Consider the following 456042-nt stretch of genomic DNA (forward strand, 5'->3'; position numbering starts at 1 on the left):
GCGGTCGCCCAAGTCTGGAACTGCTCCTTAGAGACCACGCGAACAGCAATCGGCATGAAGGCGTGATTGATACCGCACAACTCGGAACACTGTCCGTAGAAAACGCCTTCTTCACGGGCATGGAACCATGTCTCGTTCAGGCGGCCGGGGATCGCATCGATCTTGAGACCCATGGACGGCATTGCAAATGCGTGAATCACATCTTCGGCAGTCACTTGCAGCCGGATCGTTGTATCTACAGGAACGATCAAATCTTGGTCGACTGCTAGAAGGCGTGGAACTTCGTTGAGGGTAACGCCCCGCGCTTCGGCAAACTCGCGCCTTGCCTCTTCATCTTTAACCGGGTCCTGTACATCCCCTATCATGTAGGAGTCGAAATACAGTTCGCCCATGTTCTCATCGGTGTATTCGTACCCCCAGTACCACTGATAACCGATCGCCTTGATGGTCATGTCGTACTCGGGAATATCCAGCTGCTTGTAAAGCAGACGGAAGGACGGAATGGCGATCACAACAAGGATCAGGATCGGGACAACCGTCCACGCGACCTCGATCATCGTGTTGTGCGACGTGCGTGAGGGAACCGGGTTCGCCTTTGCACTGAAGCGCGACATGCAGACAAGCAGCAGCGCCAACACGAAAAGTGTGATGACGGTGATGATTATCAACGTGAAGCTGTTGAACCATGTGATGTCGTCCATCACTTCAGTGACAGACCGCTGAAATCCGAGCTGCCAGTTCGTCATGCCGGATTCGGCAGCCAGGGCCGCAGTGGACACCCCAGCAAATGTCGCCGCCATACCGGCTATAGTCATGAGACGCTTGAAGACTGCCTTCACGTCTGCGCTCCCTTCCCTCAGCCGCTTCACGCGGCACATGCATCAATACCGGATACACACTCCGGCCCAATCCAGTGCGGCAGTAGCGGGCTTGGCGCAGCTTCGCAAGCCCCTATCTGCAGCATCCGGACACCCGACAGGATTATCTGATGGCCGGACTATAACCACAAACTGGTATTGAGGGCGATGGTTTCTAGCGTGCAGAGCGGCGATGTGCCGCATCACCCCACCAACACCCTGCTGTCGCACAAAAACCACAAGAAACGCCGTGCTGCAACGGAATTTCCAACTTTTCACAGCCCCTGAAAGGCTTTGGCCATTTGACAAGGGTCAAGGACAGGCTGATTTTCGACAAAAAATGCAACTATCGCTGCCGATTGAAACCCCGCCGGACTGGAATCACACGCTCTCATGCGGCAAGGTCGGCTCGGGATCACATTCATGATCTCGCAGGCCAGCCGGTTTCCGGATGCGGAGAGCGGCTCACGGATCATATAACGCTTGACTGGAGGATTTCTTGTCAACCCTTTTGACGCAGTCCCTGGCTGCCCGCAAGACCGGACGCTCCAAATTGTCGATTGCCAAGTTTGCCGCCATTGCCGGACTTCTTTTCAGCGCCATTTCGCACTCTACGTTGCCCGCGTCCGCTCAAGGCGAGGTTCGCTCTGCGCATGGCGACTGGCAAATGCGCTGCGATACGCCTCCCGGGTCGACCGGCGAACAGTGTGCCTTGATACAGAATGTGACGGCCGCCGACCGCGAGAATGTCGGTCTGTCAGTGATTATTCTGAAAACCGCGGACAAGCAGGCACGTATCCTGCGTGTTCTTGCACCGCTCGGCGTGCTTCTGCCTTCCGGCCTTGGGCTGCGGGTCGACAATGCCGATATCGGACGCGCCGGATTTGTCCGCTGCCTGCCGAACGGCTGCATAGCCGAAGTCATCCTGGAAGAAGACCTGCTGTCCAAACTGCAAGGGGGCGGACAGGCCACTTTCATCATTTTCCAGACACCGGAAGAAGGGATCGGCATCCCGATTTCGCTGAACGGCTTTTCAGCAGGGTTTGACGCTCTGCCTTAAGGCTGCCGCAAGCGAACCTCCGCCGAATTCAAAGATCACATAAAAGCGCCGCTCGGCGCTTTTTTATTCTGCCGGTTTAATCTGCCGGTTCGTCATGTTCATCCGAGACCGTCTTGCGCGGAGTGACCTTATGCAGACGGTCCATTCCGGCATACATGCCTTCTGTCAGCTGCATGGCCAGCCGTTCTTCATCCCGGTGGCGCACGTCCTCCTCGATCTGATCAATCCGGTCGAGAGGTGTGCCGAGCGCTTCCAGAGCCGCTCTGCCGAACACGACACTTGATTCGAACGTTTCCCGTATCTGAAAGTCGACGCCACGTTTTGTAAGGTCAAGGGCATGGGCGCGGTCAGTCGCGCGACAGAAAATCAGAACTTCCGGAAAGTCTTTCCGAATAAGATCGATAGCCTTGCCCATTACCTTGTCATTTTCAATGCACATGGCAATCAACGCAGCCTTGCTGGCACCGGCAGCACTCAAGACGTCTGCGCGCGTCGCATCGCCGTAATAGACCTTGTAACCCTGTTTGCGGGCGTAATCGATACGGTCGGGCCGATTGTCGATAGCCGTTATTTCAAGACCTTCAGACGTCAGGATCTGAGCGGCGACCATCCCAAATCGGCCAAAACCAACAACAAGAACCGTCGGCGTCGCCTCCTCGAAGGTTTCAATCGACGGGTTCTCAACACCTTTCGCCTTGGCCCGGGCCGCAAGTTTGTCCAGGGCCAGACAGGCCACCGGCGTGAGCAGCATTGTCAGGATCACGATGGCATTCAGAAGGTTTGCCGTTTGATAGTCCAAAAGAGCATTGCTGACGGCAGCCGTGAAGAGAACGAAAGCAAATTCACCGCCCTGAGGCAACGTCACAGCTATACGCATTGCATCGGAGTTCGGTGATCCCGTCCCCCGGGACAGGCCCCAGAGGAACAAACCCTTGATGCCCATGACAAGAAGGACCCCAACGGCCAGGATGACCCAGTTCTCCATGACAAGATAAACGTCCAGCGACATACCAACGGCGACGAAGAACAATCCCATCAACAAGGACCGAAACGGTTCAATGTCAGCTTCCAGCGTGTGCCTGAAACTCGATTCGGCGAGAAGCACACCTGCCAGAAATGCACCGAGCGCCATCGACAGGCCGACGGTATGCATGATCCCCGCACTGCCCAGGGCAACCAGAAGCGCTGCCGTCAGCATGACTTCGCGCGCGCGGCTGGCGGCGAGAAACAGGAATATCGGCGAGATCAGATACCGGCCCGTGAGAATAACTGCGGCCACGGCTGCCAGAACGAGAATGATCTCCCTGAATATCTGAGCAGCTGTCGATGGCCCTTCGCCCGGCGCCAATATGGCCACCATTGCCAAAAGAGGAACGATCGCAATGTCCTGCATGAGCAGGATGCCAAATGCTCGTTGGCCGTAGTTGGAGGACAACTGTCCGCGCTCCTGCAGGATCTGCAGGGCAAAGGCTGTCGAAGAAAGCGCCAGCCCAAAGCCAGCAACAAGGGAAGTGGAGAACGATACTCCCGAAATCAACCCTACGCCCAGCAACGTCAGACCGGTGAGCATCACCTGGGCGGATCCGAGACCGAAAATATCGCGCTTCATTCGCCAGAGTTTTTGGGGGTCAAGCTCCAGGCCAATGACAAAGAGCAGCAAGACGACGCCGAGCTCGGCCACATGAAGGACGTCTTCTCCAGAGCCCAGAAGCTGCAACCCATGCGGCCCGATCGCCGCGCCGGCGGCCAGATAGCCAACAACCGATCCCAGTCCCAACCGTTTTGCAATCGGAACGGCCACAACGGTCGCAGCCAGAAACACGATAGATTCAGCAAAAAACGGAGGTGCTGCCTCGCTGGCCATTCTTTCTCCTAAACCGGATTGCGGCGACCGGAATCAGTTAAACTGTGATGACATTTTTAACTGTAGCAAATTTGCAGGCTTTAACCTGTCTCAAAATGGCTGCAATACAGGTTATTGCTTCGCATTTTCTGCCGCTGAAGCAAGCTCCGACCTCTGCTTTCATTCAAGAGCTAAGTCAAAATGCCCTGCGCAAAGCAATCGGCTTGGCGGTATGCGCAGAATTTCGCGGCCCGGGAAACCATTTCTGCCACTCAGAAACGTCTTATCACCTGCGAAAAGCCAGGTCTGTCTGCGTTGCCATCGTCAGATCAACTCATGGCTTGAAAGAAAAGCTTCCAGCGCATCACACGATGAATAGTGGTGTCCGACAAGGCCAGCCTCTTCAGCGCCGGAGACGTTTTCCAACTTGTCATCAACGAAGACGCATCGGTCTGGCTGATGCTCATATTTCTCGCAAATGGCCCGATAGATCCGCGGATCGGGCTTTCGCAGTCCAAACTCTGCTGAAACATGGGCTTTACCGCCGAAGATTTCGAACGCTTCCGGTGCACAAACAGGAAGCGCGGCCTTCAGCATCATGCCGTTGTTCGTCAAAAGCGCGATATCGGCCTTGGCCGTGATCCGTTGCACCAAGGAAAGCACTTCTAACCTCGGCCGCATCATTCGGCGTCGGACATCGCACCAGGTGTTAAAATCGATCGGGTAGCCGAGCAATCTGCCATATTGAGCCAGATAGGCTTCAGCAGTTCCCGGTTCGCCAACTTCTGCGGCTTCTTCGTGAGGTCCGCCCCAGACCGCTGTATCAATTTCAGCAGCCGGTCTTCCGGTCAACTCCTCAAGCAGTTCAAGTCGCGTTTCATGACGGTAGTCATAGAGAACCTCATCCATGTCGAAGATAACGAATTCAATGCCCGGCATCTTCACACTCCGGATCAGACCGCAGTCCCTCCTACCGTCAACTCGTTGATGCGCATGGATGGCTGACCGACACCGACCGGCACGCCTTGCCCCTGCTTGCCGCAAGTGCCCATGCCCGGATCAAGTTTCATGTCATTGCCGATCATGGAAACACGTGTCAGTGCGTCCGGGCCGTTGCCGATCAGCATTGCCCCTTTCACCGGTGCGCCGACCTTGCCGTTTTCGACCCGATAGGCCTCCGTACAGGAAAAGACGAATTTGCCCGACGTTATATCCACCTGGCCGCCACCGAACGAGACGGCGTAGATACCATCCTTCACAGAACCGAGGATCTCTTCCGGGTCCTTGTCGCCAGCCATCATCACTGTGTTGGTCATGCGCGGCATTGGAATATGAGCATAGGATTGACGCCGGCCATTGCCGGTTGGTGCCATTCCCATCAATCGGGCGTTCTGGCGATCTTGCATGTATCCCTTCAAAATGCCGTCTTCGATCAGAACGGTGCGGCTGGCAGGCGTTCCTTCGTCATCTACGGTCAAAGAGCCACGGCGATCCGGTATTGTGCCGTCGTCGACGATGGTGACGCCTGGAGATGCAACCCTTTCGCCCATGAGCCCAGCAAATGCGGATGTTTTCTTTCGGTTGAAATCACCTTCCAAACCATGACCGACGGCTTCATGGAGCAGAATACCCGGCCACCCAGGCCCAAGAACAACGTCAAACGTGCCTGCCGGCGCCGGTACGGCTTCCAGATTGACCAAGGCCTGGCGCAAGGCTTCGTCCACACCGCCCTGCCAGTTTTCCGTCGTGATAAACCGGTCGAAACCTTCGCGGCCGCCGCATCCAAACGAACCGCTTTCCTGTCGGTCCTCATTTCCCGCGACAACGGATATGCTCAAGCGCACCATCGGCCGAACATCGCGGACAAGATGACCATCTGCACGCAGGATCTCAACAACCTGCCAGGACCCGGCCAGTGACGCCGTCACCTGCCGCACGCGCGGATCGACCGACCTTGCGTAGGCGTCTATTTCCTGCAGAAGCTTGACCTTGTCTTCAAAACTCGGGCCGCCGAGCGGGTTGGCATCAGAATAAAGCGACACGTTTGTTCTTGCAGGAGCCGCAGCATAGCTGCCCGAATAGCCCTTCTTGACTGCGCTCACTGCATCGACCGCGCGTTTCAGGGCACCTTCTGAAATGTCTCCGGCATGGGCATATCCCGCCGCATCTCCGGCGACGGCTCTCAAGCCGAACCCCTGAGCCGTATCGTAGTTGGCTCCCTTGAGGCGTCCATTGTCGAATACCAACCCTTCCGTCTGCCGGTATTCCACAAACAGTTCACCGTCATCGGCACCGTCCAGGGCGTCTTTTGTGAGGCGTTTTGCTGTTTCCAGCCCAAGGCCTGACGATTCAATGAGATCTGCCGTGGAAATGGTCATCGTTGTTTCCTGCGTAATCGTTTGAGGCCATTGCCTTTCCGGAAGAGCTTCCACCGTCAAGCAAGGCGTTACACACAACATAGGGTTTTTGGCGCGCAATTCACCCCGAATTCCTCGAAATCCACTTGCGAGATTTTAAACTTGACTCTAAAACTCATCTTTATGGATTCTTCACATCCTCTGTCAGCCTGACCGCTTCTAAAGCGGCCTCGCCAGCCCTCTCAAAAATTCCCTCATTCAAATTCGCACTTGTCGCGAACAGAAAGACCTATGCGCATGCCCAAGCGACCCAAGGATCTCATCGGCGGGACTTACAGTTCTTTTCATGATCTGGCTGCCCAGCGAGGCGACGGACTGCATCCGCTTATTCTTCAAGCACTGAGCAAGTCAGGAAGTGTTTCCGGCCCTCCGCGGCCCTCTGAACAAAACGACGATATGATTGTGCCTGTCGATTTCAGTCGGGCCAAACCATCGGCTTCGAAAAGCGGCAAGGCAGCCTCATGAAAACCGTGCTCATCGCGATGCATCTGGTTGCCTGTGAGCCCGACCTGCTCATCTGTCAGGATGTTTCGATGGACGCCAAACGCTGGCAGGACATGGGAACCTGTCAAAACGACCGTGACCAGGAAATGCAAAAAGCACGGGAAACACTGCCGGAATGGGCTGTGGTCATGTCCCGCTGCAGATATCTCGTTGGAAGAGATCGTCGAACCGCGCCGATGTTCTGATGCCATGCAAGCGAACAAAGCCGCGACTTGCCCTTGGCGGTCAATTTACCGTACAAGTCTTCAGCCACACATGACCTTGCAACACAGCAGCAGACGCAATGATGAACCGTTACGAAAATCCGCGAATTCCAAGCGAAGCCCGCGTCCGTTACCTGGATGGTGACTACCAGGTGGAAACACCTGGAACATTCGTGCGATGTGCTGTGACCGGAACGACGATTCCGCTTGATGAGTTGAAATACTGGTCCGTGGATCGGCAGGAAGCCTATGTCGATGCCAAAGCGTCTATGAAGCGGTATCTGGAGACGCGCTAGACGCGCCGCCCCTAGCTCTTGAAACTCCGCTGTCGCAGTTTTTCCCGGATCAGGTTCATCAACCGGTCTTCGTCGTCGATGTCCATGCGCACATCCACGACAATGGCCGTCGATGCGATCCAGTGAAAGAGCTCGCCTTCAGTCGTCTCCAGTCTTGCCATGTCCTTAGACGTGGTCACGAGCTGTAGCCCCTCCTCTTCGGCTTCAGTCAGCAGCGCTCTGACATCGGCCTGGCTATAGAGGTGGTGGTCGGCGAAGGCACGTACCTTCTTTACCAGATAACCAAGGTCTTTCAGCGCTTCGAAGAATTTTTGCGGCCGTCCTATCCCGGCAAAAGCGAAGAGCTTCTGACCTTCCAGCGCTGTGTCCTTTTGAGGGCGAATATGTGCATGCAGGATGGGCAGTCCCCTGCGCCCCGAAAGATGAATAGCGGTTTCAGCTGCATTCCCATCCCCAACAAGAACAAGGCAATCGGCTTTGATGATCTGCCTCTCCGCCGGGGCCCGCAAAGGACCTGCGGGCAGGCAGCGGCCGTTGCCGAAGCCAACGGTACAGTCCACCAGTATTAAACTTAGGTCCTTTTTGAGCGCAGGGTTCTGAAACCCGTCGTCCATCAGCAGAATGTCAATGGGCTGCTCTTCGGCAAGCCTTGCCCCTTGCGGGCGGAGCGCCGAAACAACCGTTGGACCGTGGCGGGCGAGGAGCAGAGCTTCATCGCCAACATCGGCAGCATCATGCCGGTCAGGATCTACCAGAACCGGACCCTTGGTCCGGCCCCCATAGCCGCGCAGCAGAAAGCCGGGTGTATAGCCTTCTTCGCGCAGCCGAAAGGCCAACTCGATCGCGAACGGTGTCTTCCCGGTACCACCGACAACAAAATTGCCGATACAAATGACTGGCAGCCGGCTTTCCGCTTTCGGCTTTGCCAGCATGCGCCGTCCCGCAACAAGGCCGTAGATCCAACCAACCGGTGCAAGGAGAGCCCCTGCAACAGAAAACCCTTGTTGCCACCAGAAGTCGGGCGCTTTGCTCACGCCGCGCCTCCAGCTGTATCCGTCGTCTTCAAATAGGGTTCCAGCGCTTCAAGCGTCTTGTCCAGAGCGCCCCGCCCTGCCTCGACCAGTTCACGTGCTCTTGCTGCCTGACCTTCGGCAGCTTCCGGATCTTTAAACAGATCCTCGACACTTGCGCCCAGGTTTTCCGGTGAAGACACTCTCAATGCTGCCCCTTGTTTCCAGAAGTCTTTATAGACGGCCCTGGCGTTGGAGACCCTTGGACCGGTAACGAGAGCCGATCCGCATAAAGCGGCCTCAACAGGATTGTGCCCGCCTGCTTCAGTATAAGACCCTCCGAGAAATGTAACTCGTGCCAGTCGGTAGAAAAGCCCCATCTCGCCAAGTGTATCGCCGAGATAAACCTTTGTTTCCGGCGATATTTTTCCACCGGAACTGCGGCGGGAATAGGTCAAGCCCCTGCTCTGCAATATATCGCAGATCTGTTCGGCTCGAGCTGGGTGCCTAGGAACAAGGATGAGAAGAAGATCGGGGTAGACGCTGCGAAGTTTATCGAACGCATCAAGTGCGTAATCATCTTCGCCCGGATGGGTCAGTGCTGCCAGCCAGACCGGCCGTTGACCCAATTGAACCTTCATTGTCTCGAAGGCGGCCTCATCCAGGATCGGTTCTTCCGCATCGAATTTGAGGTTGCCCGGCATTCCGACATTGCTGCATCCCAAGTGCCGGAACCTGTCGGCGTCTGCCTCGCTCTGCGCCAATACAAAGTCCAGACACTGAAACAGATACCGGGCAACGCCGCGTAGTATCGACCAGTTCCGGTGCGATTTGTCTGACAGACGTCCATTCACAAGCAAAAAGGGAATGGTCCGGTGGCGCATTTCGTCGAACAGGCAAGGCCAGATCTCCGATTCTACAACCATGGCCAAGTCCGGTCGCCAGCTGTCCAGAAACCTTGCAATCGGTGCCGGTGCGTCGAAAGGCATGAACTGATGGATCGCATCGGCCGGCAATCGCTTTTCCGCCAATTCCGCGGCTGTAACTGTCACCGTGGTCAACAACACTTTGCTGCCGTTGCCGATCAACGCATAAACCAATGGAAGCACCGAGACAGTCTCACCCACGCTCGCGGCATGGATCCAGACCAATTGACCTTCAGGACGGACCACATCGGCCTTGCCGAACCGTTCGCACTTTCTATGGGGGACTTCCTTTCCCGACCGGCTGCGCAACCAGAAGAGAAAGTGAAACAAGGGTGTCAGGACCACCGCGAGGACCCGATAGGCTGTCACAAGAGCGGGACGGCGATCAGCCATCGGCCCTTCCGACAAGCTGATATGCGCGCGTCGTTGCCTTGTTCAAGCCGTCTTCGACCTGTTGCCGGTAGACTTCGAGCACATCTTCCTCGATTTCCGAAGGCACCCAGATCAACTCGCTCGTTGCAATTGCACCGCGCCCAAACGGCAAGTTCACGCTGGCTTTGTCCCAGCTGTTGAGTTCAATACTGCGGCTCGTGGCAACCGCCACAGGCAGGATCGGTCTGCCCGAGTGTTTTGCCAGCTGAACAATGCCGACGCCGGAATGGCGCGCAGGTCCCTTTGGAACGTCAGCAGTCATGGCAATGCTGAAGCCGTCTTTCAAAGCGCGCAGAGCTTCGATGAACCCGCGCATGCCTCCCCGCTTCTTGATCTGGCGCGCGTTTCGCCCGCCCGATGCCCTGATAAGACCAAGCCCGAGCTTGCGCGCAGCAATCGCATTGACTTCACCGTCTGCAGATCGCGAGATCATGACTTTCGCTGGCCAGCTGGAAGGCTTGGCAAACGGCACCATGAAATGCTGGCCATGCCACATTGCGACGATCACCGGAAGATCACTTTCCGTTTCTTCATGAACGTCTTGTGGCTCAATCGTGAAGCGATTGGTGTGATAGACGAGCTTGAGATAGCCGGCGAGCACGGAGCCGACTGCAGAAAGAACCCAAGGTTGGCGGCCGAGGCGTTTGATCATTTTTCTTGTCGCCTAAAAACGACCGTTCAGGCCGTTGTATCCGGGTCCAGCAAGCGATGCAGGTGGACTACAAAATAGCGCATATGCGCGTTGTCGACCGTCGCCTGTGCCTTGGCCTTCCAGGCCTTGGAGGCTTCAGCATAGTTCGGGTAGATGCCGACAATATCCAACTGATCCAGATCCCGGAAGGTCAGTCCTTCAGGCGACTCCAGCTCACCGCCGAACACCAGATGCAGCAGCTGTTTGGGGTTGTCGGTTTCGCTCATGGATATCCTCATTGTTTGTCGGTGCAATCCGTTCAGGATCTGATCATTTCGCCAAGAACTGCGCGAACCGGTTCGATCAACGCGTCCGGTGCTGCTATCAGTCCGGGATGTCCGGTCTTGGTCCGGTTGTAAACAAGGTTCCGGCCGGAAAGGTCGGTCAGCCTGCCGCCCGCTTCCTGCACCAAAAGATCAGCTGCTGCAAGGTCCCAGTCGCTTGGCCCACCACGCGCTGCGCCGACATCGACGCGCCCAGCAGCCACAATGGCGAGGCGATAAGCCAGTGACCTCAAGATTTCCGTACCGCTAAATCCAGCTGCTATCACATCTTTATTGGCGACAATGGAATGGGGACCGGACAAGGTCGCGCCTTCGACACCCTGCCGTGGCGAAACATAAATTTTTTCACCATTCAAAGTGGTTCCGCCTCCGGCGCGCGCAGCGAACAATTCGTTCCGGCGCGGACAAAAGACGACACCAGCGGTCGGACGACCCTGTTCGACAACAGCCAGGGAGACCGTCCACTCGTCGCCCCCTGCCAGAAATGCCCGAGTTCCATCTATCGGATCGACGATGAATGTCCGGACGCAGCCCAGACGACTTTTGTCGTCTGCCGTTTCCTCTGAAAGCCAGCCATATTCAGGCCGCGCTCCGCGCAACTCGTCGGCAAGCAACTTGTCAACGGCAAGGTCCGCTTCAGAGACCGGAGAGCGGTTGTTCCCCTTGAACCAGGTTTCGGGGTCGCGTCCGAAATAACTGAGCGCCAATTCTCCAGCCTTGCGCGCTGCGTCTTCCAACAGACGCAGATCAAGGTCGAGCCAGGAGTGATTGTTGCCCGTATCAGCTTCCAGCAAGTGCCATCCCTTCGATCATGACAGACGGGGCGGCACTCGAATAGCGATTGTCCAGGTCATTGCCTGGCACAAGGCGCTTGAACATGTCGTTCAGGTTTCCTGCGATGGTGATTTCACTGACCGGTTCGACAACCTTACCGTTCTCGAACCAGAAACCGGCGGCCCCGCGGGAATAGTCACCGGTCACGCCATTGACACCATGGCCAATCAGATCGGTGACCAGCAGACCTTCGCCCGCGTCCGCCATCAGCTCTTCCAACGATTTTTCGCCCGGCATCAAGGTGATGTTGGTTGGACCGGGAGATGTACCACTCCCACCTCGATGAGCACGGCCGTTGGGTTTCATTTCAAGTTCGCGTGCCGAAGCGCCATCAAGGAACCAGTGTTGCAGCACGCCGTCACTGACCATTTCGAGCTGATCAGCGCGTGTTCCCTCTCCATCGAAAGGCCGGGTGGCAGCACCACGTCGCTTGAAGGGGTCATCGACAACACGAATGCCCGGTGCGAACACCGCTTCACCCATTCTGTCTTTCAGGAAACTTGTTTTGCGAGCAACTGCAGCACCGTTGATTGCGCCAACCAGATGACCGAGGATGCTGCGCGCTGCACGGGACTCGTAAATGACATTTGCTGTTCGGGTCGAAAGCTTTTGCGGGTTCAGCCTGCGTACCGCGCGCTCACCAGCGCGCAGTCCAATTTCCTTTGGCCGGTCCAGATCCGCAAAGAAAGTCCTGCTGTCGAAGTCGTAGTCCCGTTCCATGCCGGTGCCTTCGCCTGCGACCGCTGTCATAGACATGCCGTATCGCGAAGATATGTAGGACCCTTCGAAGCCGTGGCTCGTAGCAAGCACTATTCCGGCAAGTCGCCAAGACGCTGAAGCGCCTCCCGACTTGCTGACGCCGTCCACCTCGAGACCGGCCGTTTCCGCCTCAAGTGCAATGTCCGTCAATTCGTCGGCTGTCAGTTCCTTGTCGTCCAGCAGCTCCAGAACCGGGAATTCCTTCACCAGCAGCTCCGGATCAGCAAGCCCGGCAAAAGGATCCTCCGGTGCGACCTTGGCCATCGAGACTGCTCGTTCGGCAAGACTGTCCGGATCGTCGAGACGGTTTGCAGAAACGGCGGCTGTGCGTCTGCCGACAAAGACGCGCAACGTGACATCGTCACCCTCGGCACGTTCCGTTTCTTCAACCTTGCCCTCGCGCACGTCGACGGAGAGCGATACTCCGGTTACTGCGACAGCGTCGCAGGCATCGGCTCCCGCTTGCCGCGCAGCTTCGACGAGCCGTGCTGCGCGTGACTGCAATTCACTTTGATCGATCAGTTCCGACATTTGGTCCGCTCTTGTGCCATCAGCTCTGGCTGTTGTTTACGCTTCGCACCGTTCAGCTGCAACAGCCAGCTTGAGATGCCAACAATCTGTTTCATTCCGAACCAGAAAAGCCGCGAGGCCTTCACATCGGCGCAATACCCCGTTGCTGCACCAGCGCGACCGGTTCGACACCTCCTATGTGTGCCGCTTCCGGGGCAGATCAATGGAAGTCCGCAGAAACACTAGGCGTTTTAGGCACCACCCGCTCTCTCGCTAAAGTAGAATCAACACGTTCCCGACACATGTCTGAATCAGGTCTTACCGAGTCACTTACAAACCAGTAACCCTCTTTAAAAACAGACTTTTTTAACTCTGTCTCTTAAGCGCTTTACGACCTTTCCGACTTAGATTGAAAGACATCGAGAGACCAAAAGGTCCGGTGGAGAGTTACTTGAGACGTCAAACAGAAAAACAGGAAATGGCAGCAACCGGGACAGCGGCAGAAACAATGCCGCATCCCGGTTGTCTTCCGGTACGCTTTCAGCAACGACTGGAAGCGCGTCCGGGAACACCTTCTCTTCCCGCTGACATTCTTCTTGATCGCGACAGGGCAATGATCAAGCGTCGTGTCGCGGGTGTTCCGGTCAACCTTGTTGTGCCGACGGAAGCGTTCGATGGCGTGATGGTCCGAATTATTCCGGGCGAAGTACCGGGTGAAATCCAGGCTGCGCTGATCCTCAAGCATCACGACAGCGCATTGTCGATTACGCTTGCGGAGACCGAGAACTCCGATGATCTTGCCGTCCTCTGGAGCCGATGGGCGCAGGTCTTCAACTTGCCCATGCTTGTCTGCGACCTTGGCGGCAAGGTTAAACCGATTGATGCCTTCCGCGCCGTTCCCGCCGCGCAACCGGCCCCTCGCCGCCAATTGCGGATGTTGACAGGCCGTAGACCAAGGTTCCTAAACAAAAGAGCGGTTGGCAAACCGGCTGCAACATCTGTCTGCCACAGCCGTGAACGCGAGATTATTGCTCGCACTTAAAGCTCTGGTCCGCAGAGGCTGGAATAGAGAGCAAAGGGCTCCGCACAGCGGAGCCTCTGTTCAATTATAGCCAGGCTACAAAGGCATCGATGACAAACCCGGCAAACAGGATCCAGCCATAGGTTCCATTGGAACGGAACAGGCGAAGGCACTGGTCACCGTCATCAATGTCCAGCGTGACGATCTGCCAACCGAGGTGAATGACGCCGGCAAGAATGCCGATAAAGGCAGCCGGCCCGGCGTCCGCCATGACAGCAGCGGTCGCAAAAAGCAGGGTAGCCAGCGCATATAGAACAATTAGCGCAGGTTTGGTGCGCTCTCCGAAAAGACGTGCGGTGGACTTCACACCAACCAGGGCATCGTCTTCCTTGTCCTGATGCGCATAGATCGTGTCGTAACCGATTGTCCAACAAATGCCGCCTGCGTACAGGAACACCGGAGCCCATCCAAGCGAACCGAATTCGGCGGCCCACCCCATGAATGCCCCCCAGGAAAAGGCGAGGCCCAGAAAAAGCTGCGGCCAATTGGTAAACCTCTTCATGAAGGGATAGATCGCGACCGGTAGCAATGACACGATCCCGAGCACAATTGAATACGTGTTGAACTGGAGCAAGACGATCAGGCCAACCAGTGCCTGAAGGAACAGGAATGCCTTCGCCTGCAGTCTTGTGACCTGTCCGGCAGGAATCGGCCTTGATCGGGTCCGCTCCACCTTTGCGTCGATATCAACATCAACCAGGTCATTGTAAGTGCAGCCTGCACCACGCATTGCGACCGCTCCGATGAAGAAGAGGGCAAGATGCCACGGGTTCGGCCAGCCCTGGCCAGCCGCGATCGCCGCAAGCGCTGCAGACCACCAACAGGGCCACAGCAGCAACCACCAGCCGATCGGCCGCTCCCATCGCGCGAGCCGCGCGAACGGTCGCAAGGAGGATGGCAGACTTGTATCGACCCAGTGCTTTTTCACTGCATCCGCGACAGGTCCTGTATCCTTGGTGGAAAAAATCATGACACTTCACACTCGATTTGCTTAGACCCGTTGCCCAACACGAACTTTCAATAGGACCGGGTCATCCCCGGCATTTCTACCGATTATTTGGATGAAATTCATCCTGCAAGGGGTCATAGTGACACTGTCTTGGTGTGGGTTTGTTGAAAATCGGCGGAATTGCTCTGTTCATGGAAGATTTGTGGAGATCGATTCGCCATAGCCAAGGAGTGCAGTGTGTATTTTTCTCCAAAACTTGCAGTTAGTGTTTTCCTGTCCCTAGTTGTCGGCCTCAGCGCCATCCCGAACAGCTCTTTCGCTCAAAAGCCTCCCCCCGAAACGCGGGGATGGCAACCCACCACCGCGTCCAGGTGACGACCGGCCACCCAAACGTGGCGGCAAGGAAGTCAACGAAAGCAAGATCAATTCCGTTGGATCCCGACAAGTGCTCGGTGAAGTCTGGGTCGACAACTGGTTCAAGCTTTACATCAATGGCGAGCCGCTGCTGGAAGACAGCGTTTCGATCAGAACCGAGCGTTCGTTCAATGCCGAGCGTTTTGAATTCCGTTCAGACTTCCCGATGACGATTGCCTTCGAGTTTCGCGACTTCATGGAGAACGACACCGGACTTGAGTATATCGGTTCGCGGCGCCAGCAACTAGGCGATGGAGGTGCCATCGCGCAATTCAAGGACGCTGCCAGCGGGAAACTGATTGCCGCAACCGGAAGCGACTGGCGATGCCTGACGGTTCAAGCTGCTCCGGCGGACGCGTCCTGCGCACGTGAACGCAATCCCGATGTGACTCAAGCCGTGTGTGCACAGACACGCGTTGAGGTTCCGGAAAACTGGACAGCTCCAGGGTTCGACGACAGCAACTGGCCAAAGGCCAGTGTCTATAGCGCCAGCGACGTTGGCCCCAAGGACGGCTACAACCAGATCCAATGGGACAGTTCTGCGGAGCTTATCTGGGGCAAGGACCTGAAGAAGGACAACATCGTCTATTGCCGTGCAATAGTCGGCGGCTGACGCTCATTCGGTCATCCCAGGCGTAATATGTGCCTGGGCTGCCTTCCAACGCTTGAAAACCGGACACTGTCCGGTCCGTGGTAGCGTGGTTCGATTGCAGGCGTTCACCGTGCATGCTAGACCCCGCCCCATGATGGCGACGGGCCCTTCAGGCAAGTCGCCGCTCAAGCGTCACCTACTCTCAGAGACCTGCAATTCATGAAACTTCTCCTGATCGGATCCGGCGGCCGCGAACATGCTCTTGCGTGGGCACTGGCAAAGTCTCCCAGATTGACAAAACTCTATGCAGCTCCCGGCAATGCCGGTATCGCCGATGCCGCAGAGCTCACCGATCTGAATGTTTCCGACCACCAGGCGGTTATCACGTTTTGCCAGGAACACGACATCGACCTGGTTGTCGTTGGACCAGAGGCTCCCCTCGTCGCCGGGCTTGTTGATGACCTCGAAGCCGCCGGCATAAAAGCGTTTGGGCCGAGAAAGGCCGCAGCGCAACTTGAAGGCTCCAAAGCCTTTACCAAGGGCGTTTGCGATGACGCCAACATCCCGACAGCGGGGTATGGCCGATTTGACGATGCACAAGCTGCACTGGACTATGTTCGACAGCAGGGTGCTCCGATTGTTGTGAAGGCTGACGGACTGGCAGCCGGCAAGGGCGTGGTCGTGGCCATGTCGCTGGAAGACGCAGAAGAAGCCGTGAAGGCCTGTTTTGATGGATCATTCGGCGATGCGGGTGCGGAAGTCGTTGTCGAAGAATTCCTGGACGGCGAAGAAGCAAGTTTTTTTGTTCTTTCCGACGGGACCAATGCCTTGCCTCTGGCAACGGCGCAGGATCACAAGCGCGCCTTTGACGGCGACGAAGGCCCAAACACCGGTGGCATGGGCGCTTACTCACCCGCGCCGGTTTTGACCGATGACATTGTTGCGGACGTGATGGAGCGGATCATCAAACCGACCATCTCGACGCTTGCGGGGCGCGGCACTCCCTTCAAGGGCGTTCTTTATGCGGGATTGATGATTACAAATGACGGCCCAAAGCTGATTGAGTACAACACGCGCTTTGGCGATCCGGAGTGCCAGGTATTATTGATGCGCCTGAAAAGCGATCTTTTGGATCTGTTGGAGGCCAGTGCCGACGGGACACTTGGCGAAGCGAGTGCGGATTGGCACGACAGCGTTGCCCTGACCGTTGTGATGGCGGCAAAAGGCTATCCAGGCTCTTATGAAAAAGGCACCGAAATTCGCGGCCTGGACAAACTCGGAAGTGAGAAGCTTCAAGTCTTTCATGCCGGAACGCAGTTGAAGAACGGAACACTTTGCGCCAATGGCGGCCGGGTGTTGAACGTAACTGCACTTGGTGGTGATGTCCGCGAAGCACAACAAAATGCCTATGAAGCCGTCAACCAGATCGATTGGCCGGACGGATTTTGCCGGACCGATATCGGCTGGCGAGCGGTCGACCGCGAAACCAAGTCGTAAGTTGCCAAACCGGCACTTTATTGGACTTGGCAGGCACTCCCCACCTCCGCTAGCTTAACCCGGCAGGCGGAGGACTCATTTTGGCCAGCGAATTTCCTGACCTGTTTCCAGGTTTCAAGAGTGAAACTGTGGAAACGGAAGAAGCACAGCTGTTCTGCCGTATTGGCGGATCCGGCCCTCCATTGCTGCTTTTGCACGGTTATCCGCAATCACATACCTGTTGGCACAAGGTTGCACCTCTTCTTACTGACCGATTTACGCTCGTGCTTCCCGATCTGCCGGGGTACGGGAAATCGTCCATTCCGCCCCTCAGCCAGGATCATCAGGCCTACTCCAAGCGGGCCATGGCAGATGGCATCGTTGAATTGATGGGTCTTCTCGGTTTCGACAAATTTCATTTGGCCGGCCACGACCGCGGTGGACGGGTTGCATACCGTATGGCCCTGGACCATCCGCACCTAGTCAACCGCGTAGCAGTACTCGATATTTTGCCAACCTTCGACTACTGGGAAAAACTCGACCGGCAGTTTGGGCTCAAGGTTTACCATTGGATGTTCCTGGCTCAGCCAGCCCCTTTCCCTGAAAAGCTCATTGCTGCGTCTCCTGTCCGCTTTCTGGAGCACACACTTGCCAGTTGGACCGGAAGCAAGAACCTTGATTGCTTTTCCGAAGAAGCATTGGACGACAACCGTGCCTGGTTCCGGGATCCGGATCGCATTTCGGCAACCTGCGAGGATTACCGGGCCGGTGCCACAATCGATTTCGAGCACGACAATCTTGACCACCAGGCCGGCAACCGGATCCTGATCCCCTTGCTTGCACTTTGGGGTGAGAAGGGCATTGCCACCAGCGTTGAGAGCCCGCTCGACGTCTGGAGATCCTGGTGCCCATATGCGGAGGGCCGCTCCGTTCCAGGCGGCCACTTCCTCCCAGAAGAAGCCTGGCAAGAAACCGCAGAAGAGTTACAGAAATTCTTCGCACACTGAGCAAAACGCAGGATCGGCAGCATTACTACTTTAGATTGCCGCTAGATTTTTTCATTTCAAGATAGTTTTCGGGTGAAATTTTTCGGTTAAGGGCCATTTGCTCTTAACACTATTTAACAAATGCATTCAAAACTATTTAACCAATAGTGTTTATTGAAGAAATAGGCGGTGAGTGTTCACAAAAACAGACTGCGAATTTGCAGTTACTTCAAATTCGAACATCGCAGCCGGGGGATTGTGCGGTTTCAAAACCGGCGGTGCGGGTGGCTAGTGTGGGCGAGCAAGTAAATAGGGACAAGGAACAGCTGCGTGCGGGCAAACCCTGCCGACGCGGTCTGAGTGCTTGCCTGGATCAGCTCCTTGCGAAATGGAGCGTGGACGATTCCCAGTTTGAAAAACCGTTGCGCGTTGTGTTCCTGTCGTTCCTCGTCCTGATCGTCGCCGTCCTTTGCATTCAAAACATCGCCACGGGCTATCGCAACCTGCTTGAGCCTCAAGATGTCGTCATTCGGACCACCGAGCGACTGCTGACGCAGCAACGCGCCTTTGGCGCGCAGGTGCTTGATAGCGCGGTTCGCGAGATCAGTGCCGATAAAAACCTTCAAAATGCTATCAAGCTGCGCGACACCGGCACAATCCGCACCATCGCGGACAACATTATGCTGACTGCACCGGAAGGCAGCAGTGTTGCGGAATTCACAATCTATGGTGCGGATCAGAAGCCGATTTACAGCTCGAGAAGCCCTGTCATTGCAGAGCCGGCCCACCTGGCATTTCAAAATGACCTGATTGCAAACCTGACACGCAACACGAACAACATTGAGTTGAGTGTCGACGGCAAATTCGTGGTCAGCGTCTTCCAGGCCTGGACCGTCGAAGGCAACCTTGTCGGATACCTGAAACTCGCCGTCGACATTGAGCGCTCACTTGTTGTTGCCGGGGCTGCAGTCGACGCTGAACTCGTTAACTTGAGCAGTATAGACATTCCTCAAAGTCTGAATGGTCAACAGATCAGTTATCGCGTTCTTGGCGAACCGATGAAGACCGAATTCAATTTCAATGAATTGACCAATTCAGCAACCGATCTGCACAGACTGGACCGGTTCTATTTCCAAAATTCGCAAGTTTTCATTGTCCACGAGCTGCCCATACGCGCTGCCATGCCCGGACACGACGTCAAACTTATCCTGGTGAAGAACATCACCGGTCATTTCTGGACCTTTCTTCAAGGGGCCCTGCTCACGCTTTCAGCCGGTGGCGGCATCGCTCTTCTTGCCTGGATCGCGATCCGCCGATTGCTCTCCAGGCTGCAAACCTCTGTGCAAACCACGCATTCGCGCCTGACAGCCATGGTCGCGGAAAATACACGGCAACTGGAAGAAAGTGCTTCGCAATTGCTCGAGGCCCAGCGCATTGCCGGAGTTGGCAGCTGGGAACGGGACTTGACGACCGACCAATTCATTGGGTCTGAAGAGTTCTTCCGAATTACCCGTCTTTCGCCCGATTTGCCGGGAGGCGAAACCCGCAGGCAACTGCTCGATTTGGTGCCTGAAAAGGAACGCTTAAGGAACCTCGAGGTAGTCCGTGAGGCAATCGAAAACCGCAGCGAGTTCGAATTTGAACATTCCCTGGTATTTGCGCCGGACGACTGCCGCAGCATTTATGTTCGCGGCTACGTTTTGGCCGGACCGGATGGCGAAGCCGCGAAAATCGTCGGGATTATTCATGACATAACCGACCGCCAGAAGGCTGAACGCCAGAGCCAGCTCTTGGCCAACATTCTGGAATCGTCCCTGAACGAGATCTATATTCTGAACGCCGATACGTTCCGCATCGAATATGCAAACAAATGTGCCATCGACAATCTTGGCTTTGATCTCGACGAGCTGAAATCACGCCGGATCTGGGATATCAACCCGCTTTATGATCAGGATACTGTGCGCAGGCATGTAACACCCCTGCTCAAGGGTGTGCGCGGCAGCCTGTCGGTTGAAAGTGAGCACAGACGCAAAGACGGCAGCGAATACCCGGTTGACCTACGGGTTCAGATCCTGAAGGACCACGACCGCAACCTGTTTGTTGCGATTGCCAACGACGTTTCGGACCGAGTCCAAAGGGAAAGGGAAACACGAGAGGCCAAGAACCGTGCGGAGCGCCTGGCTTATTTCGATCCGCTCACGAAACTGTCCAATCGTGCTGGATGCCAGCGGGACGCCAAGTCGCTCTTTGCCAAGGACGACAAGCCGTCCTTTCTCATTCATGTGGACATGGATGGCTTCAAGCGCGTCAATGACACGCTCGGTCACCTTGCCGGGGATCATTGCCTTGAGGAAACCGGCAGACGGCTTCGGGAAGTCTGCCGCGGCCTTGGCACCCCTTACCGGTGGGGCGGAGACGAGTTCGTTATTCTGGCCAACAGCAGCACATCTGATCCAAATCAGCTCTGCGAGCGCGCTCGGCGACTCATGCGCCAGCCGATGGAATTCAATGGCAATCGCTTCTGGCCAACCGTCAGTATGGGGATTGCGCTCTGTCCGGAAGATGCGGACAATTTCGACACCCTCCTCGTGAACGCGGATCTGGCGCTCTATCAGTCAAAGGAAAACGGCAAAGACCGCTACACGTTCTTCAAAACCAACATGAAAGCGGAAAGCGAGACCGAGGCGCAAATCGAGCTTGAGCTTCACGATGCCGTCAAACACGATCAGTTTTACCTTGTCTTCCAGCCTCAGGTGAATTTGAGAAGCCAGGCGGTTACCGGCGTTGAGGCGCTGATACGGTGGACACATCCCGAAAGAGGCGAGCTCTCGCCCGGCGAATTTCTGCCGGTTGTCGAGAAAAGCAGCCTTGCCCCTGTCCTTGGCGAGATCGTCATCGACAAGGCGCTGGCGGCGGCAAAGAGCTGGCTCGATGGCGGCATCAATTTTGGCCGTATTTCCATCAATGTGTCCCCGGCCCATCTCGCCTCGGGCAAACTGGTCGAGCATTTCAGCGCCGCGATGGAACGCCATGGCGTCAGCCCGGACAAGGTCACCGCAGAAGTTCTGGAATCAGTGTTTCTGAATGACAATGGTTCAGGACACCTTGAAGCGCTGAAAGAACTATATGATCTCGGCGTCCACATCGAACTTGACGATTTCGGCACTGGCTACGCATCGCTGACGCATGTTGCTGATCTGCCGATCAACGGCCTCAAGATCGACCGGTCCTTTACGCGCCAGATGCTTCAGGACGCGAAGAAGGAAGCCGTGGTCAATCAGCTGATCCACCTGGCCCGCTCTTTGAATATCGGCGTGGTTTGCGAGGGCGTCGAAACAGAGGCGCAATATGACCGGTTGCGCATGATGGGCGATTTCTCCATTCAGGGTTTCCTGATCGCCAAACCTATGGTCTTCGACCAGGTGACAAACTGGATTTCCGAATCGAGCGACGACTTATACTTCGTTCTTTGAGAACGTTCCTGCTCGCGCGCCAAGGCCGATGGCTTGGCAAAGCATGAGCCACTCCCCATCTGCTTGAGTGTAGTCAAAACAGGACGATGCTCATGCAATCCGACACTCCCCTTCCCAGGATTGGCCTTGCGCTTGGAGGCGGCGGTGCACGTGGTCTCGCACACATTCCGGTCCTGGAAGCCCTGGACGATCTCGGTTTGAGACCGGCACAAATCGCTGGAACATCAATCGGCGCGATCATGGGTGCCGCCTATGCCAGCGGCCTTAGCGGAGAGCAAATTCGAGAAATCACCCTCAAAACTTTTTCGGATCGAAACACGGTTCTTTCGCGCCTTTGGCAACTCAGGCCAAAGAAGTTTGCAGACATGTTCCGCTCAGGACCGGTTCAATTCGACCCAGAACGCGTCCTGGAGGTATTCATTTCCGAGTTTCTCCCTGACAGTTTCGAAGACCTGGATATCCCCCTCAGACTGATCGCAACCGACTTTTTTGGCTGCCGCGAGATCGACTTCGATTCGGGCCCTCTTCTTCCTGCGATTGCAGCCTCGATTGCAATACCCGCCGTTTTCAAGCCTGTGCGTCATAAAGGCCGTCACTTGATCGATGGCGGCGTTGTGAACCCGTTACCATTTGATGGCCTGCGAGACCGGTGTGACATTGTCATCGCCGTCGATGTCGTCGGAGCACCGGTTCCCCGCCCAAACAGCGACGACATCAACATGCTGGACAGCCTTTTCGGCTCCTCGCAGATACTTATGCAAACGATCACAAACCAAAAACTCAAGTTGGATCAGCCAGATATGCTGGTTCGTCCGCCACACGACACAATCCGTGTGCTTGATTTCATGAAAGCTGACCGCATTCTGGACAAGGCAGAGCCATTGCGAGATCAAACAAAGGAACAACTGTCAGCATTGATAAAAGAAACGTCACTCGTTACTTGAAAGCAACATGAGCACAATTAACAAGAACGATCACTCTTGTTATCACAATTACTTTATTTAATAGTTCATTAATAAAACCCGTAAATACTTTTCCTATCTTATTAGGAGAAGGTCTATGCGGCCAGTTGGTTCTACAGATTTGGAAGACTGCCCTGTTTCCGAAGATTTGCTGAAGCGTTTGCTCGAAGCGACGCTGAGCGCAGTCTCAGATGTGGGCGATCAACTGCCGGAACGCCAACGCGCGGCGCTGGCTGTTTATTGTTATCGCCGATCACATTTTCGCAAGCTTGGACTCTCGCTCGCAAGCCATTGCAGCAAGCAAGCCATGATTCTGGAAGCCGGCCATGCCGGCGAGATGATCCACATGCAGGCAACTGATGACAAAAAGGCGCTGGAAATCGAGCGGCACTCCACGCCTAAAGGGGCAAAGGCCCCTGTCAGCCTGTACGTGGTTTGAACATTTCATACCGGGGCAGGTCCTTCCTCCCACCCGCCCCCACCTCAGGCAACCGCCTTCGCAAATACGCTGCGAACGGTTGCCTTTTCTTTTGGCAGCTTTGGGTAAAAACGATCAAGTTCTGGCCAAAGCAACAGAGAAACGTCCGTAGTCGCTTGCCCTGACAGTCCGACCCGCTAACTTAGGGTCATGGCAGTCTTCAGGGAGAGCGCATCATGACCCGGGACGTTCCGGCCCCATTTCAGTTGTTGGCACACGGCCTTTGCCGAATCCGCACAGCTTCGACGCTGCTCGGGTGCCTTTTCGCGGTCGCATTTGTTCAGCCTGCTTTGGCCATTTGCCAATTGGTTGCAGACGCCCCCTACCGGCAATTGCTCCCTGGTGAAGCGAGGGTATGGAATGCATCGCTGCAAGCGGGGAAGTTCAGATCCGTTATATCGGGCATTCCACTTTCGAGTTGGAGACACCCAAAGGCGTGCGAATAGCGACGGACTACAACGACAGCGTTCGTCCTTTTCTTCCGCCAACTGTCGCCACGATGAACGGTGCTCACAGCACACACTATTCACTCAACCCGGACCCGAGCATCGAGCACCTTCTTTATGGCTGGAACCCAGAAGGCGGCGTAATGGATCACGACATGACGGTTGAAGATGTCCGGATCCGCAATATCCAGACCAATATACGCGGATGGGACGGCGAAACCCGGCGGCTCGGAAATTCCATCTTCGTTTTTGAGGTCGCCGACCTGTGTATTGCCCATCTCGGTCACCTGCACCACAGACTGACCAAGGAAGACCTGACCAGACTGGGGCAGATCGATATCGTGTTCGCCGCGGTGGACAACACGTCGACATTGCGTCTGGACAGTCTCATGGATGTGCTGGAAAGCATCGGACCAGCCTTGGTGATACCGATGCATTTTCACTTTTCAGGCGCGCTTCAAGCGTTTACAGGGCGCGCCACGGAAGCTGGATATGAGATTGTTCGTGCAGAAACCGCCAAACTGATTGTCAGCCGCGCCAGCCTACCTGCCAAACCAACCGCATACATTATGATGCCCGGCGGCGCGTGAGCTGATACCAACCTCAACAAATAGGAACCCATTCGGCCGTGACATGAGTGTGTTCAGAGAGGAGCGTGTCGCAGGGCGATGTAAGGCATCGTCCAACACGCGCGACGCTGGCGAACACTCCCATGTCGCGGCCTCGGGTGGGTTTTATTTGGTGAGGTTGGTATGAGGCGCAAAGCGCAAAAAGAGAACCTGACTGTCCCCGGCCTGCCGCCGGTCGACTTCGGAAAACCCTTCAGGTGTTTCAATGTCGGCACTTGCACGCTCTTCCAGGACGCAGATTGCGTCCGGCTTAAGCCAGCCTCCGACACCAGCAGAATGTAATGCCTTTTCACCAAGCCCCTTGTCATAAGGCGGATCGGCAAAGAGAAGGTCGAAGGGTTCGATCGTGCCTGGAACGCCCAGGCGGGTTGCGTCCCGGCGGAAGATTTTTGCCACCCCGTTGAGCCCCAGACCTTCCATGTTTCGCCGGATCACGCCGCGCGCTTCAGCCCCTTCTTCTATAAAGGTGCAATGGCGCGCTCCTCTGCTGATGGCTTCAAAGCCGAGCGCTCCGGTTCCGGCAAACAAGTCCAGAACACGCGCATCTTCGAGATTCATTCCCACGCCATGCGCGAGAATGTTGAAGATCGTCTCGCGCAATCTGTCGCTTGTCGGACGGGTTTCCTGGGATTTGGGTGCCGCAATTGCGGCCCCCTTGAAGCGCCCTGCGACTATTCTCACGAGCGGTCTCCGCGACGCGGTCCCCGGCCGCCCTTGGGTGGGCCACGCCGCTCATCCTTGTCGCGATTGTTTCGATTTTCCTGCTGCTTGTCGTCAACAAGGCCATCGTCGCTCCAGATCCGGCGCTGCGGTGAGCTGCGTCGACCTTCTTCGATGTCCTTGCGGGGCCTGGGTGCTGAGGTCATGCGGAAACGGGAACGGGGAGACACTTTTTCCTGTCGTTGACCGCTGTCCTTGCGCGGAGCCTTGCCTTGCTTGCGATCCGAGCGGTCACTCTTGGCTGCCTTTTTCCGGTCGGTTTCTGTCTTGCCTTCGCGCGCCGTCAACCACTTGCCCTGGCTCTCTTCGCGGCGGCCGCCGGATTTACGATCACCCGATTTGCGATCACCGGATTTGCGGTCATCTTTCCCGCCACCGGCACGATTTGTAGCGGACGTCTTTTCAATTTCCTGTTTGGGGGTATGAAAAATCGGGGCATCGAAATCCGCTCCCGCTTCTTCGGCCAAGGCCTCTCCAAGCTGGTCACGCAATACACGACCCCGAATTTCACGGACGTCATTTTCCGGCAGATCCATGAGCTGAAACGGCCCATAGGACACGCGGATCAGTCGGTTCACCGCAAGACCGAGATGTTCAAGCACCCGCTTGACCTCCCGGTTCTTCCCTTCCCGCAAGCTGACGGTCATCCAGACGTTTCCACCCTGCTCCTTGTCGAGCACAGCTTCGATCGCGCCATATAGAACACCATCGATTGCGACACCGTCCTGCAGCCCGTCCAGATCAGCCTGCGTGATTTTGCCAAAGGCGCGAACACGGTAACGCCTCAGCCACCCGGTGGCAGGGAGTTCGAGAACCCTTGCAAGCCCGCCATCATTCGTTAAGAGCAACAGGCCTTCCGTGTTGATGTCGAGCCGCCCAACCGTCAGCACCCGCGGCAGATCGTCCGGCAACCTGTCAAAGACAGTGGGACGCCCCTCCGGATCCTTGTTCGTCGTCACAAGCCCACGCGGCTTGTGATAGAGCCAAAGCCTTGTTCTTTCACGGGTAGGCAGAGCCGTGCCGTCCACAAGGACCTTGTCGTCCGGCGTCACCGTGACTGCCGGTGTGGTGAGAACCTGACCATTCAGCTCAACACGGCCATTGGCAATCCATGTCTCCGCCTCACGACGCGAACACAAGCCTGCACGCGCCATGACCTTGGCAATCCGTTCGCCTCGTGTGCCTGTCTCGTCGGTCATGCTGCGCGGTGCCGGCACGACCGCGCTTTTCTTTGGACCGTCTTTCTTCGCACCTTGTGGCCCACGCCGTTTTGCAGGTGCACGATTGTCGCGCGCCCGTGGGTTCACCGAACCAGGGCGCTTAGGGGAGTTTTTCTTGTCGTCATGGCCGCGTCATAGCAGAGCTTTGCCCATTCTGAAATCGCTTGTTGCATTCATTGGTCGCAACAGCGCTCATACCCAAACGCATAGCTTGGTCGGAAGAGAAGAGATTACGGGGCTGACTGTATCGGCTTTTGCGATTAAACACGAACTTTCTTCGCCTCTCCAAAAGGGCCCTGAGACATTCAATGACCACCGGCCAGCAATCCCGAAACGACAAGACTTTCATGGATCTTGCACTTGAAGAGGCGGAAAACGCTGCGGCTCGCGGAGAAGTGCCGGTCGGTGCCGTTTTGGTCACAGGAAACAGCATTCTCGCGCGGGACGGCAATCGAACCCTTGAGCTCAACGACCCCACGGCGCATGCAGAAGTTCTGGTTATCCGCAAAGCCTGTGCGCTGCTGAATTCGCAGCGACTTCCGGATTGCGACCTGTACGTGACACTGGAACCTTGCACCATGTGTGCAGGCGCCATCTCGTTTGCCCGCATTCGCAGGCTTTACTACGCTGCCCGCGACGAGAAGGGTGGCGCGGTTGATCACGGCGCTCGCTTCTTTGACCAGCCGACCTGCCATCATGCTCCCGATACCTATTCCGGCATAGGCGAGGTTCAAGCCGCCAAACTCCTGAAAGCTTTCTTCAACTCAAGGCGTTGACAGAAATGCGTGTCGGACTTGCCGATGCAACGGTGCTACCCCTCGGCATTGACCTTCCGCCAGGCATCAAGAACGGCCGGCCACAAACCCTGTGACCAGAGATTGTTGTGGGCCGCGCCTTCGACAATCAGGATCTCTTTGGGATTTTCTGCACGTTCAAACAGCTTTTTTCCATGTTCAACGGGAATGACGACATCCTGTGTGCCATGAACGATCAGGATCGGTGCCTGAACGTTTCCAATGCGCTCCCGCGTCGGCATCTGGTCAATCATGAGCAATCCGACAGGCAACCACGGATATTGTTCAGATGCCCTGTCAACCAATGCGGTATAGGGCGCTTCGAGAACAAGCAATCCCGTCTCAGGCCGTTCCGCGGCTATCGCAGTTGCGACACCTGTTCCCATGCTTTCGCCGTGGATGATGATCTGATCTGTGCGGCCCGCGACGCTCTCGAAATGTTCCCGGCCATCTGAAATCAAATCGATTTCCGTCGGGCTGCCATCGCTGCCTGCATAGCCCCGATAACTGGGAGCATAGAGCCCGAACCCACTGTCGAGAATTTTTTGAAGCGAGACGCTCGCGTGGACACATTTCCGGAATTTCCGTGAAAATAAAGTACCGTGGGAGCACCTTCGACCGCTGGGGCAGCTGACCAAACGCTGATCTGTGTGCCGTCTGCCATGGTCACGGTTTCAACCGTTACCTGGTCGAGCCCGGCCTCCGCAGGATCCGTCAATTCACCTGTGGGCACAAACAGGAAATTGCGCTGGTTAAGATACATGAACCCAGCTGCCATTATGTAGGCGATCCCAAAGACGACGATCAGATTGATCAACAACTTTCGGACACGCTTTCCCGTACCGGAAGGCGTTGCGCCGGCTTTCAAGGCCTGATGGTCTTCAGTTTCGGACATGGGCGTATCTCAAATCGAATCCCGGATTTATCAATCAGGTGTTTGTACTGATTCCAGCCTATAACTCACTTGCGGCCGAAGAGTTTCTCAATATCTGTCAATTTCAGCTCAACCCAAGTTGGCCGGCCATGGTTGCATTGCCCGGAAAGCGGTGTTGCTTCCATATCGCGCAACAAGGCGTCCATTTCTTCTGCGCGCATACGCCGTCCGGCCCGAACGGAGCCATGGCAGGCCATCGTGGCGGCAACGTGGTCGAGTTTGTCCTTCAGACCATCTGCCGTATCCCACTCGGCAAGTTCGTCAGCAAGATTGCGAACCATGCCTTGAATGTCCATGTCACCAAGGATCGCCGGCGTTTCCCTGACAGCGATAGCGCCAGGGCCGAATGCCTCGAGCGACAAGCCGACGGCTTCCAGATCGTCTGCACGCTCGGCAAGCCGGGCAGCATCTTCTTCCGGCAACTCGACGATTTCGGGAATCAGAAGCATTTGCCGTGCAACACTTTTCTTTGCCAGCGCTTCTTTCAAACGTTCATAAACCAGGCGCTCGTGGGCGGCATGTTGATCCACAATGACAACCCCATCGCCCGTCTGGGCAATGATATAGGTTTCGTGGACTTGTGCCCGGGCTGCTCCGAGCGGCAGCAAAGTCTTTTCCGTCTCCACCGGAGTGTCGTGCGCCCTGGCATCCGCAGAAGGCGTTGCAAAACCTGCAAACCCATCTTGTTCCGAGCCTTGAAACGCTCTTTGGGCGCTCTCGGCAAATCCGGGCACCGGTCCCTCATTTTCCTCCAGCGGCCTAAAAGCCTCTGGGTTCCAGTGGGGGCGGCAGCCGCCCGCGCAAGGCCGTTACCGCGCCCGGCATATCCGGTGCTTCCTGCTGCACCAGCTGCTGGGGGGGCACTTCCATATCCAGCGTGAGGGTTGGCATGAACTCTGATTGCGTCCAGGGCAACTGCTGCATTTGAGGTCGAGGCACGGTGACCCGCATCAACCAGCGCGCGCTTTATGGCGCCAACCAGCAGACCTCTCACCAATTGCGCATCCCTAAACCTGACATCCGCCTTTGCGGGGTGAACATTGACGTCCACCTGAGCGGGATCGAGATCAACGAAAAGAACGACAACCGGATGCCGGTCGCGCGCCAGGACATCTGCATAAGCACCACGCAGACCGGACAACAACAACTTGTCCTTTACAGGCCTGCCGTTCACAAAAAAGAACTGGTGCTGGGCATTACCCCGGTGGTGTGTCGGCAGTCCGGCAAACCCTGATAATCTGACGCCTTCCCGCTCAGCATCGATTTCCATCGCATTGTCGACGAACTCCGGGCCGAGGATCTGTGCAATTCGAGCAAGGTGCGGGTCATCTCCGCGAGCTGCCGGCCAGCTTTGCGCCTGGCGGTCTGCTCCTGAAAGAGAAAATCCGACTGTCGGATAAGCCAGGGCGATGCGTTTCACGATTTCGGTGATCGCTGCCGCCTCGGCGCGATCGGATTTCAAAAACTTCAGACGCGCAGGTGTCGCAAAGAACAAATCACGCACTTCAACCTGGGTGCCTTTGGCTCTGGCGGCCGGAACAATCGGCTGATGCCTGCCGCCTTCAACGGCAATAGCCCAGGCGTGGTCCTCCGTTTCGTGTCGCGTTTGAATGGCAAGGCGGGCGACAGATCCGATCGAAGGCAATGCTTCACCGCGAAACCCAAGTGTCCGGATATCGAAGAAGTCATCATCGGAAATCTTGGAAGTGCAATGCCGCCGAACAGCCAGTTCCAGATCTTCGCGGCTCATCCCAAGTCCATCGTCAGCCACGCGCATCAGGGTTTTGCCACCGGCAGCCGTGACAATTTCAATGTTCCCGGCTCCGGCATCGACCGCGTTTTCAACCAGCTCCTTGATGACGCTGGCCGGACGCTCAATCACTTCCCCGGCGGCGATCTGGTTGATCACCTGTTCGCCAAGTTGCCTGACCTTCATGAAACTCCCTCTACTCGGTTTCTTACCGCGCTGCGATCCTATATGGTCCGCGCCGAGTTTGCCTCGATTCTTTCATCAGCTTATCAGACACACCGTGATCCGAGTGACCCGCCATGACCGTTTCTGCACCGCTTCTTGTTGACGGGCTCCGCGCCCTTGCCCCTTCTTACCGGGGCATCTTGTGTGACGTCTGGGGTGTTTTGCACAACGGTGTCGCCGCCTTTGAAGATGCCCATAAGGCACTCCAGAGATACAGGGACGAAACCGGCGGCAAAGTCGTACTGATCACCAACGCTCCCCGTCCGGCCAAACAGGTTGGTGAAATGCTTGCCAGCCTGGGTGTGCCGGAAGAGGCCTATGACGGCATCGTCACTTCAGGCGACGTCACGCGCAGTGTTCTGGAAGCACAAGGCAGCAAGACGCTGTTGCACATCGGACCTAATCGAGACCAACCGCTCTACTGGAACCTCGAGGCGACCTTCACGCAAAATGACGACGAGGCTGAAGCAATCAGCTGCACCGGACTGACCGATGATGAAACGGAGACACCGGACGATTATCGCGACCGCCTGCAGAAATTGGTGGACCGCGAGCTGCCCATGATCTGCGCCAATCCGGACATTGTTGTTGAGCGCGGCGACCGTCTGGTGTGGTGCGCAGGTGCTCTGGCAAGACTTTATGAAGATCTTGGCGGTGAGGTTGCCATACTCGGCAAGCCCCATGGCCCGATCTACAAGGCTGCGCTGGACCGGCTGTCAGAACTCGCCGGCGCGACGATCGCAAAGGAAGACGTTCTTGCTATCGGTGATGGATTGCCAACCGACATTCGCGGTGCGGTTTCGCAAGACATAGACGTGCTGTTCATTACAGCCGGCATTCACGCTTCCGACTTCGGCCCGAGCGACGATCCCGAGGAACACCTGATCCGCCGCCGCCTGACCGAAGAAGGATTGCGCGCCCGGGCCGCCCTTCCACGCTTGTGGTGGTAGGAGGCAGACCGGCATCGAATTGCCAGTCTTCATTCCAGGTTGTCGGGAGATATTTTCAAAGTCACGACCGCGTTTCGACGACCTCAGCGAAAGCGAGCAACAGACAATGAACGGCTGTGGTGTCTTATTTCCACGGGCGTGAAACAAAAAAAGGCTCTCGCATGGAGGGCCTTTTTGAATACTCGTTTTATGCTTCGATCAGTCGAAGAGCTTGTCGATATCTGCCTGCGCATCACCTAGCATCGCGTCGATGTCATCCTGAGAGACACCTTGGCCACTGTGTTGCGGTCCGTGCAGGATCAGTTCCCGTTGACGGCGTTCTTCGTCAGTCTCGGCTACATCGGCATCCAGATCTTCCGGGAGACGCAAATGCTCTATGAAAGAGCTTACTCTTTCGTCAATGTAACGGAGCGTTGAAACGACCTTTGAAATTCGCTGGCCTGTAATATCCTGGAAGGTACATGCCTCGAAGATCCCGATCATCTTGTTGGAGACCAGCTCCTGGTAGGCTTCGGGATCGCTGGTGTCCGCAGACATGATATCTTCTGCAGCTTCCATGATGGAGTTGGTGGCCTCTTCCGTGGCCTCAACAATCGCATCAAGTTCACGGCCGGCATCCGGGATTTTGTTGCCGGTCATGTCATTGGCACGCAATTGGGAGATTTCCTCCTTCATGCGTTTGATTTCCCTCGCGATCATCGTCAGCTCGTCAGTGACCGCCGGCTGAACTGTCTCAAGGTAATCATGCATCGAACCGGACATCATCTCAGCCAGATGCATAACGTCTGTCAGGGAAACTTCACTTTCGCGGTTTTTGTTTTCCTGCAGAAAATCGATAACGCGGGCGATGTTTTCTTGTTTCATTTTTTTCGCGCCTTTCTTTCACGGCATCAGTAGATGCGCGGAGCCCCCCAAAGGCCCGCTCGTCCGACAAGGTGCGGCATGCCACGCCCGATCCACCTGCCCAGCAGATCGAGATGTGCCACAACCATCGGCTGGCACTGGCGGAGACGCACCATGAAGGCGCTTCCCCCGCCATATGCGAGAGATTAGTCCGAGAAAACGGCTTCGATCTTGCCTTTCAACGTCTGCGCGTTGAACGGCTTCACGATGTAGTTGTTCACACCGGCTTTCTTAGCGGCAATGACGTTCTCGGTTTTGGATTCCGCTGTCACCATAATAAACGGTGTTTTGCTGAGGCCGCTGTCGGCACGAACCTGCTTGAGCAGTTCGTAGCCAGTCATGGGCTCCATATTCCAGTCGGAAATCACCAGGCCGTAACGGCGCTGTTTCATTTTTTCCAATGCTTCGGTACCGTCCGCGGCATCGTCGATGTCTTCGAAGCCAAGCTGCTTGAGCAAGTTCCGAATGATGCGAATCATGGTCTTATAATCATCGACCACGAGGACCGGCATCTGAAGATCAAGGGCCATTGTCTACTCCATACTGTCAATTTGCGCGGCCCCTGGCCGTGGGCCGGTGGATACGCGTTATGACTTTGAAGGAGAGCGACACATTTGTCTGTGTCCTCACCTCCCCACACTCCACGCAATCTAGACGCTGCCCCTGAAAAGACCGTTAATAACGCAGGTTTTTTTCTCAGCCCAAAGCACAATTGCCAGAAAACCTTGGTCAGCCTAGCGTCTTGCCAACATAAAAAACTTGAATTCGAGGCGGAAACCCTATGTTGGAACTGCAAAAACTCTGTTTTGAAGATCTCAAGACCGGGATGAGCGAAGAACTTGTTAAACATGTCAGTTCTTCCGATGTTGTCGGTTTTGCCGAAGTATCCGGTGACAGAAACCCAATTCATCTTTCCGAACACTTTGCAGCCAGAACACCCTTTAAGACCCGAATCGCGCACGGGCTCTATACTGCTAGTCTAATTTCTGCGGTCCTTGGGACCCGTTTGCCTGGTCCGGGCGCGATCTATCTGTCGCAGACACTGAACTTCAAGGCCCCTGTCAAGATCGGTGACGACGTCAAGGTGACCGTGACCGTCGAGGAGCTCAAGGAAAAGGGCAACCGTGCCCGTTTGTCATGCATCTGCAGCGTGGACGACACAGTCGTGCTGGAAGGTGAGGCATTGGTGAAAGTTCCGAGCCGCGACGAAGATCGCTCGGGCCTTTGAGGACAGTGCGAACCGGTCGCACTCTGCTCCATCTTGACCTTTCAATTTCTTGGCGGCAGGTTCCTCGCCGAACAGGTGGTCGGCCTGGCTAATTCGCTGCTCTCCCGACCGCCGATTTTGCAGAAAGCCGGCCTTTCCGGCTGTTCTTGCCGAAAAGTTTTGGGAAAGTTAGCTTGATGAGCCTGAAAGATCCGTCAAAGTTCCTCATTGCCGACAGCCTTGATACCTTCCCGGAAGAACTCAAGGGCGGCATTGTTGCAATCGGAAATTTCGATGGTGTTCATCGAGGTCATCGTGCTGTGCTCGGTGCAGCTCTCGGTCTCGGACACGGCACGCACCATCCGGTTTTTGCCATGAGTTTCGAACCACATCCCCGCACGGTTTTCAATCCGGCCAAACCTGTCAGCCGGTTGACGCCACCGCAGCAGAAACTTGACCTGTTGAAGGTCTGCGGCCTGGATGGTGCGCTTATTCTGCCTTTCACCAAGGAATTTGCCGGTATTGAAGCCAATGCCTTTGTTCAGGAAATCCTGATCGACACGCTTGGCATTTCTCACGCCGTAACCGGTTACGATTTTCACTTCGGCCGCGCAAGGCAGGGAACACCCGACTACCTGCGCAACGCCGGGGCCAATCACGGCTTCGGTGTCACGATTGTGCAAAGGGAAGAAGATGAAGGTGCAGAGGTAATTTCCTCCACGCGGGTTCGTGACAGCCTGCGACGCGGCGACATCGTTCAGGCCAACGCACTTCTGGGCTATCGCTGGTTCTTCGAAAAATCGGTTCAGCACGGCGACAAACGCGGGCGGGACCTTGGCTATCCGACCGCAAATCTCAATCTGGGAGAAGATACGCCCCTCCAGCGCGGGATCTATGCGGTCAAGGTCAATACGGGCGGCAAGTGGTATGAAGGCGTCGCCAGCTATGGACGCCGACCAACATTCGACAATGGTGCAACTCTTTTTGAAGTGCATTTGTTTGACTTCACCGGTGACCTGTATGGCGAGACCCTGCGCGTGCACCTGATCGCTTACCTTCGGGGTGAAGAAAAGTTCGACAGCGTGGAGGCGCTCGTCTCCCAGATGGACAGGGACAGCGAAGAGGCCCGCGCCGCACTGGCATCCATGCAACCGTTATCGGACATTGACATGAAACTGCTGGACCTTGCGCACTGATAAATTGGGTGCGCGCGCTTCACACAAGCAGAGCAGCACTGCCGTGTTTTGTTGATGCCCGCAATGCCATCGTTTCCGGTCGGACGTAAAGATCAGGCAGCTGTTGCAGGTATCTTAGAGGTGTCGGCCGACACACCGCTAGAATTGAGATCATGGCCGAGGCGTCGCATTCCGAGCCAAAGCACAATCAACGGCAATAGCGGTGCGACCGGCAATCCAACATAGAGCGCCAAGGGGCTTGTGGACGCTGAAAGAGCAATGACACTTGCCAGCAAGACTTTTTCGTACGGCAGAAATCCGGTTTTCATTCCATCCCGGATCAAGAAAGCGCAAGGAACAACCAGCAGCGTAAAATCATAAGAAAGAGCGAAGGGCGTTACCAAAAGCGCTCCACCGACAAGAACCGAGGCACGAACGGTCATGTTTTCGGACTTTCGCCAGGCGTGCCAAACACAGGCCAAGACACCAAGTCCCACAATTGCCTGCACACTCATGGCGCCAGTGTGCCCCAAACCGAGTTGCCGGACGCTGCCGTAGGTCGAGACCATCTTGCCCCACTCGACACCGCCCAGTTCCATCATTGCCGCCGCGACCGGGGCCTGCTGCCAGAACACGATCCAAACGCCAATACCGACAATTGCAGCACTCAGACCGGCAAAGCCAAGTGTCGTTACGGAGGCACTGACAAAAGATCGCCAGTTCAAGCTGGCGATCAGCGCAACGGGAGCCAGGATGCCGAGCTGTGGTTTGATGGTCAAAAGACCAAGAGCCACACCGGCCCAAACGAATTTGCCCCTCTCGATGCCAATCAGAAAGAAGGCATAGAGCGCGGCTGTCAAAGCTGCATTTTGCCCATGAAACGCATTGTTGGCACAGGCAGGAACCAGAATAAGGCAGGCAGCAAGCAGCCATTTCCCCGTAATTACCCGGCACGCGAGAAACAGCAATCCGGTGGTCAATCCGACGAAAGCGGCAAAGGCAACCTTGTAAGGCAACAGTGCGAAAGGGCTCTGTAGCATTTGGAATGTCGGCGGATAAAAGAAACCGAACACCGTGTCGGACCCGGTGTAAGCCTCCTGCAAGGCCGCGAATTCTTTCGGCAGATAAACAAGTTCCGGTGCACCTGCCAGCACCTGTTTGCCGGCGAGCCAGAAACTCAGGTAATCCATCAGCAAGGTGCCGTTGGCTGAACCGAAACTGTTGGGGATCAGGAGCATCCAGGCCAGGGCCAGGGAATAGCCGATGGCAGAACACAGGCAGGCAAAGCCAATCCGGTCCCAGGTCAGCCAATCGCCACGGTTGGCACCGCGGTGCCAAAGTCCCGGGTTACGCGTGCCGGCGGCAGCCAGTTCACTGTTGATCTCAGTCTGAGCCGTCATGACCTTCCGGTATCCAAAACCTGTTGCATGTTGGTGTTGGTCCGGACAATGGCCGAAAGACGTCTATATTCGGTTACTTGGCAGCGGATGAATTGCCTAGAGGCGCAAATTGCGCGGACATTTCCCAATCTGTCTTTATTCGCGGCCAAAGTGCTGCTATGTCCCACTCCATGCACACTCAGGCTTACAAAATTCACTGCGCACCGATGAACGCGATTGCGCGAATTACCTGCCCGGCCCTCGGCTGACGCGACCGCGCGGCGCCAGGGACCGGGATCTTCCTGTTTCAAGTTGCAGCCCCTTATTGGACCTGCAATCTTCCTGACACATGACTGCGGGCTGGTGCCCGAACGACCGGATCGACCTTACGATGACCGAGACAGATAAACGCGACTATTCAGAAACGCTCAACCTTCCAAAGACCGAATTTCCGATGCGTGCAGGGCTTCCCAAGAAAGAGCCGGAAATCCTGGCCCGTTGGGAGAAGCTCGACGTCTACAAGAAACTGCGCGAGCAGGGAAAGACCCGGGACAAGTTCATCCTGCATGACGGCCCCCCTACGCCAACGGTCACATCCATATCGGCCACGCGCTGAACAAGACGCTCAAGGACATCGTTACACGCTCGATGCAGATGCTGGGCTATGAAAGCAATTATGTGCCCGGTTGGGACTGCCACGGCCTGCCCATAGAATGGAAAATCGAAGAGCAATACCGCGCCAAGGGCAAGAACAAGGACGAAGTGCCGATCAACGAATTTCGCAAGGAATGCCGTGAATTCGCAGAGCACTGGATTGATGTTCAGAAAAAGGAATTCAAGCGCCTCGGTATCGAAGGCGACTGGGACAATCCTTATCTGACCATGCGTTTTGAAAGTGAAGCGGTGATCGCGCAAGAGCTGATGAAGTTCGCGACATCCGGTCAGCTATATCGCGGTTCCAAACCTGTCATGTGGTCGGTTGTCGAAAAAACAGCCCTGGCGGAAGCCGAAATCGAATACCACGATCACAAGTCCGACATGATCTGGGTGAAATTTCCGATAGAGACTGCCGGTGGAAACGATCAGACGGCTGTCGAACAGCTGCTCGATGCGTCTGTTGTGATCTGGACCACCACTCCCTGGACGATCCCCGGAAACCGGGCTATCTGCTATTCATCACGCATCGCCTATAGCCTTTACAAGGTCACTCAGGACGGATTGCCGGATGACAACTGGGTCCAGGAAGGCGATCTGTTGATCCTGGCGGATGCTCTTGCCGGTGACGTTTTCAAGAACGCGCGGATCACCGATTTTGAACGCTTGCGTGATGTAACCGCCGACGAACTGGCGACGCTGACATGCGCCCATCCCCTGGCGGAGTTGGGCCTTGGCGGCTACGATTTCGACGTGCCACTGCTTGATGGCGATCACGTGACTGACGATGCCGGTACGGGTTTCGTTCATACCGCGCCGGGTCACGGTGCCGACGACTTTGAAATCTGGATGGAAAAGCGTGCCGAACTGGAAGCACGCGGCATCAGCACCGCGATCCCCTTCACAGTCGCCGATGACGGTTTTTATACCAAAGATGCCCCGGGTTTCGATGGCTGCGAAGTGATCACCCACAAGGGTGAAAAGGGCAAAGCCAACAAGGCGGTGATCGAAAAACTCAAAGAGGCCGGAAATCTGATCGGTCTGGGACGGCTCAACCATTCCTACCCGCATTCCTGGCGCTCCAAAAAACCGGTGATCTTCCGCAACACGCCGCAATGGTTTGTCTATATGGACAAGGCGTTGAATGGCGAAAGCGACACTTTGCGTTCGCGTGCGCTCACCGCGATCGATGAAACCCGCTTTGTTCCAGGTGCAGGTCAAAACCGTCTGCGGTCGATGATCGAGAACCGCCCGGACTGGGTCCTGTCACGCCAGCGTGCCTGGGGTGTGCCCATCACGGTCTTCATTCACAAGGAGACTGCCGAGATCCTCAAGGACGAGGCCGTTAACAAGCGCATCTTCGAGGCTTTCAAATCTGAGGGCGCCGACGCATGGTTTGAAGAAGGGGCCAAGGAACGCTTCCTTGGCAACGACTTCAAGGCCGACGATTGGGACATGGTCACCGACATTCTGGATGTGTGGTTCGATTCCGGATCAACACACGCTTTCGTTTTGGAAGACCGGTCAGATCTTGCACCGAAACGGAAAGTCGATGGCGGCAAAGACTACGTGCTTTATCTTGAAGGGTCCGACCAGCATCGCGGCTGGTTCCATTCCTCTCTTCTGGAAAGCTGCGGAACGCGGGGGCATGCGCCCTATGACGCGGTTCTGACACATGGCTTCACCATGGCCGAGGATGGGCGCAAAATGTCCAAATCTCTTGGCAACCAGGTGTTCCCGCAAGACATCATCAAGCAGTACGGTGCGGATATCCTGCGCCTGTGGGTCGCTTCCACCGACTATTGGGAAGATCAGCGCCTCGGCAATGAAATCATCAAGACCAATGTCGACAGCTATCGCAAACTCCGCAACACGTTGCGCTGGATGCTGGGTTCATTGGCCCACGCGAAAGGTGAAGACGTTTCGCTTGCGGACATGCCCGAGCTTGAAAGGCTGATGCTGCACAGGCTTGTTGAACTGGATGAAATGGTTCGCGAGGCTTATTGGGAATACGACTACAAGAAGATCTTCCACCAGTTGTTCACTTTCATGACCGTGGAACTTTCCGCATTCTATTTCGATATTCGCAAGGATGCGCTCTATTGCGATCCGGCTTCTTCCACCCGCCGCAAGGCATCGCTCTTCGTGATCGACAAACTGTTCAACTGTCTCGTAACCTGGCTAGCCCCCATGTTGCCTTTCACCATGGATGAGACCTGGGTGTCCCGCTATGGTGAGGACGCTAGCGTCCACCTGGAACAGTTCCCCGAAGTGCCTTCTGAGTGGAAAGACGACGCGCTGGCGGCAAAGTGGGCAAAGATCAAAACGGTCCGCCGTGTCGTGACGGGCGCACTGGAAATCGAGCGCCGTGAAAAACGCATCGGCTCGTCTCTGGAAGCGCATCCGGTGGTTCATGTTACAGACGCGGATCTGATGGCGGCGCTTGCTGGCAAGGACATGGCCGATATTGCCATCACCAGTCAGCTGACATTGACCGACACGGCCGCGCCTGCAGGCGCGTTCTCGCTGGACGATACAAAAGGTGTGGCGGTTGTTCCGGCGCTTGCGGAAGGCACGAAATGCGCAAGGTCGTGGAAAATCCTCCCGGAAGTTGGATCCGATGCTGATTATCCGGACGTCACATTACGTGATGCGGCCGCCTTGCGTGAGTGGGATGCCGCCCACGCAGCTGCCTGAGACGTCAACGCACCGGACTTGAAATGAGCGAACTGGACAACACGTCACTGAACACCAGCAAGCGGCCCCTCTTCTGGGGCCGCTTCAGTGCCTTTGTCCTGATTGTTGTGCTCATCTGTGTTCTTGTCGATCAAGGCACCAAGATATGGCTGGTGCATGGTTTCGACCTTGCGGCGAATGGTCCGGTGCAAGTACTGCCGTATCTGGACATCGTTCTTGTGTGGAACAGAGGCATCTCTTATGGCCTTTTTCAGCAAAACAGCGATTTCGGCCGCTGGCTTCTCGCAGGGCTGACGGTCGTCGTTTCAATCGGATTGTGGATCTGGTCAACAAGATGTGACACCAAACTGGTGGCCCTTGCTCTGGCTCTGGTCATCGGTGGCGCCGTTGGAAACGGTATCGACAGGCTCAGTTACGGTGCGGTTGTCGACTTCGTGCATTTCCATGTCGGCACCTTTTCCTGGTACGTCTTCAACATGGCAGACGTGTGGATCGTTGCGGGTGTTGTCGGTCTGCTGTATGACAGTTTTCGAAATGGTCCTAATTCAGCCGCAAAATAGCGGTTTAAGGCAGGACGGACGCAATCTCGGCGGGACGCTGCCGATTCAATGAGACGAGAAATTCGGGGAGTCTGCTGTGGTGCGGACGATTTTTGGTTTGGCGAAGAAGTCTTCTGTTCTGGTGCTGCTTGCCGGACTGGCGGCATGTCAGGCAGCTGACGGTACCACCCAGGCTCCGGATGTGGCTCTGGTCAATTCGGTCATGAAAGGGCTTGGAGCCGTTGATCCGAATGAAAAACCGATCGACTACAAGCCGAGAGCCCCATTGGCGATGCCATCCGAGCCCGCCAATCTTCCTGAACCGGAAACCAACGTGGCCGGCGTGAACGATGCAAACTGGCCCAAGCAGCAAGACAACGAACAGCTCACAGAGTTGAAGGACCTTTACGCCGGGTCAAGCCGTATGCAGCGTGAGCCGCTGACCCCGGAACAGATGCGCGGCTTTACCGTGACCGGCGTCACAGGCCAGAATCGTGATCTTGCTGCTGAACGGCGCGAAAACGAGATAACGGAAGGCGAGAAGCTTACCCGTCAGGAACAACGCGACGAATGGGAACGCCTGCAGAAGCTTAAGGCGCAGCAGGCTGGCCTCGACAAGAACGGGCTTGCGACCCGTCGTTACCTGACCGAGCCGCCGACAGACTACTCAACGCCGTCTCCTGACGCCCCAATGCCGGACGTCGTGCAGAAGAACAAGCGGAAGCCGACCAACTTCGACAAATACGATTCCGCACCGATCGATCCTCGGTGCCTGGAAGGGGACTCAAGTTACTGTAACTAGAACACGTTACGGTTAAGTACCCACAGTTCATGCAGCCGTAAGGCCTTGATGACGAAAAAGTAACGGGACCTTCGGGACCTCCTTCCTATATGGATGGAGACGTCCGAAGGTCTTTTTGCGTCTGAAGGCCCTAAAAAACACGGAGTTGCACGTGAACCCCATCGAGATTCAGCGTCCGGATTTTTTACTTTTCGCCTTAAACGATCACTCAAATTGCTGCTTTTGCCAGCAGTGCTCCTCAGTACGGCTGCCGTTTTGCCGGTTACCGGCGCGCGCGCAAATCCAAGCGCGGCTGAAAGCATGGTGATTGCGCCCAATCTGGAAAGCTTCACTCTGGAGAACGGTCTCCAGGTCGTCGTCATACCGGATCGGCGCGCACCGGTTGTCACACACATGATCTGGTACAAGGTCGGGTCGGCGGATGAGCCGGAAGGACAATCCGGTGTTGCCCATTTCCTTGAGCATCTCATGTTCAAGGGTACGAAAAACAACCCCGACGGCGCTTTTTCAAAAATGATCGCGGAACGCGGCGGACAGGAAAACGCCTTTACCAGCACAGATTATACGGCCTATTTCCAGAGGGTTGCCAAGGAGCATCTCCCACTGATGATGGCTCTTGAAGCGGACAGAATGGAAAATCTGGTGCTGTCGGACGAGGTGGTGACTCCTGAACGCAAAGTGGTGCTGGAAGAACGACGACAGCGCGTCGACAGCGAACCTGGATCGCGCCTTCGCGAAGCCCTGAATGCAATAACTTTCGTCAACCACCCATACGGTTCACCGGTCATCGGTTGGCAGAGTGAGATTGAAGCCCTCAACAAAGAGGCGGCAATCGCTTTCTACGACCGGTTCTATACGCCAAACAACGCAGTTGTCGTGATCGCCGGTGACATTACCGTTGAAGATGTGCGCAAGCTTGCTGACGAGACCTATGGCAAGATTGCCAGGCGCGCGGAACCTGGAGAACGTGTGCGTCCCAAGGAGCCGCCGCTGTCAGGAGAACGCCGGATTGCGGTTTCGGATCCACGTGTGCGTCAGGAATCGATTTCGCAGACCTGGGTCGTGCCAAGCCAGTCGACAGGCGAAGGCCGTATACCGGAAGCTTTGGACATTCTAGCCTATGTTCTCGGTCAGGGACCTTCCAGCCGATTGTACAAATCGCTGGTTCTGGATCAGGAAGTCGCGATTAGCGCAGGTGCGTATTATCAAAGCAGTGCTCTCGATGACGGACGCTTCGGCTTCTTCGCGTCCCCCCGCCCCGGCCACACGCTGGAGGAAATGGAGCAGCTGATTGCGTTGGAACTGCAAAAGCTTCTGGCTGCCGGAGTTACCGAAGAAGAAATTGATCGTGCCAAAAACAGCATGATTGCGAGCGCTATCTATGCCCAGGACAGCCAATCCGGGCTGGCTCGCCTCTTCGGCAGCGCGCTGACCACCGGCCTGACCATCAAAGATGTTCAGACATGGCCGTCACAAGTCAGGGCCGTCACCATTGATGATGTGCTGGAAGTTGCTCGCACCTACCTCAAGAGCACACCGGTTGTTGGAGAACTGCGCATCGAGACGCCAACAGAACCCGCAGCAGCCCTCAGCGACGACGAACTACTCAAGGACAAGTCCTGAACCATGATGCAGAACACAATCTCAAAGGGCGTGTTGCCCACCATCGCCTTTGCATTCGTGACACTTCTTGCCCTTGTCCGGTTTGCAGAAGCTGTCGAAATTCAACGGGTGACCAGCCCGCAAGGCATTGAAGCCTGGCTGGTCGAGGATCACACGGTCCCGATCGTTGCCGTCAACTTTTCCTTTGACGGTGGATCGTCGCAAGATCCGGACGGCAAGGAAGGCCTGACCCGGCTCTTGGCTGCGACCCTGGATGAAGGCGCTGGCGACCTCTCATCGGAAGACTTTCAGGCAAAACTTGAGGAGCTGGCCATCAGCATCGGCTTCAGCACCGGCAAGGACCGGTTTTACGGGAGCCTCAGAACTCTGACCTCGACACTTCCAGAAGCAGGCGATCTCCTTGCACTGGCCGTCAATGCGCCCCGTTTTGATGAAGCGCCGATCGAACGGATGAAGACCCGGCTGCAAACACGGGCAAGGCGCAGCGAAACCGATCCAGACGCGATTGCAGGCAGATCTCTCGTAGCAGCCATGTTTGGTGACCATACCTATGCGCGGCCAACGCTCGGCACTACGGCAACCATCGGTGCGCTGAACGCGAACGATCTGTCCGGCCAGCACCGGAAACTTCTTGCAAAACAAGGCCTGACAATCGGTGTAGTCGGCGCGATTAGTGCGGAAACGCTGGAGCCGTTGCTGGACAAGGTGTTTGCCGGATTACCGGAGAGCGGAGATTTGAAAACCGTTGCCGAACTGACACCGACAGCAGGCGACGAGATCTCCGAAGAACTGGCCGTGCCTCAGACGACCATTCTGGTCGCCCTGCCCGGTCTGAAACGGGATGATCCGGACTATCAGGCCGCCTATGTCATGAACCACATTCTGGGCGGTGGCACATTCACCTCCTGGATGTATCAGGAAGTGCGCGAGAAGCGTGGCCTTTCCTATGGTGCCAACACTTCCCTCTCGCCCTACCGTCATTCCGGCCTGCTGATCGGTTCCGCTGCGACCAAGGCAGAACGGGCCGGTGAAACGGTGAGTGTCATGCTCGACCAATTCCGCCGCATGGCCGACGAGGGTCCGACGGATGATGAACTTCGTCGCGCAAAACAGTTCATTACCGGTTCCTATGCGTTGCGCTTCGACAGTTCCGGCAAGATTGCACGGCAGTTAGTCGCTTTGCAGAACGCTGAATTGGGCATTGATTACTTCGATCGCCGGAACAGCGAAATCGATGCAGTCACGCTTGAAGACGTTCGCAGAGTTGCAAAACGGTTGCTTGCAGAAAAAGCACCGACCGTTGTCACCGTGGGTCCTAAACAGGGCTGAAAATATAAACGGCAGTGGGGTCAGCCCGCTGCCGATTTTCTCGGACCTGGAGCGGGTGCTCCTTGCAGAACCTCAGCGCGTACGGGACGAGGCGGCGAGAACAGATTGCCCTGGGCCAGTTTGACGTCGAAATCGAGCAACTCGAGAACCTGGCTCTCCGTTTCAACGTGGTCGGTAATCAACTGCATACCGTAGCGATGCAGCAAATCTCCGAAATCGGATGGGTGTATGTGACCGTGAATTGCTTCACGCCGCCCGATCAAATAATCAGCATTCAGCTTACCGTATTTGAACCCGCGCCCTGCCAGTGAATTGAAATCCATCTTCATGTCGGAGATCCGGTCGATGGAAAAACGGAAACCTGCTTCGAAGAGCGCACTCAGGCTTTCCAGTTCACTTGGGCCCATGACGGCAACGTCCGGCTGTGCGAATTCAAACACCAGGACATCTGCAAGGTCCTGATTGGCCTTCACAAACTCAAGGAACCCTGGAAAGAACGTTTCGTCGACAAGCGACAGCGAGGAGATGTTGCAGAAGAGGATAGCGTTCCTGTTGCGTGAGATCAGGCGTCGAATGACCTGCACGGAGCGGAAGAGTAGAAGATTGTCTATGCGCGCGATCTGGCCGGACTGAACGGCCTCCGGCAGGAACACTGCCGCCTCGATGGTGTTGCCGTCCACATCGCGAAGTCGGGTAAATGCTTCATAGAACTTTACCTGGCGCTGCGGCAGCGACACGATTGGCTGCAGATGCAACTCCACGCGGTTTGCATTCAAAGCCGAGGCGATCAACTCACGCATTACCATATTTGGCTGGTAGGCTGGTTGTTCCGGCGGCAGGCCGCTTGGTTCACCTGGAAGACCAGCTTCGGCCGGATAACCTCCATCGGGACCCATTTGCGGTTGCCCAAGGTGTGAGGGCACATCACCGGAATTCGGCGCTTGAACACCATAGTTCCGGTCATGCTCAGACGCATCGCCATGCATCGGTGCATAGGCATGCGCTGGAGCTGTTGCATATGGTGCCGTAGGCTCAGGTCTGGGCGCATGCGCACCAGGCTGCTGCAATCGAGGCTGGCTCGGTGACATTTGATAAGGCGGCGGCACCTCTCCGCCAGGGCTACGCTGTGGCGGCTGTGATTGCGGATAGCGCGGCAGCTGCTGCATGGATGGCGGCGGTGCCAAGGATTGCTGATCCTCTACTCTGGTCTCCAGATCAGCCATCGCTTCGGCCATCTGCTTCACCAGAGTTCCAAGAACTTCAACCTCAGCGAAAAGCGGATCGATCTCTGCTCGCGTCCGGCGCGGCACCGTCTGCTCCATGCCCGTCAGACGGCCTTCCAGATTGCCCACATCCTCATCGATATCGGACATGCGCTCTTCAAGGCGATCAACAGCTTCGCTGACAGCACCGCGATCGCGGGCGCGCCCGATCAGCAGGTGGATCAGGATCATTGTGCACATCAGCGCAAGGGAAAGAGACACAGCCTCCCCGAAAGGCCTGCCAAACTGGAAGATCAGCACGGTCGCAGAGGACAATGCGATCACGGCCATGCATACTGCAACAAATATGGTCCCTGTCCGACCCATGGCGTACGAATGTTCCGATCCGAATCAAGAGTTACTTGTTAATCATGCCTTAAGAAACAGCCGACACCGAATCCGCAACCCGCTTTCTGACGTAGAATCCGTAACTTGTCCCCGACTATGCGCTGCGTGATTTGAAAACTGGCGGGCAATTTGTCGCCAGGCGCTCCAAACCGATGAAAACCATTTAACCGGGCAAGGGTTTGCCGCCCAGCATGCAAAGCGCCTTTGGTCTTTCCATTTCTCCAGGCTTCCGTTAGAGTTAACTTGGGTAAAATTTGGTGTCGCGGCGTTTGATATAGTGCATTTGAAGAGAGGGCTGGCATGCGTGCTTCCGGGCAAACATCCAGGCGTCCTTTGCCGCATGCCGTTCGAGCTCCAGACAGAGGCCCCGGCGCTATTGCGGCCAAAGAAGCAGATCGCCCACCACAGCGCAGCCAGCAATCGGCTTTGCGCAACGAAGCAAGCGGACCGGGTTGTCATTCTGACGATCAAATTGAAAAAGCACTCGTCAAAGCACTCAAGAGCCCGGAATTTCAATCCGCACCACAGTTGAGGTCCTTTCTTGGCTTTGTGGTCCGCGCCACGCTCAATGACCAGCGGGAAAAAATCAAAGGCTATACTATTGCTGTCGAGGCACTCGGCCGGCCCGAAGACTTCAATCCGGTTACCGATCCGATTGTGCGCGTTGAGGCTGCCAGACTGCGGCGACGCCTCGAAAAATACTATGAAGGTTCCGGCTCAACCGACCCGGTCCGGATTACCATCCCAAAGGGCAGTTATACGCCGCAGTTTTCCGAACCGGCTGACAAAAACAAGGCGGGATCAGGGGGTGTTCGCACGCTCACTATCCAGTTCGACAATTTGGGAACCGATGCTTCGAACTCCCTTGAAACAGAGATAAGACGTCAGGACCTGGTCGAGCCTGCCTCAGGCGCAAATACGGGCCCGTCTGCGGGCCAATCAGGGGTATTGAGTGAATTGGAGGACTCCTACCGGCAACTCCTTCATAGCCATGTTCCCTTTCACATGGTGATGGTGATCGGCATTGCCTGTTTTTTGGTTGGTGTCCTGGCCGCAACCCTTTGACGTAGCGTTTTCCTTCGCAATCGTTGCCATTCAGTCCGCGCGTTAGCGCATTAAATGACCCATTTCGCCGTGAAACTGCAAAATGCGTCATCTGACAACGCTTTGTTTACCCTGTTCGGAGAATTATCAGGTTGACGAATCTTTCGATATTCGAAAGTGCCGGATCGAGCGATGGGAGTTGCCCAGTAATGGGGAGTAACGAGGGCACTGAGTTGCCTGTAATTGTACGTGTCCTGGACGCATCAGCTTCGGAAGCTGGCCGAACGGCAGCTGTCTGTGCCAAACTGGCTCATGCCTGCTCCGATCCTATCCTTTATACGGATTCTGCCTCCTGCCTTCAGGATCTCGCAGACAAATCAACCGACATCCTTATTATTGACCTTGAGACTATTGGCGGTGACGAAGCTCTTGAGGCTTATGCTGTTCGCTGTCCGAAGTCGGTGATCATGGCTGTCTCGGCAAAGGGGTCGGTGTCGCGCGCTGTCAGCGCAATGCGCGCGGGTGCTCATGACTTTCTGACGAAACCCTTTTCGCTCGACGCATTGGCATCGAAAGTTTCCTTCCAACTGGAACAGCGCCGCCCGGTCACTAGGACCGCACCGGCTCCGATCGAGCCGATGCCAGCCCCCGCAGTAGTTGAAAGACCTGTTCCGGTTCAACGGGTTAATGTACAAGATCTTGAAGTTACCGGCCTTTCGCGGTTGATTGGTGCTTCGGCCAAAATGCGGGATGTGCACGAACAGATAAGCCGCATGGCTCCATCCCAAGCGCCAGTGTTCATTACAGGCGAGTCCGGTACCGGCAAGGAACTTTGCGCCAACGCGGTCCACGATCTTTCAGAGCGCCAGTCGAACCGGTTCGTGACCCTGAATTGCGCAGCCATCCCACGCGATCTCATCGAAAGCGAAATCTTCGGCTACATGCGTGGAGCCTTCACCGGCGCTACCGACAATCGGGCCGGTGCAGCGGAACAAGCAGATGGCGGCACCCTGTTTCTTGATGAAATCGGCGAGATGGATCTGCTCTTGCAAAGCAAGCTGCTCCGGTTCCTGCAAACAGGCACATTCCAAAGACTGGGCGATACCCAAACCCGAAAGGTCGATGCGCGGATAATCTGCGCGACCAATCGCGATCCGGTTGCAGAGATATCAGCTGGCCGGTTCCGCGAAGACCTTTACTACAGACTTCACGTGTTGCCGATCCACTTGCCTCCCTTGCGCGAGAGACGAGACGACATCCTGCCATTGGCGGCTGCCTTTCTTGACCGGTATTCGGGTGAAGAACGGCGTTCTTTCAAAGGGTTCGACGCGGATGCGGAAGCGCGCATCGTTACCTATCCCTGGCCAGGCAATGTGCGTCAGCTGGAAAACACCATTCGGCAGATCGTCGTCATGAACGACGGTGCAGCGGTTACTTTCGATATGCTTCCGATTGTTATCCGAGACCAAAGCAGCCGTCCGAACGCCATAATTGATCTGTCCAGAGAAAGAGCACGGGTGCCGGTGCAAAGTCGGCCTTTCGGCGCAATCGAGCCGCTTTGGGCTCAGGAGCGACGGATTATCGAAGATGCTCTGGACGCCTTTGACGGTAACATCGCAATGGCCGCTGCAGCCCTTGAGATCAGCCCTTCAACTATCTACCGCAAACGTCAATCCTGGACGGCGCGTAGTCTTTAACCGTCTACATTTACCGCATTGCACACATTTTCTTGTCTATCGGGTAAAGTCAGTTTATATCGGCCACAACCCTGATAACAGACAAGACTAAAGGGCGTGTGGGAACTTATGAAAATACTGGCAGGTAGACGTGCAACCGGGCGGATCGCAGCAGCAATCCTGATTGCGACCGGGACGCTGACCGGCACATTGGCTGCGCAGGCTCAACCGGAGCAAGTCGCCAAACCTTCGCAGTCTTTTCTCCAGGCTCTCAACACATTGGATTCAGCCTGGAACGCTTCGGAGCTTGCCTTCACCGCCGTGAGCTTTTCCGAAGATGCAAGCACCGGCTACGGCAAATATACGCCGCTTGACGCGGCCAAGTTTGCAGATGGGGACACGATCAACGTTTATGCAGAGCCCGTTGGCTATGGATTTCAGGAAAGCGCCGACGGGTACGCCTACGAGCTCACCGCAAGTTACCGTCTCCTGAACCTGTCCGGACAGGTCCTTGCCGAACAAAGCAATTTCGCCTCTTTTTCCGGGAACAGCAGATCCAAGAAACGCGAGCTCTCTGCTGCGTTGAGTTTCCAGTTCAGTGGGTTGCCGGCGGGCGATTATCAACTCGAAACGAGCTTCAGCGACGAATTCGGTGGGAAGAAGGCTGCCTTTAACCTGCCTTTCACGGTCGTCGAGGCCAATTGACCGCTGAAAACTGCGGGCCCAGGTCAGTCTGCGGCCCGCTTTTTGAGGCTTGAGATGCCATTGCCTGGGCATGCCTTCAACCGCAAGGGCGGTCTGCCACTCAAGAGCGCACGATTTATCATCACAAAGCATTGACAAGACGGCCTTCGGTACATAAATCGTGGGCGCGTTAGCACTCGCCTTCGAGGAGTGCTAATAGCCTCATGAAGGGAAGGCCCTTCATGCGAAATCAACCTAGAAATCATGTCTCGCGCGCTGCCAATTGCGTGGGGCGCGCTCATGAGAGGAAACTAGTCTTATGGCATTTCGTCCACTTCACGACCGTGTCGTTGTTCGCCGCGTAGACTCTGAAGAGAAAACCGCTGGCGGCATCATCATTCCGGATACCGCAAAAGAAAAGCCGCAGGAAGGCGAGATCATCGCCGTCGGCACAGGCGCTCGCAAAGACAATGGCGAGATCGTTGCTCTTGACGTCAAAGCTGGCGACCGTGTTCTTTTCGGCAAGTGGTCCGGCACCGAAGTCAAAATCGACGGTGAAGACCTCCTGATCATGAAGGAATCCGACATCATGGGCGTGATCGCTTAAATCAGCGAACCGCTTTTTGATCTCATCATCATTCCAATTTAAGTGAGACGACCACATGTCTGCTAAAGAAGTAAAATTCTCCTCCGACGCCCGTGAGCGCATGCTCAAAGGCGTGGACACCCTGGCAAACGCCGTAAAGGTGACCCTTGGCCCGAAAGGCCGTAACGTTGTTCTCGACAAAGCCTTCGGCGCACCGCGTATCACCAAGGATGGTGTTTCCGTTGCCAAGGAAATCGAACTGGAAGACAAGTTCGAAAACATGGGCGCACAGATGGTGCGTGAAGTCGCTTCCAAAACCAACGACATCGCTGGTGACGGCACCACGACTGCGACGGTTCTGGCACAGTCCATCGTCAAGGAAGGCGCCAAGGCTGTTGCTGCCGGCATGAACCCGATGGATCTTAAGCGCGGTGTTGATCTTGCTGCTGCTGAAGCTGTCAAGTCGCTGGAAGCTGCTTCCAAGACCATCACCACGTCTGAAGAAGTTGCCCAGGTTGGCACCATCTCCGCAAACGGCGACGAGCAAGTCGGTCAGGACATTGCAGAAGCAATGCAGAAAGTTGGCAACGAGGGTGTCATTACCGTCGAAGAAGCCAAGTCTCTGGAAACCGAGCTGGAAGTCGTTGAAGGCATGCAGTTCGACCGCGGATACCTGTCTCCGTACTTCGTCACCAATGCTGACAAAATGCTGGCCGACCTCGAAAAGCCGTATATCCTGCTGCACGAGAAGAAACTCTCCAACCTGCAGGCAATGCTGCCGATCCTGGAATCTGTTGTTCAGTCTTCCCGTCCGCTCATCATCATTGCTGAAGATGTAGAAGGCGAAGCTCTGGCAACGCTCGTTGTCAACAAGCTGCGTGGCGGCCTCAAAATCGCTGCTGTAAAGGCTCCGGGCTTCGGCGACCGCCGCAAGGCCATGCTGGAAGACATCGCGATCCTGACAGGTGGTACCGTGATCTCTGAAGATCTCGGCATCAAGCTGGAAAACGTGACCCTCGACATGCTTGGCACTGCCGAGAAAGTGTCCATCACCAAGGAGACCACCACCATCGTTGACGGTGCAGGTTCCAAGGAAGACATTGATGGCCGCGTTGGTCAGATCAAGGCACAGATCGAAGAAACCACTTCCGATTACGACCGTGAGAAGCTTCAGGAACGCCTTGCCAAGCTTGCCGGCGGTGTTGCAGTCATCCGCGTCGGTGGTGCAACCGAAATCGAAGTGAAAGAGAAAAAAGACCGCGTCGACGATGCTCTGAACGCAACCCGCGCTGCCGTTGAAGAAGGCATCGTTCCGGGCGGCGGCGCAGCACTGCTGCGTGCCAAGAAAGCTGTCGCTGCTCTGTCTTCCGACAACTCCGACATCGAAGCCGGTATCAAGATCGTTCTGCGCGCTCTGGAATCTCCGATCCGTCAGATCGTCGAAAACGCTGGTGTCGAAGGCTCCATCGTTGTTGGCAAGATCCAGGAAAACGACGACGACACATTCGGCTTCAACGCTCAGACCGAAGAGTTCGTCAACATGATCGAAGCCGGCATCATCGACCCGACCAAGGTTGTTCGTACTGCTCTGCAGGACGCAGCTTCCGTTGCTGGCCTGCTCATCACAACCGAAGCCATGGTTGCTGAGCTGCCGAAGAAAGATGCAGCACCGGCAATGCCGGGCGGTGACATGGGCGGCATGGGCGGCATGGGCTTCTAAGCCAGTCGTTCCAGACGATCCAAGACTTAAGGGCGAGCCATTGGCTCGCCCTTTGCTTTGACCACCGCGATCTTCTAGTCTCGGTGCCAAAGTGATTGAGCCGTGGAGAGCTTGTTGAAACCCCAGCATGTGGAGTTGATCGTCACGATCGCCGAGCTTGGCAGCCTAGGGGCAGCTGCTGCCCGCATGAACAAGACCCAGCCAGCGATTACCAAGGCATTGAAAGCCGCAGAGACGGAGCTGGGAACACCCATTTTCTTTCGAGCGTCCTATGGGGTCGTGCCAACCCGTGAAGGACAGCTCATCGTCGATCGTTGCCGGAAGATCTTCGGCGATATCAAGAAACTTCGCGAAGAGGTTGCCCAGATCCAGGGGGACTATGTCGGAACGATCGATATCATCGTATCGCCGCTTGTTGCGCTAAAGGTTGTCCCGGCAGTCCTGCGCCGCTTTCAACACCGGTTTCCAAACGTGAAAATCGGCATCACTGGCGGTCACGCCCCTGCGGCCTTTTCTCCCCTGCGGCGCGGGGAGGCCGACTTTGTCCTGGGTCCCTCGCCATCTCCCAGCGACCTTCCAGGGCTTCAGGCAACGCAATTGTTCTCAACGCCAGTTTCGATCCTTACCGGCAGTCATTCGCGGTATCTGAGCGTGACAGATCCGCTTGATCTCAGAGACGGTCGCTGGATCATGATCGGACCGAAAGAACGCCGCCCGGTCTACTATGAGATCTTTGAAAGAAAGGGCGTGCGCCCGCCTGAACCCTTTGCCCGATCCGATTCCGTTCTAAGCATCCTTTCCATGCTCGAAGGAACCGATCTGCTATGCTCGTTTCCAAGCCTGCCGATACCAGAACTCCGTGCGAAATGGGACTTAGGGCTTGTGCCGATTGAGGAGACGTTGCCAACAGTCTCCATAGCCATCACCAGCGCAAAAGACAGAATACTCACCCCGGCCGCCTTCGCTTTCTCGGACCTCGTTCATGAGCATTGCAAAGGGTGGAGCTAGCTCATAACTAAAATTACCGAAAGAGAAAAATGGTGATTTGAAAGCTATGAGTACTTAGCCCTATCCTCTCCTATCAGGCGATCTTGGGAGGGACAGCGCTGAACATTCTCTTTGTCATGTATGACCAGTTGCGCTTTGACTACATGAGCTGCGCCGGTCATCCCGATCTTCATACTCCGAATTTCGATCGTGTTGCGGCAATGGGTGTCCGGTTCACCAACGCCTATGTGCAGTCACCGATTTGCGGTGCCAGCCGGATGAGCACCTATACCGGCCGCTATGCATCGTCACACGGCGCGCAATGGAACGGGTTTCCTCTGCGCATTGGCGAAATGACGATGGGTGACCACCTGCGCAGTCTTGGGATGGAGTGCTGGCTGATCGGCAAGACCCATATGAAAGCCGACAAGGAAGGCATGACCCGTCTCGGCCTCAGCCCGGACAGCGTCATTGGCGCACGCCAGGAAGAATGCGGCTTCGATGTCTGGGTCCGTGACGACGGCCTGTGGGGCCAAGGGCCGGATGGCTTTTATGACGAAAAACGTTCGCCCTACAACGAGTATCTGAAGTCAAAAGGTTACGACAGCGCCAACCCATGGGCAGATTTCGCCAATGCCGGGATCAGTGACGATCAGATCGCCAGCGGCTGGATGTTCGACAATGCCGACAAGGCCGCCAATATTCGCGAAGAAGACAGCGAAACGCCCTGGCTGACTTCTCAGGCAATCGAGTTCATGGAACAGGCCAAGGGAACCTGGTGTGCGCATGTCAGCTACATCAAGCCTCACTGGCCGTATATTGTACCGGCTCCCTACCACGAAATGTTTGGCAAAAATCACGTGCCTCAGGCTCGGCGCCACGCGCTTGAGCGCGAGAACGCTCATCCGGTTTATGCGGCATATATGGAAAGCAAGATATCGGAAGCGTTTCAGCAGGACGCCGTTCGCGAAAAAGTCATCCCTGCCTATATGGGGCTGATAAAACAGTGCGATGATCAGCTGGGCCGGCTGCTCGACTATCTGGAAGAGAGCGGACAGCTGAAAGACACCATGATCGTGCTCACGTCCGACCATGGCGATTATCTTGGCGATCACTGGCTGGGCGAGAAAGATCTCTTTCATGAGCAGTCGGTCAAAGTGCCGCTGATCATCCATGACCCTCGCGAAGAAGCTCAAGCAACCCGTGGGACGACATGCGATGCCCTGGTGGAAGCCATAGACCTCTTGCCAACTTTTGTCCAAGCGGCGGGCGGTAAAGTGCCGGACCACATTCTTGAAGGTCGCAGCCTGGAACCATTCCTGCACGGGAAAGCGACCCAGACACGTGACTTCGTCATTAGCGAATTCGATTATTCACCAACGCCTCAATGTGTGAAGCTAGAGCTCGAGCCCAGAGACGCGCGCCTCTTTATGGTGTTCGATGGCCGCTACAAACTCATGCACGCAGAAGGCGGTTTTCGCCCGATGCTGTTTGATCTTGCGTCCGACCCTGAGGAATTTGTCGATCTCGCGAAAGACAATGAACACGCCGTGGAAATCGATCGTCTCTATGGCTACCTTGCCCAGTGGGGCCGGAGGCTAGCTCAGCGAGTTACCAAATCCGAAGACGACATCAAGGCCATGCGTGGCCGCTCGCGGCGAAAGGGAATTCTTCCATTTCTAAAGGATGGCACCGAAGTTCCGGCCGAGTTGACGCAGGCCTATCGCGGTCCTGTCCTTCAAAATCATCTCAATGAGCGCAAGGAAGCGGGAGAGTGAGATGAGTGCAGTCCAGGCCGACAGCATAGACGCCAAGGCCCTTCCTTCCGGCCGTCTCGCGACTGGCCTGTCGGAAACACTCGCATTCTGTTTTGCGATGGTGATTTTGATCTACGCGGCTTCGGGTCCGATCTCCGAGTTTGTCCGGTGGATCATAGAAGTGACTACGCCCGGGTTCGATGAACTCTCCAGACGCGACAAGCGATTGCTTTATCGCGAGCATTGGCTTGGCGGCGGTTATCGAAGTTTTGAACGCACCTTCCTCTTGCCCACCGGCCTGATACTGGGCCTCCCGATCCTGTTTGCCTTTGCGATTTCACTTCTCACGCTTCACGGCAACCGCACTTTGCAGTGGCTGAACTGGGCGCTGACACTGTTGGCCGTTGCCGCCTTTTCAGCTTGGATCGTCAAGATCTTTGCGACTGATGGCGGCGCGCTTCCTTCCGCGCAACCAATCGACTACGTGATGTTCCCGCTCGCGACGATGATCACGCTCTATCTGACATGGCGCATGTTCGGCGGGTTCATCGTGGCGTTTTGCGCCTTCTGGATCGTGTATTTCTTTATGCGGGGCGATTTGCCCGGCTGGACCGGGATCCTTGCCGGATCTGATGCAACCTTTGGTCAAAATCTGCGCTCAATGGTGCAAAACTTCTGGGCTCAGACAGGCGGCATGTTCGGCCAGCCACTTCAGGTCGTCTCAGGAAACGTTCTTGTTTACATCGTGTTCGGCGCCGTGATGATGGCCTCGGGCGCCGGCGATTTGCTTTTGAAGATAGCCAATCGCCTGACCGGCGGTTTTGTTGGTGGTGCCGCACATGCTGCGGTGGCCAGTTCCGCGCTGTTCGGAACGCTTTCCGGCGCTGCAATTTCAAATGTCGTCTCCACTGGCGTGATGACAATCCCCGTTATCAAGAAATCGGGTTTCCGGCCTGCCTTTGCCGGCGCCGTGGAAGCAGCCGCGTCCACAGGTGGGCAGGTGATGCCACCGGTCATGGGCGTTGTCGCGTTTTTCGTCGCCGGCCAAATCGGTCTCGAATATCGCTACATAGTGGTCGCGGCGATCCTGCCGGCGATCTTCTATTACCTCGGCACCTTCTTGACCATCTACTTCGAGGCCCGAAAACAGGGGATCGGAACACTCAGAGCCGAAGACCGGCCTTCGCTAAATCGCATGGAACTATTCCAGTGTCTGGTGTTTATCATTCCGCTTAGTGTTCTGACTTACTTCCTTTTCGTCCAGCCATCCGTACCCAAAGCAGGTTTCTACGGTCTGGCTGCAGCCCTTGGGACGGCACTGGTTCTCTTTCCCGCGTTCCGGTCCGTAAGAAGCCTCTGGTCTGCATTCGTCAGCGCGGGACGCATGTCTGCCGCCATCGTTGTCATCGTAACCGCCATCGGCCTCATCGTTGGGCTGATCCAGGTGTCAGGCTTTTCAGGCAGACTTGCTCTGTTGCTGACCCAAATGGCAAGCGGGCCGCTACCGGTTGTCTTGCTGGTCGTTGCGCTCGGCTCCATCGTTCTTGGAATGGGCCTGCCGCCGGGCGCGACTTACTTCATCATAGTGATTGCGCTCAGCTCCGGCATTGAAGCAATCGGCATTCCACCGCTCACACTGCATCTGTTCGTGGTTTTCTTTGCCGTCATGTCGACAGTGACACCACCGGTTGCGCTGGCTGCATTTGCCGCGGCCCCCATTGCGGGCGCAGATCCCGTGCGGACAGGGTTTGAGGCGGCGCGCATCGGGATCGCCGGATTTCTGATCCCGTTTGTCTTCGTCTATCACCCTGCTGTTCTCTACAAGCTGCAGTTCCTCTTTGTCTGGTTCGGAGAAGACCTTCCGACCAGCCGCGCCATGCTTGATGTTGCAACGGTCGGATGGTCCGAATTCGCTTGGATCATTGTCGCCTTCATGCTCGCCATGTGGATGCTCGCATCCGCATTGACGGGATTTGACCGCGCGCGCCTCAGCCCGCTCGAAAGATTGGTGAGGACCGCACTCGGTCTGCTTACGCTCGTTCCGAGCCTGTTGGTGGCCGGTTTGGCAACTGTCGCCGGCATCGCACTGCTCGCCCGGCATTTTCATCTGTCACGGCATTCAACACCAAACGCACCAAAGGAATTTGCATGACCAAGGGAGGAAACCTCATGCGCCGACTAAGTCTTGCGACTGTTCTTGCCACAACCCTTATTGCTTCATCCAGCTGGGCGGAGGACGTCACGTTAAAAATGGCCACGATCGCACCGAGCCTCGGCCAAGCGATCACGATGGCTACCTTTGCCAACATCGTGACCGAGAATTTGGATGACGTCACGATTGAGGTTGCTGGTGGCGGTGCTGCGACCGTCCATATGCTGGAAGTAGCCAAAGGCAACCTCGATATGTCGATGGGCTCTCCAACGATCCACTCGCTGCTCAGCAACAAGAGGGCGATGTACAAGGACGTGGAAAACCACGAGGAGCTGGCCGGTAACATCAGCCAGCTCATGGCCTTTCCATGGGGAGCTTATCACTTTGCCGTACGCCCCGACAGCGGGATCGAATATCTCGATGACATTGAGGGGACAACCGTGTTTCTGGGCCCGCAAGGAGGTGGAGCCTACAACGCCGCCAAAGGCTGGATCCAGTCCACAACAGGCCTCGTTGCGGGTGAAGACTATGATGCAATCAAGGCAAACTGGAAAACAGGCTTTCAGGCCTTTCTAGATGGCAAGATCGACATGTATGTCAATGGCTGCATTGACCCCTGTCAGCAATTCATACAATTCACTGAGACCGAAAAAGTGCGATTCATCGGGCCGGAAGACGATAGCGGTGAAGCGGTTGACAAGTTTCTCGGCAAGTTCCGCCATCGCACAGAGGTTCCAGCAGGCCTTTACGCAAATCAGGTCAACGAAGGTCCCGTCAAATCCAACGACACCGGTGTCAGCATTGCCGTTCGCACGGATCTAGACGAAGAGCTGGTCTACAACATGACCAAGGCATTCTGGGAGAATGTCGACAGTATCGCATCCGATGCGCCTTGGGCAAAAGCGCTGACGCCCGAATATGCCGCAAAGGCAGAGGGCACAATCAAGCTGCACCCAGGCGCAGAGCGCTATTACAAGGAAATCGGCGCGCTGTAATCTGTACTTTCCGAAGACTTTCGCCGGCGTCAATCTTGCAAAGCTTGACGCCGGCGAACTTAGTCAGGTTGTGAAACAGGCTTTCCGGGTCTCTTCGGCAGGGTCAGTTCGGAAGCACGGCGATCCGCCTCTGCTTCAGGAATTCAATGGTGGGCAGGTCCGTTGCCAGGGAAATCGCCTTTTCATAGCAGGCAACAGCCTCGTTGTTTCGCCCCGATCTGGCGTACAAATCGGCTCTAACGGCCCAGAATGGCTGGAATGCCGGTCCGACGGTTTCCTCAATCGCCTCGATGGCCGCAAGCCCTGCTTCGGCACCATGCAGTCGGCCGGTAATCGCAGCTTGTGCAACAAGTCCGCCAGCCGTTGGCACTTTGGTCAGATAGGCATGATAGAGCTTGTTGAGCGCTTCCCAGTCCGTTTCACCGCTTTGTTTTCTTTCAATGTGAACGGCTTCGATTGCAGCCTCAATCTGAAACCGGCCAACCTCATCCAGACGATAAGCGCGCGACAACTGCCGCTTGCCATAGTTGATCAACCCGTCATTCCAAAGGTAGGTGTTCTGTTCATCCGTCGGCACCAAAATGCCTTCGACAATGCGCGCATTTACCCGGGCATGACTGAAGGCGATCAGCGCGGAAAGGCCAAGAACTTCTGCGCTGTCCGGCAGCAACTTGCACAACAGATCCGAAAGGTAGAGTGCTTCCTCACCGAGGGTGTCTGCCGGATCGAGCCAATCATGAGCATGCAGACCGTAAATCGCTTCAAGAACAGAAGTGCTCCGCTCAGGCAAAACCTCCCGATCCGGGATTTTGAACGGAATGCCTGCGTCCCGGATTTTTGTCTTGGCACGAACAAGCCGCTTTGAAAGTGCGGCTGGGGACATCAGATAGAGGCGCGCAATATGCTTGGCATCAAGTCCAAGGACGGTTTGAAGCATCAAGGGTGTATGCAGGTCTGCAGCGATGGCGGGATGCGCACAGACCATCATGAGAGCCAGGCGCTGATCCGGAAATTCACGACCTGAACTTTCTTCTTCGGGCATGTCGGGCAGCTCGTGTTCGGTTGGAAATCGTGTCTGGCGCCTTTGCACGTCCGTCAAGCGGTTGCGCGCGACCGTCAAAAGCCACGCGTCCGGATTGCGGGGCACTCCGTTTTCAGGCCAATGATCAAGCGCTTTGGCAAATGCATCCGCCAAAGCGTCTTCTGCCTGCGCAATATCACTCGTGCGCACTGACAGAAAGGCGAGCAGACGGCCATAAGAAGCCCGCGCCGCCATTTCGGCTGCGCAGGCCGCATTGCTCAATTGCCGCCCATCGCGGATGCCCGGATTTCCACCTTGCCGGTTTTGGCAGCCGGACATTTTTCGGCCCAAACCATTGCCGCATCCAGATCCGGAACATCTACGACGAAATATCCACCAAGTGTTTCCTTGGTGTCAGCAAAGGGACCATCCTGAATTTCCTTCGCTCCCGCCTTCAGCGATAGGGTCGTCGCAGTCTGCACCGGCTGCAGCCAATCGGTATCAACAAAGACACCAGCTTCCTGCAATGCGCCGATATAGGCCCCATAAACTTCCTTTTCAGCTTCCCAGTCTTCAGCAGTCATATGTGCAAGGTCGACCGGGTCCGTATAAAGCAAGAATGTGTAACGCATTTTTGTTTCCTCAAATTTTCAAGCTGATGATCACGCAGCGGATGCCAGGTTGTCGAGACCCTGTTCAAAGGTCTTGCCGACCATGCCGTCCATAAAGAGCCCAAAGACCCGGAAGACCGGATTGTAGCCAAGGTCCATATCCATGCGCCACGTGACGAGCGTTCCGCCGGGTGCTCCCACAGCCGAGATCTCCTGGACCGGTTTGCCCATCGCGCCAAGATCTATGTCGTACCGCACGGCATCTTGGGTCACGGCAGCTACGGTCTGAGTGCCCTTTCCGTCCTTGCCATTGAACCGGAAACCCGAGCCGACACCACTTTCTGGTCCGAAGGCGGTGATTTTCAGGTTGGCATCGGCGGTCAGATACGGATTGAATTTCTGATATCCGGTATTGGAAGCCGCCAGGGACAAGACTGTTGCCGGGCTAGTTGCCATCACGGCCTGGCGTTCAACATGTATCTGTCTTGGCAGCAGCAGAGTTCCAGCAGCAATCAATGTCAGTGCACCGACACCGCCGGCCACAAAAGTCCAAATCGTCATGATGTCCTCTCAGTCTTTTCTTGAAAGCACCTTTGCTTTCACTGACATGACGAACCGCCTGGCTTGCGATGGACATTCCTCAATTTTTTTGCCGGACACGAATACCTCGGGCCTCGCGTGACCAATTACCGATCAACACTCTTGCAACTATCTCTTTGATTCAAAATAGTATTTTCATCCCGTCAGGTGTTTCAATCTCTGCACGGTATTTTACGTGTTTCCCAATCTGTACCGTGGGCGATGAGACGATGTTCAGCATTTCATAGAGCATCTCAAGATTTCCAGGGTCGGGGTGCCGCACGGAAAATGATAGAAGCCGGGCTCCCATATCGGGTATCTCTGCCATTGAAGTCGGATCATCGCGGTGATCGATCAAGGATGGCAGTGCGCCTTCATGCGGCAAGGCTCCATCTTGGGGAATTGAAAATGCAAATTCGGGTTCAATGAAGGGAAGAGCAACTTCGTCTCCAAATAGTCTTCCATATTGTGAAAGAACAGCGCCTATATCTTTGGTGCTGGCGACCCAACCTCTGAGGCGGCGGCCTTCGTCCCAGTTCTTCCTGACGTTTTCATTATCATCCAGTCCGAACCATCGGGACCTGTGCGGTTGGCGTCCATCGGGATCAACCGCGATGATTTCCAGATAGACGCGATCTCCGAGCTGCAGCCTATGATTATGAGTGCCCATATACTCATGCCGTGTGCCGAATGGCACGTCCAGGTCAAGACAGTCCCGGACATGCGCGACGCCTTCCGCCAGCGTCGGAGCGATGACGGTTAGATGGTCGAGCTTCAGCATGCAGCGGATCCTTCTGCGGATAGGGATAGGGACAGCCCAAATTCAAGATTGTTAACCATACCCTGCCATCATCTGTTCCGGTTTTACTATAGGTGACGACGACTTTCGGCAGCGGTGACCCCTTTGAAAATCGAACTCGCGCCAATTCGTACGATCTTCGGCATTGATCTGCGCACACTTGCCCTTTTCCGCATTCTTCTCGGCGTTTACATCCTGATTGATCTCGCAATGCGGAGCCGCGATCTGATCGCACACTATACGGATGCGGGTGTTATGCCGCGATCCGTTCAGATCGATCATCTTTATGTCACCACCTGGTCGCTCCATCTGGCAAATGGGGCGGCTTGGTTTCAAGGACTTTTGTTTGGGATCGCAGGCCTTGCGGCTCTCTGCCTGATCGCCGGCTGGCGCACGCGCTTCATGACGGCCGTTTCCTGGGGTCTGATGTTGTCGGTGCAGAACAGAAACACCTTTGTGCTCTCCGGCGAAGACAATCTTGCCCTTCTTCTACTCTTCTGGGCGTTGTTCTTGCCTTTGGGGGCCCGGTACTCCGTTGATGCCGCGTTGGACAAAACGCAATACTTTGTCAAAAACGAATATGCCTCAATCGCCACAGGTGCCCTGCTCCTGCAAGGCATGTCGATGTATTTCTTCAGCGCGCTTTTAAAGACACATCCGATCTGGTTCAAAGACGGCACGGCAGTTCATTATGCGCTTCAGCTTGACTATCTCGTGACCGCTTTCTCGCTCTGGTTCAGGCAATTTCAAGGTCTGATGACAGGCCTGACCTACTACGTCTATCTGCTTGAGCTCGTTGGTCCGTTCCTTATTTTTTCACCTTTGTTTCACCGAACGCTGCGAATGGTTTTCATGGTGGCGTTCATGACCATGCATTTGGCGTTTCTTCTATTTCTTGAAATTGGTTTTTTCCCGCTCATTTCGATCATCATGAACCTGACTTTCCTGCCGGGCTGGATGTGGGATGCCTTCGCCAGGAAGCTTCCTCGACGCACCAAAGCCGACCTTCACATGTGGTTCGATCATGGATGCGATTTCTGCGAGAAGACCTGCTGTTTCTTGCGGGTGTTTCTTTTTCTGCCTGCAACACAAATCCGTCCTGCGCAGGACGGCCCAGACATCGGTGCAGAGCTGGAGGCACGGAACTCATGGGTTGTCACAAACGGTAATGAACGCCACTACAAGTTCCAAGCCCTTGCTCTGGTTGTCAGAGCGTCGCCGGTCTTCTTTCCCGTCGGCTGGTTGCTCAATCGCGCCATTTTTCGAAATACCGGCAATCGGATCTATGACTGGGTGGGCCGCAACCGGAAAACACTTTCAAAAGTCTCCCGCAACTGGTTTGCGTGGCGGACCTCACCTCCCCGGTTCGGCGTCGTGACCCAGTCGCTGGCTGCAATTTTCCTGTGTTTCATCACGGTGCAGAACGTAGCCACCTTGCCATGGAGCGGCGTTTCTCCGCTGCCTGCTTCTTTCAAAATGGTTCGCCAGGCACTTGGCCTTTTTCAGCACTGGACAATGTTTGCGCCCTTTCCGGAGATGACCAGTCCCTGGCCAGTCATTGAGGGCGAACTTGCCGATGGCACGATCGTTGATGTCTATTACGGCAACGTGGGACTGGCCGACTTTGAAAAACCCGCCGTGGTTTCAACCGTCTTTGAGAATTACAGGTGGCGCAAATTCCTTTCGAACCTTGAAGACCAGACCTACGACGACAGCCCTCAATTTCTCGCACTGACTTACGGCCAATATCTTTGCAGGACCTGGGCCAGTTTTGACCCGGCCATGCCTGCGCTGAAATCCTTTGTCATCTACTTCCAGATTGAAAGATCTCAACCACCCGGTCTGCCGAAAGAGGTGGAGACCCGGCAGGTCTGGAACCACGAATGCTCCGGGTGATTGATTGCCTTCTATCTTAAAGTGGACAGCGAGCTAGTTCCTCGGCGGAATATTGATCGCCTTTTCGCTTGCAGGACGTTTCAGGCAGGTTTCGACCCATCGGACAACGTTCTTGTGATCCATATATCCGGTTACTTCAGCCGCTTCATAGAACCCGTTGATATTCCGTGCCCAGGGCCAGCTGGTGACATCCGCGATTGTATAGTCGTCACCCATGATGAACTGCCGCCCTTCGAGTTGGCGGTCCAGAACGCCGAGAAGCCGTTTGACTTCGTCGCGATACCGCTCAAACGGGCGACGGTCCTCATACTCCTTGCCGGCAAACTTGTGAAAGAAGCCAAGCTGGCCGGTCATCGGGCCCAACCCGCCCATCTGCCACATCAGCCATTGGATCGTCTCATATTTTGCAGCCGGATCGGCCGGAAGCAGCTTGCCCGACTTTTCTGCAAGGTAAATCAGGATGGCACCCGACTCCCACAAAGCCAGAGGCTTTCCGCCCGGCCCATTGGGATCGATGATCGCAGGGATCTTGTTGTTCGGATTGAGCGACAGGAATTCCGGGGTCATCTGATCATTGGTCGCGAAATCGACTTTGTGAGCTTCATATGCCAATCCCGTTTCTTCCAGCATAGCCGACACCTTGATGCCGTTCGGGGTCGGCAGCGAATAAAGCTGGATCCGCTCAGGATGTTGAGCAGGCCATTTTCTGGTGATTGGGTAGTCGGTCAATGCAGACATTAGATGCTCTCTTTTATTTCTGTTCCGAAGGTCTTTGCCGGATTACGCTGCGCATATAGGACATCGTCATCGCATTTAAACCCATCGTTTGTCGCCGATGAATAATTGGGGAAGACACAAGCGCGCAAACACCTTATAGCTCGCGCGCTCAAGCGGAGAGCCGAACCAGGGTCAGACCTTTTCAAGGAGATATTGATGGCGGACGATACCGAAACGCGGATTGAAAAGCTTGAAATAGATCTCGCCCATGCGACAAACACCATCGATGAACTCAACACCGTTGTAATTGAGCAAGGCAAGCAGATAGAGCGGATGAAACGTGTGCTTGCAAACATGACCGATCAGGTCGAGGAGCTGATGGACAACGTGCTGCCTGGTCACCAGATCGACAAGCCGCCTCACTACTGAAGGCATCCTGGGCGTTTGATCCATTCCAAAGCCGGTTTTGTCAAAAACACTATGCTGACGGAAGTTTCAAAGAAGGTGCTTCATGCGTGTCTTGAAATATCTGGGCTTCCTGCTCGTGCTGATTGCCGGCATTGCCGGCATCTCCTGGTGGAATACGCGCCCTCCCACTGTTGAAGTCGTTACACCCTATAGAGGCAGTGCGGCTGAAGTCGTCTATGCAACGGCTGTTGTAGAACCCGTGCGTTGGGCCAAAGTCACCAGCATCATCCGTGAGCGCATAACTTCGCTATGCGGCTGCGAAGGCATGGAAGTCGCCAAGGGGGACCAGCTGGCCGAACTGGACAGTGGCGATGCCCGTGCAACACTGGCCGAGCTGGAAGCACGTCAGGTTCTAGCCAAGTCCGACAGAGAACGCGCAATGCAACTCCTGGAAAGGCGGGTGGTCAGCCAGCAGGTCTACGACAAGGCCCAAAGCGAACTCATTCGCGTCAATGCCATGATCGCGGCACAAAAGGAACGTTTGCGCGATTACAGCATCGTTGCTCCCATGAACGGCGTGGTCTTGCGTCAGGATGGAGCAGTTGGTGAAGTCGCGGAGCCAGGTGATGTTCTGTTCTGGATCGGCCAACCCCAGCCGCTGCAGCTGATTGCCGAGGTGAATGAAGAAGACATTCCGAAAGTCGCCAAAGACCAGAAAGCGCTCATCAAGGCAGACGCATTTCCAAAACGGGACCTTATGGCAACCGTTTCAAGGATCACACCCAAGGGCGATCCGGTGCTGAAGAACTACCGCGTCTATCTGGACCTTCCGGACGACACACCCTTGCGCATCGGCATGACCGCTGAAATCAATATTGTCACAGATGAAGAAGCAGACACCTTGCTGTTGCCGCTTGCCGCCTTCGATGGTGCACACGTGCAGGCGATTGCTGAAGACAACACCGTCTCGCTTCTTCAGGTCGATACCGGAATCAGGGGCACACGCGCCGTTGAAGTGCTGGCCGGTGTGGAGCCGGGTGCAAGAGTTGTCTTTCCCTACAATTCAGATCTGGAAGCGGGACAGACTGTCAGGCCGGAGGCCGCGAGCGAGCCATGATTCTTTTGTTCAGGATCGCGGCAACCCATGTCCGCAACCGCATGCGACAGACTGTTGTGTCAACGCTTGGCGTGGCGCTCGGGGTCGGATTTTCCGTTGCCATGGCAGGTTTGATGGAGGGTTCACAACGGGACTTCATGTCGACCTTGATCGAGGCAATTCCGCATGTCGAGATCCAGGACGAACAACGTGCTCCGGCCTTGCAGCCCGCCAGCGAACGATTTGACGCAGTCGCTTTTCACGGGCTGAGACCGAAGGAGGATCTGCGCGGTATTCGCAATCCGACAGAGGCCCTGGCGTCCTTACGCGATTGGGTGAACGGTTCCATGACACAGCGACTGAGCGGCCAGGCCGTGCTGCGTTATAGCGGACAGGACATCGGGCTGACTCTGACCGGTGTGGTGCCCCGTGACGAACTTGACGTTTCCAAGATCGAAGACGACATGCGCCAGGGCTCGCTCAAGGATCTTGAGGTAACGTCGAATGGTCTCGTGCTCGGCAGGAAAGCTGCCGAAAGACTTGGCGCGGATGTCGGGGACACCGTCACACTGACATCGGCGAACGGTGTGGCAAAAAGGTTCAAGATCGTTGGCCTTTTTCATACAGGCATCACCGCCAGCGACGAAGGCTTTGCTTATGCGCCCTTGAAAGCTGTCCAGATCCTTCTGGAAAAACCCGACATCATCAACAGCATCTCCATTCGTCTTTCAGATATTGGCGAGGCAAATGATGTGGCTTCCCGCGCCGAACGGCAGCTCGGATACAAGGCGGTTTCCTGGGAGGAAGCGAATGAAGGACTGATGGAGGCTTTCTTCGTGCGCAATGTCATCATGTACACGGTCGTCGGCGCCATACTGGTTGTGGCAGGCTTCGGCATTTTCAATATCGTGTCCACCATCGTTCATGAAAAGGCAAAGGACATTGCGATTCTGAAATCGCTCGGATTTCCAGAAACGGACATCCAGCAGATTTTTGTCCTTGAAGGCCTCGTGATCGGCGTGCTTGGCGCGATCGCCGGGTCAGTGCTGGGTTTTGGCCTTTCCAGCTATCTCGCAACGGTCAAGTTCGAACTCACGACGGATGTCGAGGTGACCCGCTTGCCGATCTATTTTTCGGTTTTGCACTACGTGATCGCCTGCCTTCTGGCGCTGTTTTCTTCTGCAATCGCCGGCCTGATACCTGCCCGCAAGGCCGCTCGTCTCAATCCCGTTGACATTATCCGGGGGCCACGTGACTGCTCCCGCTGCCGCACCGATAGAACATCCGCTGCTGGAAACACGTGACCTGACCCGCATATTGCCCGCTGTTGTTCCTGTCACGCTGGTCAAGGATGTCAGTTTGCGGATCGGTCATTCGGAGTTTGTCGCAATCACCGGACCTTCCGGTTCCGGGAAATCCTCATTGCTTTATCTGCTCGGCCTGCTCGACAGACCGACAGGGGGCGAGGTGTGGATTTCCGGTACAGAAACCGACCGTCTGTCTTCCGGCGAGCTTGCGCACATACGGTTGGAAAAGATTGGCTTCGTATTCCAGTTTCATTTTCTTTTGCCGGAATTCACAGCGCTGGAGAATGTCATGATCCCGATGCAGCGGCTTGGAAAGCTGCCGCCGAAGGAGCAGCATGAACACGCGGAGGGTCTGCTGGCCGGGCTTGGGCTTGAGGACTTCCTGAACCGCCGGCCAGAGCAACTTTCCGGAGGTCAACGCCAGCGTGTGGCTGTCGCCAGAGCGCTCGCAAATTCGCCGGACCTGATCCTCGCCGACGAGCCCACGGGGAGCCTCGATTCCGTTGCCACCGAACAGGTTTTCGAAAGCCTGCAAAAAATCGTAGAGACCCAGCAGACAACCATTATTGCGGTCACGCACGATATGGACCTGGCAAATCGCATGGAACGGCGTGTTCACCTGGTCGACGGGCAAATTGACTACGACCGCAAACAATAGCGAAACCTCAACAACCTTTTCGGTGTCGGTAACATTGAAATCACAAGTGAATTTGTCATAGGTCCACCGCTTGCCATTGGTTTGAAGACATGTCATAAGCCCATCATCATCAAGAGAAGGGCTGGCGCCCTCGCCAACCTGCCGAACCGGGCAAGGTGGTTTCCGCAACAGGGATGCGGCTGGAAAGATCCTCCAAAGAGGCTATCCGGCAATCAAGCGGTTTCACAGCATGCGCCAGTCCTCCTCGGGCAACCGATGGAGGATTTTTTGTCTCAACAGCCTTTTGCCGGTCGTGCGGCAGACCTGATCGAGCATCATCTTGGCGCCCATGCCGAACTCGCCGAAACGTCAATCTGGCAGCGAGCTGCCGAAGATTGTGTTCTGGCGCGTATCAAATCACTGCGTATTGTTGGTGGACTGCCCAGGCACAAGGCTGCCCTGCATCCGGACGAACGCCTGGACAGGTTGAAGAGCCAGCTTCAGCTTTGGGCAAATGGCTGCACATGTGCTGTCGACGAAGATCTGTTCGCCGACATTGTCAACCGTCACCTGTCTGATCGCTAGATTTGGTCAGTCATTGTTGGGCACAGGGCGCGGCTTGCCGCCATCATCGACCGCCACCATTGTGAAGATAGCTTCGGTGACCATTTCGCGATGCCCGTACCGGTGCCGCAAGGCCCAGGCTTCCAATCTGATTTCCATGGATGAGCGTCCAACCCGGATCACTTCTGTATAGACACACAAAACGTCACCCACGTGCACGGGACGAATGAATTTCATCTTGTCGACCGCAATCGTGACAACGCGGCCCTCTGCCCTTTGACCGGCAGCGATGCCGCCGGCCAAATCCATTTGCGACAAAACCCAGCCACCGAAGATATCACCTGAAGCGTTGGTGTCTGCCGGCATCGCCATTGTTCGCAATGTCAGATCGCCATTCGGTTTAATTTCGGTCACGGCCGAGCCCCTCCTTTTTCAGACAGGTCGAGACTACCCACCGCGGCACAGATCACAAGTCCTACTTGATCAAAGTCACTCAAATCACCAGCATCATGATTGCCATGATCCAGAGGGGTAGTGGCGCAGCGATCCAGATCAGAACAATCGGGAGGCCGCGCTGCAGCAAGTTCTTGCGCATATGAAGAAAACTCCTTTTTCAGGCAAAGCCGGGGATCTCAATCACCGTCAGGATTGCGAGTGCCAGCATTCCGGTGATGAATGCTGCCTTGGCACTGCCAATCAGGGACCGGCCTGCCGTGTCGAGCCGTGGCATCGGTAAGTCGCGCGAATCCAGATACATCGACAGCAACATCAACGAAAAAACGGCGAACCAGACAACGACAAGCACTTCGGCGACGAGCACAATTGCAATCAACATGTCCCTATCCAGTCCTGCTTCGAGTTGAGTTCTGGAGGTGGCACTGCGCCGGCAACCCCAAAAGTCGCCAGCCACAGACTTTGCGCGATACGCTCTGCAACAGCGATGATTTCGTCGGCAATGTCGGGCACGAACAGCTCCCGTACAACGGGACGGAATACGCCAAGCCACAAGGCATAATCCGCACTCACCAGCTCCTTCTGTTTAAGATGAGCCGGCACCGGCTTGCCCTTGTAAGCTCCGTTTTTCATGAGTACCGACTGCCAGAACGTTTCCATTTTCGGCAGATGCTCATCCCACTTGCCATCCAGCCGGCGGTTGAAAATCTCACCAAGTCGCGGATGCGCGCGCACACAGCCATAGAATGTCTGGACCATCACATGGATCGACTGCTCGTCAACATGCTCATAACGTTGCAGTCGGTCGCCCTTGTCGATCATCGGCCGTCGGCCAAGTTTGTAACCGCGGCCTGAGAATTTACCGGTTTGCATCGCTTTCTCTAAACATTCATCTAAAATGCATCTTTTAAATGACACAAGCTCGTACTAAAATCAACATCTGAGATGAATGTTTTACGGGAAGCTGCTATGCGCCTCAGTCAGGCCAGTGATTTTGCCTTACGAATTCTCATGGCCACCGGACAGTCCGACCATCCACAGACGGTCGAGAAGCTTGCCAACCAGCTCGGGCTGGCAAAATCTCACGTGATGAAAATCGTCGCGCATCTTGCAAAGGGCGGCTATCTGGAAACCACTCGCGGTCGTGGCGGCGGCATCAGACTGGCAAAATCGCCAGACGCAATCAGGCTTGGCGATGTTGTCCGATTGATTGAGCCGGATCTTGGCGTGGTCGCCTGCCTGAAACCCGGATCAACTGTGTCCTGCGCTTTCCTGCCACGCTGTGCGTTGAAGGGTGCAATGGCACAGGCTGCCGAAGCGTTTCTTGACAGCCTTAATGGCCAGACACTGGCTTCGATTCTGGTTGGAACGCAGAAAGCCAGGCTCTTGGACGCAACTGGCTAAAGCGTTGAGGCCTGCTCGAGAAACTCGATCTGTTCAAGACAGTAATAGCCTGAAATCCGGCTGATCGTTCCGGCCCGTTTCCAATCGTTGAGCACACGGCTGACATTCTCGCGCGCAGCACCGGCCATATTGGCGATATCCGCCTGACTGAGCTTGTAGTGCACCAACATCCGGCCATCGTCGAGAGGTTTGCCGAACGTTTCTGCCAACTGGAGCAGCGTTTGCGCAACCCTGCCTGGAAGAGGCAGGAACGAGCGCGCGGCCAAAACATCATTCGCGTGACGCAGTCTCTTTCCGACGATGGATAGCATATGACGATAGACGGCCGGGTGCTCGTCTGAGAACCTTTGGAACGCCGCCTTGTCAATGAAAGCGAGTTGCGCCTCTTTCAACGCGCTCACTGTCGCCGATCGGGGCCTGCCATCCAAGAGTGCCAATTCGCCAACAAGATCGCCTGGCCCGAGAACGGCCAGCAACTGTTCGTCGCCTTCAACGGACAAAAGAGACACTTTCAACGACCCTTCCAGCACGGCATAACAACCGTTGCCTGGGTCTCCGTTTTCAAAAAGAATTGTTCCAGCAGCAATCTTCATGGGCCGCGCAAGCCGTGACAGCCCAACAGCCAATTCCGGATCCAGCCCCTCAAGTGAAAAGCTGTTCTTCAAAAAGTCTTTAATTTCCGCCACACCTACCCCCTGCCAACAGCGTTGCCGCGACGAACTTTTTTGGATCAGACGCAATCCTGTGATGTTCATCACGTGCAATCAAGCAAAATAACCCTATATCTAAAGTCATGGAAGCGGGGTCGCCCCTCCCTCCTTCCAGGCCTCCACGAAAAACGGCTCTGTTCCCCGCAGGGCCGTTTTTTCGTTGAAATAGAGTTCTAGTTTAAAAATACGTCTTTTTTGTCCAGAGTATGGAAAAATCTCGTACTGGCCAAAACCTCGTACTGACACTCCCTGATCGCTATTTTTTTACGCGGCTCTTCGCGTCTGAGACGATCATCGGCCCGTCCGGGAATTGCAGCGACAAAGCTGAGATCGCTCATACCGTCAAAGTGATTGTGCAAAAGGCGCTGCAGCTCTTCGCGATCGTCCGTTTGCGGCAAAGGCTCGGCTCTCGGCAAAACCTTCATATTGTGGGCCTTGGCGAGATGGGACAATCTCAACGCTTTCAAACCGGGCTGAACAGGCGAAATCAAAAGGGGCGGTTTTTCGAAGTCCGCATGATCAACGGCCTTCAGAACAAGGCGCGCAATCGACATTCTTGAAAGCAGGCCCTCACGAACGGCGATGAAGTCAGGCTGGCGCTTCATCAACACGCTGTACCTCGCCAGCTGCGCCTTGGCTTCTTCCAGCATAAGTTCATCCGGCATCAAGCGGGTCAAGGCACGGAAATTGAGCTTTTCCCGACTAAACGTCCTCTCGCCGTAGACTTCCTGCATACGCGAGCTGACCGGTGACACTCGATCTCCACTGAAAGCAATCGTTACGCCGAAAAGAACCCGATTGCCGACTTTCTCAGCCGTTTCCTGCAGCGGGCGAAACTCACGGGGCCATAGTTCTGTAGCTACAAGAGCGCCGACAGCACTCAAGCGCCCTTTTTCGGCGAGCTCGCGCAGGGCGCGGTCAACCCCGAAAGCGAGACCGTAATCCAAGGCACCAAGTGTTATTCGCTTCATCTAAATCCGGCGGGCAAATAGCAATTATTCAGGCACATCCCTGCGTCATTCGCCCGCGCAATGCAAGTCCGTTGTGAACTCAAGCACTATGCCGCAGTTGTCCTATCTAAAACGGACCGGCTCAAAAACCGGCTCGATCGGACCATCAACCTTGTAGACGATCAACCTTTCAAGGCTGACACCTTTAACCTTGCGCTCAAGCTCGGCAACCTCTTCGACCCTTTCAAAAACTTTCTGAAGGTCGTCCGCCTTGTTACGGCGATCTTCGGTGACATAGAGTCCGGACTTTGCCAGCAGGCTGTTGTCGGGTGGTGGTGTCATCAGATACCGCACGCGTTCCGTCACCTGGAAAACCGGCAGCTTGTCTTTGAAAAGAAAGTCGAGTTGCCCGTTCAGGCCATAGCTTGTTGTCGCAATGAAGGCGGCATCTTCGGCGTCCGCAATCGCCTGAACCGAAGCACCAATTTCAGTCCAGCCGCGCAATTGAAATGTCGGATCCTTGCGCGCGAACCGTCCGGTGATGGGAGCAACTGCATGCAATTGAACAGTCAGAGCAACAATGACACCCAACAGGACCCCGATGGCCCCAACCCGTTGCCACAATAATGCGCGCATTCTAACGTTGGCCACGAATACGGCTGCCATGATTGCAAAGGCGGGAAACAGGGGAGCAGGCCAGTTAGCCTGCACTCTCGCGTGCAAGGAATGATAAAGCAGATAGAGCAAAAACGGGGCAACGCTCAAGAGCATCAGTGATGGTGCGTTTTCTCTCGCTTTTAAGCCCTTCGTCATTTGGTAAGCACCGAAACCGGCGAGAACAGCAATCAACGGATTGAGCAGACCGACCAGCGCACCAAACAATTCAAAGACATATTTCGAAGTGAAACCGCCTCCGCCCGCTCTGCCGAATTGCTTATAGAAGCTTGCCCACTCGTGCGCGTGGTTCCAGTAGAGCACAGGAGCAAAGCACAACAGAGCGGTCAGTCCTCCTGCCCAAAGCTGCCAACACCCCCACCATCGACGTGCGCCCGGCACCCAGATGAGCCAAAACACAATGCCGGCACCCAGAAAGAGTACCGAGTATTTGGAAAGAAGACCGCAACCGGCCATCAGGCCAACCACCAGCCACCAATTTGCATTTTGAGAGCGATTAAGTTCGGCCAGCGCCCACAGGCTCAGGCCCCAGAACAAGACCGAGGGAGCATCCGGCGTTGCCAGAATACCGCCGATGCCCACAAGCAGGCTGGTGTTTAGGAACAAGACGGCCCAACCGGCGGCATTGCGGCTGAACAAAATCGAGGTTGTTCGCCAAAGAGCAAGAGAACCGATGAGGCCGGACAGGACCACCAGGGCGCGGACTGCAAAAACCGTGTCTCCGAACAGAGCTTGCCCAATCGCAATCCACCAGCCGATCATTGGAGGATGATCGAAATAGCTGAGCGCCGGATTTAGACCCCAGATCCGGTAATAGGCTTCGTCTTCTACGAAATGAGCCTGTGATGCAGCGAACAGCTTCATGGCTGTCAGCAAAGCAATGATAATCACCAGACCGGCCGGCCTCAGAAAGATCGGCTCGCTCTTTGGGTCTATATGTGAAGTCATCTTTACCGGGTCAGTTTCTGCGCCAGGTCAGAGCCGCGCTGGCCGCATAGTTCCAGACAGCTCCCATGACTGCGCCTGCCGTGCCTGCAAACCACCAATAGGCCGGGTCCGCATACATCAGGTTTGCGACCCCCACATTGGCCAACACGCCGACCGAACAGACGGCATAGAAAGTAAACAGGCCAATCACGGCCTGCACACCGCTCAAGCGCCGATCGCGATAGGTCAGCTGGTTGTTCAGGAAGAAGTTGGACGTCATCGCAACAAAGGATGCCGCTGTCTGAGCAAGATTGAACTCCAGTTCGCTCAGCAGAAACAGCCGCAGTGCCACAAGGTGAACCACAAGGCCACTGGCACCGACAAGTCCGAACATCAGAAAACGCACAGAGACGACGTCACCGAAATACTTGGCCAGCAGCAGGCCAAAATAATCAAGCGTCACGAGCGTATCAAGCTTGCTTTCGCCGTGCTGCCGCTCACGGAAAGTGAACGGAAGCTCTTTGATTTTCAACGCTCCGTTTGCGCTGGAAACGAGGTCGAGCAGGATCTTGAAACCTTGTGGCGAAAGCTGTGGTGCCAGGCTTTCCGCCTTTTCGCGCCGGACCATGAAGAAGCCACTCATCGGATCCTTCAGCGTTACGTTTAGAAGCTTTTGCGCCAGACCATTGGCAATATTGGAACCCCAGGCTCGTATCGAAGACAAACCTTCGCCAACCGTTCCGCCATCGACCTTCCGGCTGGCAACCACAAGATCGGTGTCATCCTTTTTCAGGGCATCCAGCATCTTGGGCAGCATGGTTTCGTCATGCTGGAGATCGGCGTCCATCACGGCAACGAATGGAGCTGAAGATGCAAGTATGCCTTCAATGCAGGCTCCAGACAGGCCCCGTCTTCCGATCCTGCGGATCACCCGAACTCGGGCATCTCTTGCAGCAATATTGCGCGCAACCTCGGTTGTTCCGTCAGGCGAATTGTCATCGACGACTATCGCTTCCCAGCGAATGCCGCTCAGCGCAGTTTCCAGAAGACCGACAAGGATCGGAATATTGGCAGCCTCGTTGAAACTCGGCAGGATCACACTGAGTTCGGCGGACCGCGCAGTTGCCGGCGTATCAACGTCCTGGGCCTTGCTCTCTTCCATTTGCACTGCGCTGTCCATTTCAAACCTTATCCGCTGCCATCTTATCCGCCTTGGCAGTTCAAGCAGCCGCAATTCTCACAATTTGCCCGGGACCATAGCCCGCCAGAGATTAAATACTCGAAAACACGAACTGGAACTCTCGGCCCTTGGCGGCGTTGCCCCGGTCCCGGCAGAGACCTTTTAACGGCAACTGTGAAGCAAACAAGGCAATCCGGCAGCTTTGCATCATTCCGATACCTAAGATGAGCAAATCCTTGTGACTTCTGGCGCTTTCGCCCGTCTTGCCCTTGTGACCTGTTTCTTATAGGACAACCGCAACATCACAAATACCGGGCGGTTTGCCGTTTGACGCCGGCCCGCAGGGAACTCGCCAGGATCAGAAGACTTCATGGCCAAAAAACCGAACAAACTGAAAGCCCGCTTGCCGCGCGGCTTCGTTGACCGCACTGCTGACGACATTCGTGCGACGGATGAGATGCTGGCCAATATCCGTGCGGTCTATGAGCAATATGGCTTCGACCCAGTCGAAACGCCTGCCTTTGAATTCACTGATTGTCTCGGAAAATTTCTTCCCGACACCGACAGGCCAAACGCCGGTGTCTTCTCCGTACAGGATGAAGACGAGCAATGGATGAGCCTTCGATACGACCTGACGGCGCCGCTCGCCCGGCATGTTTCCGAAAACATCAATGAAATTCAACTCCCATATCGTACCTACCGGTCCGGCTGGGTCTTCCGGAACGAAAAGCCCGGTCCAGGCCGGTTCCGTCAATTCATGCAATTCGACGCCGACACAGTTGGTGCTCCCGGCGTACAGGCCGACGCGGAAATGTGCATGATGATGGCTGATACGATGGAAGCCCTTGGCATTCCGCGCGGCGACTATGTCATCCGTGTCAACAACCGCAAAGTACTGGACGGCGTTCTGGAAAGTGTGGGCCTTGGCGGCGAACTACACGAGGAACGCCGCCTTACGGTCTTGCGGGCCATCGATAAACTCGACAAGTTCGGTGTTGCAGGCGTCCGTCTTTTACTTGGCGACGGCCGCAAGGACGAAAGCGGCGACTTCACCAAAGGTGCTGGACTGGAGCCGGCTGCGATAGACACGCTCGTTGCCTTTCTGTCTGGAACAGATGGCATCGAAAACGACGGTATCACCGAACTCAACACGATGGCTGCGATCTTTGCCAGCTGTGGCTACGACGAAGACAGGATCAAGATCGACCCATCCGTTGTCCGCGGCCTGGAGTATTATACCGGCCCTGTCTATGAAGCCGAGCTGTTGTTTGACGTGACCAACGAAAAGGGCGAAGTCGTTCAGTTCGGATCCGTTGGCGGTGGCGGGCGCTATGACGGACTGGTCAAACGCTTCACCGGGCGCGATGTTCCGGCGACAGGGTTCTCCATCGGCGTCTCCAGACTGATGACGGCATTGAAAAACCTAGGCAAGCTCGGCACCGCTGATGTGGTGGCTCCGGTGCTGGTGACTGTCATGGATGGCGACACGGCAACCCTCGGGAAATACCAGAAAATGGTTCAGGATCTGCGCACCGCCGGTGTCCGCGCGGAGATGTATCAGGGCAATTGGAAGAAATTTGGCAATCAGCTGAAATACGCCGACCGGCGCGGCTGCCCAATCGCGATTATCCAGGGCTCAGACGAGCGCGACGCGGGGGAAATCCAGATCAAGGACCTGATTGAAGGCAAACGATTGTCGGAAGAAATCACCGACAACATCACCTGGCGCGAAAGCCGTCCGGCCCAGGTCACGGTCAAGGAACCCGACCTTGTCGTGACTGTTCAGGGTCTATTGGACGGGCAGGCTGATGATCGCAGACGGGCGCGCGAGGAGTAAGCCATGGATGGCTCGGCACAGATGAACAGACCGGTTCCTTCGAAAATCGAAGCAGTGCTTGAACTTTTCAAGGTGGCCGGTCATGCGGAAGTCAACCCGCCGATCCTCCAGCCCGCTGATGTCTTTTTGGATCTGACAGGCGAGGATATTCGCCGTCGGCTTTATCTCACAAGCGGTTCGGACGGTCATGATCTTTGCCTCCGGCCCGACTTCACCATACCGGTTTGCCGTCATCACCTGGCTCAAGACACAGTGAGCCTTCCAGCCGCCTATTGTTACCACGGCCCCGTGTTTCGGCAGAGACCTGCCGGTCTCGGTGAAATTCCTCAACTCGGCGCAGAAAGCCTCGGGCGGACCGATACCAGCGAAGCCGATGCTGACCTGCTGGCGCTCTCTGTCAATGCACTGGAAACGTTCGGAGTTCGTGAAAACTCCATCCGGGTTGGTGACGAGACCCTTTTTGCTGCCGTTCTTGAAAGTCTGGACCTCCCAAACGTCTGGCGTCGCCGTCTGCGTGACCTCTTTGGCGAAACCGACAAGCTTTCGGCTGCAATCGAGCGGATGGCGGGTGGTGCTGTTTCCGACGACGAAGGCCGGGATGTCCGCCTTGGTTTTCTTTCCGCTCTGGAAGGCGCAGACCCTGAAGCGGCGCACGCGGTGGTCGAAGATCTTCTTTCCATAGCCGGGATATCTGCTGTCGGTGGGCGCACACCCAGTGAAATCGCAGACCGTTTTCTTGAGCAGGCTGCGCTTGCAAGCGGCGCACGCGGTCATGATAAAGCAGCCGAAATCCTTTCCGCATATCTTTCGCTGACATCAGACGGTGCGAGAGCCGCATCGGTCCTGCGGCAGTTCGGCAACGAATTTGGACTTTGCCTCGACAAACCGCTTGCTGCGTTCGAGCAGCGGATGATGGCTGTTGACCAGAAGGGCATAGACCTCTCTCGCCTGAACTTTGCAGCCGAATTTGGCCGGCGTCTGGACTATTATTCCGGCTTCGTCTTCGAGATCCACGCTTCGAAGGAAACCGTGGAAGGTCCGCTGGTGGGTGGAGGCCGCTATGACAAGCTGGTCAATCTGCTTGGTGCTGAGGAAGATGTTCCAGCCATTGGGTTTTCCATGTGGCTGGACCGGATTGCAGCGAGCGTTGAGGGCTGACATATGAGCAAACTGATCATCGCCGTCCCCTCCAAGGGCCGTTTGCAGGAAAAAACGCATGACTTTTTCGGCCGCGCAGGTCTGAAGGTCGTGCAACCAGGTGGCGCACGCAACTACCGCGGCGCGATCAAAGGCCTCGACAGTGTCGAGATTGCGTTTCTTTCTGCCTCGGAGATCGCACGAGCGCTTTCAGACGGCGCAGTACATTTCGGCGTCACCGGCCTGGATCTTGTGCACGAGAATATTGCAGACCCGGGCGTGACCGTGCACATCGTAACGCCACTTGGTTTCGGGCCAGCTGATGTCGTGGTCGCCGTTCCGAAGGCGTGGATTGATGTTGAGACGATGGCGGATCTCTCCGATGTTGCCTCTGATTTCAGAAACCGTCATGGCAGCAGGCTTCGGGTCGCCACAAAATACGTCAACCTGACCAGATCATTCTTTGCAAATCACGGAATAGCCGACTACCGGATCGTGGAAAGCGCTGGGGCGACCGAAGGCGCGCCAGCGGCCGGATCCGCGGAACTTATCGTCGACATCACAACCACCGGCTCCACGCTTCAGGCCAATAATCTGAAGATTCTCTCAGACGGGGTCATGCTGAAAAGCCAGGCCAATCTGGTGGCATCCCTGAGCGCAGACTGGTCAGACGAGGCATTGACAGGTGCCCGGGCCATTCTCGACCGGATTGCCGCGGAAGAGGCTGCCCGCGACGTCAAGTTGGTCAAAGCCGTTGTCGACGATCGGACGCAGGCCCTTAGAGCCGTGAGCCATGTCGGTGCTTTGCAACGCTTTTCTGAAAGCGATGACATGAACCACGTCAGTGTGTTGTGCCCGAAAGATGCAGTTGCGGATTGCGCACAACTGCTGATCGCGGAAGGTGCTGACACTGTCACTGTCGAAACGCTGGACTATGTTTTCTCAAAGGAAAACCGGCTGTTCGCGCCATTGCAGGAAAAAGTCGGCAACTAAGTTCAGCCAGCTTTACACTGGTCGCTTGAAGCCTGCCCGTGCCTTCTCGATCTTATCCCTGCAGCAGCACCCTTCCAGATGGTCGTTGACCATACCCATGGATTGCATGAAAGCGTAGACCGTTGTCGGGCCGACAAAGCTCCAGCCGCGCTTTTTGAGATCCTTGGACAACGCCGTGCTTTCCGCTGTCCTGCCGAGCGTCTTTGCAGTTGGAAAATCAATTTTTTCCGGTCGATCTTCCGTCTTTGGCTCAAATGCCCAGAAATAGGCTGCCAGAGAACCGAATTCTTTTCTGAGTTCAAGCGCCCTATTGGCATTGTTGATGGTGGATTCGATTTTCTTGCGATGGCGAACAATTCCACTGTCATTCAGACAGCGCTCGACATCCTTGTCCGTGAATTTTGCCACACGCTCGAACTCAAAATTCGCAAATGCCGCCCGAAACCCCTCACGCTTACGCAAGATGGTTAGCCAGGAAAGGCCTGACTGAAACCCCTCCAGGCAGACCTTTTCAAAAAGCCGACGATCTTCGTCAACCGGCCAGCCCCACTCTTCATCGTGGTAGCGCTGGTAATCCTCCAAACCGCCGTACCACCAGCAACGACTTTGCCCGTCCGTACCAACAAGCAATCCAGTGTCAGGATCCGGTTCGGCTTTTGCTGCAGGCGCGCTTTTCTGTTCGGTCATGACCCACTCAATATTCACTGTTTGTTCTCTATCTGTTAGGCCAAATTGACGGTGTTGGCAAGGCAGCAAAAAAGCTGGTGAAGGCAAACAAGAAAAAGCCCGGCAAACAGCCAGGCTTTTTGGGTCTCCTGCAGAACGATTGCTGATCAGGCGAACAGTGCGTCGATGTCGTCCTGCGTTGCAACATCGGCATCCGTTTCCAGTGCCGGCCCGTTGAGAAGCGCAGCATCGCCTTCCTTGAGGTTTCGCTCTTCGATTTCGAGTTCCTTGAAGGTTTCAATGCCACCCCAGATATCCATCATCTGGATGATCCGGTCTTCCACAAACCGAAGTGTGGCGACCACCTTGGTGATACGCTGTCCTGTCAGATCCTGGAAGTTACAGGCTTCAAAGATGCTGATGACCTTTTCCTGGATGTCGTTCGCAAGTTCGGCATCCTCCGCACCAACGCGTGCAGACAATGTGTTGGCGGTCTCGTCAATAAATTCTGCCGAGGCAAGAATCGTTTCGGTTGCGCCTTCCGTTCCAACCACGACAGCATCAAGTTCATTGGTCACCCGGGTCATTTCTTCACCCTTGGAACCCGTTGTGTGATGCAGTGTCGCGATTTCCTTTTTGGTCTGAGCAATCGCTTCATACATGGCGTCCAGCTCGACCTTCAGCTTGGCAGCCTCCGAAAGCTCCTTGCGGAACTCGGACATGAATTTTGCGCCCATTTCCTCCGGGTCAAGGGCCTGCTGTTCTCCAGCACCCTTGCCCATCATGGCCTTGAGGCTGGCAATCTCCGCCAAGACTTCCTGGTGACGGCGTTCTTCTGCATATCCGGGGTCATCGTTTGCCCCTGAATTCATACGTATCAAGCTTTCCGCTCGAAAGGATCTTTTCACCGCGGCCATGCTTACTCCCGTCCCTAGCCCCTTTGGCGATTGAAATCGCTGCGAGAACCATCTTTAACAGCGGAAGTTTAAAGAATTGTTTTTTCAGTTCTCGGAGCAAATGGACCGACGCTTTGCACTCTGGAAACAGTTTAATCGCTTCCCTCATTGAAGTGCTTTGGCTATCCTCCCGCGACAAGATCAAGGGAATGGCCTGGCGCATGACAACACACGAAACCGCAGAGCCTGCCCGGCTACTGCCCGCTCCAATGTGATGGTGAAGCGGTAGATTCCCTTATGAAAATCCTGCGCTCCAATTTGCTGATTCTTTTGATGACCGGATTTTTTTGTTCGTCCCCGGTGCAGGCGGCGAGTGAATCCTTTTCCATGGAAGAAATCATGGATGGGTTTGAAAAGACGGTTTTCGGCCTTGAATATCGCAGTTGGAGCTGGCGGCCATACCTGGTGAAGAAATTCACCCGGCCTGTGCTTTTCTATGTTCATAATCTTTCCGCCCGTGACCGTCGAAATACCGTGAACCGGTTCGTAAAGGAAATCGGCAAACGAGTGGGCGGCCTGACGACTGCGATCACCAATGACCGGGCAAGCGCCAATTTTGAGGTTTACGTTGTCGACAGGGTTCAGTACGAACCGGTCGTGCGCAAGGACATTTATAAAAATGATCGCGCCCGTGTCCCCGGCAGATGTCTCGTCCGGGTTGTCTCAGGTCGCAACGGTATAAAGAGGTCGGCAGCCGTCATTGTTTCAGACGAGGGCGAGTTCTTGTTCCGACGCTGTCTGGTCGAAGAAATCCTTCAAGGGCTTGGTCCCATGAATGACGACGCTGCCCTGACCCACTCTGTCTTTAACGATTCTTCCCGGCACAGCAGGTTTACGGTTTTCGACCAGCTGATTCTCAACATGCTTTACGACCCGCGCATAAGACCCGGCATGTCAAAACAACAGACCAGGGACATCTTGCCGATTGTTGCGCGGGATGCACGACGCCGCGTTCGTTAACCAAAGTTTCTTCAAAAGAGCAAAAAATTCAATATCGATTGAATTCATGCGCATAGTCGCAGCACGATAGATAGTGTTTTATTAAGCCTGTTCTTCAACTAAGAAATAACCATAAGAAACGATTACTTCGTTTCTCTGACTCAGATTCACTTTTGACTGAGCGGCAGCGCTTATCATCCTTGCCAATCCGTTAACCGGCGCTTGTAAATGCCGGTGAACGTGGTCGATCACAAGTTTATGAGTACTGCCATGTTCTTTTTGAAAAAAGTTACGAGTCTGGCTTTGGTTGCCGCAAGCGCCCTGGTCGTTGCTACCGGTATTCCGGGCGCACAAGCGTTGGCCGGTCAGGTGTCACCACCTCCGCTGGTATTGAGCCCGAACCTGACTGAACCCTGGGTGCTGCAACTTCAGCCACGCGCACAGCGCCGTGCGGCCGCGCCTGTACAACGTCGTCAGGTGGTCCAGCCGCAGGTTCGCCGCGCAAACTGGTGGTCACCACGCCAGCAGCCGGTTCGTCAGCAACCGCAGCGCCAGGTGCGTCAGCCACAAAGCCGACAGGTTAGCCCGCAATTCCTGCCAACCGTTGTTGACTATCACGGCAAGCACAAGCCAGGCACGATCGTGATCGACACCAACGCACGCTACCTTTACCTGGTGCAAAATGACGGGACTGCCCGCCGTTACGGGGTTGGGGTCGGCAAACCGGGATTTGAGTGGGCCGGTTCCCACAAGGTAACCCGAAAGGCCGAATGGCCGGATTGGCGCCCACCTGCAGCGATGCGCAAACGTCGCCCGGAATTGCCTGCTTTCATGGCTGGTGGGCCTGAAAACCCGCTCGGCGCCCGCGCGCTTTATCTGGGATCGACACTTTACCGTATTCATGGCTCAAACCAGCCATGGACCATTGGACATGCCGTGTCATCGGGATGTATCCGCATGCGAAACGAGGACGTGATGGACCTTTACGAGCGGGTGAAAGTCGGCACAAGGGTGCACGTAATCTGAGCACGGATGGCTCCGATAAGAGTTAGTGGATCAAGAAACGCGCGGGTCTTTTCCTGCGCGTTTTCTTTTCGCAAATCTGCTCAAGCCTTGCACGTACACGGGTTTGTCTGCAGTTTATCTTTCCAGAAAGCTCATTCCCATTGAGCAACAACCGAAGTTATCCCGGCCCGTGGCATGACAGACTTTTCCAAATCCTTCTCGGCCCGTTCCGACGCAGCCTATTTCGTAAAGGCGGCGCTCGTCGGTCTGCTTGTCGGCGGATTGGCCACGGGTTTTCATTCCGGACTGGAATTTATTTTTGCCCAATATGGTAACCTCAGAGCTTTGCTCGGGTCAGGCTATCTGCCGTATCTGGTCTCGATTTGCATTTCGGCTCTTTGTGTAACAGGTGCGTTCCTGCTGGTTCAGCGTGTCGCACCTGAAGCAGCGGGCAGTGGCATTCAGGAAATAGAAGGCGCCATGGAAGACAAACGGCCCCTGAACTGGGCCAGAGTTCTCGTGGCCAAGTTTTTTGGCGGCCTGCTGGCGCTTGGTTCCGGCCTGGTTCTGGGGCGCGAAGGCCCCACCATCCACATGGGGGCAATGACAGCCGAGGCGATTTCAAGATCGGGCAACGTGACCGCTCCCGAACACAAAGGCCTGCTGGCAGCCGGTGCGGCCGCCGGACTGGCAGCCGCCTTCAACGCGCCCCTGGCGGCGATCCTATTCATTGTGGAAGAGACAAGACGGCAATTTCCCTTCTCTTACCGGACCTACATGGCGGTTATCATCGCGTCGATCCTCAGCGCAGCCGTGATGGAGGAGCTGACCCATATAGGCCCCATTCTTCTGGTCGAAGTCAGCTACATACCCGTCTGGAGTTATCTGCTGCTTGGCCTTCTCGGGATTTTTCTCGGTGCGCTCGGTGTCTTTTTCAATTATGCGCTGATCGCGGTAATGGATCTTTTCTTGCGCATTCCCAGAGGGTTGCGCTGGCTTCCCGCCCTGGCCATCGGCGCGCTGACGGGTATTCTCCTGAATGCCTTTCCAGATGCAACAGGCGGCGGCGAGGATCTTGTTCATCATCTGATTGCCAGCAATTACGGCGTCTACGCACTGTTGCTGCTGACCTTGCTGCGCTTCGGCGGGGTCTTGTTTTCCTATGCATCCGGCGTCCCCGGCGGAATTTTTGCACCCATGCTATCGATCGCCACATGTGCTGGTCTCGCATTTGGTGTCGCATCGGTTGAATGGTTGCCGATCGAATCGGACTTCCGCGCTGCCTGCGCAGTTGCCGCCATGGGCGGGTTTTTTGCCGCGTCGGTCCGGGCTCCGCTCGTCGGCGTTGTGCTGGTGATGGAATTGACGGGCGCCTATGCGCTGATCATGCCGGTTCTGGTGACTTGCACAACGGCCTCGTTGACGGCGCACCATCTCGGTGGCCGGCCCATTTACGAACAGCTTCTTGAACGGACACTCAGACTGGCGGGTGAAACCGTCGATGACGAGAAAGACAAAACCCCGGTACAGCTCGGCACCCGCGAGAGCTAAAAAGGCTCACCTATTCCGCGGCCTCAGGTGCATGCAGAACCGTTGCGATATCTTCGGGCTCCGGCCCCCCGTAAACCCAGTCCAGCAGTTCCGCCGTATGTAAGATGGGTATCTGCGTGCCCAGACCGATCTGGGTCATGCAACCAATATTGCCCGTTGCGATGACATCAGGTCGGGTGCTTTCAATATTGGCCACCTTCCTGTCGCGCAGCTTTTGGGCGATCTCCGGCTGAAGAATGTTGTAGGTTCCAGCCGACCCACAACACAGATGCCCTTCCGGCACGTCTTTCACTTGAAAGCCCGCAGCGCTCAGAAGGTCCTTTGGCTGGCGCGTGATTTTCTGGCCATGTTGCATGGAACAGGCCGAATGGTAGGCAACCGTCAGATCTGGTCGTAACCGAGGCTCGCCAAGATCAACTCCGGTCAGAAATTCGGTCACATCCTTTGCAAGAGCTGAAACCCGCGCAGCCTTTTCTGCGTAGGCGGGGTCGTCTTTCAGCATGTAGCCGTAGTCCTTGATCGTCGTGCCGCAGCCTGATGCGGTGATAAGGATCGCATCAAGCCCCTCGCCCGAGGCTTCCGCCGACCAGACGTCCACGTTGCGACGGGCATTTTCGAGCGAGGCTTCTTCCTTGCCCATATGGTGCACTAAAGCACCGCAGCAGACTTCGCCCTTCGGCAAAACGATTTCATAACCGGAGCGTCGAAGCAGCCTGATCGTTGCGTCGTTGATGCCAGGGTTCAGCACTGGCTGAGCGCATCCGCTCAACAATGCCACACGTCCCTTGCGGCTTTTCTGTTCAGAAGCAAAGACACCCGGGCCTTCCATCTGGCCACGCATTGGTGCTCTTGACGGTGCAAGTTCCAGCATTGCGCCCATTTTGGCGAAGGGGCCACCGAAGGACTTCAAAAGTCCGGCCAACGGCCGTCCGAAATAGGCACCTATCAGAGCGAACCGAAACCTTCTCGGATAAGGGAGCACAAACGAAAGAACCGAACGCATCAGACGGTCGGTCAAGGGTCGCTTGTAGGTCTTTTCAATATGCGCCCGGGCATGGTCGACCAGATGCATGTAATGCACCCCGGAAGGGCAAGTGGTCATACAGGCCAGGCAACTCAGGCACCGATCGATATGCTTGACGACCTTCTCGTCTGCCGGACGGTCGTTCTCCAGCATGTCCTTGATCAGGTAGATCCGCCCGCGGGGACTGTCGAGCTCATCACCCAGCAATGTGAAGGTTGGACAGGTCGCAGTACAGAAACCGCAATGCACACATTTGCGCAGAATTTTTTCAGATTCCGCAACGTGCCGGTCCTTCAGCTGTTCTGCAGTGAAATTTGTCTGCATCGCGTTCCTGTGTCCCTCGCCTTCGACAATCGCTGGCAGATCGTACGGGCTCACAAATGGGGGCACAAGGTGCCTTTCCGGCACAAACGTTTTGCCTGATTGGACAATGAAGCGATCTGGCGAATGCTTTTCACACCAGGCAAATCGAATGTGAATACGAGATAAATGACATCCTCAGAAACAGTTCAAATTCGGCGAACTAGAGTGCTCGTCAGTGGGCCGATTAACCCCGATTGAGGACTTTTTATGTTTAAGAAAATTGCCAAGACACTTTTTGTAACTGCCGCCCTTTCCAGTCTCGCAACAGGCGCACTGGCCAAGGATTGGATCGAAAAGGTTGAAGTCAAACGCGACGGCATCGACGTCATTCCTGTCGAAGTTTCCGCCAGTTCCTACAATTACACCAAGATCAAATCCAAATCGCATCGCTTCCTGTTGCGCCTTTACGGCAAGGCGACCAGCGGCGAACGCATTGTTGCGATGAAAGTTGGCTCCTTCAAAAACGTGCTCTATTTCGAAGGAGACTGGTCGCTTTGGAGCAAAAGTTTTCAGAACCGCGATGTCGGGTCAGGATCGAAACGCACTGTCTCAATTTCCTACAAGCCAACGATCCCGCTGAAGAAAATCAGATGGCAAGGTTGGGACCCGGTACAGGCCTGCTCGCTCAATCTGGACAAGAAAATCAAGAGCGGCATGAAGAAATCAGTAGCGCTCGGCAAAACCTGGACAGTGTCGGCAAAAGCCTATTTTGAGCTGGACGCGGTCGCGGCCCGAAAAAACAAGGCAAAGAACAACAAGTGGTCTTTGAAAAACACGACCCATCAGCGTGACGGCTACGGCTACAACGTCACCGTCAAGTGCCTACCGGCCAGCTGACGTCACCTTAGACACGCGCCGGCACCCCTTTGCCAAAGGTTTGGGGTGTCGGCGTCGTTGGCAGATAGCCGGATCAGAACATCCAGGTTTCAGGGTTCGGCACAGGCTCGTTGCGCCCCGCCAGCTGAAGCCCTTTGATGCAACGCACGATCATCCAGATAAGCACCGCGATAATCATCAGAAAGCCGATCAGGACAATGGTCAGCAACGCGCTGACGATACCGAACAACAGCCCGATCCAGAAAGTGCGTATCTGATACGTGTAGTGGCTCTCGACCCAGCCTGTGCTTTTGCCGCGATTCAAGTAGGCGAAAATTACGCCGACAATCGCGGTGAACGGCACAATGATATTTACCAGATAAAGGATATAGACAAGTGTGGCGTTCTTGCCGCCCGGCTCCATGTAGCCGGCAACATCGGATTTATCTTCCATTTCACGCTCCGCAATTAAAAATACGATTGGAAATGTAAAACAAACTACACGCCCATGACCAGACGTCCAGGATTTAGAACACCTTTTGGATCGAATTGTTCCTTCAAACGTTTGGAAAGTGCCGCAAGAGGCGCCGGCTGGGGCTGAAAAACGGCGACGCTTGATCTGATGGACGGAACTGCCCGCACAAGTGTGGCATGCCCACCTCCAACAGCGTCAACAGCGGCCCGTATATGCTGATCATTGACAAGTCCATCCAGACACATCAACCAGATGAGCCCGCCGCTCCAATCGAAAAACGCGTTGATTTTCAGTTCCTTTTCAAGGAGCTCAACCAGTTTTGGGCCAACCGTCGGTGCAACGGAAATCCGCCAGACAGGATTGTCCACGCCTGCGAACGGGCGAACGTCCCTGACTGTCTGCCAGAGTTTCCTGCTGTCTTGTTCTTCTATCCGGGTGACAGGCCCATAACTTTTCAGAAGGTCTTCAAGGGTTTTGAACCGATAGTCGACGGAGGTTTCAAATCCCTCCAGACGCAACAGCGTCCTGCTTATGTCTCCATCGATTCCGGCCGGCAGATGCGCAGCACCGGAAACTTCCGCGGAAGACCCCATCGCCTTGCAGAGCGCACTGATGCCACGTGCGGCATCCAACCCGGAAAGCACGAACGTCGCCGAGGTTTCCGGTTTCGGGTTGACCTTCAAAGTCACCGTCGTGGCCACAGCCAGGGTACCGAATGCACCGCAGAGTGCTCGCGGCAGATCGTAGCCCGTGACATTCTTCACCACCTTGCCGCCGGAATTAAAAATTTCTCCACGACCCGAAACAGCTTCCATGCCAAGGATGTGATCCCGAGCCGCGCCTGCCTTCAACCTGCGCGGTCCCGACAGGTTTGCGGCAAGAACACCACCCACAGTTCCCTGTCCTGCATCGACATTCAGAAGCGGACCGTAATCCATTGGCTCGAAGGACAATTCCTGTCCATTCTCATCGACCAGCTTTTCGATCTCGGCGATCGGCGTTCCTGCCTTGACGGTCAACACCAATTCCGCCGGTTCATAGCTGTCGATCCCGGATAGTTTTGACAAGTTCAGCACATGAGCGGTCTGAACCGGTCGCCCAAGGCTCCTTTTTGAGGCCTGTCCCACGATTTCCAGCGGCTGGTCTTCGGCAGCCGCCCATTTGACGGCGACTTCCACGTCTTTCGCCGTTTGCGGCTTGAATGTTGCGTCCATGTGATCCCTCAAAACCGCGGAATGTCCGGAAAGGGCAGTTGCCCCTTGTGAACATGCATCTTGCCAAGTTCGGCACAGCGGTGCAGCACCGGAAAAACCTTACCCGGATTGAGCAGATGCTTCTCGTCGAAGGCGCATTTGACCCGTTGCTGCTGTTTCAGATCCTCTTCGGAGAACATGTCCGTCATCAGATCTCGTTTCTCGATACCGACACCGTGTTCGCCCGTCAGAACGCCGCCGACTTCCACACAAAGCCTAAGGATATCGGCACCGAATGCTTCCGCGGCATCCAGCTCGCCGGGTTTGTTTGCATCATAAAGAATTAGGGGATGCAAGTTGCCGTCACCGGCGTGAAACACATTCGCCACGCCAAGGCCGTGCTTGTCCGACAACTCCCGCATCCGGGAGAGAACCTTGGGCAACTCGCGGCGGGGAATCGTTCCGTCCATGCAAAGATAGTCCGGCGAAATCCGGCCGACTGCAGGGAATGCCGCCTTGCGACCGGCCCAGAAAGTCATTCGTTCTTCTTCGTTCTGGGAAATGCGGATGTGGCTGGCCTTGTTGGCCTTGGCAATTTCTTCCACCCGGCCGATCAGGAAGTCGACTTCCTTTTCGGGACCATCGAGTTCAACGATCAAAAGCGCTTCGACGTCACGAGGATAACCGGCATGGACAAAGTCTTCTGCGGCATGAATGGCTGGCTTGTCCATCATCTCCATACCGCCAGGAATGATGCCCGCTGCGATGATATCTGCAACGCAACGACCACCATCTTCACTGCTCGGAAACCCGATCAGCAACGCACGCGCGGTTTCCGGTTTCTGCAGGATCCTGACCGTCACTTCGGTGACAACACCCAAAAGTCCTTCTGATCCTGTCATCAAAGCCAGCAGATCGTAGCCTTCGCTGTCCAGATGTTTGCCGCCGAGCCTGATCACCTCGCCGGTGATCAACACCATCTCCAGTCCGAGCACGTTGTTGGTGGTCAGGCCATATTTCAGGCAATGCACCCCGCCCGAATTCTCGGCAATGTTTCCGCCGATGGAGCACGCAATTTGTGAGGACGGATCGGGTGCATAGTAGAAACCTTCGTGTTCAACGGCGCGCGTGATGCCGAGATTGGTAACGCCCGGCTGAACGACGACCGCACGATTATCATAGTCGATATCGAGCACACGGTTGAACTTCATCATCGACAAAAGCACGCCATCTTCGAGAGGTAATGCTCCCCGGACAAGGATGTCCCGGCGCCGCGTGGCACCACTTTCACATCATTTTGATGGCAGTACTTCAGGATCTTCGAGACCTGCTCGACGGTTTCGGGCAAGACCACGATCAACGGCAACTGGCGATACGCTGTCAGGGCATCGGTCTCATATGCCCGCATTTCGCGCTCGTCGTGGATCACGCCCTCCCCCGGCACTATGGCCTGGAGGGCCTTCAAAATATCCTGGCGCCTGGCAAGCACTTCCGGATCCGGTGCGGGCATTGCGATCGCTGTCACGGGCTAATCTCCTCGATTTTTAGCCCTGCGCTGATCCGGAAAGATACTTACTGCGTATCCAGAGCTGGCAAAGCAACACGTCCCTAGTCTGACAAGTATCGCGGCGGAGGGAAATGTTCGGAAAATAATAAATATTTTTCGGTGGGATTGAAAATGAGCAATCTGACGGACATGGAAATTTTCGCCCGAGTGGTGAGTGCTGGCAGCATGTCGGCAGCCGGACGAGAAATGAACCTGTCACCGGCCGTGGTCTCGAAGCGCATTCGGCGTCTCGAGGAGAAACTCGGCACGCGGCTTCTCCAGCGGACAACGCGCCAAATCGCGATGACCGAGGCGGGCCAAGGTTTCTACGAGCGGGTCGTTGCCATCATTGCTTCGGTTGAAGAGGCCGAAAGCTTTGTTTCCCGCGGTTCGGCCAGAGCGAGGGGAAGCCTGAAGGTTGCCGTACCAACCTCATTCGGGCGCCTTCACATTGCCCCGCATCTCGGCAACTTTCTGACCGCCAACCCGGATCTGACGGTCAATCTGGACCTTTCGGACGACTTCGTCGACATTGTCGGAGACGGATATGATCTGGCAATCCGTATTGCAGAACTGTCTGATTCAAGTCTGGTCGCACGCAAACTTTCTCCAGTGCATCGGGTTTTGTGCGCCAGTCCATCCTATATCGCCAGATATGGCATGCCTGAGACAATCGAAGACCTGAGCGAACACGTGACACTGGCGTCCACCAATCAGGACCCGTGGCGATTGGCGGGACCGGACGGGATCGAAACGGTACGTACACGCGCACCGGTCAAAACGAATTCCAACGAAGTGATCCGTGAATGCCTTCTGGCAGGGGTCGGTATCGCGTTGCGGTCGACATGGGATGTGGGACCTGAGTTGCGTGAGGGTAAGCTGCAAATGCTGCTGCCACACTATCGCGCGTCCAGGGACGTTGGCCTTTATGCGGTCTATCCGAGCAGGCAGTTCCTTCCGGCCAAGGTACGGGTCTTTATCGATTTCCTCGCCGGACTTTATGGTTCAGAGCCTTATTGGGACGCTGGTTTGGAGGACTGGTTGCGGCTGCCGAGCAGGGCAAAAGCCGGTTGATGACGGCCGCGCAAACACGGTCAAGCCGCCAGCCTACAAACGACCGAAACAACCTATAGGTATTCTCCCTGAGCGACAAAATGCTCACGTAAATTGGACCTTCGGTCGCTTGCATCGCGGCCGGACTTCCTGTTGTGTTGTGGGCGGGTTTCAATTTACCCAACTTGAGGGAGTAAACCATGCAGCGATTGCTGATGATCGCCGGAACAGTGTTTCTGGCCCTTACTTTTCAGGCAAGCGCCGAGGGCGATGCTGAAAAAGGCGCTAGAGTATTTAAGAAATGTGCTGCCTGTCACGCCGTTGGCGAAGGCGCTAAAAACAAGGTCGGCCCGCAGTTGAACGGTGTCGTAGGACGCCCTTGGGGTGCCATTGAGGGCTACAAATACTCCAAGGCGCTGGTCGAAATGGCCGACGGCAAGGTGTGGGATGAAGAAACACTCACAGCCTATCTGACAAAACCGAAGGAAGTCATTCCAAAAGGCAAGATGGCCTTTGCCGGACTGCGCAAGGAAGCAGATCTTGCCGACGTAATTGCCTATATGGCGCAGTACCAAGAAGACGGTACGACCCAGTAAGGTCCCCGCTTCTTGAGATGAACGACAAGGCCGGGCCAACAGTCCGGCCTTTTTCATTGCTAATGCTCACCGTGATGCTTGCGTATCCGTTTCACGGTCCACCAGATGGCGATGATCACCACCGGTACGGCGAGACCAGTCATGATGCTCGCGTTTGGCACCGGAAGCCCGGCTTCCTTGGCTGCCTTTGCAAGATAGGAAATCAGGCCGACCACATAGTAGCTGACGGCTGCGACTGAAAGACCCTCAACAGTTTGCTGCAACCGAAGTTGAAGCCGGGCACGGCGATTCATGGATTGCAGCAAGCTACGGTTCTGCTGTTCCAGATCAACATCGACCCGTGTGCGCAAAAGTGTTGTCGCTCTGGCCAGTTTGCGTGACAGCATGGCTTGACGATCTTCAATCGCCTGGCAGGTCCTCATGGCCGGTGCAAGCCTCCGCGCTAGAAAAGCCGCCATGGACAGATCTCCCGGAGCAGCCTCCTCGCGGAGTGTCATGAACCTGGCTTTGACGATTTCAGCATAAGCCCGGCTGGCACCGAACCGGAACGTGCTCGCCGTTGCCCCGGCTTCAAGCGCTGCAGCCAGGGCCGTAAACTTGTCCAAAAGGTCCTGATTGGCGCCAAGCGCAGACGCATCTTTCATCTCTTCCGTGAGTTCGGCCAACTCTATTTCAAACCGTCTGATTTCCGGCTGCAGGCCAGTCGCTTCAAAAAAACCGAGCATTGCCAGCGTACGGTATGTTTCGACTTCAAGGAGGCGCTGGACAACGGCGCCCGACTGCACGTCGCTCAGTGTGTCGACGAACAACGCAAACCGGGTCAGGCCATCCCCGTCCTGGCGAAAATCCGTGGCGACAATTGCCGCTCCGTCTTCAAGCTGAGATACGGTGAGACTTCCTTCATCGAAGTATTCACGCCAACTCTCGTTTTCCGGCCTTCCCCTGACTTCCAGCCGAACTGCAACGAGAAGATCGCCCGGCGCTTTGAAAGCAACGCCGAAAGGATGCGATGCAGGCACGCTTGCGAACATCGCACCAGGATTGGCCAGTCCGTCCCAGGTGTAAGTGGTGAATTCCGCATGCTGTTCCCAGCTGAGCGTTCCGCCCCCGAAGTCGAGCGTATAGTGGCGCGCACCTGGTGCGGGACCGTGGCCGCCGCGCGAAATACAAAACTCCTTTAGCCATTCATGATCTGCCGCTGCCTCATCCGCATTGGTCAGGAAAGCATAATGCAAGACAGTCCGTTGTTTGCTGATCGGTCTGAATGGGCGTGCGTGGACTTCTCCCAACACACGTTCGCGCAATGGCGACGTCTGGAAGTTGGGAAGCGACGATCCGTTGTCCGACACCTGTTTCAAAGTACCCTCTCACTTTGACAGAAAACCCGTGCATCTACCTTGCCCCTAGGGAAACGAGTAATCCAACCGCGTTTTTTGCCGCATGCAGCTATTGGCAGTCTGCCGCGTCAATTCAGCAACATTAAATTGGACAAAAAAATTGACCAATTTGAAATCCATCGCTATGTTGCCCTCCGTTCAAAGGATAAAATCTGAATGTTTCAGCCTGTCGACCATCAGAAAACAGCCGATGCTGTCGTTGCCCAAATTGAGGACCTGATCCTCAAAGGCGTGCTGTCTTCCGGTGATCGCTTGCCAGCGGAACGCGATCTTGCGGAACAGCTTGGCGTCTCGCGGCCTATTCTTCGCGACGCCCTCAAGAAGCTGGAGGAACGGCAACTGATCGAAGCCAGACGCGGGGGCGGAACCTTCGTCTGTGATCTCATCGGACCTATCTTTTCCGACGCCATCGTTCAGCTGATCGCCCGTCACCCTTCAGCAATCAGCGATTATTTTGAGTTCCGCAGAAGCATCGAAGGTCAGGCGTCCGCTCAGGCCGCAATGCGTGCAGCGCCTTCGGACATTGCCCGTCTGGACGACATTGTCGCAAAGATGGAGACCGCACACGAGGCGGAGGATCTGAAATCTGAAGCCCTGCTGGACGTGGCTTTTCATCACGCGGTTGGAGAAGCAGCCCATAACGTGGTCATGCTGCACACCTTGCGATCTTGCTACCGGCTGCTTGAAAACGGTGTCTTTTACAATCGTGGTCGCCTTTACCACTTGCCGAATGCCCGTGTTGAATTGCTCAACCAGCATTGTGCAATTGCAAAGGCCATTCGCGAAAGTGACCCAATCAGCGCCTGTCGCGCTGCCGAAGAACACATCGACTATGTACGCGGAACGCTGGCTGACGCACAGGGACTCGACGAACGTGAACTCCTGGCCGGCCTCAGACGAACCGCCCCCTTAAGCGCTCCACTCGCGCGTGACTTTCCCGGAGGATTTTCTATGACCGTTGTGACCGATGTTGCAGACATGCAGGCTCTGGCAAGACGCCGGGTCCCGAAGATGTTTTATGACTATGCCGACACCGGCTCCTGGACACAAAGCACATACCGGCAAAACGAAACAGCATTGCAAAAACAGAAGCTGCGTCAGCGTGTTGCCCGCAATATCGACAATCGTTCGGTCAAGACAACGATGATCGGTCAGGATGTAACCATGCCTGTGGCCTTGGCGCCCGTGGGCATCACCGGGATGCAACATGCTGATGGTGAAATTCTGGCAGCACAGGCTGCTGAAGAGTTCGGTGTGCCCTTCACCCTTTCGACCATGAGCGTGTGCTCCATTGAAGATGTTGCCGAAAACACGAAAAATCCATTTTGGTTTCAGCTCTACGTGATGCGGGACCGGGGCTTTTCGGAAAGTCTGATGCAAAGAGCACTCGCAGCTGACTGCTCTGCGCTGGTTCTGACCCTCGACCTGCAGGTTCTCGGTCAACGCCATCAGGACATCAAGAATGGTCTCAGTACACCGCCGAAACCGAAACCGCATGTGCTTTTGGACCTCTGCCTGAAACCGCGTTGGTGCTGGAACATGCTGCAGACCAAGCGACATGGCTTCGGCAATATTCATGGTCACGTCACGGGCGTAAAGGACATGTCATCACTGTCAGAATGGACTGCAAGCCAGTTCGATCCGACACTCGACTGGTCTTCCGTCGAATGGGTCAAAAAGCACTGGGACCGCAAATTGATCCTGAAAGGCATCAATGACGTCGATGATGCCAAAATTGCAGCCGAACTCGGTGCCGATGCAATCGTCGTCTCCAACCATGGGGGCCGTCAGCTCGACGGAGCGCTGGCTTCTTATGAAGTGCTCGGCGACATTGTTGATGCGGTTGGAGACAAAATCGAAGTGCACTTCGACAGCGGCATCCGATCCGGGCAGGACATCTTCAAGGCTATAGCGATGGGTGCACACAGCACGTATATCGGCAGGGCATTCATCTATGGCCTCGGAGCGATGGGCAAGCATGGTGTGACCAGAGTTCTGGAAATCATGCACAAGGAACTGGACGTCACCATGGGTCTGTGCGGCGAGACGGACATCAGCAAAGTGGGCCGCCAGAACCTGGTCATGTCGCCTTGAACCGGCGGCATAGCGGCACCGGCCTCAGGGCCGCCGGATCATCGTAGGGTTCACTCCCAACCTTGTTCTCATGACCGACGTCATGTGGCTTTGCGAGGAGAACCCTGCCTTCAGCGCAATTTTCACGAGAGGATGCTGTGTAGCCTCAAGAAGCCGGCGAGCCCGCTGCAGACGTCTGCTCAAGATGAAGTCATAGGGTGATTGTCCGCAATAGGCATTGAAGGCGCGGCTCAGAAAACTTGCCGAAACGCCGATCTCTTCAGACAGCGCTGCCACCGTTATCGGCCCTTCCAGCTTGGCTTCAACCATCTCGGTCAATTGCCGGAAGCGCCTCGGTGTCATCCATCTAGCGGCTTTCGGATCCCGTTTTGGGTTTGCAACGACCGCGCTCATCTGCCGAAATGTGTTTTCCGCACTCAATACGTCTGGCGTTTGACCGGCCAGCATCCAGCGCCTGAGTTGTTCGGCAAGTGCACGTGTCCGATGAGCACGGATATTGGACCGATAGTGTTTTGCGCATACCGCTATCTGAGGCCCGCTCACCAGCAGATACTCACCTCCAGTGAGCGAACAAGAGCGAACATCACATCCCTTTGGCACCCCCGCATATGTGTTCGGATCCCTGAAAAAAGTTGCCGTTCTGTCCGTTCCGATTGCGTGACTGCCCGTCTGGGCATCAAAGGCAAAACCGATGCTGTCACCGGCAGCAACATAACTTGCGTCATAAGGACCCGGAGCAAGCAGCTTGGCCAGGTGACCGGCGACGAATATCGATTTTGGATTACGAGCAATCATCAGGGGCAATCTGACCCAACTGCGAAATCGGCTCAAGCACGTTGTGGTTCAGGATCCTGAAAGACTTCGACGATGACATCTGCCATCTCGCAACCCGGTCCTCTGACAGAGTCAGCTTCGCCGCCAATCCGGTTTCAATTCTTCGCATTCTAGGAAGACAACAACAATGACAACGCTTTTTACACATGAAGACTTGGAGGCGGTTTTGCCTCTCGTTCGCCAGATCATGCCTGAGACGCCGGCCTATTCCTGGCCTCTGCTGCGAAAACGGTTCGGGTTCGAAGTCGTGGTCAAGCATGAGAACCACACGCCTATAGGCGCATTCAAGGCGCGCAGTTCAATCGTCTACATTCAAAAACACATTGAGGCCCATGGCCGTCCCAAAGGCATCATTTCGGCCACACGCGGCAATCACGGCCAGTCGATGGCACTGGCGGCGCGAATACTCGGCCTGACAGCAACTCTCGTCGTTCCCGAAGGCAATGCAGAGGGAAAGAACAGGGCCATGCGGGCCCTTGGCGCGGAGCTTGTCGTTGAAGGACGTGATTTCGATATCAGCCGGAAAATCGCCGAAACAGTGGCCCAAGAGCGGACCTATCTTATGGTTCCCTCTTTCCATCGGAACATTGTCCTTGGCGTTGCGACTTATGCCCTTGAGCTATTCCGAAGCTGTTCGGATCTGGATGTCGTCTACGTGCCCGTCGGCATGGGGTCAGGTGCCTGCGGACTGATCACCGTCCGGGATTTGCTCAACTTGAAAACCGAAATCGTTCCGGTGGTCAGTGAATGTGCGCCGGCTTACAAGTTTTCGCATGACGCGGGAAAAATCGTCACGACTCGGACCGCGAAGACCTTTGCGGACGGTATGGCCTGCCGCGAGCCGCTGAAGGCAGCACTCGACATTCTAAAGAAAGGTGCTGACCGCATCGTCTCGGTTTCAGAAGACGAGATTGCGGACGCGGTGAGAACACTCTTTTCAGACACCCACAATCTTGCTGAAGGGGCAGGTGCCGCAGCACTTGCAGCTTTGAAAAAGATGCTGCGCACCTGAAGGGCAAGAAAGCCGGCGTCATTCTGTCAGGCGGCAACATCGATGAAGACGTCATGCGCACGATCTTGCGCGGAGAAACACCCGAAGCTTGACGTCGCAGCCGCACTTTCAGCATCAAGGTCACAGCTTCAACACGAGAAGTCATCGGATCTCGTGATGGATAGATCAAAAACAATCATTTGTGCTGATCCGGCCATGCACTCACATTGGTTTCACTTCCCATTTCCGATTGGCCAGTCTTATGAGCGTCGCATCCCCTGCTGCCGGATCCAAGTCACATGGTTTCAATGCAACCGATTACGGTCTTTATGCGACGACCGTGCTTGCATGGGGCTTCAGCTGGATCGCAATGAAAGGCCAGGTCGCAACGGTCGCGCCAGAAGTGTCCGTTTTCTGGCGGTTCGTTCTGGCCGCAACGATCATGATGGCATGGGCGAAATACAGAGGGCATGATCTTTCGTTTCCGCTCAAAGACCACCTTCGCTTCGCCGGTCTCGGGGCTTTTCTGTTTTCGACGAATTTCACGCTCTTCTACTATGGCGCTTCGCATCTGCCTTCTGGTCTGCTCGCGGTGATCTTTTCAACCGCTTCGATCTTCAACCTGTTTCTCGGACTTTTGCTGTTTGGTCAACGGCCGAACCTGCTGGCGCTTGCCGCAGGTGTCCTTGGATTTGCAGGGATCGGCTTGATGTTCTGGCCAACGCTTGCCAGTGCGCAATACAGCTCCGAGACGCTTTTCGGACTGTCCATGTGTATTGGCGGCACACTCAGCTTCTGTTTCGGCAACATGCTGTCTGCAGATACGCAGCGCCAAGGGATCGGCGTAACGCCTGCGACCGCCTGGGGTATGGTCTACGGTATGGTATTTCTGGGGATTGCTTCGGCGCTGCGCGGTCAAAGCTTCGCCATTGAATGGTCCTTCACCTACCTCGGCACGCTCGTGTATCTTGCGCTTGTCGCTTCGGTGATCGCCTTTGCTTCCTATCTGACACTGCTCGGACGCATCGGCTCGGCGCGCGCAGGCTACGCCACCGTCATGTTCCCGGTGGTGGCGCTGACGCTTTCGACGATCTTTGAAGACTATCAGTGGACAGTGCTTGCCGCTTCAGGCCTGATCTTTGTGCTTGCAGGCAATCTCATGATGCTGCGAGCACGGTAAAGTGTACCGCGCAACCATTGGAAAAACGCATATTTGCCGGACTTATTCCGCAGCCACCTGGCTGGTTCCGTTTCCGACATTGCCGATTGCCGCGATCAGATGATTGCAGAGCGTATCGTGCATGGCTTCGCGTGCGCTGTCTGAGCGCAACAGGGCAATGTCGCAATATGGCAGGGACGGAAACCCATCCCTTTCCTCCAGGATGCGCATGCCGTCTCGAATTGCACTTTCGGGAAACACTGTCACCGCCAGCCCGGCCTGAACTGCACCGACCAGAGCAGCAGCGCTCGAACTTGTGTAAGAAACGCGGTAACTGCGTCCGGCCCGATCGAGCGCATCCATGGAAAGACGCCGCCATCCACATGTTGCCGGACCAAGCGCGAGACGGATCACCTCCTGGGTGTGCGCAGAATGCTGTGTGGACGTTACCCAGTAAAGAGGTTCGCGCCGGATGATTTCGCCGCGCAGATCCATCGTGTCACTTGATGTGGTGATGGCAACGTCGAGCGCTCCTTCACGGATCGCCTCGGTCAGTTTTGAGCTGCCGGAACACTCAACCTTGACCTCGATCGACGGATTAAGCCGGTTGAAAGCTGCCAGAACTTGCGGCAGCAACCTGTCGGCGTAGTCGTCCGGCACCCCAAGTTTCACATGGCCCACTTCCTTATGGCCATTGAACGCGGACAGGGTCTCATCGTTTAGAAGGATCATCCGACGGGCGAATTCAACCAGCCGTTGGCCATCCTCGGTCAAGCGCGACTGGCGGCCGTCCTTGATAAAAATCGGCTGTCCGACACGCTCTTCCAGACGGCGCATTTGCATGGAAACAGCTGATTGGGTCTTGTGAACAGCTTCCCCGGCCTTGGTGAAACTTCCCAGCTCAGCGATAGCCAGAAAGGTTCGCAGCTGATCTATATCTAGCGCGTGATTCATGCAAATTCCCGCGAATGTGCCGAGCGATATGAGTTACGAATTGATTTGATGAAGATACATCACACATTCTTACGTTTCAATCGGAAACTTGAGCGCAAAAATCCAGAATTTTTAAGGTAAACATCTGAAACTTTAGAACGAATCTAATTCGCCTGCTGCTATTCCGCAGCTTGCGGTACGGACAGGTTGTCCAGCGACGAAACGATGTGCTCGACCAAGGCATCGGTCACCCGGGAACTGTTGTGCCAAGACCGCATGATTCCAATCTCGCAATCAGGGAGACGCGGGAACCCCTCGGTTTCGGTGAGGACCCGCATTCCGGACCTGAGCGCGGATTCCGGCAGGACGGATATCGCCAGACCGGCCAGGACAGCAGCACCAACCGCCGTTGAGTTCCAACTTGAATAGAGCAGCCGATGCTCGCGCATCTGATCGCCGAGCGCATTGATCGCCGCCTTGCGCCAGTCACAGGTCGCACGACCAAGAGCGAGCGGCAACGGAGACTCGTTTTCAACGGCATGGCGCGCCGAAACAACCCAAAGAAGCGGTTCCCGTCGCACCAGGTCGACGTGTTTGCGCCCTTTCTTCTGAACGTGCGTGATAATGGCGACGTCCAGTTCTCCTCCAGCAATCATATCGGCAAGATTAGGTGTCGGCGCGCACACGACGCTGACTTCGGCCTTGGGGTTGGATCTTGAGAACCGCGCCAGAATTTCTGGTAAAAAACGATCAGCATAATCGTCAGGTGTCCCAAGTCTTACCAGCCCGGCAAGCTCGGTATCGTCAAAGGCAGCAAGGGTTTCGTCGTTCAGCTGCACAAGGCGTCGTGCATAGTGAAGCAGGCGTTCGCCATGCTCCGTCAGGCGGGATTGTCGGCCGACCCGGACGAAGAGCGGCTTGCCGATGCGTTCTTCAAGCCGGCGCATTTGCATCGAGACGGCGGACTGGGTCTTGTGCACGTTTTCCGCTGCCCGTGTGAAGCTTCCGCTTTCGGCAATGGCCACAAAAGTTCGAAGCTGGTCCAGATCGAGCATACATGCCTCATTTATAAACAATGCTCATGTTTTATATGACATTCATTCAAATGAAAAATGCTTTTGGAACACTTCAAATTCGAACCACGATTTCCGCGGCGTTTTTGTATCATCACAACAAATGATGGTTTTGATCACAAACATTCGTTGGATTAATGCAAGCAAATCACCCATCTTCAGATTGTTCCTAAAATACGGATAGCCAACGACGGCGCGGAACAAGTTGCCGGAAATTCCTCCGGCCGCTCACAGGAGAATTTTGCCATGACTCACACAGCTAACCACCCGCTTTTCGCTCTCTTCGGGCAGATGGTTGCCCGTGCATGGCGTGTATCCAAGCACCGGCGCCAGTTTGCGGAACTGAAAGATTGGTCCGACGAACAACTGAAGGACATTGGCCTGACCCGGAGCGATGTTCGACGGGGAATGGCCCGACCGTTCTATTCTGACCCGACATCTCTTTTGAGCGGGCCCACCGAACTCGGCCAGACACTGAAGGCGGCGAACGTGCAGCACACTGTACCGTCCCTCAAGATCGTGGACGGATCGGCAACAGCACGTGACCCGCTTGCCGCTTAGCTTTGGCTCACTGGACTTGATTTAGCAGCCCCTGTCGGCAAGCCTTGCTGACGCAACTGGCCCGCCTTCCCATGGCGGGCCTTTTTTTGCTTTCCAGCCGATGCGGCCAGAGCGATATGTATGCCCGAAATTCTTATACGGCTAACGATCGCCGAAATCCTTGGATGCCTTTTCAAAAAAACTGTCAAAGGCCTTGAACTGGTTGGATTGAAAGTCCCGGCCGGCCGACATCCAGCCTGATACCATTTCGTCAAATTCAGAAGTGTCTGTCTCCGGGTCTTCTTCTTCCGGCGGCAGTTCCTCTTCCTGAATGTCTTCAGGCTCTTCCATTTCGCTGTCCTGAACAATGTGTGCCGGCTGCAGAAAGGCACCCCAGAAGGACTGCATGGCGTCTGCATAGCCCTGGAGGTAGTCAACAGGAGACGGAGCTGGCTTCGGTCGGCCTCGTGCAAAGCCGCGCAGGTACGCATCAAGAAGATTTCGCGCTTCGCCATGAACAAAGGGGCGGGCAATCTGACCCATGGCCAGAGTAGCTGCCACCGGCATCATTTCCTTGATGGCATCCTGCTGCAGACCCGTGATTGAGGACACCTGAACTGCAAGAGCTTTTTGTACGGCCTCAGGACCAAAAAATGGTGTCAGGGTCGCATCGGAAGGTGCCTGAAACATGCTGGCGTAGTTTGAAAACGGATTATCAAGGCCTGTAGCGCCGGGTGCTGCCTGACTGAGAAAATCGGAAAAGCCGGGAACAGCACTGCCAAAATACCGAAATCCATTCAGCGCGGCCGGCATCAGTTGTTCCATGACGCTGCTCAGGTCTTCGTTGGACCAGCCGAAGCGGTTTCTCACGTCCTCACTTAAGGAAAAAACGTCAAACGGTGGGGCCGCCCTGTCGCTACCAGTCATCGCTCTGCTCCGGTCATCGCGCCTCAAGGCCTTGAGAAACAAGACCTACCGGAAACAGAGTGACCTTTTGCGTGCATAAGGTCAATCAAAGGCCATCTCGAGCCAGTTCTATCCCCACGTGTTCAAAATCAAGTTCAGATAAGGAGCCTAGTAGGCGTAGTCCCGGAAAACCTGTGTGACATCGCCGTCCCAGGACCCGTTATAGCGTTGCAACAGCACGTCGGCCGGGCACATGCCGGATGCCAATCCTTCTTCGATCGGCGCAAGGTGGACGCGCTCGTCAAGATCCCCATCGCTCAACCTGTTCCGGCGCTTCAGACCCTCTTGAGACAACGCCAAAACATCACGTGCAACATCCAATACCGTCCCGTTTCTGAATGGGGTCTGCAAGGCCGTTTTGGGAACGGAACTGCGCAGGTTTGCACGCTCTTCTGCCGTCCAGTCCTTTATCAGTTCGTATGCCTGATCAAGCACGCCGTCATCATAGAGAAGACCGACCCACAAGGCAGGGAGCGCACAAATGCGCCGCCACGGACCGCCGTCGGCACCGCGCATTTCAATATATTTTTTCAACCTGACATCGGGGAACAGTGTCGAAAGATGGTTGTTCCAGTCCCCAAGGCTTGGCGTTGCATCCGGCACCTTGCCTTCGAGCGCACCGTTCATGAACTCGCGGAAGGTTGTGCCAGTCACGTCGTAGTAGGTTGCGCCTCTTTTGACAAAGTACATCGGCACGTCAATCGCCCATTCAACGTAGCGTTCGAACCCGAAACCATCTTCGAAGGCAAACGGCATATCACCCGTCCGGTCACCGTCTGTGTCGGTCCAGATCTGGGCCCGGAACGATTTGAAGCCGTTCGGCTTGCCTTCGGTGAAGGGAGAGTTTGCAAATATCGACGTGGCAATTGGTTGAAGGGCCAGACCGACCCTCATCTTCTTGACCATGTCGGCTTCAGACGCAAAGTCGAGGTTCACCTGAATGGTTGCCGTGCGGTACATCATGTCGAGACCAAGCGAGCCCACCTTCGGCATGTAGTTGGTCATGATGTCATATCGGGATTTGGGCATGCGCGGGACATCGGAACGAGCCCATGTCGGCGTCATGCCAATGCCGAGAAATCCAACCCCCAGCGGTTCCGCAACCTTGCGGACATTGGCAAGATGCTGGTTGGCCTCACGGCAAGTCTGGTGCAGGCTGTCCAGCGGAGCCCCCGACAATTCGAACTGTCCGCCAGGTTCAATCGAAATAGCGCCGCCGCCGTGATCATCCGCCAGACCGATGATCTTGCCATCATCCTCGATCCGGTCCCAGCCGAGCAACTTTTCCATACCGGTCAGAACCGCTTCGATCCCGTTGTCACCCTCATACGGGATCGGTGACAGCTCCTTTTCACAAAAAAGGAACTTTTCGTGCTCGGTACCGATGCGGAACTGGTCTTCAGGCTTACAGCCCTCTTCCAGGGTTGCGGCCAACTCGGCCACAGATTCAATCGGAGTGGTGTCGACCGTGTCGCGGGCCATGAACTTGTCCTAATTTCCTGTGCGGCCCGTGTGTTTGCCCCCAAACCGCAATGATCCGCTGTGCCCGGGACCGGGCGTAATTGAGTTTCGGTGATTTAGGAGTCCTGAAAGAAGAATGCAAGCAAGGAAACGACACCGGCTGGATCTCACGCGATCCTGAAGACCGATAACGGCTCTGTGCGGCCTCTCAATTGAACCGTTCCAAGGCTCGTCGCGGTCGTTCCTTGAGGAAGGTTTGCCATTGTATCACCACTTGCCAACGCAATTACCTTCGCGTCCGGGTCAACCTTCTTTCCGTACTCCTGAAGCCGGGCCGCTACATTCACCGCATCACCGATTACGGTGTAGTTCATTCGGGCGGAGGAGCCGATATCACCGACAACGACTTTGCCGGTGTGAACGCCGATGCGCACCCGCATAGTGCGCCCGGTTGCCTGCTCAATTCTATCAGCGAGCGTTTTGACCGCCGCAATTGCCATGGCTGCGTGATCCGGCTGTTCAGAAGGGGCCCCCAGAAAGCCATCACACCATCTCCCAGGAACTTGTCAATCGTACCCTGCCGTTCCGAAATAGCCTGAGACACGGTTTCGAAGTATCCATTCAGATACCCGGCCGTTTCTTCAGCGCTCATGTGTGAAGCCAAATCGGTGAAGCCTGCGAGATCGGTAAAGACAATGGTCATTTGCTTGATCTCGATGTTGCGGGTGCTTGTCATGCCCTCTTCAATCAGGCGGAATACAAGCTGCTTGGGTACATATTTGGCAAACGCGTTCAAGGCTCCGATGGAGCCGTTAAATGCCTGATTGACGTCATCCAACTCAGCCAGCCGAGACCGTGGCAATCTGTCTGCTGCGTCGAATTTGAGTTGCCGCAGCTCAGCGGCAGACAGGGCAAGCCTGCTGAGCGGCCTGCCAAGCATTCGCCCCACAATGAAAGACAAGATTGCCCCGACAACAAGAGCAACCAATGCCGCATAGAGGACTATCTGGGTTTGATCGAGCGCCGCACCAAATTCGTCAGCCTGGTAAAGTGTGCCAAGGATCCAGCCCTTTGCAGGCCCGATCGTGATGTCGTCATAGATGGCCGTAAACATCCCGTGGTCGCCCGGAAAGACCCTGCCCTCAATGGAACCACCCATGTCATGGGCTCTTTCATTGTCCTCCCAGACACGATGCAAGGGCGAGCTTTTCAGGTCCGCAAGCCTTGGCAGCGGCTGTTCGGCACTTGCCTCAAATTCGCTCTCCGGGACACCGTCTACAACGATCGCCAGGTCCTTGCCAGACAAGACAAAGACTTGCTGCCGGCCCTCCCATTCCATGGTGTCGGCGACTTCAGCGAAAACTGGCTGGGGATAGAGGCCGACCAGCGTCTGACCGTTGCCAAGATCGAGCTCCGCCAGTTTGACCGCGGTGGCAAAACCATTCCGGTAGCGAAAGTCCGACCAGCTGACTTGTGGCAATTGATCGGAGGGCTCTTCCGTCAACACAGAACGGCCGAGTTCAAGCGCGGCCCCGTTGGGCAAAAGCTTGTGATAGGCAAGCAGATCCGCCTGTCGAAGCTGTTTGCCGGTGTCCTCAGCCTGGACCGCAATGGTATGGAACAGGAGCTCCTGTTCCTTGAAAAAATTGTTGAGGACCGCTTCGTTGCCCTTGAGCACGGCCTGTCCCTGCTCATCAAGCAAACGCCCGGCAATCCGGCGATCGGCCGAAGACATGTAGGCAATGATAATTCCGCAGATCACCACCAGCAGCATTGAAAACACAAGACCGAGGGCAACACCGACCGGCAAACGAAAGCGGGCTCTCTTAGCCTCGGCACCCGATGCCGTTCCGAAACCCTCCATATCCGCGATCTTCAGGTTTGGGGCTTCATCGGAAGATTGCTTTTTCGGGAGGGTTTCCTGAGACATCAGGTTATCTCCAATCACCCAATGTTGCCTGAATCACCGTCAACGCGGCGACAGCTGCCGTGTCTGCCCGCAGAATACGTGGTCCAAGAGGAATTGGAACGACAAATTCCATGGCGCGCAATTCCTGTCTTTCCTCATCGGAAAACCCGCCTTCGGGACCAACCAGTACCGCGAGTGGATTGAGGCCCGCGTCTTTGAGCTGTGCAAGCGTCATCAGGGGATTGTCCGTGCCCTCACCTTCATCGCAAAACAGAAGCTTTCGTCCCGGCTGGGCCTGGCTCCAGACTTCAAGCACGTCCTTGAGAGGTTGCGGCGCCAGAACTTCCGGGATGGAGAGCACACCGCATTGCTCCGCAGCCTCAATGACATTTGCCTCCATGCGCTCCAGATTGACGCGACTTGCCTGCGTGTGCTGGGTCATGACGGGCTTCAGACTGCCAGCACCCATCTCCACCGCCTTTTGCACCAGATAGTCCAGCCGGGCATGCTTGAGCGGTGCAAACATGTACATCAGATCATTGCGCTCGGTCTGCTCCCGGGTTCGCTCCATCAGCTGGAGCGCACAGTCCCGTCTGCTGTTGCTTGAGATTTTGGCCAGCCACTCACCGTCGCTGCCATTGAACACAAGAACGTAGTCGCCATCTTTCAGGCGCAACACGTTCATCAGGTAATTTGCCTGGCCTCGATCGACTTCGATCCGCGCACCATCTGCAAGAATATGCCGCAGAAAAAGCCGCTGCATTTTGAAATCATATTTTCCCATAGTTCTTACGTAGGCGCTCGATTGTGAGGGTTTCAAGGCGCAGTCAAACGCAGATTTCACTCTATTTGATTCGTCACCAGATTACTGTGACCAGTGCTCTTTGGCTTCACCTGTTGAGAAAACGCATTTGGTCGCGCCCACCGTTTTCGGTTCCGATGACGAAAGGATAGTCCCATTCTTGGGACATCCACCTGCCCCTCCCCTTGACCCCCTGCCCGCAAACAGACAATTTCCCTTTATCGAGAGGGAATCAATCGTGAGCGAACAGTCCTCAAACGTTGCCGAATTTTCCGTTTCCGAAATCTCGTTTTCCATCAAACGGACAATGGAAGATGCGTTCGGTTACGTGCGCGTGCGGGGAGAGCTTGGACGAATCTCGCGGCCAGGGTCCGGGCACATCTACCTTGATCTCAAGGACGACCGGGCTGTTTTGTCAGGCGTGATCTGGCGAGGCGTGGCCTCCAAATTGAAGATCCAGCCCGAGCAGGGCCTGGAAGTGATCGCGACGGGCAAGATCACCACCTTTCCCGGCCAGTCCAAATACCAGATGGTTATCGATGCGCTCGAACCGGCGGGCGCCGGCGCTTTGATGGCTCTGCTTGAAGAGCGGAAGAAGAAACTTGCCGCGGAAGGACTTTTTGCCGAAGAGCGCAAGAAGGCGCTGCCTCCGCTGCCCAAGGTCATCGGAGTGGTCACGTCACCGACCGGCGCCGTCATTCGGGATATTCTGCATCGCATCAGTGACAGGTTTCCACTGCATGTTGTTGTCTGGCCAGTTCGCGTTCAGGGGGAAACGTCTGGCGCCGAGGTCGCCAATGGCATTCGCGGCTTCAATGCACTGCAAGCGGATGGACCGATCCCCAGGCCGGACCTTTTGATCGTCGCGCGCGGCGGCGGCAGTATTGAAGATCTATGGGGCTTCAATGAAGAAGCCGTGGTGCGGGCAGCTGCGGACAGTCAGATACCGCTGATATCCGCTGTCGGCCATGAAACCGACTGGACCCTCATCGACCTGGCGGCGGACCTGCGCGCACCAACTCCGACCGGCGCTGCGGAGATCGCCGTTCCGGTGAAGGCCGAGCTCATGGCAATGGTGGATGACAGGGCCCGCCGGCTGAATTCCGGGCTGATCCGCTTTGTCACGTCGCGCCGGACAGAACTGCGGGCTGCAAGTGCCGCATTACCCGCACCGCAAGATCTTCTCGCCCTGCCGCGCCAGAAATTCGACACTCTGGCAAACAGTCTGGAACGGGCGCTGATCGTCAGCACCAAAAGCCACCGAACACATCTTGAAAATCTGTCGGGCCGTTTGTCGCCTTTCCTGTTGTCCCGCCAAACCTCAAAGGCAAGACAGGACCTTGTCCAGATCAGCGGCAGGCAGCAGCGCGCGTTGCAGGTTGCCGTTAGTCAAAAACGGCAGGCCTACATCAGTGCTTCCGGACGATTGTCACCTGCTCGGCTCGCGCAGCAAATCACGCTCGGCAAGGAACGAATGGACGGCTTCTCGGAACGTCTTGACCGGGCCTATCTTGCCCGGGTTCGAGAAGAAAAAACGCGTCTCGACGGTTTGCAGAAGCTGCTGAAGTCGCTCTCTTACAAAGATGTTCTGGCGCGAGGATACGCAGTCGTGCGTGATGACAGCGGGCAACCAGTCCGGTCTGTAACCGCGGTTACCCAGGGAGACGCGCTCTCAATTGAACTGGCTGATGGTGCGGTCGATGCTCTGGTCATGAGCGACAGTGGTACGAGCAAACCCAAGGCCAAAGCAAAGAAACCGGCCACAGCCAAAAGCAAGGCTGCGGGCCAGGGAAGTTTATTTTAGGTTTCAGCCCTCTAAATCTCGACAAATAGATTGACCTAGACCAGCTGACTTTGGACTATTATTTAATACATAAAAACTTAACTACATCTTTTACGTCAATATTAAGCCGACTGTCGTAACGTCAACCCTGTTCGATTTGAAAGAGTAACGACAGGGGCTACCTTTTCAATGCAACGCAAGCAATTTGGAAAACGAGGCCTTGTGCCGAATACGGGGCAATCTTGGGCATCTCCGCAGTCCGCAGCCGTGGCGGCATCCGCTTATCAGACCGCATCGGCAGGCCCTGAAGCCTTTGAAGACAACGACAGTTTCTCCTTTGGCAAGGCGCTGACGCATGGCCTTTCAATCTTCTTCAGTTTTCGGGGCCGTCTGGGCCGCATGGAATACTGGACCATCGGCTTCATTCGTTTCTTCATCGACATGGTACTCGTTTCAACGCTGATCTGGAGTGCCTATCCCGCGTTCATGGATCTGATGTCACGCGCCGATCACATGAGCGAAAGCGCGCGAGACTGGGCTGTCATCGTTGCGATCTACGGTACCAACACCGGCATGATCTGTGGCTCGCTACTTTTGGTATCAGCGGTGAGCTATTGGTCGATACTGGTCAGACGTAACCATGACAGAGACGTATCCGGCTTCTGGCTGTTGCTTCTGTTCGTGCCCGTCGTAAACATCTTTTATGGGCTTTATATTTTCGTGGTGAATGGGTTTATTCCGGGCACACCTGGCAACAATCGCTTCGACACTCACAGTCCGCAGCCGCGCGTTTTTGACTAAAAGCAGTTGTGGCGAGCGACCAAATCTCGCTGTCTCAAAAAAACGCCGCCGGAAACTCCGGCGGCGTTTTTCGTTTTGTTTCCGTTTTCTGCTACCCCATCAAGGTGGGCAGGATCGTGATGATCGACGGGAATGCCAGAAGACCTGCGATGGTCAGAACGTCCGCAACGAAGAACGGAATACAGCCGCGGAAGACTTCCTGAACCGGAATGTCCGGCCGGACGCCTGAGACGACAAAGCAGTTCAATCCTATTGGCGGCGTGATCAAACAGAGCTCCGCCATCTTCACCACCAGAATTCCGAACCAGATCGCACAAGCTTCGCCCGACATGCCAAAGGCGCTGTCGGCCGCAGAGACACTCTCGCCGCCGTTCAAGGCCATGACGGCCGGGTAGACGACTGGAAGAGTGAGGATCAGCATGCCAATCGCGTCCATGAACATGCCGAGCACGGCATAGGCGAGAAGAATGCAGATCATCACGATCCAGGGCGAAAACTCCAACGCCACGATGAAGTCCTTGAAAGCTTCCGGCAGACCGGCAAAACCGAGAAACCGCACATAGACCAGCACACCCCAGATCAGCGTGAAGATCATGACAGTGAGTTTTGCCGTTTCGTGAAGGGCTTGACCAAGCTGTTTGGTCTTCATGCCTTTGGCAAACGCAACCATCAGCACAACAAATGCGCCGAGAGCGCCTGCTTCCGTCGGCGTTGCCCAGCCGAAGAAGAAGGAGCAAAAGATGATACCCACAACGGCGATGATTGGAAGCGTGCCAGGAACGCTCTCAATGCGCTCCATCCAAGTATAACCCTTCACCGGAGGCGCATCACCACGCCAAGCGGATACGGCTACAATGATGCCGACATAGATCAGTGCGGAGAAAACGCCAGGCAGGAACCCTGCGATCAGCAGTTTGCCAACAGACTGCTCCACAAGGATTGCGTAGATCACCAGGATCGCCGACGGCGGGATCAGGGATGCCAGCGTGCCGCCTGCAGCCACCACAGCAGCCGAGAGGCGTTTGGAGTAACCGGCATTGAGCATCTCGGGAATGGCGACACGTGCAAAGACAGCAGCTGTTGCAACGGATGCCCCCGAGACGGCTGCAAATCCGGCGGTTGAAAACACCGTACCAACCGCCATGCCCCCAGGAAGCCAACCGAGCCAGCGTTTGGCCGCTTCAAAGAGCTGCTTGGTGAAACCTGCGTAAAAGGCCAGAAACCCGATGAGAATGAAGGTGGGCAAAACAGACAGGGCGTAGGTTACTGACTTGGAATGCGGAATGGTCCCGGCCATTTGCAGAGCGACAAAAAAACCGCGTTCAAAACCCATCTTCATGGAAAAGTGGATGATCAAACCGACCAGCCCGGTGAAGGCTGCCGCGAATGCGACCCGCACCCCGAGGATGACGAGAACCAGAAGCACTCCGGTCATGAGGAGGCCAACGTCAAACGGCGTCATTTGGAGCCTCCCTCTTTTGTATCTTCACCAAAAGCTTCTTCGATTTCGTGTTTGGCGTGCTCTTCAACCCCTTCGATGACCGGAACGCCAATTGGCGTCCGGCGAGGATCGGCGATCAGACGGGCATAGCCGTAGATCTGCATCAAAAGGCGCAGAAACAGGAGACTGAGAGCAACCGGAATTACCAGTTTGGAGGGCCAGGTCGGTAGACGGATATCCATCGTACTGTCGCCGATGTTCCAGGCACGTTCGAAGTGATACGAGCTCCCCCAGATCAGAAGCGCAACGGTGAATGCGATCAGAATGACACCAATCAATTCACAGATGTAAAGCGTGCGGCCACTCAGATTGCCAAGTACGATTTCCATTCGGATATGACCGCCAACACGCTGGCAGTAGGCAACACCGGCAAATGCAAAAATGGCCATCGCCTGTTCTGTGATGTCGATAAAGCCTGGCACCGGTGTGTTGAACACTCTTCCGACGACTTGAGCGACAGCCAGCAACATCAAGGCCAGGATCGAAAAGGCGGCAAACATGTTGAAGGCGTTTTCCACGCGAGCAAGCCAGCCATCGAAACGGATATAGGTAACCGGCCGTTCCTGGTCGGAACGTCCACCGGGATCAATTGTCATCATGAGTTTCAGCCCCGAGCAGGGCTTTCTGGCGCCAGGAAATGTGCCCGGCGCCAGAAAGCAGAAGGGTCAAACCGAACGTGCCGGCTTATTCAGCAATGGTCTTCTTGACCATGTCGAGCAGTTCCTGCGCCGGAAGACCGTTCGCAGATTGCTCTTCAACCCATGCTTCATGGATCGGGCCGGCCTTGGAAGAAAAGGCAGCCAGTTCTTCGTCGGTGAACTCGACCTGAGTGACGCCGCGGTTTTCCAGTTCAGGCCACCACTTGTCGTAAACCTTGGCATAGGTGTCGAGATAGTGGGCAAGCGCCGGGTCGACTGAAGCGTCGAGAGCAGCCTTGAAGTCGTCGGGAAGCGCGTTGTAAGCGTCCACGTTGACAACGATCGGGCAATGAACTGTGCCCGGGTTCAGGTTCTTGGTCCACCAGTCGGCAACTTCAACCACTTTGAACGACAGATGCGCGTGCGGAGCAAAACCGGCTGCCTGCACTGTGCCTGAATCGATTGCCTGATAGGTTTCAGAGGCGGTCACGGATGTCGGAACTGCGCCAACGGCTTCCATCAGCTTGCCAAGACCACCGAGTGCACGAACACGCATGCCGTCAAAGTCGGAAATCGAAGCCGGGACGTCGCCCTTGCCAGCAAAGTTATATTGCGGCATCGGAGATGGCATCAGCAGTTTCGCGTTCCAACGGCCGAGGTCCTTTTGAACGGCCGGATGATCGTAGAGAGCCTTGGACACCTTCACTTCCGTTTCCAGATCGGAAACACCGAGGAAAGGCAGCTCAAGAACCGTCAAGCTTGGGTTCTTGTCGGCATGATAGGACGCACAGAACTGCGCCATTTCGAACGCACCGAATGAAATACCGTCAAGATTTTCGCGAGACTTGGACAGCGCGCCACCATAATGCAGCACGATTTCAAACTTTCCATCGGTCTTGGCAGCAACTTCCTGCGCCAGCTTCTCGACGTGCTCAGTAAACGCGCGGCGCTTGCCCCACAGCGAGACATTCCAGGTGACGTCGGCGGCGAAGGTTTCTGTCGCGAACATTACAGAGAGCGCAACTGCAGACACAGCAGTTGCGGACTTGAGTGAAAAGAGCATGCAATCCTCCCAGATCAATGAGCCGCTTGTTCGTTCGCGGCCCCGCTCACTCCTTGGCTGCTCAGCCTGAACCCAAATCGCGGTACAGACCCGTGCCAAGTCGCTTAACTTAAAGCATGACCCGTGCCAGCTTGGATTGACAACAGCCCATTCAAGGTTTTTTGCGATTTTTTAGGGCGCCCGCACCGTGTGCTGCAATGCACCTAGGCAAGATCTTGCCGAGACCATGTGCTCATCGGCGAAATTCCGCCGATCGTCAATTGGCGACGGGTTCGACAGGCCCCGCCTGATCCCGGGTGAGCCCGTGGCGCGTCATCTTTTCGTTCAACGTTCGCCGCGGCAGGTTGAGTTCTTGCATGACATCGGCAATTCGTCCGCCATGCCGATGCAACGCACTTTCGATCAGGCTGCGCTCATAGGCATCCATCAGCTCCTTCAGGCCACTTTCCTCTGATGGAGCGGTGCCCTCGCGGCCACCTGTGACCAGCGCTTCCAGGGGCTGCGGACCAACCCCTGCATTTAGAACGAAGCGTTCTGCAGCATTGCGCAATTCACGTACGTTGCCAGGCCAGGAATAGGTCTGCAAAAAGGCCTCGTCACGAGCAGAAGTAACCGGAACGTCCAGGCCGTATTGAAGTGCGAAGCGGTTCAAAAAGGTGTCAAACAGAAGTAGGCTGTCGCGCCCGCGTTCGCGCAGTGGCGGCACCTTCAGTTCAATGGTGTTCAGACGGAACAGCAGGTCCTCTCGGAGACGGCCTGCGGCCATTGCCTCCTTCGGGTCCAGATTGGCGGCACTGATCAGTCTGATGTCGACTTCCACCGGACGCGTACCCCCGATCCGGTCCACCTGTTTTTCCTGCAGAACGCGAAGCAGCTTGGGCTGCAATGCCAGCGGCATGGAAACGATCTCGTCGAGAAACAGAACGCCACCACCTGCGGATTCTATTCGGCCTATCCGCCGTTTGTCGGCCCCGGTAAAGGCGCCAGCCTCGTGGCCGAAGAGCTCAGCCTCGACCATGGCCTCCGGCAGCGCTGCGGCATTGATTGCCACAAAGGGTCCATCCTTGCGCGGGCTGAAGTCATGAAGAGCCTGGGCAATGACTTCTTTGCCCGTCCCTGTCTCTCCCGTGATCATCACGGCCGCATCGGTGCGCGCAAAATGAAGGACCTGCTGACGCAGCATCTGCATCGCCGGACTGTTGCCGATCAGACGGCTTTCCAGGCCGGCGCTGTCGGCGAGCTGTGCTTTCAGCTGCCTGTTTTCCAGTACCAGAGTTCGTTTGTCGCAGGCCCTGCGAACAACTTCGGCAATGTGATCGGGATCGAACGGTTTCTCGACGAAGTCATAGGCGCCAGCACGCATCGCTTCCACGGCCATGGGAACGTCGCCATGTCCAGTGATCAGGACTACAGGCAACTCTGCGTCCTGTTCGCCTATGCGCCTGAGAAGAGAAACACCGTCTTCACCTTCAAGCATGACGTCGGAAACAACGCAGCCACCGAACTCTGGAGACAGTTTCGCCATCGCCTGGTCCGCCGTTGCCACTTCCTTGGTTTCAAATCCTGCAAGGCGTATCCATTGGCGAAGAGCGGCCCGCATTGAAGGATCGTCATCAACGACCAGGACGGGTGTTTTGTCGGCTTTGTCTGTCATTCAGCGGCTTCAGGTTCCGGCTCGGCTTTCGCTCTGCTGCTATCGGAGACTGCCGAGATCGCAGGCAGCTCAAGTTCGAAGACAGCCCCTTTAGGGGTGTTTGCCCGAACTGACAAGCTGCCGCCCAGGTCCTCAGCCAAGCGCATGGAGATCGCGAGCCCAAGTCCCATGCCGCCGGAACTCGTTTTCGTGGAGAAGAACGGATCGAAAATACGCTCTCGAAGATCTTCGGGAACGCCGGGTCCATTGTCGGAGATCTGAAGACGAACGTCACCGTCGGTAAGCGCGGCTTTCAGTTCCACCCGGCCTTTCTGTTCGGAAGCGGTTGCGTCAGCCCCGTTTCTGAGAAGATTGACAAGGATCTGTTCTATGCGCAGCGGCGCCGTTTCCACTTCCAGTGGTGTGTCGGGCAGATCCAGAACAAGCGAAACCCCTGTTTCCTCAAATCGCGGGCGTGCGATTTTCTCAGCAGTTCTTATGCTTTCTCGCAGATCGATCCGTTCGATCCGGCTTTCTCCCGGACGCGAAAACCGTTTCAACTCCTGTGTCAGATTGGCCATCCGCAATTGCAGGGAATCTATCTCCACAAGGTTTTCGGCAGCTGTCTGTGTATCGCCCTTTTCCAGGAATTTTCTCGTTCCGGCGACGAACATACGCAGCGCTGCAAGCGGCTGACTAAGTTCGTGCACGACCGCTGCAGACATTTCGCCAACCGCGGCGAGCCTGTTTGAACGGGCAAGTCCTCGCTGTGCCTCCAGAAGCTCCCGCTCTATTCGTCTGCGTTCCTGAATTTCGCCGACAAGACGCGTGTTAAGTTCTTTCAGGTCCGCAGATTCCTGGCGCAGCAATACCGACGTCTTGCGCAGTCTTCGCCCTCTGAGCACAAGGACAATGACCGCGTAGACGAGGCACAGCGTGATGGCCGATGCCCAGATCGGCAGGATACTTTTGCGGGTTTCTTCGACCGGCACCAGGAAATGAAGTGTCCAGCCAAGCAGGCCCACATCGGCTGCATTGTGCCGGAAGGCCTTGCCGTCAATCGTGACAAGCTCACGTGCCCTCACCGCCTGATCACTGACAGGTTCGAGGCTTCTGCTTGCATATTGACGTGTCAGGTCAATTGTTTCACGCACGTCCTTGGTCAGGGGTTCGATCGTTCTGTAACGCCAGTCCGCGTGGCTGGACAGGAAGATCACGCCGTTGGCGTCCGACGCGAAAACAGTTTCGCCCCCTTCCGCCCACGCATCTTCCAGCGGTCCCATATCCACCTTGACCACAGCCACGCCAATTGGAGCGCCGGCCACCGGCGTTGGCCGTGCCAGAAAGAGACCGGGTTCGTCCGATGTCGCACCGATCGCAAAAAAGCGTCCTTCTTCACCCTGGATCGCCGATTTGAAATACGGCCGGAATCCATAGTTCCGACCGACCAGGGACAAGGGCTCCTGCCAGTTGCTGGCCGCAAGCGTGGTTCCCTCGCCGTTCATTACATAGAGCAGTTCCGCGCCGGAATTTTCAGCCATTTCCTGCAAAAAGCGATTGGCGCTGTCCACGGGCTGCCCGAGACCCAGCGCTGACGTCGCCCGCGGGTCCCGCGCAATCATGTATGGAAGATACCGGTATTTCTGGTACTCGCCCAAGATGGTCTGTCGATAGAGCGTCAAACGCTCGGCGGCCTTTCGGTCAACGCTCGCCTCATCCAGCTCCTGAACCAATTGAACAAGAACGAATGCGATTGCAACGAGCAGAAGCGGCGGCAGGGCCAGATAGAACCAGCGTTTTGACATGCACCTATTTTTACGGATTTTTTCGGTCTGCGCCAACAGGGCGTTTCAGCTGACGTAAAAGTTTGATACGCGTCAAGGACGCACGTTCAGGCTGTCCTTTACAACATCAGTCAGACAGGTTCGACACGCTGAACCGTGCCCTCAGGAGGGATAAGATGCCTATCAAAGACATATTGACGATACTGGATCTGGCTGGTGATCAACCTGCCGCCAAATACGCCCTCGAATTTGGCCGGAATCACGATGCCCATGTCACCGGACTTGCGGTTTCCTTCGAACCGGTTGTGCCGGCGTTTGCTGCAGCACCCATGCCGGTCGACTACCTTCAGGCCGCCCACGATCAAGCCATTGCCGCTGCCAACGAGGCCAGGAAACAGTTCGACGAACTTGCGCGTCTTGCCGGTGTGAACAACGAAAGCCGGGTTTCGGAAATTCTGACCGGCGGCCCTTTGGAAAACGTCCTGGTGCATTGCCGTCCAACCGACATGGTCGTCATCGGACAGGCCAATCCAGACAGACCTGAGCCGATGCGCGAGCTGCTCATCGAGACGGTCCTGTTTGAAAGCGGCGTACCGGTTCTGCTTGTGCCCTATATCGGCAGCACAAGCTTTCAGCCCAAAAACGTACTGGTCGGGTGGGATGGCAGTTCCACAGCAACCAGAGCCATTCATTCAGCCCTTCCTGTTCTGGAAAAAGCTGACGAAATCACGCTTCTGGTCATCGAGAAAACATCCAACGCGGCGAACGGACAACCGGGCGCTGATGTCGCCATGTATCTGGCGCGCCACAACATGAATGTCACCATCAAGGTGATTACAAATCCTCAAACCGGTATTGCGGACACTGTGCTCAATCATGTTTCGGAAAGCGGCAACGATCTTGTCGTCATGGGCGGCTATGGCCACAGCCGAATGCGCGAATTCCTGTTTGGCGGCGCCACCAGGGAAATTCTGGAATCAATGACGGTGCCTGTCCTGATGGCACACTAGGAGCCACAAGTGATGCTGGATACCCGCGGAGCCGTGCAGAACTGGCCCGCGGGTATTTTTGTCTTAAGTATCTAATCGAAGTCTGATGATTGTTGCGCAATGCATCGTCTTACGGCCGATTAAGGGACCGCCCAGGTGACCATTCGAAATCTTGAAGGTTTTTTCGCTCCGGCATCAATCGCGGTTCTCGGGTCCTGCCGGCACCCCGGCGTTCTCACCGAGAAGCTGATCGCGTGTCTGCATGAGATCGAAGCCGCCCACAGGGTCACGTTGGTCGGCATCGACCAGACGATCGCTTTCAGCGGGCAGCGCGCCGCCCAGCTTGATGATCTGGAACGCATGCCTGATCTGGTGATCTATCTCGCCAAGGCCGAAACCCTGCCTGAGACGATTGCGAAACTTGCTAACGGCGGCACCCGTGCGGTCCTGATACCTTCACCTGGCTACGAAAGCTGGCCCGAAGCGCTCATTCAGGACTGCAGGGAAGCCGCCAGAAAAACCAACTTGCGCATTATTGGCCCCGGCAGCCTGGGCATTGCGGTTCCGGCAAGCAAATTGAATGCGCTTTTGAGCGCTGAGACGCCCAACAAGGGTGATGTCGCATTTTTCTCCCGCTCTGGCGCCGTGCTGAATGCAACGCTCTCCTGGGCCAAAAATCACAACACCGGATTTTCGTCCATTGTCTCACTTGGCCAGCGTGTCGACGTCGATGTCGGCGACTTGATCGACTATTTTGCGCAGGATTTTCGAACACGGTCGATCGTTCTGCACCTGGAAGGCATAGCGATACCACGCAAGTTCATATCTGCTGCACGCGCAGCGGCACGCAGCAAACCGGTGATCGTGCTCAGATCAGGCAAGAGCCATGACACCGGCGGGACGGGTCGCACCCATGCCGGACGCCTTGCCAGAACTGATCTTGTCTATGAAACCGCGTTTCGCAGAACCGGCCTGTTGCGCGTTCATGATCTCGATGAAATGTTCGAGGCTCTGGAGACCCTTTCACAAATTCGAGTACCTCGCTGTGACCGATTGGCTGTTCTTGCAAATGGCCGCAGCCTTGCCAGTCTGGCCGTCGACAGGTTGATGGATCTTGGAGCTAGATTTGCTGAACTTGGTACGGAGACCCGGGAAAGTCTCGAAGTCCTCAGCCGCACTTATGACGACCTTGATAAAACGCCGGCAGCAAACGGAACTCTGGTTCTGCGCGAGAACATGACGCCAGACGACATCACGCGCGCCATAACCACCGTGCTGAAGGACACCCAGGTCGACGGGGCGCTTGTGCTGCAATCCGCAAGTGCGTTCCAATCCCTGCCGGAAATTGCAAAGGCCATCACCGATGCAGCAACCCTGGACCGAAAACGGACGGGTCGACGCAAGGCTTTGGTAGCGGGCTTGATCGGCGGTGACGGTGCACTGCGAGCGCATCTTTCCGACGCAAAAATCCCAAATTATGCCAGCCCGGCCGAAGCGGCCCGTAGCCTCATGCATCTGGCGCGTGACGCGCAGGCCCGGGAATTCCTGATGGCCGCTCCCCCGAGCCTGCCCAGCAACTTCACCCCGGACACCAACAAAGCCCGTGGCATTGTTGAAGCCGCCCTGAAAACAGACCGCACCTGGCTTACACCAAAGGAAGTCTGTCAGGTGCTCGAATGCTATGACCTTCCGATTATGGCCACGGAAATGGCATCCACCGCGGAAGAAGCCGGGGAACTCGCCAGGCCATTTTTCGAAACAGCAAAGCACTGCGTGGCAAAACTGATTTCGCCTGACCTGCCCTTCAAATCCAACATTGATGGTGTCAGGCTCGGACTGGAAAGCCCGAACGCAGTGAGAAAAGCCGCCGAAGAACTGATCAACAACACAAAGAATTCTTTCCCCGGCGCACGAATTGCCGGTATTTCCGTTCATCCGATGCTGGAAGACAGGCACGGGCTCGAACTTTATATGGGTCTTGCCGAAACACAGGAATTCGGTCCTGTCTTGGTGTTTGGGCACGGGGGAACCTCGATTGAGGAAAGCGTCGACATTGCACTCGAGCTGCCGCCGCTCGATCTCCACCTTGCTCAGGCACAAATCAAACGTACACGGATTGCAAGATTGCTCGAAGGCGGTCCTGCCCGCCCTCCTCTCGACACTCCCGCCCTGGCTGAAGCGCTGGTGAAACTGTCGCAAATTACAATCGACATTCCAGAAATTCAGGAACTGGACATCAATCCGATTGTCGCGCTGCCGTCCGGCCTGATCGCCCTGGACGCACGCATGACCCTTTGTCACCCGGAAAACCGTCCTGGCCGGACGGGCAAATCTCGTCTGGCGATCACCCCTTATCCTAAGGAATGGGAACAGACGATCGCCTTGAAGGACGGCCTGGAAGTCTTCATACGCCCTGTCAGGCCAGAGGACGAGGAACTGTTCAAGTCGTTTTTCGAGGCTATTACGCCAGAGGATCTCAGGCTTCGGTTTTTTGCGCCGGTGCGCGATTTCTCTCACAGGTTTCTAGCGAGACTGACACAGCTCGACTATGCCCGCGCGATCGCATTTGCCGCGATAGATCCAGACGATGGACGCCTGCTCGGCGTCGTGCGCCTTCATGCGGACCCGGACCATCAAACCGGTGAATATGCTGTCATGGTTCGTTCTGACCTCAAGGGGGTCGGTCTCGGTTGGGCCCTGATGCAGCTGATCATCCGCTATGCCAAGGTCGACGGTATCACCACTATCAAAGGTGAGGTTCTGAAGGAAAACACTTCAATGATCTCCATGTGCCATGCCCTCGGCTTCACCGTTGGAACGTCGCCGGACGATCCAGGTATAGCTCTGGTGACGCTGCCGGTGGCCGACATTCCAGACTAGGCCGTGGACTCATAAACGCGTAGCCAAAGGCGGATCGCCGCGAGCTTCACGAAGGTAAGGAAGTTGGCGGCCCGCTTCTCGTAACGTGTGGCAATGCGGCGGCAGTGCTTGATCCGATTGAAGAACCGTTCGACCAGGTTTCGATCCCGATAGAGGTATGGGCTGAAGCAGATTGGCTCTCTCCTTTACGGCGCGGCGGAATGTTTGCCCACCCTCCACGTGCCGCGACAATCGACCTGATGGCGTCTGAATCATACGCCTTGTCGGCCAGTAGCACTCCACCTTCCGGCATATCGCTTAACATGTCCTTCGCGCCCAGGCTGTCGTGTTGATGACCGGGTGCAATAGCCAATCTGAGCGGCAAGCCCTTCGCGTCAACAACGGCATGGATCTTGGTCGTCAGCCCTCCGCGAGAGCGACCGAGACCTTCGGTTTCCCCATGCTTGATGCATGTTGCGTGCTGATGAGCCCGGACGATTGTGCCGTCGATCATCCGCACCTGTGCATCGTCTCGATGCGAGATCGCAGTCAAGATGCGATCCCATACACCGGCGCGGCGCCATCGCACGAACCGATTGTAGCAGGTGGTGTAAGGCCCATAGCAGTCGGGAAGATCCCGCCAAGGGGCGCCCGACTTCAATACCCAAAAGATACCGTTCAGGACGCGCCTGTCGTCCGCGCGCGGAACACCCCTTGATTTACAGGGCAGAATAGGTTCGATGACGCGCCACTCGGCGTCAGTTAGGGCATATCGCATAATCGGGGCTCCTTCATGGAGCTTGAATCACACTAACTGTCCTTGGTTCAATGTCTGCTTCGTTGCTAGAAGCGGACCCTGCTCTCTCCGACCGGATCGTCTCAAGATGACCCGAAGCCGTCATTCGATACCGTTGGTGCGAAATGGCGCTCAGCGGACGAAGCGAACCTTCGCTGCGGCTGCACCAAAGGCTGCTTTGACAAACTATCAGTCATTTAGAAAAACCTGCTTTTAACAAACGCGCCCGCAGGTCGTTCAGTTTGTCGGTGTCTTTCAGAGGAACACGATCAAGGTCGTTGACGCAGATATCAGGCAGCACTTTCTGACAAGATTTGACGGTTTTGACCGCGTCTTCTTGGTGACCGAGTGCCACATGGCTTGCGGCTAAAACAAAATGCGCGAAGTACCACCTTGGCATTCGGTGTATCGCCCGCTCTGCCCACTCGACCGCCGATTCAAACCGTCCGGCCATATAGTGCGCCAACGCAAGTCCCGAAAAGCGGAAGAAGATACTAGGATCGAGGGGATTAGAGCGGATGGCGATTTCCTGATTGGCGATGGCCTCTTCCGAGCGTCCAAGAATGCCAAGCAATGTACCAAGGCTGCCGTAGGCCAGTGAACAGTTTGGATTCAGAGCCACGGCGCGTTCCAAGGCTGAAAGGGATTCGTCGTATTTGAGCAGCCCCCAGCAAGAAATCCCCAGCGCCCAATGAGCATATTCATTGCGGTCGTCCAACTGCGTGGCACGCCGCGCCAAAGCGTAGGCCGTTTCCATTGGAGGCTGGACGTCCGGTACAAATCCCATGATGGCGATGTGGTGATTGATCAACGATAAGATCATGTTCGCCTCGGCGCTCTCAGGGTCAATCGCCAAAGCACGTTCCAGCAAGGTCTTAGCGTACGCGTAGCTTTCTGGTGTAAAATCATAGAGCAGATGCCAGGACCGCATAGTCAGCTCCCAAACGGTCAGATCGGGTCGTGATGCACGCTCGACTGGGTCTTGAATAGTACTGAGATGCACTGTCGTCTGGATAGACGCCACTACGTTACGAGTGATCTCATCTTGCAGATCAAAGACGTCCTCAAGCTGACCATCGTAGCGTTCAGACCAAACATGCCCACCGGTCGTCCCGTCGATAAGCTGCGCTGTCACCCGAACCCGGTCGCCTGATCGTCTGACACTACCTTCAAGGACAAACCGGACCCCAAGTTCTTCGGCGATGCGCCGGACATCAACGGATCGGCCTTTGTACGTAAAAGTCGTGTTGCGTGCGATGATAAACAACCAAGGAGAACGTGATAGAGCCGTGATGATGTCATCGCTGATCCCGTCGGAAAAGTATTCCTGCTCAGGATCGCCAGACATGTTTTCGAAGGCCAGCACAGCGATGGAGGGTCTTTCTGGCCGGGCGGGTCGTTCGATGGGCAGTTCAGTGAGCGTGGTCGCAACTGGGGTCAGCCTGTCACGCAGCGCCAACTTCGAGGATACACCAAGTTTGCGATAGATCGTGGCCAGATGCGTGCGCACCGTTGATGGCGCAAGACACAAGCGATCTGCGATCTGCTGATAGCTTTCGCCCTGTGCATAGTCCGCCGCAATTTGGTTTTCGCGGTCGCTCAGGACACTTGTATTGCCACGTTTCCCGGTCACGAATGCGCCGCCTGTATCGCACGGATCATGCGTGCGTTCTCTAATGCAATCACGCTTTGGGCCGCAAACATCTGTGCAAGCCGAGTGGTATCTTCAGAAAAAGGTCGGACTGTCTGGCGATAGATCGTGAATGCGCCAACCAAACCGTCACCGGCAAGCATAGGGATTGCCACAAAGGACCGCGCCCCGCCAAGATCGGCAGTGGCATAGCGCAAAGGATCATCGGTCTGATAAATCTCCTCTGATTTGACGTCGATGATATTAATGGTCTCACGCTGACTATTCATACGGCCGAGACCCGTTTCGGGGCTGACCGTGAAGACACCATTCGCTTCCAGCCAGGCCCGAAACGGTTTCGGAATGCCGACTGTGTGATTGGCCAGAAACCTGCCGTCTTGCTGATATTCGAACAGGATGCCAAATTCCGCGTCGCAAAGTTCTAGTGCGTAGGTCAGGATCAGCGGCATCACTGCGTCCAGATCTCCTTTGGCCGCACTTATGATCCGCAAGACTTCGCTGAGGGCCTTTTCGCGACTGATGGCTTCTTCCAGGCTCAAGGCCAATTCGGACACCACGGCGGCCATTTCGGATTGGCTGCGGGGCTCAGGGGCGTCGCCACTCAGATAGGTTGCCAGTTCTAGCTTCGAGGAGACCTCAAGTTTGCGGTAGATCGTCGCAAGATGCGTCCGCACCGTGGATGGCGCAATACAAAGCGCGTCGGCGATTGTCTGATAGGTCTCTCCACCCGCATAAGATTGCGCGATCTGCAATTCCCTTTGGCTGAGACCTGATTGTCCAGACACCTAAAACGCTCCTAAAAGAACAACTTGTGACGAGTTTGGTAAGAACGCGTTCAACAAGCAATCCTGCAAATGCTGTAGTTTGAATACTGCACGTCCGGTGCTGAATTTACAGCATCTGCACGATAGCTGAATTGATCAGCGCCGACCTAAGTTGCTGCCATCGGATCAACATGGAGAACAGCACAATGACACAATACGAAACCGCCAAAGCCTTCTTCGAAGCCTGCGAAACCGGCAAAGGGTGGGAAGGCTGCAAGCTTTTCTGCCACGAAGGGGCGGGCTTTTCCTGTCAGGCTGACGCGCTGGCGGAGACGGCAACACTTGCTGAATACGCTGAGTGGATGAAAGGGCTTCTGACCCCCGTACCGGATGGCCGCTACAAGCTGACGGCTTTTGCCGCGGATGAAACGCGCGGCACCGTTGTCGCCGCTGCCGAATTCCACGGCACCCAAACTGGGGAAGGCGGACCGGTTGCGCCTACGGGCAAAACTGTTGTCTCGGATTACGCCTATGTGATGCAGTTTGACGGCGACAAGATCAGCCACATGACTAAGATCTGGAACGACGTGCCCGCGCTCCGCGGACTTGGCTGGGCATGATGCGCTGGCGCATCCTTGGATTGCTGTTTCTGGCTCGTATCGGGCTTGGACTTCAGTTCCAAACCGTAGCGTCCGTTGGCGACGATCTCGTCGTTGCATTCGGGTTCAGCTATGCAGATATCGGTTTTCTGATCGGGCTGTTCATGGCCCCCGGTTTGTTCCTCGCTATACCTGCCGGGTATTGGGGGCGTTACGTCTCTGATCGCTTGATGGTGGTGCTGGGTCTATGCGCATTGGCATTGGGTGGGGCCGCATCGTCGCTTGCAACGGAAAGCTGGGCCATAGGGGTCGGCCGCGTTCTTGCCGGGGCCGGGTTTCTTTTCACAACGCTCTATTTCACCAAGATGGTCGCGGATTGGTTCGAAGGACGCGAGATTGCCACGGCCATGAGCATCCTTGTGATGAGCTGGCCCTTCGGGATCGCCATGGGCCAAATTGGCCACGCCTCGTTGGCCCAGACATACAGCTGGCAAGTCCCATTTCAGGCTGCTTCCATCTATTGCGTGATCGCAGCGCTAGGGGTCTATTTGTTTTACCGTCCGCCGCATGATTTGCCGGACGCGACAGACGGCGCGCCGGTTGCGCTGACCGGGCAAGAGTGGCGCTTGATGCTGTGTGCAGCGGCGGCCTGGGGCGTCTTTAACGCCGCCTATGTTACCTATCTTGCCTTCGCGCCAAAGGTTCTTGAGGCCCACGGCCAATCCACCATCGTTGCAGCCCGCATCATCAGTATTGCTAGTTGGATCATGATTTTTTCCGGTGCGGCCTGCGGGCAGTTCGTGGATCGTTTTGGGGGGCGGAACATTGTCTTGGTGGTCTGCATGGGGGGCGCCAGCGCGGGACTCTTGCTGCTGGGTCGCCCAGGCGCTGGCGTTGGAGCAAGCATTCTGTTTGGACTGATCGGCATGGCGCCTGCTGGCGTTATCATGGCAATGGCGGGTCAAGCCATGCGGCCTCAGGTCAGGGCCTTTGGCATGGGTGTATTCTTTACGGTTTACTATGCCATCATGTGGATCACGCCGCCATTCGCGGGTGCGATCCTTGATGCGACTGGCAATCCGCAAGGCCCACTGTTTCTTGCAATGACCCTCTTTGTTGCGGTGGTGCCGCTTGGCATTGCGTTCCAGCTTTTCAAAGGTGCGCCCATGATGGGTCAGGAAAGGAAAGTGTGACGATGGACATTCGGAAAACGGTTTTCACCAAGGAAATCATCACAGCAGATGAAATGGGGCAGGCGTGCGACCAGATCACACGCGTTGCTGCAATGGCGGTTGTCAGAAATCCATACGCTGGAGTTCATCAAGAAGATCTATCGCCCCTTTTCGACGTTGGCGCGCGGCTCGGAGAGCCGCTGACAGAGGAGCTTGTGAATATGCTGGGAGCACCCGCTGTCTGCTATGGCAAAGCCGTTCTCATCGGATCGTCTGGCGCAATGGAACATGGGGCTGCCCTGCTGCACCCCGCACTTGGCAAACCGGTGCGAGCAGCCGTTGGCGGCGGCAAATCCCTGATGCCTTCTAACCACAAAGTCGGGCCATTGGGCGGGTCTGTTGATTTGCCGCTGGGTCACAAGGATGAAGCATGGTCATTTGATCACATCGACACGATGACGCTCTGGGTGCCTGACGCGCCCCGCGCAGACGAAATCGTACTGTGCATCGGACTGTCGGACGGAACACGCGTGCATCCGCGCGTTGGAAAAGGCCCAAGACCCACTTGATCAAGCTTTCTTCTCAAAGCGGCCATTAAACCCAGATGCAGCATCGGTGAGAATGGGCTCGAAGTAGACCTTTGCTGCACAACCAACCGATGACGGCTATGTCGGTCTGGCGACAATGTCGGATCGACAGCTAAAGTCCGGGCTACCGTCAAAACCGGACATTGCCGTTTATGAGTACACGGCCTAGATCCATCTGTCACGGCGCTTACGCCCATGGCGTTTTTCAGCGTTTCGCTCCTTCAGCTTATGACCTAACGTGATGTTAATGACGTTGGGGGAAGTCAAATGGATGGAAAAGCGAAACGAATTCTTGCAGCTGTTTCTATCCCCTCGTTCTTGATAGGGACCGACTTTACCGGTGCCATGCTGCTTGTGACGCCTATCGAGCAGGAATACTCAGTCGACATCACCACCACCCAATGGGTGCTCAATGCCTACGCACTCACGCTTTCAATGGGTTTGGTGGCAGGTGGCAGGCTCGGTGACATGCTCGGTCATCGCAGATTTGTGCTTATCGGACTTGCCATTTTCCTGTTTGCTTCCCTTGCCTGCATCCTGGCACCCAACGTAACCGCCCTAATCGTCGCCAGAGCGTTACAAGGGATAGGTTCTGCGCTCATCTGGCCCTGCATTCTTGCGCTGGCGGCAACGTCTGTCGAAGAAGACGAACGGGCTCAGGCGATGGGCATCCTGATGGGCACGGTTGCCGGCGGCAACGTACTTGCACCCTTCATCGCCGGCACGTTGGCCGAGTTTGGCGATTGGCGCGGTTTCTTCGTTTTCAATTTGGTTTTTGCCTTGATCGCCATGATCTTGATTGCGCGTTTTATTGAAAAGGAAAGGGAACACAACACTGACGAGGTGGTGGATCTTGCGGGAATGGCCGTCCTCGCGGGCGGAGTTTTCTGCCTGCTTTTCGGATTGGACGTCGGTGCAGATCACGGCTGGACCGACTGGGTCACGCTTTCGCTGTTTGCAATCGCCTGTGTCCTTTTCGTTTTGTTTCCCTTTATCGAGAAGGCCGTGCAGGATCCGATGATCCCGGTGTCGATGATGCGTAATCACCAATTTGTCCGTACGCTTGCCTTGAACGGCCTGCCTGCCATCGTCCTTTTTCTTTGCCTGCTTTATCTGCCTCAATACATGCAAAAGGTTCTTGGCTGGTCGATCTTCTGGAGCGCGATGGGCATGTTGCCTCTGGCTGTCGTCGTCGCGTCGATGAACCTTGCCGTTGGAAACTACTACAATTCCGTTGGGCCCCGAAAACTGATGTCGCTCGGTCACGCCTTCCTGATGGCAGGCTGCATCGGAATGCTCTTCCTGCAAACGTCCTGGGGTTACCTCGCACTTGTGCCGGTCATGGTCTTGGTCGGATTGGGGGGAGGACTCGTCTTTGGTCCGGCCGGGACAGCAGCCGTCAATGCGGTCGGGGCAAAGGGAGCCGGCCTTGCCGGGGGACTGTCCTTCATGTTCCATTTAGGGCTGGGTGCCATCGGCATCGCATTTGCAACGTCGATGATGTTTCTCTCGGCAACCAGAGTGGTCGAGAATGCCCTGGCTGCCGCTGCGATAAAGCTTGGACCTGAGGACGTACACACGCTTGCGGCAGGAACGCTCAAGGATCCAGCCGTAGCTGCGATCATCGACAAATTGAACAGCAAAAATGCAGAGACAGTCACAGCCGCCGTTCGCGACAGCTTTGCTGAAGGATTGCACACCGCCTTCTGGTTCGGCCTCGCAGTCGCCGTGGCCGGTGTCATCGTCTCACTCAGCGTCAATGAGCAAAAACTGAAAACCGAACCGGAGCAGAACTGAGCCAATAGCAGCCTTGACAGGGCTTGCGCCGTTTAGTGCTTGTCCAAGGCAGCTGTTCGAATTTGGCTAAGGCTTGCAGCCGGAGTGATCGCTTCCGGATCCAGCTTGAGATGCAAGAATGCCGGTTGGCCGGAAGCCCGTGCACGTTCAAAAGCCGGACCGAACTCTGCGGTGGTTTCGACGGTCTCACCAAAGGCACGATAGCTTTTGGCCAAGTCGGCAAAATCCGGATTGACCAGTTTTGTCGCTGACGGACGGCCAGGATAGGTGCGTTCCTGGTGCATGCGAATGGTGCCATACATGCCGTTGTCGACAACGAGCACGATGATATTGGCACCTTCCTGGCAGGCCGTGCCGAACTCTTGCATGGTCATTTGAAGACATCCGTCGCCTGCAAAACAGACCACTTCCCGATCTGGAAACGCAAGCTTCGAGGCAACAGCGGCGGGAAGACCATATCCCATGGAACCGGAAGTTGGAGCTGCCTGTGTTCCAAACCGGCGAAAGCGGTGGAAGCGGTGAAGCCAGGTTGCATAGTTCCCCGCACCGTTGGTGCAAATGGTGTCATCGGCAAGATTTGCTTCCAGCCAGTCCATGACACCGGCCATCTGAAGGTCTCCCGGCGTTTGCGGCCGTGCTCCTGACCAGTCGAGATAATCCTGATGCGCGGTTTCGCTTTGACCGGCATTTTTCAACTCGTTCGGGGGCTGCACCCCTTCCAGCGCCTTGGCAAACGCAGTCGGGCTCGCGTGGATTGCAAGCGCGGAAACATAAACTCGGCCGAGCTCTTCAGCATCCGGATGAATATGGACAAGCTGTTGCACCGGAGACGGGATCTCAAGCAACGAATAGGACTGGCTTGGCATTTCGGAAAGCCGACCACCGACAAGCAAAATGAGATCGGAAGCCTTGATACGTGCCAACAGTTTCGGATTGATGCCGATCCCGACATCCCCCGCGTAGTTTCCGTGAAGATTGTCGAACAGCATCTGCCTGCGGAAGGAACAGGCGACCGGAAGATCGAAGCGTTCCGCAAAGCGCGTAAAGGCCGCGACCGCGTCTTCTGACCAGCGACTGCCGCCAAGTATGGCAATCGGTCTTTCGGCGGCCCAAAGCCGTTTTTGAAGATCTGCCATTTGCGTGAGGCCCGGGTAGGTCTCGGTCTGGATCCAGGCTGCTGGCTGCGCAACGTCGGCGGTTTCCACGAGCATGTCTTCCGGAAGCGCAAGAACCACCGGACCGGGGCGACCCGATGTCGCCACGTGATAGGCGCGTGAGATGAATTCTGGAACCCGGTCAGCCTGATCAATCTCGGCAACCCACTTGGCAATTCCGCCAAACATCTGCCGGTAGTCGACTTCCTGGAACGCTTCGCGCTCGCGCATACCGCGTTCGATCTGGCCGATGAATAGGATCATCGGCGTGGAATCCTGCGCAGCAATGTGAACCCCCGCCGAGGCGTTTGTCGCGCCCGGCCCCCGGGTCACCATGCAGATGCCAGGCTTGCCGGTCAATTTCGCATGAGCGTCTGCCATCATTGCCGCACCGCCTTCCTGGCGGCAGACGGTGACCGGGATCGATGCGTCGAAAAGAGCATCGAGAACTGCCAGATAACTCTCACCAGGGACGCAGAACACGCGGTCGGCCCCATGCCGTTCCAACGCGCCGACCAACAATTCTCCACCGGTCATCTGGCTCATGTTTTTCAGCTCCCAGTTCGCAACATTCGCTGTTCATTCTATAGCGTAACAAAGATCATGCCGTTAGACGCTGAAATCAGATTAATTGGCAATGAGATCATTCCCAATTGGATTGATATGCATGATGCTTTCCATTTGCTGCGGAGTGTCCTCTTGTCCACGCACAAAAAAAGCGCCGGTAAAACGGCGCTTCTGTCACACAAATATGCGGTAAAGCTCAGATCGACAGAACCGTCACCACTTGAAACGTGTGAAGCTCGCCATCTTCGTCCTTGATGGAAACATATTCACCCGGATTAAACGCGTGGGCCCCGAAACGGTAGCCCGCTTCATCGTCGTCATCTCCATCGATGTCATAGTGAAAAGCCCATGATCCGCCCGGACGGTGAATCAGATGGCCGATATCCTCTTGTTCATCACCCCAGAATCGACGTACCCGGCAATGATCACGCTCTTTCTTCCACAAGGCAGCGTCGATATGTCCGGTACCGTCCAAAGGTGCCGTGAACTCGTAGCCATGGCGTGCGGAACCTTGCGGAAACTCTTTGGTCCTGGCCAGGTTGAGCCTGATCTTTTTCAAAGCAGGATATTCGCTCATGAGAGCCTCCTTTTGCTGACAATCCAGATTATTTGTGACACATCGCTGTCACCTCACATTGAGAAGGATCAAACGCAGCTGTACTGAACCTGGGGCAAGGTCTACCGGCAGGCGAGATAAAGGAAACGACATGGTCCATACACAAACCCAGAACAAAGTCTTTGAGTTTCTCATGGGTTTGAAGTCTGACGACCCGGAACGTCCGGATAACAAGCGGATCGACACGCATGCCAACGTCGTTTTTCTTGTCGGCAGCAAAGCCTACAAGGTGAAACGGGACGTCAAATATCCTTTCCTGGACTATTCCACACTCGCGCTCAGAGAAGAAGCCTGCAAGGCCGAAATCACTTTCAACAAACCAAACGCACCGCAGGTCTATCTGAAGGCGCGGGCCATCACTGAAAACGCTGATGGCACACTTTCCTTCGACGGCAATGGTCCCTCTATTGACTGGGCGGTCGAAATGAACCGTTTCGAACGTCGGGACGAGCTGGACGTGCAGGCAGGCAAGGCACCGTTCAGCGATGCGTTGTGCGAAGACCTTGCCGACATGATGCTAGCAGCGCATGACGAGGCTCCGGTGCGTGACGGCGTCGCTTTTTATGAGGAACTCGCCACCTATGTCGAACAGAATGATGCTGCTTTTCATGAGCATCCTGACCTGTTTCCGACAGAAGATGTCCGGCACCTGACGGAGACCTCACGAACCACTCTATCATCCCTGCGGGACCTGATCCTCCGGCGCGGAGACCAGAAGCTCATCCGCCGGTGCCACGGCGATGCGCACTTGCGCAATATCGTCCTGATCGACACTAAGCCGGTGCTGTTCGATGCGGTGGAGTTCTCCGATTCCATCGCAACCGGCGACATTCTCTACGACCTTGCATTTCTTCTCATGGACCTTTGGGAGCGCGGACAGCCAAGTGCTGCCAATCGCGTCTTCAACAGATATCTCGACAAGAGCCAATTGGACGAGCATCCCGAAGGCCTTGCCGCCTTGCCTTTCTTCATGATGATGCGCGCGGCCATACGTTCGAAAATTGCGGCAAGTGCCGCACTCGCGCAATCGGATCCGAACCTCCGGCAAGGCCAGCAGGAGCAAGCCCGGAAGTATTTCCGATATTCGCAGGAGTTTCTGGCGCCGGCCTTGACCCGCCTTGTGGCCGTGGGCGGCCTCTCGGGCACCGGGAAGACCACATTGGCCTATGCACTTGCGCCAACCATCGGCCGTGCACCCGGTGCACGCGTCCTTCGAACCGACGTAATGCGAAAGAAAATCCTGAACATTCCCGAAACCGAGAAAGCCCCGCCTGAGGCATATACGCTGGAGGCCTCCAACGAGGTCTATCATGTAGTCGACGACACCATTCAGTGCATCTTGGCTGCAGGACATTCAGCTATGTTTGACGCGGTTTTTGCGTCCGAAAGCGAACGCCGGCGCATAGAAGAAATTGCCAATCGCGTGGAGGCGGACTTCCAGGGCCTCTGGTTGACTGCTCCGGAAGCCACGCTGAAAAAGCGCGTTGCCCAGCGCCTGGATGATGCATCTGATGCAACCACGGATGTGATCGAAAGACAGCTCGGATACGAACTGGGCCAATTGGATTGGCAGGAAGTGTATGCCGGAGGCAGCCGTGAGGAGACTGCGGCACGCGCCCAAGCAATTCTCAGGACAGTCTAGATCCCGACGGCTCTCAGGCCAGCTGCGACCAGAGCCGCGCAGAATACAGCTGCATATTCTTTCTTGAGTTTCACTTGGGCGGCGATGGCCACAACGAGACAAAGCCCGACGGCAATCCCGCCCTTGAGGACGATCGGAAGAATGGTCGACACGATGATTGCGCCCGGCAGTGCTTCCAGGCCGCGCCGAACACGCGGCGTGATCGACAAACGGCCCATGAGCCAATATCCACCGGCGCGCAAGGAATAGGTGACCGCCACCATCCCGATCACGGCAACAACGAACATCCAGTCCGATGGCAGAGCGCCACTTGCTGCGATCGCTTCACTCATCCAGGTAAGCTCCCGCAACGGCGCCTGCGACCGCTCCTGTGAAAATGCTCCAATAGCCACCGACCGCAATCCACGTCACCCAGGCGACACCGCCGGCAACAAGCCAGCTGACCGTCTGGCGTTTTCCCTTCCAGAGCGGCACGAGCAGCGCGGCAAAAAATGCGGGCAGGATGACATCAAGACCAAATGCCTTCGGGTCCGTGATAAGACTGCCTGCGAAGTAGCCTGGTATTACCGAAAGCGACCAAACGGCCCAGATGGTCAGGCCGCTTCCGAGGAAAACACCCCAGTCACGCGTTCCCTTTTCATATTGGGAAATGGCCAGCAGCCAGTTCAGGTCGGTCAGGAAGAAGAGAGCTGGGTAGGTTTGATATCCAGGCACTTGCCCGAGCCAGGGCCTGAGGCTTGCCCCGATCAACAGCATGCGCATGTTGACGGCCCCGGTAACGCCGACCATTGCGATCAGCAATCCCCAGGTCAGCGGCTGGTTGTAGACTTCCATTGCAACAAACTGACTGGCACCCGCAAACACGAGCGAATTGATCATCAGTGTTTCCAGGAAGGTCAGTCCCTTTTGTGCTGCAACTGTACCGAACACGGCGCTTAGCGCGATAATGCCGGGGAACACCGGAATGCAGAGCAAAGCGCCCTGAATGCAGCCTTTGAGACTGAGGGTGACATTTTTGTCCAGCATTTCCGTCCAAGAATTGAGGGGCGGACCATGCCGCACGAAGAAGGGAGACTATCGCCGATTATCGATCTGAGGACCAATGAATCCTTTTGATCCAACCATCACGAAATCTGCTCGCCGTTCTAAACCAGAACACCATAGATCATGCGAAGTCCGGTAAACCCGAGAAAAAGCGCAAAAACAAGCTTCAGCTTGGACGGATCGATCGCATGGGCGATTTTCACCCCGAGCGGGGCCGCGAGTGTGGACGCCGGAATGATCAACAGGAAGCCGATGAGGTTCACATAGCCAAGGGAAAACGGAGGACGCCCCTCCACACCCCACCCGAACCAGATTGAGAGCAAGGTTCCGGGCACAGCGATAATCAGGCCAATTGCGGCTGCGGTTCCAACGGCCTTTCTGATCGGGTAATTGAACAGCGTCAGGGTCGGCACGCCAAGTGTCCCGCCGCCAATACCCATCATGACCGATATTCCACCGATCAGGAACCCGAGCAACTCCTTAAGCGGCGCACCGGGCAGTTTATCTGCCAGGTGGGAACCTTCCTTTCGGAACATCATGTTGGCTGACACCGCCAGGGCGACAACCCCAAAGACAAGTGTCAACGCTCCACCGGAAATGTTCCCTGCAAGCGAGGCGCCTGCGATCACACCTATTGCGATCGCCCACCACCAGCGTTTCAGGAGATCTGTGTCGACACTGCCACGCTTGAAATGAGCGCGCGCCGAAGACGTACCGGTCGCCAGGATCGTCGCCAATGACGTTCCAACCGCAACATGCATCAGCACGGAAGGATCGATTTTAAGAGCCGTGAACATGTAGTAGAGAACAGGAACGATCACGATTCCGCCGCCAACTCCAAGGAGCCCGGCAATGATGCCGGCAACGACGCCAGTGGCCAGAAGTGCAAGAGCCAACAGGCCGAGTGACAATAGGCTGAGATCTTCCAAACCAGCGTCCTTGTTGTTCATGTCCCAAGAGCCCGACTTTATTCACCAGGCGTGACACTTGCGATTAGACCAGGCTGCAAAATTTTTCCAGCCAAATTACCTGTTATTCCGGCCTATGGGCAACGCTCGGACTTGAAGTCGAACGCGAATGCGGACAGTGTTCGATGGGAAATGACCGAACGAGGAGGAGACATGTTCGGCCACTGGCTCGCTCTTTATACATTCGCCCAATTTCGCAAGCGGGCGGACGATCCTTCCAATGATGCCTTTTTTTCCAATGAACCAGCTGTCTGGGCCGCGATGGAACGCGCAGAAGGTTTCATTGCCCGTTCCGGATACGAAGACGAGCCCGGAACGCGGAGCTGGGGCGAACAGGTGTTTCCCAAATACTGGATCGACAACGGTGACGGCTGGGCCCCTTCCACCATTTCTCTCTGGCAAGATCTGGATGGTGCGCTTGCCGCCGTCTATCGCGGCACACATGCGGAAATCCTGCGCCTTGGCCATTTGTTCGTGAAGGACGCTGAAGATTATCCGGCCTATGCATTATGGTGGGTGCCGGAAAACCATCAGCCGGATTGGGCCGAAGCAGTCGAACGTCATGAGCTTCTAGGCGACAACGGGCCGTCCCCGGAAGCATTTACTTTCAAGGTGGCCTTCGATCCCAGAGGCCGCGAACTTATTGTGGATGGTGCCCGCTCAAAAGAAATTGCCGAACGCAATCGATTGCGTGCCGATCTGCCCAAAGCAGTTCAATAAGCACTGTTCAAAAATCAATGACTAATTGTCAATATTTGACGCAATTGTAAAATAAAACATAGCAACGATCTTTAGCCCAACGGCGCATCGGCAAACTCTCCGATGCCAGGAATTGGGAAAGGATCGAGAGATGAACCAACTACTTCGACCATCCGCCGAACGTGGAAACGCGGATTTCGGCTGGCTGAAAAGCAAGCATACATTCTCCTTTGGCTCCTACTACGACCCGAAACACAGCGGTTTTGGCGCTTTGCGAGTGATTAATGAAGACAAGGTAGCTCCGAGCGCGGGGTTTCCGACGCACCCGCACAAAAATATGGAAATTATCTCTTACGTCGTTTCAGGTGCTTTGGAACACAAGGACTCGCTTGGAACCGGTTCGGTCATACGGGAAGGTGACCTTCAAAGAATGAGCGCAGGAACCGGAGTGCATCATAGTGAATACAATCACTCCGACACGGATCCGGTTCACTTCCTCCAGATCTGGATCGTTCCTGAGAAAGATGGCTTGACGCCCGGCTATGAGCAGAAAACATTTCCCACTGCAGAAAGACGGGACAACCTGAGGCTGATTGGATCCCGGGATGGCCGCCGAGGCTCGGTGGTAATCCACCAGGATGTAGACCTTTATGCCTCGCTGCTATCAGCCGGCAAGAGCGTTGCAATCGAAATTCGGCCTGGACGAAAGGGCTGGCTGCAAATCGTAAAAGGCGCACTTGGTGTGGACGGGCAGACCCTTGCGGCTGGAGACGGGCTCGGCCTGCTCCAGGCTGGCGAGGTGTCACTCGTCGCATCGCTTGACGCCGAGTTCTTGTTGTTCGATCTGTCAGCCTGATTGTGGAAGACGCGGCCACTGCGCCGCGTCTTCCTTTCCCTTTCACCTTGAAAGAATGGGCACCGGTTGACCACTGAGCCAACCGGGCCGCCACTTTCCGTTCATCGTTGCACGAAAGAGGCTTTCCAAAACCCAGAATAGCCTTGAACTTGCGCGTTCAGGCACAATGTTTGCGCTTGTTTCCAACATCCGGCAAATAGACCAAGCTCTTAAAAGACTCATTTCCGAGATTTCAAATAAGCGATCAACGCTGATCGGTCTTCGGCCAACTCGTAGCCGTTAAAACCCATTATTGTGCCAGGAACCAAGTTTTTTGGAGACCGAAGAAATTCATCCAGTTTTTCCTCGCTCCAAATGCGCTCGGCCCTGGCGTATTCAAGCAGTGCTGGCGAATAGCGATCAAATGCAGGATCACTCGCGATCGGCTTACCAACAACATCATCAAGAAAAGGGCCAACTGACTGTTGATTGTCGGAATTGTGGCAAAGTGCACATTGCGCAAATAGCTGTCTTCCCCTCTCGATCGGGGCCTCAATAGTCACGGCATCGGGTTGGGCGGTGAACCTGGCCCTCATTGCCAGCAACTCTTCCGACTGCACTTCCGACAACCCGTTTCTGACATCCAACATCGCCATGGCCTGGGACCAGGTCATGTCCGCCTCGATCTCTCCAATTTCCGCCCCCAGGTGTGCAACACGGGAGGTGTCGATGCGTTGACCGGACAACGAGATTTCGAGAACACGCATAAGCTGAGCTCTTACAGCCAAGAACTTTGGAAATTCCGTGGCATTGTGCAAGGCAGCTTCTCTTAGCCGGTCGACCTGGGAAGGAGTGAGGATCTCCATCACCTGTTCAGCAACGACCCCTCGCTTCACGCCATGATTGGAATCTATCCGCAGGGCCACAAAGCCAAAATGCTGACTTGGTTTGCCGACCACTTCGAAATCATTGAAGTCTTGGGATCCGGTTGTCCAACTCAAGAACCTGGCTGAAATATTCACCAGCTCTTTTTTGTCCGCCTTTGAAAGTTTCTTAAATCTCAGGCCGCCAGCACCGTTGCCTTGCTGAGCTTCTCCTGACATGTGCGCAACGCGAATGGCTGTCAGCGTCTGCTTCTGGTCGGCTGAAAGTGTTTGGGCAATGTCTCCAAAAGTTTGTGCAAGCACACGCCCAAGCTCTGCCTCGCGCGCACCATAGTCGCGCCCAAGATCTATGAAGTGCTCCTTGCTTAAGGGTTCAAACGCAAGCAACCCTTCCAAGGCACGGTTCATCTCCTGGCGCGCCTCTTGAGCATCTTTCAACGCGTCCATTTGATCGCGTACCAGCGACACCATTGCTGCACGTTGCCGCTCGTTCAATACGGACAGTGTTTCTTGGGCTATCCGGCTCCGCTTGAGACTGTGTCCACTCGCAACCCTTAGTCCCACGAACCCGAAAAAATTGGCCAAGCGGCCTACAGAAATGTAGTCGTTGTTCGCTGAGTTTCCTGTCAGCCAAGTCAACGTTCTGGAAGCGACAGCCTCAGTCAGTCGTCGGTCATCAACTTGAATTTTGCTTATGTCTCGAAGCGCTGTGCTTTCACCTGGGGCTGCTGCAGTACCGGAGGACGTAAACGATAGTGATAGAGCCAGAAGGCTAAGGGTCACAAATATTGCGGTGCTTTTCGACATGGAACTACTCGCGATTAGAGGAGCAATCCCATCAGATTGTAATCGCACCGCGTCGCACACTTATGCCAACGACGGGGCTATCTGTAACAAGTTGTAATTATCGCAGCCACGCAATCGGCGCTCGGCGCGTCGATGCGGCGGGCAGTAAGACATTCAGTTGAAAATGGTACAGACGAGTGGATTCGAACCACCGACCTTCGGAGCCACAATCCGACGCTCTAACCAACTGAGCTACGTCTGCATAAGGTCGTCAAAGTGGGGCGGACAATACTCGTCCGAACCGCCATTTGCAAGGCGTCTTCTAACGCCGTTTCGCTTTACCGGCAAGCGAGAAATTTGATGAAAAAACCTGCCTGTTGAAAAGCAAATGCCCGAGGCAAAGCCCCGGGCACATGTTGGTTCTCCGCGGCATCGCCGCAGTATCAACTTGGATTAGTTGACCTTCAATTCCTTGAAGGATTTTTCGAAAGCTTCCTTGACCGGAGCAGAAACGTCTGTGCCGAGTTTAGTGGCAAGATCCTGCATTTCCTTGGTCTGTGCGCTCATCGCATCGAACTGCTGGCGTGCGAAAGAAGACTGAAGCTCAATAGCCTCAGCAACGGTTTTCACGGACATGATGTCTTTCACAAAGGTGAAAGCGGCATCAGTGTTGGCTTTAGCAGCGTCGACGGCTTTGTGATTGAATTCAACAACACCCTGGCGAGACGTTTCGAATGTGTCTTCCATCAGGTCAGTCGCATCTTCAGCTGCGGTTTTCACCTTTGCATATGCTTCACGTGCGTTTTCGATGCCCTTTTCAGTGGCTTCGCGGAACGCAACCGGAACTTCCATGTTAGGCATTGCGAAGGCTTCGAAATCCGGGAAAGCAACGCCGGCAACCGGTGCAGCTTTAGCCTTGGCGGCACGTGATTTCGGAGCAGCTTTTGCTGTAGTAGTCTCAGTCATGATCTCATCTCCTTGAGTCCGGATGCGATCATTGGTGCAAATTCTTTCCGCCGATCCATTCGTCGGCGGACCTTGTCGTCATCCGCAAACACTACATAGTGCAGGTCGTGTTGCATTGCAACATTTTTTTGCACTGCACAACAAAACTCCGCAAGGCTTTTCGGCGATGTTGCCGCATTCGTCTTTTCCGGCAAGGAGATACCGGAGCCGATACGGCGCGTATGTCCTAAATTGGAAACCGGCCATTGAACGTAACCGCTCTGGTCGCGCGAAATATAGAAGGCATCAAGGTGGGCTCATGTGAGCTCAATCAAGTGGTCTGGCGCGCACGGTGTTGCCCAGCGCGCCAGCCAATCTTTTAAAGGCAGATGCTATTTTTTCTGTGCGGCCTTGGTGGCGTCCTGAACGGCCTTGGTGGCGCTGTTGGAAAACTCCCGGGTCTGCTCGCCAAGGGTTTCCATCTGATTGCGCAGATAGTCCTGCTGCAACTTCATCATGTCTTCGACATTGTCTGCCTTGACCAGATCCTGTGCAAACTTGAAGGCTGCGGTGACATGTTCTTCTGCGTAGGTCAGCGCCTTCTTGTTAACGTCCGCTGCGCCCGCCTGCATCGCGTTTGCACTGTCTTCCACGTTGGTGACAGCCTTTTGGGTGGCACCCATGAAGTCATCAAATGCCTTGCGAGCCTGATCGACGCTCTTTTCGGCAAAATCGCGCATCTGCTCGGGGACTTCGAAACCGTTCTTGTCTGTGCTCATGACTGCACTCCTAAGGTCGACGGAAGAAAATTCGGGTCGGGCTCGTTGAAGACGTAGCTTACAAAAAGTTCGTAACATGGCGATGGCATTCGGGCAAACGGGCAGCGTTTCGGGTTAACCACGCCTTCATGTAAGCCCTTTAACAACATTGCTTTACATGGACGGCGTAGGCGATTGCTTGTATTAACGGAGTGTTTACCACTTGCGGCAAATTCAGCAGCCGCGTGCCCTGTCACCCGGTGTTGCAGACCAGTTTGGAGCTGAGCCATGGACGGTACGACCCAATCATTCCTGGAACTGACAGCCAAGGATGATCTGGTCCAGCTCGTCGCCGACAAAAAAGCTGCCTGGCTTTGGTCGTCGGACGGCGCGCGTATCCTTTGGGCCAACGCAGCAGGTGCGTCCTTTTTTTCCGCGCATTCCGTCGCCGACTTGAGAGGACTTGTGTCCCTTGAACGGTCGCCGGCACGCCCGCATATCGCGCGTATTGCCGAAAGCGGTGCGACTGACAAGTTCAGCATCGACCGGCTTCGATTCTACCGAGGGCTGAGGGTCATGCTGTTGACCTGCCAATGCAAGAAACTGGAACTCGGAAACGGCGAGACCGCGGCCCTGATCGTTTGCGGCGACAAGGGCCTTATCACCACGAAAGATCCCGTTGACACGTTTGCGCAAATGGTCGCGTCAAGCTCGACAACCGCATTCGTTATGTCCGGTGATCAGATCGAACATCGCATTGGTGTGCTGGAAGGTACCCCGGAAAACCCGGACTTGCCGGACGCTCAAAATGCGGTTTTCGGGCCTTTGACAATTAATGGCGGACTGCATGAAGGTGCCGCCCTTGATCTTGGGACCGGTCAGAAGCTGATCGTTCTAAGCGATACGCCGCTATTAGATGACGATCCAGAGGACGCTGAACCCGGTCTTGAGGCCTTGTCCGGTGGAGCCATTTTGGCAGCTGGAGCAGGCACAGCCGCGCTCGCTGCGGATCCAGCCTCACCGGTACAAGCCGGGGATGATTTGGCCACCGATCCTGAAGACCCCACCCAGTCTGATCCCGTGAGCGAAACTCCGCCTCGGAATTCAGAAACCGACGGTTCCCGCAGTGCGGAGAACGAGAGCGATACCTCCGCATGGGTGCGTGCCGACGCGGAAGAGGTCGACACGGACACGGAAAGCAGTGTTTCTGAACTGGACTCGCCCGCAGACGATGCCGATGCAATCGCAAAGGCCGAACCTGGTGAACCAGAGGCCAAGACAGCCGAAGTTGCGAGCGAAACCGATAGCTACGAAAGCGACGGATCCGATGGCGGCACGGACACCGAGGCCGAAGAACCTGAGCCGGAAGACATTGCGGACAGCGCTGAAACTGCCGGGCAATTTGTGTTTCAGCCGCTCCGGCGGCCGGTACGCTTTGCCTGGAAGATGGACATCGAGCAGCGCTTCACATTCCTCTCCGATGAGTTTGCCGACGTTTTGGGCCCGGCTGCGACAGACATTGTCGGCAAAACGTGGGCCGAAGTCGCCAGTGTGTTCGATCTTGACCCACGCGGCCAAATTGCAAGAGCTTTGGACCGGCGCGACACCTGGAGCGGAAAGACCGTCGACTGGCCAGTAACCGGCGCGGCATTGCGCGTTCCCGTAGACATGGCCGCCCTGCCCGCTTTTGACCGCCATCGGAAATTCGAGGGGTATCGTGGCTTCGGCGTTTGCCGTTCGGCCGATGCCGTTCAAGACCAAAACGGCTTGGTTGTCGCGACGGCGGGAGCCATTGTGGCAAACAATGCAAACGACGTTGGAGATGAGACTACTGCAAGCGTCGCCGACGTGGATGATACCGTCGAAGACGAATTGGAGAGTAATCCGGATACGATAACTTCCTCAAATGATGAAGCCCTTGCAGACGCAGATGCAGATGTAGATGCAGACGTTTCTGAAGAAAACACTGAGGTTGTCAATTCCGGCACTTCAGAAGAATCCGGCGAGGCATTGCCCTCCGACGACGACTTAGAAATCGAAGCCCACACCGATACCCAAGGTGCCGAGGACCTGGATACTCTCGAACAAGACAGTGAAAACCAGGAAACCGCAAACGGGATTGCGACCGATGATGCTGGGTCCAAACCAGAACCAGAGAACCTCCACGAATTGAAGCCGGCACAACCGGATTCTTTTGCTGGAAAAACTTTTCTTGGTGCAAGTGCGGCCGCGCTTGTCGGCTCGCTGGCAAAATTCACCGGAAAGTCTTCCAAAGAAACGCCTGAAGAGCCGACACCTCTCCCGGAGCCCGATAATTCTGATGAATTGACCGGTGAGCCGCTCTCCCTGACCGAAGAGTTGCAGCAGGTGGCCGCGGCATTGGACAAAGGTGACCAGCAAGGCTCTGACGCGCAAGAGATCGACGCCGATACAGACGAAGACGCTAAATTGGAAGTTGCGGCGTCCCTCGACACCGTAGACGGCACCAATGACATAACCGAAGTTGCCGAGATCCTCGGGGACGATGAGGCTGAGCAAGAAACACCTGACGATCAATCGGCCGACGAAAATCTCACAGCTGCAGCCGATAGCGCCGGTACAGATGACCATGGCGACGCCGAACCGGCACCCCAGACCGACGACGAGATATCTTCGGATCAGCACCTGGAAGACGCGGAAAGCAAGAGCGAAGCTGACGCTGAAGTTCAAGACGACGAACCGCTCGGCATTTCAGGTCCGGCGGCTCTCAAGCCAGCTGAAATCGAAAGCGCCGTAAAATCGTTGGCAAAGACCTACAAGGCCAACGAAAAATCAACGGCCGACCTCTTCGACAATGGCGACGCTACTGCTGACACATCCACTGAGCAGCAAGAGACGAGCCGGGAACCAGACAATGCCGATGAAGACACTCTGAGCCATGACACCGATGCGTCAGAAATCGCTTCGGAAAAGGACACTGAGCAAAGCGATACCGACGAGCAAGATTTCTTCGAAGAAACAGCGGCCTTCGAGCAGGAAGACAAGGCCATAGAAGCTGATGACGTTGATGAGCCGGAGCCGCAAAAAACCGGCGAAGTCATTCCGCTCGCAACGGTGAGGCCTCGCGTGGTACCGGTCGACACATCTGGCCTTTCGCGGCCTGAACGACAGGCCTTCCGCAAGATTGCGGAAGCACTCGGCGCGCGCCTGGAAGGCGATCTCGGAGACTTTGAAGAACCGGATCCCGTTCAAGAACCCGAAGAAGAGCTTCCGCCTGAAATGCCTGAAGCGGGACCGATTGATCCCAGCCTTCTGGACCGACTGCCGATTGGCATTTCAATCGTACATGAGCGCGAAGTGCTTTATGCAAACAAGGCACTTCTGACGATGATCGGTTACAAGACGACAGCCACTTTGTCGGAGGCCGGCGGTCTGGAAGCTCTTTTCATTGACGACACCGAAGATCTGCCGGATGCAGAAGGCATGGACGGCGAAGTCGATGAGGCAATGAAGCTTCGCCTTGCCGATGGCGGCGTCCTGAATGTCGACGCTCACATGCATTCCGTTCCCTGGAACGGAGGCTACGGCCTGATGATCTCGATCACAGAACGTCCGATGAAGGCAACCGTGCCAACCACGGCACCGACCTCACCCAACTTTTTGCCGAAGTGCGCGGCGAACTCGACACGGCCCGCAACCAGATTGCCGAGATGGACACCATCCTGGAAACGGCAACCGACGGTGTGCTTGTGCTCGATCAACGCGGAACCATTCTCAAGGTTAATGGATCAGCTGAGGCCCTTTTCAGCGCGAACCGTGCAGATATGATTGGCGCGCCCTTCACCGAATTCCTTGCACCGGAAAGCCATCGGGCGGCCGCGGACTATCTGGACGGGCTGTCGCGAAACGGTGTTGCCAGTATTCTCAATGACGGCCGTGAAGTGCTTGGCAAAGTGCCAAGCGGAGGACTGATCCCGCTCTTCATGACCATGGGCCGCATCACGAACGGTCAGGATGAGGCAAAGTATTGCGCCGTGCTCCGCGACATAACCCAATGGAAGACGGCTGAAGAAGAGCTGACGCAGGCCAAGCGTCAGGCCGAAGACGCAAGCTCGGCCAAATCCGACTTTCTGGCCAAGATCAGCCATGAAATTCGCACGCCTCTAAATGCGATTATCGGGTTTTCCGAGGTAATGATGGAAGAGCGTTTCGGCGCCATCGGAAACGACCGTTACAAGGACTATCTGAAGGACATCCGTACATCCGGTTCCCACATCATGAGCCTGATCAACGATCTTCTGGACCTTTCCAAGATCGAGGCGGGCAAGCTGGACTTGAAGTTCACGGCCGTTTCGACAAACGATGTCATCAACGAGTGCGTGGCGCTGATGCAGCCACAGGCCAATAGGGACAGGGTCATCATAAGAGCCAGCCTTCCGGACTCCGTTCCGGAAGTCGTGGCCGATCCACGTTCCCTGCGCCAGATCGTTCTCAACTTGCTTTCGAATGCCATCAAGTACAACAAATCCGGCGGACAGGTGATTTTGTCGACGGCTCTTGAAAGCAATGGTGAGGTCGCCTTGCGTGTGCGCGATACGGGTACGGGCATGACCGCAAAGCAGCTTGCTGCGGCGCTTGAACCTTTCCGGCAACTGCACACAGCCAGCCGCGGCGGTGGCACCGGCCTGGGGCTTCCGCTGACCAAGGCGCTGGTTGAAGCCAATCGAGCGAGCTTCCATATCGATTCCACTCCCGATCAGGGCACATTGGTGGAAATCATTTTCCCCACGCAGCGGGTCCTGTCGGAGTAGCGGCTGCTGCAAGGCAGGAGCCGGGAATTGCGCCTGATGGCCGTACCGGTCAATCGTCCACCGACGCTTGTGAGCAGCTCTATGACAGCGCACTTGCCGATTGCCCCTGCAAGCAGCCGGATATCTTGGCGCCGGTCGGACCAACACGCTTTCTGCCTCAGCGGGTAACAGTGCCGGACGAGGTTTCCGTTGCGCTCTCTCAGGGCTGAAACGAATTGCCGCAGGCCTAGCTCACGTTTTCGTGAACACTTCCATATGCTTTGGTCACCACTCGCATATAACAAAAGTCGAGTTTTAAACTCCTGTTTTTATTCCCGTTTTCGGCCGAATAGTGGAGACAAAAACTCCAGTTAGTTTTGAATCATTCTAAACTATTGATTTTACTGAACTTATTGACTTGAGTGCGGTATCGCGACATATTCCGGGCACTCGATGAGCACAACTTGTCGAAACGAAACAACCAACCAGAAACTGGGAGAGTTTCATGCGCTCCACTCTTCGCGCCCTTACAGGTGCGTTTGCGATGACCACAGCAACCTTCGCCGCAGCTCCGGCTTTTGCCGATGGTGAAGTGAATATCTATTCCTACCGCCAGCCGTTCCTGATCCAACCGCTGCTGGATGCATTTACAGCTGAGACCGGCGTCAAAACCAATGTGGTCTTTGCCTCCAAGGGTCTTGGTGAGCGCATGGCTGCCGAAGGTGCGAACTCACCGGCAGATGTTCTCCTGACGGTCGATATCGGTCGCCTGGACGGCGCCAAACAGCTCGGCGTCACTCAGCCAGTAGCTTCAGATGTGGTGAATGAAAATATTCCGGCCCAATACCGTGATCCGGAAGGTCACTGGATCGGCCTGACCAATCGTGCACGGATCATCTATGCGTCCAAGGATCGTGTCAGCCAGGACAGCATCACTTACGAAGAGCTCTCAGACCCGAAATGGAATGGCAAGCTCTGCACCCGTTCCGGTCAGCATGTCTACACCATCGGACTGATTGCATCGATGGTCGCACACCACGGCGAGGAAAAGACCGAAGAGTGGCTGGCAGGTGTACGCGATAACCTTGCGCGCAAGCCGGCCGGCAATGACCGCGCACAGGTGAAAGCAATCTTTGCTGGCGAGTGCGACATCTCCATCGGCAACACCTATTACATGGGCAAGATGGAAACCAACGACAAAGAGCCGGAGCAAAAGGAATGGGCGGAAAGCGTTCGCATTCTCTTCCCGAACTCCGCCGATCGCGGCAGCCATGTCAACCTCGCCGGTGTCGTTCTGGCAAAGCATGCCCCGAACAAGGACAACGCTGTCAAGCTGATTGAATTCCTGACGTCGGAAAATGCGCAGAAGATCTATGCTGAAACCAATTTCGAGTATCCGGTGACCCCGGGTGTCGAGGTTTCGGAGCGGGTCAAGAGCTGGGGTGAGCTGAAGCCGGATGCGCTCTCGCTCGACGATGTGGCCAAAAACCGCAAAACCGCCAGTGAACTCGTCGATAAAGTCGGTTTCGACGACGGTCCGGCGTCCTGAGCCTGTCGCATTGGCACCAACATCAAGCGCCGCCTTCCAGCGGCGCTTTTTGCTTTTTTGTCTTTTTGCCGCTAGAGCTTTTGCGAAGCATTATCAACTAGAAGATCCGCTTTGCTGCGCACGCCCACCCTCACCTTTGCAGACCGTTTCTGGCAAGTCGCTGCGCTGCTGATTGCATCTTTGGTGCTGTTGCCTCTCGGCGCCATTGTTGTCATCGCCTTCACGCCGGCAACAGAGGTCTGGGTTCACCTTTTGCGCACCGTTCTGCCGGGCGCGACGCAAACCACATTGCTTTTGATGCTCGGCGTCGGTCTGACCACCGGCGTTACCGGCGTCCTGACAGCATGGCTCGTCACGATGTGCAATTTTCCGGGACGCAGGATCCTGGATTGGGCACTTCTCGTACCGCTTGCCGTTCCTACCTATATTGTCGCCTTCGCTTATGTGGAAATTCTCGACTACACGGGGCCGGTACAAAGCCTGATCCGCGATATATTCGGGTTCAAAACCTCTAGAGACTACTGGTTTCCTGAAATCCGATCCCTTGGCGGTGCGATCTTCGTGATGGGTGCGGTCCTCTATCCTTATGTCTATCTCACCACCCGCGCGAGCTTTCTGATCCAGTCCGCATCCACATTGGATGTTTCGCGTACGCTTGGCGCCTCACCTTATGGTCTGTTCTTTCGCATAGCGCTGCCGCTGGCGCGCCCGGCCATAGCCATTGGCGTCTCACTGGCGCTTATGGAATGCTTGAACGACATAGGCGCGGTGACATTCTTTGGCGTCAAGACGCTGACTTTTTCAGTTTACGACACCTGGCTCAACAGATCGAGCCTGGGCGGCGCGGCCCAGCTCGCTTTGGCAATGCTGCTGATGGTGTTCCTGCTGTTGTGGCTGGAGCGCTTCGGCCGTCGCAAGCAGCGCTTTGACAGTGGCGGTGGTTCCAAACAGCGGCCTCCAACCCGCTTCGATCTGAATGGCTGGCAGGCGGCGCTTGCGCTTGTACTATGCCTGACACCGATCCTTGTCGGCTTCGTTGTACCGGGTCTTCTGCTTGCTGATCGCGCAAGCCGTCGTCTCGACGATCTCTTTTCCGATGGTTTTCTTCAAACCGTCTGGAACAGTTTCAGCCTTGCAGCCGTTGCTGCGCTGCTGACGGTGGTTATCTCTGTGTCTCTTGCCTATGCCCTGCGTCTCAACTCAAAAGGTCCGTTGAAGATGGCCGTTCGCCTGGCCTCAATCGGATATGCGATCCCCGGCACGGTGCTGGCGATCGGCATTCTCATTCCACTCGCAAATTTCGACAATTTTCTCGATGCGAGAATGGAAAGCTGGTTCAACATCAATACTGGTCTGTTGCTGCTCGGTAGCGGCACGGGCCTCGTCTATGCCTATGTGGTCCGGTTTCTGGCCGTCTCCTATGGGCAGGTGGAGGGTGGCTTCGGCAGGATCACCCCTCACCTAGACATGGCATCACGAACGCTTGGAAGAAATAGCGGCCAAACGCTGACCCAGGTGCACCTTCCGATCCTGAAGCCGGTGTTGCTGTCGGCAGCGCTCCTCAGTTTCGTTGATTGCATGAAGGAGCTTCCGGCAACAATTCTTCTGCGACCTTTCAATTTCGAAACACTGGCGACGACCGTGTTCGAAGCAGCTTCCCGAGAAGCATTTGAAGAAGCGGCTTTGCCTTCGCTTGCGATCGTGCTCGTCGGGTTGATCCCTGTAATTTACCTTGCACGTTCCAGCGCGTCATCATTCCGGACCAAACTGTCCACCCGCCAGATCGGTCCCGCAACCTGACAAATGCCTTCAGGCCCGGCGACGATGCGAGCTTGACAGCACGTGGTCGAGTCGTCCCAATGGCACCATTCTTTCTGCACATTCTCAGGACGTTCTTCCATGGAAAAGAAACACCAGATCAATCTTTGGTACGCCTTTGCGGCGATGATGCTGGTGCTCCTGTTTCAGAGCTGGTGGACCACATACAAGAATGTCGAACCCATTCCCTACAGCCAGTTCGAGCAGTATCTCAAAGACAAGAAGATCGAAGAGATCTCCGTCAAGGAAAACACGATCCAGGGCAAGTTCAAGGAGCCCCTGAAGGACGGAAGGCAGTATTTTGTCACCACCCGCGTCGACATCCCCCTCGCTGAAGAGCTGACAAAGTACGACGTCAAGTTCGAGGGGGTCGTCCAGAGCACATTCTTGAAGGACATCCTTTCGTGGGTTCTGCCTGTGTTGCTGCTTTTCGGGCTCTGGATGTTCTTCATCCGGCGGTTCGCGGAAAAACAGGGTATCGGCGGCATGATGACCGTCGGCAAATCCAAGGCCAAGGTTTATGTCGAAACAGATGTCAATGTGCGCTTCACCAATGTGGCCGGTGTCGACGAAGCCAAGCGGGAGCTGAAGGAAGTCGTCGACTTCCTGAAAGACCCGAAGGACTATGGCCGCCTGGGCGCACATGTTCCCAAGGGCATTCTGCTGGTTGGCCCTCCCGGAACCGGCAAGACCCTGCTTGCAAGAGCAGTTGCAGGCGAAGCCGGTGTGCCTTTCTTTTCTATTTCCGGCTCGGAATTTGTCGAAATGTTCGTCGGCGTCGGGGCAGCCCGCGTGCGCGATCTGTTTGAGCAAGCCCGCAAGGCTGCCCCTGCCATTATCTTCATTGACGAACTGGACGCCCTGGGGCGCGCGCGCTCCAGCGGCGCAATGGGTACAAACGATGAGAAGGAACAGACGCTCAACCAGCTCCTGACGGAGCTTGACGGCTTTGATCCTACCAGCGGCATCATTCTGCTGGCGGCGACCAACAGGCCCGAAATTCTGGATCCCGCGCTTTTGCGCGCAGGGCGTTTTGACAGGCAGGTTCTGGTTGACCGGCCGGACAAGCCCGGCCGCCGCGCAATTCTGGACGTTCATGTCAAGAAAATCGTTCTGGCCGAAGACACCGATCTCGATCAGATTGCCCAGCTCACCGCAGGTTTTTCAGGTGCGGATCTCGCCACCCTCGTCAACGAGGCCGCCTTGCTTGCAACGCGGCGCAAGGCTGATGCCGTTACACTCCAGGATTTCAATGAAGCCGTGGAACGTGTGGTCGCGGGCCTTGAGAAACGCAGCCGCATCCTTTCTGACAAGGAACGCAATACGGTCGCCTTTCACGAAATGGGTCATGCTCTGGTGGCTGCCAATCTTGAAGGATGCGATCCGGTTCACAAGATCTCAATCATTCCACGTGGCGTCGGTGCGTTGGGATACACGATGCAGCGACCGACCGAAGACCGGTTTCTTCTGTCGAGCCAGGATCTGGAACACCGGATGGCTGTGTTGATGGGCGGCAGAGCTGCAGAAGAGATCGTCTTTGGCGAGATATCTACCGGTGCTTCGGACGACCTCCAGAAGGTGACGGAAATCGCCCGCGACATGGTCATGCGCTACGGCATGGAGACCGACCTCGGCAACCGCGTCTATTCCGCGCAAAGGCAGAATTTCCTTGGACAACCAGCCGGAGATGTCGTTGAGGTTTCCAACGAAACACAGCGCGAGATCGACCTGGCAATCAAGACCCGCGTCGAAACGGCCTTTGGTCGCGCCAAGGAATTGCTCACCTCACACCGGACGGAACTTGATGAGGGTGCGAACCTGCTCCTCACCAAGGAAACTCTGACCGATCAGGATTTTCCGGCAATCCGCCCGATTGCCGAACGGCAGGACAGCACCGCAACTCAATGACAGTGTTGCAGTTGAAAAGGTGAAACGCGACCGCAAGTTCAGCCGGTCAGGCACGGCTGCCTTGAAAGCTGTGCCGGTGTTCAGGTGACCTGGTTTGATGCAGCCGCAAGGCGCACTCAAAAAAGCACCCGCAAATTGCGGGTGCCTTGTCATTTCATCGAGCATTTGAAAAGGGCTGGAATTGCAGCGGCTAAACCAGCGTTGCCAAGGTTTTCTTCTTGACCTCGTCGAGTGTCACGTCAGGTGCAAGCTCGACCACTTTCAGACCACCTTCCACGACATCGAAAACGCCGAGATTGGTGATGATCCTGTCGACGCAGTGCACCCCTGTAAGGGGCAGCGAGCACTCTTTCAAAAGCTTAGGATCGCCCGCTTTTGACGTATGGTCCATGATCACGACAACCCGTTTGACACCGGCAACCAGATCCATGGCACCGCCCATGCCCTTGACCATTTTGCCTGGGATCATCCAGTTGGCGAGGTCACCGGTTTCAGCCACTTCCATCGCTCCGAGGATCGACAGGTCAATGTGGCCACCGCGGATCATGCCAAAGCTGTCCGCAGAGGAAAAATAGCTGGTCTGCGGCAGTTCGGTAATGGTCTGCTTGCCGGCGTTGATCAGGTCGGCGTCAACTTCGTCTTCCGTAGGGAAAGGTCCCATGCCGAGCATGCCGTTTTCCGACTGCAGGGTCACATGAACACCTTCGGGAATGTAGTTCGAAACCAGCGTCGGAATGCCGATGCCAAGGTTTACGTAGAAACCGTCTTCAAGCTCTTGCGCAGCGCGCTGTGCCATATCATCACGTGTCCAGGCCATGATGTGTCTCCTTTAGGCTGCGCGCGTCGTGCGCTTTTCGATACGTTTTTCGTGGTTGCCCACAATGATGCGGTCAACAAAAATGCCCGCGGTGTGGATGTTGTCTGGGTCCAGTTCGCCTACTTCAACCAGTTCTTCCACTTCGACCACACACATCTTACCGGCTGTTGCCATCATCGGATTGAAGTTTCGGGCGGTCTTGCGGTAGGTGAGGTTGCCTTCCTTGTCGGCTTTCCATGCCTTCACAAGCGATACATCGGCGACAAGCCCTGTCTCCAGCACATAGGTTTCGCCGTTGAAATCCTTGAGTTCCTTGCCTTCGGCAATCAGCGTACCTACACCGGTTTTGGTATAGAAGCCCGGAATACCGGCACCACCAGCGCGAATGCGTTCAGCCAGCGTGCCCTGTGGGTTGAATTCCAGTTCCAGCTCACCGTTCAGATACTGTTTTTCGAAAGTTGCGTTTTCACCGACATAAGATGAAACCATCTTCTTGATCTGACGGGTTTGCAGCAGCAGACCCAGGCCAAAATCGTCGACACCGGCATTGTTGGAGATCGCGGTGATGTCTTTTGCACCGGAGTCCCGTAGTGCCACAATCAAGTTTTCCGGAATGCCGCACAGACCGAACCCACCGGCCATCACAGTCATGCCGTCAAAGGTCTGGCCTTCAAGCGCTGCCTTTGCGTCCGGATAAATTTTGTTCATCTTTCACTCCCAATAAAGACCGCAGGTGCGTGAGCGGCACATTCGCTGCTTGGTTCTCCGTGGTCAAGATGTCTTTGCCGCATTGCAGCGAAAAACATGAATGCACTGTCACTTAATCGATTTGGCCGTTTACCAAGCCTGCAATCGAGCGGTTTGCGGCATGTCTTCCCGATTTTCTGCCAAGTTGTTTATGGTATGTAAATTGTTAAAGCAAAGAATTCCGAAGTGCCGATGCATGGGGCTGGGGTGGTTTCCTGCACAGCGCCAACAAAACCTGCTCTGAAAGAAAACGATAGCTGTGTATCAGTTCCTGTCGACAGTCTTCAAAATCGCTGTCATTTCCCTGCTCGTCGGGGCGGGACTGTCGTTTGTCAATATTACGGCCGTGGACATTCTGGGTTCTGTCGGCCTCAGCCCGATGCAGCTCTGGATCTATCTGTTGGAATTCTGGGACTGGGCCGTCCCGAATATGATCCTCGGAGCTTTCATCGTGGTGCCGGTCTGGCTGGTAATCTATCTGTTCAAGCCCCCCAGGGCCTGAACAGCAAAGATCAGCCATCCGCTCCGAAAGCTGCACGCTCGTCACGTTCGCGCTGCACCTGCTGGCGTTTTGTGACAATTGACGCGGCGATCACGCCGATGGTGACCACACCGACAAGCAATGTGCAGACGGCGTTGATCTCAGGCGTCACACCCAGGCGAACCTGAGAATAGATTTTCATCGGCAATGTGGTCGCGCCTGGCCCTGTGGTGAAACTGGCGATGACAAGATCATCCAACGACAGCGTGAAGGCCAGCATCCAACCGGCGATAACGCCCGGCAGGATGATCGGCAGTGTAATCAGGAAAAAGGTTTTGACGGGCGGGCACCCAAGGTCTTCGGCTGCTTCTTCCATGGACTTGTCAAAACCAACCAGGCGCGACTGGACGACCACTGCGACATAACACATGGCAAAGGTCGTATGCGCCAGCATCACGGTCCAGAAGCCGCGGGCCTGATCCATCGATACAAACAGCAGCAACAGGGAAAGCCCCAGAATGACTTCCGGCATCACCAGAGGTGCGAAAATCATCCCGGAGAACAGCGACCGTCCGACAAAACGACCCGAGCGCACAAGCACCAGCGCAGCCAAGGTTCCCAGAACCGTTGCAATGCAAGCCGACGTGAATGCAACACGCAGTGTCACCCAAGCCGCATCAAGCAGTTGGTCGTTTTCCAGAAGTGAAGCATACCATCGCGTTGAAAAACCGCCCCAGACAGTAACCAGTCGGCTGTCATTAAAAGAGTAGATCACCAGGAGCACAATCGGCAGGTAGAGGAAGGAAAACCCGACGACCAAAGACGTGACGTTGAACCAGGTCGGACCGCGCGTCATCCTTCTTTCTCCGACATTTTTTGCTGCTGGTTCTGGAATAGAACGATCGGGATCACCAGGATCAACAACAAGATTACGGCCACCGCTGAGGAAACCGGCCAATCCCGATTGTTGAAAAACTCAACCCAGAGCGTCTTGCCGATCATTAGCGTGTTGGAGCCCCCGAGAAGATCCGGGATAACAAACTCGCCGACTGCTGGAATGAACACCAGAAAGCATCCTGCGATGATACCCGGCAGCGAAAGCGGCACCGTTATCTTCCAAAATGCCTTCCAGGGCGGACAGCCGAGGTCCTCAGCCGCTTCGAGTAGGCTGCCGTCCAAACGTTCAAGGCTGGCATAAAGCGGCAGCACCAGGAACGGCAGGTAGGAATACACAATGCCAATATAGACGGCGATGTTGGTGTTGAGGATCACCAGAGGCTCATCGATCAGCCCGAGCGACAGCAGCAGCTGATTGAGCAAACCTTCATTCTTCAAAATGCCGATCCAGGCGTAGACACGGATGAGGAAACTCGTCCAGAACGGCAGAATGACCAGCATGAGCAGCGTCGGGCGCAAAGCCTGAGGCGCACGCGCCATGGCATAGGCTATCGGGTAGCCAATCAGAAGTGTCAGAAAGGTCGAAACGGCGGCGATGGTTACGGAGGAAAGATAGGACCTCCAGTACAGCGCATCCTCAGTGAGCCAGACATAGTTTTCCAGAGACAGTTCGCTCAATCCGTCCGCGAATGCCTGCCAGCCTTCAGAAAGGTCAAAGGTCGGAACGTAAGGAGGGATGGCAATCGCCACTTGCGACAGGGAGATCTTGAAGACGATCAGGAACGGCGCAAGGAAAAAGATCAGCAACCATATGTAAGGCATGGCTATCAGTAGCCAGCCTCCCAAACCCCGCCTGACCGGGGGCGCGACGTGTTCTTCCGCCATCCCCCTACCCTCTCAATATGACACCGGCGTCCCTGTCGAACGTCAGCACCACGTTGTCGTCCCAGGTGATCGGTTTTTCCACGATGCGTGAGACATTTGCGAAAGTTGATCGAAGCGTGTCGTGATCGTCTTCACCAACCTTGGCATGAATGATGGATACATCTCCCAGATAGGCGATGTCCCAAACCACACCACCGATATGATTGACGACGCCGGGTTCGACGTTCCCTTCAGCAATGCGGACCTTTTCCGGACGGATGGCATACCAGACGGTTTCACCGACACTCGCGTCCGTCGCCTGATCGCATTCCAAGGCAAAGCCGTCGACAACCGATGTCATCCGGGTGAGCGCGTCGGTCTTCTCCGTCACCTTGGCCTCGATCAGGTTCACATCACCGATGAAGTCGGCCACGAATTTGCTATTCGGCGCTTCATAGATTTCGGCAGGCGTTGCGACCTGGACCAATTCGCCCTTGTCCATCACCGCGATCCGGTCAGCAACGGTCATGGCTTCTTCCTGATCGTGGGTAACGATCAGAAAGGTCATTTTCAGTTCTTCCTGCAGGTTCATCAGTTCGAACTGCGTTTCTTCACGCAGCTTGCGGTCAAGCGCACCGAGAGGCTCGTCGAGCAGCAGGACTTTCGGTCGTTTCGCCAAGGATCTGGCCAACGCCACCCTTTGGCGCTGGCCGCCGGAAAGTTGATGCGGCTTGCGCTTGGCAAATTGCTCCAGCTTGGTCAGCTGCAGCATCTCTGCGACCCGAGCCTCGACTTCCGAGGTGGGCATCTTGTCCTGCTTCAAACCGAAGGCGATATTCTTTTCCACGCTCATGTGCGGGAAAAGCGCGTAGGACTGGAACATCATGTTAGAGGGACGACGATAGGGTGGAATGCCAGCAAGATCCTGTCCATCGAGAAAAATCTGACCGGACGTCGGAGTTTCAAATCCTGCAAGCATGCGCATCAGGGTTGTCTTGCCACATCCAGAACCGCCCAGCAGTGCGAAAAACTCTTTCTCGTAGATCTTCAGGGAGAGGTTCTTCACCGCAGTGAAGTCACCGAATTTCTTGGTAACATTGCGAAATTCGATGAAGGGAGGATGATCAGGGTTTTCCCAGGGCATGAACTCCCTGCGTACCGGCCCTACTGATTTTTTTGCCACAATATCCCCCACCGGGTGATCGATCAGCCTTCCAACGAGTCCCGATAAACGCTCAGGGCCGATCTATGCAAAATGTCCAGAGCGGTGCATCCGGTTCTTCCGGAAAACGAAAAACCCCTCAGGACACCAAACCAAAAACCGCCAGGTCTTTCCAGAACCCGGCGGCTTTTTCAGTTACTGACCGCTTTTCACGCCGGTCCAGGTCCGCGTGACGATCCTTTGTATCTTCGGCGGATAGGGCGTCGTGGTGAAGAGGTTTTTAACCGTTTCTTCGTCCGGGTAGATCGCCGCGTCGCCGATAACGTCTTCGTTCAGAAACTCCTGGGAGGCCTTGTTGCCATTGGCGTAATAGACAACGTTGGACGCCTTGGCCATGACGTCCGGGCGCATGATGAAGTCCAGGAATTCATGCGCTTCTGCCTTGTTGGGTGCATCCGCAGGGATTGCCATCTGATCGAACCACATCTGTGCGCCCTCCTTCGGAATGGCGTATTCAACCGTGACGCCATTTCCGGCTTCGGTTGCGCGGTCCCGGGCCTGCAGCACATCGCCGGACCAGCCGATCGCCACGCAGATATCGCCATTGGCAAGCGCATTGATGTATTCGGACGAATGAAACTTCTGAATAGACGGGCGGATCGTTTTCAGAAGCTCGCCTGCCTTTTCGATATCGCCCTGGTCCTTGCTGTCCGGATCGAGGCCCAGATAGTTGAGTGCGGCCGGAATCATTTCCGCCGGCGCATCCAGCATGTAAACGCCGCAGCTCTTGAGTTTCTCGATGTTTTCCGGCTTGAAGATGAGGTCCCAGCTGTCCACCGGCGCATCCTCACCGAGGGCCGCCTTTACCTTGTCGACATTATAGCCGATGCCAGTTGAGCCCCACATGTAGTTGATCGAGTAGGCATTGCCCGGGTCGTATTTTTGGACTCGCTCCTCAATATCCTTCCACATGTTGGAAAGGTTGGACAGCTTGTCCTTTTCAAGTTCGGAAAAGACACCGGCCTGAATCTGACGCGCCAGGAAAGTCCCCGTCGGGACCACAACATCATATCCCGTACCGCCTGCCAGCAGTTTGGTCTCCAGAACCTCATTGCTGTCAAAGACATCATAAACGACCTTGATGCCGGTTTCCTTGGTGAAATCCTCAAGGACCGACTCATCGATATAGTCTGACCAGTTGTAGACATTCACAGTCCGGTCCTGAGCCAGTGCAGCGCCGCTCATCAGGCTGAGAACAGCAACACCGGTTAACATGGTTCTTAACGTCATCTGAAAACTCCCCTCAGAGTTTGTGTTGACCCTGTCCGGGCCTAGTCTCTGATTAAAAACGGACATTCGCGCTTGGTGCGTCTTGTCTGTCCCGCAGATTGGCGATGGCACCGGATTTTGTCCAGCGCCGATTTTGTGCAGCGTCAGCTCACAAATAAGTCTGACGCTCCAACGACGAGATCTCCCGCCCGAATTCGTTCAGTTCCTCTCTTTTGATCTCCGTCAGCACCTTGTGCATTTCCTTGCCGACAGCTTTTTTCATGAGCTTGGACGCTTCAAAGGCATCGATGGCTTCATCCATCCACGGCGTCAGCCGTTTCTTCCGTTTTTCATAGGCATTGCCGGTGACTGGCGCCGGCGGGTCCTTTTGCAGGGTCAGCCCTTCCATCATCCCGGCGAGAATGCCTGTCAGAACAAGATACGGATTGGCGTCTGCGCCGGCGATCCGGTGTTCCACGCGCGCGGCTTCAGGACTGGAAGCTGGAACACGCAAGGCAACCGAGCGGTTGTCATACCCCCAGCAGATCGACGCCGGTGCGTAAGATCCCGGCTGCATGCGCCGGAAGCCGTTAAAGGTCGAGATGAACAGAAGCAGTGACTCAGGCATGGTTTTCAGCAACCCGTTGATGGCATGTCCAAGTCGCTCGCCTCCCATTTCCGGATCGGCAAACAGGTTGCCCTTCTCGTTCTCCATGGAGACGTGCACATGCATCCCGTTGCCCGGCCATTCCACAAAGGGCTTGGCCATGAACGAGGCCTTGAGTTCATGTTTTCTGGCGACACCGGCCACCAGACGGCGCAGCAGAACAACGTCATCAGCTGCAAGCAAGGGATCGCGGCGATGGTGCAAGTTCAACTCAAACTGCCCAGGCGCAGCTTCAGAAACCGCTGCATCTGCCGGTATGCCTTGCGCCTCACAGGCCCTGCGCAGATCATCGACGACCGGCAGCAGTGCCTCAAGATCAGACAGAGCGTACATGTTCTGGCGCGCCGGGCCGAGATGCGTTGAAAACAACGGTTTGGGCTGCTCTGTCCAATCACCGTCGCTTTCCTGGAAAAGATAGAATTCCAGCTCGAAGGCACAGGTTGCCGAAACGCCGTATTCTGTTTTCAGGCGCGCGACCATGTTCTCCAGAACATGGCGAGGGTCTGCGAGAAATGGTTCGCCGTCGCGGTCATACATCGACAGCAGAACCTGCGCCGTTTTACGGTCCGCCCAGGGAACAAGCTTTAACGTTTCGGGGATGGGCCAACAGACGCCATCCTTGTCACCGGTTTCCAGATGCATGCCGGTGGCTTCAACTTCGCGGCCCCAGACGTCAAGACCAAACAGCGAATAGGGGAAGGCAACGCCGCCTTCGAACACTTTCGGCAGGGCTTTGCCTGGCAGCCACTTGCCACGCAAGACACCGTTGGTATCGGGGAGGATGACTTCAAGCGTATCCAGGTCCGGGTGGGCAGCAAGGAAGGCTTCAAATCCGGCCTTCCATCCATGCTCTGCAGGATGTTCCAGGATCTGATGGGGAAGCTCGTTCATTGAGTGCTCCGTTACGCCCCTTGCGTTGTCACCGCGGTGTCACTCCGAGACATGACCATGCCGACAGCTTTTGTTTGCGTCCTTTTCAAAAATGTGATCACTTTCGGAAAACCCTGTCAAGGCAGATCGCACATTGAGCACATTTTGGCGATTGGAGACCATCCTTGTCCGTCCGGCAAACCGCATTGTCTTCCGGCATTGAGAAGAGGGACGGAAATCCCGTTCCAAGCAAACGGGGCGCCACGCGTGAACAGGTCGATCACTCGGTGCGCAACGGTCTTTTGACCGGGCGTTTCATTCCTGGAAAGGCTGTAACAATTCGTGGGCTCGCCGCCGAGCTTGGTGTCAGTCCGATGCCTGTGCGCGAAGTCCTGCAAAGACTTGCTGCGGAAAATGCTCTGGAAGTCAAACCCAATGGCCGGGTGCAGGTTCCCGACATGACGCCGGAGCGTTTCGAAGAGCTTTTGAAAGCACGCTTGTTGCTCGAACCGGAACTGGCAGAGCTTGCATTGCCTCATCTCAGAACGCTGGACGTCAACGCTTTGATCTCAATCGATGATGAGATTGACCGCCATCTGACCGGCGGCGACGCCGAGGCTTACATGAGGCTCAACCATGCCTTTCATTTCCGGATCTACAGGGCATCGCTGTCAAAGGTACTCTTGCCTCTGATCGACAGTCTCTGGTTGCAATTCGCACCGTTCATGCGCACGGTCTACGGACGCGTGGGCACGGCGAACCTGGAAGATCGGCACAAGGAGGCCATTCGCGCGATTGAACAGAAGAGCGGCCCTGCCTTGCGGGCGGCAGTAACGGCTGACATCAGTGACGGCATGGGTTTGCTGGGCAAGGCAATCCTCACTGACACATGAGCCTGTTGATCCTTCAGTCAGGCCATGTCATTTTGTGATCACAAATTAGACGTTCGCACAGACGGCAGCATTTTCGAAACGTGATTTCGGCGACCGGCTCCAGGCCGGTCAACCAGGTCACCCCACTCAGTCTGCCGCGAAACCGCACGAGACCAATGGAGCTTCACGTGAGCGCAGACAACCCCGGCAACCAATCCGCCAATCCCGTGGACAGCCTTCGGGGTGTCCCGGATGTCGATGCAGCGCGCGACTGGCTGCATGCCCGCAACATTCAGGATATCGAGTGTGTGGTTCCCGACATTGCCGGTGTGGCACGTGGCAAGATGATGCCGACCGAGAAGTTTTTCTCAGGGTCGGTCATGACCATGCCTGCCTCGATCTTTGCGCAAACCATTTCTGGCGACTACCCGGAAGACGACGACAGGTTTCAACATAACCCGACCGACGGTGATCTCTACTTCCGTCCTGACTACAGCACATTGACCACGGTCCCCTGGGAATCCGACCCGACCGCGCAGCTCATCCACGACGCCTATACGCGTGACGGGGCGCCGGTTGAAACCGCGCCACGCAACGTCTTGAAACGCATCCTCAAGCTTTATAACGACAAAGGCTGGGACCCTGTTATCGCACCAGAAATCGAATTCTACCTGGTGCGCCCGAACACCGACCCGGACTACCCCTTGAGCCGCCGCGTGGGCGGTCAGGCCGACCAGAGGTGGGACGCCAATCCTATTCCATTTCCGCCCTGAATGAGTTCGACGATCTGATCGACGACATTTACGACCTTTCGGAAAAGCAGGGCCTTGAGATCGACACGCTGATCCACGAGGAAGGCGCAGCGCAGATGGAAATCAACCTGCGCCACGGCCATCCGCTCGTGCTGGCCGATCAGGTATTTCTATTCAAACGCACCATCCGAGAAGCTGCGCTGCGGCATGACATGTATGCCACATTCATGTCCAAACCGATGTCAAACCAGCCCGGATCGGCGATGCATATTCACCAGTCTGTGCTCGACAGTCAGACCGGCCAGAACATCTTTGCCGGAGAAAACGGCGAAGAGACGCCTGCTTTCCTGTCTTTCATTGCAGGTCATCAGAAATACCTGCCCAAGGTGGCCTGCATCATGGCACCATTCGTGAACTCCTATCGACGGTTTTCCAAAACTTCGACTTCTCCGGTCAATGTCTATTGGGGATACGACAACCGCACCGTCGGACTGCGGGTGCCCTATTCGAGCGCTGATGCAAGGCGGCTCGAAAACCGGATCCCCGGCTCTGATGCGAACCCTTATCTTTCCATCGCTGCAAGCCTTGCCTGCGGCTATCTCGGCATCATCAACGAATTGAAGCCTGACGCCCCCAAATCGGACGATTGCTCCGAGCGGGCAAAATCCCTGCCGCGCGGCTTGCCGGAAGCCGTGGCCAGTTTTGAAAAGTCCGAGGAGATGGTCGAAGTCTTTGGCGAACAATTCGTCGCCACCTACCGGGCGATCAAATACGAGGAATTCGAAACCTTCATGTCAGTGATCAGTGCCTGGGAGCGGGAATACCTCCTGCTCAATGTCTGACCCCTCGACCCCGCTATTTTCCTTCCATCGGAGTTCACGCCATGACGGCCCATTCCAACATCTATCCGACCAAGGCCCTGCAGGAACTCGATGCCGCCCATCACTGGCATCCCTTTTCGGATATGAAGAGCCTCAACGAAGAAGGCAGCCGTATCATCACGCATGCCGACGGCGTGTGGCTGACGGATTCAGACGGCAAGAAAATCCTCGACGGAATGGCCGGTCTCTGGTGCGTGCAAGTTGGCCACGGACGGCGTGAAATCGCCGATGCTGTCTTTAAGCAGATGAACGAACTTGCCTATTACAACACATTCTTCAAGACCACCCATCCTCCCGCTATCGCCCTCTCGGAAAAGCTGGCGAAGCTCGCACCCGATCATATCAACACGGTGTTTTACTGTTCCTCCGGTTCAGAGGCGAACGACACGGTCTTTCGTATGGTGCGAACCTATTGGGACATGAAGGGAAAGCCGGACAAGAAGGTGATCATAGGCCGCTGGAACGGCTATCACGGTTCAACGCTCGCCGGGACCAGCCTTGGCGGGATGAAGGCCATGCACAAGCAGGGTGACCTGCCGGTTCAAGGTGTTCATCATATCGACCAGCCCTATTGGTTTGGTGAAGGCTACGACATGAGCCCGGACGAATTCGGCATTGCCGCGGCCCGCAAACTGGAGCAGGCGATTGACGAAATCGGCGAAGACAAGGTGGCCGCATTCATCGCTGAGCCGATCCAGGGGGCCGGTGGCGTCATCATTCCACCGGAGACCTATTGGCCCGAAGTCCGCAGGATTCTTGCAGATCGAGACATTCTTTTTGTATCCGACGAGGTCATCTGCGGCTTCGGTCGCCTCGGTGATTGGTTCGGATCATCCTACTACGGCATGGAACCCGACTTGATGCCGATCGCCAAAGGCCTGACTTCAGGCTATTTGCCAATGGGCGGTGTCCTGGTGTCTGATCGCGTGGCGGAAGGCCTGATGAACGCAGGCGAAGACTTCAACCACGGCTATACCTATTCCGGTCATCCGGTTTGCGCAGCGGCTGCGCTCGCCAACCTTGAGATCATCGAACGCGAAGGCCTCGTTGACAGGGTCAAAAACGATATTGGCCCCTATCTGCAGGAACGCTGGCGAAATCTGGGTGACCACCCTCTGGTCGGTGAAGCCCGCATGACCGGGCTCATGGGAGCTCTGGAGCTTGTTCCCAACAAGAGCGACCCTCACAGACCGTTCAAGGATGTCGGAACCGTTGGCACGATTTGCCGCGACGCCTCGTTCCAGAACGGTATGGTCATGCGGGCTGTCCGGGACAGCATGATCATCTCGCCACCTCTGGTGCTTAGCCACGAAGAAGCCGATTTTCTGGTTGAAACCGCCTGGAAGACACTTGATGACACCCATCAGGTCCTGAAGCGTGACGGTTGGCTGGGATAAGGGATAGTGCTTCTTAGAGATTTGCGAGAACCACAGCTCATGCGGTGTCGATCGAGAGATTGAGACAACAACCGCAACAAACCACAATTCCGGAGATTTTCTTGTCTCGGCCTGTCGGGTAAGCTGGGGAGAAAACGTCCCTTGATCGAACCTAGGGAACCGGAGGAACTCAGCAATGCTCTTTTCCGTTTTGATTTACGGCAGTGAAGATTTCTACGACGCTCTTTCACCGGAGGAGCATCAGGAAATCCTGAAGAAGCATGGAGCGTTTCACGAACGCACAAAGTCCGACCGGAGTTTTGCCGCTGCGACCAAACTGATGTCGACAGGAACGGCCGTCACCGTCAACAGGGAAAGCAACGACTTTATCGTCACTGATGGGCCTTTTGCGGAAACCAAAGAACAGTTCATGGGTTTTTACCTGATCGACACGGCCACCCTGGAAGACGCAATCGAGGCCGTGAAAGAACTGCCTTTTGAAAACGGCCGCGTCGAGATCCGGCCCGTAGCTTATTTCGAGGGGGCAGACTTCCAGAATGCCGAGCGCCTGGTTATCGACGCATCTTAGAGCAGCTCGTCCGCGCGTTCTGGCTGCGCTTAACCGGGCATTTGGCGATATCGATCTTGCAGAGGATGCTTTCCAGGAAGCGTCTCTCAAGGCGGTTCGTACCTGGCAACCAGAAGACCTGCCAAAAGATCCTGTTGCCTGGCTTATCGTCACCGGCCGCAATTCAGCTATAGACGCACTGCGCAAGCGGAGAAGGGAAACACTGTCCGCCCCGGAAGACCTGGAGCAGGCACATGAAGAAACCAATCCGGAAGAAGACCTGACGGATGCGCTCGATCGTTCTGTCTACCGCGATGATATCCTGCGGCTCCTCTTTACCTGTTGTCACCCGGTTCTGCGCCGCGACCAGCAGATTGCCCTTGCGCTCAAGGTTGTCGCCGGCCTGACGGTAGAAGAAATTGCCCGTGCCTTTCTGGTTCAACCAAAGACCATGGAACAAAGGATCACACGTGCAAAAAAGCGGCTTCATGCTGCCAAACTTTCCTATGAAGAACCTGATGCGGCTGAGCGGGCCGAGCGACTAAGCACAGTCGCCAATGCGATCTATCTTGTGTTCAACGAAGGGTATTCCGCCTCTCAGGGGATTGCCCTTATCAAGGAACCGCTGTGTGAAGAGGCCATCCGTCTTGCCCGGCTGCTGGTACGCCTCTTTCCCGAAATACCGGAATTGCGCGGTCTTTTGGCACTCTGCCTCATCCAGCATTCCAGACGATTTGCAAGGCTGACTGCAGACGGTCAGGCCGTGACGCTGGAGATGCAGGACCGGTCCTTGTGGGACAGGAAACTGGTCGCCGAAGGAACTGTGCTTCTCGAGGCAGCTTTGCGCAACGCGAGACCCGGTCACCTTCAGATCGAAGCAGCCATTGCGGCCACGCACGCGCGCGCAGCTTGTTATGACCAGACCGACTGGCAAGAAATCGAACGACTCTATCGTGCGCTTCAGCACATTCGTCCCTCACCTGTAGTCGCGCTCAACCACACCGTTGTACTTGCCAAACTTCACGGGCCGAAATTCGCGCTTGAGCGACTGGACCGTTTGCAGACGTCTCTTGAAAGATATGCCGGCTTTTTCGCAGTCAAAGGCTCGCTGCTGATGGACCTTGACCGCACACAAGACGCTTATGACGCCTTGAAGCGCGCCTTTGATCTGGCCGGTACGGATGCTGAACGACTGCACATAGAACAGAAGCTGCACAAGCTTTCCAAAGACACCTGACTCCGATCATTTTTTTCAAAAATAACGTCACCCTGTCGGAAATGCCGATCCTCACTCGTTCTTAGAACACCTGGCCTTTTCAGGTGGACTTCAAACGACGAGGACAAGAGACATGAGCAATCCGATGCAAACACATGGTGCCTTCAGCTGGATGGAACTGCACAGCGGCGATGGTTCAAAAGCCAAGGCATTTTACACAAGCCTTTTGGGCTGGGGCACGGAAGAGATGGAAATGCCCGGCATGACCTACACAGTGATCGCCAATGGCGAAGAGAAGATTGGCGGATTTCCACCCGAACAGTCCGACACCTCCCGCTGGCTGCCTTATGTCACGGTCGATGACGTCGATGCACGCATTGAAAAGGCCAAGTCACTCGGTGCAACGATTGCCAGCGAACCAATGAGCGTGCCAGGGGTCGGACGGATGGCAACACTTGTTGATCCGGTCGGCTGTGTGATCGCCCTGATCACCTACGAAGCGCCTTCGGCGGAATAAGCGTACCGGTGGGCCGACTTCACAGGTCGTCCACCCTACTCCCGAAGGAGTTTTGACATGAATATTGTTTCCACATTTCCAGTAACGCTTGTGTTCATAGCCTTGCTGGCTCTGGTACAGATTCCCATGACGGTTGCCGTTGGTCTTCGACGCCTGAAAACGGAAACGCATTTTCTGGATGGCGGCGATGAAATGCTGCTCAAGCGCATGCGCGCACACGGGAATTTCACCGAAACCGTTCCAATCGTGCTGCTTGCAATGGCTGCCGCCGAATATTCCGGAGCTCCGGTCGCACTTTTATGGGCCGGCGGATGTTCCCTTCTGCTAGGCAGGCTCGTTCACTATGGCACCTTGGTGAATTCCGGTATTGGCAACGGCAGAGCCATTGGCATGTTGCTGACGCTTACACCGATGCTCGTTTTCCCGGGTTTCGTTCTGTGGACACTTACAAGCACCAGCCATTGAACCGACCCGGTACAGATTGCAGATTGCCCCACACCTTGCGCTCCATTTCAGGGTTCAAAACCCCTGATCATGACAAGCGCCGCGAGAGAGAGATCTCTTGCGGCGCTTGAAGGTTATCTGCGGACCCTGTGGTTCATGCCTCTATGCGGGTCAACAAACTGACTTGAGGTTTCAGGAAAATCAATCTCGACACGCTTATTGTGCCGCCCCGGTATAAACCGGCTTCAGGCTTTTCACGAGCTCCGCCTGGATGGGAGCGACGGCATCATTGAGAGCCGCAACGCCCATGTCGTGACCAACCTGCGTGCGGATAGGGCGTGCGCCGTCCATGTCCGCCAGCTCAACAATCTTCATTGCGACATTGTTGGCATCCGTGCTCGCATCTCGTTGATCAAACATGCCTTGAAACATGCCGAGCAACCGGTCCCGACCATTTGAGAGATCACCATATTCTCCCACCGTGCCTGTATCTCCCGGCGCAGGTGCTGTTGTTACCAGGTCAGTGCCGTGACCACTTGGTTCTACAAGAACCGATTCAATGCCGAACGGCTCGAGCTCGTAGTGTAAAGCCTCACAATAAGCTTCCATCGCCCACTTGCTGGAACAGTAGAGACCGAAATATGGCATCCCGAACCGTCCGGCTACCGAACTGAGGCTGACGACGAGCCCGGTTTTGCGCTTCCGCATATGCGGAAGTACAGCTTTCGTTGTCCGCATGACGCCATAGACGTTCACGTCGAACAGATCCTCTGCCTGTTTCATGGTGAAGCCCTCGGTCAAACCGACGGGCATCACGCCGGCATTATTCACCAGGACATCAATCGCGCGATCCTTTTCAATGCTGTCGATCGCTCTCTCGACACTTGTCGCATCGGTTACATCAAGGTCTATGGGGACAATCGTTCCGGAAACGCCTTGGGCATATGCCGTGAGATCGGCGGCTGCTCCCTTGTTTCGCGTTGTCAGTCCCCGCATGCCTGCATAGACCACGTGCCCACGGTCCGCAAAACGCTCGGCGGTCAAAAGGCCAATCCCTCGGCTGGCGCCGGTAATCAAAACGGTTTTCGGAGCTGCCATATCAAATTCCTTCATCCTTGAAGATTGTGCGCATGAAAAGCGCCAGGGGTTCGTCGTCGCGGCACGCCTTCATTCTGGTCAGCGCGCCACTCCACGAATTCATGAGCCAGTCTGCGGCCTCATGGGCCGAGAGATGGCCAAGTCCGACGTCGGATGTGTCCATTTCTTTCAGGCAAGCCGTCAACTCGCGAACCATTGCCTGCCAATGCGTGTCCAGCTCAGCCTGAAATTCTGGTTTTTCGTCCGCAAGCTCCGTCGACAGGTTGCACATCAGACAACCCTGCGCGAAGGAACGATCCTTCATGCCTTGACGGGCTCCTTCAAAAAAGGATTTCAGGCGCTTGAGAGGTGGTATCGAAACGTCAGAGAGAATGCTCTGTGCGGTTGCCACTTCCTGGGCGTTGTAGTGACGGGCAACCGCGATGCCGAAGGCTTCCTTGGTGTCGAAGTAATGGTAAAAAGACCCCTTGGGAACGCCACATGCCCTCAAGACATCGTTGATACCAACGCTGGCGAAACTGTTTTCCCGGATCAGATTCAGACCGGTGTCCAGCAACCTGTTTCTGGCTGTTTCGTACGCGGCTTCGTTTCGTGTTCGTGCCATTTGTCAGACTTTTCTGAAAATACGGATGCGCCAATGGGGCGCTTCTGCAAGAGGACAGTGTCGATAACTCAATTAATAATAGACTGGTCTATTTATTGTCAATCAATGACGATTTCACACTCGCGTTATCACATGAATGAATGAAGCCGTTTCTTGAAAATCTCTTTTTTGACAAGACCTTGCGCCTTGCCCGCGAAAAATTCTCACGAGGCGCTGTATTGCGCTTGCCGTAATGAAGCGGAACAAAGAAGACCCGGTTACAGCCTCCTGTAACCGGGTCGAACAATTTCTCAGTCTGAAGGCGTGCGAGAACGCGATGCACGCCTATTGCAGATATCTTGCCCCGATCTTTTGGCAAATACCGGGAAAGTGCGCCTGACTACTCGGCGGCGACGGCAACATCGCGGAAGGACCGGCGTGCCCAGGGCCGGGTACCGACCGGAATTTCTTCCACTGTGCCGACCGGCTGCAGGTATTTTGTGACTTCCGGCCATTCACCGGCTTTCAAAGCTTTCAAGACTTCAGGCTTTGAGATCTCGAACGAAGACACGCCGCACCGTCGGGCCAGCGGAACCTGGTCGAGAATGTATTTGCCAACAGCTCGAATGTCGCCGTGATAGCCCAGTTGCTCCCGCAAAACGCGTGCGGCTGAGAAGCCCCGGCCATCGGCGAAACTTGGAAAATCGACCGCGACAAATGCCAACCGGTCGAGATACGGCTGCAGGGGTTCGACGTCATCGCCAGCTTCCACCAGGACGGCTGTCTTTGCCGAGCGGTTCAAAAACCTGTCTGCGTCATCGATGAACAGCGAAAGCGGAACAACCGCATCGCCTTCAAACGTTTCACCTGTCTCCGCGTCAACGCGATTCCAGGTTTCTTCGACAAACTCGCCGTCCTTGTAGATCGTAGCCATGTTTTGCGTCCTCAAATTCGTATTCCCGGCAACTTTCAGATGCCGCTACCGTCAATTTCCTTGCCATGTGTTGGCCAATGAATGCCGCATTCCGTCTTGTCCTGGCCGCGCCATCGCCCCGCACGCGGGTCTTCGCCCGGTGCGACCTTGCTGGTGCAAGGGAGACAACCGATCGAGGGATAGCCCTGCGCGACCAGTGGATGTGGCGGCAGATCGTGAGACCGTGCGTAGTCCAGAACCTCGGCTGCAGTCCAGTCGGCAAGCGGATTGACCTTCACCCGGCCATCATCGATTTCAAACGTGTCGAGACTGGAGCGTGTGGAGCTCTGATGACGCTTGCGACCTGAGATCCAGGATCCAAATCCGTTCAATGCCCGTTCCAGCGGTACGACTTTGCGCATGTGGCAGCAGGCGTCGGTATCAGTCATCCAGAGCATTCCGGCCGGGTCGCTTTTGGCAAGGTCCTCCGGCAAGGGTTTATGCGTCCGCACTTCGGTCAGGCCCAGTTTCTCGACCAACTCCTCGCGATAGAGGAGCGTTGCCGGGAACAGCTTGACCGTGTCGACAAAAAGAACCGGTGTTGATGGATCGATCTGCGCGACCATGTGCAAAAGCACCGCTGAATCCGCACCGAAGCTGGAGACCATTGCGATATCACCGGCAAACTGATGCCGGATGGAAGACATCAGGATCTCCTGTGCCGTCGCGTCCTCAAACTGGGCATTCAGTGTGGCAACTTCCGCCTGAAGGCCCAGCTCCGGATCAACACCGAGGTTGAAGGTCTCATGCAGCCCCATAAAGAGCCTCCTTGAAAGGTGCCTCCCCGACCCGGCGATAGGCCTCCAGGAAGGTTTCCTCTTTGCCTGAACGCAGGCCGACATAGGTGTCGACGAGCTTTTCAATCGCGTCGACCACTTCATCGGACGAAAAACCGCGTCCGACGATTTCTCCGATGGACGCATTCTCGTTCGCGGACCCGCCAAGCGTGACCTGGTAGAATTCCTCGCCTTTCTTCTCAAGACCGAGAATGCCGATATGGCCAACGTGGTGATGGCCACAGGCGTTGATGCAACCGGAGATCTTGATCTTCAGCTCACCGATTTCCGCCTGACGTTCAGCGGCGCCAAAACGCTCTGAAATACGCTGCGCCACCGGAATGGAGCGGGCAGTAGCCAAAGCACAGTAGTCCATACCTGGGCACGCGATGATATCGGTGACGAGGCCAGCATTTCCCTCTGCGATCTCGGCAGCCACGAGCTGATCGAACAGCGCTGGAAGATCATCCAGTTTCACATGCGGAAGAATGACATTCTGCTCATGGGAAATGCGAATTTCGTCCTGTCCGTATTTCTCGGCAAGGTCTGCAATCACGTCCATCTGCGCATCAGATGCATCGCCCGGTATGCCGCCGATTGGTTTCATGGACAGCGTCACCGATGTGTAGCCAGGTACCCGGTGCGGGTTCAGGTTATGTGCCGCGAATTGCGCAAAAGCTGCGTCGGACGCTTTGCGAGCTTCCACCGTATGAGATGTCGACGCGCCGACTTCAAGCGGCGGTGGTGCGAAATAGGCTTCGATCCGCCGAACTTCCTCATCTGGCAGACGCAGCACTCCGAATCGGATCTTTTCGAATTCCGCTTCGATGTCGGCCTTCAGCTCATCCAGTCCGGTTTCATGAACCAGGATCTTGATACGCGCCTTGTACTTGTTGTCCCGGCGACCGTAGCGGTTATAGACACGCAGGATCGCTTCGGAATAGGCCAGCAGGTCCTCTTCAGGCAGGAAGTCGCGCACTTTGCGGCCAATCATGGGCGTGCGGCCGAGGCCACCGCCAACGAAGACAACAAAGCCGATCTCACCCTCAGCGTTCCGCGCCAGTTGCAAGCCGATGTCATGTACCTGGACGGCGGCACGATCATTGGGGGCACCTGTGATCGCGATCTTGAACTTGCGCGGCAGGAACGAGAATTCCGGATGCAACGAGGACCACTGACGCAAGATTTCCGCGTAAGGGCGCGGATCTGCAATCTCGTCAGCAGCAGCGCCTGCGAAGTGATCTGCGGTCACATTGCGAATGCAGTTGCCCGACGTCTGGATTGCGTGCATCTCCACTTCGGCCAACTCTTCCAGGATTTTTGGCGTGTCTTCCAGCTTTGGCCAGTTGAACTGAATGTTCTGACGTGTGGTGAAATGGCCATAGCCCTTGTCGTAGGTCCGGGCGATGTGGGCAAGCTTGCGCATTTGCCGGCCGTTAAGGGTGCCGTAAGGGATCGCGACCCGCAGCATGTAGGCATGTAGCTGAAGATAAAGGCCATTCATCAAACGAAGCGGCTTGAACTCGTCTTCACTGAGTTCTCCGGCCAGGCGGCGGCGCACCTGGTCCTTGAATTGCTCAGTGCGCTGGTTGACGAAGCTGGCATCGAATTCATCGTAACGGTACATCTTCTTGCTCCTGGTTGGGCGCAGCCGTTTCAGGCGCTGCCCTTCTAAGTTCTTGTCAAACGGATACGGCTTGCGCCTGTTTGCCAAAGTCCGGATGGGTTGTTGGGCCGGCTGCGCGGATTTTTTCGCGCAAGCGGACCGGGACGATCACACCTTCTTCAACCGTCACGTCCATTTCGTAGACACCGACGACTTCCTGGTTTTTTTCACTTTCTGCTCCTTGAGAGAGCCCCTCGGCAACGGCGTCCTTGCCTTCAAAGACCTTGGCCAGAGTGATCCGCTCGACCCAGCCCCGGTTGTCTCCAAGCCAGACGACATCGCCATTCAAAAGACGGTTGGCAGTTATGACTTTCATTGCGTCCACTCTCTTCAACAATCAGGCTGCGGCGAACCGGGCTGTATCTTGCAGCGCCAGCGGTTCGGCGTTTTCCAAAGCGGCGTGCCCAACGGCTTCACCGATGACAATCAGGACCGGTCCGTCGATCTCGGTGCGGTTCGAAAGAACAGCGAGTTCGGACAAGTTTCCGGCAAACTGGCGCTCGTCCGGATGGGCGGCGTTTTCGATGACCGCAACCGGGGTTTGAGCATTCATGCCAGCCGAAATCAGTTTGGCTGCAACGGCAGCTGACACGGTTCGCCCCATGTAAACGGCAACGGTTGCACCCTTCAGCGCCAATCCGGCCCAGTCCGGAAGCGTTTCGGATTTCGCGTTATGGCCCGTTGCAAACACCAGATTGGAAGCCACACCACGCAAGGTCAGCGGAATCTGCGCAGAGGCAGCCGCCGCAAAGGCAGCAGTCACGCCGGGGACAACCTCAAAACCGATCTCATTTTCGCGTAGCGCGTCCATTTCCTCAGCTGCGCGTCCGAATATCATCGGATCACCGGCTTTCAGACGAACGACCTTTTGGCCGCTGCGGCCAAGCTCAACCAGCAAATCGCATATCTCGCTCTGGCGTACTGAATGGGCCCCCTTGCGCTTGCCAACTGAAATCCGCTCCGCATCCCGGCGGCCCATGGCAATGACACCTGCCGGCACGAGCGCATCATGAACAATAACGTCTGCTTCCTGCAGCAAGCGCTGCGCTCGCAAAGTCAGAAGGTCTTCAGCGCCGGGGCCTGCGCCCACCAGCCAGACGAACCCGGGCTCGTCGGCCATGCTGTTCAAAAGGCGCTGTGCCTCAGATCTGGCAACACCTGCCTTGCCGGCATAAAGGTTTGCAGCAACAGACCCGGAAAAGAAACGCGCCCAGAAACTGCGGCGCAGTGCACCATCGCGAATAACCTTCGTCGCAGCATCCCGAAAGCTTTCGGCAAGCCGCGCCAAGTCGCCGGTCGCACGTGGCAGCATGGCTTCGATACGCGCACGAATATGACGGGAGAGTACCGGTCCGACGCCAGTCGAAGTAATCGCAACTGCGATCGGCGCGCGATTGACAAGTGCGCCGGTGTAAAAATCGCAAAGCTCCGGTTTGTCGACGGCGTTAACCGGAACGCCCATGATGCGCGCCGCATCAACCACCGCCTTGTCCAGCGCCCAGTCCTCCCGCGCCGAAAACACAAGCGCAGCGCCGTTCAAATGCACGGGGCGGAATTCTTCACTGACGTGCTCCGCACCAAAACGCTCAATAGCTTCTTCAAGATCGGCTTCGACCAAGGCGGAGATGACGACAATACGTGCATTGGTTTCGCCCAGCAGACGAACTTTCGCCGCAGCCTCCGCTCCGTGCCCAACCACAAGCACACGCTGCCCGGCGACCTTCATGAAGGTCGGGAACACGTCGAGCCGATCTTCCGGCTTTTTGCGTGATTTCGATGTGCTGGTCAGGCTCGTGGCCATCTTCAGGGTCTCCAATCCCAGTTTGATGGCCTTAATGTAATGGGTGCTTGCCAGGTACACCGGGCACCGGTTTTCAAAGCTATCCCGTCAAGCGGAATAGTTTTTTGCCAAATCCCTGTTTCACCGACTTCAATTCCTGAATGAAGTGAATAGCATGCGGATTTCGTATCGTTTCAGTATCTTTGAGACCGTTTAAAGCCAAGCATTCAACCAATAATGGGTGACGCGAAACGCGTGAGCGGTTATGGAATGTGCCGGGCGCGTTCAATCCGACAAAGCAGACTCAAATGCCTCATTTCAAAATGAAACTCTTTCTTGCCGCAACGCTTTTTGGAGCAACTCTCGCAGGTCATGGCTCCGCTCAGCAACAGGGCCAGGACGGCCTCTGGCAAACGCGTTGCGCAGGTTCCGCACGCGTCCTCGAAGCATTGGTGTGCGAAGCCACACAAAGCATTCGGGTGAAGGAAAGCGGACAGCTTCTTTTCAAAGTGGACATTGTTTATCCCGCCCAAAAGGCATCGCCCGTGCTGCAAATGCAAGCCCCGCTCGGCTTCTACCTACCCGGCAAGGTTAAGCTGGCTGTGGATGGAACCGCACTTGGCGAGCTTGATGTCGGGACATGCGATCAACGGGGATGCTTTTTGAATATTGAAGCAACACCTGAGATGATTGAAACCATGAAAGCCGGCGCCAACCTGGAAATCGATTTTGCTCCGAGCGCCGAGCGGCGGCAGAAAATCAATGTTCCGCTGACCGGGTTCACACGGGCAATGGAGGCGATCCAATAGGGTCTCCCGAAAATTCCCTAACCGGAACGCAGGATCCTTGCTTTCTTGAAGCCGCAGCGGAATTCGCTTAGCCTTTCCAAGACACTGACTGCTCCGCTTTTCGCGAAGCAGTGTTTTGGTGGGGGGATTGATGCGACTGTTTCATCTGCTGGCCATTGCCGGCGCTATCATATTGTCTGGCACTGGTATTGCGGCAGCCGCCATCGTTGAAAACTTTCGGCTTGGCGGGTGGAACGGCAGCGCTTTTACCGAAGACGACAGCGGAAGGTTTTCCACCTGCGTTGCATCGGCAACCTACAAAAGCGGCATCACGCTCTATGTGCAGGTTGATACGAGCTACAGTTGGGCAATAGGTTTTTCCGCTCCCCATTGGGACATGGAAGTCGGTTCGGACATTCCCCTCCAATACCGCATTGACAGAGGCGGCTGGCAAAGCGGTGTCGCAAAGGCGACTTCCAAAGACCTGGCGCGTATGCAAATGCCCCAGGGCGGCTACATCATCACCCGCTTTCGCCGCGGCAGAACACTCTATGTCTATGACGGTACCTATAATTACGAATTCCGGCTGACGGGAACATCCAGGCTGATGGCCCGTCTTGCAAAATGTGTCGAGCAGAATATTGCCCGGTATGGCGCAGCTCCGGGTACAGGCAATACTGCAGCAGCGGCCCCCTCTAGTGGCCTGGGTCAAAAACCCGTAGCCCAGGGTTCAGCACCAACAAACACAGTTTCTGACCCACAGCTCGCGGTGGAGGCGACCCAGGCGCTCTTCAACTTCATGGGAAGCGCGGGACTCTCTGGACTGAAGCTCATTCCCGATGGGCAGCGTGAAGAGGACCTGAATGGTTTGCATGCTGTTGCCGCCAATGATGCACGCACTGTGGTTGCGCATATTTTTTCGCCCGGCAGCTATCAGTCGGAAGAGGAATTGATGTCTCTGGTGGTCGCAGACAGCCAGAAGTCTTGCACAGACGGCAGTTTCTCCTCCGGCACCGAACGGCTGACTGAAAGTGGCAAGGATCTCTACACAAGTTATGCCAATTGCGAGGCAGGCGACTTTCAGCTGATTGAACGGGTGGCAATCGTCAAGAGAAATTCCGGCGGCATCTTTGTCTATGGTGTCGCCGATACCTATGTCGGCGAAGGCGGTGGCGCACCGGTATCTCCTCCGGAACTGACCGATCCGGATTTTTACGCGGCTGCAGCCGAAGCTGCCAACTAGGCCGCCGAACGGCCACCTTGTCCCGCATCACACTTCCAATCCGGTCGTCGGCAGACATCAGTGACTTATCGAAGGCAATCCGAAGATTGCCCTCGACATACAATCGAAATCAGTTTTGCAAATCTTCAGGCAGTATGTCCGCCGGGATGTTTTGATAACAAACCGGACGCAGAAAACGCCGGATAGCCAATGTTCCGACCGAGGTCGCACCGAAGTTGGTTGAAGCCGGATAGGGCCCGCCATGAACCATGGCGTCACAGACCTCAACCCCGGTCGGGAACCCGTTGGCGAGCACGCGGCCCGCTTTTCGCTCTAGAATTGGCAGAAGCTTTTTCGCAATGTGCGTGTCCTGCGCATCCATGTGAAGCGTACAGGTGAGTTGACCTGTCAGGCTTTTTGCGACCGCGAGCATTTCATCCAGATCACGCGCAACAACAACGATGCCGAGCGGTCCAAACACTTCTTCCCTCAGGTCTTTAGTATTTAGCCACACGTCTGCAGGTGCAGACAAAAGGCACGGCGATGCCTGTCGCTGATCGTTCCCGGAAGAAACCAGCACCTCTACGTTCGCATGCGCAGACATACGTTCGCACCCTGCAGAAAAGGCCTTTGCTATGCCGTCTGTCAGCATGGTTTGTGGTGCAACTGCCCCAAGTGCCTCGATTGCGGATTTTGCGAAAGTGTCCGCTTCAGCTCCGTCAAGAACGACAGCGACACCAGGGTTCGTGCAGAACTGCCCGGCACCCTGCGTGAGGGAGACGGCCCAGTTTCGAGCAATCTCCACGCCTCGGTTCGTCAGGGCATTCGGCAAAACAAACATCGGATTGGTTGAGCCCAGTTCGCCGAAGAACGGGATCGGATCCGGTCGCTGAGCGCACAGATCGAAGAGTGCACGGCCACCCCTTAGGGATCCAGTGAAACCGACTGCCGCTATCAGTGGGTGTTTGACCAGTGTTTCACCAACGATGCGTCCGCCATCGTGCACCATACTGAAAACACCGGGATGCACACCGGTTTCGCGAACGGCTGCATCAAAAGCCTGCGCAATCAGTGCTGAAAGGCCGGGATGAGCCGGGTGACCCTTGACGACAACCGGACATCCTGCAGCCAATGCCGAAGCCGTGTCGCCGCCTGCGACAGAGAAAGCCAACGGGAAATTTGATGCTCCAAAGACAGCGACGGGTCCAATGGGTCTCTGCATGAGCCTAAGATCAGGTCGCGGCAATGGGCTGCGGTCAGGCAGCGCCGTCTCATGACGTCGGTCGAGGCAATCACCGGCTTCGATGTGATCGGCAAAGAGCCTGATTTGGGCGACAGTCCTGCCACGCTCGCCTTCAAGACGCGCTTCGGGCAAACCCGTTTCCTTCATCCCCATCGCCGTTATGTCCGCACCCAGCGCCTCAATCTGCAATGCAACCGCGCGTAAAAAGGCTGCGCGTTTTGCAGGCGCTGAGTATCCGTAGCTCCAAAATGCTTCTTCGGCAGCCTCACAGGCTTTGGAAACCATCTCCGGTGTGCCGACCGCAAACTGGTCGGCTTGGCCAGTTACCGGTTCATTCTGGAACACTTCATCCGATGCGAGCCACTCTCCAGCGACCAGCGACTGAGTTCTATACATATTCAAACCTCACTTGAATTCCGTCACCTGAACACCGGCTTCGCGAAGCATCTGCTGCGACACCTGGAAACTGTAATCGAGTGCGCCATCCGCAATTGGTATTGGCGGCGCGACGATATGGGAAATACCTGCCTGAATGATCGCACGTCCACAATCGGCGCAAGGAAACCTGTTCACGTACAAGATACACCCCGACAGGCAGATGCCGGCTCGAGCAGCGTTGTAGATTGCGTTCCGCTCCGCGTGCTCGAACCAGAAGAATTTCTCTCCGTTTTCCCGAACAAATCGTGCCGGCTCAGAGGCCAGAACTCCGCGCGGGAACCCGTTGTAGCCGGTAGAACGAATTTCATGTCCATCGGGCGATGCAACAACGCATCCAACCTGGAAATCCGGGTCTTCCGACCAGGTCGCAACATGGTCACACAGACCCATGAACCGCTGTGTCCATATCATTTCATCCGCCATGGTCATGCATCCCGGCCAAGGCCTTCTTGCAGAGCCTTTCCCGCATCCTCAGCAAGAGGCAAGAACGGAGGCAGTACCCGCTTCCAGTCTTCATTTCCGGATCGGGCCGCAACGAGATACTTGATGCTGGAGATCAGCCTGGGACCGGCAAGCAGGGCACGTTGCCTGTCCATGGCTTCACAAACTGTTTCTGGCGGATCGGTTCGTTTTTCCAGACCTGCGCGGCAAGAACCGCGGTTACATTTACGCTGGCTGAAATACAACCAGCATAGCCATTGGACGAAGCAACACGCAGCGCAGTTTCCGAACTTGGGAAGACCTGCATTGACGGAACCGCCGCGACAATCTGATTGCAGTAATCGAGATCTCCTGAGGAATCCTTTATTCCGGTAAAACGTTCAGGCACCTGGGCCGCCAGGCCGGCAATAAGATCGACCGGAATGGTGAGGCCGGTCATTTGAGGAAAGTTATAGAAATAGACCTGGATTTTCCGGTCACCCAGGGCCGCGTGCAGCGCCATATACCATGCTCCAAGACCTGCCGGGTCGACAGGTTTGTAGTAGTAAGGGGGAAGCACTAGTGCGATCGGATATCCCAGATCGTCCGCATGACTGGTAAGCGTAATTGTTTCCTGCAGCGATGGTGTTCCTGTTCCGACCATCAGCCTTTCCTTAGGGCAGACCTCTGCTGCCCACGCCATAACTTCTTTCCTGCAAACAGTGTTCAGAGAATTGGCTTCGCCTGTTGAGCCAAGAATATTCAAACCATTACAGCCGTTCTGGAGCAACCAGGTACAATGCTCGAGAAACGGTTCGCGAAGCGGCGATAGGGTCTCGTCCACTGGCGTTGGCACCGCTGCAATCACGCCTTCCATCACACCACCTCTTCTTTGGAATATCGCTTGGCAAGAACAGTCAACTCATCCGGATCCTTGAGCGGTTTATCGCCCTTCTTCCAGCCTCCGGGTTCTTCTACGGTGCCCGATCCGCCGAGAAATGCGGCCTCGTTCAACGCAAGGAACGGGCGTTGCTCATCCTCGACTTCATCTGCATAGCGGATCGCGTCCACCGGGCAGATGCTCTCGCACATTCCACACTCGATGCATTCGGTGGGGTGAATGTAAAACATCCGCTCGCCCTCATAGATGCAATCGACGGGGCATACCGTTGTGCAGACACCGTCTTTGACATCAATACAGGTGCTGGTGATCACGAGCGTCATCCGCTCAGCATCCTTTCCAGACAGCAGCCCGCTTGTCGCGGAAAGCGGCAACACCTTCGTTCGCGTCTTCGGACAGGAGCGCGCTCTCAAGCTCTTCCACGGGATATTGAAAAGCGTCTTGCAACTGCATGTGCGCGGTTCTCCGCGACACAGCTTTGATCGCCCTCAGGCTCAACGGCGCACAGCTCAAAAGTTCGGCAGTCCATCGGTCGACTTCATCATCAAGATGTTCCGGCGCCACGACGGCATTCAAAAGCCCATACCGTTCCAGGTCCGGTGCAGGCACCAACCGGCCGGTCATCATCATGCCCATGGCAATGTTTCTGGGCAAAAGGCGCGGCAGCAGGACCATGCCGCCGTCAAGAGGGACACGGCCTACCTTGGCCTCGGGCAAACCAAACCGAGCGGTGCTGGAAGCAATCACAATGTCGCATCCCAGAACCATTTCCAGCCCACCGCCAAGAGCCAATCCATTGACCCGAGCGATCACCGGTGTCGACATTTGCCGAAGAGCAATTCCGGAAAAACCGGATGAACTGATGCTCTTCCAATATTCGACACCAGTCAGTCCTGTGTCCTCTTTCAAGTCGGCGCCTGCACAAAACGCCTTGTTCCCGGCACCAGTCAGAACAGCACAACGAATGTCGGGCCTGCTTTCAACTTCAGCCCAGATTTCGCCTAGTCTTCTATGGCTTGCCGTATCGACCGCATTCATGCGTTCCGGCCGATTCAGGGTCACATGGGCAACATGGCCGGAAACCTCAAACTCGACTGTCATTCCGCTGCCTCGTGCGACAAAAGAGCGGCCAGTTCCTGGAGCACTTCTTGCGTATGCTCGCCTAGGCGCGGCGGATGGCGGCGAATGGAAACCGGGGCTTCGCTCAGATGGACCGGGGACCCGGCCAGCGTGATGTCTCCAATCACAGGGTGTTCGATTGAATGAAGCATCCCGTTGATTTTGGTTTGTGGGTCGGCAAGGGCCTCACCCAATGAGCGCACAGGCGCGCACAGGAGATCCTGTGCCTCAAGCCGCTGCAGCCAGTGTTCGCAGGTGTTGCCGGCTATGGCTTCCCGAAATCGCTTCTGCAGATATGGTTTGTTCCGGCGTTGAATATCGAGGGTCGGATAGTCAGGCGAGAGATCTTCGATCTCCAGTGCAGTGCAAATGTCCTGCAGAGGATTTGCCTTGAACGCCCCGACAATCACGATCGCACCGTCACTCGTGTCGAAAACACCGGTCAGCGGCATGGCAGCCCAATTGAGCACTTCCCCGTGTTTCGACCATTGGGCCGCTTCCTGCATTTGCATGGCGATCATACTGTCGTAGAGCGAGACTTCGACCTTTTGGCCACGCCCCGTCTTTTCCCGCATCAACAGCGCTGCCAGAACTCCCTGAACAAGGTGCATGCCCGCTGAATAGTCACACAGCGTTGTCGGATATATGGATTTGGGGATCGACGGATCCTGAGTCTTCTCCATGACGCCGGTCATGGCCTGCGCCAACACATCCTGCCCACCCTTATGCGCGTATGGCCCGGTTGAACCAAATCCGGTTCCAGACGCACAGATGATCCTCGGATTTACCTTGGACAGAGCTTCGTAGCCAAAGCCCAGCCGATCCATCACGCCGGCGCGGAAATTGTCGACGACCACGTCAGCGGTCTTGACCAGATCCAGGACGTGTTGATGACCCTCTGTCGACTTGGTGTCGATTTCGACCGACCGCTTGTTTCGGTTCAGCGAGGCGAAAACGGCGTTGTTCATCGCCTTTTCAGTTCGCTGACCGTAAAATCCGCGACTGAGATCACCAGCGCCAGGACGTTCGATCTTGATGACGTCTGCACCAAAATCACCCAGCGTCTGGGTTGCACAGGGACCGAGCATGACTTGTGTGAAGTCGATGACGCGAATGCCATCGAGTGGCATGATATTCTCTGACATGTAAGCCTCTGTTATTCCGCCGCGATATGATCTTCGATCAAGGCATTGGGCGACGGTCTGTCTCCAGGATCCGCGCCTTGCGCACGCATTTGTTTTTGGATCGCCTTGTGATCAACCATACGGAGCGGCGTGTCGCCGCTGAGTGCCAGCGAAACGGCAACCCCGGCCGCTTCGCCTTGTGCCATGCAAGGGGGAATTTCACGCGAAAGCTTTTGAGCATCACTTTCAACGGAATAATGCCGACCTGCCACGATCAGATTGTCGATGCCCTTGGGCAGCAGAGCACGGTAAGGAGTGTAATAGTCTCTGCCGCGGCACACCGTATCCTCAAAGTAACGGCGCGATTTCACATCGTCTTTGTTGACAACATATTCACCCTGCAAGAGCCTCGTCTGTCGGATTCCCATTTGCTCTGCAGCCCCCAGCATGCTTGCCTTTTCAAAACCAGGGATATTTTCTTTGGCAAAGTGGTAGAGCTTCATCATCCGCTCGCGGCCTTCAACCTCGGAGGCAACCATATGTTCCACCGACAGACCGTCATATCCGGGCATGTGCGGACAGTTGCACCAGACGACGCCGGGAATGGGGGTCTTGAGCCACCACATACCCCAGGCACCACCAATCCGGCGGCGAGCCTCGCGGTCTAGCTTCTTGTATTCTTCCGGATCTGAGAATTCGAAGGCGACTGCCTTGTCGGTGTCGACATTCGCCATGCGGAACACAGTCGTGACAATGTACTGCCCGTCAACGTATTCGGCACCGGCAGCCACACCGACATCCAGATCACCTGTTGCATCGACCACATATTTCGCCCTGATCGCCTGACGTCCCATCTTGGTCTGGGCGACAACACCTGTGATGCGCCCATTTTCCATCAGTACATCGGAGAACCAACTGTGCGTGCGCAAGTTGACCTTTGCTTCGATCACCATGTCCAGGCTGACCCGTTTCCAGGCATCCGGATCAAAGGCAACGGCATGGATAATGGGTTGTGGCATCATGGCCTTGTGGAAATCGATGCATCCCCAGCGAGACCACTTCTGCCACATTTCCCAATTCGTCTGGCATTCTTCAGATGGCGGATAGACGGCGGCGTCCTGACGCTCCATCCGGTCAACGAATTCGCTAACGATGCCCGTTGTTACGATTTCATTGCCTTCGTTGACCATGTCGTCCAGCACGAGCACCATACCTCCCGACGCCATGCCACCGAGGTGATGGTAGCGTTCGAGCAATGTTACCGAAGCGCCATTGCGGGCAGCAGATACGGCAGCAGCATGACCGGCTGGGCCTGCGCCGATGACAACGACATCACAATCAGCAACAACAGGGATTTGAGCCCCTTCCACCTGCACGGTGGTTGTATGACGTTCTGCCATAATTCTTGTTCCTTGTTTTATTGTCTCAACCCCTGGCGGCCTGTCGGGCACTACCAGCGAATGACAAGTTTCTCCGCGACCGAAACGGCGGTGAAAAGCAACACCGACAGACCGGAGGAAACGAAGACGGTTGCGTAGAGAAGCGGTGAGCGAAAATTGAACGTGCTGTCGATGATCAAGGCTCCAAGGCCAACATCGGCACCGATCCACTCACCAACGATTGCTCCGATGACACAGGTGGTCGCCGCGATCTTCAGGGCCGAGAACAAAAACGGCAGCGATGACGGCAATCTGATCTTCCAGAACACTTCTGATTTGGAAGCTGAAAGAATCCGCGCAAGTTCCAGGGTCTGCGGCGACACCGACTGCAGACCCCGGACCATGTTGACCAAGGTCGGGAAGAAGCATATCAGGGCTGCAATCACCACTTTTGCAGTCATGCCAGCACCGAAAATCAAGACGAGGATCGGCGCGATGGCAAGAATTGGAATGGTGTTGATGAACACGGCGATCGGGAAAAACGCCTTTTCGATTGTTCTGCTGTGAACAAATGCAACCGCAATCAGTATCGCCGCCAAATTGCCGACGACAAATCCGGAAAGGCTTTCGATCAACGTGGGCCAAAAATTCCTCAGCAGGAGCGCGGATTCGTCCTTGAACACCGCCAGAACATCGGTCGGCGCTGGAGCAATATAGGTTGGCACATCAAAAAACCTGACCCCCAGTTGCCATATGAGGAGCAAGGATATCGCCGTCCCGAGCGGGATCGCCACATTGCCGGCTCGTTGACGCACTTCCACGAGACGATCCGCCTTGTCTTCGTCAATTTCCGAAGAGATGTGTGCAAGAGACATCAGCACTCCTCCAGAAGTTGGCGAAGCCGACCGCAGTACCGGTTGAATTCCGGTGTCTCGCGTAAGGCAATTTCGCGTTTTGCGGGCAAATCGACGTTGATCACGTCCTTGACGCGCCCCGGGTTGGCCCGCAGCATCAGCACTTTTTGGCCGAGGAAGACCGCTTCCGGAATGGAATGCGTGACGAAAAGTATCGTAACGCCGGTTTCCTGCCAGATGTCCCGCAGCTGAAGGTTGAGGTGGTCACGGGTCATTTCATCAAGAGCACCGAATGGCTCGTCCATCAGCAGGAGCCTGGGCTTGCAAACCAGTGCACGGGCGATGGCTACCCGCTGACGCATACCGCCGGAAAGTTCATGCGGCAGGGCATCCTCACGCCCCTTCAAGCCGACCAAATCCAAAAGTTCACGTGGGTCCTTGTCGGATCGTGGTATCTTCGCGCCTCTCTTTCGACCGATCTCCAGAGGCAGTTCGACATTCTGAAGGGCGCTGCGCCAGGGCAGCAGCGTTGCGTCCTGAAAGACGAACGCGAACTCGCGCGCAAGTCGCGCCGCTTCCGTGGTCTTGCCGAGGATTTCGACATTGCCTTTGGCAGCCGGTACAAGATCCGAAACAAGACGCAACATCGTGGACTTGCCGCAACCCGAAGGTCCCAGAATGGTCCAGAATTCGCCTTCACCGATTTCAAGGCTGATGTTTTCAAGGGCGGTGAAACGACCAAACTTCACCGAGGCTCCGGACAGGCAGGCCGCAACACTGCGGCTTGCCAAATCCTGATGCGGGCGCATGTCCGCGACGTCAGCCAAATGTTGGACGGACATCTTTGGTGGCTTCTAGAATGTCCAAAGTCATAATGTCTGAGAGTTTCGGCGCACCGCTGGTAAACTGACCAAGGCTTTCGTAGGTATTGATCTGTTCTTGCCAGTTGTCCGTGGTCATGACACCCCATCCGCCAGCCTTGGTTTTGTCATTGAAGGAAAATCCAAGGACCAGATCGACAGCTTTCATTTCGCTGTCCTTGTCGAGGTTCGGATAACGTTCGACCAGCGCGTTCACACCCGCAGTCGGATCCTCGTAAACAGCACCCCAGCCTTTTGATATCGCACGGATGGCTGCTGCGACTTTGTCGCCATGCTCCTGGAGCACATCGTCTGTGGTGTAGTATGGATTGGCGTAAAGCTGGATACCTGCGTCCCAAAGCTTCATGTCGACACGCTCGTCACCAAGGACGGACAGTGCGCCGACATTGGTCTGCCACCCGGTTGCAACGTCAACCTGTCCGACCTTAAGAGGTGCCATGTCACCGCCCATGACCGACACTTCCACCTGATCTTCCTCAATTCCATTCTTGGCAAGCAGCGCCCGCAGCAAAATGCGCGCAGTTCCCTGGGTGGCAACCTTTTTGCCGACCAGGTCTTCCGGCTTGCGAACCGGATTGGCTTCCATCGAGAAGTAAGTGAACGGGTGTTGCTGATAACCCGCAGCGACACACTTTATCGGGAGACCCGCGGCCCGCGCCAACATCAGTGAAGGTGAGGACGAAATGGAACCGAAATTGTTGGCCCCCGAAGCGACCGAGGCAACGCCATCGATGTTTGGTCCGCCTGGAACAATCTCCAGTTCAAGTCCTTCGTCGGCGAAGTATCCCAACTTGTCGGCCATGACCTCGCCAAGAATTCCGTTTGATGCAAGCCAGCCAAGCTGCATCCTGATCTTAAAATCTGCCGCCTTTGCAGGTTCGATTGAAATGAATGTTCCTGTTGTCGCCAGTCCGGCGGCCGCGCCAATTCCCTGAAGAATGTGCCGGCGGTTTAGTCCCCTGTTCTTCATATTACCCGTCTCCTGGTAGGTGATATTTTGGTATCTCCCATTTTTCTTTTCAGCCTAGACGCGGGTGCTGCGTTGCAGATAGAACTAAGTTTTGCTCATAGCGATGCCTTTTTTGCATCGCCTGGAAAAAGACAACATGCACAGCAAGTTTTTGAACTACTTTGACGAAGTCGCAAGGCAAGGGTCCATACGCCGCGCCGCGGCAGTGCTGCACGTGTCTTCGTCATCGGTAAATCGCAAAATCCTCGACATAGAAGAACGATTGGGTGTCAAACTCTTTGACAGGCACGCAGAGGGAGTGGAGTTAACCGCTGCCGGGGTCGTGGTTTTGGAACACTGCCGAAAAACGATTTTTGACTATGAAAAAATCATGCATGTTGTGGCCGATATCCGCGAGATGCGCGCAGGCCACATAGATATCGCTTCACTCGATTCAGTTGCTTTGAGCTTGCTCCCGGCTGCCATAGACCAGTTCGCCAGGCAGTATCCGGACATTACCTATACAATCCAGACCGCACAGCCTGATGAAATCGTGCGAGCCGTGGCCGATGGTGTGGCAGGCATTGGAATATCCTTTTGCAACGACTTGCATCCGGGAATTCGGCTGCGAACTGAGAAGTCCGCACCGATCGGTGCAATCCTCAACAAGAACCATCCGCTAGCAGAGCGTGACGCACTGGAAATTGAGGATTTGTCTCCATTTCCATTGATCCGGTCATATGACGCGCTTGCAGAACGTTCACTGGTCAATCTCGCTCTTGCAGACAACAACATTCCGCTCAAGACTGCCTGCTTCACCAACTCGCTTCCGCTTGCGCGCTCCATGATCCTCAACGGCCATGGTATCGGTCTCTATTCCAAGATCGGATTCCTACATGAAATTGAAACCGGCAGTTTGAGATATCTGCCTCTGAAATCAAGTTTCCTGAAGGATCTGAAAATCGGACTGCTTATTCCCTCCCGCAGCAATCAAACGCCAATCGAAAATGCTCTATGCCGCATTTTGTCGAAGTCTCTCAGAATTCTTCGACTGGATTCCTAGTTTTCAATGGGGTGTTTCTGTCACGCCGGCATCCATCTTCAAAGTCTCAATCGGCCAGAAGAATGACGGCGCACGCCAACCCGAGTGCAATTATCAGCGGGTTGAAGAAACGACGATTGTAAGTGCGAAACGGTTCGACCTGGGGCATGGCGGACAGGCTCATGTAGCCAAGGCATCCGCGCAACAGGAAAACGGCTGTCTGAACAGCCAACAGCCAGAAAACCAGCTGATAGGGAAGCGGGCTTGGCAGAACCCTGGCATAGAAAAGCGGGAGAATAGCCGAAATCAGGATGGCGCTCGCCGCAACAATAGTGACACCGCATTTGGCGGTGGGACCAATTTTTGGATCGAGCCCGGGTCCTCCAACTGCCTGCGCCAGCAATTTTTCTGAATTGAAAGGCCACGGCGTCCCCAATGCCCATAAAAAATGCAACCCTGCGATTGGTGCAAGTATAGCTGTTACGATCAGGGCGAGACCACTCGTCATCTTTAACTCCCGCTGGACGACGTTTCGAGAATGTGAAGTCTGCGCGGGTGCCGTTGCCGGTACATGTATCGCGCCCACGCTGCAAACAGCGGTGTCAAAATCCCACCATCGATTTCGATTCGTTCGGTCAGTCGGCTTCCTGTCGGCGTTGTTGCAACAGACAGACTGTGCCGCCAGGTTTTCACACCTGCACCTTTCTCCTCTGACGTAAATTCCATCTTGGCATCGTCGAATTTTGCGACTTTCATTTCATATGGCTGGTAGGGAAGCCTGCCAAAAAGCGAAACTTCAACGCGCAAAACCTGTCCCAGGTGGATTTCACCGCCTGGCAGGTCACGAAAGGCCAAAAGGCCCTCCGTGACTGTCTTCAGGTGACCCAGGTCTGTTGCGACCTTCCACACGTCCCGCGCGGAAAAAGGATAGTCATGGACAAGTTCTACGCGTGTGGTCATTGGCCTCGGAGCTCTGGTTTTTGCAAGTTAGGTGTTCCGTCTTCCGTGCCGAGCCGATGCCAGAATGCCGTTGAAGCTCGCACAGATACCCATTCCTGCCAGATAGAAATGACACCGGTTTCGTCCATGTACCCAACCGCACGCATGCAGCCATGCATCTTTCGTAACCGGCCGAGCAGATCTGCGGCCTTGGCAAACGAACCGATGCGATCTCGTCGATAAACCGAGCAGCCCTGCGACACGCTCCTCTCCGAACACTCTGATGTCACGGTCGAATGGATTCTATTTGTTGAGGTTGGTATTGCTTCGGTTCCGTGGATCATCACATCACCAGCTTCTGATAGTAGGTTACCGAAGGCGGCCCCTCCATGAAGCCGAGCAGTGCTGCCATGAAACCCTTCTCCTCTATAAAGGCCAGATATGCCTGGTGATGTTCCCGGCTCATCCATTCTTCGTGAATGAGAAATGCGCGCGCGGCAGTGTCATAAAACAGCGTGACACTCAGTGCGCCATCGAAACCGCGCACATTTGAAAGATTGGCCTTCAAGAACTCCGAAAGCGCCTCGAATGCTCCGTCCCTTACGGTCATCTCGAGAGTTACCCATGTGGTCATCCGTGGTCTCCTTCACTGTGATGCTCACAGTATTTCCGTCCACATTGGTGCCGGATAGAAAACTCGCCGCGAAAATAGGGATTTTGAGGCGCTTTTTTCCCTGCTCCCCGACAAGTTCAGGCAAGACTCTGGCGCAGTTGCTTGGGTGTCTGCTGAAAACAGCTCTTGTAGGCCTTGATGAAATGAGACGTATCGGCGTAGCCCGCTGCGTGAGCTATATCGGAAATTGATAGGCGGCTGTTGACCACCATCTCATGGGCATGCTCCAGCTTCGCTCTTCGTAGCCAGACGCTTGGAGCTTCACCGAACTCCCGTTTGAAATCGCGTTGAAAGGCAGAAACTGACCGCCCTGAAAGGGTTGCGTAATCAGCAATAGAAAGGTCTGCCAAGGCATAAACGCGCATCAACTGCTTGATGTTCCGCCGGGAGCGTCCGGCATTCTCATTGGCGAGAAAACTTTGAAGCTGCCCCTTTCGATCATGCATATGCAAAAGAAACAGAACTTCCAGAAGCTTCGTTTTGACCAATGCAGGCGGTGACCGGACCGCGCCATAGACCTTGGGCAGTGCATCGATATAGGCCCGCAGGCTTGCGGACCCTTCAAACAGTGCTGTCCGGCTTTTGGAAGGGCGCCCACTTACCAGCGACGTCGCCTTCAAGAACTCGCCAATGACGGCGTCGTTGAAGAAGAACAACCATGCCTCCAGTGGCCCTTTTGCTGCTCGGAAATCCGAGACCATGTGATGGTGCCTGGGAAGCAGCAAAGTGTCACCGGGAGCAACGACCGTCTTCGCGCCGTCAGCATCAAAAAAGGTTTCCTGCCCTCGCAGGACATAAGCAAGACACGGTGCATTGGTGAAAAACTCCGTTCCAAAGGCATCCTTATCCAGCCACTTATGAAAAATTCCGGCCTGCCCTGCAGTCATGAAAGCCTTTGCGCCTGCAAACATGCGAAGACCTTCCGGAATGAGAAGGATGTTGTTTTCGCTCTCGTCAACGAGGCACTGTTGTTGTTCGCCTGTCATGGGGCCTGTCTCAGCTTCAGTGGATCGGTCCGCATCACGAACACTTGCGAGCAAAACATAACCATTGGTATGTTTTGCTCGCAAGTGCCGCCCAGGCGTCAAATCCGCACACCTGCTCCAAGTCTTTCTATCGCTGAGATCCGGTGAACTTACCGGCCAGAGGACGGTTTGACTGAGTTAATGAATGAAAATCAATCAGTGCAAGCGCGCTGAATGCCAACCATAAGCAGACACTCAGCGGCTTTTATGGCAGCTCGGATCAGAGCCCCAGAATTTTTCAGTTCCGGTTCGCCAGTTTCCTGATCAGGTTCGCATGTGCTTCAACGGGTGAAGCCTGATCAAAGACGGTCATTTCAACATCGGGCTCGATACCACGGCCTTCCCAGAAACGCCCGTCATTGTCCACGTGGACTTCATTGGCCAATGACAGATACCAGCCGTTCGGCAATGTCCGCCCGAGAACGTCAGATGCCGCCCCACGAGTGGCTTTGCCAATGTGCCTGACATTTGGAAGGGCACGCAGCGACAGCACAAGCACCTCGGCAGCACTGACCGTTATGTCACTTGTCAGAACATGGACCGGGCCTTCGAACCGGGTTCCGCTACTGGGCGTCAGCGTGACCACCGTGCGGGGTGACTTTTCAGCATCGGCAGCATATTTCGTGAAGGCTTGAACAGGTTCAGATGCAAAGCGTTCTGCTATTGCACGGGCAACAAATTCGTACCCTCCAAAGTGATTGTAGCCGCCGAAATTCGCGCTGAGATCAACGATGACGGACTGCACACCGGACGTCTGAAAGAACTGCATTATTTCTTCCATGATGGCATTGGTCGCCGCCATTTCCTCATCCGGTGACGCACCGCGCCGGTCATAGTATCCGACGGTCGCGAGCGCCAGGTAGCCCGTGTCGCCGTTCAACACGCCATATTGTATCCGTTGATTTCCAACGACCCGGCCTTGCCCGCCCAAAATGGTGTTTGGAATGCTGTCGTACCAAAGCGGTCCGAAAAACGCTTCGACTGCCTGTTTTTCAGAAACGCCTTTGTCCTTTGCGTCCTGAGACAACCGGCTAAGCGTATCACCAGGATAAGGTTCGAAACGGATGACCTCATTGTCGATCCTGGCAGTGAGATCGAGATGCCCGTCCTGCAGCGGAGACATCATTTGCCTGAACACCTCAAACAGCTGTTCATCCGTCATTTCAGGTTGGATTTTTTCCCGGGCGGACGCGATGGTCGACTGCCAGTCAACGCCATGAATGTCGTGGAAGGGATAGTTGTGTTGAAAAAACGCGGCAAACGCCTCGAAATTTGCTACAGGAGTGTTTTCTATCGACGTCTGACAGGTATCAGGTAGCGCCTCGAGCCGATCAGCGCGGATCTGATGTTGTGCAAATGGCAACGTCACAGTGGCGGTGTTTCTGTCCTTGGTCAGGACAAGCTTGCTGTTGCCGATCAAATCTACTAGCGCTTCGGCATCTCCGCTCTCTTCGATGCAGATGTCACCGGCAAATTGATAGAACTTGATATTGCCGTCTTGCACCTTTGCGATCGTGCCATAGCCGTCAGTCTGCCAGAGGCCGTTGAATTCAGGCGAAAGATCCGCGAATGCGGGCGCTGCATAGATTGCGGTTGCAAGAAATATGGGTAGTCGTTTCATAAAGCTTTCTCCGGTTGAGATTTCGCCGGATAGGCCTTTTTGGCGATACATGTCGTCCGGTTCAGCTCAGACGGACAGATTTGTCGAAAACTTGTCGACCGTCCCTTGTGCTTTTCGATAAGCCGTTGGCGTCTGCCCCGTCACTTTCTTGAAGGCTGAATAAAAGGAAGATCGGGAGTTGAAACCGGCATCAAGCGCAATGGCCAGGATCGTATCGTCGCTATCCCTCAGGTTGCTCTTTGCTGCCTCAATGCGGTGGCTGTTTACAAAGTCGAAAAAATTCTGACCGATCACCTCGTTCAGAACCTGGGAAATGTAATTCTCGCTCACACCGGTGTGTCGGGCCAGAATCCAGAGTGACAGGTTTGGATTGAGATAGAGCTTGTCGGCCGTCATCGCCTTGCGCAATTTGGCAGCAATGCGATCCGTTGCATCTTCAGTCAGTGCCGAGTTCGCATAGCGTTGTTCGGGTACGCGAGCGACATTTTCTTGAGGTCTCAGTCCTGGCCGTTGTCTCAAGCCCCAAACAGCCATAATCGTCTGAAGTGTCAGATTAAGCAGAAAATACGCAAGTCTTGGGAGTCCGCTGTAATCCGGGATCATGTAACTCAGGAGCGACGAGATCAGACTGAGGATCCAATAAAATCCGCTGATGCCGACCACAAAGGCTATCCAGCGCAACTCCTTGCTTTCGGTGCTTGCAAAAAGGTCCTTCAAGCGAATTCGATAAGACACAAGCCGGCGATAGACCAGCAGAATGTAAACGCCCCACTGGAGCTTGATCACGACGGTCACCAGCGCCCAGAACACCCAGTTGATCGCATCTGCCGCTTGCAGCAACGTCTCTTCCGAAACGCTGAAAAGGCGCAGGTCCGCCAACACCAGATAAAGGACAATGGAACCGCTTGTCAGCAGCGTGAAGCCAGGCAAAACCAAATGCCGATAAAGTTTTTCCGGAAGGCCTTCGTCTTCTGAAGTCAGTATCCAGACATAGAGCCAGATCAGTGGCGTGACACACGCCATGGCCAACAGCCAGAGCGCTTCCAGCAGCGTGACAAAACTCGCTCCGGTCACGACCATCTGCAAGGCCGTAGGCAGTTCCGTGACAGCGGCTGCCAGAAAAAACGCAGCAAGGACCCGAAACAGGGTTTTGTGCCGGTCTTGTAACAAACAGCACAGAGCGCCAAACAACGGCACTGTCATCGCCATCGTTGATATCAGCACCAGCATGTGCTGCGAGAGATCCATTCGAACAACCTGAGCCCGGTCAACACATTGCAGGACGCATGACGTCCGCGCCGCCTGATGACAAAGCGAAATGGCAAGATCATGTCCCACCGTACTATTGCGCTTTCGAAGTCCCTTGAAGCAGTTCAATCGCCCTAGTTGCAAGAAAAAACTGGGATGGCCTGCGCACTTCGGTCAACCAGCTATTCTGGAGACTGTCGAAGGTTGACGCTGCGGGTCCCAAAACCGCCGTTTCACAACCCATTGGATCGGTAATCGGGTGCCGCAATATTTTGGCGGGGATGATCGACGTCACCCCCGCGCAATGGAGACGACTGTTCTATTTCATCGCCTGCAACACGGAAACAAAATTGGCGACGGCCGCACCGCCCATGTTGAAGATGCCACCGATTTCAGCGTTCTTGACCTGAATATCGCCCGCCGTATCGGTCAACTGCATCGCAGTCAAAACATGCATGGAGACGCCTGTTGCACCGATCGGATGCCCTTTTGCCTTGAGCCCGCCAGACGGATTGACCGGCAGCTTACCGCCCATTTCGGTCCAGCCTTCAAGAACCGCCTTGGCGCCTTCACCTTCTGCGGTCAGACCCATCGCTTCATATTCGAGCAACTCTGCAATTGTGAAACAGTCATGGGTTTCAACAAAGGAAAGATCCTCCAGCGCCAGATTGGCGTCGCCGAGTGCTTCGCCCCAAGCCTTGGAGCAACCTTCAAATTTCAGGATGTCGCGCTTGGACATCGGCAGAAAGTCCTGCACGTGCGACATACCGCGGAACGCAACGGCCTTCTTCATGCCAAGCGCGGTTGCAGGGTCCGTCAGAACGAGTGCCGCAGCGCCGTCAGACACCAATGAACAGTCGGTCCGCTTCAAGGGACCGGCAACAAACGGGTTTTTCTCGCTTTCGGCGCGGCAGAACTCGAAGCCAAGATCCTTGCGCATCTGCGCATAGGGATTGTTGACGCCGTTCTTGTGGTTCTTGGCGGCAATTTTGGCCAGTGCGTCGGACTGGTCTCCGAATTTCTGGAAATAGGCATCTGCTATTTTTCCGAAAACCCCGGCAAAGCCGGCCGGAATATCACCTTCTTCCTTCAAGTAGGAGGCTTTCAACAGGTTCTTCCCGATTTCCGGACCCGGGGTCGTTGTCATCTGCTCGACACCAACAACAAGCACGAAGCGGGCATCTCCGGAGGCGATCGCCCTCACACCCTGATGAACCGCGGCTGAACCCGTCGCGCAAGCGTTTTCAACCCGTGTCGCCGGTTTGAAACGAAGCGCCGGATCGGCCTGCAGCACAAGAGAGGCCGTAAAGTCCTGAACGGAAAAGCCTGCGTTGAAGTGCCCGAGTAGAATTTCGTCGACGTCTTCCGGTGCAATGCCAGCATCGTGGATGGCGTCCACGGCAACCCTGACGATCATGCTCTCGACTGTTTCTTCCGCATGCTTGCCGAAGGGCATGTGTGCCCATCCCACCATTGCTGCCGTCATGACACTTCCTCCAGGTTTCGTCACGCGAAGCGGCTTGTCGCATCACAACGGCACAGGTTCGTGCCCGGCTCATTCACCACTTTGCTGAATTTGATATTGCCGGACAGTTCCAGCTTCCATGCTGCTTTGCAAGAAGAAAGTGACCTAAACGTCATAACTTTTTATTTAAGATATATTTTCCAATAACTTATGAAATTTCATATTGTGTCGTGAAACGTGTTTGTTGCGAACAGACATCAGCGGCGCAAAGGTTCTGCACAAATGAGTGCCCTTTACGAAGGGTATTCATCGAAGCGTCATGTACACGCGGTATTGCGCAATTGTTGCTGACCAAATCCTGTTTCAAGACTTTTCAGTTCTTTAGCCGGCCCTGCCTCGCAGGGCCGGTTTTTGCTTTTCCGCACATTCGTTCGAGAGCGGCTTTCTCCTCTGACTTGCAAGAATCACACGACTTTTTACCAACGACACCTTGACCTTGCGATCCGCGGCATATAGCCATTCAAAGCGCTTTGAATTCTAGTGAACCGTCCAGATTTACCAAGACTGTTTCAAGCCAACCGGGCAGAAACGGATGATCAGTCGGCGAAAGGGAGACCGGCAATGTTCGAAGAAGCCGAAACGGGCCAGGAGGCCGAGATGTCTGAAAATGCGATCAAGGACCAGGACTGGTGGCGCGGAGCTGTGATCTATCAGATCTACCCTCGCTCGTTCAACGACACGAATGGGGATGGTATCGGCGACCTGAACGGCGTGACTGAACGCATGGACTATGTCGCCTCTCTCGGTGTGGATGCCATTTGGCTGTCTCCGTTCTTCACATCCCCCATGGCGGATTTCGGCTACGACGTTTCCAACTATGTGGACGTCGATCCGATGTTCGGCTCACTCGCGGATTTTGACCGGATGCTTGCCGCTGCTCATGAACGCGGTCTGAAAGTTATTATCGACCTTGTGATTTCGCACACGTCCGACCAACACCCCTGGTTCGTTGAAAGCCGGTCTTCTAAGAACAATCCGAAGGCGGACTGGTTTGTCTGGGCTGATGCAAAGCCGGACGGAAACGTCCCCAACAACTGGCTATCGATATTCGGCGGGCCCGCCTGGGAGTGGGACAGCCACCGGCGCCAGTACTACATGCACAATTTCCTCGCCAGCCAGCCGGATCTCAACTTTCACAATATGGACGTTCAGGATGCCGTCCTGGATGTTGCCAGGTTCTGGCTCGACAGAGGTGTCGACGGTTTCCGTCTCGACACAGTGAATTTCTATGTGCATGACAAAGAACTGAGAGACAATCCGCCGCTCAGCGCTCACGAGCTTCCATCCACCGTGGATCCGTCCAACCCTTATGGCTACCAGGACCACATTTACGACAAGACCAGACCTGAAAACCTAATATTCCTGGAAAGACTGCGAGCATTGCTCGACCAGTATCCGGGCGCGACATCAGTTGGAGAAATAGGTGCGGACGGCCAAGCAGTAGAACTGACTGCGTCTTATACGGAAGTCGGCAAGCGCATTCACATGGCCTATAGCTTCGACCTGCTGACGCCGCAGCATTCAGCAGCCTATATCCGCCGTATTGTTGAAGAAATGAACGACGGCATAGGATCTGGCTGGGCCAGCTGGGCGCTGTCCAACCATGATGTGCAACGAGTGGGTACCCGTTGGGGTGCCGGTCAGGAAGTTGCCAGATTTGCTCCTTTCGAAACCGCCCTATGCGCATCACTTCGAGGAACGCCGTGCCTGTATCAAGGTGAGGAACTGGGCCTGCCGCAGGCCGATGTACCTTTCGAGAAACTACAGGACCCGTACGGCATACGTTTCTGGCCCGACTATAAGGGCCGCGACGGTTGCCGAACTCCGATGCCGTGGGTAAGGGACAATGGTTACGCCGGTTTCTCCCAAGCCGAGCCCTGGTTACCAGTCGCGCCCGAACATCTTGAGTTCGCAGCTTTTGAGCAGGACAAGGATGAAGCTTCCATTTTGAACCGCAATCGTGCGTTTTATGCTTGGCGGCAGAACCACGCCCCTCTCAAGAAAGGCGATATGCACTTTCTCGACACCGCGGGCGAAACCCTGGTGTTCACGCGTTCGCATAACGGCGAAACCATCCTGTGCGCCTTCAACTTGGGATCGGCTCCGGCGACCGTCGAGGTTGAAAGCCTCGATCTTGAAAACCTGAATGCCCCCGGTTTTTCCGGCGCTTTTGAAGGCACCAAGGTCACTCTGGCTGGGCACGATGCTTTGTTTGCACGTGTAAATTCCTGATTTCTTTTCTTCAAATCAGCGTCCGGCGCGGCTAAATAGTCGCGCCGGGGTCTTCCGGCGATCAACAAGCCGGAACAGCGATGACCAGCCGACTTCCCCTTTCCGTGTTCATCATTGCCAGAAATGAAGCCGACCGCATTGTCCGGCCGATTGAGAGCGTGATCGACTGGGTGCACGAGGTCATCGTGGTCGACAGCGGCTCAAACGACGACACGGTTGCAGTTGCCAAGAGCCTTGGTGCTCGCGTGGTTTTCCACGAATGGCTCGGATATGGCCCGCAGAAGCGCTATGGCGAAGACCAGTGCAAACATGACTGGATTTTGAACCTCGATGCCGATGAAGAGGTGACGCCGGAACTGGCGGCGGAGATCAAGGCGAAATTCGCCGACCATACTTTCAATGACGCCGATGGCTGGCGGATCATGATCCGGGACATGTACGCGCATGAAAGCGCACCTGCGCCCTGGGCCTATGGCTACCACCAGATACGGCTCTATGACCGGCGCAAAGGACGGTTCTCAGACTCAACGGTTCACGACACCGTCCGACCCGATCCCGGTGCCAAGCTCGACAATCTGTCAGGCATCATGGCGCACCGGTCGATCCGCTCGCTCGATTTTCAGGTTGAAAAATACAATCGCTATTCCGCCATGCAGGTGGAGGACATGCGAAGCCGCGGCAGACGACTGTCCAGAAGCCGCCTGATAACCGAATTTCCTGTCAGCTTTTTCAAGGCCTATTTCGTTCGCAGATACCGCAAATACGGTTGGTGGGGACTGATCCTGTCCATGAATTATGCCCATGCCCGTTTCTTGCGTGTCGCCAAGGCATATGAAGCTGAACTACTGGACAACAAGAACACGCCCTAAGCCGGATCAGACACCGCCTTATGAGCAACTTCATGCCGCTCGACGCGAATTGGCTGGCGGACACCAGTGGTCTGATGGAAATGCTCAAGGCGACGGATCGTCGTCGGGGTCAAAGTATGTCCGCGAGACAGAACCAGTTCATGATTGCTTTCGGTCAGAGCGTCATCAACGAGAATATCGCCGGGCCGCAGCGAACGGATATGACATTCAGCCACATGCTTTTTGCGCTCCTCCGGAACATCGTCCATCAAGACGTCCCTGGCCAGCTCCAATAGCTTGGGGTCGTATTTCCGGCGATTTATCGTCATGGCCTCAAACGCCGCAGCATCCGGTCCGGCTTCAGGACTGGCGTACCAGAGATCTGTCAGCAGTTTCAGTATTCTGGAGATTTGCGGAATGTCTGTTCCCGTCGGCCCATCCTTTGGAAAACCGGATCCATCAAACCCGCGTGCCGACAAATAGAGATAGTCGGACACCCGCTCCAATTGCGGAACGTTTTTCAGAAGTTCCTGCGTTTGGGCAGGAGACTTGTCGAGCACATCGCGCTCCTGCTCGGTCAGGCTGCGCGCTGCGCGATAGCGGGCAAGGACTTGTTTCGGCAGCAGCGCTTCACCGAGAGGCGAGAGCATGACCGCCATTTCAAGCTCCCAGGTCTTTTTCATGCCCGATGCCTTGGCGAGCTTGAGAGCTTGTTTGCGCACGACACCCGTGCGCCGGAAAGCTTCGGGGTGAAAAAGGGCCATCATGTCAATGAGAAGCTTGACTGAACCAGCCAGGGTTCGTTCAAGCAATGCCCGATCTTTGAACAGCTGTCGATGATGTGCCAGAGCCGTTTCCATAGCTGCAACCAGGTCTGCCGGCTGGCTCGGCTTGTCCAGAAACATGAAAGCATGACCTTCATTCAGCGCCTGTTTGACAGCTTCTGCTGACCGTTCCCGCGTCAACATCACCCTTGCCGCCATTGGCGCAATGATTTCCGAAGCCCTCAAAAACGCCGATCCACCGCGACCAGGCAAATTGAAACAGGAGCAGACGATGGCAACACCGGGTTGTTGCTTCAAGAAAATCAAAGCTGAATCGGAGTCAGAAAAGCAGGCGACTTCCATCTGGCTGCCAAACAGTTTCTGGAAGCCTGACTGAACATTGGGATCCGGGTCGGCGACGACAATAAGGTCCCTGTTTTTTTCCATGCCAAATGCCTTTGCGACTTCAGCTCAGGCCGGAACATCCAACCGTTGGACCGGATAGTCTCATGAGACGGATAACAAAAACTTGAGAAGATCATCTTGCGATACGAGCATGCCTGCGAGCTACTCGAAAGCAGACTGGCCCATCCCCAGGACGCCAGACTTTGCAGAACATGAAAATGTCGGTGGTCAAGCAAGGTCAGTCCAACTAATAAGGCGCAATGACCGATGTTCTGATCATAGGTGCCGGCCCGGCCGGGCTGTTCGCTGCTGAGCAACTGTCGGCCGAGGGGCTTGAGGTGACCATTGCCGACAAGATGCCTTCCCCGGCCCGCAAGTTTCTGATGGCCGGGCGCGGCGGTCTGAACCTGACCCACAGCGAAGACATTGATATTTTTCTGGATCGGTATCGCGAGGCACGCGGCTTCCTGGAACCCATGATCCGTGCTTTTTCGCCCAACGACCTCAGGAACTGGTGTCATGGACTGGGTGAAGAGACCTTTGTCGGCAGCAGCGGCAGGGTGTTTCCGAAATCCATGAAAGCCTCTCCGCTGCTGCGTGCGTGGCTCCGCCGGCTTGACCAGCGCGGCGTCAAACTGCTGACACGTCATGCCTTCACCGGACTGACCGACGAAGGCGACGCGCTTTTGAAACCCGATGGCCAAGAGCCGAAAGCCATTCCCATACGCGCCCTCTTGCTTGCGCTCGGCGGGGCAAGCTGGCCGAAGCTCGGCTCAGATGCTGCCTGGGTTCCGGCGCTTGAAAAACGCCAGATCAACATAAATCGATTTCAGCCCTCCAATTGCGGTTTTCTCGTTTCCTGGAGCGCTGTTCTGCAAGGACGGTTCGCGGGTTCGCCATTGAAGCGCATTTCCCTCAGTCTCGATGACAGCCAATCCAGTGGAGAAGCTCTGCTCTCGGCAAAGGGCCTAGAAGGCGGCGCAGTCTATGCTCTTTCCGCGGAACTGCGTGAGAAGATCAAAACAAATGGCTCTGCGGAGCTCACGATTGATCTACGCCCTGGCATGTCGATAGGCGCGGTCAGTCAAAAGCTCGCCCGGCCGCGGCACAAACAATCCGTATCGACCTTCTTGAAAAAGGCACTGAAACTGAGCCCTGTCGAGCAGGCGCTCCTGCGCGAGGCAGGCCCCTTCCGGAAGATCCGGCTGGCCTTGCAGCACGGATCAAGGCTTTGTCGGTTCTGTGCACTGCCCCTTACGATATTGACCGGGCGATATCATCAGCGGGTGGCATTGCACTCGCAGACCTCGATGATGGAATGATGTTGCGCAATTTGCCGGGTGTCTTTGTGGCCGGCGAAATGCTCGATTGGGAAGCACCAACCGGCGGCTATCTGCTGCAAGCCTGCTTTGCCACAGGCCGGCAAGCCGCACTCGGCATTCAAAACCATCTAAGCAATCATGAAGAGGGCGAACGTGCATGACCGTACTTTATGTGGACGCAGATGCCTGTCCGGTAAAGAACGAAGCCGTCCGGGTTGGCGAGCGGCACAATGTTGCAATCAAGTTTGTGTCCAACAGCTGGATGCGTTTGCCGGAAGGCGACCTGATCGAGCGTGTTGTCGTACCGGAAGGACCGGACGAAGCCGATAACTGGATTGCGGAACGCGCAAAAACCGGCGACGTCGTCGTGACCGCAGACGTGCCGTTGGCGTCCAGGTGCGTCAAAGCGGGCGCAATGGTTATCGGGCCGACCGGAAAACCGTTCAGCGAGGATGCAATGGGTATGCGTCTTGCGATGCGGGATTTGAAAACGCATTTGCGCGAGATCGGCGAAATCCGAGAAGGTGGCCCTTCCTTTACCAAGGCGGACAAATCGCGGTTTCTAAATCAGCTGGAAACTATCATGCGGGCAGCAAAGCGTGCTGCGACTTGACGCGAGCGCTTTCGTCAAGTCCGGCAGTATCGCTTGCAAAATGAAAACTCCCTGCAAGGTTGGGAGGAATACCTTGCAGGGAGTGTAGCCGGATACCCATTGTTGGGGTTTGCGCCCCGGCTTTATGTTGCTTTGTCCAAGCCCGTTCAAATGACGGGTATTTTGATTATCGGCAGAACGTGTACTGACCTGAATAAGCCAGGAAGTAGCCGGTATTCGGATTAAACGAGCGATACTTGCGGCTGCAATAGTTGTACCAGGCCGGGGACCAAGGCGCCGGGCGGTAGGACACCACCGGGGCTGGTGCCGGATAGTAGGCCGGCGGCGGGGCAACATAGCGCGGCTGCGAGAGAGCGGACCCCAGGATCGCACCGGCTGCAAGGCCGCCCGCGATGCCGACGCCGACCTGCCAGCCTTCAGCGGCATTTGCAGATTGCGTCTGAGTGGTGAGGGCTGCACCGGCAACAAGAGCCAGCGCGATGGTGGTGTTAGCTACTTTCTTGAACATGACGGTGTCCCTTCGTTTTTCCGAGGCCCCTGCGTGCCTCAGTTCATGAAAGGACAATAGCCACGGCAGCAATTTGTCTCTGTGACCGGGGTCACAAGCTGTCACTTTCCAAAAAAAGGGCTAAAAAACGCTTGTTTTACCATCTTACGCATCTTTCACTTGTCGGAAGACGCTCTGCGCCTTACATTATGCTCCGTCGGCGCAAGCTGCGTCGTACGGGACATGACGAAAGACCCGGTGAGACTGACGACTTCGGCAACGGCTTCATCAAGCTACGCTCTGAATTACAAAGCTTTCCGTTTCTTATTTGACTTCTCGTTTATCCGCGCTTTGCCGGAAACGGACGGGCGCATTTAACCAACGGAAAGGTTTCTCCATGCGTGAGAACGGCACAATCAAATTCTTCAACCACGACCGCGGCTTTGGCTTCATCACGCCTGAAAATGGCGGCAAGGACGTATTCGTTCACGTAACTGCATTTGAGCAGGCCGGTATCGGTACGCCAGTTGAAGGCGCAAAAATCTCCTTCGTTGCCGAAGACGACCGTCGCGGCCGCGGCAAGCAGGCTGCTCAGCTCGAGCTTCTCTAAGTTTAGAGGCTTTGTCGCTCTTATCCAGCGGCTTTGGCTCAACAACGCGAAAACGGGGCCGACGGGCCCCGTTTTTTGTTTTAGGATTGTCATTTCTGCAGATCCATCACCGCGATGGAATGCCGTTACACTAAAGCATGCAGTCCAGCAGCTCGTTTTCACCGATCACGCCGACAATCGCACCGTCCTTTTGAACCACAACGGGTTCGGTGCTCGACTTTTTCAGTTTCGCGACTTCGCGGATGGGCGTGCCATCTTCACAGGACAGGGCACTGGCAAGCGACCCGGCAAGGCTGCCCGGCGGCACCATGATGTCGCGGGCTCTCAGAACATTGAGCGGGTTCATGTGACTGACAAAATCGGCAACGTACTCAGTTGCCGGTGACTTTACGATCTCCTGGGGAGTTCCCAGCTGGATGACCCTCCCGCCTTCCATGATGGCAATACGCGAACCAATCTTGGCAGCTTCGTCGAGGTCATGGCTCACGAAAATGATGGTTCGATTGAGTTCCTTCTGAAGATCAAGAAGGTCGTCCTGCAGCTTGTCACGGATGAGCGGGTCCAGGGCCGAGAACGGCTCATCCATCAGAAGGATCGGCGCGTCGGTTGCAAATGCCCGTGCCAGGCCGACACGCTGCTGCATGCCTCCGGAAAGTTCATGAACGAATTTCTCACCCCAACCGGACAGGCCCACCAGTTTCAACTGATCCTCAACTTTGGCCAGTCGTTCGTTTTCAGGCATCCCGGCAAGTTCCAGACCAAAGCCGACATTTTCAGCAACCGAGCGCCATGGCAGCAAGCCGAACTGCTGGAACACCATGGCGATCCGGTGCCGTCGCAATTCACGCAGATCGTTTTCCGAACAAGTTTCCGGGTTCACGAATTGCTTGCCGTCATGAACCTGAACTTCACCTCGAATGACCGGGTTCAATCCATTGACCGCACGCAGAAGCGTTGACTTGCCGGAACCCGACAGGCCCATGAGAACGATGACCTCACCTTCATGAATGTCAAAACTGGCGCCGGCGACGCCAAGGATCTGACCCGTTTCCGCCTGGATTTCCTGCCGCGTTTTTCCAGCATCAATCAGAGGAAGTGCGCTTGAGGGCTTGTCTCCGAATACGATGTCGACTTCCTTAAAGGAAACGACTGGAGCCGTTTGTTCTAAACTCATCGTTTGCCCCCTCCTGAGCCCGGAAAAACCGGTCAAGCACGATGGCAATCAGAACGATGCAGACACCGACTTCAAAGCCCTGTGCAATGTTGACGGTGTTCAGTGCTCTGAGTGTCGGAACACCAAGACCGTCAGCGCCGACAAGCGCGGCGATCACCACCATCGACAAAGACAGCATGATGGTCTGCGTCAGGCCGGCCATGATTTGTGGCAGCGCGTAAGGTAATTCAATTTTCCAAAGAAGCTGGCGTTTCGTTGCCCCGAATGCCTGGCCTGCTTCCAAAAGCGCCGTAGGGGTGGACGACACACCAAGCTGGGTCAAGCGAATGGGGGCCGGGATGGCAAAGATCACAGTCGCAATCAGTCCAGGCACCATGCCAAGCCCAAACAGGATCAGCGCGGGGATCAGATAAACAAAGGTCGGGATGGTCTGCATGAGATCCAGCACCGGGCGCATCGCAGCATAAAACCGCGGATTGTGAGCGCCAAGAACCCCGATCGGCACGCCGACCGCCATACAAACGACAGAGGCCGCAATGACCAGCGCGAGTGTTTCGGTTGTTTCTTCCCAATAGCCCTGGTTGATGATGAGCAGCAGCGAAACAGCCACGAACACCGCGAAGGTGAGCGTGCGATGAACCGCGTAGCCGATGGCAACAGCCACAACAACGATGATCAGCGGATGCGGCGTCTGCAGCAACCACAAGATCCCATCGATCAGTGTTTCCAGGAATAACGAGATGCCGTCGAATACCCAATAGGCATTGTCAGTCAACCAGTCGACCACGGACCGTGCCCAAGGGCCGATCGGCAGTTTATTGTCTGTCAGCCAGTCCAACCCGCCTCTCCGTTCTTTTTTCTTAAAAGGAAAACGCCGGCGGGGTGGACCACGCCGGCGCTGATTTCACTTCAGGTTAGAGGCCAAGGGCCCCTTTCACGGCAGCGAAGCTGTCTCCGCCGTCAAACGTCTTTACGCCGACAAGCCAGTTCTCGAAGGTTGCCGGATGCTCCTTCAGCCATGCAGCGGCTGCCTTGTTGGGATCTTCACCGTCAATCAGGATCGCGCCCATGATCTCGTTTTCCATGGCCAGCGAGAATTCCAGGTTTTCAAGAAGTTTGCCTACATTCGGGCACTCGCCGGTATAGCCCGCGCGCACGTTGGTGTAGACCGTCGCGCCACCGTAGTTAGCGCCAAAGACGTCATCGCCACCTTCAAGATACGCCATTTCGAAACTGGCGTTCATCGGATGCGGCTCCCAACCGAGGAAGACAATGTCGTTCTCGCGGCGGCTGGCACGAGCGACCTGGGCCAGCATGCCTTGCTCCGAAGACTCGACAACTTCAAAGCCTTTCAGATCGAAGAGATTTTCGTCGATCATTCCGATGATGAGACGGTTGCCGTCATTGCCTGGCTCGATGCCATAGATTTTTCCGTCGAGATCATCACGAAACTTGGCAATATCGGCAAAGCTCTTCAGGCCCTTGTCGTAGGTGTATTTCGGAACGGCGAGCGTGTATTTCGCACCTTCAAGGTTTGCACGGACCGTCTCAACGGAACCGTCGTCGCGATATGCCTTGATGTCGCCTTCCATGGTCGGCATCCAATTGCCGAGGAAAATATCGATGTCCTTGTTCTTCAAGGAAGCGTAGGTAACCGGCACGGAAAGAATTTTCACTTCCGGCTCATATCCGAGCGCCTCGAGCACGACTGATGTGGCAGCGGTCGTTGCTGTGATGTCGGTCCAGCCTACATCAGAGAAACGAACGGTCTTGCAAGTTTCCGGATCGTTCGCCAGTGCGGTTCCGGACATCATCAGTCCAAGTGCAAGTGCCCCAGCGAGCTTCGCAGCAATTTTCATTTGAGTACCTCCTTCGGAAAGTCGCTTTTGTATGTGCAGTGGAAGTTGAGTACTGCCCAGCGTTCAGCTGTCTCGTTCCCCTCACTACAGCTTGAATGAACGCGATCCAAACATCCACCGGGAAAATTTGCAAGTTTTCATTGATTGATTAGTCAATTAAAAATAGATTTCGCTGAGATGTGGAGATCATGATGCCCAAAGTCGGAATGGAAGCGGAGCGGCGGCGCAGCCTTATTGACGCAACTGTCGATGCTATTCATGAACGCGGATACAGTGACATAACCATGGCTCAGATCGCCAAACGTGCCGGAGTTTCTGGCGGGCTGGTACACCATTACTTTGGGTCGAAAGATCAATTACTTGCGGCAACGATGCGCCATCTTCTTGCGGAGCTCGGCCGCGAGATCAGCGAAGGCCTCGCGAAGGCAGAAACACCGCGGCAGCGTATCTCTGCAATCATTGCCGGCAATTTCGCCGTTGATCAGTTCCAACCGACGGTCATTGCGGCTTGGCTGGCCTTTTATGTCCAGTCCCGGACGACAGACAGTAACCGGCGTCTGCTGCGTATTTACGCAGCCAGGCTCGCATCGAACCTGACCCATGCCCTGCTCGCCTTCATGCCCCGGCACGAGGCGCGGCGCATTGCTGAAGGTACTGCCTCCATGATCGATGGTGTCTGGATCCGCCAGGCCCTTAGCGACACCAAGACCGACCGCCAGGCGGCAATCGCCATGGTCGAAGACTATGTCGAAACGCAAATCGCGGCACATGCCGCACGAACTTCAAACACATAAAAAGCCGCGCGGAGCGCACATGACGAACACGTTCGATTTTATCATTGTTGGGGCAGGCTCAGCCGGTTGCGCTATGGCGTCCAGACTGTCGGAAGACGGTACGAGCCGCGTTCTGGTACTGGAATTTGGCGGAACCGATGCCGGTCCGCTTATTCAGATGCCGGCGGCTCTATCCTACCCGATGAATATGTCGCTTTACGACTGGGGTTATTCCAGCGAGCCTGAACCGCATTTGGGCGGTCGGCGCCTCGCTACCCCCGGGGCAAGGTCATAGGTGGCTCGTCCTCCGTCAATGGAATGGTCTATGTCCGCGGTCATGCCTGCGATTTCGACACCTGGGAGGAAATGGGGGCGGCCGGCTGGGGCTATCGGCATGTTCTGCCCTACTACAAGCGACTGGAAACAAGCCATGGCGGCCAGTCTGGTTGGCGCGGGACCAACGGCCCCCTTCATGTTCAGCGGGGATCAAAATGGAATCCGCTTTTCCAGGCCTTCAAAGATGCCGGCGAACAAGCCGGCTACGGTGTGACCGGCGATTATAATGGCGAGCGCCAGGAGGGCTTTGCCGATATGGAGATGACGGTCCATCGGGGACGCCGGTGGTCCGCTGCGAATGCCTATCTGAAGCCAGCTCTGAAACGCGGAAATCTGGATCTGATCAAGGGTGCGCTTGTGCGCAAGGTCCTGATCGAAAACAACCGAGCCGTCGGTGTGGAATTCGAGACAGGCGGCGAAATTCGCACAGCACGTGCGGAACGAGAAGTCGTTCTGGCGGCGTCTTCCATAAATTCGCCCAAGATCCTCATGCAGTCCGGCATTGGCGCGGCTGCTGATCTGAGTGCGCTTGGGATCGATGTCGTCGCCGACCGGCCGGGTGTTGGCGCCAACCTTCAGGACCATCTGGAACTCTACATTCAGCAGGCCTGCGTTCAGCCGATCACGCTCTACAAGCACTGGAACCTCATCTCAAAGGCCGTGATCGGAGCACAGTGGCTGTTTTTCAAGAAGGGCCTGGGCGCGTCCAACCAATTCGAAGCCGCAGCCTTTATTCGCTCAAAAGCCGGGGTGAAATATCCCGACATCCAGTATCACTTCCTGCCATTTGCGGTCCGCTATGACGGAAAAGCCGCCGCCGAAGGCCATGGGTTTCAGGCTCATGTCGGGCCGATGCGGTCAAAGTCACGCGGGGCAGTGACACTGACATCCAGTGACCCGCGCTCGAAGCCCTCGATCTTCTTCAACTACATGTCTCACGAGGAAGACTGGGAAGATTTCCGCAACTGCATCAGGCTGACCCGTGAACTCTTCGGTCAGGAAGCCTTCGCGGACTACCGCGGCAAGGAAATCCAACCGGGCGATCATGTTCAGAGCGACGAAGCCTTAGACGATTTCATTCGGGAACACGCTGAAAGTGCTTATCATCCATGCGGAACCTGCCGGATGGGGTCAAAGGACGATCCGATGGCGGTTGTCGACCCGGAATGCCGTGTGATCGGCGTGGATGGATTGCGAGTTGCAGACAGCTCCATCTTTCCGCTAATCACCAATGGCAACTTGAATGCGCCCTCGATAATGGTCGGAGAGAAAGCCTCCGACCATATCCTGGGCATCGACCCGCTTCCTGCATCCAATCAGGAACCCTGGATCCATCCCGACTGGGAAACGTCCCAACGCTGAAACGACCAACCGGTGCGCCGGTACCCAAAACGATCAGGAGCCATTTCATGCGCGCCCAACCCCAAGCCTCGCACTATGTCGGCGGCTCATATCTTGAAAGCCAATCCGGCACCCCTTTCGACTCGCTTTACCCGGCGACTGGAGAAGTCATTGCACGCATCGTATCGGCCGATGACACGGTCATCGCCGCAGCGATTCAATCTGCAAAAGAAGGTCAGAAGGTCTGGGCGGCGACACCGCCAGCCGAACGTGGCCGCGTCTTGCGCCGCACTGCAGAAATCCTTCGCGAGAGAAACCGCGACCTGTCGATCCTGGAAACCCTGGACACAGGCAAACCCCTTCAGGAGACGCTGGTTGCCGATGCCGCATCCGGTGCCGACTGTCTTGAATATTATGGCGGTCTTGCCGCGACGCTGACAGGCGAGCATATCGAGCTCGGCGGTTCCTTTGCCTATACCAAGCGTGAGCCGCTGGGTATCTGCTTCGGCATTGGTGCCTGGAACTACCCCATCCAGATCGCTTGCTGGAAGGCCGCTCCCGCACTTGTCTGCGGCAACGCCATGATTTTTAAACCTTCCGAGGTGACGCCGCTGAGCGCCTTGAAACTTGCGGAAGCTTTCACGGAAGCGGGTCTGCCCGACGGTATCTTCAACGTCTTGCAGGGCTTCGGGGATGTGGGTGCAAAGATGGTGGCCCATCCGGATATCGCCAAAGTATCGTTGACGGGGTCTGTGCCGACAGGCGCTAAAGTCGCGGCTCTTGCCGGTGAACACCTCAAGAAAACGACCTTGGAACTTGGCGGCAAGTCGCCGCTGATCATTTTTGACGATGCGGATATCGAGAACGCCATTTCCGCAGCGATCAACGCGAATTTCTATTCAACCGGTCAGATCTGCTCGAACGGCACCCGGGTTTTCGTCCACAAGAACATCAAAGAAGAATTCCTGGCCCGACTTGCGGAGCGAACCAAGGCGGCCGTTCTTGGCGATCCTATGGACGAGGCGACATCCATCGGGCCACTGGTTTCCCGGCAGCAACTGGACAAGGTGATGCACTACCTCAAGGTTGGGCAGGAAGAAGGTGCCCGGCTTGTCTGCGGCGGGAATGCCGCGCAGGTAGACAGCTTCCCTGATGGCTATTTCGTCGAACCAACGGTCTTTGCGGATGTCAGCGACAACATGACCATCGCGCGAGAAGAAATTTTCGGTCCGGTGCTGAGCGTTCTTGATTTTGATGACGAGACGGATGTTGTTAATCGGGCAAACGACACGGAGTTCGGCCTGGCCGCCGGTGTCTTCACGAGCGACATTCAGCGCGCCCACCGGGTCATCGACCTCTTGCAGGCAGGCACTTGCTGGATCAACACCTACAATCTGACCCCGATCGAAATGCCGTTTGGCGGCTACAAGAAATCGGGTATCGGACGCGAAAACGGTCACGCGGCAATCGACTATTATAGCCAGATCAAAAGCGTTTATGTGGAAATGGGCGGCGTGGAAGCTGCGTTCTGAACACCGCAACCGATTGGCAATGCTGACCATCCCTGGCGCCCGGCGCCGGGGATTATTTGTTTGCGAAGCTATTTCGCGATCGTGAGTTTGAACTATATGTCCTGTTGACCCAACTGATCCCAGCGACACCATCGGAGCCCGCATGAACCTGGCAGTGCTTGACCCCACCCCGCGCAGCTATGCCCCGCATGTGCATCTTCTGAACCGCTCCAAACGTGGCCCTTCCAGCGCTCCGGCGAAACAGACACTTGACGATGTTCACGACTGGCTTTTGCACGATGCCACCAAGATCGACAATGTCATGCTGATGTTCGAGGAGTTCATGTGGCGCTGCAAGGCGGCCGATCTCGGCATTGATCGCTGTACCCTTCACATCGGGACCCTTCATCCACGTGTCATTGGCTTTTCGTGGTTCTGGAGCAGCAAAGACGAGATTTGCGACGAAATCGCAGCCGACTCCAAGGCCATCACGCAAGAGGCCTTCACCCGCAATCCGCTCTACAAAGTCATCATGCAGGGAGAGACGATCAAGGTTGATCTTGAATCGGAAGAAGGTCGGAATTCGGCTCCTCTCATGGGTGAGCTTGCAGAGCAAGGCTTCACAACCTACGCAGCGCTGCCCTTGAGTGCCACCGGACAGACTTTCAACGCAATGACATTCGCTACAACCAGATCTGGAGGTTTTCCTGCCGATGAAAAGGAAAAAATCCGTGGCCTGATCGATCTCCTGGCGCTTCATGTCGAACGTCACATCGTTCAGCGGATCGCGCGCAATGTCGCTGACACGTATCTCGGTCCGATCGCAGGTCGCCGTGTTCTGGACGGGGAAATCCGCCGTGGCGACGGTGAGGCAATCGAGGCCGTTGTTTTCATGTCGGATATGCGTGGTTTCACACAGCTTGCCGACCGGCTCAGCGGGCCGGAAGTCACAGCGATCCTCAACGCTTATTTCGACCGCGTTTCCGAGGCCGTTCTGTCCCATGGCGGTGATATCTTGAAATTCATGGGGGACGGTATCCTTGCCGTTTTCGATCAGAAGGCAATGGGGGAAACGGGTGCCGCCAATGCAGCAGTCAAAGCCTCAAGGGCAGCGCTGAACGCAATAGATGCTCTGAATGAAACACCGCTGGAGGAATTGCCGGATCCGGCACTCTGGCACCCGTTGAAGATCGGCATCGGTCTTCATCGCGGCGAGGTTTTCTTTGGCAATGTCGGCGGCGAAGAAAGGCTGGACTTTACGGTGATCGGACGGGCGGTGAATGAAACCAGCCGTGTGGAATCACTTTGCAAACCCCTTGGCCAAGAGCTTCTTCTTACCGAACCCGTTCGCGCATCCCTGTCGGGTGATTTGCGCACGGATTTGAATGAGATGGGAGAACATGCGCTGCGCGGTGTTGGCAAGCCGGTGGCCATTTTTGCAGCCTGATCGGCATTCGGCCGCCTAACCCTGACCTAGGCGACCCGATTTTCTGTCGGCTCAGATCCTGCTATTTCGTCAGAATCAGCTTGCCCTGTTTGGTGATGGACAGTCGGTAGGTTTCGTCGTTGTGCTGGATCTCGATCTGACGCAGGTTCCCGAATAACTCCCGGGTATCCAACTCAGTCTTGTGATCTCTTTTTGAGCTTGCAGGCATTGGCGGCCTGTTCCGGCTGGAGGAAGCGAGAGACAGACGTTGCTTCTGGCTGTTAGCGATCAGTGTCATGGCGCGCAAACGGTCCTTGGCCCTTAATGTGCTGCCCGCTTCAGTCTCCTTGAAGAGCAATTGCGGGCGATTTCGACGGCAAAAACAAAAGGTGAGTTTTTAACTCCACTTTATACTTGACACTCATACTCAAGTTTTCCTATCAAAGCAATGCCTGATCGAAACGGAATTGGAAATCGCGTCCTCTGATTTCGTTTGGGACAGGACCTCCGAGCAATCGGGGGTAAAAATGCCAGGCCAGCCAACCGCCCTCTCCTCTCCCTCAGCGGCAAGCCAGCCCGGCCTTTTCTCCAAAAGAACATCAAAAAAGGCGCCTACCGACTGGTGGCGCCTCTGCGTTTTTCCGGCCTGCAAGTATCAGGCGTTGGCGGTGATCGGTGTTGTTGCGCTGTCGATCTTCAGCAGGTCGCGCATGCCAAACCGGTCTTCTGACAAGTCCGCTATCGACTTTCCGTCAAGCACTTCCATGAAGGCTTCGAGCGCTTCATGCAAAAGACCATTGAAACCGCAGGACACGATCAACGGGCAATCCTTGCGGCCACTGTCAAAGCACTCCGCCAGCAGGAAGCTTTCTTCCGCGGCGCGCACCACCTCGCCAACCGTGATCTGTTCGGCCGCACGGGCAAGCATGACGCCGCCATTTCGTCCGCGAATGGTTCTGATCAGATTGGCATCGACCAGCACCTTCATGATTTTGAACAGGTGGGTTTCGGACATGTCGAAGCTGGCAGCAATATCTGCGACCTTGCTTGGTTTATCCGGGTTTACGGCGCAATACATGAGCGCACGAACCGCATAGTTGGTTTGTTGTGTCAAGCGCATGTCATAGATATGCGGTGCACTGTCCCAAAGGTCAATTCAAAATTTGAGTATTAGAGGCGACTTTTCGTCATAGCCACCTCATTATCATTGCTTACCTGTTACTTCAGACAAGGTTTCGATAGCTGAAATAGTCAAAGTCTGCCGCTTTGGCCTGACCGGACGTATCCATCGCGTGCATTCCGACAAAGGCTCCGGTGAAGTTACCGTGCGCACCGCGGCCAGCCGCTTCGTCAGACAGTAACGTTGCATCTAAAGCCGGACCGATCCGTGCCCAGTCACTCCCGGATATTCGATACCAGAAACACAGAGCCATACTTTCGACTGTTACCTTCAATGCAACGGGATCGCTCTCCGGCAACGAAACCACCTCTTTCAAAGGCGCCTTGATACGCCCCTCCGGATCGTCGCCGGGTGAGCTCAGAATAGTCAGCACTCGTCCCTTTGTCTCGTCATGCGTTACCGCAAGATAGAAAAACTGCAATTGACCATAATAGGCGATCAGTCCGGCCGTTTGCTGAAACGTTTGCGGCTGGAAATCAACGAGCGTTTCGGCCTCGTAGTCGTAGTAAGTCTGCCGCCTGGCAACAAGCGCCTGTTCGAAGCAGCTGCCAACAGATTCACGGCCAAAGAGCCTCAGGTGGCCCGGCCGATCCGTGAGTGAAAACAAACGGTCAGGATAAGGTGTGCGCAGCCATTGAAAAACATCCGGAAGTTCAGGCCCGTCGAATTCGTGCCGCGGCCCTTCCTCCGGGAAAACATGCTCCGGCAGGTTTGGGCCCGGAACGCACGATTGTGGAGCAACACCACCGGCTTCCAGCCGCAACCATCCATCATCGCCCCAGACGCATTTCTGGAGCGCGGTCTCTCGCCCCATCTGACAACGATCCTGACCAAGACGCGGCCGGCCCATCAAATGCACTAGATAGGTTTCGCCAGTCTGGGTTTCGACAAAATCACCATGCCCGGCCCTCTGGATCGGGTTGTCCGGATCGAACCGTGCAGTGACGACATGTTGTTCGGGGTGCACGTCATAAGGTCCCTCGATCTGCCGGGATCTGGCCAAAGTGACCGCATGGTCGTACGCAGTTCCCCCTTCCGCAGTCAACAAGTAGTACCAACCGTCACGCTTATAGAGGTGGGGTCCTTCTGTCAGGGCAAGCGGAGTGCCTTTGAAAATGTTTTGGATGGGTCCGATCAATTCCTGTTTGACGGGATCATACTCCTGCAGGGCGATCCCGGCGAAGGAGTTATGACCCACGCGATGATCCCAGATCATGTTCAAAAACCATTTGCGTCCGTCTTCGTCATGAAAGAGCGACGGATCAAAGCCTGAGGAATTGGTGTAGGCAGGATCAGACCAGGGACCTTCGATGCCGGGAGCGGTGACAATATAATTGTGCGCATCTTTGAAGGATCCGTCTTTACGTTTCACATCCGTATAGACCAGCCAGAAAAGACCATCGGCATAGGTCAGGCAAGGCGCCCAGATACCACAGGAATCCGGATTGCCGCGCATGTCCAGTTGCTCTGGCCGGGTCAGCGGACGCGTGACAAGCCGCCAGTTCTTCAAGTCCCTGGAATGATGGATCTGAACGCCCGGAAACCATTCAAAGGTCGACGTCGCAATGTAATAGTCGTCTCCCACCCGGCAAATCGACGGATCCGGATTGAACCCCGGCAGGATCGGGTTCCGAATTTCTTGAGGTGCGTTACTCATTCATAGTCTCCAAAATGCTCGCGCTCATTTTTTTCCGGGTATCACCGAATGTAAGGTGTTGTTTTTTGAACTGGTCAGGTGGATTTGGTGACGTCAGGGCTTTCCGGCAAATTGTCCTTCAAAAACACATCGATACCGATGCGCTCCTGCCCCTCGATGATCGGCGCACCGTCACTGAGTGCCTTCAGAACCCGAATAGCGCTGCGTATTTCGTGCCCGGGATCCTGCGCTATCACCGCGTCGAGAATGTTCTTTCGCAGCGCCTGACTGGTATAGGGTGTCAGTTCATGGCCCACAAAGACGATATCATCCGCTCGTCCTGATGCTTTCAAAGCAGCGATCGCGCCACGATTGCCTGCGCCAATATTGTAGAGACCGGCCACATCCGGGTGATCGTTCAGAAGCCTTTGAACCAGATCCTGGTTGCGCGCGTTGTCGTCGCGCCCTTCGCGGGCCTTCAAGAGTTCCAGATGAGGGAAATCCGCCTCAATCACCGCCCGGCAACCGGCATAGCGATCTGCATGATCCCGCAGGCCAAGAGAGCCGGCAATAAGCGCAATCTTTGCCGGCTGCCTGGGCAGGAAACGTCCAAGCAACCGTCCTGCCGTCCTGCCGGCGGCCACATTGTCGATGCCTACAAAATGCTGCCGTGTCGAAGATGGGTGATCCGATACGAGCGTGACTACCGGCACGCCACGGTCCTGAAGTCTGTCGATCGCAGCACGCACTTCCGGAAAGGCCGGGGCCACCACCGCGACCCCATCGCAAACTGAGCTGTCGAGAATGGCAAGCGTCCCGGCAACACGGTGGCCATCGAAAGCGTCGATCGGCTCGACATGGACATGCATCCGGTCGCTGCTCAAGGTTTGCGCATGGGTGGCTGCTTCACGGGTCAGGTCTTCCATGAACGCATTCGGACCATTCGGGATCAGGAAATGAAAGCGGTAAAGGCGCTTTTTCGCGAGCCCGGCGGCAAAGATATCTGGCTTGTAATTTAACGTATCGACAGCCTTCTGGACCTTTTCAATGGTTGTCTTGCGCACACCCGGACGGCCGTTCAGCACCCTGTCGACGGTTGCAAGGCTAACGCCGGCTGTTTCGGCCACATCGTGTATCGTTACGCGTTTCATCCCGACCTCTTTTCCAGCGCAAGTATACCGGCGAATGAGGTGCGGTCATCAAAAAATACACATTTGCGTAAATTGCTGTAGCTATTCACTATTTCAGGATCAGACGACCTGCCCGGCTGCATGGCCCGAAGACCAGGCCCATTGGAAGTTAAAACCGCCAAGATGACCGGTGACATCAACCACTTCGCCAATGAAATATAGGCCCGGAACTTTGCCAGCTTCCATGGTTTTTGACGACAGTTCCTTCGTGTCGACACCGCCGAGCGTCACCTCCGCGGTTCGATACCCTTCTGTCCCAACCGGTGTCAGCTGCCAACGGTTTAGTTGCTCACCGGCGCGCTGCAGTACCTTGTCGGATTGATCCGCTAGGCGTCCCTTGAGCTTGAACACTTCGGCGAGTTCATCTGCCAGCCTGTTCGGCAGCAGAGATCCAAGAACGGTCTTTAGATCCTGCCTTGGCACCTCCTGGCGCGCGGTCTTCAAGACGTCGAGCACATCCGTCCCGGGCACAAGATTGACCGAAATCGGTTTGCCTTCCTGCCAATAAGATGAAATTTGCAGGATCGAGGGACCTGAGAGCCCGCGGTGTGTAAACAGAAGCCCTTCGCGGAAGGTCGTTTTCTGGAAGGACACATTCGCGTCCAGAGAGACACCGGCAAGCCGGCCACACATGTCTTTGTTTGCATCGGAAAAGGTCAACGGTACGAGCGCCGCCCTCGGCGGGATGACATTCAGGCCAAATTGCGTCGCCAACTCGTATCCAAAACCGGTCGCGCCCATTTTCGGGATGGAGGGTCCACCCGTTGCAACAACCAGCGACTTCGTCCGGAGTGACCCTTTGGAAGTTGAAACGGAAAACCGGTCATCCGGTTTGTCGACGGCCCTGACATCCGTTTCCAACTGAAGTGAACCGCCGGCGCGCTCCAGTTCAGTGAGCAGCATCTGGATGATGTCCTTTGCGCTCTCATCGCAAAAGAGCTGACCAAGCGTTTTCTCATGCCAGGCAATGCGGTGCTCTTCAACGAGAGCCAGGAAATCATGCTGTGTGTAGCGCTTCAGAGCAGAGACACAAAAGCGGGGATTCTGGGACAGGAAATTCGCGGGCGTGCAGTGAAGGTTTGTGAAATTGCAGCGCCCGCCACCGGAAATACGGATCTTGTCTGCGGGTCGTCTGGCATGGTCGATCACCATCACCTTGCGTCCGCGCTTGGCCGCCTCAATCCCGCACATCAAACCAGCGGCTCCGCCACCGAGCACCAAAACATCCAGATCACGCATGGGCGGGTGTATAGCGGTTTTCAGGGTCAGCGGTAAGAGATTATACCAACCTCACCAAATAAGAACCTATTCGAAGGTTTTTCAGGTTCGCCGGCAAGGAGAAGCGCGCAGATCGGCCTGGTTGGCCGGTCAAGCGCCGTGACGCAGTCCGGTGGACCTGAAAAACCACCTGAGGCCGCAACATGAGAGTGGGTTCCTATTTGGTGAGGTTGGTATTACTTCATTTCTTTTCGGCGCAAGCATTGATCGTCAATTGTCGTTATAAGTCAGGCGCGGCCGCTTCCAGTCTCCGGATCATTATGATGTCATCGACCAGGCGGCCCTCCTGGATGAAACCGCCGGGGATCCGGCCAGCTTCAACAAAGCCTGCACGCCGGTAAAATCGCAGAGCCGGCAGATTATCCGCACTGGCGGACAGTTCCAGCTGATGAACACCAAGTGCACGCGCCTCCCCAACGACAGCCTCAAGGAGGTCTTTGGCAATCCCTTTGCCGCGCAGACTTTCACGCACATAGACCATCACAATCGTTGCGCGGTGCGCCATCTTGCTTGCGCTTTGTCGAAGCAGACCCGTGATTCCAACAGGTTGGTCATCCAGGAACGCAACAAAAACAGGATTGCTCATGCGGCGGCGCCATTCGTCGTCTGAAAGTTCAATCCAGTCTTCGTAGCTGCTGGCGAAAGAGTTCGGTTCTAGTTGAAGAGCCTCCAGGCGGATACGCTTGAACACCTCCACTTCATCGCTTCCGATACGTCTGACTTCTGCAACTTTCTGGTTCACTTGCACCTCCGGAACATGCCTGTCATCTGAAATTCTGATACGCAGGTCAAGACACTCCGCAATGCTCCGGACAGTAAAAAACCGGCGGCTCTTTCGAGCCACCGGTTTCGCTGCTTCGCCTTTTCAGGTGAATGGGCTTACTGCATTTCGGTCAGCATCTCGAAACCGTTGGAGCCGACTTCCCAGAGCGCATATGTGCCCGGGACATCGCCGTTGGCGTCGAAGTTATGGTCGCCTGCAGCGCCCTTGTAGTCGATAGCGGTACCAGCTGCGATCAGCTCTTTCGCCTTTTTCCACTCGCCCGGCAGAATGGCTTCACCTTCGCCGTTGGAAACCTCGACCATGGCCGCAGCCGCACCCGCCTTGTCGCCACCGGCCTTTTCCAACGCAAGCGCCATCAGGAAAGTTGCGTCATAGGACGTGCTGACAAAGATCGCATCCGGATCGCCGCCAACGGCCTTGAAAGCTTCGTTGAAGACATCGAGAGACTGTGACTTTTCGCCGACCGGAGAAGAGGCCACGAACGCGTTGAGGTTCTCAGCACCAAGTTCGTTGATGATGGCGTCGGATTTCATGCCGTCACCGCCGACGAACTTGTCGAAGAAGCCGTTTTCCAGTGCCTGACGCAGGATCGTGAGACCGGTGCCATCGCCATAATCGAAGATGACAAGTGTGTCGGCGCCACCCTTGACCAATTCAGCCAGGTTGGAGCGATAAGACGCCTTGCCCTCTTCGTGTGCCGCAAACTGGGTGATTTCACCACCGAGTTCATCGACATATTCTGCCTTGAAAGCATTGGCGAGACCGGTGCCGTAGTCATTGTTGAGGTAAGCGACAGCGACCTTGCCGTAGCCTTGCTCTTTCATGGTGCGGGCCAAGGCACGGCCCTGATAGTCATCAGACGGCACGGTGCGGAACACAGTGCCTTTGTCCTCAAGGCTGGTGATTTCCGGAGATGTGCCAGAGGGTGTGATCAGAGTGATGCCGGCGGGAATGGTCACGGACCCGGCAGCAGCCAGGACAGCCCCGGAGCAATGCGGGCCGACAATGCCGGCGACGCCTTCAATGTTGACGGCCTTGGTGGCCGCGTCCGTGCCGTTTTGTGGATTGCAGGCACTGTCGCCGACAACACCGACCAGCTTTTCACCGTCGCCGATGCCACCTTGTTCGTTCACCTGCTGGATCGCGAGCTGCGCTGCGTCGACCATTGCAGGAGCCATCGCGGCGATCGGGCCGGAAATACCGCCGATCAGTCCAATCTTGACGTCGGCCTTTGCAGGAACAGACGCAAGCGCAGTCGCGGTCATCAGGCCCGCAGCAAGCGCAATAAGCTTGGTTTTCATAGTGAGTACCTCCTCATAAATCCGGTCTTTGCCGGGTCTTTGGGTTCTTTTGCTCCCGCGCCTCAGTGTTGCTGGCACGGGACCTGGGAACGGACTAGTGTGGCTCCGTACCCGATTGCGATGTCCGCCTGTCACCTCGCAAGGGCTCTGGTAACAGGCCCTCGGGCCGAAACCGCAGCACCAGCTGCAGCATCAGTCCGATCAGGAACAGGCGGATGTATTTCGCCTGGACCGCATATTCATGCGGAAGACGGTCCGTTGCAATCTCTGAAACGGACCAAATGATCCACACAACCGCCGCGCCCACAATCGCGCCCCGGTTGTTGCCGGATCCACCGAGGATCAACATGATCCAAACCAGGAATGTGGCAACCATGGGATCGATCGCTTCAGGCGTGATCGAGCGGTTGAAATGGGCGAACATCGCCCCGGCGAGGCCCATCAGGGCTGCACCGAAAATGAAAGCTTCGAGACGGCGGAATTCAACGTCCTTGCCCATTGCCTTGGCCGCACTCTCGTTGTCTCGGATAGCCCGCATCATGCGGCCCCAGGGCGCGTTGAACTGACGCTCAACCAGAAAATACGCTGCAGCCAGAACGGCAAGCACGATGGCGAGATAGGCAATCTGGGATTCCATATAGCCAATGTCGCCAGCCGGGCGCGGGATACCGGATATACCGCGTGCGCCGTTGGTAAGCACCGGTTCGGACTTGATCACCAGGCGAATAATTTCGGCAACGCCAATGGTGGCGATCGCCAGATAGTCCGAGCGAAAACGAAGACAGATTTTCCCGATTGGCCACGCAATAAGCCCAGCTGCAAGCATCGCGCCGAACCAGCCGAGAAGGAAATGCAGATCGAAGCCGCCAATGCGCCCATCATCGGCAGCTGTCGACAGGATTGCGGAGGTATAGGCACCAACAGCAAAAAAACCGGCTATGCCTGCGTTGAAGAGGCCCGCGAATCCCCATTGGATATTGAGACCGAGCGCAAGGAGCGCGTAGATTGCGATAAAGATCGCCATAAAGAGGGCATAGTTGACAAGACCCAGAATTTCCATGTCCGTCCCTCCGCTTACAAGACCTTGCCCTTGAGCAACCCCGTGGGGCGCACAAGCAGCATGAACAACAAGATGGCAAAGGCCATGGCGGCTTTGTATTCGCTTGGAATGAAGAGAACCGACATTTCTTCCGCAATGCCGACGATCAGTCCGCCAAGCACGGCACCTTCAACCCGCCCAACACCGCCAAGGATGGCAGCTGCAAACATCGGCAGCAGCATGTGCCAGCCCATCATGGATTTCAGTTCCGTGTTCAGGCCGAGGAAAAACCCGGAGGCCGCGCACAGCCCACCGGCGATCCCCCAGGTCAGCATGACGACCTTTTTGTTGTCTATGCCGGACAGAAGCGCAAGGTTCGGATTGTCCGACATGGCGCGCATCGCCTTGCCCCATTTCGACCGGGTCAGGAACAATTGCAGCACACCCACAAGGGCAACCATGGCCAGGACCGTATAGATTTCACGGTCGCGAATGCGCAGGCCAAAATAGTCTTCCGGCCGCACGATTCCGCGCGAATAGGTTTGGGTGTCGACACCCCAGACCACCTGAACAACCGACCTGACCATAAGCGCGATGCCGAGCGAGGCCATCACCGTGACGATTTTAGGGCGTTCGCGCAGGTGTTCGTAAAAGACCTTGTCGATGCCAATCGCAACGGCTCCCGTTGCAATGATGGCGAAGGGCAGCGCCACAAGCGGCGAGATACCCAAACTTGTCACAACGGCCAGAGCAATGAACGCACCGAGCGTCGCCAGATCTCCGTGTGCAAGATGGGCGTAGCGCAGAATGGCGAAAATCAGAGTAATTCCGACAGCACCGAGCGCATAAATGGAACCCAGCACGATGCCCGGAATGAGATAGAAATTTATCAGCTCCAAGAGATCCATTCCGGTCAGCCCCCCAAAACATTTCGGCGACTTCACGGTCGGCCAGGAGTTCACCCCCGGAACCTTCGTGTCTGTTTTTGCCTGCCGCAAGGACATAACCGCGATCAGCAAACGCGAGTGCCTGCTTGGCATGCTGTTCCACCAGCAATATGGCAACGCCGGTGTCGCGCACGTCCCGGCAGATCTGGAAGATCTGCTCCATATATTTCGGCGACAGCCCTGCGGTCGGTTCGTCCAGCAGCAGAAGTTTCGGATCCAGCATCAGAGAGCGGCCCATGGCCACCATCTGACGCTGGCCACCCGATAAACTTCCAGCCAGTGTCTTGCGTCGTTCTTTCAGGTCCGGAAACAACGCATAGACCCGGTCATAAGCCGCCGAAAGATCCCCCTGTTTCAGGAATCCCCCCATTTCGAGGTTTTCGTGGATCGTCATTTCGCGAAAGATATTGTCGACCTGGGGCACATAGCAGATCCCACGCTGAACAATTTTGTTGGGTGCCCATCCGGTAATGTCATCACCGTCAAAAACCATTGTGCCGCCACGAATGTTCAAAAGGCCGAAGACGGATTTCATCGCAGTGGATTTTCCGGCACCGTTTGGACCTACGATGACAACGATCTCGTCCTGGTCAACGTGGATGGTTACATCCTGCAGGATGTCGGCTTCGCCGTAGCCACCCGTGATCTTGTCCATCGAAAGAAGCGCATTCATGCAGCATCTCCCGTGGTTTCACCAAGATAGGCTTCCAGCACCTGCGGGTTCGAGCGAACGGTTTGAAAATCCCCCTCGATCAGGACCTGACCTTCCGCCATGCACACAACCGGTGCACAGAGTTTTTCAATCATTTCCATGTCGTGCTCGATCAGGATGAATGTGTATCCGCGTTCCTTATTCAGGATTTCTATCTTTGCTTCCAGTTTGCGCAACAAGGTTCTGTTGACCCCGGCAGCCGGCTCATCAAGCAGAACCAGTTTGGCGTCGGTCATCATGGTCCGGCCCAGTTCCAACAGCTTCTTCTGTCCACCGGACAGGTTGCCGGCAGGCTCGTGAGCGACATGGCTCAGCTCCAGAAACTCAAGTGTTTCGTACGCTCTTTTCTCAATACCCGCTTCTGATGTTTTGACCTGCGCCCAGGCGAACCAATTGGAAAAGAGACGCTCCCCCGGCTGCTCCGGCGGAACCACCATCAGATTTTCAAGTGCGGTAAGTTTGTGGAATTCGTGCGGTATCTGAAAAGTGCGCACCAGGCCTTTGTGAAACAGTTGGTGACTTGCCAGCGGGGTAACGTCTTCGCCGAGGAACCGGATCCGACCGCTCGTCGGCTGCAGAGCGCCAGCGATCAAGTTGAACAAAGTGGTCTTACCCGCCCCGTTCGGACCGATCAGCCCAGTAATACTGCCTTTCTCAACACGGAACGAGCAGCCATTGACCGCCTTAAATCCGCTGAAATCCATAACGAGCTCATCAAGCTCAAGCATTCATGCTCCCCGCCGATCCCACGGCCTGTTTTTTCTTTCATTGGCCGCAGCGTATTGGCGAACAGTTCTTCAAAGAGGGCGCAAAACGGCCTGCACCTGCGCGGCATTCAGCCCTTCTAACTTCATTGTCAGAGCAATCAACTCAAAATCTCCAGGTTCCACTACAGAAAGGGCAAGATTTTTCAGATTTCAAAGATCTCTGGAACGTGCAATCCAGTCGCTGCACAAGTCATTGAAAGCTTCCTGATCCAAGGAAGCGACAACTTTGCCCGCCGGTAACTCTCCTGCAACCACTTCGCGCGCCGTTGTTTCAGGAGGATGCTCGGATATGAACTTTTATCAGAGCCCCAGGACATGCCGCTCGAGTGGTCGACGGTTCCGATCACCTTGGCTATATGCATGCGAACGTGAGATGGCAGTTTTCAACGAAACTCTCCTTGGAGCATCAGAGACTTCTGTCGTTTTTATACTGTTAAAAATAACAATACCGAACTTCTCTGCTTACAAAACCAGATCTTGTATACAGATAAGGTCCGGTTTCTCTGCAGTTATTCTTATTTGGAATTGCGTGGCTGTTTACGCCAGCTAAACTGAATTGGTGATTCACTCGGACTTGTGGGCCCAGTCCATTTAGCATTTGGCACCCAATCGCGAGGCACCAAACTGGCCGATACAGTAAACCTGCGTTACCTCGACACTAGAGCCGGGCAACTGCCGACAGACAGCTCCACCGGTCATTTGATCGACACTGATTTGATCGGGTCAATCTACGACAGGCTGGACACCGCCGTCTGGATCTTTGATTTCGACCTGAAACGGGTCTTGTGGGCCAATCGCAAAGCGCTTGAAGTCTATGACGCGTCGACACTGGAAGAACTCAAGGCCCGCGACCTGGGAGCCGACATGTCTCATTCAGTGGACCAGAGGCTCAGGCAGTACCAGCAGGATTTCACAAGCCGAGACGTCAGCTTTTCAGAAATCTGGACGCTCTATCCCCGCGGGAAGGCTCAAGTTCTCCAGGTCGTTTTCAGCGGCATTCACCTTCTTGATGGGCGCGTGGCCATGCTATGCGAAGGCCGTCCCCATCACGAGCAACAGCCCGAAACACTGCGCAGTGCAGAAGCGCTCCTGCATACGCCCGTCATGATTTCGCTGTTTTCGATGGACGGCCATCCGATCTACCGCAATACAGCTTCACGGGCAGTTTGCTGCACGTTTGAGACCACTTTCGCGGACCAATTTGCCGATCCGGATGAAGAAGCTCACCTCATTCAACTCCTCGAGGAAGAACGGTCGTCCAGACGGGTCTCGCGCGTGAAAACCCGTGGCGGCAATCGCTGGCATGAATTGACAGTGCGTACCTGCCACGATGCCGTTTCCGGACAGCAGGCCTATCTTGTCAGCGAAATTGACGTTACCGAACTGCATGAAACCAAGGAAAGAGCTCAGTATCTTGCAAGCCATGATACGCTGACAGGTCTTTCAAACAGAACATACCTGAAAGAGCGTCTTGCTCAGGTGCTCAAGACGGCTGCTCAGTGGGGACAGAGCGCGACACTCTATCTGGTCGATCTCGACGACTTCAAGATGGTCAACGATTCCCTCGGCCACGCTGCCGGGGACGCGTTGCTGCAGCTGATCGCCAACAAATTGACGGAACTCGCCGGTCCTGATGATATCGCAGCGCGTCTTGGCGGCGACGAGTTTCTGATCTGCCACATCGAAAAGCCCGGCGGCCGCAGTGCAGACTGGTTCGGCCAGGACCTTCTGCAGGCCTTTGCGGCACCGCAGATGATTGACGGCAAGCCCCGGCATGTCGGCCTGAGCATCGGTTACGCACACTTTCCCGGCGACGGCCAGACCATCGATGAATTGATGCGGCACGCCGACCTGGCCCTCTATCAGGCGAAAACGGACCCGAAAGAGAAATGCGTCCAGTTTCAGCAGCACATGCGTCTGCTGAGAGACCAGCATCTGGCTATCAAAAAGGACCTTGAACGAGCAATCCGCGAGCACGAATTCACGCTTCATTTCCAGCCCATAGCTTGCACGCAAACAGACCGGGTGGTCAGTGCCGAAGCCCTGATCCGCTGGCAACATCCGGAAAGAGGCCTCGTGGCGCCCGATGACTTCATTCCCGTCGCAGAGGAAACCGGGCTGATCAGGGAGATCGGTGAATGGGTCAACCACCAGGTATGTTCCATGCAGGCACGTCTGGCGGAGATGTCGCTGCCGCTCCCACTGGCGCTCAATGTTTCACCGCGTCAGCTTTCAGATCCTGATTTTGTCAGCAAGATGCTGGCTCTGCCAATGGAAACAGGGTGCGATCCCTCGATGCTTTCCATTGAAATTACCGAGGGTGTGCTGCTGGGGGACATACCAAATGCGCTGGAAACCCTTTCCAGTCTGAAAGAAGCTGGCTACCGGATTGTCATCGATGATTTCGGAACCGGCTACTCGAACCTTGCCTATCTGCACAACTACCCGATTGACGGTATCAAGATCGACCGGGTTTTCATGGAAGATGTTGAAGCCGGAGGTGCGATCGTAAAGCTGGTTCTGTCCTTGGCATCAGCGCTCGGTGCAGATGTTGTTGCTGAAGGCGTCGAAACCATCGAGCAGCGCCGTTGGCTATCTGAAAACGGTTGCCACCAGTTTCAGGGTTACCTTTATTCAAAACCCGTTCCGGAAGACCGATTTCTTTCCATGCTCCAAACGCAATCGCGTATCGCAACGATGTAGGTTTGCCAGAGAAGTGCGCTGATCATTGCCTTCATGAGGCAAAGTCGGCAGCTTTCCCGGTTCGTTCGAGCATTTGAAGAAATTTCCCGAAAAGCCCTACACAAGTGCGCGACCTTTTCGCCCGATGTCGCAAATGGCACAAATTTTCGCGTTTGAACGCTCCAGCCTCATACTCTATCTGGTAGTGTCAATACGTAGCTCAAAACCCTGTACTCCTTCCTCCTTGATGGCCCTGGTGACATGTTCATAAGCGTCTTCGATATTTTCAAGATCGGCATTGGGCCGTCCAGCTCACACACTGTTGGTCCGATGGTGGCTGTAGCTCGTTACCTTGACCGTGTCCGGGGTCTTGCCGGTGCTGAGGCCAAGGCCTCGCGTATTACAGTGACGCTTCACGGATCGCTCGCATTCACCGGCAAAGGCCATGCCACGGACAAGGCAGTCTGCCTTGGATTGCTCGGAGCCAAACCGGACACGCTTGATCCCGATGATGTCGAGCCTCAACTTGATGTGCTGGCACAACAGAGGACGCTGCGCATACCGGGACTTCCCGAATTGCAGTTCGATCCGGATCGGGACGTGATCTTCGACTATGGCCCGTCGCTGCCTCTCCATGCCAACGGAATGACCTTCCATCTCCTGGATGCGGCCGGTGCTCTCATCGATACATTTGTCTACTATTCGATCGGTGGCGGTTTCGTCGTCAGCGAAGCTGAACTGCGCAAAACCACGAACGAACCGGTGAATGAGCTTGCCACGCAGGATGTGCCTCATCCCTTCACCAGCGCCAAAGAGATGCTGGAAATGGGAAAAGAGGCAGAACTGTCGATCGCGGAAATGAAACTGCAGAATGAGTGCAGCGACTTGCCTCGGCATGAGGTCGAAGAAGGTATCGACAGGCTCTGGTCGGCGATGGACGCCTGTATCAACCGCGGCATCACGCAGACGGGCATCCTGCCGGGCGGCCTGAAAGTCAAACGCCGTGCAGCGGACATTTATCAAAAACTCATCCGTGAAGGCCGAACAAATCCGCCTTTCGAGCACAATGTCGTCGACTGGCTCGGGGTCTATGCCATGGCTGTCAACGAGGAAAATGCCGCCGGAGGACGTGTTGTTACAGCGCCGACAAATGGTGCTGCAGGCGTCATCCCGGCCGTGACACGATACTACCTTGATCATTGCGCCGACGCCGACCAGGCGGGCATTCGTACATTTCTCCTCACCGCCGCGGCTGTCGGCGGTATCATCAAGGCGAATGCTTCTATTTCCGGCGCGGAAGTCGGATGCCAGGGAGAAGTGGGCTCGGCCTCCGCAATGGCTGCTGCAGGGTTGTGTGCCGCACTCGGCGGCACCAACGAGCAGATTGAAAATGCTGCTGAAATTGCCCTGGAACATCACCTCGGCATGACGTGCGATCCCATTGGTGGTCTTGTTCAAGTCCCATGTATCGAGCGAAACGCACTTGGCGCGGTGAAGGCTGTGACGGCGGCCTCCCTGGCCTTGCGCGGCGACGGCTCGCACTTTGTTCCTCTTGATGGCTGCATAGAAACGATGCGGCAGACCGGCATGGACATGATGGAACAATACAAGGAAACGTCGAAGGGCGGACTGGCAGTCAATATCGTTGAATGCTGAGTTAGCGCCCGGGATGTCCGCAACCAACAGACTTCGCCGGAATTTGGAAAAAGTCCTTCTGATCACCGCCTTGTCGGGAATGGCAGGTCTCATCATTGGTGTGCTTCGCACCGGCGAAAACAGCCTAATAGTCGAAGCTGCATATGGTGCGCTTACAGGCACGATGATCGGCTTTGGTTGTACATGCTTTGAATTTATCGGTTTCTCGAATTCCAGGCTGCGCGCCGCAAGGCGCCTGCCGCCTGTCGCGCTTCTTTTTGGAAGAACCTTTGTCTACGGTCTGGTTATCCTTTTTGGTCTGGGCATCTCGAGTGTCTTGGTAGGGGACGTCCTGCCCTGGCAGGAGCCCGGGTTTTCAGAAGTCTTCCTAATATCTGCGACTGTCGCATTCTTCATGTCAGGTGCTGTGGAAGTCACCCGGCTGCTGGGTTGGGAAGCAACCGTTTCGCTGGTGTCGGGGCGCTATAATACGCCCAGACTTGAACCCCGTGTCGTCCTCTTTGCAGATCTTGTCGGTTCAACCGCCCTGGCCGAGAAGATCGGCGAACTTGAGTTCCATGTCTTTCTGCAAGATGTCGCCCTTGACCTTGCCGGCCCCATCGAGGACACGCATGGCGCTGTCCACCGATATGTCGGCGACGCGGTTATTGTGACCTGGCCGCTGGAGACCGGAGTGAAACAGGCCGACTGCCTAACTTGTGCTCTGGAAATGCATAGGTCACTGGCCACACATGCCGACCGCTATCGCAAACGGTTCGGCGCTGAACCCAGCCTGCGTGTCGCCCTGCATTGTGGCCAGGTGGCCGCCGGTGAAATTGGAGACTGGAAGAAAGAGATTGCCCTGCTCGGCGACACGATGAACACCACGGCCAGAATTGAACGCGCTGCGAAAAGTCTTGGCAGTGACACAGTCCTATCGGATACGCTCGTCAGTAAATTACCTGAACCGGCCCGAACGAGCCTTCGCCGACTGCCAGACTATGCAGCTCAAGGAAAACAGGAACCACTTCGTCTCTGGACAACAAAGACATAAGCAGCAAGGGTTTTGCCGGCATCAGATTTGTTGCCGGCAGCAAGATTGATCACACATCATGTCTGTCGGCACTAAGCAGCAAGCGCACGAGAGCCGGCTGCGACCTGACGCCGGTCTTGTCATAGATCCTTTGCAAGTGTGTCTTCGCTGTATTCGGGCTCATATCAAGCGCCAAGGCAGCTGTGGTCAGGTCCTGACCGTCGACAAGATGACGTGCCAGCTTCTCTTGGGTCCCTGAGAGGCGATAAACCTCGGAGGCGGTTGTTATCTGCAAGCTGAGGCGTTCGGAATCGTCAAATGTTATGAGAAGCTTCCCGTCTCTCAGCATTGCCCAGCAAACATGCGCAAAGCCTTCGTCATCCTGTCCCAGCGCCACGACACGGGTGACCGCCTCTTCACCAACTCGTGGAGTGTGGTGAGCCCTCATTTGGGCAATCCAGTTTACCGCGTCTTGCAATTCGCTCAAGGCTTCCGGATTTTTTGCCCAGAGCTTGCCGGCCCGTGCACAAAGCCTCGGATGATGAGGAAGCCGTTCCTTGGCCGCTTCATTTTGCCAAATCAACATCCCTGTTTCGTCAACCTCCACCAAAGGGGCGTTGACATGGTTGCCGTGTATCTGGGTGCTGACGACACATGAGATCTTCCAGGCGCCACCTACCTTCTGCAAGATCTTTACCTCGTAATACTGTCCGGGGCATGCCTTGGGGATCTCAGACATATCGCCGATTTGATCGTAGCTGACCCATGCCATTTCAGGGCTCAACACAACATTGAAGTTCTTACGCTGGAACCTCCAGGGTGGCCGCCACTCGAACGGGCCGGAAGTTATGCGCTTCATCTGAGCCCTAATTTCAGCACCGGCCGTAACGGTGACACCGGTTCGCACATGCGTTTGTACACGCCGGATTTCAGGAGAATCGAGCCAATAGCTTTGCCAGGCGTCATAGTTGCGCTGCAGATAGGCCTCCGTTTCAGCCTCGATAACTTGCATGATGGCAGAGCGATCATCCGCCGGGTCCAATGTCAAATTGCTGCCCTTTGTTTTTCCGGTCTTCGAAACCTTGTAGCATCTGATGCTCGCAAGAACTGGGCGAACCGTTTCAAGCTGGTCACGACCTCAACAGTAATGTCTACAAGCCAAGTCATTTTGCTCGATTGCGCATAATACTCGTCTTCTCTGGCGGGATCGAAGCCGTTCATCTTGTGCTGATGGAGCGCGGCAGCGGTGAGCGTTTGCAGGTCCATTTCCAACCTCCTGTTCCAATTCAACTGAACACAAGGATAGAAGGCGCGACGCCGACAGCCTGTCATACGCGAGGACTACAGCAGCCTGTATTTTATTCTTCGAGCTGTCCTGAATGAACGAAATTCAAGCGAACAGCTGATCTCTTCGCGACCTCATTGAAGCGTTGCGCAAAAACACATTAATTCTGTTGCAGGCGGGTCTTGTGCGCATGGGAGATATGACGGCGCGCAGCAGTCTCGGCAGCTGCGCAATCGCCATCGGCAATCGCCTCCACGATGGCTGCATGTTCTTCAACCGCAGTTTCACGGCGTTCAGGCGTATCAAGCGTTGTGCCAGCCATCAGGATCAGCGAAAGGCGCAGATGCTCAATCTGATCGACCAGATACCGATTGTGTGAAGCCAGACACAGGCGGCGATGAAATTCCCGGTTCGACCGCACAAGACCCTCTTTGTCCGCAATGCGCTTTCGGTCTGCTTCGACGAGGTCCTGAAGAATTTCGATTTCGGGACGTGAGGCATGTTTGGCTGCCAGTCCCGCGGCTGTTCCTTCCAGAACCTCGCGCATGAAATAGACCTCATTGATCTGCCCATGATCAAGGGTCGGTACAACCATGCCCCTGTTTGGCTCATGAACGGCAAGGCCCTGGGCTTCCAGACGTTTCAATCCTTCTCGGATAGGCGTTCTGGAAACGCCGAATTCTTCGGCAAGATCGGCCTCTCGAAGGCGATCGCCGGGTTTCAGCACCCGCTCTTCAATGAGGCCAATAAGCCGCTGATAGATTTCAGATCCATTCATGCAATCTGGTTAGCCGCTCGCCGGACATTGCGCAAGAGTCGCACCGCACCTGACGGCTTCGCCTTGCACTCTCGGCCTCACCTAGTGCAACCGCACTCCCTGACGCTTTAGCTCCGCCTGCAGGCGGGCAATGTCCATTGAGGTCAGATCCTTGCCTTGCTTGACGGAGAGCGCAGCAGCGACACCAGCACCTTGTCCTGTCACGGTGCAGCACATCATGTTGCGCGTAGCCGCGTGACTGACCTTATCCCCTCCGGTGGCCCGGCCAGCTACCAGCAGATTTTTGACACCCTTTGGAAGCAACGTTCTAAAAGGCAGTTGAAAATAGCGGCCCGTTGTCGGCAGGATCAAGATGCCATAACCGTCGATGAATTCCGGAAAGATACCAACGCTGTCCTCGAAGCGGCCTTGCCCGCGCACATCAGCTTCGGTCATATCATAGGCAGCCAGGATTTTCCGGGTGTCGCGAATCCCGACAGTCATGCCGAAATTTCTGAGCTTTGCGCCGCTGCAGCCTGGCTGAAAGCGTTTCAGGGCCTCCACGGCAAGCATAGCCTGCCGCCGTCCCTCAATTTCATTTCGTGTCATCGATGCGGGGTCTGTGCCATCGCACTCAGGAAGGTGAACGAGATTCAAGTAGGTCAAGTCGCCACTGTCATAAACAGCGCCCCATGTCCCGGAGATGGTTGATAGGGATGCCGGAATAAGCCCTGCCTCCATGGCTCTTTCAAACGGCTTGCGCAGAAATGGCGAAAACATCTGGTCTTCCTTGCCAGTCGTCTCCACTGACCATTCCCCGCTTTCCCAGTCCTTGTAGGTTTGCGGGTCGGCCTTAACGGCGTCCATGAACTTCTTCTTGTCGACACCGGTCATGGAAAACATCACCGAAGCCGCCTGCATTTCCTCGACCGGGGTCTTCTTCGTTACGGCGCCTGCTCGAAAGGCGACATCGGCATCGCCGGTGGCATCGATTACCCGTTTCGCCAGGATCGCCTCCCGGCCCGCCTTGCTTTCGGTGATGATGCCACAAATCTCATCTCCATTCATGATCGGCGCAGCGAAAGACCTGTGCAGCATCGGGTGTATGCCGGCCTCTTCCACCAGGTTGTCTGCGACCAGTTTGAAGCCTTCCGCATCAATTGCGTGGCTGTCTGATTGCGGTTCCGGCGTTGCTGCTCCGGCCGCGCGAGCCCGATCTTCAAATTCTCTGCCAACCCCCTCCGTGTCGATGGTTTGCTCATGCCTGTACCAGGCAAACCCCTCAACACCGACTGCGGTGATATTTCCACCAAAGCAACCGAAGCGCTCGACCAATGCAACATCCACACCGGTGCGGGCAGCCCCAAGCGCTGCGGCAAGACCGCCGGGACCTGAACCCACCACCAGAACGTCGGTTTCGTGAATAACGTCAATTTCTCGCGCCGGTTCGGTGATCCTCTTCACGCTGCCTCCCAAGTCACTCGTCGTCTGTCTGATTATGTGGTTGGGTGAAAGAACTTCCCGCCAATGGTGGGCCGGCTTACACCTGTGGTGCCCGGAAACGTTGTCGGCAATTCTGCTTTCAGACGCCCCCCCAGAAACGCCATCGCCTGTGCTTCAAGCGCATCTCCATCTATGTGGTGATCGTCGGAGGAGACAATCTCTCCCGAAAGCAAATCCGACAAGGCCGTCATCAGCACGGGATTGTGGCGCCCACCACCGCAGACCAGCCAGAGCCTTGCAGGCCGTGGCAACAAGGCCTCGGCCCTGGCTATTGCTTCAGCTGTGAAAGCAAGCAGGGTTGCCGCGCCATCTTCCAGGTTCAGTCCGTCGACAAATGCTCCGGAAAAGCTGTAGCGATCGAGAGATTTTGGTCCCGGTTCGGAAAGAAACGGATGATTGAGCGCGCGCGCCAGCCGTTCCCTGTCGACGGTTCCATTTTTGGAAATCTCACCGCCAGCATCATATTCTCCAGCACCATGGCGGTTTATCCAGTCATCGAGCAATGCGTTGCCAGGCCCAATATCAAAGGCCAGCAGGTTTTCACCGTCAATGTAGGTGAGATTGGAAACACCGCCGATATTGAGAAAACAAAGCGGTTCCCGGTGCTCACCCAATAGCGTCTTGGCCAGTGCCTGATGATAGACAGGCACCAGTGGCGCTCCTTCTCCTCCAGCGGCCATATCAGCCAGACGCACGTCGCCGATTACCGGCAGCTCCAGCGCTTCCGCCAAGGATTGCGGGTCGCCCAGTTGCACCGTTTCTTCAGCAATAGGATCGTGCCACACAGTCTGACCGTGAAATACAACAGCGTCCGGAGACAAATCGTTGTCGTTCAAGAAACGTTGGATCGCCGTGGCATGGTCATCGGTGACGGCCTTTGCAATCTCTGGCCACCGCGCTCGGTCTGCCCCTTTTTTCGCTGCAGTATCTAAAACACTGCGACGGGTTTCGGGTCTATAAGAAGTGGTTCTGGCCGGGCCGAATTCCGTCACGCGGCGGCCGTCGGTCTCAATGGAAGCCAGATCGATACCATCGGCGGACGTGCCGCTGATCGTCCCGACGATCGACCAGCTCATCTCAGACTGTCCGATACTGTCTCGAGACCTGCTTCGGCTATATCGAAGAGTTCGTTGATCTGGTTTTCTGTGATGATCAACGGCGGGCAAAAAGCCATTGCGTCAAGCATGGCACGGGAGATCAGTCCCTTGTCCTGAAACGCGGCATTGGCTTTTGCCCCGAGCGCTCCCGGCGTATGTGCCAGGGCTTCATGGGAAAGCTCAGCTGCGCCAATCAATCCGACCCCCCGGGTCTCGATCACGAGCGGGTTTTCTCCCAGACTGGCCAGACGTTTTTGAAAGACCGGTGCAACGTCTCTCACATGAGCAACAAGGTTACGCTCCTCGATGATCTTAAGATTCTCCAATGCGACAGCCGCCGCCACCGGGTGCCCGCTGCCGGTATAACCATGACCAAGCACGCCGATCCTGTCGCTTTCGTCTGCGATCGTCTGGTAGACATCATCGTTGATCAAAAGCGCGGATATCGGTTGATAGGAGGACGACAGGGCTTTTGAGAGGGTCATCATGTCAGGTTCTAGACCGTAGGTCTGCGCACCGAACATGTTCCCCGTGCGGCCAAAACCGCAAATGACCTCGTCGGCAACAAAGAGGATACCGTGTTTTTTCAAGACCGGTTGTATGGCTTGCCAGTAGCCGTCGGGTGGCACAATGACGCCGCCAGCCCCCATGACAGGTTCTGCGAAGAAAGCGGCAATGGTATCCGGCCCTTCGGCCTGGATCAGGTCTTCGAGATCCGCGGCACAGCGCCTGGCGAAGTCAGCCTCGCTTTCGCCATCCTTTTTCATGGTCCGATAGTGCGGGCACGTGGTGTGCAGGACTTGCGTCAGCGGAAGATCGAAGGATTTATGATTGTTTGGCAGCCCCGTCAGGCTGGCGGATGCAATCGTAACACCATGATAGCCGCGCACACGTGAAATGATTTTCTTGCGTTCCGGCTGGCCCAGCGCATTGGAGCGGTACCAGATCAGCTTGATGGCTGTATCATTCGCCTCAGATCCGGAATTGGTAAAATACACTTTCGACATCGGAACCGGTGCCATCTCGACAAGTTTCTCGGCAAGTTCGATCGACGGCCCGTGGGTCTTGTATGTAAAGGTGTGATAGTAGGGCAGTTTCTGCATCTGCCGCGTGGCCGCATCCACCAGACGCTTTTCACCGAATCCGACCGCCACGCTCCAAAGCCCGGCCATGCCTTCAATGTATCGTTTGCCGGAAATGTCCTCGACGTAGATCCCCTCGCCCCTTTCGATCACCATCGCACCCGTTTCTTCCTTAAGGCGGGCATTGGCGTAAGAGTGGAGCTGAAAGGCCGTATCTCGAGCCTCAAGGGAATTGGGGAGCTGCGCCATTGCGGTCTCACTTGCAAAGTGGTGAAGGATCCAAGGCTATAGGCGACTCAAAATGTCGCTTCGCCCAGGCTGCCACGCTAGACCCGCAATCGATTGATGACAATCGGGACTTTTCTGATTTTTCGTTTCCCTGAGCCAATGGCGTGCCCCCGGATGCGTATGCGCACAAACGCTACAGCCGGTGAATTCGTCTCACTCTTCCGGTTCCGCCAAAGTCCACACGGTCAAACAATCGGGAACATTGCCCAGACCTTCGGCAACGGACAGACGAACGAATTTGCAAGAAATATTGCAAATAAAAAAGAATCATGCAATTTTACTTGCAGATTGACAAAGGATGATCATGTCGCTCCTTGAGAAAATTTCAGACCAGGCAACCACACTCACCCCCAGTGAACGCAGGCTCGTTGAGAACGTGATCGACAGCCCCACAACCGCAGCGCTTGGTACCGCCGGTGAACTGGCCAAGGCTGCTGGGGTTCACGAAGCAACAGCCTCGCGTCTTGCCAAAAAGCTGGGGTTTGAAAGCTACGCCGCGTTCCGTGACGCATTGCGCGACGAATTCATTGCGACCCGCGAAACCGCAACCAGATTTGAAAAAACCATCGCGGAGAGCACATCCGGCACCATCCTGGGTGAATTGGCCAGAGAAGAAACTCAGGCGCTTGGACGGATCGAGGAATTCATTACGCCGGAGCAGATCGCAGAGGCCGCACAGATCTTGATGAGCGCGCAGCGGATCTTTGTCTACGGGTACGGCAACGCGGAAGTGCTCGCGCTCATGATGGTCAAACGGTTCCGCCGTTTTGGCAAAGATACCCACCAGCTCGATACAGACCCGCGTGGTTTGGCCGAGCAAATGCTGGGTCTCGGTTCAGACGACGCCGTTTTGAGCTTCGCCTTCCGTCGCCCTCCTCGCGGCTATGCCGCTTTGATGGAAACGGCGAAAGAAGTGGGCGCAAAAACCGTCATGATTTCGGGCAAGTCGGGCGCGTTGCTGACGCCACGCCCCGACCGCCTTTTGGCTGCACCACGATCAGGGGATCAGGATGCCTTCCAGACCCTGACCGTGCCGATGACAATCTGCAACGCCATCGTCATCGCGGCCGGACTGACAGCGAAAGAGGAGTCGCTGAAAAAACTCGATCGACTGGGACAGTTGATCGAGCGTTTTGAATAACGAAAGAAAACCCTAGGGAGGGACACATGAATGTTCTCGAAGCAACACGCCTCGGCGTGATCGGAATATTTTTGTCTTCAGCCGCCTTGGCTGATGGGCATCTGAATGAAATGGGACCTGAGGAATTGCTGCCACTCGCGCAGGAGGAAGGCAAGGTAACGGTCTATTCGTTCACCAGCCGGATAGGCAAGGTGGAGGCCGCGTTTGAAGAGACCTATCCAGATATTGACCTGCAAGGTTTCGACATATCGTCAACGGAACAGATCGCACGCCTCAAGGCGGAAGCGCAGGCCGGTGTCACCAACGCCGACGTGATCTACATCTCAGATACTCCGGTCGTGCTGACAGAGCTTCTGGAGACCGGCATCATCGCGCCCTTCGTGCCGCCTCGTATAGCCGATCGTGTTCCACCGGAATATCAATCGCCGTTACTGGCGCAACGTTTGTCAACCAAAGTGCTGATGTACAACGAAGAAGCCAACCCGGACGGTGCGCCGATCACTAACCTGTGGCAACTGACAACCGGCGATTGGCGTGGCCGGGTGGTCATGGTCGATCCCTTGCAACGAGGTGACTACCTCGATCTCATGACAGAAATCGTTTTACGTTCCGACGCGATGGCCGCCGCTTATGAGGAACAGTTCGGAAAGGCGATCGATCTGGGAGATGCTGCCAATGCCGGTGAAAAATTCATAACCGATCTTTTTGCAAATGATGTGATCCTTGTCGGCTCCACCGATGATGTGAACGTGGCCGTGGGCGCAAAGGGACAGGAAAACCCGCCAGTGGGTTTTACCAGCTACTCCGACCGCCGGGATAACGAAGAAGAAGGCTGGGCGCTTCAAGTGGCCAACAGTGTAAAGCCTGCGCCAGGTATCATCTTTCCTGCAGTGCTTGCCCTTGCCGCAGAACCCAGCAACCCCGCCGCAGCACGGCTCGTGATCGACTTCCTGATGGGAGACGAAAGTGAAACCGGTGGTGCAGGCCTCGCGCCGTTTTATGTTGCCGGCGATTATGTGACACGCACAGATATCCCGCCGCACCCGGACGCCGTGTCGCTGAGCGACTTTACTGCCTGGCGGATTGCACCGCACGAGACCGCCAAGATCAGATCAGAGATCGGCGACCTGATCCTGACGCTGCAATAAAACTCCCCGGCCAGGAGCAGGCGTGGCCATACGCCTGCTTCCTGTCTACCCTGAAATGAGCAACAAGGATGACGTTGATGGTGGATGTCACCATGAACAGGCAGGGAAGACGTGTGCTTTTCAAGCACGGAACCGTGCTGAAAACAGTGGTGCTTGCACTGTTGATCGCGCTGATCGTTTTACCGCTTCTCAGAACGGTCCTGTTCACGCTGCAGCCTGAAACCGTGAAAGCGTGGTCGGACGTGCTGACGGGACGCCTGTCGACCAACCTATTCTACAAACCACTCGGCAACACGCTCTTGATCGGCGTGGTGGTGGCGACGGGCTGTCTCCTTCTCGGCGGTTTTCTTGCCTGGCTTGTTGTCATGACCAATGTACCGTTCCGCAAGACGATCGGCGTCATGGCCACGTTGCCTTTCATGATCCCGTCCTTCGCGGCGGCTCTCGCCTGGGGAGCGCTCTTCCGTAATGACCGCGTCGGAGGTCAGGTTGGCTGGCTCCAGGGTTTGGGCTTCGATATTCCGGACTGGTTGGCATGGGGCATCACGCCGACGCTGATCGTGTTGACGCTGCACTATTTCAGCCTTGCCTTCACGATCATCGCCGCGGCACTGGCCACCGTGAACTCTGACCTTGTGGAAGCCGCACAGATTGCAGGAGCCAGAGGCGGCCGTATCCTGATGGGCATTATTCTTCCGGTCACAACACCTGCCCTCGTCGCCGCCGGGTCGCTTTGCTTCGCCGGTGCGGTTTCGAACTTTGCGACACCGGCGCTGCTTGGCTTGCCTGTTCGGATGCAAACCCTGTCGACCCGCCTGTTCGGCATGATCGAGGTCGGTCAGGTGGGACGAGGTTATGTCATCGGGATTCTGCTTGTACTCATTTCCGGTGCCTTCCTTTGGGCCGGAAACCGGATTGTGTCGGGGCGAAGGTCTTATGCCACCATCACCGGCAAGGGAGGGCGCGCAAAACGTTTCGACCTGCGCGGCGCGCGTTGGCCGCTCTGCGCTGTGGCCATGGTGATCCTGGTCAGCTCCACCGTTCTGCCGGTCGTCATTTTGTCCGCTTCAAGCCTTGCACCATCGTCCGCAAATCTGTTTTCAAACTGGACGCTGCACTACTGGATCGGTCTCAGCAGTCAGTCAATCGCACAGGGCATTCCAGGCATCGTTCACAACCAAGATATCGTGCGTGCGCTCACCGTCACGCTGGGCCTTGGACTGGCTGTGGCGCTTACGGGCATGTTCGTGGGGCTCTTGACGTCCTACACCACGGCGCGGTTTCGCAAGGGCTGGATGTCGGCTGTCATCACACAGGTCAGCTTTCTTCCATTGCTCGTGCCCGGGATCGCATTTGGTGCTGCATATATCGCCTATCTGGGTGCTCCCATCGGGCCGTTTCCGGCGCTCTATGGAACTTTCGCACTGCTCGTGATCGCAGCGACTGCGTATCTGCTGCCATTTTCAGTGCAGACAGGGCGCGCCGTCATCCAGCAGGTTGGCGGCGAACTGGAAGAAAGCGCACGCATTACCGGCGCAAGCTTTGCCCGCAGGTTGTCCGCCATCACGGTACCGCTCGCGATACGCGGCCTGACGGCAGGCGGCATTCTGATCTTCGTGAAAATTATCCGTGACCTGTCGCTGGTCGTTCTTCTCTTCACGCCAACGATGCCGGTGCTGTCCGTTCTGGCTTATCGCTACGCGTCTGAAGGTTTCGGTCAATTTGCCAACGCGATCACAGTCGTCATCCTGTTCATCTCTATAGCAGCCACGTTGATAGCAAACTGGCTACAGGCCAAATCGCAGCCCTGGCTGAAAAACTGAAGGTAATCCATGCTGGAAATTTGCAACCTGTGCAAACGCTTCGGTGCATTCGAGGCTGTTAAAAATGTATCGCTCAATGTGCCCGATGGCGCTTTCCTTGTTTTGCTGGGACCATCTGGTTGCGGTAAAACAACTTTGCTTCGCATGCTCGCGGGCCTGGAATTGCCATCCGAGGGGCAAATTGTGTTTGACGGCCAGACCGTGTCGGACGGAGACCGGAGCTGGGCCGTCGATCCGGCGAAACGCAATTCGGGACTGGTTTTCCAGTCATACGCACTCTGGCCGCACATGTCCGTGCGCGGCAATGTTGAGTGGCCGCTGAAAGTCATGAAGATGCCGAAGGCAGAGCGCGCGGCCCGGATCAACGAAGTTCTGACCCTGCTTGAGATCAGTCAACTGGCAGACAGGTATCCAAACGAGATTTCAGGCGGCCAGCAACAGCGGGTTGCCATTGCGCGCACGATTGCTCCCAAACCGTCTGTTCTGTTGTTTGACGAACCACTTTCAAATCTCGATGCCAAGCTTCGGGTCGAAATGCGCACGGAACTGATGCGTCTGCATCGCACAACCGGTGCGACGACGGTCTATGTCACCCATGATCAGATTGAAGCCATGACGATGGCCACCCATGTGGCGGTCATGAACCACGGCACGGTGCAACAGTTCGGGACACCAGCCGATTTGATAAACGCCCCAGAAACTGCGTTTGTCGCGACTTTTGTTGGCACACCTCCCAACAACATGATCCCCGTGGTCAGGAATGGCAGTGGCTACAAGGTCGGTGGGCGGACCATGCAGTTGGCACCGCCCGCGGACGATTGCCTGGCTATGTATCGCGCCGAAAAAATGTCCCTGAGCGCGACGGAAAGCGCGATGACCTTGCCGATGGAACTGGTCGAATCCAGCGCCATTGCCGGGCGCACCATGGTCACGGGATTGCGTGACGGCCTGCGCCTGACCGCCATTGTTGACAGCGTGCCGCCTGTGCGAATTGGCGAAACTGTCCAGTTTTCACTGCCGCCTGAACCGGATTGCTGGTTTAGCCGCACTGGCGAGAGGCTAGGGTGATGCGACTGCTGCTCGTTCGACACGGACAATCAGAATGGAACGCCTCCAGGCGTCTTCAGGGACAGGCCGATATCGGGTTGTCCGAGCTCGGAAAATCGCAAGCCGACGCTCTGCGGAGTGTGATCACAGGCATCGGCCACTGCCGGGCGGTGTCCTCGGATCTCAGGCGTGTAAGCGAAACGGCTCAGCGAATAGGAGCGGAAAAACCGCGTTTCACAGAAGGCCTGCGGGAAATTGATGTCGGGGACTGGACCGGACGCCCGATCGATGACATTCGGGCCGAGGACGATGCTGCCTATCTTGGATGGCGGGCGGGCACGTTCGCGCCGCCTGGAGGCGAGAACTGGGACGCCTTCGCAGATCGCATTTGCGCTGTCATAGAGGATGAGCGCCGAAACCCCTGCCAGAACCTGCTGGTTGTTTGCCACGGAGGCGTCATCCGCGCGATCTTGCAGCGTTACCTCGGTCTTGCTCCCGCTTGCGTGATACCGGTTGCTCCGGCCAGCCTGTGTGCATTGCGATTGGGAAATGGCAAGCCTCCCCGACTGGAACTCTTCAACTATTTACCCGATAGCCTGGAATTCGGAGCACCTGACTGATGCTGATGGAATCGCTGTTCCTTGCCGCTGGCTGCGCCTTGCTTTTTTATGGAGGTGACTGGCTTGTGGACGGGATTGCAGGCCTGGCCAATCGGCTGCGCGTCTCTCCGGTTGTCGTGGCATTTGTCGTCATGGGCTTTGGTACGTCGGCTCCCGAACTCTTCGTCGCTGCCGACGCAATGATGGCCAATAAACCCGATATCGCGGTCGGCAACATAGTTGGCAGCAATATTGCCAATCTATTGCTCGTTTTGGCCCTTGCCGGACTGATCGCACCTCTTGCGATCGACCGGGATGTGCTTCGGATCGATGGCAGTGCGATGCTCGTTGGAGCGCTTCTTTTTTGGACAACCGCGTATGACGGGTCTGTCTCCAGGATGGATGCGCTGCTGCTGGTCATGGCAATGCTGACCTACCTGACGCTTCGCTGGCGCAGCCTTGAAGTCCGGGATGACGTTCCGGACACGGGCGAAAATGGTCTGTTTCCTTGCCTTGCGAAGTGCGGCCTTGCACTGGTTGCACTGCCTGTCGGGGCACATGTCTTCATTGAGTCCGCCGTCGAAATCGCCGGCATGCTCGGTGCGTCAGATGCCGTGATCGGACTGACTGTTGTGGCGATCGGAACATCCTTGCCTGAAATGGCTGCCTGTGTTGCCGCAGCACTGAGGCAGAAGTCCGGCGTTATCCTCGGCGGAATTCTGGGCAGCAATGTCTTCAACGGAAGTCTCGTGATCGGAGGCGCTGCCTTTGTTGCACCCGTTGCGGTGGCGCAGAGCTTTCTCGAATTCTGGATACCGGTCATGATCATGGCGACAATGGCGTCGCTGATCTTCCTGCGAACCGATTTCACGCTCACCCGAAGGGAAGCATCGGTCATGCTGGCAAGCTACGCCGCGATCTTCGCAATCTAGCCACCAACCTTGCACGCCACGCAGAAGCAGTGCCTGTGACGCAGCAGATGTTCGGCTTATTCGTATAGATCTGTCGTTCGATTTGAAGCGACACATAGCTTCGTCATTCGGATGCAGCTTAGTCATTGACCCTTGATGGCTCAAAAGCTGCTGACACCCCCTTATAACCTTTTTGAAATTCAGGAGGTTTCCGGTCGATCGACGCAGGACGCTACAACCCGTCATTACGTTTGGCGTTCAAATTGCCAGGATTTTGCGGACTATTCATCGAATACACTTTTGACGAAGACTGATTGCCAAAAATAGAGTTGATTATTTTTTTAAATGGCGAAATATAAGCTAATTAGCGAATCAAAGAGAAAGCCACTACCATGACCCCAACCCAAAAAACGACCCTCGATCAGTTTTACGCAGGTGCAACAGCACAGGACGCCACGATGATCCGTCCACTTCTAACAGACGACTTCACCTTCACTGCTCCAATGATGAGTTTTGATGAGCCGGATGCATATGTCTCCCATCTGGTTGGATTTTGCGGCCATGTGAAGAATTCCCGTCACATAGCCCAAGGCGACAATGTCGTTCATATCTTTACGCTTGTCGCCAAAATGCCGGACGGAGAGAAAGAATTGGACATGTGCGACATCTTCACTTTCAGGGGTGACAAGATCGCGCGGCAGGAGCTTTACACGGACTCCAAGCAATTCCCTGAAGGCGAGGCTGCTTAGTCCTTCGGCAATCCACTCAATTCCAGTAGCCCGTGAGATCCAATATGCAAGAGATTACCCCAGAGCTGGTGCGTACCTTTTCGGCCCTCAGCGATCCGGTGCGGATGGCAACGTTGGCCAAACTGGCCGAAGGTTCGTCTACGGTGGGCGATTTGGCTGCACCGTTCGCTCTTTCCCCAGCAGGATTCTCAAAGCACCTGTCTGTTCTCCAGGCAGCGGGATTGGTCGCCAAGGAACTTGACGGCCGCAAACACATTTGCAGCTTGCGGGTTGAACCCTTGCGCGCCGCTTTTGATTGGTTGTCTTTTTATCAGCAATTCTGGTCGGACAATTTGGACCGTCTGGAAGTGTTTCTTGACCAGAGCCAAACCAAGAATCACGGTAAGAAGACAGGCGAATGACCACCGATCACAGCGTCTTGCAAACACGCATCCTCAACGCTTCACCAAAGGAAGTTTGGGATGCCTGGACGCAGCCCGACCTCATGAAGCAATGGTTTTGCCCGTTGGGTATGAACGCTGTTGAGGTGGAAGCCGATCTGAAAATCGGCGGCGCGTTTCGCATCGTCATGGATGCCAGCAATGCACCTTTGAGACCTCCCCGGAGATGGGGAATTTCCTGACCGCCTATGGCACGTACCAGCGAATTGAACCAGCGAGTGTTTTGGTCTTTTCCTGGGCGTGGGAAGGTAGGGATGAGACGAGTTGCGTGACGCTCACACTTGCTGCCAAAGGCAACAAGACCTTGCTGGTGCTTGAACATGAGGGGCTGATGGACGACGCCAGCCAGATTTTCCACGAAGACGGCTGGACGCCGACTCTGGAAAATCTGTCACGGTATCTGAACACAAGAGATGCGTGGGGATAGGCAGAACTTCAGCTGCCTGCCTGAGACCGTTTGAGAAAGCAATTGTTTCGGAGATTTTTTTGCCCAGTAGCCCAGACGGCTTAAAGGCCAGCAAAATACAAAACGAATTGCAGCCGCCACCCAGCCCAATTCGTCTGACTTCTTGAAAGAAACACAACAAGCACTGATCTGATGTCGGTGTATAGGCATGAAAGTTCGAAATTCGATGATCAGACAATATCGACCCGAAGATACCGACACCTTGATCGCCATATGGCAGAAGGCCAACGCTTATGCGCATCCGTTTCTGCCTGACGACTTTGTCAGTCAGGTGAAGCAAGACATGCGCAACATCTACTTGCCGAATGCAAAAACCTGGGTGATGGAACAGGATGCGACACCCGCCGGGTTCATCGCAATGGTCGGAACCGAGATTGGCGGCTTGTTCCTTGATCCGGATTTGCATGGCAGGGGTTTAGGTAAAGCGATGACGGACCATGCCGTCGACCTGTTTGGCCCGTTGAGCGTCGAGGTCTTCGAGCAAAACGCCGTAGGCAGAGCTTTCTATGATCGTTACGGATTTGCCGAAACCGCCCGATACGTGCATGAGCCGTCCGGTGAAGTGACGATCAAGATGGCAATGAGCGGATCATAGTGTCTTGATAGAGGCGGCCTCAAGGTCGTCTCCTTCGTGCTAAGCCTGATTGATATTTGGGGAGAATTGCGGACCTTGGCCGATCAATAATGAATGACCGCTTTGTCCGCATCTCTATCAGTGTCCACCACTCAGCCTTTGTCCGGTTATTTTCTAGACACGAACAACATTCTGACTAAACAAAAGCACTTGCCGGTCATTTGTTATATTCACAGGACGTGCCAGTTTCGGCCCTGTTTTGACGTTCGGTCTGTCTGCGTCGTCATCGTTCAAAGCCCATTGCCGACACTACTATCCTGTCCGTTTTTCAGGCCGTCCACATAGGTCTTGATCAATGTCTTTGCCAGCATGAACGAAGTTTCGCCGTCTTGAAGTCGACCGGATCCTTCCAGGACAGTCATGCCAAAAAGGCTCATCCACAAAACACGCGCGTGTTGATGAATTTCGGTTTCGCTTCTATCCGACAAGATGGGCGCGAGTGCGCTCTCGATGATGGCGAGCAGCCTGGAGACCTTCTCTGAAAACCATTCGGGCACCGGCCGGTCCTCGGGCAATTTATGCTCAAAAACCGCGTTCCAAAGCTTCGGGTTTTCGTGTGTGAAACTCAGATAGCAATGCACGAGCCGTTCCAGGTCCATAGTCGGGTTCTGCGTGAGTTCGACCTTTGAACATGCCTCCATGAGTTGATCCAAAGTCTCCCCATTCATGTGCATGGTGAGGTCGTCGAGATCCTCGAACAAATTGTACAAAGTCCCAATCGTATACCCAATGTCACGCGCAATCTGCCGGGCACGCAAACCTCTAAGACCCTCTTTCTCAACGATCTTTCTTGATGCGTCGATGGCAAGTCGCCACAATTCTTCGCGTGTGTGATCGGACCGTCGGGCCATGTTTGTCTCCAAGATTCATCAAAAAATGAACAATGTTCACATTTTAGCTTGAAATTGAGCGGCGATCAATTTATTTAAATGAGCACTGATCAATTATCAGTCTTCGCACTTCACATCTTCACGAATGGGAGCATTCATCATGGTTCAGATCTCAAGAGACTGGTGTGCCGCGACGGCATTTGCCGCAGGGCTCTGCTTGAGCGTCTCCGCTGTATCACCGGCCAAAGCTGTTGGCCTGCTCACACCGTCAGATCAATCGCAATCGCTGGATCTTCTAGATCACAAGGTGAGTGTGGTGGTGGAAGACGGTTACGTGATGACCACGATCAATCAAACGTTCAGCAATCCGCACACAACCGACATGGAAGCGACTTATTCATTTCCAGTCCCGCACAAGGCTGCTGTTTCGGAGTTCACCTACTGGATTGACGGAAAGTCGGTAACAGCCGAGGTCGTCGAGAAGGAAAAGGCCCGCCAAATCTACGAAGGTGAGAAACAAGCAGGCCGGAACACCGGTCTTGCAGAACAGGATGACTACAAGACCTTCGACATCAGTGTCTGGCCAGTGCGCGGCAACGACGAAGTTGATATTCGCTTCTCTTATATCCAACCCGCAAAACTCGATACGGGCATTGGGCGATACCTCTATCCACTCGAGGAAGGCGGCGTCGACGAAGAAAAACTCGCCTTCTGGACCGCAAAGCAAACCGTGACGGGGACGTTCAGCTTTGATTTGCATCTGCGGACAGATTATCCGGTTGAAGCCGTTCGCCTGCCGAAGCACCCGGGAGCTCAAATCACACAGGAACAGGATGGAAGCTGGCGCATTCACATGAACAATACGGACCTGGCAGACGGTCTGGCGAAGGACGCCGACTTGGATTTGCAAAGCCCCCACTCCATCGATGAGACCGGCATCAACGAGGGCGAAGCAACGGTAAGCCACATCCCCGTGACACTGGATCAGGACATTGTCGTCTATTGGCGGCAAGCGCAAAATCAACCGGCGCGCGTCGATCTGGTGCCCTACAAGGCAGATCCATCCGGTCGCGGAACGTTCATGCTGACTTTAACGCCGGGCATGGATCTCAAGCCTATCACCGAAGGACGTGACTGGATCTTTGTTCTGGACCAGTCAGGGTCCATGGGAGGCAAGATCGCGACGTTAAGCGAAGGCGTCGCGAAGGCACTCGGAAAGCTCAGGCCAGAAGACCGTTTCAGGATCATCTTTTTCAACAACGAAACAACTGAGCTAACAAACGGCTTCACTCCGGCATCCCCCGACCAGGTCTCTCGTGCGCTTAATAGTATCCACGGCGTTCAAGCTGGCGGCGGCACGAACCTATATGCCGGACTGAAGAGAGGCCTCGATACCCTGGATTCTGATCGCACGGGCGCCATTGTTCTGGTGACTGATGGCGTTGCAAATGTGGGCACCACGGAGACCCGAAAATTCCTGGAACTGGCGCAGCAAAAGGATGTCCGCCTGTTCACCGCGATCATGGGCAACAGCGCCAATGAGCCCATGCTTCAGCCGATGACGGATGCTTCCGGCGGCTTTGCTGTCAGAGTTTCAAATTCTGACGACATTGTCGGCACCCTCCTGCAGGCAACATCAAAGGTTACGCACGAAGCGCTCCATGGCCTGAAACTGGATTTGACACAGAAGGACGGGTCGCTGCGCATCAACGATATCAGGCGGCGCAACAATCCGTCGCTCTATCGCGGTGAGCAGCTGGTTCTGTTTGGTCACTATTGGGGAAACGGCGAGGCTTCGTTAAAGCTCACTGGCGAAATCTCAGGGTCTCCTGTCAGCTACGAAACCAGCTTCACCTTTCCCGAAACAGCCAAACGCAACCCCGAAATCGAACGTCTATGGGGCTATGCACAGATCGAACACGACATGCAGACCCTCGCTCTTTTTGGCCCGGACGCGGACCTGAAAACGTCCATTGTCGACACGTCAAAGGAATTCGGGATTCTGTCTCCCTATACCTCGATGTTGATCGTTGAAGAAGCGCGGTTTGAAGAACTAGCGATTGACCAGACCAACAAAAAACGCCTTGCCACCGAGCAGGCTGCCCAGCAGGAACGCAAGTCACAGCCAGTACAATCGACCCGTGTCGACACGCAGAAACCAATGTTCAAGGGAAACCAACCCAGCCACTCGGGTGGCGGCGGCGGCTCAGGATCACTGGGCATCCTGGGTCTGCTGTTGGCACTGTCTGCGTTGACCATCGGCCTCAAAATGCGCCGCCGGAATGCATGATGACCCGTCTCCTTTCTTCTCTGTCCCATGGCGGCTCAAAGCTGCCATGGGTCTCGTTCGCCCTGGCTGCGATGAGCCTGGCTTTCTTCGCCGTCTTAGGCGGAAAACCCGAGGCCCTCATTTATGACCGGGAGCTGATTGAAAACGGAGAGTTCTGGCGGCTGGTGACTGGCCATTTCGTGCACCTGGACCACCAGCATTTGCTCATGAATGTCGGAGCTTTGATCGCGCTTGGGTTTCTCTATGAAACCTCCCCGCATGGTGGTGCGCGCAGGCTCATATTGGGATGCTTCGTTCTTTCAGGAACTTTGATTTCTTCCGTCTTGTTTCTTGGTGACCTTAAGACACAGTTCTATTGCGGCTTATCAGCAATCCTGAATTCGCTATATGTGGTCACAATGAGTGCGATGTGGCGTGAAACACGCAGCCGGATTTGGCTTATTGGCTTCGGCCTCCTGTTCGCAAAGACTGGATATGAGGCTCTGTTTGGCTCAGTCTTTTCAAGCAGTCTCGAATGGCCACCCCATATCGGTGCGCACCTCACCGGGATCCTCTCAGGCACACTGCTTTTGTCCTCGGATTGCATGAAAAGAGGCTATTTGAGATTGAGACGGTCCAATGTCAGCGCCCTTGGGCCCAACTAAGCGCGACGGCAAACTCGTGGCGTCAATGACCGGCCTGCGCTGATTTGTCTGTCTCAAATCCTAGTCCTTTACCCCTGGCTTGCGCAGCGGCATCAAGGTCGTTAGCGCAGGCGGTCGATTTCTGCGAACACTGTGAGGTCTTTTCAAAGTGAAACGAGCCGCAGTGCTGCCCTTGTAGCACCCGATGCAGTGGCACTGGCTTTACTCGACTTCAGGATACCGGTCATGATCATGGCGACCAAGGCTTCAATGACCTTCCTGCGCGCCGATTTCACGCGCAGCTGCAGGGAAGCATCGGTCACGCTGGCAAACAACGCTGCAACCCTCGCAATCTAGCCGCCTTGATCTGCCCACTTGAGTGGTCAGATTTGATTGTAAGTGCATACTCGGCTGTTGATCCTGGTGTTCTGGAGCGCCGCCTGTCCATCCCCGAAACATGGGATAACTCCTGTATTGTAATTTGCCACTTTGGCGAAATGTTCACACGACTTAAATCCAAGATAAATGAGGTAGCACCCGACCTGCAGTTCCGGGGTTACGAAGGCGGCAATGTTTTGGCCGCAGTGGCCGGTGTCGGCGGATTTTTTTGCATTCTATGACGGATTGCAATTGGTCAAGGAAATGCCTGGGCAGAGCTTCTGGCTAAGCATGGAAGCAGCCTCCATCCGCTTCCCCGATGTTCTGGTGTCCACCGGTCTGGCAAATATCGTCCTTCTGACCATTTTCCTTGGTCAGTTTTTCGACGACAGCAGGCGTAGGCCTCTGAAAACCTGGATAGATCGAATGGCCTCCGCAATCGGGCTCGGGCTCGTATTTGCCGCTCTCTATTACGGGGCCAGCTGGATCACGTTCGCGGCGGTCAGTTTTGTTTTCGCATCGGCTTGTGGGACGTTGCGGCAAGAACTGCGACCGGTGAATCGACCGACTGAACGCGGTTCGTCAGATTGCATCCTTCCGGCGTTAGGGACAGATTATTGATAGCTGTTTCAAAGACTTATGACGACGATAACCAGATGATCGATAGCGGCACGGTATGAGAAGAACCCGCTCAACTACATCGCCGGTGTGAAACTCACGCCTGCACGAATTTTGATGCGATTTAATGTGGCCATCGCCTAAGCTCTGAACTCGCTGCCTGCCCCCTGCAATCGGGCGAACTCCTGCTCGCGACCCGGGACGGATCTATTTCTTTTTGCTTCTTGCCAAAGATTCAGCAACACCTTTGGTCAGACCGGTTGTTGTTGGCTGCGCGGTTTCCTTCGCCTTCTTCGCCATCTTGGGTTTCCTTGCTTCACGATTTCCGCGTTTCTGGCCTTTGGCCATTGTATTCTCCTGTTGAGTAAGCCGAATTTGTCGACACTGTCCTATGGGTTTGGCTCTTCCCCACTGAAATAGCTAAGTTTTGCGAACGACCTAACGCCCAACCCGTGCGTCAAGTGAACTGCCGGACTTTGCTGTGCGAGGCCGGATTCCTAATTGACTTCAGCTGCCGTGAGCACAATTGTTGCTCTGCGTCTGCGGGAGTAAGACTTACTGGCAGACCTTTCCATCAAGGAACGCTTGCTATCGAAGTGCTCAAGATATTGGTCCTCGCTGGACATCTCTTCCTTTGCAATCGCCTGAAGAATTGAAACTTCTACGAAAACCGAGACTTCAAACACTCCGTCATGACCGGTGAACCGGATGGACCTTTTGCCAGCATCATAGCTTCTGCTCTGATTGGGAAATCTCAAGGCCATTTGTGTAGTTCCTCCGCAGTCCGATGTGTGCAAACTTCTGAATTTTCAGGTATTCTTCGGTTTTTCGGCAAGCTATAGGTCTTGGTAATGAAGGGTGAGGTGACCGCCCGCAGCAAGGCACTGTAGTTGAGCTTAAATGTTATTTCGGACCCCACCGCCAATCGACGGCTCCCAGTCTCCACTATCAAATGGTCGCTGCTTGCACCCAGAACCTTGATCTCTGGTGTGCCGGTCAACCCATCAGGGTCTATGTCTTGACGACCCAGGGCCAAAATCGTCTGAAAGGCATTGCCTTCGCGTTCGGACACCGGTGACTTTCCGAACGCAGACTGACCGATATTGCCCCAAGGGGCCAATGGCTTAGCTTTTGCCTCAATCACTTCCGCGACCAAGGAAATAGCATTTGTAAAAAGGCCTTCAATCGGCTGCCGGCTGAGGGGATCCAGTCCCAGCAGGATCGCTTCACCAAGCCGCAGGTTGTTGATGCGGTCTTTTTCCCCACCCGATAGAGACCCCTGAATATTACTGGAATTCCCGCCGGTCACGATTTCCAAAACAAAACCGAAAGTCGTCTCCAGAAATTCCGCAAGACGGGACAGTTCAGACATTTTTTCAGAATCGGGAGATACGCCATTTTGACAGGCAAGATTGGTGCCGATACCTATCAAGTCGATATTTGGGATGTGCCGGGCTGCTCTCACAAACTGTTCAAGGTCTTCCGGCATAATGCCTTCGCGGAGATCTCCCATCTCGACCATGAGGACCACTCCATGCCTTTTCCTCGTCTTGCGGGCGGCGATAGACAGGGCATTGAGAACATCGAGTTCGGTGTTGAAGCTGATATCGGCATGCTCAACGACCCGATCGACCTGACTCAGCATGGGCGAACGGATAAGGGTCATGGGTGCGGTTATCCCCGCCGCACGCATCGCCTCTATGTTTTCCATGCGGGAGTCGCCTATCCCCATCACACCCGCCGCCAGCAATGCTCTGGCGAGCCGGGGCTCGCCCATGAATGCCTTGGTAACGCCGGTGACGGAAATATTTCGCGCCCGCAAACTGGTCACCAGAACGGACGTGTTTTGAAAGATTTTCTCAAGATCGACCTCCAGGCGGGGTGCCGTCATCCGACACAAGCATCTTGCTTGGCTTCAAGTTCAGGAAAAGAAGAGAAGACCATGTTCACAAGCAGCTCTTCAGGACGGGCCAATGCATCCGTCACGGGAATTCCGAGTGCACTTTCATAGCTGCAAATGGCTGCGCTGATTTCAGCATCCGCCATGTTTTCGTGATTGATCGTCACGCCAATTACCTTCGTGTCTGCGAAGGCTTCAATCAGATCGATCTCCGAACGTGGTTCAGGCATCGCCATCCCCTCGAAATCGCAGCGATGTTTGCGCTTCGGAGCATGCTGCAGGATGACCCCGTCTGGTGCACTGCCCCTCAAGATAAAGGCCGACGTGCAAAAGGCTGGATGGCTTAATGCTCCTTGTCCTTCGATAATGATCACGTCTGGCTTTTCTGCTTCGAAGGCTTCCCAAATCGTCGCTTCCAATTCGCCGCAACAAAACTGGGAAGGAACTGCATCCAAAACGACGCCATAGCGGCCGCCTTGCATCAAGCCGGTTTGACCGGTGGAGACCATAACGGCGCGTATTCCCCGCTTGACCAGCTCCCTGGTCAGGATGCTCGCGGTCGTTCGCTTGCCAATCGCGCAGTCTGTGCCCAGGACTGCTATTCTGGGACATTCCACTCTCCGGACCGTATCGCTGAACAATCTCAGGTCCTTCTTCGAGCGCGGTTTTCTGACATCGATGATCTTTGCGTTGTGTTTGGTGGCTGCAGCGACGAACACTGGATCATCACTGAGGAACTCATGCAGGCCATTGACCACGTGCATGCCATATTCCAGGGCTTTCAAAACGACCCCGCGTTCCGCAGGGGACAACAATCCCGTCGCCGGCGCCACGCCAAAAATAAAATAGTTTGGCTTGCGGCTGGCTCCAGCAAGAGCTTCTTCGAGATTTGAAAGAACCGGAATTTCGATCCGCTTTCCGTCCAGCAGTTCCCCGGCGTCCCTGCCCGATTGAGTGCTATCGATTATCGAGAGAATCTCAAACTTCTCGGAATGGCGCACGAGGCCGTTGGCTGTTTTGCCGTCCGTTTGACCAAAGTTGCCCTCGCAGTAGACGATTGCTGCCGCGCGCACAGCATGTGCTGGCTCCGGTTTCGATTCAGAGCGTAAAACCGGGGTTTTCTTTGTAAATGACAGGTGTAATACAGATTTGGTCTTGTTGGATTTTTCAAATGGAATGACAGTCATTTAGGTTCCTCGGGTGAAAATATGGCGCGTGCCGGTCAAAGCGCGCGAAGACCACTGCCTTCACGCCAGGCGAATGACCACGCAAAGAGAGAATTCGATTAAGGTGCAGGCTTCTGTCTGATTGACACCGATCCCATCGCGCTCGGTCCAGGCGCCGCGCGGGGTTCGTATTCAGAGAGTGTTTGCGTAAAGGGAACGTACAGACAATTTGGCCGCCGACATGGCGGGTCTTCTAGTTGTCAATCGGGCTGTGCACCCGAACGGTCACGTCACATACGCATCCTGCGCCATTTAACATGAAATGTAAAACACCAATTGCCGGTTTAGGACTTATTCCAGAAACAAACGACAGGTTGTTCTCGCTTGCTGCACAAAATACCAGGTTAATCGGAGATATTGGCAATGGAGAGCGGGCGCAACGAAAGAAGTGCCTCTCAAGGCCGGCAATCCATCAGGGCCCAACGCGCGCCCTGTGTTCAATTTGGGCCTTCGGGCTGCATGAAGGGAGCGGCCGGTTGGAGGACCTCCCAAAAATGCTTTCGATGTCTGATACGGGAACGCAAATCGGACGGGAGTCAGCACCGTATCCCTCACAACTCCATTTCGAGTGCCGGAAACAAATTTCGCCACCCAAGCAGCTACCTTTATCAACGGCAGCTTAGCGTCTTTTTTTGGGGAACTTAGGGAGATGATTGGCGCACCGGAGAGGATTCGAACCCGCGACCCCCAGATTCGTAGTTTAGATTATTTAGTTTTCTCAAAATTCTTGAAACTAGATGGCGCTTCCTATCTGATTGTATTTGTGGATCATTCTTCCTGATCACTCTGGACGATCCTTCCACCAATTTGCTTGCACTTGGACGCTATATGGACGCCACTTTGGAGGAGGAAAGATCGAATTGAAACTCTTGGGACGGTCCGAATGAAGATTTCAAAACGCAGTGTTGATGCTCTGGCTCCCCAGGGTGAACGGTATCTTGTTTGGGACTGATCCTCCCCTTTGAAGTGGTCCGCCGTTATGTTTAGGAAAACGGAGGATCCAGAATGCCCACGAAACGTCATAAGCCAGAAGAAATCGTATCGAAGTTGCGGCAGGTTGAAGTCCTTGTCGGCCAGGGAATGTCGCGTATCGATGCCATCCGGCAGGTTCGTATCACAGAGCAAACGTACTACCGTTGGCGGAAGCAGTATGGTGGGATGGGAACCGACCAATTGAAGGAACTCAAGCGCCTTCAGAAGTAAAACGAACGTTTGCGCAAGGCGGTATCCGATCTTACCCTGGACAAGCTGATCTTGTCTGAGGCTGCGAAGGGAAACTTCTGAGCCCCGCCCGTCGTCGCGCCTGCATCAATCATATCCGTCAGCATATTGGCGTGTCAGAGCATCGAACATGTCGCGTCTTGGGCCAGCACCGGTCCACACAGAGGAAGGTGCCTACAGGACGGGCAGATGAAGAACGGCTTGTGGCGGACATGATTGCACTCGCCCGTGAGTATGGTCGTTACGGTTACAGGCGGATCGCGACTTTGCTCAGGGATGCCGGTTGGCATGTTAACGATAAGCGCGTCGAGCGACTGTGGCGACGAGAGGGGCTGAAGGTGCCAATGAAACAACCAAAGAGAGGGAGGCTCTGGCTGAACGACAGATCATGTGTCCGGCTGCGACCGGAGTATCCCAATCATGTCTGGAGTTATGACTTCGTGCACTGCCGAACCAATGAAGGAAAGGCGTTCCGGACCTTGAACATCCTGGATGAACAAACCCGCGAGTGCCTGGCGATCCGAGCAAAGCGAAAACTCAATTCCACCGACGTGATTGACGCGCTGACAGATCTCTTCATTCTTCGGGGTGTCCCAGCCTATATCAGATCGGACAACGGGCCGGAATTCGTTGCTCAAGCTGTCAGGGACTGGATCAACGCTGTGGGTGCCAAGACCGCGTACATTGAACCTGGTTCGCCATGGGAAAACGGATACTGCGAGAGCTTCAACGCCCGCTTTCGGGATGAACTGCTTGACGGAGAAACCTTCTACAGCCTGAAGGAAGCACAAATCCTGATTGAACAATGGAGGAAACATTACAATACCAAGCGCACACACAGCGCCTTGGGCTCCTATGCATAGAGCTAGACGTCTGAAGGAAGTAAGGAGTAGGGTCCGAGGCTGAGTTTTATGATCCGTCTGCGCCATGGCAGACAAACACTGTTGAAAACATGAACTGGCGGTTCCATCGTCATTGAAACTTTTTGTCTGAATGAACACGATTGATATCACCTACAGCATCGATCCCAAGCTTTATCGTCGCGCGACGACACAGCCAATAAGGGCTCGAAATCGTACACTAGCAATAGTGCGAAACCTTGTTGCAACTGCTTGCACTCTCGGCATGCTTGCGGTGCTCAACACTGCCATGTTTGAGGGAAAGGCTATTGTGCCTTTGTGTGTCGGGTTCGTCCTTGGAGCAATTGTTGTTGTTGCGGTGTGGTGGAGACAACACCGTACTCTGGTTAAGGTCCATGAACGTTACAATGACAGCGGTGGGATACTTCGTTTCGCGGCAGATTCAGAGGGCATAGTTGTCTGCCGACCAGGGATTGAGAGTCGTATCTCATGGTCTCTTGTGCGCGATGTACACCTGATTGAAGGTGCAATACTGATAGAACTACCGACCGCACGAGTGATTTTACCAGAGATTGCTTTGGAGGGCATCGATAAGGCAGAACTTGTTTCGCAGTTGAATAGCTGGTGGGGTATTAGTTAGGCGTTTGATCCCAAGCATGGATATTGTTGTTTTCTCACCGGTATGTAACTTTCGAAACTCAGCAATTCGTAACTCGCCTACACCACTGTTGCCATAATTGCTGAATGGTCGAGCCAGGTCGTTTTGCAGCTTCCGCACAGCGGACCGGCAACCCAAACTGGTCATGGTTCACCTCGTAATTTTGCTCAGCCCATAAAACCAATCTGTAGGAAGAGACATCGCAGGTTCGCGATCATGATCGCGAACAGTTCTTGCCAAAGATTGCGTAGCGTCGCATTGGGCAATTGCTTAACGTGTTCACACAAGACCATCAGCACGGTACGCGTTCTAACAACGCAATCGCTCGCGGGTCGAATACCCAAACGACTGAACCTCACGGGAGCTCCTGGTGACAGCGATTCCGATTGCCTGGCTCATTTCCATCTTTGCAATTTTCATCGCAGTGTTGGTGGTGGGTCGACCGCACTTGCCCGCCTTCGCTCGCTTCTGTTTTGGTGTCGGCCTCCTGAGCTTGGCTATAGTCGCCGCATTTGTCGGCCTTCGGTTGGAATACGGGATTTCGTTAGTAACGATCTTCCAGCCCCATACCGCCGTTGTCCTAGCACCCGCACTTTGGCTCGGTTTCCAATCACTTACTGAAAGCGAAGGGGTTCCTGCTCCCAAAGCAATTATGCTGGCGATCGGTATCGCCACTTTGGCTCAACTGGCTCTATTTACGCCGACATCGTGGTCGGTCGACCTAGTCGTATCTACAATCAACATCATCTTCGCGTTTCTTCTGTCATCGATGCTACGCCTTGGTCCGGATGCCTTTGTTCAGATTTCCCCAGACGGGTTTCGAACAGTCCGCATCAGTCTGATAGGAGCCACAGTTTTTGTCTTTCTGATCCTTACCGCTGATGCAACGATCATTGGAGCGACCTTGTCAGCGGGCCATGCAGGTATGCTACGGACCCTTACCGGCGCGTCCGGAGTGCTTGTCGCGTTCGTCCTGCTCGGGCTGATGATCGCCTTGCCGTCCGCGCTCGGTCCATGCTTCAAATCGCCACCAGGCCGTCCAAGCGATGCACGCCCGCTCAACGAAGACCGTGAGTTTCTTAAACGAATCGACAAGCTCATGCTCGAAGCCCAGCTTTTTACTGATCCCAATCTGACGCTAGCACGCCTTGGTCGCCGTCTGGGATGTCCAACGCGCCGGGTGTCGACCACGATCAATCGCGTCACGGGGCAGAACGTATCACGTTACATCAACGAGTTTCGCGTGCATCGGGCGGCTGAACTGCTGACGACCACCGATCTGCCGATCATCGACATCATGCTTGAGGCGGGATTTCAAAGTAAATCCACGTTCAACACCGAGTTCCGCCGGGTCTGCGGACAGACACCGACTGAATACCGCAATCAGTCATCTGACCGTGCAACGGTTCGAAAGCACGATCTGGGACGTTCGGAAACCTGATATAGGGCGCGCGGAGCGCCAGTCTGTCCCAACTTGGATCCGTTCCCCTCGACCGAATTGCGGGGTGAGGGTAAGAAAGGACATCCCATGCAATTCGAAACCAGAAGACGCATCCTGACCTCTTTGGCTATGGTTGCCAGTTTCACAATCAGTGCCAACGCAGAGACCGTCCAACCCAGCCCGGCACTCATGCCTCAAGCGAATATAGCGGTTATCGAGATAGATACGCCACGTGAAGGCAATCTCCTTCATCTGCGTGGTATCGCGGGTCGAGGCACTGCCACTTTTCGCTTAAACGGCGTTTGCAGCACAATACCAGTCCGGTTCGTAGCGGGCGATTTTACCGGTAAGCGGGTTGGGGTAGCCCGCACGGGGCCCATACGGTTAGTGATCCGATCACAGCACCATATCGAGCGTCTCATTCAAGGGCACGACCTCGTCAGCGATACGCTTCGGGTCAGCCAAGATCCGAACGACCCTGTGGCTGAAATCCATCTCGAACGCGGACTTTCCTCCGAAACAGGATTTGTTATCAATCCAGGGGACAATATCTTGGCAGACATTTGGGGTCCACGCAGTAGCCCAATCCCCTGTGAGGATGTCAAAGCGACGGACTAGAGAAGCGCAACGGCGTTTACGGCCGGAAACTGCGCAGGAATACATTCGAGATCAATGCACATAAAGTACGAAGGCGGAGGCCACATCCTCGGTCACGCCATCGATTTCGTTCGCCCAGATCTCGCGCTTGGTGAGCAGAAAGGCCTCGGAATAGGTCATTCCGCCTTTCGTGACATGCTGATAGAACCGCTCCATCACACGCGCTGTCTGAAAATCCGGGATCTCCTCAAGCGTTACTATGCTGCGCCGTGCACCGGCGCGCGCCAGCGCCAGAGGCAGCCCCCGCACAGCGTCGATCGGTGTGTCGTACCCAACGCCCGAATTACACGACGACAAAACAACGAGTTGGGCGCTGCTCAGGTCCCAGTCCATCACTTCGCTGGCATAAACAATATCCCCGTCCTGACCGTCAGACGAATTCGACAGTAGGAGCCCCGCATTGCGCAGGCTGTAAGGTTCGCTCTGATTTCGAATGAAGAAGCCGTGGGTGGCAAGATGCAGGATATCGCCTTCCCGAGCCGCACTGGCCACCTGCGATACAGAAGCTTCGAAGCCGCGCAAAGTGTTCGAAACGCCACCGCCCTCCTCGACTAGCGCAGCGATACGATCGACCTCTCGCAGGCTGCCGGGCAAAAAATCTGGATCAGCCTCCTTCTCCTCCGTGTAAAAGAGCCCACCCGCCATAACCACTCTCGTGCCGGCTTTGAAGGCTGCGGCCTCATTGTGGGTTTCATAAGCCGCTCGAGTTGACAGGAGATGGACGTCATTCACGGTGCCCAATCGACGCCCTTTCTCATCGCGTGCGGCGAGCAGATCCATCTGGAAAAGCATCGCATCAGGGGCGATGAAAACGCGTTCAGCATCCTTGACTTCTCTCGACACCCAAAGACCGATGTCACGCCAGAGGCTGTCATATATGTCCGCCGTTGCGCGTGCGGTGAAGTCAAGCTCAGCGATACGTGCGATCCGTGGTGGCGTATCCGCGCGATGAATGGCCGCGTAGAGTTCCATATGCTTCGACCAGCCGTCCCGGTCCGGGCGGCGCCAGTCTCGCAGCAAGATCATGTCGATCACCACCTCGCCTGGCTTTACGGATAAGGACGGACCGGTTTTCTTGATGGGTGCCAGAGGTGGCTCCACTTCGGGCAAACCCACTTCCGTTAGCGAGACATTCAGCAACTTGCGCTGCTTTTTCAGGTCGTTGTCCATCGCGGCGATTGCCTCGGTTACCGGTTCGGCCCGGACCCGTTCACGGAAGCGCGCTGCCGACAGTCTGTAGTCGCGTGCAGCAGCCCGTAAAGCTGTTTCGGAGCTGGTTCGAGCAACCTGTTGGAGGGCCCGATCGGCAGGTGATTCCAAAACCTTCCAGCGATGCACAGCTTCGGCGAAATGCGGCATGAATTCTGGCACTTCCAATGCGTGGTGCGCCATATATAGCAAAAGGTCGTCCGCCAAGGCCCGACTTGCCAAAGACGCGTCATAGCTGCCACTTAGCGATTGTCTGCGGGTCCAGTTGAACAGTTCGATGTCGGTTTCAGCCAGCTTTTTCGAGGCCGCAGCCTTGTCCTGCTCTCCCAGAACACGCGCATGCAAGAAGGCTGCGGCAAACCGGAAAGGGTGGGTTTCGCCTACGTTACGCGTCATGAAACGTTCGTTCCATGCTGCAAGCTCAAGTGCTTCCGCCACACGCCCCTTGGAAAGATCGTTTTGAGCCAGCAGATGCATCACCCCCTCGACAAGCTCCAATGGGGTGCCTGTACGCACTAACAGGTCGGGATTTGGCAGCGTGAAACTGTCGCCTCGCTCGAACGCGATCCGCGCATCCAGGTAAAAGAGATAGTAGGACAGGACATCTTTGGGATACGGGATGGGAGAACCATCGCCATATCCCCTGTACAGGTTCAAAAACTGTGCCTTGGCATCCTCCCACCGCTCCATTTCCACAAGATCAAGCGCATAGTTCAGCCACGAGATGTAAGTGTCGCTGTGATCCTCCCCGAGGTTTTGTCTGCGCCAATCAAAGGCAGCATAGTCCAGATCAAGAGCACGGGCAGGCAAGCGCAGCGCCCTTTTAACCGCCGCAGCATTGTTGACCACACGCCAATGGCTGGCCGACGTTTCAGCGCCGTCCAGTTCGCTTGAGAACTGAACTGCCAGACTGGCCAGGCTGTCGGCCACGCCCAGATCGCCTGCCGCCAACATCGTCTGGCCGAACCCGTCATACGCGTCAACGACCGGGCGAGAAGGTAATCCATAATAATTGCCCAGATCCTGAAGCGCCCAACGGTGACGCCGGATGGCCTCTTCGAACACCGCACGGCCCTGCAGAAACATCGCGTGATTGTGCCAGAAAAAACCTCGCCGTGGCGTTGGGTTGGAACGCACAACCTCGCTTTCATCACATGCGAGATATAGCTGCCTCGCCTGCTCGATATGCCCGTTGCGTTCGAATGATGATGGGGCCAATCCGCAGAGATTCATCAGCGCTTCGGCGTCATTTGACTTCTCAAGCCTGAGGCGCGCTCCATCGAGCCGCGACAAAGCCTCTTCAGCTCGGTTGGTCTGCAGATACACATAGCCGAGGTTGATATCCAAGGTCAGTCGCGCGTCTTCGTCCGTCAGACGCTCTCTAGCAAAACGCTCGGCCACGCTTACAACTTTGTCCTGTTCCTCAGGCGCGTCTGCATGTCCCTCGGCTTGTGCCGCAAGCAAAAGCAATTCTGATGCACGGCCTGGCTTCAATTGTAAAAGCACCTCTTGCAGCAGGTCCAGATCGATCGCCGCTATCGCAGCCCAGTCACCGCTTTCCGCAGCGCGCTCGGTCGCAGCGACAAGTTTGTCCGCTGACAATTCACTGCTCTCCGCACGAAAAGACGCAATCGCGTTGGCGAGGTCATCGACGGCTAGAATAGGCCCAGTAGTCACGGCCAGGACAATCGCTGCCCCTACCCACTGCATACAGGTCCGACGGAACCTGCAAAGAGATTTGTGAAATGCATTCAATTTGACTGTCACACAATCCATTGCGCTTACCATGGGTGATTCGTGCAGCGCGTCATCGGCATTAAAGTCGAGTGCAGCATCGACTGTCGCGTCCTCTGACCGAGCATCCCCGCTCTTAAATCGATACGTCTTTTGTGACCAACCCTCGTCCATTTCGATCAAGATTTGCGCTTGGTCAAAGACCTTCGGACAAACACTCTTAAGTGCAATCGCCAAAACTGAATATGCGTCAGTCATTTAACTCACTTTCCGGACTACATTCGAAAGTTTGTTCGATAGGGCGCATCGCGCTAATGCCTGCAACCAGACCTGCGTACCTCATATCTTGTGTCGGCCCAAAAAATATCGAGAAAATTGCGGCCGTCTTCCGCTGAACTTATTGGTGGCCAGATGGGCACGGTAGTCTGCGCTGACCGCTTCTTCCTTGACGGTGCATACCTGACTGTTTGTCACGAAGCTGAAGCGTAAGAGCCTTGCACTTTACCGCCTAGAAAAGACTTTTTCGGCAACAGAACCAGCAACGAACCAGCATCCCCTGCACTATCCCCGATCACTGAGGTCGCAGTGTCTGTTTGCGAAGAGATGATTGTTTCTTCAAGCGCACCGCTTTCAATCAGCTGGATAAGTTTAGGCGAGGCTGCGAATGTGCTATGACCTCCGCCATCGATCTGTGACACATCGACAACCACGATCCCTTTTTGTTGGAGAGCCTCATTATTTCGGCCCTGGCCAACACGGGGATGGCCGCCACGCAATGTACTCGAAAGGCCGAGAGCCCCGTCGTTTCCAGAAACGAGAATGACGAACTCGTTGGTCTCAAACTTATGCAATGCAGCAAATTTTGCATCAAAAACATCGATATCAACGTCAGGCGCTGCAAGAATAACCGTATCAATGCTACGGAGCGTCTTGGCATCCCTTGAAAGCGCGAGCACGTTAAGAGCTTCCAGTGTCAAAAGAGAGCCCATTGAATGGCCCAGCAGAGTTACGTTAGTCGCGTTCGTCGATGCGGCGAGCTTAAGCGCTTCTGCCAAGCCTTCTCTCGCAAAAATGGCACTATCCCTGTCGTAAACATATCCATCAGTCCTTCCGGCAAATGGCCATGAATAGTGCAAGGCGACAGCGGGCACTCCAAAATCATGGGTCATTTGAGCATGTCTAAACACACCACTGGCAAAGTTGTTGTTGAACCCATGTACGAAAATTAGTAGCTCACGCTTGTCTTTCGGCAGCTGCTTCAATGCATCGTTCAATCTACCCCTGAATTGTGTAGATTTTTCAATGCTCTGCCTGCCGGTAAGTGTAAAATGCCTTTTGGGATCCGGCGACCGTCTTGAGCTTTCTACGCGTCCAGGTCGGTGCGTTTGCGGTATACCAACCTGCAGCTCAGCAAAATTCAGAACACTTGAACGGCTATCTGAAAACATCCGTTTTGCATCATCTGATCGTTTTCTAGTCGTCGCGACGAAAACCTCTGTCACCGAGGCAACTTCATGTGTTGCAATGTCAGACTGGTTGAAGCTGTCAGGAACGCTGCCACATGCACTCAACAGAGCAAATACAATCGAGACGGCACTCCACCGCGTCCATAAACCGATACTGTAAGCCATGGCTTTGATTTGACCTCACGGTGCTTAGGAAGACGCCCGTCTCAATTGGCATCCTCGTTCCGGTTTTTGACGAGTTGTTATTCTGGGCTAAAGAATGATTTGTTAGCTGGTCGCTCTGGGCTTTGGTCCTGGAAAAATCCGGATCACCTACCTAGTCTATCGCTTTATCCCAAGCGGCAAAATAGAGACCTCCCACGCAGCATAGAGCATCGCTTTTGCCTGAGACATTGCGGTCTTTCCGGCTTCGGCATCTTCCTGTGAAGCGATCACCGCTGCAGCCCCGCCAAACGAAATGATGAGCAAAAGAGCCATTTTCGCACGATCATATTCTTCTTCTCGAAACAGATGCTTGGACATCGCAAAGATGTGGTCGCGGTTGGCGACCGTGTCGTCCTGTTCTGTCGCAAGAAATTCTTTATCTGAAGCGTAGCCTGTCAAAATGTCACGAAAGACCGGATCTTCGCGCATAAGAGCGTAGTACTGATCCAAAAGTTCAGTGGTTGTATGAGATAGCTGCACGAGGGAGGTTGGTGGTTCTGCCAGGATCTTTTCGTTTTTGGCCGTGTTTGCTTCCAGAACCCGTTCAGCAAGAGCTGCGACTATTGCGCTCTTGTTCGGGAAGTATTGGTAGATCGAGCCTATCGAAATTTTTGCGCGATCAGCGACGTCACTCATCTTCAGACCGGCTGCCCCCTTTTCTTCGATAATGGAACGTGCAACTTCCAAAATCATAGCTACCCGCTTCTGGCTGCGGACTTGGACCGGTTCGCGAACTTGGTCTTTAACCTGTGTAGACATGCCTGAATTCCAATATGATACTTTTTCATATATACAGGCAGATAAGGGTACTTTCAATCAAAACTTCCGCTGTGGCATCGAATAATATGAAGTTTTTTCTCCTTTAAAATTATGACAATGTGCGTTCTCGGTTAGCATTCGTTCCATATTATATTGTTTTATTTCATATTTTTGCACCTTCTTAGTTCTCGCGGTGACGACCAAATAGCCAGCATAAGGCTCTGGGTCACTAGACACTCAAAACATGAATCTGAATTTTTTTCTGCTTTTTCCTTGAAGACATCCACGGCTCCGCATATATCTGAAGAAGTTTCACATTGCAGGTGCGCTACGGAGCCCCCATGACACACAGCACATTTGATACCACCGCTTCGCTCATCCCGGTCAAACACCGAAGAACTCAAATCAGGAGCACTGAGATGAAGCAAATGAGCAAGAAATGGATCGGGCATCTGGCGCTCAAAAGCGCAAAAGCTCTCGTTTTCGCTTCTGCACTTATGTTCGGCTTGCAACACCCCCAAGCTCTTGCAAGTGACGGACCGGTATTGGTCAAAACGATGGTCACGCCTGAGATTTCAGAAGGCATTACACGCACATTCTTCGGGGAGATTTCTGCAAGCCAATCTGTGGATCTAGGGTTCCAAGTCGCTGGCCGGGTGGTGGAGTTAAACGCGCCGGAAGGCGATGTCATCCCGAAAGGGAGCATTCTGGCTAAACTCGACAGGCGCCCATTCCAGATCGAAGTCGATCGCGCAAAGCTGGCATTGACACAGGAAGAGCGGAAACTTGCCCGCTACGAAAAACTTAAGGGAAAGACGATCAGCGAGGTCCAGGTTCAGGACGCTCGAACGAATGTGGAAATGGCACGTGCCGTTTTGGAAAACGCGGAATACTCCCTGGAGCAGACAATCCTGACCGCACCATTTGATGCCGTTGTGGCCTCCCGCAGCGTTTCCAACTATTCAACGGTTGCCGCCGGCACACAAATCGTACGGCTACACGACCTTTCCGAGGTTCGCGTGGATATAGAAGTGTCCGAGGTGCTCATCCAAAATCTGGGTGAAAACCCAGAGATGCGGCTTCACGCTCAGCTTCCTGGTAGCAACGCGACCTATCCGTTGACGTTCAAAGAAGTGAATGCGGAAACCTCCCAAGTCGGCCAGACTTTTCGGGTAACCTTGACCATGCAAATTCCAAACACGCGCCTGCTGCTTCCAGGAGCTTCAGTTACGGTGACGGCAGTCTTTCTCGAGCAATCTGAAGGCCTTGAGATTCATCCATCCGCGATCGCCGTGGGTCCAACAGGCAAAACTTCCGTGTTCCAGGTGAGCGGTGAGAATGGGGACCTTACCGTTTCTCAAACGCCCGTTGAACTATCAGTCGCCTCATCAGGTGCAATTGCAATCACACACCCCCTTCCTGCAGGTACGGAAATTGTCATCGGCGGGGTGAATACCCTGAAAGACGGCCAGGCTATCCGCCGCTTTGTAGCTGATTTTGACTGAGGAAAGACCAATGGATATTGCTCGCTTCAGTATCGACAAACCCATTTTCACATGGATGCTGATCCTTACGTTTCTGTTTGGCGGTATCGGTTCGTTCTTTTCACTTGGACGCCTTGAGGATCCAGCATTCACAATCAAGGTCGCCGTTGTTGCAACAGGGTATCCTGGAGCGTCTGCTGAGGAAGTGGCCCGTGAAGTGACTGAACCTTTGGAAAGTGCCATCCAGAAGATGGGCGAGATAGGTCAGATTACCTCCCGCAACACACCAGGCCTGTCACTTATCGAAATCGAGATCGAAGACACAATCGACGGATCAGAGCTTCCGGCAATATGGACAAAACTGCGCGCCCGCGTGCGTGATGCTGCCTTGTCATTGCCTCGCGGGGCCACAAAACCTGTCGTCAACGACACATTCGGCGATGTTTTCGGAATGTACTACGCTGTCACAACAGAAGGTTTCAGCGATCAGGAAAAACATGATCTCGCCCGCTACTTGCGAAGAGAAATTTTGGCCGTTGATGGTGTAGCGGATGTCGAACTCTCCGGCTTGCCGCAAGAGGTCATCTATGTGGAGCCGGATCTTGCCATACTGGCCAACCAGAACATTCCAGTAGAGGCCTTCCTGGAGGTTATCTCAAACTCCAATTCTGTCGTCGATGCCGGTGAATTTGGAAACACAGAACTGCGGATTGCGTCCGGCACAGATAGCGTCGGGGAAATTGCCGGACTGTCAGTCGGCCTAGACGGGCAAGTGATTAACATCGCGGATTTGGCAAACGTCTCACGTCAACGTACTGACGATCCTTCTTTGTTGATCCGCCACAATCAAGCTGAAGCGTTCACGATCGGGATCGCAGGGCTGGAAACTGAAAACATTGTCGCAGTTGGTGAACGTGTTGATGAGCGGTTTGCTGAAATCATGTCGCAAATGCCTGCCGGAGTGAACTTGCTCCCGATCTACGAACAGCACAAGGTGGTCGACGAGGCGTCCAACGCGTTCCTTGTGAACCTGGCAATGTCTGTTGCAATCGTCGTGATCGTCCTTGCGATCTTCATGGGACCAAGGGCGGCGCTCACCGTTGGCACAACACTGTTCCTGACTGTACTTGGCACCCTTTTGTTCATGCTTCTGTTCTCGATCGAGATGGAACGGATCTCTCTCGGTGCTCTGATCATCGCCATGGGAATGCTTGTCGACAATGCCATCGTTGTGGCGGAGGGTATGCAATCGGCCATGAAGAGCGGGAAGTCCTCACGCGACGCCGCCACAGAAGCCGCATCCAAGACACAAATTCCACTCCTGGGAGCCACTGTGATCGGTGCGCTGGCGTTTGCACCAATCGGCCTCAGCCCAGACTCGACAGGCGAATTCATGTTCTCCCTGTTCGCCGTAGTTGGCATTTCGCTCCTGCTGTCATGGGGTCTTGCTCTGACAGTAACCCCGCTTCTTGGTCACTATGTTTTCAAGCAGGGCAAGGCGGGCGCAGGCGAAGCCTATGATGGACTGATTTTCAGAGGATATGGGGCCATTCTAAAAGGTGCCTTGCGCACCCGTTGGCTGGTTGCCGTCGGTCTGTTCGCTATCACCTTTGCCTGTTTTGCAGGATTTGCAAACGTCAAAGAGCAGTTCTTTCCCTACTCAAACAACCCGTTGTTTTTCGTGAATTACAAATTGCCACAAGGTGCTTCAATTGAAGAAACAGATCGTGACATAGAAATCTTGGAGTCGTGGCTGGCAGAGCAGGACGACGTTTTGTCTTACACGGCTTACGTTGGTGACGGCGCTCTGCGCTTCATGCTCACCTATCCAACAGCCAAGGCAAATGAAACATACGGTCATTTGATCGTAAGGGTCGATGACGTGCTTAAGATACCCGCGCTTATGAACAAAATGAGCGCGTTCGCATCGAGCACATTGCCGACCGGAGAGTTTACAGCGAAGCAACTGGCATTTGGGCCCGGCGAAGGTGATCCAATTCAGCTGCGCATTTCTGGCCCAGATCCTGATGTGCTGCGCACCCTTAGCCTGGAAGTAGATGAACGAATGCGCTCAAGCTCTGACAATTTCACAGCCTTGCGAACCAATTGGGGTGAACGTGAGCTCGTCGTTACACCTGTTTATGCGGAAGAACGTGCTCAGGCTGTCGGCATCACCCGTGAAAACATCGCAGATACAATGCGATTTGCAACCGATGGCGTTCTTGCAGGACTGTACCGGGAAGATGAACGGCAGATCCCCATCTATGTTCGCGCGCCAAAAGATCAAGAAATTGGGCTCGTGGATCATCTGGTCTACTCGCCGAGCACCCAAACCCTGATCCCGATGGAACAAGTCATCGAAGGCATGCGCGTTAGGCCCGAAGACACCCTTTATCAAAGACGTGACCGTGTTCCAACACTGACTGTTTCAGGGACAATTAATCAAGGCATATCAGCAGCAGAGGTTCTTGCAGAGATCCGAGGCAACGTTGAAGAAATCGCTCTGCCGCCAGGATACAACATTGCCTGGGGCGGCGAATATGAGGATACGCTCGAAGCAAACACCAGTTTGGCGAACCAGCTTCCGTTTGCAATTATCATGATGGTCATGATCTCGGTCATGCTCTTCAATGCACTAAGGCAACCGTTGATCATCTGGTTGCTGGTACCAATGGCGGCAAATGGAGCTGTAATCGGGCTTTTGGCAACGAACCTGCCCTTTAGCTTTACAGCACTTTTGGGTCTGTTGAGTCTTTCTGGAATGTTGATCAAAAACGGCATCGTTCTGGTTGAAAAAATTGACCTGGTAAAAGCTGAAGGACTTCCATTGGAAGAAGCGATCATTTCGGCATCAAAATCGCGCCTCCGCCCGGTCATGCTGGCTGCCGCAACAACCATTTTGGGAATGGTGCCCTTGCTGGGAGATACGTTTTTTGTCTCCATGTCGGTCACAATCATGGCGGGATTGGCTTTTGCAACAATCCTCACACTGATCGCTACACCTGTGTTCTACCGGCTGATGTTCTCAGACACAAAGAGACCGGCCCCACAACCTGCACCTGATCACAATCAGAAAGCACTTCAGGCCGCATAAACAATCGCATGCGGGCAGCTTGAAAACTGCTCGCATGCGCTTTGCTCTGCGATCCAGGTTAGGTGGGCAAAATCAAGCCAGGCAAAATGCGTTTATCTCAAAAGAACCGCGCTGATCGTTAAGTCAGAAATCCGGACTTCATCACTGAGGCCAATTCCTTATCGACATTTGTCGCTGTCGGAGCTCCCATGCGCATCCAACGCATCATCGCCCCCTCCACAAGGCCATGAGCCATGGCCGCCATCATTTCAACGTCGCCTTCGCGAAAGACCCCGTCATTCATAGCCTCCAGATACATGTCTTTGATCTGACTTTGTATGAGCTCTCCGGGTAAAGAACCGTCTTCGTACACTACATCTGTGGTCATCGAGAAGAGGCGTAACAACTCACTTCGATCCCTGGCGACCTCAAACAGTCCTTCACAGATCCGATCAAGACGCTGCGGATATCTACCGCCAGCATCCCAATCAGACCTCATGCGATCGACAAACTCGTCCTCAATCTCTCGCAACATCGCTCTAAGCAGAGAGATCTTGTTTTCGTAGAACCGATAAACGGTGCCTACCGCGATGTTTGCTTCTTTCGCGATGCTGGCAATCGAGACATGCTCATAACCCCGATGTGTGAACTGATGCAGCGCAGCTTTGTGCAAAGCTGCTCGCTTGCTCTCTGGGTCACGTGTTCGTTTCGATGAATTGCTTCGATTTTTCATAAATGAATTGTATTCATTAGCGTTGACAACGCAAGACCTCGCACCATATGACTACTAGTGAATTAAATTCATTAACACCTTGCATCCTTATCAGAACCTCTAAACACGAGGATTGAAACATGAAAAAAGCAATCTACAGACAACATGGAAACGCGGCCGAGGTCATTGAGATCGTAGACGCAGAGCCACAAGCGCTGGAGCCAGGCCAATCGCGGGTCAAAATCCTCCGCTCCCCAATCAATCCCTCTGATATCGTGCAGATTGCCGGCCAATACGGGATACAGCCAGAAATACCTGCGGCAGCTGGCATGGAAGGGATCGGTGAAGTTATTGAAGTCAGCGGGGACGGTCACGAAATCGGAACGCTGGTGCTTCTTGCCGACCCTCCCGGCGCGTGGGCGAGCGAACGCGTATTCCCAACAGAGGTACTGGTTCCGGTTCCGCGTGCCAATATCGATCAGCTTGCCATGCTGACGGTCAATCCGGCGACCGCTTACCTCCTGCTCTCAGAATATGTCGACTTAAAAGAAGGCGATTGGATCATTCAAAGTGCGGCAAACTCCGCTGTTGGCCGATATGTAACACAGCTCGCAAAGTCACGAGGCATCAAAGTAGCCTCTGTCGTCCGGCGGGAATCAGCAATTACGGATGTGAAGAATGCGGGCTGCGATGCTGCATTCGTGGACGGCCCTGACCTTGCTAAACGCGTGGAAACTGAACTCGACAAAGCACCGGTACTTGCCATCGATGCTGTAGCCGGAGACGCATTTGGCCGACTGATCTCAACTCTCGCCCATGGGGGCACAGCTGTAAGTTACGGCGGCATGTCTGGTGAGCCACTCATCATTACAGATGGCAACATTATTTTTAACAATGTCTCCGTTCGGGGGTTTTGGCTTGTCAACTGGTTTACAAATGCAGGTCCGGAAGAAATCAAACGTGTCTATGGCGAACTGACCGAGCTTGTTCTCAGCGGCCAGCTGAATGCTCCAATCGACAAGGTCTTTACACTCGATCAAATCACCGAAGCTCTTGCCCACACTGTTGCTGGCGAACGTTCCGGCAAGGTCCTCCTGGCCCCCAACGGAATTTGATTTTCTGCTAGGCCAAAAAAGGATAAAGCCACGACACTCACTCTGTTTCATACTCCCGGGACACGTTCCGTCCGCGCTCGATGGCTCATGGAGGAAATGGGAGTTCCCTATGACTTGAAGACATTGGTCTATGACGGGGAGTATTTCGCTTCCGAGGAGTTCCGGAAAATCAATCCGATGGGCAAGGTTCCTGCATTTTATGATGGCGACACGCTGATCATTGAATCGGTCGCTATCATGCAATACGTCATGAACCGCTATGGACCAACAGAGTTGGACGTTCCTGCGAACGATACTGAATACGCTACGTATCTTCAGTGGCTACACTTCGGTGAAAGCGGAATGTCCGGTTACATCGCTGTCTCATTTGGCCACACTGCGCAGGTCGATCCCTACAAGGTATCTGAGGAATTCGACGCTTACTGTCGGTATCAGGTCGATAAGGCGGTCGAAATGTTGGAGACACGTTTGCTAGATCGTGAGTTTATTCTGGACCGCGGTTTTAGTGCTGCCGACATCTCGACCGGCTACGCCCTGATGTTCGCAGCGGTATGCATTGGAACGACTTACCCATCCAAAGTCTCGGACTATCTGAGCCGCATAATGGCGCGGCCTGCGATGCAGCGTGCTCTGAACGGCATTCCCGCAGAACAGTTGTCCATGATCGCGTGAAGCCAAGGAACAGGGCCGTTCTTAAGTGTGGCCTTGATCCTCCCCTTTGAAGTGATCCGCCGTTATGTTTCGGAAAACGGGGGATCAAAGTGGTTACGAAACGTCACAAGCCAGAAGAAATTGTCTCGAAGTTGCGGCAGGTTCGCATTACCGAGCAGATCTACTACCGTTGGCGCAAGCAATATGGTGGGATGGGTACCGACCAACTGAAAGAACTCAAGCGCCTTCAGAAAGAAAATGAACGGCTGCGCAAGGCGGTCTCTGACCTGACCCTGGACAAGTTGATCTTGTCGGAGGCCGCCAAGGGAAACTTCTGAGCCCCGCCCGTCGTCGCGCCTGAACATATCCGGGAGTGCCTGGCAATCCGAGTGAAGCGAAAGCTCAATTCCACTGAAGTGATTGATCTGCAGACAGATCTCTTCATTCTTCGGGGTGTTCCAGACTAAATCAGATCGGACAATGGGCCGGAGTTCATTGCTCAAGCGATCAGGGACTGGATCAACGCTGTGGGGGCAAAGACCGCGTACACTGAACCAGGTTCGCCGTGAGAAAATGGATATTGCGAGAGATTCAACGCCCGCTACAAGGATGAGCTGCTGGACGGAGAAATCTTCTACAGCCTGAAGGAAGCACAATTCCTGATTGAACAATGGAGGAAACATTACAATACCAAGCGCCCACACAGCGCCTTGGGCTACCGACTACCGGCACCGGAAACCATCGTCCCGATAGACCACAGGCCAGTCATGCACTAACGATCAAAACGGACCACTCAGATGGGGCTGACCACCGAAACTAACCAACAACAGCAGCCCAAATGCCAGTAAGAAAGTCAGCGCACTGACGCGCCAGCGCGGTAAGTTCTACGAAGGAAAGCGAGATGACTGCCTCCCCTACCCCGGATCAGTTGATCGATATCGTTCGCAACGGGACTCCCGCCGATTGCATCGCCTTTCTGGTCCAATATGAAGCGGTAACAAGGCGGCGATTAGCCGACACTGCCGTTTCATTGTTCGCCGCAGATATCGCGGCTTACTTCAGGAATCCCAGCCCTACCACTTTGCGAAAACCAGACGCAGCCCGAGTGGCCGTTCTTGCCACTGGATCGCTTGAACATGTCCTTCTGAGTGATTGGCATGTCATCCCTGAACCGGAACTCTTGCTTAAAGTGTTCGATACATTTCAACCTGAGTGGACAGATGCTTGGGTGGGACAGGTCTTAGATGAAAACCCATACATCATGCGGTACCTGCACTGGCTATGGGAAGCTGGTCTTTGCGAAAGGCCACGGTCGGACAGTTTCTTCCACGGTCTGATCGTTACGCCTCTGTTCTTGCATTGGCCAATTGCAACATCAGCCTTGCGCGCCAAACCCTCGCTGAAAGATCCGCGGTTTATCACAACTTCGACCAAACAATCAGAATTAGTCAACGATCTTTGGCGTTTCTTCGAGGTCAAAGGACGAGGTGAATTCTCCTTAGGATATCTCGATCACGGTCTTACTTGGCGTCGAGACTTTATGGAGCTCTGCGAGGCTGGACACATGCCTCGTGAACGATTGATGGACGCATCACTTTCTGCTCTCAATCGCGGCTTTAACCAAAGAGAAGCTCAGTTCTTTGCCCGCCTTTACAAAGATCTAAATCCGACGCCAGAGGAACAACACACACGGCGTGACACGCTATTAGCGCTTTTTGGTAGTGAGATACCTTCTACTGTTTCTTTTGCGGTAAAATCCATCAAGCAGGCGAACAAGCATCATCCAATTTCGGCGACAAGTTTGATCAGGGCCCTAGAGCCGGTTTTTGTGATGCAGAACAAAGCGGTTGTTTTGTCAGCGATTGGCCTTGCAAAAGATGCCGTCAAACGCGCGCCTGACACAAAACAAGCTGCAATAATAGCTTGTCGGCAGACACTAAATCACAAGAATATCCGTGTTCAAGAAGCGGCTTCCAAGGCGCTAGAAGGTTGGTCTTGAGGTTGGCCTTGAGCTGACGCATGCTTGCCAAGGCTTCTGACTGGGCAGCCATGCATGCACTCAATCAACTCATTGCCCGCGTCTCCGTGAATTGCGACCTGGCTCATCCGTTTCCCTGAATGCAGGCATTTAGGGTCTGGCTTTGTGCCTGCTTTTGTGGGTTCGATAAAACGGATTTCTAGAGTCCACCAAGTTCAGGAATCCAACGGGCAACCATAGGCAATGCCTATACTTCGCATACTGGTTTTCTATCAAACTCGGACTATTCTGATCTTCAGAATGAAATGCAGGGACAATTTGGACCAATGGAAACGGAAGAACAGGAGCTGAACTGGAACTTGTTTCGGGTCTTCTTCGTGATTGCGGAAGAAAAGGGGATTACCAAAGCGGCAAACCGCCTTGGCCTGCGTCAGCCCTCGGTGAGCAGTTCGCTGCAGAAGCTGGAGACCCAACTCGGGTGCCAGCTTGTCTTCCGTGACAGCCGGAGCTTTGAGCTGACGTTGCGCGGTGAAAAAGTCTACCAGGAGTGTAAAGAGATTTTTCTTTCCACCGAACGCATCCAATCTCTTGTGCGTGACGCTACCGCAGAGGAGCGCGGTGAACTCAACTATCAGATCATCAGCTATCTACACTCCTCGCTTTTGAATGAACTGTTTCGTCTCTATCATCAGCGGTACCCTTCCGTCATGTTCCGCGGGAGTGTGCAAAACAGTCAGGACATTCTGGAGAACATATTGAAGGGCAACGTGTCCATCGGCATTTGCCTACTGCCAAAGCCGGTTGCAAACCTGCCGTCCATCAGGCTGTTTCGGGAAGAGTTCAAGGTCTATTGCGGCGCAGAGCATCCTTACTTTGGTCGAGAATCCATCAGTTTGCGGGACCTTCGGCAGGAGCCTTTCATATCCTTTTCCTGTGCTTCGGGAGCCAGCGGGCTTGAACCTATGATCGATCTGCGCAATCGGGCCAGAATTGGTGAAAGAACTACGGGCGAAAGCACAAATTTTGAAGAGGTCCGACGGATGATTGTCGCCGGATTGGGTATTGGAATCTTGCCCTATCTTGCCGTGAAGGACGACATAGACAATGGAGTTTTATGGCCGATCGATATTTCAGATGAAGCCATCGGGGCCGACGTTTATCTTGTGCATGCGCTAGAGCAGGATTTGAAACCGGCAGAGCTTAAGTTCGTTGAGCTGCTCAAGGAATTGAAAGACCTTTATCCGGATCTTGAATAGTTAAACTCTTCGTTGCCGTGCACAAACATCACGTATGCCGAGAACAATCGAAAGATTGGGCGATCTAAGCTTAAGGTGAACCGGCGTTGCTTTGTCTGGTAACTGTGTCCACCTGTGTAGCCGCCGCCAGGTCTTCAAGGGACACACCTGCGGATTTAAAGACGGTGAAACAGGTGTCTGACGTTCGGCCAGGGTGTTCACCACGGCAAAGGGCTCTAAGATCGGCCTTTATGTCTTCTGGCCGAAAACGCCCAGTTTCTATGGGTTGTGCAAGATCTCCAGCCAGGGTTGCTCCTGTACAGTCATCGACAAACACTTCGGCCTGGCTGATCGCCTCATCGTCGCTTTCGCGCATGTCAGTTCTAAATGCGCCGATTAAGTCCAAATGTGTCCCGGGCTTAAGCCACGCTCCGTGAACAACAGGCTTTCGAGAGGCTGTCACGGTCGAGATGATATCCGCTTCTTCGCAGGCGCTCTTCAAATCCGTGACTGCTTCAGCCGGCAGTCCGGCGCTAGCAAGCTTTTGTGCAACCTGCAGCGCTTTCTCCGAGTTACGCCCCCAGATAGAAAGCTTTGTAAGGGCACGGACAAATGCATAGGATTCACCGACGGAGTGTGCCAACTGGCCAGTGCCAACGATAAGATGGTGCCGAGCATTTTTTCGAGCTAAATAGTCCGCAGCCAACGCGGAAGCGGCTGCAGTTCGGCGGACCGTTAGTGCATCACCATCCATAATGGACTGCAGCTTGCCGGTCTGCCCGTTGAACAACATGTATCCGGCATTGATCGTGGGCCTCCCCTCGGAGGCATTCCATGGGAAATAGGTCACAACTTTCACACCAACTGTGTCACCAGGCAACCAGGCTGGCATAATCAACAGCGAACCGGATTCGCTGTCCTCCTTGCCTGCCGGTGTCGGGATCGACAGTACCTGACGATCCGGGGCTACAACCTTCCCGGCCGCAAACCATGTGCGCAGTTGCTCTATCAACTCTGGCCACTGCAACGCATCTTCTACGGCGTCATGGGAGAGAAAATCAGTCACGATCAGCCCTGCCGACTACCGCGTGAAACAGGACGTTCAATCCGGCGGCGAAGTCCTCAGGCTCGCAATACTCTTCGTTGTTGTGTGTGATACCATTCTTGCAAGGGGCAAAGATCATTGCAGTGGGACAGTGTAAAGCCAGATGGTACGCATCGTGACCTGCCTGGCTGTGTATGTCACGCCAGTTAAACTCCATGCGAATTGCCTGTTCTCGCAACCCTTGGACAAGTTCTGTATCAAAAATATCGCCTCCCCACTGCCACTCGTCCTCAATGGTGGCGGTGCAACCGGTCTTGGCAGCACTTTCAAACAATGCGCGCCGCATCTTTTCCGCCATGACTTTCGTCGTGGTTAAATCTGGGTGACGAACGTCACACACGGCCTCGGCAGTATCGGACAAAATTCCGGGTTTGTTGGGCCAGGCGATCAAGCGTGCACCAGTCGCCTTTCCGTCATAAACCGCAAATTCCCAACCAATATCATCGACGCAGGTCAGCCATCGAGCACCGGCGACAAGGGCATTTTGACGAAGGTTCATTGGCGTTGGGCCAGTATGTGCTGTGCGGCCGGAAAACGACGCCCTTATACCATGGCTCGGATAGCCGCCAACGACAATACCGACATCGCGCTGCTCCGCATCCAGGATAGGGCCCTGTTCAATGTGAAGCTCATAGTATGCATCTATGTCGCCTGCTTCGCAGACTTCCGGTCCGGCGTAACCGATACGTTCCAGCTCGTCCCCAAATCGGCTCCCGTCATCACCAATCCGATCCTTGGTCCAAGCGGCAGAGTATTTGCCCACGAAGCAGCCAGACGCGACCATAGGCGGAGAAAACCTCGCACCTTCTTCATTGGTCCAGTTCACCACAACAATCGGCCGTTTCGTATAGTGGCCGGCATCGTTCAGCTGGCGAATGACTTCCAAACCGGCAAGAACGCCAGCAATGCCGTCAAAACGCCCACCGTTGATCTGGGTATCGAGATGGCTGCCTATGAGGATCGGGGCAAGTGAATTGTCAAGACCGTCCCGGCGCGCAAAAATGTTGCCGATTTCGTCTACCGACACAGTCAGGCCTGCGTCTTTGCACCAGGCGGTGAAAACATCGCGCATTTCGCGGTCACTGTCGGACAGCGCCAGTCTTGAGAGCCCGCCCGGTCGGCCCTTGCCGATCTTCGCGGAAGCTTCGATCGTGCCCCAGAACCGGTCGATATCGACACGCATGTCAGCGGAGATGCCCATGATTTTCCTCGTGATTTTTCTAACTCTTTGACCTGACGGGCAATCTCACCCCGGAAAATGATATTGCCCTCTCCAATTTCAGCTGGGCAAATAGCCAGAACCTATGTGACACAAAGCGTTCAGATATAGATTATTGAACTGCGATATAGTCGATTTCGATATCTTACGACAGCGGTTAGGGTTTGATGGCAACGAAGGCGCGTGCGGCGGAGTTCGGCAGCTACATTGCGACCTCCGCTTTTAAAGAGCCAGGACATGGCTTTACCAAGCCTAGCAAGTCCCAAGGTCGCCAACGACACATCGACAACCTCCCTCATCAATCCTCCCTTTCCATAAACAACGCAGCTGTAGACCTTTCACAATTCGGCTAGGCCTGAATCAAAAGCTACCCCCTGCGACCGCTATCGAAGACATAGTTCCTGGCTATTTGCCTGCGTCCTGCAGCTGGGAGAAAAATAGCACTTGGCCGGGAACCAACGTGTTCCACCAAACTGCGAAACCTGAGGGGAAAAATATGGATCGCCGTTCATTTTTAAAAAATGCCGGGCTGGCTGGCACCGGTGGTGCGACGTTGCTTGCAGCTCCAGCCGTCGCTCAAGAGCGCAAAGAATTCACTATTGTGTCGAGCTTTCCGCGCGATTTTCCAGGCCTCGGCATGTCAGCACAGCGGCTTTCGAAACGGATAACAGAATTGTCCGACGGTCGCCTTCAAGCCACATATTATGCGGCAGGCGAAAGAGTGGGCGCATTTGACGTCTTCGATGAAGTCGCGTCCGGAAACGCTCAAGCCTATATATCAGCTGACTACTATTGGGTTGGAAAAGATCCTGCCTTTGCTTATTTCACTTCTGTTCCGTTTGGGATGACCATGCCGGAGTGGAACGCTTGGATCAAATTCAAGGGAGGACAGGAACTCTGGGACAAAGTTTCTGGAAATTTCGATCTAAAAGCTCTCCCGTGCGGTGGCACAGGCACGCAAATGGGCGGCTGGTTCAACGTTGAGATTGAATCGGTGGACGACCTCAAAGGCCTAAAAATGCGCATCCCAGGTCTTGGCAGCTCTGTCATGTCGAAACTGGGTGTGTCCGTGGTGTCTTTACCCGGAGGACAGATCTATGAAAATCTCGTTGCAGGTGCGATCGATGCCGCCGAATGGGTTGGCCCCTACAACGACTATTTCATGAAATTCTACGAAGCTGCCAAGTACTATTATATGGCTGGCATGCATGAGCCCGGTGGCGGCAACTCGTTCGGGATGAACAAGGTCTGGTGGACAAGCCTAACCGAATGGGAAAGAACTGTCATCGAAGCGGCCTGTATGGAAGAAAATGCCGCTATGAACGAAGAGTTTCTCGCCAACAATGGCATCTACCTGAAGAAACTTGTCGAAGATCACGGCACACAACTCCGTCAGTTTAACGACGAAACCTGGGACGCATTCGGTGAAGCGGCCATAGAAGTGATTGAGGAAAATCGCGGGCAGTCTGCGCTCACAGCAGAAATTGACGACCACTACCGCGCAGCCCTTGCCGAACTTGGACAATTCCGAAAGGGCGCTGAGATCACCTATTCAAATCAAAGAAACAGAGTACTGGGTCTTTAAGACTTGATCCCGGAACCTTTCTCCCCAGAGGGTATCACTAGACCCTCCGACTAGGAGGCGAACCTTGGTTCGCCTTTTTTGTTGTGCCGCTACGTGTGTACCGGAAACTTGTTTTTGTAAGTTTCAACGCAGTCTAAGATCACAACATTTCTGCGACTATGACAGACACTTGTGAGTATGCCGTCGGTTGAGACTTAGCTGTCTCGGCCGCTTCAGATCGAATTGGCCTGCTCTTCCTTTCCATCTCCCGCCGGTGCTCCGTGTACCTTTTCGCGGAACCATTGGGCCACAACGTACAGCGCTGGAATGAAGAAGACGCCGACAAGTGAGGCTGCGATCATGCCGCCAAATACCGGGGTCCCTACGCCTTTTCGTGCCAACATGGAGGCGCCTGTCGCGACAACCAGCGGGAACAGGCCTGCGATGAAGGCAAAGCTGGTCATCATCACGGCACGGAATCTTGACCGCCCGCCGTCTATTGCGGCATCGATGATGCTCATCCCTTCCGCGCGGCGGTTCATAGCAAATTCTACGATCAGAATTGCGTTCTTGGCCGCGAGAGCGATCAGTACCACGAGCCCGATTTGCGCATAAATGTTGTTGGCGAGCCCAGCTATCAGCAATGCCGACATCGCACCACAGACCGCGAACGAAACTGACAGCAAAACGATCAACGGAATCGTCCAGCTTTCATACAACGCTACTAGGAATAAATAGGCAAAGAGAACGGCCAAACCCAAGACAATCGGAGTTTGGCCAGCCGCTGCGATTTCCTGTTGTGCGGTACCTGTCCAATCAAAGCTATAGCCTTTGGACAGCGATTTTGTAGCAAGTTCTTGCATCGCGGTGATGGATTCACCCGAAGATACGCCTGGGGCGGGGTTGCCGGAAATGGTGACGGACCGATAGTTGTTGTACCGCACTAATTTCTCTGGGCCGGTCGTCAATTCTGTCGTGGCAACAGCCCGGACAGGGACCATTTCACCCTTGTCGTTGCGCACATGAATACGGCCGACATCTTCGATGTTCTGTCGGAATTTTTCCTCAGCCTCCAGATTCACCTGCCAAGTCCGGCCAAACAGGTTCATGTCGTTGACATAATAGCCCCCCATTGAAACCTGCAAGGCTTGGAACAGCGTGCTGACGTCGACACCCAGAGTCTGCAGCCTTTCGCGGTCAAGCTTCAGGTCCAATTTAGGGGTGTTGGCCGAAAATGTCGTATAAACACCTGTCAAACGCGGGTCGCTGTTGGCTCCGGTAATCAGCCCTTTGGCTGCGGCTCCCAGTTCAAGCGGGCTGCCGCCCTGCAAATCCAGAAGCTGGAATTCAAACCCTGCGCCGGTGCCCAGTCCCGAAATTGGAGGTAGATTGAACGGAATTCCAATGGCCGATTTCAACGACGCCAGATGCCGGTGAGTATAAGCAATCGACGCATCTACAGAAAGCGCGGGGTCGGTCCGGTCTTCGAAAGGCTTCATGATGGCGATCATGAAGCCCGCATTCGACTCTGTTAGGCCATCAAGAATGCTGAACCCAGTGACCGTCATCACATTCTGAACGCCCGGTGCATTCTTTAGAATTTGATACGTTTCCTCCATAACATTGGCCGTGCGATTGACCGATGCACCTTGAGGTAATTGTATTTCAACAAAGTATGCGCCTTGATCTTCGGTCGGCAAAAAGCCGGACGGTGCGATCTTGAACAAGGTACCTGCGCCAAAAACCGCTACGGTCAAGAAAATCAGTCCAAGTACGGCGCGGCGTGCAAAAATCCCGGCAACGACGGCATAGCCGTCACGCGCATCGTCTATTCTCCGCGACAGCCATGCCAGGGGTCCCTTCCTGGGCCCCTCATGCCGTTTCAACAAGATCGCACACAACGCAGGACTGAGCGTCAGCGCATTGAGCGCGGAAATCAACATTGAGAACGAGACGGCGACCGCAAATTGCTGAAACATTGCACCGGTGATACCAGGTACAAACGCAACCGGGACGAAGACGGACAACAGCACAAAGGTAATCGCCAAGATGGGGGCGGTGATCTGCCCCATCGCCTCCGCTGTGGCGTCAGCAACTGATAGGTCAGGCCGCTCCGACATGACCTTTTCGACGTTTTCCAGAACAACTATCGCATCATCCACAACGATACCGATTGCCAAGACTAGCGCTAGCAGCGTCACCGTATTTATTGAGAATCCTAGCGCCAGCATGAACGCCAACGCTCCGATCAGCGAGACCGGAACCGCGATCAGAGGGATCAGAGCCATCCGCAAGCTGCCCAGGAACAGGAAGACAACGATGACAACCAGACCGAAGGCTTCGATCAGCGTCCACAAAACCTCATCAATACTGGCTTCGACGAAATAGACGGAGTTATACGGTATTTGCCATTTCACCCCATCAGGAAACGAAGGCTCGAGTTGCTCGATGGCTTTGCGCACTTCTTTGGCCGTGTTCAGGGCGTTTGCGCCGGGTGTCAGGTAAACACCAATCATGGCGGTCGGGCTGCCGTCAAATTGTGCAAAGGAATCCTGAGACTGCGCACCCAGGTCGACGCGCCCGATATCGCGCACATAGATGAATGAACCGTCCGGATCAGCCCGAACGACGATGTTTTCAAATTCCTCGATTGTGCTCAGACGTCCTTGCGTCTGAATGTTCAACTGAAACGCGGGATCTTCCGTCATTGGTTGCGCACCAACTCGACCGACAGCAGCCTGCACGTTCTGGGAATTCAGGGCATTGATCACATCTGATACGGCCACGTTCAGGCCGGTCATGGTATCAACGTCCAGCCATATTCTTATCGAATAGTTTTGAGCCCCGAAGATGGTCGCGTTGCCGACACCGGGCGAGCGTTTGATGCTGTCTAGCAGGTTGATGGTTGCGAAGTTCGACAGATAAAGCGTGTCATGCTCGGGATCGTCGGATGTGATTGCGATTGCTTGCAGCAGGGCCGTGGATTGCTTTTGCGTAATCACACCTGCGCGCACCACTTCGTCGGGAAGGGATGCAGTAGCCAGCGCCACACGGTTTTGCACGTTGACGGCATTGATATCCGGGTCGGTTCCGGGCTTGAACGTGACCTGCAGGCCGTAGCTGCCGTCTCCACCGCTGGTGGACTTCATGTAGAGCATGTCGCTGACGCCAACAATCTGCTCTTCAATCGACTGCGCGACGGTACTTTCTACAACCTCGGCGCTCGCCCCGGGATAAAAAGCCGAGACTTGAACGGTTGGCGGAACGATGTCCGGCAGTTGCTGAATCGGCAGACGCGTGAGCGAGATCAAGCCAGCTAGCGTGAACAGAATGGAAATTACGATCGCAAAGCGCGGCCTGCGAATGAAAAGACGCGAGATCATCCGCTTATTCCTTGGCTGACTGTTGGGAGCTGTCGGCGGTCTCGGTCGTGACTTCCATGCCGACACGCACCTTCTGAGAGCCCTGAGTGATGACCTTGTCACCCGCCTTCAACCCATCGGTTACGACAGCCTGTGTGCCAGTAACTTCGCGCGTCTTAATCGGCGTTTTGGCAACTTTCCCATCGGTTCCGACCGTCAGTACAAAGTAGCCACCCTGGTCACTTTGCAGGGCGTCAGCCGGAATGATCAATGACTTTTCATCCGGGCTGTCGATGACGCTGACACGTGCTAACTGATCGTTCAACAGGGCTCCATCCGGGTTAGGGAAAATACCTCGAACAAGCACGGTATCAGTGTTTTCCTGGACCGTTGTATCAATGACAGCTACTTTGCCTTTGCTTTTGTAAACCTCACCGTTCGCCAAGATGAGTTGCAACGCAACTTCGCCGCTTTGAAGGTTTTCACCCTGTTTCTGGAAATCCAGTAGTTGCGCATTTGAAACCGGGAAGGTCACATAAATTGGGTCGATACTGGACAACGTCAGCAGCGTACCGCTCTGCGGGTTCACAAAAGCTCCGGTGCCTATGCTGGTCAGCCCAATCCGACCGTCGAAGGGCGCGGTGACTTTTGTGTAGGACAACTGGATTTGCGCATTCTGTAAACTGCCTTGCAACTGCATGATCAGACCATTTGCCTGACCCTGTTGCGCTTCCGCCTTTTGTACGACCGATTCGGAGACATCACCGCGTTTAAACAGCTTTTGTTGACGGTCCAATTGAATGTCTGCAAGCTTCTTCTCCGCCTTTGCCGATTCAATCTGACCTTGGATCTGTGTGACGTCCGCTTTGTAGGAATCCGATTCAATCTCTATCAGGACTTCGCCCGAGGCGACTTTTGTCCCATCCTTGAAATTCACCTTTTCGACGAATCCCGCCACACGGGCAATGATGTCCACCGAGTTCACCGCCACGACACGACCAAGATAGGTATCGCTATAAGTTACCGACTCAAGCTTTGCCTCAGCGACAACAACTGACGGTTTTGGAGGCGTCTGCGCCTGAATTGACGTCGAAATCAGAACAACTGACAGGATCGTATAGATCAAAGTTCTGCAAAAGCGGTGACCAATTATGATAAACGACATTTCAAAACCTTTGCAGAATCCCAAACTTCATTCATCCCGTATCAAGTCAACTAACCAATCTCAGGTTAGAAGACTGAAAATCATACAAAATTCGTGCCTTTGCTGCCGAACCGACACAGCCTTGGATGGAGTCGCCAACACCTGATTGTTTGATTGCAAGCTGCGTTCCTCTAGTACTGCGCAGCGACAACTCATGCCCAACGTTGAGTACGGCTCCCGCAAAAGCTTGAACAATCGGGCGGAGAATTCTCACTTGCCGTTCCGAAAACGAGAGCGGACGCAACAAGGCTTCCGATCACTCGGTTCCCTGCAACACTTCGTGTCGATATCGTCTGCAATCCCTGATCACTTCGTTCGGACCCAATCCAACCGCTCCTCTTCTCAAATTCGAACCTATCGCTGTCAGGCCATGCTTGAGTTGAAGTCTGCGGCCGAACAAATTACGTAAAAACAGCCGTAGTCTCGCGCGCGACTAAACCTTAAATAACCTGACGACACCGTGGTTACGACTTCACCAAGCCGCCGATTGATTGTGAACCGCGATTGGAAAGACACGCCGGTTGGCTAGCCAGGTCATGATCCGTATCGCCGAAGAACTTATTGAAGGTCTTCCTTTGCCTGCGAAAAAGCCTCCTTGCAGTCGGGCTGCAGCTTGTCCATGCTTTTGGTCAGACACTGGGCGATACGCCCACCACCAACAGGAACGCCGTCGCAATGCTCATCGATATCTGCATGGCACTGCTCGACTACATAGTTGACGGTATTCAGGATAATCGACAACTGCAGCAGGCCTGCCTCGAAGGCGATTTCACATTGCTCAGAGAGCTTGTCGTTGTGAGCCATTAGGCAGGCTGCAATTCTTCCCCTGCTTGGTGTTACGCTGTCACAGTATTGAGCCAGCTCCTGCTTGCACTCTGCACCAATAACTTCAGCAACAGACTGCTGAGCGGAGACCGGTGCAATTGGCAGCAAAAGCACCAGAGAAAACAAAGACAGCTGGGCGGCAAAACCAAAGATATTTGCGGTCACTTGAGACCCTTTCACAATTCAGAATTAGAACGGTCGTCGGGGCAAAGCTCCCCAAATTGGCGAAAAAAGAAACAGCAGACAGGACCACAGGGGTTCCGATCAACAACGCGGCATTGGTGGACCTAAGGACCACTACAATAGTACCAGTAGCCCTCTGTCAGCGTAGAGTTGGTCCAGGTCCAGCACAGCGAGGGGTCCGGCGGAGGAGGTGGGGTGTTGGCTGCGACAACTATGATCGCGCCCATCGTCACGCCAAACGCAACGGCCCCCCAACGAGCCCCTCTCCAACCATACGGGCGGGTCCTGACGTCGACGTGAATATTCACGTTTCGGTTGCGATCTACGTTGATGTTCGTGTTTTTATTGCGGTTAATGTTGGTATTGCGGTTAACGTCGGTGTTACGATTAATATTGGTGTTGCGATTAACATTTTTGTTGTGGTTCACATCGTGACCACCAACTCGCGCCCCTCGGCTACGGGCGCTACCGCCCCCGCGCCTTTCGGCCAGTTGGATATAGTCCGTTTTCGATGACAATGCCGGTGATTTTTTCCAGCTATTTCCAGCTGAAAAATCGGAAGCCAAACCATGTGCGCTGCCAGAGCTAGCCGCAGATCCTATTAGAAATCCGGTCGTCAGAACGGAGATCAAGCACAACCTCATAGACACTCAGTTTTTCCTTTCTTTTAAGCTTGGCAATCTCGTCAAAGTCCTGTCGCACGATCGTCGATCTTCCCATGGGTATTCTTCAATTCGTATGACACCTGCGTTCCAAACAGGACCCTCTTTTGGCCCACAAAATCATGAGGCGCGCTCGTTGCCCGCTGGCACAAAATCAACGTTTTGGCGCTGTCTGAGTGTCAGAATGGGATACTCAAGCGCATTTTTCCGCAAGGCGCTTTGGTTCTCCGTCTGATGGCCAAAGGCGGAGATTACAAAGGGTGCGCCGCTTTCCGACATGACAGTTACACCAACAAAATTCATAAACTGGCTCCTTCAGCGCAATCAAAAGAGACTTCCCTCTATGACGCTGGTCTGAAGCTTTCTCGCGACATAGGGGTACTAGTTGAGGGCAAAAGGTAGGGCTCCGGAGCATTGATACGCTGTCTGTGCGGCCAAGAATGCTAAGAAATTGGCATTCTCGATCTTAGTACGAGAAATTTTGGACCAGAATTTATACTCAGCGATAAAACACGCAATACAGTCTAAACAATAGGTAATCTAAAATATTAAACTGAGACTCTAACAATGACTAATAGATATTAAAACCACTCAACCTATGTATAGCATTTTTTTATAAAATTTCAGATATGACTCCATAAAAAATAATAAATAGATCGACTTTCGACGAGAAAATGCAATCTATAATAGCAAATTGCAGCGCGGAAGTGATCCGTTCCAATTGTTAGGCTGTGCTCGCAAGCCTCGAACTCAGAGACGCAAAGCGGTCATACTTAGAAACGCAGCGATTTCTGCGACAGAATTGCGAGCAATTGCATCGATGAATTCAATGGTACGGGCGCTTGTTAGATAGTGCTCTTTCTACGAAGAAGTCTCAGCTCTGGCAGCATCAATCCAATCAGACAGAGCTTTGGCGTCGGGAATTTCGATGGCGCCATACTTCAGTACGATCATCCCTTCCTGCTCAAGCTTCTTCAGCGCTTTACCCACTGACACTCGGGACGCCCCAACGGCGACCGCCAACTCGGACTGGTTCCAATGTAGTACGCCGGAAACTTCAGATTCTTCAGGCAAATTCTTCAACAACAGTGATGCTGTAAAGGCGGTTAGATTTAACAGACGGATATCGTCCACGATGCTAAATGCCGTATTCAAACGATCTAATGCCATCGGTAGAATTGCACCAGCGATTTCCGGGCGCCTTTCCATCAATGTCAAAAAATCCGCCTTATTGACAAAGCCAATCGTCGTTTTGCCTGAAGCCACAGCGTTCTGGGTCCGTTTGCGCCCGGTAAGCACACCTATGATGCCAATGACATGGCCTGCACCCAACGCAGCCAGCATGACTTCTTTGCCGTTGGGGTCTATGCGCCCCACTTTGATAGCACCTGAACGTACAATGAGCAGACGATCTCCGTCATCGCCGCTTGAATGAATCATCTGACCATCTTGAAAGGTGCGGCGACGTTCTATCGCTTCGATTTCAGCCTGAACTTCAGAACTGAGCAGATCCACGAATTTAAGGCTACCGTGATCCAATAATCCAGTCATTTCACCCTTGTCCTTAGAACGAGCCATCGAGCACTGTTGTTTCAGAAAAAGAACTCATCATGCAGAAACTCCAGATATCAGCGTCGCGGTAAATTAATTCGCAACACGAGTGAGATTGTGGATTAGGCTTCAGATCTGTTATTTGTTTTGCTTTGGGGGTTTTCCGTCGAGGGTTGGTTTCACCGATCTGTACGCACTCATCTGCCGCGCTGGTATGCGGGCAGAAGTGCTCCATTGGGTTTCACAAGGCCGGACGGTGAAATGACTCGAAGCGAGCTCGCGTGCTAGAGGTTCATCCGTCAACCTTCGCAGTCTCGTCCACCCCTGCGTTCCCTCTCAGGATGCCGCCAGTTGGTCAACCGTGAGGCTTTGCTTCTGGCAATCGATTGTTATGTCAACTCACACCTCGAACAAAGTCCCGAGACGCACAATGGCTTCCGGCCGGTAGCTTTCTCAGATCCGGGGAGAGCCGAGTATCGGTGTCAGGTCTTCGCCTAACTTTGCAGCGCTTGGTGTTGAACGGAGCAGACCGCGTGTGTAGGGGTGCGATGGATTGTTGAACAAATCATCCGTTCTGGCCTGTTCGACAATCCGTCCCGCATACATAACCGCAATTCGGTCTGCGACCTGTTGAGCAACAGACAGATCATGAGTAGTCAGGATCAGTCCCATCCCCGCATCCGACTGGAGTTTTTTGATGAGATCGAGGACTTGCGCCTGAACGGTCACATCGAGAGCTGTTGTCGGTTCGTCAGCAATCAGGAGTTTCGGATTGAGCGCCACCGACATGGCAATCAAAGCACGCTACCGCATTCCACCTGAGAGTTAATGCGGGTAATCGAACGCACAAAAAATAAGATGACCAGTTCAGGCCTTCCAGGGGATACCGTCAAGTGTGGACGGTTCGCAGACGGTCGGCTATGCCTTACTGACAGCACAGAGCAGCAATGTTCTCTTCGCCTCGTGGGCCTGCCAGAACAATGCGGATTTTTTCTACCGATAACCGACGCCGGATCTCACGCAAGATACCCTTGATAACACTGTCTGCCAGTTCTTTTCTCGGCCCGGACTCACGTCTCATCTTCGCTCCTTGATCAACTACGATGAGTCCAAAATTCTCCTCTATGCAATCACTTCAATTTGCCCCATCAGTGCTGAAGTCAGGCACATTTGAGGTTTAACTTAAAAAACCCAATACCGCCGCTTGTTACGTTCGGCGCGATTCAATCTGATCCGACAGCCGGAAACGACCAACACTATGAGGCTCGGCCAATATTGATTTTCGAAAGGCATATCGCCAAGCTAACCATGTTGAGTTCACCATAGCTACCTAATCCTTTGGAAGTGAACACTAGCTGCCGTCTCTGATGTCCGTGACGACGTTACGACTGACCTGCGGATTTTGGAACCAGACCTCCATTCCGCCACCGCTTGGTGTCTGTGCCATCAAGCCCAATTCAAGTCTGTGGGCTTCTGGAATTCTTGCGTACCGAACCAGCCGCCAGGTCTCGTCGGCGGTTTGAAAATGCCACGACACAGTGTTTCCAATTTTGCTCACCCGAAACCTGACAGGCATCTTGAGATCGGGACCGTTGCAATCATCTGAATAGTCTGTTGTGACAACCGAAACAGCCATGATTTCGCCGGTCGGCGCGCGCTCTGCCAGAAATTTCACCGACCATTCATCGCCGCAGCGCAGGTAAAAACCCGCTGCATCGAAAGTGTACTCCAAAGAAGAATCGAGCCCGACGACAACGCTGAAATCTGTTTCCGGTATTTGCAGAAAGAGGACGGGAACGTTTGAAGTTGCCGGTTCGCCGCCAGGGTCCTTGAATTGGTTGGTTTCTTCTTCGACACGAACCCGCACTCCATCGGTTTGCAATTGCCAATCCATGAGGTTTTCGTTTTCAAGTCTTGCTATTTCCGTCATCATTCCATTCTCTTTCAACCTGCCCGACGCTTGGCATGCGGCAATCCTGAACCGGCCCGCGACCGCTTTGAGCATTATTGAGGCGATGCCGTTTCGGCGTGCTCCCTCTTTCCGGGCTTCAATACTCTTTAACAAAGTCCGTGATCAGGAGACGCAGAGCATGCCTGAATTAAAAAGCTAAATCTGGAGATATCTGACGCCTGCCGGCTCAATCATCTGACTGCCGTTTTCACCAAGCAAATCGGAGATCTCAGCCCGCTGCTGACCATAGTTAAAGACAAACCGCGTGTTGCCATTTTCTCTTACTCGTACGTCCGCTGGCAGATTATGCCAGGTCACACCTACTTCGGTGAGCCTTGACCTTATCAATCCGTCAAGCCCTACATCCGAAAGCCGGCCGGCAACATAAGTTACCGGTCCACAACGAACGATTGCCGGCCAACCATCTTCGGTCTCCTGGTCAACGTCCACACCATGTCCTGTTTCAAGGAATTCACGCCAACCCTCGAAACTTTTGCCGTCCTGAATTGGAATAGGAAACCCTTTTGGCCGTGTTTCGACCCGTCGAACCTTTATGTCGATCAGACTCTGCAATTCACCGGGAGCGAGATTGGGAGGAATTGCGAATTCTCTTGTCTTGGCACCTGTCCAGGGGCCTGCGAGAACGTGAGCGCCACAGTATTTCAAAGCGGATGCAAAGTCGGCATCGATCGTCATAAGCATCGGCACCAGAACCAGTTTTCGTTCCTGAATTGCCTCGGCCGTCGCCGGGACAACATCGACGTTCACCCCTGTTCGTCGCAAGGCTCTATAGTATCGAAAGACCGTGTCGAAGTGGGATACATCGGCACCGTGCGGCTGATAACCGAGCATCCACTGGCTTTCATAGTCAAACACGAGGGCAACATCGGCCCTGTTGTTGCTTGGCGCTGCCTGCAGTTCTTCAAGTTCCGCCGACACCTGCTTGCAAAGGTCGTACCCAAAGTTCGGCCGCCCATCGGGCAGCAGCAACCCTTCATGCATTTGCTCTTGTCCAAAATGGGGCTGCCGCCAGCGGAAAAAGCTGATCACTTCAGCTCCTGCGGCAAAGGCTTCCCAGATCCAAAGGCGACCTGCACCCTTGTGCGGATTGGGATTGTAGTTACCCCAGTTTATGGGACCATAGGGTTGTTGTTCCATGACCCACCAGCGACCGTTGGGCGATCCGTTTCGCAACTGACCGCATGTGCGGTAGAGGTCGTGATGGAAAGCACCGAAATCCGGATCGCCGATGCCGAAATATCGCTCCAAAAGCTCCGGATCGCCGATTTCCCGGCTGAGAAAGCCAAGCGGATAGGTATCCCAACTCGCGATGTCGAGATCCTTACTCAACTCGTAGTGGTCAAAGTCGAAAAACTTGCCCATGAAATTGTGGGCGACGGCCCGTCCCGGCGAATGCTCGCGGATGATTTCGGTTTGCACCGCATTGAAGGCCGCGACCTGGTCCGAAGAATATCTATGAAACTCCAGCCGATGAATTGGATTGGTTTCGGTTACCGCCCCTACGGGAAGCTCCACCTCATCGAAACTTCGATAGGTCATTGACCAGAAAACGTTTTTCCACGCTTCGTTCAACTTGTCGACCGAACCATACTTGCTTTTGAGCCAGCCACGAAAGCCCTGCAACGCTGAAGCGGAATAACTCAGAACTGTTTTATGGCAGCCATATTCATTGTCGGTTTGCCAGGCAACAATGGCATCGTTCTTACCAAACCTGATTGCCAGTTCCCGAACGATCCGCGCGCATTCGTTGCGATACTCGAGACTGCTGAAACAATAGTGCCGCCGCGCACCAAACCCACGCACCTGCCCCTCTTTGGACACCGGCAGCATGCCGGGCAGTCTGTCGACAAGCCATTTCGGCGGTGTTGGCGTGGGCGTGCCGAGGATCACCTTCAGCCCCTCGGCCGCGAGGACGTCAATCGCCCTTTCAAGCCAGTCAAACTGATACTGACCCGGTTCCGGTTCAAGTGTAGACCAGGCGAATTCACCGATCCTGACGAAGTCTATCCCGCCTTCCCGCATCATCTTCGCATCGGTTGGCCATCGGCTTTCAGGCCATTGCTCCGGGTAATAGCAAACGCCAAAGGCCTGTTTGGACAAAGGATCTGTCGACATGTTTTTTCCTCTCGTGCGCGCACGGGTGAGATGCTTGGATTGATTGGTAAATTCAGACGCAACTATTTAACGGCGCCTGCGGTGATGCCTGCCAGGAAGTAGCGTTGCAAAAAGACAAAGACGGCCAGCATGGGTGCCGTCAGCAGCACTGCGCCGACCATGATCGAGCCCCAGCTGACATCCGTGTTTCCGATCAACGAACCAAGAGCCACCGGTGCGGTCATCATGGCCGGGTCGTTGGTGATCAAAAGGGGCCAGAGATAGTTGTTCCAGCTATGCAGGAACAGAATTATCGAAAGCGCCGCGATCATCGGTCTTGCGAGCGGCAGCCCGATGTAGAGAAAGATCTGCCATTCCTTCACCCCCTCCACACGAGCGGCCTCGAAAAGGTCCTCGGGCAGCATGCTGAAAGCCTGCCGCATGAAAAGAACACCCAGGGAGTTGAATAGCGGTGGCAGGATCAGTGCAACCCAGGTGTTCGAAAGGCCGAAATCCCGCGCCACCATGATGAACTGCGGAATGACGACCACAAAGAACGGCAACGTCATGGTGCCCAGGATCAGCCCCAATATCACAATCTTGCCATGGAACCTGTAGCGCGCGATCGCCCAGCCGGCCATTGCAGTCAGTGCAACGGAGAGCACCGTGTAGATCAGTCCGACAACAATAGAATTGAACAGGGTGCGCAAGAATTTGGTATCGGTTTCAAGATCTCTAAGGTTTTCCAGGAAACGGGTTCCGGGCCACAGAAGAATTTCGTGGCTAAAGACAGCACTGTCCCCCATCGTTGAAAAGACAAACATCATGTAGACGGGCAAAAGCCAGATGATCGCCAAGGGCACGAGGAACGCGTGCAGCATCAGGCGGTTCACGAAACTGGAACGGTTGGTCATGTGCGCTCCCTTCCGAGCCACAGATTGAGCAGTGAGATCGCAACTGCGAGCGCTGCAATGGTGTAGGCGATGGCCGATGCGTAGCCGAAATTGAGATTCAGGAACCCTTGCCGATAGAGGAACAGGCCCAGTGTTTCAGTTGCCCCACCCGGTCCTCCCTGGTTGGTGATCAGATAGGGTTCGGCAAACAGCTGCATTGAGCCGATCACCGACAGAACCAGGCAGAACACGATGACCGGCCGGAGAAGCGGCAAGGTTATGTAGAGGAACTGCTGACGGGGCGAGACATTGTCCAGTCTGGCCGCCTCATAAACGTCTTCTGGAATTGACTGCAGCCCGGACAGGATGATGATGGCGTTGTAACCGACCCATCGCCACGTTACCGCGATGATGATGACAGCCATGGCTGCATCCGGATTTCCAAACCACTGGACGCCGGGCAATCCGACCGCTTCAATGCCTTTGTTGACGATCCCGAATTCCGAATTGAACATCAAACGGAACACGGCGGCATAAGCGGCTTCGCCGATCACGACAGGTGCGAAGAAGGCGAAACGGAGAAACCCTTTCGCCATAAGCAGTCTGGAATTGAGAAGCACAGCCAGAACTGTCGCGAGCGCGATCATCACTGGCACCTGAATGAGCAGTATCGTCAATGTGTTGCCGAGCGCATTGAAGAACGCGGGATCTTGAACGATTCGGCCCCAGGTCATGTCCGGGTTGAAGCTCCAGGGCAAGCGGCGCGTCGACATGAACGAAAGATAGAACGAATAGATAATCGGCCAGAGCCAGAAAGCGGCAAAAATCGCCAGGTAAGGCAGCAGAAATCCATAGGCGGTCGTTGTTCGAAGACGCATTCTTACACCGGGACAGTCAGGTTGAATTTTCGCAGGCGTGCGCGGCGGAAGGACTTGCCGCCCACGCCTGCACCGATCGCGCTATTCGGCTATCGGCAATCCGGTTGAAAAACTGATCTGCTGTGCCGCATCATCAAGCGCTTCCTTCGCCGTTCGGAATTCTCCGTTCAGATAAGCAATCTGTGTTGCCTGCATGACCTGGTCGGCATCGCCGAAGAACGGGGTACCGACGGCCGGCACAATCCGGTCGAGCGAAGACAATACGTCCTGCCAGATCTTCTGACCGCCCCAGAACTCCCTGGTCTCGCCAACATAGGGATCATCCAAGGCACTCAAGAGAGACGGAACCAGCCCGAATTCGCGGAGCATGGTCACTTGCCCCTCGTTTGTGCCAAGGGCATAGCTCACGAACTCGTATGCCGCTTCCTTGCTGTTGCTGGAATCTGCAATGGCAAGCAGTGACCCGCCGACATTGGCGGCGCGGGGGCCTCCCTCGGTGACGCTCGGCATGAAATACATCCCCCACAATCCCGACTGGTCTTCGGGAACATTTGTTCGCAAGGACCCTTCGAACCAAGCGCCATTCATCTGTGTGGCAACGGCATTGGCGGCTGCATTCTGGAGACGTTCGCCAAAATCACCGGCAGTCAACAGCCCTTCGTCCGACACTGTCTTGAGTACCTCAAGCGCGGCAACGCACCCGGGTTTGTTGATCGTTATGGTTTCGCCATCACTGGAGAAGTAACCACATCCCTGTTCGTTGGCGATCATTCGAAACCACTCGGCACCGCCATTCAGGTTGTCGTTTGTCATGACGACGCCTTCGTTGGCGGCCTGTATCTTCTTGCCGGCATCGACGAAATCGTCCCAGGTGCTGATCGTGTCGGGATCGACGCCCGCCTTGTCGTACATGTCCCGACGATAGAACATCATAACGGGCCCCGTGTCCCAGGGCATTCCATGGATTTTGTCGCCCGATTTCAGGGCTGCCATCTTGAATTCGGGAAACTTCTCGCGATCCTCATTGCCGAAACCAAGCTCGGCAAGATCGGTGGCACAATTCGGAAACTGAGCGGTGATCAGTTCCATTTCAATGTTCTGGAACTGGAACACGTCAGGTAGCCCTGTCCCTCCGGCTGCGCAGGCCGCCAGAACACGGCTTTTCACCTGGGCATATCCCAACTGCTCGATGTTCACCGTGATATCAGGGTGAACGGCATTGAAACCTTCGAGCGTCGATTCCAGGCTGCTTGCTGCGACCCCCCATGCCCAGACGGATATATCTGTGGGCTCACCTTTTGCAATGCCCACCGTGGATACAAAAATCGCAGTTGCGGCAATCAATCGGTTTTTCATTTTTGAAGCTCCTCCCATTGGCGCTCGAACTTGTGTTAACCTCATTCTTCCAAGATACGCGCACATGGGAGGGCCGTCTTGGACATAGGGAAGACAAACTTGTCCGTCAGTAAGATAGACGCCAAAAATCTTTGGGATCCCAAGCGAAGTCTCGTGGAGAAGCTGCCACACGAGATCGTCCTTGGGAGGGGATCGCCAAAGATCATGGCAACACCGCACTGGCACGCTCAGATCGAAATCAACTTTGTCTCGCAAGGCGAGGTTTCGTATGAGATGTGCGATGTTGAATGGACGATTCCATGTGGCTGCATTGCCCTCTTCTGGGGTGGTCTTCCTCACCGATTGACCGACTGCACCGTTGACAGTCAGATGGAGGCCATCCACCTCCCGCTGGTTCACTTTTTCCGCCTCCGGCTTCCTGACCAGATAACCGAAGTTCTCATGCAAGGTTCGGCCCTGATTACCTCAAACGCCCTGGCAGAAGATATTCACGTCTTCAAGCGCTGGTGTTCCTACCTTCGCTCCGACGACGACAGGAAGAAGTTTATTGCAGCAGAAGAACTCCTTTTGCGGTTGGAGCGCATTCCCCTGGACAGTTTCAATCTTATCGAAATGGGTCAGCGTATGGGATCTCAGACCGAAGAAAACGGGTCTATGGGGTTCGAAAAACTCGGACAGATGCTGGAGTTCATTACACGGAATTTCCGAGAGGATATCGATCCGGCAACGATTGCAGAATACATCAACCTGCATCCCAAGTACGCCATGAGCGTTTTCAAGAAATCCACCGGCATGACGTTGAACAACTACGTCAAACTGCTGCGGCTTTCCTATGCACAATCCTTGCTGCTGGGAGAAGGGGACAACATCCTGGACATCGCGATGGAGAGCGGCTTCGGATCGCTTTCCCACTTCAACAAGTGTTTCCGGAGTCATGTCGGAATGAGCCCAAGCGATTTCAAAAAACAATCATCGCTTCGTCGGGTTCAGCAATAAACGCAGCACCGGTCAAGCTGCTGAACCATCCATTGGCTAAGTCTACAGTTGCCCTTTTCCGTTTTGGAATCGAGGGAAGTTTAGGTCACACTCTCTTAAATCAGGCCGCGTTCTAAATCGCGCCCAGCCTTGCGGACATGCCCTGATCGGCGACAATTTCCGCGTCTCTTAGCAAAAAGGTGGTTAGTTTCCCGACATCAACCACCGAATTGACCTCACCCATGGCATGCCAGCTACGGAATTTTGCCTCGCGGCCAGGTTCTCCAGCAACCTTGGACACCGCCTCTGTCATTGTCAGCCCCGGCGCGAGCGCATTGACGCCTATTTTCCGTGGGCCGAGGCTCCAGGCCAGCGCGCGTGTCATGGCAACAATCGCACCCTTGGTCCCCGCATAAGCTTCATAGCCCTGATCGGACGCCCTTGCGTGATTGGAGGCAATGTTGACGATCGCCCCTCCTCCGGCCTTCGCAATGTGAGACGCGACAACCTGCGCCGCAATGAGAACCGGCCGCTGGTTTACATTCCAAAGGAGGTCCATCTCCTCCACAGTCATCATTTCAATCGGTTTCTGGATCGTGATACCGGCATTGTTGACCAGACCGCTGACGGGCCCGGATTCCTCGCACAGAGAGGAGATGGCCCCGGCAAGGCGCTCTGCATCCGAAACATCAACTCCCGGATTTCTGCGCCTTCGGCCTCTATCCATCGGGCTCTGGCAGGAACGATCTCGAATGCGACAACTCTCGCACCGGCCGCAACACATTGCCGGACGATGCCGAACCCGATACCTGCGCCACCGCCGGTCACGATGACGGTGCGTCCGGAAAGCGTTTTGCTCATTTCACTGCTCCCGCCGTAACACCCGACACGATCCTGCGCTGGAATATGAGAAACAGTCCCAACAACGGTGCGGAGCCGAGCTCCGCGGTAGGGAACAAAATGTCCTGTTGCACATTCAGATTTTCCAAGAACCGATAACACTTACCATGACCGCGTACATTTCTGCAGAAGTCAGCAACAGCAAAAGATAGGTGAAATCGTTCCAGGCCATGAGCGTGACGAAGAGCGACAGCGTGGTTGTCGTCTGGCCGAGCAGAGAAACGCCGCGTCAAACGAGACCTGTAACTGATGCAACCCATAGAACTGAACGGATCCATCCAAGTTGGTTGGCCAACTGGAATGGAAACGTGCACGATGCCTTGTTACTTGGCAAATGCGAACTCCGGCAGGAACGTCGCGATCGCAGGTATGAACAGGATCAGGATCAAAGTGAGAACCTCCACTTGAAGGAACCACCAGATCCCACCGAAGATTTCCCTCAGCGAAAATGATGGCACGACACCTTTCAGCACGAACGCGTTCAAACCGACAGGAGGTGTGATCAGACCAATCTCCAGCGTTTTGACGATCACGATTGCGAGCCAGATGGGATGGGCACCAAGTGCAACTAACGGCGGCACGAAGATCGGCACAGTCAGAAACATCACCGAGACCGGGTCGACCATACAGCCCAGCACCAGCAGCAGAAGCACGTAAATACAGACGATCCCCATCATCGGCACGTCAAGGCCAATAATGTACGCCGAAATAGCCCCTGATGCTCCACTGACCGCAAGGTACGAGGAGAAGATCAAAGCGCCGACAAGGATGATGAAGATCACGGACGTCGTCTGTGCCGTGTCGAGAAAAACTTCCCGGAGGACGGAGAAAGACAGCCGTTTGCGTAACAAGGCGATCAGAAAAGCCCCTACGGCACCGATGGCCCCTGCTTCGGTCGGTGTAATGATCCCTGCGTAGATACCGCCAATCACAACACTCCCAAGGGTCAAAAAGCTCCAGACACCCTTCAGCGAATTCATCCGTTGTTGTAACGTGGCTTTTGGAAGTGCGGGTGCCATTTCAGGGTTGCGGCTCACGCGGATGTAAATCATCACAAGATAGGCGAAGGCCGTCAGCAAGCCGGGGATTATCCCGGCAATCAGTAATTTCGGAATGGATTCCCGTGCGATGATTCCATAAACAATGAGGTTGATGCTGGGTGGGATCATTCCTGCGAGCGTGCCAACAGTTGCAACACACCCCGCTGCCAGCTTCCGATTCACATTGAGGCGCAGCATTTCCGGTATCGCCACCCGCCCGAACACTGCGGTCGACGACGTAGTGGACCCCGAACAGGCGGCAAAAGCCACCGCGGCCACCGTGGTTGCAAAGACCACACTGCCTTTTAGATGCCCAAGCCAGGCGCGCGCGGCGCTGTATATGTCCTGCGTGATACCAGCTTTGGCCGCCACATGGCCCATAAGAAGGAACAGAGGCACCGCGCTCAGTGCGTACCCCGACCCGATGTCGAACAACCGGCTTCCGATTGTGTCGAGCGTGATCATGGTGCCGCGAATGAAGGCAAATCCCATGGCACCGGACAAAAGCAGAGCAATCCCTACCGGAACACGGAATACCATCAAAACGGCCACCATACCGATAACGAATGGTAACTGAAGGGACTCTATCATTTTACTTTCTCATCTTTGACGGGCGCTTGAAGTGCAGTTTCACCTACTGCGGCTTCCTCGAGCAGCACGTCGTGCGCGATCAGGTTGATCAACTGGATCAGAAATCGCAGTGAAAACAGCCCTAGGCCAACCGGTATTCCGGCACGGGCCCACCAGGTTTTGACTTCAATAATGCCCAGGACCGTGTCGCCCATGGCATAGGCATTCCAGGCCGATACTGCACTCGTCCACGTCAACGCCGCGAAGAACAGGCAAGCAACGAGCAGATAGATGACCTGGACAACCTTTTGCGCACTGCGGGGGATATGGTCATAGAGGATACCGACGGTGATATGCGCGTCCCGACGTTGGGAAAACCCCAGCCCCAGGTAGATCAGGTAGACAAACATCAAGCTGACATACTCATAGGAACCTGGCACGCTAACTTTGAACAGCGACCTCGCCAGAACCTCGAGTACGGTTATTGTCATCATCGTCGCGACGGCCATGGCGGACACATAGCAAGCAATTTCCTCCAGCTTGCTTTGTAGCCATATGCCGCTGCAGGCTAGACTCGCCATCGACACGTCCCTCCCTTAAAAAATAGAATACCAATCAGTCACACATTGCGTGTGCCGAGCTTACAGTCTGCCGAATGTTTCTGTAGTGTCTTGATATTGTTGCGCCGCCCACAACCCGTGCAGTTGTCTTGAGCGGCGCATTTGATGATTAGAAGAAAGCCCGGGCCCTGATCGGTCTAGATGTTAGCCGCCGTGCTTTTTCAGGATCACCATAAAGTTGTCTAGAACAGCCTGGCCCGGAAGGCCTTCAGCTTCGCGTGCATCGGCCCAGCTCTGCCAAGTAGAGTCGCGCACCGCATCCATCTTGGCCTGTTCGGCAGGCTTCAGATTCACGACTTCGGTCATCTCCATCAATGCTGCATGGGCTTCTACTTCAGCTTCTTCCAGAAGGTTACGGGCCTGAGCAACCGTTTCATTGCCAACCTGCTCCATCACAGCCTGAACATCAGCCGGAAGCGCGTTCCAAGTGTCAAGATTGATGGAGACTGGCATTGGGAAGTAGAACCAATCCACGTCATCCCAGTAACTAAAGATTTCTCCGAACCCGAAAGCATATGCATCGGCTGGCGAACCAATGATTGCGGCCGTCACAACTTTGCGTTCAGCTGCCGCCGGCAGTTCACCCCACGGGATGCCATAGACGGTGATGTCCAGCTGTTTCAGAATTTCAGCGGCACCTCCATGCGCACGGACCTTGGCCGCTTTCAAATCTTCGATTGTGCGGATCGGATCGTGCGAAAGCAGCTGGATGGAACCCCATTGGCCCGGAAACAAATACTTTTGGTTCATCGCAGTGAATTCTGCTTCAACCGCCGGCGTCTTGAAGAGCTCATGACCGGCCTGAGCGTGGGCCATTGGGTTGTCTGTCATGAACGGAAGCGATGTTACATTCGCCAGCGGGAAGATGCCCGGGTTATAGACTGGAGAGAACTCGCCCATATCGAACGCACCAACCTTGATGTTTTCCGGCTGGCCAGAAAGCTTGCCAAGAGGACCGCCGAAAATTCGGTTGAACTTCACTTGGCCATCGGTGCGTTTTTCCACTTCGTCCATAAACCAACGGGTTGCGAGGTTTGACGGGCCTTGCCCGGTAAACGCATGATATGTGAGGTTGATTTCCTCTGCCATTGAGGGTGCCGGGATGGTCAGCGTAGAGGTTGCAACCAGCGCACTCGCGCATAGCGTTTTGATGAATTTCATGTCAGTTTTTCTCCCATTGTTACTCTTCGGTCGCCACGACCAAGGGCAGGCGCCCGTAAAGGCAATCCAGCGACCCTTGACAGTCTCCTCCTCGTCGATTGTCGCTTGACTGGTCTGGCCGCTGAGTAATTGGTAACCTTTGACCGCAATACACGGGTATGGGGGATCACGCCCTGAATTTGCGGAAACCCGCACCGTTGGGGAGCACATCCGCAGACGCACACTAGGAATGCAATCAAACACTAGCGAGCGGTGTCAAGCAGCGTCACTCGATCGCACCGCCGATGATAGGTCTGAGCTCCTGGAAGGATGCTCTGAAAGGCTGTCGCTGGAATAGTTTTCACTTTCTCGTCCAGCTCTCCCTGATTGTACAGCCAGCACGACGAAATAGGACCGAAACCGGACACTTTTCGCCTGTGATCCGCTGCAGCTCAGCGATTTCCTCGTCGCTCGCGTCGGTATCTAGGATCACTTTAAGCTCGATAACTGGAAATGGAGATCCAATTTCCGCCTTTCCGAATACGCCGCGCGTATCGAAGTGTCCGCAAACTTCCAAATCCATGCCCCGCAGTTCAATCCTCAGCAGCCCTGCTACATAGTTTGCGATCACATTTGTGCAGCCCAGAAAGGAAGACAGCATGGTTTCCAGCGGTGTCGCGAAAAGATCAGTACCGCCGCGCTCTGGAGGCTCGTCGGTTGTGACAACTTTCCCGCGTGCGACCATTTCGGTCCGGGCATGAGTCACCGCATGACCTTTCACATCAATCTTGAACAGGTCTGGCATGACATGCGCCATTGGGGTCTCCTATTTCTCGTACTTCTGCGGTGCTTTAGCCATCCTGACGCAGAATAAGGTCAAGTGGTGCTCTTCTGAGCGTGATCGCCAAGGCACTGGAGTTGTTAAGACTTCTTCCAGCAACAGAGTTTCGGAATGCAAATTAGGGAGGACACATTCCGCAACATCTGTTGCTGGATGTCAGACAATTGTCCGACCTGAGGGTTGCTGTTGATCGTTTTCTGACCGCCAAGCGGAGCGCATGCGTTTGTCGCTCAACCGAAGCCGCTTAAAACAGCGGTAGCCCCGGAGTTTTGACTTTTATGCGATACAGTGAAGTGGACGACGTAAAATAGAGGTCTGTCAGATCGACTCCGCCCCAGGCGAAGTTTGCCGTGAACTCCTCCATTCGGATGACGCCGAGTGTTGCGCCATTCGGTGCAATCACATGAACCCCACCGGGACCGGTGCAATAGACATTGCCCTTGCTGTCGATCTTCATTCCGTCCGGATGACCTTCGCCCTCACCGACATTGACCTCAACCCAAACGTCACCGCCTGTAGCCGAACCATCTTCGGCAATGACAAATGTACGGATATGTTTACGGTCGGTGTCGTTTACGTAAAGCGTGTTCTGATCGAGCGAGAAGCAAAGTCCATTGGGCTGGGCGAAATCATCGGCCAACTGGGTGATGGTCTTTCCGTCGGGTGTCACGCAATAAACGCCCTGCCTGCCCATTTCGGCGTCTCGCTTGACACCGAAAAAGTCCATGCGACCGTAGGTCGGATCGGTGAAATAGATCAGCCCATCTTTGCGCACCACGATATCATTCGGGCTGTTCAACTCCTTGCCGTCAAAGTGAGTTGCCAGCGTCGTGATGGTCCCGTTGATTTCGGTTCGCGTTACCGAACTGGTGGCATGCTGGCAGGTCAGAATGCGACCTTCACTGTCGTAGGTGTTGCCATTTCCCATATTGCTTGGCTTGCGGAATGATTTCACTTTGCCGTCCCCGCTCAAGCGAAACATCTCGTTGCCAGGTATGTCGGAGAACGTCAGATGCTTCTCTACCGGATGCCATATTGGGCCCTCGGTAAACAGAAAACCCGTCGCAACTTTCTCGAGTGTCGCGCCAGGATCGACTATGTCGTTCATCCAGTCATTGCGTATCTCGATACTCACGAACCGGCCCTCAGTTCCCTGACGCGCTGTCCGCCCGCAAACCAATCTGTCTCATCAACCTCGTCAAAGGTTACCCAGACGTTCTCTTTCGGAATTCCCGCCGCCTCGGAGATCGAGTCCGTTACAGCCGACTGCACTTTGGCTTTGATCGCTTCTCGGTCGTGTTCAATCACTTGTTTCACGATCCGGATATTCACAAACGGCATCGGTGTCCTCCGTTGGGCTCGCAGCCGTTCAATCGCGGTCTGCCTTGGTGTAGCTGAGATAAGCTTAGGGTGTTGGAAGACGTGAGTATCTGTCGGCACACGCAACAATTGAGCGGAGACACACAAGAGAATTGCGGGTTCCCGCAAGATATTAAGATTAATTGGCTAAATTTGGTGACGGCCCATCCAAACGCGCAGGTTTTCTTCTTCTTTACGCAAGGCATCTGTATTCAAAATGCCTTGCGTAAAGGCAAGGGAAATAGCCCTCGTTCGAGAGTTGAAAGTTGGGCCCCAATCTCCGGTTGGAGCATCACTCTTGTCCAGGCCAAGTTTCTGATAGAGATGCTGAAGTCGGCTTTGGGCCCCACGCAAAGACACATTGCGGCGTGCGGCCATCGCTTTGTCCGTCAGGCCAAGGCAGAGGTCCACCAGCGCTTCGTATTCAAGTTCACTTAGCCCCAAAAGCCGGTCGCTCGCTCTCTGTTGCACCCCGCGCACTTCGCGGTCGATAACGCATTGCTCAGCGACAAAAACCCCCTGCAAGGCCAGTTGCAACTGCTCCGCCGGGGCGGATTTCAGCACATAGCCATAAACGGCAGCACCGGGCACAATCTTCGTAATGCCGCGAATGTAAGCCTCTTCGGTGTAGTTCGACCAGAACAGAATCTTGGTGCTGGGTTTCTTGGCCCAAATATTCTTCGCTACTTCGACACCGGTCATACGTGGCATCTGCAGATCCAGCACAACTGAGTCAAATTCACCCGCGTTAAACTCAGCAATTGCCTCGGCACCATCCTCAGCCATGGCCAATACATCCAGGTTCGACAAGGTGTTCCGCGCCACCTTCTCGACAAAAGCAAGGTGCAGTTTGTCATCTTCGACTATCAAGAGACGCATAGTCGTTCCTGCAAATTGAAATGTAAGATCATAGCACCGGCCCCTCGCGGTCCGTTTTGCCAGCAGCCGAGGGCACCGTGATTTGAACTCGTGTACCTGTCGGGTTCAGCAATCGCTCAAACTGCACATTTGCCGAAATCAGATTAGCTCGCGTTAGAATATTGCTAATTCCTCTCTCGGACGCCAAATCCGGCTCGGAAATTCCGGTACCGCTGTCCTCAATCGCAACAACCATCTTGGCGCCGACCCGTGCAATGTACACATCGATTGAATCACACTCTGCATGGTTCAATGCGTTGTTTACAGCCTCCTGCACGATCCGAAACATGGCCGTCCGAACAGTATCCTGTAGGGTGTCCATTTCGCCGTCGGACCGGTCATGCACATGCATCGCGATCTGACGGCATATCTGTTTTTGGCAACGCTGCAAATGTGCTTCGACAGCTTCGCTGAACCCAAAAAGCTGCAAAACGCCCGGTTTCATATTTTCGACGATGCCGCGTATCTCATCAAGGCAATTGTCGAGTTCCTCTTGCAGGGCATTGATCTCTTTCTGCGCGGCAATGGACCCTCCATCGATCCGAGACATGCGACGGCGAATGCGTGTCAGATCGGCCAGCGTTTGGTCGTGCAAGTCCATGCCAAGACGTTGGCGCTCACGTTCCATACCTTCAGTGAGCCGCAGCGCGCCCAATCGCAGAGCTTGCTCCCGCCCTGTCGCTTCCAGTTCGGATAGGGCGGAATCTTTGGCCTCCTTGGCGCGCTCCAGCGCGAACAGGAAAGCCGCAACCAGATCCGCGGCTCCCTGCGCTAGAACCACAAGTTCTTCGTTGTAAAAATTCCTCTTGTGGCTTGAGATCGCAAGCGATCCAATTAGTTTCCCTTGAACCCGAAGCGGCACAACGATTCGACTGTGCAGATTGGCATCAAACAGGGGTTTGCTGTCAGACCCTTCGAAATGGAAACGCGAGTCAGTCCAGGCATCATCGGTGAGAATATAGGGGGTGTTTCCGCGCAAAACATCCCGGATCGGGCTTTCTTCCGTCGGCTTCGCAGGGTCTTGCGTGTCGCCCCACGCCGTGCGGATCTGCGCTTCGTAGCACATCTGTGTGCCCGATGAGTGCAGCAACACAATGTCGAGATGGTCATGCGTGATCAGCGCTTGCAGCCGACTGGCGAAATTCTGCAATACCAGTTCGTACTCGGTTTGCCCGGCGATAGCTTGTGCAATCGACAGAAAACAATCCAGAGCTTCCCCAGCATTCGGCATAAGTGCAGATACTCCCTTCTCGGGTGCTGCTATTTGTGCATAGAAGGTGTTCTGTTTCAAACTGTCCTCTTGCCGAATTATTAGAGATCTGACCCTCAGAGAGAATGGGCCGAGGGGCATTCAATTTCGCGTACGATCCCAAAACTCAAAGGGACGCGCCACGCAATGTGCCGCCCAGTCATGGCTAAAACTGGCGTGTTCTGAGTGTCTCTCGTTCTTTTACTTTTTCGACAGCCCTACACTGGGTTATGCGACGTCAGAGAAGTCTGTAACTGCCAAGCGCGCAGTATTTTTGCGGGAACCCGCAAAATCAGAGTGAAATCCTTGCTGACGAAATGCTTCTGGATGCAAAGCGGTCCGCATTTGCCTGCAACCAGAATGCTTTGGCTTTCGGCTTCGTGCTCGCGGCCACTGCAATGCGTTTGGCTTAATGGTAGTAAAATCTAAGACCTGATCCATTTCTTGTTCAAGTCCAATAGTTTGCGAAAAGAGACAAGCAACATGAAGCACAATTCGCTTTGGCGAGTGCAACGGCGGTAGCGGTCCGCCGCTACCATCATCAAACCCGTCACTATCGATGTCTACGTTCTGTGATCGAAAAGAACGCAAAGCGGTCTCACACGCTGCCGCCAAAGCGACATCAGGTTCGCATTGAGCGAGGTTTCGGTCGCAAAGAAGCCGTGCATGGCGTTGGACGTGAGCTGGACGCCACCATCCAGAACACAAAATTATCCACAGGCTAAGTCATTGGTAAATATGGCGCACCGGGGAGGATTCGAACCCCCGACCCCCAGATTCGTAGTCTGGTGCTCTATCCAGCTGAGCTACCGGTGCGTATAGGGCGAAGATCGCATCATCGGCCAGACTGGCACTTTCAGATGATCGTCTTGCGGTGTTCGGGGCCGCTTTGTGTGCTCCGGACAGGGCGCTTACCTACTGCGGACAGACGGGGAATGCAAGGACCTTTTTGAACTTTTTTCAAGGAATTGTCACATATTCAGCAAAGCCCTTGATTTCCTTCGATCCACTGCTCAAAGCCAAGGATTGTGCACAGCCTGCCTCTCAGATAGAGCGATCAGGCACTTCAAGATAGAAACAAGTGCCGGGCCTTGTTTCATCGAGTTTGATCTTGCCGCCATGGGCTTTCAGAAGCTCAGCGACAATTGCCAGACCAAGCCCGATACCTCCCTGCTTGGAGCCTGAATGAAATGCCTTGAAGAGCGCTGATTTGATGTTGTTCGGGATACCGGGACCAGTGTCGGATACAGTCACATGAACGCAGGTTCCCCTTCGCTCGGCTTCCAGCGTGATCCGCCGCACCAGCGTTTCGTCTCTTTCGGTTTCAAGGGCCTGTACTGCATTGCGGACAAGGTTGAGCAGAACACGGAATATCTGCTCCGGATCCGCGTCGATCTCGATTTCGACCGGCACCTTGTTTTCAAAGGCCACGTTCTCGTGATCCACCAGACCGAGGACGTCGGCAACATCATCCCCTACCCGCTGCAATGCCAGGAGCCTGCGTTGCGGAGCCCTTTCCTGGGCCTTGCCGTAGGACATGACTGCCTGGGTGTAACCGACAGCACGATCAAGCGTTGCCAGGATCTTGGGCGCAAGCCGGCTGACGGTCGGGTCGGGTACATGTTCCAGGCGCTCCAGGAACAATTGCGCTGACGCCAGCAGGTTTCTCAGATCGTGATTGATTTTGGAAACCGCGAGACCAAGATCGGCAAGACGCTGTTTTTGGTGCAACGCTCTTGAAAGGGCTTCTTCCATGGCGGCAAGGCGGATTTCCGCGTCACCAAGTTCGTCGCGACGGCCTGAAATACGCATGATGCGCGAGCTGTCTTCAGGGCTTTCGGCAAACCGTTCCATGGACTGTGTCAGCCGGCGCAGCGGTCTGATGAAGAGTGCGCGCAGCGTGATGTATACAAGGCTGGCCGTAATGACGGAGATAACCAGAGACAGCGCCAGAATGCGTCCTGAAAAGGCCAGCATGTCCTGTTGAAGAAGCGCAATCGGCAGCACGACGTCGACACGCTCGGTATGCCCCATTTGCCCGGCACCAATGACCCGCATGACACCATCGCCGCGATAGAACAACACCTCGAAACTGCCGACAATGGAGGCCCACGGGGTCACGTTGGCCATATCGATGACGACATCGACGTCACCGGGTACGTCGCTCATCGCAATCAGGCTGCGGCGTGTGCCCTGGTCGAGCGAGATCGCAACAGCGCCTGTCGTTCGCAGAAGCTCTTCTTGAAGCCGCGGTGCGATTGTGTTGGTTTCAGCCAGAACGGAGGCCGCAACGCCCGCCGTGGTCAGCCGGTCCATCAGCCAGGTGTTGCGGAAGTTTGCTATTGACGGCACATAGATGAACACCTCGGCGAGCATGACGAAGAGAACCGTCATCATCAACAGCTTGCCCGAAAGGCCGCCGAACAGATAGCGACCGACAAGATCGCTCTGGCCGGAAGAACCGGCTTCATCTTTGGATGGGACAACCGACCCTTGCGGTGCGCCCTCATGCTTCATGTCTGATCTTCCCAAACTCGTCGGCCAATACGCGGCCCTTGCGGCAATCGATTATCCAAATTTGCGCAGCAAACCGATTGCGCGGCGCACCCAAACATTTTTCGGTGCATCCGCATAGTAGGAAATTGCAGCCCGGCGCACCAGCTCCCCCAGGGTCGGATAAGGCGAGATGAATCCGGCAAGATCTTTCATCGCCATCTTTTTTGACACTGCCAGCGAAAGAAGGTTGACGATTTCCCCAGCCTGGGCACCGACGATATCGGCACCCAGCAGCCGTCCGCTAGGTCCGGCAATCAGCTTGAGCTTTCCGATTGTTTCCCCCTCGGCAAGAGCCCGGTCATTGCGGTCATAGTCTGCTGTGAGCACCTTGACCTTGTCGCCGTGCTTCTTGCGCGCGTCAGCTTCGCTCAGGCCGACATGACCGAGTTCCGGAGAGGTGTAGGTAACCCAGGGCACAACATCATCGTTCATGGCAATCGGCAACCTGAAGAGGATCGATCGAATGACAAGTCCGGCCTGATATCCAGCCACATGGGTGAATTGCAGTCCGCCGGCGACATCACCGATTGCATATGCTCTGCGATTGGAGGTGCGCAGTCCCTTGTCAACCTTGACACCGCGCCGGTCAAAATCGATTCCCGCCTGTTCCAGCCCAAGACCGTCGACATTCGGCTGACGACCGGCGGCAACAAGCAAGTGGCTTGCCGAAACCTCAACATCCTCGCCCGATTTTGTCCTGCCGTTTACCGTAACGCCGGCGGCCGTCTTGGAAACACCTTCTACTGCTGTTTCTTCCAGGATCTCGACGCCGTCTCTTTTCAGCTGATCCAGCACGATCCCGGCAAGTTCCGCATCATCCTTGCCAAGCGCCTTTGCAGCCTCAAAGACAGTCACCTTCGCGCCCAGCCGCCTATGTGCCTGAGCCATTTCCAACCCGATCGGGCCACCGCCGATAATGACGAGATGATCCGGCTTTTCCCGCAATTCGAAAAGTGTCTCATTGGTCAGGTAGGGTACGTCTTTAAGACCCGGGATCGGAGGCACAAGTGCGCTCGAGCCGGTCGCCACCACAAAACGGCGCGCTTTGATTTCCGTCTCGCCTGAAACAACAGTGTCAGGCGCAGTGAAACTTGCCTCTTCACGCAGAACCGTGACACCGAGGCCCTCAAACCTTTCTTGCGAATCGTGCGGTTCGATGGCGGCGATGACACTCCGGACATGATCGTTCGCCTCGGCAAACTCAACGGCTGGAGGTCTGCCGGCATGAATGCCGAATTTTTCGCTCTTGACGGTTGCCTGCGCCGCCTTGCCAGCGGCAATCAGCGCCTTTGAGGGTACGCAGCCATAATTCAGGCAATCGCCGCCCATCAATCCTTTTTCGATGAGAACAACTTCGACCCCGAACGCAGCTGCCGCGGCCGCAACCGACAGGCCACCGGAACCGGCACCGATCACACAAATATCCGGGGTCAGCACATTCGCCATAACAGTATCCATTTAATTGAGTTTTTATTGCCCTGGCTAGGGTGAGGGAGATCTGGCCGACTACTTGGCGCTCAGCGCGAACCAAACGGCATGATTGAAAGACCTGGTTCGATTTTTCATTTGTTGCCCGCTTTCATTCACTGAAACGCTTTCTCACCGCGCACGCATTTTTTTCATGGCAACGGGAATGAGACTGGCCAGTCCGAGGGCGAAAAAGGCGGCAAGCAACTGCGGTGTCACGAGTGCGGATATGTCAACCTGGCATGTTCCGGCGGCGGCACAGCCGGGATCTGCTGCCTCCTGCGCTTCAATGACGCTGTCCAGCCCGGACCCGATAAAGGCAAACGCGAAAGTGCCCGGTACGATGCCGATGAATGTCGCCAGCGCATAGGACGGCAAAGCCATCTGAAAGATCGCCGGAGCAATATTGACCAGCCAGAACGGGAACAGGGGTGTCAGCCGCAGAAACAGGAGGTAATTGAACGCGTCCTTGCGAAACCCCTCGGCAAGTTTCGACAAGAAAGGCCCCGCGCGTTTGGTCAGAACCTCACCTATTGACGAACGGGCAACAAGAAACAGTGCACAGGCACCGACCGTGGCGCCAAAGACAGTAGCAAAACCGCCGATTATCCAACCGAACAGAAAACCGCCGGCAATCGTTAGAAGTGACGCTCCGGGAAAGGAAAGCGCAACGGCGATGGTGTAGATCGCGACATAGGCGAGAATCGCCAGAACGATGTTTTGGTCAACATAGGCCGCAAGCTCCTGCCGTTCCATGATCAGGTTGGACAAGGTCAGCTGCTTGTGCAGCCCTTGTGAAAATGCCAGCACCATCAGCCCGACGAGCACGGCAACCGGAAGCCATCTCTTGACGGATGCGAACACAGAACGATCCGCCGATGCAACGACGGGCGGGTCCTGGTCCTTTTCTGCAGTCATCGTTTTGGCCTCGTCCCCCGACATACCTACCTATTCCTGCTTTATCTTTTTTGGTGGGCTCTTGCCCGTGACATGTTCTAGATATGCAGATGTACCTTAAATCTTCTAAAAAGAAGCGTGTATCACCGATAAGTGACGCTTTCCCGCGTTCGGTTCACCTGTAAGTGATCGGGTGAATTTCTTCAGAAATTTGACACGCAAAGTTGACTTGCGGCTGCATGGACCGTATAAGCGCGCTCGATCGGGACATGCATTCGGACCCAAGGCTTATAGAGCCGCGCTCTTCAAGCGCTTCGAGTGCTTCCTCCATAGAATTTATAAATGAACAAGGGCCGCGCAGTAAGCCGCGCGGGGAAGAACAATGAAGCGTACGTATCAACCGAGCCGTCTTGTCCGCAAGCGCCGCCACGGCTTCCGCGCACGTATGGCCACCAAAAACGGTCGTCAGGTGCTTGCTCGCCGCCGCGCAAAGGGCCGCAAGAGCCTTAGCGCTTAACCGGCACCCTGCCCGCAGCGCGCCGGGTTGGCGGCGTCTGCCAACACCAATCCGCGGCTATGGACACACTTAAAAAGCGCTCCGAATTCCTGGCGGTCGCCAAAGGCGGCCGGCTGGGTCGGCGCGCTTTTGTCGTTCAGGGGCTGGAACGAAAGAGCAATGATGCGCCGCGCGTGGGCTACACGGTCACGAAGAAAACCGGTAATTCCGTCGCACGCAGCCGGATCAAAAGGCGCCTCAGGGCGGCCATTGCCGAGCTCGACACCAAAGAAATTCCGCAAAACGCCGATTTTGTGCTGGTTGCACGCTCAAGTGCGCTCACTCTTCCCTTTCAAAATCTCGTTGCAGACCTTAAATCTGGCCTAGGCCAAGTCTTGGATCCGGGGACGCCACGCGGACGGGGAAAGCCGCGCCGGGGACCAAAGCAAGCGCAAACGACATCGCGCAGGAAACAGGGGTAACTCCAGTTGACGTCAGATAACCGAAATACGATTCTCGCGGTCGTTCTGTCCCTGATTGTTCTGATTGGCTGGCAGATGTTCATCGCCGTGCCTTATCAAGAACGCCAACAGGCAGATCTTGAAGCCCAGCAACGCGCACAAGGCACAAGCCAGACGACAGCGACCGGCGTCAATCCGGATGCACCGCAACCGTCGACGGCGACCCCGGGCGCAGGTACCACAGCACCGGGCCAAACAGCGGGCGGTCAAGTCAACTTCGCCAATCGCGACCAGGCCCTTGCCGCGTCCCAGCGCGTGGTCATCGACACACCCCGCCTTGAAGGGTCGATCAGTCTGACCGGTGGACGACTGGATGACCTGCGTTTGAAGGATTATCACGAGACAGTCGACAAAAGCAGCCCAACCATTGTGCTGTTTTCACCAAAGGGCAGCCCCACTCCCTATTATACCGACTATGGATGGGTCGCCGATCCAGGTGCCGAGGTCACACTTCCTGGACCCGACACACTCTGGTCCGTAGAGGGCTCCGCGTCTCTCACGCCGGCCACGCCCCTGACACTCACGTGGGACAATGGTTCAGGCCTGACCTTCAAGCGGACCTATTCGGTGGACGAGGACTACATGTTCACCGTCGACCAGTCCGTCGAGAACGCCTCGTCAACAGAGGTCACGCTCTATCCCTATGGTTTGATTGCCCGCAACGGCATCCCGGAAACCAGCGGCATCTGGATCCTGCATGAAGGTCTTCTCGGGGTCTTCGGTGAAGAAGGCCTTCAGGAAGTCGACTATTCCGACCTTGAGGACGAAGGCTCTGTCCGTCCGGCCAAAGTCGACCAGGGATGGCTCGGCATTACCGACAAGTACTGGGCTGCAACGCTGATTCCCGTCCCGGGTCAGGAATTCCAACCCGGCTTCAGTCATTCACCTGCAACCGGCAATTTCCAGGCTGACTATCTCGGCAATGGTGTTGTTGTTGCCGCAGGCGGCAGCGGAGAAACCAGTTCCTATCTCTTTGCAGGTGCCAAGGAGACCAAGCTTCTGGATGCTTACGAGGAAGCCCTCAGCATCAAGCAGTTCGAGCTTCTGATCGACTGGGGCTGGTTCTACTTTTTGACCAAGCCGATGTTCTTTGCCATCGACTATTTCTTCCACCTGATCGGCAACTTCGGTGTGGCTATTCTCGTGGTGACGGTTCTGATCAAACTGGTCTTCTTCCCGCTCGCCAACAAGTCTTATGTGTCGATGAGCAAAATGAAGCTTGTTCAGCCGCAGATGACGGAAATCCGCGAAAAATACGCGGATGATCGTCAAAAGCAGCAGCAGGCATTGATGGAGCTCTACAAGCAGGAAAAGATCAATCCGTTGGCAGGCTGTCTGCCGATCCTGATCCAGATCCCGGTGTTCTTTGCGCTCTACAAGGTCCTGTTCGTCACGATCGAAATGCGCCATGCGCCCTTCTTCGGCTGGATCCAGGATCTTTCTGCGCCTGATCCAACTTCCCTGTTCAATCTCTTCGGACTGATCCCCTGGGATCCACCGCAGCTGCTTATGCTCGGCGTCTGGCCGCTGATCATGGGCATCACCATGTTCGTTCAGATGAAGATGAACCCGGCTCCGCCCGATCCGACGCAGCAGATGATCTTCACCTGGATGCCTGTGGTGTTCACTTTCATGCTGGCGTCGTTCCCGGCCGGCCTGGTGATTTACTGGGCCTGGAACAACTCGCTCTCGATTGCCCAGCAATATGTGATCATGCGCAGGCAAGGTGCCAAGGTAGAGCTTTGGGACAATCTCGGTTCCATGTTCAAGAAAAAGAAACCGGCTGCAAACGACAAGAGCTAGAGGGGCTGACAAGCCCAGGTTGAACTGCTAAACACCAAGGCCTCGCCAACTGGCGGGGCCTTTTTTGTTCCTAGAGGAGTGCATCGACCAATGATCCGATGAAGCAAGACCTGACCAACAAGGCGAAGTCGCCGGCCGGCAGGTCGTCCGCGCAAACAGCGCAGTTCTCTCTTCCCTTGATTTCTTGCCAATTGGAGGTCACATGCACGGCCCGTCCCCCGATACTCTTCATCCGTTCAAGGGCGAACCGCACACGGTTTTCCTTAAAAACACGATCACGCGTCCGAATATCGAAGTCGGCGATTATTCCTATTATCATGATGCTGAAGATGCGACCGATTTTGAAAATCGCAATGTACAGTACCACTTTGAATTCATTGGTGATCGGCTGAAAATCGGCAGGTTCTGTGCGCTTGCACAGGGCACCACTTTCATTATGAACGGCGCCAACCACGCGATGACCGGGTTTTCGACGTATCCCTTCCACATCTTTGACGATGCCTGGCATGGGCAATTCGAACCGGGCAGTATTTTCGATCATTTGCGCGGCGATACGATCGTTGAAAATGATGTCTGGTTCGGCACCAATGCCACTGTTATGCCAGGCGTCACAATTTGCTCTGGCGCCATAGTTGGCGCTCATTCCGTGGTCGCATCGGATGTCCCCCCTTACGCGATCGTGGTCGGCAATCCTGCACGCATCGTCAAACTTCGCTTCGATGAGGCAACAATCGAGCGGCTGCTGGAGATTGCCTGGTGGAACTGGCCGATAGCCAAGATCAGCCGGAACCTGAAAGCCATCTGGGGTGCCGACATTGCCGCCCTGGAGCGCGCTGAGTGCGAGCCTGAGAGTGATCTCGACGTGGCAGCTGAAGCAGGGTAGAAGGCCCGTCATGACAGACGAACAAGACTTTTCCCCTGAAGACCTGGAGGCGGGCAGACTGCTTTTTGCCCGCCCCTGGGAGTTTCTGACCAGCGTGACAGACATGGCCAATCTGCCGGATGCGGCAGAAGCGGAAATTGCATTTGCGGGACGTTCCAACGTGGGCAAGTCCAGCCTGATCAATGCCCTGACCGGACGCAAGGGACTGGCGCGGACATCGTCAACGCCCGGGCGAACCCAGATGCTCAACTTCTTTGTCGCCCCGGACACGCCGCTGACCGTCGTCGATATGCCCGGCTATGGATATGCGCAGGCTCCCAAGGAGCTTGTCGAAGCCTGGACCAACCTCGTGTTTTCCTACCTCCGGGGCCGCCCGAACCTGCGCCGGGTCATCCTGCTGATCGACAGCCGCCATGGCAACAAGAAAAACGACCTTGAAGCGATGGACCTGCTCGACAAGGCAGCCGTCGTCTATCAGGTGGTTCTGACCAAGGCTGACAAGATCAAGCCGCCACAGCTGAAACGTCTGATCGCCGACACCCAGGCCGCCCTTGCAAAACGCGTTGCAGCGCACCCGCAAATCATCGCGACATCCTCAGAAAAGAACCAGGGGATCGATAAGCTGCGCGCCGAACTCTGCCTGCTGGCCAATCAATAGATACAGCTCCATTGTGCCGCAAAGCACTCGGAGCTGATGATTGTGAACACCGGGCAAACCGGCTATAGCAGGGATCCTTCGCGTTCCGTTCCGAGAAGTTGTTGAGTATTCCACACCTATGACCACCCCCGAAACCGCCAACCGCGCCCACATTATTGCTCACGCGCTGCCCTATATGCAGCGCTACGACAACAAGACCGTTGTCGTGAAATACGGCGGCCACGCCATGGGTGATCCAGAGTTGGGCCAGGCTTTTGCGCGCGACATCACGTTGCTGCGCCAGTCAGGCGTCAACCCGGTCGTGGTTCATGGCGGCGGGCCGCAGATCGGCAAGATGCTGCAAAGGCTCAACATCGTCAGCGAATTCAAGGGCGGCCTGAGGGTCACCGACAAGGCAACGGTTGAAGTTGTTGAAATGGTGCTGGCCGGTGCCATCAACAAAGAAATCGTTCAGATGATCAATTCCGAAGGTGGCCGGGCTGTCGGATTGTGCGGCAAAGACGGAAACCTCGTGACGGCACGCAAGCTGCAGCGAACCGTGGTCGATCCTGACAGCAACATTGAAAGCGTTGTGGATCTGGGTTTTGTCGGCGAACCGGCAGATGTCAATCCGACGGTGCTCAGACTGGTCCTCAAGGAAGATATCATTCCGGTTATTGCACCGGTTGCACCGGGTGATGACGGAGAGACCTACAACATCAATGCCGACACTGCCGCAGGAGCTATCGCAGGGGCCCTGAATGCCACGCGTCTGCTTTTCCTGACAGATGTTCCAGGTGTACTCGACAAGGATGGCAACCTCATCAAGCAACTAACCGTTGCCAATGCCCGTGAGCTGATTGCGGACGGCACGATATCGGGTGGAATGATCCCCAAGGTCGAGACCTGTATTGAAGCGCTTGACCAGGGTGTGGAAGGCGTTGTGATCCTGAACGGCAAGGTTTCACATGCGGTGCTTCTGGAGCTGTTCACCGATGCCGGCGCCGGGACGTTGATCATACCGTGACGGGAAAACGCCCCCTGCCCCATGAGGGCTCGCACGCACACCGTCATGACCTCCGCCTCTTCAAGGGAGTAGAAGCCTGGATCTTTGATCTCGATAACACGCTTTATCCCCATGATGCGGACCTGTTCTCGCAAATCAACGAACAGATTGCTCAATTTGTACAAGACCTCCTGGGGCTCCCGCGCGAAGAGGCCATGGCGCACCAGAAAGCGCTTTATCACGCACATGGAACGACGCTGCGGGGCCTGATGAGCGAACACAGCATCGACCCCGATGCCTATCTCCGCTTCGTGCATGACATTGACTATTCAAATCTGGCACCGAACCCGGAACTCGGCCGCGCGATTGCAGCGCTGCCGGGCAAGAAATTCATTTTTACCAACGGCGACCGTCCGCATGCGGAGCGTACCGCGGTCGCACTCGGCATTTCCGATCATTTTGAAGACATCTTCGACATCGTGTCAGCGGATCTGATCCCGAAACCGAACCGGGAAACCTATGACAAGTTTCTTGCGCGAACCGGCGTTTCGTCTGCGCGCTCGGCCATGTTCGAGGACCTTTCAAAGAACCTGAAAGTGCCGCACCAACTCGGCATGTGTACAACTCTGATCGTTCCCACCGGCTCCAGAGAGCTCTTCCGCGATAGCTGGGACATGGAAGGCGATCCCTATCCACACGTTGACTTCGTTACCGACGACCTGACCGGGTTCTTGAAGTCCGTTCTGGGCGCTCTGGCACAGGCCTGAACAGCTACTCTGGTGGTCAGGTGCCAACTTCGCTAGATTGAGGAAAACTCAACGACGGAGTTCTATGGCTTATGGCGTCCCTGCGCGCACTTCATGCCTTTTCCCTGCTGGCCCGCCATGGTCGCGCTGCCATGGCAGCGGAAAAGCTCGGCGTCTCACCTTCCGCGTTGTCACACCTGATGCGCAAACTTGAGAGCGAGCTTGGCGCGACACTTGTCAATCGGGACGGACGCGGCCTGACGCTGACAGAAGAAGGACAACGACTTGCGCTGAGCCTTGGCGATGCATTCGACCGCATTGAAGAGGCTGTCGACAGTTTCCGGCGGCGCGGACGCACCGAACTCAGGATCAGCACAGTTTCGACATTTGCCACGCGCTGGCTGATCCCGCGCTTGCCGTCCTTTCAGGATAGCCAACCCGATGTGGAGTTGCTGTTGTCGGCCTCGACGCGCATGGTTGACCTCGACCGGGAAAACTACGATTGCGCCATTCGTCTCGGGACCGGCAACTGGCCCAGCGTTGAAAGCCATCTGCTTTGGCAGGAACATTTGGCGGTTGCCTTGGCGCCTGCCCTTTTAAGCGGAAAGGATCCGGCAGACCCGGGCATTCTGCTGAAACTCAGACTGCTGCACAGCGCATCCAGACGCAACGATTGGGCGGTTTGGCAGAAGGCTGCAGGCCTCAGCCACCCGGACCTGAATTCCGGAATGGTCCTGCAAAGCCGGGACCTTGCAATCCAGGCCGCCATAGCAGGTATGGGAGCAATCGTGATCGACAGGCGATTTGTCTCCCAGGAACTTGAGGCCGGGCATTTGATCATGCCGGACTGGAAAGTGCTTGAGCTGGAGACCGGCTACTGGTTCGTCCGCTCGCCCGCGCGCACGTTAACGCGGCCTGTGGCGGCTTTTCGGGACTGGCTCCAGGCAACGGCCTAAACCGCAATCTGTCTCTTTTGGTTCAGCTAGTCGCCCGACAAACCTATCGCCACAAGCTTTGCCCGGCCTATGAGGCAGTCAATTATCACCTCTTTCAAGGACACGGCGATTGACTGGACAAAAGCAGGCACTTTTAAAGCCTAAAGGTCACGGTAACTGATCAAGTCAATTCCAAGCCTTTCGACTGTTTCACGAACGAGCGGGCTTTTCAGCGTTTCAAGGCAGGTCCATCTGTCCCGATCGACGTCTTCGTAACCCTGATGCCCCAACATGGCGAGTTCATCGGACTGAATGGCTGGATGATCGATAAAGATGTAAGTGCCCGCATTCAGTTCTAACAAGTTTTCGCAAAACGCCGCTACACGATTTTCAGTCAGACGTGGTGTTGGAGGATACCCTTGAATGCGTGGAAGTCCGTGCCCGAATGCATCGTCCTTCAGGCCGAACTCCTCGCAAAGGTCGCGTATGATTTCACCAAGCCGGGGATCAAAGTCTGCAAAGTGCCTGACCATATGAGCGCTGACATGACTGGCGCTGCGAAACGTGTGAACGCCCAGTTCGATTTGCGCCCGAAATTCCGCCGCGACTTCATCCAGACGCCAATCAACGTCCTGCAAGGCACCGCGCTCATCCCCTGAGCGCGATGACAGAAGCGGAAGAAAGTTGCCAGAGGGGTCGACAAGGCTCCTTGCGGCCGTCAATGGCCGCCACTTGATACGATCCCACTCGCTTGAGAGCGTCAGATGGATGCCGATGTCAATTTGTGGCCGCTCATTGAAAATTTCGGCGGCATGCGCAATCCAAGCACAGGGCATCATGACCTCGACGCTGCGAGCAATTCCGTTGAGACATGCATCCAGACACCCGGCATTTGATGCATGGCACGATCCTGCATCATCAGCTCTAACAAGCAATCTGACGGCTGAAGACACGGGTTATCCTCCTCGTTGACTGATCGCAGCCTAAGCCCTGACCGCGCAAAGCCGCATTAAAATGATTGCCATATTTCGTCACACCGCATGCTTTGAACATGTCGTTCATATGACCGCAACAGGCCCATTCCCTTGCGTTAACCTTTGATTATCCTCATACTCTTGATCTGGGCTGACACAAAGGAAACAAGAATTGCCGGCCAGTCTTCAATGGGGGTTGATATGCGTAAGGGGCTGGTGAGCGCCGTAATTTTGGTGTTCTCGTTTGTTTATCTTGTTACCAGCGTTGCACCTGTTTCGGCAGAAACACTGGTCTGGCGATTTGAAAGCAAACATTCGAAAATCGTGGATGTTGAACTTTATTCAGACAGCCGCCGAGGACACGTCTGGCCCGGCAACAACAAGATTTACGTGCTCGACGATTATTCCGTCAAAACGATCAGCATCTCCTGCCGGAACGGCGAGAAGATCTGCTACGGCGCGTGGGTTCGCAACCGCTCAAACCTTTATTGGGGTGTCGGTTACAAGAACCGGAACCGTTGCTCAAGCTGCTGTTACACCTGCAATGGTGGCCAGACCAAGGTGATCGTTCTCAACCCGTAAGGTTACGAGCGGCAACTATGCCAATACCGGTGGCTATGCGATGATCCGCTTTCAGCGGCGGGACGTATCTCGAGCATTGTTTGTTTTATGTTGGAGGCCGTCATGAATTTCACAAAGCATCTCGCGGCGACGTCGATTGCAGCCGCTGCGCTCTTGTTGTCGAGTGCCGCCCAAGCCGATTTGCGCGTCGATTTTAAAGAAGGCGCTCCCAAGGACGCGTTTCGGTTCGAAAACATCGGAGTGTGTTCCATAACCAATTCATCCATCACACTTGACCTTGCAACGTCTTCGGCCGGTCTGATTTTTGACGTCACGGACCAAGGGGCCGGCGTCGAAGTGTTCCAACCGTTCGAACTGATCGAGGGGGCCGATGCTCTTGCAAGAGTACCCGATGTGCTGGACGGCCAGACAAAGATCGAACTGAGCATTTCAGATCTTGCCCCAGGCGCGGCAATCGCCTTCACGATCGATGTTGATGATACGAAGGGACAGCGGGCCATCACCGTTTCCGGCTCTGAAATCGAAGGGGCGACGGTCATATACCGGAACGACAAAGAGAAAGCCCTTGCGACGTTTTCTTCTGTTGCGCGCGCAAGCGTCACCCGTGCCTGTTAGCGCACAACACAGCCTACCCGCGATATCGGGACACCTCGCCCGCTGTTAGCCGCAAACGTGAAACCGGATTGTCTCGACCCGAAAAGTCCTTGGCGCTAAGGTATGCGTTTATAATAATTTGCGTTCCGGCCGCTCGGTGAACGATTGTGCTCAAGGCGCAAACGGCGAAGAAACCCCGATTGGTTTGCGGGCTTTCACAGCGCGGTCAATCCCCTTTACTGGGCGATCCTAGGGATGCCGCCGGACCTTGCACGGGCATGCAAGCAGCCTTTAGCGGACCTTGCAAAGGAGCGCTTCGGTTATGTTTTGGGATAAGATTGAACCAGTCATTACAGCGCCTCTCCAAGACGCCGTCGACAATGCATATGCGGTTTTCGGGCGCTACCGCCTTTCCGGAACAATTGTCCATTGCGATTGCCCCTCATGCATGATGCCTGAGGTCGCCGCGAAACTCTCCAGTCTTCCCTTAAAGAATATCGGCGTCGACCTCTTGTCGGAATATACCAATTCCGCGCACGGCTACGATCGTGGGCAGATAGAGATCGAGTTCAAATATTTTTTGCCAAGGTATTTCGACCTGATCGCACAGTGCCAACCGCCTTCGCCGCTCGACCTTGAATTCTGCCTCCGCAGGCTGGACGGATACCGGAACAACTGGCCGGAAGATGAAATCGAAACGGTCGATACATTCTTCGATGCCTTTCTGGAGGCCAGTCTCCGGCAGGGACGTCTTTTGAAATGGCCCGTCGGGTACCGGTTAGAATTCGACATTGGCGCGATCCTTGCCATGATCGTCCTAGCGGGCGGCGACCTGAAGCGTGCGCTTTCAGTGATCGACCGCGTCACCGGCCCGATCACGGGCGTTCATCTGGCCAGCCTACGCATGGAGCTGCAGATGAGGGACAGCGAACTGATTTATGACAATGCTTTCCTCGATGACCACCCGGATGCAGCATTGGAAATCGGCCGCTGGCTGGAAAGCAATGGTGTCATGGAACGCATTCTCGCAGCGGCCGATCAACTTGGCGGGGGAGACTATGATGACATCTTGAACTTCGGTTTTTAGAGCATCTTCAGTTTCGTGGTGCCGATCCATACCGGAAATCGCAGAACCCGTTGAAGATAGGCGCGAGATTGAAGCCCCCGCGCCTCTCGTCACTGCGGCTACAGGTCATGCTGCAGATCGAATGCCCTGCTCCGCACGGGCGGGTAATGACTGGCGTGCGCCGGAAATCGCCCGCAGCATTGGCGCCAGACGCGGATGGCGGAACCTGAAGCCGGACTGGCTCAGTCTTGAGGGCACCACGCGCTGACCGGCCAGCATTGTCTCCCGGCCCATATCTCCCAACGCAAAAGACAGAAGCCAGGCCGGAAACCGCAGGATCGCGGTTCTGGAGAGCGCCTGCGCAAGTTCCTTGGTGAACTCGGTGTTGCGGACCGGTTCGGGCGCCGTGGCATTGATGGCTCCTCTCAAGGTATCGTCAGACATCGCACGAACAATGACACGGATCAGGTCATCACGTTCGATCCAGGACATCCATTGCCGGCCAGTCCCTATCACCTCACCTCCGAAGAACTCGAATGGTGTCAGGAGCCTCGCGAGCATGCCACCTTCCACGCCAAGGACGAGACCGATCCGAAGGATGACGACACGAACATTTAGCTGGCCGATTGCAGCCGCTGATCGTTCCCACTGATCGCATACTTCATGGACAAATGCCGGATCCGGATCGGTGTCTTCTGTGAGAAGCTCATCTCCCCGCAAACCATACCAGCCAACCGCAGATCCACTGACAAGACAGGCCGGTTTGCAGTCCAGTCGTCTGATGAGCTCTTGAAGTGCTTTGGTGGTCTTAACCCGTGAATTGATGATCACAGCCCGTTTCCTCGCCGTCCAGAGGCCGTTTGCCACAGGTTCTCCTGCAAGGTTCACGACAACGTCCAGGCGGTCTGCATTATGAATTTGATCAAGGCTCGTAATCACGCGAACGGGATGCGCAAGCTCATCGAGGTTTTTCAAATTTCGCGTCAGAACGGTCACAAAGTGACCGGAAGCAACAAGGCATTCAACAAGCCGCCTGCCGACAAACCCCGTCCCGCCAGTAACAAGAATATGTAGGCGCGGTGGCAGACCTGCGGCCAGGACAGCCGGGTTCCCCCTTTCAAGTCTTTCGCTTCTGGAGGCAGCAAGCAAATCGCGCGCACTGAAAAGACCGACGCCCAGGGCAGCCAGCGTTGCCATCGCGCTCCACCAGCCGTAGTTGGCTGGATAGATCGCGCTGGGGCGCAAGGACCAATCCCAGAGAACCGGCGCGGCCAGGGCTAGAATTGCACCGTAGTTCAATGCCAGCAATGTATGGTTGATACGTTCGGTCCAGGGCAGTTTTCGGGTCAGGTCCTCCTCGACAAAGTCCCAAAGTGTTATCAGCACTTCAAGGAGCAGAATGAAGGTCAGGGCAACTGTGAAAAATCCATGTGGTTCGGTCCAACCGAAACACAGGAAGATAATCGCGTAGAAGAAATTGCGGATGCCGTGCAAACGCAATTCCGTTTTCTGGGATGTGCGCCAGGCCAGCCGCTCGCTGCCTTCGTGATGCACAATTGTGTCGAAACCACCCATGAAAATCTGAATGGAAATCAGACACCAGAGCAAGGGACTGTCCATCAGTCATCCTCCTTGTCATGAAAAAGCGCGTCCTGCTGGATGAGTTCCCCGAATAAACGGCTCTTCAAGGTGAGCGAAAAAACGAAGTTCTTCTTTCCCAGATCACGGTGGGTGATGGTCAGATTGCCGGGCGCAAACCAGACTGGCAGGCGCAGGCGTCTCGTCCCCAACTGCACAAAGTAGTGGTCGCTTTCAAAGATCAGCGCATCTCCTGACGCACTTACCCGCAAGGCGATGCCCATCCCTGCCCCTATGTATTCTTCGATGCCGGTCGGTCCGGCAAAGCGCTTCGAGCTGTGAATGACCTGAGGAAAGCCAGCGGCGCGTCCATATTGGCGAATCCAGAATTGGCCATCACCCGCAATGTCTTCAGTTACCGATACGACCGCAGGCTGATTGGCCGACGACAGGTCGAAGGGCAGCGGACCACCGACCAAACGCGCAACCTGGGCCAGCAACCGGCCGGCGAGGTTCATGCGGATCGAAACGACCCGTCCCTGATAGACGACACTCGCACCTCCGCTGAGCCTTTTGCCAAATCGGCGTTTGACTGAAGATGGAAGCGCTGACCAGGCCGCTTCGCCCAGAAGATCGCGAAAACGGCGATCCTGATATGTCTCGGGCAATGAGTTTGCCGATTGGCACAAAGCGGGGCTGTTCCTTCTCATCTTTGCACTCCCTCCTGTTGTGTCCGTTATTTCTGTATAAAGAGAAATTTTAGCTCAAATAAAAAGCCCGTCTATTTCTTGGACTTACCGCCGATCTTCAAGAGCGAAAAGATCTTGTCCCCCATCTTCATCAAAGTGGCGAGCTTCGATTTGGGAACGCTCAACATTTGAGCCGACCATCGGTCAGCTGTTGTCAAAAAGTCATGCATTTCCTGCATGCGCTTCAAGGCTACGGGGTCAATCCCCGTTTCTCCACGCGCTTGATCCACGCAGATCTCAATCGCACGGATGGCCGGGTCAATTTCCCGTTCCTTACGCCCCCTTGCGATCAATAGTGCCATTTCCCAAACATCGGTTTCAGCCACAAAATGCTCTCGCCTGTCTCCGGCGACAGGAACCCGTTGAATGAGACGCCAACCAACAAGTTCCTTCAAAGAGTTGGACACATTTGAACGTGCAATGCCGAGTTCTTCAGAAATATGCTCTGCATTCAAAGGAGCCGCGCTGAGGTATAGCAATGCATGGATCTGCGCTACCGAACGATTGACTCCCCATTGGCTACCCATGTCCCCCCAGTACAGGATGAACTTTTCCTTCGAAGAATTCTTGGCTATGTCAGTAAATTCTGTCATGACAGAAATATCTGACCTTCCTGACTGAATGTCAAGCTCCCATAGGGATACAGCAGAATTTCAAAGAGCAGAGTTCCTCAACATCGCCGCCTTGCAATGGCAAGCTATGTTCTGGAGATCCCAGACATCTTTCTGCCGGGGTTGCAATCTCCCGGGCTTGTCTATCCAAGCTGCTGGTCACCCATAAAACGGAACGGTGCCGAATGGTGACGGCTGAGCAGGAGGACCTGGAATTCGACCCAAGGATACTGAAATCGATCGTTCGTGATTTTGACGTCGACTTTGGTATCTATGCCAAGGTTTTAAAGGCAGGCACTGTTTCTTGCGGGCAAAGCGTGGAATTTAGTCCCGAAAAGGCCGCACTTATCGATCATCAAGAGCTCGGTATTTAACCGGCTAACTTTTAGCGGAAAACACGCGCTGAAACAATAAAACTCGAATTCCAGGAAGAATTTCGGCCAATGCCTGGAACAAATCAAAGACCTTCGACAGAACAGGACGAGGTGCGAGCCTGACCACCTGCACCCGCCTGCGTTTGAAGGCAGGCGGATATCAGGTACGTGTCTTGGCTCAGGCTGCTATTCCGCTGCCTTTGACGTCAGTTTTTTGAGCGCGCCAGTCATCGCGACGACGGACGGATGATCTGCTGGCAGGCCATGCGAACCGGCGAAAGCCTCCGGGGAGCGATACAAGATGATGGTGCCGTCAGGCGTTTCAACTGCAGACACCCGGATCGGCAGATCAAGGCCTGCTGCTTGGGCGTCGCGAATAATTGGCGTCCCGAGCTTCGGGTTGCCAAATATGAGAACCTCGTTGTCGGGTATTTCCATGTCAACACTCTCGCCGCCTTTGGCATGATCAATGCGCGCAAAGACTTTCGCCCCGGCGTTCTCGACCGCGGCACTCAACTTGTCGATCGTTTCTGAAACGGAATGCGGACTTGAGACCCGGACAAGCGTGCTGTCTTCTGCCAGAGCGGCCCCCGCATTGGCGACCATAAGTCCTGCGCCAACCATCGCTGCAAGAGTAGTTTTAGACATCATCGACTCCCGATTAATTATTGAACGGTTGCAATGCACCGCAAATTCGCGCGCCAAACCAATCAAAACTTCGTGGTGATGATAAGGCTGAGGTTCCAAGCCCCGACAAGCCCAGCTCAACGGGCTGGTAAACCGCTCCTAGCAGCCAATGCTGCGCTCGATCAAACTTGCGTCATAGGTTAAATCGCCGTGTTCGCAGCAATTGTGCGGCTCACCAAAAGGGTCGTTTCACATCCTGGCGCTCGCACTCTTAAACACGTCTGAACAGACGCAGCTTGCAAATTATATAAGTACATGCTTATGTATTGCCATGACAGAAAATGACATATTCAGGGCTCTGGCAGACCCGACACGGCGCGCAATTTTTGAGAAACTGGCGACTGGCAGCATGAATGCGAGTTCCTTGCGTGACGGTATGAAGATCAGCCAACCTGCAATGTCGCAGCACCTCGCCGTCCTTCACCAGGCAAAGCTGGTACGGCAGGAACGGAAGGGACGGTTCGTAAACTACGAAGTCGACCCGGACGGGCTGGCTTTGATTGCGAACTGGCTTGCGAAATATCGTGCCTATTGGCCAGAACGCATGGATGCGTTGAGAACTCTCTTGAAGGACATGGATCAGTGAGCAACCAGGACCCGGACGCAGAAGCTGTTGTAGATATCCTTGCCAGCAGTGAAACCAGCGATCTCATCTTAAAATACGAACTCGACGCCCCGCCGGAGAAGGTCTGGCGGGCCATTACGATCCCCGAATTTAGAGAGCAGTGGTTGCCCGGCAAAGACCTTGCCGAGACAGAGCCTCTTGCCGAAGTTGCAGGTGAAGAGGTTTCCTACCGAATGAAGGACAGCACGCCGCCCTATCTTGAAAGTGTCGTGGCATTTCAGCTGAGGCCTGAAGAAAACGGCGGCAGCATTCTTACCATCGTCCATCGTCTCACCGGCACACGTCAAATACCGATGAAGCCGAAGGCAGCAAACAACAACGAGCCGACCATGATGCTCGCTGCCTGACGCTGATCTGACAATCGACATCAACAAGACACAGGAGTTCGCCCATGCGCGAAGCGGCACAACTCGTCCCTATGGTCGTGGAACAATCCAATCGAGGCGAGCGTTCTTTCGACATCTATTCCAGACTGCTTCGGGACCGGATCATATTCCTCAACGGTGAAGTCAACGACACGGTGTCAGCGCTTGTCTGTGCACAGTTGCTGTTTCTGGAAGCGGAAAGTCCGAAGAAGCCTATTCAGCTCTATATCAATTCACCGGGCGGCATGGTCACCAGCGGCTTTGCGATGTACGACACCATGCACCATATTCAGGCGCCTGTTCACACGCTTTGCATGGGAACGGCAAGGTCCATGGGCTCGTTTCTTCTAATGGCCGGCGAACCAGGCGAACGGTCGGTGCTGCCCAACGCCAACATTCTGATCCACCAACCATCCGGCGGCTTCCAGGGCCAGGCCTCCGACATGGCCATTCACGCGGAAGAAATCCTTCGCACAAAACAACACATGACACGGCTTTATGCTGAACACTGCAACCGATCATTTGAGGAATTTGAACGTGCCATGGACCGGGACCATTTCATGACACCGCAAGAAGCTCTGGACTGGGGCCTGGTCGACCGCGTCCTGTCCAAACGCGAACCGGCTGATTGATCAGGACCCGGTTCGCCTCAAGCGACAAAACCCAGTCAGCGTCAGATTTGGCAGGGCAATAGAAAGATTAAATTGACGGTGGCCGCGCCTTGGCCATTTCAATTCTTGTGCCGGCATACCGGCAGTTTTGGTGCGCTTTGTCTTCTGAAAGTACCGGGAGAGAAAGCTGTCAGGCAATTGAACCGCTGCAACCTCTCCCTGATCAGACTTTTTCATCCTCGAAGATCTTCAGCCGCCCGGACGCAATGCATCGCCGATTGTCCGGAGATCAGTGAGCGTTGCGACCGGGTGTCAGAGCTTTTGCCGTTCAACGGGTTTTAGAAGTCTTCCATTGCCCTTAACAGACTTGGCAACCGCGCACCCTGAAGCATCATATGGTCTCGCATCAGCGCATTTGCGGCTTTGCTGTTCTTGCCGAAAATCGCGTCTGCAATGGCCTGGTGCTCTTCGACGGATTTCTCCAATCGGCCAACGACCTCATATGGCATCAATCTGTAGACATTGATGCGCGCCTGGATCTGTTCCAGCTGATCGCAGAGCCATTCGTTGCCGCTGGCATGATGAATGGCTGCGTGAAATGCCAGGTTCGCCTTCGCGTATTCAGGGATGTCCTCTGCATCGGCTGCGTCGACGCATTGCTGCAATCCACACTGGATCATTTTTCGATGCGATGCTGTCAGGTTCTCACTGGCCAAGCGTGCAGCCATGCCTTCGAGTTCAGCAGCGACTTCAAAAAGGTCATTAAGCTCTTTGGCTGTCAGAACGCGCACTATCGCCCCTTTGCGAGGCCGGGTCTCCAGCAAACCTGTGTCAACCATAGACCGAATGGCTTCGCGGATCGGTGTGCGGCTCACGCCGAAACGTTTGGCCAAATCCGCCTCTTCGAGTTGGTCACCCGGCTTCAGCAAGCCACTGAAAATCTCATGTTTTAGTTGCTCAATGAGCGTGTCGGAAGCGCGAGCCATTGTCCGTCCTTTCTTCGGTTCTTCTACAGCTTGCCGGCCGTCATTTCCATACAAAAATAGCTTATATGAATATTTTTAATTGCTATATGTATACATATAAGCTACTTAAGCATCCATAAGGAGGAACCGTCATGAACAATCTTTTGAAAACTTCGACGCTGACCCTGATGCTTTTGGGAGGCACAGCCCAGGCTGAAGAACTTCGTTTGTCCCACCAGTGGTCAACGAGCGATGTGCGTCACAAGGTGGCCCAGATCGTTGCAGATGAAGTGGCCGCAGCGGATGTCGATCTGGAGATCAAGATTTTTCCGTCGAAATCGCTCTTCAAACCCAGGGAGCAGTATCGGCCTCTATCTCGCGGCCAACTGGACATGGCCGTTTTTCCGCTGTCATATGCAGGCGGACAGCAACCATCGTTCAACCTTACGCTCATGCCCGGCCTTGTTAAAAACCATGACCACGCCGCGCGTCTGAGCCAGTCTCCCTTTATGGCGGCGCTGGAAGAAAAGATGGCCGAAGATGACGTCATGGTGCTTGTCCATGGATATCTTGCCGGTGGTTTTGTCGGCAAAGACAAATGCATCACCAATCCCAAAGACGTTGAAGGCCTGCAAACGCGTGCGGCCGGCAAATCATTCGAACAAATGCTCGTGGGCGCGGGTGCATCGATCACTTCAATGGCGTCATCTGAAATCTATTCGGCCATGCAGACAGGTGTCTTGGATGCCGCCAACACATCTTCTTCTTCGTTTGTGTCGTATCGCATCTTTGAACAGGTCTCGTGCTACACGCCCGCCTCCGACATCGCTCTCTGGTTTCTGTATCAGCCATTGCTGATGAACAAATCGACTTTCGAGGGTCTTACAAGCGAGCAACAAGCCGTTCTGCTTGATGCCGCGAAGAAGGCCGAAGCATTCTACCTGGAACAGGCCAAGCTGCAGGATGCAGCATCGGTCGACGTTTTCCGGCAAGCAGGTGTCGAGATCGCGGAAATGACAGCGGAAGACTTCGCGGCCTGGCAAGCCCTTGCACAGAACACGTCCTACAAGGCCTTTGTTGATGATGTTCCAGGTGGCCAGGAGCTGTTGGACAAGGCCCTCGCAGTAGAGTGATGCCCGGCCATACCGGGGCATCCTTTCGGAGGCCCCGGCTTTTTCCCCCGCGATTGAAAGGAAGTGCGACATGGCTAGCCATGCTCCCTCGACCTATGTGCAGCCCGCAAGCACAAATCCGTTTGTCCGTACCGTTCAAATAATATCAACTGTTGCTGGCTGGGCGTCGGCGTCAATGATCCTGGGCGCAGTGATCCTGACCTGCCAAATGATTTTCGTTCGCTTTGTCTTGAATGGTTCAACAGTTTGGCAGACCGAGATCGTCGTTTATCTCGTCATTGCCGCAACCCTGGTCGGACTGCCTTTCGTGCAATGTCAACGGGGTCACGTGAACGTTGATCTGATCCCGATGGCGCTCCGCGCTCGGGCCCGTTTCAGCCTGGCGTGTCTAACTCTTTGCGGATCCATCGTCATTACTGCGGTGATGCTGTTTTTTGGCTACGAGTATTGGCACTTTGCCCTGTCGCGCGGTTGGACCTCCGACACGGTTACAGCCGTTCCCTTATGGATCCCCTATCTGTCGCTCCCTGTCGGATTTGGTCTGCTTCTATTGCAACTTTTCGCGGATTTGGTCGCGTTGCTGACAAAATCCGAGACACCATTCGGCCTGGAGGCGTAGCCATGGACCCTCTCATTCTTGGCACGTTGGTCGGCGTTTGCACCATCCTTGTTCTTTTCTCGGGCGTGTCAGTCGCCGTAGGACTTTTGATTGTTTCGGCAGGTTTTCTGGTCGTTTTCGATGGAATGCGGTCACTTGAGCTGATGCCGGAAATCTTCTTCGGCAAGCTCGACAGCTTCGCCCTTTTGTCCATCCCGATGTTCATCATCATGGGAGCCTCCATCGCCTCGACACGCGCCGGAGCGGACCTCTACGAAGCTCTGGAAAGGTGGTTGACCCGTGTCCCGGGGGGCTGGTGATTTCGAACCTGGGCGCCTGCGCGCTGTTCGCAGCAATGTCCGGATCGAGCCCTGCCACCTGTGCTGCCATCGGCAAGATGGGCATCCCAGAGATGCGCAAACGGGGCTATCCCGAAGGTATTGCAACTGGTTCCATCGCAGCAGGAGGCACGCTTGGCATCCTGATCCCGCCTTCCGTCACGATGATCGTCTATGGCATCGCAACAGAAACCTCGATTGGCCGTCTCTTCCTCGCCGGAGTGTTTCCAGGGCTCTTGTTGGTGGGGCTGTTCATGGCCTGGTCGCTTTTTGCGACCTGGAGGTCTGGCGACACCTCATTGCTGACTGCGCGAACCTATTCCTGGAGCGCCAAGTTTGAAGTTCTGCCGAGGGTATTGCCGTTCATCGCCATCATCGTCGGAGTGCTCTACACGATGTATGGCGGCGTCGCTACTCCATCTGAAACTGCCGCCGTCGGCGCTATTTTGTGTCTCGCAATTGCGATTGCGATCTACAAATTGTGGGACGTTCGCAAGATCTGGATGATCCTGCAGGACAGCACAAAAGAGAGCGTGATGATCCTGTTCATCATTGCGGCGGCAGGTGTGTTTTCATACATGTTGTCGAGCCTCTTTATCACGCAGAGCATCGCGACCTGGATCGGCACACTGGATGTGAACCCGTGGGTTCTGATGATCGCGATCAACATCTTCCTCATCATTGCAGGCTTCTTCTTGCCGCCTGTTGCCGTCATCCTGATGGCCGCACCGATCCTCTTGCCCATCATCACAACGGCGGGATTTGATCCGATCTGGTTTGCAGTGATCCTGACCATCAATATGGAGATCGGGCTGATTTCCCCACCCGTCGGTCTGAACCTTTATGTGATCAACGGTATCGCTCCCGATATCTCGCTCAAGACCATCCTGCGCGGCTCACTGCCTTTCGTCGCCTGCATGGTGATTGCGATTGTGCTGCTTTGCGTCTTCCCCGGCATCGCCACCTGGCTGCCCGAAGCTGTCATGGGCCCTGCTCTATAACTCCGTCTTTGAAAGGAAGTACCATGTCCTTTGCCACCCATTACCGCCGCGTTGGTTTGATCGTTCCCAGTTCCAACGTGACCATGGAAACCGAGATTCCGGCATTGTTGAAAGCGCGCGAAACGATCCTGCCGGACCGCTTCACTTTCCATTCGTCCCGGATGCGCATGAAGAGCGTCGTAAAGGAAGAGCTGGAAGCCATGGATTCCGACAGCGAACGCTGCGCTGTGGAACTGTCTGATGCTGCGGTCGAAGTGCAGGCATACGCTTGCCTTGTCGCCATCATGTCCATGGGTCATGGCTACCATCGACAATCACGCGTAAAGCTGGAAAAGGCTGCAGCAGAAAATGGATGCGCGACACCCGTTTTGAACTCTGCGGGCGCATTGATCGACGGCTTGAAGGAGCTGGGCGCAAAGAAGGTCTCCATCATTTGTCCCTACATGAAACCGCTCACCAGGATGGTGGTGGATTACATTGAAAACGAGGGGATTGAAGTGCAGGACTTCCTGGCACTGGAAATCCCGGACAATCTGGACGTCGCGTCGCAAGATCCCACAGCCCCTTCTGAGCTGTGGCGCAAGTTAGACGTGCGCGGTGTTGATGCAATCATTGCCTCTGCCTGCGTGCAGATGCCATCGTTGCCGTCAATCGAAATGATCGAACGCGCTTCCGGATTGCCGACGCTATCAGCAGCGGTGGCGACCACGCGACAGATCTTGCGCAACCTGAACCTGACAGAAGTCGCTCCGGGAGGTGGTGCGCTCTTGTCAAACGGCCTGCCGGCAACCTTGCGAGACGTCGCCTGAAACCAACAAACTGCGATATAGTCCAAGGGGCATAATCGAGTTTCAGGCGCACAGATGAGTAGACGAAAAAAGACAGGCGATGCCTGCAAGCCCGAAGTCCCAAAGGTCTCGATCTACCCGATCACACAGGCCACAACGGCGACTTTTACAGAGCTCTATTTCCGGCTGACATTTCTCTTCTTTATCCAGCGCGGCAGCAAATTTATCGTGAGTTCAAAACAAGGTGAGATGCTGGGCGAGGAAGGCGACCTGATGATCTTCCCGCCAGGATCCATTGTCACTATGGAAAACCGACCGGTGATGGATGATGATTATCGCGCCTTGGGAGTGTGTTTCACCCACGATCTGGTCGATGCGGTCTTCTCGGATCTGCCAAGGTCGAAAGCTGCCTCGGATGTTCAGATCGTGCGTGCTGCGGACCACAATCCATCTGAAATCCTGAATTTGATCCAGGAAACACTGGCAAATGAAGGTCTGCCGGAGACCATTAGGCAGCATCGCCTGCTTGAACCTTTGTTGTGGCTGCGCAGCAAAGGATTTCAGTTGCCAACGCAAGTTCAGGATGAACCGATCAGTCAGGTGCGCAGCCTGATCGAAACCGATTTGAGCCACCCCTGGATGGCAAAGGAAGTTGCACAGCACTTTGCCATGAGCGAAGCAACAATGCGCCGTTGGCTGGCTTCGACAGGACAAGGATTTGCAAAGGTCCTGCTGCACACGCGCCTGGAGCACGGATTGAGTCTTCTGCAGACGACGGATGCACAAGTGTCCGAGATCGCACTGGATTGCGGGTTCAAAACGCCGTCTCATTTTTCAGATGCTTTTCGAAAAAGATTCGGAATTAAGCCAAAAGACATCCGATTATCGACAGATTGATCGAAATTTGACATTTCCTGATTGCCAACCGGAAGCGTCAGTTTGGTGTGAAGGCTAAGTTCGGCCTCATCAACATCGCAACTTTCCGGAAAGGAAATCGACATGATCCGCAACATGGTTCTTCCAGCCCTTTTGGCCGCAACGATGGCCGGCCCGGCGCTGGCTGACGGCTTCACCCTGTCCAGTCCCGACATCGCTGAAGGCCAACAGCTCAGCAACGACTACGTCTTCCAGGGATTTGGCTGTGAAGGCAGCAACGCCGCGCCGACGCTCACCTGGTCCAATGCGCCGGAAGGCACCGAAAGCTTTGCCGTGACCGTCTACGACCCGGATGCACCGACCGGTTCCGGCTGGTGGCACTGGTTCGCGTTCAACATACCGGTCGACGTCACAGGTTTGCCGGGAGGTGAAACGTTGCCGTCAGGTAGTGTCGAGCTGACCAACGACTATGGTGCAACCGGCTTTGGCGGCGCATGCCCGCCTCCAGGAGAGGTGCATCGTTACCAATTCACTGTTCACGCACTGGGCACGAAACTGGACCTGGACAATTCTGTCAGCAATGCACTGGCAGGCTTCATGGTCAATGCCAACAGCCTCGCTTCTTCAACCATCACGGCGGTTTACAATCGTTGAGTAAACAGCGCTTCGGCTTCAAGCCGAAGCGCTTGCACCGGATCAACGACCGTCCATTTTACTTTGGAAATCAGCGTTTCCAGTCAGTCCAGCGTTGTGTGGTTTTGCCCCGGCTCGCCATGGCTCGTGTCAGCATGCCCATATCTGGAAGCAAGACGGTCGGCCACTGCGACTGGTGGCTCGTTTTGGGTGTCAGCAAGGGAAAGGCTTTTCCGCAATACCTGAAGACGTTCGAGAACTGCAGAACGGCGTTCGTCCAGGTCGGCCTTGAGCCGATCGATATGCTCAAGCTTTTCCAGCAGTTTGTCGATGCCGCCTTCACATGGGCCAGCCCCTTCATCCGACAAACAGGCGCGCATTGCGCGGATTTCCCGGGTGGAAAACCCAATTGCCACAAAGTCCCGGATGCGAGCCGCGCGGCGCAGGTCGGTCTCACTATAGTGCCGGTAGCCGTTTTCCGCTCGCGCAACCTCCATCAAGCTCTCATTCTCATAGTGACGCAACATGCGTTGCGTAATGCCGAGGCTTTCCGCCGCTTCCTTGGCCTGCATCTCAATCCCCTTTCGAACGACCCCGACACATGTGTCAATCTCTGGTCCGTGCTTCAAGTGGTCCGGGCGAATGAGACCCATCCACCCGGACCACGAACACTCTCAGCCTCGCAAACTCCAACCACCATCAATGGTCACCGTCTGACCGGTCAGCCATTGGTTTTCCGAACTGCCCAGTCGCAATATCCAAGGCACAATGTCGGCAACCACGCCTCTGCGGCCGAGCGGAACCTGATCAGCTTCCTGTTTTTCGATTTGTTGAGCCATCTCTTCCGGCAACCCCATCATACCGGTCAAGGCGCCGCTTTTGACCGGCCCAGGCGCAACGGCATTCACCCGAATACCGTCTCCCGCCAGTTCCACGGCCCAAGACGCCGTCAAATGCTCCAGCGCCGCCTTGGTTGCCGCATAGTGCGCCAACATCGGCGCAGCGTTGCGAGATACCGCTGTCCCGATGTTCACCACCGCTCCCTTGCTTTTGACCAGAGCTGCATGTCCCGCCTTGATCAACAAAGACGGTGCAACAAGATTTACTGCGGACATATTCGCAATGACATCTGCGTCATAAGCGTCCAATGGCAGAGGTTGACCGGCACCTGAGTTGTTGACAATCAGGTCAAGACGACCCCACCGGCCGGTTGCAGCCGCGACGATGCGCGCGCCGCTCTCCAAATCGGCGCTGTCGGCCTGCACGGTTTCAATTGCATCGCTGCTTCCCGCCACCTCGGCAAGCCTGTCTGTGTTACGGCCCGTAATCAGCACCTTTGCCCCTTGGTCCACCAGCGACAGTGCGGTTGCTCTGCCAATGCCGGAGCTGCCGCCGGTTACAATTGCGACCTTATCCCGCCAAATGTCGTTCTGTTTCATTTCTCATTTGTCCTGTCTGCAATGCGTATTCGCCTTGATGAGCAGACAGGCCTAGCGGCTTGACACTAGTGTCAGGGTCAACCTCTTTTTTGATCGATTGCTTATATCTTCTGAAACCCGGCCGATTGCACGTTGTGCCCTAATGGATGTTTCTAGAAGACCAAGAACTGCGAGCAGACCAAAAGCCCAGACAAGCTTTCAGTTGTGAATGGTGCAAACATGTGATTAGCCTTGTCTCAACAGGAGACAATACGTGAAATTTCCAGTCCTCAACGTGGTGTGTGTGAAACGCGTGGTTCGATAAGGCTTCCCTCGTCCGTCGTCCCGCGCCCCCGGCTGAGTTCGGGGTTTTTTTATGTCTCCGGCATTGCTGAACCAACATGAACAAGATCAAGACACCACCCCACTTGCTCACGCTGATCCTGTTGACAGGTTTCTCGCCACTCTCGCTCAACATGTTCATGCCTTCGCTGACCAGCATTGCTCTCGATCTGGAAACGGATTTCGCCACGGTCAGCTGGTCTATTTCCGGTTATCTGGCAATTACTGCTGTTGTTCAGTTGATTGTCGGTCCCCTGTCCGACCGGATTGGACGGCGCCCGGTGTTGCTGGTCACCGTTTTGGTCTTTGCAATTTCTTCTGTTGGCTGTGTCTTGTCGCAGGACATCGGCACCTTCCTGTTTTTTCGAATGCTGCAAGGCGGAGTGACTGCCGGATACACGCTATCCATGGCGATCGTTCGAGACACCCGTTCTGAAGGACAGGCGGTCAGCCTGATTGGATATATCGGAATGTCAATGGCCCTGGCGCCCATGCTGGGACCGGTGGTCGGGGGTCTGCTCGATACAGCTTTTGGGTGGCGCGCGACGTTTGTGTTCTATGCCGCGTCCGGATTTCTTCTTTTGTGATCTGCTGGTTCGATCTGGGTGAAACAAGACAGATCACTCGAAACCAGTCAGATGGTGCATCGCTTAAATCCAGTGCGCTCATGCGGGAACCACTGTTTTGGGCCTATTCACTTTGCAGTGCATTCACCGTCGGTGCGTTTTACATCTTCTTGACCGGGGTGCCTCTCGTCGCAATGGCCGCGTTCAATGTTTCGACCGCTGAGCTCGGCATCTATATCGGCACAATCACACTGGGTTTCATGTTTGGCGGCTTTATCGCGGGCCGGTACGGCGCGAGGTTCAAACTCACCACGATGATGATTGCAGGTCGATTGATTGCCTGTTCAGGTCTTACGGTCGGCCTTGTGCTCTTCAGTGCAGGCCACACCTCACCCTTGCTGTTTTTCGCAAGCACGATTTTTGTAGGCATCGGCAACGGCATCACAATGCCAGGCAGCAATACCGGCGCGATGTCGATACGCAAAGAACTTGCCGGCAGTGCAGCCGGTGTAAGCGGTGCGATGGTCGTGGCAGCTGGTGCTATGCTGACCGCCATGACAGGTTTTATGATGCCGGAGACCGACAGTGCGCGAGCCCTTCTTGCGCTGATGCTCGCTTCCGTTCTGGCCGGTCTGTTCCTTGCCATATGGGCGGCGAGATTGAAATCACCGGCATAGCTCCAGATCGCTTCCGGCAATTCCGCAGGAAATGCGGAAGGTTTTTAAGGCACGGCCGACTGGGTGCCCGTCATAGACCCCAAGACCTAGGACGCATGGTCTTTCGGCCAGCTCTCGGCTGTCTTCCGGCCTTTCGGGCTTAGCCCATAAACGCCTCGCTCCACCCTTTCAAACCATCCGTAGTGATCGTCCGCCATCATTCTGGTTGCCTGTTCAACGCCGGTCGATTTCGCAACTTCCGCACCTCGGCTCGGCCCATTGGAAGCAAGAAATGTGGCGCAGCGCATCGCATCCTGGCGATAGGCGGTCACCAGCGTGGTGCGCGTTGAACCGCCTTTGTTCGGGTCACCGACGCGGCGCGAGAATTCCCTGAGCAACCGCGCCTTGCGCGGCTTGGATTTCCGCGGCGCATAGGGCCCCGGATCGAGATGGACTTCAACAAGGCCATCCGACACCCGCACAGTGATGAGCCCCACACCTAAACGCCGGGCAAGTTTGACATTGCTCTTGAGGGCCGTCTGAAACCTGCGGCCTTTCCCCCGTGCAACGGCAACATAAACAGCATCGGTGATCGATTGCCGTTCGATCGCCTGATGGAAAAGGCTCAACGTGAAACCCGTCTTAAGTTCGACAATGACTGGTTCATCCTCGCCGCGGCAAGCGACCACATCTGCTGATCCCACTTCCCCTTTGACCTCGTAGCCCTGATTGCTGAGGAAGTCCTTCACGGGGCCATAAAGGTCCGTTTCCAAAATGCGACTCATTCCGACAGCCTAATCAGAGGGAAGAGTTCGGGCAATCGACGACGTTGGTTTGCAAGGGACGCTCCACACTCCGTACAGGCCTGTTTCGATCGCTATTTCACTTGAGAGATTTTTCAAACAGCTCGATGGAGGCATCAGGCGGCAAGTAGGTTGGCAGTGGCGTGATCGTGCCGTTCTTCAGGACATAGAGCGGACCAATTCCAGGCACGAGATCTTTCTCGTCTCCGGTTTCAAGGAACCTTGCAGGCGCGACATATACAACCCATCCATATGGTCGTTCGATGGTCAGCTCCCGCTGAACGCGCAAGTCGATTGCCTCACCTTCCAGGTAGCTGGTTACTACCCGCTCTTCGGCTTCAGTCGAAGTCAAAAGATCTTTGGCAAGCCCATGGGATCCGAGAAGGAGCAGCAGGACGCAGCTGGCAAGCGCTTTCACGAAGGTGGGCATGGCAAGTCTCGCCTAAATTTCACCTTATCCAGCAAGGCTAACGAGTGGATCGCTCTCAGACGCGTCAACGAAACCTCTCATTCCGCCTTCACGGCAAGTCCGAAATTGATGATGCTTGAGACCTGCCAATAGTCAGGCTGAAAATTGTAGATGGTGGAGATCCGGCACCAGCTGCCGCCGCAAGGGGTCGCCATTTCTATCGCATCAAAAGGGCTCAAAGGATAAAGCCCGGCAAAGCGCGGCTCCGTGATGATCCCGAAGAGTGATTGCGGCAACCCGGTATACATGAACCGGATCGCACCCTCCCTGGTGGCCTCATCCGCGTCGCTGTCCTGGTCAGCTGACGGGGAACCTATTGAAACACCGCAAGAGCTCAAGCGTCCGTCTTCGCCATATTTGATCCGCCAAATCGGATGACCAGCGGCTTCATCCTTTTCAACGTCACCAGTGACCGTGATGGCGTACCAGTCCTTGTTCCAGTTGTCCCCTCCAAACCCGAGTTCATGGATGTCAGCGCGCGCGAGAACAAAGCCTTTTGGGGCAACTTCTGCAAGGCTTGCCTCACCCGTATGAAGCGCGTTGCACAAAAGTTGGGTCACCCGGAAAACGGTCCAGAGCCCGCCGGCATCCTTTGCCGGTTCAAGTATGGACAGGCGCCCGAGAAAGGCAGCATAGTCGCCGCGACCAGCTGTACCGGGCTCAGGGCGATCATTTTTGTCTGTTAACCCGGCTTTACCAAAGCCTGGGCGCACGATCGGGGCTCCCTGATTGTCGGCACCAAAGGAAAAGCCACTTTGTGCAGCAGCGCTATCAGGCAAAGCCAAAAGAGCTATAACCAAGCCAAATGCACAAAACCGAATTGGCAGTGCACACTGGCCAAGCCTTTTTAGTTCGGCGAAGTTAAGTCTCTTGATCTGCATTTTCCGGCCCTTTTTTTGTAAAAAGAGCATACTCTGAAGTCTATTCCATCGAAAAGCGCTTTGCAGAGACATTCACCCGTCCCCAGTCGATTTGCTCAATCCACGATCCGGTCAGTTCGTCCTTCACCTTCCAGGTCTGTGAAGTCATTTCCATCGCAATTGGATAAATTGTCTGTTCAGCCTTGGTGGTGAAACGGATCCGCACGGTTTTACAGTCCTGCACGGCCAGAGCCAGCGCGCGGATACGAGGATCATCGGCGCGTATCTCAGGCACCAGAGTGAATCGCGCTGTCATCCCCGTGATGTGCGCGCGTGTGCGATCCGGGAAACTCTCGATCAGTTTGGCGCGCGCCTGCTTGGCCGCCTGCCTCAAACCCAAGGCATCGATCATCGGGTTTTCCGCGGCGAGAACAAGTCCCAACGCCTTGGCTTCATCCTCTGCCAGTCCAGTCAAGCGGGTGCGATAGTTGAAACCAAGCTCTATGCCGCCTTGATTGCCCTGAAAGACGATGATGGGCAACCCGGCCTCTGTCATGGCATCGACGTCCCTGAGGATCGTTCGCGGCGCGACTTCCAATTCATCGGCAAGCTGCACAGAGGTTTGCCTGCCCCGATTTTGGAGCAGCAACAGGATCTGGAGGAGACGGGCTGCGCGCATGTGGCCTTTCAAACATGACAGAAGATGTCATATTAGAAATGCTAGGGCTCAGGCGTCAAGTTGAGGATACGCCGTGAAAACCTATGAAACTCAGATCGATATTTCTGCACCACCAGACGTTGTCTGGCACATTTTGACCAAAGAACTACCCAGGGCTCCAGAGACTTTTGGCCTTCTGAATTTTGAAGGTAACATGGCGCCTGGTGCAAAAATAAATATCAGATCCGAGGTGTCACCGGAGCGAACATTCGCACTGAGGGTTCAAACCTTTGAACCACCAGACCGCATGGTCTGGACTGGTGGCATGCCGCTTGGGCTTTTTACCGGTACACGCACCTTCACCGTGACCCCAGCCACAACTGGAAGCACCTTTTCAATGACAGAGATTTTCACCGGGCCGATGTCCGGCATGATCACCAAATCAATGCCAGACCTGACACCCAGTTTTATCAAGTTCGCCGAGGCACTAAAGACAAGGGCAGAAGCGCAATGACTGATGTAACCTATGGATCCGGTACGCAGGACGATCCCTGGATCCTCAAGACGCCGCCGCTTTCCTCGGAATTCGAAGTCTGGAAAGACGAAACACTGGATCCTCCGGCGCTCGTCGTGCAGGTTGGCAAGACACGTCTTTCCTACCGATTACGTGCCCTGGAAGATGCCCATGCCATGCTTAAAGCCCATGGCGACTGGATGCCGCTCGGCAACGCCGACGAGGGCAAACCAACCAAGGAGGGAACGCTGGAGCACTGGGCGAGGTCAGAAGACAATCCGGTTGGCGGATATTATGGACTGCGCAAGGGGTACAGGGGCCGCTTTGCAAATTATGTGACCCCGACAATGGAGCTTTTGGGGCTGGTTGAACTGGAACACAACGCCCGCAACAATCGCGTTCGTGCCATTTGAGGAATGCCAGGGTGAAAATGATGATGGGAAAGATTATCGACGGCAACTTGCGAGGACTGGCGGAAAAGGCAAAGGCAGCGGCAACGACCTGAACGCTGCCTCAAGGGGCACATCTCGATTTTTCCTTTCAAGTGCCAAGCGGCGAGGCACAAAAAAACCGGAGGCTGTAGCCTCCGGTTTCAATCCTTTGCCGCCGGTTTGACCGGCTGGCACTCAGGTCAGTTTTTTCCTGAACTAAGCCGCCGCAACGTTTTTCAGGAACGTGTCCACTTCGGTTTCAAGTTCCGCAGTCCGGTTGGACAGGCTTCCTGACGCCTGAAGCACTTCACTGGCCGAGTTGGAAGTCTCGTTTACCGCACCAGACAGATCCGTCATGCAGCTGGACACGAATGTTGTGCCATTGGCCGCCAACTGAGCGTTCTGCGTGATTTCCTGTGTCGCAGAACCCTGCTCCTGAACCGCCGTTGCAATGGAGTTTGTATAGGTGTTCACCTCGGCCATGATTTCGGTAATGCCCGTGATGGCCTGGACAGACTCCTTGGTAGCGTCCTGGATAGCGGCGATCTGAGCGCCGATTTCCTCGGTGGCTTTCGATGTCTGGGTCGCCAGTTCCTTGACCTCGGATGCAACGACCGCAAAACCCTTGCCATGCTCACCAGCTCTGGCGGCCTCGATTGTCGCGTTGAGGGCAAGAAGGTTCGTCTGCTCGGCAATTGCTTGAATCAAGGTGACAACTTCGCCGATTTTGGTAGCAGATGCAGCAAGGCCTTCGACCTTGGAATTGGTGTTCTGCGTTTCCTCGGTCGCGCGTTCCACCACGTCGCTTGTCTGGGCGACCTGGCGCGAGATTTCCGAAATGGATGCGGAAAGCTCTTCTGCGGCGCTGGCAACCATCTGAACGCTGTTTGTTGTCTCTTCCGCAGAAGACTGGGTCTCGGTAGCACGACCGGAACTCTCTTCCGACAGTTTGGACAACTTTTCAGCAGTCTGGTCGAGTTGTGAAACATTTTCATTCACATGACCAAGCACGCTGGCCACATTTGCCCGGAACTGCTCAACCATCTGATTGACCTGGTTCTGGCGCTCTGTCGCAGCAGCTTCTGCATGCTGTTGCTGGTCACTCAGCGCGGTACGCTCCCGCGACCTTGCCCGCAGCGTCGACAACGCATTTGCAAGCTTGCCGATCTGATCCTCACGATCCGTGAAGGGGATCTCCATATCAGTGGCGTCTGCTGCAATTTCTTCAGTCACATGGGTCAGCCGGCCAATTGGGCGCAACTGGCGCTGAATGACAAACACCAAAAGACCGACAGCTACCAGCACAACCGGCAGAGCCAGGAGCAGGAACCGGGACATGATCTCCGACACATTGGCCTGAACCGCTGATTTCAGAACACCGGCATAGAGAATGCCGATGATGTCACCGCCTGCGGTGAAGATCGGCTGATAGACCGTGTAATAATCCTTGCCGAGGATCGTAGCCTGGCCGTGAAACGTCTTTCCGTTGGTTACGACCGGATAAACGGCACCGTTCTGACCCAGCGGTGTTCCGACAGCCCGATTGCCGTCGCCCTTGATAATGTTAGTCGATTTCCGCCAGAAGTCGCGAGACTCAGGATCCCAGGCAAAGACCGTTGCCGTTTCACCCGTCATTCTCCCGATGGAATCGATCATCGCGTGGTCGGAGAACTCTGGAATCTCCGGCAATTCAACGCGCTTGACCTTGTCGTCTGCCGTCCATGCGAGTTTCGTGCCGTCGATTTCTTTCGACATGATCGTGGCAGCAATCCGCAGGTTGGCATCCTGTTTTTGCATCGCGGTCGTCTGAGCCTGATTGGAGGCAACCTGATAAACGATCGCTCCCACAATCAACATTGAAAGCGTCAGCAAGGTCGCACTGGTCAGAGCCAGAGATGATGTAACGCTCAGTGAGGAAAAGAAATTTCGCATGAAGCCCACCCTAGAGAATCTACAGGCAGAACTTGCAGGCATTGTCCTAAATTAAGTGTAAATACTTGGAACAAATAAAACTAACTCTCCCTCAAAAATAGAAAGCGTCCAGTTTGACTAACTTATGAGTGCAATCCTTCAATTTAGGGACTTTTTTCTTAGTATTTCTTACAATACGCAGAGCACAAACACCTTCTTACGGTTCGGCAATTCAAGTCCGAAACCACCTCAAGCTCAGACTGAAAACACGCAAGTGGACCGCACCGGTCGGTTTCTAGGAGTTTTGATCAAGAAACGCGGCGCGAATGGTGGATTTCATCGTTGCGCGCGGTTTGCTGTCATTAAGGTCAGATGACGCCATGACCAGTTTCGATGTCGGCGTCAGTGCAAGAGTGTAGGCTTGATTGACGACTTTCAGTCCTGGATGGAGAGAGGAGCGACCGAGAACGCCTATTGCAATCCCCGCTTCGACTGCGGCGACAACGCCAGAAACGCTTTGGCTGGAATAGGCGATGCGATAGGATTTGCCGCTGTCTTCCAGAGACTTGATAGCAGCATCACGCCACCAACAGGAAACGTCAAACAAGGCGACAGGAAGCACGTCGACGCGTGAAAAGTCATGGTCGCGTGCACAGACCCAGCATGTCGGGTCCTCGGCCAGAATTTCTTCACCAGCACCAGGGGCACTGACCTCGTAAATGGCCAGATCAAGATCCTTCTTGTTCAGTGCCTCAGGAAACCCCGCGCTGATCGCGCAGGTCACATCGAGCTCCACTGCTGGATGCTGACGCGCAAAGTCCGCGATAATCCGTGTCAGTCGTGCCCGGCCATGATCGTCTGGAATACCAAGGCGAAGTTTGCCCTCAATCCTGTCATCGGTAAGGTCCCGCAGAACCGTATCAAGTCGCGATGTAACATCCTGAGCGACAAGCACGAGTTTTCGGCCGGTTTCGGTCAATACAACGCCTCGGCCATGTCGCTCAAAGACGGGCCGACCAAGGATTTCCTCCAGCCTCTTGATCTGGATGCTGGTGGCCGATTGCGAGCGGTGAATTTTCTCCGCTCCATCTGTCACGCTGCCCGCATGGGCGACCGCGAGAAAGGTTCGAAGCAATTCGCTGTCAAGATTTTGCATTCGTTTTTTCAATACCTGATATTTAAACTATCCGTTTCATATATGCCTAGTAATTCCCTAGTCTGCAAGGCCAAAGGAGAATTCAACATGGCCGATCACGCTGTTCCGATGACCCGCAAAAAAAACACATGGCCGTTTACGGTTGCGGTCTCGCGATCCTGGTCGGCGCGATTTTCAACTGGCCGGACCATGCCTTTAACGTGGCCGTTTTCGTTTCCTGGGGATTGATCAGTGTCGCCCCAATTGTTTTCCCGGGAATTTTGTTGACGGCCTGGATCATTGCCAGCGGCGCAGATGCCCATATTGCCAGGGTTTTCGATGGAAGAACCGGAAGAACCATCTTCGCTGCCGCCCTGATCGGGGCAATCACACCGGTTTGCGGCGTGACGGTGCTGCCGATGATGGCGGGCCTGCTTGCCGCTGGTGTGCCCCTGGCACCCATCATGGCATTCTGGCTTTCGTCTCCGGTCACCGATCCGGCGATGCTTGCCACGACTGCTGCGACACTCGGGCTCTCCTTTGCGGTGGGCAAAACCGTCGCCGCATTTGGCCTGGGACTGTTTGGCGGTGCGACAACAGCCCTTTTTGCCAAACGCCCCTGGGCCAAATCTGCGCTGCGCGATACCGGGCTAGCGCAAAGACTGAGTACCAAACGATGTGCAGGTGACGCCAGTTATGACCCATGGGTCTGGCGGTCACCCTCGCGCAGAAGCTCATTCACCTCGCAGTTTCTGGCAACGTCGCGATTGATCGTCATCTGTCTTGTCCCGGCATTTGCAGCCGAATACGCTCTGAATGCCGCGCTTACGCCGGACGCCCTTGCCGCCTATGTCGGCGAAGACCAATGGTGGGCGATCCCGGCAGCTGTCTTTGTCGGTGCACCGGCTTATATCGATGGATATGCGGCTTTGCCGCTGACCAGAGGTTTGATTGACAATGGCATGGCGCCCGGCGCAGCCATGGCATTTCTTGTCTCCGGCGGTGTGGTCAGCATCTGGGGTGCTATGGCAATTGCTCCAATTCTGAAGCTGAAACCGTTCCTGCTATACCTGATCCTGGCCGTTCTCGGATCACTTGCCGCAGGATATGTGTTTCAGTGGATCATGTAAATTCTGCCGCACTCCAGGGCCAGCTTTGACTCTCTCAGATTTTTCGCGACAGGATCAGCACAAACGGATCGACACTACCTGCCAATCCGGCCTCTTCGCCCTCCGTTTGGTGCATGATCTCGAACCCTGCGTCTTCAAGAAGACCGGTAAGTTCCGTTGTCTCATAATAGGTATAAAAGCGACCGAACCTGTCCCTGCTCTCCCCTTTGCCACGTTTCATGCCAATATGAAAAACGCCTTCTGCAAGGAGTGCATTGTTCAATTTCGTTAAATGCGACGGAAGGTCCCGGCGGGGCGCATGCAACAGACTGAAATTCGCCCACACGCCTTGATAACGCTTTTCGGGAACAGGATCGTCAAACGTGCCGACCCTTGCCGAAAGACCAAATCTATCATTTGCGATCGCAACCATCTCCGGGGAAGCATCGACCGGATCCGGGTTAAAGCCAGCGGCCTTCATGTGAAATGATGACGCCGCCGGACCGCATCCCCAATCAAGGACATTCGCCCCGGCAGGCAAATGCGACATGAACTTCGACAAAGAGCCACTGGGGGCATCCGCAGCGAAACGCTTGGCGTAATCATCTGCCTTGTCATCATAAATCCTTATTGTTTCTTCGTCGGCCATTCCAGGTGTCCAAGTCTCGGTACGCTCGTTCGTCCCTTCAGTCTCTTTGTCGAAAAGAAGCGGCGAGCGGCCTTTGGTGTGTCAGAATCCACCGAAAGTCATATGTCGTTTCTACCGGTTCGTGAAGCCACATCACAGGCACGAGCAGGTGATCAATTTCGCTGCAGCAGGCAAGAGCCTGAGACTGGCAGCAGCAGCTCAAACCACTCACTCAGATCTGAACACGCCTAAAAGCTCTATCTCGAGGTTGATCGAGTTTCTGGCCTCAACAGTAATCATGGTCCCGCGCCCAAGCAGGGCCGGACTGTTTCTCAAGACACCCGGTTGGCGTTTCGTCACGTTCTGCGGACCGCTGTTGCCTTCGACCTGCACCAGAATTCCGCGTGGCGTGCCGACAGGCGCTTCGGGGATCACGAAAGTTGACAAGCCTCTCTTTCGACCGAGGTGGGGCGCAGCCGGTGCGAGTGCCAGTCCACCAAGCACTCTATTTTCGAAACGGGCTGCACGATCCCCATCTTGCGTGGAGGGAATGATGCGTACGGCCGTTGTGAGCGGCAGCAACGACAGTCCGACCGGATCATCGGCATAGCCCATAACCAGAATGGAACCAGCGCGGCCGCTCACTTCACCATTCAGCATGGCAACTGCATTGATTTCAGGACCGCCGTCGTCGATAGGAATAAAGGCCACAAAATCCACTTCTGAATTTGGTATATCCGTCGCGCGTTTCGCGTCATCGTTGCTTTCGAAAGTCTGAATGTCTTCTTTTATGGAAGCCCTTACAGACAGACCCGGCGTGTCCGTGTTGAAGAAATTGGCCGTTAGAGTGCTGCTGCTTTGTTCCGAATGATGCCAGTTGGCATTGCGTCTTTGCGCAGAACGGGAAAGAGAAATTTCTTCCGCGCGAACTGGTGCGACAACACTTTCAAAATGCTCCGCCGTTTCGGCTGTCGGCTCACGGTATTCCGCCGCAAGCCGGTCTCCACCCGGCATCATCAGTTCATCCGGTCTCGGCGGTTCCGTGTCTGCCAGGACGCGAAGCCGGGGCTTCAGCAGCTGTTTTGCGGAAAACGATGGCTGCCAGTTTGGGTCATTGCTGGCACCGGCCGCCACATAAGCTGCAGCTGCTATGCCGGGTTGTTTGACATAGCGAATGTTCATGACAGGGGCGCAGCTCTTTGAAATTCCGCCCTTGGCATCCGTACATCTGACGCTTGCGACCTTCCTGCCTGGCTCACACGCGTAGGTGAAGGCGCTGCCAGAGCCGCTCACCGACCCGGCGCCTGCAACCGAACACGTGGCCTCGCCACTCGGACTGCCGACGGAGAAAGGCAAAGATTCTGCGCCCTTGCACACCAGTTCCTGAGGCAGAAACACCCGTGCATCCGGATCACGCACATCAATCGTGCGGGTGAAAACCGGAGCAGGTGCACACATGCTGTCTGGGTCCTGTTCCAACTGAGCTGTCACAGTGATCTGTTGCGAACACCCCTCAATCGTCTCAGGAGCAATGAAGGTACCGGTTTGCCCAACGACCGGACCGATACTGCCTTTACCACCAATCACGCCAAACTTGACTGTACCTGGAAGAGCATTGTCCATTTCCAATGCGACTGACATTCCGCCGCCCGGTGCGACCGTCGTCTGCTCCAGGTTGATACGACCAGTGGCCGGGGCGAACTGACCGCGCGCAAGGCTCGGTGCAACGCGATAGCCATAGCCGAACGCACTCCCTTTGTTGACGCGCAGTGTCGCAGAGACCGAAAAAGCCTCATCATTCCCCTGCCAACACGCCGTAATGCAGCCATCCTTGCCAATGCGCACGGGGCCCCGATGGGTTTGAAGTTCAACGTGCTTGCTGATCTGCTCGGGTGTCAGTGTAATGGGACCCCAGACCCTGGCCGGAGTGCGCCGGATTTCGAATGCAGGGCCACCGCTTTTTCAAGTTCCAAAAGGGCTTCTTTGATTGCCTTATTGAGAAGTTGAACCTTCGTGGCCTGTTCTATGCGCCCATATGGATTGCCAACTTTCTTTTCAAAGCCATCCGCGGCATTCAGCAGCTGGTTTGCACGAGCGGATGTGAGACGCTTCTTAAGCGTTCCCTTGAGCTTTGGATGGTTAAGCGCCGCCTCAAAAAGCGGCACGATGATTTTCGCCATCAGCTCCGCATCCGCACCGCCCTGACTGTAGACGAGGTCGATTTTCGGATCAGAATACGCGGTGACCTTCACGACCAGCGGCATGCAGCTGTTGTCGTTAATCTTGCGCTGCGCGCCACGTTCCAAATCTGCGCTAATCTCAAGATGCTTCGGCAAATTGTGCAATTCGTCGCGCAGCTTGTTGCTGACTGCCGAAAAGAGGACATCGGACACCAGCGAACCAATACCACCTCCTGCAATTGCCCCGGCACCGGTCGCAGAAATAGAAGAGCTAACGGCGTCGAAGCCTTTCTTGTCTGTTTCCTTAAGGTCCCTGTCCTTCAGCATCTCCAAGAGTCGCTCGAAGGAAATTTTCTCCGGTCCTGTGGACGCCCGCCACACTCTTGTTTTGGCGACCGATCGCATCGATGCATGTTGAATTGCAGGGGACTGCAGATTGAGGTCTCCGCGGTCTCTCAGAAGAGCTGCTGGAAAATGCAAATCGAACAGCCGTGCCAGATCCTGATCGAAGCGCTCCGGTTGCGGTGAAAGTTCACGCTCGATTTCCAGCAGGCTCACAAGATTGATCGGGTTCTCATCAGAGAACATCGCGAAATAATACATTGCCAGCTGGGACACTTCGACGGGCAGCGTCGCAGGTGCCTTCCGGAAATCCGAGACCGCCTTTTCTTGCGTCCAGCCGAGCCGGGAAAGCCGCAAGCGAAGCAGATAGTCCAGTATTGCCAAACGATCCCCGATGGACCCGCTCAAGGGTTCAGCGCCGGTGACTTCAAATGCTACAGCGGGATGTGCCAGTCCTTCGAAATCAAGATAGGCCGCCCCTTGAACGTCGAACGGTAGCCGGATCAGCCACGCAGACGCGCCGGACCCCGGATCGATTTCAAGCCGGTCGAAGTCCGGCTGCCCCCCGATTTCCTGATCCGGCCCCTTCTCAGGCCGAAGCCAGACCTTGCCTTCAAAGTCGAGTGGTACGTTCTCCACCCGCACCAAAGAGCCAGCCGGAACGACAGACCCCATGTTCGGATCCAGCCCGAGACCAGTTGCAAATACCGGTGGCTCGCTCTCAGGCTCGTCGGTTTTTGGTGCTCCGATGTCGATGCCGGTTCGGATCTTGAAATCGAGGTCCGCCAACTCTTGAAGAAGCTTGTTAGCCTCCTCGATCGACATACTGCCGTCGATCATGGCTTCGGTCACCCGCTTCATGTCGGCGGCAATCTCATCGAGCTTTGCCTGATCGGGATCCTGCGCCTGTGCCGTAAGCAAAGTGAAGACGCTTAAGAAAAAAACTAAAAAACAAAATCTCAAGGCTCGAGGCCTCCATCAGTTTCATTGAAAAATGAACAGGCTCAAAGCTCTGAAAGCGATTGGTCTCCAGGCAATCTGTAAAGCGCCTCAGCTCGCCGACAGAAGGTATTCAAAAGCCAGGCAAGGACTGCAAAACGGCACAGCCCAGTCCTAATTTCAGCTTAGTCAAGCCCTCAGGCAGGGCCAACCTATGGAAACCAATAGGTCTGCAATCATGTTCGCTCTCGAACTCTCAATTCGTTGCCCTATAGTTTGGGCATGGGTCAAATATCGGCAGTATTCGTTCAGAAAGTCGTGGATGTCGCATCGCGCTCGAAAGCGGATCAGGCGCGGCACCGGCATCACTTGTTGCGGTCCGTTGGAGTCGATCCAGATGCCGCGATCGATCCCAAGTTCATGATTGCCGACGACGCTTATTATGCACTTTGCGAAAGGGTCATCCGGGAAGATCCCGAGGGTCCTTCTGTTAGCATTCGTGTCGGGTCGTCGATGTGCTGCGATGACTATGGCGCTTTCGGTCTGGCCTGGAAATCAGCTATTGATCTGAGAGGATCTTACCAGCGCGCAGAACGCTACGGGCGGGTCTTGACCAGTGTCAGCACATATGAGCTTGAAGAAGATGAGGGCAGGCACTTCATGGTGCTGCATCGGACAGGTGACCGCCGCCTGGGAATGCGCATATCGAACGAACAGACCATCGTAGCCATCACGCAAATAAGCCGCGAGGTCAGCGTACAGCCTTTTGTGCCCAAGGCTGTCTATTTCAAGCACGCAGCTCCCGATGATCTTTCAGCGCACCGCGCATTTTTCGGTTGTCCACTTCATTTCAGCTCGGACCGGGACGCAATTGAAGTTTCGCCTGAACACCTGAATGCACCGAACCGGCTTGGCGACACCAGTATTTCCGCTTTTTTCGACGCCTATCTGGATCAGGAAGTCGCGGCTTTGCCCGCCCATGAAGAGATCGAGCAACGGGTACGCCCCTTGATCCTTCGAGCCTTGAGCCAGGGTGTTCCAACTATTGCAGACGTTGCGGCGCATCTGGGTCTGAGTGCGCGCACTTTGCAACGCCGTCTCGCAGGCCAGGGGCGCGCTTTTCAGGAACTTGTCGATGAAACCCGCCAGGAACTCGCCGTCCGTCTGCTTTTAAGGACAGATTATGCTCTCGCGGAAGTGGCCTTTTTGACAGGCTTTGCTGAGCAAAGCACCTTCACACGCGCCTTCAAGCGTTGGCGCGGCGAAACCCCCGCTTCCTTCCGCCGGAGTGCACAGGCCTAGAATTGGCATGACAGGCCAAAACTGTGACACGCAAAGTCAATACGCCGGGCGCCCCATTTTCCTATTCCTTCCTTCGAAAATTGCTTCTAGCGAAGGAGATATCAAATGCAGGCAAGACCAACTCTCGTCATCGGTGCAACCGGCAAAACAGGCTCGCGCGTCGCATCGCTCCTCAAACACAAAGGTTTGCCGGTCCGGCATGGGTCGCGTGGCGCTGACATTCCATTCAACTGGGACAATCCAGAAACATGGAAGCCTGTGCTTGAAAACGTCAGCCGTGCCTATGTCACCTATTTTCCCGACATTGCCGTCCCCGGTGCCGTTGAAAAGGTCGAGGCCTTGTGTGCTGCCGCGAAATCTGCAGGGGTCGAACGCCTCGTCATGCTGACAGGGCGCGGTGAACACCACGCAATGCTTGGAGAAGCAGCCGTCCAGGCATCCGGTGTCGATTACACGCTGATCCGCGCTTCCTGGTTTGCGCAGAACTTTTCAGAAGGCTATTTGCGTGAACCAGTTCTCGCAGGCGTCTTGCCTATGCCAGGCGGAGACGTTCTGGAGCCAATCATAGATATTGACGATATTGCAGACGTTGCCGTGGCGGCGTTGACGGAAGACCGACACTCTGGCGAACTTTATGAAGTGACCGGCCCACGCCTGATGACTTTCTCGCAAATGGCCGACGAACTCGGAGCCGCTCTTGGTCGCCCAATCCGGCACATTCCGATCAGCTTCGATGACTTCCGTGCAGGCGTCGCAGAAGTCGCCGGGCCAGCCATAGCAGACGTCTTTGAAGCCATTGCCCGCGAGACGCTGGACGGTCGCAACGCTCACCTGACTGATGGGGTCGAACGTGCTATCGGCAAAAAGCCGAGAGATTTTTCAGAGTTCACCGTGAAAGCCGCTCAGTCTGGCGCTTGGGCAGATGCCGCTTGATCAGACCAAAGATGGTTTCGACCGGCCGCCATTGCCGACGTTATACCAGCCTCAGCAAACAAGAACCTAATTGTTGAGGCTGGTATTGCTATTTCAATACGGTTGAGAGCAGACCTTTCAATCGGCGTTTGAGCACGCTGATTTCCGTCCTGGTGCTAGCGTCCCCGTGACTTGCCAGATAGAGCGGGCAATCAAACGTACGAACGTCGTCTTCAGCCAAAACCAGGGTCTCGTCTTCCACGCCGATGAAATCGGGGAGCAGCGCCCGTCCTGTATTTCCACGAACCAGTGAAACAAGCCCATCAAAAGAGGCTGCCCATGTCGTAACCCAGTCTTCAGCTTCAAATGAAGTGGGTTGCGAAAGTGCTACGGAGCCTGGTCGTTGATGAAGGCCAATCCAATTGCAGTCGGTTTTCTGGTCGAAAGTCTTTGCAACGTATGGCCGCCCCTTCAGCGTCCCGATCTGGACTGTCTTCAGGTTTCCGGTTGTCGGCGCGTCCGGAGTAATCAGCAGAACAGACTTGTTGTGCAATAGAAGGTGAGCGTCGACACACTCCTCGATGGCCACGCGAAACGGGTCACTCGGGTTCCAGAGCTCACGAAATCTTCTATACAGGATCCACTGAATTTCCACCGGTGCAGCGATGGTGACAAGAGGCAGGTTCAGGACCCGGTCACGCCAGCCTTTCAATTCCCCGACGGTTCTGGCGACCGCGCTCGTGCGTTCCAGAAGTTGCTGACCGAATTGCGTCAGTTCATATCCCGCATGTGTCTTGCTGAAGAGATCCGCGCCCAGATGACCTTCAAGCCTCTGGACTTTTCGGCCGGCCGTTGCTGCAGAAATGCCGGCCTTATCAGCGGTCCTGGAAAGGCTTCCAAGCGATGCCACCAATCGAAATATCTTCAGGTCATCCCAATTCAAGTCATTCAATTTTGAAACACCAGTTCAATAACTTTTGTTGATCAACATGTGACTGATATCTAAGAATTTGTCCAGTTCGACAGCCTTTTTCGTTCGGGAGCCACATATGCATATCCATCACATCGCCTTCTTTTCAAAGGATATTTCAAGATTGAAAGACTTTTATGTAGACCTCTTCCAGGCCCAGGCTGGTGAGATGTATCAGGATGAGAGAGACTTCCGCTCGTTCATGGTGCGTTTCGAAAACGATACTGTTCTTGAACTCATGCAGATGCCTGACGTACTTGCGCGCACCACCCCCGATCACGATGACATTCATCATGTTGGATTGCATCATCTTGCAATCGCGGTTGCGAGTGATGACGACGTGCTCGCGCTTACAAGAAAAGCGAGCGGATTGGGATCTGCCGTGATCAAATCGCCGGAGCTGACGGGAGACGGTTTCTTTGAATCCATGGTGACCGACCCCGATGGAAACCTGGTCGAAATCTGCCGCGCACCCTTGTCCGAGCAATGACTCGCATCCCACGGCAACGATGGGCCGTTGTTTTCGCGTTCGCTTTCAACGGTCTTCTGTTTGGGGTCTGGGCAGGCCGGATTCCCGCAATCAAGGAGACATTTTCGCTAGACAGCTCCTCCCTCGGCCTCCTGTTACTTGTCCTTGCCGGTGGTGCGATTATGTCGTTTCCGGTTGCTGGAATGCTGTCGGAAAGACTGGGTGTTCAAAAACTCACCACGATCTGTGCATGGGTTTATGGTCCGGCTCTTGTCACCGTGTCTTTGGCGGGCTCGCTGCCAACGCTGGCTGCCGCCCTGTTTCTTTTCGGAATGCTGCACGGTGCCATGGATGTCGCAATGAATGGCTGGGGAGCCAAGGTGGAACAGCGCCTTGGCCGTTCTGTAATGCCTTTCTTCCATGCGATGTTCAGCCTCGGGGCCGGGATCGGCGCGATCACGGGATACGTCGCCGTTCACCTGGAAATATCGACCGTTACCCACTTTTCGGCTGTCTCCCTCTTGGGCGCTGCACTGACCCTTGCTGCAATCGGGAAACCCGAAAATGAACGGCCTCGACTGGCCGCGACCAACGATCAGTCTTCTGCGTTTGAATGGCCCTCGACGACCCTGCTCCTTGTTGGCCTTGTTGCCTTTTCCGTTTCCATGGGCGAAGGCGCGATGGCGGACTGGAGCGCCGTTTTCCTCAGGGCCAGCACCGGTACAGGTGAAGCACAGGCAGCACTTGGTTATGCGGCATTCAGCGCTGCTATGGTCGCCACGCGGCTGATGGGAAGCCGTATCGTCACCTTGCTTGGCCCAGAGCTGACAACGAGGTTGAGTGGCAGCATTGCCTGCGCCGGTCTTCTACTGACTATATCATCCAGTACCTTAGGACTGAGCCTTGTCGGCTTCAGCCTGGTCGGAATTGGATACGCTGTCGTCATGCCACTGGTTTTTGCACGGGCTGCCAATGACGAAAGGACGCAACCCGGTCACGCAATAGCCGCGGTCTCCACGCTGGCCTATGGCGGGATGTTGCTGGGACCGCCGCTGGTGGGCTTCGTTGCAAGCTTTACCGGCCTGCACAGCTCGTTCCTGATACTTGCCCTGCTGGCACTGCTTGCAGTGCTCCTGGCTCCCAAGCTCGCCATGCATAAATCGAGCCATGGCTGCGGGCACATGTCGCCCGGCCCGGAGCCAGAAAACAAAGTATCAGGCCCCACTACCCGAGCAGAATGATACCGACAACAGCTGCAACGATCATCAGGCAGCCGAAAATTTCAGAACGCGAAATGACTTCCTTGAAAACCAACCAGGACACAAGAAAGGTAAACACCAGCTCTATCTGGGCAAGCGCGCGCACATAGGCGACATTTTGCAAGGTCATCGCCGTGAACCAGCCAATCGAACCGGCCACGCCGGACGCGCCGACCCAGACGGCGGTGCGCCAGGCTTTGAGGCTGGCTTTCAACTGGTCTGGGTCGCGCAACGACATCCAGCTGACCATCACAATCGTCTGGAAAAATGTCGCGAAGACCAGTGCACAAGCGGCCTGCATCGGAACACCCGTCCCTTCCAGCGACAGCGATGCCGTGCGGTAGGCAACAGCCGACGCGCCGAAAAAGGCTGCAGAAGCCAATCCGATGAGCGCGGGGCGCCCGGCCAGCGATGAACGTACGGCAGAAACGGTCAATGGCACACGGGCAAGTGAAATCATGACGACGCCGACAATACCGATCAGGATGCAAATGGAGACCGACAGGGAGATGTGTTCTCCAAGGACCAGAAACCCGAACAGGGCCGCCTGGATAGGTTCCGTTTTTGAATAAGCCGTCCCGACAGCAAAATTTCGGAACGAAAACAGATAAACCAGCAGGAACGTACCCAGGATCTGTGCCAGACCACCCAAAGCACCGGCAATCAGCATGGTGGTGTTGAGTGACGGCACTGGAAAACCAAATACGAAATGGAGCACGAGCGCATAGAGGACTGCGAAAGGAAGCCCATAACCAAACCGTACGAAGGTCGCGCCTGTTGTACCGAGCTGGCCCTTCAGGTGTTTCTGCATGGCCGTGCGCAGGTTCTGGCAAAACGCTGCGGCAACTGTGATCGGAATCCATAACTCCATGGAACCGGCTTCCTTAAATTAATTGAATTTGTGTCATCTTACACATGAAACAATCACTAAAAATTGCCATTTCTTGTATCCTTTGATTACTTTTTCTCAACTATCATAATTTCCCTCACTTAAACAGATGAACACGAAAGGCATCGGAAAGGACATCTGAGTGACGTACCTGGAACAGCTACAGGCGTAGCTGTGCTTGACAGTACCTTGCCTGGCAGCTTAGGTCCGGCCAGCTTTTATCAACCCTCGGAGACCTTCGCACTCATGACCCAGGATCTCGCTTCCCTGTCTCAAACCATCGACGCGGCTTTTGAAGATCGCGCGGCTATCGACACCACGACAACCGGTGAGGTGCGCGATGCGGTTGAAACCACACTGACCCTTCTGGATCGAGGCGAGCTGCGTGTCGCCGAACAAAAGGATGGCGACTGGGTGGTCAATCAGTGGGCGAAGAAGGCGGTTCTGCTTTCCTTCCGTTTGAACCCAATGGACATCATCAAGGGTGGTCCGGGCGATGCGACGTGGTGGGACAAGGTTCCTTCCAAGTTTGACGGTTGGGGCGGAAGCGACTTTGAAGGCGCCGGCTTTCGAGCAGTGCCGAACTGCACCGTCCGCCGTTCGGCATTTATCGGCAAGGGCGTCGTTCTGATGCCGTCTTTTGTCAATCTTGGCGCTTATGTCGATGAAGGCACAATGGTTGATACCTGGGCGACAGTTGGGTCCTGCGCACAAATCGGCAAGAACGTGCACCTGTCCGGCGGCGTTGGAATTGGCGGCGTGCTTGAGCCGCTTCAGGCTGGTCCTGTCATCATTGAAGACAACTGTTTTATCGGCGCGCGCTCCGAAGTGGTCGAAGGCTGTATCGTGCGTGAAGGTGCCGTTCTCGGCATGGGTGTCTTCATCGGCAAATCGACACGGATCGTCAACCGCATGACGGGCGAAGTCACATATGGTGAAGTGCCACCTTATTCGGTGGTTGTTGCCGGTTCTATGCCGACCTCGAGCCTCATGGGCAACGGCGAGGCAGCGCCGAACCTTTATTGCGCCGTGATCGTCAAAACCGTTGATGAGCGGACACGCTCAAAGACAGCGATCAACGAACTGCTGCGCGACTGACGCGCCACGCTGCACCACATATCTTTTTCCGAAATCGCACCCGCCGTTCCGACGGCGGGTTTTTTGTTATGCCCACATGAGGCCGACAAGCTGCCCGATGACCAGTGTCAGCAACAGATCCAGCACGACCACACCAATGGAAACGCTGATCGTTGCCTGCAGCGCAATGCGGGCGATCAAGTACCGGTACCAGACAATCGCCAGCAAGCAGCTAAGGGACAAGAGAATAGTAATTGCGGGCGAAAGGACACCCATCAGGAACAGGAGATAGATGATCAGATAAGGCATGGATGCCAATAGGCTGGTCCAGTTGCGTGCCACGATAAACGGAACATATCGGTGTGAAACGCCAATGGGGACAGCGACGACAGCAAGAATGAGTGGCAGCGCGAACCAATCCATACTGAGACCAACCAGTTGCGCCGTCCAATACGCGCCATCGGGAAAGAGGTCGGGATGATAGAGGTTTTGGGAAAGAAGAAGCTGTTTTTCAGTCAGCCCGCTTGCCAAGAATGCCGGCACGAGCAGAAAAACCACCAGAAACGATCTCCAGAAGCCCTGAAGAGATTGGTCAAAAAACGCCATGCCTTCCGGGCGGCTGCGCAGCAAAAGCCATGAGCCGTCGAGCGCTGCACGAATTTCACCCATCGTGATCAAGTTCAGTCCGCTCCCGCAGATTGTGCAAAATAGCTGACCAGAAATCGTTTATAGATTGCCGTCAGCTGGTCAAGGTCACTGACCGCAACGCATTCATCCACCTTGTGCATTGTCTGACCGACAAGACCGAATTCAACCACCGGGCAATAATTCTTGATGAACCGCGCATCTGAAGTTCCGCCCCCAGTTGACAGTTCGGGAACCTGCCCGGTTTCTTTCCGGACCGCATCGCTGAGGTCAGCAATCAGCTTTTCATCCCGCGTCAGGAAGGATTCGCTCGCATCTCGCTTGAATATTAAGTCCAGTTTCAAGGACCCGAGATCGACACTTTCCAGCGTCTCCCGGACCCTGGCCTGCAGCGTCGACAGCGTCCACTCGTCATTATATCGAATGTTGAAGCGCGCTTCGGCCCGAGCCGGAATAACGTTGAAGGCCGGGTTGCCGACATCCACCGTCACGACCTCGAGATTGGAGGGCTGAAATCTTTCGTTGCCCTCGTCCAGCACAAGTGCATCGAGCGCAGCAAGCAGGCGCACAAGGCCGGGGATGGGGTTGTCGGCAAGATGCGGGTAGGCTGCATGGCCCTGGGTTCCGGCAACGGTCACAATTCCTGAAAGAGATCCCCGGCGACCGACCTTGATGGCATCGCCGAGCTTGGCTGGATTGGTCGGCTCGCCGACAATGCAGGCGTCAAATTCATGACCTTCGGCTTTGGCCCATTCCAACAGCTTGACGGTACCGTTGACCGCCGGGCCTTCTTCATCCCCTGTGATCAGCAATGAAATCGTTCCGCCGAAGTCCGTGCCGAGTTCCTGCACCAGATCAATCGCGGCGGCGGCAAAAGCAGCAATGCCACCTTTCATGTCGACAGCGCCACGTCCGAACAATACGCCGTCTTGAATTGTTCCGGCAAAAGGCCCGTGGCTCCAGTCATTTTCCGCACCGGCCGGCACCACATCTGTATGACCAGCAAACACGAAATGCGGTTTGCCGGAACCTATCATTGCAAAAAGGTTTTCGACGTCCGGCGTATCCTCATCCTGAAAGGTGACCCGTGTGACTTCAAACCCGGCTGACGCTAGCAGATTTTCAAGTGTCGTCAGGGCTCCACCCTCAGCTGGCGTGACCGACGGACAGCGGATCAGATCCTGAGCAATGGTGACGGCAGTGGAAGGCATGGATTCAGGCTCTTTCGTCAATTCGGTATCATTGAGGAAGGTCAGCTTTTGCGCCAATAACTGTTTGGCAACGGTCCGTGGCGGTTTGCTTCCATCTTGCTCGGAACAAAGCCCAGGAAGACCACCATGACAACATTCAAAATTGGCACGAAGATCAGCAACGCGAGAAACCCACTTTGGCCGATGTCCTGCAGCCGCTTGATCACGAGTGCCAGCTCGAACCATTGCAGCACAAAAAAGAGAATTGGAAACAGCGCATTCGATTCCGCAAAAGCAGCCGGTGACACCGTTTCAGGAGTGATTTCAACAAGCGAAGAAATCCACCACAACCGGATGGCGATGCCGATGATGATCCAAACCAGCGCAAAGCTGAGCCAATAGGGTTCCCGTCCCATACGCCCGATCGGGCTCAAAAGCGCCCAGATGGGACCGGGGGTTATGTTAGCGCTCTGCGGAGGGGTGTTCATTCAGTACCGCTTTCATTGATCGTTCAGGCAAGGAGGTAGACGCATAAGCTGCCTGGATCAAGCTCTGTCATGCGATCCTGCTGCGGCATTTCCGAGGCCGTCACCGATCCGCGGGCAAAGAAATGTCGATCAAGGGAAGAACGCGAGGGAAATTTTATGGATTTTGCTGATCGGGCATGTCTAAGTTGTAGGCATAACAGTCAGAGCCACCGAGGGGGTATGCTTATGGCCGGCGTCTGGAAAGCCAAAATAACATCCTGTGCACTCACACTTTTTTTCACCATCGCTCTTTTTACCAGTCTCTCAGCTCAAGCCCAGGACACAGCCTCGTCGCTGCCTGAACCGCTGCAGTCAACGGCGATGGAAAAACTCGTGTCGGATCTCGATCCCGAGCAGGTGGAAGCCCTCACCGACCTGATGCTGCTATTGCAGGAAAGTGCCGCCAACAAGACCTCAATCGCATCATTGGGAGAACCGCAGCCAAGTCTGCTCGAGCAACTTCAGTCAGCGTTCAGCGGCTTTGGCGACATGGTTCTGGGTCACTTCAAGAATCTGCCCGCTCTCTTTACTGGCCTTTTTGCAGGCATCGCGGCCCTGTTCGCCGGGTCGGTCGGGGGCCCGATCCATATCCTGATCGGCTCGATCGCGCTGATCCTTGCTGCGGGCTTTGCCGCGGAGTTTCTGGTCAACCGCCTAACCGCGGCCAGGCGCGACAAGATACAGGCACGTTCACCTGAAAGCCTTTTTGAAACGGTGAAGCTGGTATCAACGCGTGCGGGGCTCGACCTCGGCGGCCTGCTGGTTTTTGCAATCGTGGCCGTCGTCGTCGCACGTGCTGCCGTCTTTGATCCGGCCACTCGCAGCGTTGCCCTTCAGGCCGTTTTCTGGATCGTCTTCCTGCCGCGTCTTGTTGCTGCGCTTCTGCGTTTCGCGCTTGCGCCGCACCGAAGCGAATTGCGCCTCGTGACCGCGGACGACGAAACGGCCAAGTCGCTTTATCGCAGTTTCACCACGCTCTTTGCCGTGGTCGGTGTTGCCTTTTTCCTACGCAACATCATGCAGGTCGCAGGTGAAGATGCCGGTGGGACGTTCCGCTTTTTTGTCGGTTTCGGCGTCAACGCGTGGATCATTGCAGTGATCTGGAAAGCCCGCCACGGATTGACCAACATCATCCTTGGCGATGACGGCGACGCGACGTCGGGTCTGGAACGCATGGCCCGCTTCTGGCCGTATTTCTCCATGGCCTTTATCGCCTTCAACTGGCTACTTGTTCAGTTTACAGCCAGCATGGGTATCGAAGCCCTGACCGCCGGCCGCTCTCTGGCCGTAATTGCGCTCGTGGTCTTCGCACCTTTCCTCGACACGATGGTTCGCGGCATCGTCTCTCATGTCGTGCCCCCCATGCAGGGGGACGGACCGGTCGCCGAGGCCGCACACATGCAAACCCGGCACAGCTATGTTCGCATCGCCCGTGTTGCGCTCCTTGCATTCCTCGTTCTCATGGTCGGCCGGATTTACGGTCTCAACCTTCTGGCGCTCGGTGCCAATGACGGATCGGCCGTTGCGCGCAACAGCGTCATCTTTCTCTTAATCCTGGCCGCGGGATATCTTGCCTGGGAGATCACCAATCTTTGGGTTGCTCATCAACTGGCCAAAGACTCGCCGCCGGCCCAGTCTGAAGATGACGATGCTGAAATGGGCGGAGCGGGCAAATCGCGCACGGCAACCATCCTGCCGCTCATCCGGATCATCCTGCAGGTCACCATTCTGGTTCTGACGGCATTGCTGGCCCTCAGCCAGCTCGGCATCAACATCACGCCGCTTCTGGCCGGTGCCGGTGTTGTCGGTCTTGCAGTCGGTTTCGGCGCACAGACACTCGTCAAGGACGTGGTCTCTGGCATCTTCTTCCTGATGGACGATGCTTTCCGGCTCGGTGAATTCATCGACACCGGTGGAACCCAGGGTTCCATCGAGAAGATCTCGATCCGCTCACTGCAACTGCGCGGTACACGCGGTGCCGTTCATATCGTTCCGTATGGCGAAATCCCCAAGCTCACCAACCTCTCACGTGACTGGGTGATCATGAAGCTGAAGTTCACTGTTCCCTTCGACACGGACGTTGAGAAGGTGCGCAAACTCTTCAAGCGGATCGGCCAGGACATCATGGAGATGGAAGAGTTCAAGGAGGACATTCTGGCACCGTTCAAGGGCCAGGGCGTAGCCGATGTCGACGATGTCGGCATCGTCGTGCGCGGCAAGTTCACCACAAAACCCGGCAAGCAGTTCGGCGTGCGCAAGGAAATCTACAAACGCGTGCAACAGGTCTTTGAGGAAAACGGCATCCAGTTTGCCCGCAAGGAAGTGCGCGTTCAGCTGCCGGAAAACACGGATCTGGACGACAAACAGAAAGAGGCCGTGGCCGCCGGTGCCGCTGCAGCTGCCGCAACAGAGACAAAACCTGCTGCACAGTAGCGGGTTTTTGCATAAATCGACCGGCGCACTGGTTCAATGACGGCGCTAACAATTTGAGCGCATTTGGTCACCAATTCAGTTTTGTGATTGGTGACCTACGCATCGGCGTGCGTTTGTGAAGATAGAGTTGAGTGCGATGAGGCTATATTCCAACGATAACTTTTGAGATCGTAAGAGGACCGGCAGATTTATATGCCACAGACGAGATATCAGACATTCGTGTGCCAACGTTGTATCGACTGCTGCATATTTGAGCCGACCTCAATGCTTCGCGCGTTGAACAGCCGGTAAGGAGATCAAGGTACTCACTTGTTAAAATGCAGCGAATGTCCGGCATGCGCTGCAAAACTTAAACGTCAACGCTGAAGAACTAGAGTTACTGTTTTTTCTTCTTTGATGGTTTTCGAGCTCGCAACGCGGCATCAAGGGCCTGTTGCGTCCAGAATCGCAAGCTTTCTTCATCGTCAAAGATATCTTCTGGCGCTCGATAATATGGTATCGGGGTGGATTTCTTCTTCATCTCATAGATGTATTGTTCAGCGCCAGCCGCTTCGAACGCAGCCCGAGTAACATCATCAGTCTTAAGCCAGAGTTCATCTTCCGCCACGATTGCAAAGAAAAGCCCATCACAATAAATCCCATCGACGCCAAACATTTTCCGGGTCGTGATGTTACCAAAAGGGGCAAATAGATCTTGGTAAAAGTCAACTTGCATGTGAAAGGGTCCGCTCAAATGGCATTGGAGACGCAGTTCCTTTAGGAAAATCCAAGTTATATTTCATGCCCGCGCAACCGTCATTTTGGTTCCGCTTTACAAGACATGGCTGCGAGTTTGAGTTCTACAAGCTCGATCAGTATTTCTGCTTTTCGCGCCAGGTTGCCAGTCTTGTCGGCTCCGCGTGCATAAGCCCAAAGCCCTTGTACCGAGACTGCAAGGAAACCGGCTAGTTCCTTGATTTCCATCTGTGTTGGCGGCACATCAATTTCGTTAGCCAAGGCGCGGGCAAAGCCGTCAGTCAGTCGATCATAGTGCGCACGCACGACTTTCGCGATTTCGTCGTCATGTGGGCCGAGTTCGGTCAGCGTATTGCCCATCAAACAACCCCGCCCGGGAAAGCCGATCTCTTTGATTCTCGCAACCCCGCCTTTCAAGTATGTTGCGATTGCTTCGATACCTGAGCCCTCTGCCTCAACAATAGCTAAAGCCGGTGTTACCGATGCGTCCTGGAAATGAGACAGGCAGGCCAGGAACAAATCTTTCTTTCCACCGAAATCCGAATAGATCGCCCCGCGCCCTACACCAGTGGCACGGACCAGATCGTCCATTGATGTTGCTTCATATCCATACACCCAGAACTGGCGCATTGCGTTTTCAACGAGTGTGTTTCGCAAGTGTGATTTTGGTCTAGGCATTTCTATTTTATAATGGAATGATCGTTCCACTACAATAGAGAGATGAATTGCTATCGAGATCTTGGATTGCGCCCATCACACTCAACCAGGGAGATTGAAATGTCCGTAACAGCACGATGCGCATGCAAGGCCATGACGATAGAATTAGCCTGTGAGCCACTTCGATGCTTGTTTTGTCACTGCGACTACTGTCAACGTATGACTGGTTCCTTGGGAAACGCTATTGCGGTTTTTCGGGAAACAGACATTGCGGCTATGTCAGGTGAGGTATTTGAACTTGATCCACAAATGCCCGATTGGCCAGGAGTTAAAAGGTATTTTTGTCCCAAGTGCTATTCCAACGTGCATTGGGTAAATCCGAAAGCGTTTCCCGAGATGAGGTTGGTGTCTCTGGGATGCCTCGACAATCCGTCGGCCTACAAACTTGGAAGAACGGTTCAAAATCAACATCGGCCTACTTGGTGTCCTCAACTTGACGCTTCCGAAGCATACGACGCTTATCCATAACAACACGGCTTTCCGCGTCACTAACCCAGCTTTGATGGCCAGCAATGCAACACCACGTAGCCTGGTTAGAAATCGTCGAGTGGAGAGTGTTGAACAAAGTCAACGTTTGATAGGGCGCATCATCTTGGCGGGCTATCTTCCGGCAGCAGCTTCAAGTTTGTAGCCAGCCAAGCTATACAATCCGTCATCAGACTTGGCCTTACAATCTCAAATCAGAGTATTTCTTTGAAGATTTTTCTTTTCGTTGTGTCAGCAGTTTTTCTGATTGGACCGGTGGTTGCCTGGGGCTACGTTGTTGCGCTCGGGTGTGGTTTTAAAACAAATTCAACGAACTGCAGCGTTCGCCTTTCAGACTATCTGGACAGTGAGTTTCTCACCCTCTCCGCGCTGCCCTGGATCCTGGGTCTTCTCTGTCTCATCAGTGCCATTCGCAGATGATCAAGGTGTTTCCACTCTTAACTTCAGAGCTTTTATTGCGCGAAAGAAAATGTGTTCAGTTCACAGATTTCGGGAAACTTAGGCGATGAGCGTGCCCACAAATCTCGTGGTCCGAAACGACAGCTGGAATTTCAGCGAACTCGCTCACGAATTTACAGTTTGGTTGCGAGTTGAAAATCTGGAAGAGAAAATCAATACCGCAATTGCCCACTACGCTGCCCACTTTGAAAAATACCCTGACCAAACAAACAGCAAATCACAAAATGCGGTGGAGCTTGGGCGGCTAAGAGCTTTCCAGGACCGGGTCAGGAAAATAGAAAATGCTTCCTTGCCGATTTCCATCGGCGCGACAGAGCTGCCCGTCAGTTTCAATGAACAGATCTTCGAGGGCGATTTTACCTCGGTATTTTGTTTGACGTGTTATCGTCTGAGCGCACCGGAACTGACCTGCCTTGCGCCATTTCAAAATGACACGTACGAGCAGGCTTTTGGGACAATGCGTCACTGTTTATGCGGCAAATGGATTGCTTGGCGCATTGAAGGCCAACGCAAGCCTTAGCAGTGCAGGACTGTGACCTGTCCCGTAGGCAGTCATCCCTGCCGGTCTTGAGTTCGCCTGATCAGCTCTTCGGGGTTGGATGGTATCGGGAACAGGCTCCTCCAAACGGGTTCGTTCTCCACATGCCTTGTGGTCGCCCGGCCGATAGGCTCGTTTCAGGGAAAAACTGCAAAACCGCACATTTCAGGCGCGCATACCCGTTAGGTTTTTGCGCTGTGCTTCGGGCGGATACTCCATGAGGTCGTAAGCACAATTAGGAGCAGGACAACAGGGAGGAACGCTAGCGGGCTCCCCGCTGCAATGAGTGCTGTGCCAGCCGCGCAAGCAATCGATGCTGCAGCCTCCGCAAGCGTCGAAGCCTTCGAAGCGACTTGCCGACGCCGGAAGGTGGTGCGTTTGGCTTGCGCCCGAAACCAGAGTTGAACCAGGATTGCACTTGCTGCCGCGATCATCGCGCCGATGAAGGTAACCACGGCACCCCATAGCGACAGGAGTGCCAGGCTCAGGACAACCGGCAGCATTATTACGGCGATAATCGTAAGGACCGACAAGACCTTTGCCCAAAGGCGCGTAAACACAGAGATGGGCGCCGTTAAGATCAAATCGGGGGCATCCTCACCAGAGATGGTCAGCCAGGCAAGGCCACCGGCAAGCTGTCCGACAGCCATGACGATGACAGGAGCGACGATCACGGAAATCTCGGTGTTGTCGCCAAAACTGACCCACAGCATGACCGCCGGCGGGATGAGATAGAGAACCTGCATCAACGTCTGGGAAACAAGCCAGGGATCGCGGGCGATGAGTTTAAGTTCCTTATGAACGAGCGCGCCAAGAGGCGAGTAACCGCGAAAGGTCCTTTCAGATGCGCGTATGCGCGGGGTCTTTTCCGAAACACCCAGAGCCAGCACGACAATGCGGCGGAACTGGACAGCGCCGCGCCAGGCTCCCACGGCGAAAAACAAAACCGAGGCTGCGAAGAACAGAAACACGGTGCTGGTCTGTCCGGCCACTGCGTGGGCCGGGAACCACCAGAAGGAGCCTGCTGCCGGCGCATGGCTGGCCAGGAAAGCTGGATCGAAGAGCGTGAACCGGGATATCGACCCGAAGGAGAGGATTGCAACCACTTGCATCCCGATCAGGAAGGCCGCACCGACGACTGCAGCCAATATCTGCGCACAGAGGCGCGTGCGCTGCGCCCCAACGGTTCTAAAGAGCGCGAGTGTGATCAACACCCCTGCTCCGGTCGCGCTCAGCGATACCGCCAGGAGAACCACATATCCGGCAAGCCAACGCTCCCCGCCAAGCATCACGGCAACGTTGAGGAATGGAGAAATGACAAGCGCTGACATCATCCAACTTGTCAAAGCCATCATGACGATGCGCACAAGAAACAGGTCACGGGAGGGCGCGGGAGAAGACAGTATCAGGTCGAGATCATCGCGGGCGTAGAACGCACGCGTCACCGACTCCATCGCCTGAGACAGCATCATGGTGAAGCTGAGCAATACAGTGACCGACAGCATTGCCAGCGCGGTCTGATCAAGCACAAACCCTGCGGTCAAGCGGGGTGAAAGCACCGCGTATGCGATCAGATGCATGATCGCATAAAATATGCTCATGCCGATCAGTGCGCGCCGCAGGCTGGTGTTACGCCAGCCTGAGAACATCCAGGCCCAGTCACGCCAGGCGAGCCGCAATTCATGCCGCGAAAAGCGCAACAGGGCAGAAGGTGCCGCTATCGCGCTCATGCCACTTTCTCATCAAGGTAATTTGCTTTGCCCGCTTGCGCTGCGCCTTCGGAGGCATCACCCACAATTTCCAGGAAAATGTCTTCCAGAGAATTGCCATCGGCGCTTGCTCGTTCGCGCAACTCCTCCAGCGTTCCCTCAGCAACAAGCTGTCCACCAGCGATAATCCCGATCCTGTCGGCCATGCGCTCGGCGACTTCCAGGATATGTGTCGTCATGATGATCGACACTCCCTGCGCAACAAGGCCGGATAGCACCTTCTTCACCTGCCGCGCAGATCCTGCGTCAAGCCCGGTGAGCGGCTCATCGAGAATGATAAGACGCGGTTCATGGATCAAGGCACCGGCAAGCGCCACCTTCTGACGCATCCCTTTCGAGAAGCCGCCACAGCGTTCATGGGCATGGGGGGCAAGTCCAAAGGATTCAAGCAGAGTGTCGGCCTTGAAGCGCGCAAGGTCCGGTTCCATGCTCCACAGGCCTGCCACGAACTCAAGATATTCGAGCGGTGTCAGCTTGTCATAAACCATGGGTTCGTCAGGAACCCAAGCCAGAATTTGCTTGGCGGCGACCGGATCTGAAAAGGCGTCGATCCCGCAGACTTTGACGGAGCCGCTATCAGCCTCGAGCAACCCCGCCACCATCCGCAGCGTCGTTGTCTTGCCTGCGCCGTTCGGGCCGAGCAAGGCGTAGAATTCTCCATCATGCACGGTCAGAGAAAGATCGTTGACCGCGGGTTCTGTGAAGCGCTTGTGGAGATTGAGAATATCGAGGGCAGCGGTACTGGAGGACGGCATCTATCTCTCGTCAAAAAGGAAGTTTCCTCCAGTTTACCGAGGGGACCTTTCGCTAGTGTAAAACCCCGTCATTTGTCGCAGATTGAGCCCCTTGAATGAAAGAAAGGTTTGAAGACGACCGGATGTGACGGCGGTAACAGACTGAGGCACCCGCGGGCAATAACGTAGGGTCACCTTCATGCAAACGGGTGCCTGGAAATGATCACGTTTACTGCTCCGATCAAGCTGAAACTGCCGCAAGAAAACAACCCGTACTATCAGTACGCAAAGCCGAATACCGAGACGATCGACAAGGGCTGGAAAGCCGTGTTCGTCGGATCCGAGGGAGCCGATTACATCTTCGGCGATGGCTTTTCCGACACCATGTACGGGAACGGTGGAAACGACGGGCTGCATGGCGGCGGCGGCAGGGATTTTCTCTATGGCGGCGAAGGAGACGACACTTTTATCGGTGGTGCAGGCGCGGACGAAATGTTCGGCGAAGCGGGTGACGACTTTTTCTGGGGCGAGCTTGATGGCAACAAGATCGACGGAGGCAGTGGTCACGACACGATAAGCTATTCCGGGATGGACAAGGGCATTGTGGTGTCGTTGAGAATGGGCGGCGCGCTTGATCCGAATACATTCACCGTCAGAGAATATATCACCGATATCGAAAGCGTCATCGGGACCAGCTACGACGATAGCATCGTTGGCGATGACCGCCTGATCGGTAATCATCTTTTTGGCGGCGCGGGAAACGACGTCCTGGAAGGAGGTGGCGGAACTGACACTCTTGTTGGCGGTCTGGGTGCAGACATGCTTTGGGGCGGGACGGAAAGCGACACCTTTGTTTTCAATCTCGGCGACAGCCCTGGCGGCACGTCCGGCTTCGACACGATCAGAGACTTCGATCTCGATGACGACATCATGCAGTTCCAGGTCTATGAACCGACCCTGGCTGATTGGTCGGCCTATGAGACGACCGTTGATGGTGTGGCCGGAACCTGGGTCAGGATCACTGAGCTTCAGCTCGATGGACCGGTTGCTGAAACACAGGTTCGGTATGAAGTGTTTCTCGCAGGAACGAACCTTGCGACCGTCGGTGCCGACGACTTTGCTTTTGTTTGAGCCCGCACAGGTTGAAAGCTCACGTCATGCCTGGTCGCCAACGAGGGCTTTTGCGACCAGTTCGGGTACCTTGATCATGCAATAGTGGTCCGCCTCTATCTCAAGACAGGTCCAATTCTCCTGCTCCAAATGCGTTTTGACATGAGCAACGACATTTTCAGTCATGACCAGAAACTGGCTTGCCAGACAGTGGATATAGGTCTTCGGGATCGCCTTGAACGTGGCGCGATCGAAGACAAGCTTCTCGGCAAAGGGCGGCCAGTCTGGCACTCCGAAATCCGCCGGGTCGATCCCTGCACTGGCAAAGAAGTCCAGCAGTGACTTTCCGCTCTCGGGTATCAGCGTGTCCAGAAAGACAAGTCTTTCGACTTTCTCAGGCATTCGATCTGCAGTGCCAGAGATTACAAAGCTGGCGTAGCTGTGCCCGACGAGGTGAAGCCTTTGCTCCCCGGTTTTCTCAATCCGGTCGCACAGCTCTTCAATATGATCCGACAGGGTCGCCTTTTCGGGGTCGGACAATGTCAGGGCATCGGTCTGATGGCCGTCCGCCTCCAGCAAGGCGCGAACCCTGTCGAAATCTTCTTTGGTGCGTTTCCCCCGGGGACGAAAACAAAGTGGGTCACAAGCAGTTTCACCTTGCGTTGCCGACGTGCATTCGGAGCGAATGACTTTGGTGCGTGGAGCGGCTCTCACACGTATTCGCAGTTGAGGTTGGTATAACGCACCATGCGCCAACGGCAGGCGCTCGTGCAACATAAGCAATCGCTTCTGCTGCTTTTTCGCCGACATCACCCGCCATATCGCGCGATCAATTGTTTCCAAATGAAATGCACACAGAAAAATGGGTTCCTTTAACATGGAACGCCTTTTTGAGAGGCGAAGCGGTTGCGCAAGCCGCCACAGCGAAGGTCGGGTTCATACCCGACGTCTTCGATCCGGCGCCAGGCATGAGTGGCGGGTTTGACTTAGTGTCCGCTGCTTGCGAACAAATTCAGCCCTTCGCGGAAAAGAAGAACTGCGAAGAGGACAAGCACGATCGCCAGCCCGCGCATGATGAAGGGGTACGCCCGGCCGGTTAGCAGATGGCGGTATCGCCCCGTAAGCGCGGCAACGCCAACTTTTGAGCCGACCAGAAGAAGATAGAACCCGACAATAAACCCCCAGGGGGCAAGGGCAGACGTCTCGGAAGCTGCAAGGACGTATGGGACACCGACTGTGATCCAGAACAGGTAGGGGTGCGGGCTCAAGAAATTGGCAAGAATACCCTTTTTCAAGGATGCTGGTGCCGTTGCAGAACCAAATTCCCCGACTGAGTTCACCTTGGCGGTCTCGTAAGCCAAAAAGAGAGCGTAAAGAGCGCCAACGATCCCGAGTATACCCAGGGCTTTATTTGGGAGTTCCCGAAGCACAAAAAACAACGTCAGAACAATTGGGACGTCTGTTACAAGCGGCGCAGCCGCAACCAACAGCCCTTCCTTGAAGCCGTGACGTATGGTTTGAGCGATGGCAATGGTCATCAGGGGCCCTGGGGCCAGGCCGGCGGCCAGCCCCAAAGTAATGCCGGTCAGTGTCGCCGAGACAAATTCAGTCAAACCTTCGCCTCCAGTGTCAAGTCAGGCCTGACTGAGAATTCACGTGCCCAGCCTCGACCTTCGGGCGTCTGATTTGCCTTCGAAGCTTTGATCATAGGGGTAAAATCACAACGGCGCGGTGTCCACAAGGCGTAAGCTGGTTACACTCCCAGGTCTTTGCAATGGAGAGTCAGGCAATGGCACGCGTCTCTTCGAATTCGAATGCCAGTCGCTGTGCACCTAGTGTTGGATGACTACTCACACTCTCGCGGCAGCTTTCTTCCAAAACTCCCGTGAGCGCCAGCTTTCGAAGTCTCAGCGCAGACGATCAAATGTTCAAATTGGGTGGCTTTGCGGACTGACAACTTCGGGGCCGAGAAGGGAATGGCGGTTTACGTGACCCGATCGCGAATAGCTGACATTCATCGACCTTGTTTCTGGTTATGATTCCTGCCCAGAGCGGACGTTCGTACAATGCGCGCGAATGACTGGAACGCGCTGGACAAGGCCGAAAAGTCTCCTAAGGTTACTTAGATCGTATCTGTAACGGTTACAGATTTTGTACCACGGCATGAGGGGCTGAATCGTGATCGAACAATATTTTGAAAATGGCTTTACCTACGACTGGAACGCGCCAAGGCCTGTCGAAACAGGTCGAACGGATATGGACGGTTCCATCGTTCTTTCGGGCAGCAGCCATCCGCCACAGCTCAGGTTTAGCGGATATTATCCGAAGCTTTTCGCTGCGGGGGCGCCGGCCCCGACCACGACGCTTGCGATCGGCACTCCGATACGGCATCGTTGGCTCGACTACGTTGTGGGACGAACGGCTTATGTGCGCTCCACCAATACCGATGTCCTGACCGGTTTCATGAGCGGCTGTTGGATCTGTTCCTGGGTCTCACGACACGGAAACAGGCGTGTCGGACACATTGGTACGACTTCGATAGCGGCAGATAACCTGCCGCCAAACACTACGGTGAAAGAGTTCTTTCTCACGAGCGAGGCCATGGATCGCGGCTCTCACATTCGTGGCTACAATCCTGCGCAGGCCGTGCCCTTCCATGAACAGAGGCAGTTCTTGAATGATCCATCACGTTATATACAGATCCCACACATCATGAGCCTCGTCACCACCAATAATGAGTTCTATTCCATCATAATGTTGCAGACGAAGACCCCTGGAAAGTGGATCTGCGGCGGAAAAAGGCGGGTGCACAGCAGCGACAGGCGAGGAATTCAAACCGCGCTGGCTTGATCCGGTCCTAGCAAATAGTTCCCACTTTTACCGAATGCCGGATACTGCGGCGTACCCTCTAGCATTGTTCCACGACATTGTAGACATGACCTGCGCCGACACCGGCGCGGAACCCAGAGTTCGCGTCTAAGCGCAGAGTGGTTGACCACGAAATAGGTGTATCGGACCTTTGGCCTGACATTTTTGCCAGTGGCCTAAGCCGACAATGGTGCTTCGCGCGGCGAACGTCTGGTTAGAGCCGAAAGTTCCTGATACTGCGGACGCTATTTGAGGATGGGTAAAATCACCTCTTTGGCAAATACTTGGAAAGTCCGTGGCTGCACTCCAGTGATCTGCTCAACATTCTTCGTCGTGAAGTCACCCCAGCCCGAAGCATAGGCTTGTCCATAGTCGCGGGTCAGCGCGGCCATCCAGTCCCCCCAGCCTGCGCCTGCGATCATGGCATACATGTCATCGGCTGGCATGGGCGCATAGGTAATGGTCTTGCCCATCAATTCACTCAGGACAGCGGCCACATTTGAATAGCTGATTGCCTCAGGGCCGGTGAGTTCGAAGGTCTGCCCGTCCCACTGTTCCGACTCCGCACATTCTGCTACGCAGGCCGCGATATCGCGTGTGTCGATCATGCCCATTTTCCCTGCGCCCATTGCGAAAGAAAACTGTCCCTGCAGTTTGATGAAGTCGGCTGCCATGAACAAGTTCTGCATGAACAGGTTCGGGCGGAGAAAGACATAGCTCATACCACTTTGGGCGATTTTCGCTTCGGTTCGCCCATGGGCGCGGGTGTTGTTGGTCGGCCCGTCCGGATCGGCCTTGATTGCCGAGATTCGAATTATCCTTTGAACTTTCGCTGATTTGGCGGCCTTGATCAGACTGGAAGCCTGCTGTTCGGCCTGCGGGATAGCAGGGGTAATCAACACAACGGTCTCGATTCCAGACAGGGCGGCATCGAGTGTCAAGCGGTCTTCGAAAGTGCCGATAACAGATTCTATGCCGTGACTGCCGACTAGGTTCGCTTTCTCAGCGTCCCGTACCAAAGCGCGAACGCCTGAAACCCCCTTTTGTCCTAGAATGCGAAGCGTTTCCGTTCCGATCGTGCCAGTGGCACCCGTAACAAGAATACTCATTCCACCACCTCTGCCCAAATCGCCAGCTCGTTGCCGTTAGGGTCGGCAAAATGGAACCGCCGCCCACCAGGGAATGAATAGATGTCGCGGATGATCGTGGCACCCGCGTCTTTGACCTCAACTAGAGAAGCTTCGAGATCGTCGGAGAAGAGAATGACCAACGTACCGGGCTCTTGCACTGGTGTGTCGTCCTCGCCGTTGAACCCGCCGTCGATGCCCGCGCCGCTGAAGCTCAAGTAGTTTGGACCCCATTCCTGAAATTCCCAGCCAAAAACAGAAGCGTAAAACTGCTTTGTCGCTGCTGGGTCTATAAGTGGAAATTCGATGTAGTTGATTGTCTTGTGTTTATGCGTCACCCGGCAAACCTCTCTTGTCTTGTTGGCAGGACAATAACATTTCCTTATGGTGAAGAGATTAGAATTTTTGGGATGACTCTTCTAAATATGGAAATGTAATGACCAGCTACGACGCGATTGCTATCTTTGCTCAAGTTGCGGAATCTCAAAGCTTCACTGAGGCCGCGCGTGTCTTGGGAATGCCGTTGTCATCCGTCAGCCGGAAAGTGTCTGAGCTGGAGACTGACTTGAACGTCCGCCTGATCGACCGGAACAAGCGGCAAATCCGTTTGACGGAAGCAGGCCAGACATATCTTGATCTCTGTCGTAAGGGCCTCGACACGATCAGCTATGCCAATCGGGTGATGACAGGCAGGCATAGCGACACAGCAGGAACGGTCACAATAACAATGCCGCCGAACTTGATGGAGGTTCTGTTTCTGGAGGCCGTTGAAACCTTTCAGCTAAATTACCCCAACGCCCGCCTACGCGTACTCTTATCTGAGCGGATGCTGGATTTTGTTGATGATCGTGTAGATCTGTCCTTTCGAGTCGCTTCGCCGCAAGAACCTGACCTGGTGGTCAAGACGTTGCTCAGATACCGGCATCGGTTGCTCGCCTCTCCGGCTTACATTGCCGCCAATCCACCCCTCCGCGCCGCCACGGACCTGCCGAAGCACAAGACCGTAGGGTTTGGGTTCCACTCATCTCGCGATCTGAACTGGCGGCTGTCCAGAGGGGGGCAGGTTGAAGAATTCAGCTTTGAACCCAACCTAGCCATCAATGATTACGCGGCGATCAGGGCAGCACTTCTGGCAGGCCATGGCATTGGCGAATTGCCGGAGCCGCTATGTCGCAAGGCGTTGCAAGCAGGGCAACTTATCGAAGTTATTCCGGAGTGGTCGTTTCCAGAGATCAGGCTGTTCGCCGTCCATGCGGGAAATGCATCTCTATCGAAGTTGGCGCGGCTGTTTCTGGATACAGTGACTGGGCAACTAAAGAGTTGAGCAAATTCAACTAATTGTATTTCCGTGCTTCTTGCGGGGGATCACAAATGCAGACATTGGACAGCGCGGTCTCTGTGGCAGGTTTGTCCCGTATTACGGTCATTTACCTGGACGGCATTGAAGGTCCGCCCTCCGCTTTTCCGTTTGAAGGAGTGAACGTCCAATAAGGCGGTACATTGTTGCCATTCAGTACACTCGTAGCGAAGGTTGGTTTCGACTCAGAGGGGAGACTGCCGGAAATAGCGCGCTTTCTCGCAGCAAAAAGTTGGCCCCAGCCAACGGTAAATCAATTCAATCCGTTCAAATAACCTGACGCCGAGCCGCTTCCGGACATGGAGAAAAAGACTCTGTTATCGCGCTCAGCGCTGTTTGACTGCTTCCGGACCCTGTTCCTCAGAGCCTCTGCTGTATTGGAAACCCCAACCTCAAGATTTGAATGATGTTCACCAAGGCTTGGATCAATCAGGCCATGCTGGTAACGGTCGACAAGCGCTTCAGGGAGATCAACCAGCCAGAAGTTTTCGTCAGAATGGAAGGACAGAAGGATCGTATAGGGGGCAATCCCGTGTTCTTTGATCATCGCCTCAATCAGAACCATGCCGTCATCAGGTGAAAGGCCTAACTCCTCGCGAATGGCCTGGGGGCTGCTGTGTATCTGTAGGCGGGCGGCGCTCTGCGCGGCAATCGAAAGAACAATGGTGGCTTTTCAAGCAGGCTGGGGCAGAGAGTCCCAATTTTCTCGATGAAGACCTTTCCGACACCGAAATCGTCGCCCTGAAAGGCAATCATGTGTTCAGCCGATTTGTAGGCAATCTGTTCGTGTCCGGCGAATTCGGCGGTGGTCGCATCACCGATCCAGACGTCGTTCTGGTAATCGACATCCAAAAGCGTGAATTCACATCCTGTGATCCCGATGCTGAAATTCCATTGATGCTCAAAAAGCCGATCTACGTCTCCCGGATTGCGCATCAGGATCTTGATCCCAATGACGCCAAATGGCGCTTCGCGTGAGATTATCTTTTGAACGGCACCGTCCTGAATATCAAAGACTATGGAGGTGTTCCACAAGTCGATGAGATGAGACTGGAACTCTGCGCCTATCGTATCAATCAGTCTTTCAACGCGGCCCTTACTTGGTGACACATCAGTCTCCGGTCTCTTTTTGGTCACTCATTTCTCCAGACCAATATATGTCATCCGCGCATTGTCAGTAACTCCCTGCCTTTGAAAAAAGCGAATCTGAAAAAGCGCGCCTGAAGAGGATTGGAAAGTCCGGCACATAAGGCCTACTTCCAATTCACAATGAACGGCTATTCCGCGCTCACCTTGTGAATTCAATCCGTCTGCGGTGAATGACGGCTTTCGGGAGCAAAGGGAAAACCGGCACACGTCCGATATGGGGGTGCAAAGCAGCCGTTTGTATCCAGTGCGGCAAACGTCTGGTTAGAGCCCAAAAGCGCAGGATGTTGCGTTAGGCACAAATAGCAGCCCTGGCTTCGCGAGCCATTCACATTCAGCAATACAAGCATACTGGACCTGACATAGGCTTTTTTAAAGCAAATTCGGGAGTTATTGGAATGGCAGCGGACGACCGCCCATTTGTTGGATATGAAGATCGGCTCAATCGCGTCCTTTCTTACATTTATGAAAACCTGGACGAGGATTTGAACCTCGACAAACTCGCCGACGTAGCCTGCATGTCCAGGTATCACTGGCATCGTGTTTTTCGTGCGATGACGGGTGAGACATTGTCAGAAGTTGTGCGAAGGCTGCGGCTGAACAAAGCGGCCAATGCGTTGATTGAGGACAACACTCCGGTTCGGACTGTCGCTGAGCAGGTCGGCTACAAGAACTTGGCGAGCTTTTCGCGCGCTTTCAAACTCACACATGGTGTTTCCCCGAACGCTTTTCGCGAGCAAGGCAACAAAATCAACATCTTCTTGACCATAAATCCGAAGGGAGACAATGTGTATCCTGTCACGGTGAAAGAACTTGAAGGCGTTAGAGCGGCCGGCGTCTCGCACATTGGTCCTTATCGTCTCATTGGCAGCGCTTTCAAAAAACTAGGCTGCTCGCTCATGGCCAATTCTCTGATGGACAACGTGGGCGAGTTGTTTGTCATCTACCACGATCCGCCTGAATCCAGACCAGATGCGGAGCTTCGGTCTTATGTCGCAGTTTCAATCCTTGGTGGCTTTCCAGACAAGTTGAGGGGTCTCGAATACTTCGATGTCAGCGGTGGCAAATATGCAGTTCTGGAACACACAGGACCGTATCCAACGCTCAAGTCAGCCTATGAATGGCTGTATGGGCATTGGCTGCCAAATTCTGGGCTGGAACCACGTGACCTGCCTCCACTGGAGGTTTATCTGAATGACCCAAGAGCGACGCCATCGACCGATCTGAGGACAGATATTCGGCTTCCATTGCAATAGATCGAAACATCAGGAGCGTGAGCTCGATACAGTCCTTTTGTTTGCTGCGTATCCCAATCCAAATTTCTTCCCAACCGGACGTTCGACGCTAACCAATCAACGGCAACTTTGTCCGCTTTCCGCGTTTCCGCTTGAAGAAGCGAACGTCCGAAATGGCGGCGTGAATTCGCCATTTGCCTCATGCGTGTCTCATCTCCAGCCTTAGCTTGGAGAGCAGCTGGTGCGAGAAGGATCAAGAATGGCTTGTCCGGTAGGTATCGTGAAACAACTGGGGAGCTGTTCAGCACACCTGACCTGACTTCAGCCCCGTGAGTTTTCCCGCTTGTGGGTCCGGTCCCGACGCCAATCAAAAACCGGCCGTCCTGAGCGTCGGTAATTCGCCCTCACGGGGAGCCTTCGTCTTGCGTGCTTGAGACCTCTTCGAGGTGTTTTTTCATGTGACCGATGACCTGTTGCGCGGTTGAAATGTCTGCGACGGAAAGGTCCTTTGAAAGGTCGTTTACCCACGGAACCTGCAACGCGATTGCGGCTTCAAACAGGGCCTGGCCCTTTGTGGTCAGCGCAACCAGATGCGCTCGCTTGTGATGCGGGTTTGGCTGAAACCCGACAATGCCTTCCTTTTCCAACTCGTTGACGATGCGTTGAACGCCCTGACGATGAACGCCCATGGTGCGCGCATGCCAGGCAACGGTCTCTGCCCGTTCGGCATAGGCGATTGCCCCGAGTATCTGCCATCTCGCGCTGGTCAATCCGAGCTCGGCTACGAGCCTGTCACCTGCCAGCTGCAGGCAACCGTTCAACCGGAACACATCCAATATCAGCGCCGTCACGGCTTCTCCTGCCTTTGTCCATTGCTCGTCTGCCATGCCAGCTCCTCATAGAATTTGACAACATGTTGTCATTATGTTTTAAACTTCCCTAACTGACAACATGACACCAAATTAGCGATGCAATCAAGGAGTGACCCCGATGGTCGAATTCAAGCCGCTTGATCCCGCCTTTCCGATCGAACTGCAGCTGGGGACCGAGGCCGGCCCGGTCGTTCTGGTCAACCTGTTCACTGTTGATCCGGAAGATCAGGAGGCACTGGTCGAGGCCTGGCGCAATGACGCCCTTTGGATGAAGAAGCAGCCAGGCTACATAAGCACGCAGCTGCACAAGGCGGTCGGTGAAAGCGGGATGTATTTCAACTACGCCGTTTGGGACAGCGTTGAAGACTTTCGCAACGCATTTGCCAATCCCGAGTTTCAACAAGCGCTCAGTCACTATCCTTCCAGCGCCGTTTCCGCACCGCATCTGTTTGAAAAGATCGCCGTTCCAAACTGTTGCACGGCCTGAAACGCGTTTTCTCACAGCGGCTTAATGAGGATTTTCCAATGAAAACTCGGGTTCACGCGATAGCAGGCGGCATCGGTTTCCTGATGATCCTGCTCTTTTGGACGTCAACCGCACTCACTGAATTGTTCGCCAGCCACGAAACGGTGGCGACGGTCAAAGCCCTGATTTTACGAGGTATGTTCATTCTCATCCCGGCGATGGTTATTGCCGGCGGATCTGGAATGACCCTGGGCAAAAACCGGACCGATGCCCTGGCAAGTGCGAAAAGGAAGCGGATGCCGGTGATCGCGGCCAACGGCTTGCTGATCCTGCTCCCGGCTGCCTGGTTCCTGGCGGGAAAAGCTGCTGCGGGCGAATTCGACACTGTTTTCTATGCCGTTCAGGTGGTGGAGCTGTGCGCAGGAGCTGCAAACCTGACCATGATGGGCCTCAACATTCGCGATGGGATCACCATGACGGGGAGACTCGGGCGTTTCAACGCCCAGAGCGCCGGCGTTGGTCAGCCCATAATCGAAGAACGTCCTTCCGGACCCCTGGTCGCCAAGAACGTTCCACGGCTCACGGGTGCCGCGGGAGAGCGGCTCAACGTCCAACCCGTGATGGCGTTGTGCCGTTGCGGTCAATCGAAGACCAAGCCTTATTGCGACGGATCCCATAACGACATTGGTTTTGTGAGCGAACCTTCGCCGGGCCGTACGCCCGACGAGCTGAGGGTCTTCAAAGGCAAGCAGATTGACGCGCACTACAATCGGCTTCTGTGCTCGCATGCCGGAGAATGCGGCAAGCGATTGAACACCGTTTTCGACACCACGCGAGACCCCTGGATTGTTCCTGACAATGCAGCCCCGGATCAGATCAGAGATACGGTTCAGGCTTGCCCGTCAGGCGCGCTTTCCTGGAGCGAACCAGGCGGGATGGCGATGCACATCTGCGGCAAAGACCCTGAAATCACTCTCGAGCGCAACGGGCCATTTCGCGTCACCAGGATCCGGCTCGCCTCAGGTGTTCAAGCCGAAAGCGCTTCAGCGGACAAATACGTGCTCTGCCGATGCGGCGCTTCCAAAAACAAACCCTTTTGCGATGGTTCGCATTCCGAAATTGGCTGGACCGAGCAATCGGCCTGAACGCCGTGAGTAAATGAACCGATGAAAAGCACACCTGAAAAATACGGATCCGTTGCCGTCACAATTCATTGGCTGAGCGCTGTGGTGATCCTGCTGCTCTTGGGTACCGGATTTCGCGCGACGGCGACGACCGACACCCTTTCGAAGGAGGCGATCCTGACGATCCATGCGTCTCTGGGGATGGCGATCTTGCTTTTGACGGCCGCCAGGCTTTTGTGGTGGGTATTTGCCGATCGAAAACCGGTTGCCGTCACAGGCAGCCCGGCCTGGCAAAACCTCACGGCTAAGTTCGTTCACGGGCTGTTTTACATCGTGATATTCGGCATGGCTGCAAGCGGCATCGGCATGCTGGTTCTTTCGGGGGCAGGCGCGATCCTGTTTGGCGGTGCAAACGCTCCGCTCGCCGATTTTTCCGACTTCGCACCACGCATTCCTCACGGCATCGGTGCACGCGTAATGATTGTTTTGCTTTTGTTTCACATTGGCGGCGCGCTGTTTCATCAGTTCATCAAGAAGGATGGCTCCATTGCGCGCATGTGGTACGGCGGACATTGAAGCGACCCCCGGTTGTCGCCGCCGGGTGAAATCAGCCACCAAAAATGAAAATGCAGCGAAATCTCTACATTAGACCTTAGAACGTAAGTCCTTCTCCCGATTGAGCCCGGTCTCTATCCGTGCCTAAAATCGAAAGCCCGCTGGAGGCGGGCGAGAGATTGAAGCTTTTGGGAGGAAGCTGTCGGATGACTGAAAACACGACCACTCCGGAAGAAGGTGCGCCGGCTTCTGCAAAGGATGCACCGGGCCCAACCGGGCTGCGGCCCATGCCTCAAGTCAGGAAGATAAACGGGAACGATGTGATCGACGCCCTGGCGGCCGGTCTTGCGGACATACGGCGCGCTCCGGTCTATGGACTGACGATCGGTGCCCTGTTTGCTGCCGGGGGACTGTTTGTGGTCTTGAGTGCCGCAGCTCTTGAAATGAGTTACCTGTCTTATCCTGCAGCAGCCGGTTTTGTTCTCATCGGGCCCTTTGCGGCGGTTGGACTTTATGAAGTAAGCCGCCGCCTTGAAAGCGGTGACGAACTCTCGTGGAAAACGGTGCTCGGAACCATCTGGGCACAAAAGGGCCGCGAACTCTCCTGGATGGCCTTCGTGGTGCTCTTCATCCAGATCATGTGGATGTATCAGGCCCGGTTGCTGCTGGCGCTGTTTTTGGGATTTCGCTCTTTCGCCTCGTTCGATGAATTCCTGACCCAGGTGATCACAACGCCTGAAGGCCTGATGTTCCTGGCCGTCGGCCATGTTGTCGGCGCGATCCTGTCGCTGCTTCTCTTCTCATTGACCGTTGTTTCCTTCCCGTTGCTTCTGGAAGACGACCGCGACTTCATCACTGCGATGATCACCAGCGTCCGCGCCGTCGTGACGTCGCCTGTGCCGATGATCGGCTGGGCAATTGTTGTGACCGCTGTGCTGATTGTCTCGATGGTACCGGCATTTCTCGGTCTGATCTTGACCCTCCCGATCCTCGGTCATACGACCTGGCACCTTTACAAGAAGTGCGTGGTTCTGCCGGAGGAATAAACCGGCAGATAAATGGCGATCCCGGCTATTGCATGAACGGGGCATGAGCCGGGCAGTCATCCGGAGTGTGTGTTCGCAGCCGTCCAGGGGAAATCGGCTGACAGTCATAAAGAAAACTTCGCTTAAATCTTGAACGAATGGCTTTCGACTAAGCGATAGCGTTCTGACTGACACTGTTTTTCGATTGAACCGCTGAGGAACCAAATTCGTCTTTAAACAATCAATTCATGTTCAAAAATGTATTCAATTCACGTCCAGCCTGTGAGAACCTGAAATCCTTGATGGTGGCGCGGTGAGGCCCCGATCCGGTTTTCATTTGAAAGATAGAGACGACGCATGAGCGATGCCACAGCAGTCAGGACGCCCTGGTCGGGAATAACTGGAATGATGGCCGGTGCAATCGCGCTGATCCTGGCGCTCTTCATTCACAGTGCTGGTCCGTTCGATCCCCAGCCATCTATCGGACAGTCAATTGGGGAAATCGCAGCAGACATTCGTACATCTGCTCTCAAAGGCCTCAAAGGCGAAGCTCAAACGGCAGCCGAAGCCAAGGCATGGAGCCTGGATCGCATCCTCTCAGCGTCAGCTTATGTACTCGGCGGGATCGCCATCATCCTCGGCGTTGTCGGCTTTGTCCTGAAGGAGAACAGGCGTATTGTCATCGCGGCAGTCGGTTTCGGTGGTTTAGCAGTCGGATTTCAACTGTTTGTCTGGACAGTCATGATCATCGCCGGCGTGATTATCATCGGATACATATTGGCAAATCTCGGTGGTATTTTGGGCGACTTTTCCGGATGAAAGAGATCGTTTGAGCGCACTTGTGTTTTCTGCTTTCAACACTCTTCCGATTGGGGAGTTGCGCTGGTCCTGTTGAATTGCCGCAAGGCCGCAAATGACTGACGGATGGAATGCCTTAGGCTTCGCCGTCTTCTTCCGCTTCCATCACAGCCTTGCGCTGCTGCCAGTCCTTCAGAAGTTCAATGTCCATCTCCACTGAACGATAGTCGACGCGGGTGAGATACAATCCATCTGCCGGAGCAACCGGTCCGCAGGCCTTGCGGTCTCGCGCTTGTAGTGCCCTCGTGATGTCACCCGGGCCCCATTTCCCCTCGCCGACCAGACGCAAAGTGCCAACCATGGAGCGCACCTGATTGTGCAGGAACGACCGTGAGGAACATTCGGCGATGACGAATTCTCCCTCCCGAGAGACGCTGAATTCCTCAAGTGTCTTTTCCGGGCTCCTGGCCTGGCAGCGCGAATGGCGAAATGTCGTAAAATCATGATGGCCCACAAATTCCTGCGCGGCGGCGTGCATGGCATCGGCGTCCAGTTCAGGCTTCACATGCCAGGCAAGCCCCAGTTGATGGGTCAGTGGCGGCAAGCGATTGTGGATCCGATATCGATAGGATCTGCGAATTGCAGAGAACCGCGCATCGAAACCTTCATGCATTTCTTCAACGCCCAGGATCACGACAGGGTCCGGCTGGCAGTGAAAATTCATGGCGCCCATGATGGTTTTTACCGGCCAGGGTTTGCTCAGATCCGCATGACAGACCTGACCTGTCGCGTGCACCCCGGTGTCCGTCCGTCCTGCGCCACCAATCGTTACGGCTTCACCCGTGAACGCCTTTAGGGCACGCTCAATCACGGCCTGTACGGACGGTCCGTTGGACTGGCGCTGCCAGCCGCAAAAGGGCCGGCCATCATATTCAACCGTCAACTTGTAGCGTGGCATTCCCGGCGCCGACCTATTCGAACTCTTGAAACGGCGTTGCAAACGCCACTTCGATGGGCAGATCGCGGGTGCCGGCATCCGTCAAGCCCAGGGCCATGAACGCAGCCCCGGCATAAGGCCCCTGGACCTTCCGGGCCAACTCGGCATCAAAACCGAACCTTGGGAAGAAGGCCGGCGGCCCGAGAACCAGAACCAGATCTTCGCCGTTTTCCTTCAAGGCTTCGAGCGAAACGCGCGTCAGCGTCGTGCCGATGCCCTTGTTCTGCCTGTCGGGTGCAACGGACACTGGAGCAAGGCAGGAAATCTGCATGGCCTGGCCCGCACCTATAGCAGCCGGTGTTACCCTGCTATAGGCGACATGGCCGACAATCCGATTGGTTTCATCCAATGCAACCTGTTCCAGCACCAGAGCTCCGCAGTGACGCAGTGTGCTCACCAAACGGGCTTCCCGGTCGGACGGAAAGGCCGCCGAAATCAGATCCCGGATCTCGCTTTCATCAGCCGGGGTAACGTTCCGGACTGTCAGGTTGGGAATGGCGGTCGGCGGCATTGTTCTTTCTCCTGTCGTTCCAGACTAGTCCAGAACCACCCCTTCAGATAGGGAAACCCCTCGCAGAAACTCCTCGCCGCTCATCGGCCTTTTTCCTGCCCGCTGAAGTTCGTCCAGTCGTAAGGCCCCTTCCGCACAAGCAATCACGGGCACTCCATTTGCAGATATCACCGTTCCCGGTGCACCGCCTCCGTCAGATAGGGCGCTTCGCAGGATCTTCACCCGCTCTGGCTTGGCACCAAGCGTCATTTCGCACCAAGCTCCGGGAAATGGCGACAACCCCCGAATATGATTGTGGACGTCGCCCGCTGTTTGTGACCAGTTGATGCGCGTTTCCTGCTTTGAAAGCTTGGCTGCGTATGTAACACCCTCCTCAGCCTGCACCTTTTCACCAAGCGCGCCTCTAGAGAGCGCTGCCAGCGCGCGCACCATAAGATCTCCGCCCAGCGCTGAAAGGTGATCATGCAGTTCGCCTGCGGTCATGTTTTCGGTGATCACCACTGATTCAGACATGCAGACCGGGCCGGTATCAAGCCCTTCTTCCATGCGCATCACCTGCACCGCGCTTTCCTTGTCGCCAGCCATGATGGCCCGATTTATGGGCGCCGCACCGCGCCAGCGCGGCAACAGGGAAGCGTGCAGATTGAGGCAACCGAATTGCGGTGCGTCCAGAACCGCCTTCGGCAGCAATAGTCCGTAGGCCACGACAACGGCGACATCCGCGTTGAGGTCCGCAAACCGGACCTGTTCATCTTCGCTCTTCAGGCTGGTAGGCGTAAACACGGGGATACCGAACGATTCCGCAGCTTCATGAACCGGAGACTTTTTCAGCTCCATTCCACGTCCTGCCGGGCGTGGCGGCTGCGAATAGCATGCGACCAGATCATGTCCCTGGCCGACAATTTCCATCAGAGTCGGCACCGAGAAATCCGGAGTGCCCATAAAAACAACACGAAGAGACATGGAGGTCCTGAGGCTTTAAAGGATTTCGTCCCTTATTGCGTCTTGAGGCGTGCCTTGCAAGCGTTTGAGTCAGGTTGTTCAAGCGATTGCAGCGAAGGAAAGCGGCATCCTCCTGCGCTGCGGACTATGCCAGGCCGGGCAACAACACCTTGAGACTTCCTGCCATCATTTCCATGGCAATCGCTGCCAGGATCATACCCATCAGGCGGCTCATCACACTGTTTGCAGTTTGACCGATGAAGCGAGACAGAAACGGCGCAGCAAAGAAAGTCCCGACAAGCAGCGCGATTGCGGCCGACACACCCGCGACATAAGCAATTTCCTGCTCCAATCCGCTGACTTGCCCTCTGAAAATGATCATGGTCGAGATCGATCCGGGTCCGAGCAGAATTGGGACTGTCAATGGATAGATTGCAGGATTGTCCTGTGACTTCATGTGTTCCTTTTCGGAGGACGTGCCGTGATGGGCCTGCGTCTTCTGGCCGCGAATGAGGTCCAGTGCAATCAACAGGATCAAAAACCCGCCGGCGAGCCTGAATGCGTCCAGCGAAATTCCGAAGACCTTCAGCACGATGTCACCACTCAGCCCGATGAAAACCGCACCAATGCTGAGACTGATCAAAAGCGTGAACGCAACCTTGCGTTCAAACGCCGGCCCCCTGTCAGCGGTCAGCGACAGGAATACCGGCAAATTGGCAATCGGACTCATGATGGCGAAAAGCGCGGCAAAGATTTTCAGGAAGAACTCCTGATCCATATGCTCTGCCCCTTCTTATTCCCCGGAGATTAGCTTCGTCCGGCCTGTTTTGCCTGTTTCGTGAATTTCTTCACGACGCGATCACGCTTCAGTTTTGACAGATAGTCAATGAACAGCTTGCCGTTCAGGTGATCAAGCTCATGCTGAATGCAGGTCGCCAAAAGGCCATCGGCCTTGATTTCCCGCTCAGCTCCCTCCCGGTTCAGAAACTGGATTGTCACTTCGGCCGGTCGCTCGACATCCTCAAAAAACTCAGGGATCGAGAGGCAACCTTCCTGATAGACCGACAATTCCTCGCTGGACCAGACGATTTTCGGGTTGATGAACACCATCGGTTCTTTCGGCGCGTCTTCCTTGGCGACATCGAGCACGAAGATGCGTTTTAAAATTCCAATCTGACTGGCAGCAAGGCCGATGCCAGGGGCCTCATACATTGTTTCCAGCATGTCGTCAGCAAGCGCACGGGCATCATCATCGACAGTATCGATGGGAGCGCAGATCTCGCGCAGGACCGGATCCGGAATGGTGATAATAGGGCGTATCGTCATGCGACTGACATAGGCAATCACGCCGCGCCGGTCAACGCGGAATTCCGCTGCTTCCCAACCGTTTTCAACGTACTTCGACAGGCGGCTGGATGGGCCTGTCCACCGAATCGTTCTATGTTTGTTTCATGAATGAGATCCTGTTTGAGTTTGGCGGACGTCCCGTCACGGTTCTTGAAACCGCGATCACGGGTGGTTTGCTGCTGCTGACGCTTATTGTCTGGCTGGTTCTGAAAACCATGCGTGAAATCCGTTTGCGTGCAGAGGCCGACACAGCCTCGGCCGAACGCATCCACGAACTTGAAAGCCACTTGTCTCAATTGCTGAAAAGCCAGGGCGAGATGACCGGTCGCATGCAGACGATGGCTGAAGTCTTCGGTTCCAGGCAATCGGACATGATGCGCGCCGTCAACGAACGGCTCGACGGCATGGGTCACAAGCTTGGACTTTCCATGGCCGATACCAGCAAGCAGACGCAGGAAGGTCTGCGTCACGTGCACGAGCGGCTGGCCGTCATCGACCGCGCCCAGCGGACGATTACCGATCTGTCCGGTCAGGTTGGGCAATTGCAGGCGATTTTGTCCAATAAGCAGACGCGAGGTGCCTTTGGGCAAGGCCGGATGGAAGCCATCATTCAGGACCAGATGGCACCCAGTACCTATTCGTTTCAGGCAACTCTTTCCAACAACAGCCGTCCGGACTGTTTGATCCACATGCCGAACGGGGCACCTTCCCTTGCCGTTGACGCCAAGTTCCCGCTGGAGGCATTCAATCTGCTCCGGAATGCAGAAAGCGACGATCAGCTCAAATATGCACAAGCCCAGTTCCGACGGGATTTTTCAAAACATATTCAGGATATCGGCGAGAAATATCTTTTACCGGGAGAAACTCAGGATACAGCGTTTCTGTTCGTGCCTTCGGAAAGCGTCTTCGCGGAACTGAACGAAGGCTTTGAGGATCTCGTCCAGAAATCGCACCGGGCACGAGTGGTGATCGTTTCACCGTCATTGCTCATGTTGTCGATCCAGGTCATACAATCGGTCCTGCGAGATGCCAAGATGCGGGAACAAGCTCACCTCATTCAAGCGGAAGTTGGGCACCTGATTGCCGATGTCAGCAGATTGAACGACAGGGTTGGCAAGCTGCAGTCCCACTTTGCGCAGGCGAACAAGGACATCGATCAGATCCTTATTTCAACCGACAAGATCTCCAAGCGCAGCCGCAAGATTGAGGACCTGGAGCTTGGGGAGCTTGAAGGAAAGGGACAGGAGGAGGCCGCGTCCGAGCCTCAGATGGCGCTAACGCCCAAGTAATGACGGCTTGCTTCAGGTGTTTACCTGCCAACCTTGAAACGTAAACTGGTCCAACTTCAGCACGACGCCTGAACCCGGTTTTTGATAGCACTAGCCCGATTTCAACGCGGCTCATCATGTTTCATCATAGGAGTGTTCCATGCCCAACGCAGTGACGATGGATGTTTCCCAAACCGAGCCGCCGACCACTTTTTCACCACCTCAACAAGCGCTCTGGTGGTTGAAGAAAGGAACGCTGAAGCTGGGCCCTGAATGGGAAAAGGCGCATGAAATCTGTCAGGCCTCGGAAGGGGAAGCCGCGCATGACTGGATCCATGGTCTGTGCCACCTGATCGAAAACGATCCTGGAAATGCAGCCTACTGGTTTCGCCGCGCCGGCCGGCCAAACAGCACAAACGACATTGCTGTACTATGGCAAGAAATTGCGGAAACGATCTGATCTGGCGCTGAACATGGGTCGTTCCAAACAGCTTATGCGGACCTCACGGGCGGCAAGCGGCGAGCGCGCGTGATTGCTCCCCATTCGGTGTCGGCAATCCTCTTGATGGCCAGATCCAGGGGTTCATGCGAAACTGTCATGGTGTTTCCGTTTGCGTGCAGCAACACGTTAGGGCGGGTCACAATGCCAACGTGGCCGCGCCAGAATATCAGGTCCCCGCGCCGGAATGCCGAGGGATCTTCGTGAGGGATCTCCTCACCGACCTCATCTTCCTGCATGTCACTGTCTCGTGGAATGTCGATACCGGCCGCTTGCGCCGCCAGCTGGACCAATGCCGAGCAATCAAGTCCCAGACTTGTCCGGCCACCCCAAAGATATGGTGTGCCCAGAAACTCCTCAGCAACAGCCACCCAGTCGTGATCCCGCGCTTCAAGCGAAACCAGATGCTTTGCAACGACCGCAGACCCATCGCTCAAGAGCGCGTAGTTCAGTCCCCGCGTCTCAGTCTCGTCGACGACAGTAACCAGAGACCCCATAGACAAAAATCCGAGCTGGGGAAACTTCAGATCGGGACCCGGGTAGCGGAAAGTGCGCAAGGCGCGGACGCGATGCGTTGCCGCTCTAATTGGACCAATACCATCGGATGAAAACCAGCCGACATACCCGTCGGTGTCCAATTGCCCCCAGGCCCAGCCCTCGGCCGTTTGCTCGAACACTGTTACCCATTCGCCGCATAGGGCCTCGGTGTCGATCGAGAGGTCGAACCTGGGATCTGCCCGCAAGGCCAGACGGTCCGCCATTACTTGAAAGATCTCTCCTTCGATGAAACGGCTAACCTGCACACGCCCCTCATAGTCAATTGAGGCAAGGTCAGGCCGGACAGGATGTCGACGGCGATCAAGGGTCTCATTCATGGTTTCTCAACACGAGCCAGATTTCAAAATTCAGCGAGGCAGTTCCTGGGCCTTTTCAACCACAAGATCTCCAAGCTGCTCCAAATAAAGCGCGCCTTCAACCGTACGGGTGATAATAACATTGCGTTTGTCGGCTTCGTCCCGTTTCCGCGAGAGAAGGCGCATGCTCCCCAGCGTGTCGAGTGCACGCGTGATGGCCGGTTTTGTGACGTTCAGTTTCGCGGCAAGTCCCCGTACCGTATGTGGCGGCGGTTCCAGATAGACGGTGAGCAATATCGTCATCTGGCGCGCAGACAAATCCTGTTCGCTGTCGCGAACCAGCGCCAGATTGACTTCATGCAGCAATTTCAGCGCCTGTGACGCTCGAATATCGACAGCCATGGATCAATGGTTCCATCCCGTTTTCTTAGCGATAAGAGCACAAAAACGTTTCGGAGCCGTTATTTTACAGATGCGAACTTTTCGGTGATCAGGTCGAACAAACACCTGATGCCCTGAGCCTCGCCACCCGCTGGTCTTCCTGGTTTTTCCATCGGCGTCCAACCGTAAATGTCGAAATGGATCCAGCTTTCGGTGTTTTCGACAAAGCGTGACAGGAACAGAGCTGCGGTGATCGAACCGGCAAAGCCTGTTCCAACCGTGTTTATGTGATTGATGTCGGCGATCTTGCTGTCGAGATACTTAAGGTAGGGCTTCCAGAGCGGAAGGCGCCACAATGGGTCGCTGGCAGCTTCCGAGAAGACCGCCACATCCTCGGCGAGTTCCTCATCGTCGGTGAAATAAGGTGGCAAATCCGGACCGAGGGCCACGCGTGCAGCCCCCGTCAACGTTGCCATATCGACAAGCAGGTCGGGCTTGTCTTCATCTGCCAGGGTAAGCGCGTCACCGAGCACCAACCGGCCCTCAGCGTCCGTATTGCCGATTTCAACCGAGAGGCCTTTTCGACTTTGCAGAATGTCGCCGGGCCGGAAGGCCGAACCAGAGACCGCATTTTCAACACAGGGGATTATCACCCGAAGCCTCACAGGCAGCTTAGCACCCATGATCATGGATGCCAGCCCGAGCACATTCGCCCCGCCGCCCATGTCCTTTTTCATAAGGCTCATTGAAGAGCCGGGTTTCAGGTTCAATCCACCCGTGTCGAAAATCACGCCTTTGCCAACAAGCGTAATTTTGGGATCATCATCCCGACCCCAGCTGAAATCGGCAAGACGGGGAGCCCGTGAACTGGCCCGGCCGACGGCATGTACCATCGGAAAGCCTTCCTCAAGAAGATCGTCACCGATGACAACCCTTCCGCTTCCACCATGCGCCTCAAAAAGGTCCGCTGTTGCCTTTGCAAGTTCCTCGGGACCAAGATCGTTTGCCGGTGTGTTGATCAGATCTCGGGTCAGTTGAACACCATCAAGGATGGTTCCGATTCGTTCCAGATCGACAGCATCGGGAACTGCGAGGCGACGTTCATTGGTATCCTTGCTGCGGTACCGAGCAAAGGAATAGCTGGAAAGCGCAAACCCGAGAGCTGCCTGTTCGGGATCCGGAAAGTCATCCTCCAGATGGTAATCTCCCGCGGGAAGAGTTTTTGCCAGACTTCCCAGCGCCAGGGCATGCGGCAACCCCTCTTCCAGTACGCCAAACAATACAGCAGCAAAACCGCCATTTTGGGACGGAACAAGCAGGACGGTAGATACCTTTCCACTGTAATCGTTGGCTTCGCACCAGGCTCGGGCCGGGTCCCCCAACTCGGCCAGAATACCAGGCAGGCTTTGCTCTGTGACCGCGATGAGGGGAGTAGAAGTTTTAACTTCGCTTTTGCGAACGAGGCACTGGCGCACGTCTGGCACTCCGAAATTAGAGACAGGTCTTCAACCACAAGACCTAGGACGATGAGGACGCGGGTGCAACATCATGCCAGGCAGGACCAGCATTTTCGCATTTCGCAATGCCGCTTAACCATCCATTAGGGTTAATTATCTATTTCTCATAGGGAAACGAGAATGCTGCGGACAACAAGGATGTTGAAGATGCACGCGCCCAGAACCGGATCCGTGAAACGACGCTCACGCCTGAATGCCACGCTGATGGCGATGACCGCGGTTGTGCTGCTTGCAGGATGCGCATCCAACAAGTCCAACACAGGCACGCACTCCCCTGCCAACGGCGGTCACTATACGACACCTGGCTCAAGTTCCGCGCGGGCTGCCGTTTCCAAATGGTCGCAAGCCTATGAGAAGGACCGGAAAAACCGGGCCGCAATTCTTGGGTATTCCAATGCCCTCAGCCAGAATGGTCAAATGCCGCAGGCAATGGCGGTGTTGCGCGGTGGTGTGATAGCCCACCCGAAGGATCGTGAAATCGCATCTGCATATGGAAAAGTTCTGGCCATGAACGGTCGGTTCAGTGAAGCACTCAATGTGCTGCAAGGTGCACAGCAACCGGCAACACCGGACTGGAAACTGATGTCTGCACAGGCGGCCATACTTGATCAGACCGGCGAGCACGCAAAGGCGCGCAGCCTTTACAAGCAGGCATTGAAGATCGCACCCGATGATCCGACCTTGCTCAACAATCTCGGACTTTCCTATCTGCTTTCCAATGAGCTGCCGGATGCGGAATATACGCTGCGCCGTGCCTCGACCCTGCCGGGTGCAGATAGCCGCGTTCGTCAGAACCTGGCGTTGGTGCTTGGTATTCAGGGAAAATACGACGAAGCCATCCAAGTCGCTCAGGCAGAACTGGACCCGCGGCAGGCACAGGCCAACATCGCTTATCTTCAGGAAATGATGAAAAAGCGACAGGGTTAAAGCCGAGAACCTTTTACTTCCAAGTGTGAAACCTAAGCCTGAAACGGGCGTCCTATATTGGGCGCCTGTTCTGCCTTTAGGACCTAGCAAACAACGATAGATCCAACAGACCCGCATCGTTCGGCTTGCAAATCAGGACTGCCCATCCAACACCTGTGTCGAATGGCGGCATTTCTCAACATTGCGAGAGAGAGCCAGGAACGTTGTACTCAGTTCAACAACACAAAGAAGGCGCGCTCCAACTCTGATGGAACGCGCCTCGCAGGAGTGCTTTCAGTCAAAGGCTTGGCACCTATTCGGAGAAGGTCTCTATAACCTGGATCACAGCTGGTCCCATGATGATGAGGAACAGGACCGGCAGGAAGAACATGATCATCGGAACCGTGAGCTTCGGCGGCAGGGACGCAGCTTTTTGCTCAGCCAACTGCATCCGCTGTTCGCGTGTGTCGTCTGCCATGGTGCGCAGTGCGGTGCCAATCGGTGTACCGTAACGTTCGGCCTGAATAAGTGCCATCATCACGTTTTTCACACCGTCTACACCAGTCCTCTTGGCAAGGTTTTCATACGCAATGCGGCGGTCACTCAAATAGGAGAGTTCCGCAGTCGTGAGTGTCAGTTCCTCGGCCAGCTCAACGGACTGGACGCCGACTTCCTCGGCAACACGCCTGAAGCCCTCTTCAATAGACATGCCGGATTCAACACAGATCAGCATCAAGTCGAGCGCGTCTGGCCAGGCACGTTGGATCACCAGTTTACGTTTATCGATCTTGTTTTTGAGATAAATGTTGGGCGCAAACGCTCCAACGCCGGCAAAGGCGATACAAAAACAAAGTTTTGAGAATGCCGGTAATGTGTCCGGCATGACCACGAAAGCATAGAAGGTCGCAAACACGAAGATGACGAGCGGCAACGCAATTCGAGCCGTCAGGAAGTAATAGAGAGGTGCTGAGCCGCGATAACCCGCCATTCTGAGGTTCTGGATCGTGTTCTCATCTGAGAGCATTTCTTTCAGATTCAGGCGGTCAACCAAGCTCTTCATCTGCGCCTTCGGCTGGTTGCGCAATGCCGCTTTCGCATCACCTTGATTTGCCTGAAGACGGGCACGCTCGCGCGCTCGCATCTGATCTCGCTCCAGTGCAACCGACTTCATGCGCGACTTCAAAGTGTCGCGTGACAGGAGCGGCATCACGAGAGAGAAAATCGTACCGGTGACTGCGATCATCGCAAGGACAGCGGCGGCAAATTGGGTCGAAACGATTGTATCAAGATCCATGTCGCCGCCCCTAGAAATCGAAGTTGATCATCTGCCGCATGACCATGATGCCCGTGAACATCCATATCAGGCCGCCGGCAATGATGATGTTGCCTGTCGTAGTTTCAAAAAGGATCATCACGTAACTGGGTGCGATGAAATAGATGATGCCGCCGACAAAAAAGGGCAAAGAACCGATGATCGCAGCAGAAGATTTCGCTTCCGCACTGAGAGCCTTGATTTTCCGCTTCATCGCCTTTCGGCCACGCAGAACCCTGGACAGGTTGCTGAGTGCTTCCGCCAGTCCGCCACCAGCCTTTTGCTGGATCGCCACCACGATGGCGAAGAAATTCGCTTCCGCAACAGGCACGCGATCCGGCAATCTGCCAACCGCATCGCCGAGCGAAATACCCATCACCTGCGTTTCCGTAATCTTTCGGAATTCTGTTGCAACTGGCTCGCGTGCTTCCCGTGCCACAACTTTGATGCAGTCACTCAATGGAAGACCCGCTTTCACACCGCGGACAATGATGTCCACGCCGTTCGGCAGTTCATCGAGAAATGCATTGAACCGACGCTTGCGTTTGTTGCCGATATACCAACGCGGGAAGCCGAGCAGTCCGGCAAAGGCAAACGCAATCCCGATCCATAGGTTCCCTGAGGCAATTAGAGAAACCACGAAGAAAATCAGACTTGAGATTATGCTGAAGATGATGAAATGCTTCATTTCCCAGCTTAAGCCAGCCTGCTCTATCAGGACTTTGAGAGAAACTTTTTTCTGTTTGTCCTGTTTGGACTTCTGGCGTTCTTCAAAGTCTTTCAGCTGATCCTGAATGGATCTCTTTCGCCGATCCGTGTCGCGCAACTGATTACGCTGGTTTTCGTTTTGCGGTCGTGCGGCCACAGCTTCGATACGCTGATCGCGCTTCTTGCTGCCGGAAAGCGTTGGCTGAAAAAGACTATAAATGATCCCGCCAACCGCAAACATGACAAGCAGTGCAACGGCGATACCGGTGACTTCGGGCGTAAGAAATTCTTCAAGTCCAGACATAGACAGTATTCCGTTACCTATTCGGGCACTTCCGCCGCATCCAGCGCCTGAGCCAAACGACTTTCCTCGCCAAAGTACCTGGCGCGTTCCCAGAATTTCGGGCGACCGATTCCAGTTGAACGGTGACGACCGATTATGTTGCCGTTCGGATCCTCACCGATCATGTCGTAAAGGAAGACATCCTGAGTGGTGATGATGTCCCCTTCCATGCCCATAACTTCGGTCACATGGGTAATACGGCGAGAGCCGTCTCGCAGGCGAGCTGCCTGAACAACGACGTCGATCGACGAAACAATCATTTCCCGCAAAGTTCGGGACGGGAGTGAGAAGCCACCCATGGTGATCATCGATTCAAGCCTCGACAGAGCCTCACGCGGTGAGTTGGCGTGTAATGTACCCATTGAACCGTCGTGACCAGTGTTCATGGCCTGCAAGAGGTCGAACGCCTCTGGGCCACGAACCTCACCCACGATGATGCGTTCAGGGCGCATACGCAGACAGTTCTTTACAAGATCGCGCATTGTGATCTCGCCCTCACCTTCAAGGTTTGGCGGACGCGTTTCCAGACGAACAACGTGAGGCTGCTGCAGCTGCAATTCCGCGGAATCTTCGCAAGTGATAATGCGCTCTGTGTTTTCGATATACGCAGTCAGACAGTTCAACAGGGTGGTTTTACCAGACCCCGTACCACCTGAAATCAAGACGTTACATCGCGACCGTCCAATGATTTGCAGGATCGTGGAGCCTTCCGGCGTAATTGAACCGAATTTGGTCAGCTGATCCAGAGTGAGCTTGTCCCGCTTGAACTTACGAATTGTGAGTGCAGGTCCATCGATTGCCAGCGGCGGGGCAATAACGTTGACACGAGAACCATCAGGCAGACGGGCGTCACAGATCGGACTTGAATCATCCACGCGGCGGCCAACCTGGCTCACGATCCGCTGACAGATGTTCATCAGTTGCGCATTGTCGCGGAACGAAACACCGGTCTGTTCCACCTTACCTTGCGTTTCGATGTAGACGGTCTGAGCGCCGTTGACCATGATATCGGCGATGTCGTCACGCGCCAGGAGCGGTTCAAGCGGTCCATAGCCCAGAACATCGTTACATATGTCTTCCAGCAGATCTTCCTGCTCGGAAATCGACATGACTACGTTTTTCAGCGCGATGATGTCATTTACAACATCTCGAATTTCATCGCGCGCATCTTCCGCATCCAGCCTGGCCAGCTGAGACAGGTCGATCGCCTCTACCAAAGCATTGAATATTTGCGCCTTGGTTTCGTAGTACTCGCTATTTTTCTTCCGCGCTTGCGGTGCCGGTTGAGCGGGTTCTGGCGGCGGAGGCGGTGGGGCCGCTGCTACCGGCTTGGCGGCCGGCTCAGGCTGGACCTGTCGCGGCGCAGGTTCTTCTGCTCTAACGGTTTCTTGTGCCGGAACAGGTATTTCCTGCAACCCTGGCACACCTGCCGGGCGGAGGGTCTGAGGTCCAGACGATGAACTGCCACGTCTTCCAAACATAACGAACTATCTGCTCCGTCGAAAACCGGTTATCCGGCCTTGCGTTTCAGTTTTGACAACAAACCGCCGAGGCTTGAGCGCGACGATTTGCTGGGCTGAGCCTTGCCGGACACCGACTGCGCAAGGTCCTCGAACATTTGTGCAATTGCATGCTTGTTGTCCATTTCACCGATCATCTGCCCGTTATTGGCCGCAGTACCGAACAGTTGCGGCTCGAACGGGATGGATGCCTGAACCTGAAGTCCCAGCGCACTGGCAAACTCCTCGGGCTTGATTTCCGGTCGCTTCGGAACGTTGACCTTGTTCATGATTAGGTGCGGTGGCCTATCATTGGGCCGCAGTTGTTTCAGCATGTCGACTGTGTTCTTAGCATTGCGCAGATTTGCAAGATCCGGCTCCGCGACCAGAACTATTTCGTCAACACTCAGAAGCGTTTCCTTGACCCATGCGTTCCAAACGTGTGGTACGTCAAGTACGACGAGCGGAACGCTTGACTTCATTGTTTCCAATAACGGCTCGAAAGCCTTTTCGCTCTGATCATACGTGCGCTCAAGTGTTGCCGGTGCAGCAAGAAGGCTCAGGTGATCGCTGCATTTGGACAAGATGCGATCAAGGAAGGTCTCATCCAAGCGTTCAGGCGAAGAGACCGCCTCAAAAACTCCCTGCAACGGGTCCTGGTTGTAATCGAGACCCGCTGTGCCAAAGGGCAAATCCAGATCTGTTACAACAACTTCAGTCTGGAAACTGCGGGCAAGCGACCAGGCGCCGTTATGGGCAACGGTCGAAGAGCCGCATCCACCTTTCACACCAAAAAAGGCGATCGTTCTTCCCAGCGGCTCTGCTTCCGGATCGGCATAGAGGTTGCCGATCGATCCAATCAGCTGAAATACGCTTACCGGTGCAATGAGATATTCGCTCACTCCCCTTGAAATGAGCTCGCGATAAAGCGTGACATCGTTCACGTCACCGATCACGATCACCTTCGTCCCCGCATCGCAGAACTCAGCGAGATGGTCGAGATTGGTCAGCAGTTCCTCACGCTGACCTATTGTTTCGACAATGATCAGATTGGGCGTCGGCGCTTGCTCGAACGTTGAAATTGCTGCCGGAATTCCGCCAGAATCAAGTTTCAGATGCGCCTTGGACATGCGCCGATCTTCCATCGCAGCTTCCGCAACCCGCATGGTGGCATCACTGAGACAGAAGGCGTGGACGGTTATCCGGGGTATGGCACCTATTTGCATGCCTTCTTCATTTACCGTTTGCTGCTGTTCGAACGGCGTTGACGCAGCCTCGAGATATCCGGCCATATCGTTGAAATCCTGATTAGCGCTCATACTTTCACCTATTCGGAAACAGAAGCTCCGACACCTTCTTCAAATTCAGATGCAGTCTTCTTGCCTTCGCGGTAGTTCTCAAAGACAACAGCTCGGCGCGCCTGATCAGAAGGTGTCGATGCTCTTGGCGTGATCAGGTCAGACGGATTGTCGACCATCACTGCCAGGTTCGCCTGGGATGCACAGCCAAAATTTTCGTAGTCAGTGTTTTCACCGATACCGCCGCCGATGTTTCTCGGCCAGGCGCCACATTTTCCAGCTGTTGCCTGCATTCGCGCGTAAGAAAGTCGAATTGGCGCATCCGCAGAAGGGTCCTGTACAGCATAAGTGCGTGTACTGATCTTTGACCGGCTCAATCCACCGTTTTGCAGGGCTTTCCGGATGCTGGGCGTCACAGCATGAACTGCGACGTCGTTTGCACCACCTGAAGGCACCAGAATTTCGACAACACCATTGCCTTTGTTACGGGATTCCACCGCAAAAGCAGAAATCGTGTGTTCGATTGGGCCGTAGAGATTTCGTGTGTTTCGACCGATCGGAAGATCGAGGGTTTCCGGCTCCTCGGTGATCACAATTGGGTGGCGCAGACGATAGTCGTTGGATGCCAAAAGGCCGTCCGGATTTTGTGACTGGCTCTGGCAACCCGCGATCGTCAAACAACCGAGGAAGACAAGAACAGGATTTGATACGGTTGCAAACCGGACTTTCGTTTGTGTACTCATCCGTCCGTCCTCACTTGTAGATGAAGCCGACCTGGCCGTGATACGTGCCGGCCACGTCACCAGTCGGGTTGTAGATTTTGTTCAACCGGTTCAAGAAAATCGTCTCTGCATCGGACGCAGGTATAAGGTTCTTGTCTGGGCGCACCATTTTGCTCGCAGCAACAGGACGAACAACATAGGGAGTTACGAAAACCGCCAATTCGGTTTGATCCCGCAAAAAGTCTCGGCTTTTGAAAAGCGCGCCGAGAATCGGAATCTGCATCAAACCCGGCACTCCCTCGACAGCTTGCGAGTAAGTTTCCTTAAGCAAGCCCGCCATGACCAGAGTTCCACCTGATGGCAGTTCCATGGTCGATTCAGCGCGCCGAACTTTCAGTGCGGAAATTGTGATGCCGCCTGCGGAGACAGCTCCTTCGTTGCTGAGTTCGCTGACTTCGGTTTTGACGCGAAGACTAATTCTGCCGCCAGAGAGAACAACGGGGGTAAAATCGAGGCCCACACCGAACTTCTTGAATTCTACCGAGATTTCACCGTCATCCTGCGAAATCGGGATCGGGAATTCACCGCCTGCCAGAAAGCTTGCGTTCTCGCCGGAGATTGCCGTCAACGTAGGTTCTGCTAGCGTCCGAATGACGCCTTCACGCTGAAGCATTTGAACCTGGGCCGTGATATTGCTCGACCCACTAATGAACTGTGTCCCGCCCGTGGCCTGGTTGACGATAGAAGGGTTGACGGTAAAGTTTGGAAGGCTCGAAAAGAACGGGGCGAAATTTCCGGTTCCAACGGAACCGGAAAATTGAACTCCGAGCTGCTTGATGATGGTGCGTTCGACTTCGGCAACCGTCACCTTCAAGTGGACCTGATCCTTGCCTTCAACCGCAATGAGATTGACTACTTCAGTAGCGGAGCTAGCACCTTGAAACTTTGTCGCAATATCAGCCGCCTGTTGGGCTTCTAGAGTGCTCTTTGCCGAACCGCTCAGAATCACATTTCCGTTCACTGATTCTGCGGAGATCTTGCTCCCGGGGATAAGCTTTTGAATGATCCGGGTTAGATCGGAGGTATCTTTTTCAACACGAATATTGAAGCTTGCGAGTTCGCGACCGCTGCGGCTGAAGAGAACCAGTCTTGATTGTCCCGCCGTGTTGCCGATTACGAAAATCCTGCGTGGTGTTCTGAGAACCGCATCCGCAATTTCCGGATTGGACACCAGAACATCAGCAGCATCTTCTGCAAGATTGACGACAACGGAGCGTCCGACACCTACATTCAGAATGCGTCCGCTTGCTCTTTCGCCCGCCGCGATATGGACCTGGCTCGGAAAGTTCCCTTCGGCCAGCGACGCACTTGCCGGCATCGCAACCGAAGCTCCCAACAGCAATGCTGCCGCTGCAAATTTGACTATCTGCTTTTTCATTGCGCCCCTCACACTGGACGTTCTGTTGTGACCGGGTTTCATTGCGCACCTGCCTGGCTTGTTACGCCATATTTCACGTAGCTTACGCCTCGGCGCCTGGAATTGTCCGCTTCCGCATCATCTGCTGAATCTTGGGCACTCCGCAGCGCCAGATCGATCGTTCCGACTTGCTGCGACTGCGTTATGATTTCCGACTCAGATAGAGTTAGTTCGAGAGTCGCAGTCTTCTTTGGCGAAAGGTTTTTCTGATCCTGTTCGCCAGCAGTTGTGCTGTCGATTGCCAGAACCCTGATATTTTCGAGAATAGTCTCACTCAGAGCACCGCCAGAATCCGATGATCGCGTCAGAATGACGTCTACTTTGTCACCTGGTAAAATGAACCCGCCTGCAGTGGTTTCAGCCTCCACGCTGACAGCGATTGCTCTCTTTCCTTTCGGAAGGATCGCTGCCATGAAACCTTTATCCGTATTGATCAGTCTTTCGGGGCGCACAGGTTCTCCAGCGAAAATCGGCACTCGTGCGATTCGCCCCTGATATTCGTTGTCGGCAGAAGGATTCGATTTTTCGGTGACGGCCCCGAGCGGTACCGCGTCTTCCGGCCAAGCTGCCCACGAAAGATCTTCTTCCGTTAGTTTTCCGCCCAGGCTTATGTCTTTTGCGGCGACCAGAACCTTGGAGTTCTTTTCTGAAACAGGCTCTTGAACGATTTGCGGTTCACTATCGCCACCAGAGGACATGACCAAACGGAAAGCGATGAAGCCGGCAACCACAGCGATTGCCAAAACAAATATGCGTGCCAGTTTCATGACCAATACCCAATAATTCACTGCGCATTTGCGCTACCTCGCGTAGTGTGCGGGTGAATTGGTCAAAACATGGTTAACCAGATCTGCATGTTTTTGGTTAATTTCCGTTAACTTTACTAAATAACTTATTAAAAGAGTGCATTTTGCACTTCAAAAGCCAAAAATCACGCATGATTTTCACTTGCGAAATTCTCGAAAAACTAATTTGAAGAAGAAAATTGCGGATCAGAAGGATCTGATTCTCTTAGCCGATCAGCTTGAACCATGCTGTGTGCGAATAGATCTGCAGACCAGCGATCGCAATCGCAACACCGTAAGGGATACCGCTTTTGCTATCATGCAAACGCGCAAACCAATCCTGCTGAAAAAGAACAGTCGGCACGATCAGTTTTTGTCGCATCAGCAACATTCCGACGGTCAAGACCATTCCATATATGGCAACAAGTACTGCAAACGCGGCGAGTTCAGGTGTGAATCCGATCCAGAGTGCAATGGCACTAATGAACTTCACGTCACCACCACCCATCCAGTTGAATGCAAAAAACACAAAACAAGGGACGAAAAACACAGCCATTCCTAGTGCGTGCAAACCCCAAGCCTGCATAGGTAGCCCTGTCGCAAGCGCCAGGATGCAAAATCCGGCGACAAGCAAAATAGCAACACGGTTCCGGATCGTCATTGTCAACAGATCCGAGATACCTCCAAAGGCAACCAACATCGGGAAAATCACTAGAACAGCTGCTTGGATCATATCGAACCCATTAGTACAGTATTTTCATCGGACCAAAGATCCCAGACATTCGTTAAGAACGCGCAAAGGGCGGATCAAATGAAAAACGGGCGGAAAACCGCCCGTTTCACGTTTCAAGACGTCGACGCCATGAGCGCCGTTCCGATCCATTACTTGATGGCGGTGTCTGCAGTCTTCAGAGTTGTCGAGATAGACGTGAAGATAGCGGACAGAGACGTACCGGTTGCAGTCACAGCAGCAAGAATGATGATGGACAGCAGGCCAGCGATCAGGCCGTATTCGATTGCAGTTGCGCCAGATTCGTCTTTTGCGAAACGGTTGATAAGAGATTTCATGTGTTTGCTCCAAGTACCACTTAGTTGACAGCTTCAAAAGCCCGCCGGATCTTTTGTTAGTCCGATCGGACATGAGCTCACCCTAGGACAGAGAGCTTTCCAACCAGTTAAATTTGACACCTATCTTTGCGATAGTCGCCACAAATACATCTATAGTTAATAATGGGTATAGATAAAAAACAGTTAATTCAAAATATGAATCATTTAATATTCAAATTCTTCTGGATACTTATTTAGTAAAACTCACAATTTACTTTATAACCAGCATCTGAAGGGTTGTCGTCCTTATTTCCACCGAATAACGTCTCAAAATAATTCAAATAGATTTCCGTAATCTCATTCTACAAGATTTGCACGACGGGAGTGATTGCTGTCCACTTTATAACCGACGGTGTTCTTTTCTTGTTCAAATGGAAGCGAAACACGCAGGCAATTCTGTAATTCCGGCGCCGTTAGCAGATCGTTCACCACGTTTGCTGCATCATATCGCGAGAAAAGCCCGATATGGAGTACCCATAGGCATGTTTAAAAAGCTGATCAAATGGACGAGCGTGTTCACGCTTGTGTTTCAAGCTGGCGTCGCAATCGCCCAAGATGGGCCGGTCATGGTCACCGTCGACCGTGCAAAGGTATTCCGGATAGATGATGGCGCGTCTGCCGTTATTGTTGGAAATCCCTTTATTGCCGATGTCTCAATGTTTGACCAAAACACTGTCGTCATTACCGGCAAGAGCTACGGCACAACGAACCTCGTTATTCTCGACGAGAACAACAAGCCGATCGTTGATGAAATCATTACGGTTCGCGCGTCTGAAGAGGGTGTCGTATCCGTTTACAAAAAGTCTTCTCGCGTGACGCTGTCCTGCAGCCCAACCTGCGAACCGACGCTTCGACTCGGGGACAACAACGACGCTTTCAAGGAAACCGCCGAACAAGCAACCGCCCGCAACGAACTTGCCGTCCAGGCGGCCGGTGGTGGGTCTTAAGCTTTGACCTTGGAGTCTTAGAAACATGCGTTTGAGCAAAAGAAATACCATGCCACGTTTTCGGCGACGTTTCTTTTCTATCCGCAAAGACGAAAGTGGTGCGACAGCGATCGAATTCAGTCTCGTCGCAATCCCGTTCTTTCTGCTCTTGTTCGGAATTGTCGAAGTCGGGCTCATTCACATGGTGAACCGGATGCTGGACAATGCGGTTATCGAAGCATCGAGAATGATTAGGACCGGCCAAGCACAAACCTCAGGTTTCGGCGCTGACGACTTCGAAGGTGAAATCTGCAACGCACTACCAGCATTCCTTTGCAGCACGGAACGTATCGTTGTTGTAGTTGACAATATCGCAAGTTTTTCGGCGACATCGGATATCAATATGTATGATGGCGACGGCAATCTGGTAGAAGACTCCAGTTATGTAGACGATGCCAATAAATCCGGAGCAATCGTCTTCGTGAGTGTTGTTTACCGTTGGCCCATGATTACATCCCTGCTGTCGCTCAACTTGGCTGACCACGGCACCGAACGTCATCTCACATCAACATTGGTGTTTCGAAATGAACCTTGGGAATAGCAGGGCCTCCCGTAGGCCCAAGGCCTCGTCAACAATTGTCGCCATCTGGCGTCGGCTTCAGGCCGACACCCGTGCTGTTTCTGCAGTGGAGTTTGCACTTATCCTGCCGTTGATGCTGATTATTCTTATCGGCATGGAGGAGGCGACAGGTGCCCTGAATCAAGACCGCAAGGTCAGCCGTATAGCCAACTCCGTTACCGATCTAGTTGCTCAGGCACAAACTGTCGACAAGAACGATCTCCAGGGAATAATGGATCTTGGCGAAAAGATCTTGACCCCCTACCCTGCAACTACTCTCGGTATCACCATTGCGAGCGTAACATTCGATGAAGATGGTGATGCCTCCGTCGATTGGAGCTACAACAACGCTGATGGCACCCCCTGGGCGAAGGGAGCTGTGCCTCCGATAACACTTCCGGGCACTGTCGCCGTGGCGAACACTTCCATAGTCGTCGGTCAGGTGAGCCTGACTTATACGCCGACCTTCGCTGGCATCTTCACCGAAGTTTTTGAACGTGATTCGGCCATAGACCTAGGCGATATTTATTATCTTAGACCGCGCCTGACCAACACCGTTGCCTGCTCTGATTGCTGACAGCTGACAAATCTGGGATGGCGTGAAGGGCAGCGGGATCAAATCACTCAACGCACTTGTTTCGTCATACAATCCCGCTACTCTCCCGCAGGATGTTGCGTCGCAATACGCAAATTGAACTCGGGAATATTGGTCGATGGCGACAAACAAGACGTATGAACAGATCGAGATAGGCGACACAGCGGAGATCGTCCGGGAGTGCTCTTCCAACGATCTTTTGGTTTTTGCCCACGCATCAGGAAATCGCAATCCAATTCATCTGCCCGACACCGACTGGACCGGAGACGGCAAGATCGACAAACCGATGGCACCGGCCATGTGGGTCGGAGGTCTCGCGTCTGCGGTACTTGGCAACATTCTGCCCGGCCCCGGCAGCGTCTATAAGGCTCAGTCCTTCCGCTTCCTGGGTCGTGCAGCTGTAGGCGACAAACTGACCGTCAAGGTGACTGCCACCGAGAAACGGCCTGACAATATTGTCCTCTTTGACATGTCTGTGACCCGTGAAGACGGCGTCAGGCTAGTTGAAGGTATTTCTGAAGTCCGCGCCCCGACAGAAACAATTGAATTCGACGCCAGCGAAATTCCTGCGCTTCTCGTCCAGCGACATCGCCACTTCAATCGGATGATTGAGTTGGCCAAAACCCTGCCGGCCATGCCGACAGCGGTTGCTGCACCAGATGATCCGAACTCTCTGGAGGGTGCCCTCCTAGCTGCCAGGGAGGGATTGATCGTTCCCGTCTTAATCGGGGCAAGAGACCGGATCGAAAACGCCGCAAGCGAATTGAATGAGGACATCAGCCAGTTTGAGCTGATTGATATCGAGGATGAATCGGAAGCAGCTGGACGTGCGGTTGCAATGGTTCATGAAGGACGTGTCAAAGCGGTCATGAAGGGCCACCTTCACACCGATCACCTGCTGAAACATGTGGTCAAACGCGATGGAGGCCTCAGAACCAAACGACGGATCAGCCATGTCTTTGTCATGGATATTCCCGGTCGCAAAACGCCGGTGCTGATTTCGGACGCGGCGATCAACATTTCACCCGACCTCAACACCAAGGTCGACATCACGCAAAACGCGATTGATGCCGCCCGGTCGCTGGGTCTGGACACGCCGCGCGTCGGCATCTTGTCCGCGATCGAGACCGTTAATCCCGCCATTCCTTCCAGCCTTGATGCGGCGATTCTTTCGAAGATGGCCGAGCGGGGCCAAATCAGCGGAGCAGTTGTGGACGGTCCTCTGGCAATGGACAATGCAATCGATGTCCAGGCAGCACGGACAAAGGGAATTACCTCGCTGGTTGCCGGGCATGCGGAAGTCCTGATCGTGCCCAACCTTGAATCCGGCAACATGCTGGCTAAAGAACTCACTTTCATCGCTCACGCAGAAGCAGCAGGCCTCGTCATAGGCGCGAAGGTTCCGGTCATGCTGACAAGCCGCGCGGATGACGGCCGCGCCCGCCTCGCCTCATGCGCGTTGGCAATGCTTTATGTGCATTGGCAGAAGAGCGGTGTTCCAGCCGGAATACTCGACCGCGAGGAAGAGTGAGCGTGGCCCCGGTTATCCTCGTCCTGAATTCCGGTTCCTCCTCAATCAAATTTTCGCTCTATTCCGCAACGATTGAGCAGCTCAAAGGACAGATCTCGGGGTTGGGTGCCGAAACACATCTTGCGCTGGTATCTCAGGCCTCCGGTCTGACGATTGATCGCGCCCTAGAAGGCGAAGAAGGAAGAACCCACAGGACGGCGCTGGCTGCGCTTTTACCGGTTCTTGAACAGGAACTCGGAGGTCTTCCGGTTGACGCCGTTGGCCACCGGGTTGTCCATGGCGGCGTTTCTCACACGAGACCTTTAACGATAACCGACACGGTTCTTCGTGATCTCAAGGAACTCGAACCCCTGGCGCCGCTGCATCAGCCTCACAATCTTGCCGGGATAGAGGCCGCGCGCGCTGCATTCCCGGACGCTTTGCAGACGGCTTGCTTTGACACCGCCTTCCACCGCAAGCATCCCTGGGTCAACGATACATTCGCTCTTCCCAGATCTCTTTATGATGAAGGTGTCCGCCGGTACGGCTTCCACGGGCTTTCCTACGAATTCATCTGCAGTTATCTGCAGGAGACGCGACCGGAGGTTTTCCAAGGCAAGGTCGTCGTCGCTCATTTGGGAAACGGCGCTTCCATGTGCGCCATCCGCAATGGCCAAAGCATCGGTTCGACGATGGGCTTTACGGCATTGGACGGGTTGCCGATGGGCACCCGATGCGGACAGCTCGACCCAGGTGTCGTTCTTTATCTTTTGACTACAAAAGGCATGAGCGCCGACGCGGTCTCAGATCTGCTCTACAGGAATTCCGGTCTTAAGGGCCTATCCGGCATCAGCCAGGACATGCGCAGTTTAAGCGAAAGCACCGATCCGCGCGCCGCAGAGGCAATCGATTATTTCGTATTTCGCATTCGGCGTGAACTTGGCGCCATGGCCGCGGTTCTGAATGGCCTGGACACGCTCGTATTCACCGGTGGTATCGGCGAAAACGCTGCGCTCATCCGGCAACGGGTCTGTGCTGAGCAGGATTGGCTTGGATTGTCGATTGACGAGGCCCGGAACACAGCGCGGGAAGAAGATATTTCCGCCGCCAATTCTCAGACCAAGGTGCTGGTCATTCCAACCAATGAAGAAGAAATGATCCGTCGGCACACGGAAACACTCCTGTACGCCGACGCTTCAACGCGCTGAATTCCGAGAAATTCCAAAACCTATCGGCCAGACGGTTCGAGCACGCCTGCAAAGGCATCTTCGTAAGTGCGCACAACCGGGCGATAATCAGCATGAACAACCGGTTCGAAGCCACCCGGCAGATCGGGTTCAATGGCCAGATAAGCGCCTGGGTCCTCTCGCCGCATATCCATGAGCCCGGCTCTCAATCGGCGTTTCAGCACATCCGGCAGACCTTTTCCCAGACTGTGAGCAGAATAGGGTATGGGGGGCGAGCGCCAGACAATCTCAAGATCCTTAAATCCACGCCCACCGCTCACGTAATAGTCGTTGAGCGTTCCGGCCGTGTATCCGTTTTTTGCCTCTCCCGCCAAGGTCGACCAGGCAAGAGCCGCTTGGACCCGGCCATCCAGTAACGCGCGGATCCCGTCGACGGGATCCTGAACTACTACCAGCGTGCTGAAATGCGATTTAACGTCGACACCGTCGGCCGCAAGATTTGCCAAGGGAACGCGGTAGCCAGTCGAACTGTTTCTGCCACCAACGGCAAGGCGGACACCTTTCAGGTCCGCAAGCGATATTTTCGCATCGCCACGCTTACCGACAAGGATGGCATAAAAACGCGCCGGGAAGTCATCCGGCCCAGCGGTGACCAAAGGTTCGATGCAACTGCAAAGCCTGTATGCTGCCGCATAGGCGGAGGGTGACAGGCGTGCGTAGTCAATGCGCCCTTCAGCTATCGCTTCCACGGCATCGCCCATTGTATCCATTAAAAAGAGATCAACCGGTAAGTCGGCAATATCTTCAAGTGCAAGCCGAAACGGCTCAACTCTATCCCTGGCGTTTTCGTCTGCGGCAACCACTACACCAAGACGAAGCCGATCCGGCAATTCGGTACTTTCCTGGGCAAGTGTTGAACCGGCGAAGACAATCAAAAAGAGAATGAGTGCAATAAACCCGGCGGCGTTTTCTGTCCGCGTCGCAATTCCGACATAACCTTCTGGGAGAAAACGCAAATTCTTATCTCACCTATCTTGTACCCTAAAAACGTTGACCGGATCAGCCCATGAATGACGTTATCACGACCGTGGTATTCGATATAGGAAATGTCCTGATCGAATGGAATCCTGAACATCTTTATCGTCGCCTCATTCCAGATACGGCGGAAAGAACGGATTTTCTCCAAAACGTTTGCAACATGAACTGGAACCTTCAACAGGACCTAGGACGCTCCTGGGCAGAGGCTGTTGATACGCTTTGTGTACTTCATCCGGACAAGGCAGATCTGATCGCAGCTTATTCAGATCGATGGCACGAGATGATACCTGGCGAAGTTGCCGGGACACGCCAGATCCTTCAGGAGCTTCAAGAAACGGACATCCCGCTTTTTGCGGTCACCAATTTTTCAAACGAAAAGTTTGCGGAGTGCCTGGTTCGCTTCCCGTTTCTTAAAACAAGTTTTGTCGACATCGTGGTTTCAGCAGAAGAACGCCTGATCAAACCGGATCCCAGGATCTATCAGGTTCTGTTTGAGCGAAATGGCCTCAAGCCCAGTGCATGTTTTTTCATCGATGATTCCGAGGCCAATGTTGAGGCAGCCAGGAAAGTCGGGATGGAAGCGCATCATTTCCTGGAGGCCAGCACATTGCGGCAGGACCTCTGCAAACGTGGCTTGCTCGCAAACTAAAGCTTCCTTAGCCGGCAAATCCTTCAAGCACATTTACACAGTTCGTGCCCAGCGCGTCGACGGCATAACCACCCTCCATGACGAACAAGGTCGGCACACCGACTTTCTTCAACCGTTCGCCGAGGCGGGTGAAGTCATCGCTTTTGAAGCGGAAACCGGAGATCGGATCGTTCTCATAACAATCCATGCCGAGCGAAACGATCATTGCGTCCGGCTTGTACACCAAAAGCCAGCGGCACGCTTCTTCAAGTGCAGGAGTATAGCCGTCCCAGTCTGTGCCAAGCGGGAGCGGCCAATTGCGCGTGAAGCCCGTCCCGGCGTGTTCGCCCGTTTCGTCGGCATAACCGAGAAAATAAGGATATTCATCCTTCGGGTCAGCGTGAATGGACAAAAACAGGATGTCGGGCCGGTCATAGAAAAGCGCCTGCGTGCCGTTTCCATGATGATAGTCGACATCCAGAATAGCGATGCGATGCAATCCGTAGTCGCGCAGATACTGCGCTGCGATGGCCGCATTGTTGAGGAAACAATACCCGCCAAAAAAATCAAAACCGGCGTGGTGTCCAGGCGGCCGGCACAGTGCGAATGCGGATTGATCTCCTTCCAGGAGAAATTTCGACGCCGTCAGGGCCGTGTCGGCAGAGGCACGAGCCGCCTTGAAGGTATTTTCACCCAGCGGAGTTCCGGCGTCCATCGAATATCGGCCGAGCAATCCGTCAATGTGGTTCACCTTGATGTCCTGCCGGAGGCTTCTGATCGGCCATACAAACGGGAAGGCCTCGTTGGAGCGGCCCGCTGCCAGCCATTTGCTCCAGAACTCCTCCAAGAAGCCGACATATTCAGGAGAATGCACCCTTTGAAGGGGCCTGACCGGAAACTCTTCCGGTGAAACGATTTCGCCGACTTTCCGACTTTTAACGGTTTCAAGAACTATTTCGGCCCGGCTCGGAATCTCGACGGCGGGTTTCAATTCACCGTCAGAAATCTCCTGCTTTGGCGCGTGGGCAAGCTGGGTGTCTGAAAAAACGGTCTTCAAAAACTTCTCCCCAGTCCCGCTTTGGATTCACCCGCAGATCTTAGTCTATCTGATCTTACGAAAAACGGAATTCCGTCACATGACTATAAGTCTCTGTAGGCCGCAACAGAACATTTGTGAAGTTTGGTCTGTTGACACTGTCGGGCCAACGCTGCGCTTCCAGACACAGACCAGCATGTGGGCCGTAGAGTTTTCCACCCAGCCCAGGAACGGTAACATTCAACTTTCCGGCATCGTACAACTGAAGACCGGGTTCCGTGGTCCAGATTTCCATACGCCTATCACCCACGCCGTCTTCCAATGCCGCAGCGAAGGCAACCTGGTCGCGCGGTGCGTCCGCCAAGCAGAAATTATGATCGTAAAATGTGTCTTCTTCACCGGGTTTGCGTTTCAGTTTTCGGCCGTCCTGAAAATCAAACGCCGTCCAGGCAACGTTCCTGATCTCTCCCGTCGGGATCAGATCCTCATCCACGGGTAAATAGCTTTCTGCAGCAACTTCAAGCGTATGGTTCAGGATGGTGTTACTGCCATCCAGATTAAAATAGGCGTGCTGAGTCAGGTTGACCGGTGTCGTTTTGTCAGTCTTTGCCGTAATCTTGACGCGCAAGGCTCCAGAGCCGGTAAGCGTATACCGGACAAGCGCTTCGACACGACCCGGGTAGCCCATCTCACCGTCTTCAGAAACCAGTTTCAAGAGCACACTGGCCTTGTCGCTTTGCTCAATCTGCCAGACGCGGTTTGAGAACCCTTCAGAGCCACCGTGAAGGTGATTGCGGCCTCCATCATTGCAGTCCAGCTGGTATTCGATTCCGTCAACGCTCATTTTTCCGTGGGCGATGCGGTTGGCGCATCGCCCGGCGATTACCCCAAAATAGGGGGAATGATCCAGGTAGCTTTGCAAGTCATCAAAACCGAGCACAACCGTTTGCCCAGCCACTTTCAAGTCCCGGATAACCGCGCCCAGGGTCAGGATCGAAGCTTCCAAGACACCCTTCTTCAAGGTGATTTCCTGAACAACAGTTCCATCGGGAAGTGACCCGAATTCATTGATCATGCAATTCTCCGTAGACCCGTCTCGGGCGTGTTTTCCGAACACTTCCGGTCGGCGGGATCATTCGTTGCGCCTGGCCGCAAGGTCAAGCCCACGCCAAAGCACTCATCGGCGTGGCTCTCAGCCTGTAATCAGATTGTCTGATTGTAATCGCCGACTTCCGGGTTTTCGCGCAGAATACCATCGACGGCCTTGAACATGGCGTGCAGACGATCCTCTGAAACAGGACTTTCGACCACGACCACCAGTTCAGGCTTGTTCGAAGAGGCACGAACCAGTCCCCAGGTTCCGTCCTCACTGACGACACGCACACCATTGACTGTAATCAGGTCAGTAATCGCCTGCCCCGCAACAGTTTCACCCTTTTCCTTCATACCCTGAAATTTCGACACCACTCGATCGATGACATCGTATTTGATTTCATCGGCGCACTTTGGAGACATGGTCGGCGACCCCCAGGTCTTGGGAAGATCGCGCCGCAGGTCCGCCATTGTCCTGTTCGGGCTACGGTCTAGCATGTCGAGAATTGCGATGGCGGACACGAGACCGTCATCATAACCTCGTCCAATCGGCTGATTGAAAAAGTAGTGCCCTGATTTTTCAAATCCGACGACCGCGTTCAGGTCCCTGACCCGGCGTTTGATATAGGAATGGCCGGTTTTGTAGTAGTCGGTCTTTGCACCGTTGGCCTGGAGGACAGGATCGGTATGGTAAAGCCCGGTTGATTTCACATCGACCACGAACTGGCTGTTCGAATGCAGGGCGGAAATATCACGCGCCAGCATGACGCCAACCTTGTCGGCGAAGATCTCTTCGCCTTCATTGTCGACGACGCCGCAACGGTCACCGTCTCCATCAAAACCCAGACCGACTTCCGCGCCGACTTCCAGAACCTTGTCCCGCAATGCATGAAGCATCTGCATGTCTTCCGGGTTCGGATTGTATCTCGGAAACGTATGATCCAGTTCCGCATCCAGCGGAATGACCTCTGCACCAAGTGCCTCAAGGATCTTTGGCGCGAAAGCTCCTGCGGTGCCGTTGCCGCAAGCTGCGACCACCTTGATCGGGCGTTTCAGTTTGGGCCTGTCCGTCAGGTCTTTGGCATAGACCTCCGGGAAGCCATCGACGAACCGGTAGCTGCCGCCACCTTTCAGGTCAAACGCGGCGCCCAGGACGATTTCCTTAAGGCGGCCCATTTCGTCCGGACCAAATGTCAAAGGTCTGTCTATCCCCATTTTGACGCCGGTCCATCCATTGTCATTGTGGGATGCCGTGATCATGGCGACAGCGGGAACATCCAATGCGAATTGTGAAAAATAGGCCATCGGCGACAATGCCAGCCCGATGTCATGTACGTTGACACCGGCCGCCAGCAACCCGTTGATCACGGCCATCTTGATGGAAGCGGAATAGCCACGGAAGTCGTGTCCGACGGCAATGTCAGGTCTTACGCCGCGCTCATGGATCAGGGTTCCGATACCCATACCAAGTGCCTGCATGCCCATCAGGTTGATTTCTTCCTCGAAAAGCCAACGGGCGTCATACTCCCGGAACCCTGTCGGTTTGACCATGGGCAAGGATTCATATTCGAGCGTGTTCGGCTTCAGGCTTGCCACAGGTTTCGGGAACATCAATACCTCGCAATTGATTTTTTTCGGGGCTACTCGGTTGAACGAATTGAATAAAACTCAGAAGCTTCCTTTGACTACTGAATCAGTACTAGCGTCCCGTTTGAAATGTCAAACCGGTCCAGTTGATTGAGCGCGGACATACCGAGCAGCGGTTGACCAAGGCTTTGATCCTTCAAGACCAGGGCATCCAGGTTTCTCAATCGAATGCTTCCGATCCGCATCCCGTCGATTACCGCCATGGCACCATAAACCGTGCCATTGGCTGTACGGATAGCGTATTTGTAGTCCGCTGCCTTCGGAAAAATGCCAACTTCGCGGGCAACCGATTCAGGCAACACGGTGTGCGTTGCACCGGTATCCACCAACATCTCAACTGTTTGTCCATTCACTTTGAACAAATCGACGAACTGGCCCTGATAGTTGGCAGAGATACGATGTTTGCGGTCGCCTTGCGGCGCATCGTCAAGATCAGCTGTTTCCGCAGACTGGATGTTGCCCGCCGCAAAATGAGGTGCAAACTTCTGCAGCAGATTTGGCAGAAACGGGGTTATCCCGATGAAAAACAGCAATATCAGCACAAATCGCGCCATGGCTGACCTTTAGTCCGAACTCGAAACAACAATCGGTCAGCCTGATTACCACGGTTTCCTTAGCGGGCTGTAAAACCACCTTAGAGAATTTGATCGGCAAGACGCATGATGTCTTCACGGTGCGGAGCACTCGTCTGGGCACCCGTCACCGTACAGGCAAGTGCGCCGGCTGAAATTCCTTCCTTAAGTGCACGGGAAAAGGGGGCGTTCCGATCCAACGCGGACGCCAGTGCGCCACAAAAGGCATCGCCGGCCCCTGTCGTATCGACGGCCTCTATTTTCGGGGCACCAAACCGGACAGGGCCGTCGCCACCGTCGGCAATGACACCTTTGGATCCTTGAGTGATGACGGCAACCTGCCCTGCAGATGCGAAGTGCGCCAGAAATGCATCCGGCTCCCCGGGTAACCCTAAAGTGGACGAGATCAGAGCCGCTTCACTTTCATTCACAACCAATACATCCGTTACCTCCAAGGCTTCGCGAAGATTGCCGTCAGGAACGGGGGCTGGATTCCAGATGACACTGGAACCTTCGGACTTGGCCCGTTGCATTGATGTCAGGTTTTCGGTGAAAGGGATTTCACCCTGCAGCAGCAGGATGCAATCCGGCCCAAGCGCTTCTGAAAGCCATTCGGCATCGACGCGTGCATTCGTACCGCTGGCGACGATGATCTGGTTTTCGCCCACCGGATCGATACCTATCAAAGCGATGCCGGTCGTTCCTGGAAGCGACCTGACGCCGGACAGGTCAACATCGGCTTCGCGCAGATTTTGCAGCGCCAAATCCGCAAAAGTATCTTGCCCGACAGCACTGATCATCGTCACAGCCGATCCTGCGCGCCGAGCGGCCAGCGCCTGATTTGCACCTTTGCCACCCGGGAACATTTGATGATCGGGACCGCTCACGGTCTCTCCAGGACCTGGCAGGCGCGGTACAGCAACGACCAGATCCAGATTAATGGATCCGAATACCGTGATCATTCTTTGCCTCCCCGTTTGGTCCTGAGGTTAGAAGCCCCATCGCCAAGCGCAAGAAAAAAGCGCGGCAGGAACCCGCCGCGCAATCGTAACTGTCATATTGTGAATGCAAAGTCTATTTCGTCCCGTACATGCGGTCGCCTGCATCTCCGAGGCCTGGAACGATATAACCTTTTTCATTGAGCTTCTCGTCGATGGCCGCCGTATAGATCGGCACATCCGAGTGCATTTCGTTGAACTTCGCAACACCTTCGGGAGCTGCCAGCAGGCAGAGAAACCGGATATTGTTCGCCCCTCTTTCCTTCAGTTTCTGAACTGCGGCGATTGCCGAATTGGCCGTTGCCAGCATCGGATCCACAACGATCACCAGACGCTCATTCAGGTCTTCCGGGGCCTTGAAGTAGTATTCCACCGGCTGCAGTGTTTCCGGATCGCGGTAGAGCCCGACATGAGCAACACGTGCGGATGGAACCAGTTCAAGCATTCCCTCCAGAAGTCCGTTGCCGGCTCGCAGAACAGACGCAAAGACCAGTTTCTTGCCAGCTAGCATCGGCGCCTGCATTTCAGCAAGTGGTGTTTCGATGGTCTGGCGAACAAGCGGCAGATCGCGGGTGACCTCGTAGCAGAGCAGCGTCGATATTTCTCGCAACAACCGCCGGAAACCCTGTGTGGAGGTCCCCTTGTTGCGCATGATGGTCAGCTTGTGCTGAACCAGCGGGTGACTGATGACATTTGCTCCGGACATATCTGCCTCTCTTGATACCAACGACCGTTCGCCCACGGTCAGATTGTGACTTCACTGCATGTTCAGGACCTATGCCCCGAACGGCAACCAAAAAACAGTCCGGGGGTTCAAGTATTGCCCGAGTTTTTTGAAAAGATTTGCATTCTGGCTCAAAATCCGATGCCCGGTCCGGCTTGTCCCGCCTTCCAGAATGCATGTCAAAGGCACTTGATCCGCACTGACATCAAGTTCGCTGCGTAGCCTGTCTGCGAGTTTGTCCGCCAAGGCTGCGCTCACTGAACGAAGTTCTATCATGCGGTCAATTGTTGTCTGTTCCGATAAAGCTTCGCCGTTCTCGGCTCCGATCACCAGAACGCCCGTGTGAATAAACAAAGCGGCATGGGCAAGGTCTGATGGCGGCGTGATGTTTTCAAGGCCGGTCACTTCAAATCCAGCCCAGGCAAAGGGTTCCACCAGCGAATAGACCATTTCCTGGGCAGTCAAATGAAACGGAACTGTCGTCATCTCTGAAGCGGTGAGATTGCCGGCGTAGTCGAAACTGTCACCAAGACCAACGTCACCAACCTTCGCGCCACCGTCCCAGACCGGAGCGAATGTCTCCAGCAGGTTATCAAGCAGCTTGCTGGCATCTATGCCGGCACCAGCTTCACCTGCGAGACGGAGCGCGAGGACGCCTGGCCGTGTGACCTTGCCTTCTGAAAACAAATCGGGCCTCAACGCCATGGCTTCGCCAAAACGTTTGAGATGGGTCTGCATCGTGTTGAGTAAATCCCGATCCGTATCCCGATCCCACTGAAGCCCGGTAGTCAGTTCGTTCAGGTCAAGCCGAACAAGCGTCTCGGCGTCTGCACGGTAGGGATCAGTCATTTCGCCAGAAAATGAACCGGAAGCGAACATGTGAAAGGCGGCCAGCGCCAAAGCATCGGCTCCATCGACTTTCGAGCCGGTCATCGGGTCCTCAAAAACCCAGTTCGCCGGGTGCCGGGTTTTCATGAACATAGCGAGCACGGCCAGGTCGGCAGCGGCCAAAAGCATTTCCTGCGCCGTTTCAAATTCCCTGGCACTTGCCATCGCGGACCAGCGGTCGACGCCACCTGCTTCAAAGGCGCGCCAGATCCCGTATGGCGGTATCTGGAAATCGGGGTAGTTTTGCTTTGTCGTTTCTAGAACCAGGCCGAGCGCATCATCAAGCTTCGTCAGGTCTAAGACAACGTGGTTCAGTTTTCCCGCAACCCCCAAATCCAGAAACGCGTGGGCCTTGCGGCGCACCTCCTGTGGCTGGAAGAGGATCGGCGCGGCAAATTCAGTGCTCATGAACTTACCAATCTTAAATGAAGTCCCAGCGGCATGAGAAGCTCCTGAAGTTCATTCAACGGGTTGCTCCCTGGCGCTGTCGAGGCGGACCAGCAAACGCTTGCGAGTGGCATCGTCGCAAAAGGCCGCTTCGAGCGCTGTGCGCGTTATCTCCATCTGGTCCTCAAAGGTCCAGTCGAAAGTCTCGGAAACCGACGAATACTCCTTGCCCAGCGTTGTGCCGAAGAACGGGGGATCATCGGAATTCAGCGTTATCTTGACACCTTCCTTACGCAAGATATTCACCGGGTGAAAACGCAGATGCGAATAGACCCCGAGCGCAGTATTGGAACCGGGACAAACTTCCAGGACGACTTCTTCATCGATCAGACGCTTGACGAGATCCTTGTCCTCGATCGCGCGCACCCCATGTCCGAGGCGTTTGACGCGCAGGAATTCCAATGCGGCTGTTACACTCTCAGGTCCTCCGAATTCTCCGGCATGGGCGGTGGTTCCGAGCCCGGCTTCGGACGCCATTCGAAAAGCCTTGGCGAAATTGGCCGGATGCCCCGACCGTTCGTCTCCCGCCAATCCAAAACCTGTCACCAGCGGATGCGGGTTGCCGATGACCTCCTTGATGACACGCTCCACGGAGGCCGCCCCAAAATGGCGAACGCCTATGGCAATCATGCGCCCCTCTATGGCCGTTTCATTCTTGGCTCTCTCCATTCCTGTCGCCAGACCTTCAACATAGGAACGGTAGGAAAGGCCAGCAGCCTGTGCGTGGTCGGGCGATACGAATATTTCTCCGTAGATCGCACCTTCTGCGGCCAGCATCCGAAAATAGGTTTCAGCCAGCAAGGCATAGTCTGCAGGTGTCTTGAAGACACCGCTCGAAACGTCATAAGCCTTTAGAAAGGTGGTGAAATCCGACCAGACATATTTCCCGTTGCCGTCGATCACCTCGGACACATCGTGGCCATGAGCTTCGGCAAGGCGCTTGACCAGAGACGGCGGCGCAGCCCCTCGATGTGACAATGCAATTCCGCCTTCGGCACAAGGCTTGAAACATTCATATCCGGCTGATCCTCAAGTTGGTCTGGGCCTTCCGCGGCTGACTTTTGCAAACAGACTACAGAAAACTGGCACCGTTTGGACCGGTGGCGACATTCAGATGAACTGCGATGCTCTCGCCGATATCGGCGTAAGTCTTGCGCCCACCGACGCTGCGCCCTGAAATTCCCGGACCGCATCCGATAACAGGCACGTTCTCACGCGTGTGGTCGGTCCCCTTCCAAGTCGGATCACAGCCATGGTCTGCAGTCAGTAGCAACAGATCGCCTTCACGCAGAGCGGCAACCATTTCAGGCAGTCGACGGTCGAAATGCTCAAGTGCGGCGGCGTAGCCAGGGACATCACGTCGGTGGCCGAAGAGCGAGTCAAAATCGATGAAATTTGCAAACACAAGATCTCCATCCTGTGCCATTTCCATGGCTTCGAGCGTCTTGTCGAAGAGCTGGTCGTTTCCGGCACCTTTCAAGACCTTGGAGACGCCCTGATGCGCAAAGATGTCCGAGATCTTGCCAATGCCAAAAACAGTTCGGCCCGCCGATGTCAGCCGGTCCAAAAGTGTCGGTTCAGGAGGCAGAACCGAGTAGTCACGTCTGTTGGCAGTCCGCTCGAATGTGTCGGCACTGTCTCCGACGAATGGCCGTGCGATCACGCGTCCAATATTGTAGGGGTCTGCGAATTCGCGCGTGATCTCACAAAGCTCAAAAAGCTTGTCGAGGCCATAGTGGTCTTCATGTGCGGCAATCTGGATGACAGAATCTGCTGAGGTGTAGAAAATCGGCTTGCCCGTACTGACATGCTCTTCACCAAGTTCGGCAATGATGACGGTACCCGAAGCATGTTTGTTGCCAAGGATCCCGTTCATTCCTGCTTTTTCACTGATCTTTTCAATCAGCTCTTGCGGAAATGTCGGCACCGTTTCAGGGAAATAGCCCCAGTCGAACCGAACCGGAACACCGGTAATTTCCCAATGCCCGGATGGCGTGTCCTTGCCGTTTGAAACCTCAGCCGCATAGCCCCAGAGTCCTTCGGGGTCCCCTGAAAAATCGAGCCCGGGAATTTCCTTGCCTGTCGACAGTCTTCCGGCAGCGCCCAGACCGAGCCTGTCCATATTGGGCACGTTCAAGGGACCGCTGCGAAGTCCGTCCTTGTCTGCTTTTCCGGCCGCACACTGCTCGGCAATGTGACCCAATGTGTCGGATCCAGCATCGCCGAACGCTTCGGCGTCCGCCGCGCCGCCAATGCCGAAACTGTCCAATACGCACAGAATTGCACGAGGCATGGGCATCTCCTCAGATGTTGTTGTTGCCGGTTCTTCAATGACCGGTGAGCGGCTGGCAACCATTTGCCAACCGTCAGTCGCCGTTTAAGGAGCGATGCGGTCGACGACACTCTGACGGTCGACGACGTCGCGCGCAGATCCGACCGAATAGGCTTCGCGCAGGGCTGCAGCCGTCGCTTCTGCAGCCGCCTCCGACTTGGCATGCACAATTGCAAGAGGCGCATCGGCATCGACCGCGTTGCCGACACCGGCCAAGCTGGTGAGACCAACCGAATGATCGATGACGTCCGCAGCAGCCGTACGCCCGCCGCCAAGCGCCACCACGGCGACGCCAACGGCCCGTGCATCCACCTGTGTGACAACCCCGCCATGCTGGGCATAGACCGGAGCCACGACTGGGGCCTTCGGCAAATAAAGCTCAGCTTTTTCGAGGAAGTCTGCCGGCCCGCCGAGAGCGCTGACCATCTGGCCGAATTTCTCCGCTGCCCTGCCGCTTTCAAAGGCCTGGCGCATCATCCGTGAACCATCCTCAGCAGAGGCCGCAAGACAACCGGATGCGAGCAGTTCTCCACCTTGTGCCACAGTTACGTCCCACAACCGATTGTCGACGGCAGTACCTTTGAGAAAATCGACGGCATTTTGCATCTCGACAGCATTTCCGGCGGCAGATGCCAGGGGCTCATTCATGTCGGTGAGAAGCGCAGTGGTCTTCAGTCCGGCGCCATTTGCAACGAGCACGAGACTTTCCGCCAGCGCACGCGCTTCTTCCAGGCTCGCCATGAAAGCACCGGTGCCCCATTTGACGTCGAGCACCAGACCTTGCAAACCCGCCGCCAGTTTCTTCGACAAGATTGAAGCCGTGATGAGATCCACACTCTCCACGGTGCCGGTTACATCCCGAATGGCATAAAACCGCTTGTCAGCGGGTGCGAGGTTTCCAGTCTGGCCAATGATCGCGCAGCCAACTTCCTTCACCACTTTCTTGAACAGCACATTGTCCGGTTGTGTCTGATAGCCCGGAATGCTGTCGAACTTGTCGAGCGTACCGCCAGTGTGTCCAAGACCTCGGCCGGAAATCATCGGCACGGCCGCACCACAGGCTGCGAGCGCCGGGGCAAGCATCAGTGACACATTGTCACCAACGCCACCTGTCGAGTGTTTGTCGAGAACAGGCGCGTCGACATCCGACCAGTCCAGGACATCACCGCTATCGCGCATGGCGAGGGTGAGCGCCACGCGCTCGTCCACGGTCAGTCCCTTGAAAAAGACCGACATTGCAAGCGCCGAGACCTGGCCTTCCGTAACCGAACCATCAGCGAGCCCCTTGACGAAGAATGCGATCTCCTCCGCGTCGAGCGTTCCCCCGTCGCGCTTTTTCCGGATAATTTCTTGCGGCAGCATTTTTTGTCCTTCTTGAAGCCGTCCTAGTAGCCGTGATGGGAGTGATCGACGATTTCCTGACCTTCGATCGTGGAAATCAGGGAATCCAGCAATCCGCTCGCACCGAAACGGAACGTATGCGCCGATACCCAGTTGTGGCCCATGATCCTGTCAGCGACGGCCAGATACGCTGCGGCATCTTCAGCGGTCTTGATGCCTCCGGCAGGCTTGAAGCCGATGACGCGTTCCCCATCGTCCCGGCGGGCCTCCTCAATCGCGGTCAGCATGATTTCCGCAGCTTCGAGGGTCGCGTTGACGGCAACCTTGCCGGTCGAGGTCTTGATGAAATCTGCGCCAGCAGCAATGGCCAGGTTTGACGCAGCATGGATCAGCAGCGGGTCCTTGATCTCGCCGGTCTCCAGGATCACCTTCAAGAGTACTCCTTCCGGGATAACAGCCTTGATGCGAATGATCTGCTCTTCGGCAAAACCCTTCCTGCCTGAGACAAAGGCCTTGTACGGCATGACCAGGTCGACTTCGTCTGCACCATCGGCAATCGCCTGTCTGGTTTCCGCAATCACCGCCTCCGTATCTTCACCGCCGGCTGGAAAGTTGACGACAGTCGCCACTTTGACACCTGTGCCTGTCAGTTCCTTGGCGGCCTGCGCAACAAACCGCGGCCAGACACAAACGGCTGCGACAGAGCCGTGGTCTGTGACCGTGCGCGCGCACAGTTTGGTGATATCCTCAGCGGTACAATCGTCATTCAAATTGGTGAGATCAACCAATCCGAGAGCACGCGCTGCGATTTCGATCATGTCACTCATTCACCGACCTCCTTCACAAATGCCCGCACCAGCTCTTTCATCCGTTCCATGCCCTGAAGGGCAACCGATTTGGTTTCATCGTGTGACAGCGCATGGGCCTGCAAGCCCGCACCGTAGTTCGTGACGATCGACATCGCGGCCACTCTCAACCCCAGGAACCTTGCCATGATGACTTCCGGCACCGTGGACATGCCGACCGCATCAGCACCCAGCATCTTGGCCAAACGAATTTCGGCAGGCGTCTCAAAAGAGGGGCCGGAGAACCACATATAGACCCCTTCCGCGACCGGATCTCCGGTTTCAACTGCCACCTTTTTCATGGCGGCTCGAAGTTCTGGGTCATACGCGGCACTCATGTCGAGAAAGCGCTTTTCGTCTTCCTCGCCGATCAGCGGGTTCTTGCCGGACCAGTTGATATGGTCGGAAATCAGCATCGGAGACCCCGGCGCAACCTCTTCCCGCAGTGAACCCGCCGCATTGGTCGCAAGCAGGATCTCGCAGCCAAGTTCCTTCAGTGTTTCAACAGGTGTACGCATCACCGTCGGATCACCGCTCTCATAATAGTGCGCGCGTCCAGAAAGGATCACCACAGGAACACCTGCGAGCGAACCTGCTACCAGTTCGCTGGAATGAGACGTCACAGTGGAGATCGGAAACTCGGTCAGATGCGAATAAGGAATTCGCACAGCGTCTTCAATTTCCTCGGCAAGCGCTCCGAGACCGGATCCAAGGATCATGCCAATCTTGTAGGATCCCTGACGGGCAGCGCGGACAATATCCGCACATTCACGGCCGTAACCACTCATGGAGGGTCAGTCCTTCTTGTCTTCGAGTTCAAATGCAGCCGGCAGCAGCTCATCCATTGTGAAACTGCGTCGGATGCCGTTTAAGTCGGCGACATGGACGATCAGATCGTCCGTGCCGAATTCCTTCAAACGCTGACGGCACATGCCGCAAGGTGTGCACAAAGCCGCATCGCCAATCACAACCGCCTCGGCGATCTGGCGTTGGCCGGCCGCGATCATAGCACTGACGGCGCCGCCTTCCGCACAAACGCTCACCGGATAAGAAGCGTTTTCAACATTGCACCCGGTGAAGACATTCCCGTCCGGGGTCCGCAATGCGGCCCCGACAAGGAAATTCGAATACGGCGCATAGGCCTTTTCGCGGACCGCCCTGGCGGCTTCAAAGAGGGCGTTCACATCGCTCATGAACGTTCCTTTAGATACGGGATACCTGCTGCCTTTGGAGGGATCGCCTTGCCGATGAAGCCGGCCAGGAGGATCACGGTGAGGATGTATGGCAGAGCCTGGAAGAACTGGACGGGAATTTCGCCAATCCCGGGTATCTCCTGCCCCTGCATTCGGATGGAAACAGCATCCAGAAAACCGAAGAGCAGGCAGGCAAACATTGCGCTGGCCGGACGCCACTTGGCAAAAATAAGCGCGGCCAGTGCAATAAAGCCCTTGCCCGCGGTCATGTTCACACCAAAGCCCGAGCCCTGAGCGATCGATAGATAAGCACCTGCAAATCCACACAGGATGCCGCAGGCGATAACAGCACGATAGCGCAGCCAGGTGACGGAAATGCCCGCGGTATCCACAGCGGCAGGACTTTCGCCGACCGCGCGCAGGCGCAAGCCGAAACGGCTGCGGAACAGAACCCACCAAGTGAGCGGTACAGCAAGAAAGGCTGAATAGACCAGGAGGTTATGTCCCGAAATCAACTCGCCATAGAGCGGACCGATAAACGGCACCTCGCGGATCTGTTCGGCAAACGGCCAGACGACATCCTTGAAACGTCCACCATCCGGCAGGGACGGTGTCCGCCCACCTTGCTGGAACCATGTCTGGCCGAGAAGTGCCGTCAGGCCTGCCGCCAGGAAATTGATGGCGACACCGGAAACGATCTGGTTGCCGCGATTGGTGATCGAGGCAAAGCCGTGCAACAGCCCAAGAGCGACGGAAACGGCAATGCCGGCCATCAGGCCAAGCCAAGCGTTTGCAGTGATGTAGGCAACGGCACCGGCCCCGAAAGCGGCTCCCAGCATCTTGCCTTCAAGGCCGATGTCAACGACGCCGGAGCGTTCAGAATAAAGACCGGCCAGACATGCCAGAAGCAGTGGAGTTGAAAGACGGACAGTGGAATCAAGTGTCAGGATCAGAACTTCGAACATGTCTACGCCTCCTTCGCCTTAAGGGCCCTTGAGGGCGTAAACAATCGGACAATCGTTGGCCGGAACATGTGTTCCAGTGCCCCGGCGAACAGAATAACAAGACCTTGAATGACGATGATCATATCACGCGTGATGCTTGGCATCTCGAAGGATAATTCCGCACCTCCTTGATAAAGCATTCCAAACAGCACCGCTGCGAGAACGATACCGACCGGGTGGGCGCGGCCCATAAGCGCGACTGCGATGCCGACAAAGCCATAACCCGTCACAAAGTCGATCAAAAGCCGATGCTGAGAACCCATGATTTCGTTGATTGCCATCATGCCGGCGAGACCGCCGGAAATCAGCATTGTGACCACAATCGTCTTCACGGGTGAAATGCCCGCATAGACGGCTGCTGTTGCATTGGCTCCGAAGGAGCGGATTTCAAACCCGAGTTTTGTCCTCCATATCAGCAGCCAGACAAGGACGCAGGCCCCCAGCGCAACGAACAGCGACAGGTTGACTGGCGCATAGCCGAAGCCGAAGGACGGAAAAATGTCATTGAGGAACGGCAGGCGGCCGCCTTCCTCAAAAGTGCGGGTTTCCGATTGCATCGAACCGGGTTTCTTCAAGATGTTGTTCAGCAGATAGACCATGAGCGACGACGCAATGAAGTTGAACATGATCGTCGTGATAACAACGTGACTGCCGCGCGTTGCCTGCAGCCAGCCAGGGATCAAGGCCCAGGCTGCGCCCATCATGGCGGACCCAAGGATTGCAAAGGGCAGCGTTACGTACCAGGGCACATATTGGTCCAGTGCGAGGCAGGCAAAGGCCACGCCGAGACCACCTATATACGCCTGGCCTTCACCACCGATATTGAAGAGCCCGGCATGAAACGCAACGGCAACAGCAAGGCCGGTAAAAATGAAGTTCGTGGCATAAAACAGCGTGAAGCCGATGCCTTCACCATAGCCGAGGGACCCCCATACGAGGATCTTCACGGCCTCCAGGGGGTTTTCACCAATCAGAACCACAACAAGACCCGAAACCAGAAAGGCAGCGGCCAGGTTCAGAAACGGAATAAGGCCATAGTCGGCCCAGCGGGGAAGCTGTCCGGAATTCATTGAGCGCCTCCTGCTGCCGCGGTTTGGTTGTCTTCAACACCGGCCATCAGCAGGCCAAGTTCGCCTTCTTCTGCATTTGCGCCTCGTTCGCCGACAATCTTGCCGTCAAACATCACTAGAACTCTGTCCGAGAGCGCGCGAATTTCATCCAGCTCAACGGACACGAGCAATACCCCCTTACCTGCGTCTCGCATTTCTACCAGGCGGCGGTGTATGAACTCGATTGCACCGATATCGACGCCGCGCGTTGGTTGCCCGACCAACAAGACTTCAGGATCGCGCTCGATCTCGCGGGCAAGCACGATCTTCTGCTGATTGCCACCGGAAAAGTTGGCCGTTTTCAGCATCGGATTCGGGGGTCGGATATCGTATTTTTCTATTTCGGCGACGGCGTTTTTCTTGATCGCGCCAAGATCCATCAAGACGCCCTTCGAATAGGCCGGATCCCGGTGATAGCCGAGTATGGAGTTTTCATACTCATAAAAGGAGTTGATCAACCCCATCCGGTGCCTGTCTTCCGGCACGTGCCCCATGCTTTTGGCGCGCATATCGGCAGCGTCCAGCCTGCTCGTGCCAAGATCGATCGTTTCACCGTTTATCTTCAATGTGCCGCTGGTCGCCCTGCGAATACCGCACAAGGTTTCAAGCAGTTCCGACTGTCCGTTGCCCGACACACCCGCGATGCCGACGATCTCGCCTGCCCGCACGGTAAAGCTGACATCTTTCACCACCTGCACACCGCGGCTGTCGGTCACGGTCAGGTTTTCAACTTCCATGACCGGCGCTTCCGGGGTGGCCGGGTCCTTGTCGACCCGCAGAAGGACGCTTCTGCCAACCATCAGTTCGGCCAACTCTTCCATCGAGGTCTTCGCAGTTTCGCGCGTTGCGACCATTTCACCGCGCCGCATGACGGAAACGGTATCCGTCACTTTCATGATTTCGCGCAGCTTATGGGTGATCAAAAGAACCGTCTTGCCCTCGTTCTTCAGGACTTCAAGGATCTTGAAGAGGTGATCAGCCTCAGCTGGTGTCAGGACCCCGGTCGGCTCGTCCAGGATCAAGACCTCAGCACTGCGATAAAGCGCTTTCAGGATTTCGACCCTTTGCTGCAATCCCACTGGCAGGTCCTGGATCAACGCATCGGGATCGACGCGCAGCTCATATTCGTCTTCAAGATGCTTGAGCGTGGTGCGTGCGCGCGACAATCCGCCGGCCAGCAACGCACTGTCTTCCGCCCCAAGGACAACGTTTTCCAGCACGGAGAAATTGTCGACCAACATGAAATGCTGGTGAACCATGCCGATCCCCATTCCGATGGCAGCCTTGGAATCTGAAATGGTGACCTTTTCGCCATTGATGAGAATGTCGCCATCATCAGCTGCATAAAAGCCATAGAGAATGGACATGAGCGTTGATTTGCCCGCGCCGTTTTCCCCAATGATGCCATGAATTGAGCCCTTCTTCACAACAAGGTCGATATCCTTGTTGGCGTGGACCGGCCCAAAACTCTTGTTGATCTTGCGCAGTTCAATTGCCGGCGTATCGCTCATGCCTTCCCCCAGGCCTGACATATCTTGCTTATCATTCTTGCCCCCTCACCGCTGACGGGCCTTTCGCTCAGAAAGGACACTTTCCGTCAGCAACGACGTCGTGAACGTTGATCGATCCGTCCGAAATTCCGGCGACCGCCTTATCGGCAGCAGCTTTCATCTCCGATGTGATCAGATCCTTGTTGTTGTCATCCAGAACCCAGTCCATGCCGCCGTCGGCAACACCCAGCACCTGAATGCCGGGTTTGAAATCACCGTTCTTGGCGGAAGTGAAACTGTCGAAAACAGCGTTGTCTACCCGCTTGCGGATGGATGTCAGCACCTTACCCGGGTGCAGTCCGTTCTGATTGCTATCCGTGCCGACACCTAAAATGCCAGCGTCTGCCGCCGCCTGTAGAACACCGATGCCGGTGCCGCCGGCAGCCTGTATTATGACGTCCGCACCTTGCTGGATCTGACCTGTTGCCAGTTCTCCGCCGCGCACCGGATCAGCAAATGCGGCCGGGGTGTCGCCGGTCATGTTCGAGACAACCCTGATGTCAGAGTTTGCATCAAGAGCACCTTGTTTGTACCCGCAGAGGAACCGCTGAATGATCGGGATATCCATACCGCCAACAAAGCCTATGGTTCCGCTTTTTGACGCCATGGCTGCGAGCAGCCCCCCGATATAGGCGCCTTCATGCTCCTTAAAGACATACGAGCGGACATTTGGCTGGTCGACGACCATGTCGACAATCGCGAAGTCCGTTTCCGGAAAGGTTGGCGCTACCTGGTCAAGCGCATTGGCCTGATTGAACCCTATGGCCACAACCGGCGAGCTGCCCCGGCTGGCAAAATTGCGCAGCGCCTGCAGGCTTTGGGCATCCCGCTCGAGTTCGAATTCACGAACACTCTCGCCGCTGGCCTCCTGAAAACGCTTTACTCCCGTGAAGGCGCTTTCATTGAAGGAACCATCGAACTTGCCGCCAACCGAATAGACGATGGCCGAATCGGCCAGAGTGGACGTGGCTGAGACCGTAGTGGCCATCAAAGCGGAAAAAAGAACTGACCTGAAAGAGAACATCCGGCTCCCCGCAACGCTGGTTGAGCGGTCTTGAAATTCATGGAATGGCCCCCGCGGAAAATCGCGGAGGCCAATGTCTGGTACCGCCTTAGAACGGGCAGGACTGGTCGGACATATAGTCGTGGACTTCGATCTCACCTGAGATGATTTTCTGAGAGGCAAGCTCAACAGCTGCCTTCATTTCATCATTGACGAGTTCTGCATTGTGATCGTCCAGTGCCCAGTCGACGCCGCCCTCTTTGAGGCCGAGGACTTCAAAGCCAGAGGACCATGTATCGTTCTGAGCATCTTCAAACGCCTGATAAACGGCAATGTCGACGCGTTTCAGCATTGATGTCAGAACGGAACCGGGATGCAGCGCATTCTGGTTGCTGTCGACGCCGATACCGAGCTTGCCAGCATCAGCTGCTGCCTGAAGAACGCCAATGCCCGTACCGCCGGCCGCGTGATAGACAACATCAGCGCCACGATCGAATTGTGACTTTGCCAGCTCGCCGCCCTTGACCGGATCGTTCCAGGCCGCACCGGTGGTGCCGGTCATGTTTTCGAAGATTTCAGCGTCGGCATTGACGGATTTGACACCCTGCTTGTAGCCGCAAGCGAATTTGCTGATCAACGGGATGTCCATGCCGCCAACGAAACCGACTTTGCCGGTTTCGGAAGCCATTGCCGCCAGCATGCCGACAACATAGGAGCCTTCTTGCTCCTTGAAGAGGATGGAACGCACATTTGGCAGATCCACAACCATGTCGACGATAGCGAACTGAAGGTCCGGGAATTCCTTAGCAACTTTCTCGACAGCGTTGGCTTGCGAGAAACCGATCGCAACGATCGGGCTCATGCCGCGCTTTGCGAAGTTACGCAGAGCCTGCTCGCGCTGGCTGTCGTTCTGAATTTCAAAGTCACGATATTCGACGCCGTTGTCTTCCTTGAACTTCTCAGCACCCGTGTAGGCTGCTTCGTTGAACGACTTGTCAAAACGACCACCAAGGTCGTAGAGCACTGCCGGCTTGATATCAGCCGCCATCGCACCAGCGACAGAAAAGGCCAGACCGGCGAGCGCCGTGCCCATGGTAAGAAGCTTTTTCACGTTTATGTCCTCCGACATGCAGGGCTTTGCGTTCAGCTTGCCCATTTCCCCTCGTGACCCAGCCGCATTCACGCGGACTGTGCCAGTTGCGATCCGACCCGTGCACTCAAAGCCCTCGCAAGGGTCTCGTCTGTCACAAGGTCGGTAATGACACCGGTGCGCAGAGCCGCAAGCGTGGCATCCACCTTGCTCTCTCCGCCCACCAGCGCAATCAGTCTGCGCCCACGCACTTCCTCAAAATGCAGACCCACGGCACAATCGCCAAGCGGGTCCGGCGCCAATTCTCCGTCAATCGTCAAGAACCGGCCCATCAGGTCGCACACTGCGCCCCCTGAAAGCAGCCCTTCCTGCTCTGTCTTGGTAATCATGCCGCGCTGAACCAGGTGACCCTCATTTTCAACCGAACCAATTCCGATTAGAAATGCATCCGATTGACGCGCGCGCTCCATCAGGTCCTGAACACTGCGCTGGGTGAGGAACATTGCCCTCTCGTCCTGATTTTCGGCAAAGTAAGGCACAGGCAGGTAGTAGCCGATACCGCCAGTGCGTTCCTGCATCTTCTGCACAATGTCATAGGGGTTTGCGGCAAGCGTGCGGGTGAGCGATCCACAGATCGACATGATTTCCAGGTCTGACCGCGAAACCTTCGGCAAAGCTTCAACGGCGGCGGTCAACGTTCGCCCCATACCCACACCAAGCCGACTGACACTTGTACCGCTCAAGAGGCCAGACAGAAACTGTGCTGCAGATACCGCCACAGCTCTCAACGCGCTTTCGTCGTCACCGCCGCCCAGATCCGGAGCCACGATACAATTTGTCAGGTCGAAGTGGTGGGAAAGTTCTTTTTCCAGCTTCAGGCATTCCATGGGCCGGCCATCCACCTGGAACTTCACATAGCCCTCACGCTGGGCATGTGCGATGAGGCGGTGTACCTTGGCGGGAGAAACACCGAGCTGGGAAGCGATTTCGCCTTGCGTCCGGCCGCCCACGAACGACAACCAGGCCGCACGTATGGCCATGTATGATGTCCAGTCGTCGTCGCGCGCCTGCATCCGCGTCGAAACCTTCCCCTCTGCCGCGCACCCTTTTCAGGCAAGCGGTGGCTGCGCCATGCTCTCTTTGGAGCCTTGTCTTTGCGGGCCCGGCTTTCCGGGTTACCGAAAAATTCTTCACATAGTGAGAATTTATTCAGATCATGACCAGCCTTGCTGCTGCCGTCAACTAAAAAACTGCCGAAATTCTGGCCAAAGGGCGCATTTTAAAGCAGCAGATCGCAGGAGCGCCACCGACTACGGGACGGAAAAATCTGCCCAAACAACGTCAATCTGCAACAAAAGCCGGAAAATGTTGCCCAGTCATTGGGCAAATTCTGCCGCCTCACCGGAGACCCACCCTCCGATTTCGCAAAAAGGACCCGACAGCCCCCTTCATTTCGCAATCGGCTTACCGCAACACGCGAGGCCTTTATTCTTAAAGAACAAACCGGCCAACGCGGCACATTCATTGACATAGAAGGAACTTCTGGCCTGAGCCATTCGACTTAACAGATCGTCGTTCAATGGGGGCAAACTGGGAGACCAACTTCCTCGTTCGGCCGGCAGAACCCTTCGCGAAGGAAACGCCAAAGCAGCTGCATCCCCACAAGCATTCAGACCGGGAATCAAGTTATTTTGCCACCAAAAGACAAAGGCTGAAATACAGCTTTGGAACGGGATCCATGTTCAATTCGGATTTGAGCGACTTCCCTTTAAGGTTAACACTTGATTAACCAATTTTGCTTGACCACGCGACACATCCAAAGCGCCTTCTTTGCGATCACTTGCGACAGTCGCGGTTTTTCTTCTCCCCATGCCGTCGCTCAAAATAAATTGAAGCCATCAAACACAGCAGATCAAACCGTAATTTCATGAGCTTACGTATAGGTAATCTATTGCCGGATGGCCGGTCAGAAAATTTTGCCTAGCAATTCAAGCCCGGGCTCACCACCTGTGGATAGAAGCCGCACTCCGTGCACATTCATTTTGCCAGCCAACCCGAATTACGCTACGGTTGGCATGTAGCTTGCTAAGTAAAATATCAAGCTGAGCCAAGGCATTCGCCCGTTCCTCGTGAATAATTACGAGGGATGTTTAGATGAGGAATACAACGACAAAATAACAGGGGAGACGTGGCAACCAGCCGAAAGGCTGACATAAGGAGAAAACAATGCGTCTCGACAAATTGACGAAACTCTGTGCACAGACAGTCTCTGCAATACTGTCCCTCTTCTGTGCGGCCATTATTTTCGCCGCACCTTCGGCCGCCCGTGATTTTCGACCGGTCCTGACCTCTTCGACAGCCTACAGTTATGACCCAGCCAAGGAAGTCGACGTCGAACTTGTGCTGGCCGTCGACATCTCCCAATCCATGGATACGGAAGAACAGGAAGTTCAGCGAGCCGGATATGTTGCCGCGCTCACATCAAGCGAATTTCTTGACGCCATTCAAGTTGGCCCCATCGGCCGAGTTGCAGTCACCTACATGGAATGGGGCGGCGTTGACGAACACTTCATCGTCGCCGAATGGACCGTGATCCAAGACGCCTCCTCTGCCTCTCATTTTGCTTCCAAGATCGCTGAGGCACCGCTCAGGCAGGTTCAGCGCACATCTATAGCGTCTGCCCTGGAAAAGTCCGTTCAACTGGTGCAAGGCAACGAATATACCGGCCTGCGCCAGGTCATTGACATTTCGGGGGACGGTCCGAACAACCAAGGTGGTTCCGTGACGGAGATGCGTGACCGCATGATCGCCGCAGGAGTTACGATCAACGGCCTTCCGCTGATGATGAAATCCAACAAGAACACCTGGCAGGCCATGCTGCACCTCGATCATTACTACGAGGACTGCGTGATCGGTGGCCCGGGCTCCTTTGCCATTCCTGTCAGGTCACAGGAAGGGTTTGCCGATGCAATCCGGATGAAGCTGGTCATGGAAATTGCAGGGCTCCATTTGCCGAAGCCCGCACCCCTTGTCCAGAAAGCTTCGGGACGCGAACGCATCCGGTGCGACCTCTTCGACTAACCCAGCCACGTCTTCGCCAGTTTCAAAGGCCGTGCTCCCAACCGGAGCGCGGCTTTTTTTCCTTGTACAACGCCTGAAGTAATCGATTACATTCGCGCAGATCTTGCATAAACTGCGGATCTGCCTTTGCGCAATCGGATCAATGGGGCTAAACACATCCCGCCGCACGCCACTGAACAAAAGGACACTCCATGCCAGCTACGCTCGCACTTGTTGCGCACGATGCCAAAAAGGACGCTATGGTCGAGTTTGCCAAGCGGCATGAGGACAAGCTTGCAGCATTTGATCTGGTGGGAACGGGCACGACAGGTGGCCGTATTCTGGAGGCCTGCCCGTCGCTCAAGCTGACAAGGCTGAAAAGCGGTCCGCTGGGAGGCGATCAGCAACTCGGCGCCATGATCGCGGAAGGCAAATTGCAAGGCCTAATCTTTTTTGTCGACCCGCTTTCTCCCATGCCTCACGATGTCGACGTCAAGGCTTTGATGCGCCTTGCGACCGTTTACGACATGCCAATGGCTCTTAATCCATCAACCGCTGACATCTTACTGCGTTCCGCCCGCCTTACCGGACTGCAGACAACGTCCGAGACCCCTGAAGTTGGCTCCAAAGCATCATGAGTTTTCCTGAAAGTTCCAAGGCTTTTGCCTATCCGGTTCTGGTCGCCGACATTGGCGGTACGAATGCCCGCTTTGCGCTTGTCGATGGAGCAGACGCACCGACCCGTATGTGCGGCAAGACAGCAACCGCCGACCATGTCGATATCTGTTCCGCAATTCGTGGCACCGTTTTCCCGGAAACAGACATCAAACCGCGTACAGCGATCATTGCGGTAGCCGGTCCCGTTACGGGCGACAAAATTCCGCTGACCAATGCGGCGTGGGTAATTGAACCGCTGAAGATGATATCGGAACTGGGCCTTGAAGAGGTTGTCGTCCTGAATGATTTCGAAGCACAGGCTCTCGCCCTGCCCGGCTATGCAGGTGAAGACGTCGAACAGGTAGGATCCGGAGCGATCCGCCCGGCCAGCACCAAGTTTGTACTCGGCCCCGGCACCGGACTGGGGGCAGCTGCAATGATCCATGCTGCCGCGACCTGGATACCGGTTCCTGGTGAAGGCGGCCACGTGGAGCTCGGGCCCGTTACGACGGAAGACTTCGAAATCTGGCCGCATATCGAACGTGTTGGTGGCCGCATCGGCGCGGAACAATTGCTCAGCGGCACTGGACTGCCCCGCCTTGCACGCGCGGTCGCAGAATGGATGCAGGCCGAGCGGCAATTGGAAACACCAGCAAGCATCACGCAAGCGGCAGAACAAAATGACGCGGTTGCCGTCAAAACGCTTGAAGTCTTTGCACGGGCCCTCGGCCGAGTTGCCGGCGATTGCGCCCTGACCGTTTTGTCCCGTGGCGGGGTTTATCTCACCGGTGGCGTGACACCCCGGATCACCCGATTTCTGACTGACGGCAAATTCCGGGCCGCATTCGAGGCCAAAGCGCCGCATGAGGTCCTGATGGCCAAGATACCGACCTTCATTGTTCGCCATCCAAATCCTGCGCTGGAAGGGCTTGCGTCCTTTGCAAGAACACCGGACGCCTTCGCTGTGGACATGCAGGGACGGCAATGGAACGGACCGGTTTCCGCCAACGACAATTGACCTGAAGCCATGTCTTCCGCACTTGGCTTCAAGACCGCATTGCCGATAGACGGCGTATTGCCGGACCTGCTGCACGCGCTTGAAAAAAGCGCGAATGCCGTACTTGTTGCTGAACCGGGTGCTGGAAAGACAACGCGTGTTCCGCTTGCCCTTCTTGATGTACCCTGGCGCGGTGACGGCAAGATCCTGGTTCTCGAACCTCGCCGACTGGCGGCCCGGGCAGCGGCGCGGCGCATGGCCAAAGAGCTGGGCGAAAAGCCGGGCGAAACAGTCGGTTACCGGGTTCGCATGGACTCCAAAATCAGCGCGAAGACGCGGATCGAAGTCGTCACCGAAGGTGTGTTCACCCGGCTGATACTGGAAGATCCGGAACTGACAGGTGTGGCTGCAGTTCTTTTTGACGAATTTCATGAGCGCTCGCTTGACGGCGACCTGGGTCTGGCTCTCGCACTTGATGTTCAGTCTGCACTCAGGGACGATCTGCGCCTTCTGCCAATGTCTGCCACCCTGGATGCCGCCCGCGTCGCAAACCTCTTGGGAACAGCTCCGGTCATCGAAAGCAAAGGGCGCAGCTTTCCGGTTGAAACACGTTATCTCGGCCGGTCAACCACGGAACGCATAGAACCTCAAATCGCACGCATGGTTCGGCAGGCCGTGCAGGAGGAAAATGGATCGGTCCTGGTATTCCTTCCCGGCCAGGGAGAAATCAAACGAACCGCTGATCTTCTGGCGGGTAATCTTCCCGCCGATTGCACGCTTTCGCCGCTTTATGGCGGCCTGGACTCCAAGGCGCAGGATGCGGCAATCAAGCCCGCAGCGTCCGGCACCTGCAAGATTGTTCTGGCAAGTGCCATCGCACAGACTTCGCTCACCATTGAAGGCGTGCGCGTGGTCATTGACAGCGGTCTTGCAAGGGTCCCCAGATATGAACCACAAACCGGTTTGACGCGCCTTGAAACCGTGCGTGTATCCAGGGCAACAGCCGATCAACGCCGCGGCCGAGCCGGCCGAACCGAACCTGGCATCTGCTACCGGCTTTGGGACGAGGCGCAGACGGCGGCCCTACCGGAAACAGAAGCACCGGAGATCTTGGAAGCGGATCTTACCGGACTGGTTCTGGATCTCGCTGCCTGGGGTACGCTTGACCCAACAAGTCTCAGTTTCATGGATCCGCCGCCGGCAGCTGCCTGGAATGAGGCCAGAAACCTGCTCTCCGATTTGCATGCCCTCGATCGTGCCGGACGCCTGACGCCTGCGGGAAAGGCGCTTGCAAACCTGCCGCTTCACCCCCGTCTTGCACATATGCTGCTGGAGGGGATTGCGCGAGATCTCGGGATGACAGCCGCACTGATCGCACTGCTGCTTTCAGAGCCGGGGCTTGGCGGCAGAGATCCCGATCTTCGCACCCGACTGCGATCAGTACGCAACGACAAGGGACAACGCGCCAGAGACGGGCGAACACTCGCCGCGCGCTGGCTGCGCCAGGCCGGTGGGTCAGGATCGGGCGTCGACCTTGAAAGCACCGGATTTCTTTTGGCGCTCGCTTATCCTGACCGTGTAGCACAGGCCCGTGGCAAGACCGGGCGCTTCCGCCTTGCCAACGGACGCGGTGCTGAACTTGACATCAGCCACGTTCTTGCAGCTGAACCGTTTCTCACCGTCGCGGATATACAGGGAAAAGCCGCCAACGGCCGCATCCAGCTTTGTGCGCCGATTTCCAGAACGGATATCGAGGATCTCTTTGCTAACGACATTGTTGAGGACGACGAAGTCCAACTGACGGCGGAAGGCGCGATCAAAGCAAGGCGTGTAAAACGCTACAAAGCCGTTGAGCTGCAATCGGTTATCGTTCAATCACCGAACTCGGACGCAATCGAAAAAGCACTTGTCGACGAAGTACGGCGCCGTGGCGTCGCTCGTCTTGACTGGAGCAAGGACCAGCAGCGGCTTCGCCGACGGGTTGACTACGCTCGCTCAAACGGCGCGTCAGATCTGCCCGACCTTTCAGACGAGTTTCTTGGTGAAACACCGGAGACCTGGCTGCAACCCTTTCTGGCTGGCATCACCCGGACCAACGCAATCGACGCGGCCGTGCTCGGCAACGCCCTCAGCGTCTTGCTTCCTTTCGATGCCATGGCGCATCTTGATGCGCTTGCTCCCTCGCACTTCACAGCCCCGACCGGCAGCAAAGTTCCCATTGACTACGGTGCGGTGGCGGGCCCGACGCTTTCGATCCGCGTTCAGGAACTTTTCGGCCTGACCCACCATCCAAGCGTTTGCGATGGCAAACTGCCGCTGATCCTGGAACTGTTGTCGCCCGCACAGCGACCGATCCAGATCACCAAGGACCTCCCCGGTTTTTGGGCCGGGTCCTGGAAAGACGTAAAGGCCGACATGAAGGGACGCTACCCGAAGCACCCCTGGCCGAATGATCCGACGTCTGCGGAAGCAACAAGGCGGGTGAAGCCGCGCGGGAAATAGCCTGCCTGTTTTGATTGTCCCCTATCGCGGGCGAGGTTTCGGGGACAACGCGTGTCGCTAAGCTTGTTCAATCATCCGACGCGGCGACCAGGCTTGCATTGCCACCGGCTGCTGCTGTGTTGATCGACACCACCTGTTCCAGCGCGAACCGGGTGAGATAGACCGGCCCACCTGCCTTTGGACCAGTGCCGGAGAGACCCGATCCGCCGAAGGGTTGCGTACCGACAACAGCGCCGATGGTGTTGCGGTTGACATAAACATTGCCAACGGACAAACGGTCGACCACCTTTTTCACGGTCGCATCGATGCGGCTATGCACTCCAAGCGTCAGGCCATAGCCGGTGCCGGCGATCTGATCGAGAACCTTATCAATGTCTTTTGCTTTGTAGCGCACCACGTGCAGCACGGGGCCGAACACTTCTCGAGACAGCGCCTCTGCCTGATCCAGCTCGATAATATGCGGTGAGACCCAGGACCCATTTGAGAGAGAGCCGCTCGGCAAATCGCCTGCAAATCGCAACGTCTGGCTTTCAGACATTTCATGGATGTGTGCCATGATGTTGTCTCGCGCTTCCTCGTCAATCACCGGGCCTATATCCGTTGACGGCAATCTTGGGTCCCCGAGTTTGAGTTCCTTCGCAGCACCTTCCAGCATCCTGAGCAGTGTGTCGGCGACATCTTCCTGCACGTATAACAGGCGCAAGGCGGAGCAGCGCTGGCCGGCCGAGCGGAAAGCGGACATCATGACATCGTCGCAGACCTGTTCCGGCAAAGCGGTCGCGTCCACGATCATTGCATTGATGCCGCCTGTCTCGGCAATCAACGGTACGATCGGCCCGCGCTTTGCAGCAAGTGTTCCGTTTATTGCCCAGGCGGTTTCGGTCGACCCGGTAAAGGCCACACCGGCAACATCAGGATGAGAGGTGAGCGCGGCACCGACATCGCCCTCGCCCGGTAACAGAAAGAAGGCATCTTCCGGAACACCTGCTTCATACATGAGTTTTGCCGTCTCAAAAGCAATCAGCGGTGTTTGTTCTGCGGGTTTGGCGACAACCGAATTGCCGCCCAGAAGCGCAGCACTGATCTGACCCAGGAAGATCGCCAACGGGAAATTCCAGGGCGAAATACAGACAAAAACACCCCGGCCGCGATAGCGATACCGGTTCTCCTCACCAGTCGGTCCCGGCATCAACCTGCCTTCGCCGAAATGCGTCCGCGCCTCGTGGGCGTAGTAGCGGCAAAAATCGACCGCCTCTCGAATCTCGGCGATACCATCGGCCAGGCATTTTCCGGCTTCCATGGACAGGATCATCATCAGCCGGTCTCGGTTTTCCTCCAGCAGATCACCAAGCCTGTTCAGTGCTTCAGCCCGCTCATGCACCGGCCTTCTCGACCAGGTTTCGAAGCCTTTCTTCGCTGCAGCGACGGCCTCTTGTGCGTTTTCCTGGCTTGCAAATCTTACCGTTCCAACGCGAGTTGTTCCGTCCATGGGAGAAAAAACAGGATGCGCATCACCGCCGATCGAGAGCCCAGCGCCCAACGGTGCTGCTTGCGTGAATGGAACCGAGGTCTTGCGCATGCCTTCAACCAGGAGACTGCGTTCAGCCGCATGACCGAATTCGATACCGTCGGAGTTCTGCCGGCTTGCGCCATAAAGATCCGACGGCAAGGGAATGGATCTGTTTGTGGAATGATGACCATTGTCCAGAATGTCTTTTGGCCGTTTCAGCAAGGCTTCCGTCCGCACCGACGCGTCGCCGACAATGGTGACAAAGGATGAATTCGCACCGTTTTCCAACAACCGGCGAACCAGATAGGCCAAAAGGTCCTTGTGACCACCCACCGGTGCATAAATGCGGCAAGGGAAACCGTCCCGCTCGCATACGGACTTGTAGAGGCTTTCGCCCATACCGTGCAGGCGTTGGAACTCGTAGCCTTCAGCCTTGCCGCCAGACAGCTCGATGATCTGCGCAACCGTCAGGGCATTGTGCGTGGCGAACTGCGGATAGAGCACATCACGGGCAGCGAGCATGCGCTTGGCGCAACACAAATAGGAAAGGTCTGTTGCAGCCTTTCGCGAGAAGACCGGATAGCCGCCAGCACCGTTTTCCTGGGCGTGCTTGATTTCCGTGTCCCAATAGGCGCCTTTTACAAGGCGCACCATCATCTTGCGTTTTGTCGTTCTGGCGGCCTTCACCAGCCAGTCGATTATCTCCACGCCGCGTTTTTGATAGGCCTGCACGGCCAGGCCGAAGCCATCCCAATTCGCGGTAACCGGATCGGCGAGCAATGCAGCTATGACGTCCAGCGAGATTTCAAGTCGGTCGGCTTCTTCGGCATCGATCGTGAAATTGAGATTGCGGTCCTTGGCCATTTGCACCAATTCACGCAGTCGCGGCAGCAACTCATCGCGCACCCTGTCACCGTTGACCGCCTCATAGCGAGGGTGGAGCGCTGAAAGCTTCACTGAAATCCCCGGACGCTCCGGCAGGTCCTTGTCACCGGCAGACCTGCCAATCGCCTCAATCGCATTGGCGTAGGACTGGAAGTAGCGTTCCGCATCCTTTGCCGTGCGCGCGCCTTCACCCAGCATGTCGTAGGAATACCGGTAACCTTTGGCTTCCTGTGCTTTCGCACGTTCCAGGGCTTTCTGAATGGTTTCTCCCAACACAAACTGATGCCCGAGAAGCTGCATCGCCTTGCGGGTTGCCACGCGGACGGTCGGCATGCCCATGCGTTTGACCAAGCTCGACAGGATACTCTGCGGCGTATCACCCGGATGCAGCAGACGAGAGGTGATCCCAAGGGCCCAGGAGGATGCGGAGACCAGCCAGGTGTCGGATTTTTGGTCTGACGGTTCGTCAAAGCGGGCTGCTGCCAGCTTGTCCTCAATCAGCTTGTCTGCCGTTTCCGCATCCGGCACGCGTAACAGCGCTTCAGCCAGAACCATCATCGCAAGACCTTCACGCGTGGTCAGGCCGAACTCACGCATGAAATCCTCGACACCGCCAAGCCCTACCTGCACGGAGCGCATATCCTCTATGAGCCCGCGCGCGCGCTGATCGATCAGCTTCTCGACAACGGGATCTGATGCAGCTTCTTTCAGGAGTGCTTCGACAAGCACCCTGTCCTCGGGCGCATAATCCGCGCGAAATGGAACCAGATCGTCACCGTAACCCATCTTCACAGCAGCAGCAGTGGCAGTCATGAAAACCTCCCAAACGTCCTCTTCGGGACATGGATCAATACATTTCTCTAGAATATCCGAAATTCTTGGGCTTTATTCCCTATTTTTTTGTCAATATTCCGTGCTATCTCCGGCAAAATTAAATTTTCAAGAGGTAATTCACTATGCTTGATGCAACTGACCGGCGGATATTGAGGGCGCTGCAAGAAGACGGACGCATTACCAACACCGAGCTGTCAGACCGCGTTCGCCTCTCGCCAACGGCGACGGCTGAGCGGACCAAGCGTCTCATACGCGAAGGCTACATCGAAGGTTTTTCAGCCACCCTCGATCCCAAGAAGGTTGAGCGGGGCCTTTTGGTGTTCGTCGAAATTCGTCTTGAAAGAACGACACCGGACATCTTTGACGCTTTCAAGATCGCGGTCGAACGCTCCCCCGATATTCTTGAATGTCACATGGTCGCCGGCGGTTTCGACTATCTCATGAAAAGCCGGGTCAAGGATATGGAAGCCTATCGCAGCTTCTTGTCGGATGTGGTGCTGGCCTTTCCAGGCGTACGGGAGACGCATACATATGCTGTCATGGAGGAAATCAAGGACACGCATGTGCTGCCGGTCTAGACTTCGCGCAGAGCATGGCATGGCCTTCGCAGCGCCGGTTCACAAAGCCTTGTCTTGACCGTGTCGTACCGTCTTTGCGAGGGGAACGCAGTTCAGATCAAAAGGACTTCAGATGACTCGACTTCTCGCCGCCGGTCTTTGCCTTTTCGCGCTCGTTCTAGTGCCTTTGACTGCACTCGCTCAAGCAACCCAGGAAGATCCTGCCTGGCAGGCCCTACTGGACAAAGCAAATGGTCAGACGGTCTATTTCCATGCCTGGGGCGGAGAACCTCGGATCAACGCCTATATTCAATGGGCGGCTCGTGAGGTCGCGCGGGACTACGGTGTGCGTGTCATACATGTGAAAGTCAGCGACACAGCGACAGTTGTCTCCCAGGTTCTGTCGGAAAAATCGGTCGGAAAGGCCTCTGGTGGTGCTGTCGACCTCATCTGGATCAACGGCGAAAATTTCGCGTCGATGAAGGAAAACGAACTTCTGGCTGCGCCTGGTTGGGCGGAGACCCTCCCGAACTGGGCATATGTCGATGTAGAGAACAAGCCGACAGTCCTGGTTGATTTCACTGTCCCGACCGATGGTCAGGAAAGCCCTTGGGGTATGGCGAAACTTGTCTTCATGCATGACAGTGCGCGCCTTGAAACACCTCCTGCATCTCTTGACGAACTTCTGGCTTACGCAACGGCCAATCCGGGACGGTTTGCCTATCCTCAGCCACCCAACTTTTACGGTACGACATTTCTGAAACAGGTTCTTGCAGGCACGGTCGCCAATGCCGAACTGCTTTCCAAACCGGTAGACAAGGCCCAATTTGAAGAAGCGGTCGCACCGCTGTTTGCTTATCTTGATAAGTTGCACCCTCAGCTGTGGCGTGAAGGACAGGCATTTCCCAAGAACGCCTCTCATATGCGCCAACTGCTTGCAGATGGTGAACTCGACATTGCCTTTTCATTCAATCCAGGTGATGCGTCCGGTGCGATTGCCAATGGCGAACTGCCTCCGACTGTTCGAACGTTCGTTTTTGAGGGCGGCACGATCGGCAACACTCACTTTGTAGCCATCCCCTTCAACAGTTCTGCCCAGGAGGGCGCGCAAGTCTTCGCGAACTTCCTCCTGTCCCCCATGGCACAAACACGCAAGCAGGAACCGGAAATCTGGGGAGACCCGACGGTACTCGACGTTGCAGGACTGCCTGCAAATGAAAAGGCCTTGTTCGACACCATGGACCTTGGGCCGGCAATCTTGTCGCCGGAAGACCTTGGACCGGTCTTGCCCGAACCACACCCTAGCTGGGTCAAGGCCCTGGAAGAAGCCTGGGTCCAGAGGTACGGTGCCGAGTGAGGTTGATCGCTTGTCGCAGGGAACCCGGCTTCGTGTGGACGCCCCTACCATTCTCGTAACGGTGTTGCTGGCAGGCCCGGTGCTTGCCGGCCTTGCGGGAACGGCACTTCCAGCATTCGGTTATCTGCCAGCATTGGGTTACGGGCAATTCTCATTCGCACCGTTCCAGCAGTTGTTTGAAGCTCCCGGGCTCGTGACATCCGCTTTGCTCAGCCTGTCGACAGGATTGACAGCTTCGCTGCTTTCGCTTGCGATCGTGCTTATCTTCACCGCAGGTTGGTCGGGTACGCAGACGTTTCGGCGTTTGACGCGGTTCTTGTCACCACTTCTATCTGTCCCGCATGCAGCAGCAGCTATCGGACTTGCCTTCCTGATAGCTCCATCGGGGTTCGTGGTGCGGCTGGTGTCTCCTTGGGCGACCGGATGGACGCGTCCACCCGACATTTTGATCCTGAACGACCCCTACGGTATGGCAATGACGTTCGGCCTTGTCGCCAAGGAAGTACCGTTTCTTTTTCTGATGACGCTGGCGGCGCTGAACAGGCCGAGAACCCAGGATTTTTCAAAGCCGGCGCCGGTCTGGGCTATGGTCGTATGGCGACTTTCTTCAAGATCGTCCTGCCGCAGGTCTATCCCATGATCCGCCTGCCGATTCTCGCCGTCGTCGCCTATTCCACTTCCGTGGTCGATGTGGCAACGATCCTGGGGCCGACAACTCCGCCCCCCTGGCACCTCGGCTCGTAGCCTGGATGAACGATCCCGACCTTACCAAACGCCTGATGGCATCCGCCGGAGCCCTGCTGCAGCTTGCCGTAACTCTGAGCGCACTTGTTATCTACCTATGCCTGGAGAAACTGGCGCGTGTTCTGGCACACCGCCAGTATCAAAGCGGGCATCGGTTTCGACAGGAAGGTTTCAGTCGCTTCTTCAGCCTTTTGCCGATGCTGCTGATCATCATCGTGATGGTTCTCTCGCTCTGCTTATTGGTCATTTGGTCTGCCGCAAAATCCTGGTGGTTTCCGGCCGTGTTGCCTCAGGCCTGGAGCCTGTCGAAGATGGTTGATGCTGTCCAGATGGGAAGCGGCAGTCTCGCCGCGACGCTTTTTCTTGCCGTGGTTTCCGCTTTATTGGCAACGTCGCTCACCCTCTGGCTGCTGGAGGCACGAAGCCACCGCAACCTTGCAGTCAGCAAACGGTTGAAGAGTTACATCTTTCTGCCGCTCCTTGTTCCGCAGATTGCGTTTCTCTTCGGCCTTCAAATGCTTTTTCTTTTATTTGGTTTGAGCGGAACACTCCTTGCTGTTCTGCTGTCCCATCTGATTTTTGTCTTTCCCTACGCCTTTCTCGCCTTGAGCGACCCCTGGGACCAACTCGACCCGCGTTACGCGCGTGCAGCAAGGTCTATCGGCGCACCCCGGGCAAAAGTGTTCTGGAAAATTCAATTGCCGCTGCTTCTGCGACCGGTTCTGGTTACAATTGCAGTTGCTGCCGCTGTTTCGGTTGGCCAGTACCTGCCGACACTCATGATTGGCGCTGGCCGGATTGTCACGATCACAACGGAAAGTGTTGCACTCGCAAGCGGCGGCAACCGCCAGTTTGCCTCGCTCTATGCGCTGCTTCAGCTGATTGTTCCACTCATGGGTTTTTTGTTGGCAGCTCTGGTGCCGTCCCTTGTCCACCGCAACCGCGCAGCCATGCGCCTTGGAAAATAAGTATCCACGATGATCGCACCCGACCCGGCATCCGGTCTTATCCTTCAGAACGTTTCCCTTCGCCTGAACGGATTGGTATTGCTGTCGATTGACTGTGACATTCCACCGGGCGCGATTCTTACCATCATGGGGGAGAGTGGCAGCGGCAAGTCCAGCCTGCTCAATTTCATTGCAGGCTTCCTGAAACCGGACTTTGAGGCGCAGGGAGACGTTGTCCTGCGTGGACGTAACCTGTCAAACGTTGCCTCGCAGGACCGGCACATCGGCCTCATGTTCCAATCGCCCTTGCTGTTTCCACATATGTCGGTTCTTCAGAATCTTATCTTCGCGATTCCCCCCGAAATCAAAAATCGGCAAAAACGGCGTGAACTCGCAGAACAAGCGCTTACGGACGTGGGCCTCGCCGGCTTTGGAACACGGGATCCAGCCACCTTGTCCGGCGGCCAGCAAACGCGGGTTGCCCTCATGCGCACACTGCTTGCTCAGCCAGAAGCATTGTTGCTGGACGAACCTTTTTCCAGCCTGGACCACTCACGCAGATCCGAAGTTCGAAAGCTCGTTTTTGATCTTGCCCGTAAAAACGGATTACCGGTTCTGCTCGTCACCCATGACGAGGAAGACGCACGCGCTGCCGGTGGTATGGTGCACCATCTTGGCGCAGACGAAACGAAAAACGGCTGCCCATTGACGGGGCAGCCGCAGCAATAGAAACCGATGATTGTCGACTATTCAGCCTGATCCGCCGACTTGGCCTGAAGAAGCGAATAATTGTCGATGCCGATTTGCTCGATCAGTTCCAATTGTGTTTCCAGAAAATCGATATGGCCTTCTTCATCACCGAGAAGGCGCTCGAAAAGGCTCATTGTAACGTAGTCACCGATCTCACGGCACACTTCGCGGGCTTCCTTATAAAGGGCGCGCGCCACATATTCAGCTGCCAGATCACACTCGAGACATTCCTTCAAGGACTGACCAATTCTCAGCGGGTCTAGTGTCTGAAGGTTCGGGAGCCCCTCAAGAAAGATGATCCTGTCGATCAGCTCCTGGGAATGCTGACGCTCTTCGTCGGCTTCCACCAGTTCCTTGTCTGCCAGCTTTTGGAAACCCCAGTCGGCAAGTAGCCGGGAATGCACCCAGAACTGATTGACGACAGTCAACTCATGACGAAGTGACTTGTTGAGATACTCGATAACGCGCGGATCGCCCTTCATTAGCCCTCTCCTGGCTAGCGGCTTGCTGCCCGTTTTGCGGGTGCAGGCTCGGTCTCAGACTCAGAACCCTCTTCAGAGCCTTTCTTGTGAATGATGTCAATGACAGAAGGAAAGCAGCTGCCGCACTTTGGCCGGCACCCCAGGTGACGAAACACAGCACCCGGCGTCGGCACTTTCCCATTCGGATCCGCACGCATTTCCTCCGCAGCTTCGCGAAGCTGCTTTTCGGACAGAATGTTACATGAGCAAATGATCATTGCAGGATCCGGTGCATGTCCTCATATTGGGACATATTGGCATGGACGATTTCCAGCGCAATAACTAAACTCAACTATAAAAGTCAACTTTTTCTGAGCCTTCTGTACTCCGGCTAAGGACACGGTATGAGCGTCAACGAAGCAAACGACACCCGCCCTACACTTGTCCTGACCGGAGCCAGTCGTGGCATCGGCCATGCGACTGTGAAAAAATTCTCGTCAGAAGGCTGGCGGGTCATCACCTGTTCCCGCCAGGCCTTCTCCGACAAATGCCCGTGGCCCATGGGACCGGAGGACCATATTCAGGTTGACCTGTCCGACCCTGAAAATCTTGGGTACGCAACACAGGAAATCCGCAAAAGGCTTGAGGCCAACGGCTCCAGATTGAATGCACTTGTCAACAATGCCGGTATCAGTCCCAAGGGGCCCGAAGGCGAGCGCCTCAATTCCCTCTCAACCGCCATGCATGAATGGCGCACTGTTTTTCAGGTCAACTTCTTCGCACCTATTCTGCTTGCCCGAGGTTTGTTTGAGGAGCTGAAGAGCACAAAGGGATCCGTTGTGAACGTAACCTCGATTGCAGGCATGCGGGTTCATCCATTCGCCGGCACCGCCTATGCGACTTCAAAGGCTGCGCTCGCATCGCTGACCCGGGAGATGGCCTCGGACTTCGGACCTTATGGTATTCGCGTCAATGCCATTGCACCGGGGGAAATCGATACTTCGATCCTGTCACCCGGAACGGAAAAGCTCATTGAGGATATACCTCTGCGCCGGCTTGGCCGAACGGAGGAAGTTGCCGATACGATCTTCTATCTGTGTTCTGAAAGCTCGTCTTATGTCAGCGGCTCCGAAATACACATAAACGGCGGGCAGCATGTATAAACTTGGAACACACTCTTAAATTGATTTATTTGATCAATATAAGAAACAATCCTGTGCAGATTCGTTTAGAATCCTGAATTATTATTTTAATCTAGGAAAGACCTGCATCTCCGAAGAGGATTTACCTAATATTCATTGCCCCGCGTAATAGTGCCTAAACAATTATGCTGATTATCCAGCTGTGTGGGGATCAAATGAATCGAATTCTGAAAATTCTGGTCGACCTGAAATTCGGGTTCAAGGTCGGCGGAGGTTTTCTGGCTGTGCTGCTGCTAACCGCGGTGGTAGGCGGTGTCGGTTTCCTGGCATTGCATAAGCTTTCATCCCGTTTTGTCGTGGCAGATCTTGCGGCGCAGGTCGCAAGCCAGGTGCAGGCGACGTCGCTTGAACGCGAAGACTACCTCAACAATCCGACTTCGGAACTTGGCCAGTCCGTGAGCAGCAAGATTGTTGAACTCAAGAAGTCTCTCGATGTCCTGTCGACAGAGGTCGCCAACGACCCGCAGGCAGCAAGCCAGCTTGCCGGCGCGCAAGAAGCGGTCGCAGAGTTTGCAACCACCTTCGGTCAAGTTGTCGATGAGACCAAACAGCAGGCCGAACGTCTGGCGACGCTTCAAAAGAGCACCGACGATCTGGGCGCACTTGCCGCAGTCATTACCGACGCTGTTTTGACAGAAGAAAAACAGGTCAGTGCCGAGGCATTCTCGGCCGATGGACGGCTGGATGATGCCAATCAGCTTGAAAGAGGCGTTTTCACACTCAAAGACGATGTCGTGAAAATTCACATGTTCTACCTGAAGGGTAGCGGCAACATTGAAGGTGATGACCTGACCGCTTCCATTGGAATTGCGCGCGGGCTCGTCAGCGACACCAAGCAGATGAAGTACAAGCAGATCGAGGGCATCGACAGCAAAACCGTCAGCAAACTGGCGGCGCAGGCCAAAAACCTGCTTGTCTCGCTCGAAAAGCTGACAACCGATCTTGGTTTTTCGGAAGGTTATGAGGCTCGTCTGGCAGTCGGCACGAATATTGAAGGCATGGATGTCCTGACAAATGAAATCCTGGGTCAGGTCAACCCGGTTGTCTCAAAGGCCAAAACAGATGCCCTGACAGCTGCAACGCGCCTTGCGACCATCCGGACGATTGCCGACAAGGCCACCAACCTGAACCAGCTATCGATTGGAGCGCGTGCAGAAACGCTGTTGCTCTTCGGCGCCTTTGGCACCACCGACCCGACGAAGGTTGAAGAAAGCATCGCCGGTCTTTCCAAACTGGAAGCAGACCTGGTCAAGTACTCCAAGGTATTGCCAGCTGCGGCCGACGCAATCAATGCAATTCCGACATCGATCGCGACCCTGGACAAATCGTTCATGGAAATGCGCGCCACGAAGGAGAGCCTCGCAGGTCAAAGAAAGCAACTCGACAACCTGACCCGTAAGGTCAGTGCCGACATCTCGGCGATTTCCGAAGTTCAGTCCGAGCAGGCCAAGACTGCATCGAGCTCGGCGGAAGTCCAGATTGCCATTACCATCCTGCTTGCCATTCTCGGCGGCATCGGACTTGCCTTTGTACTCAACCTTGCGATCACACGCCCGATCCGCACCATTACCAACGTGATGGCACGCCTGGCCGATGGCGACAATGAAGTGCACATTCCGGGCCTCGACCGTGGTGACGAAATCGGCGACATGAGCCGTACCGTCCAGGTTTTCCGTGACAACGCCGTTGAACGCGCAGAACTTCAGGCACACAATGCCAACGAAGAAGCCTCTCGCCAGGAGCGTCAGCAGCGCATTGACAACCTGATCCAGAGCTTCCGCTCCACGGCTGAAGACGCACTTGGGTCTGTCGAAGCAACGGCCGGCAGCCTGGACTCAACTGCACAGGCGTTGACCGAAATCGCGCGCGACAGCGCAGGTTATGCCTCCGAAACGCAGTCGGCCTCCAATGAGACGACCAACAATGTGCAGACCGTTGCGAGCGCAGCAGAAGAACTCGCGGCATCGATTGGTGAGATATCCCGCCAGGTTTCTCAGACTACCGAGATCGTCGACCGGGCAACCACAGGCACTCGGGTCACCAACGAAAAGGTTGAAGGTCTGGCAGAAGCTGCCAACAAGATCGGTGAAGTCGTGACGCTTATTCAGGCGATCGCGGAACAGACCAATCTGCTCGCACTCAACGCGACCATCGAAGCTGCCCGCGCTGGTGAAGCCGGCAAGGGTTTTGCGGTCGTTGCCGCTGAAGTCAAGGAACTTGCGACCCAGACGTCAAAGGCAACCGAAGAAATCAGCTCGCAGATCACAGAAATCCAGAACGCGACCAAGGAATCTGTCGTTGCCATCGGCGAAATCGCCGAGACGATGACGGAAGTCAACTCCTACACCACTGCGATCGCCTCGGCCGTGGAGCAACAAGGTGCGGCCACTGCGGAAATTTCGCAGAACGTCCAGCGCGCTGCAGAAGGCACGGGTGCAGTGTCCTCGTCCATGTCGGAGCTGTCACAGGCGGTCGATCAAACGTCCTCCTCGGCCGACATGGTTCTATCGGCTTCCGGTGAACTGACTGAGAAGACGGGCGAACTGAAACAGGAAGTCGAACAGTTCCTATCGGAAGTGGCCGCGGCCTGATTTCAATTGCATTTCCTGAAAAGGGTCGGAAGCGCAAGTCGCTTCCGACCCTTTTTTCATTTTCGGGCGCTCGTCAGGCGTTGACCTTGGCGCGATACGCGACTAAGGCGGAAAGCCTCCTTTCATCTGACGTCAGAGAGACAAAAGTGGCGGACCAGACCAACGCCTCCTCCTTTGCCCCGACCGGCAAGCCCCCGAGTCAGTCCTGGCCAGTTGTTTTGGAAACAAACGGCTGGAAGGACTACAAACTCCTCGACATGGGCAGCGGCCAAAAGCTGGAGCGTTATGGCCGGTTCACAATCGTGCGGCCGGAACCGCAGGCCATGGGTGCGCGGCGCCTGAAGGATACCTCCTGGGACCGTGCAGACGCTGTCTTTTCAGGTGACACGGAAGAAGAGGGACCCGGCCGCTGGAAATTTTCCGGCAATGTTCCGGAAACATGGGAAATGTCATTTGGTCCGGTGCGATACAATGGCCGTTTCATGTCATTTCGGCATGTTGGCGTCTTCCCCGAACAAGCCGCGCATTGGGATTGGGTCAACAGCAAAGTTCGCGCAGAGAAGAAACGTTCTCCGGATAAGCCGCTGAAAATCCTGAACCTCTTTGGATATACCGGTCTGGCATCGCTCTTGCCGGCAACGGAGGGTGCCCAGGTAACCCATGTGGACGCTTCCAAGAAGGCGATCGGATACGCAAGGGAAAACCAGGCCCTATCCGAACTTGAAGACCTCCCGATCCGCTGGATTTGCGAAGACGCGTCCAAGTTCGTTGCCCGCGAAGTCCGCCGCGGCAACACCTATGACGGTATCATCCTGGACCCGCCGAAATATGGCCGGGGGCCCAAGGGCGAAGTTTGGGACCTTTACACCAGTTTGCCCGGGATGCTGAGCGACTTGCAGAAGCTGCTGAGCGACGATGCTCTCTTCATGATATTGACGGCCTACGCCATTCGCTCCAGCTTTGTCTCCATTCACGAGCTGATGGCAGAAACGCTTGATGCCCAGGGCGGCTTGCTGGAATCGGGCGAACTCGTCATCCGCGAAGAGACCGGCAACCGCGCCCTGTCGACGTCGCTCTTTTCGCGTTGGAGCAGTCGTTAGACAAACGCCGGAAAATAGAGTTTCCATCGCGCCGTCACTTGAGATCGCGTTTCTTCGTTACATCTTACTCTGCTGCGACCGAGACCTGACGATTGTCGTTGCTCCAGTTTGAAGCCAGGCCATCCGGGCTCTGTTCGTCCGTGTGCGGCCCTCCGATTGCATTCTTGATAGACGCCTTCCGCCGGGCGTAGACCAACGCGAACATGGGAGGTGCAAAATAGAACGAGATTACCGTCGACAGCAGAACACCACCGGCAATGGACATGGCAAAAGGTGGCCAGAAGCCGCCTCCATCCAGGATTAATGGAAGGAAACCGCCAAAGGTTGTCAGCGTGGTGGAAACGATGTGACGACTGGATCCCATTACGACGTCAACCATAGCCTCGCTGTCGCCGTTCACCGCGTTCTGGTTCTGCTGCATCCCGGTCAGAATGATGATCGCGGCATTGATCGACACGCCGATCGAGCCAATCACACCAATGATCGCATTGATGCCGAAAGGGTATTGAAAGACGGCAAGTGAGAGAATGCTCAGGCCCGCCGACAAAATGGCGACCATGAAGGTCACTACGGACAGACGGAACGAGTTGAACGTCAAGACAATCGCAGCAATGGACAAGGGAACGATGAGGCCCAGCGATCCGATAAGATTTGTCAGCGTTTCATTGCGCGCATCGGAATCGCCGCCGGTTTCAATCCGGTATCCGTCAGGCAGGGAATACCCTGCTGCATCCATCCGGGCCTGCAGGGTCTTGAGGGCTTCTTCCGGAAGCACGCCATATTGAACGAAGGCCTGTATCGTGTTGGTGCGTTCGCCGTTGCGGCGGTTGATCTGTCCCTCAGAGGGTTCAATGCGGATATCTGCAATCGCAGAAAGCGGCACACCTTCATAGTCCGCTTCTCCCGACACTCCGCCTGAGGGGAGCAACGGCAAGCTGGTAATCTCTGCGAGGCTGCCCCGCGCTTCATCGCCAATTCGGACCCTGATCGGAAGTTCTTCCGTGCTTTCGATCAAGCTTCCACCGGTTGCTCCTTCAAGGGTCGCCTCCAACTGGCGTGCGACGTCCGACAGTCCAAGACCAACAAGGCGGGCCTTGTCTTCGTTGACTTCAAACTTCAGCTTGGGCGCTCCACCGTCCAGTGTCGTCCTGACGACCGTGATCTCGTCGACATTAGCGGCCAGCTGTCGAATGGCGTCTCCCTGCTCCCGCAGAACCTCAAGCGATGTCCCCACCAACCGCAATTCGACAGGCGCATCAACAGGCGGTCCCTGCACCAGGTCACGCACCAGAATGCGCGCTTCAGGAAAACGGCTAGAAAGATCCGCCTGAAGCTTTGGCACCAGATTCGTTGTGGCTTCAGCCGAGCTTGACGTGACCAGGGCTTGCGCAAACGCGGGCGCCCGGTCCCGGCTACCGACGATGTTGTAGTAAAAAGCCGGCGCACTTTTGCCGACCACCCAGGAAACCTGTTCAACGCCGTCAGTGGTGGACAGAAAACGGTCGATTTCAAGCGCCGTGGCCGAGGTTTGAGCGATCGCTGTTCCGTCAGCAAGTTCAACCTCGATATGAAACTGGTCCCTGTCGACGCCCGGGAAAAACTGTGCGGTCAAGGTGGGCATGCTCAGAAAGCCGACAACAGGCAGTATGAGCGCATAGGCAACGGAGCTCGCCGGGTTTCGCATAGCCAGCTTCAGCGAGTACCGAAAGGGTACAGACACAATCGACAGCAGCCGAAGCGACTTCTTCTTTTTGCTTCCACCGCCGGCAGGCAGTACCCAGCCGGCAATTGCCGCCGTCAACGTTACGGCCACGACAAAGGACCAGAGCAGCATCACGATTACCGCAATTGCAATGGAGCCGACGAAGTCGCCTGGAGGCCCCGGCAAGAGGACCATGGGCATGAAGGAAAGAGCGGTGGTCACCGTGGAGGCAAGGAGCGGCGCAAACAGACGGCGAACCGCCTTGCCGACGGCCTCTCGCCGCGACAAGCCTTTGTCCAGAGCCTGACCGATTTCGTCCGTCATCACGATACCGGCGTCAACCAGCAACCCCAGAGCAACGATCATTCCCGTCAAAGACATCTGGTGCAGGGGCAAGCCAATCATGCTCATAGTCGAAAACGAGGCGAGGGAAACGACCGGCAAAACCATGGCGACGATCAAGGCAGAACGCATTCCCATTGTCACCAGCAACACGACCACCACCAGCGACATGCCGATGGCAATGTTGACGCCCACGTTCGACAGGCGATTGATGGTGTAAGTGCTTTGATCGAATACCAGGCGGTGTTCGATGGAATACGGCATGTCGCGTTCAAACTGTGTGAGCCTGTCCCGGACCCGCCCCATCCAGGTGTCGACCTGCAGTCCGTCAGAAATCTTGGCAGCAATCAACAACGCAGGACGGCCATCCGAATAGGCCTGTTCCTCGGCAGGCTGCCGGATTCCCTTGCTCACACTCGCAATATCGCCAATTCGTGTAACAATTCCCGAAGTGCCTGTGGAAACCGGGATCTGGCGAATGCGGTCGAGGGTAGCGATTTCGCCCTCAACCTCGATCAGGAATTCTTGCTCGGAATTGCGCAGGCGACCGGCCTGCACCTTGGCATCCGCCGCATTGATCGCCGAAGAGACCTGATCCGCCGTCAACGAAAGTGATGTCAGCAGGGCCGGGTCGATCCGAACCAGAATTTCCTCATCGATGCCCCCGAAAATCTCAACCTGTTTTGTCCCCGGCGCATTCCGCAAAATGTCGGAGAGCGTTTCGGCATAGCGCAGCATGACCGCCTGGCTGACATTGTCATGTTTGGGGATGAGCGCACTGATCGACGCGAAGGCCCCTGCACCTTCCGTGTCAAACTCTGGCTCCTGTACACTTTGCGGAAACTCCCGTGTCGCATCTGAAATCTTGTCACGGATTTCGGACCAGGTCTGTTCGATCACCTCTTCCGACAAGGTATCGAGCAATTCGATCTGGATGATCGAAATCGACGAACCGGAAGTGGACTCGATCACATCGATCTCTTCCACTTCTCTCAATTCCTCTTCAATCTTTTCCGTCACCAACGCTTCGACACGTGCGGGATCAGCACCGGGATAGACTGTCGTAACCGTGGCAAAGATGTTGGTGATTGTCGGGTCTTCTTGGCGTCCGATACCGACAAGTGCAGACAGCCCCGCCGCGACGATGACAAGAATGGTGAGAGCGACCAGTCGCGGCTGACGAAAGAACAGCGTTTCCATCGTTTAGACCCCATCTGACCCAAGACGGACCAACTGGCCGGTGACGACCCTGTGCACCCCCACAGCGACGATTTTGCTGTTTCTGGAAAGCGTGCCGCGGACAAATGAGCGGCCTCTATCCGCATGGATCACCTCAACCGCCTCGCGCGCGATCTTGTAGTCCGGCACAGCAACTTCCGAAGACCGGGGGACGACGGTTAAAAGCGTCCAGAGGCCTCGCGGACCTTCTTTAAGGGCCGTCGTCGGCACCCAGTAACCTTCGGTTTGGATCCACTCCGTCAGAGTAAGCTCAGCCAGCCTGCCGAAACCCGGGGCGGCGGCGCTGCCCTTGAGTTCGAACAAGGACTCAATTGTCCGCGTGCGCGTCTCCAGATCCGGTCTAAGGCCGGACAGTACAGCAGTGTAATTCTCATCTCCGATACGGATTTTGTAGGTGTCTTCTTCCTGAAGCTGATCAACCACTTCCGGCGCCAATCCAATCCGGACGGTTGGGCGGGCGCTTTCAAGCACGCGCAAGACCGCTTGACCCGGCGACACGGTTGCTCCTTCGTCAAGCAGGCGTTCGCCGATATTGCCGTCAAAGGGTGCCCGCAGAACCGATTTGTCCAGACTGATTTCGATTGTCTCGATTGAAGCATCTATCTGGGCAAGGGAAGCGTCCAACCGGCTGAGTGTCAGCCTTGCCTCGTCCAGCACCTGGTCGCTTACATGTCCGGAGACCCGCAACTTGCTTCGGCGGTCGAGCGTCAATTGGGCCAGTTCCCGGTCACTTTCGGTCGCTTGACGATTGGCTTGCTGCCGACGGAGCTCTGCTTTGAGCGATCGGATGTCCAGCACCGCGATGATATCGCCCTTTTGAACGCTGCCGCCCTCGTCCACCCGAATTTCGCGAACCGTTCCGGACAATTCAAATCCGAGGTCCGTCCTGCGCGCCGGCTCCAGCCGTCCGACGAAACTGCGTGTGACGTCGTATCCTGTCTGAAAGTCCGGATTGATCGTGGTCACTTCAGTGAGAGGTGCCGCTTCGACGACCGGTCTTTCCTCTGCCCGCATCTGGATTGTCGTGACACCAACAACCACAGCAACAGCCGCCAGTCCGAGATTGACGGTAAATGTCGCCAGACTTGCAAATCCCCGAGCGAAGAGACGAATACGGCCGGTCTTATGCGTTCCAGCATCCCGCTCATGAATTGTTCCCGACATGCCGCGCCCTCACCTTTCGTCCGATTTTCGCGTCTTGCAATCTGCGTTCGCGCGGACAAATGCCCGAATGTGAACACTACTAACTATGTTACTATTGTTAACATATGTTAGAAGAATTAACTTCCGCAAGAGGATTCGCCGCAAAAATTTTGAAGCATTGAGAATGACCGGAAAAAAAATTCAGAAGAAAAGCGCCTATCATCATGGCGACTTACGCGGTCAACTGATTGCTGCTGCGAGGCGGTTGATCGAAGAACACGGCCCCGACGGGTTCTCAATGTCGGACGCCTGCCGTCTGGCGGGGGTCAGTACAGCAGCGCCTTACCGGCATTTTTCCTCCAAAAACGACCTTTTGACGGATGTCGCCAAAGACGGCCTTCAGCGTCTTGGAGCGGAGATGGAGCAAAGCGCTTCAGAACACCCGCGCGGTTCCATCGAATCGATCTCTGCAATCGGCCGGGTTTACGTGGCATTCGCAATACGGGAGCCGCATACGTTTCGTCTCATGTTCAGCACCAGAAGCCATTCGGGACGGATAGAGGAACTCAAACAGGTTGGACGCGGTTGCTATGGTGTGCTGCTTGCGGAGGTCGCGCGCTATCTTGGGGAAGACGACATCACCGAGTGGGTCATCAAGACAGCATTTCCTCTTTGGACGCAGGTCCACGGACTGTCCTTTCTGGCGATTGACGGCAAGCTGGATGTGACGTCGTTTCCAGTAGACATCAACGATGCGGTTTTGCTGGCGACACAGAGACTGCTTCCGCCACAAGATGAGCGCCAAAAACCTTGACCCGAAAAGGGCCAGCGCATACTCCAGCTTAACTTGTTCAATTTCCGTCCCTGGCTCCAGTTGAGCTCCCGGAGCAAAGAATGCCACAATCCGGCAAACCTCAGCGCATCGGCGCGGTGAAGCAGATCACCAGCCACTCCAATCCGATTGTCAAGGAAATCAAAGGGCTCGTCGCCCAACGCAAACATCGCAGCCAGTCGGGCATGTTTGTTGCCGAAGGGCTGAAGCTGGCAACCGATGCACTGGAAGCAGGTTGGGATGTTCGCTATCTCGCTCTTGGTCCGGAAGCGCGTGACAACCCCATTGCACAAAAAGCAGCGGCAACCGCCAAGGCACGCGGAGCGCTGATCCTGGAAGTTTCAACGGCTGTCATGTCTGCCATGACGCGCAAGGACAATCCTCAAATGGTTGTTGGCGTCTACGGGCAAAAGATCCTTTCAGCCGGGGAAATTGACTCGAAGGGTTCAAGCATTTGGGTCGCACTTGACCGGATACGAGACCCGGGCAATCTCGGCACGATCATTCGCACGGTTGATGCGGTCGGCGGTTCGGGTGTCATGCTGGTTGGTGATTGCACTGATCCCTTTGCGGTTGAAGCGGTGCGCGCCACCATGGGTTCGCTCTTTCACGTGCCTCTGGCCCGGATGACCAAGGAAGAATTCAAAACCCTGGCGGGCAAATGGCCAGGCACCGTTGCGGCGACGCACCTGAAAGGTTCTGTCGACTATCGGACGCCGGACTACACTGAGCCGGCGCTTCTTGTCATGGGCAATGAGCAGAAGGGACTGGAGGACGACATGGCGGATGCCTGTTCGACGTTGATCCGAATTCCTCAGGTCGGTCAGGCTGACAGTTTGAACCTCGCCGTTGCGACCGGCATTGCCCTTTACGAAGTTCGCCGCAAGCATCTGGAGTTATGACCATGCGCCTTTTTGTTTTCGGTGTCGGCTTTTCCTCAAAGGCCTTCATCGAAGAGACACGGGATCAGTTTGACTGGATCGGCGGCACCACTCGGTCTGTCGAAAAGGCGGAAGCTCTCAAGGCGGCCGGCATCGAACCTTTCCTATTCGATGGGACGACCCAAGGCGAAGGCATTGCTGAAGCGCTTGCATCGGCGACACATGTCCTTGTTTCCATCGGACCGAATGATGCCGGAGATCCCGTGCTGAACTTGCACGGCGAAGATGTTGCCGCCGGTCGACCGGAATGGATCGGATATCTCTCCACCGTTGGCGTATACGGCAATCACGATGGCGACTGGGTAAATGAGGACACTCCGTGCAAGCCGGTTTCGAAAAGATCCGTACAAAGGGTCGCGGCGGAAAACGCATGGCTGGAATTTGCGGGATCGAACGATTGTCCCGTTCAGGTTTTTCGTCTTTCGGGAATCTACGGCCCAGGCCGAAATGCGTTTGAAAACTTCCGGAAAGGCAAGGCCCGCCGCCTTGTCAAGGCGGGCCAGGTGTTCAACCGCATTCATGTTTCCGACATTGCAGGTGCGGTGTCGCTTGCCATGGCAAATCCTGTAACTCGGATTTACAATGTTACGGATGACGAACCCGCTCCGCCTCAGGATGTGGTCACCTTTGCGGCAGAGCTTCTTGGGATTGAGCCTCCCCCTGAGATTCCCTTCGAGACCGCGGACCTGACACCCATGGCGCGCTCCTTTTATGGCGAAAACAAAAGGGTTTCCAATCAGCGCATAAAGGACGAGCTTGGGTATTCCTTCCGCTTTCCCAACTATCGTGTCGCGCTCCGGGATCTGCACGCCTATATTTAGGTATTATTGCCAGCCGTCAGCTGTGCCGATGGAGGATCTGTCTGATGCGTATTGCCTGGAAGATATTCGGCATTTCCCTCATAGTTTTCGCTGTTATGGCCGCCGCTGCGGCGTTCTCGATCTACAAGATTTTCGAGATCAACACCGAACTGCAACTGATTTCGAAGGTCTATTCGCCGCTGCGCAACGAAATTGCGCAAATTGAAGTCGTGACGCTTCAGGAAGAAATCGATCTGGAACGCGCCGAGAAGTATCAGGCGGAGTTGCGGGCGGACCGGTTGGAAGTTCTCAGTTACGACAAGTCTGCCGAAGAAATTGATGCGCTTTTGCAAAATCACCCCGAGCTTCAAACCAGAATAAAGCATCTCGAAGAACGGCTTGCCGAGGATTTCGCTAGGTTCGAGGAACACGCCAACAAGGTGGAAGACCTGCTGAAATCAGCGGAGGCACGTGTCAAAGCTGCGCAGGATCAGTCGGCTTCGCTGCAGGACAAGCTGGAACTTGCGGCGCTATATCCAGCGCTTGTGGCCATCGAAACACAGCATAACAATTTCCATACGCATGCATCGACCCTCGTGAATACGGCCGACTTGCCTCCGGCAACACGCGAAAAACTGGAACAACAGCTTGAGCAGGAGGAGGACAAGCTGACAGCGCATCTCGACGAGCTGCACAAGCATGTCAACCAGTTCACCGACCAGGCGATCACCACGGCAGCGCTTCACGAACAACAGGCCCTTTACGCGAGTATCGCCGCAACAGCCTCGGGCGGAGCCCTGGCATTGCTGCTCTCGTCTCTCGTGATCTCCGGCATTCTGCGGCCCATGAAGCTTCTGACTTTGAGTGCAAAGCGCGTTGAGCAAGGAGACTTCAGTGTCGAGCTGGAGCCGCGTTCACAAGACGAAATCGGCACACTGACCCGCAGCTTCAACACCATGGTGGATGGGCTGCGGTCGACGCAGAAGATCAAGGATACCTTCGGGCAATATCTGGACCCTCGCGTCGTGTCCGGCCTGATTGCCGATCATGAAGATGCAACGGCTGGTGAGAAGAAAATTGTAACGGCCTATTTTTCGGACCTGGCGGATTTCACGAGCATTTCCGAGCAGTTCACCCCGTCTGGCCTTGTTCGGGTGCTCAACCGATATCTGGATTTGATGTCTTCGGAAATCACGGATAGGCAGGGTGTGATCGACAAGTATATCGGTGACGCGATCATGGCTTTCTGGGCACAACCGTTTTGTGATGATGGCGGACAGGCGACGCTCGCGCTGGAGAGCGCGCTCCGCAATATCGAGCACATGCAGGCTTTCCAGGAGGAACTGCCGGAATTGACCGGACTTCAGAAAAACCTGCCCCAGATCAGACAGCGTATCGGAATTGCAACCGGAGATGCGGTCATCGGGTCGATCGGATCGGAGAAAACCAAGAACTACACCATCATGGGTGACACGGTGAACCTCGGCGCCCGCCTCGAAAGTGCCAACAAGATCTACGGCACCCAGTTGCTGGTCTGCCAAAGGACACGCGATACAGCATCCGGCATCGAATTCAGGGCCGTCGACAGGATCCAGGTAAAGGGCAAGACCGAACCGACCAGTGTCTTTACCGCCCTGGCGCGTTCAAAGGACATGACCCCTGCCCTGAAAGAGCTGCAGACCACATCCGAAGAGGCCCTTCACGCATTCGCTGCCGGTCTTTGGAGTGACGCGCACAAGCTTTTTGCAACCATACTTGCCAAAGATCCCGACGACAGAATTGCGCGGGTGTTCCTGAACCGGCTTCAGATCATCGAAACTCAGGGAGTTCCTGACAGGTGGGATGGCGTCTGGCATCTGACTTCAAAATAGCTGCGATTTCGAAATGACTGGTGTCGGGTTGGGAAAAGGCACCTTTGCCCAAGTCCCAAATGCACTTGACGGCCGCATCAATGCTCCCCAGCTTGAATGCACGGCTAACCACCTTTCGACACTTAACTCAAATTCTTGAGCGGACAAAATCATGAGCAATTGGAACGTCTATCTTTCGGGTGAGATTCATACAGACTGGCGCGACCAGATTGTGGAAGGGGTCAAGGCGCTTGGCCTCCCGGTCACCTTTTCCGCTCCGGTAACCGATCATGCTGCCAGCGACGATTGCGGTGCCAGCATCTTGGGCGGGGAAGACAAGAAATTCTGGTATGATCACAAGGGTGCGAAGGTAAACGCTATTCGAACCCGAACACTCATCGAGAAGGCGGATGTTGTCGTTGTTCGCTTCGGTGACAAGTACAAACAATGGAATGCGGCGTTCGATGCAGGATACGCTTCAGCGCTCGGCAAGTCACTTGTGGTGATGCACGACCCGTCGTTGACACATCCGTTGAAAGAGGTTGATGCCGCAGCACTCGCAGTGACCGAAACGCCGGCGCAAGTTGTCGATATTCTGCAATATGTTATCTTGGGCAAGCTGTAGGCCTGCCTTGACATTAATTATTTAGTTACCATACTAATAGAAGCTATGTATTAGCCCGCGCACATTAGCCGGGCAAAAGATCCCTTCCTTATCGGAACTGCAATTCGATGGAAAGCGGTCCTATTAGACTGCGCCACCGGACTTTTATTCCGGATCGGATCTGACGAGTACTTTAGTTTTAACTTCAACATTGTCATCAAGGCGTTGAATTCGGCGTTTATCAAAGCCGTATAAATGCCTTGATACGGAGAATTGGAAAGCAATATCCATGCAACATGGAAACGTAAAATGGTTCGATCAGCGCCGAGGTGTCGGCAGCATCGAACCCGAAGACGGCGAGGACATTCCCGTCGAAATCTCAGCCCTGCACCGTTCGGGCATCGACACTTTGAAAGAAGGTCAGCTCGTTGCCTTTGATCTGGAGTGGCGCCGCGGGCAAATGGTAGCTGAAGATTTGAAAGTCCTGTAAAGTCACTTTCAGGTCTTTCCGAAAACAAGGGCGGTCCGACCGCCCTTTTTTATTGGCAGAACGAGTGACGACATGCAGATAGATACCAGGCTGCAGGAAGGCATTGATGCGCATCGCAGCGGAAATCTCGAAGGGGCCCTGGCGGCATACAAAGACGTCCTGACCGAAAACCCAGACCATGCGGATGGGTTGCATTTTCTTGGACTTCTTCATTTTGAGGCCGGCAAGGCGGATAATGCGGTGATCCTGATCCGCAAATCACTTGAACAAAATTCAAAAAATGCTGCGGCGTACAATAATCTCGGCAATATCCTGAAAATCAGCGGTCAATCCGACCAGGCGCTTGAAGCCTATGTGCGGGCAGTTGAACTGGAACCGCGCCATGAGGATGCCTGGAAAAACATCAGCCTCATGCTTGAGGGCGCCGACAATAATGAAGACCTTCTGCCGATCCTGAAGGAAGTTGTTCGGCTGGACCCGGACAATCCCAACGCCTGGCACAATTACGGTTTGTCATTGATGCTTGCCGGGAAAAAAGATGAAGCTGCCGAGGCCCTGGAGCGGTGCCTTGAATTCGGCTCAGACGTATGGTCGGACCCAGTCTGGCATGCGCGTGTTCTGTGTGCGCTCGGGCGACAGGAGCGCGCGGTCAGTCATCTGGAATCGGTTGTCGCGGCCAACCCGGACAACAAAGTCGCGCAGTATCAGCTTGCAGCGGTGCGCGGCGATGCTCTCGACCAGGCACCGGAAGACTACGTCAAAGAGCACTTCGACAGCTTTTCGGAGAGTTTTGACGATGTTCTGAGGAACCTTGGTTATCGGGCCCCGGAACTGGTCGCCGATACAGTGGTCGCGCTGGCGAAACAGGACAACAAGGTCTTTCAGGACGTGGTTGACCTTGGTTGCGGAACTGGCTTGTGTGGGCCATTGATCCGTGAACATTGTGACAAACTGACCGGGATTGATCTATCGCCCGGGATGCTTAAAAAAGCCAATGCGCTCAATGCCTATGATTTTCTGCTCGAGGTTGAACTTGTCGAGTTTTTGAATTCGGACCTGCCGACCCGCTTCGATCTTGCGGTTTGTGTCGATACGCTGTGTTACCTTGGAGATCTCGGCCCGTTCATGAAAGCCTTAAGCGGGGCACTCAAACCAGGTGGGCTTCTGATCGCCAGCGTCGAGCATTTGGCCGATACTTCAGGTCCGGACTATCGGGTCGACCCGACCGGGCGTTATGCCCATACACCGGAGTACCTGAAACGCAGCGCAGAAGCCGCGGGGCTCTCCTACACCAAGGAAGAACCGGTTGTTCTGCGCCGCGAACTTGGCAAGGATGTGCACGGACTTATTTTTCATTTGCAGAAGCCTGATGCGCTTTCCTCGTAACGGCCCGATCACATCGCCAATCATTTGTCGCAGCAACCGTTGACACTTCAACTGTTGTGCCCACGTGTAAACTTGATAATGTGTCGCCAGTTTTAGGACGGAATGCCCGTTCGAAAGGAAATTCAGCATGACGGAATGCAACGTATTATTGGTCTATCCGCGGTTTAACGCCGGTTCCTTTTGGAACTACGGCAAAACCTGCGAGATGGTTGGCGCCAAATATCCGGCACCACCCCTTGGACTGATCACCGTTGCTGCCATGTTGCCGAAGAACTGGAATGTGCGCCTGGTCGATCGCAACACAGGCGAGCTTGAAGAGGAAGATTTAAACTGGGCCGACATGATCATGACCGGCGGCATGCTGCCACAGCAGGCCGATTGCCTTTCCGTGATCCGCAAAGCTCAGGAAAAGGGTGTTCCGGTCGCTGTTGGCGGACCAGATGCCACCTCATCGCCTGAAGTTTATGAAGCCGCCGATTTTCTCGTGCTCGGCGAAGCGGAAGGCATCTTGAGCACTTTCATTGACGCCTGGAACGAGGGTGACCGCAAAGGACGCTTTACTGCTGAAAAATTCAAGGCCGACGTCACCTCAAGCCCGATCCCGCGATTCGATCTCCTGAAATTCGAAGACTATGTCCAGATCGGCGTTCAATATTCGCGCGGCTGTCCGTTCACTTGCGAATTCTGCGACATCATCGAACTCTACGGCCGCGTGCCGCGCACCAAATCCAACAAACAAATTCTTGCCGAACTCGATCGCCTCCATGAACTTGGCTACCGCGGCCACGTCGATTTCGTCGATGACAATCTGATCGGCAACAAGCGTGCCGTTAAGGGATTTCTTCCCGAATTGGCGGCTTGGCAGAAAGAACGGAACTATCCGTTTGAAATGTCAACCGAAGCCTCCCTCAATCTGGCGGATGACGAAGCGCTTCTGAAGATGATGCAGGACGCCGGGTATTTTTCTGTCTTTATCGGCATCGAGAGCCCGGACCCGGAAGTTCTTATCGCAACGCGCAAGAAACAGAACACGCGCAGGGATATCGCCAAGAGCGTTCACAAGATCTATGACGCCGGGATATTTGTCCTGGCCGGCTTCATCGTCGGCTTCGACGAAGAGAGCGACAAGGTTGCAGACGAAATCTCAGCCCTGATCGAAGAGGCCGCCATTCCTGTGGCCATGACGGGCCTTCTCTATGCGCTGCCCAATACTCAGCTGACGCGCCGACTTGCCAAGGAAGGCCGTCTGCACGCGGACTTCGGCACGGACGACCCGGACACGGTCCATGGTGACCAGTGCACTGCCGGCCTCAACTTCACCACCGTTCGGCCCCGCGAACAGATCCTCGAAGATTTCAAGATGGTCATCGATAGGGTCTACAGCCCGGAAGCCTATTTCAGGCGCGTTCAAAAAGTCGCGGAAATGCTGGACATGAAAGGCGCCAATGGTTCGATTTTCGGCGCAGGTTTTTTCCACGACATGAAGCAATTCGGCAAGTTGATGTATGCCATGACCTTCGAGGAAACGACCTATCGCGGCCCATTCTGGAAAACCCTGGCAAAAACGGCCTTCACGAACTTCCGAGCACTCAAGCCTGTCATGATGATGCTTGCGCTCTACGTTCACCTTGGTCCGTTTTCCCGGTTCGTCATGACGCAGATCGATCAACAGATCGCGGATATCGAAAAGGGCAACTGGGAACAGCCAACGCTGGTCGCCGCAGAGTAGTTGCGCTAAAGCACTCCGGTCCGATCCAAAACCCGACCAGGAAGGCTTTGTGAGAACCGGTCTGTCAAAACGCAACGCGCTTGGCTTCATACTCGTAACGCTGACCATCAATTCGATGGGCATCGGGCTGATGATGCCCGTCATGCCATCTCTGCTGACCGAGCTGACTGAATTGCCTGTCAGCGATGCCGCGCGCTGGGGCGGCGCCCTGAGCGTTGTCTACGCTCTCATGCAGTTTGCGTGCGGCCCGACCCTTGGCGGCCTCTCTGACCGGTTCGGGCGGCGTCCTGTGCTGCTTGCTTCCATGTTTGCCATGGCCGTGGACTATCTCATCATGGCACTGTCCTGGAGCCTGGTAATTCTCTTCATCGGCAGGACGCTTTCTGGAGTGGCTGGCGCTACGTTCGCGGCCGCATCCGCCTATATCGCCGATGTCTCCTCGAAAGAGGATCGCGCCAAGAACTTTGGCCTGATTGGTGCCGGTTTCGGTGTCGGTTTCGTGCTTGGGCCCATGATTGGCGGCTTTCTTGGCGAGTGGGGGCCTCGTGCACCGTTTTATGCTGCGGCCGCACTGTCGTTTGTCAATTTTCTGTTCGGTTATTTCGTCCTGCCTGAAACACTCAAGGAGGAAAACAAACGCAAATTTGAATGGAAGCGGGCCAATCCTCTCGGAGCGCTGAAACAGATCGCCAATTATCCTGCGGTCAGAACACTGCTTCTTGCAGTCTTCCTGTTCGATATCGCGCACTACGTCTACCCGGCTATCTGGAGCTACTATACGGAGGAAGTGTTTCGATGGAGCCCCGGCGACATTGGCCTGTCCCTGGCATTTGTCGGCATTGGCTTTGCCTTTGTTCAAGGATATCTCATACGCGTCCTGGAACCGAAACTCGGACCGGGTAGAACGCTTTTGGTCGGGCTGGTTGCCAATCTGATCGCGTTCACAGGACTATCCTTCGCGGATTCCGGTTGGATGGCCTATGCCATGGTCGCGTTCGCCTCCTTCGGTGCTCTGGCGACACCCGCCTTTACTGGTCTCATGTCCAATCGTATTCCGGACAACGCGCAGGGTGAACTGCAAGGCCTGATCTCCAGCGCGGCAGGCCTTTCCATGGTTTTCAGCCCATTTGTGATGACGCAGGTCTTTTCCCATTTCTCCGGACCGGATGCGGTCGTCTATTTTCCAGGCGCTCCTTTTGCCCTTGCAGGTCTCCTGATTCTGGCATCCATGCTGATCGCCCTGCCCTTCATGCGGCTCCAGCAGAAACCACCACCTGGCGCTCAACCGGAAGAGAAAGAAAACCCGGCAGAATGAGATGACAGATCCGCTGCATAATCTCGCCCTGGACGGCCCGCGTCTTGATCCGCTCGCTGGCAATACTGCACGCCAACTGGTTGTCTTGCTGCACGGGTATGGTGCGGATGGCACCGACCTCATCGAACTTGGCCACGCTTGGCAGGATCTGTTGCCAGAGGCTGTTTTTGTCGCCCCGAATGCACCTGAACCATTACCTTTCGAGGCTTTTGGCGGACGCCAATGGTTTGCCTTGGCGCAACGCTCTTTGCGCGAGTACCGAATTGGAGCCGAAGCCGCGCAAGCGATACTTGACAGATTTCTGAACACAGAACTCCGTCGGTATTCCTTGGACGACACCTCCCTTGCGCTTGTGGGTTTCAGTCAGGGCACAATGATGGCGTTGCAGTGCGGACTTCGCCGCAGGTTTTCACCTGCTGCCATTGTTGGATTTTCTGGCCTGCTGCCAGGTGCAGACTGTCTCGGCAACGTGAAAACCAGTTGCCCCATACTAATCGTGCATGGCACTGAGGACGATGTCGTCCCCTGTTATCATGCCGACGCCGCCCATACCGCGCTCACCAAGGCAGGGATTGCGTGTGACTTGCACAAGCTCACCGGCCTTCCCCACAGCATTGACGAACGCGGCCTGGCCTTGGGTGGTCAATTCTTGAAAGACCAGTTTTTCGGAGCCTCTTAGCCGGAGCCAATTGGTTAATGGCCTGTTAACCCTATTGCGCGATCCTCTAAGGACCTTTGCCGGCCCAGGACGGGCCGGGAGCCGAGGATCCACGCACGATGCAGATTTCGATCGAAACCACCACCCAGAGCGCAAGCATTTTCTCAGCCAGCTTCTCAAATGGCGTCCAGGATGGTCCGAAAGGCCATGCTAACGGTCATGAAATCGGACAGCGCAAAGGACAGCAGGCCGCACCGGCAGAAAGCCTCCTGGAAGCTGCAAGCAAAAAAGCCGAGGAAGATGCGGTGGTGATTGCGGCGCTGCAAGCCGCCGTCGAAAAGGGCAAAGGTGAAGACGAGGAAGATGCCAAAGAGGGTGCTTTGGCAACCGTCGAGGACTATCAGAAAACGGCGGGCAAGCTGAAGGTAGCTCTGGGCGAAGAAACTTCGGGGCCATCGGCGTCCGTTGCCTATGAAAGTGCGACGATCTCAACAACAACGATTGAAGCAGAAATCGGCGGTGAAACCTTATCTGCTCAATTCGTTTCCTTCGAGCGGGTCTCCTTCGACAGCGAAACCGGACTATCCGTTCGCTCCGCCAGTGCGTCGACAATCGAAGGTGACTTCGGGAACAGCTCCTTCAGCTATCAGAGCGCATCTGTGAGCGAGCTATATGCGGGAAACAGTGAACAGGTATCCAACCTGCTGGGAACCATCGCCTGATCGCAGGCAAGTCTTTCGTCGTATGAGCCGCCATTGACGCAATATGCGGCACAGCACCAAACCCCGCTGATCAGCGGGGTTTTTCCGTTTGAACTTATCTAGATTGCGTTGGCACAGACAATGTGCCTTGAGGTCAGCAGCAACGGGAGAAACGTGATGATTACCTGTTACATCAAGTATGAGATCAATCCGACGAAGCTCAAAGATTTTGAAGAATATGCGCGGATGTGGATCCCGCTCGTGGAAAAATTCGGCGGCACACACCACGGCTATTATCTGCCGCATGAAAGCCCAAGCGATCTTGCGGTGTGTCTCTTTTCCTTCCCCTCTCTGGCAGAGTACGAAGTCTATCGTGCCAAAAGCATGAAGGATGCGGACTGCCAAAAGGCATTTCAGTTCGCGGAGGACACAGCCTGCATAAGGCGCTACGACCGCCACTTCCTGCGCCCGGTGACCTGAAATCAGCAAAACCCGCAGTCATTCGCGAATGACTGCTGTCCCGGGTTTGCCCCGGGACCTCATGTTTTTCCGGTCATAGCCACTGCGTGAAAGCCACCTGGCAGAAACAGCCCGCCTGATCAGGCCTTCTTCAGGTAAGCAACCAGAATATCCAATGCGGCTTGAAGGTCCGACTTATGGATCATTTCGGTGACCGTGTGGATGTAGCGCGTACCGACGACGATACCAACAGCCTTGGCTCCGGCCGCAGCCTGCTGGGCAGCAGCGCCGTCCTGGCCACCGGCCGCCAGCATCGTGCGCTGGAACGGGACTTTTTCTTTTTCCGCCAGCGCCTCAAATTCCTTCACCAGATCCCGGTCGGCAATGAAACTCGAATCCTTCACATGAAGGCCAAAACCCGCGCCCTGAACCGTGGTCCGATCCTGCTCCGGAACGCCCGGTGTATCGCAGGAAAGGGTCGTATCTATGCCAAGGCCGATATCGGGCTTTATGGCAAAAGACGCGGTGCGCGCTCCACGCAGACCAACCTCTTCCTGACAGGTGAAGGCAACGTGGATTTCACAGGCATGCTTGACTTTGCCCAGTCCCTTGATCGCCTCAATACCCAGCCAGCAGGCAATGCGGTTGTCGAGCGCTTTTGAGACGATCTTGTCACCGATTTCAATCAAAGGTTCGTCCATGGTGACCATGTCACCTACCTTGATGACGTCCTTGGTCTTTTCTCCAAGGCCAAGATCAATCACAAATTCCTTGGGTTCCGGAATCTTTTTGCGTTCTTCCGGCGAAGAAATGTGGATCGGTTTGCCGCCCGGGTTCATCACGCCCTTGTAGTCACCCTCATCGGTGGACACGAGCACGCGCCTGGAGAACAGGTTGCGCGCGTCAAATCCTCCAACCGGCTGGACATGCGCGAAGCCCTTGTCGGTGACATGGGAGACCAGAAATCCGATCTCGTCCATATGACAGAGCAGCATGACCTTCTTCGGATCGCCCTTCTTCGAAGCCTTGCGACTGTTCCGCTTGCACAGAAGCGAGCCCATGGGATCGACCGTCACTTCGTCGAACAGATCCTTGATTTCGGCCTGGATCAAGTCGCGAACGCGGTGTTCGTGACCCGGCACACCCGGTGTTTCACAAAGGTTGCGGAGCAGTTCGATATTCATGGGGCATCCTGTCGGGGTTGATTTCCGGATCCGATCCTATGCCAAAATCCCCACACGGATAAAGAGCATAAGCGGCAAGAAACAGCGTAAAGCAGTAAATTTGACCTGACTTTTTTGAAGATAACCCCTGCTACGCCTTAACTGATTGGTCGTCAAATTCGCAATTTCGAACACGCAGTTTGTGCTTTGCCATTGCGGTGTCGTATTTTATCGCGAAAAATTGTTCCTAGATAAAAAAGACGCCTATCGCTTCTGCGAAAAGACGTAGCCCCTTTCGATTAGACCACTCGGGGACGGATCATGGCCCAGAAAAAACGTTTTATTCTCTCTATTGATGGCGGCGGTGTCCGCGGCCTTATTCCATTGCGTATTCTTGAAACGCTTGAAAACAGGCTTAACCAGCGCGGTGTCGGCGCGGGCTTGCACAAGGTTTTCGACCTGATGGCAGGCACCTCCACCGGCGGCTTGATTGCCGCAGGTTTGAGTGCACCGCGTCCTGGTGGCAGCATGGGTGAAGCCGCAGCGACGATTGCCGAGCTCAGAGCGTTCTACGAACGCGACGCGCGCGATATCTTCAACAACTCGATTACGACAAGACTGGCGCGAGCCGTCACCAACCCTTATGGCCTTTTTGATGAGACCTATGATGCACGGCCGCTTGAAAAGCTCCTGAAAGAGCGCTTCGGATGGACCTCCATGGCCAGTGCACTCACAAAGCTGGTTCTGACAGCTTACGACATCGAACAGCGCAAGGCCGTATTCATGACCAACGGGCTGGAGGAAAATGGCAGTCGTCCCGACGACTACTATTTCTGGCAGGCTGTGCGCGCGACCACGGCAGCGCCTTCCTTCTTTGAGCCCGCCAAGGTTGAAAACCTGACCCGCAAGCGAGATGAAGCGCTCGTCGATGGCGGTGTCTTCATGAACGACCCGGCCGTTGCCGCCTATCTCGAGGCACGTAAGATCGGGTGGGATCAGGATGAGATCGTCATTCTGTCGCTCGGGACCGGTAAAGCGCCCGAAAGGCCCTTCCCTTATAAGGAAGCCATCGGCTGGGGAGGCCTTGGCTGGATGCAGCCCTCAAAAGGTGTGCCGATCCTGTCGATCTTTTCCGACGGACAGAGCCAGACCGCAGCCTATCAGGCGGCACATCTGTTCGGTGATCTGCCGAATGTCACCTATTACCGACTGAATGCGGAACTCGCGCCGGACGGCGAAGACATGGACAACGCCCGGCCCGGCAACATCATTGCCCTGAACGGCGCAGCCGACGTTGTCATTCGTGACAACACGATATTCCTCGATGAATTTGCCGACATGTTGAAAGAGCACGCGGAAAGCAGGGAAACGGATGCAGGACCGGCCGAATTAGTGCATGCTGCCTGAAGCAAAAGGTGGAACCGGGCGCCGGAAACCCCTCCGGCGTGCACTGGCTCCACAAAGGCATTGATGCACGAGGTTCCAAAGTGGTCATGGACTGGAGACCGGCAGCCAGCAAATTGAGTCCTGCAATCGCCGCATGCGCAGGAGCTCTATTATTCGTTCTGTCGACCCCGGCGCTGGCGGCCGTTGTCCCTGTTCCAGCCGTCAAACCGGCAACCGCTGACAAGACGCACTATTCACCGAGCCTGAAGGTCATTGCGGGCACGCCTGTGCCCGCACGAAAGCGCGCCGTTCCTGAAGGTTACATTGCCAGCAAACCCGAACTGGTGCTTTATCCCGATTTCCCGGCCAAGAACTATTTCGGAGCCGCGAACGGTCCGGCCTCATTGAAGGCACGTGCCATAGGCTCTTACGCGAAAGGTTGTCTTGCTGGCGGGACGGTCCTGCCCGCCGACGGTCCGACATGGCAGGCCATGCGACTTTCCAGGAACCGTAACTGGGGTCACCCTGAACTGATCGCCTACCTGAAGGATCTCGCCGCAGATGCACCAAAGGTCGGCTGGAACGGCCTCTTGGTTGGTGATCTGGCACAGCCTCGAGGTGGACCTATGCTGTCCGGTCATGCAAGCCATCAGATCGGCCTGGATGCCGATATCTGGCTGAGAGAAATGCCCAACCGGCGCCTGAGCGCTGAAGAGCGTGAACAGATCTCGGCAATCTCTATGTTGAAAGGTCCACTGGATGTCAAAGGCGCCGATCGCCGTGTCGATCCGAACAAATGGACTGACGTTCACGCTCGGCTGATCCGCCGGGCCGCATCCGACAAGCGCGTCGCCCGTATTTTCGTCAATCCGACGATCAAGAAGGCCTTGTGCGAATTTGAAAAGGGAAAGAACCGGGCTTGGCTTCGAAAAGTTCGGCCTTGGTGGGGACACCATTATCATTTCCATGTGCGGCTATCGTGCCCGGCCGGCAGTGTCGGGTGCAAAAATCAGAACCCGCCGCCACCCGGCGATGGCTGTGGCGAACATCTGACCTATTGGTTGTCCGATGAACCCTGGGTACCGAAAAACCCGCCCAAGAAAGGCGAAAAGCCGAAGGTCGTGAAAAAGCGGCCGATGGCATTGGCCGCTCTTCCCAAGGACTGCCGGACAGTGCTGAAAGCAGACTAGCGTTCCGGAGCTGGCGCCTTTTCATCGAGCACCTTGGTCAGAAACACCAGATCCAGCCAGCGTCCGAATTTGGTTCCGATCTGCGGCAAGTGTCCGGTGACTTCAAAACCGAGCGCATGGTGCAGTCCAATAGACGCTGCATTGTCACCGTCAACCACGCCGACCAGTACATGATATCCATTTGCCGTTGCCGTCGAGATCAGCTGCTTCAGAAGCGTGCGTCCAACTCCCTGTCTTTGCACCTTCGGATCAACATAAACCGTGTGCTCGGCCGTCAGACGGTAGCCCTCCTTGGCGCGGAAAGATCCGTAACTGGCAAAACCGGCGACGCTGCCCGCTTCCGTTTCCGCCACCAACACAGGCAGACCTTCCAGTTGGCGGCTTTCAAACCAGCTTGTCCGTTCTTCCAGGGTTTCTTCCCGCGTTGTCCAGGCAGCCGTAGTCTCTCTGACGGCGTGATTGTAAAGCGCGAGGATGTCGGGAATGTCTTTCGGGTCGGCATTGCGAATTTTCATCATCGATCTCATGTCTTTTTCGTGCGTATTCCCGCACTGCGCGGCCATTAAAACCATAGTCTGGCACAGCGACAGACACATCATGTTTTGGACGCTCTTGCTGCCGTCAATTCACGTATTGACGGCGGTTTGCATTGAATGGTGCTTCAAGGAAAAAGTTGATCGTTAAAAAACCAACCGATTTCGGCGCTCAAAGTCCTCAATCCACTAGGCGAAATCGAATTGCAGTGGTAAAGGGGCGGCCATGACGACGAAGACGCTTTCCAATATCAGAAACTTTTCCATCGTAGCCCATATTGATCATGGCAAGTCGACTCTGGCTGACCGGCTGATCCAGATGACCGGCACGATGACCGATCGGGAAATGACCGAACAGGTCCTCGATTCCATGGATATCGAGCGAGAGCGCGGCATCACGATCAAGGCGCAGACGGTTCGGCTCATTTACAATGCCAAGGACGGCGAGCAATACACGCTGAACCTGATCGATACACCCGGCCACGTGGACTTTGCCTATGAAGTCTCCAGATCCCTGGCTGCCTGTGAAGGCTCATTGCTGGTGGTCGATGCGTCTCAGGGCGTTGAGGCCCAAACGCTTGCAAACGTCTATCAGGCCATCGACAACGACCACGAGATCGTCACCGTCCTGAACAAGATCGATCTGCCTGCTGCCGAACCTGATCGCATCAAGGAGCAGATTGAGGACGTGATCGGTATCGACGCGTCGGAAGCCTGCATGATTTCGGCCAAGACCGGTCTTGGTGTCGAAGATGTTCTGGAAGCCATCGTTCAGAAGCTTCCAGCACCGCAAGGCGATCCGGATGACACGCTCAAGGCGATGTTGGTCGACAGCTGGTACGACACCTATCTCGGTGTGATGGTCCTTGTGCGCATCATCAATGGTTCGCTCAAAAAAGGCCAGAAGATCAAGATGATGGGAACTGGCGCGTCTTACGACGTCGACAGGGTCGGTGCCATGACGCCGAAGTTCCTTCAGGTCGAAGAACTGAAAGCCGGTGAAATCGGCGTTCTTACCGGCTCGATCAAGGAAGTTGCCGATACGCGCGTCGGTGACACCATCACGCTCGACAAGAAACCCTGCGCTGAACCACTTCCAGGCTTCAAACCGGCGCAACCGGTCGTCTTCTGCGGGCTTTTCCCGGTTGATGCCAATGACTTTGAGGACCTGCGCGCAGCAATGGGCAAACTGCGCCTCAACGACGCCAGCTTCTCTTTCGAGATGGAAACCTCAGCCGCACTCGGCTTTGGTTTTCGCTGCGGCTTCCTCGGGCTGCTGCACCTGGAGATCATCCAGGAGCGTTTGTCGCGCGAATTCAACCTCGATCTGATCGCGACCGCACCGTCCGTTGTCTACCAGATTTCCCTGACCGACGGATCGCAGCTGGATCTGCACAACCCGGCCGACATGCCGGACATCGTGAAAATCTCCGAGATCAGTGAACCGTGGATCCGCGCGACCATCATGACACCGGACGACTACCTTGGTGGCATCTTGAAACTTTGTCAGGAGCGTCGCGGCATTCAGGTCGAACTGTCATATGTCGGTTCTCGAGCCATGGTCGCTTACGACCTGCCGCTCAATGAAGTCGTGTTCGACTTCTACGACCGATTGAAATCGATCTCGAAGGGCTACGCCTCCTTCGACTATCAGTTGTCCGACTATCGGGCAGGCGATCTCGTGAAGATGTCCATCCTCGTCAACGAGGAACCGGTCGACGCGCTTTCGGTTCTGGTACACCGCAGTCAGGCCGATCGGCGTGGGCGGGCGATGTGCGAAAAGCTGAAAGAGCTGATCCCACGGCACATGTTCAAGATTCCCATTCAGGCGGCGATCGGAGGCAGGGTCATTGCCCGCGAAACCATCTCCGCCATGCGCAAGGATGTGACGGCCAAGTGTTACGGCGGCGACGCCACACGCAAGCGCAAGCTCCTGGAAAAGCAGAAGGCCGGCAAGAAGAAGATGCGCCAGTTCGGCAAGGTAGAAATTCCGCAGGACGCCTTCATCCAGGCCCTGAAGATGGAAGAGTGAGAAAGCGGCTGGTTTTCTAGGTTGCCAATGTTCCAGTGATACTTTGGCGACTTTCGAACGCGCGGGCGCTGCATCGGTTGCTGGCCTGCCCCTGAAAATACGGCCCGCTCATGCGGTCCGAAACGCTTTCAGAATCGCAGAACCGATTGCTGCTTTTTCCCGGCTATAGAGGGCCATCCTTGTCTTGGGCAGCTTTGGAAGTTGATATTCCGCGCCGACATCCCGGCAACCATCCGGTACGTTGCGCTTGTCGAGACAAGCTATGCCGAGGCCTGAACTGACAGCCGCCTGAACAGCACTGACACCTGTGCCGATAAAGGCGTCCTCAAACCAGACGGCTGCAGTGTTCAAAGCAGTTGTTGCAAGCTGTCTCAAAGCGCAACTGCTGGCCAATGCCACCAGTGGCAAGTTGCTACCCGCTTCCCATTGAAAGTCATTTGCAGCCGTCCAGACCAGTTCTTCCTCAAAAGCTGTCTGTCCCGTAGCCTCAACATCTTCAAAACGCACCAAGACGGCATTGAAAAGACCCGACTTGTAGTCACGAAAAAGTCTGCCAGATAACCCAACCGTGACATGCCAGCGACACTCCGGCAGTTCGTGACAGAGTTTCGCGATGATCTCCGGAAGCCGCGCTCCGGCTGCATGATCGCTGATGCCCAACAAAACCTGTTTGGGTGTGTCCTTGCCGTTGACCCGCGAAATCACCCGATCGTGCAATTCAATCAAGTCGCGTGCATCGTTCAAAAACCTTGTGCCGAATGGGGTCAACTGAACAGACCGCGGAGAACGTGCAAGCAATGTATCGCCGAGCCGCTCTTCCAACTTCTTGATCTTGACGCTGACAGCCGACTGGCTCGCACCGGTCAACAAGCCCGCCTTTGTGAAACTGTTGGTTTCGGCAACGCCGATGAAAGCCCGAAGAAGGTCTGGGTCCAAATCAGTCATAGCTCTATTCTATTTTCGAATTTTAAATATATCAAAGATTTGTTTTGCTTATCTTTAGCTGCCGATTAGCGTCCTCTTGTTGCCGCAAACACTTGGAGGTTGATATGCCGCTCACCCAGATTTCCATCCGCAAGGGCTCAAAGACCGAGGCTCAAAAGCGCACGCTTTTCAACGAGATCTATACGTCGATGCGTGAGACGTTCAATGTGCCGGAAGATGATCGGTTCATGACATTGAGTGAACACGCAGCCGAGGATTTTGTCTTTGGCCGGCACTATATGAATATCGCCCGGTCCGACGATCTTATCTTGATCCGGCTGACCGTGAGCGACACGCGCAACACCGGGCAGAAACAAGCGCTCTTCAAGCGAATTGCCGACAGTTTGGAGCGCGAACTGGGCGTACGTCCGGAAGATGTCTTTATCAGTCTGGTTGAAACCAAATCGGAAAACTGGTCGTTCGGACATGGCATAGCGCAATATGCAGAAAAAGCACCTCAGACCTGAGAGGCCAAGGAAGGGTGGCCGCGGGGTTAGTCGACAGTCACCACCTTGCCAGTAATTGCTCCTTCAACACACTTGGCGTAGGCAAGACCAACCCTTCTGGACGAGACAGGATCGTGGCCCGGAAACCAGGCACCATATTTGCCGGCGGAGACGTCAAGCAAACCCGGGCTCACCACATTCAGACGCAGGTTCCTCGGCAAATCGATAGCCGCTGAAGTCACGAACCCGGCGAGGGCTCCGTTGGCAGTTGCCGCGCCCACTCCCATACGAACAGGATCGCGATCCAGAATGCCACTCGTCAATGTAAAGGACCCTCCGTCGCGGACCGTCTCCAAGCCGGAAAGAACGAGGCTGATTTGAGTCAGCACCTTGTTTTCCAGACCATAACGAAACATGTCCGTCGTCATGTCGTTCACACGTCCGAATTCCACCTCACCTGCGGCCGAGATGACAGCATCGACGGGACCAACTTGCCGATACATCGCCCTGATGCTGTCTCCGGAGGTCAAATCGACTTGAATATCGCCGGATGAGCGCCCGGCGGAAACGACATCATGGCGCGCAGCGAGCTCTGCATGTGCGGCTTTGCCAACGTCTCCGGATGCACCGATCAGAATGATCTTCATGAAAGACCTCCTTCAATTTTCGTATATGTGGCAATCTTGTAGGCCAGCACTTCTTCGCATCGGTTCAGATCAAGCCGACGCTGTTGGAGACGCTTCTCATGTTTCAGCAAGACTTCCTTGCGCTCCCCAATGGTCGTCCCGCCTTGACGGTAGAGAGCCGCAAAACGCTGCATCTCCTTCATCGGCATTCCGGTTTTTCGGAGCCAGTACAGCAGTGTTAGCCATTCGACGTTTTCACCCGTAAACTGGCGCAAGCCGTCAGGGCCACGTTCGATTGCCGGAACGAGCCCGGATTTTTCGTAGTATCTGATTGTGGCCGCGCTCAAGCCTGACTTTACCGATGCTTCCGATATCCTCATGTCCATCACCCTTTGGATTTGCAAAAACCCTACCGGGTTGAAGTCACTCCAAGTCAAGCGCTTTAGGCATAAAACGAAAATCGGCTGCGGAGTGAGCTATCGGCAAAACCAGAAACGGCGCCGGATCGGATCCAGGCGCCGTTATCTGTGTTTCCAACCGGCCCATCGGGGCCGATCAAGTTTTGTTTCGACCGGCGTTTCAGCCGGTCGGTTGCGATTACAGCCTGTTGAGCGGCAAGTCTGCCAATTCACGCTGGCTCATACGCTGGATCGCCGGATGGGAGAGCGGGTCGGTCCGGTCGTAAGCGGAAGCTGGCCGTGCTCTGAATTGGCGTCGCATAAACAGTTTCATCATGAGTTTAAGTCTCCTTTTTATTGTTTTTCTCATCGCCAAATCCTTCTTTTGAATTTAGCTTGACTTCATATATAGGCTCAGAAACTCGATAAATAAATCGACTTTTTGTGAAGTTCAGTATAGTTTTTCTAAAATGAAAAGTCTGAATTCCATACACCTCTCTGGTTTACGGGCCGTCGAGGCCGTCGGCCGTCTGGGCTCGATCAAAATCGCCTCGGAGGAACTTGGCGTAACGATGGGAGCTGTCAGTCAACAGGTTCAAAGGACCGAAGCCCAGCTTGGCGTTCAGCTTTTTGAACGGCAAAACCGGATGCTGCTGCCAACACCTCATCTTCTGGCAATGCAGCCACATCTCACTTCCGCCATGTCTTCGCTATCGACCGCCATCGCCACCACGCAAAGAGGCCGTGAAGATGCACTGACCATCTCAGTCGCGCCTGTCTTTGCCGGCAAGTGGCTGGTCTGGCACCTGAAGAAATTCAACCGCGCATTTCCGGATGTGCGTGTCCGGGTAGAGGCAACTGTTGACCTGGTCGATCCAGATGCCAGCGACGTGGACTTGTGCATTCGTGTTGGTGAAGGACCCTATCCGGGGCTGAACGCAGAAAAGCTGTTGAACCAGCGCGTTTTCCCTGTCTGCAGCCCAGCATTGGCAGATCAGATCAAAGGCCCTGAAGATATCGGCCGTTTGCCCATTATTCGTGACCCGGGCCAGATGTTTTCCTGGCAGACGTGGCTGAACCTTTTCAGTCTCGACGAGAGCATCCTTCAAGATGGGCCGACCTTTTCGGATGGCTCGCTGTGCCTTGACGCCGCCATTGCCGGACAGGGTGTCTTTCTTGCCTGGGAAACGTTGGCTGTTTATGCGGTGAAATCCGGCCAGCTTGTCTCCCCGTTTCCACAAAGACCGGCAACCGGATTGGGATACTGGCTGATCAGTGGCAAGAACGCGCCAAGAACCAAGGCGAAACAAGCCTTTGGTAGCTGGCTCAAGGAAGAACTCCAAACATCGATAGGCCGGCCAAAAGGGGCGGATGTGGTGAATGAGTAAGTTAAAGGCCGGCAATTGCCCCATCACTGCCAAAGTGCTGGTGACCTGCTCCTGCGATTGCCTTGCGCCTTTTCCGCTTGCCTTCCCCCGTTCATTCGGTAAATTGTCGGCCATGATCTACCGCATCGCACATATATGCCGTTCCGGCCAACCCAACCGCCTGTTGTCGCAGACGGGTGCTTTTGTGCGTCTGCGTCAGCTGCAGGGGCCTGCTTGCGGGCGATTTATGCGCTAACACGCTCTTCTTCCGGCGCTTTTCTATTCACTCGGGGCTCACGCAATAATGCGTTTGTGGCCGTGGCATTGTGCGCCATTATTCGTTAAAAGGTCCCGACTTTCAGTTTCGACACAGATGCGCGCAACTCAGCGCGAACCGACCACCGAGCACGCATGTCCAATCTCGACACACTTGAATCCGAACTTCTGACCGCCATTGACGGTGCGAATGACGAAGCCACTCTGGAGGACGTCCGCGTCCAGGCCCTTGGGAAAAAGGGCAAGATTTCCGAGCAAATGAAAACGCTTGGCAAAATGACGCCCGACGAGCGCCAGGTCATGGGGCCGGCGCTTAACGGCCTCAAGGCCAAGATCACCGATGCCATTTCCGCCCGCAAGGATGTTTTGGCCGAAGCGGCCCTTGAGACACGCCTGGCGAGCGAAAAGGTGGATGTGAGCCTGCCGCTCCGCCCGGCAGCGGCCGAAACGGGACGCATCCATCCGGTTAGCCAGGTAATTGACGAGCTGACCGCGATCTTCGCGGATATGGGCTTTTCCATTGCCGAAGGTCCGGACATTGAAACGGACGAGCTGAACTTCACCGCGCTGAACTTCCCGGTAGGACACCCGGCGCGTGAAATGCACGACACGTTCTTCTTCAACGAGAAGACCGACGGCGACCGGCTGCTGCTGCGCACGCACACGTCTCCGGTTCAGATCCGCACTATGCGGACACAGGAACCGCCCATCCGTGTGATCATTCCCGGACGGACCTATCGCTGTGACAGCGATCAGACACACACGCCGATGTTCCACCAGGTGGAGGGCCTTGTCATCGACAAGGGCAGCCATTTCGGCCATCTGAAATGGGTCCTGCGCGAATTCTGCAAGTCGTTCTTCGAGGTGGACGACATTAAGATGCGGTTCCGTCCGAGTTTCTTCCCGTTCACCGAACCGTCCATGGAAGTTGACATCCAGTGCGACAGGTCCGGCGGTGAAGTGAAAATCGGCCAGGGTGAAGACTGGCTTGAAATTCTTGGCTGCGGCATGGTGCATCCGAACGTCATCCGTAACTGTGGCCTCGATCCCGATGTTTATCAGGGCTTTGCCTGGGGCATGGGTATCGACCGGATTGCCATGCTGAAATACGGCATGCCGGACCTTCGGGCCTTTTTTGACGCGGATGTACGCTGGATACAGCATTACGGCTTCCGCCCGCTTGATCTGCCGACGTTGTTCGGTGGGTTGTCGAGTTAATTTTCTGGACCTTTGGGGGGCGATCATCCATGTCACTGCTGACCCGGCTTTTTCTCGCAATAGCGCTTTCGTTTGCAGCTGTTTTGCCAGCGGTGGCGCAGACCACCGACAAGGACGCACGCGTTCCGACGCCGACATCCTTTTTGGAAGCCTGCGCTGACAAGATCGAAAGCCGCGGGCGACTGCGGTTCTGCGATACCTATTTTCGCGACAAACTCGGCACAGAAGCCGATTCGCTGCTGTATCTCAGAGACCGCATCACCCGCCTGAGGGCCAGCCATGAGGCAAGCTCCACGGAAAAGTATCAGAGCTTTCTTCAGGCGATCTATATCGTGGCCTTTCTGACCATCGCTTCGATCGTCCTGATTGCAAGTGACCGCCGTATCGGTGGAACGGCAAAATGGGCGGGGCTCACCAGCACCGCGGCTCTTCTGGTGATGGTCGTGATCGTCGCCATGGGCTGGCTTGGAAAGTACCGCGCCGAATATGCGGCACAGTTTGAACTTGGGATCCTTCGCGACCGGATCGAGACGGAAGCAGCGCAAGCAATCGCGACCGGCAATCAGATCACCCCGGAAATGGTGCGCAGCTGGACCGAGGACTTTTCCGATATCGGACGCCGCTTCGCGGTGACTTATGCCGACGCCACGCTGCTGCCAGAAGTTCACCGGTTGGGGAACTGACGGACGACTTGAACAGATTTGCGGCCGGCTAACGCCGCATGACCGATTGAAGAGTAAAGACTATGAAATTCACCCTGTCCTGGCTCAAGGACCATTTGGACACTGACGCCAGCCTGGAAGAGATCGTGGAACGATTGACCATGATCGGCCTGGAAGTTGAAGAAGTCACCAACAGGGCCGACCGGCTGAAACCGTTCAGGATTGCCAGGGTTCTGGAAGCTGAACAGCACCCCAACGCCGATCGTCTGCGCGTTCTGAAAGTGGATACGGGCGAAGGTGACCCGATCCAGATCGTTTGCGGGGCACCCAATGCCCGTGCGGGACTGGTCGGTGTTCTGGGCAAACCTGGCGACTATATTCCCGGTCTCGATGTGACACTGTCCGTCGGCAAGATCCGCGATGTCGAAAGCTTCGGAATGATGTGCTCCGAACGTGAGCTGGAACTTTCGGACGAGCATACAGGCATCATCGATCTGGCAGAAGACGCGCCTGTCGGTATGAGCTATGCCGAATGGGCCGGTCTTGACGAACCGGTCATCGAAATCGGCCTGACCCCAAACCGCCCGGATTGTACCGGTGTCTACGGCATTGCGCGCGATCTGGCCGCGGCTGGCCTTGGCAAACTGAAAGAGCGCAGCCGCGAACAGATCCGCGGCACCTACGCTTGTCCGGTCGATATCTCGCTCGACTTCGGCGATACAAAGGCCATGTGCAAGGCGTTCGGTCTTCGAATGGTCAAAGGCGTCAAGAACGGTCCGTCACCAAAGTGGCTTCAGGATCGCCTGACGGCAATCGGCCTTCGCCCGATCAATGCGCTCGTCGACATGACCAACTACATCACATTCGATCAGGGCCGCCCTCTTCACGTCTTCGACGCAGACAAAGTGCACGGTAATCTGACCGTCCGCCGTGGCAGGACCGGCGAGAAGATCGATGGTCTCAATGGCAAATCCTACGACGTTGACGACACGATCTGTGTCATAGCCGATGACAACGGCGTGGAGAGCCTTGGTGGCATACTTGGCGGCGAACCGTCTGGCTGTACCGAAGACACCGTCAATGTGCTGATCGAATCCGCCCTATGGGACGAAGACGACATTGCTGCAACAGGCCGTAAGCTTGGCGTCAATACAGATGCGCGTTATCGCTTCGAACGTGGTGTCGACCCGGACTACATGATGCCAGGCCTTGAATATGCGACACGCATGGTGATGGATCTTTGCGGAGGTGAACCTTCCGAGACGATCCAGGCCGGTGCCGTGCCGGACAGCACGAATATCGTCGAATTCCCCTATTCGGAAGTGAAGCGACTGGCCGGAGTGGAATTCTCGCTTGCAGAAATCAATCTCGCGCTGAAGTCCCTTGGCTTCTGGATTTCCGGCTCCGGTGACACCGTGAAAGTGGCTGCGCCGAGCTGGCGTCCAGACATTGAAGGCAAGGCCGACCTAGTCGAGGAAGTTGTGCGTATCATCGGCCTGGAGCGGGTGCCGTTCACTCCGTTGCCGCGCACAGGCACTGTGAACCAGAAAGTGCTGACGACGAGCCAGATCCGGCGCAACAAGGCGCGTCGGGCCCTTGCAACACGCGGGTTCAACGAGGCCGTGACCTGGTCGTTCATTTCTGCTGAACAGGCAGACCTGTTCGGGGAGGTGCATCTGAGCTGGCGCTTGCCAATCCGATCTCGCCTGAGATGTCGGACATGCGCCCCAGCTTGCTGCCAGGTCTGCTGGCTGCTGCGCAGCGCAATGCGGATCGTGGTTTCGGCGATGTAGCCCTTTTCGAGGTTGGACAGATCTTCCTGGACGACACACCCGAGGGCCAGAAGATGGTGGCAACCGGCGTTCGTCGCGGGACTGCAAAACTTCAAGGGGCAGGTCGGCACTGGTCTGGCGCTGCATCAAACGTTGACGCCTTTGATGCCAAGGCGGACGCCGAGGCAGCATTGGCGGCTATCGGCGCTCCAGTCGACAGATTGCAAATTTATACGGATGCTCCCGACAGCTTCCATCCAGGACGTTCGGGTTGCCTGAAACTTGGACCGAAGAATACGCTGGCCGTTTTTGGAGAAATCCATCCACGGCTCCTCCAGAAGCTCGATATTGAGGGCCCGCTGGTCGCATTCGAGATCTATCTGGAAGCCTTGCCACAGCCAAAAGGCAAAGGCGGACGCTCCAAGGGTGCAATGAATGCAAGCGATCTGATGCCAGTTCGTCGTGACTTTGCATTCCTTGTCGGTAAGGAGGTTGTCGCGGAAACTCTGTTGAAGGCGGCCCGTGGTGCAGAAAAGAACCTGATCAGCAACGTGACCCTGTTCGATATTTATGAAGGACAGGGTGTACCGGAAGATCAAAAATCTGTCGCCATTGACGTGATGCTGCAGCCGCGCCAGAAAACTCTGACCGACGAAGACATTGATGCCGTCGCAAAGAAGATCATCGCCAATGTCGAAAAAGCGACTGGCGGGACACTGCGCGGCTAAATCGCAATGTAACAGGTGCTGCGCGGTCTTCCGCGCAGCAGCGTGGCTACCGCCCGCCACTTCCGACAC

421 protein-coding genes, 2 tRNA genes, 14 pseudogenes and 1 riboswitch (1 of these 438 only partly in view) are annotated in these 456042 nt (G+C 55.2%); of the genes and pseudogenes, 201 read left to right on the plus strand and 236 right to left on the minus strand.

Annotation, left to right across the window (positions count from 1 at the left end; all coding sequences use genetic code 11):
- Positions 1–800, minus strand: partial view of a cytochrome c oxidase subunit II gene (gene coxB / locus ACZ1HV_RS09530; protein WP_472717929.1) — the 5' portion only. 112 nt of this gene lie to the left of the window's left edge; only the first 800 of its 912 coding nucleotides appear in the window; the start codon lies at positions 798–800; its stop codon lies beyond the left edge, outside the window.
- 634 nt (positions 801–1434) lie between these two features.
- Here coxB and ACZ1HV_RS09535 point away from each other — a divergent pair.
- Complete coding sequence (locus ACZ1HV_RS09535) at positions 1435–1917, plus strand: invasion associated locus B family protein (protein WP_298959489.1); 483 nt, start codon at positions 1435–1437, stop codon at positions 1915–1917.
- 76 nt (positions 1918–1993) lie between these two features.
- Here the strand turns inward: ACZ1HV_RS09535 and ACZ1HV_RS09540 are convergent, their stop codons facing one another.
- From ACZ1HV_RS09540 to tldD, 3 genes are all read right to left on the minus strand, one after another.
- Entirely contained in the window at positions 1994–3781 is a 1788-nt protein-coding gene (locus ACZ1HV_RS09540; protein WP_472717930.1) for a monovalent cation:proton antiporter-2 (CPA2) family protein, read from the minus strand.
- A 303-nt stretch (positions 3782–4084) separates the two neighbouring features.
- Positions 4085–4699 carry an HAD-IA family hydrolase gene (locus tag ACZ1HV_RS09545; protein WP_472717931.1) on the minus strand — a complete coding sequence of 205 codons (615 nt, stop codon included), beginning with the start codon at positions 4697–4699 and terminating at the stop codon, positions 4085–4087.
- 14 nt (positions 4700–4713) lie between these two features.
- On the minus strand, positions 4714–6138 hold the full coding sequence (gene tldD, locus ACZ1HV_RS09550; RefSeq protein WP_298958756.1) for a metalloprotease TldD: 1425 nt from the start codon (positions 6136–6138) through the stop codon (positions 4714–4716).
- Positions 6139–6638: 500 nt separating this feature from the next.
- Here tldD and ACZ1HV_RS09555 point away from each other — a divergent pair, with 500 nt between their 5' ends.
- Positions 6639–6866 carry a hypothetical protein gene (locus ACZ1HV_RS09555; RefSeq protein ID WP_472717932.1) on the plus strand — a complete coding sequence of 76 codons (228 nt, stop codon included), beginning with the start codon at positions 6639–6641 and terminating at the stop codon, positions 6864–6866.
- Between the two features lie 98 nt (positions 6867–6964).
- Positions 6965–7180: a DUF2093 domain-containing protein gene (locus ACZ1HV_RS09560; RefSeq protein WP_298813924.1), complete on the plus strand. Its 216-nt coding sequence runs from the start codon at positions 6965–6967 to the stop codon at positions 7178–7180.
- Between the two features lie 11 nt (positions 7181–7191).
- On the opposite strand, the gene lpxK is transcribed toward ACZ1HV_RS09560, so the two are convergent.
- The 6 genes from lpxK to ACZ1HV_RS09590 are packed head-to-tail and all read right to left on the minus strand — an operon-like array spanning position 7192 to position 12647.
- Positions 7192–8214: a tetraacyldisaccharide 4'-kinase gene (lpxK, locus tag ACZ1HV_RS09565; protein WP_472717933.1), complete on the minus strand. Its 1023-nt coding sequence runs from the start codon at positions 8212–8214 to the stop codon at positions 7192–7194.
- Positions 8211–9509: a 3-deoxy-D-manno-octulosonic acid transferase gene (locus ACZ1HV_RS09570; protein ID WP_472717934.1), complete on the minus strand. Its 1299-nt coding sequence runs from the start codon at positions 9507–9509 to the stop codon at positions 8211–8213. Before ACZ1HV_RS09570 ends, lpxK begins: the two co-directional genes overlap by 4 nt.
- A complete protein-coding gene (locus tag ACZ1HV_RS09575; protein ID WP_472717935.1) occupies positions 9502–10200 on the minus strand; it encodes a lysophospholipid acyltransferase family protein in 699 nt (232 codons plus the stop codon). Before ACZ1HV_RS09575 ends, ACZ1HV_RS09570 begins: the two co-directional genes overlap by 8 nt.
- A 26-nt stretch (positions 10201–10226) precedes the next feature.
- Positions 10227–10466, minus strand: a complete 240-nt coding sequence (locus ACZ1HV_RS09580) for a DUF4170 domain-containing protein (protein WP_472717936.1) — start codon at positions 10464–10466, stop codon at positions 10227–10229.
- 32 nt (positions 10467–10498) lie between these two features.
- Positions 10499–11317, minus strand: a complete 819-nt coding sequence (locus tag ACZ1HV_RS09585; protein ID WP_298958741.1) for a 3'(2'),5'-bisphosphate nucleotidase CysQ — start codon at positions 11315–11317, stop codon at positions 10499–10501.
- Positions 11304–12647 (minus strand): TldD/PmbA family protein, encoded by a 1344-nt coding sequence (locus tag ACZ1HV_RS09590; RefSeq protein ID WP_298813936.1) that lies wholly within the window; start codon positions 12645–12647, stop codon positions 11304–11306. Before ACZ1HV_RS09590 ends, ACZ1HV_RS09585 begins: the two co-directional genes overlap by 14 nt.
- A gap of 430 nt (positions 12648–13077) precedes the next feature.
- On the opposite strand from ACZ1HV_RS09590, the gene ACZ1HV_RS09595 reads away from it, so the two are divergent.
- A complete protein-coding gene (locus ACZ1HV_RS09595) occupies positions 13078–13668 on the plus strand; it encodes a DUF6101 family protein (RefSeq protein ID WP_472717937.1) in 591 nt (196 codons plus the stop codon).
- Positions 13669–13732: 64 nt separating this feature from the next.
- On the opposite strand, the gene ubiA is transcribed toward ACZ1HV_RS09595, so the two are convergent.
- On the minus strand, positions 13733–14677 hold the full coding sequence (ubiA, locus tag ACZ1HV_RS09600; RefSeq protein WP_472717938.1) for a 4-hydroxybenzoate octaprenyltransferase: 945 nt from the start codon (positions 14675–14677) through the stop codon (positions 13733–13735).
- Between the two features lie 262 nt (positions 14678–14939).
- Between ubiA and ACZ1HV_RS09605 the strand changes: the two genes are divergently transcribed.
- The 7 genes from ACZ1HV_RS09605 (at position 14940) to ACZ1HV_RS09635 (ending at position 24073) form a co-directional block, all read left to right on the plus strand.
- Complete coding sequence (locus ACZ1HV_RS09605) at positions 14940–15683, plus strand: PEBP family protein (RefSeq protein ID WP_472717939.1); 744 nt, start codon at positions 14940–14942, stop codon at positions 15681–15683.
- A gap of 198 nt (positions 15684–15881) precedes the next feature.
- The gene (gene purD, locus ACZ1HV_RS09610) at positions 15882–17159 is read left to right on the plus strand and encodes a phosphoribosylamine--glycine ligase (RefSeq protein ID WP_472717940.1); all 1278 of its coding nucleotides are present in this window, start codon (positions 15882–15884) and stop codon (positions 17157–17159) included.
- Between the two features lie 80 nt (positions 17160–17239).
- Positions 17240–18145, plus strand: a complete 906-nt coding sequence (locus tag ACZ1HV_RS09615) for an alpha/beta fold hydrolase (protein WP_472717941.1) — start codon at positions 17240–17242, stop codon at positions 18143–18145.
- A gap of 272 nt (positions 18146–18417) precedes the next feature.
- Entirely contained in the window at positions 18418–21597 is a 3180-nt protein-coding gene (locus ACZ1HV_RS09620) for a putative bifunctional diguanylate cyclase/phosphodiesterase (RefSeq protein WP_472717942.1), read from the plus strand.
- 92 nt (positions 21598–21689) lie between these two features.
- The gene (locus ACZ1HV_RS09625; protein WP_298984858.1) at positions 21690–22541 is read left to right on the plus strand and encodes a patatin-like phospholipase family protein; all 852 of its coding nucleotides are present in this window, start codon (positions 21690–21692) and stop codon (positions 22539–22541) included.
- A 115-nt stretch (positions 22542–22656) separates the two neighbouring features.
- Positions 22657–22998, plus strand: a complete 342-nt coding sequence (locus ACZ1HV_RS09630) for a hypothetical protein (RefSeq protein ID WP_298813952.1) — start codon at positions 22657–22659, stop codon at positions 22996–22998.
- A gap of 394 nt (positions 22999–23392) precedes the next feature.
- Entirely contained in the window at positions 23393–24073 is a 681-nt protein-coding gene (locus tag ACZ1HV_RS09635; RefSeq protein WP_472717943.1) for an MBL fold metallo-hydrolase, read from the plus strand.
- A gap of 144 nt (positions 24074–24217) precedes the next feature.
- Here the strand turns inward: ACZ1HV_RS09635 and rsmD are convergent, their stop codons facing one another.
- Together rsmD and ACZ1HV_RS09645 are read right to left on the minus strand one after the other, a co-directional pair.
- Positions 24218–24793, minus strand: coding sequence for a 16S rRNA (guanine(966)-N(2))-methyltransferase RsmD (gene rsmD / locus ACZ1HV_RS09640; protein WP_472717944.1), 576 nt, complete (start codon positions 24791–24793; stop codon positions 24218–24220).
- Positions 24790–26031, minus strand: coding sequence for a pseudouridine synthase (locus tag ACZ1HV_RS09645; protein ID WP_472717945.1), 1242 nt, complete (start codon positions 26029–26031; stop codon positions 24790–24792). Before ACZ1HV_RS09645 ends, rsmD begins: the two co-directional genes overlap by 4 nt.
- 329 nt (positions 26032–26360) lie before the next feature.
- Here ACZ1HV_RS09645 and ACZ1HV_RS09650 point away from each other — a divergent pair, with 329 nt between their 5' ends.
- Positions 26361–26828: a nucleoside deaminase gene (locus tag ACZ1HV_RS09650; protein WP_472717946.1), complete on the plus strand. Its 468-nt coding sequence runs from the start codon at positions 26361–26363 to the stop codon at positions 26826–26828.
- 35 nt (positions 26829–26863) lie between these two features.
- Here ACZ1HV_RS09650 and ACZ1HV_RS09655 read toward each other — a convergent pair whose 3' ends face one another.
- The 3 genes and pseudogenes from ACZ1HV_RS09655 to mutL form a co-directional block, all read right to left on the minus strand.
- Positions 26864–27388: an alpha/beta hydrolase gene (locus ACZ1HV_RS09655; protein WP_472718423.1), complete on the minus strand. Its 525-nt coding sequence runs from the start codon at positions 27386–27388 to the stop codon at positions 26864–26866.
- Entirely contained in the window at positions 27304–27741 is a 438-nt protein-coding gene (locus ACZ1HV_RS09660) for a hypothetical protein (protein ID WP_472718515.1), read from the minus strand. Before ACZ1HV_RS09660 ends, ACZ1HV_RS09655 begins: the two co-directional genes overlap by 85 nt.
- Before the next feature lie 65 nt (positions 27742–27806).
- A pseudogene (gene mutL / locus ACZ1HV_RS09665) lies at positions 27807–29716 on the minus strand (DNA mismatch repair endonuclease MutL).
- Positions 29717–29829: 113 nt separating this feature from the next.
- On the opposite strand from mutL, the gene ACZ1HV_RS09670 reads away from it, so the two are divergent.
- Positions 29830–30705 (plus strand): TIGR01459 family HAD-type hydrolase, encoded by an 876-nt coding sequence (locus ACZ1HV_RS09670; protein ID WP_298813967.1) that lies wholly within the window; start codon positions 29830–29832, stop codon positions 30703–30705.
- A 198-nt stretch (positions 30706–30903) separates the two neighbouring features.
- Here ACZ1HV_RS09670 and ACZ1HV_RS09675 read toward each other — a convergent pair whose 3' ends face one another.
- From ACZ1HV_RS09675 to ACZ1HV_RS09685, 3 genes are read right to left on the minus strand one after another with little or no spacing between them, the layout of a single operon-like run.
- Positions 30904–31569 carry a chemotaxis protein gene (locus ACZ1HV_RS09675; RefSeq protein WP_298813969.1) on the minus strand — a complete coding sequence of 222 codons (666 nt, stop codon included), beginning with the start codon at positions 31567–31569 and terminating at the stop codon, positions 30904–30906.
- 26 nt (positions 31570–31595) lie between these two features.
- Complete coding sequence (locus ACZ1HV_RS09680) at positions 31596–31724, minus strand: hypothetical protein (protein ID WP_472717947.1); 129 nt, start codon at positions 31722–31724, stop codon at positions 31596–31598.
- 30 nt (positions 31725–31754) lie between these two features.
- Entirely contained in the window at positions 31755–32138 is a 384-nt protein-coding gene (locus ACZ1HV_RS09685) for a response regulator (RefSeq protein ID WP_297587525.1), read from the minus strand.
- Positions 32139–32389: 251 nt separating this feature from the next.
- Here ACZ1HV_RS09685 and ACZ1HV_RS09690 point away from each other — a divergent pair, with 251 nt between their 5' ends.
- Positions 32390–32836 (plus strand): MaoC family dehydratase, encoded by a 447-nt coding sequence (locus ACZ1HV_RS09690; RefSeq protein ID WP_298813974.1) that lies wholly within the window; start codon positions 32390–32392, stop codon positions 32834–32836.
- A gap of 176 nt (positions 32837–33012) precedes the next feature.
- The gene (locus ACZ1HV_RS09695) at positions 33013–34011 is read left to right on the plus strand and encodes a bifunctional riboflavin kinase/FAD synthetase (protein WP_472717948.1); all 999 of its coding nucleotides are present in this window, start codon (positions 33013–33015) and stop codon (positions 34009–34011) included.
- Positions 34012–34103: 92 nt separating this feature from the next.
- Here ACZ1HV_RS09695 and ACZ1HV_RS09700 read toward each other — a convergent pair whose 3' ends face one another.
- Positions 34104–35390, minus strand: a complete 1287-nt coding sequence (locus ACZ1HV_RS09700) for a glycosyltransferase family 87 protein (RefSeq protein ID WP_472717949.1) — start codon at positions 35388–35390, stop codon at positions 34104–34106.
- Between the two features lie 370 nt (positions 35391–35760).
- On the opposite strand from ACZ1HV_RS09700, the pseudogene ileS reads away from it, so the two are divergent.
- The 5 genes and pseudogenes from ileS (at position 35761) to ACZ1HV_RS09725 (ending at position 43013) form a co-directional block, all read left to right on the plus strand.
- Positions 35761–38720 (plus strand): annotated as a pseudogene (gene ileS, locus ACZ1HV_RS09705) (isoleucine--tRNA ligase).
- 23 nt (positions 38721–38743) lie between these two features.
- Complete coding sequence (gene lspA, locus ACZ1HV_RS09710) at positions 38744–39280, plus strand: signal peptidase II (protein ID WP_298958705.1); 537 nt, start codon at positions 38744–38746, stop codon at positions 39278–39280.
- A gap of 79 nt (positions 39281–39359) precedes the next feature.
- Entirely contained in the window at positions 39360–40061 is a 702-nt protein-coding gene (locus ACZ1HV_RS09715) for a hypothetical protein (protein ID WP_298958702.1), read from the plus strand.
- A gap of 300 nt (positions 40062–40361) precedes the next feature.
- Complete coding sequence (locus tag ACZ1HV_RS09720) at positions 40362–41684, plus strand: M16 family metallopeptidase (protein ID WP_472718424.1); 1323 nt, start codon at positions 40362–40364, stop codon at positions 41682–41684.
- Positions 41685–41687: 3 nt separating this feature from the next.
- The gene (locus ACZ1HV_RS09725; protein ID WP_472717950.1) at positions 41688–43013 is read left to right on the plus strand and encodes a M16 family metallopeptidase; all 1326 of its coding nucleotides are present in this window, start codon (positions 41688–41690) and stop codon (positions 43011–43013) included.
- Between the two features lie 20 nt (positions 43014–43033).
- Here ACZ1HV_RS09725 and ACZ1HV_RS09730 read toward each other — a convergent pair whose 3' ends face one another.
- Positions 43034–44566 carry an EAL domain-containing protein gene (locus ACZ1HV_RS09730; RefSeq protein ID WP_472717951.1) on the minus strand — a complete coding sequence of 511 codons (1533 nt, stop codon included), beginning with the start codon at positions 44564–44566 and terminating at the stop codon, positions 43034–43036.
- Between the two features lie 357 nt (positions 44567–44923).
- On the opposite strand from ACZ1HV_RS09730, the gene ACZ1HV_RS09735 reads away from it, so the two are divergent.
- The 9 genes from ACZ1HV_RS09735 (at position 44924) to ACZ1HV_RS09775 (ending at position 56224) form a co-directional block, all read left to right on the plus strand.
- Positions 44924–45688 (plus strand): hypothetical protein, encoded by a 765-nt coding sequence (locus ACZ1HV_RS09735; protein WP_298813992.1) that lies wholly within the window; start codon positions 44924–44926, stop codon positions 45686–45688.
- A 188-nt stretch (positions 45689–45876) separates the two neighbouring features.
- Entirely contained in the window at positions 45877–47364 is a 1488-nt protein-coding gene (locus ACZ1HV_RS09740; protein WP_472717952.1) for a sigma-54-dependent transcriptional regulator, read from the plus strand.
- A 108-nt stretch (positions 47365–47472) separates the two neighbouring features.
- Positions 47473–48048, plus strand: coding sequence for a hypothetical protein (locus tag ACZ1HV_RS09745; RefSeq protein ID WP_472717953.1), 576 nt, complete (start codon positions 47473–47475; stop codon positions 48046–48048).
- A gap of 298 nt (positions 48049–48346) precedes the next feature.
- Positions 48347–48634, plus strand: coding sequence for a co-chaperone GroES (gene groES, locus ACZ1HV_RS09750; RefSeq protein WP_094074079.1), 288 nt, complete (start codon positions 48347–48349; stop codon positions 48632–48634).
- Between the two features lie 55 nt (positions 48635–48689).
- The gene (gene groL / locus ACZ1HV_RS09755) at positions 48690–50333 is read left to right on the plus strand and encodes a chaperonin GroEL (protein ID WP_298814001.1); all 1644 of its coding nucleotides are present in this window, start codon (positions 48690–48692) and stop codon (positions 50331–50333) included.
- Positions 50334–50447: 114 nt separating this feature from the next.
- Complete coding sequence (locus tag ACZ1HV_RS09760; RefSeq protein WP_298814003.1) at positions 50448–51341, plus strand: LysR family transcriptional regulator; 894 nt, start codon at positions 50448–50450, stop codon at positions 51339–51341.
- Between the two features lie 83 nt (positions 51342–51424).
- Complete coding sequence (locus ACZ1HV_RS09765) at positions 51425–53098, plus strand: sulfatase-like hydrolase/transferase (protein ID WP_472717954.1); 1674 nt, start codon at positions 51425–51427, stop codon at positions 53096–53098.
- Position 53099: 1 nt separating this feature from the next.
- Positions 53100–55229: a TRAP transporter permease gene (locus ACZ1HV_RS09770; RefSeq protein WP_472717955.1), complete on the plus strand. Its 2130-nt coding sequence runs from the start codon at positions 53100–53102 to the stop codon at positions 55227–55229.
- Between the two features lie 17 nt (positions 55230–55246).
- Complete coding sequence (locus ACZ1HV_RS09775; protein WP_472717956.1) at positions 55247–56224, plus strand: TAXI family TRAP transporter solute-binding subunit; 978 nt, start codon at positions 55247–55249, stop codon at positions 56222–56224.
- A gap of 103 nt (positions 56225–56327) precedes the next feature.
- On the opposite strand, the gene ACZ1HV_RS09780 is transcribed toward ACZ1HV_RS09775, so the two are convergent.
- The 4 genes from ACZ1HV_RS09780 to ACZ1HV_RS09795 form a co-directional block, all read right to left on the minus strand.
- Positions 56328–57584, minus strand: a complete 1257-nt coding sequence (locus ACZ1HV_RS09780) for an RNA polymerase sigma factor (protein WP_472717957.1) — start codon at positions 57582–57584, stop codon at positions 56328–56330.
- Positions 57524–57877 (minus strand): YciI family protein, encoded by a 354-nt coding sequence (locus ACZ1HV_RS09785; RefSeq protein WP_472717958.1) that lies wholly within the window; start codon positions 57875–57877, stop codon positions 57524–57526. Before ACZ1HV_RS09785 ends, ACZ1HV_RS09780 begins: the two co-directional genes overlap by 61 nt.
- Positions 57878–57907: 30 nt before the next feature.
- Positions 57908–58417: an SRPBCC family protein gene (locus tag ACZ1HV_RS09790; protein ID WP_472717959.1), complete on the minus strand. Its 510-nt coding sequence runs from the start codon at positions 58415–58417 to the stop codon at positions 57908–57910.
- Between the two features lie 160 nt (positions 58418–58577).
- Positions 58578–59216 (minus strand): VOC family protein, encoded by a 639-nt coding sequence (locus ACZ1HV_RS09795; RefSeq protein WP_298814017.1) that lies wholly within the window; start codon positions 59214–59216, stop codon positions 58578–58580.
- Between the two features lie 123 nt (positions 59217–59339).
- Here ACZ1HV_RS09795 and ACZ1HV_RS09800 point away from each other — a divergent pair, with 123 nt between their 5' ends.
- Complete coding sequence (locus ACZ1HV_RS09800; protein WP_472717960.1) at positions 59340–61130, plus strand: hypothetical protein; 1791 nt, start codon at positions 59340–59342, stop codon at positions 61128–61130.
- Between the two features lie 33 nt (positions 61131–61163).
- Here ACZ1HV_RS09800 and ACZ1HV_RS09805 read toward each other — a convergent pair whose 3' ends face one another.
- Positions 61164–61868 (minus strand): glutathione S-transferase N-terminal domain-containing protein, encoded by a 705-nt coding sequence (locus tag ACZ1HV_RS09805; RefSeq protein WP_298984831.1) that lies wholly within the window; start codon positions 61866–61868, stop codon positions 61164–61166.
- 195 nt (positions 61869–62063) lie between these two features.
- Between ACZ1HV_RS09805 and ACZ1HV_RS09810 the strand changes: the two genes are divergently transcribed.
- From ACZ1HV_RS09810 to ACZ1HV_RS09830, 5 genes are all read left to right on the plus strand, one after another.
- Positions 62064–62276: a SlyX family protein gene (locus ACZ1HV_RS09810; protein WP_298958666.1), complete on the plus strand. Its 213-nt coding sequence runs from the start codon at positions 62064–62066 to the stop codon at positions 62274–62276.
- An 82-nt stretch (positions 62277–62358) separates the two neighbouring features.
- Positions 62359–63372 (plus strand): efflux RND transporter periplasmic adaptor subunit, encoded by a 1014-nt coding sequence (locus tag ACZ1HV_RS09815; protein ID WP_472717961.1) that lies wholly within the window; start codon positions 62359–62361, stop codon positions 63370–63372.
- Positions 63369–64655, plus strand: coding sequence for an ABC transporter permease (locus tag ACZ1HV_RS09820; protein ID WP_472717962.1), 1287 nt, complete (start codon positions 63369–63371; stop codon positions 64653–64655). Before ACZ1HV_RS09815 ends, ACZ1HV_RS09820 begins: the two co-directional genes overlap by 4 nt.
- Entirely contained in the window at positions 64603–65316 is a 714-nt protein-coding gene (locus ACZ1HV_RS09825; protein ID WP_472717963.1) for an ABC transporter ATP-binding protein, read from the plus strand. Before ACZ1HV_RS09820 ends, ACZ1HV_RS09825 begins: the two co-directional genes overlap by 53 nt.
- 101 nt (positions 65317–65417) lie before the next feature.
- Positions 65418–65542, plus strand: a riboswitch (SAM-I-IV-variant riboswitch).
- Positions 65543–65583: 41 nt separating this feature from the next.
- Positions 65584–65880 carry a hypothetical protein gene (locus ACZ1HV_RS09830; RefSeq protein ID WP_472717964.1) on the plus strand — a complete coding sequence of 99 codons (297 nt, stop codon included), beginning with the start codon at positions 65584–65586 and terminating at the stop codon, positions 65878–65880.
- A gap of 6 nt (positions 65881–65886) precedes the next feature.
- Here the strand turns inward: ACZ1HV_RS09830 and ACZ1HV_RS09835 are convergent, their stop codons facing one another.
- From ACZ1HV_RS09835 to ACZ1HV_RS09845, 3 genes are all read right to left on the minus strand, one after another.
- Complete coding sequence (locus tag ACZ1HV_RS09835; RefSeq protein WP_152504432.1) at positions 65887–66231, minus strand: acyl-CoA thioesterase; 345 nt, start codon at positions 66229–66231, stop codon at positions 65887–65889.
- A gap of 241 nt (positions 66232–66472) precedes the next feature.
- Positions 66473–66694 (minus strand): hypothetical protein, encoded by a 222-nt coding sequence (locus tag ACZ1HV_RS09840; RefSeq protein WP_265680700.1) that lies wholly within the window; start codon positions 66692–66694, stop codon positions 66473–66475.
- Positions 66688–67185: a group III truncated hemoglobin gene (locus ACZ1HV_RS09845; protein ID WP_472717965.1), complete on the minus strand. Its 498-nt coding sequence runs from the start codon at positions 67183–67185 to the stop codon at positions 66688–66690. Before ACZ1HV_RS09845 ends, ACZ1HV_RS09840 begins: the two co-directional genes overlap by 7 nt.
- A gap of 96 nt (positions 67186–67281) precedes the next feature.
- On the opposite strand from ACZ1HV_RS09845, the gene ACZ1HV_RS09850 reads away from it, so the two are divergent.
- On the plus strand, positions 67282–67716 hold the full coding sequence (locus ACZ1HV_RS09850) for an RrF2 family transcriptional regulator (RefSeq protein ID WP_298822622.1): 435 nt from the start codon (positions 67282–67284) through the stop codon (positions 67714–67716).
- Here the strand turns inward: ACZ1HV_RS09850 and ACZ1HV_RS09855 are convergent.
- The 4 genes from ACZ1HV_RS09855 to ACZ1HV_RS09870 form a co-directional block, all read right to left on the minus strand.
- Positions 67713–68402, minus strand: coding sequence for a Crp/Fnr family transcriptional regulator (locus tag ACZ1HV_RS09855; RefSeq protein ID WP_298822621.1), 690 nt, complete (start codon positions 68400–68402; stop codon positions 67713–67715). The two genes, ACZ1HV_RS09850 and ACZ1HV_RS09855, sit on opposite strands and share 4 nt — an antisense overlap.
- Before the next feature lie 197 nt (positions 68403–68599).
- Positions 68600–69397, minus strand: coding sequence for a ChbG/HpnK family deacetylase (locus ACZ1HV_RS09860; protein WP_472717966.1), 798 nt, complete (start codon positions 69395–69397; stop codon positions 68600–68602).
- Between the two features lie 102 nt (positions 69398–69499).
- Positions 69500–70999: an ArnT family glycosyltransferase gene (locus ACZ1HV_RS09865; RefSeq protein ID WP_472717967.1), complete on the minus strand. Its 1500-nt coding sequence runs from the start codon at positions 70997–70999 to the stop codon at positions 69500–69502.
- Positions 71000–71009: 10 nt separating this feature from the next.
- Complete coding sequence (locus tag ACZ1HV_RS09870; protein ID WP_472717968.1) at positions 71010–72158, minus strand: glycosyltransferase; 1149 nt, start codon at positions 72156–72158, stop codon at positions 71010–71012.
- Positions 72159–72528: 370 nt separating this feature from the next.
- Here ACZ1HV_RS09870 and hisS point away from each other — a divergent pair, with 370 nt between their 5' ends.
- From hisS to hisG, 3 genes are read left to right on the plus strand one after another with little or no spacing between them, the layout of a single operon-like run.
- Positions 72529–73995 carry a histidine--tRNA ligase gene (hisS, locus tag ACZ1HV_RS09875; protein WP_472717969.1) on the plus strand — a complete coding sequence of 489 codons (1467 nt, stop codon included), beginning with the start codon at positions 72529–72531 and terminating at the stop codon, positions 73993–73995.
- A 3-nt stretch (positions 73996–73998) separates the two neighbouring features.
- On the plus strand, positions 73999–75153 hold the full coding sequence (locus tag ACZ1HV_RS09880) for an ATP phosphoribosyltransferase regulatory subunit (protein ID WP_472717970.1): 1155 nt from the start codon (positions 73999–74001) through the stop codon (positions 75151–75153).
- 3 nt (positions 75154–75156) lie between these two features.
- Complete coding sequence (gene hisG / locus ACZ1HV_RS09885) at positions 75157–76125, plus strand: ATP phosphoribosyltransferase (protein ID WP_298822616.1); 969 nt, start codon at positions 75157–75159, stop codon at positions 76123–76125.
- Between the two features lie 12 nt (positions 76126–76137).
- On the opposite strand, the gene ACZ1HV_RS09890 is transcribed toward hisG, so the two are convergent.
- Entirely contained in the window at positions 76138–76812 is a 675-nt protein-coding gene (locus tag ACZ1HV_RS09890; protein ID WP_472717971.1) for a DNA-3-methyladenine glycosylase I, read from the minus strand.
- A gap of 146 nt (positions 76813–76958) precedes the next feature.
- Entirely contained in the window at positions 76959–77708 is a 750-nt protein-coding gene (locus tag ACZ1HV_RS09895; protein WP_298822614.1) for a protein phosphatase CheZ, read from the minus strand.
- A gap of 378 nt (positions 77709–78086) precedes the next feature.
- Here ACZ1HV_RS09895 and ACZ1HV_RS09900 point away from each other — a divergent pair, with 378 nt between their 5' ends.
- From ACZ1HV_RS09900 to clcA, 3 genes are all read left to right on the plus strand, one after another.
- Positions 78087–78707, plus strand: coding sequence for a DUF2927 domain-containing protein (locus tag ACZ1HV_RS09900; RefSeq protein ID WP_472717972.1), 621 nt, complete (start codon positions 78087–78089; stop codon positions 78705–78707).
- A 249-nt stretch (positions 78708–78956) separates the two neighbouring features.
- Entirely contained in the window at positions 78957–79712 is a 756-nt protein-coding gene (locus ACZ1HV_RS09905) for a L,D-transpeptidase (protein WP_298984942.1), read from the plus strand.
- A 174-nt stretch (positions 79713–79886) separates the two neighbouring features.
- A complete protein-coding gene (gene clcA, locus ACZ1HV_RS09910) occupies positions 79887–81242 on the plus strand; it encodes a H(+)/Cl(-) exchange transporter ClcA (RefSeq protein ID WP_298822612.1) in 1356 nt (451 codons plus the stop codon).
- A gap of 10 nt (positions 81243–81252) precedes the next feature.
- Here clcA and glcF read toward each other — a convergent pair whose 3' ends face one another.
- Complete coding sequence (gene glcF, locus ACZ1HV_RS09915) at positions 81253–82590, minus strand: glycolate oxidase subunit GlcF (protein ID WP_472718425.1); 1338 nt, start codon at positions 82588–82590, stop codon at positions 81253–81255.
- A 246-nt stretch (positions 82591–82836) separates the two neighbouring features.
- Between glcF and ACZ1HV_RS09920 the strand changes: the two genes are divergently transcribed.
- Positions 82837–83466: a hypothetical protein gene (locus tag ACZ1HV_RS09920; RefSeq protein WP_472717973.1), complete on the plus strand. Its 630-nt coding sequence runs from the start codon at positions 82837–82839 to the stop codon at positions 83464–83466.
- A gap of 73 nt (positions 83467–83539) precedes the next feature.
- Here the strand turns inward: ACZ1HV_RS09920 and ACZ1HV_RS09925 are convergent, their stop codons facing one another.
- The 3 genes and pseudogenes from ACZ1HV_RS09925 to ACZ1HV_RS09935 all read right to left on the minus strand — a co-directional run bounded on the left by ACZ1HV_RS09925 (position 83540) and on the right by ACZ1HV_RS09935 (position 86638).
- Positions 83540–83899 carry a DUF4870 family protein gene (locus tag ACZ1HV_RS09925; protein ID WP_298822609.1) on the minus strand — a complete coding sequence of 120 codons (360 nt, stop codon included), beginning with the start codon at positions 83897–83899 and terminating at the stop codon, positions 83540–83542.
- Positions 83900–83943: 44 nt separating this feature from the next.
- Positions 83944–85134: a glycolate oxidase subunit GlcE gene (gene glcE, locus ACZ1HV_RS09930; RefSeq protein WP_472717974.1), complete on the minus strand. Its 1191-nt coding sequence runs from the start codon at positions 85132–85134 to the stop codon at positions 83944–83946.
- Positions 85135–85142: 8 nt separating this feature from the next.
- A pseudogene (locus ACZ1HV_RS09935) lies at positions 85143–86638 on the minus strand (FAD-linked oxidase C-terminal domain-containing protein).
- A 153-nt stretch (positions 86639–86791) separates the two neighbouring features.
- Between ACZ1HV_RS09935 and ACZ1HV_RS09940 the strand changes: the two are divergent.
- Positions 86792–87733 (plus strand): LysR family transcriptional regulator, encoded by a 942-nt coding sequence (locus ACZ1HV_RS09940; protein ID WP_298822604.1) that lies wholly within the window; start codon positions 86792–86794, stop codon positions 87731–87733.
- A gap of 179 nt (positions 87734–87912) precedes the next feature.
- Positions 87913–88308 carry a c-type cytochrome gene (locus tag ACZ1HV_RS09945; protein ID WP_298822603.1) on the plus strand — a complete coding sequence of 132 codons (396 nt, stop codon included), beginning with the start codon at positions 87913–87915 and terminating at the stop codon, positions 88306–88308.
- Positions 88309–88367: 59 nt separating this feature from the next.
- Here ACZ1HV_RS09945 and ACZ1HV_RS09950 read toward each other — a convergent pair whose 3' ends face one another.
- Positions 88368–89666 carry a DUF3422 family protein gene (locus tag ACZ1HV_RS09950; RefSeq protein WP_472717975.1) on the minus strand — a complete coding sequence of 433 codons (1299 nt, stop codon included), beginning with the start codon at positions 89664–89666 and terminating at the stop codon, positions 88368–88370.
- A 195-nt stretch (positions 89667–89861) separates the two neighbouring features.
- Between ACZ1HV_RS09950 and ACZ1HV_RS09955 the strand changes: the two are divergent.
- Together ACZ1HV_RS09955 and ACZ1HV_RS09960 are read left to right on the plus strand one after the other, a co-directional pair.
- Positions 89862–90524, plus strand: a pseudogene (locus ACZ1HV_RS09955) (FadR/GntR family transcriptional regulator); the annotation flags it as partial.
- Positions 90525–90656: 132 nt separating this feature from the next.
- Positions 90657–91799, plus strand: a complete 1143-nt coding sequence (locus ACZ1HV_RS09960; RefSeq protein ID WP_298822599.1) for an alpha-hydroxy acid oxidase — start codon at positions 90657–90659, stop codon at positions 91797–91799.
- A 24-nt stretch (positions 91800–91823) separates the two neighbouring features.
- On the opposite strand, the gene ACZ1HV_RS09965 is transcribed toward ACZ1HV_RS09960, so the two are convergent.
- Positions 91824–92594 carry a helix-turn-helix domain-containing protein gene (locus ACZ1HV_RS09965; RefSeq protein ID WP_472717976.1) on the minus strand — a complete coding sequence of 257 codons (771 nt, stop codon included), beginning with the start codon at positions 92592–92594 and terminating at the stop codon, positions 91824–91826.
- Between the two features lie 166 nt (positions 92595–92760).
- On the opposite strand from ACZ1HV_RS09965, the gene ACZ1HV_RS09970 reads away from it, so the two are divergent.
- Together ACZ1HV_RS09970 and ACZ1HV_RS09975 are read left to right on the plus strand one after the other, a co-directional pair.
- Positions 92761–93645, plus strand: coding sequence for a threonine dehydratase (locus ACZ1HV_RS09970; RefSeq protein ID WP_472717977.1), 885 nt, complete (start codon positions 92761–92763; stop codon positions 93643–93645).
- A gap of 241 nt (positions 93646–93886) precedes the next feature.
- Positions 93887–94804 carry a DMT family transporter gene (locus tag ACZ1HV_RS09975; RefSeq protein WP_472717978.1) on the plus strand — a complete coding sequence of 306 codons (918 nt, stop codon included), beginning with the start codon at positions 93887–93889 and terminating at the stop codon, positions 94802–94804.
- Between the two features lie 42 nt (positions 94805–94846).
- Here the strand turns inward: ACZ1HV_RS09975 and ACZ1HV_RS09980 are convergent, their stop codons facing one another.
- Both ACZ1HV_RS09980 and ACZ1HV_RS09985 read right to left on the minus strand, forming a co-directional pair.
- The gene (locus tag ACZ1HV_RS09980; RefSeq protein ID WP_298820901.1) at positions 94847–95737 is read right to left on the minus strand and encodes a LysR substrate-binding domain-containing protein; all 891 of its coding nucleotides are present in this window, start codon (positions 95735–95737) and stop codon (positions 94847–94849) included.
- A 158-nt stretch (positions 95738–95895) separates the two neighbouring features.
- On the minus strand, positions 95896–96771 hold the full coding sequence (locus tag ACZ1HV_RS09985) for a LysR substrate-binding domain-containing protein (RefSeq protein ID WP_298820903.1): 876 nt from the start codon (positions 96769–96771) through the stop codon (positions 95896–95898).
- A 264-nt stretch (positions 96772–97035) separates the two neighbouring features.
- Here ACZ1HV_RS09985 and ACZ1HV_RS09990 point away from each other — a divergent pair, with 264 nt between their 5' ends.
- Positions 97036–97350, plus strand: a complete 315-nt coding sequence (locus ACZ1HV_RS09990; RefSeq protein WP_472717979.1) for a DUF1127 domain-containing protein — start codon at positions 97036–97038, stop codon at positions 97348–97350.
- A gap of 141 nt (positions 97351–97491) precedes the next feature.
- Here the strand turns inward: ACZ1HV_RS09990 and ACZ1HV_RS09995 are convergent, their stop codons facing one another.
- The 5 genes from ACZ1HV_RS09995 to ACZ1HV_RS10015 all read right to left on the minus strand — a co-directional run bounded on the left by ACZ1HV_RS09995 (position 97492) and on the right by ACZ1HV_RS10015 (position 102449).
- On the minus strand, positions 97492–98256 hold the full coding sequence (locus tag ACZ1HV_RS09995; protein WP_472717980.1) for a DUF937 domain-containing protein: 765 nt from the start codon (positions 98254–98256) through the stop codon (positions 97492–97494).
- 147 nt (positions 98257–98403) lie between these two features.
- Entirely contained in the window at positions 98404–99777 is a 1374-nt protein-coding gene (locus ACZ1HV_RS10000; RefSeq protein WP_298820908.1) for a glutamate--cysteine ligase, read from the minus strand.
- A gap of 146 nt (positions 99778–99923) precedes the next feature.
- Positions 99924–100220 (minus strand): adenylate/guanylate cyclase domain-containing protein, encoded by a 297-nt coding sequence (locus tag ACZ1HV_RS10005; RefSeq protein ID WP_472718426.1) that lies wholly within the window; start codon positions 100218–100220, stop codon positions 99924–99926.
- The gene (locus tag ACZ1HV_RS10010; protein WP_472717981.1) at positions 100127–101686 is read right to left on the minus strand and encodes an adenylate/guanylate cyclase domain-containing protein; all 1560 of its coding nucleotides are present in this window, start codon (positions 101684–101686) and stop codon (positions 100127–100129) included. The genes ACZ1HV_RS10005 and ACZ1HV_RS10010 overlap by 94 nt, the downstream gene beginning before the upstream one ends.
- A gap of 4 nt (positions 101687–101690) precedes the next feature.
- Positions 101691–102449 carry a 16S rRNA (uracil(1498)-N(3))-methyltransferase gene (locus ACZ1HV_RS10015; protein WP_298820912.1) on the minus strand — a complete coding sequence of 253 codons (759 nt, stop codon included), beginning with the start codon at positions 102447–102449 and terminating at the stop codon, positions 101691–101693.
- Between the two features lie 238 nt (positions 102450–102687).
- On the opposite strand from ACZ1HV_RS10015, the gene xseA reads away from it, so the two are divergent.
- Both xseA and ACZ1HV_RS10025 read left to right on the plus strand, forming a co-directional pair.
- On the plus strand, positions 102688–104271 hold the full coding sequence (gene xseA / locus ACZ1HV_RS10020) for an exodeoxyribonuclease VII large subunit (protein ID WP_472718427.1): 1584 nt from the start codon (positions 102688–102690) through the stop codon (positions 104269–104271).
- Between the two features lie 168 nt (positions 104272–104439).
- Positions 104440–105051, plus strand: a complete 612-nt coding sequence (locus tag ACZ1HV_RS10025) for a DUF805 domain-containing protein (protein WP_298820918.1) — start codon at positions 104440–104442, stop codon at positions 105049–105051.
- A 91-nt stretch (positions 105052–105142) separates the two neighbouring features.
- On the opposite strand, the gene ACZ1HV_RS10030 is transcribed toward ACZ1HV_RS10025, so the two are convergent.
- The 5 genes from ACZ1HV_RS10030 to ACZ1HV_RS10050 all read right to left on the minus strand — a co-directional run bounded on the left by ACZ1HV_RS10030 (position 105143) and on the right by ACZ1HV_RS10050 (position 111691).
- On the minus strand, positions 105143–106513 hold the full coding sequence (locus ACZ1HV_RS10030) for a TRAP transporter large permease (protein WP_298820920.1): 1371 nt from the start codon (positions 106511–106513) through the stop codon (positions 105143–105145).
- Positions 106510–107151, minus strand: coding sequence for a TRAP transporter small permease subunit (locus ACZ1HV_RS10035; protein ID WP_298820922.1), 642 nt, complete (start codon positions 107149–107151; stop codon positions 106510–106512). The genes ACZ1HV_RS10030 and ACZ1HV_RS10035 overlap by 4 nt, the downstream gene beginning before the upstream one ends.
- Before the next feature lie 85 nt (positions 107152–107236).
- On the minus strand, positions 107237–108253 hold the full coding sequence (locus ACZ1HV_RS10040) for a C4-dicarboxylate TRAP transporter substrate-binding protein (protein WP_298820925.1): 1017 nt from the start codon (positions 108251–108253) through the stop codon (positions 107237–107239).
- Positions 108254–108509: 256 nt separating this feature from the next.
- Positions 108510–109907 (minus strand): sigma-54-dependent transcriptional regulator, encoded by a 1398-nt coding sequence (locus ACZ1HV_RS10045; protein ID WP_472717982.1) that lies wholly within the window; start codon positions 109905–109907, stop codon positions 108510–108512.
- The gene (locus ACZ1HV_RS10050) at positions 109904–111691 is read right to left on the minus strand and encodes a sensor histidine kinase (RefSeq protein WP_472717983.1); all 1788 of its coding nucleotides are present in this window, start codon (positions 111689–111691) and stop codon (positions 109904–109906) included. Before ACZ1HV_RS10050 ends, ACZ1HV_RS10045 begins: the two co-directional genes overlap by 4 nt.
- A 155-nt stretch (positions 111692–111846) precedes the next feature.
- On the opposite strand from ACZ1HV_RS10050, the gene ACZ1HV_RS10055 reads away from it, so the two are divergent.
- Both ACZ1HV_RS10055 and ACZ1HV_RS10060 read left to right on the plus strand, forming a co-directional pair.
- Positions 111847–112680 (plus strand): universal stress protein, encoded by an 834-nt coding sequence (locus ACZ1HV_RS10055; protein ID WP_298820931.1) that lies wholly within the window; start codon positions 111847–111849, stop codon positions 112678–112680.
- Between the two features lie 135 nt (positions 112681–112815).
- A complete protein-coding gene (locus tag ACZ1HV_RS10060; RefSeq protein ID WP_472717984.1) occupies positions 112816–115539 on the plus strand; it encodes a bifunctional acetate--CoA ligase family protein/GNAT family N-acetyltransferase in 2724 nt (907 codons plus the stop codon).
- On the opposite strand, the gene ACZ1HV_RS10065 is transcribed toward ACZ1HV_RS10060, so the two are convergent.
- The 3 genes from ACZ1HV_RS10065 to ACZ1HV_RS10075 all read right to left on the minus strand — a co-directional run bounded on the left by ACZ1HV_RS10065 (position 115536) and on the right by ACZ1HV_RS10075 (position 118750).
- A protein-coding gene (locus tag ACZ1HV_RS10065; protein WP_472717985.1) for an IS5 family transposase occupies positions 115536–116296 on the minus strand; the annotation gives its coding sequence in 2 pieces (ribosomal slippage) (positions 115536–115726 and positions 115726–116296; 762 coding nt in all). The two genes, ACZ1HV_RS10060 and ACZ1HV_RS10065, sit on opposite strands and share 4 nt — an antisense overlap.
- Positions 116297–116507: 211 nt before the next feature.
- Positions 116508–117947 carry a LuxR C-terminal-related transcriptional regulator gene (locus ACZ1HV_RS10070; protein ID WP_472717986.1) on the minus strand — a complete coding sequence of 480 codons (1440 nt, stop codon included), beginning with the start codon at positions 117945–117947 and terminating at the stop codon, positions 116508–116510.
- Positions 117944–118750, minus strand: a complete 807-nt coding sequence (locus tag ACZ1HV_RS10075) for a LuxR C-terminal-related transcriptional regulator (RefSeq protein WP_472717987.1) — start codon at positions 118748–118750, stop codon at positions 117944–117946. Before ACZ1HV_RS10075 ends, ACZ1HV_RS10070 begins: the two co-directional genes overlap by 4 nt.
- A 185-nt stretch (positions 118751–118935) precedes the next feature.
- Between ACZ1HV_RS10075 and ACZ1HV_RS10080 the strand changes: the two genes are divergently transcribed.
- The 4 genes from ACZ1HV_RS10080 (at position 118936) to ACZ1HV_RS10095 (ending at position 122884) form a co-directional block, all read left to right on the plus strand.
- Positions 118936–119349: an ester cyclase gene (locus ACZ1HV_RS10080; RefSeq protein ID WP_298820940.1), complete on the plus strand. Its 414-nt coding sequence runs from the start codon at positions 118936–118938 to the stop codon at positions 119347–119349.
- The gene (locus ACZ1HV_RS10085; RefSeq protein WP_472717988.1) at positions 119346–120521 is read left to right on the plus strand and encodes an MFS transporter; all 1176 of its coding nucleotides are present in this window, start codon (positions 119346–119348) and stop codon (positions 120519–120521) included. The genes ACZ1HV_RS10080 and ACZ1HV_RS10085 overlap by 4 nt, the downstream gene beginning before the upstream one ends.
- Positions 120522–120523: 2 nt before the next feature.
- Complete coding sequence (locus tag ACZ1HV_RS10090; RefSeq protein WP_472717989.1) at positions 120524–121069, plus strand: amino acid synthesis family protein; 546 nt, start codon at positions 120524–120526, stop codon at positions 121067–121069.
- Positions 121070–121354: 285 nt separating this feature from the next.
- Positions 121355–122884, plus strand: a complete 1530-nt coding sequence (locus ACZ1HV_RS10095) for an MFS transporter (RefSeq protein WP_472717990.1) — start codon at positions 121355–121357, stop codon at positions 122882–122884.
- 32 nt (positions 122885–122916) lie between these two features.
- Here the strand turns inward: ACZ1HV_RS10095 and ACZ1HV_RS10100 are convergent, their stop codons facing one another.
- Together ACZ1HV_RS10100 and ACZ1HV_RS10105 are read right to left on the minus strand one after the other, a co-directional pair.
- Positions 122917–124584 carry a thiamine pyrophosphate-binding protein gene (locus ACZ1HV_RS10100; RefSeq protein ID WP_472717991.1) on the minus strand — a complete coding sequence of 556 codons (1668 nt, stop codon included), beginning with the start codon at positions 124582–124584 and terminating at the stop codon, positions 122917–122919.
- Positions 124585–124801: 217 nt separating this feature from the next.
- On the minus strand, positions 124802–125182 hold the full coding sequence (locus ACZ1HV_RS10105) for a hypothetical protein (RefSeq protein ID WP_298820951.1): 381 nt from the start codon (positions 125180–125182) through the stop codon (positions 124802–124804).
- 130 nt (positions 125183–125312) lie between these two features.
- Between ACZ1HV_RS10105 and ACZ1HV_RS10110 the strand changes: the two genes are divergently transcribed.
- A complete protein-coding gene (locus ACZ1HV_RS10110; protein WP_472717992.1) occupies positions 125313–126863 on the plus strand; it encodes a bifunctional aminoglycoside phosphotransferase/ATP-binding protein in 1551 nt (516 codons plus the stop codon).
- On the opposite strand, the gene ACZ1HV_RS10115 is transcribed toward ACZ1HV_RS10110, so the two are convergent.
- The 3 genes from ACZ1HV_RS10115 to ACZ1HV_RS10125 all read right to left on the minus strand — a co-directional run bounded on the left by ACZ1HV_RS10115 (position 126860) and on the right by ACZ1HV_RS10125 (position 128857).
- Entirely contained in the window at positions 126860–127195 is a 336-nt protein-coding gene (locus tag ACZ1HV_RS10115) for an AzlD family protein (protein WP_298820954.1), read from the minus strand. The two genes, ACZ1HV_RS10110 and ACZ1HV_RS10115, sit on opposite strands and share 4 nt — an antisense overlap.
- Positions 127188–127889, minus strand: coding sequence for an AzlC family ABC transporter permease (locus tag ACZ1HV_RS10120; RefSeq protein WP_298984784.1), 702 nt, complete (start codon positions 127887–127889; stop codon positions 127188–127190). The genes ACZ1HV_RS10115 and ACZ1HV_RS10120 overlap by 8 nt, the downstream gene beginning before the upstream one ends.
- Positions 127890–128008: 119 nt before the next feature.
- A complete protein-coding gene (locus ACZ1HV_RS10125; protein WP_472717993.1) occupies positions 128009–128857 on the minus strand; it encodes a sulfite exporter TauE/SafE family protein in 849 nt (282 codons plus the stop codon).
- Positions 128858–129007: 150 nt separating this feature from the next.
- Here ACZ1HV_RS10125 and ACZ1HV_RS10130 point away from each other — a divergent pair, with 150 nt between their 5' ends.
- On the plus strand, positions 129008–129595 hold the full coding sequence (locus tag ACZ1HV_RS10130) for a DUF3291 domain-containing protein (RefSeq protein WP_472717994.1): 588 nt from the start codon (positions 129008–129010) through the stop codon (positions 129593–129595).
- 130 nt (positions 129596–129725) lie between these two features.
- Positions 129726–130430, plus strand: coding sequence for a pirin family protein (locus ACZ1HV_RS10135; protein ID WP_298984782.1), 705 nt, complete (start codon positions 129726–129728; stop codon positions 130428–130430).
- Positions 130431–130648: 218 nt separating this feature from the next.
- On the opposite strand, the gene ACZ1HV_RS10140 is transcribed toward ACZ1HV_RS10135, so the two are convergent.
- The 4 genes from ACZ1HV_RS10140 to ACZ1HV_RS10155 form a co-directional block, all read right to left on the minus strand.
- Positions 130649–132100, minus strand: a complete 1452-nt coding sequence (locus tag ACZ1HV_RS10140; RefSeq protein WP_472717995.1) for a c-type cytochrome — start codon at positions 132098–132100, stop codon at positions 130649–130651.
- Positions 132101–132264: 164 nt separating this feature from the next.
- Positions 132265–132341 (minus strand) — tRNA-His (locus ACZ1HV_RS10145).
- A gap of 191 nt (positions 132342–132532) precedes the next feature.
- On the minus strand, positions 132533–133045 hold the full coding sequence (locus ACZ1HV_RS10150) for a phasin (protein WP_472717996.1): 513 nt from the start codon (positions 133043–133045) through the stop codon (positions 132533–132535).
- 371 nt (positions 133046–133416) lie between these two features.
- Positions 133417–133803, minus strand: coding sequence for a phasin (locus ACZ1HV_RS10155; protein WP_298820969.1), 387 nt, complete (start codon positions 133801–133803; stop codon positions 133417–133419).
- A gap of 267 nt (positions 133804–134070) precedes the next feature.
- Between ACZ1HV_RS10155 and ACZ1HV_RS10160 the strand changes: the two genes are divergently transcribed.
- From ACZ1HV_RS10160 to ftsH, 5 genes are all read left to right on the plus strand, one after another.
- Positions 134071–137589 carry a PAS domain-containing protein gene (locus ACZ1HV_RS10160; protein WP_472717997.1) on the plus strand — a complete coding sequence of 1173 codons (3519 nt, stop codon included), beginning with the start codon at positions 134071–134073 and terminating at the stop codon, positions 137587–137589.
- Positions 137472–138572 (plus strand): PAS domain-containing sensor histidine kinase, encoded by a 1101-nt coding sequence (locus ACZ1HV_RS10165; protein WP_472717998.1) that lies wholly within the window; start codon positions 137472–137474, stop codon positions 138570–138572. Before ACZ1HV_RS10160 ends, ACZ1HV_RS10165 begins: the two co-directional genes overlap by 118 nt.
- Before the next feature lie 484 nt (positions 138573–139056).
- Complete coding sequence (locus tag ACZ1HV_RS10170; protein WP_298820973.1) at positions 139057–140100, plus strand: Fe(3+) ABC transporter substrate-binding protein; 1044 nt, start codon at positions 139057–139059, stop codon at positions 140098–140100.
- Positions 140101–140211: 111 nt separating this feature from the next.
- On the plus strand, positions 140212–141900 hold the full coding sequence (locus ACZ1HV_RS10175) for an ABC transporter permease (protein WP_298960198.1): 1689 nt from the start codon (positions 140212–140214) through the stop codon (positions 141898–141900).
- Between the two features lie 99 nt (positions 141901–141999).
- Positions 142000–143826, plus strand: a complete 1827-nt coding sequence (gene ftsH, locus ACZ1HV_RS10180; protein ID WP_298960199.1) for an ATP-dependent zinc metalloprotease FtsH — start codon at positions 142000–142002, stop codon at positions 143824–143826.
- Between the two features lie 190 nt (positions 143827–144016).
- Here the strand turns inward: ftsH and ACZ1HV_RS10185 are convergent, their stop codons facing one another.
- A complete protein-coding gene (locus ACZ1HV_RS10185; protein WP_298820980.1) occupies positions 144017–144643 on the minus strand; it encodes a CoA transferase subunit B in 627 nt (208 codons plus the stop codon).
- A gap of 12 nt (positions 144644–144655) precedes the next feature.
- Positions 144656–145351 (minus strand): CoA transferase subunit A, encoded by a 696-nt coding sequence (locus ACZ1HV_RS10190; protein WP_298820982.1) that lies wholly within the window; start codon positions 145349–145351, stop codon positions 144656–144658.
- A gap of 298 nt (positions 145352–145649) precedes the next feature.
- On the opposite strand from ACZ1HV_RS10190, the gene ACZ1HV_RS10195 reads away from it, so the two are divergent.
- Entirely contained in the window at positions 145650–145892 is a 243-nt protein-coding gene (locus ACZ1HV_RS10195) for a DUF6460 domain-containing protein (RefSeq protein ID WP_152503228.1), read from the plus strand.
- Between the two features lie 10 nt (positions 145893–145902).
- On the opposite strand, the gene ACZ1HV_RS10200 is transcribed toward ACZ1HV_RS10195, so the two are convergent.
- From ACZ1HV_RS10200 to ACZ1HV_RS10220, 5 genes are all read right to left on the minus strand, one after another.
- Positions 145903–146727, minus strand: a complete 825-nt coding sequence (locus ACZ1HV_RS10200; RefSeq protein WP_298820986.1) for an ABC transporter permease — start codon at positions 146725–146727, stop codon at positions 145903–145905.
- A complete protein-coding gene (locus ACZ1HV_RS10205) occupies positions 146724–147653 on the minus strand; it encodes an ABC transporter permease subunit (protein ID WP_298820988.1) in 930 nt (309 codons plus the stop codon). The genes ACZ1HV_RS10200 and ACZ1HV_RS10205 overlap by 4 nt, the downstream gene beginning before the upstream one ends.
- A 4-nt stretch (positions 147654–147657) precedes the next feature.
- Entirely contained in the window at positions 147658–148776 is a 1119-nt protein-coding gene (locus tag ACZ1HV_RS10210; RefSeq protein WP_472718428.1) for an ABC transporter ATP-binding protein, read from the minus strand.
- A gap of 213 nt (positions 148777–148989) precedes the next feature.
- On the minus strand, positions 148990–150084 hold the full coding sequence (locus ACZ1HV_RS10215; RefSeq protein ID WP_298820992.1) for a polyamine ABC transporter substrate-binding protein: 1095 nt from the start codon (positions 150082–150084) through the stop codon (positions 148990–148992).
- 148 nt (positions 150085–150232) lie between these two features.
- Complete coding sequence (locus tag ACZ1HV_RS10220; protein ID WP_298984774.1) at positions 150233–151621, minus strand: glutamine synthetase family protein; 1389 nt, start codon at positions 151619–151621, stop codon at positions 150233–150235.
- A gap of 164 nt (positions 151622–151785) precedes the next feature.
- Here ACZ1HV_RS10220 and ACZ1HV_RS10225 point away from each other — a divergent pair, with 164 nt between their 5' ends.
- The 7 genes and pseudogenes from ACZ1HV_RS10225 (at position 151786) to ACZ1HV_RS10255 (ending at position 158247) form a co-directional block, all read left to right on the plus strand.
- Entirely contained in the window at positions 151786–152493 is a 708-nt protein-coding gene (locus tag ACZ1HV_RS10225; RefSeq protein WP_472717999.1) for a GntR family transcriptional regulator, read from the plus strand.
- Positions 152494–152648: 155 nt separating this feature from the next.
- A pseudogene (locus tag ACZ1HV_RS10230) lies at positions 152649–154066 on the plus strand (glutamine synthetase family protein).
- 41 nt (positions 154067–154107) lie between these two features.
- Positions 154108–155502 carry an aspartate aminotransferase family protein gene (locus tag ACZ1HV_RS10235; protein ID WP_472718000.1) on the plus strand — a complete coding sequence of 465 codons (1395 nt, stop codon included), beginning with the start codon at positions 154108–154110 and terminating at the stop codon, positions 155500–155502.
- A gap of 175 nt (positions 155503–155677) precedes the next feature.
- A complete protein-coding gene (locus ACZ1HV_RS10240; protein ID WP_298821000.1) occupies positions 155678–156070 on the plus strand; it encodes a YciI family protein in 393 nt (130 codons plus the stop codon).
- Positions 156039–157286: an RNA polymerase sigma factor gene (locus ACZ1HV_RS10245; RefSeq protein ID WP_472718001.1), complete on the plus strand. Its 1248-nt coding sequence runs from the start codon at positions 156039–156041 to the stop codon at positions 157284–157286. Before ACZ1HV_RS10240 ends, ACZ1HV_RS10245 begins: the two co-directional genes overlap by 32 nt.
- Before the next feature lie 112 nt (positions 157287–157398).
- Entirely contained in the window at positions 157399–157782 is a 384-nt protein-coding gene (locus ACZ1HV_RS10250; protein WP_472718002.1) for a VOC family protein, read from the plus strand.
- Between the two features lie 57 nt (positions 157783–157839).
- Positions 157840–158247, plus strand: a complete 408-nt coding sequence (locus tag ACZ1HV_RS10255; protein ID WP_298821010.1) for an MAPEG family protein — start codon at positions 157840–157842, stop codon at positions 158245–158247.
- A gap of 195 nt (positions 158248–158442) precedes the next feature.
- Here the strand turns inward: ACZ1HV_RS10255 and ACZ1HV_RS10260 are convergent, their stop codons facing one another.
- The 7 genes from ACZ1HV_RS10260 to cysG all read right to left on the minus strand — a co-directional run bounded on the left by ACZ1HV_RS10260 (position 158443) and on the right by cysG (position 165123).
- A complete protein-coding gene (locus ACZ1HV_RS10260) occupies positions 158443–159324 on the minus strand; it encodes an SDR family oxidoreductase (RefSeq protein ID WP_298960215.1) in 882 nt (293 codons plus the stop codon).
- Between the two features lies 1 nt (position 159325).
- On the minus strand, positions 159326–159928 hold the full coding sequence (locus ACZ1HV_RS10265; protein WP_472718003.1) for a TetR/AcrR family transcriptional regulator: 603 nt from the start codon (positions 159926–159928) through the stop codon (positions 159326–159328).
- A 379-nt stretch (positions 159929–160307) separates the two neighbouring features.
- Positions 160308–160841, minus strand: a complete 534-nt coding sequence (locus tag ACZ1HV_RS10270; RefSeq protein WP_298821016.1) for a DUF934 domain-containing protein — start codon at positions 160839–160841, stop codon at positions 160308–160310.
- 35 nt (positions 160842–160876) lie between these two features.
- On the minus strand, positions 160877–161638 hold the full coding sequence (locus ACZ1HV_RS10275) for a phosphoadenylyl-sulfate reductase (RefSeq protein ID WP_472718004.1): 762 nt from the start codon (positions 161636–161638) through the stop codon (positions 160877–160879).
- Positions 161625–163283 carry a nitrite/sulfite reductase gene (locus ACZ1HV_RS10280; protein ID WP_298960223.1) on the minus strand — a complete coding sequence of 553 codons (1659 nt, stop codon included), beginning with the start codon at positions 163281–163283 and terminating at the stop codon, positions 161625–161627. The genes ACZ1HV_RS10275 and ACZ1HV_RS10280 overlap by 14 nt, the downstream gene beginning before the upstream one ends.
- A gap of 55 nt (positions 163284–163338) precedes the next feature.
- Positions 163339–163638, minus strand: a complete 300-nt coding sequence (locus ACZ1HV_RS10285; protein ID WP_298821022.1) for a DUF2849 domain-containing protein — start codon at positions 163636–163638, stop codon at positions 163339–163341.
- Between the two features lie 21 nt (positions 163639–163659).
- Complete coding sequence (gene cysG, locus ACZ1HV_RS10290; protein ID WP_472718005.1) at positions 163660–165123, minus strand: siroheme synthase CysG; 1464 nt, start codon at positions 165121–165123, stop codon at positions 163660–163662.
- A gap of 287 nt (positions 165124–165410) precedes the next feature.
- Here cysG and ACZ1HV_RS10295 point away from each other — a divergent pair, with 287 nt between their 5' ends.
- The gene (locus ACZ1HV_RS10295) at positions 165411–165911 is read left to right on the plus strand and encodes an invasion associated locus B family protein (RefSeq protein WP_298960235.1); all 501 of its coding nucleotides are present in this window, start codon (positions 165411–165413) and stop codon (positions 165909–165911) included.
- 130 nt (positions 165912–166041) lie between these two features.
- On the plus strand, positions 166042–167133 hold the full coding sequence (locus ACZ1HV_RS10300; RefSeq protein WP_298984757.1) for a hypothetical protein: 1092 nt from the start codon (positions 166042–166044) through the stop codon (positions 167131–167133).
- A gap of 109 nt (positions 167134–167242) precedes the next feature.
- Here ACZ1HV_RS10300 and ACZ1HV_RS10305 read toward each other — a convergent pair whose 3' ends face one another.
- The 10 genes from ACZ1HV_RS10305 to ACZ1HV_RS10350 all read right to left on the minus strand — a co-directional run bounded on the left by ACZ1HV_RS10305 (position 167243) and on the right by ACZ1HV_RS10350 (position 176441).
- Positions 167243–168751, minus strand: a complete 1509-nt coding sequence (locus ACZ1HV_RS10305) for an aldehyde dehydrogenase (NADP(+)) (RefSeq protein ID WP_472718006.1) — start codon at positions 168749–168751, stop codon at positions 167243–167245.
- A 9-nt stretch (positions 168752–168760) separates the two neighbouring features.
- Positions 168761–169216, minus strand: a complete 456-nt coding sequence (locus ACZ1HV_RS10310) for a deoxycytidylate deaminase (RefSeq protein ID WP_298821034.1) — start codon at positions 169214–169216, stop codon at positions 168761–168763.
- 133 nt (positions 169217–169349) lie between these two features.
- Positions 169350–170090 carry a dihydrodipicolinate synthase family protein gene (locus ACZ1HV_RS10315; RefSeq protein WP_472718007.1) on the minus strand — a complete coding sequence of 247 codons (741 nt, stop codon included), beginning with the start codon at positions 170088–170090 and terminating at the stop codon, positions 169350–169352.
- The gene (locus ACZ1HV_RS10320; protein ID WP_298960246.1) at positions 170090–170437 is read right to left on the minus strand and encodes a 4Fe-4S dicluster domain-containing protein; all 348 of its coding nucleotides are present in this window, start codon (positions 170435–170437) and stop codon (positions 170090–170092) included. Before ACZ1HV_RS10320 ends, ACZ1HV_RS10315 begins: the two co-directional genes overlap by 1 nt.
- Positions 170438–170441: 4 nt before the next feature.
- Positions 170442–171215 carry an enoyl-CoA hydratase/isomerase family protein gene (locus ACZ1HV_RS10325; RefSeq protein ID WP_298960247.1) on the minus strand — a complete coding sequence of 258 codons (774 nt, stop codon included), beginning with the start codon at positions 171213–171215 and terminating at the stop codon, positions 170442–170444.
- Entirely contained in the window at positions 171212–172378 is a 1167-nt protein-coding gene (locus ACZ1HV_RS10330; protein WP_472718008.1) for a CaiB/BaiF CoA transferase family protein, read from the minus strand. Before ACZ1HV_RS10330 ends, ACZ1HV_RS10325 begins: the two co-directional genes overlap by 4 nt.
- An 11-nt stretch (positions 172379–172389) precedes the next feature.
- Positions 172390–173757 (minus strand): FAD-dependent oxidoreductase, encoded by a 1368-nt coding sequence (locus ACZ1HV_RS10335; RefSeq protein ID WP_298821043.1) that lies wholly within the window; start codon positions 173755–173757, stop codon positions 172390–172392.
- A 50-nt stretch (positions 173758–173807) separates the two neighbouring features.
- Complete coding sequence (locus tag ACZ1HV_RS10340; protein WP_298821045.1) at positions 173808–174611, minus strand: ABC transporter permease; 804 nt, start codon at positions 174609–174611, stop codon at positions 173808–173810.
- On the minus strand, positions 174611–175399 hold the full coding sequence (locus ACZ1HV_RS10345) for an ABC transporter ATP-binding protein (RefSeq protein ID WP_298960741.1): 789 nt from the start codon (positions 175397–175399) through the stop codon (positions 174611–174613). The genes ACZ1HV_RS10340 and ACZ1HV_RS10345 overlap by 1 nt, the downstream gene beginning before the upstream one ends.
- A gap of 10 nt (positions 175400–175409) precedes the next feature.
- Entirely contained in the window at positions 175410–176441 is a 1032-nt protein-coding gene (locus tag ACZ1HV_RS10350; protein WP_472718009.1) for an ABC transporter substrate-binding protein, read from the minus strand.
- A 136-nt stretch (positions 176442–176577) separates the two neighbouring features.
- Here ACZ1HV_RS10350 and ACZ1HV_RS10355 point away from each other — a divergent pair, with 136 nt between their 5' ends.
- The gene (locus ACZ1HV_RS10355) at positions 176578–177483 is read left to right on the plus strand and encodes a LysR family transcriptional regulator (protein ID WP_298821049.1); all 906 of its coding nucleotides are present in this window, start codon (positions 176578–176580) and stop codon (positions 177481–177483) included.
- 46 nt (positions 177484–177529) lie between these two features.
- On the opposite strand, the gene ACZ1HV_RS10360 is transcribed toward ACZ1HV_RS10355, so the two are convergent.
- The 8 genes from ACZ1HV_RS10360 to ACZ1HV_RS10395 form a co-directional block, all read right to left on the minus strand.
- Positions 177530–177970: a DUF3995 domain-containing protein gene (locus tag ACZ1HV_RS10360; RefSeq protein ID WP_472718010.1), complete on the minus strand. Its 441-nt coding sequence runs from the start codon at positions 177968–177970 to the stop codon at positions 177530–177532.
- 2 nt (positions 177971–177972) lie between these two features.
- On the minus strand, positions 177973–178422 hold the full coding sequence (locus tag ACZ1HV_RS10365; RefSeq protein WP_472718011.1) for an SRPBCC family protein: 450 nt from the start codon (positions 178420–178422) through the stop codon (positions 177973–177975).
- Positions 178419–178664, minus strand: coding sequence for a hypothetical protein (locus ACZ1HV_RS10370; protein ID WP_472718012.1), 246 nt, complete (start codon positions 178662–178664; stop codon positions 178419–178421). Before ACZ1HV_RS10370 ends, ACZ1HV_RS10365 begins: the two co-directional genes overlap by 4 nt.
- Before the next feature lie 80 nt (positions 178665–178744).
- Entirely contained in the window at positions 178745–179035 is a 291-nt protein-coding gene (locus tag ACZ1HV_RS10375) for a putative quinol monooxygenase (RefSeq protein WP_472718013.1), read from the minus strand.
- 116 nt (positions 179036–179151) lie between these two features.
- Positions 179152–180060 (minus strand): helix-turn-helix domain-containing protein, encoded by a 909-nt coding sequence (locus ACZ1HV_RS10380; RefSeq protein WP_472718014.1) that lies wholly within the window; start codon positions 180058–180060, stop codon positions 179152–179154.
- Between the two features lie 277 nt (positions 180061–180337).
- Entirely contained in the window at positions 180338–181720 is a 1383-nt protein-coding gene (locus ACZ1HV_RS10385) for a S41 family peptidase (RefSeq protein ID WP_472718015.1), read from the minus strand.
- A 66-nt stretch (positions 181721–181786) separates the two neighbouring features.
- Positions 181787–182968 (minus strand): helix-turn-helix domain-containing protein, encoded by a 1182-nt coding sequence (locus ACZ1HV_RS10390; protein WP_472718016.1) that lies wholly within the window; start codon positions 182966–182968, stop codon positions 181787–181789.
- A gap of 319 nt (positions 182969–183287) precedes the next feature.
- Entirely contained in the window at positions 183288–184454 is a 1167-nt protein-coding gene (locus tag ACZ1HV_RS10395) for an acetyl-CoA acetyltransferase (protein WP_298821063.1), read from the minus strand.
- A gap of 600 nt (positions 184455–185054) precedes the next feature.
- On the opposite strand from ACZ1HV_RS10395, the gene ACZ1HV_RS10400 reads away from it, so the two are divergent.
- Positions 185055–186725, plus strand: a complete 1671-nt coding sequence (locus tag ACZ1HV_RS10400) for an alpha-glucosidase (protein ID WP_472718017.1) — start codon at positions 185055–185057, stop codon at positions 186723–186725.
- 80 nt (positions 186726–186805) lie between these two features.
- Positions 186806–187594, plus strand: a complete 789-nt coding sequence (locus ACZ1HV_RS10405) for a glycosyltransferase family 2 protein (protein ID WP_472718018.1) — start codon at positions 186806–186808, stop codon at positions 187592–187594.
- On the opposite strand, the gene ACZ1HV_RS10410 is transcribed toward ACZ1HV_RS10405, so the two are convergent.
- Positions 187591–188784: an HD domain-containing phosphohydrolase gene (locus ACZ1HV_RS10410; RefSeq protein ID WP_298821072.1), complete on the minus strand. Its 1194-nt coding sequence runs from the start codon at positions 188782–188784 to the stop codon at positions 187591–187593. The two genes, ACZ1HV_RS10405 and ACZ1HV_RS10410, sit on opposite strands and share 4 nt — an antisense overlap.
- Before the next feature lie 218 nt (positions 188785–189002).
- On the opposite strand from ACZ1HV_RS10410, the pseudogene ACZ1HV_RS10415 reads away from it, so the two are divergent.
- Positions 189003–190225: pseudogene (locus ACZ1HV_RS10415) on the plus strand (TIGR03862 family flavoprotein).
- On the plus strand, positions 190222–190677 hold the full coding sequence (locus ACZ1HV_RS10420) for a YaiI/YqxD family protein (RefSeq protein ID WP_298821076.1): 456 nt from the start codon (positions 190222–190224) through the stop codon (positions 190675–190677). The pseudogene ACZ1HV_RS10415 and the gene ACZ1HV_RS10420 overlap by 4 nt, the downstream one beginning before the upstream one ends.
- Positions 190678–190843: 166 nt before the next feature.
- On the opposite strand, the gene ACZ1HV_RS10425 is transcribed toward ACZ1HV_RS10420, so the two are convergent.
- Positions 190844–191185 (minus strand): BA14K family protein, encoded by a 342-nt coding sequence (locus tag ACZ1HV_RS10425; protein ID WP_298821078.1) that lies wholly within the window; start codon positions 191183–191185, stop codon positions 190844–190846.
- 376 nt (positions 191186–191561) lie between these two features.
- On the opposite strand from ACZ1HV_RS10425, the gene ACZ1HV_RS10430 reads away from it, so the two are divergent.
- Complete coding sequence (locus ACZ1HV_RS10430; RefSeq protein WP_141188395.1) at positions 191562–191774, plus strand: cold-shock protein; 213 nt, start codon at positions 191562–191564, stop codon at positions 191772–191774.
- Between the two features lie 130 nt (positions 191775–191904).
- On the opposite strand, the gene choV is transcribed toward ACZ1HV_RS10430, so the two are convergent.
- The 3 genes from choV to ACZ1HV_RS10445 all read right to left on the minus strand — a co-directional run bounded on the left by choV (position 191905) and on the right by ACZ1HV_RS10445 (position 194807).
- Positions 191905–192948 (minus strand): choline ABC transporter ATP-binding protein, encoded by a 1044-nt coding sequence (gene choV, locus ACZ1HV_RS10435; RefSeq protein WP_298821081.1) that lies wholly within the window; start codon positions 192946–192948, stop codon positions 191905–191907.
- On the minus strand, positions 192911–193786 hold the full coding sequence (gene choW / locus ACZ1HV_RS10440) for a choline ABC transporter permease subunit (protein ID WP_472718019.1): 876 nt from the start codon (positions 193784–193786) through the stop codon (positions 192911–192913). Before choW ends, choV begins: the two co-directional genes overlap by 38 nt.
- 76 nt (positions 193787–193862) lie before the next feature.
- A complete protein-coding gene (locus tag ACZ1HV_RS10445; protein ID WP_298821085.1) occupies positions 193863–194807 on the minus strand; it encodes a choline ABC transporter substrate-binding protein in 945 nt (314 codons plus the stop codon).
- 191 nt (positions 194808–194998) lie between these two features.
- Here ACZ1HV_RS10445 and betI point away from each other — a divergent pair, with 191 nt between their 5' ends.
- The 4 genes and pseudogenes from betI (at position 194999) to ACZ1HV_RS10465 (ending at position 200215) form a co-directional block, all read left to right on the plus strand.
- Positions 194999–195601 (plus strand): transcriptional regulator BetI, encoded by a 603-nt coding sequence (gene betI / locus ACZ1HV_RS10450; protein ID WP_298960288.1) that lies wholly within the window; start codon positions 194999–195001, stop codon positions 195599–195601.
- A 19-nt stretch (positions 195602–195620) separates the two neighbouring features.
- Positions 195621–197278 (plus strand): annotated as a pseudogene (gene betA / locus ACZ1HV_RS10455) (choline dehydrogenase).
- 47 nt (positions 197279–197325) lie between these two features.
- Complete coding sequence (gene betB, locus ACZ1HV_RS10460; RefSeq protein WP_472718020.1) at positions 197326–198789, plus strand: betaine-aldehyde dehydrogenase; 1464 nt, start codon at positions 197326–197328, stop codon at positions 198787–198789.
- 142 nt (positions 198790–198931) lie between these two features.
- On the plus strand, positions 198932–200215 hold the full coding sequence (locus ACZ1HV_RS10465; protein WP_472718021.1) for an adenylate/guanylate cyclase domain-containing protein: 1284 nt from the start codon (positions 198932–198934) through the stop codon (positions 200213–200215).
- Positions 200216–200276: 61 nt separating this feature from the next.
- Here the strand turns inward: ACZ1HV_RS10465 and hemP are convergent, their stop codons facing one another.
- The 11 genes and pseudogenes from hemP to ACZ1HV_RS10520 form a co-directional block, all read right to left on the minus strand.
- Complete coding sequence (gene hemP, locus ACZ1HV_RS10470) at positions 200277–200492, minus strand: hemin uptake protein HemP (RefSeq protein WP_298821097.1); 216 nt, start codon at positions 200490–200492, stop codon at positions 200277–200279.
- A 357-nt stretch (positions 200493–200849) separates the two neighbouring features.
- The gene (locus ACZ1HV_RS10475) at positions 200850–201314 is read right to left on the minus strand and encodes an Rrf2 family transcriptional regulator (protein ID WP_472718022.1); all 465 of its coding nucleotides are present in this window, start codon (positions 201312–201314) and stop codon (positions 200850–200852) included.
- Positions 201315–201417: 103 nt separating this feature from the next.
- Positions 201418–203031, minus strand: coding sequence for a glycoside hydrolase family 43 protein (locus ACZ1HV_RS10480; RefSeq protein ID WP_472718023.1), 1614 nt, complete (start codon positions 203029–203031; stop codon positions 201418–201420).
- A 74-nt stretch (positions 203032–203105) separates the two neighbouring features.
- Positions 203106–204161, minus strand: coding sequence for a LacI family DNA-binding transcriptional regulator (locus ACZ1HV_RS10485; protein ID WP_472718024.1), 1056 nt, complete (start codon positions 204159–204161; stop codon positions 203106–203108).
- A gap of 99 nt (positions 204162–204260) precedes the next feature.
- Positions 204261–205439, minus strand: a complete 1179-nt coding sequence (locus ACZ1HV_RS10490; RefSeq protein WP_472718025.1) for a BaiN/RdsA family NAD(P)/FAD-dependent oxidoreductase — start codon at positions 205437–205439, stop codon at positions 204261–204263.
- A 259-nt stretch (positions 205440–205698) separates the two neighbouring features.
- Complete coding sequence (locus ACZ1HV_RS10495; RefSeq protein WP_472718026.1) at positions 205699–206220, minus strand: GNAT family N-acetyltransferase; 522 nt, start codon at positions 206218–206220, stop codon at positions 205699–205701.
- Between the two features lie 137 nt (positions 206221–206357).
- Positions 206358–207563 (minus strand): ABC transporter substrate-binding protein, encoded by a 1206-nt coding sequence (locus ACZ1HV_RS10500; RefSeq protein WP_472718027.1) that lies wholly within the window; start codon positions 207561–207563, stop codon positions 206358–206360.
- 94 nt (positions 207564–207657) lie between these two features.
- Positions 207658–208623: a branched-chain amino acid ABC transporter permease gene (locus ACZ1HV_RS10505; protein ID WP_298821114.1), complete on the minus strand. Its 966-nt coding sequence runs from the start codon at positions 208621–208623 to the stop codon at positions 207658–207660.
- A 14-nt stretch (positions 208624–208637) separates the two neighbouring features.
- A complete protein-coding gene (locus ACZ1HV_RS10510) occupies positions 208638–209510 on the minus strand; it encodes a branched-chain amino acid ABC transporter permease (protein ID WP_298821116.1) in 873 nt (290 codons plus the stop codon).
- Between the two features lie 10 nt (positions 209511–209520).
- Positions 209521–210222 (minus strand): annotated as a pseudogene (locus tag ACZ1HV_RS10515) (ABC transporter ATP-binding protein); the annotation flags it as partial.
- The gene (locus ACZ1HV_RS10520) at positions 210219–210989 is read right to left on the minus strand and encodes an ABC transporter ATP-binding protein (protein ID WP_472718028.1); all 771 of its coding nucleotides are present in this window, start codon (positions 210987–210989) and stop codon (positions 210219–210221) included. The gene ACZ1HV_RS10520 and the pseudogene ACZ1HV_RS10515, both read right to left, overlap by 4 nt.
- Before the next feature lie 615 nt (positions 210990–211604).
- On the opposite strand from ACZ1HV_RS10520, the gene ACZ1HV_RS10525 reads away from it, so the two are divergent.
- The 3 genes from ACZ1HV_RS10525 to ACZ1HV_RS10535 all read left to right on the plus strand — a co-directional run bounded on the left by ACZ1HV_RS10525 (position 211605) and on the right by ACZ1HV_RS10535 (position 216399).
- Complete coding sequence (locus tag ACZ1HV_RS10525) at positions 211605–213731, plus strand: putative bifunctional diguanylate cyclase/phosphodiesterase (RefSeq protein ID WP_472718029.1); 2127 nt, start codon at positions 211605–211607, stop codon at positions 213729–213731.
- Positions 213732–213971: 240 nt separating this feature from the next.
- Complete coding sequence (locus ACZ1HV_RS10530; protein WP_298821125.1) at positions 213972–215366, plus strand: L-serine ammonia-lyase; 1395 nt, start codon at positions 213972–213974, stop codon at positions 215364–215366.
- Positions 215367–215379: 13 nt separating this feature from the next.
- A complete protein-coding gene (locus tag ACZ1HV_RS10535; RefSeq protein ID WP_472718030.1) occupies positions 215380–216399 on the plus strand; it encodes an adenylate/guanylate cyclase domain-containing protein in 1020 nt (339 codons plus the stop codon).
- 49 nt (positions 216400–216448) lie between these two features.
- Here ACZ1HV_RS10535 and ACZ1HV_RS10540 read toward each other — a convergent pair whose 3' ends face one another.
- The 6 genes from ACZ1HV_RS10540 to ACZ1HV_RS10565 all read right to left on the minus strand — a co-directional run bounded on the left by ACZ1HV_RS10540 (position 216449) and on the right by ACZ1HV_RS10565 (position 222351).
- Positions 216449–217426 (minus strand): nuclear transport factor 2 family protein, encoded by a 978-nt coding sequence (locus ACZ1HV_RS10540; protein ID WP_472718031.1) that lies wholly within the window; start codon positions 217424–217426, stop codon positions 216449–216451.
- Positions 217423–217644, minus strand: a complete 222-nt coding sequence (locus ACZ1HV_RS10545) for a hypothetical protein (protein WP_472718032.1) — start codon at positions 217642–217644, stop codon at positions 217423–217425. Before ACZ1HV_RS10545 ends, ACZ1HV_RS10540 begins: the two co-directional genes overlap by 4 nt.
- 179 nt (positions 217645–217823) lie before the next feature.
- Positions 217824–218441, minus strand: coding sequence for a GntR family transcriptional regulator (locus tag ACZ1HV_RS10550; RefSeq protein ID WP_298821133.1), 618 nt, complete (start codon positions 218439–218441; stop codon positions 217824–217826).
- Positions 218442–218522: 81 nt separating this feature from the next.
- Complete coding sequence (locus ACZ1HV_RS10555) at positions 218523–219884, minus strand: FAD-dependent oxidoreductase (RefSeq protein ID WP_472718033.1); 1362 nt, start codon at positions 219882–219884, stop codon at positions 218523–218525.
- A 32-nt stretch (positions 219885–219916) separates the two neighbouring features.
- A complete protein-coding gene (locus ACZ1HV_RS10560) occupies positions 219917–220999 on the minus strand; it encodes an anhydro-N-acetylmuramic acid kinase (RefSeq protein ID WP_472718034.1) in 1083 nt (360 codons plus the stop codon).
- Positions 220996–222351 (minus strand): aspartate aminotransferase family protein, encoded by a 1356-nt coding sequence (locus ACZ1HV_RS10565; protein WP_472718035.1) that lies wholly within the window; start codon positions 222349–222351, stop codon positions 220996–220998. Before ACZ1HV_RS10565 ends, ACZ1HV_RS10560 begins: the two co-directional genes overlap by 4 nt.
- A 343-nt stretch (positions 222352–222694) precedes the next feature.
- Between ACZ1HV_RS10565 and ACZ1HV_RS10570 the strand changes: the two genes are divergently transcribed.
- The 11 genes from ACZ1HV_RS10570 (at position 222695) to ACZ1HV_RS10620 (ending at position 231309) form a co-directional block, all read left to right on the plus strand.
- The gene (locus tag ACZ1HV_RS10570; protein WP_472718036.1) at positions 222695–223531 is read left to right on the plus strand and encodes a MurR/RpiR family transcriptional regulator; all 837 of its coding nucleotides are present in this window, start codon (positions 222695–222697) and stop codon (positions 223529–223531) included.
- Between the two features lie 110 nt (positions 223532–223641).
- Complete coding sequence (locus ACZ1HV_RS10575; RefSeq protein ID WP_472718429.1) at positions 223642–224679, plus strand: ABC transporter substrate-binding protein; 1038 nt, start codon at positions 223642–223644, stop codon at positions 224677–224679.
- Positions 224680–224756: 77 nt separating this feature from the next.
- Positions 224757–226502 carry an ABC transporter permease gene (locus tag ACZ1HV_RS10580; protein WP_472718430.1) on the plus strand — a complete coding sequence of 582 codons (1746 nt, stop codon included), beginning with the start codon at positions 224757–224759 and terminating at the stop codon, positions 226500–226502.
- A 9-nt stretch (positions 226503–226511) separates the two neighbouring features.
- Positions 226512–227570 carry an ABC transporter ATP-binding protein gene (locus ACZ1HV_RS10585; protein ID WP_472718037.1) on the plus strand — a complete coding sequence of 353 codons (1059 nt, stop codon included), beginning with the start codon at positions 226512–226514 and terminating at the stop codon, positions 227568–227570.
- Positions 227570–228169 (plus strand): histidine phosphatase family protein, encoded by a 600-nt coding sequence (locus tag ACZ1HV_RS10590; RefSeq protein WP_472718038.1) that lies wholly within the window; start codon positions 227570–227572, stop codon positions 228167–228169. The genes ACZ1HV_RS10585 and ACZ1HV_RS10590 overlap by 1 nt, the downstream gene beginning before the upstream one ends.
- On the plus strand, positions 228169–229080 hold the full coding sequence (locus ACZ1HV_RS10595) for a calcium/sodium antiporter (protein WP_298821151.1): 912 nt from the start codon (positions 228169–228171) through the stop codon (positions 229078–229080). Before ACZ1HV_RS10590 ends, ACZ1HV_RS10595 begins: the two co-directional genes overlap by 1 nt.
- A gap of 371 nt (positions 229081–229451) precedes the next feature.
- Entirely contained in the window at positions 229452–229808 is a 357-nt protein-coding gene (locus ACZ1HV_RS10600; RefSeq protein ID WP_298821153.1) for a nuclear transport factor 2 family protein, read from the plus strand.
- 44 nt (positions 229809–229852) lie between these two features.
- A complete protein-coding gene (locus tag ACZ1HV_RS10605) occupies positions 229853–230209 on the plus strand; it encodes an ArsR/SmtB family transcription factor (protein ID WP_472718039.1) in 357 nt (118 codons plus the stop codon).
- Positions 230206–230430 carry an SRPBCC domain-containing protein gene (locus ACZ1HV_RS10610; protein WP_472718040.1) on the plus strand — a complete coding sequence of 75 codons (225 nt, stop codon included), beginning with the start codon at positions 230206–230208 and terminating at the stop codon, positions 230428–230430. Before ACZ1HV_RS10605 ends, ACZ1HV_RS10610 begins: the two co-directional genes overlap by 4 nt.
- Entirely contained in the window at positions 230415–230675 is a 261-nt protein-coding gene (locus ACZ1HV_RS10615) for an SRPBCC family protein (protein WP_472718041.1), read from the plus strand. Before ACZ1HV_RS10610 ends, ACZ1HV_RS10615 begins: the two co-directional genes overlap by 16 nt.
- A 187-nt stretch (positions 230676–230862) precedes the next feature.
- Positions 230863–231309, plus strand: a complete 447-nt coding sequence (locus tag ACZ1HV_RS10620) for a GNAT family N-acetyltransferase (RefSeq protein WP_472718042.1) — start codon at positions 230863–230865, stop codon at positions 231307–231309.
- Positions 231310–231578: 269 nt separating this feature from the next.
- On the opposite strand, the gene ACZ1HV_RS10625 is transcribed toward ACZ1HV_RS10620, so the two are convergent.
- Positions 231579–232199, minus strand: a complete 621-nt coding sequence (locus ACZ1HV_RS10625) for a TetR/AcrR family transcriptional regulator (protein WP_472718043.1) — start codon at positions 232197–232199, stop codon at positions 231579–231581.
- A gap of 139 nt (positions 232200–232338) precedes the next feature.
- Between ACZ1HV_RS10625 and ACZ1HV_RS10630 the strand changes: the two genes are divergently transcribed.
- The 3 genes from ACZ1HV_RS10630 (at position 232339) to ACZ1HV_RS10640 (ending at position 236090) form a co-directional block, all read left to right on the plus strand.
- A complete protein-coding gene (locus tag ACZ1HV_RS10630; protein ID WP_472718044.1) occupies positions 232339–234468 on the plus strand; it encodes a VIT and vWA domain-containing protein in 2130 nt (709 codons plus the stop codon).
- The gene (rrtA, locus tag ACZ1HV_RS10635) at positions 234468–235112 is read left to right on the plus strand and encodes a rhombosortase (protein ID WP_472718045.1); all 645 of its coding nucleotides are present in this window, start codon (positions 234468–234470) and stop codon (positions 235110–235112) included. Before ACZ1HV_RS10630 ends, rrtA begins: the two co-directional genes overlap by 1 nt.
- Positions 235113–235661: 549 nt before the next feature.
- On the plus strand, positions 235662–236090 hold the full coding sequence (locus tag ACZ1HV_RS10640) for a hypothetical protein (RefSeq protein WP_472718046.1): 429 nt from the start codon (positions 235662–235664) through the stop codon (positions 236088–236090).
- A gap of 494 nt (positions 236091–236584) precedes the next feature.
- On the opposite strand, the gene ACZ1HV_RS10645 is transcribed toward ACZ1HV_RS10640, so the two are convergent.
- The 3 genes from ACZ1HV_RS10645 to ACZ1HV_RS10655 are packed head-to-tail and all read right to left on the minus strand — an operon-like array spanning position 236585 to position 239174.
- Positions 236585–236851 (minus strand): DUF1488 family protein, encoded by a 267-nt coding sequence (locus ACZ1HV_RS10645; protein WP_298821170.1) that lies wholly within the window; start codon positions 236849–236851, stop codon positions 236585–236587.
- Positions 236842–237978, minus strand: coding sequence for an alanine/ornithine racemase family PLP-dependent enzyme (locus ACZ1HV_RS10650; RefSeq protein WP_472718047.1), 1137 nt, complete (start codon positions 237976–237978; stop codon positions 236842–236844). Before ACZ1HV_RS10650 ends, ACZ1HV_RS10645 begins: the two co-directional genes overlap by 10 nt.
- Positions 237975–239174, minus strand: a complete 1200-nt coding sequence (locus ACZ1HV_RS10655) for a DUF1611 domain-containing protein (RefSeq protein WP_472718048.1) — start codon at positions 239172–239174, stop codon at positions 237975–237977. Before ACZ1HV_RS10655 ends, ACZ1HV_RS10650 begins: the two co-directional genes overlap by 4 nt.
- A gap of 1044 nt (positions 239175–240218) precedes the next feature.
- On the opposite strand from ACZ1HV_RS10655, the pseudogene ACZ1HV_RS10660 reads away from it, so the two are divergent.
- The 4 genes and pseudogenes from ACZ1HV_RS10660 to ACZ1HV_RS10675 all read left to right on the plus strand — a co-directional run bounded on the left by ACZ1HV_RS10660 (position 240219) and on the right by ACZ1HV_RS10675 (position 244011).
- Positions 240219–241297 (plus strand): annotated as a pseudogene (locus ACZ1HV_RS10660) (IS3 family transposase).
- Positions 241298–241427: 130 nt separating this feature from the next.
- The gene (locus ACZ1HV_RS10665) at positions 241428–241934 is read left to right on the plus strand and encodes a hypothetical protein (RefSeq protein ID WP_472718049.1); all 507 of its coding nucleotides are present in this window, start codon (positions 241428–241430) and stop codon (positions 241932–241934) included.
- A gap of 388 nt (positions 241935–242322) precedes the next feature.
- Complete coding sequence (locus ACZ1HV_RS10670; protein WP_472718050.1) at positions 242323–243393, plus strand: helix-turn-helix domain-containing protein; 1071 nt, start codon at positions 242323–242325, stop codon at positions 243391–243393.
- Positions 243394–243480: 87 nt separating this feature from the next.
- Entirely contained in the window at positions 243481–244011 is a 531-nt protein-coding gene (locus ACZ1HV_RS10675) for a hypothetical protein (protein ID WP_472718051.1), read from the plus strand.
- 51 nt (positions 244012–244062) lie between these two features.
- Here the strand turns inward: ACZ1HV_RS10675 and ACZ1HV_RS10680 are convergent, their stop codons facing one another.
- The 3 genes from ACZ1HV_RS10680 to ACZ1HV_RS10690 form a co-directional block, all read right to left on the minus strand.
- Positions 244063–247251, minus strand: coding sequence for a CHAT domain-containing protein (locus tag ACZ1HV_RS10680; protein ID WP_472718052.1), 3189 nt, complete (start codon positions 247249–247251; stop codon positions 244063–244065).
- Positions 247252–247463: 212 nt separating this feature from the next.
- Positions 247464–248624, minus strand: coding sequence for an alpha/beta hydrolase (locus ACZ1HV_RS10685; protein ID WP_472718053.1), 1161 nt, complete (start codon positions 248622–248624; stop codon positions 247464–247466).
- Between the two features lie 156 nt (positions 248625–248780).
- On the minus strand, positions 248781–249422 hold the full coding sequence (locus ACZ1HV_RS10690) for a TetR/AcrR family transcriptional regulator (RefSeq protein ID WP_472718054.1): 642 nt from the start codon (positions 249420–249422) through the stop codon (positions 248781–248783).
- Positions 249423–249841: 419 nt separating this feature from the next.
- Between ACZ1HV_RS10690 and ACZ1HV_RS10695 the strand changes: the two genes are divergently transcribed.
- Both ACZ1HV_RS10695 and ACZ1HV_RS10700 read left to right on the plus strand, forming a co-directional pair.
- Entirely contained in the window at positions 249842–250927 is a 1086-nt protein-coding gene (locus tag ACZ1HV_RS10695) for an efflux RND transporter periplasmic adaptor subunit (RefSeq protein ID WP_472718055.1), read from the plus strand.
- Between the two features lie 10 nt (positions 250928–250937).
- Positions 250938–254000, plus strand: a complete 3063-nt coding sequence (locus tag ACZ1HV_RS10700; protein ID WP_472718056.1) for an efflux RND transporter permease subunit — start codon at positions 250938–250940, stop codon at positions 253998–254000.
- Between the two features lie 118 nt (positions 254001–254118).
- On the opposite strand, the gene ACZ1HV_RS10705 is transcribed toward ACZ1HV_RS10700, so the two are convergent.
- Positions 254119–254652, minus strand: a complete 534-nt coding sequence (locus ACZ1HV_RS10705; RefSeq protein ID WP_472718057.1) for a TetR/AcrR family transcriptional regulator — start codon at positions 254650–254652, stop codon at positions 254119–254121.
- A gap of 179 nt (positions 254653–254831) precedes the next feature.
- On the opposite strand from ACZ1HV_RS10705, the gene ACZ1HV_RS10710 reads away from it, so the two are divergent.
- The 5 genes and pseudogenes from ACZ1HV_RS10710 (at position 254832) to ACZ1HV_RS10730 (ending at position 259691) form a co-directional block, all read left to right on the plus strand.
- Complete coding sequence (locus tag ACZ1HV_RS10710; RefSeq protein ID WP_472718058.1) at positions 254832–255806, plus strand: zinc-dependent alcohol dehydrogenase family protein; 975 nt, start codon at positions 254832–254834, stop codon at positions 255804–255806.
- A gap of 42 nt (positions 255807–255848) precedes the next feature.
- Entirely contained in the window at positions 255849–256478 is a 630-nt protein-coding gene (locus tag ACZ1HV_RS10715) for a glutathione S-transferase family protein (RefSeq protein ID WP_472718431.1), read from the plus strand.
- Between the two features lie 89 nt (positions 256479–256567).
- Positions 256568–257233, plus strand: a pseudogene (locus ACZ1HV_RS10720) (integrase core domain-containing protein).
- A gap of 125 nt (positions 257234–257358) precedes the next feature.
- Positions 257359–258456, plus strand: a complete 1098-nt coding sequence (locus tag ACZ1HV_RS10725) for a DUF6493 family protein (protein ID WP_472718059.1) — start codon at positions 257359–257361, stop codon at positions 258454–258456.
- 305 nt (positions 258457–258761) lie between these two features.
- Positions 258762–259691 (plus strand): LysR family transcriptional regulator, encoded by a 930-nt coding sequence (locus ACZ1HV_RS10730; RefSeq protein WP_472718060.1) that lies wholly within the window; start codon positions 258762–258764, stop codon positions 259689–259691.
- Between the two features lie 70 nt (positions 259692–259761).
- Here ACZ1HV_RS10730 and lhpI read toward each other — a convergent pair whose 3' ends face one another.
- Together lhpI and ACZ1HV_RS10740 are read right to left on the minus strand one after the other, a co-directional pair.
- Positions 259762–260736, minus strand: coding sequence for a bifunctional Delta(1)-pyrroline-2-carboxylate/Delta(1)-piperideine-2-carboxylate reductase (gene lhpI, locus ACZ1HV_RS10735; protein WP_472718061.1), 975 nt, complete (start codon positions 260734–260736; stop codon positions 259762–259764).
- Positions 260729–261976: a Zn-dependent hydrolase gene (locus tag ACZ1HV_RS10740; RefSeq protein WP_472718062.1), complete on the minus strand. Its 1248-nt coding sequence runs from the start codon at positions 261974–261976 to the stop codon at positions 260729–260731. The genes lhpI and ACZ1HV_RS10740 overlap by 8 nt, the downstream gene beginning before the upstream one ends.
- Before the next feature lie 514 nt (positions 261977–262490).
- On the opposite strand from ACZ1HV_RS10740, the gene ACZ1HV_RS10745 reads away from it, so the two are divergent.
- A complete protein-coding gene (locus ACZ1HV_RS10745; RefSeq protein ID WP_472718063.1) occupies positions 262491–263579 on the plus strand; it encodes a TRAP transporter substrate-binding protein in 1089 nt (362 codons plus the stop codon).
- Positions 263580–263791: 212 nt separating this feature from the next.
- On the opposite strand, the gene ACZ1HV_RS10750 is transcribed toward ACZ1HV_RS10745, so the two are convergent.
- Positions 263792–266941 (minus strand): efflux RND transporter permease subunit, encoded by a 3150-nt coding sequence (locus tag ACZ1HV_RS10750; RefSeq protein ID WP_472718064.1) that lies wholly within the window; start codon positions 266939–266941, stop codon positions 263792–263794.
- A 4-nt stretch (positions 266942–266945) separates the two neighbouring features.
- Positions 266946–268085, minus strand: coding sequence for an efflux RND transporter periplasmic adaptor subunit (locus ACZ1HV_RS10755; protein ID WP_472718065.1), 1140 nt, complete (start codon positions 268083–268085; stop codon positions 266946–266948).
- A gap of 157 nt (positions 268086–268242) precedes the next feature.
- Here ACZ1HV_RS10755 and ACZ1HV_RS10760 point away from each other — a divergent pair.
- Positions 268243–268533 (plus strand): annotated as a pseudogene (locus tag ACZ1HV_RS10760) (DDE-type integrase/transposase/recombinase); the annotation flags it as partial.
- Between the two features lie 149 nt (positions 268534–268682).
- Here the strand turns inward: ACZ1HV_RS10760 and ACZ1HV_RS10765 are convergent.
- The 10 genes from ACZ1HV_RS10765 to ACZ1HV_RS10810 form a co-directional block, all read right to left on the minus strand.
- Positions 268683–269114: a cysteine rich repeat-containing protein gene (locus ACZ1HV_RS10765; RefSeq protein WP_472718066.1), complete on the minus strand. Its 432-nt coding sequence runs from the start codon at positions 269112–269114 to the stop codon at positions 268683–268685.
- A gap of 800 nt (positions 269115–269914) precedes the next feature.
- A complete protein-coding gene (locus tag ACZ1HV_RS10770) occupies positions 269915–270097 on the minus strand; it encodes a hypothetical protein (protein ID WP_472718067.1) in 183 nt (60 codons plus the stop codon).
- 558 nt (positions 270098–270655) lie between these two features.
- Positions 270656–271345 (minus strand): Crp/Fnr family transcriptional regulator, encoded by a 690-nt coding sequence (locus ACZ1HV_RS10775; protein ID WP_472718068.1) that lies wholly within the window; start codon positions 271343–271345, stop codon positions 270656–270658.
- Between the two features lie 453 nt (positions 271346–271798).
- Entirely contained in the window at positions 271799–272134 is a 336-nt protein-coding gene (locus tag ACZ1HV_RS10780; protein ID WP_472718432.1) for an oligopeptide/dipeptide ABC transporter ATP-binding protein, read from the minus strand.
- Between the two features lie 136 nt (positions 272135–272270).
- Complete coding sequence (locus ACZ1HV_RS10785) at positions 272271–272426, minus strand: hypothetical protein (protein ID WP_472718069.1); 156 nt, start codon at positions 272424–272426, stop codon at positions 272271–272273.
- Positions 272427–272696: 270 nt separating this feature from the next.
- On the minus strand, positions 272697–273278 hold the full coding sequence (locus tag ACZ1HV_RS10790) for a DUF1349 domain-containing protein (RefSeq protein ID WP_472718070.1): 582 nt from the start codon (positions 273276–273278) through the stop codon (positions 272697–272699).
- Between the two features lie 174 nt (positions 273279–273452).
- Complete coding sequence (locus ACZ1HV_RS10795) at positions 273453–275432, minus strand: beta-galactosidase (protein WP_472718071.1); 1980 nt, start codon at positions 275430–275432, stop codon at positions 273453–273455.
- A 62-nt stretch (positions 275433–275494) separates the two neighbouring features.
- Positions 275495–276325, minus strand: coding sequence for a carbohydrate ABC transporter permease (locus ACZ1HV_RS10800; RefSeq protein WP_472718072.1), 831 nt, complete (start codon positions 276323–276325; stop codon positions 275495–275497).
- Positions 276322–277182 (minus strand): carbohydrate ABC transporter permease, encoded by an 861-nt coding sequence (locus tag ACZ1HV_RS10805; protein WP_472718073.1) that lies wholly within the window; start codon positions 277180–277182, stop codon positions 276322–276324. Before ACZ1HV_RS10805 ends, ACZ1HV_RS10800 begins: the two co-directional genes overlap by 4 nt.
- 81 nt (positions 277183–277263) lie before the next feature.
- On the minus strand, positions 277264–278538 hold the full coding sequence (locus ACZ1HV_RS10810) for an ABC transporter substrate-binding protein (protein ID WP_472718074.1): 1275 nt from the start codon (positions 278536–278538) through the stop codon (positions 277264–277266).
- Between the two features lie 99 nt (positions 278539–278637).
- Here ACZ1HV_RS10810 and ACZ1HV_RS10815 point away from each other — a divergent pair, with 99 nt between their 5' ends.
- A complete protein-coding gene (locus tag ACZ1HV_RS10815) occupies positions 278638–279534 on the plus strand; it encodes a helix-turn-helix domain-containing protein (RefSeq protein ID WP_472718075.1) in 897 nt (298 codons plus the stop codon).
- A 112-nt stretch (positions 279535–279646) separates the two neighbouring features.
- On the opposite strand, the gene ACZ1HV_RS10820 is transcribed toward ACZ1HV_RS10815, so the two are convergent.
- From ACZ1HV_RS10820 to ACZ1HV_RS10885, 14 genes are all read right to left on the minus strand, one after another.
- The gene (locus ACZ1HV_RS10820; protein WP_472718433.1) at positions 279647–280171 is read right to left on the minus strand and encodes an SDR family NAD(P)-dependent oxidoreductase; all 525 of its coding nucleotides are present in this window, start codon (positions 280169–280171) and stop codon (positions 279647–279649) included.
- On the minus strand, positions 280087–280374 hold the full coding sequence (locus ACZ1HV_RS10825) for an SDR family NAD(P)-dependent oxidoreductase (protein WP_472718076.1): 288 nt from the start codon (positions 280372–280374) through the stop codon (positions 280087–280089). The genes ACZ1HV_RS10820 and ACZ1HV_RS10825 overlap by 85 nt, the downstream gene beginning before the upstream one ends.
- 362 nt (positions 280375–280736) lie before the next feature.
- The gene (locus ACZ1HV_RS10830; RefSeq protein ID WP_472718077.1) at positions 280737–282044 is read right to left on the minus strand and encodes a TRAP transporter large permease; all 1308 of its coding nucleotides are present in this window, start codon (positions 282042–282044) and stop codon (positions 280737–280739) included.
- Complete coding sequence (locus ACZ1HV_RS10835) at positions 282041–282604, minus strand: TRAP transporter small permease (RefSeq protein ID WP_472718078.1); 564 nt, start codon at positions 282602–282604, stop codon at positions 282041–282043. Before ACZ1HV_RS10835 ends, ACZ1HV_RS10830 begins: the two co-directional genes overlap by 4 nt.
- A gap of 183 nt (positions 282605–282787) precedes the next feature.
- Positions 282788–283804, minus strand: coding sequence for a TRAP transporter substrate-binding protein DctP (gene dctP / locus ACZ1HV_RS10840; protein ID WP_472718079.1), 1017 nt, complete (start codon positions 283802–283804; stop codon positions 282788–282790).
- Between the two features lie 340 nt (positions 283805–284144).
- Positions 284145–284600, minus strand: coding sequence for an OsmC family protein (locus tag ACZ1HV_RS10845; RefSeq protein WP_472718080.1), 456 nt, complete (start codon positions 284598–284600; stop codon positions 284145–284147).
- A gap of 268 nt (positions 284601–284868) precedes the next feature.
- A complete protein-coding gene (locus tag ACZ1HV_RS10850) occupies positions 284869–285759 on the minus strand; it encodes an SMP-30/gluconolactonase/LRE family protein (RefSeq protein WP_472718081.1) in 891 nt (296 codons plus the stop codon).
- A complete protein-coding gene (locus tag ACZ1HV_RS10855) occupies positions 285756–285965 on the minus strand; it encodes a tautomerase family protein (protein WP_472718082.1) in 210 nt (69 codons plus the stop codon). The genes ACZ1HV_RS10850 and ACZ1HV_RS10855 overlap by 4 nt, the downstream gene beginning before the upstream one ends.
- A gap of 165 nt (positions 285966–286130) precedes the next feature.
- Positions 286131–286862, minus strand: coding sequence for a response regulator transcription factor (locus tag ACZ1HV_RS10860; RefSeq protein ID WP_472718083.1), 732 nt, complete (start codon positions 286860–286862; stop codon positions 286131–286133).
- 28 nt (positions 286863–286890) lie between these two features.
- Positions 286891–288192, minus strand: a complete 1302-nt coding sequence (locus ACZ1HV_RS10865) for a GAF domain-containing sensor histidine kinase (RefSeq protein ID WP_472718084.1) — start codon at positions 288190–288192, stop codon at positions 286891–286893.
- Positions 288193–288889: 697 nt separating this feature from the next.
- Positions 288890–288966 (minus strand) — tRNA-Arg (locus ACZ1HV_RS10870).
- Positions 288967–289194: 228 nt separating this feature from the next.
- Positions 289195–290667 (minus strand): sensor histidine kinase, encoded by a 1473-nt coding sequence (locus tag ACZ1HV_RS10875; RefSeq protein WP_298821178.1) that lies wholly within the window; start codon positions 290665–290667, stop codon positions 289195–289197.
- Between the two features lie 51 nt (positions 290668–290718).
- Positions 290719–292152, minus strand: a complete 1434-nt coding sequence (locus ACZ1HV_RS10880) for a dihydrolipoyl dehydrogenase family protein (protein ID WP_472718085.1) — start codon at positions 292150–292152, stop codon at positions 290719–290721.
- A 153-nt stretch (positions 292153–292305) separates the two neighbouring features.
- Positions 292306–293091, minus strand: a complete 786-nt coding sequence (locus ACZ1HV_RS10885) for a TVP38/TMEM64 family protein (protein WP_472718086.1) — start codon at positions 293089–293091, stop codon at positions 292306–292308.
- Positions 293092–293452: 361 nt separating this feature from the next.
- Between ACZ1HV_RS10885 and rpmH the strand changes: the two genes are divergently transcribed.
- The 8 genes from rpmH to ACZ1HV_RS10925 all read left to right on the plus strand — a co-directional run bounded on the left by rpmH (position 293453) and on the right by ACZ1HV_RS10925 (position 300118).
- The gene (gene rpmH, locus ACZ1HV_RS10890; protein ID WP_006934271.1) at positions 293453–293587 is read left to right on the plus strand and encodes a 50S ribosomal protein L34; all 135 of its coding nucleotides are present in this window, start codon (positions 293453–293455) and stop codon (positions 293585–293587) included.
- A gap of 59 nt (positions 293588–293646) precedes the next feature.
- Complete coding sequence (rnpA, locus tag ACZ1HV_RS10895) at positions 293647–294048, plus strand: ribonuclease P protein component (RefSeq protein ID WP_152503451.1); 402 nt, start codon at positions 293647–293649, stop codon at positions 294046–294048.
- Positions 294049–294054: 6 nt separating this feature from the next.
- Positions 294055–295890: a membrane protein insertase YidC gene (yidC, locus tag ACZ1HV_RS10900; protein ID WP_472718087.1), complete on the plus strand. Its 1836-nt coding sequence runs from the start codon at positions 294055–294057 to the stop codon at positions 295888–295890.
- A gap of 202 nt (positions 295891–296092) precedes the next feature.
- Positions 296093–296773 (plus strand): CatB-related O-acetyltransferase, encoded by a 681-nt coding sequence (locus tag ACZ1HV_RS10905; protein WP_472718088.1) that lies wholly within the window; start codon positions 296093–296095, stop codon positions 296771–296773.
- Positions 296774–296783: 10 nt separating this feature from the next.
- On the plus strand, positions 296784–297431 hold the full coding sequence (gene yihA, locus ACZ1HV_RS10910) for a ribosome biogenesis GTP-binding protein YihA/YsxC (protein ID WP_472718089.1): 648 nt from the start codon (positions 296784–296786) through the stop codon (positions 297429–297431).
- Positions 297432–297549: 118 nt separating this feature from the next.
- The gene (argB, locus tag ACZ1HV_RS10915) at positions 297550–298437 is read left to right on the plus strand and encodes an acetylglutamate kinase (protein WP_298821197.1); all 888 of its coding nucleotides are present in this window, start codon (positions 297550–297552) and stop codon (positions 298435–298437) included.
- The gene (locus ACZ1HV_RS10920) at positions 298434–299183 is read left to right on the plus strand and encodes a pyrimidine 5'-nucleotidase (RefSeq protein ID WP_472718090.1); all 750 of its coding nucleotides are present in this window, start codon (positions 298434–298436) and stop codon (positions 299181–299183) included. Before argB ends, ACZ1HV_RS10920 begins: the two co-directional genes overlap by 4 nt.
- A gap of 71 nt (positions 299184–299254) precedes the next feature.
- Positions 299255–300118, plus strand: a complete 864-nt coding sequence (locus ACZ1HV_RS10925; protein ID WP_472718091.1) for a LysR substrate-binding domain-containing protein — start codon at positions 299255–299257, stop codon at positions 300116–300118.
- A gap of 140 nt (positions 300119–300258) precedes the next feature.
- Here the strand turns inward: ACZ1HV_RS10925 and ACZ1HV_RS10930 are convergent, their stop codons facing one another.
- Positions 300259–301050 carry a ChbG/HpnK family deacetylase gene (locus tag ACZ1HV_RS10930; protein WP_472718092.1) on the minus strand — a complete coding sequence of 264 codons (792 nt, stop codon included), beginning with the start codon at positions 301048–301050 and terminating at the stop codon, positions 300259–300261.
- 222 nt (positions 301051–301272) lie between these two features.
- Between ACZ1HV_RS10930 and ACZ1HV_RS10935 the strand changes: the two genes are divergently transcribed.
- The 3 genes from ACZ1HV_RS10935 to ACZ1HV_RS10945 all read left to right on the plus strand — a co-directional run bounded on the left by ACZ1HV_RS10935 (position 301273) and on the right by ACZ1HV_RS10945 (position 303334).
- The gene (locus tag ACZ1HV_RS10935) at positions 301273–301653 is read left to right on the plus strand and encodes a hypothetical protein (RefSeq protein WP_298821202.1); all 381 of its coding nucleotides are present in this window, start codon (positions 301273–301275) and stop codon (positions 301651–301653) included.
- Between the two features lie 102 nt (positions 301654–301755).
- Positions 301756–302268 (plus strand): aggregation factor core, encoded by a 513-nt coding sequence (locus tag ACZ1HV_RS10940; RefSeq protein ID WP_298821203.1) that lies wholly within the window; start codon positions 301756–301758, stop codon positions 302266–302268.
- A gap of 301 nt (positions 302269–302569) precedes the next feature.
- Positions 302570–303334: a hypothetical protein gene (locus ACZ1HV_RS10945; protein ID WP_298821205.1), complete on the plus strand. Its 765-nt coding sequence runs from the start codon at positions 302570–302572 to the stop codon at positions 303332–303334.
- Between the two features lie 105 nt (positions 303335–303439).
- Here the strand turns inward: ACZ1HV_RS10945 and ACZ1HV_RS10950 are convergent, their stop codons facing one another.
- The 3 genes from ACZ1HV_RS10950 to ACZ1HV_RS10960 all read right to left on the minus strand — a co-directional run bounded on the left by ACZ1HV_RS10950 (position 303440) and on the right by ACZ1HV_RS10960 (position 306233).
- The gene (locus ACZ1HV_RS10950) at positions 303440–304933 is read right to left on the minus strand and encodes a TIGR01777 family oxidoreductase (protein WP_472718093.1); all 1494 of its coding nucleotides are present in this window, start codon (positions 304931–304933) and stop codon (positions 303440–303442) included.
- Positions 304933–305601: a DUF4166 domain-containing protein gene (locus tag ACZ1HV_RS10955; protein ID WP_472718094.1), complete on the minus strand. Its 669-nt coding sequence runs from the start codon at positions 305599–305601 to the stop codon at positions 304933–304935. Before ACZ1HV_RS10955 ends, ACZ1HV_RS10950 begins: the two co-directional genes overlap by 1 nt.
- Positions 305602–305672: 71 nt before the next feature.
- Positions 305673–306233 (minus strand): GbsR/MarR family transcriptional regulator, encoded by a 561-nt coding sequence (locus ACZ1HV_RS10960; RefSeq protein WP_472718095.1) that lies wholly within the window; start codon positions 306231–306233, stop codon positions 305673–305675.
- A 173-nt stretch (positions 306234–306406) separates the two neighbouring features.
- Between ACZ1HV_RS10960 and ACZ1HV_RS10965 the strand changes: the two genes are divergently transcribed.
- The gene (locus tag ACZ1HV_RS10965; protein WP_472718434.1) at positions 306407–306625 is read left to right on the plus strand and encodes an MOSC domain-containing protein; all 219 of its coding nucleotides are present in this window, start codon (positions 306407–306409) and stop codon (positions 306623–306625) included.
- A 186-nt stretch (positions 306626–306811) separates the two neighbouring features.
- Here the strand turns inward: ACZ1HV_RS10965 and ACZ1HV_RS10970 are convergent, their stop codons facing one another.
- Positions 306812–307273, minus strand: a complete 462-nt coding sequence (locus tag ACZ1HV_RS10970; RefSeq protein ID WP_298821213.1) for a DUF302 domain-containing protein — start codon at positions 307271–307273, stop codon at positions 306812–306814.
- A gap of 310 nt (positions 307274–307583) precedes the next feature.
- Between ACZ1HV_RS10970 and ACZ1HV_RS10975 the strand changes: the two genes are divergently transcribed.
- The 3 genes from ACZ1HV_RS10975 to ACZ1HV_RS10985 are packed head-to-tail and all read left to right on the plus strand — an operon-like array spanning position 307584 to position 308934.
- On the plus strand, positions 307584–307898 hold the full coding sequence (locus tag ACZ1HV_RS10975; protein ID WP_298960385.1) for an ArsR/SmtB family transcription factor: 315 nt from the start codon (positions 307584–307586) through the stop codon (positions 307896–307898).
- Positions 307895–308284 (plus strand): SRPBCC family protein, encoded by a 390-nt coding sequence (locus ACZ1HV_RS10980; protein WP_472718096.1) that lies wholly within the window; start codon positions 307895–307897, stop codon positions 308282–308284. Before ACZ1HV_RS10975 ends, ACZ1HV_RS10980 begins: the two co-directional genes overlap by 4 nt.
- Before the next feature lie 44 nt (positions 308285–308328).
- Positions 308329–308934 (plus strand): ATP-dependent Clp protease proteolytic subunit, encoded by a 606-nt coding sequence (locus ACZ1HV_RS10985; protein WP_472718097.1) that lies wholly within the window; start codon positions 308329–308331, stop codon positions 308932–308934.
- Between the two features lie 317 nt (positions 308935–309251).
- Here the strand turns inward: ACZ1HV_RS10985 and ACZ1HV_RS10990 are convergent, their stop codons facing one another.
- On the minus strand, positions 309252–309899 hold the full coding sequence (locus tag ACZ1HV_RS10990) for a GntR family transcriptional regulator (protein ID WP_298821222.1): 648 nt from the start codon (positions 309897–309899) through the stop codon (positions 309252–309254).
- A gap of 131 nt (positions 309900–310030) precedes the next feature.
- Here ACZ1HV_RS10990 and dctP (ACZ1HV_RS10995) point away from each other — a divergent pair, with 131 nt between their 5' ends.
- The 6 genes and pseudogenes from dctP (ACZ1HV_RS10995) (at position 310031) to ACZ1HV_RS11020 (ending at position 315266) form a co-directional block, all read left to right on the plus strand.
- On the plus strand, positions 310031–311011 hold the full coding sequence (dctP, locus tag ACZ1HV_RS10995; protein WP_472718098.1) for a TRAP transporter substrate-binding protein DctP: 981 nt from the start codon (positions 310031–310033) through the stop codon (positions 311009–311011).
- Positions 311012–311081: 70 nt separating this feature from the next.
- Positions 311082–311630, plus strand: coding sequence for a TRAP transporter small permease (locus tag ACZ1HV_RS11000; RefSeq protein ID WP_472718099.1), 549 nt, complete (start codon positions 311082–311084; stop codon positions 311628–311630).
- Positions 311631–311632: 2 nt separating this feature from the next.
- Positions 311633–312948: pseudogene (locus tag ACZ1HV_RS11005) on the plus strand (TRAP transporter large permease).
- Between the two features lie 23 nt (positions 312949–312971).
- Entirely contained in the window at positions 312972–313757 is a 786-nt protein-coding gene (locus tag ACZ1HV_RS11010) for a maleate cis-trans isomerase family protein (protein WP_298821227.1), read from the plus strand.
- 54 nt (positions 313758–313811) lie between these two features.
- The gene (locus ACZ1HV_RS11015; RefSeq protein ID WP_472718100.1) at positions 313812–314633 is read left to right on the plus strand and encodes a helix-turn-helix domain-containing protein; all 822 of its coding nucleotides are present in this window, start codon (positions 313812–313814) and stop codon (positions 314631–314633) included.
- Between the two features lie 102 nt (positions 314634–314735).
- A complete protein-coding gene (locus ACZ1HV_RS11020; RefSeq protein WP_298960403.1) occupies positions 314736–315266 on the plus strand; it encodes a YbhB/YbcL family Raf kinase inhibitor-like protein in 531 nt (176 codons plus the stop codon).
- Positions 315267–315349: 83 nt separating this feature from the next.
- Here ACZ1HV_RS11020 and ACZ1HV_RS11025 read toward each other — a convergent pair whose 3' ends face one another.
- Together ACZ1HV_RS11025 and ACZ1HV_RS11030 are read right to left on the minus strand one after the other, a co-directional pair.
- Positions 315350–315898, minus strand: a complete 549-nt coding sequence (locus ACZ1HV_RS11025; RefSeq protein WP_472718101.1) for a MerR family transcriptional regulator — start codon at positions 315896–315898, stop codon at positions 315350–315352.
- 21 nt (positions 315899–315919) lie between these two features.
- Positions 315920–316684 carry an SDR family NAD(P)-dependent oxidoreductase gene (locus tag ACZ1HV_RS11030; protein WP_472718102.1) on the minus strand — a complete coding sequence of 255 codons (765 nt, stop codon included), beginning with the start codon at positions 316682–316684 and terminating at the stop codon, positions 315920–315922.
- A 380-nt stretch (positions 316685–317064) separates the two neighbouring features.
- Between ACZ1HV_RS11030 and ACZ1HV_RS11035 the strand changes: the two genes are divergently transcribed.
- Together ACZ1HV_RS11035 and ACZ1HV_RS11040 are read left to right on the plus strand one after the other, a co-directional pair.
- Positions 317065–317592: an MFS transporter gene (locus ACZ1HV_RS11035; RefSeq protein ID WP_472718103.1), complete on the plus strand. Its 528-nt coding sequence runs from the start codon at positions 317065–317067 to the stop codon at positions 317590–317592.
- Positions 317589–318248 (plus strand): MFS transporter, encoded by a 660-nt coding sequence (locus tag ACZ1HV_RS11040; RefSeq protein ID WP_472718104.1) that lies wholly within the window; start codon positions 317589–317591, stop codon positions 318246–318248. The genes ACZ1HV_RS11035 and ACZ1HV_RS11040 overlap by 4 nt, the downstream gene beginning before the upstream one ends.
- A gap of 86 nt (positions 318249–318334) precedes the next feature.
- Here ACZ1HV_RS11040 and ACZ1HV_RS11045 read toward each other — a convergent pair whose 3' ends face one another.
- From ACZ1HV_RS11045 to ACZ1HV_RS11060, 4 genes are all read right to left on the minus strand, one after another.
- Positions 318335–319012, minus strand: a complete 678-nt coding sequence (locus ACZ1HV_RS11045; protein WP_472718105.1) for a DUF2161 domain-containing phosphodiesterase — start codon at positions 319010–319012, stop codon at positions 318335–318337.
- 97 nt (positions 319013–319109) lie between these two features.
- A complete protein-coding gene (locus ACZ1HV_RS11050; protein ID WP_472718106.1) occupies positions 319110–319460 on the minus strand; it encodes a hypothetical protein in 351 nt (116 codons plus the stop codon).
- 77 nt (positions 319461–319537) lie between these two features.
- Entirely contained in the window at positions 319538–320212 is a 675-nt protein-coding gene (locus ACZ1HV_RS11055) for a hypothetical protein (RefSeq protein ID WP_298960416.1), read from the minus strand.
- Between the two features lie 208 nt (positions 320213–320420).
- Positions 320421–321038 carry a helix-turn-helix transcriptional regulator gene (locus ACZ1HV_RS11060; protein WP_298960419.1) on the minus strand — a complete coding sequence of 206 codons (618 nt, stop codon included), beginning with the start codon at positions 321036–321038 and terminating at the stop codon, positions 320421–320423.
- 73 nt (positions 321039–321111) lie between these two features.
- Between ACZ1HV_RS11060 and ACZ1HV_RS11065 the strand changes: the two genes are divergently transcribed.
- Positions 321112–321531, plus strand: a complete 420-nt coding sequence (locus tag ACZ1HV_RS11065) for an SRPBCC family protein (protein ID WP_472718107.1) — start codon at positions 321112–321114, stop codon at positions 321529–321531.
- Positions 321528–321944, plus strand: coding sequence for a DUF6855 family protein (locus ACZ1HV_RS11070; RefSeq protein ID WP_298821250.1), 417 nt, complete (start codon positions 321528–321530; stop codon positions 321942–321944). Before ACZ1HV_RS11065 ends, ACZ1HV_RS11070 begins: the two co-directional genes overlap by 4 nt.
- Positions 321945–322178: 234 nt before the next feature.
- Here ACZ1HV_RS11070 and ACZ1HV_RS11075 read toward each other — a convergent pair whose 3' ends face one another.
- Both ACZ1HV_RS11075 and ACZ1HV_RS11080 read right to left on the minus strand, forming a co-directional pair.
- Positions 322179–323894 carry a methyl-accepting chemotaxis protein gene (locus ACZ1HV_RS11075; RefSeq protein ID WP_298960425.1) on the minus strand — a complete coding sequence of 572 codons (1716 nt, stop codon included), beginning with the start codon at positions 323892–323894 and terminating at the stop codon, positions 322179–322181.
- Between the two features lie 274 nt (positions 323895–324168).
- On the minus strand, positions 324169–325029 hold the full coding sequence (locus ACZ1HV_RS11080; RefSeq protein WP_472718108.1) for a LysR substrate-binding domain-containing protein: 861 nt from the start codon (positions 325027–325029) through the stop codon (positions 324169–324171).
- A 128-nt stretch (positions 325030–325157) separates the two neighbouring features.
- On the opposite strand from ACZ1HV_RS11080, the gene ACZ1HV_RS11085 reads away from it, so the two are divergent.
- The gene (locus ACZ1HV_RS11085) at positions 325158–326138 is read left to right on the plus strand and encodes a permease (RefSeq protein WP_472718109.1); all 981 of its coding nucleotides are present in this window, start codon (positions 325158–325160) and stop codon (positions 326136–326138) included.
- A 34-nt stretch (positions 326139–326172) separates the two neighbouring features.
- On the opposite strand, the gene ACZ1HV_RS11090 is transcribed toward ACZ1HV_RS11085, so the two are convergent.
- From ACZ1HV_RS11090 to ACZ1HV_RS11100, 3 genes are all read right to left on the minus strand, one after another.
- Positions 326173–326766, minus strand: a complete 594-nt coding sequence (locus ACZ1HV_RS11090; protein WP_298821260.1) for a class I SAM-dependent DNA methyltransferase — start codon at positions 326764–326766, stop codon at positions 326173–326175.
- Between the two features lie 207 nt (positions 326767–326973).
- Positions 326974–328590 (minus strand): hypothetical protein, encoded by a 1617-nt coding sequence (locus ACZ1HV_RS11095; protein ID WP_472718110.1) that lies wholly within the window; start codon positions 328588–328590, stop codon positions 326974–326976.
- Between the two features lie 50 nt (positions 328591–328640).
- Complete coding sequence (locus ACZ1HV_RS11100; RefSeq protein ID WP_472718111.1) at positions 328641–330188, minus strand: hypothetical protein; 1548 nt, start codon at positions 330186–330188, stop codon at positions 328641–328643.
- Between the two features lie 300 nt (positions 330189–330488).
- Here ACZ1HV_RS11100 and ACZ1HV_RS11105 point away from each other — a divergent pair, with 300 nt between their 5' ends.
- Together ACZ1HV_RS11105 and ACZ1HV_RS11110 are read left to right on the plus strand one after the other, a co-directional pair.
- Positions 330489–331508: an AraC family transcriptional regulator gene (locus ACZ1HV_RS11105; protein ID WP_472718112.1), complete on the plus strand. Its 1020-nt coding sequence runs from the start codon at positions 330489–330491 to the stop codon at positions 331506–331508.
- 105 nt (positions 331509–331613) lie between these two features.
- Positions 331614–332441, plus strand: coding sequence for a Rossmann-fold NAD(P)-binding domain-containing protein (locus ACZ1HV_RS11110; RefSeq protein ID WP_472718113.1), 828 nt, complete (start codon positions 331614–331616; stop codon positions 332439–332441).
- Between the two features lie 88 nt (positions 332442–332529).
- Here ACZ1HV_RS11110 and ACZ1HV_RS11115 read toward each other — a convergent pair whose 3' ends face one another.
- Positions 332530–333372, minus strand: coding sequence for a LysR family transcriptional regulator (locus tag ACZ1HV_RS11115; protein ID WP_472718114.1), 843 nt, complete (start codon positions 333370–333372; stop codon positions 332530–332532).
- A 97-nt stretch (positions 333373–333469) separates the two neighbouring features.
- On the opposite strand from ACZ1HV_RS11115, the gene ACZ1HV_RS11120 reads away from it, so the two are divergent.
- Both ACZ1HV_RS11120 and ACZ1HV_RS11125 read left to right on the plus strand, forming a co-directional pair.
- A complete protein-coding gene (locus tag ACZ1HV_RS11120) occupies positions 333470–333880 on the plus strand; it encodes a VOC family protein (RefSeq protein WP_298821272.1) in 411 nt (136 codons plus the stop codon).
- The gene (locus ACZ1HV_RS11125; protein ID WP_472718115.1) at positions 333877–335100 is read left to right on the plus strand and encodes an MFS transporter; all 1224 of its coding nucleotides are present in this window, start codon (positions 333877–333879) and stop codon (positions 335098–335100) included. Before ACZ1HV_RS11120 ends, ACZ1HV_RS11125 begins: the two co-directional genes overlap by 4 nt.
- Here the strand turns inward: ACZ1HV_RS11125 and ACZ1HV_RS11130 are convergent.
- Positions 335084–335989: an EamA family transporter gene (locus tag ACZ1HV_RS11130; protein WP_298821276.1), complete on the minus strand. Its 906-nt coding sequence runs from the start codon at positions 335987–335989 to the stop codon at positions 335084–335086. The two genes, ACZ1HV_RS11125 and ACZ1HV_RS11130, sit on opposite strands and share 17 nt — an antisense overlap.
- 264 nt (positions 335990–336253) lie before the next feature.
- Between ACZ1HV_RS11130 and dapD the strand changes: the two genes are divergently transcribed.
- Positions 336254–337105 carry a 2,3,4,5-tetrahydropyridine-2,6-dicarboxylate N-succinyltransferase gene (gene dapD, locus ACZ1HV_RS11135; RefSeq protein WP_298960479.1) on the plus strand — a complete coding sequence of 284 codons (852 nt, stop codon included), beginning with the start codon at positions 336254–336256 and terminating at the stop codon, positions 337103–337105.
- A 66-nt stretch (positions 337106–337171) separates the two neighbouring features.
- On the opposite strand, the gene ACZ1HV_RS11140 is transcribed toward dapD, so the two are convergent.
- From ACZ1HV_RS11140 to ACZ1HV_RS11150, 3 genes are read right to left on the minus strand one after another with little or no spacing between them, the layout of a single operon-like run.
- Positions 337172–337753 carry a hypothetical protein gene (locus tag ACZ1HV_RS11140; RefSeq protein WP_298821305.1) on the minus strand — a complete coding sequence of 194 codons (582 nt, stop codon included), beginning with the start codon at positions 337751–337753 and terminating at the stop codon, positions 337172–337174.
- 11 nt (positions 337754–337764) lie between these two features.
- Positions 337765–338940: a succinyl-diaminopimelate desuccinylase gene (dapE, locus tag ACZ1HV_RS11145; protein ID WP_472718116.1), complete on the minus strand. Its 1176-nt coding sequence runs from the start codon at positions 338938–338940 to the stop codon at positions 337765–337767.
- Between the two features lie 41 nt (positions 338941–338981).
- Positions 338982–339407, minus strand: coding sequence for a DUF805 domain-containing protein (locus ACZ1HV_RS11150; RefSeq protein WP_298821283.1), 426 nt, complete (start codon positions 339405–339407; stop codon positions 338982–338984).
- A 225-nt stretch (positions 339408–339632) separates the two neighbouring features.
- On the opposite strand from ACZ1HV_RS11150, the gene ACZ1HV_RS11155 reads away from it, so the two are divergent.
- Positions 339633–341879, plus strand: coding sequence for a mechanosensitive ion channel family protein (locus ACZ1HV_RS11155; protein WP_472718117.1), 2247 nt, complete (start codon positions 339633–339635; stop codon positions 341877–341879).
- 376 nt (positions 341880–342255) lie between these two features.
- Here the strand turns inward: ACZ1HV_RS11155 and ACZ1HV_RS11160 are convergent, their stop codons facing one another.
- Together ACZ1HV_RS11160 and ACZ1HV_RS11165 are read right to left on the minus strand one after the other, a co-directional pair.
- Positions 342256–342594, minus strand: coding sequence for a TfoX/Sxy family protein (locus tag ACZ1HV_RS11160; protein ID WP_298982712.1), 339 nt, complete (start codon positions 342592–342594; stop codon positions 342256–342258).
- An 80-nt stretch (positions 342595–342674) separates the two neighbouring features.
- The gene (locus tag ACZ1HV_RS11165; RefSeq protein WP_472718435.1) at positions 342675–343292 is read right to left on the minus strand and encodes a TetR/AcrR family transcriptional regulator; all 618 of its coding nucleotides are present in this window, start codon (positions 343290–343292) and stop codon (positions 342675–342677) included.
- Positions 343293–343391: 99 nt separating this feature from the next.
- Here ACZ1HV_RS11165 and ACZ1HV_RS11170 point away from each other — a divergent pair, with 99 nt between their 5' ends.
- On the plus strand, positions 343392–343799 hold the full coding sequence (locus tag ACZ1HV_RS11170) for a GFA family protein (protein ID WP_472718118.1): 408 nt from the start codon (positions 343392–343394) through the stop codon (positions 343797–343799).
- A gap of 523 nt (positions 343800–344322) precedes the next feature.
- Positions 344323–344796 (plus strand): hypothetical protein, encoded by a 474-nt coding sequence (locus ACZ1HV_RS11175; RefSeq protein ID WP_472718119.1) that lies wholly within the window; start codon positions 344323–344325, stop codon positions 344794–344796.
- A gap of 200 nt (positions 344797–344996) precedes the next feature.
- Here ACZ1HV_RS11175 and ACZ1HV_RS11180 read toward each other — a convergent pair whose 3' ends face one another.
- Positions 344997–346544, minus strand: coding sequence for a permease (locus ACZ1HV_RS11180; protein WP_472718120.1), 1548 nt, complete (start codon positions 346542–346544; stop codon positions 344997–344999).
- Positions 346541–347338 (minus strand): ABC transporter ATP-binding protein, encoded by a 798-nt coding sequence (locus ACZ1HV_RS11185; RefSeq protein ID WP_298960504.1) that lies wholly within the window; start codon positions 347336–347338, stop codon positions 346541–346543. The genes ACZ1HV_RS11180 and ACZ1HV_RS11185 overlap by 4 nt, the downstream gene beginning before the upstream one ends.
- Positions 347339–347536: 198 nt before the next feature.
- Here ACZ1HV_RS11185 and ACZ1HV_RS11190 point away from each other — a divergent pair, with 198 nt between their 5' ends.
- A complete protein-coding gene (locus tag ACZ1HV_RS11190; protein WP_472718121.1) occupies positions 347537–348448 on the plus strand; it encodes a calcium-binding protein in 912 nt (303 codons plus the stop codon).
- A gap of 24 nt (positions 348449–348472) precedes the next feature.
- Here ACZ1HV_RS11190 and ACZ1HV_RS11195 read toward each other — a convergent pair whose 3' ends face one another.
- Positions 348473–349006 carry an alpha/beta fold hydrolase gene (locus tag ACZ1HV_RS11195; RefSeq protein ID WP_472718122.1) on the minus strand — a complete coding sequence of 178 codons (534 nt, stop codon included), beginning with the start codon at positions 349004–349006 and terminating at the stop codon, positions 348473–348475.
- A 407-nt stretch (positions 349007–349413) separates the two neighbouring features.
- On the minus strand, positions 349414–350040 hold the full coding sequence (locus ACZ1HV_RS11200; protein WP_298960510.1) for a LysE family translocator: 627 nt from the start codon (positions 350038–350040) through the stop codon (positions 349414–349416).
- Positions 350041–350605: 565 nt separating this feature from the next.
- On the opposite strand from ACZ1HV_RS11200, the gene ACZ1HV_RS11205 reads away from it, so the two are divergent.
- Positions 350606–351277 (plus strand): hypothetical protein, encoded by a 672-nt coding sequence (locus ACZ1HV_RS11205; protein ID WP_472718123.1) that lies wholly within the window; start codon positions 350606–350608, stop codon positions 351275–351277.
- Between the two features lie 263 nt (positions 351278–351540).
- Here ACZ1HV_RS11205 and ACZ1HV_RS11210 read toward each other — a convergent pair whose 3' ends face one another.
- Both ACZ1HV_RS11210 and ACZ1HV_RS11215 read right to left on the minus strand, forming a co-directional pair.
- Entirely contained in the window at positions 351541–352404 is an 864-nt protein-coding gene (locus tag ACZ1HV_RS11210; protein ID WP_472718124.1) for an SDR family oxidoreductase, read from the minus strand.
- Positions 352401–352760 (minus strand): VOC family protein, encoded by a 360-nt coding sequence (locus ACZ1HV_RS11215; RefSeq protein ID WP_472718125.1) that lies wholly within the window; start codon positions 352758–352760, stop codon positions 352401–352403. The genes ACZ1HV_RS11210 and ACZ1HV_RS11215 overlap by 4 nt, the downstream gene beginning before the upstream one ends.
- Positions 352761–352858: 98 nt before the next feature.
- Between ACZ1HV_RS11215 and ACZ1HV_RS11220 the strand changes: the two genes are divergently transcribed.
- Complete coding sequence (locus ACZ1HV_RS11220) at positions 352859–353746, plus strand: LysR family transcriptional regulator (protein ID WP_472718126.1); 888 nt, start codon at positions 352859–352861, stop codon at positions 353744–353746.
- Positions 353747–354032: 286 nt separating this feature from the next.
- Here ACZ1HV_RS11220 and ACZ1HV_RS11225 read toward each other — a convergent pair whose 3' ends face one another.
- Both ACZ1HV_RS11225 and ACZ1HV_RS11230 read right to left on the minus strand, forming a co-directional pair.
- A complete protein-coding gene (locus tag ACZ1HV_RS11225) occupies positions 354033–354344 on the minus strand; it encodes a hypothetical protein (protein ID WP_472718127.1) in 312 nt (103 codons plus the stop codon).
- Between the two features lie 20 nt (positions 354345–354364).
- Positions 354365–354916 (minus strand): hypothetical protein, encoded by a 552-nt coding sequence (locus ACZ1HV_RS11230; RefSeq protein WP_472718128.1) that lies wholly within the window; start codon positions 354914–354916, stop codon positions 354365–354367.
- A gap of 407 nt (positions 354917–355323) precedes the next feature.
- Between ACZ1HV_RS11230 and ACZ1HV_RS11235 the strand changes: the two genes are divergently transcribed.
- Positions 355324–356181 carry an AraC family transcriptional regulator gene (locus ACZ1HV_RS11235; RefSeq protein WP_472718129.1) on the plus strand — a complete coding sequence of 286 codons (858 nt, stop codon included), beginning with the start codon at positions 355324–355326 and terminating at the stop codon, positions 356179–356181.
- 383 nt (positions 356182–356564) lie between these two features.
- On the opposite strand, the gene ACZ1HV_RS11240 is transcribed toward ACZ1HV_RS11235, so the two are convergent.
- Positions 356565–357047: a MarR family winged helix-turn-helix transcriptional regulator gene (locus ACZ1HV_RS11240; RefSeq protein ID WP_472718130.1), complete on the minus strand. Its 483-nt coding sequence runs from the start codon at positions 357045–357047 to the stop codon at positions 356565–356567.
- Positions 357048–357150: 103 nt separating this feature from the next.
- On the opposite strand from ACZ1HV_RS11240, the gene ACZ1HV_RS11245 reads away from it, so the two are divergent.
- From ACZ1HV_RS11245 to ACZ1HV_RS11265, 5 genes are all read left to right on the plus strand, one after another.
- A complete protein-coding gene (locus tag ACZ1HV_RS11245; protein WP_472718131.1) occupies positions 357151–357519 on the plus strand; it encodes an antibiotic biosynthesis monooxygenase family protein in 369 nt (122 codons plus the stop codon).
- Positions 357520–357557: 38 nt separating this feature from the next.
- Complete coding sequence (locus ACZ1HV_RS11250; protein WP_472718132.1) at positions 357558–358643, plus strand: CDGSH iron-sulfur domain-containing protein; 1086 nt, start codon at positions 357558–357560, stop codon at positions 358641–358643.
- A 21-nt stretch (positions 358644–358664) separates the two neighbouring features.
- Complete coding sequence (locus tag ACZ1HV_RS11255) at positions 358665–359198, plus strand: cytochrome b (RefSeq protein WP_472718133.1); 534 nt, start codon at positions 358665–358667, stop codon at positions 359196–359198.
- A 266-nt stretch (positions 359199–359464) separates the two neighbouring features.
- Positions 359465–360223: a DUF2189 domain-containing protein gene (locus ACZ1HV_RS11260; RefSeq protein ID WP_472718436.1), complete on the plus strand. Its 759-nt coding sequence runs from the start codon at positions 359465–359467 to the stop codon at positions 360221–360223.
- Positions 360224–360559: 336 nt separating this feature from the next.
- On the plus strand, positions 360560–361021 hold the full coding sequence (locus ACZ1HV_RS11265) for a hypothetical protein (RefSeq protein WP_472718134.1): 462 nt from the start codon (positions 360560–360562) through the stop codon (positions 361019–361021).
- A 115-nt stretch (positions 361022–361136) separates the two neighbouring features.
- Here ACZ1HV_RS11265 and truA read toward each other — a convergent pair whose 3' ends face one another.
- From truA to def, 5 genes are all read right to left on the minus strand, one after another.
- Positions 361137–361958, minus strand: coding sequence for a tRNA pseudouridine(38-40) synthase TruA (truA, locus tag ACZ1HV_RS11270; RefSeq protein ID WP_472718135.1), 822 nt, complete (start codon positions 361956–361958; stop codon positions 361137–361139).
- Positions 361959–361971: 13 nt separating this feature from the next.
- Complete coding sequence (locus tag ACZ1HV_RS11275; RefSeq protein ID WP_472718136.1) at positions 361972–362508, minus strand: GNAT family N-acetyltransferase; 537 nt, start codon at positions 362506–362508, stop codon at positions 361972–361974.
- A 24-nt stretch (positions 362509–362532) separates the two neighbouring features.
- Entirely contained in the window at positions 362533–363471 is a 939-nt protein-coding gene (gene fmt, locus ACZ1HV_RS11280) for a methionyl-tRNA formyltransferase (protein WP_472718137.1), read from the minus strand.
- A gap of 124 nt (positions 363472–363595) precedes the next feature.
- Positions 363596–364228 (minus strand): MarC family protein, encoded by a 633-nt coding sequence (locus ACZ1HV_RS11285; protein ID WP_298822149.1) that lies wholly within the window; start codon positions 364226–364228, stop codon positions 363596–363598.
- Positions 364229–364257: 29 nt separating this feature from the next.
- On the minus strand, positions 364258–364776 hold the full coding sequence (def, locus tag ACZ1HV_RS11290) for a peptide deformylase (RefSeq protein ID WP_298960526.1): 519 nt from the start codon (positions 364774–364776) through the stop codon (positions 364258–364260).
- 89 nt (positions 364777–364865) lie between these two features.
- Between def and ACZ1HV_RS11295 the strand changes: the two genes are divergently transcribed.
- Together ACZ1HV_RS11295 and ACZ1HV_RS11300 are read left to right on the plus strand one after the other, a co-directional pair.
- The gene (locus tag ACZ1HV_RS11295) at positions 364866–366086 is read left to right on the plus strand and encodes a DNA recombination protein RmuC (protein WP_298822147.1); all 1221 of its coding nucleotides are present in this window, start codon (positions 364866–364868) and stop codon (positions 366084–366086) included.
- Between the two features lie 139 nt (positions 366087–366225).
- Positions 366226–366525: a hypothetical protein gene (locus ACZ1HV_RS11300; RefSeq protein WP_298960529.1), complete on the plus strand. Its 300-nt coding sequence runs from the start codon at positions 366226–366228 to the stop codon at positions 366523–366525.
- 32 nt (positions 366526–366557) lie between these two features.
- Here the strand turns inward: ACZ1HV_RS11300 and ACZ1HV_RS11305 are convergent, their stop codons facing one another.
- Genes ACZ1HV_RS11305 through ACZ1HV_RS11315 form a run of 3 tightly spaced genes read right to left on the minus strand, consistent with a single transcriptional unit; the run spans position 366558 to position 369274 of the window.
- A complete protein-coding gene (locus ACZ1HV_RS11305) occupies positions 366558–367439 on the minus strand; it encodes a C40 family peptidase (RefSeq protein ID WP_298960532.1) in 882 nt (293 codons plus the stop codon).
- A 30-nt stretch (positions 367440–367469) separates the two neighbouring features.
- Entirely contained in the window at positions 367470–367820 is a 351-nt protein-coding gene (locus ACZ1HV_RS11310) for a MarR family transcriptional regulator (protein WP_298822144.1), read from the minus strand.
- Between the two features lie 59 nt (positions 367821–367879).
- The gene (locus ACZ1HV_RS11315) at positions 367880–369274 is read right to left on the minus strand and encodes a leucyl aminopeptidase family protein (RefSeq protein WP_298982736.1); all 1395 of its coding nucleotides are present in this window, start codon (positions 369272–369274) and stop codon (positions 367880–367882) included.
- Positions 369275–369436: 162 nt separating this feature from the next.
- Here ACZ1HV_RS11315 and ACZ1HV_RS11320 point away from each other — a divergent pair, with 162 nt between their 5' ends.
- Entirely contained in the window at positions 369437–370243 is an 807-nt protein-coding gene (locus ACZ1HV_RS11320) for a tetratricopeptide repeat protein (RefSeq protein WP_298822142.1), read from the plus strand.
- A 292-nt stretch (positions 370244–370535) separates the two neighbouring features.
- Here the strand turns inward: ACZ1HV_RS11320 and ACZ1HV_RS11325 are convergent, their stop codons facing one another.
- From ACZ1HV_RS11325 to ACZ1HV_RS11365, 9 genes are all read right to left on the minus strand, one after another.
- On the minus strand, positions 370536–371516 hold the full coding sequence (locus tag ACZ1HV_RS11325) for a type II secretion system F family protein (RefSeq protein WP_298822141.1): 981 nt from the start codon (positions 371514–371516) through the stop codon (positions 370536–370538).
- Positions 371517–371526: 10 nt separating this feature from the next.
- The gene (locus ACZ1HV_RS11330) at positions 371527–372546 is read right to left on the minus strand and encodes a type II secretion system F family protein (protein ID WP_298822140.1); all 1020 of its coding nucleotides are present in this window, start codon (positions 372544–372546) and stop codon (positions 371527–371529) included.
- A 17-nt stretch (positions 372547–372563) separates the two neighbouring features.
- Complete coding sequence (locus ACZ1HV_RS11335) at positions 372564–374066, minus strand: CpaF family protein (protein WP_472718138.1); 1503 nt, start codon at positions 374064–374066, stop codon at positions 372564–372566.
- Positions 374067–374095: 29 nt separating this feature from the next.
- Complete coding sequence (locus ACZ1HV_RS11340) at positions 374096–375403, minus strand: CpaE/TadZ family protein (protein ID WP_298960541.1); 1308 nt, start codon at positions 375401–375403, stop codon at positions 374096–374098.
- Between the two features lie 8 nt (positions 375404–375411).
- A complete protein-coding gene (locus ACZ1HV_RS11345; RefSeq protein WP_298960544.1) occupies positions 375412–376125 on the minus strand; it encodes a CpaD family pilus assembly protein in 714 nt (237 codons plus the stop codon).
- A 10-nt stretch (positions 376126–376135) separates the two neighbouring features.
- A complete protein-coding gene (locus ACZ1HV_RS11350) occupies positions 376136–377542 on the minus strand; it encodes a type II and III secretion system protein family protein (protein ID WP_298822135.1) in 1407 nt (468 codons plus the stop codon).
- Between the two features lie 38 nt (positions 377543–377580).
- Positions 377581–378348, minus strand: a complete 768-nt coding sequence (gene cpaB, locus ACZ1HV_RS11355; RefSeq protein WP_472718139.1) for a Flp pilus assembly protein CpaB — start codon at positions 378346–378348, stop codon at positions 377581–377583.
- Between the two features lie 244 nt (positions 378349–378592).
- The gene (locus ACZ1HV_RS11360) at positions 378593–379099 is read right to left on the minus strand and encodes an A24 family peptidase (protein WP_298960547.1); all 507 of its coding nucleotides are present in this window, start codon (positions 379097–379099) and stop codon (positions 378593–378595) included.
- A gap of 149 nt (positions 379100–379248) precedes the next feature.
- The gene (locus ACZ1HV_RS11365) at positions 379249–379434 is read right to left on the minus strand and encodes a Flp family type IVb pilin (RefSeq protein WP_298960549.1); all 186 of its coding nucleotides are present in this window, start codon (positions 379432–379434) and stop codon (positions 379249–379251) included.
- A 521-nt stretch (positions 379435–379955) separates the two neighbouring features.
- Between ACZ1HV_RS11365 and ACZ1HV_RS11370 the strand changes: the two genes are divergently transcribed.
- From ACZ1HV_RS11370 to ACZ1HV_RS11390, 5 genes are all read left to right on the plus strand, one after another.
- Positions 379956–380420, plus strand: coding sequence for a pilus assembly protein N-terminal domain-containing protein (locus ACZ1HV_RS11370; protein WP_298960551.1), 465 nt, complete (start codon positions 379956–379958; stop codon positions 380418–380420).
- Between the two features lie 49 nt (positions 380421–380469).
- Positions 380470–381000 (plus strand): TadE/TadG family type IV pilus assembly protein, encoded by a 531-nt coding sequence (locus tag ACZ1HV_RS11375; RefSeq protein ID WP_298960553.1) that lies wholly within the window; start codon positions 380470–380472, stop codon positions 380998–381000.
- A complete protein-coding gene (locus ACZ1HV_RS11380; RefSeq protein WP_472718140.1) occupies positions 380984–381595 on the plus strand; it encodes a TadE/TadG family type IV pilus assembly protein in 612 nt (203 codons plus the stop codon). Before ACZ1HV_RS11375 ends, ACZ1HV_RS11380 begins: the two co-directional genes overlap by 17 nt.
- 136 nt (positions 381596–381731) lie before the next feature.
- Positions 381732–383144: a bifunctional enoyl-CoA hydratase/phosphate acetyltransferase gene (locus ACZ1HV_RS11385; protein WP_298822130.1), complete on the plus strand. Its 1413-nt coding sequence runs from the start codon at positions 381732–381734 to the stop codon at positions 383142–383144.
- 2 nt (positions 383145–383146) lie between these two features.
- On the plus strand, positions 383147–384331 hold the full coding sequence (locus ACZ1HV_RS11390) for an acetate/propionate family kinase (RefSeq protein ID WP_472718141.1): 1185 nt from the start codon (positions 383147–383149) through the stop codon (positions 384329–384331).
- Positions 384332–384351: 20 nt separating this feature from the next.
- Here the strand turns inward: ACZ1HV_RS11390 and ACZ1HV_RS11395 are convergent, their stop codons facing one another.
- The gene (locus ACZ1HV_RS11395) at positions 384352–385326 is read right to left on the minus strand and encodes a phosphate/phosphite/phosphonate ABC transporter substrate-binding protein (RefSeq protein ID WP_472718142.1); all 975 of its coding nucleotides are present in this window, start codon (positions 385324–385326) and stop codon (positions 384352–384354) included.
- Positions 385327–385376: 50 nt separating this feature from the next.
- On the opposite strand from ACZ1HV_RS11395, the gene ACZ1HV_RS11400 reads away from it, so the two are divergent.
- Positions 385377–385997 (plus strand): HAD family hydrolase, encoded by a 621-nt coding sequence (locus tag ACZ1HV_RS11400; protein ID WP_472718143.1) that lies wholly within the window; start codon positions 385377–385379, stop codon positions 385995–385997.
- A gap of 7 nt (positions 385998–386004) precedes the next feature.
- On the opposite strand, the gene ACZ1HV_RS11405 is transcribed toward ACZ1HV_RS11400, so the two are convergent.
- The 19 genes and pseudogenes from ACZ1HV_RS11405 to ACZ1HV_RS11495 all read right to left on the minus strand — a co-directional run bounded on the left by ACZ1HV_RS11405 (position 386005) and on the right by ACZ1HV_RS11495 (position 405887).
- Positions 386005–387033: a histone deacetylase family protein gene (locus tag ACZ1HV_RS11405; protein ID WP_298982755.1), complete on the minus strand. Its 1029-nt coding sequence runs from the start codon at positions 387031–387033 to the stop codon at positions 386005–386007.
- Between the two features lie 55 nt (positions 387034–387088).
- A complete protein-coding gene (locus tag ACZ1HV_RS11410; RefSeq protein WP_472718144.1) occupies positions 387089–388087 on the minus strand; it encodes an aldose epimerase family protein in 999 nt (332 codons plus the stop codon).
- Between the two features lie 128 nt (positions 388088–388215).
- On the minus strand, positions 388216–389715 hold the full coding sequence (locus ACZ1HV_RS11415; protein ID WP_472718145.1) for a phosphomannomutase/phosphoglucomutase: 1500 nt from the start codon (positions 389713–389715) through the stop codon (positions 388216–388218).
- A gap of 74 nt (positions 389716–389789) precedes the next feature.
- The gene (locus ACZ1HV_RS11420) at positions 389790–390305 is read right to left on the minus strand and encodes a retropepsin-like aspartic protease family protein (RefSeq protein ID WP_298822123.1); all 516 of its coding nucleotides are present in this window, start codon (positions 390303–390305) and stop codon (positions 389790–389792) included.
- 80 nt (positions 390306–390385) lie between these two features.
- Positions 390386–391285, minus strand: coding sequence for a ribokinase (locus ACZ1HV_RS11425; RefSeq protein ID WP_298960579.1), 900 nt, complete (start codon positions 391283–391285; stop codon positions 390386–390388).
- A gap of 112 nt (positions 391286–391397) precedes the next feature.
- Entirely contained in the window at positions 391398–392027 is a 630-nt protein-coding gene (upp, locus tag ACZ1HV_RS11430; RefSeq protein ID WP_298822121.1) for a uracil phosphoribosyltransferase, read from the minus strand.
- Between the two features lie 69 nt (positions 392028–392096).
- Positions 392097–393341: a DUF1688 family protein gene (locus ACZ1HV_RS11435; RefSeq protein ID WP_472718146.1), complete on the minus strand. Its 1245-nt coding sequence runs from the start codon at positions 393339–393341 to the stop codon at positions 392097–392099.
- A 51-nt stretch (positions 393342–393392) separates the two neighbouring features.
- Positions 393393–394396 (minus strand): annotated as a pseudogene (locus ACZ1HV_RS11440) (adenosine deaminase).
- Between the two features lie 56 nt (positions 394397–394452).
- Positions 394453–395673 (minus strand): phosphopentomutase, encoded by a 1221-nt coding sequence (locus ACZ1HV_RS11445; protein ID WP_472718147.1) that lies wholly within the window; start codon positions 395671–395673, stop codon positions 394453–394455.
- Between the two features lie 84 nt (positions 395674–395757).
- Complete coding sequence (gene deoA / locus ACZ1HV_RS11450) at positions 395758–397074, minus strand: thymidine phosphorylase (protein ID WP_472718148.1); 1317 nt, start codon at positions 397072–397074, stop codon at positions 395758–395760.
- A gap of 23 nt (positions 397075–397097) precedes the next feature.
- On the minus strand, positions 397098–397880 hold the full coding sequence (gene deoC / locus ACZ1HV_RS11455; RefSeq protein WP_472718149.1) for a deoxyribose-phosphate aldolase: 783 nt from the start codon (positions 397878–397880) through the stop codon (positions 397098–397100).
- A complete protein-coding gene (locus ACZ1HV_RS11460; protein ID WP_472718150.1) occupies positions 397877–398686 on the minus strand; it encodes a purine-nucleoside phosphorylase in 810 nt (269 codons plus the stop codon). Before ACZ1HV_RS11460 ends, deoC begins: the two co-directional genes overlap by 4 nt.
- 6 nt (positions 398687–398692) lie before the next feature.
- Positions 398693–399091, minus strand: a complete 399-nt coding sequence (locus ACZ1HV_RS11465; RefSeq protein WP_298982775.1) for a cytidine deaminase — start codon at positions 399089–399091, stop codon at positions 398693–398695.
- Complete coding sequence (locus ACZ1HV_RS11470; protein WP_298822113.1) at positions 399088–400056, minus strand: ABC transporter permease; 969 nt, start codon at positions 400054–400056, stop codon at positions 399088–399090. The genes ACZ1HV_RS11465 and ACZ1HV_RS11470 overlap by 4 nt, the downstream gene beginning before the upstream one ends.
- A 2-nt stretch (positions 400057–400058) precedes the next feature.
- A complete protein-coding gene (locus tag ACZ1HV_RS11475; protein ID WP_298960599.1) occupies positions 400059–401165 on the minus strand; it encodes an ABC transporter permease in 1107 nt (368 codons plus the stop codon).
- Complete coding sequence (locus ACZ1HV_RS11480) at positions 401162–402715, minus strand: ABC transporter ATP-binding protein (protein WP_298960602.1); 1554 nt, start codon at positions 402713–402715, stop codon at positions 401162–401164. Before ACZ1HV_RS11480 ends, ACZ1HV_RS11475 begins: the two co-directional genes overlap by 4 nt.
- A gap of 67 nt (positions 402716–402782) precedes the next feature.
- Positions 402783–403778 (minus strand): BMP family lipoprotein, encoded by a 996-nt coding sequence (locus ACZ1HV_RS11485; RefSeq protein ID WP_472718151.1) that lies wholly within the window; start codon positions 403776–403778, stop codon positions 402783–402785.
- Between the two features lie 88 nt (positions 403779–403866).
- On the minus strand, positions 403867–404850 hold the full coding sequence (locus tag ACZ1HV_RS11490; RefSeq protein ID WP_298822169.1) for a BMP family lipoprotein: 984 nt from the start codon (positions 404848–404850) through the stop codon (positions 403867–403869).
- Between the two features lie 86 nt (positions 404851–404936).
- A complete protein-coding gene (locus tag ACZ1HV_RS11495) occupies positions 404937–405887 on the minus strand; it encodes a sugar-binding transcriptional regulator (RefSeq protein ID WP_298822109.1) in 951 nt (316 codons plus the stop codon).
- A gap of 1186 nt (positions 405888–407073) precedes the next feature.
- On the opposite strand from ACZ1HV_RS11495, the gene ACZ1HV_RS11500 reads away from it, so the two are divergent.
- The 4 genes from ACZ1HV_RS11500 (at position 407074) to hrpB (ending at position 412063) form a co-directional block, all read left to right on the plus strand.
- On the plus strand, positions 407074–407928 hold the full coding sequence (locus tag ACZ1HV_RS11500) for a DUF1194 domain-containing protein (RefSeq protein ID WP_298822108.1): 855 nt from the start codon (positions 407074–407076) through the stop codon (positions 407926–407928).
- 191 nt (positions 407929–408119) lie between these two features.
- Complete coding sequence (locus ACZ1HV_RS11505) at positions 408120–408545, plus strand: methylglyoxal synthase (protein ID WP_298822107.1); 426 nt, start codon at positions 408120–408122, stop codon at positions 408543–408545.
- Positions 408542–409582, plus strand: coding sequence for an ROK family protein (locus tag ACZ1HV_RS11510; protein WP_472718152.1), 1041 nt, complete (start codon positions 408542–408544; stop codon positions 409580–409582). The genes ACZ1HV_RS11505 and ACZ1HV_RS11510 overlap by 4 nt, the downstream gene beginning before the upstream one ends.
- Positions 409583–409591: 9 nt before the next feature.
- Positions 409592–412063, plus strand: coding sequence for an ATP-dependent helicase HrpB (hrpB, locus tag ACZ1HV_RS11515; RefSeq protein WP_472718153.1), 2472 nt, complete (start codon positions 409592–409594; stop codon positions 412061–412063).
- A 67-nt stretch (positions 412064–412130) separates the two neighbouring features.
- On the opposite strand, the gene putA is transcribed toward hrpB, so the two are convergent.
- Positions 412131–415271 (minus strand): bifunctional proline dehydrogenase/L-glutamate gamma-semialdehyde dehydrogenase PutA, encoded by a 3141-nt coding sequence (gene putA / locus ACZ1HV_RS11520; protein ID WP_472718154.1) that lies wholly within the window; start codon positions 415269–415271, stop codon positions 412131–412133.
- Positions 415272–415414: 143 nt separating this feature from the next.
- Between putA and ACZ1HV_RS11525 the strand changes: the two genes are divergently transcribed.
- The 5 genes from ACZ1HV_RS11525 (at position 415415) to ACZ1HV_RS11545 (ending at position 419626) form a co-directional block, all read left to right on the plus strand.
- The gene (locus tag ACZ1HV_RS11525; protein WP_298822103.1) at positions 415415–415870 is read left to right on the plus strand and encodes an Lrp/AsnC ligand binding domain-containing protein; all 456 of its coding nucleotides are present in this window, start codon (positions 415415–415417) and stop codon (positions 415868–415870) included.
- A 112-nt stretch (positions 415871–415982) separates the two neighbouring features.
- Positions 415983–417206: an ABC transporter substrate-binding protein gene (locus ACZ1HV_RS11530; RefSeq protein ID WP_298822102.1), complete on the plus strand. Its 1224-nt coding sequence runs from the start codon at positions 415983–415985 to the stop codon at positions 417204–417206.
- Complete coding sequence (locus ACZ1HV_RS11535; protein ID WP_472718155.1) at positions 417196–417846, plus strand: hypothetical protein; 651 nt, start codon at positions 417196–417198, stop codon at positions 417844–417846. Before ACZ1HV_RS11530 ends, ACZ1HV_RS11535 begins: the two co-directional genes overlap by 11 nt.
- 109 nt (positions 417847–417955) lie before the next feature.
- The gene (locus ACZ1HV_RS11540) at positions 417956–418918 is read left to right on the plus strand and encodes an ABC transporter permease subunit (RefSeq protein ID WP_472718156.1); all 963 of its coding nucleotides are present in this window, start codon (positions 417956–417958) and stop codon (positions 418916–418918) included.
- A 9-nt stretch (positions 418919–418927) separates the two neighbouring features.
- Positions 418928–419626: an ATP-binding cassette domain-containing protein gene (locus ACZ1HV_RS11545; RefSeq protein ID WP_472718157.1), complete on the plus strand. Its 699-nt coding sequence runs from the start codon at positions 418928–418930 to the stop codon at positions 419624–419626.
- A 17-nt stretch (positions 419627–419643) separates the two neighbouring features.
- Here the strand turns inward: ACZ1HV_RS11545 and bfr are convergent, their stop codons facing one another.
- Both bfr and ACZ1HV_RS11555 read right to left on the minus strand, forming a co-directional pair.
- A complete protein-coding gene (gene bfr / locus ACZ1HV_RS11550) occupies positions 419644–420129 on the minus strand; it encodes a bacterioferritin (RefSeq protein ID WP_298822099.1) in 486 nt (161 codons plus the stop codon).
- A 14-nt stretch (positions 420130–420143) separates the two neighbouring features.
- Entirely contained in the window at positions 420144–420386 is a 243-nt protein-coding gene (locus ACZ1HV_RS11555; RefSeq protein ID WP_298822098.1) for a (2Fe-2S)-binding protein, read from the minus strand.
- A gap of 126 nt (positions 420387–420512) precedes the next feature.
- Between ACZ1HV_RS11555 and ACZ1HV_RS11560 the strand changes: the two genes are divergently transcribed.
- The 3 genes from ACZ1HV_RS11560 (at position 420513) to ACZ1HV_RS11570 (ending at position 425001) form a co-directional block, all read left to right on the plus strand.
- Positions 420513–421271: an SDR family oxidoreductase gene (locus ACZ1HV_RS11560; RefSeq protein WP_298822097.1), complete on the plus strand. Its 759-nt coding sequence runs from the start codon at positions 420513–420515 to the stop codon at positions 421269–421271.
- Positions 421272–421465: 194 nt separating this feature from the next.
- Positions 421466–423901, plus strand: a complete 2436-nt coding sequence (locus ACZ1HV_RS11565; RefSeq protein ID WP_298822096.1) for a methyl-accepting chemotaxis protein — start codon at positions 421466–421468, stop codon at positions 423899–423901.
- A gap of 146 nt (positions 423902–424047) precedes the next feature.
- Positions 424048–425001 (plus strand): class I SAM-dependent rRNA methyltransferase, encoded by a 954-nt coding sequence (locus tag ACZ1HV_RS11570; protein ID WP_472718158.1) that lies wholly within the window; start codon positions 424048–424050, stop codon positions 424999–425001.
- Positions 425002–425065: 64 nt separating this feature from the next.
- Here ACZ1HV_RS11570 and ACZ1HV_RS11575 read toward each other — a convergent pair whose 3' ends face one another.
- On the minus strand, positions 425066–428245 hold the full coding sequence (locus ACZ1HV_RS11575) for an efflux RND transporter permease subunit (RefSeq protein WP_472718159.1): 3180 nt from the start codon (positions 428243–428245) through the stop codon (positions 425066–425068).
- A 3-nt stretch (positions 428246–428248) separates the two neighbouring features.
- Positions 428249–429448, minus strand: a complete 1200-nt coding sequence (locus ACZ1HV_RS11580) for an efflux RND transporter periplasmic adaptor subunit (RefSeq protein ID WP_472718160.1) — start codon at positions 429446–429448, stop codon at positions 428249–428251.
- Positions 429449–429611: 163 nt separating this feature from the next.
- Between ACZ1HV_RS11580 and ACZ1HV_RS11585 the strand changes: the two genes are divergently transcribed.
- The 12 genes from ACZ1HV_RS11585 to ACZ1HV_RS11640 all read left to right on the plus strand — a co-directional run bounded on the left by ACZ1HV_RS11585 (position 429612) and on the right by ACZ1HV_RS11640 (position 441213).
- The gene (locus ACZ1HV_RS11585) at positions 429612–430241 is read left to right on the plus strand and encodes a TetR/AcrR family transcriptional regulator (protein ID WP_298822092.1); all 630 of its coding nucleotides are present in this window, start codon (positions 429612–429614) and stop codon (positions 430239–430241) included.
- Between the two features lie 80 nt (positions 430242–430321).
- Positions 430322–431161: a TrmH family RNA methyltransferase gene (locus ACZ1HV_RS11590; protein WP_298822091.1), complete on the plus strand. Its 840-nt coding sequence runs from the start codon at positions 430322–430324 to the stop codon at positions 431159–431161.
- 2 nt (positions 431162–431163) lie between these two features.
- The gene (locus tag ACZ1HV_RS11595) at positions 431164–432021 is read left to right on the plus strand and encodes an SDR family oxidoreductase (RefSeq protein WP_472718161.1); all 858 of its coding nucleotides are present in this window, start codon (positions 431164–431166) and stop codon (positions 432019–432021) included.
- 44 nt (positions 432022–432065) lie between these two features.
- On the plus strand, positions 432066–433871 hold the full coding sequence (locus ACZ1HV_RS11600) for an adenylate/guanylate cyclase domain-containing protein (RefSeq protein ID WP_298982798.1): 1806 nt from the start codon (positions 432066–432068) through the stop codon (positions 433869–433871).
- 151 nt (positions 433872–434022) lie between these two features.
- Positions 434023–434475 (plus strand): YtoQ family protein, encoded by a 453-nt coding sequence (locus ACZ1HV_RS11605; protein WP_298960642.1) that lies wholly within the window; start codon positions 434023–434025, stop codon positions 434473–434475.
- A gap of 268 nt (positions 434476–434743) precedes the next feature.
- On the plus strand, positions 434744–434944 hold the full coding sequence (locus tag ACZ1HV_RS11610; protein WP_298822087.1) for a cold-shock protein: 201 nt from the start codon (positions 434744–434746) through the stop codon (positions 434942–434944).
- A gap of 72 nt (positions 434945–435016) precedes the next feature.
- Positions 435017–436330: a tetratricopeptide repeat protein gene (locus ACZ1HV_RS11615; protein ID WP_472718162.1), complete on the plus strand. Its 1314-nt coding sequence runs from the start codon at positions 435017–435019 to the stop codon at positions 436328–436330.
- Positions 436331–436457: 127 nt separating this feature from the next.
- Positions 436458–438059 carry a B12-binding domain-containing radical SAM protein gene (locus ACZ1HV_RS11620; protein WP_472718163.1) on the plus strand — a complete coding sequence of 534 codons (1602 nt, stop codon included), beginning with the start codon at positions 436458–436460 and terminating at the stop codon, positions 438057–438059.
- 49 nt (positions 438060–438108) lie between these two features.
- The gene (locus ACZ1HV_RS11625) at positions 438109–439374 is read left to right on the plus strand and encodes a TCR/Tet family MFS transporter (protein WP_472718164.1); all 1266 of its coding nucleotides are present in this window, start codon (positions 438109–438111) and stop codon (positions 439372–439374) included.
- Position 439375: 1 nt separating this feature from the next.
- Complete coding sequence (locus ACZ1HV_RS11630; RefSeq protein WP_472718165.1) at positions 439376–440053, plus strand: alpha/beta hydrolase; 678 nt, start codon at positions 439376–439378, stop codon at positions 440051–440053.
- Between the two features lie 98 nt (positions 440054–440151).
- Positions 440152–440754, plus strand: coding sequence for a hypothetical protein (locus ACZ1HV_RS11635; RefSeq protein WP_472718166.1), 603 nt, complete (start codon positions 440152–440154; stop codon positions 440752–440754).
- Between the two features lie 156 nt (positions 440755–440910).
- The gene (locus ACZ1HV_RS11640; RefSeq protein WP_472718167.1) at positions 440911–441213 is read left to right on the plus strand and encodes an NIPSNAP family protein; all 303 of its coding nucleotides are present in this window, start codon (positions 440911–440913) and stop codon (positions 441211–441213) included.
- A 119-nt stretch (positions 441214–441332) separates the two neighbouring features.
- Here the strand turns inward: ACZ1HV_RS11640 and ACZ1HV_RS11645 are convergent, their stop codons facing one another.
- A complete protein-coding gene (locus tag ACZ1HV_RS11645; protein WP_298822079.1) occupies positions 441333–442376 on the minus strand; it encodes a M42 family metallopeptidase in 1044 nt (347 codons plus the stop codon).
- 300 nt (positions 442377–442676) lie between these two features.
- Between ACZ1HV_RS11645 and ACZ1HV_RS11650 the strand changes: the two genes are divergently transcribed.
- Together ACZ1HV_RS11650 and mepA are read left to right on the plus strand one after the other, a co-directional pair.
- On the plus strand, positions 442677–443762 hold the full coding sequence (locus ACZ1HV_RS11650; protein ID WP_298822078.1) for a patatin-like phospholipase family protein: 1086 nt from the start codon (positions 442677–442679) through the stop codon (positions 443760–443762).
- Positions 443763–443800: 38 nt separating this feature from the next.
- Positions 443801–444931 (plus strand): penicillin-insensitive murein endopeptidase, encoded by a 1131-nt coding sequence (gene mepA / locus ACZ1HV_RS11655; RefSeq protein ID WP_472718168.1) that lies wholly within the window; start codon positions 443801–443803, stop codon positions 444929–444931.
- Here the strand turns inward: mepA and ACZ1HV_RS11660 are convergent.
- Positions 444928–445446, minus strand: coding sequence for a GNAT family N-acetyltransferase (locus ACZ1HV_RS11660; RefSeq protein ID WP_472718169.1), 519 nt, complete (start codon positions 445444–445446; stop codon positions 444928–444930). The genes mepA and ACZ1HV_RS11660 overlap by 4 nt on opposite strands.
- A 244-nt stretch (positions 445447–445690) precedes the next feature.
- Between ACZ1HV_RS11660 and lepA the strand changes: the two genes are divergently transcribed.
- A complete protein-coding gene (gene lepA / locus ACZ1HV_RS11665) occupies positions 445691–447496 on the plus strand; it encodes a translation elongation factor 4 (protein WP_298822075.1) in 1806 nt (601 codons plus the stop codon).
- A gap of 108 nt (positions 447497–447604) precedes the next feature.
- On the opposite strand, the gene ACZ1HV_RS11670 is transcribed toward lepA, so the two are convergent.
- A complete protein-coding gene (locus ACZ1HV_RS11670) occupies positions 447605–448441 on the minus strand; it encodes a LysR family transcriptional regulator (protein WP_472718170.1) in 837 nt (278 codons plus the stop codon).
- Between the two features lie 104 nt (positions 448442–448545).
- On the opposite strand from ACZ1HV_RS11670, the gene ACZ1HV_RS11675 reads away from it, so the two are divergent.
- Positions 448546–448947 (plus strand): tautomerase family protein, encoded by a 402-nt coding sequence (locus tag ACZ1HV_RS11675; RefSeq protein ID WP_472718171.1) that lies wholly within the window; start codon positions 448546–448548, stop codon positions 448945–448947.
- Between the two features lie 26 nt (positions 448948–448973).
- Here ACZ1HV_RS11675 and ACZ1HV_RS11680 read toward each other — a convergent pair whose 3' ends face one another.
- From ACZ1HV_RS11680 to ACZ1HV_RS11690, 3 genes are all read right to left on the minus strand, one after another.
- Complete coding sequence (locus tag ACZ1HV_RS11680) at positions 448974–449573, minus strand: short chain dehydrogenase (protein ID WP_298960669.1); 600 nt, start codon at positions 449571–449573, stop codon at positions 448974–448976.
- The gene (locus ACZ1HV_RS11685) at positions 449570–449932 is read right to left on the minus strand and encodes a MerR family transcriptional regulator (RefSeq protein WP_298822071.1); all 363 of its coding nucleotides are present in this window, start codon (positions 449930–449932) and stop codon (positions 449570–449572) included. Before ACZ1HV_RS11685 ends, ACZ1HV_RS11680 begins: the two co-directional genes overlap by 4 nt.
- Before the next feature lie 217 nt (positions 449933–450149).
- Complete coding sequence (locus tag ACZ1HV_RS11690) at positions 450150–450287, minus strand: hypothetical protein (RefSeq protein ID WP_298822070.1); 138 nt, start codon at positions 450285–450287, stop codon at positions 450150–450152.
- Between the two features lie 133 nt (positions 450288–450420).
- Between ACZ1HV_RS11690 and ACZ1HV_RS11695 the strand changes: the two genes are divergently transcribed.
- The 4 genes and pseudogenes from ACZ1HV_RS11695 (at position 450421) to pheT (ending at position 455973) form a co-directional block, all read left to right on the plus strand.
- A complete protein-coding gene (locus ACZ1HV_RS11695; RefSeq protein ID WP_472718172.1) occupies positions 450421–451338 on the plus strand; it encodes a LysR substrate-binding domain-containing protein in 918 nt (305 codons plus the stop codon).
- A gap of 390 nt (positions 451339–451728) precedes the next feature.
- On the plus strand, positions 451729–452811 hold the full coding sequence (gene pheS, locus ACZ1HV_RS11700; protein ID WP_298822068.1) for a phenylalanine--tRNA ligase subunit alpha: 1083 nt from the start codon (positions 451729–451731) through the stop codon (positions 452809–452811).
- 29 nt (positions 452812–452840) lie between these two features.
- Positions 452841–453494 carry a phenylalanyl-tRNA synthetase subunit alpha gene (locus ACZ1HV_RS11705; RefSeq protein WP_298822067.1) on the plus strand — a complete coding sequence of 218 codons (654 nt, stop codon included), beginning with the start codon at positions 452841–452843 and terminating at the stop codon, positions 453492–453494.
- 62 nt (positions 453495–453556) lie between these two features.
- Positions 453557–455973, plus strand: a pseudogene (pheT, locus tag ACZ1HV_RS11710) (phenylalanine--tRNA ligase subunit beta).
- Positions 455974–456042 lie beyond the last annotated feature (69 nt).

Source organism: Roseibium sp. JB4-4, assembly GCF_055693425.1.

What these genes read in the sequence shown, in the direction of transcription:
- ACZ1HV_RS11530 (WP_298822102.1), top strand. Translation starts at nt 415,983, where the DNA reads ATGACTCGACTTCTCGCCGCCGGTCTTTGCCTTTTCGCGCTCGTTCTA.
- ACZ1HV_RS09905 (WP_298984942.1), top strand. Translation starts at nt 78,957, where the DNA reads ATGTTCTTTTTGAAAAAAGTTACGAGTCTGGCTTTGGTTGCCGCAAGC.
- ACZ1HV_RS09925 (WP_298822609.1), bottom strand. Translation starts at nt 83,899, where the DNA reads ATGGAAGATAAATCCGATGTTGCCGGCTACATGGAGCCGGGCGGCAAG.
- ACZ1HV_RS10320 (WP_298960246.1), bottom strand. Translation starts at nt 170,437, where the DNA reads ATGACGCTCGTGATCACCAGCACCTGTATTGATGTCAAAGACGGTGTC.
- ACZ1HV_RS11590 (WP_298822091.1), top strand. Translation starts at nt 430,322, where the DNA reads ATGCCACAATCCGGCAAACCTCAGCGCATCGGCGCGGTGAAGCAGATC.
- ACZ1HV_RS09540 (WP_472717930.1), bottom strand. Translation starts at nt 3,781, where the DNA reads ATGGCCAGCGAGGCAGCACCTCCGTTTTTTGCTGAATCTATCGTGTTT.
- fmt (WP_472718137.1), bottom strand. Translation starts at nt 363,471, where the DNA reads ATGTCTCTTCGTGTTGTTTTTATGGGCACTCCGGATTTCTCGGTGCCG.
- ACZ1HV_RS10280 (WP_298960223.1), bottom strand. Translation starts at nt 163,283, where the DNA reads ATGTACCGTTACGATGAATTCGATGCCAGCTTCGTCAACCAGCGCACT.
- ACZ1HV_RS10445 (WP_298821085.1), bottom strand. Translation starts at nt 194,807, where the DNA reads ATGAAAATTGCTGCGAAGCTCGCTGGGGCACTTGCACTTGGACTGATG.
- ACZ1HV_RS10390 (WP_472718016.1), bottom strand. Translation starts at nt 182,968, where the DNA reads ATGGATCTCTCGCAGCACATGCTGGTGCTGATATCAACGATGGCGATG.
- ACZ1HV_RS10685 (WP_472718053.1), bottom strand. Translation starts at nt 248,624, where the DNA reads ATGGCTTACAGTATCGGTTTATGGACGCGGTGGAGTGCCGTCTCGATT.
- ACZ1HV_RS11085 (WP_472718109.1), top strand. Translation starts at nt 325,158, where the DNA reads ATGGCCGTTTACGGTTGCGGTCTCGCGATCCTGGTCGGCGCGATTTTC.
- ACZ1HV_RS10905 (WP_472718088.1), top strand. Translation starts at nt 296,093, where the DNA reads ATGCACGGCCCGTCCCCCGATACTCTTCATCCGTTCAAGGGCGAACCG.
- ACZ1HV_RS10030 (WP_298820920.1), bottom strand. Translation starts at nt 106,513, where the DNA reads ATGACGCCGTTTGACGTTGGCCTCCTCATGACCGGAGTGCTTCTGGTT.
- ACZ1HV_RS10810 (WP_472718074.1), bottom strand. Translation starts at nt 278,538, where the DNA reads ATGAAAAACCGATTGATTGCCGCAACTGCGATTTTTGTATCCACGGTG.
- ACZ1HV_RS11555 (WP_298822098.1), bottom strand. Translation starts at nt 420,386, where the DNA reads ATGATCATTTGCTCATGTAACATTCTGTCCGAAAAGCAGCTTCGCGAA.
- ACZ1HV_RS10300 (WP_298984757.1), top strand. Translation starts at nt 166,042, where the DNA reads ATGCGACTGTTTCATCTGCTGGCCATTGCCGGCGCTATCATATTGTCT.
- ACZ1HV_RS11540 (WP_472718156.1), top strand. Translation starts at nt 417,956, where the DNA reads ATGAACGATCCCGACCTTACCAAACGCCTGATGGCATCCGCCGGAGCC.
- ACZ1HV_RS10000 (WP_298820908.1), bottom strand. Translation starts at nt 99,777, where the DNA reads ATGGCCCGCGACACGGTCGACACCACTCCGATTGAATCTGTGGCCGAG.
- ACZ1HV_RS11565 (WP_298822096.1), top strand. Translation starts at nt 421,466, where the DNA reads ATGAATCGAATTCTGAAAATTCTGGTCGACCTGAAATTCGGGTTCAAG.
- ACZ1HV_RS10755 (WP_472718065.1), bottom strand. Translation starts at nt 268,085, where the DNA reads ATGTCGTTTATCATAATTGGTCACCGCTTTTGCAGAACTTTGATCTAT.
- hisS (WP_472717969.1), top strand. Translation starts at nt 72,529, where the DNA reads ATGGCCAAAAAACCGAACAAACTGAAAGCCCGCTTGCCGCGCGGCTTC.
- ACZ1HV_RS11310 (WP_298822144.1), bottom strand. Translation starts at nt 367,820, where the DNA reads ATGGCTGTCGATATTCGAGCGTCACAGGCGCTGAAATTGCTGCATGAA.
- ACZ1HV_RS10655 (WP_472718048.1), bottom strand. Translation starts at nt 239,174, where the DNA reads ATGACTGTCATTCCATTTGAAAAATCCAACAAGACCAAATCTGTATTA.
- ACZ1HV_RS10640 (WP_472718046.1), top strand. Translation starts at nt 235,662, where the DNA reads ATGTTTTGGCCGCAGTGGCCGGTGTCGGCGGATTTTTTTGCATTCTAT.
- hemP (WP_298821097.1), bottom strand. Translation starts at nt 200,492, where the DNA reads ATGACACTGATCGCTAACAGCCAGAAGCAACGTCTGTCTCTCGCTTCC.
- ACZ1HV_RS10615 (WP_472718041.1), top strand. Translation starts at nt 230,415, where the DNA reads ATGGGGAATTTCCTGACCGCCTATGGCACGTACCAGCGAATTGAACCA.
- ACZ1HV_RS10860 (WP_472718083.1), bottom strand. Translation starts at nt 286,862, where the DNA reads ATGCGTCTCTTGATAGTCGAAGATGACAAACTGCACCTTGCTTTTGTC.
- ACZ1HV_RS11650 (WP_298822078.1), top strand. Translation starts at nt 442,677, where the DNA reads ATGGCCCAGAAAAAACGTTTTATTCTCTCTATTGATGGCGGCGGTGTC.
- ACZ1HV_RS10255 (WP_298821010.1), top strand. Translation starts at nt 157,840, where the DNA reads ATGAATATTGTTTCCACATTTCCAGTAACGCTTGTGTTCATAGCCTTG.
- ACZ1HV_RS10215 (WP_298820992.1), bottom strand. Translation starts at nt 150,084, where the DNA reads ATGACGTTAAGAACCATGTTAACCGGTGTTGCTGTTCTCAGCCTGATG.
- ACZ1HV_RS11225 (WP_472718127.1), bottom strand. Translation starts at nt 354,344, where the DNA reads ATGGTTCTGATTGAGGCGATGATCAAAGAACACGGGATTGCCCCCTAT.
- rrtA (WP_472718045.1), top strand. Translation starts at nt 234,468, where the DNA reads ATGACCCGTCTCCTTTCTTCTCTGTCCCATGGCGGCTCAAAGCTGCCA.
- ACZ1HV_RS10610 (WP_472718040.1), top strand. Translation starts at nt 230,206, where the DNA reads ATGACCACCGATCACAGCGTCTTGCAAACACGCATCCTCAACGCTTCA.
- ACZ1HV_RS10580 (WP_472718430.1), top strand. Translation starts at nt 224,757, where the DNA reads ATGGTGGATGTCACCATGAACAGGCAGGGAAGACGTGTGCTTTTCAAG.
- ACZ1HV_RS09780 (WP_472717957.1), bottom strand. Translation starts at nt 57,584, where the DNA reads ATGTCCGGCTGCCAAAACCGGCAAGGTGGAAATCCGGGCATCCGCGAT.
- ACZ1HV_RS09945 (WP_298822603.1), top strand. Translation starts at nt 87,913, where the DNA reads ATGCAGCGATTGCTGATGATCGCCGGAACAGTGTTTCTGGCCCTTACT.
- groL (WP_298814001.1), top strand. Translation starts at nt 48,690, where the DNA reads ATGTCTGCTAAAGAAGTAAAATTCTCCTCCGACGCCCGTGAGCGCATG.
- truA (WP_472718135.1), bottom strand. Translation starts at nt 361,958, where the DNA reads ATGCCACGCTACAAGTTGACGGTTGAATATGATGGCCGGCCCTTTTGC.
- ACZ1HV_RS10375 (WP_472718013.1), bottom strand. Translation starts at nt 179,035, where the DNA reads ATGACCACATGGGTAACTCTCGAGATGACCGTAAGGGACGGAGCATTC.
- ACZ1HV_RS10710 (WP_472718058.1), top strand. Translation starts at nt 254,832, where the DNA reads ATGAAAAAAGCAATCTACAGACAACATGGAAACGCGGCCGAGGTCATT.
- ACZ1HV_RS10665 (WP_472718049.1), top strand. Translation starts at nt 241,428, where the DNA reads ATGAACACGATTGATATCACCTACAGCATCGATCCCAAGCTTTATCGT.
- ACZ1HV_RS09795 (WP_298814017.1), bottom strand. Translation starts at nt 59,216, where the DNA reads ATGCTGAAGCTCGACCATCTAACCGTCATCGCTCCGACGCTGGCGGAA.
- ACZ1HV_RS11630 (WP_472718165.1), top strand. Translation starts at nt 439,376, where the DNA reads ATGACAGATCCGCTGCATAATCTCGCCCTGGACGGCCCGCGTCTTGAT.
- ACZ1HV_RS11420 (WP_298822123.1), bottom strand. Translation starts at nt 390,305, where the DNA reads ATGGCGCGATTTGTGCTGATATTGCTGTTTTTCATCGGGATAACCCCG.
- ACZ1HV_RS11410 (WP_472718144.1), bottom strand. Translation starts at nt 388,087, where the DNA reads ATGATCAATGAATTCGGGTCACTTCCCGATGGAACTGTTGTTCAGGAA.
- ACZ1HV_RS09880 (WP_472717970.1), top strand. Translation starts at nt 73,999, where the DNA reads ATGGATGGCTCGGCACAGATGAACAGACCGGTTCCTTCGAAAATCGAA.
- ACZ1HV_RS10830 (WP_472718077.1), bottom strand. Translation starts at nt 282,044, where the DNA reads ATGATAGAGTCCCTTCAGTTACCATTCGTTATCGGTATGGTGGCCGTT.
- ACZ1HV_RS10790 (WP_472718070.1), bottom strand. Translation starts at nt 273,278, where the DNA reads ATGATGACGGAAATAGCAAGACTTGAAAACGAAAACCTCATGGATTGG.
- ACZ1HV_RS10950 (WP_472718093.1), bottom strand. Translation starts at nt 304,933, where the DNA reads ATGGACAGTCCCTTGCTCTGGTGTCTGATTTCCATTCAGATTTTCATG.
- ACZ1HV_RS10825 (WP_472718076.1), bottom strand. Translation starts at nt 280,374, where the DNA reads ATGAGCAAAACGCTTTCCGGACGCACCGTCATCGTGACCGGCGGTGGC.
- ACZ1HV_RS09635 (WP_472717943.1), top strand. Translation starts at nt 23,393, where the DNA reads ATGGAATGCATCGCTGCAAGCGGGGAAGTTCAGATCCGTTATATCGGG.
- ACZ1HV_RS10745 (WP_472718063.1), top strand. Translation starts at nt 262,491, where the DNA reads ATGGATCGCCGTTCATTTTTAAAAAATGCCGGGCTGGCTGGCACCGGT.
- ACZ1HV_RS11670 (WP_472718170.1), bottom strand. Translation starts at nt 448,441, where the DNA reads ATGACTGATTTGGACCCAGACCTTCTTCGGGCTTTCATCGGCGTTGCC.
- ACZ1HV_RS11470 (WP_298822113.1), bottom strand. Translation starts at nt 400,056, where the DNA reads ATGTTCGAAGTTCTGATCCTGACACTTGATTCCACTGTCCGTCTTTCA.
- ACZ1HV_RS09850 (WP_298822622.1), top strand. Translation starts at nt 67,282, where the DNA reads ATGCGCCTCAGTCAGGCCAGTGATTTTGCCTTACGAATTCTCATGGCC.
- ACZ1HV_RS10400 (WP_472718017.1), top strand. Translation starts at nt 185,055, where the DNA reads ATGTTCGAAGAAGCCGAAACGGGCCAGGAGGCCGAGATGTCTGAAAAT.
- ACZ1HV_RS09745 (WP_472717953.1), top strand. Translation starts at nt 47,473, where the DNA reads ATGAAAATACTGGCAGGTAGACGTGCAACCGGGCGGATCGCAGCAGCA.
- ACZ1HV_RS10465 (WP_472718021.1), top strand. Translation starts at nt 198,932, where the DNA reads ATGAACCTGGCAGTGCTTGACCCCACCCCGCGCAGCTATGCCCCGCAT.
- ACZ1HV_RS11505 (WP_298822107.1), top strand. Translation starts at nt 408,120, where the DNA reads ATGCCAGCTACGCTCGCACTTGTTGCGCACGATGCCAAAAAGGACGCT.
- ACZ1HV_RS10355 (WP_298821049.1), top strand. Translation starts at nt 176,578, where the DNA reads ATGCACAGCAAGTTTTTGAACTACTTTGACGAAGTCGCAAGGCAAGGG.
- ACZ1HV_RS11090 (WP_298821260.1), bottom strand. Translation starts at nt 326,766, where the DNA reads ATGGCCGACGAAGAAACAATAAGGATTTATGATGACAAGGCAGATGAT.
- ACZ1HV_RS10055 (WP_298820931.1), top strand. Translation starts at nt 111,847, where the DNA reads ATGCCTATCAAAGACATATTGACGATACTGGATCTGGCTGGTGATCAA.
- ACZ1HV_RS11605 (WP_298960642.1), top strand. Translation starts at nt 434,023, where the DNA reads ATGAGCAATTGGAACGTCTATCTTTCGGGTGAGATTCATACAGACTGG.
- ACZ1HV_RS10775 (WP_472718068.1), bottom strand. Translation starts at nt 271,345, where the DNA reads ATGACTGGATTATTGGATCACGGTAGCCTTAAATTCGTGGATCTGCTC.
- ACZ1HV_RS10675 (WP_472718051.1), top strand. Translation starts at nt 243,481, where the DNA reads ATGCAATTCGAAACCAGAAGACGCATCCTGACCTCTTTGGCTATGGTT.
- ACZ1HV_RS09735 (WP_298813992.1), top strand. Translation starts at nt 44,924, where the DNA reads ATGCGTGCTTCCGGGCAAACATCCAGGCGTCCTTTGCCGCATGCCGTT.
- ACZ1HV_RS11150 (WP_298821283.1), bottom strand. Translation starts at nt 339,407, where the DNA reads ATGAACACCCCTCCGCAGAGCGCTAACATAACCCCCGGTCCCATCTGG.
- ACZ1HV_RS11030 (WP_472718102.1), bottom strand. Translation starts at nt 316,684, where the DNA reads ATGAAACAGAACGACATTTGGCGGGATAAGGTCGCAATTGTAACCGGC.
- ACZ1HV_RS11620 (WP_472718163.1), top strand. Translation starts at nt 436,458, where the DNA reads ATGACGGAATGCAACGTATTATTGGTCTATCCGCGGTTTAACGCCGGT.
- ACZ1HV_RS10975 (WP_298960385.1), top strand. Translation starts at nt 307,584, where the DNA reads ATGACAGAAAATGACATATTCAGGGCTCTGGCAGACCCGACACGGCGC.
- ACZ1HV_RS10885 (WP_472718086.1), bottom strand. Translation starts at nt 293,091, where the DNA reads ATGACTGCAGAAAAGGACCAGGACCCGCCCGTCGTTGCATCGGCGGAT.
- ACZ1HV_RS10045 (WP_472717982.1), bottom strand. Translation starts at nt 109,907, where the DNA reads ATGACAGACAAAGCCGACAAAACACCCGTCCTGGTCGTTGATGACGAT.
- ACZ1HV_RS10210 (WP_472718428.1), bottom strand. Translation starts at nt 148,776, where the DNA reads ATGCCCTGGGAAAACCCTGATCATCCTCCCTTCATCGAATTTCGCAAT.
- ACZ1HV_RS09690 (WP_298813974.1), top strand. Translation starts at nt 32,390, where the DNA reads ATGTTGGAACTGCAAAAACTCTGTTTTGAAGATCTCAAGACCGGGATG.
- ACZ1HV_RS11305 (WP_298960532.1), bottom strand. Translation starts at nt 367,439, where the DNA reads ATGAATGAGACCCTTGATCGCCGTCGACATCCTGTCCGGCCTGACCTT.
- ACZ1HV_RS09775 (WP_472717956.1), top strand. Translation starts at nt 55,247, where the DNA reads ATGCGCCGACTAAGTCTTGCGACTGTTCTTGCCACAACCCTTATTGCT.
- upp (WP_298822121.1), bottom strand. Translation starts at nt 392,027, where the DNA reads ATGTCCGGAGCAAATGTCATCAGTCACCCGCTGGTTCAGCACAAGCTG.
- ACZ1HV_RS11235 (WP_472718129.1), top strand. Translation starts at nt 355,324, where the DNA reads ATGGCAGCGGACGACCGCCCATTTGTTGGATATGAAGATCGGCTCAAT.
- ACZ1HV_RS10725 (WP_472718059.1), top strand. Translation starts at nt 257,359, where the DNA reads ATGACTGCCTCCCCTACCCCGGATCAGTTGATCGATATCGTTCGCAAC.
- ACZ1HV_RS11045 (WP_472718105.1), bottom strand. Translation starts at nt 319,012, where the DNA reads ATGAGTCGCATTTTGGAAACGGACCTTTATGGCCCCGTGAAGGACTTC.
- ACZ1HV_RS10960 (WP_472718095.1), bottom strand. Translation starts at nt 306,233, where the DNA reads ATGACAGAATTTACTGACATAGCCAAGAATTCTTCGAAGGAAAAGTTC.
- deoC (WP_472718149.1), bottom strand. Translation starts at nt 397,880, where the DNA reads ATGAGTGACATGATCGAAATCGCAGCGCGTGCTCTCGGATTGGTTGAT.
- ACZ1HV_RS09975 (WP_472717978.1), top strand. Translation starts at nt 93,887, where the DNA reads ATGAGCGTCGCATCCCCTGCTGCCGGATCCAAGTCACATGGTTTCAAT.
- ACZ1HV_RS11295 (WP_298822147.1), top strand. Translation starts at nt 364,866, where the DNA reads ATGGGCCTGTCCACCGAATCGTTCTATGTTTGTTTCATGAATGAGATC.
- ACZ1HV_RS11240 (WP_472718130.1), bottom strand. Translation starts at nt 357,047, where the DNA reads ATGGCAGACGAGCAATGGACAAAGGCAGGAGAAGCCGTGACGGCGCTG.
- ACZ1HV_RS11340 (WP_298960541.1), bottom strand. Translation starts at nt 375,403, where the DNA reads ATGAGCGCTAATCAGGATTTCAACGATATGGCCGGATATCTCGAGGCT.
- ACZ1HV_RS10160 (WP_472717997.1), top strand. Translation starts at nt 134,071, where the DNA reads ATGGACGGTACGACCCAATCATTCCTGGAACTGACAGCCAAGGATGAT.
- ACZ1HV_RS09555 (WP_472717932.1), top strand. Translation starts at nt 6,639, where the DNA reads ATGAAAACCGTGCTCATCGCGATGCATCTGGTTGCCTGTGAGCCCGAC.
- ACZ1HV_RS09970 (WP_472717977.1), top strand. Translation starts at nt 92,761, where the DNA reads ATGACAACGCTTTTTACACATGAAGACTTGGAGGCGGTTTTGCCTCTC.
- ACZ1HV_RS10025 (WP_298820918.1), top strand. Translation starts at nt 104,440, where the DNA reads ATGCAACGCAAGCAATTTGGAAAACGAGGCCTTGTGCCGAATACGGGG.
- ACZ1HV_RS11220 (WP_472718126.1), top strand. Translation starts at nt 352,859, where the DNA reads ATGACCAGCTACGACGCGATTGCTATCTTTGCTCAAGTTGCGGAATCT.
- ACZ1HV_RS10985 (WP_472718097.1), top strand. Translation starts at nt 308,329, where the DNA reads ATGCGCGAAGCGGCACAACTCGTCCCTATGGTCGTGGAACAATCCAAT.
- ACZ1HV_RS10310 (WP_298821034.1), bottom strand. Translation starts at nt 169,216, where the DNA reads ATGGCGGATGAAATGATATGGACACAGCGGTTCATGGGTCTGTGTGAC.
- choV (WP_298821081.1), bottom strand. Translation starts at nt 192,948, where the DNA reads ATGAGTTTAGAACAAACGGCTCCAGTCGTTTCCTTTAAGGAAGTCGAC.
- ACZ1HV_RS09985 (WP_298820903.1), bottom strand. Translation starts at nt 96,771, where the DNA reads ATGCTCGATCTGGACCAGCTTCGAACTTTTGTGGCCATTGCCGAAAGC.
- ACZ1HV_RS10420 (WP_298821076.1), top strand. Translation starts at nt 190,222, where the DNA reads ATGACCGTACTTTATGTGGACGCAGATGCCTGTCCGGTAAAGAACGAA.
- ACZ1HV_RS10625 (WP_472718043.1), bottom strand. Translation starts at nt 232,199, where the DNA reads ATGGCCCGACGGTCCGATCACACACGCGAAGAATTGTGGCGACTTGCC.
- ACZ1HV_RS11105 (WP_472718112.1), top strand. Translation starts at nt 330,489, where the DNA reads ATGGGTCAAATATCGGCAGTATTCGTTCAGAAAGTCGTGGATGTCGCA.
- ACZ1HV_RS09645 (WP_472717945.1), bottom strand. Translation starts at nt 26,031, where the DNA reads ATGACCGACGAGACAGGCACACGAGGCGAACGGATTGCCAAGGTCATG.
- cysG (WP_472718005.1), bottom strand. Translation starts at nt 165,123, where the DNA reads ATGGCCACGAGCCTGACCAGCACATCGAAATCACGCAAAAAGCCGGAA.
- ACZ1HV_RS10800 (WP_472718072.1), bottom strand. Translation starts at nt 276,325, where the DNA reads ATGACCAACCGTTCCAGTTTCGTGAACCGCCTGATGCTGCACGCGTTC.
- ACZ1HV_RS10010 (WP_472717981.1), bottom strand. Translation starts at nt 101,686, where the DNA reads ATGTCTCAGGAAACCCTCCCGAAAAAGCAATCTTCCGATGAAGCCCCA.
- ACZ1HV_RS11050 (WP_472718106.1), bottom strand. Translation starts at nt 319,460, where the DNA reads ATGCCCACCTTCGTGAAAGCGCTTGCCAGCTGCGTCCTGCTGCTCCTT.
- lspA (WP_298958705.1), top strand. Translation starts at nt 38,744, where the DNA reads ATGAGCGAACTGGACAACACGTCACTGAACACCAGCAAGCGGCCCCTC.
- ACZ1HV_RS10080 (WP_298820940.1), top strand. Translation starts at nt 118,936, where the DNA reads ATGACACAATACGAAACCGCCAAAGCCTTCTTCGAAGCCTGCGAAACC.
- ACZ1HV_RS10250 (WP_472718002.1), top strand. Translation starts at nt 157,399, where the DNA reads ATGAGCAATCCGATGCAAACACATGGTGCCTTCAGCTGGATGGAACTG.
- ACZ1HV_RS10120 (WP_298984784.1), bottom strand. Translation starts at nt 127,889, where the DNA reads ATGCTGGACAAAAATGTCACCCTCAGTCTCAAAGGCTGCATTCAGGGC.
- ACZ1HV_RS11360 (WP_298960547.1), bottom strand. Translation starts at nt 379,099, where the DNA reads ATGATCCAAGCAGCTGTTCTAGTGATTTTCCCGATGTTGGTTGCCTTT.
- ACZ1HV_RS11330 (WP_298822140.1), bottom strand. Translation starts at nt 372,546, where the DNA reads ATGTCTGGACTTGAAGAATTTCTTACGCCCGAAGTCACCGGTATCGCC.
- ACZ1HV_RS09890 (WP_472717971.1), bottom strand. Translation starts at nt 76,812, where the DNA reads ATGACCGAACAGAAAAGCGCGCCTGCAGCAAAAGCCGAACCGGATCCT.
- ACZ1HV_RS11060 (WP_298960419.1), bottom strand. Translation starts at nt 321,038, where the DNA reads ATGCGCGCAGCCCGTCTCCTCCAGATCCTGTTGCTGCTCCAAAATCGG.
- ACZ1HV_RS09680 (WP_472717947.1), bottom strand. Translation starts at nt 31,724, where the DNA reads ATGGTGCGTCTCCGCCAGTGCCAGCCGATGGTTGTGGCACATCTCGAT.
- ACZ1HV_RS11125 (WP_472718115.1), top strand. Translation starts at nt 333,877, where the DNA reads ATGACTCGCATCCCACGGCAACGATGGGCCGTTGTTTTCGCGTTCGCT.
- putA (WP_472718154.1), bottom strand. Translation starts at nt 415,271, where the DNA reads ATGACTGCCACTGCTGCTGCTGTGAAGATGGGTTACGGTGACGATCTG.
- ACZ1HV_RS10570 (WP_472718036.1), top strand. Translation starts at nt 222,695, where the DNA reads ATGTCGCTCCTTGAGAAAATTTCAGACCAGGCAACCACACTCACCCCC.
- ACZ1HV_RS10305 (WP_472718006.1), bottom strand. Translation starts at nt 168,751, where the DNA reads ATGTATAGAACTCAGTCGCTGGTCGCTGGAGAGTGGCTCGCATCGGAT.
- ACZ1HV_RS10165 (WP_472717998.1), top strand. Translation starts at nt 137,472, where the DNA reads ATGGACACCATCCTGGAAACGGCAACCGACGGTGTGCTTGTGCTCGAT.
- ACZ1HV_RS10340 (WP_298821045.1), bottom strand. Translation starts at nt 174,611, where the DNA reads ATGTCTCTTGCACACATCTCTTCGGAAATTGACGAAGACAAGGCGGAT.
- ACZ1HV_RS11510 (WP_472718152.1), top strand. Translation starts at nt 408,542, where the DNA reads ATGAGTTTTCCTGAAAGTTCCAAGGCTTTTGCCTATCCGGTTCTGGTC.
- ACZ1HV_RS10545 (WP_472718032.1), bottom strand. Translation starts at nt 217,644, where the DNA reads ATGGACCTGCAAACGCTCACCGCTGCCGCGCTCCATCAGCACAAGATG.
- bfr (WP_298822099.1), bottom strand. Translation starts at nt 420,129, where the DNA reads ATGAAGGGCGATCCGCGCGTTATCGAGTATCTCAACAAGTCACTTCGT.
- ACZ1HV_RS11490 (WP_298822169.1), bottom strand. Translation starts at nt 404,850, where the DNA reads ATGGGCACGGCGCTCGCCGGTCTGGCCTTTTCTGTCGCTGGTGCGATG.
- ACZ1HV_RS09990 (WP_472717979.1), top strand. Translation starts at nt 97,036, where the DNA reads ATGACTCACACAGCTAACCACCCGCTTTTCGCTCTCTTCGGGCAGATG.
- ACZ1HV_RS10090 (WP_472717989.1), top strand. Translation starts at nt 120,524, where the DNA reads ATGGACATTCGGAAAACGGTTTTCACCAAGGAAATCATCACAGCAGAT.
- ACZ1HV_RS10200 (WP_298820986.1), bottom strand. Translation starts at nt 146,727, where the DNA reads ATGACGCGCGGTCCGACCTGGTTCAACGTCACGTCTTTGGTCGTCGGG.
- ACZ1HV_RS10140 (WP_472717995.1), bottom strand. Translation starts at nt 132,100, where the DNA reads ATGTCGAAAAGCACCGCAATATTTGTGACCCTTAGCCTTCTGGCTCTA.
- ACZ1HV_RS10315 (WP_472718007.1), bottom strand. Translation starts at nt 170,090, where the DNA reads ATGGAAGGCGTGATTGCAGCGGTGCCAACGCCAGTGGACGAGACCCTA.
- ACZ1HV_RS10385 (WP_472718015.1), bottom strand. Translation starts at nt 181,720, where the DNA reads ATGAAACGACTACCCATATTTCTTGCAACCGCAATCTATGCAGCGCCC.
- ACZ1HV_RS11015 (WP_472718100.1), top strand. Translation starts at nt 313,812, where the DNA reads ATGAGTAGACGAAAAAAGACAGGCGATGCCTGCAAGCCCGAAGTCCCA.
- ACZ1HV_RS09720 (WP_472718424.1), top strand. Translation starts at nt 40,362, where the DNA reads ATGGTGATTGCGCCCAATCTGGAAAGCTTCACTCTGGAGAACGGTCTC.
- ACZ1HV_RS11020 (WP_298960403.1), top strand. Translation starts at nt 314,736, where the DNA reads ATGATCCGCAACATGGTTCTTCCAGCCCTTTTGGCCGCAACGATGGCC.
- argB (WP_298821197.1), top strand. Translation starts at nt 297,550, where the DNA reads ATGACCACCCCCGAAACCGCCAACCGCGCCCACATTATTGCTCACGCG.
- ACZ1HV_RS11400 (WP_472718143.1), top strand. Translation starts at nt 385,377, where the DNA reads ATGAATGACGTTATCACGACCGTGGTATTCGATATAGGAAATGTCCTG.
- ACZ1HV_RS10770 (WP_472718067.1), bottom strand. Translation starts at nt 270,097, where the DNA reads ATGAATTTTGTTGGTGTAACTGTCATGTCGGAAAGCGGCGCACCCTTT.
- rpmH (WP_006934271.1), top strand. Translation starts at nt 293,453, where the DNA reads ATGAAGCGTACGTATCAACCGAGCCGTCTTGTCCGCAAGCGCCGCCAC.
- ACZ1HV_RS09870 (WP_472717968.1), bottom strand. Translation starts at nt 72,158, where the DNA reads ATGGACAGCGCAGTGCAAATGGAAGAGAGCAAGGCCCAGGACGTTGAT.
- ACZ1HV_RS10380 (WP_472718014.1), bottom strand. Translation starts at nt 180,060, where the DNA reads ATGACAGGCGAACAACAACAGTGCCTCGTTGACGAGAGCGAAAACAAC.
- ACZ1HV_RS11130 (WP_298821276.1), bottom strand. Translation starts at nt 335,989, where the DNA reads ATGGAGTTATGGATTCCGATCACAGTTGCCGCAGCGTTTTGCCAGAAC.
- dctP (WP_472718079.1), bottom strand. Translation starts at nt 283,804, where the DNA reads ATGAAATTCATCAAAACGCTATGCGCGAGTGCGCTGGTTGCAACCTCT.
- ACZ1HV_RS09820 (WP_472717962.1), top strand. Translation starts at nt 63,369, where the DNA reads ATGATTCTTTTGTTCAGGATCGCGGCAACCCATGTCCGCAACCGCATG.
- ACZ1HV_RS10170 (WP_298820973.1), top strand. Translation starts at nt 139,057, where the DNA reads ATGCGCTCCACTCTTCGCGCCCTTACAGGTGCGTTTGCGATGACCACA.
- ACZ1HV_RS10365 (WP_472718011.1), bottom strand. Translation starts at nt 178,422, where the DNA reads ATGACCACACGCGTAGAACTTGTCCATGACTATCCTTTTTCCGCGCGG.
- ACZ1HV_RS10135 (WP_298984782.1), top strand. Translation starts at nt 129,726, where the DNA reads ATGAACCAACTACTTCGACCATCCGCCGAACGTGGAAACGCGGATTTC.
- ACZ1HV_RS10405 (WP_472718018.1), top strand. Translation starts at nt 186,806, where the DNA reads ATGACCAGCCGACTTCCCCTTTCCGTGTTCATCATTGCCAGAAATGAA.
- ACZ1HV_RS09580 (WP_472717936.1), bottom strand. Translation starts at nt 10,466, where the DNA reads ATGAGCGAAACCGACAACCCCAAACAGCTGCTGCATCTGGTGTTCGGC.
- ACZ1HV_RS09685 (WP_297587525.1), bottom strand. Translation starts at nt 32,138, where the DNA reads ATGGCCCTTGATCTTCAGATGCCGGTCCTCGTGGTCGATGATTATAAG.
- ACZ1HV_RS11475 (WP_298960599.1), bottom strand. Translation starts at nt 401,165, where the DNA reads ATGAATTCCGGACAGCTTCCCCGCTGGGCCGACTATGGCCTTATTCCG.
- ACZ1HV_RS11595 (WP_472718161.1), top strand. Translation starts at nt 431,164, where the DNA reads ATGCGCCTTTTTGTTTTCGGTGTCGGCTTTTCCTCAAAGGCCTTCATC.
- ACZ1HV_RS11495 (WP_298822109.1), bottom strand. Translation starts at nt 405,887, where the DNA reads ATGGCCATACGTGCGGCCTGGTTGTCGTTCGTGGGCGGCCGGACGCAA.
- ACZ1HV_RS11675 (WP_472718171.1), top strand. Translation starts at nt 448,546, where the DNA reads ATGCCGCTCACCCAGATTTCCATCCGCAAGGGCTCAAAGACCGAGGCT.
- lepA (WP_298822075.1), top strand. Translation starts at nt 445,691, where the DNA reads ATGACGACGAAGACGCTTTCCAATATCAGAAACTTTTCCATCGTAGCC.
- ACZ1HV_RS11070 (WP_298821250.1), top strand. Translation starts at nt 321,528, where the DNA reads ATGACTGATGTAACCTATGGATCCGGTACGCAGGACGATCCCTGGATC.
- ACZ1HV_RS11250 (WP_472718132.1), top strand. Translation starts at nt 357,558, where the DNA reads ATGAAAACTCGGGTTCACGCGATAGCAGGCGGCATCGGTTTCCTGATG.
- ACZ1HV_RS10565 (WP_472718035.1), bottom strand. Translation starts at nt 222,351, where the DNA reads ATGGCGCAGCTCCCCAATTCCCTTGAGGCTCGAGATACGGCCTTTCAG.
- ACZ1HV_RS09995 (WP_472717980.1), bottom strand. Translation starts at nt 98,256, where the DNA reads ATGACTGGTAGCGACAGGGCGGCCCCACCGTTTGACGTTTTTTCCTTA.
- ACZ1HV_RS09560 (WP_298813924.1), top strand. Translation starts at nt 6,965, where the DNA reads ATGATGAACCGTTACGAAAATCCGCGAATTCCAAGCGAAGCCCGCGTC.
- ACZ1HV_RS11465 (WP_298982775.1), bottom strand. Translation starts at nt 399,091, where the DNA reads ATGAGCGATGTGAACGCCCTCTTTGAAGCCGCCAGGGCGGTCCGCGAA.
- ACZ1HV_RS10425 (WP_298821078.1), bottom strand. Translation starts at nt 191,185, where the DNA reads ATGTTCAAGAAAGTAGCTAACACCACCATCGCGCTGGCTCTTGTTGCC.
- ACZ1HV_RS09900 (WP_472717972.1), top strand. Translation starts at nt 78,087, where the DNA reads ATGGATGGGTTTGAAAAGACGGTTTTCGGCCTTGAATATCGCAGTTGG.
- ACZ1HV_RS11610 (WP_298822087.1), top strand. Translation starts at nt 434,744, where the DNA reads ATGCAACATGGAAACGTAAAATGGTTCGATCAGCGCCGAGGTGTCGGC.
- ACZ1HV_RS09785 (WP_472717958.1), bottom strand. Translation starts at nt 57,877, where the DNA reads ATGCGTTACACATTCTTGCTTTATACGGACCCGGTCGACCTTGCACAT.
- ACZ1HV_RS11545 (WP_472718157.1), top strand. Translation starts at nt 418,928, where the DNA reads ATGATCGCACCCGACCCGGCATCCGGTCTTATCCTTCAGAACGTTTCC.
- ACZ1HV_RS09700 (WP_472717949.1), bottom strand. Translation starts at nt 35,390, where the DNA reads ATGACGGCTCAGACTGAGATCAACAGTGAACTGGCTGCCGCCGGCACG.
- ACZ1HV_RS10480 (WP_472718023.1), bottom strand. Translation starts at nt 203,031, where the DNA reads ATGAGTAACGCACCTCAAGAAATTCGGAACCCGATCCTGCCGGGGTTC.
- ACZ1HV_RS09845 (WP_472717965.1), bottom strand. Translation starts at nt 67,185, where the DNA reads ATGCAAACCGGTAAATTCTCAGGCCGCGGTTACAAACTTGGCCGACGG.
- ACZ1HV_RS11080 (WP_472718108.1), bottom strand. Translation starts at nt 325,029, where the DNA reads ATGCAAAATCTTGACAGCGAATTGCTTCGAACCTTTCTCGCGGTCGCC.
- ACZ1HV_RS11275 (WP_472718136.1), bottom strand. Translation starts at nt 362,508, where the DNA reads ATGCCGCCGACCGCCATTCCCAACCTGACAGTCCGGAACGTTACCCCG.
- ACZ1HV_RS09940 (WP_298822604.1), top strand. Translation starts at nt 86,792, where the DNA reads ATGAGCAATCTGACGGACATGGAAATTTTCGCCCGAGTGGTGAGTGCT.
- ACZ1HV_RS10155 (WP_298820969.1), bottom strand. Translation starts at nt 133,803, where the DNA reads ATGAGCACAGACAAGAACGGTTTCGAAGTCCCCGAGCAGATGCGCGAT.
- dctP (WP_472718098.1), top strand. Translation starts at nt 310,031, where the DNA reads ATGAACAATCTTTTGAAAACTTCGACGCTGACCCTGATGCTTTTGGGA.
- ACZ1HV_RS09980 (WP_298820901.1), bottom strand. Translation starts at nt 95,737, where the DNA reads ATGAATCACGCGCTAGATATAGATCAGCTGCGAACCTTTCTGGCTATC.
- ACZ1HV_RS11480 (WP_298960602.1), bottom strand. Translation starts at nt 402,715, where the DNA reads ATGAGCGATACGCCGGCAATTGAACTGCGCAAGATCAACAAGAGTTTT.
- ACZ1HV_RS09695 (WP_472717948.1), top strand. Translation starts at nt 33,013, where the DNA reads ATGAGCCTGAAAGATCCGTCAAAGTTCCTCATTGCCGACAGCCTTGAT.
- ACZ1HV_RS11325 (WP_298822141.1), bottom strand. Translation starts at nt 371,516, where the DNA reads ATGGATCTTGATACAATCGTTTCGACCCAATTTGCCGCCGCTGTCCTT.
- ACZ1HV_RS10185 (WP_298820980.1), bottom strand. Translation starts at nt 144,643, where the DNA reads ATGGCCTGGACACGTGATGATATGGCACAGCGCGCTGCGCAAGAGCTT.
- ACZ1HV_RS11575 (WP_472718159.1), bottom strand. Translation starts at nt 428,245, where the DNA reads ATGGAAACGCTGTTCTTTCGTCAGCCGCGACTGGTCGCTCTCACCATT.
- ACZ1HV_RS10730 (WP_472718060.1), top strand. Translation starts at nt 258,762, where the DNA reads ATGGAAACGGAAGAACAGGAGCTGAACTGGAACTTGTTTCGGGTCTTC.
- purD (WP_472717940.1), top strand. Translation starts at nt 15,882, where the DNA reads ATGAAACTTCTCCTGATCGGATCCGGCGGCCGCGAACATGCTCTTGCG.
- ACZ1HV_RS11365 (WP_298960549.1), bottom strand. Translation starts at nt 379,434, where the DNA reads ATGAAATCTCTTATCAACCGTTTCGCAAAAGACGAATCTGGCGCAACT.
- ACZ1HV_RS10970 (WP_298821213.1), bottom strand. Translation starts at nt 307,273, where the DNA reads ATGTCTAAAACTACTCTTGCAGCGATGGTTGGCGCAGGACTTATGGTC.
- ACZ1HV_RS10845 (WP_472718080.1), bottom strand. Translation starts at nt 284,600, where the DNA reads ATGGCGCATGTCATGCCAGACCTGTTCAAGATTGATGTGAAAGGTCAT.
- ACZ1HV_RS10835 (WP_472718078.1), bottom strand. Translation starts at nt 282,604, where the DNA reads ATGGCGAGTCTAGCCTGCAGCGGCATATGGCTACAAAGCAAGCTGGAG.
- ACZ1HV_RS10620 (WP_472718042.1), top strand. Translation starts at nt 230,863, where the DNA reads ATGAAAGTTCGAAATTCGATGATCAGACAATATCGACCCGAAGATACC.
- clcA (WP_298822612.1), top strand. Translation starts at nt 79,887, where the DNA reads ATGACAGACTTTTCCAAATCCTTCTCGGCCCGTTCCGACGCAGCCTAT.
- ACZ1HV_RS10805 (WP_472718073.1), bottom strand. Translation starts at nt 277,182, where the DNA reads ATGCGTCTTCGAACAACGACCGCCTATGGATTTCTGCTGCCTTACCTG.
- ACZ1HV_RS10285 (WP_298821022.1), bottom strand. Translation starts at nt 163,638, where the DNA reads ATGAAAGTCATAACTGCCAACCGTCTTTTGAATGGCGATGTCGTCTGG.
- dapE (WP_472718116.1), bottom strand. Translation starts at nt 338,940, where the DNA reads ATGCCTTCCACTGCCGTCACCATTGCTCAGGATCTGATCCGCTGTCCG.
- ACZ1HV_RS11300 (WP_298960529.1), top strand. Translation starts at nt 366,226, where the DNA reads ATGCCCAACGCAGTGACGATGGATGTTTCCCAAACCGAGCCGCCGACC.
- ACZ1HV_RS10395 (WP_298821063.1), bottom strand. Translation starts at nt 184,454, where the DNA reads ATGACGGCAGCAATGGTGGGATGGGCACACATGCCCTTCGGCAAGCAT.
- ACZ1HV_RS10945 (WP_298821205.1), top strand. Translation starts at nt 302,570, where the DNA reads ATGTTTTGGGATAAGATTGAACCAGTCATTACAGCGCCTCTCCAAGAC.
- ACZ1HV_RS11175 (WP_472718119.1), top strand. Translation starts at nt 344,323, where the DNA reads ATGAGCGTGCCCACAAATCTCGTGGTCCGAAACGACAGCTGGAATTTC.
- ACZ1HV_RS10880 (WP_472718085.1), bottom strand. Translation starts at nt 292,152, where the DNA reads ATGGCGAATGTGCTGACCCCGGATATTTGTGTGATCGGTGCCGGTTCC.
- ACZ1HV_RS11155 (WP_472718117.1), top strand. Translation starts at nt 339,633, where the DNA reads ATGGCCGGCGTCTGGAAAGCCAAAATAACATCCTGTGCACTCACACTT.
- ACZ1HV_RS09630 (WP_298813952.1), top strand. Translation starts at nt 22,657, where the DNA reads ATGCGGCCAGTTGGTTCTACAGATTTGGAAGACTGCCCTGTTTCCGAA.
- ACZ1HV_RS09570 (WP_472717934.1), bottom strand. Translation starts at nt 9,509, where the DNA reads ATGGCTGATCGCCGTCCCGCTCTTGTGACAGCCTATCGGGTCCTCGCG.
- ACZ1HV_RS10220 (WP_298984774.1), bottom strand. Translation starts at nt 151,621, where the DNA reads ATGAACGAGCTTCCCCATCAGATCCTGGAACATCCTGCAGAGCATGGA.
- ACZ1HV_RS11375 (WP_298960553.1), top strand. Translation starts at nt 380,470, where the DNA reads ATGCCACGTTTTCGGCGACGTTTCTTTTCTATCCGCAAAGACGAAAGT.
- ACZ1HV_RS10600 (WP_298821153.1), top strand. Translation starts at nt 229,452, where the DNA reads ATGACCCCAACCCAAAAAACGACCCTCGATCAGTTTTACGCAGGTGCA.
- ACZ1HV_RS10505 (WP_298821114.1), bottom strand. Translation starts at nt 208,623, where the DNA reads ATGGAAATTCTGGGTCTTGTCAACTATGCCCTCTTTATGGCGATCTTT.
- ACZ1HV_RS11685 (WP_298822071.1), bottom strand. Translation starts at nt 449,932, where the DNA reads ATGAGGATATCGGAAGCATCGGTAAAGTCAGGCTTGAGCGCGGCCACA.
- ACZ1HV_RS10935 (WP_298821202.1), top strand. Translation starts at nt 301,273, where the DNA reads ATGCGTAAGGGGCTGGTGAGCGCCGTAATTTTGGTGTTCTCGTTTGTT.
- ACZ1HV_RS10360 (WP_472718010.1), bottom strand. Translation starts at nt 177,970, where the DNA reads ATGACGAGTGGTCTCGCCCTGATCGTAACAGCTATACTTGCACCAATC.
- ACZ1HV_RS09815 (WP_472717961.1), top strand. Translation starts at nt 62,359, where the DNA reads ATGCGTGTCTTGAAATATCTGGGCTTCCTGCTCGTGCTGATTGCCGGC.
- ACZ1HV_RS10260 (WP_298960215.1), bottom strand. Translation starts at nt 159,324, where the DNA reads ATGGCAGCTCCGAAAACCGTTTTGATTACCGGCGCCAGCCGAGGGATT.
- ACZ1HV_RS11615 (WP_472718162.1), top strand. Translation starts at nt 435,017, where the DNA reads ATGCAGATAGATACCAGGCTGCAGGAAGGCATTGATGCGCATCGCAGC.
- ACZ1HV_RS11690 (WP_298822070.1), bottom strand. Translation starts at nt 450,287, where the DNA reads ATGATGAAACTGTTTATGCGACGCCAATTCAGAGCACGGCCAGCTTCC.
- betI (WP_298960288.1), top strand. Translation starts at nt 194,999, where the DNA reads ATGCCCAAAGTCGGAATGGAAGCGGAGCGGCGGCGCAGCCTTATTGAC.
- ACZ1HV_RS10150 (WP_472717996.1), bottom strand. Translation starts at nt 133,045, where the DNA reads ATGACTGAGACTACTACAGCAAAAGCTGCTCCGAAATCACGTGCCGCC.
- ACZ1HV_RS10130 (WP_472717994.1), top strand. Translation starts at nt 129,008, where the DNA reads ATGACCGAACGAGGAGGAGACATGTTCGGCCACTGGCTCGCTCTTTAT.
- glcF (WP_472718425.1), bottom strand. Translation starts at nt 82,590, where the DNA reads ATGCAGACAAATTTCACTGCAGAACAGCTGAAGGACCGGCACGTTGCG.
- rnpA (WP_152503451.1), top strand. Translation starts at nt 293,647, where the DNA reads ATGGACACACTTAAAAAGCGCTCCGAATTCCTGGCGGTCGCCAAAGGC.
- ACZ1HV_RS10205 (WP_298820988.1), bottom strand. Translation starts at nt 147,653, where the DNA reads ATGGCGGAAGAACACGTCGCGCCCCCGGTCAGGCGGGGTTTGGGAGGC.
- ACZ1HV_RS10275 (WP_472718004.1), bottom strand. Translation starts at nt 161,638, where the DNA reads ATGGGGCTGCATGAGACCTTCAACCTCGGTGTTGATCCGGAGCTGGGC.
- ACZ1HV_RS09625 (WP_298984858.1), top strand. Translation starts at nt 21,690, where the DNA reads ATGCAATCCGACACTCCCCTTCCCAGGATTGGCCTTGCGCTTGGAGGC.
- ACZ1HV_RS11370 (WP_298960551.1), top strand. Translation starts at nt 379,956, where the DNA reads ATGTTTAAAAAGCTGATCAAATGGACGAGCGTGTTCACGCTTGTGTTT.
- ACZ1HV_RS11075 (WP_298960425.1), bottom strand. Translation starts at nt 323,894, where the DNA reads ATGCGAAATTTCTTTTCCTCACTGAGCGTTACATCATCTCTGGCTCTG.
- ACZ1HV_RS11210 (WP_472718124.1), bottom strand. Translation starts at nt 352,404, where the DNA reads ATGAGTATTCTTGTTACGGGTGCCACTGGCACGATCGGAACGGAAACG.
- ACZ1HV_RS11185 (WP_298960504.1), bottom strand. Translation starts at nt 347,338, where the DNA reads ATGCCGTCCTCCAGTACCGCTGCCCTCGATATTCTCAATCTCCACAAG.
- ACZ1HV_RS11260 (WP_472718436.1), top strand. Translation starts at nt 359,465, where the DNA reads ATGCCTCAAGTCAGGAAGATAAACGGGAACGATGTGATCGACGCCCTG.
- ACZ1HV_RS09860 (WP_472717966.1), bottom strand. Translation starts at nt 69,397, where the DNA reads ATGAAGCGAATAACACTTGGTGCCTTGGATTACGGTCTCGCTTTCGGG.
- ACZ1HV_RS11635 (WP_472718166.1), top strand. Translation starts at nt 440,152, where the DNA reads ATGCAGATTTCGATCGAAACCACCACCCAGAGCGCAAGCATTTTCTCA.
- ACZ1HV_RS09590 (WP_298813936.1), bottom strand. Translation starts at nt 12,647, where the DNA reads ATGTCGGAACTGATCGATCAAAGTGAATTGCAGTCACGCGCAGCACGG.
- ACZ1HV_RS10575 (WP_472718429.1), top strand. Translation starts at nt 223,642, where the DNA reads ATGGGACCTGAGGAATTGCTGCCACTCGCGCAGGAGGAAGGCAAGGTA.
- ACZ1HV_RS10350 (WP_472718009.1), bottom strand. Translation starts at nt 176,441, where the DNA reads ATGAAGAACAGGGGACTAAACCGCCGGCACATTCTTCAGGGAATTGGC.
- ACZ1HV_RS11255 (WP_472718133.1), top strand. Translation starts at nt 358,665, where the DNA reads ATGAAAAGCACACCTGAAAAATACGGATCCGTTGCCGTCACAATTCAT.
- ACZ1HV_RS10245 (WP_472718001.1), top strand. Translation starts at nt 156,039, where the DNA reads ATGCCGAGCGCCTGGTTATCGACGCATCTTAGAGCAGCTCGTCCGCGC.
- ACZ1HV_RS11500 (WP_298822108.1), top strand. Translation starts at nt 407,074, where the DNA reads ATGCGTCTCGACAAATTGACGAAACTCTGTGCACAGACAGTCTCTGCA.
- ACZ1HV_RS09730 (WP_472717951.1), bottom strand. Translation starts at nt 44,566, where the DNA reads ATGGCCGTGATCGCATTGTCCTCTGCGACCGTGCTGATCTTCCAGTTT.
- ACZ1HV_RS10645 (WP_298821170.1), bottom strand. Translation starts at nt 236,851, where the DNA reads ATGGCCTTGAGATTTCCCAATCAGAGCAGAAGCTATGATGCTGGCAAA.
- ACZ1HV_RS09660 (WP_472718515.1), bottom strand. Translation starts at nt 27,741, where the DNA reads ATGTCCGAAACTGAAGACCATCAGGCCTTGAAAGCCGGCGCAACGCCT.
- ACZ1HV_RS10345 (WP_298960741.1), bottom strand. Translation starts at nt 175,399, where the DNA reads ATGCGCCCGCATCAGGATTTGGCAAGCCGCAGTGTTGCGGCCTGCCTG.
- ACZ1HV_RS10875 (WP_298821178.1), bottom strand. Translation starts at nt 290,667, where the DNA reads ATGAAGCATGAGGGCGCACCGCAAGGGTCGGTTGTCCCATCCAAAGAT.
- glcE (WP_472717974.1), bottom strand. Translation starts at nt 85,134, where the DNA reads ATGGACGCAACATTCAAGCCGCAAACGGCGAAAGACGTGGAAGTCGCC.
- ACZ1HV_RS09895 (WP_298822614.1), bottom strand. Translation starts at nt 77,708, where the DNA reads ATGGCCGCGGTGAAAAGATCCTTTCGAGCGGAAAGCTTGATACGTATG.
- ACZ1HV_RS10050 (WP_472717983.1), bottom strand. Translation starts at nt 111,691, where the DNA reads ATGTCAAAACGCTGGTTCTATCTGGCCCTGCCGCCGCTTCTGCTCGTT.
- cpaB (WP_472718139.1), bottom strand. Translation starts at nt 378,348, where the DNA reads ATGAAACTGGCACGCATATTTGTTTTGGCAATCGCTGTGGTTGCCGGC.
- def (WP_298960526.1), bottom strand. Translation starts at nt 364,776, where the DNA reads ATGACGATACGCCCTATTATCACCATTCCGGATCCGGTCCTGCGCGAG.
- ACZ1HV_RS11525 (WP_298822103.1), top strand. Translation starts at nt 415,415, where the DNA reads ATGCTTGATGCAACTGACCGGCGGATATTGAGGGCGCTGCAAGAAGAC.
- ACZ1HV_RS09740 (WP_472717952.1), top strand. Translation starts at nt 45,877, where the DNA reads ATGGGGAGTAACGAGGGCACTGAGTTGCCTGTAATTGTACGTGTCCTG.
- ACZ1HV_RS09805 (WP_298984831.1), bottom strand. Translation starts at nt 61,868, where the DNA reads ATGTCTGCATTGACCGACTACCCAATCACCAGAAAATGGCCTGCTCAA.
- ACZ1HV_RS10240 (WP_298821000.1), top strand. Translation starts at nt 155,678, where the DNA reads ATGCTCTTTTCCGTTTTGATTTACGGCAGTGAAGATTTCTACGACGCT.
- ACZ1HV_RS10750 (WP_472718064.1), bottom strand. Translation starts at nt 266,941, where the DNA reads ATGATCTCGCGTCTTTTCATTCGCAGGCCGCGCTTTGCGATCGTAATT.
- ACZ1HV_RS11140 (WP_298821305.1), bottom strand. Translation starts at nt 337,753, where the DNA reads ATGGGTGAAATTCGTGCAGCGCTCGACGGCTCATGGCTTTTGCTGCGC.
- ACZ1HV_RS11640 (WP_472718167.1), top strand. Translation starts at nt 440,911, where the DNA reads ATGATTACCTGTTACATCAAGTATGAGATCAATCCGACGAAGCTCAAA.
- ACZ1HV_RS11660 (WP_472718169.1), bottom strand. Translation starts at nt 445,446, where the DNA reads ATGAAAATTCGCAATGCCGACCCGAAAGACATTCCCGACATCCTCGCG.
- ACZ1HV_RS10605 (WP_472718039.1), top strand. Translation starts at nt 229,853, where the DNA reads ATGCAAGAGATTACCCCAGAGCTGGTGCGTACCTTTTCGGCCCTCAGC.
- ACZ1HV_RS10235 (WP_472718000.1), top strand. Translation starts at nt 154,108, where the DNA reads ATGACGGCCCATTCCAACATCTATCCGACCAAGGCCCTGCAGGAACTC.
- ACZ1HV_RS10325 (WP_298960247.1), bottom strand. Translation starts at nt 171,215, where the DNA reads ATGACAGTCGAGTTTGAGGTTTCCGGCCATGTTGCCCATGTGACCCTG.
- ubiA (WP_472717938.1), bottom strand. Translation starts at nt 14,677, where the DNA reads ATGATTTTTTCCACCAAGGATACAGGACCTGTCGCGGATGCAGTGAAA.
- ACZ1HV_RS10740 (WP_472718062.1), bottom strand. Translation starts at nt 261,976, where the DNA reads ATGGGCATCTCCGCTGACATGCGTGTCGATATCGACCGGTTCTGGGGC.
- ACZ1HV_RS09575 (WP_472717935.1), bottom strand. Translation starts at nt 10,200, where the DNA reads ATGATCAAACGCCTCGGCCGCCAACCTTGGGTTCTTTCTGCAGTCGGC.
- ACZ1HV_RS10690 (WP_472718054.1), bottom strand. Translation starts at nt 249,422, where the DNA reads ATGTCTACACAGGTTAAAGACCAAGTTCGCGAACCGGTCCAAGTCCGC.
- ACZ1HV_RS09770 (WP_472717955.1), top strand. Translation starts at nt 53,100, where the DNA reads ATGAGTGCAGTCCAGGCCGACAGCATAGACGCCAAGGCCCTTCCTTCC.
- ACZ1HV_RS09675 (WP_298813969.1), bottom strand. Translation starts at nt 31,569, where the DNA reads ATGAAACAAGAAAACATCGCCCGCGTTATCGATTTTCTGCAGGAAAAC.
- ftsH (WP_298960199.1), top strand. Translation starts at nt 142,000, where the DNA reads ATGGAAAAGAAACACCAGATCAATCTTTGGTACGCCTTTGCGGCGATG.
- ACZ1HV_RS11180 (WP_472718120.1), bottom strand. Translation starts at nt 346,544, where the DNA reads ATGAGCGCGATAGCGGCACCTTCTGCCCTGTTGCGCTTTTCGCGGCAT.
- ACZ1HV_RS10780 (WP_472718432.1), bottom strand. Translation starts at nt 272,134, where the DNA reads ATGTCGGTGGCGCTCAATCCGAAACTCCTGATTGCTGACGAACCGACA.
- ACZ1HV_RS10095 (WP_472717990.1), top strand. Translation starts at nt 121,355, where the DNA reads ATGGATGGAAAAGCGAAACGAATTCTTGCAGCTGTTTCTATCCCCTCG.
- ACZ1HV_RS09840 (WP_265680700.1), bottom strand. Translation starts at nt 66,694, where the DNA reads ATGTTGATTGCAATTGTGCTCGTCGCCGAAGTGCTTGTCGTTGTCTGG.
- ACZ1HV_RS11000 (WP_472718099.1), top strand. Translation starts at nt 311,082, where the DNA reads ATGGCTAGCCATGCTCCCTCGACCTATGTGCAGCCCGCAAGCACAAAT.
- ACZ1HV_RS10100 (WP_472717991.1), bottom strand. Translation starts at nt 124,584, where the DNA reads ATGAGCCAGATGACCGGTGGAGAATTGTTGGTCGGCGCGTTGGAACGG.
- ACZ1HV_RS09810 (WP_298958666.1), top strand. Translation starts at nt 62,064, where the DNA reads ATGGCGGACGATACCGAAACGCGGATTGAAAAGCTTGAAATAGATCTC.
- ACZ1HV_RS11680 (WP_298960669.1), bottom strand. Translation starts at nt 449,573, where the DNA reads ATGAAGATCATTCTGATCGGTGCATCCGGAGACGTTGGCAAAGCCGCA.
- ACZ1HV_RS11190 (WP_472718121.1), top strand. Translation starts at nt 347,537, where the DNA reads ATGATCACGTTTACTGCTCCGATCAAGCTGAAACTGCCGCAAGAAAAC.
- ACZ1HV_RS10430 (WP_141188395.1), top strand. Translation starts at nt 191,562, where the DNA reads ATGCGTGAGAACGGCACAATCAAATTCTTCAACCACGACCGCGGCTTT.
- ACZ1HV_RS09865 (WP_472717967.1), bottom strand. Translation starts at nt 70,999, where the DNA reads ATGACTTCACATATAGACCCAAAGAGCGAGCCGATCTTTCTGAGGCCG.
- ACZ1HV_RS10550 (WP_298821133.1), bottom strand. Translation starts at nt 218,441, where the DNA reads ATGAATGGATCTGAAATCTATCAGCGGCTTATTGGCCTCATTGAAGAG.
- ACZ1HV_RS10560 (WP_472718034.1), bottom strand. Translation starts at nt 220,999, where the DNA reads ATGAGCTGGTCGATCGTCGGGACGATCAGCGGCACGTCCGCCGATGGT.
- ACZ1HV_RS11580 (WP_472718160.1), bottom strand. Translation starts at nt 429,448, where the DNA reads ATGTCGGGAACAATTCATGAGCGGGATGCTGGAACGCATAAGACCGGC.
- ACZ1HV_RS10630 (WP_472718044.1), top strand. Translation starts at nt 232,339, where the DNA reads ATGGTTCAGATCTCAAGAGACTGGTGTGCCGCGACGGCATTTGCCGCA.
- ACZ1HV_RS10590 (WP_472718038.1), top strand. Translation starts at nt 227,570, where the DNA reads ATGCGACTGCTGCTCGTTCGACACGGACAATCAGAATGGAACGCCTCC.
- ACZ1HV_RS09725 (WP_472717950.1), top strand. Translation starts at nt 41,688, where the DNA reads ATGATGCAGAACACAATCTCAAAGGGCGTGTTGCCCACCATCGCCTTT.
- ACZ1HV_RS10500 (WP_472718027.1), bottom strand. Translation starts at nt 207,563, where the DNA reads ATGAAAACCAAGCTTATTGCGCTTGCTGCGGGCCTGATGACCGCGACT.
- ACZ1HV_RS10530 (WP_298821125.1), top strand. Translation starts at nt 213,972, where the DNA reads ATGTTCATAAGCGTCTTCGATATTTTCAAGATCGGCATTGGGCCGTCC.
- ACZ1HV_RS09835 (WP_152504432.1), bottom strand. Translation starts at nt 66,231, where the DNA reads ATGGCGATGCCGGCAGACACCAACGCTTCAGGTGATATCTTCGGTGGC.
- ACZ1HV_RS11245 (WP_472718131.1), top strand. Translation starts at nt 357,151, where the DNA reads ATGGTCGAATTCAAGCCGCTTGATCCCGCCTTTCCGATCGAACTGCAG.
- ACZ1HV_RS10475 (WP_472718022.1), bottom strand. Translation starts at nt 201,314, where the DNA reads ATGCGCTTGACACAACAAACCAACTATGCGGTTCGTGCGCTCATGTAT.
- pheS (WP_298822068.1), top strand. Translation starts at nt 451,729, where the DNA reads ATGTCCAATCTCGACACACTTGAATCCGAACTTCTGACCGCCATTGAC.
- ACZ1HV_RS10925 (WP_472718091.1), top strand. Translation starts at nt 299,255, where the DNA reads ATGGCGTCCCTGCGCGCACTTCATGCCTTTTCCCTGCTGGCCCGCCAT.
- ACZ1HV_RS09965 (WP_472717976.1), bottom strand. Translation starts at nt 92,594, where the DNA reads ATGATTGCTCGTAATCCAAAATCGATATTCGTCGCCGGTCACCTGGCC.
- ACZ1HV_RS11320 (WP_298822142.1), top strand. Translation starts at nt 369,437, where the DNA reads ATGCTGCGGACAACAAGGATGTTGAAGATGCACGCGCCCAGAACCGGA.
- ACZ1HV_RS11385 (WP_298822130.1), top strand. Translation starts at nt 381,732, where the DNA reads ATGGCGACAAACAAGACGTATGAACAGATCGAGATAGGCGACACAGCG.
- betB (WP_472718020.1), top strand. Translation starts at nt 197,326, where the DNA reads ATGCGCGCCCAACCCCAAGCCTCGCACTATGTCGGCGGCTCATATCTT.
- ACZ1HV_RS09670 (WP_298813967.1), top strand. Translation starts at nt 29,830, where the DNA reads ATGACCGTTTCTGCACCGCTTCTTGTTGACGGGCTCCGCGCCCTTGCC.
- ACZ1HV_RS10700 (WP_472718056.1), top strand. Translation starts at nt 250,938, where the DNA reads ATGGATATTGCTCGCTTCAGTATCGACAAACCCATTTTCACATGGATG.
- ACZ1HV_RS11695 (WP_472718172.1), top strand. Translation starts at nt 450,421, where the DNA reads ATGAAAAGTCTGAATTCCATACACCTCTCTGGTTTACGGGCCGTCGAG.
- ACZ1HV_RS11485 (WP_472718151.1), bottom strand. Translation starts at nt 403,778, where the DNA reads ATGTTCTCTTTCAGGTCAGTTCTTTTTTCCGCTTTGATGGCCACTACG.
- ACZ1HV_RS10595 (WP_298821151.1), top strand. Translation starts at nt 228,169, where the DNA reads ATGCTGATGGAATCGCTGTTCCTTGCCGCTGGCTGCGCCTTGCTTTTT.
- ACZ1HV_RS10680 (WP_472718052.1), bottom strand. Translation starts at nt 247,251, where the DNA reads ATGACTGACGCATATTCAGTTTTGGCGATTGCACTTAAGAGTGTTTGT.
- ACZ1HV_RS10940 (WP_298821203.1), top strand. Translation starts at nt 301,756, where the DNA reads ATGAATTTCACAAAGCATCTCGCGGCGACGTCGATTGCAGCCGCTGCG.
- ACZ1HV_RS11435 (WP_472718146.1), bottom strand. Translation starts at nt 393,341, where the DNA reads ATGAGCACTGAATTTGCCGCGCCGATCCTCTTCCAGCCACAGGAGGTG.
- ACZ1HV_RS10695 (WP_472718055.1), top strand. Translation starts at nt 249,842, where the DNA reads ATGAAGCAAATGAGCAAGAAATGGATCGGGCATCTGGCGCTCAAAAGC.
- ACZ1HV_RS11160 (WP_298982712.1), bottom strand. Translation starts at nt 342,594, where the DNA reads ATGCAAGTTGACTTTTACCAAGATCTATTTGCCCCTTTTGGTAACATC.
- ACZ1HV_RS10270 (WP_298821016.1), bottom strand. Translation starts at nt 160,841, where the DNA reads ATGGCTACGATCTACAAGGACGGCGAGTTTGTCGAAGAAACCTGGAAT.
- ACZ1HV_RS11705 (WP_298822067.1), top strand. Translation starts at nt 452,841, where the DNA reads ATGTCACTGCTGACCCGGCTTTTTCTCGCAATAGCGCTTTCGTTTGCA.
- ACZ1HV_RS10015 (WP_298820912.1), bottom strand. Translation starts at nt 102,449, where the DNA reads ATGGGAAAATATGATTTCAAAATGCAGCGGCTTTTTCTGCGGCATATT.
- ACZ1HV_RS10265 (WP_472718003.1), bottom strand. Translation starts at nt 159,928, where the DNA reads ATGGCACGAACACGAAACGAAGCCGCGTACGAAACAGCCAGAAACAGG.
- ACZ1HV_RS10040 (WP_298820925.1), bottom strand. Translation starts at nt 108,253, where the DNA reads ATGCTCTTTTCACTCAAGTCCGCAACTGCTGTGTCTGCAGTTGCGCTC.
- ACZ1HV_RS10125 (WP_472717993.1), bottom strand. Translation starts at nt 128,857, where the DNA reads ATGAACAACAAGGACGCTGGTTTGGAAGATCTCAGCCTATTGTCACTC.
- ACZ1HV_RS10105 (WP_298820951.1), bottom strand. Translation starts at nt 125,182, where the DNA reads ATGAGCGAATATCCTGCTTTGAAAAAGATCAGGCTCAACCTGGCCAGG.
- ACZ1HV_RS10330 (WP_472718008.1), bottom strand. Translation starts at nt 172,378, where the DNA reads ATGTCAGAGAATATCATGCCACTCGATGGCATTCGCGTCATCGACTTC.
- ACZ1HV_RS11350 (WP_298822135.1), bottom strand. Translation starts at nt 377,542, where the DNA reads ATGAAAAAGCAGATAGTCAAATTTGCAGCGGCAGCATTGCTGTTGGGA.
- ACZ1HV_RS10585 (WP_472718037.1), top strand. Translation starts at nt 226,512, where the DNA reads ATGCTGGAAATTTGCAACCTGTGCAAACGCTTCGGTGCATTCGAGGCT.
- ACZ1HV_RS09920 (WP_472717973.1), top strand. Translation starts at nt 82,837, where the DNA reads ATGTTTAAGAAAATTGCCAAGACACTTTTTGTAACTGCCGCCCTTTCC.
- ACZ1HV_RS10190 (WP_298820982.1), bottom strand. Translation starts at nt 145,351, where the DNA reads ATGAACAAAATTTATCCGGACGCAAAGGCAGCGCTTGAAGGCCAGACC.
- ACZ1HV_RS11110 (WP_472718113.1), top strand. Translation starts at nt 331,614, where the DNA reads ATGCAGGCAAGACCAACTCTCGTCATCGGTGCAACCGGCAAAACAGGC.
- ACZ1HV_RS10035 (WP_298820922.1), bottom strand. Translation starts at nt 107,151, where the DNA reads ATGATGACAATTGATCCCGGTGGACGTTCCGACCAGGAACGGCCGGTT.
- ACZ1HV_RS10085 (WP_472717988.1), top strand. Translation starts at nt 119,346, where the DNA reads ATGATGCGCTGGCGCATCCTTGGATTGCTGTTTCTGGCTCGTATCGGG.
- ACZ1HV_RS09545 (WP_472717931.1), bottom strand. Translation starts at nt 4,699, where the DNA reads ATGCCGGGCATTGAATTCGTTATCTTCGACATGGATGAGGTTCTCTAT.
- ACZ1HV_RS10335 (WP_298821043.1), bottom strand. Translation starts at nt 173,757, where the DNA reads ATGGCAGAACGTCATACAACCACCGTGCAGGTGGAAGGGGCTCAAATC.
- ACZ1HV_RS11285 (WP_298822149.1), bottom strand. Translation starts at nt 364,228, where the DNA reads ATGGATCAGGAGTTCTTCCTGAAAATCTTTGCCGCGCTTTTCGCCATC.
- deoA (WP_472718148.1), bottom strand. Translation starts at nt 397,074, where the DNA reads ATGCTGCCGCAAGAAATTATCCGGAAAAAGCGCGACGGGGGAACGCTC.
- ACZ1HV_RS11170 (WP_472718118.1), top strand. Translation starts at nt 343,392, where the DNA reads ATGTCCGTAACAGCACGATGCGCATGCAAGGCCATGACGATAGAATTA.
- ACZ1HV_RS11645 (WP_298822079.1), bottom strand. Translation starts at nt 442,376, where the DNA reads ATGAATATCGAACTGCTCCGCAACCTTTGTGAAACACCGGGTGTGCCG.
- yihA (WP_472718089.1), top strand. Translation starts at nt 296,784, where the DNA reads ATGACAGACGAACAAGACTTTTCCCCTGAAGACCTGGAGGCGGGCAGA.
- ACZ1HV_RS09790 (WP_472717959.1), bottom strand. Translation starts at nt 58,417, where the DNA reads ATGACGATTTGGACTTTTGTGGCCGGCGGTGTCGGTGCACTGACATTG.
- ACZ1HV_RS11345 (WP_298960544.1), bottom strand. Translation starts at nt 376,125, where the DNA reads ATGAGTACACAAACGAAAGTCCGGTTTGCAACCGTATCAAATCCTGTT.
- ACZ1HV_RS10510 (WP_298821116.1), bottom strand. Translation starts at nt 209,510, where the DNA reads ATGGATCTCTTGGAGCTGATAAATTTCTATCTCATTCCGGGCATCGTG.
- ACZ1HV_RS11120 (WP_298821272.1), top strand. Translation starts at nt 333,470, where the DNA reads ATGCATATCCATCACATCGCCTTCTTTTCAAAGGATATTTCAAGATTG.
- ACZ1HV_RS10410 (WP_298821072.1), bottom strand. Translation starts at nt 188,784, where the DNA reads ATGGAAAAAAACAGGGACCTTATTGTCGTCGCCGACCCGGATCCCAAT.
- tldD (WP_298958756.1), bottom strand. Translation starts at nt 6,138, where the DNA reads ATGACCATTTCCACGGCAGATCTCATTGAATCGTCAGGCCTTGGGCTG.
- ACZ1HV_RS10295 (WP_298960235.1), top strand. Translation starts at nt 165,411, where the DNA reads ATGCCTCATTTCAAAATGAAACTCTTTCTTGCCGCAACGCTTTTTGGA.
- ACZ1HV_RS10520 (WP_472718028.1), bottom strand. Translation starts at nt 210,989, where the DNA reads ATGCTTGAGCTTGATGAGCTCGTTATGGATTTCAGCGGATTTAAGGCG.
- groES (WP_094074079.1), top strand. Translation starts at nt 48,347, where the DNA reads ATGGCATTTCGTCCACTTCACGACCGTGTCGTTGTTCGCCGCGTAGAC.
- ACZ1HV_RS10990 (WP_298821222.1), bottom strand. Translation starts at nt 309,899, where the DNA reads ATGGCTCGCGCTTCCGACACGCTCATTGAGCAACTAAAACATGAGATT.
- ACZ1HV_RS10110 (WP_472717992.1), top strand. Translation starts at nt 125,313, where the DNA reads ATGGTCCATACACAAACCCAGAACAAAGTCTTTGAGTTTCTCATGGGT.
- ACZ1HV_RS10955 (WP_472718094.1), bottom strand. Translation starts at nt 305,601, where the DNA reads ATGAGAAGGAACAGCCCCGCTTTGTGCCAATCGGCAAACTCATTGCCC.
- ACZ1HV_RS11035 (WP_472718103.1), top strand. Translation starts at nt 317,065, where the DNA reads ATGAACAAGATCAAGACACCACCCCACTTGCTCACGCTGATCCTGTTG.
- ACZ1HV_RS11265 (WP_472718134.1), top strand. Translation starts at nt 360,560, where the DNA reads ATGAGCGATGCCACAGCAGTCAGGACGCCCTGGTCGGGAATAACTGGA.
- ACZ1HV_RS11165 (WP_472718435.1), bottom strand. Translation starts at nt 343,292, where the DNA reads ATGCCTAGACCAAAATCACACTTGCGAAACACACTCGTTGAAAACGCA.
- hrpB (WP_472718153.1), top strand. Translation starts at nt 409,592, where the DNA reads ATGTCTTCCGCACTTGGCTTCAAGACCGCATTGCCGATAGACGGCGTA.
- ACZ1HV_RS10785 (WP_472718069.1), bottom strand. Translation starts at nt 272,426, where the DNA reads ATGAGACGTGAGTCCGGGCCGAGAAAAGAACTGGCAGACAGTGTTATC.
- ACZ1HV_RS10535 (WP_472718030.1), top strand. Translation starts at nt 215,380, where the DNA reads ATGTCCGCAACCAACAGACTTCGCCGGAATTTGGAAAAAGTCCTTCTG.
- ACZ1HV_RS09650 (WP_472717946.1), top strand. Translation starts at nt 26,361, where the DNA reads ATGACCACCGGCCAGCAATCCCGAAACGACAAGACTTTCATGGATCTT.
- ACZ1HV_RS11560 (WP_298822097.1), top strand. Translation starts at nt 420,513, where the DNA reads ATGAGCGTCAACGAAGCAAACGACACCCGCCCTACACTTGTCCTGACC.
- ACZ1HV_RS11585 (WP_298822092.1), top strand. Translation starts at nt 429,612, where the DNA reads ATGACCGGAAAAAAAATTCAGAAGAAAAGCGCCTATCATCATGGCGAC.
- hisG (WP_298822616.1), top strand. Translation starts at nt 75,157, where the DNA reads ATGAGCAAACTGATCATCGCCGTCCCCTCCAAGGGCCGTTTGCAGGAA.
- ACZ1HV_RS10115 (WP_298820954.1), bottom strand. Translation starts at nt 127,195, where the DNA reads ATGAGTGAAGCGATCGCAGCAAGTGGCGCTCTGCCATCGGACTGGATG.
- ACZ1HV_RS11380 (WP_472718140.1), top strand. Translation starts at nt 380,984, where the DNA reads ATGAACCTTGGGAATAGCAGGGCCTCCCGTAGGCCCAAGGCCTCGTCA.
- ACZ1HV_RS11425 (WP_298960579.1), bottom strand. Translation starts at nt 391,285, where the DNA reads ATGATCACGGTATTCGGATCCATTAATCTGGATCTGGTCGTTGCTGTA.
- ACZ1HV_RS10650 (WP_472718047.1), bottom strand. Translation starts at nt 237,978, where the DNA reads ATGACGGCACCCCGCCTGGAGGTCGATCTTGAGAAAATCTTTCAAAAC.
- ACZ1HV_RS10855 (WP_472718082.1), bottom strand. Translation starts at nt 285,965, where the DNA reads ATGCCGTTTGTGAATATCCGGATCGTGAAACAAGTGATTGAACACGAC.
- ACZ1HV_RS11600 (WP_298982798.1), top strand. Translation starts at nt 432,066, where the DNA reads ATGCGTATTGCCTGGAAGATATTCGGCATTTCCCTCATAGTTTTCGCT.
- ACZ1HV_RS11445 (WP_472718147.1), bottom strand. Translation starts at nt 395,673, where the DNA reads ATGCCTCGTGCAATTCTGTGCGTATTGGACAGTTTCGGCATTGGCGGC.
- ACZ1HV_RS11025 (WP_472718101.1), bottom strand. Translation starts at nt 315,898, where the DNA reads ATGGGTCTCATTCGCCCGGACCACTTGAAGCACGGACCAGAGATTGAC.
- ACZ1HV_RS09960 (WP_298822599.1), top strand. Translation starts at nt 90,657, where the DNA reads ATGACCGTTGTGACCGATGTTGCAGACATGCAGGCTCTGGCAAGACGC.
- dapD (WP_298960479.1), top strand. Translation starts at nt 336,254, where the DNA reads ATGACCCAGGATCTCGCTTCCCTGTCTCAAACCATCGACGCGGCTTTT.
- ACZ1HV_RS10485 (WP_472718024.1), bottom strand. Translation starts at nt 204,161, where the DNA reads ATGAAACGCGTAACGATACACGATGTGGCCGAAACAGCCGGCGTTAGC.
- ACZ1HV_RS11335 (WP_472718138.1), bottom strand. Translation starts at nt 374,066, where the DNA reads ATGTTTGGAAGACGTGGCAGTTCATCGTCTGGACCTCAGACCCTCCGC.
- ACZ1HV_RS11415 (WP_472718145.1), bottom strand. Translation starts at nt 389,715, where the DNA reads ATGTTCCCGAAACCTGTGGCAAGCCTGAAGCCGAACACGCTCGAATAT.
- ACZ1HV_RS11010 (WP_298821227.1), top strand. Translation starts at nt 312,972, where the DNA reads ATGTCCTTTGCCACCCATTACCGCCGCGTTGGTTTGATCGTTCCCAGT.
- ACZ1HV_RS10795 (WP_472718071.1), bottom strand. Translation starts at nt 275,432, where the DNA reads ATGTCGACAGATCCTTTGTCCAAACAGGCCTTTGGCGTTTGCTATTAC.
- ACZ1HV_RS10490 (WP_472718025.1), bottom strand. Translation starts at nt 205,439, where the DNA reads ATGCGTGATCTGGATGTTTTGGTGCTCGGTGGCGGAGCCGCTGGTTTG.
- ACZ1HV_RS11460 (WP_472718150.1), bottom strand. Translation starts at nt 398,686, where the DNA reads ATGAGTGGTTACGGCCGTGAATGTGCGGATATTGTCCGCGCTGCCCGT.